Below are 371,966 nucleotides of genomic sequence, written 5' to 3' on the forward strand. Positions count from 1 at the left end.
CAACAAACAGAAGTTCAGTATGATGGTTTTGTACATAAAAAATTTCCAAGCCCGCAAAAATAGAAACACCATCTTAATTACCAAACCATTGTAAAAGTTTTAGATGGATGTTTCGCTGAAAATTCAGATGTATGTAGCAATTCAGGTGCAAAAAAAATTTTTATCCCCGTATATAGTTATCCCTAAGTGTCGCAAAATAAATGTTTTATAAACTGAAAAACCATACCATACCACTGAATAAACTAGACGCAAAAGAATGGATTGGGAATTGCTTTATTTGGTTTGGTTCAAAAAAGAAAGGCTTATGCTTTTTTACTAGTAAACCTTACCACGCTGACGGTTGCCCCCGCGGTTGAGAGAGGTAACGCCAACACAATGCCTACAAGTGGTATCATTAAGAGCAAATGAAATATGAATCCATTACCCACAGCTAAACCTTTATGTTTGCGCACAACGGTTTTGGTGTCTGTAAAATTATAATGTCTTTCAAGGGCATAATCTAAATTGCCATATCCTGCAAAATACCACTGCGTATAAAGCAATGCAAACCCCGTTAACAAATTCAGCACCGGAATAAAACTCAATAAAAAAAGCGGAAATGAAATCAATAATTCCAAAATCAGATTGCGCATATTTACCCTAATTCCTCTAATTAGCAAACGCATTTTTTCTGCCGCGGTATCTGAAATATCTAATGGTTTACCGGTTATGTGCATTTCAATTTTTTCAGACAACGGTCCCATAAACGGGGCAGATAACGCCATTACCAAATGCTTGTAAACAATCAAACCCAGCATGATCACCAAAAATCCACCCATAAAAACGGATATAGATTTCACGGTATCACCTCCCCAATCAAATGGCCAAAAATCTGCCAACCACAGACCGATAGGATTAGATAAAAAATAGGCTGAGGTGAAAATCAAAATTCCTACAACAATTGCAATGAGCACCGGAATAAAAAAATAATTCCACAGATTCAGTTTCTGAATGATTTTAAACCCCGCTGAGAAATCACGAACTGCGGCTGAAAACTCTTTTAAAAACATCGACTCACTATTTGTTAAAGCGGAATATTTCCGTGCTTTTTCTTAGGTAAATGCGCAACTTTATTCTTCAACATATCAAAGGCGCGTATCAATTTTTTGCGCGTGTCAGAAGGTAAAATTACTTCATCAATGAAGCCGTGAGCTGCAGCGTTGTAAGGGTTTGCAAACAGGTCTGCATATTCCCTTTCTTTTTCAAGCAATTTTGCAGCCGGATCTTTCGCTTCATCAATTTCTTTTTTGAAGATTATTTCAGCCGCACCTTTTGCACCCATCACCGCAATTTCTGCTGTTGGCCAAGCATAGTTCATGTCAGCACCAATGTGTTTTGAATTCATTACATCATACGCCCCACCATAAGCTTTGCGCGTAATTACCGTAACTCTTGGCACGGTTGCTTCACAAAAAGCATACAATAATTTTGCTCCATTGCTGATGATGCCGTTCCATTCCTGATCAGTTCCAGGTAAAAATCCCGGCACATCTTCCAATACCAGAATTGGGATATTGAACGAGTCACAAAACCGCACAAAACGCGCCGCCTTGTTAGATGATTCAATGTCTAAAACTCCAGCAAGATAAGCAGGTTGATTAGCAACAATACCTATACTTTTTCCTTCTAAAAATGCAAAACCTACCACAATGTTTTGAGCAAAATTTTGATGCACTTCGTAAAAAGAGTTTTCGTCCACAATTTCATGAATTACAGCTTTCATGTCATAGGGTTGATTGGCATTTTCAGGAATGATTTTATTCAGTTCTTCACGCTCATCTGCACCGCCTGAATAAGGATATTTTGGAGATTGCTCTTCACAATTCTGCGGTAAGTACGACAATAATTTTTTAATGTCATTGATGCACTGTAAATCATTGGCCACTGCAAAATGTGCAACACCTGATTTTTGCGAATGAGTAGATGCACCACCCAATTCTTCTGAACTTACCTCTTCATGCGTTACTGTTTTTACCACGTTGGGTCCGGTTACAAACATAAACGATGATCCTTCAACCATGTAGGTAAAATCAGTAAGTGCAGGTGAATAAACTGCACCCCCTGCGCACGGCCCCATGATGGCTGATATTTGTGGTATAACACCTGATGCAATGGTATTTCTGTAAAAAATATCTGCATAACCGGCTAATGAAACAACGCCTTCTTGAATTCTTGCTCCGCCAGAATCATTCAACCCAATGAGCGGAATACCGTTTTGTAAAGCTAAATCCATGATGCGCACAATTTTTTTGGCGTGTATTTCAGCTAGTGAACCTCCAAAAACAGTGAAATCTTGTGCAAAAACATACACCGGTCGTCCATGTACTTTTCCATAACCTGTAACAACACCGTCACCCGGAAATATTTGTTTATCTAATCCAAAATTACTGGAGCGATGTTCAGCAAATTGTCCAATTTCTTCAAAGGTTTCTTCATCAAGCAAAAGACTAATTCTTTCACGTGCTGTTAGCTTTCCTTTGGCGTGTTGCCCTTCAATACGTTTCTCTCCTCCGCCCTTTAAAGCAGCTTCACGTTTTTTTAAAAGTGTTTCCAGTTTTGATGACATCTGATTGGATTTTGTTGTGCGAATTTAGTGTTTATTGGAGGAAATACCGAAGAAGTACCTGCCAAATCAAATTTAAGAGAAGCAATGCCATCATTTTTTAGTTCTGGTGAGAAATTTTTCGATGTTTAGCATGACGTCTCCAATGTGTGAGTGTTCTCGCGTTTACGTTATTTCGTTTTGTCCTGAAACGGACTTAGGATTCGTTTTCTCTCAAAAGACCATGTCACAGGGTGAGTTGGAGTGTGAGAGTGAAGAAAAAAATCAGAGTTCATGTTTCGCTCTCGCACTCACACTCACTCTGATTTTTCAAAAGGAAGTAAGCCCAATCGAAGCAATTTAACAAAGGTTTTTAATCATTGAGAAGAGCATTTTTGAGATTTCTTCCCCCTTTGCATAAAACGCATCGTACTGGCTCTGGAACATGATGTTTTCATCTTTTAATACATCCAAGATTGCAATGGATTCAAAAACTGAGCTTCTGGATATTATATAAAAATTTCTTCTGTCTGCTTTCGAAAACCTGCCCGAACCTTCAGCGATATTTAACACGATGCTGAATGAAGCTCTGCGCAACTGATCTTTTGTAGTACTATCAAGCTTTGAAACAAATATAAATGCCCGAATTTCAGAATTAAATATTTTAGCTTTTTGTAAATATCAAGCTTTTCGAAATCAAACATGATTCAATCATTTTTTTATTAAACAATGGATTTCGTTTTTTTGTCCTAGAACAGACTGCGTGATTCGTTTTCTCTCAAAAGACCATGTCACAGTGTGAGTTGGAGTGTGAGAGTGAAGAAAAAAATCAGAGTTCATGTTTCGCTCTCGCACTCACACTCACTCTGATTTTTCAAAAGGAAGTAAGCCCAATCGAAGCAATTTAACAAAGGTTTTTAATCATTGAGAAGAGCATTTTTGAGATTTCTTCCCCCTTTGCATAAAACGCATCGTACTGGCTCTGGAACATGATGTTTTCATCTTTTAATACATCCAAGATTGCAATGGATTCAAAAACTGAGCTTCTGGATATTATATAAAAATTTCTTCTGTCTGCTTTCGAAAACCTGCCCGAACCTTCAGCGATATTTAACACGATGCTGAATGAAGCTCTGCGCAACTGATCTTTTGTAGTACTATCAAGCTTTGAAACAAATATAAATGCCCGAATTTCAGAATTAAATATTTTAGCTTTTTTGTAAATATCAAGCTTTTCGAAATCAAACATGATTCAATCATTTTTTTATTAAACAATGGATTTCGTTTTTTTGTCCTAGAACAGACTGCGTGATTCGTTTTCTCTCAAAAGACCATGTCACAGTGTGAGTTGGAGTGTGAGAGTGAAGAAAAAAATCAGAGTTCATGTTTCGCTCTCGCACTCACACTCACTCTGATTTTTTTGTGGTGATGGACGGAATCGAACCGCCGACACAAGGATTTTCAGTCCTTTGCTCTACCGACTGAGCTACATCACCAATGCGATTTTGTGGGGGCAAAGATAGAAATCTAATCACAAATCTCACGCAATCCTCGTTTTTTTTTCTTCTTCTTGTCTGATATCAACAGATTCTCAGCAATTTTGCACCCGAGTAAACCTTCTTTCTGCATGTCGGTTTCCAATGATTTGAATTCATTCACCTTGAACAATGACCTTTTCTACTATATACTATTCTTCTAATGAACGTTTGTATTGATCAGGGAAATACCGCAACTAAAATTGGAATTTTTGAAGATAAAATTCTGAGAGAAGTTCAGGCGTTCTCAAAGGATAACCACGCACAAGCGCTTGACTATTTGGAATCTGTTATTCATAAGGACAGTTCAATTATTTTATCATCTGTAGCGGATGTAGATCTTGATATAAATTTCCTCAAGCCAAAATATCTCATTAAATTTTCACATCTCACTTCCATACCAATTATCAATCAGTATAAGACACCTGAAACACTAGGGAAAGACAGGTTAGCGAATGCCGTAGCAGCGTGGAGCATGAGCAAAGGAAAAAACTCGTTGGTTATTGATTGCGGCACATGCATTAAGTATGATGTGGTAGATGCAAAAGGGAATTATTTTGGTGGAGCTATCAGTCCAGGTCTACACATGCGATACCGTTCACTGCATGATTATACCGGAAAATTACCCATGATTGAATCAACAACCAACACGATAACAACCGGGACAAATACCACTGAAAGTATACAAGCTGGTGTTGAGAATGGCATATTGGATGAAATAAATGGATTTATCAACCGTTATACTCAGCAATATTCTGACTTAACAATTTTTATGACCGGCGGAGATTTACCACATTTTGAGAAAGCTTTTAAAAATAGCATCTTTGCAATCCCTGAACTGACACTGACCGGGCTAAATGAAATATTACGCTATCATGCTGAAAAAAATTAACCTGCTGATTCTTACAACACTGGCCGCAGGAACCTGGTCACAAAAAGGTACTCAAACCCCCTATAGTATGTTTGGTTTAGGTGAACTGAACCAAGGTGAGTACGCGGCTTTTATGTCTATGGGTGGAATAAGCATTGCAAACAGTGATTCTACGGTTGCCAATCACAATAATCCTGCAAGCTATGCCTATATTCAGCGTTACCGCCCCATTTTTCAAGTGGGCTTAAATGGTCGGTACTCGGTTTTCAATACGACAAACACCACATCAAGCCAGCAACATGTTAGCTTGAACCAATTTCAACTTGCGCTTCCAATTAAAAAAACATGGGGTGCAAGTCTTGGTTTGGTGCCATATTCATTTACTGGGTACACCATTACAAATTATGAAGTAACAGATGGTGACACCACCGCACAAAACATCAATGACGGCAGTGGGGCAATCAGTAAATTGTTTTTAGGTGTTGCTTACAAACCACTTAATCACTCTAAACTCTCAACTCATTATTCTAAGCGAGATACCACCTACACCACTAAAACACATATTCTTTCTTTGGGTGTTAACGGTATTTATTTGTTTGGCTCTGTTGCGCGCACCCAGTCACATGAGCTCATTGGAGTTTCGGGGGCATACAATGCACGAGTGAAATCTGCGCTCAGAATTAACGCACCTCAAGTTCAATTCGGCATTAACTATCAATATTACTTCAGACCTGCGTATACTGACTCGCTTATCAACGGATCATTTTCTCTTGGTGCCAGTTATACTCCGGGTATGCAATTGCGCGCTTATCATGATTTGTTTGCGCACAATTACAAAGGCAGCGGTGATTTTAGTTATACCTATGACACTATTGAATTTGTTACTGATGATAAAGGCTATGTTTATGTGCCAGACCAGTATAAAATTGGATTAGAATATCGCATCGGGTGGAAACCTTCACGTAAAGGAGAGCGATTATTACGCCTTGGAGCTGAGCTCAATTACCAGCAATGGTCAGCTTACCGGGAGAATTTTGGAACTGAAACCAATGTGCCGTTTTATCGTGATCGCTTAGGGCTTGCTTTTGGGCTTGAGTTTTCACCATTCGTTGGCAATGATCCGTCTATCAGTATTTTATCTCGCACTAACTACCGTTTTGGTTTTAATTATACCCAAACTGAACTGGTTTTATCTGACATCGGACTCAATAATTATGGCATGAGTTTTGGATTTGGTATTCCACTGAACGTAAACTCAACCAATACTAGCCTTAATTTAGGGGCCACGTTTGGAAAAATGGGAACAACCGAAAGCGGACTGATTGAAGAAAAATACATCGGATTTTATTTCGGAATTTCCATCATACCTGACAGAAATGAACTTTGGTTTGTAAAACGTAAATACGATTAATTAATAGCATAAAAACTCAGATCATGAAACTCAAACAAATTCTCTTCACACTCGCCTTTGTCATCATTGCAGGACAAGGCATGTTTGCACAAACTGAAGTATCAGACTGTGATAAATACAAAAGTTTATACTATCAATACTTGAAACAAAGTATGTACCGTGATGCAGCGTCATTCTGGTCACAAGCTTACGGCTATTGCGGATGGGACGGAACCGACAGAAAATTTTTCTCTAACGGAAGAGCTGCCTATTTAAAATTATGGGCTGCTGAAAAAGATGAGGCTAAAAAAACACAATATCGTGATACCTTGTATTGGATTTATGAATCATTAATTCTTAAAGATGCTGAACCGGCTGACTGGAAAGGAAAATATGCCACTATGCTGGTGAATGAAAATGATCCGCGTCTTGATAAAATTGACTCACTTTATTGGGGGAATGTACACGTGCTAAAAGGCAAAACTGCTCCAAGTGAAATCAGAACCTATTTCAAACATTTGATCGTGAACCGCTTCAACCCTGCTCCGGCTGAGAAAAAAGAAGAAGTGCGCAACTTTGTAATTGATGAATACATGTTGCTTTCAGAGTATTGCACTGAAGGTAATAAAATCAAAACTGAAGCCGGTGATACAGCTGAGGCACAGAAATACAAAGACGCTCAGGATTTTCTAGATACCTATTTTCTGAAAATTGTAACTGATTGCCAAACACTGACCAATGTGGTTGACAAAAAAATCACCAACCTCCCACAAGATAAAGCAGCTAAAACTGAAAAAGTAAATGCGTACTTGAAATTGTTGCAAACTAAAAAATGTGAAACTACTGAAACCTATGGTAAACTGCTTGATACCTTGTTGCTGATTGAGCCAAACGCGGCTGCCTATTTTGAAACCGGTAAATATTACCTAATCAATAAGCAGGAAAGTAAATCAGTAGACTATCTTCAAAAAGCAGTTGAACTAGAAGGTGAGGGCGTAAATAAGCATGAATATCTTTACTATTTAGCTGTGGCGCAATATTCGTCTGGTCGTTATAAAGCAGCCTTTAGTACTGCTAAATTGGTGAAAGGTGAAAGAGAAGGTGCCGCATTAAAAATTTGTGGTGACTGTATTGTACGCACAGCTGATGGTTGCGGTGAAACCACTTTCCAACGTAAAGCAAATATTTGGCTCGCTAATGATTATTACAGCCGCGCTAAAGCGCTTGGTGAAGATGTGAGCAGCAAAGGTGGCGCACCTACACAAGAAGAAGCTTTTAATGAAGGCGTTTCTGCCGGAGCTTCAGTTTACTGTAGCTGCTGGGGTGAAAGCACTACCGCCCGCTTCTGATATTTTAAATCAATACAATAAATCTGAAACATTCCTGTTAGCTTTGCCGGCAGGAATGTTTTCTTTTTTATGCAAGTCATTTCCAAATACAATCTGAGTGTAATCTGTTCTGTTTTGCTGATCAGTTTTCTGATGTTGTCATCCTGTGAAAATGATCTTGAAAATGTAAAGCTAGTTACCGCCACCGATGAATCACCTGATCAGGTAGTAAACAACGTACACTCCATTTATTCTGATCGCGGTGATGTACGCTTTGAAATCATAGCCACCCGCATGGAGGTTTTTTCAAATCCTGAAAAAAAAACAGTTTTTAAAAATGGTTTTCAGGCCAATTTCTTCAAAAGTAAAGATTCGCTAGAAGCCACACTCACGGCTGATTATGCTGAAATGATGGACGAATCCAACTCACTCTTTGCACGCAGTAAAGTAATTTTAACGAACTTTGACAAAAAGCAAACCCTCAAAACTGAGGAATTGTATTGGGATCAAAAAGCTAAACGTATCCGCACTGAAAAAGCATTTGAAATAATTGGTGAAAACAGTTACGTAAGCGGTTACGGCATGGATGCCAATGAAACCTTCAGTGATTACAATACGCACAACGTAACAGCAGAATGGACTAAGAAAGAAGAGAAATGAATCTAGCAAAACTCAATAAAAAACTTGAAATATTTTGGTGGTGGATGGCCGGCATTACCTTTGTCATGGTGGTTGTTTTAATCATCATGCAAGGCGCTGATAAATGGTCTGCCTATCTGCTGGCGCCCATCATTGCAGCAGTGTTGGCATTAGTACGCAGGTTTATGGCTAAGCGTCTTGCGCGCAGTGAAGCTGAATACAATAACCAACAAAAATAATATCCACTCACTCCTCGCAAAACATGCGCAAGGCATTGCTGGCATATCACCTCATCAACATATTTCATCTTGTGTTTTATGCCCTCATTTTTTTGTCATTGATGAATTATTTTCAACTTGGCAATCTCATGCAAAACAATGCCATTTATTTAATTGGTGTTTATGTTGTTCTTTATTTTGGATTAAACCTCTATGCTCGCCGCATGGGCAATAATATGGCAAATCCTATTGTGCGGGTAAAACTTGCCAATTATTTACATGCAGGCTCCATCATACTTTTTGCCTTTTCGTTTTTGATGTACTATAAAAGCAAACCTGAATATGCATACCTCATGCTGGTAAGTTTTCCCATGGAAATTTTTGCTATTGTACTTGCGTATCGCGCATATCCGATTCCTAAAACAAAGGCTAAAAATTTTGATGAAATTTAATTGAGGTTATTGCTCTGTACGTTGAATTATTAGGGGGCGTGCCCCTGCGCTTTGCTCCGGGTGCGGGCTTTCCGCTTCAATCCCTCACGCAGGTATAAACACAATTATCTCAATTTAAACCGTAGGCGCAGGTTGCGACCTGCGCCTACGGATACAATGCGACCTGCGCCTACCACGGGGACAATGTTAATGCGCATCCAACCAATTGTCGGCAAATTTATATTCAACAGTCAACGGCACAGTCATCTCAACGGCATGCTCCATATTTTCACGCACTAACTTTTCCATCACGTCTTTTTCTGAATTGTGCACATCAAAAACCAATTCGTCATGTACCTGTAAAAGCATGCGTGATTTCAAATTTTGTTTTTTCATTTCACGGTGAATGCGTATCATGGCTATTTTAATAATATCAGCGGCAGAACCTTGTATGGGAGCATTGATGGCGTTGCGTTCTGCAAATCCCCTCACTATGGCGTTGGCTGACTGTATGTCAGCAAGGTATCTGCGTCTTTTCATTATGGTTTCAACATAACCGTGCTCACGGGCAAACTCAACACTGTTAGTTAAAAATTGTTTTATTCCTCCATACTGCGCCCAGTATGAATCAATGATTTCTTTAGCCTCTGTGCGTGAAATGCCTAAATTCTGAGCCAAGCCAAAAGCTGATTGTCCGTAAATGATTCCGAAGTTCACTGCCTTTGCTGCACTACGCTGTTCACGTGTAACTTTATCAATTGATTCTACATGGAAAACTTTTGCCGCCGTTGCGGCGTGAATGTCATGCCCTGATCTGAACGCTTCAATCATATTTTTATCATCAGCCAGCGCCGCAATAATGCGCAATTCAATCTGAGAATAATCTGCTGACATAATACAATACTCCTCATTGCGTTTTATAAATGCACGTCGTATTTCACGTCCCTTTTCTGTTCTTATGGGTATGTTTTGCAAATTCGGATTATTAGAGCTCAACCGACCTGTTGCAGTCACCGTTTGCATATAGCTGGTGTGAATGCGATTTGTTTTTTTATTCACCAATTCAGGCAATGCGTTAACATACGTGCCCTGCAGTTTTCGCAGTGATCGGTAATTTAGAATCAAACCCACAATAGGATGAGCGGCTTCAAGCTTGCTCAGCGTATCTTCACTGGTTGAATATTGTCCTGTTTTTGTTTTTTTTGCCTTGACATCTATCTTTAGTTTTTCAAAAAGAATATCTCCCAATTGTTTTGGAGAATCTAAATTAAAATCATGCACACCCGCCAATTCTTTTATTTTTCTTTCCAATTCTGTTAAATCTTTTTGCAATTCTGCTGAATACTTTTCAAGCGCGGCAACATCTAACCGAATACCTTCCATCTCCATATCTTTCAAAACTGCCACCAAGGGCATTTCAATTTCATAAAACAAATGATTCAAATGTTCTTTCTGAATTTCAGGTTCAAATATTTGTTTGAGTTGAAAAGTAATATCAGCGTCTTCACAGGCGTAATCTGAAATCTCTGACGGATCCAAATCAGCCATACTTCCTTGATTTTTGCCTTTTTTTCCAATCAACGTTTCAATTGAAACGGGCTGATAGTTCAGGTACAATTCTGACAAATAATCCATGCCGTGTTTACCTTCCGGTGTAATCAGGTAATGCGCAATCATGGTGTCAAATTGCTGACCCTTAACAGCAACATCATATTTCTCAATAATCTTTAAATCATATTTAATGTTGTGCGCAATTTTTTCAATTTTTTCATGCTCAAAAAAAGGTTTGAATTCCTGCACAATTTCTCTTCTTTCATTTGGTGCAACAGCAACATAAAAGCCGGTATTTTTTTCAAACGAAAATGCAATACCAACAATCTCTGCATCTACTCCATCAAGGTCGGTAGTTTCAGTGTCAAAGCACACTGATTTCTGGTTGAGCAATTGGCTGATCAATTCTTTTCGTTCTTCAAAAGTTGTAATTAATTTATAGTGGTGATTCGTATTGGCAATGGTTAACACATCCGCACCGGTTACTTCTTTTTTCTCCATGGCTGCAGTCACCATTTCGGGTCCACCAAACAAATCAAGTTGACCCTGCTCGGTTGTTTTTCCTGAAATAATTTGCTGTGCAGGAATGGCAATTTCTTCACCCAAAATTCTCTTACCCAGTGTTTTAAACTCAAGTTGCGTAAAAACACGTTTTACTTTTTCCTTGTCGGGCTCCTCAAGTTCAAGTGCTTTTTCATCAAATTCAACCGGGACTTCCAAATTGATAGTGGCCAATTTTTTTGACAACAAACCTTGTTCTGCAAATTGAATTACATTTTCTTTTTGTTTTCCTTTTAATTCGTCTGCGTGCGCAATCAAACCCTCAACTGAACCGTATTTTTTTACCAGTGCTTTTGCCGTTTTTTCTCCAATACCCGGTATACCGGGAATGTTGTCAACTGCATCACCCCACAGGCCCAACACATCAATCACCTGTTCAGGACGATCCACTTCAAATTGGGCGCATACTTCAGGTACTCCTAAAATCTCAACTGGTTTTCCTCCTTTTGCAGGTTTGTAAACGAAAATATTTTCTGACACTAACTGACCAAAATCTTTGTCGGGTGTCATCATGTAGGTTTTGAAACCTCTTTTCTCCGCCTGCTTTGCAATAGTTCCAATAATATCATCTGCTTCATGTCCCGGTGATATAAGAACCGGAATATTGAACGCACGAATGATCTCCTGAATAGGCTCAATCATGCTGGCAATGTCTTCAGGTATTGCTTCACGGTTTGCTTTGTAATCTTCAAACTCTACAGCGCGATGAGTCTCTTCAGCACTATCAAAAACTACTGCAATATGAGTTGGCTTTTCTTTGTTGAGCACATCCAATAATACCGTGGTAAAACCAAAGGCAGCAGATGTGTTTTGTCCCTGACTGTTGATGCGCGGATTTTTTATAAATGCATAATACGCCCTATAAATCAGAGCGAAGGCATCTAATAAAAATAGTTTTTTTTCATGAACAGGTGTCATAGTGTGGGATAGGTTTATAACGCATAAAGGTAGGCTTTTCTCCAATACTAGTTTTTCACGCTGAACGAGGATTACTGCCCATCATTTATTCCCAAACTTTCTCTACCTTTACAGTCCTAAAACTCAGTTTATGCAAACAAAGTACGATGTTGTCATCATTGGCTCTGGTCCTGGTGGTTATGTATGCGCCATTCGTTGCGCTCAACTTGGATTCAAAACGGCTATCATTGAAAAATATAATACCCTTGGCGGTACTTGTTTGAATGTTGGTTGTATTCCTTCAAAGGCTCTTCTTGATAGCTCAGAACATTATCACAACGCTGCGCACAATTTTGACAAGCACGGTATTCAAATTCCGGAAATAAAAATTGACATGAAGAAAATGATTGAACGTAAAAGTTCAGTTGTTTCTCAAACTTGTGACGGTATCAAATTTCTGATGGATAAAAACAAAATTGATGTTCACCATGGTACAGGTTCATTCGTTGACAAAACGCACGTAAAAGTAACGGCAGCTGACGGAAAAGAAACGGTGCTTGAAACTAAATTTACCGTGATTGCCACTGGTTCAAAACCTAATTATTTTCCGGGCATGGAGCCTGATAAAAAACGTATCATCACATCAACTGAAATGCTGAATCTTGATGAGGTGGCAAAAAATTTAATCGTGATTGGAGGCGGGGTGATTGGCTTAGAATTAGGCAGTGTTCACGCACGTCTCGGCGCGAAGGTAGAGGTGATTGAATTTGCTGATACGATTATTCCAACGATGGATCGCGCATTAGGAAAAGAACTGATTAAGGTGCTGAAAAAAGAGGGATTCAGTTTTAATTTCCAACACAAAGTACAGTCTGTAAAAAACACGGGGAAAGGTGTTGAAGTAACCGCCTTGAATCCAAAAGGTGAGAGTGTTGTTTTTAAAGGTGACTACTGTTTAGTTGCGGTAGGAAGAAAACCTTATACAGAAGGACTTGGATTAGATAAAATTGGTATCACACCGGATAAACGCGGCATGATTGAAGTGAATGATCACCTTCAAACAACTGTGCCGGGCATATATGCCATTGGTGATGTTGTGCGCGGCCCTATGCTGGCTCACAAGGCAGAAGATGAAGGAGTGATGGTTGCCGAATTATTAGCCGGACAAAAACCGCATATTGATTATAATTTGATTCCGGGTGTTGTTTATACCTGGCCTGAAGTTGCTGCGGTAGGAAAAACTGAAGAGGAATTAACCGCCGCCGGTGTCCCTATTAAAGTGGGGTCATTTCCAATGAAAGCTCTCGGTCGTGCAAGAGCAAGTATGGATTTGATGGGCTTTGTAAAAATCATTGCACATGCTGAAACGGATGAAGTATTAGGTGTTCACATGATTGCTGCACGCGCAGCTGATATGATCATGGAAGCGTGCACTGCAATGGAGTTCCGCGCATCGGCTGAAGATTTAGCGCGCATGGTTCACCCCCATCCAACTTTTACTGAAGCAATCAAAGAAGCTGCTATGGATGCAACCGCAAAGCGGGCAATGCATATCTGATCTGAAATCAAATTCACTTGCTTTATCCTTTGAATTGTTTTGCATCAAGATGACCACAAGCCAACATTGAACTGATGGCATTTATTTAAGGTTTTCATTTTATTTACTACATTTAGCTCATGCCAAAACTCGTGTCTGTACTATTTGTATGGTTGACTCTTGCTGTGTCTGCACAAGAGGGCACTATCGTTGTCACGCCAGACAATGCCGGCAATTCTTTTGGTAATCAAGTTCTCATTTTTGAAGATGTGAATCATGAATTTCAGGCCAATGATGTTCTGAATTTTCCGGATGATTCCTTTGATGTAAAAGAATTTGAGATGCCAAATCTTGATTTTACTACTTCACGTTGGTGGCTAAAATTTTCAATCGTCAATCAAACCCTGAACCCAAATTTGATGATTGAAGTTGCACGACCAGTTACAAACAAAGCTTTTCTTTATGAGGTGAAACAAGATTCGACACAACTGCTTTATCAAAGCGGTGATGATTATCCTTTTGATAAGAAAATCATTCCACATAGAAAAAATATTTTTCCCATCTATATTAATGAAGGTCAAGCGCAGGGATATCTGATAGAATTAGAAAGTGACGGAGAGGTAATCAATCTACCTTTGCGTGTATATGAAAAGACAGGGTTTTTTGAATCAGATTATCGGCACCAATTTTCATTTGGTTTTTATTATGGCATCATGCTATTGGTTGTCTTTATATACTTTTTCTTTTTTATTCTGCTGCGCGATAAATCATTTTTATACTATATCATTTACGTGTTTTTTCAAGCTGCCATGCAGTTTTCATTAGATGGTTATGCCTACCAATTTTTATTCCCTTCAGGCGGATATTTCACTAATCACATTCTCATTTTCAATGTTGCCGGCGCCATTGTATTTCTGCTATTTTACGTATCTGCATTTTTAAAAATTAAAGAGCGATCACCTGGCTTACTGCGCGTATATAAAGTTGCTCTGGTACTCGCATTATTGATTTGTGTAATGTCGTTTATTCCCGGAAAAGCCTACGAAATTTCTTTTCCGCTTATTAATGGAGTGAGTTTGTTGATGTCAATTCTGGCCATTATCTCTGTCTACTTAATGCGCAGAAAGGGTGAAAAAATTTGCAACTATTTCACCATGGCGTTTGCTGTTTTGATTTTGGGTGCTATACTTTTCATCTTAGGAAATTTCAACATTGCCGGTAATGCAGATTTTTCACAAGACACCCTTAAGATTGCATCTGCCCTTGAGGTAATCATTTTGAGCTTGAGTATGTCCAATAAATACCGTGATCTACAGAAAGAAAAAGAAGATGCACAGGCAATTGCATTACAAAGTTTGGAAGAGAAAAATGCGTTGATGGATCAAATCAATATCCGCCTCGAAAAACAAGTGAAAGAACGCACTGCGGAAATAGAACATCAGAAGCAGGAACTTGCTGAAATCAATGCAGAAATTTTGAGCAGTATTAAATACGCCAAACGAATTCAAACAGCAATTTTACCAGCGCCTGAACAAGCTGAAAAAATATTAGGAGAGCACTTTGTTTTCTATATGCCAAAAGATGTTGTCAGTGGAGATTTCTATTTTATTGAACAAGCAAATACAACAGATTCTTCACAAAAAAACTTTTCCATTTTTGCCGCAGTTGATTGTACCGGACATGGTGTACCCGGCGCATTTATGAGTATTGTGGGCAATAATTATCTGGTACAGGGATTAACCGAACCAACTGTAAATTCACCTGCCGATGCGTTGAATTTTTTGAATAAAGGTGTTGTAAAAGCCTTACGTCAAGATGCATCAAACAAAAGCACTGCTGTGCGAGACGGAATGGACATTGCTTTGTGCGCTCTAGAAAATAGTACAAAAACACTTCATTATGCCGGGGCAAAAAATCCGGTTTATGTGGTGAGAAATAATTCGGAAACAAATCCATTCGGCGAAAATATTCCTGAAAAAAATCTGCTTAAATCTGAAACATCTGACATTTGGTTGTACGAAGTGAAAGCAGATAAACACCCTATTGGCGCTTTCATGGATGAAGATCTGCAACCCTTCACCAACAAAGAGATTCCGGTTCAGTCAGGTGATATGATTTATGTTTTCACAGACGGATTTGCCGATCAGTTTGGTGGCAGCCATTTACCGGATGGACAAGGCAAAGGAAAAAAATATACATACAAACGCTTTAAGCAATTTCTGATGGCGGTATCTCATTTACCCGCTCAAGAACAATTCAAAAAACTGGAAACCGAATTTGCCCGCTGGAAAGGCGACACCGAACAGATTGATGATGTGCTGGTGATTGGGGTTAGGGTTGGGTGAGCAATTTATTGTTGCTACACATCAGTTATCACGTCAAAGCCCTTAAAGCTTCCCACAATTGCCAACCCGATAATTTTTTTTGCAATTTTTCTGTCTTTAATTTTACCGGCTATTTGATTCAAGGTTGAGCCTGATCCAACTGCGTCATCAATCAGCAATAGGTTTTTATAGGTAGCCAGACTCTGCACAGCAAAGGTGTTTTCAGCATTTGAAATACGATCTTCAATTTTGTTTAATGACTTTTGAGGTACGGGAATAATGCCACTGATTTTTCTGATCTCTATTTGAGGTAATGTGATTTTTAATCCCGTTGCCAAAACTTTCATCAATTGCGTTTCTCTCTTGATTGTTGGGGGCACATAAGCAATTGCATCAATTTTATAATCGTTAATAATCACATCGATTTTTGGTTTAATTTCGGCAATGAGCATGTTCATCAACATCCTGCTTTGCCCTTGCTTTGCATAATGCAAAATGGTACCAAGCCGTGTTTTTCCAAACCTCTCTATGGCATAAAAATCCAGATACAAAAGTTCATCAAGATATATTTTCTCATACCCTTTTGTATTTTTAATTTTTTCAAGACCAGATATCAGCCCATCTTTATCTCGGTACAAATGATATTTGATATTGGTCTGAATAAATTCTGTTACAGTTTTTTTGAATGGGAGATTTCTTTTTCTACACCACAGCTCAAAGCCCGCAGCTCCATTAAGCATCTCACCAATTTCAGTTATCAATAAAAAGTTCTCATCCAAGTATTGCCCTTCTTTCGCAGATATTTCCTGAAGCGGTCTTTTGACAATTATTGATTTGCTGATTTTGCGGTAAATTGTTTTGGGAGTTCGTCCAATTTTTTCAATAACATTTTCATCAACCAACTGGTTTAATGATTTGTGTACACTCTGTTTTGAAACAAATAGTTCATTGGCTATTTCTGTAACCGTGAGTTCTTTGTGCCTATTAAAAAGATCTCTTATTTTTTCTTTCGTTGACATAATATTCTCTTGAAATTCAAAGATATAAATAATTTACTATTTACTATCAATAGTCAATAGTAAACCAGTATGAACCAACCTAAATCCGTTGTTTTGAAAAATCAAATTTTACGTAGCAGACATATTTATGTACATAAACGTGCAGAGAACTCCATGTTTACGTACATAAAAGTGTTTCGATTCTTCTTAATTCACACGTGAAATGGGTCTGAGTCTGCGAGCGTGGGTACTGAAGTACATGAACTCACATCACCAAATATCCTCCCCCTTAATCCCCCTCCAGAGGGGGAAAGCCGCATCGCAAGGGTTTTGAAAAAGCGCGAACTCACGTCACTTCCTCTTTCCTTTGGAGAGAGGAAAGAGGAGTAAGGAAAAAAACGCAAAAGTTTTCTGAAATACACGAATTCACATCACCAATTATCCTCCCCCTTAATCCCCCTCCAGAGGGGGAAAGCCGCATCGCAAGGGTTTCCTAAAAGTGCGAACTAACGTCACTTCCTCTCTCTTGTGGAGTGAGGAAAGATGAGTGAGGAAAGAGGAGTGAGAAAAAAAATCAATAACACTTAAAATAATTAAACGGCTCACTGCACTCATTGCAACTGTACATAGCTTGACAAGGTGTTGAACCAAATGCGCTGATCATTTTGGTGTTGGTGGATTTGCAGCGTGGACACATTACGATTTTATTCCCAATAGTGGGCGGTGAAATGCCTTCAGCTAGTAATTTTGATTTTGTTTCATCACTTAACCAGTCCGTTGTCCAAACCGGATGAAGTTGTGAAATGATGTTGACTTTGTTGTATCCGTTTTCTGCGAGTTTTTCGCGAATCAGATCTTCAAATAATTTCTTTGCAGGACAACCAGTATAAGTGGGTGTAATTATCACCTCTACTGTTTGGCTGTCGGGGTATTCAACAATTTTTCTAATAACGCCTAATTCAACCAAACTGATTACCGGAATTTCCGGGTCGGGAACCTCGTTGAGGATTTCCCACAAATGGTTAAATTCCTTTTCTGTTACCATTTTGCATCCGGATACGCACGTGGTAAAAATTGCATTTCACTTAATAAATGCCCCAAATATTCGGTATGAAAACCATTGCGGTAATCATGCTGATAAATTTTTCTGATTTCCGGTTGTTGAAGATTTGATTCACTCAACGTAAGTGCAACTGCAGATAACCATATTTTTTCAAGTGACTGGGTATCGGGAATAAACTTACCGTCCAACTGATCAAAAGCAAACATTTCATGCACATATTTGTAAAAATGATTCAGCGCATTTTGTGTTCGTTGATTTGATTCGGGTGTTCCAATTCCTAAACGCTGCATCCAATCATGTGCATGAATTAAACTGTAGCGAATTTCTTTTAATACTTTTTCAGCAAGACCGGACAATTTTTGAATCTCACTTTTTTGCAGTTGACTAAAAAGTTCTTGCATATAAACATCATGCAAATATTGGCGCACAATCACCCAGGCAAAATCTGTATTCGGCAATTCAACCAATTTCATGGAGAAATATTCACGCTCATTGCGACGATACGCATAATCATCAGCGCTTAATCCCTTGCCTTCAACTTCAGCTACCAGTAAATATAATTGTTCAGCACGACCAATTAAATCAAGTGCGATATTTGAAAGTGCAATGTCCTCTTCTAAAAAAGGACCGTTGCTACACATTTCACACAAACGCTGCGCCAACACCAATTCAGTATCTGCAAGGCGGACCAAAAATTTTGCTTCCGGTTTATCAATTATTATAGGCATGATTCAATTTTCTTAAAGATTTTCTACTCCGTCAGGAATTACATAAAATGTTGGGTGACGATAAATTTTATCCTCTTGCGGATCAAAATATGCTTCTGCATCTTCCATTGGAACTGACACAATAGCATTTGCAGGCACCACCCACAATTCACGTCCTTCACCTCTGCGGCAATACGCATCACGCGCATTTTGAACAGCCATTTTTTTATCATACCCATGCACGCTTCCGGCATGTTTAAATGGTAGACCTGATTTTTTCTGAATGAAAACTTCCCAAACTTTGTCTCCTGATTCCATCATGTTTTTCGTTATATGATTATACCAATGTTCCTTCTGTTTTTTTTGCAAATGCCACGGCTGCTTCACGTACCCAGGCATTGTCATGGTGTGCTTTTTTATGATGATCAAGGCGCTCTGCATTGCACGGCCCATCACCATTTACAACTGCCCAAAATTCATCCCAATCAAACGGGCTGTGATCATAGTGACCTGTCTTTTCATTCCATTTACAATTTGGGTCAGGCACGGTTAATCCTAAAAATTCAGCCTGCGGTACTGTTTTGTCAATAAATTTTTGACGCAACTGATCATTTGATTCGCGCTTTATTTTCCATTCCATTGCTTTAGATGAATGAGCTGAATCAGCATCATGCGGACCAAACATCATCAAAGATGGAAACCAAAAACGGTTCAATGCATCTTGTGCCATTTGTTTTTGATCAGTGGTTCCACGTGCCATTTGCAACATGATTTCATATCCTTGTCTTTGATGAAAACTCTCTTCTTTACAAATACGCACCATACCCCTTGAATATGGACCATACGATGTTTTTTGAAGTGATACCTGATTCACTATTGCTGCGCCATCAACCAACCATCCAATTGCGCCCATATCAGCCCAGGTCAATGCCGGATAATTAAAAATACTTGAATATTTTGCTTTGCCTGAATGTAATTGCTCAATCATTTGCCCGCGTGACATGCCCAGCGTTTCAGCAACACTATAGAGATACAAACCATGTCCGCCTTCATCTTGAATTTTAGCTAACAGTACTTGTTTTGCTCTCAATGATGGCGCCCTTAACAACCAGTTGCCCTCAGGTTGCATACCTATTACTTCACTGTGTGCATGCTGAGAAACTTGTCTCAATACATGTTTGCGATAATCTTCAGGCATCCAATCGCGCGGTTCTACTTTGAGATCTTTGGCGATGATGTCATTGAACGCTGCTTCAAATTTGTCCATTGCTTTTTGAGAAGTTTTTTTGAAATTTTTCAAATATACGGCTTTTTCAGTGAGCTTCAAAGTCAGAATAATAAAACAAAGAATGCTTTGGCTCATTGGATATTATGATTCAAATGACGAACTTTGCAGGCTTGGATTAAGACAATAACTATGAACAAAGTTGAATTAATGGCGCCGGCCGGGAATTGGGAATCGCTTGCAGCAGCATTGAATGCAGGGGCTAACTCAGTTTATTTTGGGGTTGAACAACTCAATATGCGTGCGCGGGCATCTATTAATTTTACCTTGGATGATTTACCTGAAATTGCTTCACGATGCAGTGAGAGAGGGGCCAAATCTTATCTAACATTAAACACTATTATCTACGATCATGATCTTTCAATCATCAAAGAATTAATAGATAAAGCAAAAGCTGCAGGTATTACTGCGGTAATTGCATCAGATCAGGCCGTGATAAATTATGCCTTTAGTCAAGGTGTTGAGGTTCATATTTCAACTCAGCTTAATGTTACCAATATTGAAACCGTAAAGTTCTATGCCCATTTTGCCGATGTGATGGTATTATCGCGAGAGCTGAGTTTAAATCAAGTTAAAAAAATTACAGATCAAATTAAAAAAGAAAATATTCGCGGCCCAAAAGGGAATCTTATTGAAATAGAAATTTTTGCACACGGTGCATTGTGTGTTGCTGTGTCAGGCAAATGTTATATGAGTTTGCATACGTATAATGCATCGGCAAATCGCGGAGCGTGTTTACAAAATTGCAGAAAAACATATACTGTGATTGATAAAGAAACCGGTGTTGAATTAGAAATTGACAATGAATATATCATGTCACCGAAAGATTTATGCACCATTGATTTTTTAGATCAGGTTTTAGATGCAGGAATATCTGTGCTGAAAATTGAGGGTCGCGGACGTGCACCTGAATATGTAAAAACGGTTACAGAAAATTATCGCAAAGCAATTGATGCGTACAATAACGGAACCTATACCGTTGCACTAGGTGAATCATTAAAAGAAGATTTGAAAAGAGTATATAATCGTGATTTTTGGTCAGGATATTATTTGGGTCAAAAATTAGGTGAATTCAATAATTCAAACGGATCAAAAGCGACACAGAAAAAAGTATTCATTGCCAACGCCGTTCACTTTTTTCCAAAGACATCTATTGGTCAGTTTAAAGTTGAAGCACAATCTATTTCAGTGGGTGATAAAATTTTAATAACCGGAGCAACAACCGGTGTAATTGAACATGAAATTACTACCCTCATGGTAAATGATCAACCGGCTGAAACAGCAGTGAAAGGTGATGATATCACTATTCCCGTTCCTGAACGAATTAGAAAATCAGACAAGTTGTATAAGATAGTAAAAACAGAATTTGCATCATGATTGCCGTAACGCTTCAACGGCAAAAATGCATTGGCTGCAATTATTGTCAAGAACTTTGCCCTGAACTTTTCAGAATGTCAAAAAAAGACGGAAAATCAGTTTTACTAAAAGGCGTTGACAAAAAAGGATTCTCAACAGTACGCGTAAATGATATTCTTGCTGATTCAATCAAAACAGCAACAGAAGCCTGCCCGGTTAAGATTATTAGTTTTAGGGAGATTTAAGCACCCCTACCTCATCCCAAATTGAGGATATTTCAACAATAACAGGCTACAATTTTTTGTATCAACGATTTTTTTTGAACGCCACTGCCCAAGGAATGTTTGGATATGGAGAGATCACAAACACGACACGTAAATAAGTAGTCGCCCGCTTTTTTTATCTTAGCGTTGCCAATAGAAGGAAAAGATTTATACCAGAATTGGTTAACTTAAACTCTACAAATATGCGCTTATTAATTTTATTCATAATGGTGTGTTCATGCCTGAACAGCATTTCACAGTTGCCAAGTTCAGATTGGACTATTCAGATTGGTGGATCAGGTGATCAAGAAGGCAATGATCTCGTTTATGATATGGATGGCAACTTGTATGTAATTGGTGTTTTCTTTGATACCGTTGATTTTGATCCAGGACCAGCAGAAAATATCTTGATTTCGAGCTCATACAACAGTGGCTTTGTAGCAAAGTATGACAGCTCAGGAAATTATGTATGGGCTAAACAGTTTGAAGGAGATGGATATGAACACCCAATGTCGATAGCAGTTGACAATTCTTCAAATGTATACATCGGAGGATACTTTAGTGGGGATTCAATAGATCTGGATCCAGGACTACCGGCACATGTTTTCTACACACAAGGAGATGGAGATATTTTTATTGTTAAATTGTCCTCTGCTGGAAATTTAATTTGGGCTGAACAATTTGCAGGCACCGGCGCAGAATATTTATCATCAATTACATTGGATACCCAGGCAAACTTGTATGCCACCGGTCACTTTCAAAATACCGTTGATTTTGATCCGAGTCCAGATGACTCAACATTGACGGGTGGAGGAATGTTTAACTCATCCATGTTCATACTCAAGCTTGACAGCGCATTAAACTTTATTTGGGTTGATCAAGTAACCTCTTCTAATTGGGTTTCCGGTTATTCAATATGTCTGAAAGATTCTTTAATTATTATTACAGGTGATCTAGATGGAACGGCTGATTTTGATCCAGGGGTCGGCAGTTTCAATCTCGTCGGCTCTGGATTAGAAAATGTATTTCTTCTGAAAATTGATACAGCTGGAATGTTTAACAATGCCATTTCAATAAGCTCAAACAATGTTATTGATAACCACGCAGTGGTGATAGATACAGCGTTTAATGTTATTATTTCAGGATTGATCTCTGGTTCAGGTGAATTTGATCCCGTTTCCACTGCTGGGGATTATTTCGATGTTGATTTAGTAGGTGATCTTTACATTGCAAAATACGATTTGGATTTTAATTTTATATGGCTTGTAGGTGCCGGTAGTAGTACCGCAACCAGCAGGGCGTTTGCAGTTGAAACTGATTCTGCAGGAAACATCTATTCAACTGGTTATTTTGGCGGATTGGTTGATTTTGATCCGGGTTCTGGTCAAGTTGAAATCAGCGCAGACACTGGTGCTATCTTTTTGTTAAAGCTTGATCAGAATGGCAACTATCTGGATGTTGAACAAATTGGAACAGGAGGATTTGAAGAAGGAAGATCCCTGGCGCTTGATACTCATGGTGAAATTGCGATGACGGGAAGATTCTTTGGGTCAACTGATATGTCATTAAAAGTACCTATGACTACAGTTGATTTTTATGCTGATGCTTTCGTGCATCAAAGATCTCATACAACCGACAACAGTGGGGTGATTGAGAACGAAAACCAACCTTCAGTTTTCATCTATCCGAATCCAACCGTAGGAGTTTCACAACTGAATATAGAAGAAACATCTTCAGTAGAGGTATATACTTTGACTGGTCAAAAAATCAGAGAAATAAAAAACGCAAAGGGAATAATTATGATAGACCTTTCTCAAGTGGAACCGGGCGTCTACATAATTAAGATTTCAAGTCACCAAAGTTCATCAACACTGAGGGTTGTTCGACTTTGATTTAGATTGTACCAACTTTTTAATTTAATGCTCCCTACCCCTTAACAAACTTCACCGCTTTTTTCTGTGATGAAGTTGTGATCACGGCAATATAAATTCCGTTAGAAAAACTGCTTACATCTTGCAATGTATAATTGTTGGTGATGACGGCGTCCAAGCATTTTTTTCCGGTGAGATCATATATTTCTATTCGTTGTCCGTTTTGTGCTGATACATGAATGTATTGATTGGTGAAGGTTGGATAAAGTAAAATATCTTGCGGTGAAGTTACTGACTCCATGCCTGCAAAAGCCGGATTGAGTCCGGTTGAATAAACTCCGTTTCCATGTGTACCAACAATCATTCTTCCGTCATGCGTGCGGTAATCCATGTGGTTGATCACCACGTTGCCTATACCTGCTTCCAGTGTCCAGATTGTATTTGCGCTATCAGGCATGGTAGTAACATATAAGCCGGAAGTTGTTCCAACAAACAATGTTCCGTCAGGATATCTTTCACACCACAATGCAGCCGGCCCGGCACCTGATCCATCTATATTTTCTTCTAAATTCCCACTGATGTCATCCCACGTAAGTCCACCGTCTTTTGAATAAAAAATACTTGGAATTTCATAATTGGCAAACGTGACTAAAATTTTATTTGCATCAAACGGATCAACCGAAATAGAAGACACCCATGAACCGGCAGGAAAATAATCTACCGTCAAATCTACCTGAACAGGTGTTGCAGAATTTGCCTCATCTAGCCGATACAAATCTCCTTGTGAAGTACCATACCAAACCTGATTGGCTCCTGCTTTGCTCATTTCTATATCCGTAATTATTCCGCCGCCCGGCAAAACATTACTCTCGGCAATTTCTACCCAAAAATTTGGTTCTTTATTTGTTTTGTCTCCGCTGATCGTAATGTCATGCAAATCATCTAAACGGAATAATTTTGTACGACCATTCCAGTACAGTGTATTGGTGTTGTTAGGATCTAATTTTAAACTGTTACACCAATTATATGAACTTGGTCCATCTTCCGGATCAATGCGCTCATGGCCTAAAACATTTCCGTCTCCATCAATTTCTTTTAAAAACATTTTTCCATTTTGTGTACAAATCACATAGAATTCTGCGTTCTCGGTTATTGCGCAATACATGCCATCTCCCCCACCAACTTCAACCCAAGCTGAATCAAATTCATTCGTGTTGGTAAACCAAGTTCCATTGTCTTGCATACCACCAATAATAATGTCACTGGTAGTTTCACCAGGCTCCATAGCAACGGCATAAAATTGTGTTGTGACAAAGCCGTTGTTAAGCGGAATCCATTTTACACTGTCATCTAAATTATCTACTGTTTTATAAATTCCACCATCATTCACGTTGATCATTACTTTATGATCTGACGGTAAAAAAATCATGTAATGTTGATCAGGATGATGATCAGGATATGACAATTGCCAATTGATATCATCATACGGTAAATCATCACATTGATAACCTCCAATCCATGTATTATTTGTGTCTGTTGAAAATCCATCAGTTGATCTCCAAATGCTGGTGCCGGCAATATAAATTACATCCGGATCATCAGGGTGTATTGCCATGTGAACATCAAAAGACGATTGTGTATTCAGATATCCCAATTCAAAAGAAATTCCATTGATAAAACAAGATTGATGTGGTAAGTTCATACTTCTATCTTCCCATGTACCACCTGCACCTGAACCATCACCTGAAAGATAATTGTATTTAAAAAGTGAATGTCCGTTGGCGTATGATCCGTTGGTAGAACCAAAGAACCAAATCTCATTATCGTCTTGCGGATTCACCGCCATTGCAAGTCGGCCATAACCGGTTGGAAAACTTGGCGGAATAATACTTGTCCAAGTAATTCCATCATCTGATCTAAAAATTCCTTTGCTTGGAGAATCACTTGAAAGAGTCGCATAAAAAACACCTGATGGAGTAATGATGAGTTCAACATAATCAGAATGTAAATTACTGAAAGATCCTTGCTGAAAACCCAATACTTCAGTCCATGTTGCGCCACCGTCATCTGATCTGAAAACACCGTTGTAAACTGCTGCAAGTACAACATCATTTGCAAGGTCAGTATGGTCAACAACAATGCGCCACACAAAATCCATCTCGTGATTTGCCAAAAAAGTTTCCGGTGTGCTTGATTGAGTAGATGTCAACTCAACCCAAGTTAAACCACCATCTGTGCTTTTCAACATACCATCACCGCTGAAACGCGCTTCAAAAGTTGATGCACTGACAATTCCGTATTGTTCTCCGGTGCCTGCGTACCAAGTGTCTTCATGTCCGGGACGAGTGTCTTGTACAATACTGGTGATGCTGTGCATTTGCAAAGGGCTAGTCACTTTTGTCCAACTTGTTCCGGCATTGGTTGATCTCCAAATTCCACCCGTTACACCAGCCGCAAACCAAATATTTTCATCTTGAATATCTAATGCAACTGCCCGCGTGCGACCTCCTTTGTTTATTGGGCCACGCAATTGCCAAGTAAATGCTTTGGTCATATTCACGGGTAATGATTGCACGAATTCCAATTCGCGTTTTCTGATATCTGCAGGTATGACACCCGTTTGCGGATTTCTCAATCGCTGATATTCGTAAATCACTCTGCTTTGCAATGAGCTGTCATTGCCATACGACATGCCGCCTGAACTTTCACTGTTTTGTTCAACAAAATTTCCCGCTCCCTGACGATCACAGGAAAGCATCATGCACAATGCAACCGGAATAATAATGAATCTCATGACAAATGATTTGAGTGCAAGGTATGGATTTTTAGAATAAATGTGGGAGCAAAAGCCCATAGTCTAATACACGCACGGGTTGCAAATGAAATTCCGCAACGTAGGCGCAGGTCACGACCTGCGCCTACACGACGATTATTATTTGCAACTCGGTTTGATTAATGTAAGAAAATTTAATCCCTCAATCCAATTTCAACACCGCTAAAAATGCCTCTTGTGGCACTTCAACAGAGCCTACCTGGCGCATGCGTTTTTTACCTTCTTTTTGTTTTTCAAGGAGCTTGCGTTTACGAGAAATATCTCCGCCGTAACATTTTGCGGTTACATCTTTTCTTAACGCTTTCACTGTTTCACGTGCAATAATTTTTGCGCCAATAGCGGCCTGAATGGGTATTTCAAATTGCTGCCTTGGTATCAACTCTTTTAGTTTGAGACAAATTTTTTTACCAAGGTCAAATGCATTGCTGCGGTGCACTAAAGCTGATAGGGCATCTACTTGTTCAGCATTCAATAAAATATCTAATTTGATCAAATCAGATTGTTTCATGCCAATAGGAAAATAATCAAACGATGCGTATCCCTTTGAGCATGATTTTAATTTATCATAGAAATCAAAAACTATTTCACCCAAGGGCATTTCGAAAGTAATTTCAACGCGGCTTTGTGTGAGGTAAACCTGATTTTTTAATTCGCCTCTTTTTTCAATACACAGGTTCATTACTTGTCCAACATAATCAGATTTTGTGATGATTTGTGCCTTGATATAAGGCTCTTCAATGTATTCAATTTTTGAAGGGTCAGGTAATTCAGACGGGTTATTTACTACTATCTTTTCTAAATTTTTTGTGAGATAGGCATTGTATGATACGTTGGGTACCGTAGTAATCACGGTCATGTTGAATTCACGTTCTAACCTTTCCTGAATAATTTCCATGTGCAGCATCCCTAAAAATCCGCAACGGAAACCAAATCCAAGTGCTTGTGATGATTCAGGTTCAAACACTAAGGAAGCATCATTCAATTTTAATTTTTCAAGCGATGCGCGCAAATCTTCAAACTCTTCTGTGTCCACCGGATAAACGCCGGCAAATACCATGGGCTTTACATCTTCAAATCCTTTAATTGCTTCTGCACAGGGTCTGGCAACAGTTGTAATGGTATCACCTACTTTTACTTCGTTGGCTTCTTTAATGCCTGAAATAATATAACCCACATCACCGGCAGAAACAGTTTTGCGCGGTTCCAAATCCATACGAAGAATGCCAATTTCATCTGCGTGATATTCTTTTACTGTGGCAAAAAATTTCACCAATTCACCTTTGTTAATAGTGCCGTCTAAAATTCGATAATAGGCTATGATACCACGAAAGGAATTAAAAACAGAATCAAAAATCATGGCTCGCAATGGCGCCTTGGGATCACCTTTGGGAGGAGGAATGCGTTCAATAATAGCAGCCAAAATTTTATCTACACCCAATCCTGTTTTACCACTAGCCGGAATAATATCTAACGGAGAACAACCAATGAGATCAACAATTTGATCAGTAACCTCTTCAGGCATAGCGCCAGGCAAATCCATTTTATTGAGAATAGGTATGATGGTCAAATCATTTTCAAGCGCCAAATACAAATTGGAAATAGTTTGAGCCTGTATGCCCTGCGCTGCATCAACAATTAACAGTGCGCCTTCACAAGCTGCAATAGAACGGGAAACTTCATAAGAAAAATCAACGTGTCCGGGAGTATCAATCAGGTTGAGTACGTATTTTTTTCCATTGAAAGTAAAATCCATTTGAATAGCATGACTCTTGATGGTGATTCCACGCTCACGCTCTAAATCCATGTCATCTAGCGCCTGCGCTTGCATTTGGCGCTCTGAGATAGTGTTGGTAGTTTGAAGTAAACGATCTGCCAAGGTGCTTTTTCCGTGGTCAATGTGTGCTATAATGCAGAAATTCCTGATGTGATCCATGGTGCAAAATTAGAAAATTCCTGACAGGGACAGATGATGACCTCTGTTTAGCATTCAAAAATTTGGAATTTTTTCGGATCTATCCGAAATTTATTTAAATATTTTACGGATCAATCCGAAAAATTTAGGGTTTTATCACAAATCACCGTATGTTCAATGGCGTGCCTTGTATTGACAGGTCGCGACCTGTCCCTGCGTAAACGGCACAATCACAATCAAACCATTCTTTCTATATTTGCCGCCCATCAATTATTTTGAAATCAGCACATCATGAAAGTCATAGAACATTTAAAAAACGCGACCGGAAAAACACTTTTTTCATTTGAAATTCTGCCCCCATTGAAAGGCACCAGCATCCAAGCCATTTATGAGGGCATTGATCCCTTGATGGAATTTGATCCCAAGTTTATCAATGTCACATATCATCGTGAAGAATATGTGTACAAAACCCGCGAGAATGGTTTGTTGGAAAAAGTGAGTATTCGTAAAAGACCCGGTACAGTTGGTATTTGCGCGGCCATCATCAATAAATATAAAGTTGATACGGTGCCCCATTTAATATGTGGCGGATTCAGCAAAGAAGAAACTGAAAACGCTTTGATTGATTTGCACTTTTTAGGTATTGACAACGTGCTTGCCCTGAGAGGTGATGCAATAAAAACAGAAACAAGTTTCAGACCTCATCATGATGGTCACCAATACGCGCGCCAGTTGGTTGAACAAATTGTTGACATGAATAATGGAAAATATATCATGGATGATGTCAGCCTTGATCCTACCAATTTCTGTATAGGTGTTGCCGGATATCCTGAAAAACATTTTGAAGCCATGAATTTGAAGTCTGACATGCAACATCTCAAAGATAAAGTGGCAGCAGGCGCTTCATACATTGTGACACAAATGTTTTTTGACAATAAAAAATATTTTGATTTTGTGAGTAAATGTCGTGAGGCGGGAATTACAATTCCGATTATTCCAGGAATAAAACCGATCCAAAATTTGAATCACATTTCATTTCTTCCAAAATTTTTCCACATTGATTTTCCTGAAAATCTTGCCAACGAATTAGAGAAATGTAAAAATAACGCAGATGTTCATAAATTAGGCGTTGAGTGGGGTATTGCACAAGCCAAAGAATTGAAAGCCGCAGGCGTACCATGCATTCATTTTTATACTATGAGTAAATCAGAATCAGTAAAAGCTATTGCGCGTGAAGTATTCTAAAATATATATCCTGCCGTTGTTCTTGTGTTTAATGATTTTTTCTTGCGCAGGAAATGATCAAGCAATAACCGGAGAACAAAAAGAATTCTCAACTGAGTCAGAACCGATGCAAGACAGTTTGTTACCGAGTGCTCCGTTAATTTCAGATTCACTGCATCAAGAATTGCAGAAATATTTTGATGATGAAACCCTCACAGAAATTGAATCATTCATTGAAGAATTTGACACAGTTAAAACAGATACTGCTTTCAAAGCTGTCTACGATAAAGGATTAGTACTTTTTCATAAAATGTACGATGCCGTGACAGAGCCGCAAACCAACTACTTGAAAGAAGCAATGACTGATGACGGAATTGGATTTTACACCGTCATTGAAGACCTGAATAAGATGAATGGTCTTTTGGCTCCACTCTATTTCAGTTGTGTGGCAGAATGTTCTGACTATGATTTTTCGTTTGATTTACTGGCGCTTCAAAATAAATCACTGGAGACTAGTGGAAAGCAAGACGATGATTTTATGGAATTGCTTTTAATGATTGAAGACAGAGCTTACGGCTATGTTGGTTATGGTGATTTTAAAGCATGGCATATACAATACACTGACATCAGCGGATCAACCCGATTAGGAGATGGAATTTTACTCAACATCATAACTAAGATGCAAGAAATAAAACCACGTATTCCGTTGTTTAAAAAAGAATTTCAACGTATGCACGAAGAAGTTTTAGACGTGTTGAATTCTATACATATTTACGAGTTTAGTCCTGAAGAAGTGCAAGCAGAATACACTAAAATTTTACGCCTGAATTATTTCACCGGCGATGAAAAAGCATCAATAGAAAAATGCCGTGACGAGTTGAAAGCAAATCAAGACAGTTATCAATTTAACTGCAAGGATGGCGGATGCAGTTATGAGTAATCAAGCTTTTTTAGCATGAGTACAGGCCGGGACCTGCGCTAACTGAAATGATTTTCTTTTACCCAGTTGAGAATATTTTTTATACTTCTCTTTTCTTAATTTAGCACATTATGAAATCAATCAATCTGTGGACATGTTTTGTTGTGTCGGCTTTTTTTGCGTTATCGTGCAACGGAAATAAAAAAAGTGAATCAGCAACTGAAGCCAGCACTGAAACAACTGCGGTAAATTTGCTTACCGGAACCTGGATGCTTGATTCATCACTTTATTTTGAAGACAAAAGATTGACTACTGTAGCACCACCGGTAATGCCCACCACTTGGGAATTTGCTGAAGATGGAAAATACACGGTAAAAAATTCACTTACCTTAGCCGGTACGTATCAACGCACCACTGATTCCGTGTACGTTATTTTATTGGATGTGCCAAATTCGTATGAAATTATTTCACTTACCGATGCAAACCTGAGATTGCGTGCAACCATTGTGGGAACCGATGAAATGAGTTTACAAACAGATGCGTGTCTCACCCGAAAAAAAGATTAACTATGGCAAAAGTAAAAACAGCATTTTTCTGTTCAAACTGTGGCGCTGAATCTGCCAAATGGGTTGGCAAATGTTCATCATGCGGTGAGTGGAACACCTTTGTAGAGGAGGTGATTGCAAATCCTGCCTCATCTACAAAATTATTCTCAGCGCAAAAAGACAAGCGTGCTGCAAAACCACAACGCATCACTGAAATTGAAAAGAAAACAGAAGAGCGATTTATCTTAAGCGACAATGAACTTAACCGCGTGTTGGGTGGCGGCTTAGTGCCGGGCAGCATCATACTTTTTGGTGGCGAACCCGGTATTGGAAAATCTACCTTGTTGTTACAATTAGCCATTTCAGAAAAAGGAAAAAAAATACTCTACGTTTCAGGTGAAGAAAGTGAACAACAAATAAGCATGCGTGCTGATAGAATTGGCAAACTGAATGATCAGTGCTTTGTCTTGACTGAAACATCTGTTGAAGCCGTTTTTACGCAGATAAATGAATTGAAACCCGACCTGCTTATCATTGATTCAATTCAAACCATGCAATCATCACTCATTGATTCATCACCCGGCAGTATTTCTCAAATTAAAGAATGTACAGCAGAGTTTTTACGATTCGCCAAACAAACCGGCACACCTGTGTTTTTAATTGGTCACATTACCAAAGAGGGGTCATTGGCAGGCCCAAAAGTTTTAGAGCACATGGTTGATGCCGTTTTACTTTTTGAAGGAGATCACAATCATGTGTATCGTTTAGTGCGATCAGTAAAAAACAGATTTGGTTCAACCAATGAATTGGGTATTTATGAAATGAATAGTTCAGGCTTGAGAGAAGTTGAAAATCCATCAGAGATACTCATTTCAAACAACGAAGAAAACCTGAGCGGAATTTCCATTGCCTCCACTTTGGAAGGAATTAGACCCATTTTAATTGAAGTTCAGGCACTGGTTAGCACGGCTGCATACGGAACTCCACAGCGCTCATCAACCGGTTTTGATTTGAGACGACTCAATATGTTGCTTGCCGTTTTAGAAAAAAGATGCGGATTTAAACTGGGCGCTAAAGATGTTTTTTTAAATATAGCCGGCGGCATCAAAGTGAATGATCCGGCAACTGATCTTGCTGTGATCATGGCCGTGATGTCATCTAACGCAAATATTGCCGTGCCACCAAAAATTGCCTTCTCCGCTGAAATCAGTTTGTCAGGAGAAGTGCGCCCCGTCAACCGGCTTGAACAGCGCATTTCAGAAGCAGAAAAAATGGGCTTCTCATCCATCATCATTTCAAAATTTGCCAAGGGCATCAATAAAAAAGAGTACAAAATAGAAATCATACAAGCCGGTAAAATTGAAGACGCCGTTAGGGCGGTTTTTGGGTGATGCTTGATCAACTTGAATGCTCCTTACCTCAGCCTTCCTGCGGACACCTTCTCCAAAGGAGGGCTCACGATGTAGAGAGATGTTGCTCTATTCACGTTTTTATCCTCATCCGTCCTGCGGACACCTTCTCCAAAGGAGGGCTCACGATGTAGAGAGATGTTGCTTTATTCACGTTTTTATCCTCATCCGTCCTGCGGACACCTTCTCCAAAGGAGAAGGGAAATTTAACTAATCGTAAGTCTATTCGATCAAAACAAAGGCGCCCCAGTAATAGGGATCGTATTTTTCTCTCATCAACTTTTGTGTCTTTTGAAATGCAGTGGGTATGTCTTTTAGTTTGATCAGATTTTTGTAAAACAGAATCATAAATTCTGACGTTTCTTTGTCAGGTACTTGCCACAAACTCATGATCAAATATTTTACACCGGCCATTTTGAATGCACGTTGTAAGCCAAATACTCCCTCGCTTCCTTTGATGTCACCAAGGCCGGTTTCACATGCAGATAGTACAACCAATTTTGTGTTTCTCAAATCTAAATTGGAAACTTCTTGTGCGGTGAGAATGCCATCTTCACCTTCAGCCAATGGATTGCGTTGCCATACATCATTCGCATTTGCTAAAACTATTCCACTTCGCATCAACGGGTTTTTATTGTTGACAAAACTCCAGTTCGCGTAATTTGTTGTGCCTCTAAATTTCAGGTCTTCGTTCTTGTTTTCGCTCCCGCTCTCACGCTGATTCTCCGCTCTGATTTGCTCAGGGTCAGGGAAGAAAAAACCATGCGTGGCTATATGAACAATACTTGAACTCGATATTTTTTCCTTGAAAATTTCTTCACTTGCATTTAATCCGCTGAAATAATTTACACCAAATTTTTTCTTCTTCAAAAAGGTGTTGATTGTATTTGTTTCTGCCAGTGAACCCGGTAAATAACTCCACACTTCTTCCACTTTTTCGCTCTCACTCTCTTCCTCACTCTGGTATTCCACTCCTCCCATTAATAAAAAGTTTTCAAGATCTCCGAATTCAGTACTATTTTCGAAAGCAAGATTTCCGGTAGAGCCCATTTGACGGAAGTTATAGACATCAGAAAGATATACGTCCTGATCTTTGCAAATAGCAGAAAAAGACACTTTGTGCAATAATCCGCTTGGAGAATAATACACCGTTTTTACATTTTGCAAATACGGTTCAAGCGGTTGCCAGATTTTTTCATACAAATCTTTTTTGGCTTCTGATTTTTTTCCGTAAACACGTTCAACAAAACTTAGATTGTTGCCTTGAATAGTGCCAAGAATACTTTCTAATTCATGGCCGTCACAAAGTTTAATAATTTCAGGATGTTTACTATTTGGCAGCACAACAAGCGCGATGTAAATTTCTTTCTGTACAGAATCATGTTCAGTTGAAAAGTTGACAAATTCAATAGCTGCCTGACCATTTTCTAGACTAGATTGAACTTTTTTCCAATCAAGTTTTCGAATTTTATCAAAATCAGAAAAAGCATCTGATTGCCTAATAAGATCCCTTTCCAGCGTATTCGCTTCGATTTCAAGACTATCACATTCGTCTCCTTTATTGTAGCAGCCCTCCAATTCTCCTTTTAGCAAAATCCAGTTGTTATATTTTTCCGCTAATATAGAATCCTCACTAGCCAAAATCGCACTACGCAGTGCAATGCTGGATTCAAGTGAAATACTTTTACTCTGGAGACACATGTTAAATGCGGTATCAGCCAACTCAGGTACATCATGGTAATATGATAGTGAAAAATCAATATACTTATATAGACTTTTCTCCATAGAATAAAAATAACGCTGCTGTTCATGTTCTGAGAGTGCGAAAAAATTTAATTCTAATTGATCCATCACGAGCTTTCTGAGTTTGCTGACATAGTAATGCTCCATGTCTCTGTTTTCAAGGCGAACATAGCAATTATACAGGCATTCAAGGTTTAATTGTTTTGCATATATACGGTTTGATTCATTTGCCATTAATAAACCTTCTTTAAAATAATTAATTGCAGTGTCAAGCATGTCTTGCATATAGAAAGTGTTGCCAAGCATATTTAAAGTGCCCATCATTCCCTCGTTAAAATCAATTTCTCTACTAAATCTTAATGCATGTAATAGATATTTTTCGGCACTGCTGTAATCTTTATTGTCGAAATAGACAATGCCAATATTCCATAGCGTGCCTGCCATCCCTATTTTGTATTCTATAGACTCATAAATCTGGTATCCTTGATTAAAGCAATTGAGAGCGGAATCGTATTGCTCAATATTTTCGTAATAACTCCCCAGATTATTGTATGTGGAAGCAATGGACATTGGGTCATTTAACAGCTTATCAATTTCAGCGCATTTAATAAAAAATTGATAGGCACGAGGATAATCGCCCATTGCCATACAAAGATTTCCAAGATTATTGTAACTATACGACATTCCCTCAATATTGGACGCAGCAATGCAAATGTTTAAAGACTCATGATAGTACTCAAGTGCCAACGCATAGTTCCCCATAATTTTGTAAGCGCTGCCCAACACGTTGCTTGTTTTTGCAATTCCTTTATAGTTGGACAAATCTTTATAAATAGAAAGTGAAAGATTCAGATATTTTATGGCGGAATCAGGTGGGCCAAGCAAATTAAACGCCAATCCAATATTCATGCTTGCACTAGCCATTTTTGACTTGTCATTTAACCTTTTGTAAATCTGAAGTGATTTGAAATATTCCTCTAATGCAAGCCTTGTTTCGCCCTGTCTCAAATAACAATTTCCAATTGACATGGTAATAGAAGAAACAACCAAATCATTGTTCATCTCCATGTGCATTTTCCTGCTAACATCAAGATTAACGATAGCCAAACTGTCCTGGTAAAGGTTATAATAAGCAAGCCCCATCATTTGATAACTTGCAGCAAGATGTTTTCTTGATCCTCTCTCTTCAGCTAATTGCCGATGTTGATTGGCGAAATAAATGGCGCTATCTGGCTTGGTATTCAAGTAGCCTTCCATGATAAATTGCTTCATCGCAACCAATCGCACTGTATCATCGACGGTTTCATTTTTCCAAAGTGTCCATAACGAATCAGCCTTCGATTTTGACCAAGAAGATTGCGCAAATCCAGAAAAACCCAAACAAAAAAACGCAAGAATCGAAATAAATATTTTCATATTAGCACGGTTGATTATTGCTGTGTAAATACCTTCAGCATAGAGAGAAGATGAACTATTCAGAAATAAATGTAGTTATAAAATCAGAAACTCACAATCGGCACAAATTTTCCTCGCAATAAGGCAATAATAAATGCACTTTTTCATCCCACACGACTCTTGATACTATCATCAAATTTATCATCACAAGAAATAATCAAAAAGACTACTAGAAAAATAATGTACTTCACATTCACTGAAATACCTAAAATAAAAAAAGTAACTCCGCTTTGGATAGAATAGAAATCCAGCGGACATTGGAGTGCCTGTGCTATCATGAATACTCCTTACCTCATCCGTCCTGCGGACACCTTCTCCAAAGGAGGGCTCCCGATGTAGAGAGATGTTGCTCTATTCACGTTTTTATCCTCATCCGTCCTTCGGACACCTTCTCCAAAGGAGAAGGAAAATACAACTAATCGCAAGTCTATTCGATCAAAACAAAGGCGCCCCAGTAATAGGGGTCGTATTTTTCTCTCATCAACTTTTGTGTCTTTTGAAATGCAGTGGGTATGTCTTTTAGTTTGATCAGATTTTTGTAAAACAGAATCATAAATTCTGACGTTTCTTTGTCAGGTACTTGCCACAAACTCATGATCAAATATTTTACACCGGCCATTTTGAATGCACGTTGTAAGCCAAATACTCCCTCGCTTCCTTTGATGTCACCAAGGCCGGTTTCACATGCAGATAGTACAACCAATTTTGTGTTTCTCAAATCTAAATTGGAAACTTCTTGTGCGGTGAGAATGCCATCTTCACCTTCAGCCAATGGATTGCGTTGCCATACATCATTCGCATTTGCTAAAACTATTCCACTTCGCATCAACGGGTTTTTATTGTTGACAAAACTCCAGTTCGCATAATTTGTTGTGCCTCTAAATTTCAGGTCTTCGTTCTTGTTTTCGCTCCCGCTCTCACGCTGATTCTCCGCTCTGATTTGCTCAGGGTCAGGGAAGAAAAAACCATGCGTGGCTATATGAACAATACTTGAACTCGATATTTTTTCCTTGAAAATTTCTTCACTTGCATTTAATCCGCTGAAATAATTTACACCAAATTTTTTCTTCTTCAAAAAGGTGTTGATTGTATTTGTTTCTGCCAGTGAACCCGGTAAATAAGTCCATACTTCTTTCACTTTTTCGCTCTCGCTCTCTTCCTCACTCTGGTATTCCACTCCTCCCATTAATAAAAAGTTTTCAAGATCTCCGAATTCAGTACTATTTTCGAAAGCAAGATTTCCGGTAGAGCCCATTTGACGGAAGTTATAGACATCAGAAAGATATACGTCCTGATCTTTGCAAATAGCAGAAAAAGACACTTTGTGCAATAATCCGCTTGGAGAATAATACACCGTTTTTACATTTTGCAAATACGGTTCAAGCGGTTGCCATATTTTTTCATACAAATCTTTTTTGGCTTCTGATTTTTTTCCGTAAACACGTTCAACAAAACTTAGATTGTTGCCTTGAATTACACCTAAAATATTTTTAAGATCATCTTCAGTGCAGAGTTTTACAACATCCGGGTGTTCAATTTCTGGGCGCACTATGAAGGCGGCGTAAATAATTGGATTTGCCGTATCAATTTCACTTTTAAAATGCACGAATTCTATGGCCGCTTCGTCTTCATTTAAGCCTTTGCGGACTTGTTTCCAGTCGAGAGATTGGATTTTGTTGAAGTCAGAAAAAGCACCGGATATTTTTATTAACTTCTTTTCCAATTCATCCGCCTCTTTTTCCAAGCCGGTAATATCTTCACCAACGGTATATTTTTCCGCAATTTTATTTCTTGTGTACATCCAATCCTCATATAGCTCAATTAATTCATCATCCATACTTCTAAGAATGACAGACCGAAGTAAAATAGAAGATCTTAAGCCAATTCCTTTCACCAAAAGCAAATTATTTAGTGCTTTTTCTTCCATTTCATGATCAGTATGAAATTTATAGGTTACAAACTCGTACAACCTGCTTAAGTCATTACTTAACTTCACGACATATACTTCCTTTTCCTTCTCTGAAATATTGAAGTAATTTATTTTAATATTTTCAATTACCAATTCATTTATAACATTCAGGTAAACAATTGCTGAATCAAATTGATTTTCTTTTATAAAAACACTTACAAGCAGCTTGGCTGATTCTTTCATTACAATTTTGGAAGAAGATTCGTTTGAGAGAAAAAAAGCTTGTTTTGCACAGGTTTTGGATTCACTTAAATTACCCATTGCAAAGTGCATTGCGGACATGGCATTAAGGACCATTGCGATACTTTGATTGCCTTCGGTTTCGATTTTCATTTTATAACTCATGGCATAATTATCCAATGCTTCGGTATATTTCTTTTGCGCAAAAAACAAATTACCAATATTCAAGTATGAGTTAGCTTCGCCTTTAATGTCATTTGTTTCAATTCTTAATTGCAAACCGCGCATGAAGTATTCCATCGCCTCGTTATATTTATACTGCTGTTTATATATCAAAGCCATATTATTACAGATGGTGCCAACATAGTTTTTATTGCCTATTAATTCAAAAGCATTCAGTGCAGCCTTATAGCAATTCATGGCCATATTAAAATCTCCAATATAAAAATATGCTACCCCAAGATTCAGCATTGCAACAGCCTCTCCCTTTTCATCTTTTAGCTGTCTTTTTAACTTGATCGCCTGTTCATAGTAGTTAATTGCCATGGCTAAATCACCGATATCCTGAAAAAATATTCCCAAGTTGTTGTAGAGGATAGATAATGTGAAAGTGTCTTCTATTGCAGTTATTAATTGAACAGCCTCAAGATAGTTTGCATAGGCACTTTCCGTGTCTCCTTTGTCAGAATAAGCGTTACCAATATTATTTAGTGTTTGCGCAATAGATAGCGTGTCTCCAATTTCTCGTCTAAGTAATAGGCAATTTTTATAATGATTGATTGCCTCAGTATAATGTCCAATTTGACTCTTGGCTCTACCCATTGCCAACAATGATCTTGCCGCGTAATTCTTATTTCCAATATTTTGGGCCAACTGATATTGTAGTGTAGCACATTTTACAGCACTATCAGGATTGGTTTTGAGTAAATAGGTCCATACCATTTCATCAATTGCCTTCAGCCTTAGCGTATCAGGTTGACTTGTATCAGACCACACAAGCCATAAAGAATCTTGTTGATGTTTTTTTGCACCATCCTGAGCAAATATTATTTGACTACTCAGTAAAAAAATAATACTCAGTATGCCATATTTAAAATAAGTCATCTTTTGTTCTGCTGATTGACATCTATTATTTATGCTTGAAACGATTTTTTGCTTGCTTATACTACGTATCGGCATTTGGCAATTATTTCTTCGTTGTAAATTAACTCATTTTCAACACCTTTTCCAACTTAATTGATCAAATGTTTTCACATCGCATCTTAAACAATCTGGTCAAAATAAACTTGCAAATAGTCCCCATTATGACGAAGTGGTATACCTTCGCCAATATAACCGCAAAAGAAATCTATATGACACTTGAAGATTTTGTTGAATACTGTCTTTCCAAAAAAGGAGTTACTGAAGATTTTCCTTTTGATGAAAATACGCTGGTGTTTAAAGTAGCCGGTAAAATGTTTGCGCTAACCGATGCCAATGAATTTGCATCAATCAATTTGAAATGTGATCCTGAAAAAGCCATTGATTTACGAGAAAAATTTACCGCCGTTCAGCCCGGTTATCACATGAATAAAAAGCATTGGAATACTGTTACGATTCATGATGACGCAACAGACAAACTAATATATCAGTGGATTGATCATTCGTATGATTTGGTTGTAGCATCATTGCCAAAAAAAATCAAACAAGGGCTGCAAGAAGATTAACACAAAAGGAATCCAAAGCAGAAATCGCATTGCACACTTCTTTCTCATCAAGTGATTTTTTAACGGAACATTAAATGGACACCGTTATCATTATCCCCCTCTTTTACTAATTAGTTCTCAATTCAATAAAATAATTATATTTGAGTTGACCATGATCTATCCGCCACCACCTGCAGACATGATAATTCATCAACGTGATTGGCCCAAACTCACGCAGTACTGGCTCACTAATGGAGTTTTTAGAACAGATGTGAAAGAGTCAGCATTTCTTGAGGCGGATGATTTTTTACCCGTAATCAAAGCAAAAATGGAAATGATCAACGGGCAAGATCATTGCTCCGTTTTTATATGTCCCAAATTTGGAAACATTTCATCTGATGCAAGGAAATTATTAGCCACTCCGGAAGCAAACCTGCACGCAATGGTTAAGGCAATTGTCACACCCAATTTAGGCACCAAAATATTAGCTGAATTTTTCATTGCAGTGAATCGTCCTCCAGTACCGCACAAAGCATTTTCAGACATTGATCAAGCCATGTTATGGGTAAAACTTGAATGGAAGAAAATTGTTGACTCAAGAAATCAACATGCGCATTGATAAATTTTTATGGACTGTGCGACTATTCAAAACGCGCAGCCAAGCGACAGATGCGTGTAAAACGAATAAAGTTTTAGTCAACAGTCAAGTCATCAAACCTGCTCATGATCTCAAAGTAGGTGACATAATTCAGATTAAAAAAAACACTGCGCAATTTTCTTATCAAGTTCTCGCATTCACTGCTAACAGGGTAGGTGCTTCACTTGTGCCCAATTATATTAAAGATACAACGCCGCCGAGTGAGTTGGAAAAATACAAAACCTATCAATTAGCACAGCGCGAATTCAGAGATTTTCAAACCGCCAAACCATCAAAATCAGATCGTCAGAAATTGAGGAAGTTTTTAGATGGTAGCAATTAATCTTGGCATCATTTCTTTAATCAGTCTCTTCAAAAAATAGGACTCAATAGTTGTTTCTACGGCATTACATCTTCATATAATCCCTGATTAATCAATAGACGCCTTTCCTTTCAAATCAAATGGGTCAAGTCCGAAACGATATTGAAGTAATATTTCATGACATCCTTTGGTATAGCCCTGCAGCGGATTTGTTGAAAAATCAAACGCATAACCAAACACTACTGCCTCTTTGTAATTATACTGTACAAAAGTTGAAACAAATCCAAGGCTCTTGTATGACAATCCCAAACCAATCATGTTTTTATATAAAGCCATGAGTGAAATATCCGCCTGCGGTTTAACATTTTTCACATACTTCATCAACAAGGCTGTCTTCAATGAAAAATCATCACTTAATTCAGTTTTGAATCCTGCTGTTAGATAATAGTGTGTCATCAATGAAGGAGCATCTTGAAAATTAGCAGAGTTAAATTGATCAGCATTGACACTCATGATGCGTGGAACCGAAATTCCGGCATATGCATTTTTTGTATAATAATACGCTCCTATACCAATATGAGGTACGGCAAGATTCACATAACCTGCGGTGAAAACTTCATCATCGGTATCCCAATAAGTTAACCGATCATATTTTGTGTTCACCAAATCAACACCTGCGTTCACTCCAAATGCCAGCCTGTTGTTTTCATTCAACTTCACTTGATAACTGTATAAAGCAGCAATATTAGTCTGATTCGTTACACCAACATGATCTTGATACACCATACCACCTACCCCCATGTTGTATTTCTTGAGTGGTAACTCATACGTTACACCACCACTTGTTGGTGAACCGTCAAACCCTACCCATTGTTTTCTAAATGCGCCGGTCAAACTTGCATACTCTGTTGAGCCGGTTGCCGCAGGGTTAAAGAATGAGGTATTGTCCCCAAAAAATGTGTACGTGTATTCTTGTTGTGCAAATCCTGTTGCTAATCCGGCAAGAAGTAAATGCGTTAGAATGATCTTTTTCATGGTTTCTATTTTTTAATGTCGTTGAGACAATACCTATTTTCTTCTTAATTCAACATACCCGGTGAGTTCAATTTCACCGTCATTAATTGTGAGTATTACATAGTAAACTCCATCAGGTAATTCTTTGCCATCCATGGTGAGTCCACCCCAGTCATTGGTATAATTTTCTTTTTCATAAACTACATTTCCCCAACGATTTGTTACAACAAAATAATTGTCGGGATATGCCTCAAGACCGTGTACAACAAAATAATCATTTTTGTTGTCTCCGTTTGGTGACATAGCGGTTGGCATTTCCAGGTCATACGGTTGTGTCAATGAATCACCCAAGGTATATTGACAACCGTTTGCATCAGTAATAATTAACTCATAATATCCTGCTGCAAGTGAAGAAATATCCTGAGTTGTTGATCCATTTGACCAATCATAGAGGTATGGTGTTGTGCCACCTGTTACTTCTACATCAATACTTCCGTCACTACCATTGTAGAATGTGATATGATGATTGTGAAAATTCAACGGAGCATCAAGTGTCGCGTGCAAAGAATCGGGTTGTCCAACAGCATAGCTTGCTGAAAAATCACATGCGTTTGCATCTGTAATTGTTACATCATAATTTCCTGCCAAAAGGTTTTCAGCAAAAGAATCATCATCAGCATTTGACCACAAGTAAATGTATGGTTGAACACCACCTGATGCATTAATCAAAATCATGCCGTTTGAATCACCATAACATAAAGCATCTGTAATAATTTCCATCAGTGAAAGAGTATCCGGTTCACTTACTGTTCCGTCAATAGTAGTCCAGCAACCATTATCATCAGTTACAACTACCGAATAAAATCCGGCAGGGAGATTGGTAATATCTTGTGATGTTTCAGATGTTGTCCACAGATAGGTATATGGCGGTGTGCCTCCTGTTGCACTCAAATCTGCTGCACCAGTTGAATCTCCATGACAAAGCGCCGGCGTCATCACAATATCTAAATCAATTGCTGTTGGATCTACAATCAAATTATTCATAACATACACGCAACCATTTGCATCTGTTAACCCAACTTGATAGGTTCCTGCCGGAAGCGTGTTGATGTCTTCAGTAGCTGCCGAATTACTCCAAATAAATACATACGGTAATACTCCACCTGTTGGCGTGATGTCAATAGCTCCATCATTTCCTCCGTTGCAACTAACGTCTGTAATTGCTGCTGTAATATCCAATGTGTCCGGCTCATTTAAAAAGACACTATTAGAGGCCGAACACAAGTTAGCATCGTAAACAGTTACGGAGTAATTCCCGGCAGACAAACCAGTTGCTATGGCGGTGGTTTGTCCATTTGACCATGTGTAAGTAAATGCACCTGTTCCTCCGTTGGCGGATACCGTTGCTTCTCCATCACCTAAGCCATGACAACTTATATCTTCACCATTATAATCACTAGTAATAGAAACCGGCGCAACTAACATAGGAGGATTAACGAGCGTAGCATTATCTGTTATCACACATCCATTATTATCCGTTAGTGTCAACGTATAAGTTCCCGCTGATAACCCTGCAATTGATCCGCTGGTTGCACTATTACTCCAATTGTAAATATAAGGACTTGAACCACCGCTTACAGTTGATCCAACTGAACCATCTGATAATCCAAAACACGAGATGTCTGATCCATTATAATCACTCGAAACAAAAACTGACAAGTCTAAAATATCCGGTAAAGAAATGGGATATGTTTCAGAAACGCATCCTTTGCTGTCTTGTACAACTATCAAATAACTATTGTTGATGTTCAGATTAAAATCATAGTCAAGTACTGAACCAAAGTTCACTGCATTATCTGTTGAAATCGAATAGTCAGCAGTGCCTCCTGCAGGAACAACAGTTACCATTTCTGTTGACTGTGTAACATAATAACATAGATTGAAATTAATGTCCTCTGCAATTACATTCGTGTCAATACTGAAAGGGTACATATCTGATAGACATCCGTTGGCGTCTTCAATAATCAACATATACGACGCGTCAACAGGCAAATCATTCGTGTAATCACCAACGCCATACATGGTAGCTCCATTATCAAACGAAAGTGAATAATCAGCGGTACCTCCTGTTGGTGTTACATCCACTTGTGCTACTGATGAGCCGGGAACCGGGCAGTGAATAATGATTGTATCTGCTTCAACTTTTTCCGGCTGATTTACAAGAATAGTAAGCGGTTCAGGTAATGAACAAAAATTACCATCTGTTAATTGCAAAATATATCCACCCACATCAAGTCCTGAAAGATCTTGCGTACCATCACCATTTGACCAACTATAGGTAAATACAGGGCTGCCACCAAGTACCGTTAAATCAATGGCTCCATCATTGCCTTCAAAACAGGTAACGTGTGTTACAGAATACGCCAATTCAATTGAATCAGGTTCTGTCATGAGAGTAGATGAATTGGCTGTACAACCATTCTCATCGGTTACAGTAACTGAATACGTTCCTGGTGAAAGATTGATTCTGTCTTCGGTTGTGACACCGCTGTTCCAGAGAAAATCATAAAACGGAAATGTTCCGCCAGAAACTGTGAGGTTAATTGTTCCGTCATCAGCACCAAAACATGTTGCAGGAGTTGTAAGCAACCCTACAGTAAGAGCTGAAGGTTCAGCAACACCAAAAGTTGCAAACGCGTAACAATTTTGTTGATCGGTTACTTCAACCGTATAAACATCTGCAGCTAATCCATTGATATTGGTAACTCCTGTCTGACCGGTACTCCAGGTGATGTTGTAAGGTGCGGCTCCATTGGAAATTGTTAGTACCGCACTTCCATTTGCATCTCCATTACAAAGAACACTGCTTGTTCCAACATAGATGTCAAATAAATTACAAGGGGGTTGACTGATGTATAAACTATCTGTCAATACACAACCATTATCATCCGTAATATCTACAAGATACCACCCGTAAGGTACGCCTGAAATATCATCCGTTGTTGCGAGATTTGACCAGCTATAATCATACGTTCCGGTACCACCGGACACGTTGGTTTGTGCTGATCCGTCTGAGCCACCTTGGGTTGTAACGTCTGTATGTGTAAACGTATTTGACAATACTGTTGGTTCATTCACAGCAACCACTCCTGTAGCCAAACATCCATTATCATCTGTTACAACTACAGTATAAGTTCCGGCAGGTAAATTGTTTGCAGTACTTGTAGTTTGTGATGCATAATCATTCCATAAAATGTTGAAAGGTGAAGTACCATTTACAGTGACTACTGTTGCTGTTCCGCTAGAATCATCAAAACACAATGCAGATGTTGCAAGGGTGTTGACTGAAAAACCTGCGCAAAATGGTTTGTTCACAACAGTGCTGCCTGTCAATTGACATCCGTTATCATCAGTAACTGTTACAGTATATAATCCATACGGCAGGCCGGTTAATCCTGCTGTTGTTCCGCCTGTATTCCATGAGTAAAAATATGGACTTGTTCCGCCTGAAGGAATTGCTGTTGCGGTTCCATCAGAACCGCCATCAGTAGTGACAGGTGTACTGTTTACAGTTAAATTAAGAGCCGAGGGAGCTGTAACAGTGATACAATCTGATGCCTGACATCCATTTGCGTCTGTAATTGTCAAGCAATGGGTACCTGTTCCCACTGTTGTACCTTGTGTAACATCACCATTTGTCCACTGAAATTCAAACGGAGCTAAACCGCCAGTGATTGCCGGCATTACTGCAATTTCTGAATTACTGCAATTGAGTGCAATGTCTGCAAGATTGGTTTCAATAGTATCAACAAAAAACAAAGTTACCTCATCACTATCTTCTGTGCATCCTGTTCCAGCACCGGTAGATGTTAGCGTAAGTGTTACTGATCCAAAATTAATTTCTGAACTTGTGGGTATATACGTTAGTGTTAAATCTGTATTTGAACTAAGATAAGTTCCTGTTCCGCCTGTCCAAATTCCCGTAGATGAATTTGCAATTAACCCTGTGAGATTAGCATTTGGATAAGTAGCACACAGCACTTGATCAACGCCGGCATCAGACACTGGTGGATATACTTCACTCACGGTAAATGTGTGAAAAAATCCGGCGCAATTTCCGGGTTCATAATTTCCGTCGCGAACTTCAACGGTGTAAACTCCCGCTGTATTAAATGTGAAATTTGGTCCTGATCCTAATAAACTCATCGAACTATTGTAATAATAAAAAGTGTAGTTACCATCACCCCCACTTGCAACAGGTGTAACTATGGCCGCACTGCCTGAACAAAATGATTCGTTGTCTGCATAAACTTTTACTGAATCAAGAATTGTAAATGACATGGTATCACAATACATCAAGGCGCCAATATTTGGACAATAATCAAGAATTGGATATCCGCAAACTTGATATTCTATATAATTTGGCCCGGCAGGATCAGGGGTAAAAGTAGGTTGAATGCAATCATCACAACTGAGGTAAGAATTGTATGCACCATCAGGATTTGGATCAACGGATAACCACGAAACAGAAGTTGCTGTTACCCCAAGCACTTCAATTGACTCAACACAATTCAGTGGTAAAACCTGATCTCCCGGAAAGGTTGGTTTGGAAACAGAAACCAAGGTATAGTTTCCGTTATCTGTTCCGGGTTTGCAAAATGTCAGAGTGAATGGATTTGTATTTGCCAAACAAATGGTGTCTTTCAAATCATGCTCAGGTCCGCAATCAATTTGCCAATTGAGTGATCCAAAGGCTCCGGCGCCGTCATAATCAAAATATATACCTCCACTATTTGGGTCAGGTATGATTTCAAAACTGATACAATTGTTACTTGAAGAAACACCGCAGCACTGTCCTTGTCTGTCAAGCGCGTCCTGCTCAAGCAAGACCCACGTACTATCAGGCGAACCTGTTAAGTCAACAATGTATGTTGGAACGTTTGAACCACATTGCGCATACAATAATTTAGATGCAGTCAATAATAATAAAGAAAGAAGTAGCTTATTCATAAGAGGAATAAATTGTATTCGACAAAGTTATGTAACCACTTAACCGAAACGTCTGACGTCAATCACTCTGAATACCAATGTTTATCAGTGATACAGATCATAAAAGTCTAAACTAATCACTGTTTATATTTTTGTTGTTTAGTTAATTAGCGTGATGTTTTTTTTCAATAAAGAGACCTTTCGATGAATGAATTGTGTAACATTTGTTACATTCACAACCTGTTAAAAGTCATTTATCTCATGAAAAAATTATCACTTCGCACGTTATTATTTTCCATCGCAGCTGTTCAATTACTTCTGTCATGCAATGGAAGCTCTGAGACAACAAAACCGGTTGACACCACCGCCATTGAGGTGATTGATTCAGTTATTCTTGACTCCAATATCATCATTGATACAGATGCCTTGATGGCAAAATATTCTTCAGGTGCTGCGCTTCCGTTTATCCCTGACAGCACCTGGCTTGCAGATGTTGAATTATCAGATTCAAACTTACTCACAGCAAATGAGGCTATCTATTTATCGTATGGCTATGTAACAAGTGATATTTCTTATCATGCCACAACCTGTGTTGATGATTTTGTTTTCTTTGATTCACTCAAACAACATGATGAATATGATGCATATATTGAAACTGTTGGCCTTGGGCAAATGGTAATATCAGACGCTTATGTTGTGCAAAAACTGCTTGTCAATGATTCAACGGAACTGCTTTTGTGGTTGGTTGATTACGCAACGTATGAAGCTTGTCCATACTCTGCCGGACGTGTGCTTTATGCCTCTATATGGCGAAACGGTCATATCACAAGTTCAACCATCATTGGTGAAGATTCTGGTGGAGGAGATGCGCCTTATTGGGGTGGCACTTCTGTACTACCAAATTTTACTTCAACAGGATTCACTGTAACCAGAAAAGAAATCAATGGCGAGGGTGAAGTGGATGAAAATGACAATGAAATAGTCACTACCGAACAATATGATTTTATTTTAGAAATTAGCCCTGAAGGTGTTTGGATGATTACTGCTTTGAAGGGGTGATTATTTTTTTCTACTGTTGCTTTTTTTCTGCAATGCAATAAAGTTTAAATCGACAGTATTGGAGTTAATCCTTTATTCTCACAACATACCTAAATCCAACAGTTGAATAGGATTTTTCTGGATTAGAAAAGCGCTTTGGGTAAAGACCCTCAGTGTTCACACCTAGAATCATTCCATATCGTTCATCAAACCAATTGCCTCCTAAAATCATCTTTCCTGTTGTATCATTCTGAATAAAATTTGCGAAGTCGATGTTGCGTTGATTTTCGCAATAAGAAATGTCTGAGTAACAATTGTAATTCTGATAGGCCTGAAAAAGTTTATCGTAATGTGTTTTAAAATCGGCGTTCATCCATTCAGATAAATTATTGGATAAAAACCGAATATCATTGACCAGGTAGTTTTGTGTATATCTCATGAACGAAACGTAATAAGTTAATTCTTGAATTTCGTGCGTATTGTTTTCATTCAGTTTTTTCAAAATCCATTTCCGCATCGACTTTAATTCTGTCTGATTAGTTGCATCAAAAGGTAAACCCACTTTTTCGGTGAAACCAATCGCGTTCAATAAGAGTAATTCATGAAATTGACCATAATCTCCGGTTGACCAGTCAAGTAATAAATCTGTCACTAAATTGTCGTCTTGAATGGATGAAGCCATCAGATTTTGGTATGGCACACAAATAGCCCATTCATATTCTTGCGGAGTCGGCAAATCAAATGAAAACCGTTCACCCCAAGTGGGATTTTTCGCATAAAATTGTTGCTCTTTCCAATGACAAAAAGCTTTGGCTTGTTCCCATGATACACCATTAACAGGGAAATTATCATACGCCGGATGCCAGAAGTACATATTGGTAAGTGGATCATTATACGCATATCGGGTATCTCTTACCCAGCTCAGGGTATCCGGATAGATCACAAGCTCATTGATTCTAAAATACTTTGACGAATCGTATTGATTGTAGAGATTGTTTTTTCTCAGTGAATCTTCTATATGCTCTAGTGTATCCACATCGGCTTTAATTCTTTCCAGATCATTTTCAAAAAATCGGTAAACAAGCTTTGTAACATCCAATTCTCTGCGTCTATACCAGCGTTCATTGGGGTGCAAATAAAATTGATAGGTAACCGGAACCAAACGTTCATGATCCATTTTTTCCCAAACATCAAAGTCTTGTCTGAACGAAAAATGCTTGCGATTTTCTGATCTGTTCGCAGGGTCAGGGACTTTCCAAATTAGATCGTTCTCGTCGAAATAAACTGACTTAGAATTAGCGTTTAGCATTGCAAAAACTTCTTCGTCGGTAAATTTTTCGCTCGCATATACGGCTTCTTTGAAAATGGAATCACGAACCCAATAAACAAATTCTCGATACTCCCAATTAGTCACTTCGTATTTTCTGAAATAAAATGGCTTGAAATAATTTTCAACCAGTTCTTGATATTTTGTAGCTCGTATTTTTTTAGCAGACTCTTTAAATTCGTTAAATACAGTGTAAGTGGTTGAGTCGGACGTTAATTGCCAGTCAACATAAAGTAGTTCCGATGGATCAATGTAGTACCTGAGGCTGTTTGCCTGAATATGCGTGATGCTGTCTTTCAAGTGAACTCGTGGATCAATAAAAACACAATGATGCATTTCTTGATGGGTTCTTTTGTGATTGAAGAACTGACTTGTTTTTATTTCATAGGTTCCTTCAATTGGATGGTAATAGCGGACATAATCGTGCTTTTTTCCAAGGACATCCACATGCAATGCAACCAGCTGGTTTTTTTGCGACCAACTATTCACTGAAATAATGAGCAACGGGAGTAAAAATTTTGACTTCATAAAGGAGGAACGCAAAATTTCAATAGTGTAACATTACTTGCCTTTTCTACTTTTCCTCTTCTCCTCCAACCATTTCGGGACCTGATTTTTTTCTTGGACTTTTGGTTTGTGATTTGATGACTTTTTAAAATCAGCGCGTGGTTTACCCAATAATTTTTCAGCAAGATCTGGTCGCTGAGCTGCTTTTAATTTATCACTAATCCAAGCACGATTTTCATTTTTATACCAAAAGAAAAACCGATGTTGATCTTCTTTTTCTTGTTTTGAACGTGGAACATAGACCGGTTTTAACGTGTAGGGATGTACTCCCGAATAGTAGATTTCAGTTGCCACAGTCATTGGCGTTGGAGTGAAATCCTGCACTTGTTCTAACTGAAATCCCAAGTCTTTTGTTTCGGCTGCCAGATTTGCCATGTCAACCTCTTCACAACCGGGATGCGAAGAAATAAAATAAGGAATCAAGGGTTGATTTAATCCATTCTTGCGCTGAATTTTATCGTAAACCTCTTTGAATTTGTGAAAGAATTGGAATGATGGTTTTCGCATCAAGCGCAACGTATTATCTGACGTGTGCTCAGGTGCCACCTTTAATCTGCCGGACGTATGCCTTGTTACTACTTGGGTAATGTACTCTTCAATTTCTTTTTCATCTGCTTGTTTGTTGAACTCTTTAACAAGCAAATCGTAACGAATTCCGGATCCAATAAATGCCTTCTTCACCTTTGGATGAGCATCAACTTTTTTATAGATATTCAACAAGGGTTTATGACTGGTATCCAAATTTGAACAAATTACCGGATTGATGCACGAAGGACTGATGCACTTTTCACAAATACTTAAATCTTTGCCCTTCATTTTATACATGTTCGCTGATGGTCCGCCAATATCTGAAATATACCCTTTAAACTCAGGGTGATTCACTACTTGCTCAACTTCATTTAAAATAGATTTTTCACTGCGTGATGCAATGAATTTTCCCTGGTGGGCTGATATGGTACAAAAGCTGCATCCACCAAAACAACCGCGATGCATATTGATAGAAAATTTAATCATTTCATACGCAGGTATTGCTCCCCTCTTAGCATATTTTGGGTGCGGCAAACGGGTGTAAGGCAAATCAAATGAACGGTCAATCTCCTGCTCTGTCATGGTGTAATAAGGTGGATTGATCACTACCGTGCGTTTTCCGTTTTTTTGCAATATTCGTCTCGCGTGAAGTTTGTTTGATTCTATCTCAACAGTTTTAAAATTGGATGCATATTTTATTTTATCTGCCAAACATATTTCATGAGAATGAAGGCTGACATCTTCCCAATTTTTATTTTTTGGCAAGGGCTCATTCTCCTCAATAATCACGGCAGTTTGCGGAATAGTTTTCAAAGACGAAAACGGCACCCCTTTTTTGAGCAGACTTAAAATTTCACGCAATGCTTTTTCACCCATTCCGTAAACTAAAATATCAGCGCCGCTGTCAACCAAAATTGAAGGGAATAATTTATCTGACCAATAATCATAATGGGTAACCCGGCGCAATGATGCTTCAATTCCGCCAATCACCACCGGAACATCCGGATATAATTCTTTTAGTATCTGAGCATACACGCGTGATGCGTAATCAGGCCTGAAACCTGCTGCCCCGCCAGGGGTGTACGCATCCGTTGATCTTTTTCTTCGTCCCGCGGTATAATGATTCACCATGGAATCCATGCAGCCGGCAGTAACTCCGAAAAAATATTTTGGCTTCCCGAATTTTTTGAAATCACGCAAATCATCTTGCCATTGCGGTTGCGGAATAATTCCAACACTAAACCCTTCACTTTGAATAATGCGTCCAATAACGGCAGTTCCAAATGAAGGATGATCAACATACGCATCACCTGATACAATGATCACATCAAGCTGATCCCATCCATGATGTTCAAGCTCTTTTTTTGTAATGGGTAACCAGTCATTGAGGGGGCGGTTGATTGGATGCATGTTACAAAGGTAGAAATTATGTTCATCACCCAAGGTATGGCTGAAACTTGCTTAACGAGCAGTAGTCGCAGGTCGCGACCTGCGACTACTTAAAAAACGCAAATATGGCTTTCAACTCTTTCTTACCAATGGTTAGATAATCTTGCGGAAAATGTTTTGTGTAAACTAATTCTCCGGTTTGAATGCGGATGATAGAGAGCTCTGTATATTTATTTTCACCAAAGTATAGTACGTAATGCGTTGGGTCTTCTTTTTCTAATACTTCATGATATTCTTCTGTTGCTAACAAACGATAACGTATTCCGGATGCTTTAACTTTTTCAATGTCTATAGATTTTTTGATCTGATCACGATGAATAATCAACGTATTGCCAACTAATCCCTTGTGATCTTCAATAATTTTTTTACTCAAGTTTGCATTCAATAATTCTTCTACATCGGTGAACTCTTCATCTTGAATAAGTGTGAGTCCCTGATTCAATGACACAATCATCATTTTTAAAAAACGGTATTCATCTTTTTCATACACAATATCATGAAAACCATTGAAGAACATATAACCCAAAGTTTTTGCCATGTTAACTTGATTGTGCTCATAATCTGCCCCTTCATCAAAATATTCGGCCGGCATCAGCGTAATAATTCCATCATTTTTTCTGTCTTGCTGATGCTCACGAATAGGTTTTTGGTGTGTAACAAAAAGTGCAGTTGATTTTTGATCAGGCTCTTTGTATCGCTCAATCACTGAGAAGGTAGAAATTTTCCAATGATCTTCAAGCGTCTCAATCATCACACTATCAAAAAGTGCATTACCCGTTTTAATGTATGTAATGCCGTTTGTTACCAAATTTTTAAATGTCTCATGGGTGTAGCCTACATTAAAAACCTGAGCTTGCGATCCAAGGGTAATAACACTGAACAAAATGAGTAGTTTGTTTTTCATGAGTTCAAAGATAAAAAATCTTGTGCAGTAAGAGTTCACAACTTTTTACAATCAAATTTCATCTGCACTTAGAGGATGTATAAATAGTATATTTGTGAAAATTTAACCCGCTATGTATTTTATGAAAAAGTTTACTCTATTCTCTTTGGTATTATTGTCGTCATTTTTTTTATTTGGACAGAACATTAAAAAATCAGAAAAAACAGTTCACAAATTCATGCATGCACTTGGAAAAAACAATTTTCAGGCAGCCTCAAAATATACCATACTTGACGCAAAAAACATGTTTTCAGCTCCAGAATTAATATACTCCTATTCGGGCGAAAATAAACTGAAGTACGTAGCCAAATTTTATAGAGAATTAAAAATAATCAGATTCGAATTTTTTGAAGGAGAATACGGGGTTGAATGTTTAATGGTAACCTCATGGAATGGTAACCGCTTTGATTTTAATTTGCATCTCACATTAGTTGATAACAAGTGGTTTATCTACTATTTTAACTTTGATGATGTAGATTTTCAAGAAATGGATGAAGATGGATTTTGCGAGATAAAAGAAATGAAAACCAAACCCTCAGAAATTGTTTTGAACTTCATTCGCTTGCACAACGAAGGACAAAAACCGATGGCATCGGAATTCACATTTTTTATAGCTAAAAAAGAATATGAATCAATGGGTGAAAATCATGCAAATACTATCCCTGTTGTGGTGCTTGATATTAATTGTGCACCGCAACGTAAGGGCATAGAAGTAAATTGCGTGTGCACCGGACTAAATCAAAATGCAGATACCATCGTAGCGCGTTACGGACTGACAATTGTCAATAAAGAATGGAAAATTTTTGCGTTTGGATCAGGAAGATCTCCTAATGCCGTGGTGACAAGCTTTACTCTTGCACTCAATTCAGGTGACTGTCAAACCGCGCTTAGCCTAACAACATCAGTTGCTACGGATAACGTATTAGCAGCAATTGATGCCGGATGCGCATCATCACCCACTGAAATACTAAGCACAGAATGTACTACCTCAGGCAATAAAGCACGCTGCACTTGCACTGAAAAAAGAGACGGTATGGAAATGACCTTTGTCTATGACCTTACAAAAACTGACAACGGCTGGCTAGTTAGTAACTACCAAAAAGATTTAGGATTGGATATGGGAACCAGTGAAGATTCATTGATGCAGGACATGTATGCAGTAGATGACGAAAATATTTATGAAACACTAGACACGATGCCACAATTTCCCGGCGGTCAAACTGAACTTGAATTTTTTATTGCCAATGAATTGAGATATCCTGAAGTGGCGAGAAAATCCGGTCTTGAAGGAACAGTAATAGTTGGTTTTATTGTTGATCCTTATGGTGAAATTTATGATATTACTTTAATCAAAGGAATGCAAAAATCAATGGATGAAGAAGCTATACGCGTTGTAAAGACAATGCCATTGTGGAATCCCGGTCAGAAAAATGGAAAATTCGTACATTCCAAAGTGCAAGTTTCAATCAATTATAAAATCTAGTATAAATCCGGTTCAATTTAGCCCATAGAAAGAAATTTTATTTGCAGAAAATTATTTGAATGATTGTAAAACGACGGCAGAATAAATTGTCATTAACCTCAGGGCAAACCCCAAATTCAAATTGCGTTGCGAGTTGCGCGAAGCCAGACCCATCCCTCTCATCCGGCGCAGCAGACGTGCGAAGACAGACTGAAATAAAATTCAGAACGCGTAATCTACGGGCAGTTCTTTTTATTTGTCTGCTTAGTTTTCATGCTTTGATAAGTGCGGCCGTTGTACAACTTTCAGACAGCATAAAAACCACTTTACAACCCGGCGATATCATCATGAGAAAAGGTGCCGGAACTTTGTCATACGAACTGATGAAGGTGTCAGGTGAAGAGTATAGTCATTGTGGAATTATTGTGAGATTTGATAATGAATTACGGGTTATTCAATCCATTGGTAAGAGTGATGATAACCCGGTGGATGGCGTACAAATATCTTCATTAGATAAATTTGTCAAATACACCGCAGACAGCACCCTTTTTATTTGCAGACAAATTGTTGACACCTCTAAAAATGATGCCATTGCAGAACGTGCATTTTATTATCTCAACCTGCACATTCCCTTTGATAACAGATTTGATTTAACCTCAGCCAAAGAATTTTACTGCAGTGAATTGCTCATTCATGTTTTTATGGATGTGCTTGGCGATAAATTGATGGATGTTAGAAAACAACACAAAACATACGTGCCATTATTCTCTTCATTCTTTGATGAGCGGAGGTTTAAAGCTGTCTTCAATCTCAAAAAAATCTAGCTGAATTTTTTAAGAAACAAAAAGTAGTTTCACGTTATCTGCAAAAAGTTTTACTGCAATGGCCAGTAGAATAATGCCAAATACTTTCTTAATAATTGCAATTCCTCCAACTCCTAAAAGCTCCTCCATTTTTCTGGTCAATCGCAACACCACATAAACGATAATCACGTTTAAAAAAACCGCTATGGAAATGTTGATTGCTTCATACTCTGCCCTTAAAGAAACCAACGTGGTCATGGTTCCGGCTCCGGCTATCAGCGGAAAAGCAACCGGAACAACTGAAACAGTTTTTGCGCTACCCGCCTCAGCCCTGAACATTTGAATACCAAAAATCATTTCACATGCAAGCGCAAAAATTATCAGTGATCCTGCAACGGCAAACGCACGAATATCAACTCCAAGTGCACTCAAAATCCATTCACCTCCAAACAAAAATGCAATCATAATAACAAAGGCAACCAAAGATGCTTTCAGCGAATTTATTTCACCGCTTGACTGTTTAATTTTTATTATAACCGGTATAGATCCGAAAACGTCAATCACGGCAAATAGCACCATGAAAGCCTTACCTATTTCAATTATATCAAACCCCATACTTCATGCCAATTTCAAAACAATATTTTCAATACACGGCGCAAAATATTCATGCTCCAATTCTAACACTTTTTGAGATACACGTTCAGCAGAATCAGTAGGTAAAATTTCTACCTCATGTTGTTCAATAATTGCTCCCTCATCATAGTACTCATTCACGTAATGAATAGTGATGCCTGATTTATTTTCTCCGGCCGCAACTACTGCTTTATGCACATTCATTCCATACATTCCTTTGCCTCCAAATTTTGGTAACAATGCCGGATGAATGTTCACCATGCGGTTATTGTATTTTTTAATCAGCGAATCGGGAATTTTTTTAAGATATCCTGCAAGCACAATAAAATCAGCCCTATAAGCCTGCAGGGTTTTTTCCATAATGCCATTCTCTAATTCTGCAGATTGATATACATAACAGGGCACGCCAAATGAATCTGCCCTATGTAATACACCGGCTTTCGGATTGTTTGATACAACAAGTACTACATCTATCTTTGGGTGATTCTTGAAATGTCGCATTATCACCTCCGCATTGCTGCCTCCACCTGAAGCAAAAATCACAATGTGCTTTTTAATCATGATGCAAAGGTATAGCAATTATCTCTGTGTAAACGGAATAAAAAACTTTCTGAATCGTATTACCCTGCGCAAACTTTTGTCTCTCTATCTTGTTATATCTTGATTGATAATGATTGCTTACTTTTGCACATTAAATGCCCATACCCATGATTCCAATTACCTTATATGCTGAAATGACCCCAAACCCAAACACCATGAAGTTTGTGGCCAATAAATATTTGCTGCTTGATGAGCGCACGGTGGAGTTTGTTTCGCTTGCTGATACCAAAGGATTTTCTCCGCTGGCTGAAGCCTTGTTTCAATTCCCGTTTGTGAAATCTGTTTTCTTGTCTTCTAATTTTATAACGGTTACTAAAGACGCTAATCTTGACTGGGATTTCATAGTAATGGAATTGCGTGATTTTATCCGAGAATGGCTGATGAATGGTAAAGAAATTTTAATCAGAATGCCCGATGAAAGTCAGTTAAAAAGTCATGCCGGAGAAACACATCAAAACAGTCAACCTGCTGTACCTGAAAAAGAATTTACTCCTTCAGAATTTGACGAGCCTATCCGCGCATTGTTGAATGAATATGTAAAGCCGGCCGTTGAAAATGATGGTGGCGCAATTGAATATGTTGGCTTTGAAAACGGCACGGTTACTGTAAAAATGAAAGGCTCTTGCGCGGGCTGTCCTTCTTCAACCGCCACCTTAAAAGGCGGAATTGAAAATTTGTTGCGCTCACATTTGGATGCTGTCAAAGAAGTAGTTGCCCTTTCTGCTTAGGGTTCGTTAAGACAGAATTAGATGGTTGATGTTTGAATCAGACAATCACATCGTATAATACGGCCTTGTCTAATTTTTTCTCTTTGAAGCTAATTCCGTACTCTTCCAACTCATTCAAAATTGGTTCATATATTTCTTTGTACAAAGGCAATTGAACACCTGTCAATTTTATTTGACCGTTTAACACCATTTTTGCACAAATAGCAATGGGTAATCCAACGGTTTTACTCATGGCGGTATGCGTCTGATCCTCTCCAATAGCTACCATGTGTGAATTGATTTCATGGTAAGAGTTCTCTTTATGATAAACTATTTTATGCCACATCACAATCATATCTTTGTCTTGTGGCTCAAGTTTCCATTTTTCTTCAAGTATTTTTTGCAGAAAAAATGCCGGCGTGACATCTTCGGTGAAATTCATTTTTTTCTTTTCAAAAATTCCAAGCCAAACTAATTTATCCCAGATAATATCATCTTGATCAATTTTTAAATAATGTCTCAGTTTCAATTCAACAGAATCATGTGGATTATAAGGAAGAAACGCATTGATAAAATCACGTTTTGTCATGTCTTTGCTCCCTTCCAAAACATACGTATCATCAGTTGCTCCAATTTGCACAAAACAATCCCAAGCTTTTGAAAATCCCTTCCTTCTGAGCGTTCCACGATAAATTGTTGGAATGCTTTGTAGATTATACACATCACGGTACTTAAGTGAATCACGATTAGCATAGCCTTCAAATTCTCCGTATGATTCAATGCGAATTATCTCAGTACGTCTAAACAATTTGTTATACGGTATGTACTTATATTGCCCCTCTTGAATGAATTTTGCTGCGCCGCCTTGTCCGGCAATAACCACGTTTCTTGGGTTCCACGTGAATTTATAATTCCATGGATTGTTGTCGCTTTCAGGCGCAATCAGTCCACCGGTAAATGACTCAAAAATGTGCATTCTGCCGCCGTTGGCTTCTACTTCATCCAGAATTTTTTTTGCGCTCATGTGATCAATTCCAGGATCAACTCCCATCTCATTCATAAATAACAGTCCGGCTTTGACCGCCTCATCATGAAGTTCTTTCATGCCTTCTGACACATAAGATGGGGTGATTAGATTGGTTTTATATTTCAAACAATCTTTTGCAACCTCAACGTGATATATTGCCGGGAGCATAGAAATCACCAGATCAGCCCACTCAATAAGCGGTCCGCGCTGTTCTGCATTCAGACCGTCCAACTCAATGGCTTCAGCGTTTTTGCATCCTTCTATTTTGGCTTTTGCCAACTGCAAATTCTGATCACCAACTTTAATGCGCCAGCCTTCTTTCTCTGAGTTCTGACAAAAATATCTGATCATGCTGGACGCTGATAGACCCGCCCCAATAACAAGAATTTTTTTCATTTTATACAGTTTTTATCGGCCACATCTTATTTAGTATGCCGTCATTTGGAGATTTTTCTAGAATTCTATTTGGTCCAATATCTCTCCGGTAAAGTTCCTTGGCAAAAATAGAATATTTCATCCACGTGTGGGTATTCTATTTAATCGCGTGTTGCTTCCTGGTGTCTCAAGCGATTTTTTTTAGTCCGTAAATTGTTTACGGTCTGCCTATTCAATATTGTATCAAATTATATACAGTTGTTTATGAAAAGACTAGGCGAAACTCAAAAAATTCTGATCCATCAAATAACGTATGAAACCTCACAAAACATAGTCTGTGCTGATTGTGAGTTCATCAACGGAAACGAGCGTTCACGAATTTCAATGCTTATTTCCCATACTGATCTTAATCGCATTATGGCAAAACTTTACGCTGAAAATTTATTACCAGATGAAGATTGTTTTACATCATTTAAACTAGATGACGGCAGTGAATTCGTGGAGTTGAATTTTAATGAAATGATCGGACACAGCGCAGCGCTTGATGAGTTTGTTTTCAATGATAACGTTACTCGCATCCGTGCTTAACAATACTTGAACCTTAACTATTCTATCTATGAAATTATTTAATTCTTTTGATTTTGAACTTGACACTTCATTTTCGTTGAAAACCGTGGCTGAAGTGACGGAGTTACTCCAGCATGACATGATTTATGTTTATCACCACTTGAATCCAGGTGATGAGGTAGACTTAAAATTTGCCGGCACAAATCTTAAAGGAGATATTCGTTATCAGGTGTTTTTCAAAACTTTTCTTTTGGGTTATGTAACCCTTGGAGGATATTTCAGATCGTATTTTGAAGATAATAGCTTGCTTCGTGGGCGCATTTCTTCGGTCACTAAAGAAAAATACCTGCCTATTTCTCAACTTGATGTAGAACTGGATATTATAAAATTAAAAAACGCTTCATAAGTCTTTTGAGCTGGTATTCTGAGTCATGCTGTGGTGAGTATATTCAGAGATCCGGATCCCGTTGGGTCCGGATTTTTTATTTCTCCTCAACAGGCAACCGGTGCGCCATTATGCCGTATTTCAGAAAAAATTACCTATCTTTACAAAAACTATCTTTACTTATGAAGAAATTACTTATTCTATCAGGTGTTGCCGGAATCGTGGCGCTGGTTGCCGCATGTGAAGAGCACGAAGTGATTCCACCACCGGTTCCAATTGTTGATCTCAAGTGCGCATGCGATGCTGTGATTGATGATTCAACTGTTCAATATACTGACAGTTGCCGCTATTTCTCTAATAAAACAATTAACACCGGATCCTTGTCTACCGCTGAGTATTCCACAACCATTCAGCGCAACAATTTGGTTCACGGTGTTAAACTAACCATTAGCACGTTGGAATGGACTGATGACGGTTCAAACACACCATCTCTTGAACAATGGCAAGCATTCTTTGACAATAATATGACCCCTGGATACGCCACCGGCTCAATTACAAACGGTGTTTTGGTTGAATGGACTGACCCTAACAACAAAGTATGGGTAAGTGATACCGGAGGAGTTTGTTTCAGCAATTTCAGCTTTGTCAGCATGATTCAAGATTCTGATACCACTGGTGACTATATGCTTTTTGAAGCATCTTTCAACTGTAAGCTTAAAAACTCTGACTACAGTCCGGACAGCATTAAATGTCTTGAAAACGGATACGTGAAATCTGCATTCAAACTTGAATAATACCAAGTTAACATACATTTTTATAAGAGAGGAGACCACGTTCAGGTCTCCTTTTTTTATACATTTACACTGCGCTTCTCTTGATGAGTACTCCCATTAAAATAGCAATCATTGGTGATTACAATTTTGCGTATCACTCACACAACGCAACAAATCAGGCATTACAGCATTGTGAATCTATTTTTGATACGCCAATTAATATTTATTGGTTAAATGAAGAGGAATGTTGTACAACCGCTTCAAAATTTGTAGACGAATATGATGGTGTACTCTTAGCACCGGGGCCATATAAACAAGCCTTTTATTTAACGGCAGTAATTCAAAAACTTTACACTTCAAAAATTCCGGTGCTTGGCACAGGTGACTGTTTTAGACTTTTAATTGAAGATTTTTTTAATAGTAAAGGTTTTGATCTTAAAACCGAAAAAATAATTTCTGAAAACCTTGTTGAGGGAAATCACTTCAATGCAATTCAGTTAGATAATTTTTCTCCGGATTTTAAAAAATTATTTAAGACCAGATCAGGCACTGAGTATAGCTCTTCCAGATTTTCAATGCTGCCACAATACGCTGACTTGTTAGTGAGTGATTATGAAATTTGTGCGCGCAACCAGTATTTCGATCCTGAAATAATTCGCAAAAAAAATCACCCCTTTTACCTGTTCACGATGTTTTGCCCGCAAATGGTTTCAAGTGCAGATTTGCCACATCCGGTTTTTACTTATTTCATTGAAAACGTGATTAAGCTGCAAAGCTGAAAATAAGTGTAGCTCAACCTCGGAGCAAGGTCTGTACATTTTACTTCGTAACAACCTTTAATGAAATAAACCAAACCTTCTTGTTCACCAAATAAGAGTGCGGACTAGGATTAGAAATCCAGTTCTACCAACACTTGATTTTTCTCAACATTTTCAAGTGGTTTGATATTGATTTTTCGGACAACACATGAGTTTTCAGCCTTCAATACGTTCTCCATTTTCATTGCTTCAAGAATTAGAATATTGTCTCCTTTTTCAAGCTTATCCCCTTCTTTTGCCAATACGTCAATCACCTTACCCGGCATTGGTGCGCGCAAATCTTTTTGAGCAATATTTGCACTTCTTTGAATGCCCATTTTATCCAATACCAAATCCAAATCATCCTTAAATTGTAATTCATACGTGGTATGTTTTACCCTGATGCGCATGATTTTTTCAGCTAATTGGATATTAAGTACCTCTAGAATCAAATTTTGTCCATTTAAATGTAATGAAAATACATTTTCACCTAACACTTTTAAATGGTCAGACAATATACTTTTTGATATTTGATTTACAAGAATTGTTGTTGGCATAATCCAAAATTAACACTGCCAAAGTTACCAAATTAATAGCGGTTTGCTAACTTTCGGAAAATAGAATTACAATTTAAGATGAGACAACTATTGATCATCCCAATTGTATTTCGAAAGCAAAAACTCTACTCATGAAAAAACTGTTCTCAGTTGTTGCCATTTTTTTTATTCTGGCATCATCACAAATTTCATTCTCACAGCTTGACACAAAACACTATTTCCCGGCATTGTTTGCCAAGGAAGATCACGGTACCCATTACTTGGTGTTGAGCACCCATTCAAGTGTGCCTTTTGACGTTACTGTTACGGATGGTTCTGGTAATCTTATTACTACATTGACTATTTCCAATGCATCATCAACTACGTATATGTTTGGTTCTGGCACCACCAGTCCCCTGCTTGTTACAGAGGCTGAATTGAACACCGCAATGACCAACAAAGGATTGATTGTCACGGGCGCCTATCCGTTTTATGCAACGGTGCGCGTTGTTGTGAGCGCACAGGCCACAGCAATGACGTCAAAAGGAGAAAAAGCCGCACTGGGAACAGATTTCAGAACCGGCCATACATACAACAACACAGGTTATATTAATGGTAAAAGTAATACGTTCGGCATAATAGCAACCGAAGACAATACCACTGTAACTATTGATGATATTCGTCCGGGAGTAATTTTCAGAGGTACCACTCCATCAGGCGCACCACTTACTTCTCCCAGCACAACCGTAACACTAAATGCCGGAGAAACGTATGTGGTAGCTGCATTTTTCAATGAAGCGGGCGCAATTGAAAACACCAACGGGGTAAACGGAACTCACATTACTTCAGACAAACCTATTGCCGTATCAACCGGTACCTGGCTGGGTGGAAATCCAATTGTGGGAGGATTACCTTCAAGCGGTAGAGATATTGGCACAGATCAGATTGCTCCTATTGATGTAATTGGGAATGAGTATGTATTAATTAAAGGCGAGGGAATAGACAATGAAAAAGTAATTGTGGTTGCGGCTTATGACAACACCGACATTATGCTCAATGGAAACCCTGCCCCTGTTGCTACAATTGATGCCGGCGATTACTATGTTATTGATGGATCTGTCTTCTCAGGCTTTGACAACCTTTTATTAGAAACTTCAGAAGACGTATATGTATATCAAACTGCGAACGGAAGTGATGGTTCTACAGATGACAACGAAAGACAACAAGATTTAATATTTATTCCACCTGTGGGCTGTACAGGAAGCAAGAATGTAGTGTTGCCAAATGTCAATTGGGTGGGCACGGCTTATATCAACATCATTGCAAATGCAGGTGCTAATGTTTATGTAAACGGCTCTCCGCTCGGAGCCGGAGATGCAGTTACCGGAACATCTGATTATGTTACCTACAAATTAACCGCGGGCTATACTGGTGATGTAACTGTTACCAGCGATGATTTGATACGTGTTGCACTGATCAACCTCAGCGGTAATATTGGAGCCGCATGTTATTTTTCAGGATTCACTAAAGACGTAGTAGTTCAAACTCAAACCGTAAACGGAGATAATATCGCACTCGAAGGATGTATTCCGGCAAGTTTTACCTTTAGTCTTGATAGTCCTGCAGATGACGCAACCACAATCACCTATACAGTTGGCGGAACAGCCAACAACGGTGTTGATTACGGTCATATTGACAACTCGGTGACCATCCCGGCAGGACAAACTTCTGCAACTGTATTTATCAACTCTGTATCAGACGGTATACCTGAAGGACAAGAATCAATCTATATCATCTATCAACCGGATGCATGTTCGCCTGTTGACACGGCATTTTTATACATTGATGATGCACAACCAATTGAATTCACCATTGACGGCACTGATCTTGATTGCTATAATGATAATTCAGGTGAAATACTTGTCAATGCAACAGGCGGATTTCCTGCTTATACTTATCACGTAACAACAAACGGCGGAACCGGTACAACAACTACTCATACAACAAATCCAATAACCGGACTTGCAGCTGGAACTTATTCTGTTCAGGTTTATGATAGTTATGGATGTAAAGCTGATGCACTAGTAATAGGTGGTGTGTTTGATGCTGACACAACTTTTTTACCTGATGGTACAGGGGTGAGTTATACAACATCTATCAATATCTCTGGATTTGGTGCGGGTGAGGTATTGGATGACATGAGCCAACTTCAACAAGTTTGTGCAACTATGGAACACTCTTATCTGGGCGATTTACAAATCAAAATTATTTCCCCAAGTGGTCAAGAGGTTATTCTGAAACAGTTTGCCGGTGGAGGCAGTACAGATTTAGGAGAGCCCTTTGCTTCCGGTCCGGTTGATGGTGCTAACAGTGACCTGACTGATCCGGGTATAGGTTTTGAATATTGCTGGAATGATGCTCCGGTATTTGGTACCATGGTAGCTGAAGCAGGAAACTATACGCACACTATTCCGGCATCAACCGGTGGCACCTATACAGATAGTTATTTACCACAAGGGTCATATCAATCATTTCAAAACTTGAACGGACTCTTAGGATCAACCCTTGATGGAACATGGACTCTTGAAGTATCAGATCAATATGCGCTTGACAACGGGTACATCTTTAACTGGAATATTTCTTTGATGTCAGATCTACCGGATACACTTGTAACACTTAATGAACCAACAGAAATTGAAGTGAGTGGTTTTGTTACACAGGCTCAATGCGGAACCAATGATGGTGCCATCAATATTTCAGTTACCGGAGATTACCCTCCATATACCTTCGCGTGGTCAAATGGCGCAACTACTGAAGATCTTAGCGGTATTGGTGCAGGCACGTATGAGGTTATTGTTTCTAATTCAAACGGATGTGCTGATTCTGCAACATTTATCCTCAACAATATCAGTTCGCTGAATATTACAACTGCCATTACTAATGTTACTTGCGCCGGAGGCAATGACGGAGCTATTGATGTGACTACTTCAGGAGGTACACCGCCTTATTCTTTCAGTTGGTCTAATGCTTCAACTACTGAAGACATAAGCACACTAACAGCAGGTGTTTATACACTGACTATCACTGACGCAAATGGATGTACCTATGCAGAAGATATCACAGTAAATACGCTGCCCGGAATGGCTATTACACTTAATAATCTCACCAATGAGGCATGCGGTACAGCTAACGGATCTATTGATATTTCAGTGAGCGGCGGATCAGGTTCATACGGATATAGCTGGAATAACGGTCAGCTTACACAAGATATTTCATCGCTCAACGGAGGAACATACACCATAACAGTAACTGATGGATATGGCTGTACAGCGTCTCAAAATTTCACCCTAATAAATGATGTTTCCAATTGTTCTGCCTATTGTTATACAGATGCAGTAGTTGAATCAATTATTGATGAGACCTGTGGAAATGCCGCTGGATCAATAGACATCACGGTTGTAAACGCAACTCAACCTTACACCGTAAGCTGGAGCAATGGTGCAACAACTGAAGATATCACAAATCTTGCCGCAGGCACTTATACCATCACGATAAATGATGCGAATCAATGTGAGCACATTGAATCATTCACTGTAGCAAATAACACCTCGGGTCTAGGAATTTCTTCAAGTTCAATTTCAGACGAAACTTGCGGAAACATCAACGGATCAATTCAAATTACCGCAGCCGGAGGCACACTTCCATATTCCTATTCATGGAGCAATGGGGCTACCACAGATGATATTAGTGGTTTAGCTGCAGGGTCATACTCTGTAAGCATCACTGACGGTAATGGATGTACTTACTCAGAATCGTTTGATGTATTAAATAATTCCGGCACCTTGTCTTATACAGGTGTTGTTACCAATGAATATTGTAATAACAACAATGGAGCAGTAAACATCACTGTCACCGGAGCATCAGGAACAGTTAGCTATGCGTGGTCAAACGGGGCAACCAGCCAAGACATTTCTTCATTAAACATTGGAGATTATTCATGCGTTATCACAGATCAAACAGGATGTTCACTTACAACTTCAACTTTCACCGTGGCTAATAACCCGGGCTCTTTGGATATTTATTCTACAACAATAAACAATGAAAATTGCAGCGACGGACAAGGAGCTATCGATATTAACTTATTGGGTGGCGCAATACCTTACACATTCAACTGGAGTAATGGAGCCACCACAGAAGATATTTCGACATTATCAGCCGGAAATTATTCATGCACTGTGACAGATGATAACGGTTGCTCTGTAAGCACCGGCTCATTGACAGTTTGGAACGGAACAGGGACATTAGATGTAACCACTGATTATGTCCTGGATGAACTTTGCGGAAATGCACAAGGAGCTATTTACGTTACCACTACCGGAGGTACTGCGCCATACGCATTCAATTGGAACGATGGCTCAACATCAGAAGACAATGTTGGGCTGATTGCCGGAGCGTATTCACTAAATGTTACTGACGCTAACGGTTGCACATTCTCCTTGAATGAAACTGTGAACAACACCGCAGGAACTTTGCAAATTGATAATGCTGTTCTCACTCATGAAAATTGTGGAAATGGAGCAGGAGCAATTAATATCATCATCAGCGGTGGAACACCTGCTTACACTTACGCCTGGACATCTGGACAAACCAGTCAGGATATTAGCTCAATTAGTGCAGGAGTTTATGGAGTAACCGTTACTGATGCAAATGGATGTGAGGTAAATGACACCTATACCATATTAAACAATACGGGTACCTTAAGTGCTAGCTCTATTGGAACGGCAGAACTTTGCAGCAACGCAGCCGGATCAATTGATGTAACTGTAACCGGAGGAACTGCTCCATACACCTTCAACTGGTCCAATGGTGCAACAACTGAAGATATCAACGGATTGTCAGGCGGAACATATTCTTGTGTAATTACTGATGCATCAGCATGTGAATTTACTTTGGGACCAATCATCATTTCTAATAACCCGGGTACATTATTGGTTACAGCAACTGTAAGTGATGAAACATGTGCGGCAACAAACGGAGCAGTTGATCTTACTGTAAGCGGAGGCGATGGAGTATACACCTATTTATGGTCAAACAGCGCTACCTCACAAGATATTTCTTCACTTGGTGCAGGAATCTACTCGTACATTGTAACAGATGGTAACGGATGTACAATCAGCGGTTCAGAAACTTTGATTAACACAAGTGGAGCCTTAAGTGCAACTGCATCTATTAACGATGAAAATTGTAATGACAACGCGGGCGCAATTGACCTTACGTTAATTGGCGGAACTGCACCATTCATTTTCAACTGGAGCAACGCTGCAACATCTGAAGATATTAACTCACTCAATGAAGGAACCTATTCATGCACAATTACAGATGTGAACGGTTGCACTTTTGATACAGGAAACCTCAGTGTTGCAAATAGCGCCGGTACACTTTCTTTGGATAATATTTCAGTAATAAATGAAAACTGCGGAAACGGAATTGGCTCAATTGACATTACCATTTCAGGCGGAACAGCACCATACACTTACTTGTGGAATACAACCGCAACAACACAAGATATTCTGTTATTATCTGCCGGAAATTATAGTTGTACAGTTACTGATGCTTCAGGTTGCACACTTGACTTAAACGCAACCGTGAATGACGATCCGGGGAACCTGCAAATTTTCTCACAAACATTAACCAACGAAAGTTGCGGATCAAATAACGGCTCGGTGAATATCACCGTTGCCGGCGGAACACCTGCATACTCATATGTTTGGTCAACCGGCGCAACAACGCAAGACATTAGTTCACTCAATGAAGGAAACTATTCTGTGCTCATTTCAGATGCCGGAGGATGTTCGTTCACCGCTGATTTTAACCTGATAAATTCCGGAGGAAACATGACCATCAGCGGTTCAGTAATTGGCAATGAAGTGTGCGGCAATTCAGCCGGAAGTATTGATATCACATTAACTGACGGTACTGCTCCATTTTTATTTAACTGGTCAAATGGCGCCGTAAATGAAGACATTACAGATCTAACAGCCGGAACATATTCTGTTACGATCACTGACATTAATTCGTGTTCAACTGCAGGAAGTTTTACCGTAGGAAGTGATAACGGAACTCTTACACTTGTTTCATCTGTTGTTACGGATGAGAATTGTGGTGATGCCGCCGGAGCAATTGATATTACTATCACAGGCGGAAGCGCACCAATTAACTATACTTGGTCAAACGGCGCAATTTCACAAGACATTTCTTCACTGTCAGCCGGAACTTATTCGGTCACCGTTGAAGACCAATTTGGTTGCAGTGTTGGCACTACTGAAACTGTGGTAAATAACAGTGGAGGATTTGCTGCCACCGTAACCACAACAACAGACGAAAATTGTGGAGATGCTGCCGGCGCAATTGACATTACGGTTATCGGAGGAGTCGCTCCTTACACTTTCGCATGGAATAATGGAGCAAGCATAGAAGATATCAGCGGATTGTCTGCAGGCACCTATGATCTTGTAATTACAGATGCAAACGGTTGTAATATTTCATTATCAGCAGATGTACTTAACAACACCGGAACACTGAACGTAACAGCAATTACACAAGATGCTTCATGTATTACCCCTACAGGTTTTATTGATCTCACCGTGAGCGGCGGAACACCCGGATACACTTACCTCTGGAGTAATGCTGCAACATCTCAGGATATTTCAGGATTGACAGCCGGAAACTATACTTGTCAAATCACAGACAATGCCGGATGCATTTACAACTATTCAGGCGACATTAATTCAGGAGGCGGTTCAATCTCTACCACATCTGTTGTTTCAGACGCCATGTGTGGAAATGACAATGGATCTATAGAAGTAACTGTTAGTGGAGGCATTGACCCGTATTCGTTCAGTTGGACAGGTGCTTCACCAAGTCCTTGCTGCCAATACACATTAGATATGCAAGATTTATTTGGTGACGGTTGGAATGGTGGTGAACTTGAAGTATTCATCAACGGTTCATCAGTTGGAACTTTCAGCGCCTCGGGAACAGGATCAACAGAAACCATTGATGTGTGTGATGGAGATGCAATTGAACTCAACTACACAGCAGGAAACTGGGAAGAAGAAAATATCTATACCCTACTTGATGCATCGGGTAATGTTGTTTTCACAGATGGGCCAAACCCTGCAACAGGAACTGTTTATACAGGAACAACGGCTTGTGCAGGCGGAGCGCCAAATACTACGGCCGTTTATAATCTTGCTGCCGGCAATTACAGCTTAACTATAACTGATGATGTTGGCTGCACATTTACTGAAGATTATACCGTACTTGCAGTTGCCTCTGATTTACAGTTAAATTTAACAAGCCTCACTGATGACAACTGTCTTCAAGGAAGTGGTCAAATCGTTTATACAATAAGCGGTGGTACCGCACCATTTGATCCAACGTTAAACGGACAACCTGATTTATTTACTCCGGGACAATTCTCAAATCTGGATGCCGGAGATTATGAATTAGTAGTTTGGGATGCAAATGGCTGCACGGATACCATGCAATTAGTTGTAGGAAATAACACAACTTTCACAACTACCGTGATTTCAGTTGTTGATGAAAACTGCGGACAATCTAACGGATCTATTGATATTGATGTAACCGGAGCGACCGTTGATTTCAACTGGAGTAACGGAGAAACAACTGAAGATATCACTGGACTCTCTGCAGGCACATACACAGTAACCATACAATCAACCGGACCGTTTTGTCAGGATGAACTAACATTTGATATTGTCAATTTAGCTGATATTGCAGTTAGCGGGGTTTCAACTGATGAGTTCTGTAGCAATGGCGCAGGAAGTATTGATCTGACTGTAACCGGCGGAACTAACCTCAGCTACTTGTGGAGTAATGGAGCAACAACAGAAGACCTAAGCGGACTATCTGCAGGCACCTACTCGTGTCTTGTAACAAATGATGATACCGGTTGTGAGGTGTCTGTTTCATACGATATTTTAAATACAACTACCGGAGTTTCTGTTACCGGATTTGCCAATGATGATTTCTGCGGAAACGGAAATGGATCTGTTGATATTACGGTAACCGGCGGATCTGGAAATTATTCATACTCGTGGAGCAATGGAGAAACCACCGAAGACCTAGCGGCGGTTGGACAAGGTGATTATACCGTAACCGTAACAGACACTGACGATGGTTGTCAAACAAGTTTCAGCGTTACGGTTGGAAATTTTGCAACATTTGATGTAACAGGTATTGTCACTGACGCTGCTTGTGCAACGTGCACTGAAGGCGCAATAGATATTACCATCAATGAATTTTTCCCGGATGATCCATATACATTCAGCTGGAGCAACGGCGCAACTACGGAAGACATCTCTGGTCTCACCCCTGGAGATTACACGGTGACAGTAACCAGCGCATCAGGCTGCAGCACCATGGTAACATTTACTGTTGGTAACAGTAATTCATCAGGCTTAAATGAATCTGAGCGTATTTCATTCTCTGTGTATCCGAATCCTGTGCGTGATTATTTTACGATCAGTTGGATGAATCTTGATCAAAACCAATCAGTAATGTACATTACAAATGCCTTGGGTGAAACTGTACTCACCAAAGCCTACGGAACGTCTACCGGATCTGATCAGATTGATGTTTCAGGATTAGCCAGAGGAATTTATTTTGTTCATTTAACCAATGGAGAAACAACCAAAACAATTAAACTGGTGGTTGCACGTAAATAAATTGATAAGATAAATTATACAAGAAAGGTCACTGTTTGGTGACCTTTTTTATTTGGTGGGCCGAAGAAGAGATGCTTCATGCCAGATTAAGCGCAAGAATATTATGATGCATACGGTTTGAATAAAAACAGCTTACGCCCAACCTAAGCTGATGTATGAGAAAATCTCTCATGAGCTTGAGTCGGGCGTAAGCTTAATACCTCACCGTTTTTTTGCTTGCGAATTCTGTTCACCGGAACGAGTTAAACAAAATCCGTCTTCTTCAATCACTATGGCATGCTGTCAATTCTGAATTTCTTCCTCTATCAGATTCGTTGTTCAATCGGGATGATTGATTTTTATCAGGGTAATAAAAGCGTCGTGGATACTGTTTGTGTTGAGCTATTTTTTTCCCTGCTGCTTTGTTCTTTTTTATTGTTTATCCCTATTGACTATCTGAACCCGGTACACTTGATTCCCTTTTCAGAAATGACCTTGTCACACATCAAATTTACGTCAAACCCATCAGAAAATTTGCTCATACTTATTGACCTATGCTTGTTGTTAATTAATATATTAAAATGATATTCAACGCGTTGAGTGTTTTTCTATACGGTTTACAGCTGGCGGTAATCAGTCATAGATAAAATTTATACTGCGTTTTGCGTAAAATTTCTTACGCGTGTAGAAATCCTGCGGTAAGGATATGTGAATTACTCACGCCCGCACCTTTTGCGGTCTTATCACTAGATAAACACCAATGAAAATGAACAAGGTGCAAATCAGTTTAATCACATTGATGTCTGCAGTATAATTTTCAAGACCCAAACTGGCGTACATAAAAACAAATAGTGTTGCAAGCACAGGTTGAATATAGATATACACAGCTGCTACGGTGGCATTCACTTTTTTCATGGCATATACCATAAGTAAGTAAGGCAGAAATGTAACACCCGCCACCACAAAAATAATTTTTGCAATCGATGTTGCGCTCATGCCTTGCCAATCAACGTGAGGTAATTCATTCCATGATGCAGGCCATATCAGCACCACTATTAATCCAAAAGTGAAAACCCAGGTAATTACGGTGAGCGCGTTATACTTTGACATTAACGGCTTTACCATGATGAGATAAATTGCATACGAAGCCGCATTCAACATGATGAGTAAATCACCCATTGATGTTGCAGATGTTCCTTCAGCATTTTGCATTGAAAAAATAATTGCAGACAGGCCGCCCAGCAACACGCCCACTACTTGGGTCAGGTTGACTTTTTCTTTTACAAAAATCAATGAAAGCAACAAAACCAAAATAGGAGTGGTTACCATAATTACTGATGCGTTCACCGGCGACGTCAACGACAACCCATTAAAAAACAATAACTGGTTAATGCCCACTCCAAAAATGCCGCATAAAATTATTCTCAACACATCATTCCGTTTGATTTTTTCAAACCTGAATGAAAACAAAATCCAAAACAACAAGGTGGCGCCTGTTACTCGCAAAAAAATAAATCCGTTGGCTCCTATTACCCCGGGCATAAGTCCTTTTGCTACTAAGTAGTTAATGCCATAAAGCAAATTAACGGCGAATAATGCCAGATGAGATTTCACTTTTTCGTTTTATTTATTAAAGATATTAGTTCCTTAGCCGCCTGTACAACAGAAGCCGTATTCCCAATAAATATCTTGTTATCTGAAACTAAAACAGGTCTTTTAAGAAAAGTGTATTCATCTAAAATTAACTTACGATATTCTTTTTCAGTAAGTTTTTTTTCCTTGAGTCCGAGTGCCTGATATTTCATTGATCTCCGTGAAAACAAGGCCTCGGCAGAACCCGCCAGTTCAATCATCTTCTCTAATTGCGAGGCTGTGATTTTTTCAGTTTTTATGTCTTGTAGAATAAATTTTTTTGAGGGTTTCCATTCTTTCAAAATACGCTGACAAGTTGAACAAGTGGCTAAATAAAAAATATGATGTGTCATAGAAAAGTGAAATTTTTATGTGTGTCCTGATTCAAAAAAAATCCCTCAACCAGAATTTGGAAGAGGGATTTACTAAATAGCAATGCTGAATTATTTTTTCAATTTGAAAGCTGCTTTTACTTTATCTACATAGTCTAATTTTTCCCATGTAAACAATTCAACTTTCAATGTTTTTTTCTTGCCATCAGGCATAGAGAATGTTTTTGTTACGATTTCGTTTTTACGACCCATGTGTCCGTATGCTGCAGTTTCACTATACATTGGAGTGCGTAGCTTTAGTCTCTGTTCAATGAAATATGGGCGCATGTCAAAAACTTTCTCAACAATTTTTGCAATTTCACCATCATTCATTTTCACTTTGGCTGTTCCATAAGTATTGATATAAATACCCATTGGTTTAGCAACACCAATTGCATAAGAAACCTGAACTAAAACCTCATCACAAACACCGGCCGCAACCAAGTTTTTTGCAATGTGACGTGTAGCATAAGCAGCCGAACGGTCAACTTTTGAAGGATCTTTACCTGAAAATGCTCCACCACCGTGAGCGCCTTTTCCACCATAAGTATCAACAATGATTTTGCGCCCAGTTAAGCCGGTGTCACCGTGCGGGCCGCCAATTACAAATTTCCCTGTTGGGTTAATATGATAGGCAATTTTATCATTGAATAGTTTAGCGTACTTAGGATAGCTTTTCTTAACGCGAGGAATTAAAATATCAATGATATCTTTTTTAATTTTTGCCAACATTTTTTGTTCTGAATCAAAATCATCATGTTGAGTAGAAACAACAATTGCATCAATGCGCACCGGTTGGTTTTTATCATTGTACTCTAAAGTCACTTGTGATTTTGCATCAGGACGGAGGTATTTAATTTGTTTATTTTCTCTTCTCAGCGCAGCAAGTTCTAAAAGAATGGCGTGTGCCAAATCTAAGGCCAAAGGCATGTAATTTGGCGTTTCATTGGTTGCGTAACCAAACATCATACCTTGATCACCGGCACCTTGATCTTCTTTCTTTTTACGCTCAACTCCTTGGTTAATGTCGGCAGATTGTTCATGTATGGCTGAAAGTACACCACATGAATTTGCTTCAAACATATACTCAGATTTAGTATAGCCAATTTTGCGAATCACGCCGCGGGCAATTTCCTGTACATCCAGGTATGCTTTTGATTTCACCTCACCGGCAAGTACAACTTGTCCGGTTGTTACCAGCGTCTCACAGGCAACTTTACTGTTGGGGTCAAAGGCAAGAAAATTATCAATCAAGGCGTCTGAAATTTGATCCGCAACTTTGTCGGGATGTCCTTCAGAAACAGATTCAGAAGTGAAAAGGTATGACATAGAATTTAAGTTTCAATTTTTTAATGTGCGCATAAAATTAGTGTTTTTGTAAGACAGATGAAGAAACTCTGTAATTTTTCGGCAAAAGAAATGAATTATCTGACCAACACCTTCTTATTTCAAGAGATTGTTTTTATACGCCAACCGAATAAGTCCGGCCACATTTGTAACATCTAATTTTTTCATCAGATTGGTGCGGTGCGTGTCAACCGTGCGATGCGAGATGTTTAATTCATCCCCGATTTCTTTGTTTGTCATTCCTTCAGCAACCAATTTGAGAATTTCCGTTTCTCTTTCAGTTAACTCACTCAAATCAGTTGTGGTGTTAGATTCACTGTGATTTTTAATTGTTTTGTCAAGCAATGACAGAGTAACATCATTAGAGAAATATGATTGATTATTCAATACTTTGGTGATGGCGTCCAGCACTTCAGTTTGTTGTGAGTTTTTCAGAAGATACCCGTCAGCCCCAAGCCCAATCAGTTTTTTAATAAGTTCTTTATCATTATGCATTGAGATAATGATGACTTTCACTTGAGGAAATTTTCTTTTAATTTCTTCACAAGCGGCAATACCGCTGAGACCGGGCATTTCAATATCCATCAAAATCACGTGTGGATTCAATACATCAGCCAGCCTGATGGCATCATGACCATCATTGGCTTCACCAATCACTTGATAGCGTCCGTCGTGTTCAATAAATCCGCGTATGCCATCAATGATCAACTGGTGGTCATCAACCAGTAGAATTCTTTTTTTATCGGGCATTAAATAACAATCTGTCTGTTCAAATATAATTGATTTTTAGTTGACTGTGCAGATTATTGCAACATCAAGAATTTTATGAGACCGGTATTCTGATAGTAACAATTATTCCATGTGGATCACCATTTTCAAACTGAACTGTGCCGTTGACCGTGTTTAATCTCGATTTAATGTTCAATAAGCCGTGTCCTTCATTTTTTTCTACCACTGAAAATCCCTTTCCATTGTCTTCAACTAAAAGAATGATTTGTTTGGCGCGCTTGAACAATTGTATGGTCAGCAAATCGGCGTCTGCGTGTTTAATTGCGTTATTGACTAGCTCTTGACTGACGCGGAACAATACCAACTCTGTTTTTTCAGGTAATCTTTGATCAAAATTGTGATGCTCAAAGGTATATTTCAAATGGGCATATTTCAATGCTGATTCAAGCATGCCTTCCAGGGCCGGAATCAAGCCAAAACTCTCAAGCACCTTTGGTAACATTTGATGTGATATGATGCGCACTTCTGCAGATGTTTGATCTAATATTTTTGTCAATTCATTTAATTTCATCTTTTCTTCTGCAGACAAATTTTCGGCTTTATTGGTAAGGTTTTGCCAGGCAAGTTTTAAACCGCTCATTTGCTGTCCAATTCCGTCATGCAGCTCGCGAGCGATTCTTTTTCTTTCATCTTCAGTTGCATCAATCACAGCTTGCAAACCTTTTTCTCTTTCATGGATCACGGCTTGATCTTTTTCAGCTTGAGTCAACCTTAATTTTCTTTGGTAAAGAAATAATCCAAGAAATATCAGTGATATCAATACGCCCGCAATTGCACCAAACCATTTTGTTCTATTGGCCAACGTAAGTTCTGTTTCAATATGATCTTGCTGCTCAGCCAATAAATTATTTTCTATTTTTTCAGTCTCATACTTCACCTCCATTTCAGAGAGCGATTTCATTTTATCTTCATTCAATAAACTATCTCTTAAAAAATGGCTACGTTCAATATGATAGAATGAGTTTTCAAAATCATTTACTTCAGCATAGGCTTTTCCAAGCTGATAATGTGCATTCTTGAGTAAATCAGTATATCGTAAATTTTGCGCAAGCTCAATACAGGCCAAATAGGTTTGGATGCCTTCATTAAAATTTTCAAGTTGAATTTGTAGGGCAGCTTTATTAATGAGATTTAGTCCCAGGCCCTGCATATTATTAAGTTCATGCATGAGCGCAATGGAGCGGTTAATCTGAATCATGGAAGAATCTAAATTCCCATTGAGTCGGTAGCACTCAGCACAATCAGCATAGATATAAGCCAGCCCGGTTTTGTTTTGACTGCTTAAGGCAATCTCCTCAGCTTTTTTATAGTATACAATTGCTGCATTGTAATTGCCAGACATTTCATAAACCACAGCTCTATTATTAAGTGATGTTTCAATGCATCCGGTATCAGCACATTCTTTGCAGAGTTGGTATGATTTATCAAGACATGATATGGCCTTGTCAAATTGTTTTTGTTTTCTCCAGTAAACAGAAAATTCATTGTACGTTCGGCCAAGATATTTTTTATTCTCGGTCTCCTCAAAAATATTCAATGCCTGTTGATAGTTTGCAAGACATTGAGGATAGTCTCCCCGCATATAATCAGTCATTCCCAAATTCAAATAACTGCGTCCAATCAATTCTTGATCTCCGCTTTTATGCGCATACGACAAACAAGTAGTCATCCACTTTTTACCATCATCATAGTTCAATACAAAAACAGGGTAAAAATTTGCCAGCATGAATTCAATGGTCTGTTTGTTTTTTTTTACCGTTGCAATTTGAAAAAGACTATCAGCAAAATCCGTTTCAAAAGCAAAACCAATGGCCGCTTTGAAAAAAACAAAACAGAGAATAAATCTTTTGAGCATGATATGCAAAGATGGAGAAAATTGTTGCGTTAAGAGTGGGTAATTCTTGCGCGCTAAACTTTTAACCGGCAAGTTCTACCGGAGATTATGCAATAGACATATTGTCAATTAACCTCACTTCACCGCAGAAAGCAGCAATGCAGCAAGTGCAATTTGACTCTATTATTTCAGGAGTTTGCAGAGAATTGTTTTCAACTATTTCCAGATATTCAAGTTTGAGTTTTCCGCTGTTGAAAAAAGAAATTAATTTGTCTCTCAGCTTTTCAGTATGCCTTTCAGTTTTTACCAACTCATGCGCAAGCGATAGAGTTTGAAAAATGATCAAGGCATCTCGTCGTTGTTCATCTGTTAAAAGCATATTGCGCGAACTAAGTGCTAATCCTTCAGGTGAGCGTTCAGTGAGAACCTCCTCTATTTGCACGGCAATGTTTTTAACTTTTATCAAATGTTTTATAATAGCTACTTGTTGAAAATCTTTACAACCAAAAAAAGCAAAATCAGGTTTTACCAAATCAAAAAAACGGTGCACAACTCTTGCTACTCCTTTAAAATGACCCGGTCTGAATTTTCCTTCCATTACGGTGTCCAAACCAAAAAAATCAATTTCATAATTCTCACCGGTGCCCTTTGGATACACATCATCAACCGTTGGAAAATAAACGATGTCACATTGGGCCTGTTCAAGCAGAAGCAAGTCGGCCTCCAGTGTACGCGGGTAACGAGCCAGATCAGTTGCGTTATTAAACTGTGTAGGGTTTACAAAAATAGAACATACCACCAAATCAGTTTTTTTTCGGGCTTCTTGTATTAATTTTATATGGCCTTGATGTAAAGCTCCCATGGTGGGCACAAAGCCAATTAAACCCTTTGGGTTAGCGCCCTTAAACGTGGTAAGCGCCAGTTGAAGCGCTGAAGAATGATCAATTTTTTGCACGTTTTTGAAGCGATTTTTTTAGGGACAAACCGGCAAATCTATGTTTTTCACTTGAAAGTGAGCATTATTTTTCGTAAATTTGCTAACTATTCATTGTTTATCCTTCTATGGAAAAGAAAAGAGTACTATTTATCTCTCAGGAAATCTCCCCTTTTTTAACTGGTTCTGAAATCTCAAGTATAACACGAAAACTTCCGCAAGGTATACAGGAAGCCGGCAAAGAAATCCGCGCTTTTATGCCTCGTTATGGATGTATCAATGAGCGCAGACATCAATTACATGAGGTGATTCGTTTATCAGGTATGAACCTCATCATCAATGACGTGGATCACCCTTTGATAATTAAAGTGGCCTCAGTGCCTCAAGCTAAAATTCAGGTTTACTTCATTGATAATGATGATTTCTTTCGTCGCAAAACAACCGTGTGTGATGAAAAAGGAAATTTTCATGCAGACAACGACGAGCGCGCCATGTTTTTTGGACGCGGAGTTTTAGAAACAGTAAAAAAATTAGGCTGGAAACCGGATATCATTCACTGTCACGGCTGGATGACGGCACTCACCCCCTTGTATATCAAAAAGATTTACAACAACGACCCGCATTTTGCAGATACCAAGGTGGTATACTCAATATACAACGATGGCTTTAACAAAAATTGGGACACCAAGTTTTATGAAAAGCTTAAATTTGACGGCTTTGACGATGCCACCATTGCGCCTTTGAAAAAAACTGATTTCAATGTGCTCAATGAAGCGGCAATTAAAGTTTCTGATGGTGTTGTTCAGGGTAGCGCTGAAATTAGTCCGGAAATGACTAAACTCATTCGCAAGGCCGGAGTTCCTTTCCTTGAATACTATTCTGAAGAATCTTTCGTTAAGCCAATGGATGAGTTTTACGACCAGATTATAGAAGAACTAGTAGTTTAAAATTGATGACTGAAAAAATTGAAATAAATCACCGGCGGAAGGTTACTCAACTTTCCGCTGTTTTTTTTGTAGCTATACTTGCCCTTGTTTCTTGTAAAAAAGATCCCACTAATTTAGGTGACAGCCTGCAAGAAGCTTCTTTAGGAGAGGTGTTTACTGATACCCTATCTATTATTACCTATTCTGAAATCACAGATAGTTTAGAGACCGATGAAACCTCTGTCAATTTATTGGGCTCATACATTGATCCGGTTTTTGGTCAAGTTGACTGCGGTATTGTTACTCAAATGAGACTTAGTTCTGCTTCCCCAGCGTTTGGTGATATAGGAACTTTAGTAATGGATTCAGTGGTGCTTTCATTGCGTTACACTAGCATTAAGTACTACGGTAATCTTGATCCCGTTAAGGTAGAGGTATACGAAATTGGCGATGCCCTTTCACGTGATGAAGATTATTACAATTTCACCAGCCCCACTATTGTTGGTAGCAATTTGGTAGAATCCGGTTATGAAATTGTCACCCCTGACGTGGTGGCAGATAAAATTGTTGGTAATGATACCTTGCCCGCTCATTTTCGTGTGAGGTTAGATCCGTCATTTGGCATGGACATGGTGAACGCCAATGCCTCAGGCAATATGGCAACACAAGATGCGTTTCTAAATTTTTTCAAAGGTCTTTATATTAAAGTTGACGGCAGCGCTTTATCTACCGGACAAGGAACCGTTTTGTACTTTGTTCTTGAAAATTCTCTTTCAAACGTTACTATGTATTTTCATGACAGCGGAGATAACATTGCTAAAGAATTCACCTTCGAATTTAATAGTGAAGGAGCACGATACAATGATATAAAATTTGATCGCAGCGGAACCATTGTTGAAGAAGTTTTGGCAGATTCAACCAAGGGGGCTGAACAATTTTTCTTGCAAGGGAGTTCTATGCGCGCTATTGTATATATTCCATACCTAATGAACCTGAACAAAGATTCACTCGGAAACTCAGATCCAAAAATTATCAATAAAGCTGAGCTTGTTTTGCCAATACAAGATTTTACAACTGATCCGTTTGATCCATCAACCCAATTATTCATTGCAAAAATGATTGATGGTTCAACTTCAACTACTACGCTTGATTATCCGGCTACACAAAGTGGCTTACAAACAGTTTCGTATGATGAAGACACTAAATCATTCCGATTTTTAATCACACGAGAAATACAAGCCATGCTTAATGGAGAAAGAGACTATACAGGTTTTAGAATTTATAGCCCCAGTTATTTTGGCTCAACTATTGAGCGTATTGTTTTCAACGGGTCAGGCACAAGCTTGAAAGACAAACCAAGAATTGAAATAACATACACTACTTACTAGATCAGATTTTATATGTGTGGAATAGTTGGATACATCGGAAATAAAAAAGCATATCCTGTTTTAATAAAAGGACTAAGCCGACTTGAATATCGTGGATATGACAGTGCAGGCGTTGCCATGCTTGAGGATGGAAAAAATCTCAACGTATATAAACGCCAGGGAAAAGTGCAAGATCTTGTTGCATTTTGTGAAGGAAAATCAACCAACGGTAATATTGGCATTGGTCACACGCGCTGGGCTACACATGGATTGCCTAATGATGTGAATGCACATCCGCATTACGCCGGAGATGGAAGCATGGTATTAGTTCACAACGGAATCATTGAAAATTATGATGTTCTCAAAAAAGAGTTGATCAAACGCGGACATGTTTTCAAATCAGAAACTGATACTGAAGTTCTGGTACATTTAATTGAAGAAATTCGCAACAAATATAAAGTTGATTTGACTGAAGCATTGCGCATGGCCCTGAATGAAGTGCACGGTGCATACGCCATTGTAATTCTTTCTAAAGAAGAGCCCAATAAACTCATAGCCGCTAAAAAAAGTAGTCCGCTTGTTGTTGGTTTAGGTGAAGATGAATACTATTTGGCGTCAGATGCAACACCCATAATTGAGTACACTAAAAACGTGGTGTACTTAGAAGATGAACAAATAGCCATCGTTGACCGCAAAGATGGTTTGCGCATTATCAGTATTCACAATAAAGAAATTTCACCTGAAATAACCGAGTTGCAAATGCAGCTTGAAGAACTGGAACGTGGAGGATTTGATCATTTCATGCTAAAAGAAATTTATGAACAGCCACGCGCTATTCATGACAGTTTCAGAGGACGCCTAACCGCAAAAGAAGGATGGATTACCCTGGGTGGAATGAAAGAGTATGAAGATAAAATTGCTGACGCAAATCGCATTCTGATTATTGCTTGTGGCACATCATGGCATGCCGGTTTGGTGGGTGAATATTATATTGAAGATCTTGCGCGCATACCTGTTGAGGTAGAATATGCCAGTGAATTTAGATATCGCAATCCAATCATACGAAAAGACGATGTAGTGATTGCCATTTCACAATCAGGTGAAACAGCCGATACACTTGCCGCATTAAAAATGGCAAAAGATTTAGGCGCAACCATTTTGGGTATTGTAAATGTTGTTGGCTCATCTATTTCAAGAATCACCCACGGCGGCTCATATACCCACGCCGGACCGGAGATTGGAGTAGCATCAACAAAAGCTTTTACCACACAAGTGACATTGCTTGCCATGCTTGCCATGATGTTAGGTAAAAAACGTGGAACTATTTCTCCTACCCGTTTTCAATCATTGTTAGATGAAATGGAAGCGCTTCCAAAAAAAATTGAAAAACTGCTTGAACGCAATGAGCATATTAAAACAATTGCAACACAATACAAAGACGCACACAACGCACTGTATTTAGGGCGCGGAAGCTCATTCCCTATTGCACTTGAAGGGGCGCTTAAGCTAAAAGAAATTTCATACATACACGCTGAAGGATATCCAGCCGCAGAAATGAAACACGGACCTATTGCACTCATTGATGAAAATATGCCGGTGTTTGTTATTGCAACCAAAGGACCTAATTATGAAAAAGTAGTTTCAAATATTCAGGAAGTAAAAGCCCGCAAAGGAAGAATCATTGCTATTGTTACCGAAGGAGACAGTGTAGTAAAAAATCTTGCTGAAGACATTATTGAAATACCTGATGCTGACGAAATTTTGGTTCCTATATTAGCCACCATTCCATTTCAATTAATCTCATATCACATTGCCGTATTGCGAGGCTGCAATGTAGATCAACCAAGAAATTTAGCCAAATCAGTTACGGTAGAGTAATTTGTTAAACAGCGCTATTTTTCTTCAGATCACTACTTAACTCACCAAATTTTGTAACTTGTGTCAAATCAATTGATGCATGTTTGTTCGCACAATTCTCGTTTACTTATTGATTTGCTTCGCTGAATGCTCGGCGCAAGAATTATATTTTGATTGGGCATTTGGGCTGAATGGATACGATGATCAACAGGTAAATGACCTGTGCGTTTTGCCTGATGGAAGTATTATTGTTGCGGGCGGATTTTATGGATCTATGGATGCAGACCCAGCCGATGGAACCACGATGATTGATGCCAACGGAATCATGGATGGTTATGTAGCTCGCTATAGTTATGAAGGCAACCTGTTGTGGGTAAAACAAATCAGAGGATTCACAAGTGGTTTTGTTCCTTACAACTGGATTGGTGGGGCGGCTTATGATGATTCATGGAATATTTATTTGACGGGATCATTTTTGAGCTCAGCTGATTTTAACCCGGGATCATTAAATTACACCATTACCCCTGAAGGAGAACAGGACGCATTTATTTTGAAATTAGATTCTGCCGGAAATTTTGTTTGGGTTAAAACCTATGGAGGACCAGGCATGACACGCGTAATTGGTTCAGCAATTCATGTGTCAGAATCTCATCTTTTGGTAACCGGTAATTTCATTGGAACAAGCGATTTAAATCCGGGAAGCGGAAGCAATTATACTTCTGTCGGATACAGCCCGTACGTATCAAAATTTAATTTAAACGGAGAATATCTCTGGACAAAAGTATTGCCTGAAACTGGCGCCGGAATTGAAAACACTTCATATGATATACTTGAGTTAGAAAATGGTGACATTGTGTTAGGCGGTAGCTTGGAAACGGGCATAGATTATGATCCGGGCAGCGGCGATTACACACTCTATTGCGCGGGCCTTTACCCTGATATGTGGGTGGCAAAACTTGATGCGAATGGAAATTTTATCTGGGCAAAAAGATTTGGTGGCGCCCAACTAGATTCCTTTCATAGTTTTTGTAGTGATGAATCAAACAATATTTATGTAGCAGGAGGATTTCGCGGAACGGGAGACTATGATCCCTCTTCTAATGAATATCTCATTACACCTGTTGACTGGGTGGATATTGTTTATTTCAAATTAAGTGATGCCGGCGAACTTGTTTGGATCAATACAATTGGTGGGCTTGATACTGATTTGGCGTATGACATTATTTGTGTTGATGATTCTGTTTTATTTCTGTCAGGAACATTTGCTAATGAGGCAGACTTTGATCCTGGGGTTGGAATAACAAATCTGAATGCTGAAGACGGAAATGGTTTTCTCCAAAAAACTTCAACAAACGGAACAGTGCATTGGACAATCAATCAGCCTTGCGGACATTTATTTTCACAAAACTCTATCCTTTACACATCAGGAAGTTTCTATGATACCATTTCATTTTTTAATTTATCCTCGGTTAATCATCAAATTACTTCATACTACACGTCAGACATTTTTTTAAGCAAATACAAGTTGGACTCAACAATACATGAAGGCCCTCCTCCACCACCAAGCATGGATAGCGTCTATTTTACGAATTTCAACGTATATCCAAACCCGGTTGCTACTGATCTTTATATTGAAATACCTTCAGAGATTGCGGGCGGCATAATCAGAATTTACAATGATGCCGGAGAAATAATTTCGGAAATTGAATTTCTAGAAAATCATTTTGTAACTATTCCGGTGACTCAGTTTTCAGCCGGTGTTTTATTTATTGAAATAGAAACTGATGTTCAGATTTTTCGGCAGAAAGTTGTGATAATTGCTTCAGAATGACAAGGTAACTAACTGCAGTTAAAATTCTTTATCTTAAAAAACCTATGCCAATATTTCGCTGTAACAGCATCTATTGATCATCTTTTTCACTCATAAAAAAGGTACTTACAATTGCCCAAATAATGGTAACGGCAATAAAAACCAAACCCGTTGTAATAACAATTGTCATTAAAACAAATTCATATTCACCTCCCCATAATCCCCTGACTAAATGATACGCACTTGAAATAATCAGCGAAAAAATAATCCGATATTTAAGTTGATTCAAAAGTTTGATTTTCATGTTTGTTTTTACTTGTTTAACCTCTGTCTACAAGAATTTTTATACCCTGATTCCTATAACGCAGACATCGTCTACCTGTTCTAAATTGCCTCTCCAATTGTCAAATGTTTTGGCAAGAATCGCTTTCTGTTCTTCCATTGATTTCTCAGCAATGGTGAGCAACAATTCTTTAAATGAGGCGTATTTAAATTTCTTTCCTACCTCACCACCAAACTGGTCGGCATACCCATCAGTAAAAATGTAAATGAGATCACCCTTTTCCAATTTTTCTGAATGCCTTGTGAACGGAACGTTTTGTTTGTCGTGTCTACCTACAGGCATTTTATCAGGCTTGAACTCTATAATTTCACCCCTTCTAATAATCCAAAGAGGGTTGTTTGCCATAGAAAATTCAACCGCTGTTTTATCTTGGTTGAGAATTAAAAGCACAGCGTCCATTCCGTCTTTTCCGCCTTCGGGGCTGCCGTCGTTGGCAAGTGTTTGGATTATTTTCGCGCGGGTAAAATTTAGTATTTCATCTGATGCAGTCAATTTTTCAGCAATTGCCTTTTCTAAAGATGCAATGTTGAGCATACTCATGATAGCACCCGGTACCCCATGACCAGTGCTATCTGCAGCAACAAGACAAAATCTTTGATCAATCAATTTTGTTGTCCAATAAAAATCTCCACTTACTTTTTCTTTTGGGTTGAAATAGATAAAATAGTCTCCTTCTCCTTGCCCTCTGTGGGTGAGAGGAACGAGCAAATGTTCATCAAGTATTGTTTTGCTGGCCATTAAAGAACGTTGAATGCGTTCAGCGTAATTGATGCTGTCGGTAATTTCTTTATGCGCTTCTTCTACTTGGTTTTTTTGTTGGCGAATTATTTCATTTTGTATTTGTGTTTCTTCTCTTTTTCTTTCAATTATTTTTTTCTGTCTGCTAATCACTCTAATTCGATTAGCCATAACCAGTGCAAAAATTACCACCAATGAAAGCACGCCAATTGCAAATATCAATATGATTCTATTTGTTGCAAGATCAGCATCACGTTTTTCAATTTTTGCTTGTTGAATTTCTGCTTCTTTTGCAAATACAACACTGTCTGCGGCGGCTTTTTTTGCATATTCAAATTTGGCTGAGCTCTCAATCGTTGCGCGAGAAACACTGAGGTTGTTCATGGTGTCTCTCATCTGAATTTGCAATTTGAACATTTCCAACGCTTCTCCATTTTTATTCTGCTTTTCATAGCATTGATAAAGCAACTCTGCATTGTTTGCTATGTCCTCAGGATAACCAATCATTCTGGCGTACTTCAGACCTGTTTCACCATATTTAACAGCGGTAGAAAAATCTCCTTTTCGTAAATATATTTTTCCTATTCGGTGATGCGCATCAGCAAGCCCTTTGAGATCACCAACTGTTTCTTCAATTTCAATTGCAGCTTGAAAATATTCCAGCGCTTTATCGTCTTGTTGCCTGTCATATTCAACAAGACCTAAATAAACAAATGAATATGCCGTGCCAACCAGATCATTCATTTTCTGATTAAACACGAGACAGCTGTCATAATATTTAATGGCTTTTGCAGTATCACCCAAGGAATAATAAACTGAACCACAATTGGCATATCCACTTCCCAATCCGTGTCCGGTTTCGGTTAGTCTGAATTGTTCGTTAGACTTTAGATAGTAGTCAATTGCCTTTTCAAAATCTTTTTGATGAAAATACAGCGTTCCAATATTATTATAATATGCGCCAATGTTTTGATGATTTTGATTGGTAAGTTCAATCATTAATCCTTTATCATAGTATTGCAAGGCAATTTCTATTTCACCTAAATTCTCATGTAAATAACCTAACCAACCATAACTTTCAGATGCCCTGTCTTTAAGGCCTGCCTTAATAGATATCTGTAATGCTTCCTCGCAATAGCCTATAGCCTCTCGCGGATTACCATAATATGTAAAGCCTGCTAAATCATGCAGTATGTCAACCTTGATGCTATCAACAGTTGTTTTTTTTAATACATCTTTCAATGAATCAACGGGCGTTTGCGCATAGGAGTGCGTAGCACAACAAACAATGAATAGACTTATTTGAATGATGAACAATTGTACGTTTTTCATGTGCGATTGCCTTGCGTATAGAGTGAAAACTATTCTGAAATATATGCATTAATCCGCATACTAGCTCGTTTAAATTTAACAATCAGCAAATCACTTTGTGTCTGCGCTATTTCACCGTGGATTTTTACTGCGCCGTTCAGCGCCGCATGCTCAATTTGCACTATTCATAAATTTCAAGTGGAGATTTGTGATCAGCAATCTTTTTTACTTCAACTCAAATTTTGATGTGTCAATCTTTAAGAAAATGCACACTAAACAATTGATTTTTTATCTCACGTTACAGCACTTTTTCATCTATTATACCTAAACCGATATATATGCGTGCATAATATTTCATTTCATAGATGAATGCTCAATTCTCATCGTTAAAGCTTGTCAAATAAAGGGTTGAAACAGATAACATGATTTGCCTCATGTTTTATTATTCCGTAACTTCTCTCTGAACCAATGCTCATACTATTGACCGAATGCTACCCTACTTAATGACGTAAAATTTACACCAACACCGGTTAGTATGAGCCCCAAAACCAACGCCTATGAAAACGCTCATACTATTACTTTGTCTTATTCTCTCACCCATTCTTTTAAATGCGCAAATTGGTAAAGACGGAAATGTAACCATAACCAATACGCAAGTGGTGAATGAATATACCTCCCTCTCACAAGATGCAAATCCAGGAGACATGGTTCTCACTGTAAACAATTCGGGTTTAAATAATGGAGGCAACTTTAGCTCTGCATTACAAGCAGGAGATTTAATCATGATCATTCAAATGCAAGGCGCCAGCATATTAGGCGGCGTGAATGACATAAGCTGGGGAGAAATATTATCATACAATAATTGCGGATTATTTGAATTCAAAGAAGTGGCTAATGTGCCAAACGCAACCCATATTGAATTACAATGTCCGGTTGAAAACACGTATACTCAAAGCGGACACGTGCAGGTAATTCGCGTACCAAGATATAATACACTCACCGTAGATGGCGGAACCATTACATCACTCACCTGGAACGGAACCATAGGCGGTGTAGTAGCAATAGAAGTGAATGGATTAACCACATTGATCAACGGCGGAACAATAGACGTAACCGGTCAGGGATTTCGCGGTGGACAAATGGATAATCAGAGTAGTTATGCTGCACTGAATTTTGCCTATCCAAATCAAAACGCCGGAGGAGAAAAAGGAGAAAGTATTGCAGGTTTCGGACCTGACTATTCACCTCTTGGTGGTCGCTACGGACGAGGTGCACCTGCAAATGGCGGTGGTGGAGGTAACGCGCACAATGCCGGTGGTGGCGGAGGCGCAAATGCCGGTAGTGAAATTCCTTGGAATGGTTTAGGTAATCCTGATATTTCAGTGCCTGCGTGGATTAATGCATGGAATTTAGAAGGCCCTGGATTTTCTACCAATCTTTCATCAGGTGGTGGACGCGGTGGATACACGTTTTCATCAAGCAATCAAAACGCATTAGTGATGGGTCCTTCACAAGCCGGTTGGGGAGGAGATACCCGACGCAACACAGGGGGTATTGGTGGACGACCTTTAGATTATTCAAGTGGACGACTTTTTCTTGGTGGTGGTGGCGGTGCCGGCGACGGGAACAACGGAGCGGGCACCAACGGAGCGTCCGGGGGTGGTTTGGTTTATCTGATTACATACAACGATGTAGTTGGTACTGGTCAGATCATCGCCTCCGGGCAATCAGCTCCTCCTACTCCTCCAAACGGAAATGATGCACCCGGTGGTGGTGGCGGTGGTGGAACCATTGTTGTAAATGCAAGCGGAAACATTGCAACATCGATTTCACTCATTGCAAACGGTGGTGATGGAGGCGATCAGGTTATTCCAACCAACGAAGCTGAAGGACCTGGTGGTGGTGGAGGTGGTGGATACATCGCATTTTCAAATGGCACACCGGGCACGAATGTAAGTGGTGGATTAAACGGAACAACTAACTCAGGCGGAGTGACAGAATTTGTTCCTAATGGCGCAACTATGGGTGGTGCAGGTTCGGTTTCGTTCCCTGTTATTGCAACTTATAACATGAACATTTTTGCAGTCAATGACACCATTTGTTCAGGCACATCTACTACACTAAATGCTGTTGCAGAAAATCCTTTATTTACCAATTTGATTGAGTGGTATGATGCTCCATTTGGTGGAAATCTATTATCAACCGGATCAAGTTTTACCACACCTGCACTCACGGTAAACACAACCTACTATTTGAAAGTATGTCCAAGCTTAAGTGTTGACAGTATATCGGTGATTGTGCAACCTAATCCGGTTTTTGGAATTGTAACAGATTCAACAAATTGTTTTGGCGGCAGTGACGGATCTGCATCAACTAATGGAATGGGATCGTATACCTATGCATGGAGCAATGGTCAGAACGGACCTATGGCTACTGGATTTTCTGCAGGTACGTATTCTGTTACGGCTACAAGTTCTATCGGATGTATGACCACTCAAAATTTTGCCATTGAACAACCTTCTCCCATGAATGTAAATTTTAGCGGTACTCCGGCATTGTGTTTTAATGATCCTAGCGGAACACTTACGGCAACAGCTTCAGGTGGCAACGCGCCTTATAATTATCAGTGGACAAGTCCGGCGGTTAACGCACCAACAATTACCAATGTGCCCAATGGAAATTACACCGTCACAATAACAGATGATCATGGATGTATAATTTCAGCGAATGGATCGGTATCAAGTCCCTTGCCACTGACAACAAATCTTGTTGGCGTAAATGATGTAAGTTGTTTTGCTGGTAGTAATGGAAACGCACTTGTTGCTGCCGGTGGGGGAACTTTTCCATACAGCATTGACTGGTTGACTTTAAGTAATGATAATTTTTTCATGGATAGTTTATCAGCAGGAAATTATATTGTTGAAGTAACTGACGCAAACAATTGTGTTACCAGCATGGTAGTGACAATTTCTGAACCCGGTCCGTTTACAGTTAATTTGTCCGTGATGCAAGATGAAACTTGTACTGCAGGTAATGGAATTGCATTTGCTTCAGTTTCTGGCGGAATTGGTGTAATCAATTATTCATGGACTCCGGCTGTTTCATACTCACCCATTGCAAACAACTTAAGCGCCGGTCCTTTATCTGTTCAGGTGCAAGATGAAAACGGATGTATTGCAACTGATAATGTGAACCTCATTAACCACCCAACAGGCAACGCGGTGCTTGCTTCAATGAATGCTGTTACTTGTGAAAATGGATCTAACGGTGATGCTTCAGTCAATATGATTGGCGGAACAGCACCTTTCAATTACACGTGGTCATGTTCATGCTCAAACACCAGTTTTGCAGATAGTCTTTCATCAGGAAATTATTCAGTAATTGTTACAGATAATAATGGCTGTATAGATACGCTGAATTTTGCGATGACAGAATTATTACCGCTGGTATTAACCAATGCTTACACATCTGATCCACTCTGTTACGGTGATGCTAACGGTTCATCTTTGGTACAGGCAAACGGTGGCACAGGCCCTTATTTTTTCTCTTGGAATACTATGCCTGCACAATATAGTGACCTTGCAACAAACCTTTCTGCCGGCAATTATTCCGTGATTGTTACTGATGCAAATAATTGTGCTGATACCATTTCGGTTTCATTGAATCAACCAACAGAATTAGTTCTGTCACCACAAGTATTGAGTAATATAATTTGCTTTGGTGACAGTGCGGGTGTAGCATCAGCTAACGCCACCGGCGGAACATTACCTTATCAATATACTTGGTCTAATGGTGGCAACACAGACACAATTTTAAATTTACCATCAGGGCATTATACTGTTTTTGTAACTGACGCTAACGGGTGTGATCAAAACGGGTCTATTGAAATTCTAGAATACCAAAATGTACTTGCTGAATTATCTGCAGATACTATTTTTTGTCCCGGAGATTTGGTGACTTTCACCGTGCTAACAAACGGATTAAATAATTTGTATGATTACAACTGGTACGTAAACGGAAACTTACAATCAACACAAAATACGTATACCATTCCAATTTATTCTACAACACAAATCAGTATTGAACTTGCCAACACGGTGAATTGTCCTGATATTTTTGACACCATTGTGGTTTCACCTGTACAGCTTGATCCTGCTGTTTTAAATGCAATTGGAACGACAGATACACTATGCTTAGGTCAAGCGGGCATTGTTCAGGCTATCATCACGGATTGGTCTTATCTAACCTCAGTATACTGGGATAGTTTAGCCTTGGTGGGAGTCGGTCCGCATGTTGTGAAACCAACAGAGCCGGGTTACTACGTAGTCACAATAGAAAACATGTGTAATCAAACCGCAAAAGATTCTGTGTTTTTAAATGTACACATGCCGCCTGCTGCTGATATTTTTGCACACAACACTGACGGATGCGGCAAAGTCTATGCAGAATTTGGTTACAACGTAGCTCCTTACGATTATCCTGTTTCTGATTTCAAATGGAGTATTATGTTTACAGAATATGACACGCTGAATCCGGTGGTAGGATTTGAAGTGAGTTCAGATGTACTTGCACAACTTGAAATTGAGTTCAGCAATGGATGCAGTTTTGATTATGAAGACACCGTGCATGTAGAAGTATATCCGTTGCCTGAGGCAAATTTCTATTACAATCCTGATCCGGCATTACAATATGAATTGACTGAATTTATTGATATCTCACACGGTAACCCTGTTGCGTGGGAGTGGTATGTTGAAAATCAATTTATCTCTACTGATGAACGCACTACTTGGGTGTTTGATGAAACCGGAAATTATGCTGTAATGCAAGTAATCACTAATGAATACGGATGTTCAGACACCGCACATCTTTTAATAGAAGTGATTGGAGATTTTACGGTTTATGTGCCAAATGCATTTACCCCTGATGGAAATGATTACAACAACACCTTTCAGCCCATCATGCAAAATGTGAAACCGGACAATTATGAATTCTTGATTTTTAATCGTTGGGGAGAACTGATTTTTGAAGGTCATAATCTGGAAGCAGCCTGGGATGGCTTTTATGGAGGAGACCTAGTGCCTGATGATGTTTATGTATGGGTAATCAGAGTTACTGACATCAATGATAAACGACACGAATACACCGGACACGTTGCACTTTTAAAATAAATATCGTTCATGCGTAAAACCCAAAATAAAAAAACCCGTCGGAAAATCTGACGGGTTTTTTTTATCCAAATTGAGCAGTAGAATGTTGTAGGGATATTCTTGCGTTGCAGATTCAATTTTCTCACCTTGGCGCAGATAGAGACCTGCGCCTACAACGACATTTTGTTTTGCACCCTGTGACTACAGAACGATCTCTTGTTAAAAGCCATTTGACCTAAAAAAATTCTATTGCTTAATCGGGTTTTAAAGACTAAACAAAATATTATTGCGTTATTCAATTCAGTCCACTTCCATTTATGAAATATTTTTTTTCGATTTTCTGTCTGTTCAGTGTAATGAATTTTTACGCGCAAGACACCACCCAAATAAAGCGAATAAAAATTTCAGATGTGCAGCTTCACATGGGCATGAGTACAAATGTGGCCACCAATGCCAGTGCAGTGGATATTGATAAACTTGCGCCGGGTTTCGGGTTTGATGTTCTTAGTAATCCTGACCCTTCAGGCTTTGCTTATACCATGAATAATTTTTCTTTCAACTCTGCCTTTTCGGGCATGCTTGGCTTTAGTTTTTCTACTAAAGACAAAACTAAATACCGCGATAATTTTTTATTGCGTATTGGTTTTAATCATCTTTACTATTCACCACTTTACTTTTCTTCATCTGATGAATATAATTTTTCACCTGATACTTTGTACTCAAGTCAAACCGGTGAAATAATTCTGTCCGATTCAATAGCAAGAACAAGCTACTGGGTTGAGTATACCACTGAACAAATTCGATTGGATGTTTCAGTAATTTTCAGAACCAATCAGCAAGCGCGCTGGTCACTTTACGGTGGCGCAGGCATCAATGGCGGGATTTCACTCAATTCGTTTACACAAGTAAACGAAACTTATATGCGAGGTAAAAGATTCTATTATGAAGACGGAAACTCTACCTCCTATACAATTTATGAAAGTGGCTCAACGCGTGTAAAAAATAAACAATCGTCAGGTGCAAGCGTGTACTTACCTCTTGGCGTAAACGTGCGCTTAGGAAAGAAACGCCCTTTCTGGACTAATCTGCACTTGTTTTATGAATTGAGACCGGGACTCAGCTTTTTAATGATACCTGAAATTGGTTCCACGGTTAATGCATCACTCACGCAAGGGCTTGGGTTAAAAGTTACGTGGTAGGTAGGTTTAGATAGAAAGATATTTTACTGTCCTTTTTTTGTTTCCCGTTTCAATCATCTCTCCTTTCATCTCTAAATTCACCGTATCCATCGAATTTTTCAGTGCGTAAGACCCAAAAACGAATAAACCGTTTTATATGCGTGCATAATATTATTAATCTTAGACGAAGGCTTCTTTTTACACGCTTAAATCTTTTATTGATGCAATTTCCAAGTCGAAAATCACTTGTTTTAATGGAATGATAAATGTAACTTTTCAGTGAACCTATTAAATCCTACTTATATGAAAACGCTACACATTTTTACAGGAGTTTTATTCGCTGTTAATACAACTACTACTTTTGCAAATGAGTCAACATTGGCTATAAACATTCTTGAAATAAACTTACCAAGCTGCAACGGATTTTCAAACGGCTCAGTAACTGTTGAAGCAACAGGCGGAACACAGCCTTACACTTATAATTGGAATACCTTTCCTGAACAATCAACACCGCATGCTGTCAATTTGAAAAGAGGCACCTACTTTGTTCAAGTAACAGATGCTTTGGGTGCTGTTTTTTATAGATCAGTAGAAATTACTGACCCTATTGAAACAAGCATAAACATTACCAGTAGCATGCCTGATGAGAACTCAACTGCATCTGTTTCATCAATTAATAATTCAACCGAGTACACGTATTATTTCAACGGCGCCCTGCTTGACAAACCTATTTTAGAAGGGCTTGATATTGGCATACATAAACTTGAAATTTCAGATAATGCCGGCTGCACAGTCATTCAATACATTCAAGTGTTTGACGTTGAAGAATCAGACACAGTATCATCAGCCGATATTCAAGTGACACATCCGCAGAGTTTGGAAAATTATGAAGAAAGTCTTTTTAAATCAGACATTACCATGATAAGGGAATAGGTTCAGTTCACGGCAGCCTGATCTCAGCACGACAGGTCAGGCTGCTTACTGAACACCCAACAAGGTCAACGTCTCCTGACTTGCTTGTTGCTCTGCTTCTTTTTTAGATTGACCTTTACCCATGCCCCACTCTTTTTCGTTAATAACTACCTGACAAATATACTGGTAGTCATTTTCTTTTGCTGCTTCTTGCAAAATTTTGAAATTTACCATGAGCTTGTTTTTTTGTCCCCAAATTAATAAGGCAGATTTAAAATCAATTTCCTGTTCAAGCACTTTGTTGAGGTCAATATAATTTCGAATGATGTAATTATTGAAAATATTCTTGGTGATTTCAAATCCGGCATCTAGATAAATGGCGCCAATCAATGCTTCAAGCGCATTACCCTCAATAGTTGCTACTCTGATTGATCTGCCTGTTTTATAGCGTATGTGTTCTGCCAATTCCAGTTCTGCTCCAATTTGAGAGAGCATATTGCGATTAACAATTTTGGATTTTAGTTTGGTGAGATATCCTTCATCTCTATCAGGAAATTTTTGAAAAAGAAAATGCGCAACAATGAGGTCAATAACCGTATCACCAAGATACTCGAGCCGTTCATTGCTTTGTATATCATCACGCAAATTGCTATATGATTTATGCGTGAGCGCTTTATGAAACAGTTCAAGATTCTTAGGACGATAACCGAGTTTTTTGACCAAAAAAGCTGTTAGCTTCAAGTCAGCCTCGTTAGATTTTCTCCTGAAAAAGAATCGCAAAATTTATGTAGTTAATTTTCGTATGCTTTGAATATCACTGACGTATTGTGACCACCGAAACCAAAAGTATTACTCAATGCATAACGCACTTTGCGTTTTTGAGCGGTGTTAAACGTGAAATTGAGTTTATTGTCAATTTCCGGATCGTCAGTAAAATGATTGATTGTTGGAGGCACAATTCCATGATTGATTGCCATGATACACGCAATAGCTTCAATTGAACCCGCAGCACCCAACAAGTGACCGGTCATAGATTTTGTTGATGAGATATTGAGGTTGTAAGCATGCTCACCAAACACCGTTTTAATGGCTTTTGTTTCTGCGATATCGCCCAACGGAGTAGATGTACCGTGAACGTTGATATAATCAATTGCCTCAGGCTGAATGCCTGCTTCAGCCAACGCTTGTTTCATTACGCTTATTGCGCCAAGTCCTTCAGGATGCGGCGCCGTGATGTGATAAGCATCAGCAGATAAACCACTACCTACAATTTCACAATAAATTTTTGCCCCTCTAGCTTTGGCGTGTTCAAGTTCTTCAACAATTAATGCGCCAGAACCTTCACCCAGCACAAATCCCTCCCGGTCTACATCAAAAGGGCGTGATGCTGTTTTTGGATCATCATTGCGGGTAGACAATGCCTTTAATGCGTTGAAACCCCCAACGCCTGCTTCATTTACGCAGGCCTCGGATCCTCCTGAAATAATCACATCTGACTTGCCCAAGCGAATAAGATTCACAGCATCAATCAACGCATTGTTTGATGAGGCGCATGCAGATACAGTTACATAGTTTGGTCCTCTGAACCCGTAGGTAATTGAAATGTGCCCGGCCGCAATATCAACGATCATTTTAGGAATAAAGAACGGGTTGAAGCGAGGGGTTTCGTCAGCCCCAATAAATTCCCGCATTTCCTCTTGAAAAGTTTTTAACCCACCAATGCCTGAGCCCCAGATAACGCCGGCGCGCTCAAGATTGATCTTAGTTACGTCAATCCCTGAGTCCGCCATGGCTTCAGCAGATGAAACCATAGCGTACTGGGAAAATTGGTCGAGTTTTCTTGCTTCTTTTCTATCGAGATGATTCTCAATGTTGAAGTTTTTTAACTCACAGGCAAACTGCGTCTTAAATTTTTCCGGATTAAAATAAGTAATGCGTGCCGCACCACTTACGCCGTTAATCAGAGAATTCCAATAATCGGTTAGATTATTTCCAATAGGTGTTAATGCACCCATGCCGGTTATAACCACTCTTTTTAACTCCATTCAATAAAAGGATTCGTTAAACCTGTAAAGTGACGAAAGATTATTTTGCGTTAGCCTCAATATAAGCTATTGCATCTCCAACTGTCTGGATTTTTTCAGCCTGATCATCCGGGATAGCGATATTGAATTCTTTTTCAAATTCCATGATCAGCTCAACAGTATCCAAAGAATCAGCTCCGAGGTCATTTGTGAAGCTTGCCTCTGCAGTCACTTCATCTTCAGCTACTCCTAATTTGTCAACGATAATTGACATTACTCTTGATTTTACATCAGACATAATAATCTGTTTTAATGGTTTAATTCAGGGTGCAAAGAAAATACATATCTAAACAAAATCAAAATTTACCTGAAATAAATTGCAATTTCATCATGGGTTTTTCGTTTTAAATCTGGCACTTTGCACTGATTTGCAGGGTATCCCACGGGTAAAAGCAGAAAAGGTTTTTCATTTTCAGGCCTTTTCAGGGCTTTAACCAAAAAATTCATAGGACTTGGCGTGTGGGTAAGCGTAACAAGCCCGGCTTGGTGAATGGCTGCAATTAAGAATCCGCAGGCAATACCCACAGATTCTGACACATAATAGTTGTTAGTTTTTGTACCGGATTCATCAAAATCGTATGATTTTTTCATTACCACAATAATCCATGGGGCAATGTCAATAAACTCTTTCACATCATTAGTGCCCAAAGGCGCAAGATCTTTCAACCAACGTTCGCTCATGCGGCTTTCATAATTTTCTTTCTCCTCTTCTTCAGCCAACATTCTTATTTGGTGTTTCAGGTCTTTATTTCGGATGACACAAAACACCCATGGTTGTTTATGAGCACCAGACGGAGCCGTACCGGCAGTATTGATTATGTGTCTGATAATTTCTTCAGGCACATCTTTGTCAGAAAAAAATCGCACTGAACGGCGCTTGTTCATCAAGGCATAAAATTCTTTTGATCTGATCAAAGACTCGTCTGTTGAAAATGACAGTGGTTCATAAGTAATAAAAGGGTGTTCCATCTTGTTGTTTTTAATTCTCGTACTAAGGAGGCATTTCTCATGTTCAGCACAAATTGAGCTAACCGGCAATGTCATCTGTAATAAATGGGTTCACTGCGCCCAAAGGTAATGGCATAAGCTTGATTAAAAGTACTGAACTTAATGCTAACCCACTCAGCTGAACAAAAACTTTTTTATTATCCCGATAGCCATAGGGCGGTGTTTAAAATTTTTTTGTGCGGCGCTGCTGCTATGAAATACTGAAATTGGAGAAGCTATGAGCCATTACTCTTTATCCCCTATGTTACCAGACGTTTATTCTTCCAATATGTGAAAGGTCTTTTCGGTTCCGAACATACGTTTAATTTCAGCAGCACTCACTACAATTCGTCCTTCTGCGTCATGCAATTGCACATGGCAAATAACGCTTCCTGCTTTATGCTTTCCCAAGTCCGAAGTTACATTTGCCAATATCATATGCTTATCATGATCGTATATGAGCATATAATCATAATAGTCTTCTTCCTCGCTTGCACGAGACATGCCAACTCCATAAAGTCGGAATTTTGCGCCCTTGTAAAATTCTAGGTCGTCTTTAAGTCTGCAACAGGAATCAACTTTTTCATTATTAATGGCTGGTAACGCTTGGCTAAATGTAGTTGCGACTGGCGTTTGATTAAAGGTACTAAATTGATGTTAACCCACAAGCCGAGCAAACAATTTTTTAAATTTTTCTTTTAAGAAATTTTGCTCGGCGTAATGGAACAGAACCACTTCAATTGGAGAACCGTAGCCGCGCATTTTGGTTTTAGCTGTTATGCACTGTTAGTTAGTCATGATCGGATTCTTCACCAATGGGTTTGAACAAGTAATTTTACCATCCAAATCAATGTTAAATATCACAGTATCGCAGCAGATCGTGGTGTCCGTTTGACACATTACTGAAACTCTTTCACCAGACTGAGTTTTAATTTCAACCCAATATGGTTCAAGCATTATTTTTTGTGAATCAATTAACGTAACGGAACGATCTTTATGAACTTCACAGTATGGATTTCCGATCGCATATACACCTGTAGTAAAACGTGAAGAATCGATTGTTTTTCCAAAAAAGTCTTTGGTATACAAGTATGGTGAGCTTTTTTCATTTGACCTCTTGTTGTAATATATTTCCATGAATACGGATTTGTCCTGGGTCATTGTTCTGAAGAAAATGAACGAGGTATCATTATTCGGTAAATTTGCCCTTAATTCGTGAACGAATAATCCCTGAAAAGCGTTGTCAACTTCTATTTTGTTCAATTCAAAATATGCGGACTCGTCCGATTTACAACCGGTCAAAAATACAAGTATTAATAAATTGAGAAAATACTTTTTCATTTCTAATAGTGTACAACGGCAGTCCATCCAAAAACATCTTTTGAGATAACCACCAACCTAAAATTAATCAATTAAATGGGTTTTAAGCGATGCTTTTTGGCGATTTTATAAAAAAGATTTGGCGTTTGACAAAAAAAATTGTGCTGAAAATCTACTTAAAATCATTTCAAGTTAATACACAAGAATATTGATGGTACGCATGAGGGTTGCAAATGAAAATCCTTGACGTAGGCGCAGGTCGCGACGTGCGCCTACACGACGATCAAAACTTGCAACCCGTTTGGCTCAACCTTACATATGTCAAGTCAAAATATTTTTCGATTTATAATTTTAGGTTGTGAAAAATTCCAGCGCAAATGCCAACACCATTTTCCAACAATTAACAATATAAAAATATATAAATTGACATATCGTATCCAAGGTGAGGGCTGGGATCAGGGATTGATGGTTTACATAGCATGTGGTGTTACCTGTAGTTAAAGTACTCAATTGTCTATTGATTCTTTCCACTCCACGATTAATTGTGCTTCTGAAACTTTTAAATTTTCCAATAATTCGGATGCGTCTTCTATTGAAATCATTTTGAATACAACATTTCTTCCATAATTTTCGTCGATATATTCGACAAGAGATCCACTCAAATTATAGTTGTATGGGTTGTTCTTAAGGTCGATTAAGCTTTCTGGAGAATCAGCCTCAAGAAGTAAGTTTTTTATTGTCGTATCAGGTACATTTCCAAGTTGACCTGAAACATATACTGCGAGGCCTTCGGTGAACCACTGCATATTTTCATTTCGTTGAATATTTTGACAGTGTTGTTGATGGAAAACATGAACTAGCTCGTGGGTCACAATTTGATAAATTGCATTGGTGTCATTTGCACCAGGTTCGCATGATTGAGAAGACCAAACTCTAGGTGAGAGCAAATCAATTCTTAGGCGTTCACCTATCGCCACAAGCCAACACTCCGATCTAAAATTGGGAATATTATAATTTAACGCTAAGACTTTATCCAAACTATCCCTTTCGCTGTAAATAAATACATCAAACTTTTCGAGGAATTTTTTTGAGAAAAATGATTCGATTTTACTTATGCTACGCACAATCCATAATTCCATAACATTCGAATAGGGGCTTTCAATTGAGGCATAATGAAGGTCAAAAATGCTATCAAAGGGTGCGGTTCCTTCGCTTAATTCTTCGTTCGTTAAAGATTCGGAATTATTACAACAGAAAAAAAATCCAGCGATTATAGCAAGTAATACTCTGACGTACAGCTTTTTGAACTTCATTGTTAAGGTGTACTTTTATTAATTACAGGTAAAGTCAGTCTGTCTAAAAACTAAATGCCGCCTCCCGAGAATCGAATATATGAAAATTCTCGTGGACCACTATCCGAATATTTAATTCTCGTGAGTGGGTTTTTAGACAGTTTGACGGACAACGCATAAAAGTAGTAGCGCAACCTTGATTAAAAGTACAGAACTTAAAAGTACCCACCAAGCGGAACAAAATTTCTTTAATGAATTTTCATCCGACTTCTACAATATTTAGTGTGTTTTTGGGAATGATCATATCAGTGAGGCCGGTTACTAGATTTACCTAATTTTACACATTTATCCTCCAAAATCTGTCTAGCAATTAAAAAACAAAACCTCTTTCCTTAAAACAGCATTATATTTGTGTAATTGCATCATCCGGTGTTGGGCTAGGCAGACAGCAAGGTGGTGCAAGAAAGAAAAATTGGATGCAGGACTAATTTCTGTCTGAAAAAAAGGTGATGAAGAAAAAAATTGCAGTTACCGGTGGTGCCGGATATATAGGATCTCATACCGTTGTTGAACTTGTTGAAGCAGGGTTTGAGCCCTTGATCATTGATGACTTCCGGAATTCTGAAGCTTGGATTATTGAGCGCCTTTGTGAACTTACCGGTGTGAATTTGATTGGTTATGCCATTGATTGTACAGATGAAAAAGAATTGATTAGTGTTTTTAGAAAACATCCTGACATTAGCGGAGTCATTCATTTTGCCGCATATAAAGCAGTTGGAGAATCAGTAGAATTTCCGATTAAATATTATCAAAACAATATTGGATCACTTTGTGCCGTGCTACAGGCTATGCAAACTTGCGGAATTCATGATTTAGTTTTTTCATCATCATGCACCGTGTATGGCCATCCTCATAAACCAGAGGTAAAAGAAGAGACAGCCATTCAGTCAGCCGCATCACCCTACGGCGACACAAAAATTATTTCAGAACGGATTATTCAACACGCTGTAAAAGCCAATAAAAATTTACGCGCCGGGCTGCTTAGATATTTTAATCCTATTGGCGCACACCCTAGCGCTAAAATTGGTGAACTGCCTTTAGGAGTGCCAAATAATTTGGTGCCTTATATTTCCCAAACGGCAGCAGGAATCAGAGAACAACTTGTTGTGAACGGCAATGATTACAGCACAAAAGACGGCACCAATATCAGAGATTATATTCATGTGGTTGATTTGGCAAAAGCACACGTGAAAACAATTCAGTGGCTTTCAGAACAAGCGGGCAGCACGTGTGAGGCTTTTAATTTGGGAACAGGTCAGGGAACTTCTGTCTTAGAAATTATCCATACTTTTGAAAAAGTAAATCATCTTAATTTGAATTACCGCATTGGCCCAAGACGCACCGGAGATGTTGAACAAATTTTCGCAAATCCTGAAAAAGCATATCGCATGTTGAAATGGAAATGTGAATTCACCGTTGCTGATGCTCTTTTGCATGCGTGGGAATGGCAAAAAACATTGAAAAAGTGAAGCAAGTTTTTCTCATATCCGGATTATTTTGTTCCCTGAGTCTCTTCTCGCAGGAAAATCCTTATGACCATGCCTTTGTAAAACGTCGTCCGGGCATTATGAGACTTTACACCGGCTTGTCAGCGCCGGATGAAACCACCCCTGATAAATTTGATAGATTTAATACAGATATTTTCTTCAATAGCTGGCTGGGTGAGCAGGGCGGTACATCAACTTATTTTTATTCTGTTGGCCACAACATGAATTTAATGTTTGATATTCCTTTTCAAAAAAAATCAGTTTTTGGAATTGGGGTTGGATTTGGCTATTCCCATTTTTCTATTCGGCATAACGGCGAATTTCAATTCATGACAAATAGTTTGGATGAAGATTATAGTTTATTGCAAATTTATACCGGACCCAAACGTTGGAGCAACAGAACCTCATTCACTTTTGTTGAAGTACCTTTTGAATTCAGAATTCGCGCAGCACGTGAACGCGGTAAGTTCAAGTTTTATCCAGGATTTAAAGTTGGTTTTATGGTAGTTGATTATCATAAGTGGCGGATTGGAAGTGATGAGTATAAAGAATTTAATTTTCCTGACTTGAACAGATTACATTACGGACCCACTTTGCGCATTGGGTTTGATAATTACATGCTATTCGGTTATTATGATTTAACCTCTCTTTTCACTCACGACAGCAGTAATAAATTGCAACTTTTTTCATTAGGCATCAGCATTGGTTGGTTTTAGTTTTTTCGATTTGCATTTTAGAACGTGCAGTGATTTTTTATCTTCAATTTAATTTGTCAGAAAAACGCTCTCAACTCCATGCCGCCTGCATGAATTGCGCTATTTGATTCAGATTTACGGCCATTATACGTAAAATTCAATTGAAGATTTTGTGCAACTTTTCGTTGATAAGAAATTGTCCAGGTATAATTATTTCCGGTTTTTAATCCTTCAAGCATTTCAAACGCCAGTGATGTATTTATGGTTGCTGTGTAATCAATTACGATATAATTAAACTGTGCTGAAAAACTTCCTTTCTGAACTTGGTTGAGCCTGAATTCTATTCCCGCGTTTCTGATAATGGCTTTCTCTTGCAAAACAGAGTTGTTTAGTTTTTCCGTGTATTTACCTGAAATGCTAACTCTAAATGCGGTGCCCGGCTGATATGAAAATGCAGGTTCTATTTCAAAATAATCAATGCCGTAATCTCTGCCCGTGGTATAATCGCTAACGCTTTTTTTATACCCCATTATTCCGTTTAGGCGCACATTATAAACTTTGCTTATGTTCCATCTTAAGCGCGCATCATGAAAGGTATTCAGTCTTGAATCAAACCCGTTGGATAATAAAATTTTTGAAGCATTCTCTTGATACGAATACGTGATACCAAAAACACTACTTGTTTTGTTGAAATAAAATGAATTTCTAAACGAGCTTGACATAGAAACCAAACTGGTGTCAGCTATTGCATACACAAATGGATTCAGCGCTTCAAGATTATCTTCATAACTTGTTTTGCGATTTATTTTATAGATAGTTTGATTGCTGAAGCGCGATAAAAATTTCAGCACGCCTTTTTTGGAATTCCATATTCGTTCAGGACTTAAAATCAAACTGGTTGAAAACTGATTTGAATATGTTCTGACATAGGTGTTTGTTGGAACAAAAACTCGTATGTAATTTCCCTGATCACTAAAAATCGCTATTTCAAATTCACCCAAATCTTTAACTCCATCGTTGTTGTAATCAATCCAGGTGTAGGTTCCCTGTCCTGGATTTACTTCAAGATAAATAAACTCACGACGTAGTTCAAGTCCTGATCCGGCTTCATAAAATGTTGTTGCCAGCACGGCGCCTTTCCATAATTTCAATTGGTGTTCCATTCTACCTAACAAAGTGTTTTCCGGTTGGCCTGAAAATAATGTGGTGTCCAATACATCTAAAAAACGATAGTTGACATTTACTCTTAATGATGATATTTCATTTTTGCCAATAGAAGATTCCAGCCCAATATTCTGGGCCCTTGTTGCCTGAGTTAAATTTGTTGAATCACTAAACCAATCATACCGTTCACGGTAATAAATGGCGGCGCTATTTTTCATAGAGTCGGCCGTTGAAACATATACTTTCCAATCATAAAAACGATAAGATGTGTTTGCCAGAAAATCTGTGCCATCTTCCACTCGCTCATTCCATTCATGTATGTCTTCAAAACCAAATTTTATGAATCGGGTATTTTGAGCAAGGTGAATATCATGCCTGATAAAACTTGTTTTCTCAATACCGGCAGAGCTCAACCACGACCCATTTGCAATGAAACTGAATCCTCCTTTTCTCAAACCTGCATTTAGTTTGTTGCGGTATGCAGCATAATCATTTCCCCAGATAAAATTTTCAAATTCATAGCCAATTGTTCCTCTGGATTTTCCTACAAACTGAAATCCTGCTGATGACAAATATTGATTCCCTGTATAGGGCAAATATCTTACATTCCAATCACGATCAAACTCTACATCACGAAACCATTGCACGGGTTGAAAATTTCGGTCAGTTAATTCAAAGCCTGCCTGTGTATTTAGTTTCCATTTTTCACCCAAACTATGCGCTGATTTCCATTTCCATTTTGCTGCGTAACCCTGATCATCTTCCCCGTGTAAATCAGAAAATGTGTTTTTATCATAATCAGACATTGCCAACTCAAAGGATGTGTTTATGTTTTTGGTGATGGAAAAATTTGCACCTGCTGAATACATTCGCTTGTGTTGTGGCGCAAACAATAATTGAATGGGTGCGTAATCTCCTTGCGATACGCCTGCAATTGGCTGCACCCATTTGTACACTTTGCCTCCTGCGGTGTAACGGTCAAATACATAATCACCATTGGCTGTGCCCACATACATAAATGTAGCTTGATAAAAAGCTGAATCAGGATTCACGCTGAACACTAAAACCGAATCATAAGACATGGAATCAATCATGCTGTACAGAATTCTGCTTTCAAAAAAGCCCACACTATCAATGCTATTTGAATATGCAAGGGAGAGACTATCTCCGGCCTCAGCAAGTATTGCTCTTTTTTCTGAGCTCAGATTTTGTTGAATAGTTTGATTGCGGGCATCTTGCTCAGTGTATAAATTAAACCACCCCTGAACTTTTTCGGTTTTAAATTCTCCGCTGTAAGCAACCAATGAACGCGCGTAATTCAAATCAGAATATTGAAATTCTACTACAATGCGTTTATCTTTTGTGATGAGCTGATTGGCGGTAAATGTAATTTCAGCCGTGTTATAATCTATGATATAATCAAACTCTTGCCCGCGGGTGAGTAATTTTCCATCAACATATACTTTCTCAGTGCCGGCTAAAATAATGATGTACGTTTCATTCTCGGCACCCTTCAATCTATACGGGCCTTGATTTCCTTCAATCCCTTGAATGATATTGCGTGAAAATTTTCCTTTTGAAAACGCACCGCTTATTTTATGACTCGCCGTGCCATCACTCAGTCCAACCGAAACAGGATGATACGCCTCAAGTGAAATACCTTGCGTGCGCTTGGTATAATTGAGAAAATATCCGGTTGGTTTATACAACCAAAAATCACCCCCAATAACAGCAAACTTATCATTGTACACTTTCATATATACTTGATCAAATTCTTGCAATTTTTGCGTGTTACCTTCTGGTTGAAAAGGCACATTGTCATCAGAGATTGAGCCCTTCATGTAAAGGTCAGGTCCAATCTGACCATCTAACTGAAGATTAAGAGTAGATTGTAATGAGAGACTTTGTGCATTGCCTACCGTTATGCCGCGTGAAATACTGCCTTGCTTATTGAGCTTACCTGATCCAAACAAATCATCAGCCGGCATGGATGATGAAACCGAATAGACAAAAGGCTCAAAATCTTGCAAGGTGTCTGAAATAATTAAGTCGGTTGATTTATGAAAAAGGGCTTTGGAAAAATCAAGCGGCATACGTTCGTAGGTGATCAAAATGCTATCCAATTCTGCACAATTTTTGAAGAATATTTTTGCTTGGATCGGGTCAAAATAAAATTCATCTTGTGGTATCGGACTTCCGTTTTTTGTTGCGTTAAATCCGGTTCGGTAAACTGACACCGTATCAAATTGAATCGTGTCTCCGGCACAATGTACGTAGCGCTGCATGCTCTGCTGTCCCCACGCAACATGAGATAGCAGCGCGCACAATACAAAACTGATATGTGCCAGAAATTTTTTCACCCGGGTGCTAAAACACTAAAGATATACGGAATTACTCAAAGGAAATTGTACACCACCTGTGATTGAGACCGGCGGCACAGCACCCAAATCATCAACTGATCAGGTGCCATGCTCCGTCTCCACTCATGCTTGCCGGTAAAAACAGAACGTTTTTCCGACAACCAAACCCTCCTCATTCGGTGATATAACGAATAGTGTTGAAAGGTTACAGGAAAAATTTTGCGGTTCTGATTTCATTGTCTTTAGTGGACATTTATGGTGAGTCAAATTTATTGGATAAAGGAGAGGGTATTAGCAAATCAAAGTTTTAGAAAACTTTTTATCACCATACTGCATGCATGGAGTTTTTTATAAATTCGCACTTTTTTTAATCTGTTGATAATCAATTTGCGCATTGAAGAATAAAGATCAAATAGTAAATATTGCCCCCATTGCGATGGGGAGTCAAAGGAGAGTTTCTTTGATATTTAATATTCATCTTCTACTATTTATTATTTCCTTTTTATCTTTTCACAAAAAGGATTTTCCCAAACCTACCCCGTTCAAACTTTTGTTCAGGTTAGTGCCCCGCATACAAGTTATCTGCCTGATTATGCTGATCCGATGAGTAATCAGATGAGAATTTTTTTGACGCTCACTGATTTTTCTGTTCCATCTTATCAGGTGAAATTGCGATTTAAGTTTGAAGGAAATGGATACAGTATCACCACTTCATCTCTTCTAAATTTACCATCTACCACTTTGTCTCCGGGTGTGCCGGTTGAAATATCGGGCAGTGATCTGGCACCTTATCTTTCAACTGAGAATTTAATTTTTTCAGGTCTTGATCAAACGCAGTATCAATTGCACAAGACACTGCCCGAGGGGCCATGCATGATTTGTGTTGAAGTAATTGATTTCACTAATCCCAATCAACCAGTTTTGTCAGGACCCAATGCATGTACCCAGGTTTGGTTTTCGCTCAATGATCCTCCGCTTTTGAATACTCCTTTTTGTGGTAATGAAATTTCACCCACTGATCCGCAGCAAATTATTTTTTCCTGGTCGCCGCTTCACATGAATTCTATCAACAGCAGCGGAACGCAATACGTGTTTGAACTTTTTGAAATTCGCCCCGATGGTGCTGACCCCCCAATCAGGTAGTGAATTCTTCTCTGCCCATTTTCATGCAAATTACCAATCAGACTTTTATCAATTATGGTATCACAGAACCGCAGTTGCAAATTGGTATGTCGTACGCTTGGCGAGTGCGCGCGCAGGATATGGATGGACATGATTTTTTTAGAAACAATGGTTATTCATCTGTCTGCACATTTACCTACGGGAATATTGCATCATCTGTAGCCGATGGTATCACACTCACATTAAACTCAAACGGCATTGGAACCCGCGTGGGGTATGCGTGGTGGAATGTCTCATCAACTTTTACACACTATAAATTAGAGCTGCGCAAAACCGGAAATCCAAATTACGTGTGGTTTCCGTATGAATCAACAACGGGTGAATTAAAAATTTATCAGCTTGAACCAGCTACACAATATGAGTGCAGAGTGAAAGGTTGCATTGATGATGATTTTGAAAGTGAGTGGAGCAATGTTTCAGTTTTCACTACACAACCTGTACCTGATTATGCTTGCGGAAGCACCACCACACCACCCCTTGATGCAACCATCACACCACTTACCAACGCCATAGCCGGCATGACTTTTACCATTGGTCAATTTGAAATGTTGGTCACCGATATTCAACCACTTGATCCTGTTTTACAACCCGGACATTATAGCGGAACGGGAAAAATTCAAGTTGGATTTGCGCTCATTAATCTGCGCGTAAAATTTGATGATATTCTGGTGGATGAATATCTGATGGTACGAAGCGGAAAAGTGGAAGCCATTACCCAAGGCATGGATCAGTGGATTTATGAAAACGTGATTCCGCAGCCCGATTATTTTGTTGATGGAACCATCACTGATTTTTCATGGAATGATTCTACTTCAATTACCGTTTGGGTTGATGGAGTTGCCCAGAGTTTTAATTTTCAAAACGGTGAACCCATCATTATTCAAGATGACGAAGGCATGATCTACACCTTTAATGCTGACGGCACTTATAGCGTGGTGAGTACTTTGGTTTACAGTTCAGATTATCTTGCCGCCACCAAAGATTATCGCATAGATTTTGAAGTGTACGATGAACAAGAATTTGGTTTTGATAAAAAAGAATACGCAGCATGGATCAGTAATTATGAAGTGATTCGCTTGCTTGATTCTACTAATTATTTTGTTGCCTATAAATCTCTGGCTCCTGATCAAAGTGATTATGTCATTGCAAGCATCAAAAGTGAAAATCAACTTAGCGGTTTAAGTTTTGTTGCACTTGAAAACGGATCAGAGAGACAACTCACCGCAGAAGAAATCAATGACACTACCTACAAAATTCTGCTTGATGGCATGAGCAGTTCATGCTACGTTTACGCAAAAGATAATGAACTGCGCATTGGAAAATTATGGGTGAAAGTATTGGAAGAAATTTCATTTGATGTGGTGCTTGTTCCGGTTAACGGAGCGACACTTTCACAGATAGAAAACATAGAAAATCAACTCAACGAAATTTACGCACAGGCAAACGTAACATTCAACGTAACCATAGCAGAAAATTACAACTCAACTACCTGGGATCTCAACGCTGACGGTAAACTTCAGAACGGTGATATCAGTTTGGTGTCACACTATTCAGATGAAATGCGCTTGCTGCGTGAGCAATATTTTGAGAGTGATTCAGCCGATCATCAAAACAAATATTACCTATTCATTATACCAGAATTTTACGAGGCCGAACTAGAAGGCTACATGGTGCGCGGCAAAGCACTTGGATTTTTAAAAACCGGAGAAAACGCCATCACCGCCGCCCATGAATTAGCTCACGGAATTTTTTCATTGGAACATACCTTCCCTCAAATTGCGCAAGGCACCACCCCCAACTTGCTTGACTACTCAGGGGGGACACACCTCACACAAAAACAGTGGCAACACATTCACTCACCGCTTCCGGCGTTTTCGTTTTTGGATGATGAGGAGGGGGGGGAGCATGGTTCAAGTTTCAGTTTTATTGCTGATTTATTTTCAGAAGAACCGATCCAGTCTTCAGGCACCGTCAGTTTTAACTGTAGTCAGGCATTTTACAGCAAGTTCAATCATTACATTGAGTTGCCAACAAGTGTTATGTCTTACATAACAGATTATTATTTCAGTGATGGTAAATTAAAAGGATTCCGCATAATTGGTCATCCCATCCATGAAGACGGATATTATACTTTAAGATCCGGTGTATTCCCACAAAACCAAATCAAAACCAATGGTACTATCCAAATTCTTGAAAGAACGGGTTCAACTTCATTTGTAAAAAATATCGATTTAACTCCTTATTCAAGGTTTGTAAATGACCCTACTAATGAAGCTGGATTCATTTCATACGCAGCAATCTCTCCAGATGGTAGTATAGACACGCTCTTTAGAAATATTCCCTCTACTTATAAAATAAATGCTACCGGCAGAGAATGTCAGTCTGGAGATATAGTTGTATACGACATTCTTAATAATGAGGCTCAATGTCATACGTTAACTGAAACGGAATGTCAGACAGGAACAGATTGGGCACTCACCAGTGTGTCACCAGATGACGAAGTAAAATTATTGGAAATTGATTACACTGCTGAATATTATTATGCATCAACTAATTATTCATGGTTAAATGCACAATTAAGACCGGTAATAACATCAGCATACACAGATTTAATTGTAGCAGAAAGTATCCGTTCTTTCAAGTTGGAAGGTATTATTTACTGTGGAATAACCATTAACAGAAGAGGAGATGATATTGTGGTGGGTTACGTCAACAGAGATGAATTTATTGCGCGGGAACAGAGTCAGAATGAATCGCTAAAAATCAGAGACATAGAAGATATAATATTTTCAGATTTTGAATTTTCCAATATTGGTGATCTTGTTCACTATCGTTATTACGTTGAATATGGTGATTGTGTCGGATACTCAGAATACGAATTTGTGTACGACGGACGTGATCACTATGTTGAGCAATCAACTCCGGTTGCAGGTTATTATTTCGCAGATACGGATGCTGAGATTGTTGCTAACAATTCCTGTTCTCTTGAGTTATTTGGAGATTTAATGTGCGATGCTCTCAATATGGGTGCAGAGGGAATTGGTCAAATGGTTGACTATCTATTTTCAGTAGCATTGATACCGCCTGAATATTGGGATCCAACTGAACAAGAATATAACGATCTAGCATTTAGTATTTATGCTGCTGTGTCAACCGGCACTGATTTTTTTTCACTGAACATTGAGGCAAAACAGAAATCATTTGCTTTCATGTGTGGAGTTTGGAATGGTTTTGTGAACGAAATTGGTGGTATTGGTCTTGCAATGGCCATGCTGGCTGAAATGGTTTGCAATGCCAATACCAGAACAATCGTGTGGGAGGGCGTTAAAAAAGTGTTAGCTATTATTGCGCCATTAGTCACATTTGGTATTGCAAATCCCAATCCATTACTTGATTATTTAAATTCTGTATTAGAATCCTGGATGTCCATGAACGAATTTCAGCGACAAGAATTTCTAGGAAGGCAAATTGCCGCAATAATCTCAGCAATTTTTCCCGTCTCAAAAGCCAAGTGGGTTAGTGCATTTAACAAAGGTGCAAAGGCATTTGAAAAATTATCTTCTGAATGTCTCACGTTTTTCATAAAAGTAAAAAATCATCTGCATGAAGGCTTTGAAATACTTGGAGATGATATAAGAAAATTAGTATATAATTCAAATCAACATGGAGCATTGACATTGGCATCAGTGAGTGATGACGGGATCTTGATCATTGAAGATGCCAACCGTTGGTTTGATAGTTTTGAATCAAGTGAGGTGGTTGATGATTTGGGGCAGGTTGAGTATAAAATTGGTGAAAATGGGTTGAGTGAAACGGATGAGTTGGTGGTGGTGAAGAAGCAGGATGGGACTGCGGGGATTGGGAGGAGGGATAATTTGTTACCAAGTGAAGTAATAAACGCCACCCAGCAAGAATTAGAACAATTGTATGAGTCAATTTCAAACTCACCGCCAGCATATTATCTACCAGGGACAATAGAACATAAATCCGAACGTTGGGCACAATACAAATTATATAGGGGTGAAGATGCTATAAATTACCAGGCATGGAGTAATATATATAATGCCAATATTAACAAAGCCAATATTGCTAGACAGATTGAAGTGGATTACATTAATTCAATAGGTTGGGGAAATCATCAGTACACAATTAATGCTGGAAGTCAAATTCGAAGACTGGATATTGCTGACCCTGCCTTATTAAAAGCAGTGGAAATTAAATCATACGAATCAGGTAGAGTATACGCAACACAGGCAATACGAAACGAAATAATAGCAGATTCGTATTTGGTTAATGTCGATGGTTGGGAAATTGAATGGGTATTCAAGGGATGTGACTTAAGTCAGCCCCTTAGACAGCTTTTAGAAGCCGCAAATATTAATATTACAATAATTCCATAATAAACAATGAATCAAAATCAAGAGCAATTTGAATGGTGGATAACCAACATTGATGAAAAAATTTCGAATTTAAAGAAGAAACTACCTTATGAGGTAAGCAAGTGTTTAGACAATACTATAGAATCTATCGACGTCCTCGAGAATTTTATGCTCCAATTTTTCAATTCAACAGACAGAAAAATTGATTTTAAATTATGTGACCAAATTGCAAGCTATATCGCTGCTGTGTATAAATTAAACATAGCAAACTCCAAGTGGCATATTGAATTGGAGGATGAAAAAAATGTTTTTTTTAATAAACCTGGTTTGCAGGTAAATAACAAAATATTCTTTTATCCTCATTCATATGTCACTTCAGCAATTGACAGGAGAAAAGGAAATTTTATTTCTCAAGTAATCAAAAATCAAAAGAATATTTCAGAATAATTGAACCCTTCAACTTACCCATTTTTAAAATAAATTAGCAGTAGTGAATGTATTCAATCACAACCCGCGTCAGAGACGCTACGATGGTGAGTTGAGACTGAAGATACACTCTCAACCTCCTTTGCAAGTTGAGCCAGAGCCATAGAATTTGCCGCCTCATCCAATTTCCCTAAATTTACACATCACCCTTTGGCGTATATAGCCTAATGAAACGAAGAAAATTTATACAAAACATCACCGGCCTAGGAATTGCAGGATTGGTCCTGCCTTCGTTTTCGTCTGTGAATAAATTGGCTAATAATGATGTTGAAAATTCAACCAAGAAAAAAATTCTTCCCAAGGCATTACTCAAAGGAGACACCATTGCCATAACCGGTCCGGCCGGTGCAATTTATGAACCTGAAACTATTGACAGAATAACCTCAAGGCTTGCTGAATTAGGTTTCAAAACTGTTCTGGGTAAAACCTTGTATGAACGCTTTGGATATCTTGCCGGCACTGATCAAATGCGCGCTGACGAGTTGACGGAGTTTTATCGTGACACCAATGTAAAAGCAATTTTAACTATGCGTGGTGGCTGGGGTTGTGCTCGCATTCTTGATTTAATTGATTACACCGTAATAACTCAAAACCCAAAAATATTAATTGGCTTTTCTGATATTACTTCACTAGTGAATGCAGTTTACAAAAAAACCGGAATCATCACATATCACGGCCCTTGTGGCTATTCTACATGGACTGATTTTTCAACCATACAGGTTACAAAAGCTATCGCGGTTGGTTCTCCGTATACCATGCAAAATCCGGATGATTACAAGAAAGACTTAATTACACTCAGCCCCGGTAAAGCTCAAGGTGAACTGCTTGGAGGTAATATCACTGTGCTGGTTTCCATGATTGGAACTGCATACGAACCTGATTGGAAAGACAAAATTCTTTTTCTTGAAGAAACCAATGAAGAACCATATCGGATTGATCGCATGTTCTGGCAAATGAAACAAGCAGGAATTTTTGATCAGGCAAAAGGAATTGTTTTTGGTTCTTTCAATAAATGTTTTCCAGAGGAACCTGAGAAATCTTTCACCTTACAAGAAGTGTTAGAACAACATTTCAAAGGACTTGCAATTCCAGTATACATGGGCGCTACCTTTGGTCACATGTCTCCTAAATTTACCTTGCCAATTGGTGTGAATGCTGAAATAGATGCAGATCATTTTACTATTAGAACATTAGAACAATCTGTTTTACCTTAGACTAATTTTTACGGCTGACGAATAATTAACAATTCATCTCACTTATTAAAAAATCCTTATTTCATTTCTTTCGCTTGACCATTAATCGGATGCAAAATTCTACCTTTGGCAACGGCAAGGAATAATATCTTCACCGGAAACAAAATCAATCGCATTCATGGCGGATAAAAAACGTATTAAAAGCGCCTTAATCTCTGTTTATGACAAAGATGGGCTTGAGCCTATTGTCAGGCATTTGCACCGTTACGGAGTAGTCATTTATTCTACAGGAGGCACACAAGAATTTATTGAGAACCTCCAAATACCTGTTGAGCGTGTTGAAGATTTGACATCCTATCCTTCCATTTTGGGTGGTCGTGTGAAAACACTTCATCCAAAAGTTTTCGGCGGCATTTTGGGCCGTCGTGATAATTCCACTGATCAGCAACAAATGACAGAATATAAAATTCCGGAAATTGATCTTGTCATTGTAGATTTATATCCTTTTGAAAAAACAGTTTCATCAGGCGCTTCACATGCTGACATCATTGAGAAAATAGACATTGGCGGCATTTCTCTCATTCGTGCCGGGGCGAAAAACTATGATGATGTGGTCATAATTCCTTCTAAAGATCAGTATCCCGCCTTGCTTGAAATTCTTAAATCATCTGCAGAAACAACACATGAACAACGCACAGAATTTGCCATGTTTGCTTTTCACGTTTCTTCTCATTACGACAGCCAGATTTTCCGTTATTTCAATCAAAATAAAAAACCGGTTTTCAAAGAAAGCATTGCTGTTTCAAAAATTTTAAGATACGGTGAAAACCCTCATCAACAGGGCGTTTTCTATGGTGATTTAGATGCTATGTTTGATGTGTTACACGGCAAAGAATTATCATACAATAATTTGCTAGATGTTGATGCTGCGGTGAATTTGATGGAAGATTATAAAAAAGACGGGCCATCATTTGGAATTCTGAAACACAACAACGCATGCGGATTTGCAAGTCGCAGCACCCTATCTGAAGCATATCTTGCAGCACTTGCCGGAGATCCGGTTTCAGCATTTGGCGGAATTTTAATCTCCAACACAAAAATAGATGTTGCAACGGCAAAAGAAATGAACGAGCTTTTTTGTGAAGTGGTTATTGCGCCGGGTTATGACACCGCAGCCTTAGAAATTCTCAAAGAAAAAAAGAACCGCGTAATTCTGATACAAAAACCGGTTGCATTGTCTGCTAAATTATTCCGCACCGCTCTCAATGGAGTATTAGAACAAGACCGCGATGCAATCACAGAGAATGCATCAAACCTTGAAAGTCGCACTAATACCAAACCAAGCACATCTGAAATTGAAGATTTGCTGTTTGCCAACAAACTGGTCAAGCACACTAAATCTAACACCATTGTCTTGGTTAAAAACAAACAATTACTTGCTAGCGGAACCGGACAAACATCACGCGTTGATGCATTGCGTCAGGCAATACATAAAGCAAATTCTTTCGGTTTTGATTTGAACGGGGCGGTTATGGCTTCAGATGCTTTTTTCCCTTTTCCTGATTGCGTTGAAATTGCGCATAAGGCCGGAATAACTGCTGTGGTGCAGCCGGGCGGATCAGTGAAAGATCAGCTTTCAATCGATTATTGCAACGAACACGGCTTAAGCATGGTGTTCACAGGTAACCGACATTTTAAACATTAGAATTTAGCCATTAGTCTAAAAAGCTCTGTAACAGAGTAACTAAAACAAGAAAATTCAGTAAAATAGGACAAAGAAAACAGACATGGGGTTATTTGATTTTTTAACACAGGAGATTGCCATTGACTTGGGAACGGCTAATACACTTATCATCATGAATGACAAAGTTGTTGTTGACGAGCCTTCAATTGTGGCCAAAGACATTCAAACCGGCAAAATAGTTGCTATCGGAAAGGTTGCACAACAGATGCACGGTAAAACCCACAAACTGATTGAAACCATTAGGCCGCTGAAAGATGGTGTGATTGCAGATTTTCAGGCAGCTGAACAAATGATCCGTGGTATGATAAAGATGATAACCAGCAAACGCAAACTCATCTCCCCTTCTTTGCGCATGGTTATTTGTATTCCTTCAGGTATTACAGAGGTTGAGAAACGTGCGGTACGTGACTCGGCTGAACATGCCGGAGCAAAAGAAGTGTACATGATTCATGAACCCATGGCCGCAGCAATAGGAATTGGAATTGATGTTGAAGAGCCAATGGGCAACATGATCATTGACATTGGTGGTGGTACTTCTGAAATTGCCGTTATCGCATTGGGTGGTATTGTCTGTGATAAATCTATTCGTGTTGCTGGAGATGATTTCACCAGTGATATTGAAGAGTACATGCGTCGTCAACACAACATTCTGGTTGGTGAACGCACCGCTGAACAAATTAAAATTGAAGTGGGCTCAGCGCTTACTGACTTGGGTGATCAGGCCCCGCCTCCTTATGCCGTACGCGGACGAGATTTAATGACCGGTATTCCAAAAGAAATTCTCATTACCTATTCTGAAATTGCGCATGCACTTGATAAAAGTATTAGTAAAGTAGAAGAAGCTATTCTCAGTGCACTTGAAATGACACCGCCTGAATTGTCTGCTGATATTTACAAAACCGGAATTTATTTGGCCGGTGGTGGTTCAATGTTGCGCGGTTTGGACAAACGAATTTCCATGAAAACCAAACTACCGGTACACATTGCTGAAGATCCTTTGAGAGCGGTAGCACGCGGAACAAGCATTGCGCTGAAAAATATTGGCCGATTCCAGTTCTTGATGCGCTAAGTTGTACCAAATTAAGCACCATGCAGAATGCGCAACCTGTTCAAATTTCTCCGACGATTCAGGGATTTTCTAATCCTGGTAGTGTTGCAGATATTTGTGCTTGGTATCTTTTTCAATTCTAAGCATTATCATCGCGCTAAACTTTTCAATACCTCATCAGCGGTTGTGGGTTGGTTTGTTGAGAAGAAACACAATATCACCAAACACTTCAGTCTTACTGATGCCAATGAGCGCCTGAGCTATGAGAACGCCGTACTGCGTAATCGTATGCCTGAAAGTTTCTATCAATTGCAAGGCAGAATTTATTACGTGAATGATACCTTATATAAGCAGCAGTACGAATATTTTCCGGCAGAGGTAATTAACAGCACTGATACTAAAAGAAACAATTTTTTCACACTCAACAAAGGTTCTGACGCCGGTATTGAAAATGGTATGGGAGTAATTTCAGACAAGGGTATTGTAGGTTTTGTGCTTGATGTGTCTGAACATTTTTCAATAGTAAAAACTGTGCTATCTGAAAACATCAACATCCCGGTTAAACTGAAAAAAAATAATGAACACTGGTTGCTCAAATGGGATGGCATGGACCATGACATAGCACAGGTTAACGGGGTAAACAGAGATATTGATATTGCTGTTGGTGATACCGTAGTAACCCGTGGCGGCAGTGGCATGTTCCCAATTGGATTGCCGGTTGGAATTGTTGAAGAATTGATCTCACAAGATGGCAAACAAACCTGGGATGTAAACATTAGACTGGCGGTAAATTTCAGTGCCGTTTATCATGTATACGTGATCAAAAACCTCATGCAGCAAGAGCAACAAGATCTGGAACTAAGATTACTTGAAAATGAATAATCGCTGGCTAAAATATATTCTGGTTTTTATTCTGGTTGTACTCATCCAAGGTTTGGTTGTGAACAATATGGAAGTACATGAATTTGTAAATCCAATGGTATACCCTTTGTTGATTTTAGTCTTACCATTTGAGTTGGGTGTATTGACTACCATTATCATTGCTTTTGTGGTTGGCATCTCTGTAGATGCTTTTAGTAATACGTTTGGCTTACATACCTCAGCGACCTTAGTGATAGGCTATTTCAGACCAACCATTCTGCGTTACATCAAGCCGCGTGACGGGTATGATTCATCGCTGTTCCCAACTATTCATGACATGGGTGTTTTCTGGTTCTTCTCTTACGCAACTTTATTTTTAGTCATTCATCATCTTTGGTTTTTTACCATTGAAATTTTTAGTTTTGATTCAATTCTTCTTCTGATTGCGAAAACATTTTTCAGCACCATTTTCTCTCTTGTGTTAATTGTTCTTTTGCAGTATCTTTTCTACACCCGTTCTAAACGATGAATAACGACAGCCGAAAATATATCATTGCCCTCATGGTGATTTTGGTTTCGTTCATTTTTCTGGTGAGACTTTTTTACATGCAGGTAATAGATGATCAGTGGAAAGATCGTGCTGCAGAAATTTCTGAAAACAAAGTAATCACCCAGCCCGCACGTGGTGTGGTTTACGACCGCAACGGAGAAAAATTGATAAGCAACGTAGTGTATTACGATTTGCGCGTGGTACCTAATCAGGCAATAGATATTGACAGTGTTTCACTGGTAAAATTGCTAGATATTTCAATGGATGAATATGTAAAAAAAATGAATGCCGCGCGCAAGTACAGCAAGCGCAAAGCATCTGATTTAGTTACGCAGATTCCGCCTGATGAATTTTCACTCATTGCGCCTGAATTATATAAGTATCCCGGAATATTTGAAGCTGAACGAACACTGCGTGTCTATCCAAAGAAATGCGGAGCCCACGTGTTGGGTTATATGAATGAAGTGAATGATGAAGACATTGGTAAAAACCCATATTACAAGTCGGGTGATTTTATCGGCAGAATGGGTATTGAACGATCTTATGAAGAACTATTGCGCGGAAAAAGGGGTGTAAAATATTATTTGCAAGACGCTATTGGTGTTGAAACCGGACGTTATGAAAACGGAAAATATGACACCCTTGCCGAGCAAGGCAAAAGCATTTCACTGGGTATTGATTGGGAACTACAAGCCTATGGTGAGCGTTTATTTCAAAACAAACTGGGCTGCGTAGTTGCCATTGAACCGGAATCAGGAGAGATATTAGCTATGGTTTCTGCTCCAACCTATGATCCCAATTTATTAGTTGGTAGACGACTGGGTGAAAACTACACGCAACTTCATCAAGACACGTTGTTGCCTTTGTATAACCGTGCGTTGGGAGCAACTTATCCTCCGGGTTCAACTTTTAAATTAATTATGGCGCTTATTGCCATGCAAGAAGGTGTAATAACACCTGAATCAGGTTTTCCGTGTAATAAAAATTTAGTGGGATGTCACAATCACGGTTCTGCCGGCTCAGTAAGTGATGCCGTGAAGATGTCTTGCAATCCTTATTTCTATCAAATTACCAAACGCATTATTCACCAAGGAAAATCAACTAATGGTTTTAAAGATGCGGCCATAGGATTAGAGGTGTGGACCAAGTATGTGAAAAGTTTTGGAATTGGATCTGGTCTTAATGTTGATTTCCCCGGACACGTGCGCGGTTACGTGCCTGATGTTGCATTTTATGATAATTACCATGGGCAATATCGTTGGCAATTTGAAAGTATTTATTCCATTGCAATTGGGCAAGGAGAGGTGCTGGTGACATCACTTGAAATGGCGAATCTTGCCTGCATTATTGCCAATAGAGGTTACTACCATTATCCTCACTTTATTAAATCAATTGACGGTGGACCAATTCCGGACATTTACTATCAGAAAAATTATTGCATGGTGGATTCACAGTGGTTTGCCCCTATCATTGATGGCATGTATCGGGTTGTGCATGAACCGGGTGGTACAGGGAGCAGGGCCAAATTAGACAGCATAGCAATTTGTGGAAAAACCGGTACGGCTGAAAACTTTAAACGGATTAACGGAGTCACCCACCAAATGACTGACCACTCCATTTTCACCGCTTTTGCTCCAATGGATAATCCAAAAATTGCTATCTATGTTTACATTGAGAACACAGGTTTTGGCGGTACCTGGGCTGCCCCGCTTGCCAGTTTGATGATTGAAAAATATTTAACCGGAACGGTTTCAGATACAGTAAAAGAAAATCGCATTTTGAATGCAAATCTTATTCCGGATGCCAGCGATATTCTGCCACCAAAACAACCAAAAAAACGCCGTCGTTGAGAGGTCAAAGTGAAAATAGTTTTGCTAGTTTAGACTGGAGCATGGTGGGAGTTTATTTATTACTCACCATACTTGGTGTGATCAATATTTATGCCTCAGTATATGATCCTGAACATCCGGGATTATTTGATCAGATTACCCAGCACGGAAAACAAATTACCTGGATTGGGGTTTCAATTTTTTTAGGTGTCGCTATTCTATTTCTTGAAACAAGTTTTATAAAAAAGTATGCTTATTGGTTTTATTGGATAACCATTGTTCTGCTCGTCTTTGTGTTGTTTACGCCCCCGGTACATGGTGCACGCGCCTGGTTTGGTATTGGAAGTTTTGGTATTCAGCCTGCTGAATTTGCCAAGATTGGTGTTTCATTAGCGCTTGCAAAATATCTCAGCACAAGTGATCATCATCGCTTAGCAGCACGAAATAATAAATCAAAACTTTTTGGAAGTCTTTCAAACATCAGAGGGCTTTCTCCTTTGTATCTTTTATTACTCCTTCCTGCCGGATTAATTTTAATGCAACCTGACGCCGGAACTTTCATCGTGTTTACTTCATTTATTTTAGTTCTCTATCGTGAAGGGTATGCCGGCAATATCTTATTATTTATTATTGTGGCTGTCATTATCGCGGTGATTACCTTAATAGTTGCCGACTCATCTTTCATGGTGCCCGGCTTAGTGATTAAATTAAGTGGTAAGGCGGGCATTATTATTTCATTAGTTCTTTTGGGTCTGATATTTTTCTTCATCATTCGCGCCATGGTATTGCCTCGCAATCGTCCACCGCTGTATCGCTCATTGATTGGTAGTTTGGTTGTTGCGGTGATATTTGTAAATTTTATTGAGATTGGTTATTCAAAAATTTTGATGTCACACCAAAAAGAACGGATTGATTTGGTGCTGGGTAAAATAGATGATCCAGACGGTAAAGGATATAATATCAACCGCGCAAAAGCCGCCATTGGTTCCGGTGGATTTTTTGGTAAGGGTTATATGAAAGCCACGCTGGCGAATGAAAACCAGGGACACGTACCCATGCAGAGTACTGATTTTATTTTTTGTACCTGGAGTGAGGAACATGGCTTTATAGGGTCAGCCTTTTTAGTCTTGATTTATGCCTTTCTCCTCATTAAAATTATCATTATTGCTGAACGACAGCGATCTGATTTTACACGCATATTTGCCTATTGCACCTTGGGCATTTTCTTTTATCACTTTATGATTAACGTGGGCATGGCCATTGGTCTTGCGCCTGTAATTGGTATTCCGCTTCCTTTCTTTAGTTATGGAGGGTCCTCGGTTATGTCGTTTTCTGTGATGTTTTTTATTCTACTCAAGCTGGACGCTGAACGAAAATTAATCCTTCAATAATGAAACCCAATTTTAGTCAAAGTCACATACTACTCTTGTTTGTATTCATGTACTTTGCCGGTGGTTTTCTTGGACAATTAGTTTCACAATTGGTGCTGATGAATTATTTCTCATCACAAGCTGACCCCAACGCAGAGGCGCCTGCTTGGTTAATTGTTTTTCTCACCGGAATTACCCACGCCATCATGCATTTAGGTGTGGTATTTGTTTTTCTACGCGCCATACAATCCTCGTTTAAAAATTTGATTGAAAACACCAGATTCAGTTGGAAATATTTTTTCATTGCACTTGCCGTTACCGTGCCCGGCATGATGATAACTGATTATTTGGCTCAATTTGGTTTTTATCTTTTTGAACAAGCTAATGCTTATCATATCATTGAAGCAGAATACGCAAGACAACAAGATGTGTTTGAGCTTTTCACGCAACCATCAACCGGTTTGGTGATGCTGTCTGTTTTGGTTTTTGCGTTATTGCCTGCTATTGGAGAAGAATTAGTTTTCAGAGGTGTTTTATTTTCATACCTGAAATTATCTAATTTAAATCCACATTTTATAGTCTGGTTTTCTGCATTACTTTTTGCGGGCATTCACTGGCAACCCATCAACTTAATTGCAATGACCTGTATGGGCGCTTTATTAGGATATCTCAGACTTTATTCTGGTAGATTAATCTATGGAATGATTTTCCATTTTTTATTCAACGCCACGCAAATTATTGTCTTGTTTTACTGGCCTGACTTGGCACAAGTATAAATAAAAAAGCCCGCTCAAATGAACGGGCTAAATGCTATTTCTTTCTGCATTAATTAACGCTTGTCAGCAGAATAATTAATTTTTACCGCATCAATATTTCTCAAGGTTTCTTTAATGTCAGACACAATGCGCATACCAACATCTTCATGTACTTTCAGTGAAGTAACAATGTCAAATACTGTTCTACCCTCGCGTGCTTTTGATAATTTCCAGGGACCAACCTGTGAGTAATCCAAGGCTAATTGGTCATCTAACTGAATACGTGGCTCAGTACCTTCACTTGAATTCATTGGAAAACCAACATAAACAAAATCAACCATGTCTTTATTTTCCAACTCCTCTGCCTGTGATGCACCCGGTTTTTTCACCTCAACCTGCATATCCACTTCCTTCATTGTTGTAGCCACCATGAAGAAGAACAAAAGCATGAAAATAATGTCAGGCAAAGACGCGGTGCTTAATGCAGGCAACCCTTTACTTCCTCCTTTATTAAATTTTCCCATAGTATTAAATCACAATTTTTGCTTCAATAATTCTTTCAGGAACCAAAATTTGAAGCATTTCCAGTTTTTTCTTATCGTCTTCGCTTTCTTTATCCAGTTCTTTCAAACCTCTTTGCCATAATTCTTGACATTTTTCATCACGTAGTTCATTCACTACTTTCTTCAAAATATCCTGAATTTGAATGTACAAACCATAAGTAGTACCGGATTGATTTTTCAATTGAATAAAGGCTGAGTTGGACATCTCTTGATAAGGACCAATCTCTTTAACCAACGCCATCTTATCTTCCCACTTAGCAATTTCCCCGTTCAAAAATTCCGTGGTGGCTGCATTAGCTCCTTCCAGTTGTAATTGGAATTCAGCAATTTTAGTCGCACAAACATTCTGATTCACTTGTTCATACGCAGGCATGGTTAAATCGCGCTCTCCGTTAATGTTTACAGTATAAAAATCTCTCACCTTCTCTTCTAGGTCTTCAATATTCATGAATTCACCTTCAACCAGCAGTTCATCTTGTGAGTTAGCCATCACAACCAAAATATCACGATCGTGTACTTTAGGCGGATCTATATCAATCTCCGTGTCTCTTTTCAAAGGTAAGTTACGGCTAATACCGGCATCTACCTCCATTGTAGTAGTAACCAGGAAGAAGATAAGCAGAAGGAAAGCCACGTCTGCCATGGATCCTGAATTGATTTCTTCTACTTTTCTTTTTGACATAATCAGGTCTTATTTAATATTATTTTGTAACTGCAGATACTAGACTACGAACAGCCTGTAACACCAACAATAAAATTGCCAGACCAAAAAGAGTAAAGGTGAGCAACACACCTACATCACTCCATTTAATCCAGAATTCTGTTGCGCCCGGAGTTTTAGCTAAACCACCGGTAGGTTCACTACTCGCCATGCTGTAACAAATAATAAAGATTACCAGCATAATACCTACGCCAATTGCAGAAGAAACAAACTTACGAGGGTTAATGATAATACCCCAAACCATAAATACGGCCACCAATGCAAAACTGGCGTACATCAAAAACATGGTGTAGTTCACAGAAGTACTAACAGCACTATAATCGCCAGTCACCTGCAAGGTAATGGGGTCAAGTGTTGCTTCGGTATTCATTGCATTCCACCCCAGTATTGCGCCAATAACAAGCAGGGCAATAACCACGATAGAAGATGCAAGACTAAAAACTTTTGAATTCATACCTTTAAAGTAGATTGATTAATTACCCGTTTTTATGTTTGTAGATGAGGTCAACCAGTGAAATTGACGCATCTTCCATATTGTTAACCAAGCTATCAATTTTTGACAGCAGGTAATTGTAGAAAATTTGCAAAATAATCGCAACGATCAAACCGAATACCGTTGTTAAGAGGGCCACTTTAATACCACCCGCTACAACTGACGCAGAAATTGTTCCTGCAGTAGCAATCGCATCAAAAGCCTGAATCATACCAATTACAGTACCCAAGAAACCTAACATAGGTGCAAGCGCAATGAAAAGTGAAATCCATGAAAGTCCTTTTTCTAAGAGACCCATTTGCACACCACCGTAAGACACAACCGCTTTTTCAGCCATGTCAACTCCTTCATCAGCACGATCAAGTCCCTGATAAAAAATAGAGGCTACCGGTCCGCGCGTATTTCTGCAAACTTCTTTAGCAGCTTCAACGCCCCCTGATTTTAACGCAGCTTCAATTTTTTCAAGCAATTTTTTCGTGTTGGTAGTTGCAAGATTTAAATAAACAATACGCTCAATTACCAGTGCCAACCCAAAAATCAAACACACCAATACCGGCGCCATCCAAATTGGATCACCCTCAATAAAGCGTACTTTAAATTCAGTACTTAGAGAGAAATCACCGTCGTTTTCAGTTGCTGGTGCTGCTGCTGCAGGGTTTTGTTCACCGCCTTGTACCGGCTCAACTGCTGAAGTCGTGTTGGTGTCAACGACAGTAGAATCGGTCTCTGTCTGCGCGTAACTGGTAATTCCGAGGGTCAATACCCCTGCAATTGCTAAGAATGCAAATACTTTTTTCATTGTTGCTTATTTAAATTTATTATTCACTGGTTTTAATAAAATCGCTTCATTTTTTGAAAGCGAGGTGCTAAAGTACAAATTTTTCTTTTTTATCAACGATTGACAACTATTTTTCAACTAATGATAACATGGTTAAGCAAGAGTAAATTCTCCGCACATATTTTTAGCCAGCCACGCTTTGCGGTCTGAAATATCTGTGAATCTGCCCAATACACACATCATTTTGGTTACGGCGGCTTCAGTTGTGAGGTCGTACCCGCAAATGGCACCCAAGCGCACAAACATGAGGCTGGTTTCATATTTTCCCGGACTGACGGTTCCTTTGCCACATTGGGTAATATTGAGTATTAATCCTCCTGCCGCCATATAATCAGCCAACATCTTTTCAAAACTTACTGAAGTAAATGTATTGCCATTTCCAAAGCTTTCAATCACTACCCCATCTGTGTTTTTTATGTCAATTACTGATGCATAAGCCTCAATTGGCATACCCGGATAAAGCTTAATTAAGCCCACGCGATTGTTAAGTTTCGCGAAAATTTCAAGTTTTTGGAACCCTTTACGCAATAGCGCAGCCTCGTTGAATTTAATATCTACACCCGCCTCAGCCAACAGGGGATAATTATAACTGTTGAACGCTTCAAAATTGCTGGTGCTTTGTTTACTTGTGCGATTGCCGCGGTATAATTGGAATTCAAAATAAACCGCAACTTCTTGCACCATGGGCTCACCGGCAGTATCAAATTTTCCGGCAATTTCAATGGCGGTTATCAGGTTTTCTTTTCCGTCGGTTCTGATTTGTCCAATGGGTAATTGTGATCCGGTAAGTATCACCGGCTTTTTAATACCACTCAGCATAAAACTTAATGCAGATGCGGTGTACGCCATGGTGTCTGAGCCGTGCAGCACAACAAAACCATCATAGTCATCATAGTTGTCAAAGATCGTTTTCGCAATGTCAGCCCAAAGCTCAGGATTCATTTCAGAGGAATCTATTGGATTCTTCATTGAATGAGCTGAAAGCCGGTAATTAAATTGCCTAAGTTCAGGAACACTATTATACAAGTGTTCAAAATCAAAAGGCTTGAGCGCTCCGCTTTCAGGATCATTGACCATGCCGATAGTTCCACCGGTGTAGATGATCAATACCTTTGGGTTTTTCATTTCTTGAACAAATTAACAATTGATTTTACAAAGTTAAACGCTAAAACGAGGCAACGGTAAGTCTTGTTTATTTTACGGTAGAAAACACTGCAAGAGCGTTGTTGGTTGTAGTTTGAATCACTTCTTCAAGCGTTATGGTTTTAATGTCTGCAATTTTTTGTGCAATTAATTGAAGATATCCGCTTTCATTTCTTTTACCCCGGTAAGGCACCGGCGCAAGGTAGGGCGAATCAGTTTCAAGCACCAGATGTTTCAGGTCAATTTCTTTTATTACCTGATCTAATCCGCTGTTTTTAAAAGTCACCACACCTCCAATACCCAATTTAAAATTACCATACGAGATGATATGATTTGCCTGTGCAATGCTTCCGGTGAAGCAATGAAACACACCAGATAAGTTTTCATCGTGCATTTTATCTAGCAATGCCAACGTTTCATCAAATGCTTCTCGCACGTGAATGACAACAGGCAGCCTCATTTCTTTTGCCCACTCAGTTTGTATTATAAATGCTTGTTTTTGTATGGCAAGTGTAGATTTATCCCAATACAAATCAAGTCCAATCTCCCCTACTGCACAATAATTTCTTTTTGCAAACCAGTTTTTGATAATGACAAGATCTTGCTCAAAATTTTCAGTAACACTGCACGGATGTAAACCCATCATGGCAAAACAAGTTTCAGGGAATTGATCAACTAATGCATGCATGGGTGCAATAGTATCTATATCAACATTAGGTAACAGAAATTTGCTCACACCTTGCTGTTGTGCGCGTTGCATCACGACTTCAATATCTTCAGAAAATTCAGGTAAAAAAAGATGAGTGTGCGTATCAATCATGTGGTAAAATTAATGATTGTTTTTGCGTCTACCAATCAGGACATGAATCACACCCATTAATTGCCGGCATATAAAAAAACACGCCTCCCATTAATACCCATTGAGCGAAAACAAATTTTTGTCTTGCATAGTCAGGTGCGTTTTGAATTGTTCTATTGTGTGGCAAATGAATAAAGCCCGTTGACCAATCAGACATTAAAAAAAAGCGATTGAAAAAATCAAATCTCACCCCGGCGTGTACTGACAAACCATAACCTGTAATAGCCATGCCCGATTGGTACTCAACTCCATCCCAATTGAACCCTGTTTGCGTTAACACAGGCCCGCCGCCGCCGCCTAAAATTTGATGAATGGCAAATTTTCTGTCACGGGTTTCAAACCGCGGTGTTGTATTGGTAAGCTGAATTGAAATGTAATTTAATCCATTGGTGTTTTCATAATGAAGGTCTTCGTAACGAATTGGAATTTTGCCTGTTGATTGATCATAATCACCGTTGAGTTCACTATTGTTTGTTTCAATGTGCCCATTCAAATAAAGTGTCTGATTTGGATCCATGACATACTTCATGTGATCATACCCTATTGAAAAATCCCAATGATCAGCATAGTAATATCCAACGCGCACATTGAACTGCGGAATGGTAAATTTGTTTGGAGCAAAATACTCGTTGAGTTTATTAGATGGTCTGTCTGATGCGGCTACATTTTCAGCAATGAAATTGTATTGCGGACCAACGAAATTTATATCACTCTTTGTGTAAATTGACCGGTTGTATCCCCAATAAACATACAGGGTGTTTTTACGCGTACTGAATTTCCTTTTTGATGACCATTTCTGACCATTAGCCAAGGCGGGCAACAAGAAAAGAAAAGCGATCAGAACAGAAATTCTCATGATAGTAGAAACGTAAAATATGACCTGTTGTTACATACAAATTTAAGTTATTTTTGTCCGGTTATGGCAGATCACAACGAATTAGGTAAAGAAGGAGAAGAAATGGCGGCGGCATACCTGCAGAAAAAAGGCTACGTGATACTGGCACGCAACTACACTTTTAAAAAATCAGAGTTAGATATTGTGGCGATGCAAGACGGCAAATTAATTATTGTAGAAGTTAAAACCCGCAACAGCAATTATTTAGCCGGACCAGAAATTACCGTCACAAAAAAGAAACAAAAAGCACTCATCAAAGCAGCCAACTTTTATATCCATGAAAAAGATCTAGATGTTGAAACACGTTTTGATATTATCTCTATCATTTTAAATAGTAAAGAGCAAACACTTGAGCATTTGGAAGATGCTTTCTATCCGTTGTTGTGATTTATTTCCGCACATATGTGCAAGTCGCCACCTGCGCATACATACCGGGTGCGTTTAAGCGCAGGAAAATCATTATCTTCGCGCCTTCCAACAATTTTACATGAGCACAAAATATACCGAATACAAAGGATTGAATTTGCCGAACGTAGCAGATGAAGTTTTAACTTACTGGAAAGAAAAAAACATCTTTCAAAAAAGTATTGAAACCCGTGATGCCAACAAAACTTTTGTGTTCACTGAAGGACCGCCTTCAGCGAATGGTTTGCCGGGTATTCACCACGTGATGTCTCGGGCTATTAAAGATATTTTTTGCCGCTATAAAACATTAAAAGGATATCAGGTAAAACGCAAAGCCGGATGGGATACCCACGGATTGCCGGTTGAATTAAAAGTGGAAAAAGAGTTAGGAATTACCAAAGAAGATATCGGTCACAAAATCTCTGTAGACGATTATAACAAAGCCTGCCGTGAAGCAGTGATGCGATATACCGATATCTGGAATGACCTCACCTTGAAAATGGGTTATTGGGTGGATATGGAACACCCATACATCACCTACGACAGTAAATACATGGAATCTGTCTGGTGGTTGCTGCGTGAGATCTACAATAAAAATCTCATGTACAAAGGCTACACCATTCAGCCCTATTCACCAAAAGCCGGAACCGGTTTGTCATCACATGAATTGAATCAGCCGGGTTGTTATAAGGATGTAAAGGATACTACCTGTGTGGCGCAGTTTAAGGCTCTTAATAAATCCGATGTCATCTCAAGATTCGGAGTTGAAAATTCAGATAAATTTCTCTGGGACGCCTATCTGCTAGCATGGACCACTACACCTTGGACGCTGCCTTCTAATACTGCTCTGACTGTTGGGCCAAAAATAGAATATGCTCTTGTTTATACATACAATTTGTATACAAATTCGCGACAATTAGTTGTGGTTGCAAGAGATCTGGTTACAAAATTATTTTCTGGCAAATATCAAGAATGGAAAAGTTATGACGAAATAACTTATGGTCCAGGTGACTCTAAACTCCCATACTGTATTCTCGGCACATGCAAAGGCTCTGACCTGATCGGAATCAAATACGAACAACTCCTCCCCTACGCAAAACCATATTATGATTCCGACAAAGCATTCGTGGTTATTCCGGGAGATTTTGTAACAACCGAGGATGGAACAGGAATAGTACACACCGCACCAACCTTTGGTGCTGATGATGCCTTTGTTGCTAAACAAGCCGGTGTTCCGCCCATGTTGGTGTTAGACGAAAATGGTACGCCGGTTCCGTTAGTTGACTTGCAAGGAAAATTCAGAAAAGAAGTTTCAGATCCGATTTTTGGTTTGGCAGGAGAATATGTGAAAGCTGAATATCTTGAAGGAAACGAAGCGGAACTTGAATTAGCAAAACAGAAAGAAAATCTCAAACACATCATTGCTGATTTGAAAGCATACATGAGTGTTGACGAGCGCATCACATTGAAATTGAAAATTGAAAACAAGGCTTTCAAAATTGAAAAATACGAACACAATTATCCGCATTGCTGGCGCACAGATAAACCGGTTTTGTATTATCCGTTAGATTCTTGGTTCATCAAAGTTTCTGATCATCGTGAAAGAATGGTTGAACTAAATGGAACTATTAACTGGAAACCAAAATCAACCGGTGAAGGACGTTTTGGAGAGTGGTTAAAAAATGCCAATGATTGGAATTTGTCCCGCTCACGTTATTGGGGAATTCCGATTCCGGTTTGGACCTCAGAAGACAAATCAGAACAGATTTGTGTTGGCTCAGTTGAACAACTTAAAACTGAAGTGGACAGAGCTGTTGCAGCAGGTGTGATGAAGGAAAATCCGTTAAAAGATTTTGTGGTGGGTGATATGTCTGACAGCAATTATGCAAAAGTAGATCTGCATAAAAATTATGTGGACAATTTGATTTTAGTTTCTGCATCAGGCAAACCCATGAAACGTGAAAGTGATTTGATTGATGTTTGGTTTGATTCTGGAGCCGCGCCGTATGCACAATTCCACTATCCGTTTGAGAACAAAGAAAACATTGATACACGCAAATATTTTCCGGCTGATTTTATTGCAGAAGGAGTAGATCAGACACGTGGGTGGTTTTACACACAGCACGTGATTGGTACGTTGGTTTTTGATTCAGTAGCTTACAAAAATGTTGTTTCAAACGGACTTGTTTTAGATAAAAACGGACAAAAAATGTCTAAGCGGTTAAACAATACCGTTGATCCTTTTGATACGCTGAAAACGTTTGGTCCGGATGCTACCCGCTGGTACATGGTTACCAACGCCCAGCCTTGGGATAATCTCAAATTTGACAAAGACGGAATTGTTGAGTCTCAACGCAAATTTTTTGGTACACTTTACAATACGTATTCGTTTTTTGCTCTGTATGCAAACATTGATGGATTCTCTTTTTCAGAGAAAGAGATTGAGTACAAAAATCGTCCTGAAATGGATCGCTGGATTTTGTCTAAACTGAATTCGTTAATTAAAACAGCGGATGAAGCTTACGCAGATTATGAACCAACAAAAGCCGGTCGCGCCATTCAGGAATTTGTGAGCGATGAATTATCAAACTGGTATGTGCGTTTATGTCGTCGTCGTTTCTGGAAAGGATCGTATGAAGCAGATAAAATTTCGGCCTATCAAACCTTGTACAGATGTTTGGAAACTATTGCCATTCTTGGTGCGCCAATAGCTCCGTTTTATTTAGATCAATTGTTTAATGACCTCAACAAAATTTCAAAAAGACATTCAGTTGAGTCGGTTCATTTGGCATTGATTCCAGCTTCAAATTCATCTGAAATAGATTTGGATTTGGAGGAGAAAATGGACATTGCTCAAAAAGTTTCTTCCATGGTTTTATCGCTCCGTAAAAAAGAGCAAATCAAAGTAAGACAGCCGTTACAACGTATTATGGTTCCGGTTTTAGACAAAGATTTTACCCGTAGAATTGAAGATGTAAAAGAGATAATATTATCTGAAGTAAACATCAAACAAATTGAATTGTTAGAAGACACCAACGGTATCATTGTCAAAAAAATCAAACCCAATTTTAAAACCATTGGTAAAAAATACGGCAAGCAAATGAAGGCCATTACTGAGCTGGCAAAAAATTGGACCAACGCAGACATTCAAAAAATAGAATCGCAAAACGGCTGGAACGGAACCATTGACGGAGCAGAAATTATTTTAGAAATGGAAGATTTTGAAATTACGACAGATGATATTCCGGGTTGGTTAGTAGCATCTGAAGGCCGCATGACGGTTGCACTTGATGTGACTTTGACTGACGAATTAAAACGTGAAGGAATTGCCCGCGAAATCATCAACCGAGTTCAAAATTTACGCAAAGATTCGGGACTAGAAGTCAACGATCGCATACACCTCACCATTGACACCAACGATCTTGTTCGTCAGGCAATCGAATCAAACAAAGAATACATCTGCAATGAAGTTTTAGCCAAAGAAATTGCGTTTGGAAAATTGGATCCAAACAAAGCACTCAACGCTGAATTGGAAGAGGGGGAGACGTTTATTGGGTTGGTGAAGTCGTAGGCTTCAAGGCCATCTTTTTGATTAGCAATGGTAGATTAACGCTGTGTGATTTTTGATATATAGGCAATGGCTACTGGTCTTCTCACTTTGAAGGGAGATTGAGAGGGATGACCGTACGGAATCGGTTTTCTAATTTCGTGTTGTAAACATTTCATAGAAACCCGTAACTAACCTCACTGTTTTCGCTATATTTAGTATCCATGAAATTGATTTCAACCTTACTCTTCATCTTTGCTTTTACCTCAGCTTTTGCACAGGTGTGGCCCTGGTTTTTTTCTGAAACAGCGTTTAAAAAATGGTTGATTGAAAAGGATGTGAAGTGTTTGAAGTATGTGAGTGCGGATTTGCCATACGAATATGTTAAATCTCAAAGCAATTACCAGTGGGTAAAAAAAGGAATTACTTCGTATTTTTTTGATGAAAATTCATTACTTGAAAAGGTTAAAATTGAAGCTATTGATATTAGTATTCACCATGATAGTTTAAACACTGAAAATAATTACAATTATATTATAAATAGGATGTTGCCATATATGCCATTTTCGGCTGATAATGATGATGTAAGAGATCTGGTTGAATATAATCGGTCTAAATTTTATCCTGGAATCAAAATCAAATTCATGAAGTTGGCAACAACACCTGGGTTAAAAGTTTTTGCAAATTATCAATTTGTCGATTATACGCCTTTTTCATTCGACTATGCCTATGAGCTGTTGCAAGAAATTTATTTGAATAATGAGGAAATAATTTCTGTAAAAAATTACGGTTACGGAGGTGAAATTTGGATTCCATATATTGGTGTTATCGAATATGAAAAAGAAAATGATACTCTTTCATTTCTAAAGGAGAAAGCGCATACTAGCGATTATTATTATGCTTACGATACACTCATCTATTATCCATATTATCAGAAAACTTCTGCCGATAAAAAGCAAATTGAATTGGGAATCCGTCTTAAACATAGTTCAGGCATATATTGTTTTTTTCCTTTCAAGAAAGTAATAACTGAGAAAACGGATATAGAAGAAAGTAAAACTATTTTGCAATTATGTGATCGTGATGTTAAAATGCTGCCAATTTCCTTTCGAAGTAGGGAAGACTATAAATGTCTGAGTCATGGAAGTGGTCTGTGGGTGTCTGATTATTATGAGTATTGGTGGACAAATTGTAATGATGATCTGTCAGATTTTAACCTTGAAAAAACAAAAATCGTAACAAAACTCAACAAAAAAACCAACGAATTTTCTGAGAAAGTAATTTATGAATGGAGCAACAACGAATGGCATATAATTTCAGAAGAAACCAAAACAAAAACCGGTTATCTGCAAAATTATTATCCCGTTGGTTGGAAAAAACCAATTTATCAAATTGTAATTTCAACGGATGTAAACAACGACCCGGTTTTTACAAAAGTTGTTCATGAAAAAGAAGAAATACTTTTCAGAATTTCAGGTGACTCCATTTATCTGACAAAAGATGAAAATATGTATGGGCATTTTTTGGTGGAGTATGAATAGTTAAGATCACACTACCCTCAACAACAAATTCCCATCAATGCCCAAAACCTGATGCATGGCTTTAATAAATGAAATATTGGGTTTGCGTTTGTTGTGCATGATTTCAGAAAGTTTTGTGTCGGTGATATTCAGCAATTTTGCCAACTCTTTTTGCTTGAGTTTTTTCTCAAACATTTTTAACTCAATTAAGCCTTGCACCGTCTGAGGCATGGGTATCGTATAGTGTTCGTCTTCATACTCCTCTACCTTTTTGGTATAATTATTTAAATCCTTCAGCTGCTTTTTGGTCAGTTTTTCAAAGCCTCCCTTCTTAGTAGCTATAGAAAGAAGTTCATTCATCCTCTTTTCGATGATGTCAAATTCCTTTTTAGTCAATTTTGTTTTCATACTGTTTTGCAATTAATTTTATCATACTCTTTATGTGTCCCGACAAATCGTATGTACATGGTTCGGGTTGAAAAATGAATCATAGCAACTACCCGGTATCAGTTGCCAGCCACATTAAACACATACCTGTCATTTCCGACGCTGTCAACGGCGTTAAATGTTTGTTTTATTTCATGGAAATCTTTCCAGTCACATAAAACAACTTCATGATACCAGCGCAACAGACTCTCCTTTGCCCGAGATTCTCCTTCATAGAAGTCAATGAGCTTGGTTTTGGTGATTACAACCATAAAGTAAAGATAGAATAAAATTATCAAATTCGAAAATATTTTATTATTCTGAGTACTTGGTTTTCCTTTGATTTTCCATTGAAAAAGCCGGTAATATTGGGTTGGTAAAATTGTGATTTTGCTGCCGGTCATAGCAACAGCGCAGATAGGTGTGACCGCAAGAAGTACGGTTTTTAAACACATAGAAAATTTGATTTATTTCGTGCTGGTCGCTATTATCCTAGGCGCCAGAAAACTTATTTATTAGGATTCGCCCAACACTCAACCGACTTGTTCCGTCATTCTTCTTGACCCATATACAACTGAGTTAAATCAAAATACGCATCTATGATAAAAATAAAATCATTCTGTATTTCCTTTCTTTTAATGGCTTGCTTCTCTGGTGCTCTTTGTCAAGAAGATGACATTAAAATTTGCGAACTTGCCCCAAATAAAATTGCAGTTTTTGGAAAATTTTATGGGCAGCTTATTTTTAATAATGGCGATACATTGGGGGAATATCTCCTGACTGATTTGTCGAGGCCGAACCACTTTCTCGCCGTGTGCGATACTCAGGGAAATTTTCTGTGGTCTAAACATCTCAAGGGGGCTAGTAGCGACTGGAGTGGAAATGCTTATGGGATAGATATTGTTTCAGATGAGCATCAAAATATATACATCTGTAGCTCATTTGAAGACTCTATTCAATTTAATGATACCACAGTTTTTTATGGCGATCAGACATCAACAGCTTTTTTTGCCAAGTTCGATTCTTCAGGGCACTTTAAGTGGTGGCTTCCGTCCATAGAATCAGCGGGCACCATCTCTGAAGCTATAACCATGGATATTGATGCATTAGGAAATATTTTTGCTGCCGGTTCATATTGGTATGGTGATGTTAGTTTTGGTGCTGATGTGCTCACGGATAATAGTTATAACTATTCCATTTTCATTGTGTCCTTTGATACTTCGGGAAATATAAACTGGGCTAATCAAATGGATGGTGGAGGTCAGGGAAATGGATCAAACCACAATGTTTATGACTTACAGGTGAATGATGACGGAGATTTTTATATCTGTGGTTATTTTGGGGGGAGTTTCAGCGGATCTATTAATTATGGTTCTTTATCTGTCTGGCACAGTGCTCTTACTGCAGATTATCGTGGCTTCATTTTGAAGGGCGATAGTCTCGGTAATGGTATATGGATGTCTGCGGTTGACGGCAATAATTCAACAGTTATTGCAACAGATGTTACATTAACAAATACTGATCAAATGTACATCAGTGGTACTTTTGAGAACGACCTTACTTTTGCCGCTTTGCCTACTATTTTCGCCACACATAGAGATCATTTTATTCTTGCTATGGACACTTCAGCAAGCGCTATATGGTCTCTTCAGGCATCACCTGGAATGACTGGTATTTACAATTATTCTCTGGGCTGCGCCGCAGACACAAATGATTATATTTATAGTGTAATGTATAAATCAGACGATGTTGAATATTTTCCCCTTCCACAGACAAACTCTTGGTCTCCATCTGTATTTGTCCGGCATCGGGCTAATGGAGAGGCTATTTGTTTAACTGAAAGCGACAAAGAATACGAAGATATTATTGTCAGTGCCGATCAATATATTTACACAGTAAGCGGTGACAAGGGGTGGTTTTATCCTGGTACTGCAATTGATATCGAAATTCAAAAATGGAATTCGGATTGCGAATTGTTATCAACCTTCATTATTGATCATGATTACTATTACGATGTGAGCCTAAGCGAAGCAGAACCGTTAGAAGACATTAGAGTTTATCCAAATCCCGTAAGTAATGATCTCAGCGTTTCTTTCGATCAAAATTCGTGTATAGAAAAGATTTTAATCGTAAACATTGATGGAAAAATCGTGCTCGAAAAAAATATTTTTTCGCAATCAACGGCTGTTTTCAATGTGTCTGATCTTGTTCCTGGAATTTACATTGTTCATTTAATTTCAACAAGCGGAATTGATCTTGTCCGTTTTATTAAACTGTAACTGGCATCTATAAACACCGACAGCCTCTGCAATGAATTACTAGCTAAAGCAATTTCTTTAGCAAATTGGATCCAAACAAAACACTCAACGCTGAATTGGAAGAGGGGGAGACGTTGATTGGGTTGGTTAAGTCTTAGGCATTAACGAAATCTTTTTTGATTTCCCCCAAGGGGGCCACTATTTGGCGATCAACGATTAACGACGTGCGATTTTTGATTTGAAAGGTATAGGCATTCGGCAATTGGTCTTCTCCCTTTGAAGGGAGACTGAGAGGGATGACCGTTTATTGCCGTACTTTTTATTTCCCGAATCATTTAATACCTTTGCCCGCCTGCCCACGTGACGATCCCGATAGCTATCAGGATGGTAAACGAGGCATAAAGTGTCTGCCCACGTGGCGAAATTGGTAAACGTTGCGGTCTCAGAAGCCGTTGGAGTTAAATCCTTGGGAGTTCGAGTCTCCCCGCGGGCACAGGTCAGAGCGAGAGTGAGCGTGAGAGCGTTGTCACTCTCTTTTTTTTCTATGAAATTGGGAGACGAGAAGTTTATCCCGACCATAATGAAATGAAGTGTCGGGAAGTCTCCCCGCGGGCACAGGTCAGAGCGAGAGTGAGCGTGAGAGCGTTGTCACTCTCTTTTTTTTCTATGAAATTGGGAGACGAGAAGTTTATCCCGACCATAATGAAATGAAGTGTCGGGAAGTCTCCCCGCGGGCACAGGTCAGAGCGAGAGTGAGTGTGAGAGCGTAGTCACTCTCTTTTTTTTCTATGAAATTGGGAGACGAGAAGTTTATCCCGACCACAATGAAATGAAGTGTCGGGAAGTCTCCCCTGGGCACAGGTCAGAGCGAGAGTGAGCGTGAGAGCGTTGTCACTCTCTTTTTTTTCTATGAAATTGGGAGACGAGAAGTTTATCCCGACCACAATGAAATGAAGTGTCGGGAAGTCTCCCCGCGGGCACAGGTCAGAGCGAGAGTGAGCGTGAGAGCGTTGTCACTCTCTTTTTTTTCTATGAAATTGGGAGACGAGAAGTTTATCCCGACCACAATGAAATGAAGTGTCGGGAAGTCTCCCCGCGGGCACAGGTCAGAGCGAGAGTGAGCGTGAGAGCGCAGTCACTCTCTTTTTTTTCTATGAAATTGGGAGACGAGAAGTTTATCCCGACCACAATGAAATGAAGTGTCGGGAAGTCTCCCCGCGGGCACAGGTCAGAGTGAGCGTGAGTGTGAGAGCGTGGTCACTCTCTTTTTTTTTATGAGTTTATTCTAATAAATTCTGCCGACTTTTCAGCGTTTTAAAAACGAACTCTTCTGCTCTGTCAATCAAAAATTTAACCTATTTAGTTGAACTGAAGGTCAGTTTATTATATTTGCCGCCAAAATGCAGTATTTCTTCAGATATTCTTTGTTTATAAGATTGAGCATGGTGTTCATCTGTGGAATTGCTATTCAAGGTCGCTCACAAGAAATATCTGCCCTGCGACAAAAGGTCTATGCCTTGAATGAAATGGTACAAGATCCTGAAAGGCAAGTAGGAAATTTCAACCCCGACAGTATGCCTTCTCTTCCAATTGGTATTGCAAAAGAGGTTGGACAAACCTTGGTTATTATTGCTATTGATAGCGCATATTTTTTGTCTGATGGCGCGTATTTTTCAGCATACATGGCATTAGATTTTCCAAATGCAGATGTTCCACTTGCCTTTGCCGCCAAGGATATTAAATTTAATCCGAAAGGAATAATTGGTGGTGAGCAATCTAAATTAATGCTTGTCAGCGAGCACCTCATTGATGTGGGTCCAAACACAAAACTCCTTTTACCTGATGATGGGTCTAACTATGTCAGATGGTCATGCAACGGATTTGAATCAGTAAACCTGCACGGGTATTTTTTGTTTGAAGACGGTATGCTCTCACCCGCAGAAGGGTCAGGCGATACGGTAGTAACTGCCGAATTTGAAGTGAACGTTACAGATGTCCATAACATGATGGCTATGGTTGATTTCTCTCCCTTTGTTGTAAAGGGTATGGAAGATTTCAGTTTCACCGTTAGTTCTGCTTATGTTGACATGAGTGATTATGTAAACCCAATGAATGTAAACATGCCTGCTTGTTATCATGAAAATTATCCTGATGACATCAATCTTTGGCGAGGATTTTACCTGCAATATTTTTCAGTGCAACTACCTGAAGAACTCAACCGATCAGACCAGCCGGTAGATATTTTTGCCAGTGATCTATTTATTGATGATGCCGGTGTCACCGGAACATTTGGAGCAACCAACGTGTTTTCTACTTCTGAAAACGCCATGAACGACGAGTGGTCTTTTTCACTTGATTCAATTGCTATAGGATTGACACTGAACAAAATTACCAAAGGCAGAATGCGCGGAACCGTAGTTGTGCCGCCACTGGATAATACACAAATGATTTTTACTGCCATGGTAAGCCAGAATGATAATAACCGGCAAACAGACATGTATTTCAGTATGAAGCCGGCATCAACGGTTAGCATATCCTGTTTCAATTCTAATCTTGATTTATACTCCTCATCTCAATTTGAAGTACAGCGCATCAATCACTCATTCAAGCCCCGGTTGAGGCTTAACGGGTTGTGGTCACTCGACAATACGAACTGGAATTTTCAAGGAATCGGATTTGAACAGTTTACCATTATTACTGAGGCGCCTTATGTTACTAACGGTTTGTTTACACTTGTAACATCAGGCACTCAAGCCAAAGCAGGTAATTTCCCGATTTCATTTGATAATATCCAATTTGGTATTTCAAATGGTGACATTGTGTTGGGGGCTGATATTGCGCTCAATTTTGCCGACACCAGCAATGAAAATAATTTTTCAGCCACCACGGGCGTGCAGATTTATTCTGACATAAGTAGAAATCCCAGCACCAATAAAATACAATGGCAATATGATCATTTCAACTTAAACAGTATTGAGCTTGACGTGAATACCACTGTGGTCTCGTTGGATGGCATCATTAATTTCCATGACAATGACCCGGTGTATGGAAAAGGATTTTACGGAGGCTTGGAATTTATGATTAATTCCGTGATGGAGACACCCCTCTCCATGGCTTGTGCATTTGGGCGAGTGAATGGATTTCGGTATTGGATGGTAGACGCAACATTGCCCACTACTATTCCGGTTGGCGCAATTACCATAACCAGCATTACGGGTGGCATTGCGTATCACATGCAAAATACGCAAAACCAGAATGATTTAATTTCACAGATATCTACTACCAATTCATCAGGCAATAGTTTATCACCGCATTATGTGCCTGATGAATCAACGGGGTTGTTCTTCAAAGCGGGCGCAGGTTTCAAACATACACTGAATGAATCAACGTTGAACGGAGACGTGTTATTCAGCATTGCTTTTAATTCAAGTGGTGGTCTTCAATATATTAATTTCAGCGGCGATGCGTATACCATGTGTAAAATTGAAGAGCGTCACAACTCGTCTAATTACGGGCACGGACAAGTGTATATTAATTATGACAATCAGCAAAAAATATTGGATGCACAAATTGCCGTTACAGCGCAATTCTCAGGAGCAATCACAGCAAATATCTGGTCTCAGTTTTATTTTTCACCTGGACTTTGGTTTGTTACATTGGGTAAACCATCAATGCAATGCACAGTAAACGTATTGAATCTTGCAACGGTAAATGCTTATTTTATGTTTGGGCAAAATCTTGAACCCATGCCGCCTCCGCCTCCGCAAATTGCTAATGTATTTAGCTCAGTAACTTCTCAACGCAGTTCTTCGCACATTGCAAGCGGAAACGGACTTGCTTGCGGTATGAGCATTGGGGCATCCTTCAATAAATCTTTTAGTATTACCGATAATATTTCTGTATATGCTGCCGGATGGGCAACCATGGGGTTTGATATGACCATGTATAAATACGCCAGCACAACCCATTGTGAAGGATCTTCAGAGCCTTTTGGAATGAACTATTGGTATCTGCAAGGTCAACTTTACGCGGGCATGGGAATTAATTTGGGCGCAACCTATGGCAATCAAGATATGACTATTATCTCAGGTAACGTGGCCGCGTTGCTCCAGGCCAAAATGCCTAAACCAAGTTATGTTTTTGGCGGCATTCATGTTGATGCAAGTTTGTTCGGCATTTTTAATCTTGATTTTGATGCTCAATTTGAGTTTGGTGAAAATTGTGTGGTTGTTGGATGAGAAAAACTCTGTGCATAATTTCTGTCTTGTTTTTTTCTGCAAAATCATTTGCGCAAACTGAATCATTTGTAATAAAATCTATGGTTCATGAAGACACCGTTTTACTGCGCTGGGCGCCAACATCCGTTGATTTATTTGTGCTTTGTCTGCAAAACGGAATGACCATTGAACGCGTGCCTGATTCATCTTCATTTGAAAATAACTCTGCTAAAATTTCTCACTCCATTCTGCCTTTTTCTGAACGTAAAAATCTTATAACATCAACGAATGATAAAACCCAATCTTATATTCAACTCATTGAATCATTTTTAAGCCAGAAACAACCTGACCCAAATGCAAATAAAATGGTTTTTGCCATGTTGATGTTGGGCTCTTCAACTGATTTGATACTGGCAGAATTATGTGGCGTGTTTTATCGTGATATACAAGTTAAAAATGAAGCGTACACCTATCGGCTGAGTATTAATAAAACTAGGCATCAAAGTACTATTCACGTGAACGCTTCACAACTTGATAAAGACATTCCGATGTCAACACTTAACGTGTCTGCTAAACCAAAAATAAAACAGGCCTACCTCAGCTGGGAATCAAAAAGTTTACAAACTGATTATGCAGCCTATTGGGTTGAACGATCTGATGATTCAATTCATTTTGAACGAGTGAATGAAGTGCCGCAGATTTTTATAAAATCACAAGATGAACCTAATAAAACTCATTGTGATTTTGTTGACACTTCTGTCACTGAGGGTCAAACATATTATTACCGTATTTGCGCAATCAATTATTTTGCTGAAACAGGCGCAAGTAGTAACGTTGTAAAAGTGTATATCCCAAAATCTCTTTATGGTGAGGTGCGAATTTCTCATGTTGATTATAAAGAAAATATCCGCCTGATTTCAGGTGAGTTTGTTCCGTTTGCAAAATCTGATAAAGCAGATAAATTTTTATTATACCGATCTGACAGTATTGCTTTCGGATATGATTTGATAGACCAAAAAATAAATGAAAATAACGACTTTGGTTTTTCAGTATCCATTCCGCAGCATAGTGGTGATCGCTATTATTATAAAGTGGCGGCGGTATCAGAAGATCATGACACCATTTACTCTTTTTCAAAATATGTTTTCACGCTTGATCAGATTCCGCCCCAAACGCCTTCAGGTTTAACCGGAATAATTAACGACTCAGGCGTGGTGCGTTTGACCTGGGAACTCAACAATGAAAACGATATTCGCGGGTATCGGGTATTCAGGTCTAATGCGTTAAAAGAAGAATTTATTGAAGTGACACAATCGTTCTGTATAGACTCTGTTTTTTACGATACGCTTGCATTGAATAATCTTACCCCTGAAATATACTACAGAATTTCAGCAGTGGATTTAAACTATAATAATTCGCCAAAAACATCGCCGGTTAAACTCATGAAACCAGATACTATTGCTCCGGTGTCGGCAGTTTTGCATGATTTTGAAACCACCTCAGCAGGTGTGACGTTGCGGTGGTATAATTCAAGTAGTGCAGATGTGAAAATGAATCAATTAATTCGCTTGGGGGAAAATGAAAAAACAATTCTACTTGTCTGGTCAGATTCAACCTGTGCCTTTCAAGACACAACCGGCGTGGGTGGAGAAGAATACACTTATTACGTCACAACCATTGATCAATCAGCAAATCAAACCCTTTCTGAAAAAATCACCTTGGATTATGAAACCGGTAGAAGGGCGGGTATTACCAATTTCACGGCTGAGGCCAAGATTGAACTAAAAGAAATAACGCTGAATTGGAAACTGCCTGCTGCCGGAGAAATTTATTCAATTCAAATCTATCGCGCAAAAAATGACGGCGGATTTATTCTCTACAAAACCCTGCGCGACGTTTCACTAACAACCTTTGCTGACAGGGCTATTTCACCAAATAATATTTATCGTTACAAAATAAAATTAGTTTATTCTTCAGGTGTTTCATCACCGTTGAGTGAGGTGGCTGAGGTGATGTATTGATGTTTCCTCTTTTGAGTAGGGAATAAAGGTTTTTTTCACGGGTTGAGAATGAAAAAGAAGAAATGCTTTTCAGAATTTCAGGTGACTCAATTTATCTGACCTAAGATGAAAATATGTATGGGCATTTTTTGGTGGAGTATGATTAGAACATTGGTAGTTTTTTAAACCAAGATCTTGAATAATACTCTGTTTTTTTGTATCTTGCCGATTAAATGGTCAAGATTTAACTAAGACTAAAATCATGAAATATACGCTCACCATAAATCATCTTGACCGCCGAACCCGGGCTTTGCTTAATCTGATTAAAGCATCTCAAAATGTTGTTTTGAAAAAATGTTCTGATGAAGAAATTGAAGAGTTCTATTTGTCTGATGAACAGAAATTGATATTGGACTCGAGAGACAAAAATCACGCAAAAGGAAGGGGAAAACAATCATCCTGGGACACTGTAAAAAACCGCCTCAAATCAGTTTAATGAAGCGTTACAAGCTGATTGTTTGGGAAGAAGCTGAGCAGGATATCGCCGAAGCGTTTCATTGGTATAAACAACAATTGCCGGGACTAGAAATCAGATTCCTGAAACATTTGGTTGATTGCTTTAAAATAATCCTGAGTTCTTTCAATTTGTTTACAAGAAAAAAAGACAAGCAGTTGTTAAAACCTTTCCTTTTGTAATAATCTATGAAGTCATGGAATATGAGATTCTTGTAACTGCTGTCTTTCATACTTCCAGAAACCCCGGTAAGTTGAAAAAACGAAAGTGATTTTTTTATCACTCATGAACATTGACAAAATTATAGAGCCATAACCACTGTCATACCCCGCCCACAAGGAAAAACGACAGGTTCAATCAAGCTGCAAAACGCATATTAAAATTGACTTTGATTAACCTGCCTAAAATCGTTCAATGTGCGGCGCAACATCTATCTCCGATCAGCCTTGTAATCTTTTTCTTCCAAAAAATTCTTGCAATAATTTGGTTGATTCCGAAGCAAATAAACCTCCTTCGATCACGGTTTTGGGATGCAGTATTTCTTTAGATAATTTGGATACCCCTCTTTTTTCATCTTTTGCGCCATACACTATTCTGTCTATTTGCGACCAAGCAAGAGCACCTGCGCACATCACACAAGGTTCAAGCGTTACATAAAGAGTACATTTATTGAGATATTTTGCTCCTAAAAATTCAGCTGCAGCTGTTATGGCTTGCATTTCTGCATGGGCGGTAACATCATGCAATTTTTCAGTCAAATTGTGCGCACGAGCAATAATGCGTTTTTCTAAAACAATCACCGCACCCACAGGTACCTCATCAGCATCAAAAGCCATCTCAGCCTGACGCAATGCCTGACGCATAAAGTATTCGTCATTAAAGGGATCTAGTGGTTGATCGTGCATTTATCAAAGGTAGTTTTTTTATGGGGATTTGGGATTTCCTCACCCTTAATCCCCCTCAGCGAGGGGGAAAGCCCTAGCGCAAGGGTTTTGAAAAAGTGTGAACTAACGTCACCTCCTCTTTCCTTTGGAGAGAGGAAAGAGGAGTGAGGAACCTCCCTTGCCCCTTACCATAAAACAACTACCTTTGCCATCTAAATTTTCAATTTCATGTACAGATCACACACCTGCGGCGAATTAAATGAAAAAAATATTGGTCAATCTGTTGCCTTGGCTGGCTGGGTGCAAACCGTCAGAGACAAGGGGAACATTATTTGGATTGATTTGAGAGATCGTTATGGTATCACTCAAATTGTTGCAGAAAACGGAAAAGTAAGTGATGGCGTAATTCAAGAATTAAAAAAACTGGGGCGTGAGTTTGTTGTACAAATAACCGGAAAAGTAATTGCGCGCCACAGCCCTAATCCCAACATAAAAACCGGAGCCATTGAAGTTGAGGCGTCAAATGTTGAATTACTTAACGCATCTATCACGCCTCCTTTTACCATTGAAGATGATACCGATGGTGGTGATGAATTGCGCATGAAATATCGTTACCTTGATTTGCGCAGAAATCCCGTACAGGAAAAATTAAAACTCAGAAATAAGGTCGCCCTTGAAACCAGAAAATATTTGGATTCAATAGATTTTATGGATGTTGAAACACCGGTTTTAATTAAATCAACACCTGAAGGGGCAAGAGACTTTGTTGTGCCAAGCAGAATGAATCCGGGACAGTTTTATGCACTTCCACAATCGCCACAAACATTTAAACAGCTTTTGATGGTTTCAGGATTTGACAGGTACTATCAAATTGTGAAGTGTTTTAGAGATGAAGATTTACGTGCTGATCGCCAACCTGAGTTCACGCAAATAGATTGTGAAATGGCTTTTGTAGAACAAGAAGACGTTTTAAAAACGTTCGAGGGGCTTATCAAACATCTCTTTAAAACCTGCCGTGGTATTGAGTTTACTGAGAATTTTCCGCGCATGACTTTTGCAGATGCCATGAAAAAATATGGGTCAGATAAACCGGACATTCGTTTTGGAATGGAATTCGCAGAAATGAATGAGGTGGCAAAGGGAAAAAACTTTGCGATTTTTGATGACGCCGAATTAATAATTGGCATTGTAGCAAAAGGATGTTCAGAATATACCCGCAAACAATTGGATGAATTAACTGATTGGGTAAAACGTCCGCAAATTGGCGCCAAAGGATTGATCTATTGTAAATGCAATAACGATGGTACATTCAAATCATCCGTAGATAAATTTTTTGATCATGACGCACTATCAAGTTGGGCAAAAACTTGTCAAGCTGAAAAGGGAGATTTAATTTTTGTTCTTTCAGGTGATACAAATAGGGTACGTGTTCAAATGAATGAATTGCGTTTGCATCTTGGAAATATGCTTGGATTGCGGAATCCAAATGAATTCAAGCCGCTTTGGGTGTTGGATTTTCCACTACTTGAATTTGATGACGAACACAAACGTTGGCACGCGATGCACCACCCGTTCACATCACCAAAACCTGAAGATATTCACCTACTTGAAACAGCGCCCGGAAAAGTACGCGCAAACGCATACGACCTGGCAATGAACGGTGTCGAACTTGGCGGCGGATCTATTCGCATTCACGATAAAAAATTACAGGCAAAAATGTTTGAATTGCTTGGCTTCACAAAAGAAGATGCTGAAGCTCAGTTCGGATTTTTAATGAATGCATTTGAATTCGGTGCTCCACCGCATGGTGGTCTAGCGTTTGGCTTGGATCGTTTGGTTGCAACAATGGGCGGCTCTGATTCTATCCGTGACTTCATTGCCTTTCCAAAAAACAATAGCGGACGCGACATGATGATTGATTCACCATCTGTATTAAATAAAGAACAGCTTGATGAATTGTGTATTCAGACGAATGTTGCTGATGAAAAATAATGCCGCTTTAGGGTTGTATTAAATTATTGATAAATAGTCTGGCATTCAAAATTTATTCCCCACCACTACAAAAATTTTCTGTGCTCACATCCATATTTATTCTGCCGTTCTTGACATGATGTGCAACCAAATGGTTTTTGTATCCTGTAACTTAACCTCAACTCATACACGTTGTAAAACCAGGTTTCTTCAATAATTCCGTTGGTTCCGGCTTGCATCATGACGTTAAAATTTTTCAGGTCGTATGAGATCAAAGCGCTGAGTATATTTCCCCTGCTGTATCCGGCTCCGATTGAAATGCCGGGATTCAAAAATTGAAGCATCATTTTACCGTGATAACTAATGGTTGATGGGGCAACAAACCCGATGATTGCCGACGGAAACAATTGTATGTTTTCTGCCACTTTAAACCGATATCCCGCATGTAGAAAAAGGTGTAAAGCCGCATCAAAATTAAGTTCATCAAAATATGGTGTAGTGATTTGATTGATTGAAATTCCCCCATACCATTCTTGCTGATAAAGCATGACGCCAGTATTCAAATTAAATCTTGTCTGACCAATCTCAGACGGAAGGTTTGGGTCAACCACGGTTGTGGGCGGCACAAAGGCGGTATCCATGGACCGGTAAACAAATTCAGGCGCAATGCCAATTGACATAAACGTGTTGCCCAATTTAAGCTGCCCGTTCACCGGTAAGCCAACCGCGTGATGCTTAATAAACCCGGTGTTATCATAGAGATAATACATGCCGGTTCCAATGCTAAATCTTGAATTCAAAAAAGGAGGATATAACTCAGCACTGAGTACCATAGAATGAGACAAGTCGTTTGGAAATTGAACTAACTGACCATTTAGATTGACTGAGAAATCATTCCATGTTCCAAAACTTGCCGGGTTGGTGGTTTGCGGTGCATATACCTCGTTGCGCAGAAAAGGCAGTTGCTGACTCAGTGCAATAAATTGGATGGTAATTGCTAGCAAAGATAGTTTTGTTTTCACCCCTGAAAGATAATTTTTTTTTCCTAACTACCTCAACAGGTTTGAACATAAACCTCTCGCTTCTTTGTTTTTACCTGTCTTCTTGCATTAGATTCTTACCTACATATAATCAAATTCAGTGTTGGTTCAAGCTGATGGTGTTTTCGAGAGTTAGCACATTTGACGAACATAATTTGTATCTTTCGGGTGTGCTCAAAACTCTATTTTTTTGGATATTCTCTAGCTTGACCGGTGCGTTGTTTTGTCAAACAAATGCATATCTGGATCAGCTTGATCAGCGGGTTGATGAGAATCCTGATTCTGTGCAGACAATTGTCTTGCAAAATCTTGAAGAGACCTCTGACATCCGTAAAAAAATTCCATTGTATCATTTACTCGGTCAATGTTTTTTGATTCAAAACCTGCCTGATTCGGCGCTTTATTATCTGCACATTGAAGATTCTCTTTTAGATAACTATGCTTACTACCCGGCTGCCGCTAAAAATAAAGCGTTGATTGCGGATGTTTATTACGATTCAGGAAAACTTACCATTGCTGAAAAATTTTATACAGAAGCACTCTCATACGCTGAACACACCAAGGACTACGCTTTGATTTGTGGTGCTTTGCTTGATTGCGGTTGGATAGCGCGCGAGCAAGGCAGACATGCACAGGCGCTTGATTATTATTTCAGATCCATTCAATTGGCTCAAATGAATAAGGATGAAATTCTGCTTGCTAATGCTTATGGAAAAATTGCCATTGTATACAACGTGGCGGGTGATCTTGTTCAGGCGCGCAGCTATTATTATCAGTCAATGAATATTTATTATAAGCACCGCATGATGGCAAACGTGGGCACCCTGTATAATAATATAGGCCTTATGCATGAATACGCTGCTGATTACGATAGTGCCATTTGGTTTTTTGAAAAAGCAAAACATATTTCTGACTCTCTACATGATGAGCGCGGAGTAGCTATTGCGAATGAGAATATCGGCCTGATGTATTATCAGAAAAAACAAAATCTAAATGAGGCATTGGTTATGCTGAACAACAGTCTCACCACGTGGCGGAACGAGCAAGATATTTTTGGTCAATGTCAAACCCTGATCTATATGATTTACATCTACCGCCTTCAAGGGTTGCATCAAACTGCGTTAGACTCATCATTTAGATCACTTGAAATGGCAAAGCGTGCCGGAGCAAGAGACGTGGAACTACAAGCGCTTGAACAAATTTATCTAACCTTTAATGATTTAAAACACTATGATAAAGCACTCGAATATTATTTACTCTTTGACAATTTATCAGATAGTTTAAGCGCAATGAATGCCAATTCTGAGATTGACAGGCTTGCGCTTCAACATGAATTTGAATCTAAGCAACTACAAGATTCGCTTGCCCTAGCGCTTGAGCATGAGCAAAAACAGGCGGCAATTTTGTTAGATGTTGAAACCGGTAAGTTTTGGAATAAACTCATGCTCATAATATTGCTTGCGTTGGCTTTAGTTTCAGTATTGATTTTTTATTTGGCCCGTCAACAGAGAAAAAATGCGCGTATTGTTTCTGACACCAACCTCTTGTTACAAGCTAAAAACAAAGAAATCATTGATAGTATAACGTATGCAAAAAGAATTCAAAATGCCATTTTACCGTCCTCATCTCTTATACAAAAAGTGTTCAGCAATAGCTTCGTTCTTTATAAACCAAAAGACATTGTAGCGGGAGATTTTTATTGGTACGCAGAAACCGCGCAGGGTGAAGATAAAACCGTATTTTTTGCCGTTGCCGACTGCACGGGTCACGGCGTACCCGGCGCCATGGTGAGTGTGGTTTGTAACAACGCCCTGAACCGGGTTGTGAAGGAGTTTGGGATAACTAATCCGGCTGAAATACTCAATAAGGTACGCGAAATTGTTATTTCTGAATTTGAAAAGTCGGATGAAGAAGTGAAAGACGGAATGGATATTTCACTCATCTCAATTCCTAATTACTCTCATTTTAAAAATCAATTACACGCTGGTCATCGCGCTGAATTTTATTGGGCCGGCGCAAATAATCCGCTTTGGATTTTTCGTAATCATGCTCGGTTGATTGAAGAAATCAAACCCGACAAACAACCCATTGGAAAATACACTAATTTGTTACCATTTAGTTCGCATCGTTTGCTTGTTTCTTCTCATGACAGACTCTATCTTTTCACTGATGGGTTTGCAGATCAATTTGGCGGAGAAAAAAATAAAAAAATGAAATATTCTGCTTTCAAAAATCTCATCCTTTCATCACACAATTTAACTGCGAGTGATCAGCGCGAAGCGCTTAAAAAATTTTTTATTACCTGGCGCGGGGCATTTGAGCAGGTTGATGATGTGTGTGTTGCGGGGATATTTTTTAGCTAGATAAATCCTATTCGAACTCAGGTCAAGCGCACCACTTTTTTCCTTAGCAAACTTAGCAGAAGTACACCAAACTACTTAATCCTTTTAGTTCAACGCAACCACACAGAGTTTTACCACGTCTTAATATTACGTTAATACAGGGGCTTGCCGGGCGTAGGAAACCGATAGCTTCATGCTCGGTTTTATTCTCATGTGTGTCAGGACCCATTAATATTGATTTATGCGAATTTCTATTCTCTCAATCTGCTTTATTTCTGTCTTTTCAATTACATGCTATTCTCAATCATGGCAAGATGTGGGCGGCGGAACAAACAACAGTAGTCACGGCATGTGTTTATGGGATAATAAACTAGTTGATGTAGGCAGCTTCAATAATCCTTGTCAGCGCGTTGCGTTATGGGACGGAACATCCTGGTCATGCGCCGGCGGTGGCGTCGGTCTTGTAGGCAGAGATGCGATAGAGTGGAATGGAAATTTAGTGGTTGTTGGTGACTTTTGGAATAATTTTCAACCCTGCACTGATTGTAACGGAATTGGTGTTTGGGATGGTACATCGTGGACTCCGCTAGGAACAGGATTTAATAATGATGTTTTATGTTTAGCGATATGGAATGGTGATTTAATTGCAGGCGGTGATTTCACCGAGGCAGATGGTCAGCCTTGTTCGCGCATTGCCCGATGGGACGGTACAACATGGCAACCAATTGGTGGTCCAACAGATTTTGATAATGACATTCGTTGCATGATAGAATATGATGGTGAATTGTGGGTTGGTGGTGATTTTAATAATGTGGCGGGCTGCTCAGCTTGTGATGGTTTGGTTAAGTGGGATGGTACCAACTGGGTTGGTGGTGATTCAGGAGTAGATATTCAGGGCGGTGTTGACAGCACGGTGCGTGTTCTCTACGTGAATCCAAATGACGGAAACCTATACATGGGCGGACATTTTACTGACCTGAGCATTGATGGTGTTACAACAGCTTTTAACGGAGTTGCCATGTATGACGGTTCTGTATGGACCCCTCTTGGATCTGGTGTAAACAGTTATGTGCGCGCCATTCATGAATACAATGGCAATTTGATTGTGGGCGGAGATTTTAATTCGGCAAGCGGCACATCAGCTAATAAAATTGCCAAGTGGAATCCAAATACCTCCACTTGGTCAGCAATGGGATCAGGCATGAATGATTATGTAAAATCTGCAACAGTATATAACGGCGTTTTTTACGCGGGCGGCGCATTTACTAGTGCTGACGGGCAACCAAGAGAGTATATTGCAAGTTGGTATGAGGTGCCTTCAGTGCCGCCGGTTGCAGGCATTAATTCTAGTACAGGTTCGGTTTGTGCAGGATCTTGTATTTCTTTCGCAGATTTTTCTACCAACACACCTACTTCATGGACATGGAGTTTTCCGGGCGCATCCGTGACATCATCAAACCTTCAAAATCCGGGTAGTATTTGTTATCCTAACCCCGGAACTTATACGGTCACTCTTCAGGCGTGTAATGGATCGGGATGTGATGTTGAAACCATGAATGTGACCATCAATTCTACACCCACTGTAACAGTGAATAACGCCACCATTTGTGAGGGTGAATCTGCAACACTCACTGCAACGCCATCAAGCGGTGGAGGGACATTCGCATGGTCACCGGGAGGAGCTACAACTTCAAGCATTACGGTGAATCCAACCGGCTCAACTTCATATAGTGTTGTTTACACGTTGAATGGTTGCGCAAGCATTTCGTCTGCAGGTAATGTTGCCGTGAATGAAGTTCCTAGTGTTACCGTTTCATCATCATCGTCTATTATTTGCAGCGGCAATTCTGTTACGCTCACAGCAACACCCTCTGTTGGTGGTGGAACATATAGCTGGTCACCTGGAGGAGCAAGTTCAACAGTTATTAATGAAAGCCCTTCAACCACTACCACCTATACCGTATCATACAGCTTGAACGGTTGTGACGCACCTGATGCTAACGCCACCATAACCGTGAATCAAACGCCAAGTGTGAGTGTAAACGATGAAACTATTTGTGATGGTACAACCGTTACGCTTACCGCAATTCCAAGCGCTGGAGGTGGAACATATTTGTGGAACCCCGGCGGACAAACGAACCAGAGCATTGATGTTAATCCATCATCTAGTACAAATTATTCTGTTGTATATACACTAAACGGGTGTGAATCAACCATAGCAACATCCGACGTAACCGTAATTGCACAACCAACTGTTGACGTAAATGATGAAACTATTTGTTCAGGCAACAGCGTACTATTAACAGCAAGTCCAAGTTCTGGGGGTGGTTCATTTCTCTGGAGCCCCGGCGGAGAAACTACTTCAAGCATTAACGTAAATCCGGGAAGTACTTCAACTTTTACCGTAACTTATACTGTTAACGGTTGTGCCGACGCCACAGATATTTCAACAGTCATCGTGAATGAAACACCAACCGTAAGCGTTAACAACGAAACACTTTGTGCAGGTGAGTCAACCGCCCTATCAGCGTTGCCATCAGTGATTGGCGGAACATATCTTTGGAGTCCTGGTGGAGAAACTTCTGCAAATATTTTAGTTAGTCCGTCAAGCACATCATCTTATTCTGTTGTATATACATTGAACGGTTGCTCAAGCGCAGCGGCAATGGGCACGGTTACAGTTAATCCTATGCCTGACATTACAGTTACAGAAAATAATTTTGTGCTTAGTTCAAACCAAACCGGTGCTGCGTACCAATGGCTTGACTGTGAAAATATGTCTGAAATAACCGGCGAAACCAGCGCAAATTTCAATCCTGCAGGTGATGGTGATTATGCGGTTGTGATTACGCTCAACGGCTGTGTTGATACGTCGGCTTGCTCAACAATTTATGGAATGCAAATCAAAAATATTGAGTCAGGGCTTTTAACCATTTATCCCAATCCCTTTCATGATTCCTTTAGTGTTGAACTTAATGGAGACATGATTGGTCAAACAATGATCATTTCAGATGCGTCCGGTAAGGTTGTGGCGCAAATCATTGTTTCTAACGCCCATTTCATCGTTTCTGCAGAAAATTTTTCTCCAGGGGTGTATTATGCAAGTGTTCAAAACTCCGGTCTAACCATTCGTTTAATCAAGTTGTAGTTTTTTAGCCTCACTTGGCAAGTTGTTTCACTGATGATTTTGCACTAAACTGCATTACCTTTGTCTGAAATTTACACATGCGCACACGATTAATTGTTCTGGTAATTATACTTGCGGTTGGGATGCTCATTGCGGGTTTGATAAATAGGTATTATTACTCTGAAGAATATAGAAATCCTGAAAATCAACTTGCTGTTATTAATCCGGCTGATGTGAATGCCTCGCTGGTAGATTCATCCATAGCTCACGTTTCAGAAGGACACACCGTGAGTGATTTTTCATTTGTGAATCAATTAGGTGACACCATTACCCAGCAAGACTTGAAAGGTAAAATTTATGTAGCCGATTTCTTTTTTACTACCTGTGGTAGCATCTGTCCAAAAATGACAAAACAATTACAGCGTGTCCAGCAAGAATTCAGTGGAGATGAAACCTTTAAAATTCTTAGTCACACCGTAAATCCAAAAATTGATACGGTTGAAGTGATGAAGATTTATGCTGATAAATTTAATGCTGATCACAAGCAATGGTGGTTTCTTACCGGCTCAAAGGAATCTCTTTATCTGATGGCTCGCAAATCATATCTTGTTGTGCCTGATCAAAATGATTCAAATTTTAAACATGGTGATGAATCAGATTTCATTCACACTGAAAATTTTGTTTTAATTGATCCTGATAAACGCATACGCGGAATGTATGATGGCACAAATCCGGATGAAGTATCAAAATTGATTCAAGATATTCACGACTTGAAGCGAGAGTACAAACAATAGAAATATGCCTGTATATCACAAACAAATTGATAATCCCGGATACTGGCTTTTTTTAAAAAATTTTTAGAGCAGATTTAATACCATTAGCTATTATAGAATAGTCTGATATTAACAAGTAAATTGTCAATATCTTTTCTTGAACTATATTAGACTAATGTATATATGCTATATATTTGAGGTATGGCAAATGCACTCTCTATTACGGTGAAAGAATCGCTTAAGGACTTAAGAAGTCTCTTAAAAATCTGCAGACCACCACGGTCCGAAAATAAAAATGCTTATTGAGATCAAGCGTTCTGATCGAGCATTAGGCAAGAATGAATTAGCGGAACTGATAGGTGTAAATCACAACAGTATTCAGACATGGCGGACTAAATATCAAAAGGGCGGTATATCCGAATTATTAAAGGATGGTAGAATTGGATTTAAGCCCTCCATAATAAGTAAGTCTTGCATAAGAAAATTAAATTGAAGCTTTGTTCAGAGGATGCCGCATTTTCAAGCTACAAACAATTACATGCGGGTGGAAAATAATTTTATTAAAGGAGTTAATTACAACAGCTTGCGTCATTATGTTAAAAGGCACTTTGGCGCATCGTTAAAAGTACCCCGCAAGAGTCATATTAAAAGGATAAAGAAGCGGTTGCTACTTTTAAAAAACTTCAAACGAATCTGTAAAGACAAAGTAAAACCACTATTGGGATGCTATAAAAGCATTAATATTTATTGCATAGGGAGAGTCGATTTGGACTACTCACAAGAACAGGGCGGGTTCTAACAGCAAAGGGGGTAAAACCCGTTTGTACTTATCAACACAAATTCGAAAACACATACCTATATGGAGCATTCTCACCAATAAATGGAGATAGCTTTTGTTGGAACTGCCTTATTGTAATACAGATTGCTTTCAATATTTTATTCAAGAATTATCAAAGCAGAATCCAAAAGAACTTAAACTAATCGTGCTTGACAACGGAGCCTTCCATAAGGCAAAGAAACTAATCATACCCGAGAATATCATTTTAATTTTTCTGCCGCCTTATAGTCCAGAACTAAACCCCGCCGAGAAAATTTGGTGGCAACTCAAACAAGAGTTCGTTTGCAAATCCTTTAATACCATCGATCAATTGGGCAAACACTTAGCCAAGGTTGTGAGGAGAATAATTACAACAAAAACAGTAAAGAAAATTTGTTCCTTCAAATATTTATTATGCTCTTTTTAGACTAAATTATATTGGCTAATGGTATAATTTCTGCAGCAATTCATCTTTGTAAGAACCGCCAATTGGAACAACTTTTTTGTCGTTTTCAAGATAGAGATTAGGGTATTCAATAGACGCTATTTTAGAAACGCGTACGATGAAAGAACGGTGAACACGGATGAAAGCCTCAGGCGATAATTTACTGATGATATCTTTCATGGTAGAGTGAATAGTGTATCGGGCGTCAAGCGTGTTGATCACTACATAATCTTTCAGTGCCTCTACGAAATAAATATCTTCAGTTTTTATTTTTACCAAACGACTTTTTGATTTGACAAAAATAAACTCACGTGAATCTTTATTTTCAATGAGAGAATAAAACAAATCACGTTCTTTTAAAACTTCTTTTTCTTTTGAATACTTATACAAAGCCATTTCAATAGACGTGTGTAAATCTACTTCTTTGAAGGGCTTAATAATGTATCCGTAAGGCTCAGTAACTTTAGCTTTTGCAAGAGTTGATTCATCAGCATAAGCAGTGAGATAGATAACCGGAATGTGCAATTCTGCTTTTACTTTTTCAGCTGTTTCAATGCCGTTCATTTCACCTTTCAACATAATGTCCATCAAAATGATGTCAGGTTGTTTTTCAACGGCCAGTTCAAAAGCTTTCTCTCCGGTTGATGCTGCACCAACAACGTTGTAGCCCAATTTTTTTAAACTGTGCTGAATATCTTTAGAAACTATACTTTCGTCTTCAACTACAAGTACGTTGGTTTTTGCCATAGTTACACTTCTTGCATTTCAAAGGTAATATAAAATTTGGTTCCGCCATGCGTTTTAAGGCTTAGTTGTCCGTCAAGCTGATCAACCAGAGTAAATACCAAACTCAAACCGAGAGAGTCAGAGTTTTCAATATCAAAATTTTCAGGCAAGCCAACACCAAAATCTTCAACAGATAATTGCAGTTTACCTTCGTTTTCTTTTACTCCAATGATAATTTTTCCTTTTTGGCTGGCAGGATAAGCATATTTCAACGAATTAGACACCAGCTCATTCAATATCAAACCACAAGGTATTGCCTGATCTAATGCTAATTTTACTTGTTGCAAATCAAACTCCAGGCTAATTTTATCAGTAAACAACTGGTATGAATGCACTAAGTTTTGAACTAAATTTTTTATGTAGTCAGAAAAATTGATACTTGAAAAATCTTTTGTTTGATATAGTGATTCATGAATATATGACATGGAGCGAATGCGGTTCTGGCTTTCATTTATGATCTCCAGCGTACGTTCATCTTGCACGTATGATGATTGCAAATTGAGAATGCTATTAATCACCTGCAAATTGTTTTTTACCCGATGGTGTACCTCTTTAAGCAGAATTTCTTTTTCGCGCACTGATTCTTCAAGCTTTGCTTCATATTCTATTGTGTCGGTAATGTTACGGGCTAAAACAATCACCTCATCGTCATTTAATTTAGAAAACCTGAATTCATAATACAGTTCAGCGTTTCCTCCTATACCTGAAATATTCATGTTATCTGCAATCAAATCTCCACTGTACATCGCTTTGGTTGCCATTAACACCATGTTTTCAGCCACCTCTAAATTGTTAAATACCTCCATGATATTTTTACCAACCGGGTTATTTATTTCAAGATATGCTATAAACTCGTCTTTCTGGTAAGCTGAATTTATTTTATAATCAGTGAATATTCCCATGCCGTTTACCTTAAATAAAATATCAGGTAGCGCTTGTAGGATGGCGCGGTTATTAGCTTCACTGATTCTTATTCTTCTTTGGCCAATTATTTTGTCAGTTATCTCGTGCGAGATAAAAGATATTTCGCGTGTTTTTCTGGTGCCAATTTTAACCGGATTCAAGAAAGATTCAACCCAAATTTCTTTACCTTGCTGATCATTAAAATGGCTGATCATTTCAAGCGTTTCGCCCTGCAAAGCTCTGTTTAGTTTTGATTCTATGATTTCACGCGCATCAGGCACAGGCATGAAAATATCTAAAAAGCTATCTCCTGGTTTTACCTGTTTTGAAAACCATTTTTCAATTGATTTTCTAAAGTTTTCATTGAATGATGTCAACCTGAATTTTTCATCAATGGAAAGAATGTATAGATTGTATGAACTTTCAAACAAAGCATTGAGCCAATATGTTTTTGCCAATAATTCTGCTTGCGTTTTTTTATGACTTTCAATTTCTTGCTGAAGTTGCAGGTTTGATTCTTCAGCAAGTTCAGCGCGCATTTTTTGCATGTTGTATTCTGATTGCAGCGTAATATCATGCAACATAATTAAATCAGATTTTTCAGTCTGATAGGTGGTTTTAACCACGTTGACGCTGTACTTTCTGGTTTCACCGTTTTTATTGAAAATCATTTCAGTGAATGCATCGTCTTGTGTGTTGTTTTCATTCAACATGTCAAGTAATACATACTTTTGTTCACTAGAAAATATTTCTTGCAGTTTTTCTGACTGATCATTCAACATGGTGTGATAAAACACCCTGCCGGCTTCATTGGTGTAAACCAATTTATTTTTTGTGAAAACCAATATGGCGTTTGGTGAATTATCTACAATGCTTTTAAAAGATTCCTGACTATTTTTCAAGGCCTCTTCACTTCTTCTTCGTTCAGAAATATCTTTGATAAAAAGTTGTACCACGTGTTGATGTTCAAGTGAAATACCAATCAATGTCAGTTCAGCTAAAAACTGTTTACCATCAAAGCGTTTAAATGCTAATTCTGTTTCTATTTTATTGTTTGATTCGCTTGCTGAAATTAAAAATTCATGCAGTGTTTGATAATTATCAGTAAGCAATTTTAGTTCAGTCCCCGCTAATTGTTCATCACTTGCTTTAAACAAGTTTTTACTTGCCGGATTAAAATCAATCAATCTATATTCATCACTAATTTTTGTTACCAGAATAATTCCGGCGTTTGCCTCATCAAACACCAGTCTATATTTTAACTCACTTTGTCTAAGCGCTGCAGCTGTTTCGGTGGTTTCGGTTACATCAATCAGGGTACCCTCAATGATGTTCATGTTCCCGTCTTCATCAGGCGAAATACTCACATTGTTGTTAACGTAAATTTTTTTTCCATCGCGTCTGCGCAATACAGTAATGAAATTATTGAGCGACCCCTCTTTGCGCAATTTTTCAATGTAATCCGGTCTGCCTTCTTGATTATAATAGATGTCTTTTACGTTGAGTTTTTTTAATTCTTCTGGTGAATTATAACCCATTATTCGTGCAAATGCCGGATTTACTTCAAGTATGGTGCCATCAACATGTGTTTTGTACACCCCAGCCATGTTGCGTTCAAATATTTTTTTGTACAATTCTCCGGTACGTTGCACTTTGTCAAGTGATTCAATTTGTTCAGTCACGTCGGTAACTATCCCAAACAAATGAATGGAGTTATCGTTTTTAAAATTTTTTGGAAATATTTTCTCTTCAACCCAACGCGTCTTACCATTTTTTATAATTCTGTATTTTATTCGGTTATCTGAGCATGTTGTGATTACATCCTGATATCTCATGGATACTTCTTCACGGTCTTTGTGATATATGATTTCATTTATTCTACCTGACTTGGTGAGGGTAATGTAATCTTCTTGACTTATTCCAAAAACCTCATTCACTTTAGCAGACACATATAAGACTTGGCTATCACCGTCGGGCAGCACGGCCACATTGAATACAAATGAATTAATATTATCTAATACTTTAGAAATGTTCTCTCTGCTCTCAATTATTTTTTGCTCAAATTCTTTTTGTCCCCTAATTGATCTGGCGGTTAGAATATATACCTGTTTCTCAAAATATGCAGAGGCACGTAGGTTTAATTCTAATGGTTCTATTCCACCATCTTTTTGCGAATTAACATATAACACAATCCTTTTTCTTGTGGTGCCTTTCGGTTGGTTGCTGTGCGCAATTAAGTCATCAAAAATTGATTTATCTGCCGCAAAAATTTCGTGTATTTTTTTTTGTTCAATATTTTTTATTTCACCAATAAATTGCGCTGCCGCCTCATTAATTTCAAGCACTTGCAGGTTTTGGTCCAAAACATATACTTGTTCTGTAAGGTCAGAAAATAGGTTTCGGTAACTTTCTTCAGCCAGTTTATTGGCTGTTGATAAACGATGTCTCCATGATGAAAAGGTGGTAATAATTACCCCGATGAAAAAGACATAAAACGCATTGAGCAATTCAATACCCGGCAATGACAACCACAATACAATGAGGCTTGCCACCAGCGTGCTGAAATAAATAATAGTAACTATTGGATTAATGAGCAGGATGGCGCCAATCATAGCGCTGATGATAAAGCTAATCAAGGCATCGTCTGTTTTTGCATCAACGTACCAAAGCAGTGAGGGCAAACTAAATGCCACAATAAATATCCAATGAATGAGTAAAAAGCGTTCTTGAGCTCTTCTGCTTTTTCTAAAGATGATTACGTAAGTGCATATCAAAATTGAAATAATTGCCTGAATATATTGATATGAACTAAGTGGTAGTATTTTTTGCGATCCCAGGCCCACGTAAAGCAGTATTCCTGGTAGAACAAAGATGGAGGCGTTTTTATAAAAAGAAAATACAATCCTGCTGAACTCAGGGTCTAAAAATTTTTTTTTATTTATGACATATTCATTCATAAATTCAATACTTCCACAGGGGTAACCTTGAAACCGTTGATTTTAATTATTTCTCCGTTTTTATAAATGATTTCTTCTGTTTTTTCTCCCATTTGATCATAGGTGCGCCAAAATCCATGCTTCACACCACCCACATATTTTCCACTCATCTTTTTTATTCCGTTTTGATGATACCAAGTGTGTTTTCCTTTAGGTGTGCCCTCTTCAAACTGACCGGTAAAGGCAATTTTTCCGTTTAAGTAATAGTGAATCCATAAACCGTTGGGCTGCCCTACAGTGAATGAGCCTACCTCTTTATGATCTCCAACTTGATAAAACCATTCTCCTTCTTGTAAGCCGGCATAATATTCTCCTCTGGCTATTTCATTTCCTACAGAATCAAATTCTGTCATCATACCCTCAAGCAAACCGTAAGCATTATAAGTTTCTGTTCTTCCTAATTGTCCGTTTGGATAATACCAATTCCACATACCAAATGGAATATCTTTCCTATATTTTCCCTCTTGTTCTTTTTTGCCATTTTCATAATAGTATACCCAGGCGTCTTCTTTCACACCATTGTTGTATGTGCCGGTGCATTTTATTTTTTGTGAACGATAGTAGAAAGTCCATTGTCCTGTTCGGGTTCCATCATACAATATCATACCCTCTGCCACTAGTGTATCTTGTTCATATAAATAACCATTCACCAGGGTTCCGTCTTCACTGTATTCTCTGAAAATTCCGTTTTTTAATCCATTGGTCATACCGCCAATTAGTTTGGTTTTTCCACCGGGATAATATTCTTTGTACAACTCAATAAGTCCAATATCAGAAATCGTGCTGGTGCTATCACTTGTCATGTCTTGCATTGAGATGAGTTTTCCTTTTGGGTTATATAATTTTTCAATGCCTGATTTTTGTCCGTTTCTATATGCGGTTTCACTTTTAATGGTGCCGTCTCCGTAATATTCTCGCCATACTCCGGTTTTTTCACCGTATTCATTGAGGCGGTTGTATTCTTCTCGTTTTTTTAGATATCCATGATCGTAAATTTCTTCTGTTATGATGTTACCGGCTGTATTATATTCAACCGCAAGGCCTGTTTCTTGCCCATCAGCGAACTGAATTGTTTTTTTAATGTTCCCGTTTGGATAATACCACATCTGTTCGCCTTGAAGCACATCATTGACATAAAACATTTCTACTACAACTAACCCAAGTGTATCAAACTTAACCGCGCAGCCGTTTTTTTTATCGTTTACATATTCGTATTGTGTTGTTTTGCGCCCTTGTTCATCATAAAACACCCAGGTGCTATCAGAAAGCCCTGCGCGTTTTTTGCCTATTGATTTTAATACACCTGTTTCATAATATGCTTTCCATACGCCTTCAGGTTTTCCATTAACAAACATTCCTTCACTGGCCACCGCGCCGCCGGGGAAGTAGAAAATGTTATATCCATTATTATTTATGTCCTGGGCGAAAATTTTGTTAATAACTAAGGCAAATAATAAAAAAATATAAATCTTCTTTTTTTTGAAAATCTGAAAGGAAAGTATGTTATAGTTATTAGGGCTGTTCATTTGTTCAAAACTCGGGGGCAGGAATTTGGATTTTAAAGGTATGTCTTTTTTTGAATACATTATCAACAGGCATCACTTAGTCTAAACTCTTGTTGCTGTTAGTGATTCGCTTTTATAAACAATATGGTTGTTTGGTGATCTTGTGAATAAATACCGTGTTATCAATTATTTTTTTGTGTGTGTAAGTGGCTCTTAAGTTTTATTGTTTCAAACAGCAACAATTGAATTATTTGTATAGCTGAAATTAATTTCTGATAAACAAAGATTTTTCTGTTTTTTTATTGCACATGTTATAAAGCCCGATTAACATTTAGTTTAACAAGTTATGAAGGTTATTTGTTTAAGCAGGCACAGTTGAAAATTAACCCTATGAAATCAAGGTAAACAAAACTGAAACTAGTAGCTTTGAAAAAAAATAACAACATGTCAAAACTTGTACCTATTGGCTGTGATCATGCCGGTTATGAATTGAAAGAGGCAATCAAACAACATCTTATTCAAAAAGGTTATGAAGTACAAGATGTTGGTGCGTATAGTACTGAAAGTATTGATTATCCTGATTATGGTCATCCCGTAGCTCATTTAGTTGAAAGCAATATTGGCATGTTAGGTATTGTTATTTGCGGCAGCGGCAACGGAATAAATATGACCGTGAATAAACACCAAGGAATACGATCAGCACTTTGCTGGAACAAAGAAATAGCTGCATTAGCAAGACAACATAATAACGCCAACATCATTGCCTTACCTGCCCGTTTTATTTCAGTGGCTGATGGTATTGAAATGGTAGATACTTTCTTTAATACAGATTTTGAAGGAGGCAGGCACCAAAAGAGAATAGATAAAATTCCTTGTTAGGTTGAATTTATATTAGCTTATAATCTTCAATTAAGCAGATTACTGAGAATAAAAGCAGAAATTATTCTTTAATTAAAGCATCAACAAAGGCATTTGTTTCTGAAACAAAGTTTGTGTAGTATTGCCCAGTGCCGGGTCCGCTAAAGCCGGTATGTATTTTACGTACACTACCTTTTTTATCAAGAAAAATCAAAGTGGGAAAAGAACTGATATTATTAAGTTGAGGGAATAATTCAGCAGCACATAATTTACAGGCATCGCCGCCTATTAAAAATGTAAAAGGCAAATCAAGAGACTCTTTATATTTTGTCACTTTTTCAATCTTTCCTTCCACTGTTTTTTGAGTTTCAAACGTGATTGATATAATAGCTAACTCATTTTTATAACTAGCATACAAATCTTTCAGATAATTACTTTCATCAAGGCAATTTGGACACCAAGTGCCCATTAATTGTATTAATACAACTTTATTTTTTAATGATTCATTAGGATACGTATAGGTTGTACCATCAATATTTTGCAGTTGAAAACTGATGGGTTTTTCATTCACCATAAAAGTTAACGAGTCAGGATCAGAAAGTTCAAAATCATCATTAGGCACAGCCATCCATGTAGTTTTATAATGGTTACCTGAATGAAAATCACCCCAAAGCGTATCGTTTTTTAATTGAGCTCTGAATAAAAAAGCATGTGATCCATCAAAGCATGAGAGATATAAACTATCACCTACTGTTGCTCCGGATAAAAATCTATAATCTCCGGTTTCAGTGAGAAAAGTGCCGTGCAATAAATTCGTGTTTTGCTCTGAGTTAGGATAGTTAAATAAGCCAATTGCTTTTTCAGACTCTCCTTTATAATCAAAGGTTACTTCCCATTTTCTATGATTCAATAACTGTTTTGAATCCAGAGGATAATAAGCGTCGCTTGTATAATGGGATGTAAATTTTACATGGTAGGTATCAGATTTTGCTTTGTTATACCAGGCGCCCTCAATATGAGTTTTATCCACTATGATAAAGCATAATTCTGAATCAAATGTTGGAAACCTGACAACAATTGAATCACCCGTTTGTTTGATATCTTGCAGGTGAATTGACTCAAAACCGTTATAAATTATGAGCTCACCGGGCTTTCCTTTTTCAAATTGGAATATAGAAGGTAGTATAATGTTTTGAGCTAATTCAAATTGGGTAAGCCATGTGCCGTATTTAATTTTGGCAGCAAACCCTTGAGTTGATATAAGGCATACCAACAATAAGCAGCGATGTAATGCGTTTCTAATCATTGTATAATACTCTCTAAAACAGAGTATTGATAGGGTTTTTACGGGTGTTAACTGTGATAAAGATAGAATTTTTGAAAAAAATCTCAAGCCCCGTGCAACTTTTAATTGGTTATATTGGTCTCTATTATTGAAAGCTTAAGCATGACGGATGAACAACTAGTGAAAGAATGTGTGTCCGGTAATACGATTGCTCAGAGAAAGTTCTATGATTTGTTTGCAAAAAAAATGATGGGTGTATGCCTGCGCTATACTAATAATATTGAGGAAGCACAGGATGTATTGCAAGATGGATTTATTAAAATTTTTGGCAAACTGCATGATTTTGAAAGTAAAGGTTCTTTGGAAGGTTGGGTCAGACGCATTATGGTGAATACCGCTTTGGATCACTACCGCAAAAATAAAAAGCATCAGAATGATTTAGATGTGGATGTGGTTGGATACAAGCTTGAAAAAGATGATTACATAATTGAAGCCATAACGGCTGAAGACTTACTTAAAATAATTCAGGCCATTCCTGAAGGATACCGGCTGGTGTTTAACTTGTTTGCTATTGAAGGTTATTCACACAAAGAAATTGCTGAGCGATTAGGCGTTACTGAGAGTACATCAAAATCTCAATACTCTAGGGCTAAAAGCCTATTAAGAAGATTGTTGATTGAAAATAATATTGTAGAAGAAAGTGAAAGAGAATACTAACATAGAAGATTTATTCAGACAGAAGTTTGAGAACTTCCAGCCACAGGTTGATCCTAGTGTTTGGGCAGGCATACAGTCTGGTGTGGCTACTACTACAGCGGTTACAACCGGCATGTCTGCCATGCTAAAAATTGGTTTGGTTTCAGGAGGTATTATTGCAGCTTCAGTTGCAACTTGGTATTTCGGTTTTTATGAATCTAATCAAAATCAATCTCTTCCGGCTCAACAAAACGTGACAGAAGTTTTGCCTGATGAACAATCGGAAAATGAACAACCACTAATCATTGTAAACGATGTGAATGATCCGGTAATCCAAGAAAACAGAGAAAAAATTGAAAAAGAATTGAGAAACAACCATCTTGATCAGTCTAATACAAATACATCAGGATTTAATACAACGCAAAATACAAATACTATTAATGGTTCAACAGAAACCAACACCAATATTCAAACACAACCTGAATCTCAGTATACTGAAAACAATACCGTGGTTGAAATTGAAGAGATTGAGCTGAAAGAAAAATTGGTGCCAACAGGAAGAATGGAAATTGATCAGCAAAGCAATTACGTACCCGCACAAGTAAGTTTTGTTTCAAATGCCCGCAATCAAAAAGAAGTTAAATGGTATTTTGGTGACGGAACAGAAACAACCGGTAATGAAACAAAACATACCTATACACAACCCGGTAAGTACACGGTAAAAATGGTAGTGGTGGGTTCTGATAAAATCAATTATGAAGAATCACAAGAAATTGTGGTTGCCAGCAAATCAAGTATAGACAATGTGCCAAACGTTATTACACCAAATGGTGATCGTATTAATGACGTGTTCAGTATTAAAGCAACCAATATTGAAACATTCATGATCAGCATTCGTGATCAACGGGGTAATGAAATTTACTCATCTCAAGATGTTGATTTCACTTGGGAAGGAACCGATTATGATGGAAATGTTGTAGAAAAAGGAATGTATACCTATCAAATCATTGCTGAAGGAACTGACGGTAGCGTAATCAAATTGCCGGGGTTAATCTACGTTGAATAAAGAGTTTATTTATTCTAAAATCTGAGAGTGGGTGTTTAGTATTTAAGCACCCATTTTTCATTTTCATAAACGTATTCACCAACATTCAGATTTTGCTCTTTAAACAAGCTGCGCGAATCAGAAATGAACAGTTTCATTTGATTATAACTAGTTTCTCCGTCAAAAAATTCAGGCTTGTTTTCATACTTTGCGGCGGGTAAAATATAATATTTCTTGCTGCCGTTTTCTATAGGAGTGTACACCCAGGTTAATATGTGTCCGGCTTCTGAAATAAAGGTGGTGCCGGATTCTTTTGTTAAGGTTAATTTAATCATGGCGCCGCCGTCTTTTTTCCGGTCGCGTTGATTTGAAACAAAATTACCCAATGAATACACAATTAATTTTTCTTGCCCTTTTGCATCTGTTTGCTTTTCAAGTACCATCTTTTGTAATACATGTGGATGTGACCCAATAATAATATCCGCACCCTGTTCAAATAAATATTTACCCATGTTAATTTGCCAGGTGCCTGCGTTTGATTCATATTCATTTCCCCAATGGGTAACAACAATAATTTTATCTGCCTTTCTTGTTTTAGCAATCTCCATGTCTTTTGCAATTTGCTCTTTATCCAAAAGATTCACAATGGTTGGTGCAGGCACGTTGATTCCGTTTGTTCCATAGGTGTAGTTAAGAATAGCAAACCTGAAACAATCATGCTCAATAATAAAGGGTGTGGTTGTTTTTCTTTCAACAGAATCACGATAAGTGCCCGTGTGTAAAATTTGGAGTGAGTCAAGTACGTCTAATGTTCTCACAATACCCTGCCCCCCCCTATCACAACTGTGATTATTTGCGGTAACAAAAATATCTACACCGGCATTTTTACAACCTACCGCTAATTCATCAGGTGAACTAAACTGAGGATATCCGCTATAGGGAGGCCCTGCTAAGGTTACTTCCAAATTAGCAATGGTATAATCTGCATCACGCATCTCGTCTTGTATGTATTTAAAGCAATGGTTGTAATCATACGTATTACTGTTTTTGTCAAGTGCTGATGTTATTTGTGGGCCGTGTCCCATCACATCGCCTATGAAAAGCAAACTCACCTTTCCACTGGTGGTATCAGGGTTTGATTGGCTATAGCTTAATGAATAAACGGCAATGACAAGCAATAATGAGAATATAGTTTTCATAATCAAATACAAGTATTTATCTGTGTTCTGTACGAATTAAATGCCAAATTGATACATCAGCGCAAATAATTACTCAAGTAACTCTTAGAATAAATTGCAGCAAGTGTATGATGATATGTTGGAATTGTAGTTTAATTTTGACTTAGTGATGAAGCATTTGTTTTTTGTTGTATTTATTTTTTGGTCGTTGATCTCTCTGGGTCAAACTGACAGCGCCCGATTGGTTTTTGAACCGGTGGGCGGCATTTTTGATAAGCCTCAGCAAATTACCTTGTCTTCTGAATTAGTTAATGCCCGCATCTATTATACAATAGATGGTTCTACCCCAACATCAGCATCAATAAAATACACCAAGCCTATAAGTGTGAGTACGGTTGCTGTAATACGCGCTGTGGCTTATGGTGATAACGGTCAGTCACGGGTAATTACTAATTCATATTTCTGTGATAGAAAATACACCTTGCCAATTGTTTCAATTACTACTGATCCGGCTAATTTATGGGATTACGCAAGCGGAATTTACGTGATGGGTTGTTGTGCTGATACCGTGCCGCCTTATCTAGGCGCAAATTTTTGGTATGACTGGGAACGTAAAGCAAATGTAGAAATGTATGAACCTACCGGTGAATGTGCATTTAACCAGGTTGCCGGTATTGGGGTATTTGGTGGTTTCAGTAAGGGGTTACCACAAAAATCTCTCTACGTTACAGCGCGTGATAAATACGGTAAGGATCGTTTTGAATATCCTATTTTCCCTGAAAGAAAGATGGATTCATACAAATCATTTGTATTGAGAAATGCCGGTGGTGATTTTGGTAAAACACATTTTCGTGATGCGTTCATGACTCAACTTGCAAAGCCTACAGGTCTCGCAATTCAGGCATATAGGCCGGCAATTGTTTTTCTCAATGGTCAATATTGGGGCATTCAAAACCTGAGAGAAAAAGTAAACGAACATTATTTGGAAGATAATTTTGGAATTGATAAAGACAATGTGGATTTAATGGAGCACAGAGATGGTGCTAAGCACGGCAACTCAAAAGCATATAAGTATCTTCTCAATTTTCTAGCAAACAAAGATCTGAAAGATGATCAGGTGATTGAAGAATTAAGAAAACTCATGGATATTGAAAATTATATGAGTTACAACATAGCTGAAATCTATTCTGACAACAGAGATGCCGGGGGGAATATCAGATATTACAAAGAGAGAAATGATTCTTCTCAATGGCGCTGGATTTTTTATGATACTGAGATGGGATTAGGCAATAACAACCCGAACGGATATAAAAATAATACGCTCAAAAAATTTACCTCGGTCAACAATGAAATATGGCCTGATCCACCTTGGTCAACATTTATAATTCGCAGTTTGTTATCAAATAAAAAATTGGAAACTGAATACATAAATCTTTTTGCTGATCAGTTAAACACCGTGTATCACGCTGATACCGCTGTGCGTCTGATGAATAAAATTGCAGACGGGATTAGGGCTGAAATTCCTTTTCATCAAAAAAGATGGGGCACCACCGTAAAGGCATGGGAAGAAAACGTACAGGTATTAAAAACCTTTATTACCCGTCGCCCATACTATTTGCGCCTGTTCATCATGGAAAAATTTAATTTGGAAGACACGGCTTTTGTAAGTGTGCAATATCCTGGAAATGTTTATGGAGACATTTACCTGAACAGCCTAGAAATTAAAAGAAATTTTGAAGGTGTTTATTTCACCGGGGTGCCAATTAAAGTAACTGCAAAACCGAAACATGATTATGAATTTGTTGGCTGGAAAGGCAGAAATGAAAAGACGCCTGAACTAACAATTAATCTTTCTGAAGATGTTGAATTGGTTCCAATATTTCAGGCAAAGCGCAAGAGTGTTTGGTCAGACAGTATTATTTTCAATGAAATTTGTTTTTATCAAGCTGAATCAGATTCAACAGGTGATTGGGTTGAATTATATAATCGTTCAAGCATGTCAGTTGATTTAAGTGGTTGGGTTTTCACTGATAACGCATACAAAAAGGGATTCACCGTGCCAAACGGGGTTATTCTAAATCCGCGACATTTCAGTTTATTGGCACAGTACGCTGAACGTGTATTGTCTGATAGTGTAAGCGCGGTGGGTAATTTTGAATTCGGTCTTTCACGTAAAGGAGAGCATTTAAAATTGTATGATGCAGAGGGATATTTGGTAGATTCACTCACGTATAAGGGTTATAAAGAGGAAGAATTTAATGGTCGTTCTGGTTCCATTAGTTTGGTTCACCCTGATTCATTGCGCAGCAGCAAAACCGCTTGGATAAAAGAGGACATAAGTGCGGGCAAACATTCAAAATCATACCTTGACTACTTGCATGAACAAAAGGAAAAAGCATATTGGACAAAGGTTTTCTACATTGGAGGTGGCGGGTTTTTTTTTATATTGGCAGGTGGTCTGTTATTCTTCCGGTACTTTAAAAAGAGGCGTAATTTGAATTAATTCCCCGCGAATTCCCAACGTTCGGAAATCGAGATTCATCGAAAATAACCTAAAAAGGCAACTACGGAAAGTCTTTTCTCGTATCTTAGTCTGTGTCTAACCCGATTTAATACCATTAGCTATTATAGAATAGTCTGATATTAACAAGTAAATTGTCAATATCTTTTCTTGAACTATATTAGACTAATGTATATATGCTATATATTTGAGGTATGGCAAATGCACTCTCTATTACGGTGAAAGAATCGCTTAAGGACTTAAGAAGTCTCGTAAAAAATCTGCAGACCACCACGGTCCGAAAATAAAAATGCTTATTGAGATCAAGCGTTCTGATCGAGCATTAGGCAAGAATGAATTAGCGGAACTGATAGGTGTAAATCACAACAGTATTCAGACATGGCGGACTAAATATCAAAAGGGCGGTATATCCGAATTATTAAAGGATGGTAGAATTGGATTTAAGCCCTCCATAATAAGTAAGTCTGTGCATAAGAAAATTAAATTGAAGCTTTGTTCAGAGGATGCCGCATTTTCAAGCTACAAACAATTACATGCGTGGGTGGAAAATAATTTTATTAAAGGAGTTAATTACAACAGCTTGCGTCATTATGTTAAAAGGCACTTTGGCATCGTTAAAAGTACCCCGCAAGAGTCATATTAAAAGGATAAAGAAGCGGTTGCTACTTTAAAAACTTCAAACGAATCTGTAAAGACAAAGTAAAACCACTATTGGGATGCTATAAAAGCATTAATATTTATTAGGATGAGAGTCGATTTGGACTACTCACAAGAACAGGGCGGGTTCTAACAGCAAAGGGGGTAAAACCCGTTTGTACTTATCAACACAAATTCGAAAACACATACCTATATGGAGCATTCTCACCAATAAATGGAGATAGCTTTTGTTGGAACTGCCTTATTGTAATACAGATTGCTTTCAATATTTTATTCAAGAATTATCAAAGCAGAATCCAAAAGAACTTAAACTAATCGTGCTTGACAACGGAGCCTTCCATAAGGCAAAGAAACTAATCATACCCGAGAATATCATTTTAATTTTTCTGCCGCCTTATAGTCCAGAACTAAACCCCGCCGAGAAAATTTGGTGGCAACTCAAACAAGAGTTCGTTTGCAAATCCTTTAATACCATCGATCAATTGGGCAAACACTTAGCCAAGGTTGTGAGGAGAATAATTACAACAAAAACAGTAAAGAAAATTTGTTCCTTCAAATATTTATTATGCTCTTTTTAGACTAAATTATATTGGCTAATGGTATAATATACTTGATGCGTAGATTTTCACTATTCATTTTTACAAGTTTGTTTCTGACTTTTTCGTTTGAAGCTCAAGCTAGCTCTATAACAGCTACACAGAGTGGTGACTGGAATCAAACAGATACTTGGGGTGGTAGCGCCGTGCCTGATGGAACTCCTTGTTATGATACTATTATAATTCCAGCCGGAATTACAGTGACGGTCACCAACACGGTAAATTTAACCGGTTGTCCGTCAACCATTGTTTTTGTTGATGGTGATTTAATATTCCAAAATGGAAAAAAACTAAACTTAAGTGATGGTTCTGTTGTTTGGGTTGCCGCAACCGGCTATATTGATGTGGGTTCAGGCGGTGGTTCATCAACCTATATTACTATTGATGGTGACCAATATTGGAATGCTGCTGACGGACCTTTTGTTGGACCCGGGGTGCTATGTCAAAACTGTTCTCTACCTATTGAATTGATAAGCTTTACAGCTGAACTTATTGAAGGAGTTGTTGACTTAAAATGGCAAACAGCATCTGAAGAAGAGAATGATTATTTTGTCGTTCAACGCAGCATTGACGGCTTCACCTGGGAAAGCATTGCAGTGGTTGATGGTGCCGGAAATTCCAGTGTGCTTTTATCTTATGAAGCTGAAGACCGCATTCCTTACCTTGGTTTGTCTTACTATAGATTAAAACAAGTTGACATGAATGGTGCCTTTTCTTTTTCTGATACACGCGTCATTTCAAATGGACAGTTTTATTCTGACCAAGAAATGCTAATTATATCTCAAACATCTGGCAGTCAATCTACCTTTGTGATTTATTTTTCAGAGCCACTCAGCGGCACGCTGAATCTTTATATTACGGCAGTAAATGGTGCAATTATTTATTCTGAAACTCGTGAAACAGCATCAGAAGAATGGGTGGTTATTCATATAGACCGGCCTCTTTCTGCCGGCATGTACGTGGTGTCAGCTAATCAGAAAATTGACAAAACCTTTGCTCAGTAATTCCTTAGTGCATTAAGAGAACGTCTTGACTAAATCAAGTTTATCAAAACGTGGGTCTTATCTCATTTTTTTGTTTAACTTTCGGCTTCTAAAATTTAAAACAAAACAATTATGGGTATTGGTTTATGGGTGGCTATTGGTGTAGTAGTTCTTCTACTCATCATCTTCATCACTATGTACAACGGGTTAGTTGGATTGCGCAACAACCGGGAGAATGCATTTGCAGATATTGATGTACAATTGAAACAAAGACACGATCTGATTCCGCAATTAGTTGCAACCGTAAAAGGTTATGCTGAACAAGAAAAAGGAGTGTTAACAGCAGTAACGCAAGCAAGAGCACGCGCTATGTCTGCAGGCACAGTGAATGATAAAATTGCGGCTGAAATTGCTCTTTCTGGTGCTATGTCACAATTCTCAATGCAAATGGAAGCTTATCCTGATTTGAAATCAAATCAAAACTTTATGCAGTTGCAACATGAGCTTTCAGACATTGAAAATAAGTTGGCTGCAGTGCGTCGTTTCTTTAACTCTGCTACTAAAGAGTTAAATAATAAAGTACAAAAATTTCCAAGTAATATTATTGCGGGCATGTTTAAATTCAGCCAAGAACCATACTTTGATTTAGGTGTTGTTCAGCGTGAAGAGTTAGATAAAGCTCCTGAAATTAAATTCTGATTCCTGTGGCATACGTTGGACTATACAGCCAAATCAGAAGCAACAATTTTAAATCCATGCTTCTGCTAATTGGTTTTCCTTCAATTATCCTTGGTGCGGTTTGGCTCATCGTGTTTTTTATGGGCGATATGCGCTGGGAACCTTATCAAGCGGAAACGTTTTTGAAGGTTGCACCCCTTGTAATGGGCGGAGTTGCGCTTTGGTTTGTGGTGGCGTATTTTTTTAATGCGCAAATGATTCAATATGCAGCTCACTCTCACACCTTAGATCGTAAAAACAATATGCGGGTTTACAATTTGGTGGAGAACCTGTGTATGTCTCAAGGGCGTCGCATGCCTAAAATCCAAATTATGGAAACGGATGCGCTTAACGCTTTTGCAAGCGGCATCAATGAAAAAACCTATACCATCACACTTACGCGTGGCATCATTGAAAAATTAGATGACGCAGAGTTAGAAGGTGTAATTGCGCATGAATTGGCGCACATCGTTAATAAGGATGTTAGATTGCTTATTGTCTCTATCATCTTTGTGGGTATTCTCGGTTTTGTTGTTCAGGTATTGTTCAGGTCAATTTTATATGGTAATCATCGTGACCGCAAAAAGTCTGATGGTAAAGCCATGTTGATTATTTTATTGGTAACAGCTGTTGCCTATTTGCTTACAATACTTTTCAGATTTGCTTTATCACGTAAGCGTGAATATTTGGCTGATGCAGCCGCAGTTGAAATGACTAAGCGCCCTGATGCTTTAGCCGGTGCATTGAGAAAAATTTCAGGACATTCTGAAGTCGAAAATGTAAGTAGTTCTGATGTGAAATCAATGTTTATTTCTAACGAACCAAAAGCTGATGCGTTTTCAGCAATCACCGGTTTATTTGCTACTCACCCTCCAATTCAAAAACGAATAGCATTTTTAGAGCAGGTTTAAAAAGACTGGCATGATAAAAAAGGCGCAACGTTCAAAATGAAGTTGCGCCTTTTTTGTTTTTAACGTAGGCGCAGTCCGCTACCTGCGCCCTCTAAGTGTAATGAAGCTTTATTCTCCCGGATCCTGAAATGCCGGATTAGAAATAAAACTGCTGTCAGAAAGCGAAACAAGAAACATATAGAGTTTGTATTTATCAGCCGGATTCATTTGACTGCCCCCTGTGCCAATATGTTTCATAAGAGGATCAATAGTGGGTGAATTCACCAGACCAGTGCTGTAGTGATTAATCACCTCTTGTAATGTACTGAACCTACCATCATGCATGTAAGGTGCCGTGAAAACCAAGTTGCGCAAGGTGGGCGTTTTGAATTTGCCGTTATCATCCGGATCTCCGGTTACTGCTCCTCTACCCAAATCAGCAAAGCTTGCGTCTAGGCCGTTGTTGTGATATTTATTATCTGTCCATAGCGGGTTAAAAGAGTCGCCGTGACAATGAAAACAATCACCTTTAGTTTCTTCCATAAAAATAGTGAAACCTTCGTAGGCAGCTTGCTCATCAACACTGTTCCATCCGCTGATTCCGGTTTGCAGGTATTTATCAAAGGGAGAATTGCCTGAAATTAATGTTCGCATAAATTGTGCAATGGCTTTGCTAATCAGCACAGAATCTATACTGGAGGTCCCAAAAGCTTGCTCAAACAAGGCGGGATATTGATCATCTTGTTGCAATTTAGAGGCAACGTTTGGCCAGGTATCATGCATTTCAACGGGATTAACAACCGGTCCAAACACCTGATTTTCTAAGCCGATTGCTCGACCATCCCAAAACAATTCAGGCATCCAGCCTAAATTAATGATGGGTGGCGCATTTCGTCCGCCTTCTATGCCGTCAATTCCTTTACTATAGGTGGTTGTATCACTGAATGACGCTGACGGAATATGGCATGATCCGCATGATTGTGTATTGTCACCCGATAGCCGCTCATCAAAAAATAACATGCGACCCAAATCTACTCCCTCATTGGTTGTTGGATTGTTTGCCGGACTTTGAATAGGAGGTAAATAATCTGAAATGATTCCAGGGTAATTAAAGTTATAGCCGGTTGGATCAGGTAATCCAAATTCATCATCCTTTCTGCAACTGATCAATGCGGCAAAAAGTGCAAGCGCTAGAAATGTGATACTGTGTTTCATTTGTGTTTCATCAATAACGCATCAAATGAATGAAAGGTTTACAATGTGTAGTCATAAATATATCAAATAATACCCTTCATGCTTGTCATCATCTATAATTACCTTTGTAATCTGATTCAATGAGAATGAATAAAGTACATTGTGAAAATTTAGGACTGAGAGATTACAAAGAAGTTTGGGATTATCAGGAAGATAAATTCAAAAAAGTGATAGATCAAAAAATGGTTTTAAGAGAACAGCCAGATGCTGATCTTCCAACACATAGTTTGCTGTTTTGTGAGCATCCACACGTGTACACGCTGGGTAAAAGCGGTGAAGAAAATCATTTATTAATTAATGAAGATGACCTAAAAAAACACGGAGCTACGTTCTATAAAATTAACCGCGGTGGTGATATAACCTATCATGGCCCGGGCCAAATAGTGATGTATCCAATTTTTGATCTTGACCAATTTTTTACTGATATTCATAAATACATGCGTTATTTAGAAGAGGCTGTAATACTTACTTTGTCTGAGTTTGGAATCGTTGGCGGACGCGTAAATGGATTAACCGGTGTTTGGATAGATGGGGGCACGGCGGATGCAAGAAAAATTTGTGCCATGGGAGTGAAAAGCTCAAGATGGGTAACCATGCATGGTATAGCGTTGAATGTGAATACTGATCTGAGTTATTTTAATCATATTGTACCATGTGGTATTGTTGACAAATCGGTGACCTCAATGGAAAAAGAATTAGGTAAACCGGTTGATATAAATGCAGTGAGAGAATCTTTGCGCATCAACATGTCTAATGTGTTTGATTACGATTATTTTTAATTTAACTTGGTGGACGTGATGAAAATTGTAAAAAAAATATTCAAGTGGCTGCTTATTCTTATTCTCTTGTTTTTGGTAGGAGTTAACTTAGCTATTGTAATAACCGGCCGATACTACATTTACAAAGGGGTTGCGCATACGTATTTAAAAGGTCACATCAAACCAACCATTTATGATTTAGAGGTTTTTAACAACAGAAAAGTTGAAATAGGTTCACCACAACCGTGGGCTGAACATCACAACCTCGGAAAACTTACCTTATCACAAGATGAACGTGATTTGCTTGAGCGCCTTGAAACGGTTTCTTTTCTAGTAAGCTGGAGAGATACCATCATTTATGAAGAATATTGGGAAGAACACACGGTAAATACACTAAGCAACTCGTTTTCCATGGCAAAATCTGTTGTGTCAATATTGATTGGGGTCGCCCTAGATGAGGGGTTGATTCAATCACTAGATCAGCCTGTAGCAGATTATTTACCTGAGTTTGATGATGAAAAGAAGAACATCACAATTCGTCATGTACTCACCATGTCAACCGGCTTGTCGTGGTCTGAATCTTATATCAGTCCGTTTTGTGATGTGGCAGAATTATATTATGATACAGATGATAGAGATTTGGCTTGTAATCGCAGAATCATTGAAGAAGAACCCGGTAAGGTGTTTAGGTACAAAAGTGGTGACACGCAGGTGCTAATGTATATTCTGGCAGCAGCCACGGGCAAAAATATTTCTGAGTACGCAGCTGAAAAACTTTGGAAACCCATGGGTGCTGAAAGTGATGCGTGGTGGAGCTTGGCTGGTGATGAGAACAGTACTGAAAAAGCATTTTGCTGTTTGTACGCCACATCAAGAGATTTTTTACGCCTAGGTAAATTAGTAAATCACCGCGGCAACTGGAATGGTAAACAATTAGTAAGTAGAGAATATATGGATGAATTTTGTTCACTTGCCCCACTGACTAAAGGTAACGGAAAGCCCAATAACACCTATGGTTATCAATATTGGATTTATACAGGTTTCCCTTTTGAAGTAACTTATTTCAGAGGCATGCGTGGGCAATTCATCATTTCTATTCCTGAAAAAGAATTAGTGATTGTGCGCACAGGTCACAACAATTCAGCATCATGGCAAAATACCGAAGAGAAGAAAGATGACGCACTAGAAGGACACTACCAGGAATTGCCTCTTTATATTCAAACAGCTATTAATCTTGCCAATCAGGCGGGCGCAGCATATTGATGAACTCTTCATCTGAAAATTGAATTATTTTTGTAGTCCTTTTTCACTAATGAAACACCATATTCATATTCCAAAAGTTGAAAACATTGCAGTTGCAGTGGTGAAAGAATGGAACGATGATAAAACCGTAGAGATTTACAATGTGTATTTGTTGAATTTGAAGTCGAATTCTATTCAAAACGCACTGGTTTCCTCGAAGGGATATGGTGAAAATGCCAACACCGGCGAACCAATTAAAACGTCTGTATTACGTCATTTCATTGGAGATATGAACGCATCATCGTTCGCCAAAATTGAACCTATTATGGAAGAAGTTTTTGGTTTGAGCAATGAATATTGGGTGAGCTTTTATGAGAATGGCCAAATTCATGATAAAAAATTCATTTTTCTAGCTGAATCTATTTGCGATAAAAACATGATTCAGGTGCCCGTAATGAATAAACGGGGAGTGGTTATTCAGTAGGTCGAGTCTCTTAAGGTAAGAACAGGAAAAAAATTGGAGCATCCATAAATCCCATAGGATTTATGGAATATTGTAATTTTCACAAACGCCGCCATCAATCTTTAAGCTTCCAGAATAGACGACTGGTTCTGAAGTGAGATAGGTAGCATTTGTAATCTTATAGTTGATGATTTTTGATTCATCAGTACCCATTTCTGTTAAGTAAGTTACTCCCCCTTCACTACAAGCCGGTGCCGATAGATACGTAGAAGAAGTTGCCATACCACCAATAAACACTTCATCGACATAGATTTTTACATAGCTACAACCGGCTAATTGTAGACTGTTATTAGGAGCAAACCAAAATACACATGAACCATCAAATTCACAAGACCCGTCATCATTTTTAGCTTCACTATTGTGGTTATTAGCCAGCGAGTTCGTACACCCCGGCTTTTTACATGAAGACGCACTAAGGAACAACCCAATAAGGAATAGAAATAAGAATTTAGACATCAGATTGAAAATTTTATAGTGTATAAAACCAAATGTAACAATAAAACCAAATGTAACAGTAAAACAAAATGTTCATGGGAGAAATGCACGATGTAACTATCCCCCATCAATTGAAATTTTATTAATACTGAATGGCATCAAGCGTGAGGTCAAGGCATCGGGTAAAATACAGTGGACGCTATGGTAGACAGTATTTAAGTTCAATAGTGTTTTTTGTTATAATCAATGTCTGTTCATATAAGAATGACACAAAATAACTATCACTAAGAACTAGTGCAACAACCCTTAATCAAAAAATCACGCAATAATTAACGCTACAACAAATGCATGAGTATAACTAATATATTTGGGAGAAATTAGTTAGCATGCAACTCAAAAAAATATCCATCGAAAAAATCCTGTTTCTTGATATAGAAACCGTGCCTGAGGTGTATCACTTCAATGAGCTTTCAGCAGAAACAGCAAGTTTATTTGACCAAAAAACAAAGTACCAACAGAAAGAAGGTCAAACAGCGGCAGACGTTTATGAAAGGGCCGGTATTTACGCTGAGTTTGGTAAAATAATCTGCATCTCATGTGGCATTGTGCATGATAAACCTCAAGGAAAAGAAATTAGATTGAAATCTTTCTCAGGTGACGATGAAAAAAAGCTCTTGTTGGATTTTGCTAAATTACTTAACCAGCATTACAACATGCCACACCACATTTTGTGTGGACACAACGCAAAAGAATTTGATTTTCCGTTCATTGCCAGGCGCATGTTAATTCATGGAATTGATTTACCTCAAACACTTGATATTGCAGGAAAAAAACCATGGGAAATTGCTCACCTTGATACCATGGAACTATGGAAATTTGGAGATTATAAGCATTTCAGCTCCTTGTCATTATTGTGTCACATATTCAAGATACCAACGCCCAAGGATGATATCTCAGGCTCTGATGTAGCAAGAGTGTATTATGAACAGCAGGATTTACCCCGAATAGTGAAATATTGCCAAAAAGACGTGGTGGCATTAATCCAGCTATTTTTACGCTTTAGAAACGAGCAACTTGTTGATGATGATGAAATTCATGAGTAGATGCTCATTATGTTTTTTTGGTTTGATAATCCTGGTAATGAGTGCATGTTCTGGCAAAAAGAACCCAAATCAAAACACAAGTAATTCAATTGATTTATTTGCTGAATTTGGCAAATATCCCGACACTGCTTTTGCCGGAATCTTTATTGAACAACCTGTGCAAGATGCAAAAAACCTATTGATTGGGAAGCAATTTATCGTCACGGATAGTTCTGGATCAATACAGTTATATCGGAACATGGATTCAACCGTGGTATTGTTAAAAGGCGAGCAAGTGATTGATGAGGTCAGGGTTGTGATGAGGTCTGTTAACAAAATAAATGCTTCAGAGGTATTAATAAAGAAGTTTAATTGCGGTAAGGAGGTGCAAAACACGATGCGAAATTATTTCTTGTTTACGTGTAGAGGAAAAAACGGCGTATTTAAAACCAGTGTTTTCATTCAATCTGATTATATTAGGATTTCATTTAAAAAGACACATCAATATGGCATTAATCAAGGCTTGCAGAGGCAATTATCCAAAAATTCCAACATCATGTTGGTTGGCTGAAAACGCAACCGTTGTGGGTGATGTAGTCATGGGTGAAAATTGCAGTATATGGTTTAATGCCGTGGTACGTGGTGATGTAAATAGCATTCGTTTTGGAGACAACGTAAATATTCAAGATGGAGCCGTAGTGCACTGCACGTATGAAAAAACAAAGGTCAATCTTGGTAATAATGTTTCTGTCGGACACAATGCTTTAGTGCACGGCTGTACTGTGGGAGAGAATGTGCTAATAGGAATGGGTGCAATAGTGATGGATAATTGCGTAATTGAAAGCAATTGTATTATTGCTGCAGGCGCTGTGTTACTAGAAGGAACCAAGGTTGAATCCGGATCCATTTACGCCGGTGTTCCGGCAAAAAAAGTGAAAGATCTAAGTCCAGAATTATTTAAAGGAGAGGTGCAGCGCATTGCAAAAAATTACAGAATGTATGCAAGCTGGTTTGAAGAAAAATAAAAGTTTTTAGGTCTTAATCCACCAATGAAACTGTCAATGAGTTGTCGGTTTTAACCACTTTTGCCAGCCCTTGTTTTGTTAAGCCTTTCATGCCTAAATCCCAAGCCTTATTACTCAATGCACATTTTTCTTTTAGTTGTGCCAAATCCATGGTTTTTTCTTTTGCGAGAATGGCAAAAATGAGTTTTTCATTTTCAGTAAGGTCAGGTCCTGTCTGTCCCCATTTTTCAGGTTTCATTTGCGGGAACAACAATACCTCCTGTATAGAAAGGTTGTTTGTCAAATACATAACCAGCCGATCAATGCCAATACCTAAACCGGAGGTTGGCGGCATACCATACTCAAGCGCTCGCAAAAAATCCTGATCAATAAACATGGCCTCATCATCACCTTTTTCTGATAATTTTAGTTGCTCTTCAAATCGTTCGCGTTGATCAATTGGGTCGTTCAATTCTGAATAGGCATTTGCCACTTCTTTTCCGCAAATCATCAACTCAAAACGCTCTGTCAGTTCGGGGTCATTTCTATGTTGTTTACACAAAGGAGACATTTCTTTTGGGTAATCTGTTATGAAAGTAGGCTGGATATATTTGCCCTCACATTTTTCACCAAAAATGGAGTCTATTAATTTCCCTTTACCCATGGTGAAGTCCACCTCTACCCCATTGCTTGTGCACCAGGTTCTGAGTTCTTCTTCTGTTTTACCTTGTATGTCAAAGCCGGTGAAATCAATAATTGATTGCCGCATGGTAACCCTTTTATATGGCGCTTTAAAATCTACAGTATGATCGCCAAAGGTGGCAATGGTGGTTCCATTTACTGCAATTGCAGTGTGTTCAAGAAGCTGCTCAGTGAATTCCATCATCCAATGATAGTCTTTGTATGACACGTAAATTTCCATTGCGGTAAATTCAGGATTATGGGTACGATCCATGCCTTCATTGCGGAAATTTTTTGAGAATTCATATACCCCCTCAAAGCCCCCTACAATAAGTCTTTTAAGATATAATTCATTGGCAATACGCAAGTATAATTGCGTATCAAGTGCATTATGATGCGTTATAAAAGGCCGTGCAGCCGCACCACCAGGAATTGGTTGCAAAATGGGTGTTTCAACTTCAATATAACCTCTTGAATTAAAAAATTCACGGAACGCATTGAAGACTTTGTTTCTTTTTAAAAAAACATCTTTTACGTTTGGGTTTACTACCAAATCTACATATCGCTGTCTGTATCTGAGTTCCGGATTTGTGAAGGCATCGTGCACCACTCCATCTGCATCAGTTTTAGGCATAGGCAGTGGTTTAAGTGCTTTGCTTAACAATTGAAATGATGTAACACGCACGGTTATTTCGCCCACTTGCGTTTTAAAGAGCGTTCCTTCAACTCCAATAAAATCGCCTAAGTCAAGAAGACGCTTAAAAAGTTCGTTGTATAAAAACTTGTCATCACCAGGGCAAATTTCATCACGATTAAAGTAAACCTGAATACGTCCGGCGCTGTCTTGAATTTCAGCAAAAGAGGCTTTTCCCTGAATTTTTTTTCGCATCAGTCTTCCGGCAATGCTTACTTTTTTTCCTTCTTCAAAATGATTTTCAATTTCTGAAGAAAGATGACTCACCGGGAATAATGCCGCAGGGTAAGGCTCAATTCCTGTTTTGCGAAGCTCGTGTAAAGTTTCACGACGCTGAATTTCTTGTTCTGACAAATCTGTTATGCTCATGTCCTTGATTGGCGTTGAAATGTAGGCAAAGATACGTTGATTTTAATGATCAATTTACAGGTTATTTTTCGCATATAACAAAACAACAGGAAATGCGTAATAGAATTAACTTTGTAAGCAAGCAGGTTGAGATGATTTCATTTGAGGTAAATAAGGCATAAATAATCATGAAAGAATTAATTGAGGGTGTAAACAAACAAATCAGTGAGGCCATTGAAATTGGAGCAATGTCAAAATTCAATTCCAGTGGTAAAAAGTTTTCTTGCGTTTTGGTTTGTGGTTTAGGCGGTTCAGGTATTGGCGGAAAAATTGTGAGCCAATTAGTTTCAGATGAGCTCAAAATTCCTTTTCTGATTTCAAATGAATACGGCATACCGGCTTGTGTTAATGAGCACACCTTGTTGATTGCATCATCTTACTCAGGCAATACGGAAGAAACCATTGCCGCAGTTAAAGCTGCTCAAAAAAGAAATGCTGAAATTGTGGTTATAGCTTCAGGTGGTGAATTATTGGAAATGGCTATTGAGTATAAGTGGAACCACTTAATTGTTCCAAAAGGTCAACAACCCAGGGCAATGCTCCTGTATTCCTTAATTCAGCAGTTGTATGCGTTGAATAAATATGGATTAATTTCAGATAACCTACTTAATAATCTGCCTGAGCTTCCAACTTTTATTGGCTCTGTTAGAAACATGATTCAAGATGAAGCAAAACGAGTTGCTGCTTTTTTACATAAACACACTCCGGTAATTTATGCGGCAGCCGGCTTTGAAGGTATTGCTGTGCGTTTCAGACAACAGTTGAATGAAAACGCAAAAATGCTTTGCTGGCATCATGTGCTGCCTGAAATGAATCACAACGAGTTAGTGGGTTGGGCAGGCGGAAATGAGCAGCTGGCCGTAGTGTATATTAAAACAGATTTTGATCATCCGCGCACAAGCTACCGCTGGGAAATTTGTAAAGAAATCATTGCCGCTAAAACTCCTGCTGTTACTGAAATTAGAGCAAAAGGGAAGACACGGCTTGAACAAAACATCTACCTCATTCATTTGACTGATTGGGTTTCTATCATGGTCGCCGAGCTTAAACAAGTTGATTCTGTTGAGGTGAACGTGATTTCACACCTCAAATCTGAAATGGGCAAAAAACCCTGAATTGATTTTTTAATTGTAAATTGGCTTTGGTTTGGTTTTTGATTATACCATAACCAGATACTTGTGCCATGAAACAACTTTTACTACTCTCGGTATTTTCTTTTTATTCGTCTCCCCAGCAAAGTAAATTGCAGTTGATTGAAGAAGCCCTGGAACGGGTATTGATGACGCATTCTATCACCTATGAGCGTGGATCAAAAATTGAAGACAAATTAGCGGATGTAACCTATACTTATACCGGAAACACAGTGATTGATGCCAAGCAAGATTCAACGTACTATTATGTTTACGGTACTTATACTTTTTCAAAATATACCTATGTGCGCACGCCTAATCCTATAACAGGTGGAAGCACTAGCAGGTCTTATAACAACAACGGCTCACGCAGTTATGTAGCGCGCGTAAAAAGTGTATTAGATGATTATCGTGTTCAAGATATTTTGGTAATTGAAGACCCTGATAAATTTGACTTTCAAACTGAGGTGTATGATTCGTTGAAAACTTGGTGTGATTGGATTTATCCCAACTGTGTCTACCAACCTTCATCTGCAAAAAAGGGCAAAGATTAATCTGTATAAATGCAAAAATCCCTTCTCATTTTGTATGAAAAGGGATTTGAGGTCCCGAGCGGATTTGAACCGCTGTACACAGTTTTGCAGACTGGTGCCTAACCCCTCGGCCACAGGACCAAAATTCAGTTGTGGAGGGCAAAGGTAATAAATAATCCAATAAAAAACGTGATGTTGATTGTGTGGCTATTGAAATTTCGCAAGCTAATTTGTGTTATGCCTCAATAATTACTGCAACATCTTTTACAACGCCCCCAATCGGCGGATCAATTTTTCTGATTTTAATTTTTGCTTTCTCCAATAGTTTAAATTCAGCTCGGAATCGTTGTAATATGCGGTTAGCAACATGTTCAATTAGTTTTGATCTTATTGCCATTTGCTCAACAATGATCTCTCTTACCCTTACATAATCAATTGTGTCTGACAACAAATCTGTCTCAGCGGACGTCATAAAATTTGTATACAGAGCGACATCTACAATAAATTTTCCACCCAATTTGGCTTCTTCTTCCATGCAACCATGATATGCAAAAACTTCTACGCCGTTTACTTCTACAATATTGGTCATCTTGATTTTGTTATTGTTTTTTATTGAGTATTGCAATGCCGTTTTTCATTCTCTGCATTACGGTTTCTTTTCCAAGTAAGGCGCACACTGAAAACATTGAAGGACCCGCACCTTTGCCGGTTACCAACAACCGGAATCCAGGGCCAACTTTACCAAACCCCAATTTCTTTTCTTCAAGATATGATGAGAATTTCTTTTCAATATTTTCTGTATTGAATTCTGTTATTTCTGAAAGTAAATTAGTCAGTTCTTCCATTAAGTTTGATGTTTCCGCATTCCATTTTTTATCTACTACGCTTTGATCAAACTGAACTGATTCTGAAAAGAAGAAATCTCCATCAGAAAGAATGTCTTTTACAAACGTTGCACGCTCTTTCATTAGTCCACAAACGCCAACTAAAAAGGGCTGTGAATGGGTTTTGCCTGTGTCTTTAAGCAACGGTGAAAGCAAGTCGGCAAGTTGCTCATCTGATTTATTTCTCAAGTATTGTTGATTGAACCATCGTGTTTTTTCAGGATCAAAACGTGAACCTGATTTACCAACTCGCTCAAGAGAAAATTCATTGACCAATTCTTCCAATGTGAATATTTCTTGATTATTTCCCGGGTTCCAGCCTAGTAATGCCAGCATGTTAATAAACGCATCAGGGAAATAACCTGTTTCACGATACCCGGTATATTTTTCACCTTCAGGACTCATCCAATCTAATGGAAAAACCGGAAAGCCTAAACGATCTCCGTCACGCTTACTCAATTTTCCATTTCCGTCTGGACGCAATATGAGTGGTAAATGCGCAAACAAAGGGCGTTCCCAGCCAAAAGCTTCATACAATAAAACATGAAGCGGCGCGGACGGCAGCCACTCTTCACCGCGTATGACGTGTGTAATGTCCATTAAATGATCATCAACAATGTTGGCTAAATGATATGTGGGCATGCCTGATTCTTTGAACAGCACTTTATCATCTAAATTATTCGTGTTAACAGTAATCCAACCGCGGATGGTGTCTTCAAATTTAATATCTGTGTTGCGCGGCATTTTCATACGTATGGTGTATGGTTCTCCTGCCGCCATTCTTTTATCAACTTCTTCTTTAGAAAGTGTCAGTGAATTTTTCATACTTGACCGGGTAATGGCGTTGTATTGCCAGTTAGGCATACCGGTTTGCTTTGCTTTTTCACGCATTTGATCTAGCTCTTCGGCTGTATCAAAGGCTAGGTATGCGGCGCCATTTTTTACTAATTCTTCAGCATATGGTCGGTACATATCTTTTCTGAGTGACTGTATATACGGTCCTTTATCTCCTCCATAACCCTCTCCTTCATTGGGCTCTATACCACACCATTTCAATGATTCCAAAATATATTGCATGGCTCCGGGTACAAATCTGTTCTCATCTGTATCTTCAATGCGCAGTAGAAAATCTCCGTTGTTTTTTTTTGCAAATAGATAATTATAAAGCGCCGTTCTCACGCCGCCTAAGTGAAGTGGTCCTGTCGGACTTGGGGCAAATCGTACCCTTACTCTTTTTGACATATTTTTGAAAATGATCTCTGCAAAGATATTGTTTATCTATCATTCCTTTCCTTGTCTTGCGCATTGATGTGTAGATTGAAGCGCTTTTCTGATTGGAATTTAACCAGGCGTTGAACAATATTGAGGCAGAATTTTTGTTAAGATTATTGAACCAATGTTGGTTCTGCGTTGTATCTAATGATGCAAAGTGCTAACTTTAGTAAAAAATTATTCAGTTGGGCAAATTTAGTGATGTCATACGGCAGGTAGAACTGTTTATTAAAAAGTACTATAAGAATGAGATGATCAGAGGCGGTCTAATCTTTCTTGTGGTTTTACTTTTATCCTATACAACGGTAGCGGTGCTTGAACATTTTGGGCGATTCAGTAGCGGAGTAAGATTAACCCTTTTAGTCACATTTATTCTTGTTAATGGATGGCTTTTCTTTAGGTATTTTCTAATTCCTGTTTTACGCTTAAACAAGCTAGGAAAACATTTATCTATTATGGATGCTGCTGATATGATCGGTAGGTTTTTTCCTGATGTGAGTGATAAATTAAAAAACACAATTCAACTTGAAAAGGACAGCGTTGATTATTCGTATAATATTGAATTGGTGCGAGCAAGCGTTGAACAACGGGCAGCACAATTATCTGTAATTCCTTTCAATGCTGCTATTGATTTAAGTGAGAACAGAAAGTACTTGAAATATTTGGTTCCCGTTGTAGGCACCACGATTATTCTTAGCGCAGTGTATCCCGCTCTTTTTCTGGAAAGCACTGAGCGTGTTATTCATTTTAATCAAGAGTATGTAGAACCTGCTCCGTTTACTTTTCAGTTATCAAGTGAGGGAGAAGTGAAAGAAGGAGAAGATTATTTGCTTGAAATTAATCTTCAAGGCAATGACTTGCCGGATGAGGTTAAAATTGTTTCAAACAACGGAACATACAATTTGAATAAAGTGACAAAAACATTGTTTCAGTATCAATTTACAAACGTTAGAAAAGACATTCAGTTTTATTGTGAAGGAAACGGGTTCAAGTCAGAGAATTTTATTGTTGATGTGCTTTACAAGCCGGTTTTAGAAGACATTCAATTACATGTGGTTTATCCGGCACATACAGGCATTCAGCCGGCTGATTTTAATAATGCAGGAGATCTTTCAGTTCCCGAGGGAAGCTCTATCAAATGGTCCGTTACGGCTAAAAATTTGACCAAATTAGACGTGTTCTTTAAAGATACTTTAGTTAGTTTGAAAACAAATTTAACTAACACCTATTCTTTCCAGCGCAGATTTATTGAGTCGGAATCGTATGCGTTGGTAACAAGTTCTGATGAAGTAGAAAATGCTGATAGTCTTGGTTATGATATAACGGTGATAAAAGATGAATTTCCGCAGATAAGTGTTGAAGAAGAAATTGATTCAATGAACAGCCTGAGGAGATATGTAGATGGTACTATATCAGATGATTATGGATTCAGAGGGCTTTCAGCAAAAATGAAAGTGATCAAGCAGGACAGCTCCTATACCGTATCAAAATCAATCAAGATAAATTCAAAATCATTGAATCAATTGTTCTCTTTTTATATTGATTTATCTCCTTTCAATTTAGGCCCCGGAGATCGTATTGAATATTCATTTGTTGTTACGGACAACGACGAAATAAATGGATATAAGTCAACATCATCTAGTAGAAAGGTTTTTGAAGTTCCCGATTTAGATGAATTAGAAAATAATTTATCTGCACAATCAGACAAAATTGAAAGGGATATTAATCAGTTAAAGGAACAATCTGATCAATTACAAAAGGAAATTCAAGATCTTCGAAACGATCTGATGAATAAGCCAAATCCTGATTGGAAGGACAAACAAAACCTTGAAAATCTTTTAAATCTGCATCAGCAATTAAGTCAACAAATTGAGCAAATGCAGATGGAGTATGAGAAGAATAAAACAGAGCGCGAAAATTATTTAGAAGAAGATCCTGAATTAGAAGAAAAGAGAAAACAGCTTGAAGAATTAATGAACCAATTAATGGATGAAGAATTATTAAATCTTCTAAAAGAATTGGAAGAACTGATGAACCAAATGGACAAGGAAAAGATAGTTCAGAATTTGGATCAAATGGAACAAGAATCTGAAAATTTATCTGAAGAATTAGACCGCACCCTTGAGTTGTTTAAAATGATGGAGATTGATGAAAAACTCAAATCATTAGAACAGCAATTGCGTGATTTAGCTGAAGAGCAAGAGAAATTAAATCAAATGACCGAGAATAAAGAGTTGAGTCCGGAAGAATTAAGTCAAAAACAAGAAGAGTTAAATAAAAAGTTTGATGAAATCCAAAAAGATATGGATGAAATTGAACAGAAAAACAGTGAATTGAAGAATCCAATGGACATTGATTTTAATGAAGAGCAAGAGGAGGGAATTGATGAGGAGATGAACGAATCAAAAGAAAATTTAGATAATAACAACAGTAAAAAGTCACAAGAAAATCAATCTAAGGCATCTGAAATGTTGAAGCAAATGGCTGATGACGTCAGTTCAATGCAAATGCAAATGGCAGAACAACAGCAGGCTGAAGACATGGAAGCGTTGCGCTATTTGTTGGAAAATTTGGTGGCCTTGAGTCATCGTCAAGAGGCTTTGATGAAGGAATTCAAAGTGACCTCCCCTACCGACCCTAAGTATGGTGAGCTTTCGCAAGAACAATTGGACATTAATGTCGCAACTCAGGTGGTAAATGATTCTCTTATTGCCCTGAGTCATCGGGTTATTCAATTGTCGTCATTTATCAATGAAGAGCTTGCTGACCTGAATTATAATTTAGACAATTCATTGGAATATTCTGAAGCAAGAAAAACTAATGAGACAATCCAAAGCCAACAATATGTGATGACCGGATATAATGATTTAGCCTTGATGTTGGCAGAGGTGTTAGATCAAATGCAACAGCAGGCTCAGATGAAAATGCCGGGTAATGGTTCATGTAACAATCCTGGAGGGGCCGGTCAGGGCAAGTCGGGTAAAATGACCATGGAGCAAATGAAGCAAGCCCTGCAACAACAAATTGATCAAATGAAAGGTCCGAACCCCGGTGGAAAGGAACCGGGTGAATCTCCGGGTCAAGGAGGCGGAGAACAGCCAGGCTCTATTCCGGGATTATCTAATAAACAAATTGTAAAAATGGCAGCTGAGCAGAGTTTAATTAGAGAGTCATTAATGAAGTTGCGTGAGGAGCTAAATGAAGATGGTTCAGGCGCCGGAAATGGATTGAATGAGTTAATTGAGGACATAGATCAGTTGGAAAAAGATTTATTGAATGGTAATATTGGGGCTGATTTTGTGCAGCGCCAACAAGATATTTTGACGCGGCTTTTAGAGCATGAAAAGGCAATGCGTGAGCGCGGGTTTTCTGAGGAGCGAGAATCGAATGAGGGTAAAAATCCTGAAAATGGTAACCTTATAGAATTTACAGAGTATAACCGAAAGAAGGATGCGGAAGCTGAGTTTTTAAGAACCTTTCCAATAAGTCTTCAGGTCTATTATAAGGCCTTGGTAAATGAGTATTTTAATTCTGTAAATGAATAGTGAATGTTGAGTATTGAAATTGCCTCTAAGCTGGAAAAAATTCATGAGGTAGAATCATTGGTTGATAAGGTTTCTGCAGAAATGGGCTTGAGCGAAGATCATTATGGAAACGTCTTGATTGCCGTTACTGAGGCTGTCAACAATGCTATTATCCATGGCAATAAATACTCAAATGATAAATCTGTCGTGGTTTCTGTTGCAAAAGGTGATAAGGAAATAATTTTCACGGTTTCTGATAAGGGTAGTGGTTTTGATTTCAATAATCTGCCGGATCCAACATCTCCTGAGAATATAGAGAAGCCTGATGGTCGAGGAATATTTTTAATGAAAAATTTATCTGACGGTGTGGCGTTTGAGAACGCAGGTTCAACTGTGCGTATTACATTTGCAGTCGCAAATGTTTAAGATCAGTTTTAATTTTGTCAAAGTAAAAGTCAAGTCATTTCAGCCCGGTAAAAATAAAACTTGGTTAAAGAGCTGCGTGTTGGATCTTGGTTTTTCTGCTTGCAACCTATCTTATGTTTTTGTTGGTGATGATGAGCTTCATAAAATGAACCTTAAATTTCTAAAACACGACACTTTAACTGATATTATCACCTTTGATTTTAACGAAAAAAATAGTTTATCGGGTGAGATGTATATAAGCTTGGAAAGGGTCGAAGAAAACGCTGGTAAGTTTGGCGTTGCGTTGACTGAAGAATTAAGACGTGTGATGATTCACGGTGTTCTACATCTGGCGGGGTTCGGAGACAAAACAAGGAGTGAGAAAATTAAAATGCGTAGTCTAGAGAAAAAATATATTGACTTTTGATGTTGTTTCACGTGAAACATAGAATAATTATCTGAACTCAAAAAATAGTTTCACGTGAAACATTAAGTAGGAACACGTCTGTGGTTTAAAGTGGTTTCACGTGAAACAAGAATAGGAATGCTTGAAGAATATGACATTATAGTAGTTGGTGCCGGTCACGCCGGATGCGAAGCGGCGTATTCGTCTGCAAAAATGGGTTCACGTGTCCTCCTGGTGACGATGAATATGGCCACCATTGCGCAGATGTCGTGTAACCCGGCAATGGGTGGTGTGGCAAAGGGTCAAATCGTTCGTGAAATTGATGCCCTTGGAGGTGGGTCGGGAATTATAACTGACCGATCGGCAATTCAATTCAAAATGCTAAACCTTTCAAAAGGACCTGCCATGTGGTCGCCACGAGCGCAGAACGATAGAATGAAATTCGCGGAACAATGGAGGCTGCTTCTTGAGCGAACCAATGGAGTTGACTTTTGGCAAGATATGGTTTCGGGACTAATCATTGAAGACGCAAACGTTGTGGGGGTGATTACCTCTATGGGAATAAAAATTAAGAGTAGGGCTGTTGTATTGACTAATGGTACATTTTTAAACGGGCTCATTCACTTAGGTGAAAAAAACTTTAAGGGCGGACGAACAGCCGAATCAGCTAGCTATGGCATAACTGAACAACTTGTTGCTGTAGGTTTTGATGCGGGACGCATGAAAACAGGTACCCCGCCTCGGGTTGACGGCCGCTCACTTGACTATTCAAAAATGGTAGAGCAACCTGGCGATGAGAACCCCAAAAAGTTCTCATTTTCAACTCAAACATCTGCCCTCAAAAATCAGAGGAGTTGCTTTATCACATATACTAATTTGCACACACATGAAATTTTGCGTACAGGTTTTGACCGTTCCCCAATGTTTAATGGCGCCATTAAAAGTACCGGACCTCGGTATTGCCCATCAATTGAAGATAAAATAAACAGGTTCGCTGAAAGAGATCGGCATCAAATTTTTGTGGAGCCTGAAGGTTGGGAGACCGTGGAGGTATACGTGAATGGCTTCAGCACATCCCTACCCGAAGAGGTTCAACTAGCCGCCTTGAAAACAATACCAGGATTTGAAAAGGTAAAAATGTTCAGGCCGGGATACGCAATAGAGTATGATTACTTTCCACCCACCCAGCTTAAACATACCTTGGAGACTAAATTAGTAAGCAACCTATATTTTGCTGGGCAGATTAATGGAACAACCGGATATGAAGAGGCTGCCGGTCAAGGTTTAATGGCCGGAATAAATGCACACCTTAAACTGAGTGGAAAAGCAGAATTAGTTCTGTCTCGTGATGAAGCATATATAGGTGTCTTGATTGATGACCTAATAACCAAAGGAACAAAAGAGCCATACCGTATGTTCACGTCTCGTGCTGAGTTCAGGACATTACTAAGGCAGGATAATGCAGACATTAGATTAACTCCAATTGGGTATAATATTGGGCTGGCTTCTGATGAAGATCTTGCAAGAGTAAATGAAAAAATTCAATTGACTAATGAGCTAGTAAAAATTATTCATGCTTGTAGTGTTTCCCCCAGTGAAGTGAACTCGATGCTGCTGGAAAAAAATTCAGCCCCTTTAACACAGGCAGTAAAGTGCAATACGGTATTATCGAGGCCACATATTGAATTGAGTGATTTGATTAAGTCATGTGATCTTCTTAGAAAAAAAATTGTATCGGTATGTCCTCTGGATCATGATGCCGTTGAACAGGCAGAAATTCAAATCAAATATTCGGGATATATTCAAAGAGAAAGAGATTTAGCTGAGAAAATAAACCGTCTAGAGAAGTTGAAATTGCCAGAGGGCTTACCTTATAGTGAGATTCATGCTCTTTCTTCTGAGGCGGTTGACAAATTGACTAAAATAAAACCAAGAACACTAGGTCAGGCAAGCCGAATTAGCGGTGTGTCCCCCTCTGATATTTCTGTAATTCTTATACACCTTGGAAAATAATTTAATATACCTTGATCGTTGTCCTATTTGTCATGGCTTTGAGACGGCGGAATTCATTACATCAAAAGATTTTTCGGTAAGTGGAGAGACATTTACCATTGTATCGTGCGGGTCTTGCGGATTTAAATTTACTAATCCAAGACCGGTTGAACAATCCATAGGAAGCTATTATAAATCAGATGGTTATGTTTCACATAGTGCCACAAAGAAGGGTTTTGTAAATAAGGTATATCACCTGGTTAGAAAATATACACTCGCAAAAAAAGTAGCTCTTATAAATCGCCTATCTAAGGGAAGAAAATTATTGGACATCGGTTCGGGTACCGGTCATTTCGTTGCAAAAGCAAAACTAAAGGGATGGGACGTCAAGGGTCTTGAGCCGGATACTGACGCACGAAGAATAGCCCAAGAGGTAAATAGCGTTGCATTGAATGATATTATTGAGCTTCATAGCCTGAGTGAAAAATTTGATATTATTACACTCTGGCATGTCCTAGAGCATGTTTATCATCTTGAACGGGATGCATCAAAAATTGCTTCATTATTGACTGATAATGGACGACTTGTAATAGCTGTGCCGAACCCTGAATCTTTTGATGCTCAGTATTATAAAGAGTTTTGGGCGGCATATGATTTACCTATCCATCTTTATCACTTTAAAAAAACCGATATCATAGAGTTGTTGGGTAGGTTTGATCTTGAATTGATTGACGTTTTGCCCATGAAGTTTGATTCATTTTACGTTTCAATGTTATCAGAAAAGTATAGAGGAGGCAAGCTATCAAGGGCAATATTGACAGGCCTGAAGTCAAATTGGCTTGCGGGAACTGAAAAATGGAGCTCCCAAATCTATATTTTGAGAAGAAAAACTCATTAGCAAACGCTGTTTGCAAGATTTCTTGAAATATAACACAAAGGGTCAGCTGTTGGCAGATCGTTAAATATGGCACGCCTGGTGAGTGGGCTTTGGTTGTTGATTTATAAGGGTTTGCGATATGGGTTAACTAAACATTGCGTTATTAACACAATGTTTAATTTGATTCATTTTTGTTTATTAGATTTTTCCTTTGGAAAGATCACCTTGAATAACTCTCCAAAAAGAATGCTAAAGCCATAAGAGTAAAAAGGACCGTTGAATGCCCTGCGGACATCTTTGTCAGAATTAAAAGTAAAACGTTGACCAACTCCAAGACGCAAAGCAAACCAGGTTAGCGGATAGAATTTAGTTACAATGCCGATATTCAATAACGAGAAAGACGAAGCGTAGTATTTATAGAAAACACCGTCGCTGCCTTCAACAAATGCCTCTAATCCGCCCCCCCCGAGATATGCGGGCAAGCTAATCTCCCAATAACGGGTTTTGTAGAAAACGCGCTCATAAAATAAAGCAGCATAATTGAGCTTAAATTTTACTAAGGATGTGTCGGTAGCAAGCGGATAATCAACAGCAAGATCATTAAAAAAGAGATCTTTTTTTAACCCATAAAAACCAAAACCAAAACGGTGAACACCCCTATATTCCAACCCAAGCCTAAAACCATTAAATTTCACGGGAGCACCGGAATAGAATGAACGAAAAGCATCAAATCCAATTGCCGGTTTCCATTTTTTGGTGCCATGTGAAACGGGAAAAATTGTGCGCGTGGTATCTTGCTGAGCACTGCACCAGAGGGTTAAAAACAGAGGAAAAAAAAATATAAATCGGAACCAATTCACGGCTGGGTATTTACGATGTGTATTTGCAGTTTATTCTCATCATCAAGCCATAACTTTCCATCAGTTTTTGTTCCTGCAACTTGCTCCAAGCCTTTTATAATACCGGTTTTTCTTTTGGTGAGCAGTTCTATTATTTGCTTTTCCGTTAGCTTTTTATTGTAGGCAGTAAACGGAATCAATACGTTGCAGCCGTTATTGAAACGCGAACAACCGTAAGCAGATTTACCCTTTTTGATAAGCCCCTCTTTACAGAAAGGACAAGTCATTCCCTCAATTTCAAGTGGCGGTGATTTTAGTTTTGGTGAGGTGCTTGAACCAGCGTTTGCTTTTATATCTTTTGTTTTGATTTCATGTGAAACAGTCTGTATCTTGCGTGCCTCGGCGTTAAGAACTTCATTGGTTAAATCAACAACCATTTGTTTCAATTCTTCTTTAAAAAGGTTTACATCATAAGCGCCCTTTTCTATTTGTCGTAGTTTATATTCCCACTGTCCGGTGAGCTCTGCGCTTTTGAGGAGTTCTGATTGTATAGCGTCTATTAAACCAATTCCGGTTACGGTTGCATGTAAGTTTTTTCTTTTTTTAATGATGTATTGTCGCTTGAAAAGGGTTTCAATGATGTTAGCCCGGGTAGACGGACGCCCTATTCCGTTTTCTTTCAATAAATCTCTCAACTCATCATTATCCACTGTCTTGCCGGCGGTTTCCATGGCACGCAGTAAGGTTGCTTCGGTAAAATATTTTGGTGGGCGTGTTTCTTTCTCTTGAACTTCCGGTTTGTGTGGTCCGCTTTCTCCTTGTTCAAAGGAAGGCATAATCACGTTGCTTTCCTGATCTTGCTCTATGTTTGCCTCATCGTTTTCATCGTCTTTAGATTTTGGTTTAGTGCCGTTTTCAGACGAATTCTTAATCGGCTCTTCCCCTTCGTAGACAATTCTCCAGCCGGGCTCAATTATCTGTTTACCGGTGGCTTTGAATTCAACATCTTCCACCTTGCCCAAAACGGTAGTATTTGACACCGTACAGTCAGGGTAAAAAACTGAAATGAATCTTTTGGTTACCGTATTGAATATTTTTTGTTCGTCAGGTGATATGCCCGAGGGCGTAATTCCGGTTGGAATAATAGCATGGTGATCAGTCACTTTTTTATCATCAAACACCTTTTTTGACTTGCGCAAAGGATTGCCTAGCAAGGGTTCGGTGAGGGATGAAAAATATTTCAATCCCTCAAGTATTTTTGGGACTTTTGGATAAATGTCTTCAGATAAAAACGTGGTATCAACACGCGGATAGGTGATGATTTTTTTCTCGTACAAGCTCTGCACTAAATTAAGTGTTTGCTCAGCAGAAAACGCAAATTTATTATTTGCTTCAACTTGAATAGAGGTAAGATCAAATAATCGTGGTGGCTGTTCCTTTCCTTCTTTCTGCTCGTATGAAAGAACTTGAAAGGGTTTATCACTCACTCTAGAGAGTAATTCAGCCGCTTGTTCCTGAGATGTAATTTTGTCAACTTGAGCTGAAAACAAAACTTCACGATAGTTTGTTTTTAATTCCCAGTATTTTGCAGACTTGAACCCGTCTATTTCTTTTTGTCTTTGAACAATCAAAGCAAGTGTTGGTGTTTGAACACGACCAATAGAGAGGACCTGTTTATTTTGCCCATACTTCAACGTGTACAAACGTGTTGCGTTCATACCAAGCAACCAGTCTCCAATTGCACGGCTACTTCCTGCGGCATATAGATTCAGAAAATCGTCTCCGGATTTCAGTTTTTGAAACCCTTCTTTGATTGCTTCTTCGGTTAGTGATGATATCCATAAACGCTTAATGGGTTTCACGTTTTTTGCTTTCAACAAAACCCATTGCTGAATCAGTTCTCCCTCTTGCCCGGCATCACCACAGTTTATCACTTCTTCACAACGCTCAACAAGATTTTCTATGATGCGAAATTGTTTTTGAACACCTTGATTTTCGATTAATTTTATTCCAAATCTGGAGGGAATCATCGGGAGCGTTGCAAGATTCCACGTTTTCCAAAGTGGAGTATAATCATGCGGTTCTTTCAGTGTACAAAGGTGACCAAACGTCCATGAAACCCAGTAGCCTGCCCCCTCAAAATATCCGTCTTTTTTGAGTGTTGCTCCCAAAACGGTTGCTATTTCTTTTGCAACACTTGGTTTTTCAGCAATACACAGTTTCATTTTTTTTATTTCAGAATTTGACGATGTAAAAATCTAATTATTATGCTAATCTAACGATGTGCTTTTTCAAACTTAGAAATCATTTTTTTATGTAATGAAAGACAGAAAAAGCATACTTATTTTTTTCGTCTGGTTCATGGGTAAATAATAGTTTTTTATTCCACTTGGTGTCATCCACAGCAGGGAACCATGTGTCTCCATCAAAGGCCTGATTTATTTGTGTAATATACATTTCATCGGCCAAATTTTGCTTCAGCGTTTCGTCATAAATCTGTCCGCCGCCAATGATGTAAATGTCTTTTTCAGTTTGACTTTTAAAGTGAAGAATGGCCTGTTCAATAGAATGAAAAACAACACAGTCAGGTGATTTAAATTCATGGTTGCGTGTAACAACAACATTGATACGGTTAGACAGCGGACGATATTTCAACGGAATAGAGTCCCAGTTTCTGCGTCCCATTATTACAATGTGCCCTGAAGTTGTTTGAGTGAAAAACTTCATGTCCGCGGGCAAGTGCCATATCAGATCATTGTTTTTACCAATTACGCCGTTTGAAGCCACGGCCACAATAATACGCACCATAATTAAACACTTACCTCCCCTTTAATGTGTGGATGCGGATTGTAATCTACTAGTTCAAAATCTTCAAACTTGAAATCAAAAATGGACTGAACATGTGGATTGATTTTCATTAACGGTAATGGGCGTGGTTCACGCTGAAGCTGTAATTGAATCTGCTCAAAATGATTATTGTAGATGTGGGCGTCACCAAACGTGTGAATGAATTCTCCCGGTTGTAAATTGCATACTTGAGCCACCATCATGGTTAACAATGCATACGACGCAATATTGAACGGAACACCTAGAAAAACATCTGCACTTCTTTGATACAATTGACATGAAAGTTTTCCATCAGCAACATAGAATTGAAAAAATGCGTGACAAGGAGGTAGAGCCGCTTTTCCGTTTTTTACATTTTCAGCAAAACTTAATTTGGTGTTTGGCATTACACTTGGGTTCCAAGCTGAAACCATTATCCGACGATTATCAGGGTTTGTTTTTATTTGCGTGATTACTTCTTGAATCTGATCTAATCCTGTTCCGTTCCAATTTCTCCATTGTGCCCCGTAAACGGGACCTAATTCTCCGCCTTCGTTTGCCCATGCGTCCCATATCTTGACACCGTTTTCTTGCAGATACTTAACGTTGGTATCGCCGTTTAGAAACCATAATAATTCGTGAATGATTGATTTGAGATGCAGTTTTTTAGTAGTCAACATCGGAAAACCGGCTTGTAAATCAAAGCGCATCTGGTATCCAAACACGCTTTTGGTTCCGGTACCCGTGCGATCTCCCTTTTGTGCCCCGTTTTCATAAATGTGCTTTACCAGGTCAAGATATTGTTTCATAGTGTTGGTTTTATGACAGATTTTAAATTGGCACCCATTTGTTTTCTTAGTAATTAATTGGATTAGAGATACTTAAACTAAATTCTGGCACTACAAAATCTGATTTTCAAAGTTATCATCTACAACAGGATTCCCATGAAAACAGGCGGCTTTAATATAAACAGGCAAAAAATTTTTATCAACAGAAATTTTGAGGCATGGCATAGGAATTGTATATTCGTGTTCCTTTTTTAACCCGATGATGAAATATTTAGCACTTGCCTCATTTTTGCTTGTTTTGTTTACTGCCAATGCTGAAACATTACCAAAGGATTGTTTTGGAGAATATGCAGGAGAAATGGCGGCGTATACCGTAATGAATAATGACGTAGAGCTCAACATTGAAAAACACGATGTGAAAATTGAAATTTCTGCCGAAAAAATCAGCTACAAAAGCGGAATGATTGAGCTCAATGGCACCTATACTTTTTTAAAGCAATCAGGCACGCAGTATTTGATAAAAGCCAAGCTTAGCAACGGTAAAAGCGTATCTTATGATATTGATTTAATCTGGAATAAAAAAACGAAAACACTTTTCCTTTCAGGCAAAAATGGTGAGCCTGATGTTACGCTTGAGAAGATTTTTGTTGATTGATTTTATCCCATAGGGGTTTCTGATTAATAATACCGTTCTGTTACTATTCCTTTGAAAGTGCATTGTTGAGTTAAACAATGCATGAAAAAAGCCGCACTCATTTTTTTCTATTATGGTTTATTGTCCTGTCAGGCATCAGTCATGGATGTGCGCTTGGGCGAATCATGCAATGGAACACTTAAATTATCGCAAACGAAAAACCCGGACACATGTGAATGTGACACAACTAATTGGCAACAAGTTTATATATCTCAAACCACACTAAGTTATGCCGACATTAAAGACAATATTGGCGACACTTTGGAAAGCCTGAAAGAAAATCACCAACTTGTGGGCAGGGTGTTTGCCAACTATTTAGTTCATCAACTGATTCCGCATTGGTATGGCACCCCGTGGGCATTTGAGGGGTATACTGCAATTCCGAATCAAGGAAATATTGCCTGCGGATATTTTGTGTCTACTACGCTTTTGCATATGGGGCTCAATGTGAACAGATATAAATTAGCTCAGCAATTACCCATTCATGAAGCCTTGTCAATAGCGGGCGATGATACTGTGTCAACAATAGAAATTTTCACAGAATCAAATAGGGCAGAGGCGCTGGTAGAGGCATGTCCTGATGACGGTATTTATTTTATTGGTTTTGATCAAAGTCATGTTGGATATTTGTATCGTTCAGGGTCTTGTTCTTACGTTATTCATAGTGATTATCTTACTGCGGGAGCAGTGTCTATTGAGTCTGCATTGAATAGCCCTGTTTTAGAGGCATTCAGTAGATATTATATTGCCCCAATAAGCACCAATGAATGGTTGATGAACAGTTGGCTGAACGGAGAAGAAATTGAGGTAATAGAAACCCCTGACGATTAATCTTTGTAATTACCTTCAGCAAGTTTTGCTTTAATTTCTTCAATGTGTTTCATCTTTTTTTCCTGACGCAGTTTGATAGCTGATTTAGTGAAGTAGGTGTGCTGAGCAAGGAATTTTATTTGAATCTCGTCCCAAAGCCTGTCACTATTGAGTTTGCCATGTTCTCTCAATTCGCGGCGCAGTAGGTTGGCAATATCATGAAAATCATCTCTTCCTAAATAATCCAAATCAGCGTCACACATAATTTGTTGCAAGTGGGTGTTTGGGGTTTGTGGAATTTCAGTTGCTTTGATGAGGCCATCAATGACATCAATTTGTTCTTGCGTATAACCGTATTTAGGCAAAATTTCACGAGCTAAACGCATACCTATTTCCTCATTCTTCTCATATTTTTCAATGAAGCCTGCGTCATGATAAGTTGCTGCGGATTTTAATAAGAAAAGATCTTCATCAGTAATACCCTCCATGATGGCTAAACGCTCAACCGCTTTGGTAACATCAATAGTGTGATTGATGGAATGATATAACAGTTTTGGAGACAGTTGTGTTTCAAGAATTTTCATGATATGGCGCTCAGCCTTCATGTAATTGATAGAACTGTAAAGGTGAAGATCAACGATTTTCCAAAATTTATTATTTGGTTTTTTCCCTTCTCCTTTAATAGAAAGTTCTGGTTTAATGCCACTGACATAATACATGTCAAGCATTCCTTTATGCTTGGTTTGAACTTTGCCCCGGTAGGTGCATTCAAAATACGGCGCAATGTACTCATAGGTATTACCTGACACATTCACAGTGCCGGGCTGTCCGTGCATTTCCATGCGCTGTGCCTGGTTTACAGTTGCGCCCCATATATCATAGGCAAAGCGCTTGATACCAATTACGCCGGCAATTACTTCTCCGGTATTAATTCCAATTCTTATTTCCCATTCCTTTTGCCCGCCTTCAACAGCTTGTTTTTGTCTGTCAAGCATGTAGTCTTTTATCTCAAGGGCGGATAGCGTTACTTCAATGGCGTTGCTTTTGTTGCGAATGGGAACACCGCCGGCACACATGTATGAGTCACCAATGGTTTTGATTTTTTCAAGATCATATTTTTCAATGATCTCATCAAATTTTGAAAAGTAGCTGTCAAGTTTTTGCACTAACTCTTGCGGCTTCATCTCTTCAGCAATCTTTGAAAAGCCTACAAAATCAGTAAACATTACAGACACATTTTTATAATAACGTGCCTTTGAACGGCCTTCTTTTTTAAGCTCTTCTGCAGTGCCTTCAGGTAAAATATTTAATAAAAGTTGTTCAACTTTTTCTTTCTCTTTCTCAAGCAATTCTTTTTGATGCTCAATTTTTGCTTTTTGTGCTTCAACTTTTTTCTTTTGATCTTCTAATTTACGCGATTGCTCAATAACCTGACGTGTGCGTTTTACTACTTCAATTTCAAGACGCACTTTTTGTCTTCTTATTACATCAACTCTGCGACGGTAAATCACAATGCCCACAAAGGTTAACAGTAGAATGATCAGAATGCGGAACCACCAGGTGAGCCAGAAGGGAGGCGTGATAACAATAGAAATAATGGTGGGTTCAGTTGACCATTCTCCATCTGCGCTTTGTGCAAACACCTTGAGGGTGTAGTGTCCATGCGGTATATTCAGGTAATTTACCCTATTTTCATGTTCTAAAAAGCTGTATTCTTCTTCATGCCCTTCTAGAATATATTTGAACTTGTTTTTTCCAATATTAGAATAGTTGGTTGATGTGAATTCAAATGAAATATCATTTTGGTGATACTCTAAATTGAGTTCGCGATACCCACTGATATTTTGCGCAATGATCTCACGCTGGTTTGATCCGCGTGATGAAAGAAGCACTTTAGTAATTATGGCTTGTGGTTTGTTTGGGTTTTTATTAATCAAATGTGGATTAAAAACAGTGTAGCCGTTAATGCCCCCAAAATAGAGCAGCCCGTCAGTTGATTTGAGATAGGCATTCGTATTAAATTCATTGCTTTGTAAGCCATCTTTGACGGTATAATTGATAAACTGCTCAGTGGACGGGCTGAATTTTGAAATTCCTTTGTTGGTGCTTGCCCAAATATTGCCGTCCTGATCTTCTAACAAACCATAAATTACATTATTAGCAAGGCCTTCTGATTCTGTATAGTTGATGGTTTCACTGGTTGCCAGGTTCAATTTTTTAATTCCATCACCATAAGTACCAAGCCACAGACTATTTTTTTCAGTTTGGAGCAAACAAGTGATATGGCCGTTTTGCTCATCGTGATTTATGATTGGATACTCTTTGAAATAAAAGCTTCCATCTGGTCTTTCAATAATATTGTAAAGCCCCTGATCACTTGTTACAACCCAAATTTTACCGCTCAAATCACGATAGATAACTTTTACTGAGCCCTCACCAATACTTAATTCATCGTCAGTTTTAGCATAGAAAGAGTAATCAAGCGTGTTTTTATCAATGATTGACAAACCGAGTCGTGATCCAATCCAAAGCCTGTTATCATCAGCCGGAACTATTTGATAAACTCGTAAATCATTTGATTCCTGATTAGCTGTTTGAAAGGCAATTTGTTTAAATGAATAATCACCGGCTTTTAGATTGTTTAAACTGAGAAGAAAGAGGCCATCATCATAGCCAAGCCATATTTTATTTGTTGATTCAACGTAAATGCTCAACAAGTAATTCTGATTAATTCTATCTCTGAATAAATGATAAAATTTTTGTTCATTGCTTTTGTAAATGGTGAGATCTTTTTTTGTGCCAATATAGATGTCGCCATTTTTGTCTTCAGCAAAAGACCACACGTTATAATCAATTAAGCCGTGAGAGGGGTCATTATTGAGAGAGATCGTTGAAAAGCCTTGCTTATACTTGTCAAATTTGCTGAATCCTTTTTCTGCTCCTATCCAAAAAACGCCACTTTGATCTTCAAAAATGCAAGTGATTTTATCATCAGGTATGCTTGAGTTGTCATAAGGGTTGTTTTTATATTGAAATACTTTTTCAGTGCCGGTTGAGTCATTGATGATGAGAAAAAGACCATCTTGTTCTGTCCCGATCCATATTTTATCATGATTTTCTTGATAAGCACAACTAATTTTTATGTAGCGCAGCAAATTATTGTCGCTAACCGGACGCATGATTTTATCATCTGAAATTACCTGAAGGCCGGATTCAGTTGAAACCAGAACATTATTATTGTATCCCTGTGTGAAGTTGGTTATACGACTCGATTTACTCTCTGTGTATTCGACTTCTTTAAAAACGCTGTAAGGAGGTGAAGTAAAAAACACTTTACCCGTTTCTGTGCCAAGCCAAATCGTGTTTGTATTATCAGCAAATAAGCAGGTAAAACCTGATTCTCCGTCAACGGCTTTTATTATTTCAACGTCACGCGTTCTGGGGTTGATTTTGTTGACACCATACTTATCAGACAAGGCCCATAAAACCCCGTTAGAATCAAAGCAAAGATGCGTAAACACGTAGCCACGCATACCCGGCACCAAGTCTCTGTTAACCCTATTAATTTTAAAGTTCGCCGGATTTATTCTCCCTAATCCGCGATTGGTTCCAAACCAAAGAAAACCGTATTCATCCTCAATTAAGAAAAACAAATAGTTGTTTGGAATAGTAGTAGAATCATCACCGCTTTTAAAAACGGTAAATGAATAACCATCAAATCTATTTAAGCCGTCTTGGGTACTTACCCAAATAAAGCCAAGCTTGTCTTGAATAATACCGGTAACATTGCTTTGAGACAAACCATCTTCAATAGAAAACCGTTCAAACCGAATGCTTTTCTGCTGTGCATTTGTTTGCAGACAAATTACCGAGAAAGAAAAAAGTAAAAGAAGGCGGCCTATTGATTTCATTTGGGTTATATTCTTACACCAATCACCAAAATATCATCCAACTGCTCATAAGGTCCCTGCCATGATTCTATTTGATGTTTGAGTGCATCGTGTTGTTCTTTCATGTTTTTTTGGTGTACGTTCATTAACGTATCTCTGAAGTGACGATAGAGGAATTTTTTACCCTTTTCACCACCAAATTGATCCGCATAGCCATCGGTGAAAAGATAAATCATATCGCCTTTTTGAATAGGCACCCTCGTGTTACTATACTGCTGAGCGCCTGGCTCAAAAGAACCAATGGCAAGCTTGTCTGCTTTTACAATAATATACTCGTTGTTACGAATAATATAAAGTGGATTGTTGGCGCCGGCAAATTCCAATTCCATGTTTTTATAATCAATAGTACAGAATGAAATATCCATTCCATCACGCACATTACTGTCTTCACTGCCTTTATTTAATGAGTCAGACACAAAATTATTCAGCTCATTGAGGATCAACCCCGGTGAAGTTTTTTTATGTTCTTTTACAGCAGCATTCAATCCGTTTGCACCCACCAAACTCATAAATGCGCCCGGCACACCGTGTCCTGTGCAGTCAACCGCAGCTACCAATGATTTCCCTTCAGTTTGAAAAAACCAGTAAAAATCTCCAGAAACTATGTCTTTTGGTTTAAAAAGTACGAATGAATCAGGGCAAACTTTGCGGATAACCTCTTGTGGTGGTAGTATTGAATATTGCAGACGTTTTGCGTAGCGTATACTGTCAGTAACGTCTTTATAGAGGTCAACTAATTTTAATCTCTGCCGTTCAATTTCATCACGCTGACTTACAACTTCTGCAGTTCGTTCCTCCACTTTGCGAGCCAATATTCTTTCTGTCTCTGCAAGTTCATCGCGCATTTTTAATAAAGCATGACCAAGCACATCTTCTTCACTGAGTGGTTGATACGGAAAGTTGAAATTACTCTGACCAACTTCACGTGCAAAATCTGTGGTTTTTTGTAAGCCGTCTACCAAGCCATTCATTGCAATGGTCATGTCGCCAATTTCGTCCTTGCGCACAGCCATTTTTGTTTTTGGGAAAATTCCTTTACTAAGTGAAATCAGGACATTGCGTAATGAATACAATGGTTTTACAATGGAGTTGGTTGTGAAAATAGCAATGAGTATTGCAGACATAATCAATGCCGCACCCAAAGCCCAATAAAATGTTAGCGCCTGGAATTTTTCTTTTGATTCAGCTGAAGAGCTTTTTACCAGCGCAAGCGCGTCTTCTTCTTGTTGCTCAAGACTGTTTTGAAGGGTTAAGAGATTTTGTTCTATGGTGCCCGCCATCACAGGCACATCACCATCCTGTGAAACATACAAACGACACATAAAATAACTCAACTCATCATCATAACTTGCAATGTTGGGCAGCAGCATCATGATTTCATGGTAAAAACCAAAAAGGGTATCTATTTTTCCAATTACCCGATCAAAAATTAATCGGTCATTTTCATTCTGCCACTCAGGAGTTAACGTTTGTATATCTTCAATAACTTTTGGAATGTTGTGATCAATAAGATTTTTTAATCTGATTTTATCCGGCACATCATTGCGGCTTTGATCGTTAACCCATTGGATAGCCAGTAGTTTTGACTCATTGATTGATAAGCGTAGATTACTTACTTTTTCTTTAGATGGGGTTAATACCTGAATTAGTTCATTCGTGGTCTGGTCATTCTTTTTAAATGTTGAAATACCATTGTCAACCGCAAAGAATGTTGCGCCGAACACTATGATAATGAACAGGATTAGCACCCCAAAACCGGTGCCTATTTTCTTCCCAATGGTGAATTTAAAACTCATCGTACTATCCGCCAAGTTGGTCTAAGATAGTTTTAAATTTGAGATATTGTTCATTATCCTTCAAAGTTGATGAATAAATGCGCACTAATTGCTGAACAATTTCTTTGTCTGTTGGATTTTTTTCATAGGCTTCCAGGTACTTCGGAAGCATGATAGTATCTAGCATCGTCTGATATTTATAGTGGTTTTCCATGTCATTTAAACCATAGTAGATTCCCGACAGACCTTCCAGCACATCAATATTGGTTGGATTTAAAGCATACGCCTTTTGCATCAACGGCAAGGCTTTTAAAAATAATTTTTCAGCCGTGGCAATGTTTTCAAGTAATAATTCCAGGTCTGTATTTTCAGGGTCTTGATTTAAAATCAGATCTGCTCCCCGGTTGTAATAAAGCACGCCAATGTTGAGGTTGGCAGTATAGTTCATTGAGTCAGCTTCAAGCACTTTTGAAAGCGCATTCACTGCTAAGGTAAACACAATGTCGTAGTCTTTACCTGTCAACCGCGTGAGTTGATTTGAGTATCCGCTGCCAAGTGCATTGTAGTATGAAATATCTTCATTTCTGAAATCTCGCGCGGGGTCAAGTAGTTGAATATACCTTTCCTTGTAAAGCACATAACTTTTTTCTGATTCAGCATATCTGCCTTCATTGAGCAAAGTAACAGCATCATTATAATAACGCACAATGGTGTTGAGTAAGTATTCGTTGATTTTGTCTCTGTATACACCCGCTGTGTCTACTTGTTTAGCCATCACAAACGACTCAATAGCCACATCGCGATATTGCATGGTTTGAGGCGTTTCCAATTTACGGTATATCAGACCGCGCAACTGCCAGGTTTGAGAATTGTTTTTCTCAGGGGATTCAATAGCTTGATCAATGTATACTCGGGCTGAGTCGTAGTTTCCGGACTTATACATAGCATGAGCCTTTGAGGTGTACTCCTGCGCAAAGGCAGTGTGCACCACAAACACAATCAACACTGACGCTATGTGTTTAAATATTCTCATTCAACAACTTTATAAGCCAGAGTGGTAAGTTTTCCGGCTATTACCAAATTATATTTTTTTGCATTGGGCTTGCTAATCTCATAAGCCTGCTTGTTTCCGTCTAATACAAAATTGATCACCGCGCCCTTTGACAGGTAGCCTTCCTTTTCAGTTACCAATAGGGTGCTCTTAGTTTTCAGCAGAGTGGTTACAGCGGTTATCTGATCACTTTTATCTTCACCTAAAAACAAAATGTGTGCCTTTACAATGTCTGATTTTGAGGCATATTTTTCAACAACAATTTCCTGACTACCTATTGATTTTCCTTTATATTTTGTGTTGAGCTCATTATACACATCTGTGTTAGTAGAGAGCACGCCAATTACAAAATTGCCTTTTCTATATTCTTCAGGCCAATCAATTAATGTTGCAAATGTGTATAGGAAAAGAGCCTTATTAACGGCGCGCGTGTCTTTTACATCCATAATCCGATTGTTCCTGTCGGCCCAGCTGACCAAAACAAGAGCAAGAAGTAGTATGTAAATTTTACGATTCAATTTTTTATCAGAACTATGCAGGTCTTTTACTAAAACTGTGCCAAACGGCTTTTACGCTGCGGGCTGGTTATTTGTTGCACCACCTGTCAAAGTTTCTATGTCGCGGTCAAACATATAGATACCACCTTTGTCTCCGCCTATCAGCCTGAGTTTATCCATGATGGTGCGGGCAAGCGCCTCTTCTTCTAATTGTTCAGCAACATACCATTGCATAAAGTTATGCGTGGTATAATCTTTTTCTTGAAGACAAACAAATACCACTTCATTGATCATGTCTGTCACTTTTAATTCGTGTTCTAATAATTGTGAGAACACATCTGAAAGTGATTGAAAATTTTGTTTGGGAGCAGGAATTGCAGGAAGAATGGCTTTACCGCCTCGCTCATTCACAAATTTTATAAGCTTCAACATGTGCATGCGCTCTTCATCAGTATGACGATAAAGAAATGATGATGTGCCTGAGTATCCATTGGTTTCAGCCCAAATTGCCATTGCTAAATAAAGTTGTGAAGATACTGCCTCAGCTTCAATTTGTTTGTTGAGAATTTTTTCAATTTTCTTATTCATTGCCATGTTCAAATTTCTTTTTTCAACCGATAAAGTTATGCAAATTGACTGATATAAAAATGTGCAGCCAAATTATTCATACTTTTAACGGGTATAAATTCTCCATGAGTAAAAAAAATAAAAAGAGCTCTCAAAAACTAAGCAACTTCTTGCGTGAGGCTATGCTCAAGCTATTTAAGGCCAATGAGCAAAAGGCATATAATTATAAACAAGTGGCGCAGGAACTTAATGTTCAAGACAAAGAAATTAGAAAATTGATTTTTGAACTGCTCACTGAAATGAAAAAAGATGGGTTTTTAAATGAGCGTGAGCGTGGCTTATTTTCGTATGCTGCGGGCGAAAATTTTTACACCGGCACCATTGAATTTACTAATAGAGGCTCAGCGTTTGTTACCTGTGATGATTTTCGTGAGGATATTTTTATTCCGACTAAAAATGTAGGCAAAGCGTTGAATGGAGACAAAGTAAGGGTGCGCATTACAGCCAAGGCCAGAAACAGAAAACCGGAAGGTGTTGTGATGGAAATTCTTGAGCGCAATGATAGATTATTTGTTGGAACAATGGACATTCAGCAAACGATTGCTTTTTTAGTGCCAGATGATCCTAAAATTGATGTGGATATTTTTATTCCGGTTGGCAAACTCAATGAGGCAAGACACGGAGACAAAGCAGTTGCAAGATTGACGGATTGGCCTGATACAGCCAAAAACCCATTTGGAGAGGTTATTGAGGTTTATGGAAGGCCCGGATCAAATGACGCTGAAATGAAAGCAATTCTGGTGGCTAATGGCATTAAGTTCAGTTTTCCGGATGATGTTTTAGCTGAAGCAAATAATATTTCAGCTAGCATTCAACCGGACGAAATTGCAAAAAGACGTGACTTCAGAAATATTACCACATTTACTATTGACCCGGTTGATGCCAAAGATTTTGATGATGCAATTTCAGTCGAATTTTTAGAGAACGGCAATATTGCTGTTGGTGTTCACATTGCAGATGTTGCGCATTATGTAACTGAAAATTCTGCCCTTGATCAAGAGGCCTTATTGCGCGGAAATTCTGTCTATTTGGCTGATAGGGTAGTGCCTATGTTGCCAGAACATTTATCTAACGGAATTTGTTCACTCCGTCCGCATGAAGAAAAACTTACTTTTTCTGCGGTGTTTGAATTAAATGATCAGGCCAAAGTTTTAAACGAGTGGTTTGGCAAAACCATCATTTGTTCTGCGCATCGGTTCACCTATGAACAGGCGCAAGAAATAATAGAAACAAAAAAAGGCGACTATGCCAAAGAAATTTTGGTTGTAGATAATTTGGCTAAAAAATTGCGCGCAGAAAGAATGAAAAATGGGGCGCTGGAAGTGCAGTCTACTGAAATCAGATTTGAGTTTGATAAAGACGGGAAGCCAATTGGTGTGGTGAAAAAAATCATTAAAGATTCAAACAAACTGATTGAAGAATTTATGCTGCTTGCCAATAGACAGGTAGGCGCTTATGTTGGAGATTCTAAGCGCAAAACCAGAATACCGTTAATCTATCGTGTGCATGATAAACCCGACCCGGAGAAGGTGGAGCAATTCAGGGTGTTTCTTTCAAAATTTGGTAAAAACTTTTCCTATCGTGATGAGCGAGATATTGCTCGCAAGATGAATGAAATTTTTCATCAAATGAAAGATGAACCGTCTATAAATATGATTCAGCAAATGGCTATAAAATCAATGGCCAAGGCAGAGTATGATACGCAGAATATTGGGCATTACGGATTGGCTTTTACACATTATGCGCATTTTACATCGCCTATCAGACGATATGCTGATTTGGTTGTGCATCGAATATTATTTGAAGCAATCAATTACAAAACTGTACATCACGCCAAGCTAACACAAACTGCCCGACACATCTCAATTACTGAACGCAAGGCAACTGACGCTGAGCGCATGTCAAGAAAATTTTTTCAGGCACAGTTTTTAAAAGATAGAGTTGGAGATGAATTTGAAGGCACCATCACCGGTCTGTCTGATTGGGGGATGTTTGTTGAGTTAACTGAAAATTTTTGTGAAGGCATGATTGCCCTTAAATCAATGAAAGATGATCGGTATTATTTTGATGAACGAGATTATGTTGTCGTGGGTGTTAATGACAACAAAGAGTTTAACGTGGGCGATAAGGTGAAAGTAAAATTGAATTCAGTTAGTTTGGCCAGAAAACAAATTGATTTTGTACTGGTAAATGATTAGTTTTTAGATTTAATAATCGGATCCTTAAACAAATCATAGTTATATTGAATGCCGTAAATATGATTTACTTGCGGCGCTGACCTGAACTCATTTTCAAGCATATAGTATAAATCCACAGAATGTCTTTTTGGCAAATCTAATGTTGCTCCAAAAACAAGACGATACGAATCAATAGCATTAAATTGGTTTTTTGGTTTAACTGCCTTGTATAATTCGTAACTGCAAAATGGTTGAACCAGTTTTAAATTGGTAGGACGATATTTTACCGATAATTTGAAGCGCAGCACGTTTCTATTATCAGGGTAAATAGCATTATTGATAACCCCTAAATAGTTGAATGGCAATTGATATCTAGCTCTTGCTTTTAGCCTGATGCCGGTACCTTCAATCTTATAATCATAAGATAATTCAGCGCCAAATCGGTGAACACCTTCAAAATATCCTTCCTGATCTTTTCTGCTGTAGCGATAATCAAAACCAAGTGATAAGTTTTTTATGGGTTTAAATCCCAAGCCTATTTCATTGATGTATGAATCTAATGTGCTTGCATTTTTGTATAACCTTATTTCAGTATTGTACCCCAGCGATAGTTTGTCGGTAAGGTCTGCATTCAGACCGGCAGCTGTCCATATACAAGCGTCATGAATCTGAGTAAAGGCAGAAACAGAACCAAATAATAAAGCCGTGAAAACAATACGCATCTTATTTCAAAATGTTGATAGTGGGTGCAGTATATTCGGTTTTCTTTTCAGTGATTTCTACTGTTTTAAAAATTGGCTGAACCCCATCATTACATGTGTCACAGCGTGAGTAAGCATAAAGCGTGTAGGTGCCAGTGTTGAGGTAATCAAAACGATATGTCCCATCAAAGCTGCATGAAAATTTATCATCATAGGTGTCATCATTTTCACCATAGATAATGAACACATCTTCATCCATTGCGTCATATTCTGCTATGGTGTCCCCAATGCCATTTATATCATAAACATGCACTTTTCCCAGAATAGAAGAGGTGCCTCCACGACCGGCTTCTTTGTTGCAGGCTGAAGCCAATATTAAAACTAAAGTGATGAGTAAAAAACCTGATTTTTTCATTTGATTAAAAGTAGTGAAGTTTAATATATATGACTTAATAAGTGCAAAAATACAGTTCCGGTGTTTAAATGTCACAACATGCAGAACGAGCAAACCTAATAATAAATTAACAAATAGTACATTTTAAGTTAATGGTACAAGCATATGAAACAATGAAACGAGGTAATCGAGAGCGCACATAATTATCATAATATCAACATAATACAATAATTGTTTTAGAAATCTGCCCGATATTTTTATCCAAAGGAATGCAAGAAAGACTGGAAATTTGAAGAAACCGAATCAACCTTAATGCCTACAAATTCGTACTATTATTGTGTTTAGATAACATTTTATTAATAATTTCACGCAACTGCAATCAATTTATTCAGCCATCGAAGAATAATAAACGGTGTTGAATAAAATAATAAAAACCAACTACATGAAAAGAATTTACTTGCTCATTTTGTTTTTTACAACCTGTCAGGCATTTGGTCAGGTTATGATTAACGAGTACTCATGCTCAAACGCCAACGGACCAACGGATGTTTTTGGCATGCGTGAAGATTGGGTTGAATTATATAATTCAGGAGGCTCTGCATATGATTTAAGTGGATATTTTTTATCTGATAATGACGGTAACCTTCAAAAATGGGAGATTCCTGCCGGCGCAAGTGTTCCTGCAAATGGATACATTAAAATATTTTTTTCAGGCCGCGGTATACTAAGCGGAGGTGAGCTTCACCCGGGCTTTACGCTAACCCAAACCAAACATGAACAAATCATTCTCACCGCACCTTCAGGCAATGTAATTGATAGTTTAACCATGTTGTATATGACCCAAAAAGATCATTCGTATGGCCGTACAACAAGTGGGGCATCTACGTGGAGTTTGTTTACAACGCCTACGCCGGGTGCAGCAAACGCAGCGGCATCTTTGTATTATACGCCTACCCCCGTAATGAGCGTTCAGGCCGGTTTCTATTCTTCATCACAATCTGTCACAATAACAACCACTGATGCATCAGCCACTATTTATTATACTACTGACGGAACAACTCCAACCACAAGCTCTACGGTATATTCTGGTCCGGTAAATATTACTTCAACTACTGTACTGCGCACAAGATGTTTTTCATCAACACCAAACACACCCGCAAGTTTTACTGAAACAAATACCTATTTTATTAATAGCCCACATACCGTGCCGGTAATTTCAGTGTGTGGTGATGAAATAACCGATTTTTTAAATGATGTTGCTCCGGGTGCCTTCAGCAATAATTTTGATGGGGCGTTTGAGTTTTTTGATCAAACAGGAGCATTTATTGATGAAGGTGATGGCTACTATAATAAACATGGAAATGACTCATGGGCCTATGATCAACGTGGATTTGACTTTGTAATGCGTGATGAATATGGTCGGAACTACGCTGTACAACATGAGGTGTTCTCTGAAAAATCACGTGATGAATATCAAAAACTAATTCTTAAAGCAGCCGCAAACGACAACTACCCCGCATCTGGGGGGGCGCACATTCGTGATGCTTATGTACATACCATTTCTGCAATTGGTGATTTAAGATTAGACGAAAGAACATCGGCTTTTGCTGTTATTTATGTAGATGGTGAATATTGGGGATTATATGATGTGCGAGAAAAAGTTGACGACCATGATTTCACAAGCTATTATTACAATCAGGGAAAATATGAAATTGAGTTCATAAAAACATGGGGCGGTACCTGGGCAGAATATGGTGATCCATCCATGACAGAGTGGAATGATTTATATACCTACATAACCACTAACGACATGGCAATACAAGCTAACTATGAGTATGTAAAAACAAAATATAATGTAGGTAGTTTGATTGATTACGTTGTACTCAATTCATTTGTGGTTACATCTGACTGGTTAAACTGGAATACCGCATGGTGGAAAGGCAACAATCCAGACGGTGATAAAAAAACTTGGCGCTATGCGTTGTGGGATAACGATGCAACTTTTGGACATTATATTAACTACACAGGCGTGCCAAGCACAGCGCCTGACGCTGACCCGTGTAACGTTGAAACGCTGTCTGGCGGCTCTGACCCAGAGGGGCACATCACTATTTTAAATGCCCTTATGGCTAATGCAGAGTTTCAGCAAGAGTACATTACGCGATATGCAGATTTGTCTAACGGCGTTTTCTCATGCCCTCAAATGCACGCAATATTAGATAGTATGGTTGCCGTAATGACGCCTGAAATGGCAGGACAAACAACTAAGTGGGGAGGAACAGTTGCTGGTTGGCAAGCTAATGTTCAAACATTGAAAGATTACATTGATGCACGTTGTGCCGCTATAAGTTCCGGCATGGTTGATTGCTACAATCTTACCGGTCCGTTTGATTTGGTAGTGAATGTTGACCCAGTAAACAGCGGTGAAGTAAAAGTTAATTCAGAGTGGGTGCCTTATTACCCATGGACTGGCCTTTATTATGGAAACATCAACACCTTGTTCAAAGCAAACGCATTCACGGGTTATGAATTTGATTACTGGGAATCTACAAATCACACCTTTGCAAATCCTGATAGTTTAAATGATACGCTTGATTTAACCATGGCTGATTCAGTGATTGCACATTTTAAAGTAATTGAAGTTGCCCCACCGCCACCGCCGCCCGGCGTACCAAATCCTAGCACCTATACAGGATTTCATTTACCAAATGCGTTCTCCCCAAACAACGACAACAACAATGATTTGCTGATGTTTTATGCAGGATGGGACGTAATCTCTTTTGAACTTGCCATTTATGATCGTTGGGGTAATCAGGTGTTTAAAACAAAAGAACTTTATGATTATTGGGACGGCTATTATCAAGGCAAGCTGGTCAACTCCGGAATTTACACCTACACCGTGACCTATATTTTAGAGGAGCAAGGCGAGATAACAAAAACGGGAAATATTACCGTTATCAGATAGAAAGAGATGAGAAAAAGCGCACTTATATTTACCATGGCTATAGGCCTGGCGAGCCACGCTCAGGACATTCATTTTACTCAGGCTCAACAGGTGCCCATGCTAATTAATCCTGCTGCAACGGGCATGTTTAATGGCTGGGAGAGATTTACTATAAACCATAAAAGCCAATGGGTTAATACAGGAACAAAATTCTTTACCACCTCCATAGCGGCCGACATGAATTTTTTTAAACCCAAAAGAGGCAATAAAGCACACATGGGGTTTGGTATTCAGTTGTATAATGATGTGGGAGGTGACAGCAAATTTGGAACAAAACAAGCGCTATTTAATTTGAGCGCTATTGTGCCTTTAGGTGAAATGCATCAACTTTCAGCCGGTTTGCAATTTGGTCTTGGTCAGCGCACCGGCGATTTAACAGGCTTGATTTTTCCAAATCAGTTTGATGGTGATGTCCTTGATCCAACGCTAAACTCCAATGAATACAATAATCTGGTAAGCTTTATGTATCCAGATGTTTCAGCCGGTTTATTTTACCGGTTCGGAAATCATAAAGTTGGTTTTACGCGAGATGATGCAACAGATTTCAGATTTGGTGTCGCGTATTTTCATGTTAATACACCTGAGCTAACTTATCGAATTGGGTATAAAGAACAGCTGTATTCAAAATTTGTTATTCATGCTTCTTTTTTGAAAGATTTTCCAGGGACATCAGTTGGGATAGAAACATTTTTTAATGAATTTATCCAAGGTCCACATAATGAAACGCTCTTTGGTTTGTTGTTGCGGTATCGGTTAATGAGCGGTGGTAAAACCACGGGTTTATCGAAAGATGCGTATTTAATTACCGGCTTTGCCTGGAGGTACAAAGATGCTATTTGCCCAACTCTTTATCTGCAGTGGAGTGGGTTTAAATTCGGCATTTCATACGATGTAACCGTTGCTGAATTTGGAAGAACCTCTCGCGCCGGAGGACTTGAGTTTTCGCTTGAATATGCCAATCTGGACTTTGCCCTGTTTAAAAGAAGAGGCTTATAATTTGAACTCAAATAATATGAAATAAAAAAAGCGACACCCTTCAGTGCCGCTTTTTTATTGTAAAATGGGTCTACTATTTTTTAACTACGTAAACGATTTTGCCATTGCCCGGGTCTGGTCCGCCGGTAACAGCTTTTTCCAAAGCATCTAATAATGCAGTTGCATTTTTTTCATGTACAGCCTGAAAGTTGGGGTCATTTTCTTGCGCCCAGTTAATGCGTTTTTTTACTACAACGCGGTTCTCTACTTCAACCACACAAGCCAAACGACCGGTGTACATAGTTCTGTAACCCTCAGCACCCATTGTTTTAAGGATTGCTGTCATGTCCGCATTGTTATCAACTGTTGCGTCAAAGTCATACTTAACAATAAATTCTTCAATCATAAGTTTCGTTTTTTAGTAATTTGAGAATGAAGATAAAAATTTATTGATTACTTTCAGAAAAATGTTTGCCAGAGTTTACATTGTAATTGTTTTAGCGCTCAGCACCTTTATGCTGAACCATGAGGCTTATGCGCAATCTTCAAAGGTTGATAGCCTTGAAAAACAGTTAATGGTGACAACCGGATCAGAGGCGCAGGCTGATCTTTTGCAACAAATTTATGATGAGGTTGAGGTGTTCAATTATGAAAGGGCGAATAAAATTGCGCACAAATATTATCTATTAGCTACTGAAACATTGCCAAATTCTAAACATGAATTAGAGGCTATTTTGAGAATGGGCAATTCATTTATGTATCTTGAGAAAAATGACTCTGCACTATACTATTACAAAGAGTTAATTAACAAGTCAAGCGAACTGAAGGACACCGTTTTCTTGTCTAAGGCCTACAATAATTTAGGAGTACTAAACGCAAACACCGGAGACCTTAGTGCGGGTATTTATTATTTTAAAAAGAGTTCTGAACTTGATGCATTAATTGGAGACAATGAAGGAAGCATTACGGGTTATTCTAACATTGGTGCAATTTTCGCTGCGCAAGACAAAATTGACTCGGCATTGCTTTATTTAAATAGGGCATTGGATGCTGCCTTGGTTTTGCAAAACCCTGAAATAATTATTGCTTGTTATATTGACCTCTCGGTAATACATAACGGTTTAGGAAAGCTGGATGAAACCCAGCGTTATGCAGGCCTTGCATTGGAGGTTGCTAAACAACAAAATGACCTATCTTCTATTGCACAATCAGAAAGAATGTTTGCAATAACCTATCAAAAAGAAAAAAAGTTCAAAATTGCTGTTGAGCATGATTTGCTCAGTTTGAATGCAGCCAATGATGGGGGTGCATTGGAACATGCTTTATTGGCAATTGGTGGCTTGGCTTTTTCATACGAACAAATGGGTATGTATAAAGAAGCAATAGCTTATCACAAAATGTACAGAACCTACAGTGATTCGTTGAAAGAAATAAATAACGAGGCTGAATTCATTCGAGCATCCCAAGAATATAATGCTGAGCAGGCCATTAAAGAAAATGAAATATTATACCAAAAAAGTAAAATTAAAGACCTTGAAATTGAAAAGAGTGAAGAAGAACTAGCCAATTCACGCATTGTGATTATATCTTCAATTGTTGGTTTGTTTTTATTAGTCGTACTGGCATTAACGCTTTACAACAGGAATATAATTAAGCAACGCGCAAACCAAAAACTGCATGACGCCAACGCAATCATTCAAGCAAAAAACAATGACATTATCGCGTCCATTGATTATGCAAGTAAAATACAAGAGGCCCTATTACCAAACAGCGATGAGCCAAATTTATTTCAAGATTCCTTTTTTCTACTAAAACCAAAAGACATCGTGAGTGGTGATTTTGTTTGGCATACGCAGGTAGATGATTACAAAGTTTTTGCCGCAGTTGATTGTACCGGACACGGTGTACCGGGCGCGTTTATGAGTATGATTGGAAACGCATTTTTGCAACAGATTATTGTTGAGATGGGCTTGCGTGAACCCGGTAAAATATTAGATCAATTAAGAGAAAAAATTATCACCGCGCTAAATCAGAAAAAAGGAATGTCACATCGTCGTGACGGAATGGACATGGCACTTTGCGTATTAGACACTAAGAATAATAAGTTACATTTTGCCGGCGCCAACAATCCGCTTTTTATGATTCAACAAAACGTATTGGTGGAAATTCAGGGAGACAAGCAACCTGTTGGCTTTTTTGAGGGACTTGAACGGCCCTTTACTTCTCACTCAATAGATGTTTTGGAGGGCGATTGTGTCTACGTTTTTTCTGACGGATATGTAGACCAGTTTGGGGGTCCAAAAGGAAAAAAATTCAAGTACAAACAACTCAAAGAACTGCTCATGAATATTCATCATAAAAAAATGCAAGAACAAAAGAACATCCTGAATCAAACTTTCATTGATTGGAAAGGAGACCTAGAACAGTTGGATGATGTTTGTATTGTTGGAGTAAGAATATAATTTTTAACTCGCATCATTGTTTTCGCCGTATGAGTTCTGTTGATTTTCTTCAAACCACAAAAACAAAAGAAACGTTTGCGCTGGTTGTGTTTGCGCTTACAGTCATTATTCCTGCGCTCGGATATAATGGCTTTTTGTTTGAATTTCTGATTGGGTTGAACAGTGCGCTATTTTATTCAATTGTTTGCATTGGTTCATTATTGTCATTTTTCATCACAAATTATAAACGTGTACTGGCCAATTTAGCGGGGGGTCTCCTTACCGGTCCGGGGGTTGCTTTTGCAACAGGTTGGTATCTCACTGAGCGTTCTTCCATCATGAAAATTGAACTGGTTATTCCCATGTTTCTTGGCGGTTTACCGGGCGTGCTGGTTTATTTTTTAATTGTAAAATTTTCTTCAAACCGCAGCAAGAATACCGGTAAAGCAAAATAGCAATCTTATAATTGCGATCATTCCCGTAGACAAGAATGAATTTATTCCCTATATTTACTTTCAATAAGAAAAATCTATGCGATTAAACGATTTATTTACAGGATTGACTTTGATTTCTGCGCCCTTGTTTGCCCAGCCCGCTAACAACTCATGTAGTAATGCTGACCGGCTTTGTCCAAACGTGATTGTAAATGGCAATACGCAAGGCGCAACAACTGATGCCGCAACTGATTATAATTTTTGTTTTACACCCTCAGCAACCATTTGGTATAAATTTACCACAGATGCTGATGGCGGCACGGTTACAATAGATTTTTCAAATCTTGTTTTTAATCCGGATGCCAGCATGGGTCAACAAATAGAGGCGCATATCATTGAGGCCACCACGCCGTGTTCTATACCTACTTATACGCCTCTTTCTGCTTGCGGTAACGGAGCAGGGGATTTCAGTGTGACATCCGCCATAGCATTGGCCGCAAACACTACTTATTATGTTCAGGTAAATGGTGCAAATACGGGAGCTGGCGTTACTCAATCAGCGGAGTGTACTTTTGATATTACTATAAGCGGTGATGGGGTTGAACAAACTGCTCCAACAGCTTCAATCAGCGCAGCCAACACCGTGCTTTGTTTTGGTGACACGGAGATAGTAACCGCAACTGTCTCCGCAGCCTTGGATACCGTTGCATTTAATTGGTACTTTAACAATGCCTTGCTAGTGTCATCGTCAACTCAAAACACCTATGATGCCGGAACATTACTGGGGGATGGTTATTTAAAACTCATTTTTGAAACCGATGCAATTTGTACAATAAGTGATACCACTGACAGCATTTATTTTGAAGTTACTCAAATCAGCGCAAACGCCGGGCCCGACAAGTTTATTTCTGAAGGCGGGCAAACTACACTTGATGGTTCTGGTGATGGCACACCGGTATGGGCCCCGGGCTCAAGCTTAAATAGTACATCTGTGTTTACCCCGGTTGCTAGTCCAACAACAAATACTACTTATTTTCTATCAGTAACCAGCGGAACTTGCACTGCCACTGACAGCGTGAATGTTTTTGTTGGTGAAATTATCAATGTTTTTACTGCCTTCACGCCTAATGGTGATGATGTAAATGACAAATGGATAATTCAAAACAGCGGACAATTTGATAATATTGAAATATGGGTGTATGATCGATCTGGACAAGAGGTTTTTCATACTACCAACTATTCAACCCAAGACAAATGGTGGGATGGAACACTGAAGAATAATGGAGACCCACTGCCTGCATCAACCTATTTTTATGTCATTGATTTGAAAGAAGGAGACTATCCACTTTTTAAAGGCTCAGTTACAATTATCAGATAATATTCAACATGAAAAAAATAATTTCAATAGCGGTTCTCTCCTTTTCACTTGCTGGTTTTGGGCAGCAAACAGAACACTATACCCAGTATGAGTATAATCAGTTTGCTTTTAACCCGGCAGTTGCGGGCACCAAATCATGTATTGATATAAGAAGTGGCTACAGATTCCAATGGGTGGGAATTGACGGAGCGCCAGAAACTGGATTTATAAATGCGCACGCCCCATTGCATTTCAGTAAAAAAAACAGAATGTCATTTGGCCCAAAACACGGAATAGGAGGGCAAATTAAACGGGATAAATTTGGTCCGTTCTCTTTTTTGATGGCTGAAGTTACCTACGCTTTGCATATCCCAATCAACAGAAACTGGACCTTGTCATTTGGAACATCATTGGGGGTTAAACAAGCAACGTTTAATGTGTCATCTTTGACCACTGAGGTATATGATCCTGCTATTCCTAATTCAAGTCCGTCTTACGTTGTTTTTCCCGACGGTAAAGCGGGCTTATGGTTGGCTGACAAAAAAACTTACATTGGGTTATCCATTCATAATTTATATGGAAGAACAATGAAAAATGTGGGCACAGACAATGATTTCCAAAGACACTTTTACTTCACTGCCGGTCGCAGTTTTCGTTTGAAAAGCAATTGGACTTTCATTCCCTCAGTATTCTTCTTAAAAACAAAAAACACCCCACTTGATTTTCATTTGAGCGCTGTAGTAGATATGGAAAATAAATTAGCTTTTGGTATTGGATTGCGGCGTACCGATGCCATAACGGCTCAGGTCAGAGTTAAGTTATTCAACTTTATTTCTGTTGGTTATTCTTTTGACTTTGTTATTTCCAAATTAGCTAAAGACATGTGGTATACGCATGAAATAACCGGAGGATTTAATTCATGTTCTAATTACGGCAATTCCAGCACAACTGATTGTCCGGCGTTTGAATAAACAACCTTTTGAATTATCAATGCGTTTATTACAATGAAAGAGAACCATAACCAGCAAATAAAAACAACCAACCAAAAGAGCAGCGGTAGCAAATTAAACGAATAGCTTATGACATTTAAAAGAGCTCTTTCAAACATAAAAAAAACACTGGCTCTATCAGCGTGCTTAATGCTTTATCAATCGCTGTCAGCAAGAGATTTTTATTGGATAAATGGTTCAGGAAACTGGTCTGAAACACAACATTGGTCATCTGTTTCTGGTGGTTCTTCTTGCGGTCTCATTCCGGGTGAAGACGATGAAATATTTTTTGATCAGAATTCAACCAATCAGTTTTTTCCAAAAGTGTTTATTGATCAGGATGTCAAAATAAACTCCTTGCATATTACTTCACAAAAAGGCTTGGTGTTGGTGTCTGAAAACAACAACCTGACAATCACAAGTAAGGTCAACATAGCACAAAATTGTTCCTTTTTATTTTCTGGAAACGCAAAACTGATATTCCAAAATGACAATCTTCAAGAGGGGGAAATAAACACACATGGTATTTCTATAAACTGCTCAGTTGATGTAAAGGGTAATTGGTCATTTCAGGATCATTTCATCCTAACTCCTGAGGCTAATTTGTCATTTTTTGGTGGAGAAATTCTGACCAACGGCAACACCTTGGCAGCGGGAAATATCTTGTTTACCCAAAGCACAACAAGGATTGATTTAAACGGCTCAGCGGTATATGCCCATAATGAAATTAATTTGTCACGAGCTGCAGGAACAGGAGATCCGGGAATTATCTATTCAACGAGCGGACACCCTTCAGGAGGAAGTGAAAATCATTTACCTGGGAGTAGTTGGTTCAAATCTACAACAAACTGCGTTGGGGCTGCCCCATTAGTATTAACGCTTACGGTTATCACCAACTTTAATGGTGAGGACATCTCCTGTTTTGACTCATGTGATGCAGAAATTGAAATCACTACCGCGGGTACGCCCGGCCCATATTCATACTCATTAAACGGCGGACCATTTGGAACTCAAACCACTTTTACTGGTCTTTGCGCAGGTAATTATACTGTTACGGTCATTGACTCATCCAACCAGATTGTACCAGGACTTTACGCACAGTGCAGTGTTGCAGAAAATGTGGCCGAACCGAGCATTCTAACTTTCCCCCCGCCTTTTGTTGTTCAACCTACTTGTCCATCAACATGTGATGGGCAGGCATTCTCATTCCCCGGTGGCGGTACCGGAGTGCTTAGTGTGTTCTGGGCAACAAGCGGTGAAACAACAGCCAATCCGGTTGGTCTTTGCGTTGGCAACAACCCAGTAACTGTAACAGATGCGAATGGATGTACCTTAAGTGATGTGGTGGTAATTAATAGTCCCCCACCAATTTTACCGGGTGAAACAATCACTCCTCCTACATGTGCGGGTGATGTTGACGCTGAAATCCTATTAAATCCTTCTGGCGGTAATGGGGGACCTTATACCATTGTTTGGAACCCCGTTCCGGCGAGTGGGCAGGGTACAAATCCAGGAATAGGTTTCGATAACGTTGTTGTCACGGTTTCAATTTTTGACGTTGATGGTTGTCAAAAAGACACCTCGTTTACAATCGTTGATCCTCCAATATTGTCTGTTAATGCAGCCCTTGTAGCTAACGCCTCTTGTTTCGGGTTTTGTGATGGTGACGCCAGCGCAACACCGGCGGGAGGAACCGGAGGGTATACCTTTGAGTGGTTTGATTTTACCACGGGTTTAACAACCGGAATAACAGCCCAAAATCCATCTACTCTTTGTGCCGGCACTTACTATGTCATAGTTACTGATGCAGGAGGCTGTTTTGACCAAAGCGGAAACATTACAATTAACCAGCCTACAGAAGTTACCGGCACAGCCACATCAACAGACATGTCATGTTTTGATATTTGTGATGGCACCACCTCTGTTGTAGGTGGTGGCGGAACCCCAGGCTACACATATGCATGGGAGGCAGTGCCTGCTGGTACAGGGCTTGGAGCAACTTCAAGCCTGAATGGTCTCTGTGCAGGCTTGTTTGAAATAACTGTTTTTGATGCTAATGGATGTCCATCATCTCCTGATACAGTTGAGGTGATTCAGCCCACGCCTGTAACTCAAGCACTGACAAGTACTGACCCCACATGTTATGATTTATGTGATGGTGCCGCAACAACGGTGGCCGGTGGTGGCGTTGGTGGTTACACCTACACATGGGTACCCGCTCCAGGTTTAGGGCAAGGCACTGCAAATGGAACTAACATGTGCGATGGGGCTTATACGGTTACTGTTGCTGACGCGAATGGTTGTAATGTAGATACCACTTTCACTATTACCAACCCGCCACAATATGATATTACTGTCACACAAACCGATTTACTCTGTAGTGGTGATGTAAACGGCACAATAAGCGTAACCGTAAACAGTGGCGGAAGTGGCGCAGGATACACCTTTACTTGGGCACCGGTTCCGCCTGTTGGCCAGGGAACACCAAACGTCTCAGGATTAAGTGCAGGGATTTGGACCGTGACTATTGAAGATGCCTTGTTGTGTGATACTACCTTAAGTTTTACCATTACAAGTCCAACCCCTTTAATTATTAATGCATCTGTGATTTCTCAGGTTACTTGTTTTGGTGATTGCAATGGTTCGGGTCAGGTTGTGATTGCCGGCGGAACAGCGCCCTATAATATTCTATGGGATGATGGTGGAGCACAAACTACCGCCGTTGCAAGTAATCTCTGTGATGGAATTTATACCGCAACAGTAACTGATGATAATGGTTGCGTTGCATCAGACAATATTGCTATAACACAACCTGCGCCGTTCAACTTAACCACATCGTTTAATGACATCATTTGTTTTGATGATTGCACCGGTTCGGCCACTGTGACGATGATAGGTGGAGGATCGCCTCCATACAATATTTTATGGGATGACGCACCCCTTAATCAAACAACATTCACTGCTATCAATCTATGTGCTGGTAATTATACGGCAACAGTCACAGATCAGAACTTATGTGATACCGTGTTGAATTTTACGATTAGCGAACCTCCTGCAATTATTATTACAATCAATAGTCAAAATAGTGCCTGTTTTGGAACCTGTTCGGGATCTGCAGATATAAGCGCCTTAGGTGGTACCGGTGCGCTATCTTATCAATGGTATGATGATATTACAGGTCTGCCAATTCCGGGAGAAACAAATACAACTATTTCTAACCTTTGTCCGGGTGATTATTATTGTTTAGTAACTGATGCTGCCGGCTGTTCCATTGCATCATCTGTTATCACAATCACAGAGTTGCCGGAAATAATTATTACGCTGGATTCATTTGTGGATGCTACATGTGGTCTGTGTGATGGTCAAGCAAACATTACTGCCTCTGGTGGTACGGGTGCATTCAGTTACAACTGGGTCCCTGCTCCCGGGGCAGGGCAGGGCACACCAAACGTTACAGGCCTGTGTGCCGGAGCCAATACAGTAACTATTACTGATGGTTTGGGTTGCACTGAAAACCTTATAGTTCCAATCAACAACGTGGCTGGTGAAATTCTGCAGTTAGACTCCGTTAATACGTCGTGTTTCAGCATATGTGATGGGCAACTAATTGCCAATTTTAATTCCATTGATCCGCCATATACGCTAGAATGGTTTGATAATACAACAGGACTTACAACTGGGGTGGTTGTGAATCCTGCGGTTAGTCCGGTGACATCAGCTGGATTTTGTCAAGGAGATTATTTGGCTGTGCTCACAAACAATACGGGATGTACAGTCACAGAAGTCATTACACTGAATGAACCAACTGAGATAACTGCAGTAATTACTCCAACCGATGTGGATTGTGCAGGTAATTGTAACGGAACAGCGAGCGCTGTTGCGGCAGGTGGCGCCGGTGGGTACAATTACACATGGAATCCAATGCCCGGAGGGGGGCAAGGCACGCCGAACGCATCAGGACTTTGTGATGGCAATTATACATTGACCGTTACTGACATGACGGGGTGTAATGAAAACTTCACTACAACAATTTCTGAGCCCGTTGCGTTGGTTATTGATAATTCGTCTTCAAATGATATTTCTTGTTTCGGGGCCAATGATGGGTCTGTGAGTGTTATTACTTCCGGTGGTATTCCACCAATTAGTTATGAGTGGTTTAGCTGTACAACCGGGTTGTCTACTGGTATCCTGACAGCTGTTGCAAGCAACTTAGGCCCGGACACCTATCAGGTTGTGGTGACAGACGCTAACGGTTGCTCAGTTACCGGACCGTGTTTAGTGGTTAATGAACCACCATCTCTTACTGCAACCATTAACACATCAACAGTAAATTGTTTTGGAAATTGTGACGGGCTGATGGATGTTCTACCCGCCGGAGGAACAGCACCGTATTTCTATCAGTGGCAAGATGAATTCAGTATTGACATTGCGGGTCAGACAAACGATACTATGAACAATGTTTGTCAAGGCATTTACAATGTTCAAGTAACTGATTTTTCTGGATGTTCTATCACGTTTGGACCGATAGACATGACAGCGCCTGCTTCTCCATGGGTGGTAACAACCGCATTTTCTGATCCAACTTGTTCTGGAACTTGTGATGGAACGGCAACTGTAACTGTTCTTGGAGGAAATAATCCTCCATATTCTTATCAATGGGATGATCCATTCAATCAGGTAACAGCGGGAGCCACCAACCTATGTGCCGGCACTTGGACGGTTACTATCAGCGATGCCGGAATATGTGACACAACCATTTCATTTACCTTAATTGCTCCTACATCCATAACCTCTAATGCAACTATTACGGATAATCTTTGTTTTGGAGATTGTAACGGGACAGTGACGGTTAATCCTTTTGGTGGAACAATGCCATATACTATATCATGGACTGATGGACAGTTTGGTGCGACAGCAATTGGCTTATGTGTCGGACCCATCACAGTAAATATTACTGATGGTTTAGGATGTACTGAGGATACCACGATAAATATCACCGAGCCGGCAGATTTAATCGTAAACTCATCTTTCTCAAACAATGCAACTTGTGGAGTTTGTAATGCTAGTGCAACAGTGAACATGGCAGGGGGCGTTCCGCCTTATACGTATGACTGGTCACCCGATCCGGCCGCAGGTGAGGGCACGAATAATGCTTCAGGCTTATGCCCGGGAGTGGTTACTTGTACTGTTACTGACATGAATGGCTGTATAGAGACCCCATCGTTTCCAATTTCTGATGTGAATGGAGAAACGGTGACCATTACGTCAACTGACGAATCATGTTTTGGTGCTTGTGATGGAACCGCCGATGCTGTTTATGTTTGTGGTGATCCCGCATGTACCCAAGAGTGGTATGACGCAACAAGCGGTCTGTCATTGGGGGTTTTTACCTCTACAATTTCCAACTTGTGTGCTGGTGATTATTTCGTTGAGGTAATAAATAATTCAGGGTGTGTTTCTATTGAAACAGCAACAATTAGCGGTCCAACACAGATCATAGACAATGCAACTGTTACACCTGTAATTTGTAATAATGACAGCAACGGAAGTATTACGCTAAACCCAAGCGGTGGATCAGGGGCAGGATATACTTATGTGTGGAATCCGGTGCCTTCAAACGGACAAGGAACCAATCAAGCACTTAATATTGGTGCGGGTAGCTGGACAGTTGATATTACCGATGGTTCAGGTTGTACAGAAACTTATGTTTACGACATTACTAATCCGCCGGCAATTACAATTACAGCAACACCTACCGATCCAAGTTGCGCTGTATTCTGTAATGGAATGATCAGCATTGTAGTAGCCGGAGGTTATGGAGGATTTACCTATCAGTGGACATCAGGAGGGGTGCCAATTCCGGGGGCAACCAATACGCTAATAACAAATCTTTGTTCTGGTAATTATAACGTTGACGTAACTGATTTGAATGGTTGTACCGTGAATATGGCCGCTGATATCACCTTAAGTGAACCGGTACCGGTGTCAGCGCCAATATCAGGCACAGATGTGCTTTGTTTTGGTGATTGTTCAGGTACGGCAACAGTTGTCCCTTCAGGCGGTTTTCCTCCATATATTGTCAACTGGTATGATGCAGGAACATCAGCCTTAATAGGTCAAACCGGTACTACGGCCACTAACCTTTGCGCTGGTACTTATTATGCCGTGATAACAGATAATAACGGATGTAATTTTACTTCACCAAATCAAACAATCAATGAACCGGCACAACTAACTTCTGCTCTTACAACAACTGATGCAAGTTGTTTTGGTTTCTGTGATGGAACAGGCGATCTGGTACTTGGTGGAGGAACGCTTCCTTATTCTTATGAGTGGCTTGATATCATGGGCAATCCTATTCCTGGCGGCACAACATCAACAATTAGTAATTTGTGTGAGGGTAACTATACTGTTGAGGGGACAGACGGAAATGGCTGTTCAACTGGAATTATGTTTGTTGCAATAAATGGTTTCCCTGAAATAACTGGAAACGTATTTACAAATGATGCCAATTGCGGTGTGGCTGACGGAAATGCGACAGTTTTTGCTAATGGAGGAAATCCACCATACACCTACCAGTGGATGGACAATTTGATGGTTGCTATTCCTGGTCAAATTGCGAGTACTTTATCTAACGTTTTAGCCGGAACATATTTTGTTGAAGTAACGGATGCAAATGGATGTTCTCAAGTTTTCCAGGCGGATATTTCTAATTTTTCTTCAACCACTATCTCTTGGGATAATGTTTCTGACCCATCATGTTTTGGAGTGAATGACGGTTCAATTTCTATTACAGTGAGCAGCCTTAATCCGCCTTTGAGCTATACTTGGAATCCGGGTGGTATTATTGCTGAAGATCCAACCGGTCTTGCCGCAGGAACTTATACTGTTCAGGTTACAGACGCTACAGGCTGTATTAATTTCTACTCTACTACACTTAATGACCCTACGCCAATAACAATTTCTTCAGTTTCAACCCCTTCAGACTGCGGCCAATGTAATGGATCAATTACCGTAAACCCTTTGGGTGGTGCGGGCGCTTTGACTACCATTTGGAATAACGGCGGCAGTGGAACAAGTATTTCCGGTTTATGTTCTGGTGTTTATGAAGCACAAGTTACTGATGCAAATGGCTGTGTGTTGACTGAGCAAGTTGACGTAGCAAACACAGGTGGTCTCACGAGTGATCAAATCATTACTTCCATTACTTGCGCCGGTGGATGTGATGGGGAAATACTAATTAGTGGTTTAGGCGGAACGCCACCATACAATTATCAATGGCTCCATGATGGATCAACTTCTGACATGCAAACCGCTTTGTGTGCCGGAAGTTATTTTGTTACTATTACAGATGCTACCGGTTGTTCCGTGAACGTTCAGGTTGATCTTGTGGATCCTAATCCGATTACAGCGGTTGCAACCATTACAAATCCTGACTGTCTTGCAAGCAATGGTTCAATTTCTGTTGTAAGCGCCGATGGAAATTTACCTCACACCTATCAATGGGATACTGGACCAATAACCCCAGCTATAGGTGGATTAAGCGCTGGCATTTATACACTTACAATAACTGATGCCTCAGGCTGCAACATGGATTTTGTTTACGGACTCAATAACTTAAATGCTGCCGTAATAACTCTTACTGCAACCAATGTAAATTGTTATAATGTGTGTGATGCAACAATTGATACACTAGATATGCTTGGTGGAACAGCACCGTTTAATTTTGACTGGATGGATGGAACAGGCGCCTCACTAGGAATAATAACGCCACTTATTACCGGCCTTTGTGAGGGAGATTATTTACTTGAAGTAACAGATGCTAACGGATGCATTTCTTTCCAAGCGCAAACTATAACACAACCCGACACCATTCTGCTTAACCCACTGTTCTTAATTGACCCCTCATGTAATGGAGTCTGTGATGGTTCTATTGTTTCAAACCCAATAGGCGGTACCTTGCCGTTTAGTTTTGTTTGGGATGATCCTGCCTCACAAACAACTTTTACTGCCGGAGGTTTGTGCGATGGAACATTCAATGTGAATATTACGGATGCAAATGGATGCGGTGTTTCACAAAGCGGAACACTGATTGAACCGTCTGCTATCGTGATAACCATTGACAACATAACAGACGCCGCTTGTCTAAATGCTAATGATGGAGGTATAGATATTACGGTAAATGGAGGAACACCGGGATACACCTATGAGTGGATTTCTCAAACCCTTACCGACACCATACTATCGGAGGACATTTCAGCCCTGCTTCCAATGAATTATTCACTTACCGTTACTGATCAGAACGGTTGTATAGCTCAGGACACCGTTGCAGTTGATACATTATTGGTTGTTTTAGCCAACGCAGGGTTAGATGAATTTATTTGTTACAATGACACGCTTACTCTTATTGGAGCATCTAATGTTGCTGGGGCATTGTATACATGGTATGATTCACTTGGAGTGTTCATTATTGATACCAATGTCCTAGTGTTGCCACCTGTTGCTGTTGGAAATACAGAGTTTATTCTTGAGGTTTCTTTTGCCGGCTGTTCACATCAAGACACGGTGCTGGTAACCATGAACGGTCAAATTAGCGTTGAGGCAGGACCAGACATTGATTTATATACGACCCAGACTGGCGGTATAGGCGGAACACCAACAACGGCAGCAACAAATACCGTTTTGTGGTCTCCTTCAACCTATTTGAATAATGATACCCTGTTTAATCCTACCGTAATGAAACCACAGGTATCAACCATGTATTATGTTACAGCAACAGACACCAATGGTTGTACGGCAATGGATTCAATGTACGTTGAGGTATTGCCTGATATCATTATTCCGGATGGTATTTCGCCAAATGGAGACAACCTGAATGACACATGGATCTTAGATTTTCTGGATCAATACCCCGGCGTATCAATAACAATACAGGTATATAATCGTTGGGGAGAATTGCTATTTGAAAGTGACGAAAACTATGCTGATGATTGGGATGGCACAACGAAAAACAACAAGAAATTGCCTGCAGGCACGTATTATTTTGTGATAGACATAGATCATGAAGATTTTCCTGATCCATTCACCGGTCCAATTACAATTATGTGGTAAACATTAAAACGAGAAAGCAATGAAAAGAAAAATCATCCTATCAGCCCTTGTTTTAATGTCATTGACGGCAGGAGCACAACAATTACCTCAATTCACGCAATACACATTTAACCAATACGCATTCAATCCCGCTTATGCCGGTACCACCCCGACATGGGAGGCGGTGACCAATAATCGCTATCAATGGGTAGGCATTACAGATGCTCCGAGAACATTTACACTTTCAGCTCAGGGGCCTCTGAAATTTGAGAACAATGCATTAGGCGGATATTTGTACACCGACAATGTTGGTCCAACCAGAAGACTAGGCTTTCAATTTTCCTACGCATACCAAATCCAGTTGGATGATAATCTAAGACTGTCGTTTGGTTTATCAATGGGCTTTAATCAATGGATGCTTGATGCAGATAAGGTGACCACCTATCATCCCGGAGATTTTTATTTTTCAAACGGCTTACTTAAAAGTGAAGACTTGGACGGTAAATTCGGGTTATACCTTTATCATCCTGATTGGTATATTGGCGCAAGTATTGAACAAATGTTGCACAACAAAATGACCTTCCTTGCAACACAAACTTCTTCAGAAAGTTTTATGGAAGATCATTTTTATTTTCATGGAGGCTATACTTTTCATTTAGGCGAAGACTGGGACCTTGATCCGTCTTTTCTTTTAAAAATGGGTTTACCCGCTCCGCTGAAACTTGACATTGGACTCAGAGCTACGTATAAACGCGCAGTATGGCTTGGTGGAGGATTCCGCACGCATGATGCGGCCTATGCGTTAATTGGGTATTGCTATAAAGATCAACTCAGAATTGGGTATTCATTCGATTTTACAACAACAGATCTGCGCAATTACAGCTCAGGTTCACATGAGTTAATGATGGCTTTTGTTTTTGGTCATTTCAAGAGAACACCAACAAACAGTGCTTCAATGGAATAAATTTATATCTTGGCTGAATTATTTTCAAGCCCATGAAAAGTTCAGTTTTACTTGTTGCCCTGTTTATCAGTGTATTTTCATTTGCGCAGGACATCACACAAACCATTCGCGGTACGGTTTCAGACAGTGAATCCAATTATCCTTTGTTTGGCACCAAGATAAAAATCAACATCAGTGCCGATAAAACAATTGGAGCCATTAGTGATGATGAAGGAAATTTTGTTCTCACGCAGGTTCCGGTTGGTAAGCACACGGTCATTTTTACCTCAGTAGGATATGAGTCTAAAGAGGTAACGGTGATTGTTACTTCAGGAAAAGAAGTGGTGCTGAACGTGCAGCTTACAGAATCAGTTATTGTTAGCGAAGAGGTGGAAATAGTTGCCGTGAAGCAGGGAGAAACTAATAATGATATGGCTACTGCCAGCTCACAATCATTTTCTATTGAAGAAACCAATAGATATGCCGGTAGCAGGGGAGACCCCGCAAGAATGATGTCTAATTACGCCGGTGCGCAAGGCACAGATGACTCGCGGAATGACATTGTCATCAGGGGGAATTCACCGCTTGGAATAATTTATCGTATTGAAGGAGTGAGTATACCAAACCCAAATCACTTTGGAATTGCCGGTTCAACAGGCGGACCTGTATCTATTCTCAACAATAAAATTCTCGATAATTCAGATTTTTTCATGAGCGCTTTTCCGGCAGAATATGGAAACAGTACCAGTGGAATTTTTGATCTTAGATTGCGTCGTGGCAATAATAATATTCATGAGTTCTCAGGACAATTTGGCTTGCTGGGGACTGAGGTATTATTTGAAGGACCTCTCTCATCAAATCACAAAGCAAGTTATTTAATTTTAGGGCGCTTCTCCACTCTAACACTGATGGATAAAATGGGAATTTCTTATGGAACAGATGCGGTTCCGGTATACGGAGACGGGGCGTTTAAATTTGATTTTCCACTTAAAGGAGGTAGCGCAATTTCATTTTGGGGTATTGGTGGATCAAGCAGCATTGACATCATGATTTCAGATCAACTTGTGCCTGCTCAAGATGCTTATGGAGAACAAGACAGAGATCAACACTTCAACACCTATATGATGACAACGGGGTTGACATTGAAAAAAACAATTAATGAGAATTGTTTTCTCAAAACCTCAGTTGCTTACTCTGCTCAAAACCAAAATAGTGAGCATGAGTATATATTGAGACATCTTGGGTCTGACAGCGCTTGGGTTTATGATGCTGATCCGTTTACGATGATGGGGTATGAGTTTAAAATTTCTACCGGCTCAGCATATTTTTCGGTGAATCAAAAATTTGGACCAAAGCATGTGATTAAGTATGGGTTCAATGCTGATCTTAACTTTTTTCAAATGCGTGATTCTATTCGCAATGACATATCTGATTCAACATCGGCCTTTTATTATCGGTGGGATTATAACAATGTTGAGCCCGGTTTGCTGGGGCAAATTTTTATTCAGTGGAAGTATAAGATTGGTGAAAAAATCACCCTGAATACAGGTTTGCACAGTCAGTATTTTTCATTCAGCAATTCATTTTCTCCCATTGAACCACGAGCGGGAATTAAGTTTGATTTGACAGATAAACAAACATTGGCTTTTGCTACCGGGATGCATTCACAAACACATCCTTTGTATTTGTATACTTACCACAAAATTGACAGCGCAGGCAATAAAATCTACCACAATCAAAACATGGATTTTTTAAAGAGCATACATGGTGTGTTGAGTTATTCAATCAGCCTGAAAGGATCTCTGCAAATTAAAACTGAAGTATACTACCAATATTTATATGATGTGCCGGTTGAGGTTGTTCCATCTGCATTTTCAATGCTTAATCAAGGTAGCGGATTTGCACGTTTCTTCCCTGACAGTTTGCAAAATACCGGAACGGGAGCGAACTATGGTGTTGAACTAACGGTGCAAAAATTCTTTGATAAAAGTTTCTTCTTTTTGGCTACCATGAGTTTATATCAGTCACAATATACGGGCAGTGACGGTGTGCTGAGAAACACAGACTTTAATGGAAATTATATTACCAATTTACTTGCGGGAAAAGAATTTAAAGTTGGAAAAAACGACCAACACACGCTTGGCTTTGGAGTAAAAGTAACCTATGCCGGAGGAAAAAGATATGGCCTTATTGATACAGTTGCAACCAATGACTTAAAAGAACTGGTTTATCTTGATTCAGCCTATAACGAATTGCGTTTCAGAAATTATTTCAGATTAGATTTTAAGGTAAATTATGTAATCAACGCCAAAAAAACCAGTCATGAAATAGGACTTGATTTAGTTAATTTATTGAACACGCCAAACATACTTGGGTTAACCTATACCCCAAATCCTGACAACCCATCACAGCCTTATGCTGAGCGTTTGCAATTAGGCTTTTTGCCGCTGTTCTATTATAAAATAGATTTTAAAGTGGCCGGTAAGCCAGCCAGTTAAAAGTTTATGTAACATTTTAAAAAAGCATGCGTTTAACAGGACAGAATTAAAAAACCCAAATACATGAATAGCTGCCTTTCCTGTGAAAAAGAATTCGGTGGACGATCAAACCAAAAATTTTGTTCTGTTGCATGTAAAAACCGACACCACAACGCACAGAACAAACAGAAGGAAGCCGTGGTGCTGAAGGTCAACAAATCACTGCACAGAAACTGGACCGTGCTGAACAAATTGTACCAGATTTATCGTAGCACACCTATTTCAATTGATATTGTCACTGCTTATGGTTACAACCCCACGTATTTTACGCATGTCCACAACAGCCCTATTGGCGAAAAGTATACCATGGTATATGATATTGGATTTAAAAATCACATAGATAACAAAATTCAAATTTTTCCTGCGCCATAATATCGTTGACATTTATCGCTCATCTGAGATCGAGCTAATAAAAAATGCATCGTACCAAAACAATTGTCACAACACCATTTGCAATCAAAATCACGGTTGTTTAATTGACTGTTGAAATAGTTTTTGCCTAAACCTTTGCTGCGCCACTTTGCGGGGAATTAATTCTCACGCTTTGGTGTTTTGTAATGAATTGTTACTTTTTTCTTTTCCTGAATTGTAAGATTGAGATTTTTTAACAAACGGACATGTAATAAGGACTTACATTCGGTAAAAAGAGAAATAATTTTCATGGGGGCGATGTACAAAAAAATGTTGATCATTTCGGCAGCAATGGCTTTGATGGCTTTTGGGTTAATTGAAATAGCTGAAGCCGAAAAATCAAATGGAAAAAGTACTGAAAATTACTCGGCCAAAATTAAAACCAATCTCAAACAGCTCACAAATAAAAACATTGAGGTCTCGCATGAACTGCCTGATACCATTACATTTCAAGTTGCAGATGTTGAACCGGCGACCAGTTTATTAAAAACAGATGAGGCGCAGAAAATTTTTGAAAGTAAAATTGGCAAAGAAATTATTTACATGCCTGATGAGCATCAAGATTCATTGGTTTACGCGCAAGGCAATGTGTTCATCCAAACCCTTCATCGTGCGTTTGATGAACACAGACCGTTGATGTTGTCACCAGATATTATCTGGCTCACCATTTGTCAAGGAGTTGCAATACATATCAATGAAAAAATTGATTCGCTTGAAGACGTGATCTTCATTAAACAAAAACCAAACGAATTGGTTGTGCGAAACGATTCCCTCCTTGTTGATAATGCCCAATGGGCCAACGTGCTCACATCACTTCAATATGAGGTAGAAAAATACATGAAAAAAGAATATGGTGATTTTTTTGTTCCGCAGTTTTCTACTACCACGGCTGCAACAAAAACGGTGTATAGAATTACGGCGCTTCATTCGTTCAAAGAGGTGTTTACTTATATTTCAGAGTCGGGCTGTGGCATTCCTTCTATTTCATTGACTGGCACGCGTAATGACTGGGTGCGCGTTCAAAACAACTTGAAATACTTATCTGATTTTGGAATGGACTTCTGGCGCATTGAATTAGAACCCATCATTCAGGAATTCATTCATGTATATGACGGAAAAATAAATGTAGATTTCTGGAACCGGATCTACAAGGATATGGAAGAATATGGAGGCATGTTTATTTCAGGCTGGTGTTTGAAGCTGTTCCCATATACAGAGGGTTTAGAATTCTCTGAGAAATTTTCTGAAGAAGATGAGTATCCCAAGGGAGAAAGAAAATACTATCGCAACAAATATCTTCAAGGGACAGATTATTTATTGAGCAACCTGTCTACTGATGATTTACCATCAGGCATTCTTGATATCACGATTATTTGGAAAAATTACTTCCAAAATATAACAGAACCAATGCATATTTACGGAGGTTTTTTTGCAATAAAACAACATGATGACTTTACACTTGAACCAATGATATCATGGGCGGTTTGCAAAGACAAGGCAAGAGAAACCGAGCATGAAATGGTGTGGAATTCAACCATTGTCAATAAACATGACATCAATTATTGGGCACCGTTTATTCTGAGTAAAGTTGACCATGCGCCTATCTTTCATCCAACGCGTTTTGACAGCAGCAGTCAAAGTTTATCTTATCTGTCTAATCTGTTGCAAGATTCTCTTACTGCAAATTTTGGATTAGAGACATTCACGAATGACACGCTTTCATTTATTGTTTTGTCCAATGGAGAAATTACTCAAGTTACTTATTCAGGTAAAAATGATCAAAAAAAGTATTTGGAGAAAATATTATTATCCTACAATCAACAATGGCAACCGGCAAAAACGATGTCGCAAAATGTATACAGAATGCGGCGTTCTGGAGATTTTGTCAATCAAATGATGGCGGTAAATTATAGGGTTAGCTTCATTTTTAAACCATGATTTAAAACAGGCATCAGTGCGGTAATTCTGCTTGATTAAACATCATTCCCCAAATGCTGTTATTTTTGTAGACCATTAAACCGCTCCTGATCATGTCTAAACATTCATTTCTTTTTCTGTTTATTCTGTTATTTTCTACTTCACTTTGGAGTCAGGAAAAAAAGAAAATTGATTACCATGCTTATGATGAATGGAAAACAATACGCACGCATCAGTTATCAAAATCAGGAAAGTATTTGTTCTATGATGCTGCTCCGCTTGAAGGAGATGCAACGCTATATCTGAAATCAACGGCTGACTCTTTTGCAAAAGAATTTAGCCGTGCAAAAAATCCAAAATTCAGTAAAGATGAAACGTGCTTTGTTTTTTTAGTTGAGCCTGAATATGATACCATTAGAAAATTGAAATTAGCTGAAACGCCAAAGGACAAATTACCAAAAGACAGTTTGTTTATTTTTCGTCCGCTATTAGATTCATTGTATAAAATTCCGGATGTAAAATCATTTCAATTTGCTGAAGAGGGAAACTATTTAGCCTGGTTGTCACATAAAGATCCGCGAACTGATTGTCCAAAAGAGCCTGAGAAAAAGAAAAAGAAAAAAGCAAAAAATGCCTGTGTAAAAAATCCTACCTCCGGAACACGGTTGATACTTTATAATTATCAAAACGGACATGAGAAACAGTTTGATTGTGTGACCGGATATCTTATTAGTAAAAATGGAGATTATTTGCTGTACACCCAAAGCCACAAGGGCAAAAAAGACACCCTCTCACTCTGGTTTTATAATGTGGCAGACAGTACGACCACGTTGCTGCTGGATTATCAATACGCCATCAATTCATTTACGCAAGATGAAGCTGGAAAACAAGTTGCCATTTTAGCAAGTGCAGACACCAACAAGACAAAAAATTTCAGCCTCTATTATTTTGATTATGCTACAAAAAATTTGACGTGTCTGGTGGATTCAACATCCGTTGGCATGCCTGATAATTATACCGTGAGTGAATTTGGTAAACCGGCCTTTAGTAAAGACGGTGAAGTATTATTTTTTGGCACGGCACCACTTCAGTTAGCTGATGTAAAAGACAGCTTGTTATCAACCGAGAAAGCAAAAGTAGATATTTGGGGGCCTAATGATAACAGAATTCAACCTGTGCAGTTAACTGAACTTAGTTCAGATCAGAAAAAGAATTACAAAGCGGCTTATTATTTTGAGCAAGAAAAATTTGTACAACTTGGTTCTGAAAAAATTCCAACAATCAGAAATGATCTTTTTCTGAATTCGCCTTATTTGCTTGGTAGTTCAGACAGCGCTTACCAGCGTGAAGCAACGTGGGCATATCCATGGAAATCTGATTATTTTGTAATTGATCGCACCAGCGGTAACATTGTAAATGAATTAAAAGGATATGCCAACACAGTTAGTTTGTCTCCGGCAGGTGAATTTATTCTCTATTATGCAAGTATTGATTCTGCCTGGTTCGCAAAAAACGTAAACACTTCAGAAATTCAAAATCTTTCAGACAAAACAGAAGATTTATTCGCAGCAGATAATAATGGATTACCTTCTGTTGCTGATGAAGAAGGTTTTGCCGGTTGGACTTTGATTGATGGTAATGAGTATGCCATTATTGCCGCACGATTTAACCTCTGGTTTTTCTGCCCGGCTGATAACTCAAAAAACTTTAGTTTACAAGTGGGTGAAAATGCAAATACAAGAGAGAAATTAAATTATTATCGTTTAGATTCTGACAGCCTATACACCGATATTCACGCCAACTATGTCATTGGTATAAATGATCTCACTAAAAAAGAAACGGTATATAAAATTACGCGTGCTGACAACACATATTCACTTAAGAAACTCATATCATCTGATCATAAATACACCTCCATTTTGAAAGCAGAAGAAGCAGATTTAATTTTGTTTCGTCGCATGAATTTTACGGTGTACCCTGATTTAGAATTAACGAATACGGTTTTTGAAAATCCTGTAAAAATTTCTGACATCAACCCACAACAAAATGAATATAATTGGGGAACGGTTGAGATTATTTCATGGACAAATTATAATGGCAAACCACTGCGTGGATTATTATACAAGCCTGAAGATTTTGATTCAACAAAATCATACCCCATGATCGTGTACTTCTATGAAAAATATGTAGATGATGTGCATTTGTATTATGCACCAAAACCAACCGCATCAATTGTATACGCTACTGAATATGTAAGTAACGGGTATATTATTTTTATCCCTGACATTGAATATTTACCGGGTTATCCGGCACAATCAGCGTATGATTGCATCATGAGCGGAACCGACCATGTGGTGCGAACATACCACTGGATTGATTCAACTCGCATGGGCTTACAAGGTCAAAGCTGGGGCGGATATCAAACCGCACAATTAGTCACCATGACCAATCGCTACAAAGCAGCTATGGCGGGTGCACCGGTAAGCAATATGTTTTCAGCATACGGTGGTATCAGATGGGGTAGTGGTTACAGTCGGATGTTTCAATATGAAAGAACGCAAAGCAGAATTGGGTATACTATTTGGGAACGACCGGATTTATACATGTTGAACTCACCCTTGTTTGGTTTACCTAAGGTGACAACGCCATTATTAATTATGAGTAATGACGGTGATGGAGCCGTTCCGTGGTATCAGGGAATAGAGTTGTATATGGGTCTCCGCCGTCTGGGAAAAACGGCGTGGTTACTTAATTATAACGGAGATGAACATAATTTGATGCAACAGGCAAACCGTCGTGATTTAAGCATTCGCATGCGCCAGTTTTTTGATTATTACTTGTTGGGTGCGCCTGCGCCTGAATGGATGTTTGAAGGTGTACCGGCAATTGAAAAAGGAAAAAATTACGGACTACAACTAGAAAATTTAACGCGTTAATCGTTTAATTGTGGTTTTTTTTGTAACTTGTCATCATCAATGAAACGACTGCTTGTCATAGGGTGTTTTTTTTCTCTCCTCAATTCGGGTGGATTTTCTCAAACCAGTGTTGAGATTCCTAATATTTTTACACCAGACAATGACGGCATTAATGATTACTTCAGAATTTCTAGTGTTGGGTATGATGCGCTTACTTGTACCATTTACAATCGCCACGGAGAAGTGATGTATATTTTTTACGGTCTGCACGGTTCATGGGACGGTTTTACCCATGCAGGAGTAAAAGCCAGCGCCGGAACTTATTTTCTTTTAGTAGAGTTAACCCTGCCTGATGGTTCAACTGAAATGCGTCAGGGAACATTGCAGGTATCATACTGATTAAATACTTTTTCACGTTTTGTTTTTCTGCGCTAAATGCTTGATTTAACTCAGTGTTGATTGGTGTGGGAAAACGGGTTTGAGATCACCAATTTTTTTAAACAGGCCTGATTGCAATTCGGATTATTAAAAAAGTTTTTGGTCTTGCTGGTAGGTTACCGTAAGTTCAGTCCTTTTAATAAAGGTTGCGATGCTGCTTTTATGGGGCCGTGGAATATCCTTTATTACCAATTAATTTTCAGGTAATATAATTTCTATTTCATCTTGTGTTGAAGGCGCAGGTCGTTTGTTTTCAACTTCGCGAATCATTTGAAAAACTAACCAAACCAAAAATCCACCTACCAAAATTTTGATAAGGAACATCCAGGGAAACTTTTTTTCAAAACGTTTGTACTTCCCTAGGTTTAAATCATAATCAGTTTCTTCTGTGCTTTCCATGTGATAGTCTTTTCAAAGATAGTGATTGGTTTTGATGAGGTTGGTAATCCTCCGCGTTTGTGTTTGGGCGAATGCGATTCGCCCCTACGGTAACCCGCTGCGTTTGCGCATTGTCTTGTCGCTAACAAATCTTATGTTTGTAATTAGAACAACGTTTAACCCGAACGCATGCAAACAGTAGAAATTATAGGTCGTAGAATTGTTCGTTTTCTTTCCATGATATTTTTTCAAACCTATGGGTTTAACTGGTTGGTTGTACTATTTCTGCTTGGTTTTGGCACAGTAACTAATGGGCAATACAATCTGGAAATATATAATCTGGAAATGCTTCAATTAAAAGGACCGGTGAAAACCCTCACCGTTAAAATGACCTGTGATGAAGAGGTGAATAGTTTTTCAAAAACAGACACTAGTACTTGTATTGAAGTTTTGAATTTTACACCTGCTGGATGGATGTCGTACTACTGCCATTACAACAAGTATGGAAAAGTATCTAAGCGCATTTATGCTGAATATAATTCCATGCATCAATTGATTGATTATGCTACCGTACAATTTGGAGACACTATTCATTACCAAGCGGTTTATGACATGTTAGGATTTATGTTAGGGTATACAGTAAAATCTGACGGAAAGATAATTGAACAGGTTATTTACAGTCCAAAAGACGCAAGTGGAAAATCAAAGGTGGAAATGTATGAACGAGGTGTGTTGACCAAAAATGGGCATCAAATTTTCAATGAACTTGGTTTTCTTGAAAGAGAAGAGATAAATGACGTATTTCTGAATGAAAAAACCACGATCAAATATTTATATAATGATTCCCTGCTGATTTCTGTTGAATCAGAAGACTATAAATATTACTACGAGTACGATGAACATAAAAGGCTGATCTATTTAAAAGAGACAACCGGAGACTATACCGTTGTGCAAAAGATGGTTTATAACGAATGGGGCGATATGATAGAAATGTCTGCTCAAGAAGCCGGAAAATTTTCTGACAGGTATGTGTATGAATACAATGAAAAGCGCAAGCTGATATCAACCAAAGTGTATTATGCACAAGATGAATTAATTTCTACCAGCACGGGAGAATATGATGAAGAAGGAAACCTGATTAAAGAAGTGACTATTGATTACGTTGGTCAACCCGGGGAGAAAAAAATTCAAACAGAATACGAATATGACAATAGAGGCAACTGGATCAAATCAACTGTTTCAGTCACGATGATGGGCATGGCAGTGGTCTCAACTAGCACTACTCGGGTTATTGAGTATTATTGATGATTTAGTTTTGAAGTACTATTTCATTTGTTTTTTCCCAAGCAGATTTTGAATAAAATTACTTTTCTCCATACATCTTTCACAAAAGAGCGTTCTCAGGGGTTCATAGTCAAATGCTTGAAATGGTATTTTACATTCATCAAAAAACATATTACACCATATCGTTGTATCCATTTCTTCAGCAGCCTGTATCACATCGTTATACCAAGTCTGTGAACCATCAGTTGAAATGTGCTGATATCCCAAGGGAAGTATATATGCCATTACAGAATCGTCATGAGCAAAAGGCTGCATCAATTCTATTGCCGGATAGATTTGCTGAAAATAAACCGCCGTTTTTCCAAGCTGAATTGCTTTGCTTCCATTCATAAGATTGTAGTTTTCATAAAATTTGTAGAGCTGTGCAATTGATTTTATTGCATTACCACTATACTTCATTGGTTCTTTTGCAAAAACAGCATTTAAAAGCAAAACATTCAAATTAAAATTTAGTTTGTCAATGTTTAATTTGGCGGCGGGGTCAGACCGATATGATGGTTCCATTTGTTCAAGTAACGAGAGTAAGTATTGAAGCTTGTCAAAATCTGCTGAGTTGGTTTTAAAGTAGAAATCAATACTGTTACGAATTAAAATAAATAAAAATTCAGGCAGAATATGCGTTGGATCTTGGCAGTTCTGATGAATGTATTCGATATCTATTAAATAATTATCCTGCCAATGGTTGTTTTTACTGAAGGCTTCACTGAATTCAAGTCCGTATAAAACGTATGCCTGGACTAATGGATGATTGTCTTTGTATTGGGCTGGCATTTTGATTGTGGCTAAAAATTCTGGTTCAATTTTTCCTTGCACAACTTTGCTATGTACGCACTCGTATAAAAAGTAAAACCCTTCAAGATAATTCGTGACACTGCGTTTTGCTTTTGTTAATGAGTCAATTCCATGATTGATTATTTTTATTTCCTTGGCAATAAAATACTCCAGGTTTTCGTCGGTTGGATGAATGGAACAATATAAATCAATTTCACCTCGCCTTTCCATTTTCAGGATATCTTCTATTGCGTCAAATCCAATTTTAGTTAATTCAGACAACACTTCAGACTGAGACATAGAACTTAAATACTTCCATTTTGAGCTGTTTGAAACGGCCTTATAAAATCCTTTCCAATCAGTTGAGGTGGTCACTCTAACACGTGCTATTTGTTCTTGATTTTGAAGTAGAACACTCATAATACTTTCAGCCCGTTTAATCTGAAGCCGATAATTTGTTATAGAATCACCTTCAATGGAAGAGTATGCATGAATATGAACCGAATCAAGGGAATAAGCTATCTCATCAAGCGATTGTATGAAAGGTTCAATGTCTTGTCTGGTGAACTCATATTTCCCTTTTTCAAACGGAATTGAAAAATGAAGTGATCGAGATTCGGGTTGTATATAACAATGATCATCAGCTGAAGCCGGAATAAAATCAGTAGGTTGATAGTCTTGAATAATTTCACCACAATAACCGGTAAAAACATCAAACCGACATATTTGTTCGTTCTGAATATAAATTAAATTATGTGCCCAATAACCATGAATATTGCGAGGAACCCTACCAAGTGAAACCTCAAAATATTCATGGCTATAGCGCTCCAACTTGTACTTACCAAACCGGTTAAAAAAATCAACAGAATCTGCTTGAAATATATAGGAAAGAAATCGCACATCCCTTTTTACTTTTCGTTTTTTAAAACCTTTATAAAGATCTTTTTTAAACAGAGGCTTGATGATATATCCGTTGAGCATTGTTTGTCCATTTCTTCTGCTGGGTTTTGTATAATATGCCGGATTACCGCACATGTAATCATCAAAGCTTACTATCTCAACTGCAAAACCATCAAATCGTTTATTCAAAAGATTTTTTACATAATTAGCGTCCTCTATTCGCAAAATGAAGTTGTTGTTTTCTATCCGAAGCGTTATAAATGGTCTGTCATTAGCTGACAGGTTGCATGTGTAACAGTTTTCAGGTTTATCATGTCGTAAATCAAATTCATACTCATAGTCTTCAAGTAGTATTCTTTCTATGTGGTTAAAACTGTCTACCAATTTTTTTGGTGAATAGTCAGAATACGGGAACATCGTTTTGTTTTCAGTGAATGAATATTGATAATCCGCGATAGCAAATTTCTGACAAGCAAATACCCTTTTGTTTAATGTGTCTAAACTAATGGCTAACCCTGTCAGTTGATACGAAGGAGTAATAATATTCTTAAAATGCCCTGGAGAATTTACCCATGCGTTTACCATGGCATCAGCGAGACCTTGATACGACCGGGTATCAAATTCACTCCCGTCTTTGCCACGCACCAAGCGATTGTAGGGCGTGAATAAAATATTCTCACCAACTCTGTAGTTTGTTGCACCAAAATAATTGACTCTGTCTTGTGGGTTTTTTGTTGAATCAGACTGATCTTCTGTGTGCGACAACATGCCGGTGCGCACCATGTATTGAGCATGAAATGATGAAGCTACATATAAAATTGAGTCATTAATCAAAGGCTCACATCCGTGATTTTTCCTTACCTCATCCACTCCTGTTTTGATCAAATGTTCAAGGTAGACATAATCAAAATTTCTTGCATCAACATTGTCTTGTCGTTGTGAGTGAACAACAAACTCACAAAACAATAGCAGAATGCACACAGGTAATTTCATTGTTGATCAGCGAAATTAGCAATTGAGTGGATGATTTGTATTATTATTTCTCATTTAATGAGCGCATTTGTATTGCAATGTATATAATAAACTCCGTTTTACAACCAATTTTATACATGCTCATCTGCATATAAAAAATACTGTGCAAACACCTTCTGTTTTTCTCTTATCTTTGATCATGACCCGTTGTCTAAAAATCGGAATCTTTTTTTTATCCCTTCAAGTGTGGGGACAAAAATTTGCTGATGTCAATTATTATTTGGTTGACTCATTGGAGTATGACAACATATTGCCCGAGTACCAGCAACTCATCAACAACAGCTTATCCTATTATCATAATGCTGAAACCGATATAGACCGCATTAATGCGGTAAACAATATTGTGAAACTTTGTTGGGATGAAAATGTTTGGCCAAAATATAATTATTGGGTGTATGAATTCACGTCAGAAAAATTAAAAGAACCACAAACTGATTCAGTGCGCACCCTCATGTTACAAGCGCTTGCCGGTTCAATGTATTATATTGGCTGGAACTATTATGTGGCGGCTGATTATGAGAAATGTCTTTCATTCTATACTGAGTGCAAAAATATTTATACTGAAATTGGGGATTCAATTGGCATTTCTAATGCGCTGGACAATATAGGCAATGTATATTTAGCCAGAGGAGAATCAGCCATTGCGCTTGACTTCTATAGGCAGGCATTGGTCTTGCGAGAGCAGCTTAATTACTCCATTGGCATGGCGGCGTCGCTGACCAGCATTGGCTCAGTTTACATGGAGCATGGTGACTATCTAAACGCGTATGATGAATTGAAAAGAAGTTTATTGTATTATGAAGAGGTGAATTATATTCCGGGTATTTCATCTGCACTTAACAACCTTGGGTTTATTGAGTATTATTTTGGTAATAAAGAGGGGGCAATGAATTATTTTCAACGCAGTTTAGCGATAAAAATACAAATAGGAGACAAACAGGGAGAAGCCATTTCGTATACTCAACTTGGACTGATCTATTATGATGAAGGCAATTATAAAGAGGCGCTCAAGTACTACAAAAAGGGACTAATTCTCAATCATGAAATTGGAAGTAAACGGGCTGTTGCCGGAAACCTACAAAATATTGGCATGGTGTATTTAGCACAGCTGAAATTCAAAAAAGCGATTTCATATTTCAATAAAAGCCTTGTGCTTTCACAGCAAATTGGTTTGGTAAATGAAAAAAGGATAGCATTAAAAAGCCTATTTGATACACATGTAATTCAAGGTAATTTTGAAGCAGCGGAAAGTGAAATATCAGAAATAATTGCCATGCGGATGCATGATGTGAATGTCAACTTTGTCATTCTCCCTGAACAGAAAAAAGAATTGTACTTCAATACCATGGTGGATGATTTCATGGATTTATACGCATTTGCAGAATTGAGAAAAAATGAGCATCCTTCAATTACCGAATTGGCTTACAACAATGCGCTTGTATTGAAAGGGCTGCTACTTAAGTCGGCCACTGCCATGCGTGACGCAATTCATGGAAGTGGTAATGCCAACTTGATAGAAACCTATACAAAATGGATTGCCTTGAAACAAGAAATTGCTAATGCTTACGCTAAGGGATCTGAATATGAAAATTTAGAAAAATCAGCAAATGAACTTGAGCAAGAATTAATAAAAAAATCTGCTGCTTTTAGTGAATATCATGCAGCTGATGATGTTGATTGGAAAGATATTCAAACCCATTTAAAACCCGGTGAAGCTGCAATTGAGTTTGTACATTTCAACCCGCTGAACATGAATGACACCGCTATTCATTATGCAGCTATGATTATTACACCCAATTCTGTTTACCCTGAAATGGTAAGTATTTGTTCAAGTCAAGAACTTGAAAAAACGCTTGGTTTGGTACAAACAAATAATTTGACGTATGTACAAAATTTGTATGGCACAAAACAAAAACCAAATCAAACTTTGTATCAATTAATTTGGAAACCACTTGAGCAATTTCTGCTTGATGCAAATACGCTGTTCATATCAGCATCTGGACTCATTCACAAAATTTCATTGTACGCATTGGCTGATGAGCAGAACCGCTTTTTATGTGACAAGTATAATCTGGTGCCGCTTAGCAGCACAGCACAAATAGCGACATCAGATAACTATCAATTTGAAACCAGCGGAACCGTGACTCTTTTTGGAGGCGTAAAATATAGCACAGACAAAACGCAGCATGTGTGTGCGCCCCGCATGAGCGGTAGCGCACCCGCCGCAAGCTATTCAAAAAGTTTAAAATTGCAAATTAAATTTCAGAAAAGCAAACGGTGGGTGAAAAGTTTCCAGAGGATGAAAGTTCCTTAATTGCGGAAGTAACGTTCCAAAATTTAGCAAGTCGCAAGGTGGTTGAGAGTGATCTCAGCACTGAAGGAAGCGAGACTGCAAAAGTTGGTACTGAAGAACATGAAGTACATAAGAGGCTAATTAAAATGGATGGCAGCACACCATTGTGAAGTCCAAAGAACACAAGAAATTTTAATTAGTAGATGTAACAGGAATTGACGGAAGGAACACGCTCTTACCGGGGAGGTCTTCAATGCTACGAGTTAGCGATGAAGAAGTCAGCAGAGGTCATAGTACTTTAGCAACGAGCTGTGCGAAAATTGGAAAACACAGATGGTCTCACAAAGAAGGAAGGACTGAACGTAAGTTTTCGGAAATAAACTTGAGAATGTTTCGACATAGCTCCTGATTAAAGTATCCGAATAAGATAGAATGGTGTAAAGAGCATTTTATCTGATGACTTACGAACCGCCGTATGCGAGACCCGCATGTACGGTGGTGTGAGAGGCGAACTCCGTCAGACGATTCTGGCGGAGCCGTCTACTCGATTGTGGAATTATCTGCCCGGTTCATTGATTGAAACAGATTCAATTCATGCCCAATTAAACAACCTATTCAAACTGAATTATTTTAGCCAAGAAAATGCTTCAGAAGAAAATTTCAAAAACCATGCATCAGAAAGTAAAATGATTCACATTGCTTCTCATGGCTTTTTTTATCCTGATCCTGAATTAGTGCAAAAGCAAACCTATCATGAAGAGAAAGAAGACAACCCTGACTTTAGAGGTGGCGCATCTGGTTACGGTATATGGAATTTTGTGAGCAACAGAAACCCTTTAATGCGTTCAGGCATTGCGCTGGCAGGAGCCAATGATATGTGGAACCGAAGCTTTTTTGAAGAAGGAGAAGATGGTGTATTAACTGCGCAAGAGGTGGCAACATTAAATTTGCGCAATACTGATTTGGTTGTTCTTTCAGCCTGTGAAACGGGACTTGGAGACATACGTGGCAGCGAAGGAGTTTACGGCCTACAACGCGCATTCAAAATGGCGGGCGCTCGTTTTCTCATCATGAGTCTATGGCAAGTACCTGATGCTGAAACAGCCGAGTTTATGATGCAATTCTACGCTAACCTCATGCAATTAAAAAACATCAGACAAGCTTTTCATGCAACACAAAAAAGCATGAGTGAAAAATATGATCCTTATTATTGGGCTGCCTTTGTGTTGATTGAGTGAGCGCAATCAAACTTGAGTGAGTAGGAAACTAAATCGCCTGAATGAGTGATTGTGTGCCAATGATGTGTTTGTTTTGGTAAACCGGCTTTACTTTTACGCGCAGCCGAATTTTTTCTCCGTTCTTTTTGATGCCGGTATATTCAAATTCTTGTGACACTTCAATTCCTTTTATTCTTTGTTCATGTCTGTTTACAAGTCCAACTCTATCTTCAGGTGAAACATAATCTGTCATTTGCAGGTTATGCAATTCATCTTGACTGAATCCAAAAAGTTGAAAAAATTTATTGTTGGCATAAATGATTCTGCCCTCAACATCATCTACTATAAACGCATCATTCATGTCTTCAGCCAGTGACTTCAATTGTTGCATGGCTGAGTTAACCAGTATATCAGCAATTTTTCTATCCGTAATATCATGTGTGGTGCCCCATACTTTTGATATAATGCCCTGTTCATTACGATCACAAACGGCTTCAGTATATAAAAACTTTTCACGCTGATCAGGCAAACAAATTTTATTTTCTAATTTAAAATCATCACCATGTGCTATGGCGTTTCTGAATGATTCACGCACCAAATCAATCTCATCATGACAAATACGGGTCATTAGAATGTCCATTAATCCAATTCCTTCAGCCTTATCAATTTCATATATACGATAAAGTTCTTCTGAGCAAATAAAATTATTGGCAGCAACATCATACTCCCAGTGAGCAATTTTAGCAATTTGCTGAGCAAGCGTAAATCGCTCTTCATTTTTTCTGGTTTCAATTTCAGATTCTTTAATTGCTGTGATGTCGGTTTCATAACTTAGAATGTACACATTGTTGTCAACATCAGTCACCGGACAAAATTTGCGTAGCATGAATACTTTTTTTCCGTCAGCCTCTACTGATTCTTCAACCCATTCAACTTCTATATTCTCTGAGAGGGCCTCCCTGAACATGGTAGTGCGTTTGATCATTTTTTCACGCATGCTTTTTTTGAGCGTGTCACCTGCCATTGACAATTCGCTCATCATGTGCCCTTCATTACCCATGCGCAATTTTGCTGACGGATTTACATATAAGGGCGTTCCAAATCGGTCAAAAACACAAATGTCAAGGGGTAAATATTTTAATATGTTCTCTACAAATTTTTGAGATGCAATTGTTTTAGTCTCTTCTTCTTTGCGCTCCGTAATTGGTGTTGATAATGCAATAAACTGTAACTTCTGATCTCGTTGCTGAATAACAGGGCTAATGGTAGATTGAATCCAATACAGTTCTCCGTTTGCATTGCGGTTGCAAATTTCACCACGCCACGTTCTGCCTGAGCTTATTGTTTGCCACATAGCAATGAAATAATCTTTTGGGTGTTGCCCTGATTTAAGCAGTGCGTGCGTTTTTCCAATCAAATCATGCCGGGCATAACCGCTGTAGTAGGCAAACAAATCATTCACCCAAGTAATTTTACCGCGCTCATCAGTCACACTAATCATCATGCCGGCGCTAATGGCAGAAAGCAGTGAATGACACGCTTCAGCTGATATACCGTTCAATGAGCTTTCTATGTTTTCCATGATGCAATAAATTTAGTGAGAATCTTATGTGCAAATTAGTTGGGCAGGAAAAATAAATGAACAGAAATTTACATGGAACAATAAAGCCGTTGGTAAAAGGCGCTTCAGGAGGATGTCTATCAAGCGATAAGATAAATTCTTGCGCTTTTAGAAAAAAATGATATCTTAGATAATCAAATTATTCGCTATGAACGGAAACCCCATGCTTGGCATGTACATCGGAATTGGAGTAGGTGTGCTTTTTGTTTTAATTATGATTCTTGTTATTCCCCGTCAAATTAAAAAAGCTAAACAGCGTGGGCAACAAACCGCTGACAACATGATTCGTGATTTTGAAAATCGCACCGGGTTAAAGTGGAACGGTCAACAATTTACCGGCACCTATAAAGGATATCAAGCAAGAGTAGAAAAAAACATTGCATACAATAAAGCAAAAATTTTTGACGGAGTGACAGACATGGTTTTTGATACCAAGTACAAAGAAAACATGCATGGCAACACCACTGTATATCCCACGCTTAAAATTTGGCTTGAAAAAAACGGGGTTTCATATCCTGATGTTACGCTTTTTCAAACCGGCAATTTTTTTCTGAATAATGATGAGTTTTGGAATAACCGGGTGAATGGCAGAATACCTGAAGATTCTAAATTAGACATCAACGCTGATCCGCTTCATAAAAAGGGAACACTTTATGGCAGCGCAGAAGGGGCAAACAAACTGCTTAATTCAGCTGAACTAAAACAACTGATGTCAGCATGGATTTATCCTGATTTGCGCGCTAATAATTCTACCATTACACTTGAGCTCAACAATCCATCAATCATTCCATCATGGGGACACAATAAAACCTCAGGTATAGAGTGGATGGTGCAAGGACTTGATATTTGTGTTGCAACCGGAAATGCTTTGTCTTGAGAGAAAAAGAATCAGTGCTTATCTCATTTTACCGCCGCGCCCTTTCATCATTTGCGCTTGTCTGATTTGATTGGCAGAAGTGGTTTTACCCATTTGTTTTTTCAAAGATTTTAAATGCTCAGACAACAAGCCGTCTTTATCTAATTTTTTTGCTTCAACCAATAAATTGTCGGCTTCATTGCGTCTGCCGGTGCTCATGCAAATTGCTGCAAGGTGCATTTTAGCCATTGCTTTGTCTGTGTCACGCTTAAGTCCAATAGAGAGTGCTTTTCTAAATAATGATTCTTTTTGTCCCAGCGTACTTGCACCTCCTGCGCCTGTTGTGCCGCACAAATAAAAATAATAGGCCCGCTGACGACGCAGCAAAAACTGTGGCTGTTTGATTTTATTAAGATGAACAACCGCCTTATCAATGTTCTGCAAGCGCAATTGATTTATTGCAAGTATAATGCGCTCATTTCTGAAAATAAATAGAATGAATAGGGCAGATACAAAAATGAAAACAATGCCCCATCCCCAATGTCCGGTAGCAAATAAATACACAGTGTAGGCTAAAGATGAAAGGCTGAGTACTAATTTTAAAAGAAGTGCAATCATGGTTTAATATTTAATCAAGTGTGGCAATACATTTTAATTCAATAGCTATTGGTGTTGGCAGAGAATTTATTTCAACCGTTGTACGGCATGGTTGATTGTCTTTGAAATATTCAGCGTACACCCGGTTATAGACAACAAAATCACGTTTCATGTTTACCAAAAAAACGGTGACATCAACTAATTTATCCCATGATGAACCTGAAGCCTCCAGAATAGTTTTCACGTTGTCAAAAACAGAACGGCACTGCGCTTCAAAATCAAACGACTTAAAATTTCCGTTGTGGTCAAGTTCAAGACCCGGAACCCCGGAATCATTCGCATCAGATCCGGCAACACGCGGACCAACCCCTGATAAAAATAACAAGTTGCCTGCTTTGCGCGCATGAGGATACAAGCCAACCGGCTTTGGAGCATTAGATGTGCTGATTTTGTCAGACATGCTGTAAAGTTTTCTGCAAATATACGATTTGAAAAATCATCTGCCTTCATTCCTTGTGATTGGCAGTAAACGGATAAGTTAAAAATCTTTCCGTTTTGCGCGTCTAACAAAGGCCAATACGGGCAGTGCCGCCCAAATCACCAGCATAAAAAACGACAATAAAATGCCGTTGAATGAGCCAAACACCTGCTGAAATACCGCGCCGGTATAGCCCATCATAGCTGAAATATCAAGCTTGAGCAAAATCATTACCCTTGACAAGTCCACTGGGTTAATCATAGTTAATACCACCGCCGCATTTTCAAGCGGGTATTCATTGAATATAACAAAAACATACAAGAGTAACCCGTCATAAACCACAGATAGTATCAACCAAACTAAAATGGCAATTCCAAATCCTTTAATTCTGTCTTCATTTAAAATAGAAATATAGTATGCCAGGGCAGTAAAAATGAATGATAGCATCACGCCGCAAATCACCAGAATACCGTAATCCCAAATATAATCTGACACAAATGCACCGTACATAGCAAAGGGAATGGATGTGCCCGCCATGAAACTTATCACCAATGAAATACTCAAACCCAGATATTGTCCCAGAAAAACCTGTGAACGTTTGATGGGCTGACACAACAACAATTCAGCAAAATCTTTAGAGCTATAATAATACATAACACCAAACACCGTGCTGATGAGCGGCACAATGGTGATGGTTAAATTCATCAAACTGCCAACTGCCTTGGGTAAATCAGAAGTGAAGTTTAAAAGAATAACAGCAGACAAAAAGAAGAATAAAAAATATAAAATCATCCACCGGCTACGCAGTACATCAAAGAAACTGTATTTTAATATTTTCAGCATACTAGTGTTGTGTTTGATTGTTTTGATCGTGCTCTTCTAACATAGCTGCTATGGCGCGTTCCAAATTGAGTGCGCTATATTTTTGAACTAATTCAGCCGGGCTACCGTGATAGTAAATTTTTCCATCAAGTAAAAAGATAATTTCATCAGCCAACTCTTCTACTTCACTCAAAATATGTGTAGTGATAAAAATTGTTTTGCCTTTTTGTTTTTCACTGAGAACATACTCTTTAAACTTTACGCATGAAACAGGATCAAGCCCAACAGTGGGTTCATCAAAAATATAAAATGAGGCATCAAACATCAATGCCAAAACCAAGTTCACTTTTTGCCGTGTTCCGCCTGACAAACTGCGCAAAGGAACGTGTAAAAAACTTGTCAGTTTAAACAGCTCAATCAAGCGACTAAAATCAACGGTTTGTTTGCGCAAATCTTGTACCATGGCAAACAATTCACTCACTTTAAGGTTTTCAGGGAACCGTGCAATTTGTGGCAAATAGCCAATGTCTTTTCTGTACGCACAGTTGTTTTTAATGTTGTTACCGTTGATCCGAATAGTTCCTTTAGTTGGAATCACTAAACCCAAAATAGATTTTATCAAGGTGGTTTTGCCTGATCCGTTTGGTCCAAGCACCGCAACTGACTTGCCTTGTTGTACACTAAATGAAATACCACGCAAAACGTGTAGTTTGCCAAATGATTTTTCAATATTTTCAACCTCTACCATGTGTGCGGATTCATTTTTGGTTTATCGTCTTTATAAGATTCCGGTGTAATTACCGGTGTCATTTTTTCAGCCATGTTCAACAAATCAATAAACAAACTGCGCAGTAAAATAATAGATGATGGTACTTCTTCAATCATATATGAATACAGCGTGATAGGTGAATGCGGCACATCTCCGTAACCATCCCGATTCAAATCATAACCATTATAATTGCTCCAGTAATTTTCATTAAATACGTTTTTATTGCGTGAGCTGTTTGTTACCACCTCAAATGTATTTGAAAAGAAATTGTTTTGAAGAATATTATTCTCTTCACAATTTCCTAATATTTTTAAGCCCCATCCGTTTTCTCTGAACTCATTCTGCAGTATTTCATTTCGGCTGCAGCCTTCAGCGTATATGGCAATGGTATTGCGTCTGAAAATATTTTGCATGATTTTGCTGTCGGTAATGTCTTTCAAAAGTACCCCGTGTGAAATTTGACTCCAGTTGTCAGCAAACTGATTTTTGATCATGTTGATGTTTTTTGAATACATCACCGCCACCCCGGCGCCGTTATTTTGAAAATGGTTTTCAATATAGCTGCATCCATGTGAAAACATAAAATGCAAACCATATCTGATTTGATCATGACAATAATTTTTTTGAATCATGCTGTTTTCTACAAATTCAAAATAAATACCATCTCGGTGTCCGCTTACTTGATTAAACTGAATGGTTGCACTGTTGCTGTACCACAAATGAATTCCATTGCCTGATGAGGACTCACGTTTACCATACGCTTTGAGATTATTTTTTTCAATCAAACAACTATCCGAGTGTGAAAGATAAATGCCGTAGCATGTATTAATTATTTGGTTGTTGTTAATGATGCAATGAGGCGAATTCATCACCTTCACAGCGGCCAAATCTTCCAAAAAACTTGGCTTAACATTCACCAGGGCAAAGCCTGAAATTTCTACACTTCTGGTTTCAGTTATTAAAAAAATACTGCCTTTTCCGTTGGCATCAATGATTGGAAAATTTTCACCCAATAGCGTCAGCGGTTTATCAATTACCAAATTGAATTCTTGATAATGTCCTTTCTCAACCATGATACTATCAAATGCTTGTGCTGCATCAATAGCGGTTTTTAGTGTTTGATATTCACAATCAGAACAAACTTGAATTGATTTTGAAAACACCTGAAAAGGCAATAAGAAAACCAAAACCGGGAAAAGTACAAAGCCGGTTTTGGTTAACCCAAATCTAACCGATGAGGGTTGTGATCTATTTATTGAATTTCTCACAGAGTTGATCCCAGGAGTATATTTCTCCCGGATTATTTCTCTGAAAATCTCGTGCAGTTTCCCTTTCGGCAAAGCCGGTAAGAAACGCCCCCATAGGACTTGGCATATTTTCACTGATGAGATAATGAGATGTTTTTGCGTCTACTAAATTACCGGGATTTGTGAAATCAGTAATCAGCAGCGAATGAATATTTTCATTATCTACTGTGCCCTCATGAAGAAAATCTATCAAACATTCAATAGAATCAAATTTGTAAACCTTACCTTTTTTGGTGAGCATTTCAGAACCATAACGTGAATCTGATATACTCATTTTGCAAAGTGAACACTGATCAGTACCATACTTGATTGGTTGAGGTTCAACTTCACACGCAACAAATAAAAATAGTGCAAGTACAGCGGCTGTTTGCTTGAGATTTTTCACCACCAGTAATTTGCTGTTTTCAGAACCTTGACCCGCTTCATGCTGATTTTTTTTGCGCGGTTTTTTTAATTCAAAAAACAACATTAAACTGGCAAGTGTTGCGCTTACCATGATGATTATACCACCAAGGGCAGGATAGGAGTAAGCCGTAAAATTCAGTAAATCTTTTTTACCTATAAGCGGTGGTTGATAAGTCATACCGGGTACTTGGATGGCCGCCATGGGATCGAGATCATGGCCATAATCATATTCCCACCAATAGAAATCAGCAAGACCAATGACGCAAATTGAAACAAAAGAAATTGCCCAAACAGCATAGCCCCATTTATTTCTCAGCAAGGCTACAATGATGCCTAGACCAATAAGAACCCCCATTAGATAGGGCATCATTTGAAACTCTTTCATGCTTTCTGGTTCAATAGTTTTCATACCAATATAATGGTTGAGGTTATTGATGGTGTTCAAGTCTCCTTTAATCTCTCCAAGCCAAATTTGAAAACCGAGTCCTTCAGGATATTGTGGAGCATCCAAATCAATGATCCACATAGGTACGTAATAGGTGGCAATCAGCGATAATGAAATGATGATTGTAATTATGATAGTTGAATTTTTCATATTGCCAGCGTTTAGGGTAAGTTAAGAAAACCCGTTGTGCGCAATAGACACACAACGGGTAGTACAAAGATCATTATTTTCCGTCAAGACTCCATGACAACTCAACATTCGAGTTGGCCGGGGAAACCCTTGCGTATCCCTGCATTTCCTGGTGCAAAGCAGAGCAGAAATCTGTGCAGTAGAATGGATAAACCCCTACATCCTTAGGCTCCCATTTCAAAGTTCGGGTTTCTCCCGGCATTATCAGCAACTCTGAATTATTAGCTCCTTTAATGGCAAAACCGTGAGGCACATCCCAGTCTTGTTCAAGATTGGTTACGTGGAAATAAACAATATCACCCACTTTTATTCCTTCAATGTTGTCAGGCGCACTGTGTGAGCGAATCATCGTCATATATACATGCACTTCTTTACCTTCTCTAACAACTTTTGTTTCGGCTTCTGTTTTAGTTGCGTATGGGTGGTGATTATCTTCCAACTTGAAAATTTTCAAACTTTTTTCCATCAAAAGTTCGGCAGAAATAGCTTGTGCATAGTGAGGCTCACCTATCGTTGGGAAGTCCATCAACATTTTCATTTTTTGTCCCGTGATATCAATCAACTGTGCTGATTGTGTAAGCTCAGGTCCGGTTGGCAAATATCGGTCTTTGGTAATTTTATTCAAGGCGATTACATATTTACCGTAAGGGTTTTTACTGTCTCCACCCGGAACCATCAAGTGACCAATTGAATAATATACCGGCATACGATCTACTACTTCCCAAGTACCCAATTTCCATTTTACAATTTCTGAAGACAAGAACATTGAAGTATAAGCATAACCTTGATCATCAAATTCAGTGTGCAGAGGTCCAAGACCCGGTTTTTCAACTTCGCCCGCCAATACTGCTTCATATTTTAATACCGGAATACCATCAATGTCACCATCAAATTGTTTTTCTTCAATAGCTTTTGCCATTTTTTCATACGAGAAAACCGGAATCAAAGCAGCTAATTTACCACTGGCAACAATGTATTCTCCGGTTGGGCTCACGTCAACACCGTGTGGTGATTTTGGACAAGGAATGAAATACACCAAGCCAGGACAATCTTTTGGGTTGAGAATTTTTTGTGTATTCAACACTTCAGATTTTGCTGTTTGTGTATGTTCATCCATGATGTTGTGATAGTAAACAGAATTCATTTCAGTTGCTTTTCCGGCAGCCAAATATTCTTCTGCTTTTTTCCAATTTACGGCCAAAATATAATCTTTGTCATTTTGACTTGCGTGTACTTCTTTCATGGTAAAAGATTCTTCTGTATTATAACAGGTGAAAAAAGTCCAGTCACGTGAAACACCTTTACCGGCGCGGTTTTTATCAAAGTCAAAAGGAGGCACCAAAATTTGAGTTGCCAAATTCATTTCACCACTTTCTTGATCAACTTTGATTAATGAAATTGCGCCTTGAAAATTTTCTTTGTAGGTTGAAATCGGAACATCTTTGTTGCCGGTAATGGGAACGCTGAACCTGGTTCCGGCAACAAGATATTCCGTATTTTCTGTTGGATAAGGTGAAGGGTGGTTACCTGCACTGTTAGGTATTTCAATAATTTCAGTGGTGGTAAACGTGGTTAAATCAATACGTGCAATGCGCGGTGTATTGTTTTCATTGATAAACAACCAGCGTCCGTCAGCATCACCATCGGTTTTAGAAAGCGCCGGGTGGTGAGCATCACCCCAGGGAATAAATCCGTGAGAAGTCATAAGCATGGGCTTGGTTTCTTCACTATACCCATATCCATTTTCAGGATTTTGAGAAAATACAGGAAGCACCTTAAGCAATCTGCACGAAGGCAAACCATACACGCCAACTTGTCCACTGAAACCTCCGGATGTGAACATATAATAATCATCGTACTGACCAGGCTCTACATAAACCTGACTTGCGGCGTCGCCATCAACAACGGATTTATTACCCTTTTGCGTACAACCCACTGCCAGACCAGCCAGCAGCAGTGTTGAGAGTGAAGTTTTTAGTATCGTATTCATAGAAGTTCTTGTATTTAAATTAGATTATTGTTTATCGTAATCTCTGAAGTATTCAAGAAGGTTTCTTGCCTCCTCTTCTGTCAAACTTTGATTGGCCATTGTGGTCATATATTCTTCAAATAATCCTTTTGCAATGGGATCTTCTTTGGTCATTTTTTCAGGATCAAGGATCATGTTCATAATCCATTCAGGTGAACGGCGAGTTGTAACGCCACCCAAAGCCGGTCCAACTGCACGTGAATCCATCTTATGGCATGCCGAACATTTGGTATCAAATAGTGTTTTACCTGTTTCAGCCATGGTGGCATCAATATCACCAAGTGTAATAGTTGTGATGGGTCCAACACCTTTATTCTGCATTGGGTCATCTGACACAGTGGGCGTTTCAGTTGTCTCATTACCGGTGGTTGTTGTCGGCTCAGTTTGACTGGTTGTGTTTTCTTCCGTTTTTCCTCCGCATGCAAACGCAGCAAATACTAAACCGATAAGAAATAATTTTGATGTAGTTTTCATAAATAAATAATGTTTAAATCTTGTTGACAAAGTTCAGCAGCTTGCTTGCCGCAGGACATGAGAAGCATCAGCCAAAAAAATACTTTTTCGTATTTTTTGGTTTTAAACTAGCGTTAGATCACCGCTTAAAGTGACCGTAACTTGTTCAATTGATTAGCGTTGAGAATTTGAATCCGTTTTGAATCAACGGCAATGATGTTTTCCTGATTAAACTCAGAAAGTACTTTTGAAACCTGTTCTTTGGTAGTGCCGGCATAGTCCGCCATGTCTTGTCTTGAGAGAAAAATTTTGAGCAATTTATTTTCATCAATACCAAATTTGTCTTTTAAACTCAATAAAACATCAGCCACTTTACCGCGCACATTCATTTGTGCAAGATTTCTTTCTCTGATTTCACTTTTAGTTAATTCATCGGCATAAAAAAACATTAACCTAACCGCAAGGTTCATGTTTGTTTTGATCAGATCTAAAAAATAATTCCGAGGATATTTACAGAGAACACAATCTTCAATGGCAATGGCTGATATTGGGTAATGTTTTGTGTTGAGACCACGGTGACCAAGAATATCGCCTGTTGAAGAAAACCGCACAATTTGAATGCGATTCATTATGCCCGGCTTAAATACTTTTACAACGCCTGTTTGAATGAACATGATATCGTGCACCTCATCACCCTCTTCAAAAATGATTTGATTTTTTTTAATACGGACAATAGACTTCTTTTTATTTAGCTCATCAATCAAATGTTGATCACCCAGTTCTTGTAAAAGGCATTCAGCAGAGCAGATATGGCAATCAGGTTTTGTTTTGGCAGAAACTTGTGCAGTCATGTGTACAAAGATAATAGCAAGACAACAGAACAAGTATGAAATATAGGTGAAATTAAGTTGAAGCCTTTCTGATGTGGCGAATAGGTATAACAGAAATGTCTTTTTATATTTGTCTTCATGTCTCGCAAATATTTTGTTGTCATTGGTGGGTTGTCTTTTTTACTTGCGCTGATCAGTTTGTTTTTTGGTGTGAGCATTTATAACGCAAATGAGAATGTACACATCAACCACCTCAATGAAATGGATCATATCTATTATTACCAAGCAGTTGATGTACCCGCCTTATCTCGACTGGCAGCTATAGTTACCGGCATTTTTTTACTTGCAATCACCGGAGTAGAAATTTATATCTATCGCAAAACAAATTTTCAAGTAGTAAAAAAAATTGCGCTGGGTATAATTGTGTTTTGTTTTTGCGTTTTAGTTTTGGATATACTTACCATCGTCCATCATGCTTATTTTGATTTTTCTCAATGGGGATTTGCCTGGATAGCCGTAGCAGTTTTTGCCGTAGCCGGGAATCTTTATTCATTTTTTGTTAGGGCATAGGGCATAGGTTTTAGAACTTAGAACATAAGGCATATAAACAGATTTAACATAAACTCTTTTCCCCAACCCCTAATCCCTAACTCCTAACACCTCCGTTAACACTTTTTTAACTAAAAACCCCCCGTATCAACCAGTAATACAACAAGATACAAAATTGGCATAGGTCTTGCAAAATCATGATTAGTATAAACTTTAAATTTTACTTATTATGATCGCAAAAAAAAGTAAACACGCCGACCTTGAGAGAAAGAGGTTTGCATTTTTCCAGATTGGGCTTATTGTGGCGGGCTCATTAACGCTGGTGGCATTTGAGTATTCAACTGCAGAAGTGAAGCCTAAACATGTTGAAATTCAAAATCCGTATGACAACGGTTTGATGGTAGAAACCTTGTATGAACAAGAAGACGCGCCGAAACCAGAATCAAAGGAGGAAGATCAACAGGCCAACATTCAGATGACACCTATTGATGATGTCACTATCACAACCAATCCTGTAAAAACTATTTTTACAAATGTGCAGGGAAATTATATTGTGGTGAATGATCCTTGTACTGATTGTTATGACAATCCAAAAATTGAACCGGAAGATGAGATTGAGATTCCGGACATTGATCCATCATTCCCCGGGGGATTTGCTGCCATGAAAACTTTTATCGTTGACCATGTGAATTATCCTGAAATGGCTCATGGTGCAGGAATTGAAGGAACAGCCTATGTTCAATTTGTGGTGAACACTGATGGAAGTATTGTGGATGTAAAAACACAAAACAAAGTAGACGCAACGTTGGCAAAGGAGGCAGAACGAGTGGTGAAAATGATGCCGAATTGGATACCAGGTGAAATCAAAGGAAGAAAAGTAAGATCACAGTTTATTGTGCCTATTGCTTTCACCATTGAGAAATAATATTGTTAGTTAGTGAAAAAAGGACCGCTCTGGAAGGGGCGGTTTTTTTTATTTCCTCCTGTAAGCATTGAGGTATTGAGTATCTAACAATTTTCCTTCATGAAAAACTGAAATGGTAATCATCACTGTCCGTGACCAATCATCTAATTGTTCTTGAACAACGGGAATATTGCCGGTCAGACATTGATCACCCAAATAAGCAATACCTTCTAAATCTCCGCTCAACCAACGGCCTTCTTTTTTACCATATTTGAAAGCACCCATCGCAACTAATTTACCGTATGGGTCATAATATCTCCATACTCCATCTTGTTTTCCGTTTACATAAGCGCCGGTAGATTGTACGACCCCATTATCATAATAATTTGTAGCAGGACGGGTTGGATTTATTAATTTATTCCCTGCGCTATCTACATCATAGTCTAACACTAAATTGTACACTTCATGCGTGAGGTTTGATTCACATTCATAGATCTCAAAACCTGATTCAACATGTGCAACAGAAACCAATTTTTCATGCTCATAAAAGTAAACACGCAAGGTGGTTGTGTCTTTATTTATTTGCAGGTAATCATTGCTTTGTGAACCGCTGCTGTAATGTCTACTTGATCCATCTTCTTCTTGTTCCAAATCACTGTAAATTTCAATAAAATTAATTACCCATTCAGGATAAATAACCCGTCTCACTAATTCACCTTGCGGGTTATAGAAGTTCCATGTATCACTTTTATTATCGGGTATTTGCAGTGTCCAATAATTGAAGCCCATGCGCCCGTTTTGATATAAGCGACTTAATTCAGCAAAGGCTTTGCCTTCTGACGCAATAGTACCGTCAGCATAAAATGTTGTTTGCTGAAAAGGGATGAGTTCAAAAGGCTTTTCGACTTCTTCATAATACCAATCGGGAATAAAGGATGAGGGCAAGTCATTATAATAATAAGCCATTCCTAATTTCACTTTATACTGTGAAGTATCAAGCAATGATTCTGATAATTTAACCTGATCAAGATAGAGCTCAATTTTATAAATATAATCTTGCACTAAATATTTGCGAACGGTGTGTGTGCCATAATGCTGTTCAAAATATCCTGTGAATTCTCCCTCGTTGAATTCACCATGTAAATAATCATAATCAACGGCTGAATGAATTTTTCCGTTTTTACATGGAAGAAAGGCTTGCTCTGCCAGATGACCGTTCTCATATCTCGTCAGTGTGAGAGAGGTCGGTTTATTATCACGGAATAAGACGCGAACTGATGATTCTTTTTTGTAAACATGGAGGGTGTCGATATAAACTAAATTCTGCCTATAGTATTCCAAAATTGTATCTGATTTTGTTTTAATGATGAGTAAGGTGTCATGATATGCGTTGACACAAGTTAAATCCATAGCGTTTCCATCAAAAAATTGTAATGAGTAGTTCTTGAAATTATCTGGTCGCCATTGTTTACTGTCGTTGACTAGATAAGTACCTCCAACCAACACGCCTTGTTTGTACTGCATGATCACCGGCTCATCTTTTTTGTTCTCATAAAAGCTAAACGCACCATCGAGCTTGCCGTTTAAAATTGTTACCTCGTATGCAAGCGCATTAAAAAAGACAGGATACCACATCTCATCATAACCTCGCCATTCGTTTATGAATAAGCCCGTGATCGGTGCTTGATAAAAATAATCTTCTTGAGGGAACAGAAAATTTTTATGATACTTTCTACTTAAACCATGCGTGTTGATTTCGTCATATCCTTGGAAACTGAAAAAAAATAGTCTTTGCAAGTCTATAAAAAGCTCATCCTTTTTGCGTTTGATTTTATTTTTGTTTTTATAGTTTATGTTGCAATGCATTTTGCCGGTGAATGGCTCATTGTTCCAGAAATACGAGGTGCCTTTGTCATGAATGGTATTCATGGATTGATTAATAATGGCGTGGTCAAAACGCTGACCTGTCACGCGTGATTTCCAATTGAATGGAGTATAGGCAAGGCAACGTTCCACGGTATAGCAATTTATAGTTTCTTCCAGCATCAGGTTCGAATAACTATCACTGAATTTTGTTTCAATGGTGAATTGGGTTTTGATGCTGAATGACAGACCTATTTTTGTAATTATTTCTGCATCTGCTTTGGTATAAGCTGGGTCAAAAATATGGGTCAGACTATATGTAATTTCATCACCATAGTATGGTCCGGTGCTATAGGTTTCTATTCGTGTTCTTGTTTTTAAATTGTATTGTATTGTTAGGCTTGAACTATCACCCATTATCTCTTTGAAACTAGTGATCAGGCTATCTTGAAAGGTAGCGCTGTCAGCTAGCGGGGGCAGTTTATTTATAACCTGATAAAGAATTTTGTTGCGGTATTTTTTTCCGGTTTTGTTTGGGTTGTTTTTAATCCGTTTGTGTTGGTAAGCTGTTTTTTCCGGATTTCCAACATGTTTGACACGGTTAGATTTCGTGCTGTTTTCACGGGTACATTGTTTTGTTTCAACAAGGGTTCCGGTAGTATCATAATACTGGGCTTCAAATCCCTGTTTAATTACTTTTACGTAATAGTAGGGTTTGCCATTTTCATGATATAAGGTATCAATAATTGGGTCTCCGTGATTGGGGTCTATTTTTATTTTGAGTTGACCATTGGGATAGTATTCTTCTGTGGTATGATGAAGTCTAAAAAAATAATCGGTTTCATATTTAGTTTGAAAAAAGTCGTCACAAAAATCAGTTTTTGCAAATGAATTTTCCAGATATATATCTTTTAGAATCATCAATTCACTGATGGGCAATGGCAAGTGATGTAACCAAAAACTGAATAACCAGGTTTCTATTCTGCCTGAATTTTGCCATGCTGTTTCAAAAAGGCGCACATTACCCTCTTCATCAAATGTCCAGATGGAATCAAGCTTCAAAGAATAAAAATGCCTCTCTTGATAAAGTTTACCATGTTTATAAGCCTTGATGAGTTCCATGTTGTAAAGCTTGGTGCTGTCTTCACTCAAAAAATTTAACATTTCTGATTTCCAAACAATCAAAGTATCCTTCTTACTAATTGTAAATGATTCATGGCCTAAATAAACCCCGTCTACATAATTCGAATATGTGGTCCAATAGCCTGGATAATATTCAGAGTAACGCCTGTAATTGTCTACATCATAAGCCACCCCGTGTCTAATGCCATTCTCGTAAGTGTCATATTTTATTAAATCTGAACCATAATACCATTTGCCCGTTTTTAAATTGTTTTGATAGGAGCCGTGACAAATGGGTTTTCGAGAGTTTCTGTAGAAGATAACTGCTTGTCCGTTTAGTTGTCCATTTTGAATAGTGAACACTGCATAAATTTTCCGTTTTACCTTTGCTTGTTTTTTTTCAGATAAGAACTTTTGCTGATAATCCAATTCATAAAACTGAATATATTTTCCGTCTTCAAGAGAAAAGAATGGAGCAAAAATTTCATAGTTGGTGTATTCATAATACTCCACGTAACCTTGATCAAAAGGGTAAATTTTATACCACTCTCCTTTGAATTTTACTGAGTCAGTTTGATGAGCAAGCAAGCCATGCAGTAATAAACAGTAGCAAACAGTACAAATTATTTTTACGATTGACATGGAAAAGGGCTGATCGTTTTGGTTTACAATAATACAAATAACGATCAAGCACTTGATAAGTTACATCAGAGATTTCGTTAAATTGAGTCTTCACATATTTTTTTATTGTGCAAGCCACACCGGTTGCCAAAGCATCAAGAATGTCATCTTGCAAAAGGAGTGATTTCTGGAAAACAAACAAGACTATTCAGCCCATCACCACTTAAGTATCAATTAAAATCTTGCTGTTAATAACTATCACAAGCGCAAGGAAAAACAACCCATATTATTTCCAAATTTGATATTCACTCAGAATGTAGTTGAAAAAACAATGAATTGGAGAATGAAAAATTGGATGGTGTTTAGCTTGTTGCTGGTGCTGATTTCTTGCGTGCCGATTAAAAAATATCGTGAGTTAGAGGCTAACTATAACCGGTGTATGGAAGAGCAATCGGTGTATAAATCAAAAGCCATTGATTACGAAAATCAGTTGAAAGAAATTAGTTTAAAACTTGAACAATTAAAGGCTGATTTAGACGAAATAGTTGCCGATACCACCTTGCTTGGTGAGCAATATCGCGCGTTGAAAACTGATTATCAAAAAATAGCCGAAACCAATCAGGCTCTTGAAGAGAAGTACACGCAAATGGTTTCAAACGGCAATGCTGAAAACGCCAAGTTGATTAATGAATTGGAGGCAACACGGGTTGAGTTGCAGAAGAAGGAAGATTTGCTGAATGAACTGGAAAAAGAACTCAACGCACGCGCAAGAGCGCTGGATGAAAAAGAAAAACGCATCAATGAATTGGAACAAATCATTGCCAGCAAAGATGAAGCAGTGCGAATACTAAAAGAAAAAATTGCTGCAGCGCTGAGAGGTTTTGCTGACCGTGGCATTACTGTTGAAGAAAAAGACGGACGAATTTATGTGCGCATGGCAGCGCAACTTCTGTTTGCATCAGGCAAAACAGAAGTGAGTAAAGACGGACAAACTGCATTGATTGATTTAGCACATGTCCTTGAAACACAAAAAGACATTGATATTTTAGTGGAAGGACACACAGATGTTGATCCAATGAACAGCAGCACCAGCCCAAAAGATAATTGGGAGCTCAGCGTGTTGCGCGCAACATCAGTAGTGAAAATCATGTTGTCTAACAGCAATATGGATCCAACTTCCATCACCGCCGGAGGAAGATCTGAATACATTCCGGTTGACCCTAACGATAAATCTAAAAACAGACGAATTGAAATTATTATCACACCTGATTTAAGTAAATTATTTGAACTAATTTCATCAGACGAATAAAGAAGCTACAAACCAAAAACCCTCTCTCCCGCGGGAAAGGGGTAACACGACTAAAAACCTCCGCCTACCAACGGGGGTTTTTTATTGACTTTGTACAAACAAGTCAATCCCAAAAAAATGACTTACTTCGCTATTTTAAATCACTAAAAATAATTCCACCATGTACTTCATTGCCATCTCAGAAAACAGCGTGACAACGGATGATCTTGAGCAACTATTAAAAAGCTGGAAACCGGGCATTCAGTGTAGTTATACGCAATCAAAACGAATGGAGATGAACCGAGAAACCGGAAAATTCAAAACAGAAATTCAAAAAATAATCTGGGTGAGTACAGATAAATTCACGGGTGCAAAAGTTTTTATACAATCGGGATTTATTTATCTAAAACCGGCGGTTAGAAAAATTGGTTTTGGTGGAGTGATAAAATTGATTTTGGGTGCAGGATCGAAATCACGAATGCAGTTTGCAAAAGATGCTGCGCTGTACCTTGCTAAACTCACCGGCGGCGTGGCTAAAACTAAGTATGGCGCAGTGAGTGAGTTCTAACTAAAATAGCCGGATCAATTACCAAATCCGGTAATCCAACGCAAGATTTTCAAAGCGTGAGGTTGGCTCTTGTCTTCCGTTGGAAAGTTCAGCCACTCGTTTGTTCACGTAAATCTGCAATTCAGACAACATAATTTGACCGTTTTTATCTGTGTCAGCATTCATGGTTTTAATGCCTTCCAATAAACAATATGTGAACAATCCGTTTTGCCATTCATCACTCTCCATAGCGAATTCAACACCACCTGCTGATGAAATTACGGTTGCCCCTGTTCCAATGCGCAATTCATTAAACATCTCTTTTACCGCTTCATTTGTTTTTTCAAGTCCCTGCGCTTCTTGATACATGGTTGAGGTATTAGCAGAACGGAAAGTAATGTCTCCATTTTCAGAATCAACCATGGTGATTTGTTCCATATCATCTTTATCTACTTCACCGCTATGACAGGTATCCATGACCAGAATTTTACGAATGGCACGTATGCCGTCAAACAACGACTCTAGCTCGCCGTAACTGATACCGTATTTTTCAGGACTTAAAAAATCCATATCATACGTGCAGTAATAATAGTCAAGCGTGCTATTTAAAACTCCATGTCCGGCAACAAAAAACAACACCACGTCGTCACGATTGGCTTGTGCTAAAAATTCCTTCAGACCCATCAGGTTTTCACGGGTCACTTTTTCATCTACCAGTAAAGTTTTTTCCACGCGTTTATGTACAGGAGATGATCCAAATAAATTATATACATCTTCAGCATCTTTTGCCGCGTAATCTAAATTATACATGGTGTCTTTATATTCTGAAACACCAACGCTGACAATGAACAAGCTACTTTCAACTTCTTCTGTATTGTTGAGTGTGATGGTTTCTTTTAATGATTCAACTCCCGCGTTATTGGTCACAGAAACTTGAATTTTATTTACTCCGTTCATCAAATCAACTTGCACTGTTTTAGTGAGTTTCTGTACGTTCAAATCACTAATATCAAGTCCTGATCGTCCGTAAACCGGAACGTCATTAATATATACCTGAATTGATTTCAGTGCATAAAGCGTGTCCTTTGCATTAATCAAAATTTCAACAGAACCCTTGTATTGATTTTGTGCCTTAATTGTAACAGCAGGTACGTTCATGGTTCCGCTCAAGGCATCTTCCTCTATGCCCATTCTTTTTAATCTTTTCAAGTAGGCAGAATGATACAATTCAATGATAGAAGAATCAACAAAACCTAAATCAGCCATAATGATATCCGGGCGATTATATTTAATGTCAAATTGTTCAAACGGATAATATCTGGCTTCGCGATTTTTACCTTGATTTACGTGATAGCCTACATAAGACGCCCCTCGTTTTGAAGAGGCAAAATATCCTTCTTCATTCCACATAATCCATTCATGGTTTGCGCCAAGAAATAATGATACGGCAGGGAAAGTTTCTTTTGAGTTTGCAAAATCAGCAATATTCCAAAGTCTGATCGTTTGATCGTGCGATGCTGAGATCAAAAATTTTCCGTCTTCAGAAACGTTGAGTGCGCGCATGTCACCTTCATGTCCAATAAGTTCAGTTACAAATTCGCCGGTGTGAGTGTACACATTGATTACACCATAAGCAGCGCCTGAAGCAATGTATTGATCATTCACAAATGTGACTGCTTTGTGATAGCTTCCATTCGTATTATCTAAGGTGATTTTTCCAATGGCAGATTTTCCTTTTTTAATGGTGAGTGTTTCCCAGTTGTCAGAAATCACGAAAGTTTTTCCATCCATTTCCGTAATAGGCATGGTTATAGAATCATCTGCTGTTTCAGGGGCGTAAGGCAAAAACTCACGGTTAGTTAAATCAAATACTTCTTGATAGGGTGATGCGCCGTTTGTTACTGCCCAATCATTGCTAAATGCAAGTTGATTGTTTTGTAAACCAACAGAATAAATAGGGCGTCCGGTGCCTTGCAAGGTGTAAAGCACGGTAGAATTTTTCTTTTTTGTTTCTACTTTCCAAACTACTACTTCGTGATTCAAACCTCCGGCTGATACACATTTAGAATTGTTGACAAAATCAACGCATTTTATCAAATCAGTATGACCTTTATAGCTTGATAAAATATACCATTCCTTTTCACGTTCTTCATACACGGTGACTTTGTTATTGCCAACGTAAACGCCTGATGCCGCAACTACCAACCTGGTTCCGTCAGGTGAAAAATTCATGGCGGTAATGTCGTCTTCTCCATGTGAAAAATCATAGAGCATATTCATGTTGTCATCTAATATGTAAACATCAGATCCGCTAGAAACTGCTATGCGATTACCTTGCGGATTGATAGCAACGCGATAAGCCGTAAGTCCGTTATCAAATAATTTTTTGAATTGTTTTTTTGGTTTACCACCGTCAAGTATGTTTACAATATCCCAGAGGTAAACCATGCCATTGTCATGCGAGGTGACCATTCTCCCTTTGGTTAGTTCAATATCATTGATATCTGAAGGCACATCTTCCAATATGTATGATTCGCCTTTTTCACAATCCCAAATTCTCACCTCACCATCAGAGTCAAACGAAACCAAAAAATAGGTGTCAGCATAAAATTCAAGATCACGAATAGTATTAAAGTGCCCTTTCAATAATTTAATTTGTTGTCCGGTGCCATATCTGTAAAGTCTTATATCACCAACGTTTTCAGTAGCGTTGTTATCACTAAACCAACCGCCGGTTGCCAAGTATCTGTTGTCTTGTGAAATGGCCATGCGATAAATCATACCTTCACTGCCCGGCCCTATTTGACCATGTATTTGTCTCTCAAGTACACCATCTTTGGTGTTCCATATTTTTACAGATTTATCAAAGCCGGCTGTTATTGCGCGCCCGTCTTTATCAATCACCATAGCCTGAATAGTTGCCCGGTGTCCTTCAGGATTGATTACAAGGTAATTTTTATTCTCCTGTGCGTGCAAACTTAAACTTGCAGCCAGAAAACATCCGATAAAAATTGCTTTTGTATTTTTCATATGCTGTTGATTGACTAGTTCAGATTTATATTTTCAATTCCAAAATTCAGGTCTAATACGATTTTAAAATTGTGTTTGAATCTCTCAAATTTACAAAACTCATTCTGATTTTCAAGCTCACATAGTGAGTTCATCTGCAATAATAAAGATAGCTTAACGATGGTTGTTAAGGCTACGGTAAATTACTGACTTGTGTTTTGCTTCCATTTTTCGTCATCTGAAACTGGTAAGATCAGGCTGATCAAATAAAGCGGATAATAGAATTGGTGCAACATTACCAAAACAAGACGCTCAAAAAACGGAAGATTTTTGGTTAAAAATAATTCTGCCAGATACTTAATTGCAGGTATAATTAGCCACCAAGAATTGTAAAATGAAAAATAAATAGACACGATGAACACACCTTGAATCGCCAATAAAAAAATGCAGGCCATGACTATTTGTGGGTGTACAAGATATTTCATTTTGCCGGCCCATCGTTTGCGTTGTTTTAATAAGCTTGAAAAATTATCAGGAGCGGGTGTTGTCACCTGAAATGTTTTCTGGTTTATTCTTCTAATTTTCTCGTTTTTTTGTCTGAATATTTTCAGCAAAAATAAATCATCGCCAGATGCAATGAGTTCATCGGTTCGTTCACTTGAGTAGCGAGTAAAACTTGATTTTTTAAAAACTAAATTCGCCCCATTGCACATAAGAGGTGACGGGGTTGAAAAGGTTAGCTGTTGCAACCAGTCAAACTCAACACTTGCAAGGCGTGAAAGTAAATTATGACCTGTCATTTCAACCGGCAGTATGAGCATATCATCTTGTAAATAATTTAGCAAGGTGTCAAGATAATTTTTGTCAAAAGCAACATCCGCATCAAGCGTTAATATGTATTCATGTTTTGCTTGTTGAACACCGGTTTGAATGGCTGATTTTTTACCGTGTCCCTCATTTTTTAATAGGAGGATTGGAAGCTTTGATTTTTTTATTTCTTCTACCGATTGGTCAGTGCTGTGATCATCAATAAAAATGATTTCAAGTTGACTTGGCACCGCAATTACACTTTCATTGAAAGATTTGATGAGCGAACTAATGCGTTTTGCTTCATTCCTGAACGGTATAAGAATGCTGAGGTCTTTATCAGAAGAGCTTATGGTGATTTTACTGTTCTGCTTCTTGATGATAGAAAGCATCACCAGTGCAATCAAAAACTGCAAGCACACCATACCCAGGCAAAAAGCAAAAAGAATCCAATTCATTCATTACGAAATTAGTTATTAAAACGCAGGCATGCTACATGAATGAAATATGCTAAGTGCTTGAAACAGTTCGTTATTATTCTATATTTGTTCTCTCATCGTATTTGCACATGCCCGTATTTCAAAAAATTAAAGCCATGAACATTAATGCAAAGTTGACGCTTGCATTTTTTGTTATTGCATTTTCATCCATTACCATCATCGGGTTTTTGTCCTACTACAAGGGCAAAAAATCATTGGAAGAAGAATCATTCAATCGTCTCACGGCGGTGCGTGAAATGAAAGCAGCACAAATTGAAGATTACTTTGCGCAAATAGCAAACCAAATTGTTACCTTCTCTGAAGATCACACCATCATTGAAGCCATGCTTGATTTTAGAAAGGGAGTTTCACAACTTGAAACTGATCTGAACTACACTGAATCTGACATTCAAAGCATGGATTTCAGGTTGAAAAAATATTACGACTCTGAATTCATTCCGCGCCTTCGCAGAAATATTGATAAGCAAGCAGAGACAGATCAATTTATTCCCAAAAAATTATCAGAACGAATATTGCAAGACCTATACATTTCAGGCAATGAAAACCCGGTGGGCGACAAACATTTTTTGTCAGATGCCGGTGATAGCAGTGCCTATTCAAAAGCTCACCACATTTATCATCCATTGATCAGAAGCTATCTTGAAAAATTTGGGTATTATGATATTTTTTTGGTAGATCATGAAACGGGACAGGTTGTTTACTCAGTGTATAAAGAAGTTGATTTTGGAACCAGCCTGATTGACGGACCCTACGCGAATACAAATCTTGCTGAAGCCTTCAAACAAGCAAGTCAAGCTGAGAATAAAGATTTTGTGAGATTGGTAGATTTTGAATCCTATCATCCATCATACAATGCGCCTGCGGCATTTATTGCCTCACCGGTTTTCAGTGATGAGGGTGAACGATTAGGCGTTTTGATTTTTCAAATGCCAATCAATCGCATCAATGATATCATGACTAACCGACATGAATGGGCTAATGTTGGGCTTGGTGCCAGTGGTGAAACCTATATTGTGTCTGAAGATTTTACCTTGCGCAATCAATCCAGATTTTTTATTGAAGATCGTGAAAATTATCTCAAAATGATTCGCGAAATAGGCACACCCGAATCAACCGTAACAAAAATTGAAAATTTTGAAAGCACCATTGGTTTACAAGAAGTAAAAACGGAAGGAACTGTAGCTGCCTTGAGTGGTAAAACCGACACCCGTATTTTTAATGATTATCGTGGAGTACCTGTGCTGTCATCATACAAACCACTGAATATACCTGATGTGCATTGGGTAATCATGAGTGAAATTGACCGTGATGAAGCGTTTGCGCACGTATATGATTTGCGAAAAAACATGTTGGTGGTTTTTGTGGGTCTGCTCATTGCCATTCTTTTTGCATCCGTTTTTATCTCTAAAAAAATTAGTAAGCCAATTAAAACACTCACGGGTAAAGCGCAAGAACTTGCCGGCGGTAATTTAGATGTTCACATTGATGTACAAGGCAAAGATGAAATAGGCGTGCTTTCACAAAGCTTTAGTGATATGCAACATTCTATTAAAGATTTGGTAACTGAGCTACGAGAGATAAACCACAACCTGGAAGAAAAAGTTGTTGAACGCACACAGGAAATTCAGCACCAGAAAGAAATGGTAGAAGAAAAAAATCGGGAAATTTTAGACTCTATCAATTATGCACTTCGTTTGCAAAGCGCTATTATTCCACCAGAATCAAAAATCAGAGAAAAATTCCCGGACAGTTTTGTGCTTTTCAAACCAAAGGATATTGTTAGCGGAGATTTTTATTGGATGGATGCACGAGAAAACAATATCATTCTCGCTGTTGCAGACTGCACAGGACACGGGGTGCCCGGCGCCATGGTGAGTGTGGTTGGTGCTAATAGTTTAAACCGATGCGTGAAAGAATTTAATCTGCGTACTCCTGCATCTATTTTAAATAAACTGAGAGAATTAATTATTGAAACTTTTGAAATGGCCAATCATGAAGTGAAAGACGGAATGGATATTTCACTGATTATGATTGATACAAAAAATAAAAAACTGCAATGGGCCGGGGCGCACAATCCACTTTGGATGCTTAAAAATAACAACTATGAAATGGTGGAAGTAAAAGCCGACAAACAACCCATTGGTAAATTTGAATTTGCAAAAGATTTCACCAATCATGAACTGGATTATGAACCAGGAGACTGTTTCTATTTATTCAGTGATGGCTTTGCTGATCAATTTGGTGGTGACAAAGGAAAAAAATTAAAAGCCTCAGCCATGCGTGAATTATTTGTGTCGCTGAAAAATGAACCCATGCACGATCAAAAAATAAAAATAATAGACGCCTTTGAAGCTTGGAAAAATATGCTGGAGCAAGTTGATGACGTCTGCATTATGGGTGTCCGACTTTAAAGATTTAAAACCAAAACAAACACACGTCATCATTCCCGATTAAAGCGCAGAGTAATATCAGAGGAAGTCGAAACCCGTTTGTGTGATTGCTCGTGCCTATGATAGAACTAAACCTAATACAAATAATATTCCCTACCTTTACTCACTAAATCTTTAGTTTATGCAAAGATTAACACCTGCTGAAGAGCAAGTTATGCTGAGGTTGTGGGGACTGCGCGAAGCAACCGTTCAGGAGATCATCCATTTTTATCCGGTACCTAAACCGGCTTATAATACTACTTCAACCATTGTGCGAATTTTGGAAAGAAAGGGTTTTGTTAAACATCGCAAAAAAGGCAAAGGCCACATTTATTTACCGCGTATTTCAAAAGACGAATACCGAGATTATATGGCGAATTGGATTTTGGAAAATTATTTTGATTGCTCAAGTCAAGAGGCGGTGAGATATTTCCAACAAGCAAAAAGTTTGGATGAATTGTTGTAAGGAGTATCTGAAGTTGGGAATATTATAACAATTTATAATTGTTTTTTGGAGAAAGAATTAAACCTTAGCCGGAACTACTTATACACTTTTAGGAATACTGTCGGGAACCTGTTTAAGGAAGTGGAATAACGAAGGCATTAATTATCCTTGCAATAATAAATTTTCAGTTCTCCCGTAATGCTCATGCTCTAATCAGTTTTTTCCGAAATACTTTTGTTTCCCCACCTGAGGTATAGATTCACAAAGTCTGACTGCACTTCGTTGATAACTCATTTAATTGGTTAATTTTAATCAGGCAGTTGGAGACAAAGACAGATTGAGTTAATACAAGATCAAACTCCATTCAAAGATGCACTTTCATATAGAATTTTTGTTTTGTGTTGTCGCTGTAAAATGGTAGATGATCCCAAGACGAAATATTATACCATTAGCCAATATAATTTAGTCTAAAAAGAGCATAATAAATATTTGAAGGAACAAATTTTCTTTACTGTTTTTGTTGTAATTATTCTCCTCACAACCTTGGCTAAGTGTTTGCCCAATTGATCGATGGTATTAAAGGATTTGCAAACGAACTCTTGTTTGAGTTGCCCCAAATTTCTCGGCGGGGTTTAGTTCTGGACTATAAGGCGGCAGAAAATTAAAATGATATTCTCGGGTATGATTAGTTTCTTTGCCTTATGGAAGGCTCCGTTGTCAAGCACGATTAGTTTAAGTTCTTTTGGATTCTGCTTGATAATTCTTGAATAAAATATTGAAAGCAATCTGTATTACAATAAGGCAGTTCCAACAAAAGCTATCTCCATTTATTGGTGAGAATGCTCCATATAGGTATGTGTTTTCGAATTTGTGTTGATAAGTACAAACGGGTTTTACCCCCTTTGCTGTTAGACCCGCCCTGTTCTTGTGAGTAGTCCAAATCTCCTCTAGCAATAAATATTAATGCTTTTATAGCATCCCAATAGTGGTTTTGTCTTTACACTTTGTGTTTGAAGTTTTTTTAAAGTAGCCCGCTTCTTTATCCTTTTTAATATGACTCTTGCGGGGTACTTTTAACGATGCGCCAAAGTGCCTTTTAACATAATGACGCAAGCTGTTGTAATTAACTCCTTTAATAAAATTATTTTCACCCACGCATGTAATTGTTTGTAGCTTGAAAATGCGGCATCCTCTGAACAAAGCTTCAATTTAATTTTCTTATGCACAGACTTACTTATTATGGAGGGCTTAAATCCAATTCTACCATCCTTTAATAATTCGGATATACCGCCCTTTTTGATATTTAGTCCGCCATGTCTGAATACTGTTGTGATTTACACCTATCAGTTCCGCTAATTCATTCTTGCCTAATGCTCGATCAGAACGCTTGATCTCAATAAGCATTTTTATTTTGGACCGTGGTGGTCTGCAGATTTTTTAAGAGACTTCTTAAGCCGATTCTTTCACCGTAATAGAGAGTGCATTTGCCATACCTCAAATATATAGCATATATACATTAGTCTAATATAGTTCAAGAAAAGATATTGACAATTTACTTGTTAATATCAGACTATTCTATAATAGCTAATGGTATTACAAATCAAAATAAAGATAGCTTTTTCTAATTCTGAAAAATTCATTCAAACTAGTGAATCAATCTGGCTAAATCAAGCAAGAGACTAGATAGTGTAATCTGCCCCAAAAGATGCTCGTGTGTCAGCATCTTTCTACAAAATATTCTGCTGATATGAGAAGAAAATGCGGTAGAGGAACTATTTTCCCACGCAACTATTTTTGAACAGATATTTTTTCAGTCATCGGTGATCCGCTAATAACTGAATATAATGCGCTCACTAGTGAGTTGGGTTTACAAAATTGTGGCACCAAATAAGGCAATACAATGCGGGCATTGTTGTCATTTGTTATTTCCATACTCTCAATTCGGCACAGTGATGTATTGCCAAGATGATCAGTCATGGAAACAGTGTCACCGGGATATAAAACGCCTGACTCTAGTTTTAAATCAGGCAATAAAAAACCCTCCCGGTTATCTGGCGGAAGCGTTGCATAAAACGCTATACTGGCTTTGCCCGAACACGTTTCTGATTTTGGATAATATGAAGCATAAGTCCCTTTTGGCACAACACGATCAAGCGTTGACAAGGTATCATCGGTTACAAAAAACACTGCGTTATAGTTCGATAATTTTGAATACAATTGTTGGGTAGGCCAAACAGGAACCATAAAACTAATGGTTGAATCAGCATGTAAAATCTCAAAAACCGAATCATAATTATCCGTAATAGCCTCACCCAACTTAAGTGTAGTTTCAAAGCCATACGCCGTGCGCATTGTTTTAACCACCTTGTGTTCTATGTGATTCGTTGCACTTAATCCAACAAGCAAAATGCTGTAAAAAATTTGAAGTAGGGTCATGATAAATTTTTTTACTAAAGTAGATTATTTATTAAATGTTTAAGGGTGAAATCAACTAAAAAATGGATTATAAAAACTCATACAAAGGCATTGCATGACCAATTCATGGAAGCATTAAAATTTTATTTCTAGACACACGGTGGATGATATTTCGCAATTATTTTGCAGCGCTGGATAAAAATATCCCAACACTGAAACAATTCGAATTGCCTCTGCATCCAACAATGGATGTATAGATTCAACCACTGCTATATCTTCAATTTCACCATAACAATTCACAACAAAACATACTTTCACAGTACCTGAAATATGTTGTTTTTTTGCTTCCTCAGGATATTGTTGTTCTGCACGTATCGTTTTTTGCAGTGCTTGCTCCCCGCCTTCATATATTGCCGGACGATCAGTCGGTTCATCAGAATTGATGCGTTCGTCTTGGTCGTTATAATAAACTACCGAGTCAAGTTTGCCGTAATTGTAATGAAATATTGCACGCACATGCCCAAAGCTGTAATAGCTTGTTGGGCCGTGCAACAATCCGTTAACGTAAGTTTTTGTTGAGTCAGTATAATAACTGCTTTTACCACGACTCAACCATTCACTGGTTCCGTTTAATTGGCCTTGGTCAGAATATGTTTCACTAATTATTGCAATGCCGTTGAGGTCGTATGCTGACCAAATGCCACAGGGCATATTGTTGCAATAGGTCCCTTGCGTAGCAACGAGATAACTGTAATTATCAGCACTCTCTAGGATGTGATATGATTCAAATTTTCCGGTGCGAATTGTCAGGGAAGAATCCAAAAAACTTCCTGTGCCAATCAGTGAATTTTTTTCAACCAAATAATCTGAGTACACATAATCAAAGGGTGTAATATATACTTGTCTCTTATAAACGGCTTGAATGGAATCACAGGGCTTCCATTCTTTATCAAAATATAGAAAATAGTTTTCAGCTTCTTGGGCGTTGGAGCTAAGCGCTGAAAACATGAGAAATGCAAGTATGAATCTCATATAAAAGTTAAAATAATTAAAAAACACCAAACACTTTGCTGGAAATCTTATTTTCCATGTAAAAAAAGCCGGAACTTTATGACATCATCGTATTTACAACCTCCTAGCCCGCCTTTCCATCGTTCGTAACAAAGCACGACGCTGGTCTACCACCTGCTTGTAAATTCGTTTCATTTGCGTTTCAGTCAAAAAATATGATTCCGGAATTTCATGTTCAATATCTGCCAAACCATTGCCTAAAACTATCTCTTTTAGCTTATCCTTGTAAACTTTTTTCGCAATTTTATTGCTGAACTCCGGTGGTATATTTCTCTTTTTAAATTCGACCTCAACCAGTTTTATCACCCAGTCCTGATAGTTTGTTTTGTTTTCAAGAATTGCAACTAGTTCTTCATCTGTTTTAGACAGATAAATTTCTTCAGGACTCATACCAAAGTTTATTTACTTTTTTCACACCAGACGCCAACCAGTTCCACCATGGTTTTCACAGCTTTTTCCATGTCTTGTATGCTAACGTATTCTTGCCGTGAATGTATTCCCATTTCACCCGTGAATAAATTAGGACAAGGTAATCCCATGAATGATAAACGTGATCCATCTGTTCCGCCGCGTATGATAACAGGCTTTGGTGCAATGCCAACACGTTGCATGGCTTCAACGGCATAATCAGTTACAAATGGCACAGTGCATATCACCTCTTTCATATTGCGATATTGTTCTTTCACCACAAATTCTGAACTCACTCCCGGATATTTTGCAACCACTTTATCCAGCATTTCTTTTAATCGGTTTTCGTACTCTTTTAATTTTGAGGTTTCATGATCGCGTATGATGAAGCCGAGTGTTGCTTTTTCAAGTTGCCCGTTGAAAACCGTTGGGTGAACAAAGCCTTCACGCCCTTGGGTGGTTTCAGGTGACCAACTATCTTTTGGTAGAGAGTCAATAAATTCTGATGCAACTTTAATAGCGTGTTTCATTTTTCCTTTTGCATATCCGGGATGCGCCGACACGCCATGAATAGTAATCTCTACCGCATCTGCTGAGAAGCTTTCATCTTCAATTGAACCTAATTCGCCGCCATCTAAGGTATATCCGTAATCTGCCTGAAGTTTTTTCATATCCAAATGCTCAACGCCTCGTCCTACTTCTTCATCTGGCGTAAAAAGTATGCGAATTTTTCCGTGCTCAATATCCGGATTTTTAAGAATGAAATGCGCAAAATCCATGATAATAGCAATGCCGGCTTTATCATCTGCACCAAGCAGGGTTAACCCACTGGCAGTGATAATATCATCGCCTATTTTTTCTTTAAGATAAGGATGTTTTTCGGTGGTAATAATTTGGCCGGTGTCATCAGGCAAAACAAGGGGCTCACCGGTATATTTGTGATGTACAATAGGCTTTACATTTTTACCTGAACAATCAGGTGCAGTGTCCATGTGTGCACAAAAACACAAGGTGGGTACGTTTGGTTTTTTAGTAGTAGCCGGAATGGTGGCAAAAACATATCCCCACTCATCCATTTCAGCATCTGCTATTCCCATACCTTGCAACTGCATCACTAATAATTTAGCAAGATCTTTTTGTTTCATGCTGGATGGGAATGAAGTAGATTTTGGATCTGCTTCTGTATCTATCTTCACATATTCAATAAAACGGTCAGCAACCGTAAAAACGTAATTAGCTGTTTTACTCATGGCATTTAATTTGATGAACGAAATTACAAATATTAGCCGGCTTTCTGAATTTGAATTGTGATGATGTTTTTTAGTCATGCTGATTTATTAGATTAGATTTGTCTTTCAAGCGGTAAGTATTTTAATTACCGTAGAATATAAAATTTTAAAAAATGCAAAAAATTATCTTTAGCGCGCTGCTCTTTTTCTCCCTGTTTGCATCTGGTCAAGCTTGTAAAAAATATATAGAATCTGATGCCACTGATCCGTTTACAGGTCAACCCGCCCTGTTTACACAACGGGTGGTTTATTCGCAGCCTACGTTGCAAAGTTCACGCTCCATTTCATTCAGAGTACTTGATAATAACAGGTTGTTTTTTCATCTCACATCAGGCAGTGGTCAAGACATTGTTTTAGGTTCTGATGTGGTTGTGAAGTTTGAAGATGGTGAAGAAATGACCTTGAGAATTGAGCAGGCCTTGCGTGAAAAAGAGGGAACAGAATTTGTTTCTCACGGTAATTGTCGTATTTATACAAAAGAGGATGCCATGCGGTTTTATGAGCATAAAATTATTGCTATTCAATTGCTGGGTTCTCGTCTTGATTTTGAAATTGATAAATCAGATCAAACAAATATCATTGCCGGGGCACTCTGTCTAATTGAGCAGGTTGGCATTGATAATTTTGATTTTAAATCAGAGCGCAAAACGCAACTGGTACCTGATGCCTCAGGCGCTTCATTTATTTCAGGCGGCTCATCGGTCACTGTCAGTGGTACTATTAAATGTGAATATGTTACTGATACGGTAAATGCAAATAATGAAGTTGAGCGCATGTCAAAACCAAAAGACCTGGTTACATCACCCTATAAACTGGTTTCTCAAATAGGAAAGCAAGGAGATAAAATCACCCTCTATCTAACCTACGGAATGGATTTGGGGAATATCAATGCAAACAGCACGGTCTCTTTCAAATTTAAAAACGGAACCATTATGCAATTCAAGCACAGCGGTGACGCAATTGATAATTCAAAACCAACTTTTCAAATAGATTTATCCTTGTACAAAGATGAATTTCTAAAAGATGATTTATCAGCCATTCGCCTGAGCTATAGCGAATATTTTGCAGATCTTTTTGTCTCAGCTCCACGGTATTTGTCTGACTATATCAGATATTGTTTGCAGTGATTTTTAACGCAGTTTGCTTAGTTGGATTTTTTTGAAAAACAGTAAACACAGTCCTAAAAAATTCAATAAAATTCGGCTTCCCAATTTATACTCGTTGGTATGAATTTCTGCGTGAACAAAGTAGTGTTATTGTTTGTAAATAATCTTACTCACCATGAATTTTTGCAGAACTTCAAGCCCCATTCCAAAAGTTTGCAGAACTTTAGGTCTTTTAAAGGAAGTTCGAAGAACTTCCCCCAACAAAAAAACGTAAATTGACCTTAAAAGACGTGGTTTGCAGAACCACGATCACCCATCGCTTAGCCCTCAATCCAGTCAATCCCTCGCGTGGATTGAGGGAGGAAAAGTTAAGCATAGTAATCCATCATAGGCGTAAAATAATGTGCAAACCACCCCTGCTCATAATCTGCCCCTTGACCGTCAGGAATATTTGTGTGCTTCAAAGTAACCTTACATCCTTCAGCAACATTTTCTAAATTAATTTCAAGTCTTGAAGGTTCAGCTCCGTCAGGAAAATTGGAAGTGCTCCATGTTTGAACAATTCTTTTACCTGATTCAAGCTCTACTGTTTCACCGTAGATGTAGCCCTCCCAGGCAGAATGTTTTCCGCCAACAAAAGGTTCAACTTTTGCTGTTGATCCGGTAAATAGGGTGTGCGCTTTGCTTGATAACCAGTCGCGGTATACGGTTGCCGCATCAACGGGCAACACGCAGGATACTTCTATTGAGTCCATAAATAAGTAGTTCTTGCAGGGTTGGATAAATATACGAAAAGCATTCGATTATATTTGTATTCTTAAATTATTTCATACACATGCGGCAACATTTATTTTTAGGCATTCTTTGTTCAGCGCTATTCTTGTCTTGCAGCGGGAATGAGCAAAAAGACGAAAACAATATCCCGGAAAACAAAACTGATACTATGCAATTTGTGCAAGATTCCTTGTTGCTCCCTGAAAATCCTGAAGATCAGTTGATGCAAAAGGATTCGAGTTTTGAGCAATCAATAAACTCTTTTCCAAAAAAGTGGATCAATATTGAATTAAAGGGAAATGATTTGGTGTACACAAAACGTTGTGACATGGGTGATCCGCAAGTAATCATAGAATATAAAGACAGCGTGTGGCAGCTGCAGACCTATTACGGAACGGATGGTGAATGGTGGCAGGTAATCAACATGACCAGTCGTGAATTTGATGTGGACAATCAAAAACTGCAAGAGGGTACATTTGTGGTTTCAAAAATTACTTATCCTGATGACGAGATATACGAGGTTTCGTATTTCTGGAACAAAACCGCGCGCTTTGCCACGTTTGGAGAATTCTTTAGTAAAGAACTTAAATTCTCACCTGAAGAAAACCGGCCTGACTTTGTAATTAAAAAAGAAAAGTGTAATTAATCTCTAGTGCTTTAAAAAATTGCTGATAACAAAACATTTTTTTTAATAAGTTCATCTCGTTCATTTCTAATTAATTTTTTGATTACCCCTAACTTTGCTTCATGTTAAGCATAGATCCTAAACAAATTCCGGTACCTGAAGTACACGCCTGGTTGCTTGGCGCCATAGGTCCGCGACCAATCGCTTTTGCTAGCACGATGGATGAAAATGGTAATCCAAATTTGGCACCGTTTAGTTTTTTTAATGTGTTTAGTGCTAATCCCCCGATACTCATTTTTTCTCCGGCGCGTGCCGGCAGAACGAACACCACCAAGGATACTTACAACAATGTGAAAAAAATTGCTGAGGTGGTAATCAATATTGTCAACTATGACATGGTGCATCAAATGTCTCTGGCTAGTTCACCGTATCAGCCCGGTACGGATGAATTTATCAAAGCGGGATTTACCAAACTGAAATCTGATACAATAAAACCCTTTCGGGTAGCTGAATCTCCGGTTCAATTTGAATGTATCGTGAAACAGGTGATTGAGTTGGGTACTGAAGGTGGCGCAGGTAATCTCATTATTTGTGAAGTGACACGCATACATGTGAATGAATCAGTATTAGACAGCAACGGAAAAATAGACCAACAAAAAATAGATCTTGTTGCCAGAATGGGGGGTAACTGGTACTGCCGTGCTGATAAAAATGCTATGTTTGAAATTGAAAAGCCAATCACTACGTGTGGTATTGGATATGACCAACTGCCGCAGGACATTCTTCAATCTGAAATTTTTTCCAAAAACGATTTGGGTCAACTAGCCGGAATAGAAAACCTGCCTGATGAAACAACAGTTAATGAATATAAATTGACAGAATTAAGCGAAATTTTCGTTTCTTTGGAAAACAACCAGAACGAACTGGAAATACAACTGCACAAACGCGCAAAAAATTTACTGAAAGAAAATAAGCTAAATGAGGCATGGTTGACTCTGTTGGCTTTTAATAATTAACCGTCCGCCAAAAGCGGACACAACAACAAAAACCAAGTGTATGTATAAATTAACAGGAGAACTAAAAGTAATCAACCCTGTACAACAGGTTTCTGATTCTTTTAAAAAGAGAGAATTTGTAGTAGTGGATGCATCAGGACAATATGCACAGTACATCTTATTACAAGCAGTACAAGAACGTTGTGATTTGCTTGATAAATTTAAACCGGGTGATCAGGTTGATGTAACTTTTTTTCTGCGTGGTCGTGAGTGGACTAATCCAAAAGATGGTCAAGTGAGATATTTCAACTCTTTAGACGCCTGGAAAATAGAGCCTGCCGGTTCTGGGTCTACAACATCTACAGCTAATTCGGGCACACAAACTGTTACAGCTAAATCTGCTGAAACATTTGTCGCTGAAGGAGATGACGATTTACCGTTCTAATAAAATTTCACGTTTGAAATGTCCCGGTCTTATCACCGGGATTTTTTTTATCCATAACATTCTTAATTTGGGTTAAAAAAACACCAATCAGAGTGGTGTGGCAAGTTCTTAACAGTTTTTGAATTATATTCGCATATTCCAAAAATGAAGGCACTCGTCATCATACCAACTTACAATGAAAAAGAGAACATTGAAAAAATGATTCGTAAAGTTTTTTCATTGCCTGAAAAGTTTGAATTACTTGTTGTTGACGATGGTTCACCTGATGGCACAGCAGCCATTGTAAAATCTTTACAAGCGCAATATCCAAATCAATTACACATTGAGGAACGTTCGGGAAAACTAGGTTTAGGCACCGCATATCTACACGGTTTTCGCTGGGGTTTGCAAAGAGGGTATGAGTATCTATTTGAAATGGATGCGGATTTTTCTCATAATCCCGATGATTTGGTAAGATTACTTGATGCGTGCAAAAGTGGTGCGCAATTGGCTATTGGTTCTCGCTATGTGAAAGGCGGTAAGGTTGCAAACTGGGATCGCAAGCGATTACTCCTCTCTTTCTTCGCATCATTTTACGTGCGCATGATTCTATGGATAAGCATTAGAGACACTACCGCCGGTTTCAAATGTTATCATCGCGCGGTGCTTGAAAAAATAAATTTTGATGCGGTAAAATTCAAGGGATATGCATTTCAGATTTGCATGAAATATGCCGCGGTAAAACATGGATTTAAAGTAGTAGAAGTTCCTATAACTTTCATTGATCGTGAATTTGGCACATCAAAAATGAGTGGAAGCATTTTTAAAGAAGCCTTTTGGGGTGTTTGGAAAATGCGCCGTCTGCCTTTGTAATCTCGTGTAGTTGCAGAGTCTCATTCCTTATCTGTACTTTTGTTGTATATCTTGTTTACCATGGCACAATACCTGCTCAAGAATGCTACCATCATCAATGAAGGAAAATCAACGGTAGCCGATGTTTTAATTACCGGAAAAAGAATTGAAAAAATTGGTTCCGCATTAACTGCACCACGCGCAACGGTTTTTGATTTAAGTGGTAAATACCTCATTCCAGGTATGATTGATGATCAGGTGCATTTCAGAGAACCCGGCTTGGTTCACAAAGCAACTATATTCTCTGAATCACGCGCTTGTGCTGCCGGTGGCATAACCAGTTTTATGGAAATGCCAAACACAAAACCGGCGGCTGTTACACAACAATTGCTTGAAGAAAAATATCTGATTGCATCACAAAGTGCGCATGTAAATTATTCTTTTTTCATGGGCGCAACCAATGATAATTTGGATGAAGTACTCAAAACTAATGGTGAACTGGTTTGTGGTATAAAAGTTTTTATGGGATCATCAACAGGTAACATGCTAGTAGATGATGAAAAAACACTTAATAACCTGTTCTCAAAATGTCCTTTGCTTATTGCAACCCATTGTGAAGATGAAATGACTATCAGAAAAAATTTAGAGGCTGCTAAACAAAAATATGGTGAGGCTATTCCGGTTTCAATGCATCCGGTGATACGAAGTGAAGAAGCTTGTTATTTATCGTCATCACGCGCAGTTGAATTGGCAAAAAAACATAATACAAGATTGCACGTTTTACATATTTCGACAGCAAAAGAAACTGAATTGTTTGTGAATAATCTTCCGTTGGAAAAGAAAAAAATTACCGCTGAAGTATGTGTACATCATCTTTGGTTTTCAGATAAAGATTATGCTGAAAAAGGCAATTTTATTAAATGGAATCCGGCAATAAAAACAGAAAATGATCGTGAAGGTATTTGGCGTGCAGTATTGGAAGACAAGGTAGATATTTTAGCAACTGACCACGCGCCGCATACATTGAAAGAAAAGTCAGAACAATATTTAAATGCGCCTTCTGGTGGTCCGCTGGTTCAGCATGCGCTGATTGCTCTTTTTGAAAAAGTAAAAGAAGGAAAAATTACAGCAGAAAAACTGGTAGAAAAAATTGCGCACGCACCTGCAAAGTGCTTTAATATTGTTGATAGAGGCTTTATTCGTGAAGGATACTTTGCTGATTTAGTGATTATAAACCCCGCCGCAAATACAGCGGTTACTAAAGAGCATGTTTTGTCAAAATGTGGTTGGTCTCCGTTTGAAGGCACTACGTTTAGTCATCAGATTGAATCAACCTTTGTTAACGGGGCGCTTGTTTATCACCACGGGAATTTAATTGAGCATCAGGCCGCCGAAAGGTTGCGATTTAATCAAAACTAAATGAAGTCATACAGGCTGTATATCTTGATTTTTGTTCTCATCTCGTGTTCGGTAGATGAAGAGACAGCACCGCCCACTAACATTATTGCTTCTGAAAAAATGGTGGGACTGATGATAGATTTACAAATACTTGAATCATATTTTGAGCAGAATTATCAGCAACCTGAACGGTATAAAAAATCTCTTGATTCATCCAGTGAATTAGTTTTTGCCCATTACGAAGTTTCTCGCGCTGATTTTGACTCGAGCTATACTTGGTATGCATCAAAACCTGATTTAATTTATAAACTCTATGAAGCGGCGTTGGATAGTGTAAATTTCAAACTTAGCACAAGTGCTGTTTCAACAAGAAAAGTTGAATAGAAAGGGCCTACATACGAATTCTTGTTGGTGCTAAATTAAAAGGATAGGTTATGTTTTTTGCAATACCAATACGGATCACAATCTGAAATCATGCACCCGCCTAACATCACCAAACCTGAATCTGATTGATTGAACAATTCTTCACTGGGATATCCGTAAACAATTGGTATTATGGAGTCTTGATGCTGATGAGGGCAAGTTGGATTTTTGGTATTTGCCGGTAAAAACTTGCAGTTTGTTTGATTGGCGTCATCCTGATTATTATTCAGGTTTTGATTTGCAGTATTGCCATCTTCTGATGTGCATGCAAGCAACAAAACCGCAAAAGGAAAAATAATTTTCATGCCTTTAACTACAACTCACGCATGAATAGGTTCACCCGTTCTTCAGTTTTTCAATTGCTTTACCAATGCCGGCCACAGTTAGTGGGAACATGCGTTGTTCAGTAAATTTTTCCACTATTCCAATGGATTGGGTGTATTTCCATTCATGCTCAGGCACAGGATTTAACCATACAAAGGATGGAAATTGTTTCTTCAATCTGTCTAACCAGGTAATACCGGTTTCTTCATTGTAATGTTCAACACTGCCATATTGTGAAACCAGTTCGTATGGTGACATAGATGCATCGCCCACCAATATAAGTTTATAATCACTGTTGTATTTGTGAAGTATGTCAAATGTTGAGACCAGATTTTGCTGGCGCCGGTGATTGCTGGTCCATAAATTTTCATAAACGCAATTGTGGAAATAGTAAAAACTCATAGTTTTAAATTCGTATCGCGCGGCTGAAAAAAGTTGTGAGCATAAGGTGATGTGATCATCCATGGAACCGCCAATATCAAACAGCAGTAGTATTTTCACATTGTTCCTTCGCTTGGGCACCATCTGTAAATTTAGCATGCCTGCGTTTTCAGATGTTTTACGGATGGTTTGTTTTAAATCAAGTTCTTCATCTTGCCCTTCACGCGTGAGAACACGTAATTTTTTCAAAACCATTTTCATGTTTCTGGTTTCTAGTTCGGCATCTTCCTGCAGATTTTTGAATTCGCGTTTGTCCCATACTTTCACAGCGCGGCGGTGGCGACTTTCATGTTGTCCAATGCGTATACCTTCGGGGTTATAACCATATGCGCCAAAAGGAGATACCCCTCCTGTGCCGATCCATTTTCCTCCTCCCTGATGACGCTCTTTTTGCTCTTTTAGCAACTCTTTCATGCGCTCAAGCAATTGATCAAGCCCACCAAGTGATTTGATGCGCTCCATCTCTTCTTTGCTAAAAAACCGTTCACCGTTTTGTTTCATCCAAGCTTCGGGAATTCCATATATCTCTTCATCAGGTATCGTTTCAATGCCTTTAAAATATAAGCCAAATAGTTGATCAAAACGATCAAGATATTTTTCATTTTTAACCAGACTTGATTTACAGATGAAATAGAACTTGTCCACACTTTTTTCTATTACTCCACGTTGAAGTAATTCCAGTAAATCAAGATACTCTTTTAAGCTGACGGGTATACCTTGATTTCTTAGTAATAGAAAAAAATCAAGAAACATCAGTAGCGTTGGTTGATGAGTTGAATGTCTTGCTCATTTTTAAGCATCGCACCAATGTAGGGCAGTTTATGCAGTGATTTTGCATCAGCCAATTCACGGGCATTTATTTTGCCTACGAGTAATAATTTGATCCAGTCAATGAGCTCACTGGTTGAAGGTTTTTTCTTTAATCCCTGTATCTCTCTCAAACGCACAAAATGCTTCATGGCCTCATTCATGAGTGATTCTTCAAGGTTAGGGTAGTGTACTAAAACAATTTGCTGCAAAGTATCTCTGTCAGGGAACGTGATGTAATGAAAAAAGCAACGACGCAAAAAAGCATCCGGCAATTCTTTTTCATTATTTGATGTGATGATTACAATTGGACGATGTTTTGCTTTAATGGTTTGATTCAGTTCATAGCAATAGAATTCCATTTTATCCAATTCTAACAAAAGATCATTTGGAAACTCTATGTCTGCCTTATCAATTTCATCTATCAAAAGTACCACTTGTTCATCAGCATCAAACGCGTTCCATATTTTACCTTTGATGATATAATTTGCCAAATCTTGTACTTTAGAGTCGCCCAATTGTGAATCACGCAAACGTGAAACCGCATCGTATTCATACAGGCCTTGCTGTGCTTTAGTGGTAGATTTGATATGCCAGGTGTATAAGTCTTTTTTTAACGCATTAGCCACTTCATGTGCCAGCAATGTTTTGCCTGTGCCCGGTTCACCTTTAATAAGTAGTGGTTTTTGCATGATAACGGCCGCTTTCACTGCTGTTTGCAAATCGTCTGAAGCAACGTAGGTTGCAGTTCCTTTAAATTCCATAAGGTGGGAATGTTTTAAACAAATTTACCTCAAATTCAGCAAAGGATACCTTGTTACGCTATGGTTTCTATTATCATCCCTGTGATGTTGTGTGGCATAAAAAAAAGGGCACTGTTTCCAGAGCCCTTCTTTAAAAACTTATAGGTGAATTATTTTTTCACGAATTTTTTTACTTGTTTTCCGTCGTTGTTAACGAGTTCAATGAAGTAAATTCCAGAGTTGAATTCATCTAAAGAAATCACTACATTTTTATCTCCGTTTACTGTGCCTACATTAATAGTGGCAACAATTTTACCGGTGATGTCCAATACGTTGATAACAGTGTTTTCTGATTTATTCAAAGTCAGGCTAACAGTGATGTTTTCGCTAGCAGGGTTTGGATAAACATCAAAACGATCTGAAACAGTCATTTCTTCAGTGCTGGTGAAATCATTTAATAATAGGCGTACAAATGGAGCCGATGGACTTGAAAGAGAAACCAATGAAGTAGCTTCATCAGTACCTGCAACAGATCCTTGCATCAATGCACCGCCCATTTCAAACCCAACACTCTCAGTTCCGCCATAATGAGCACCCATTGCAAGGAATGCATCACCGGCAGTTGCCGTGATAGGACCGTCAAAATATAAGGTAATGAATTGACCATTGTCTCCGGTTACAGTTGTGTAATCAGCTGTTTGATCTTCGTACACGTAAGTTGAACCGTCAAATTTATAAAGCAGATAATACATCAACTGATCTTCAACAACCACGTTATTGTCAAGGCGAGCGGTAATACCACCAATCACATCATCATTTTCAATGGTGTAGATGTTTCCGATTGAGCAAGCACCATCATTGTTTCCTGCCCAGTTATAGAACGCTGCAGTTGGGTTGCCATAATCAGTAGCATACGTGTATGTTGTTACTGAATAGTTTTCATTATCCATGGTGTTATTAGCAAGCTCATCATCTGTAGCGTCAGCTATAACTTCAAACTCAATAGTATAATTTCCAAGTGCAGATGGAGTGATAGCAGTTGTTACCCAGATTGTGTCGTTCTCATTATTTGCAAGGTTTGCAATGCTTGCAGTTGAAACTCCGCTTCCTAAAGATGTCATTGATGGGTCAAAAATCTCCCAGTTGATTTTCACGTTAGTTTGGTCAAGGAACCCAATGTTTTTTACATCAGCACCAATAGTAAATGGCACTACTTGGTTTGAAGGCACTTGAGAATACATGAAAGCGTTCACCATGTCACCGTGGAATGTTGACGTAATTTTCATGTCATTATCAGGTAATTCTGAAATGGTGATGTTGTCAAACTGCCAACCGTAATCCCAGTTACCGGTCCAACGCAAACGTAATTTTACGTTTGATGCATTAGTGATATATGGAGAAATATTGATAGATACAATCTCAGGGTTTGGACGTCCTTCACGACCAACACTGTTATTCATGATTTCAACTTCATCCCATGTTGTACCGCCATCATCAGATACGGCAAGGAACAAAGTATCAGATTGCCACCCGGCATAGAATTGTTCAAATTCAACTTTTAATTGGTATGGACCCGCAGCAGGCGCACCTAAAGCTACAAGGTCAATTACAGGTGAAGTCAATGTTGCATCTTCCTGAACGCCTGATGAACCATCAGAGTCTGAATCAAACAACACCCAGTTTGTTGGGGTTGAAGTTAACAGAGCAGGAATAACAAACGTAGATCCTGCATCATTGGCGTGACCTGTGTTTGTGATTTCGAAATCAACCGGACCACTTTGAGTTTGTGCAACCCATCCGTTGAATCCTGCATCAAAATCTTCGGTGTAGAATACTACGCGATCAGCATAATGATTTGCTGCATCACGCATATCAACAAACGTAATTCCGTTTGGAGCATGTTTGGTAGTACTTGCAAATTGATATTGACCATGAACAGCGTATGGAGTTTGTGCTGTCAACATGCCTGAAACCAATGCAAAACCTACCAATGTGTAGATTTTTTTCATAGCTAAATTAATTTTATAACTGCGTAAAGATAGAAAATTAAAACAAAACAGCCCACCAAATGGCAGGCTGTCAGGCTTAATTTTATACAGGTCAGACTGTTTCTGTAATATAATTCTCAATTGGTAAGCATGAACAAACCAAATTGCGGTCACCGTACGCGTTGTCAACACGACGAACTGAAACCCAGAATTTATTAGACTTCAGGTAAGGCGCAGGGTACGCAGCTTTTTCTCTTGAGTAAGGTAAATTCCAATCACTTGAAGTGACTAATGCTGCAGTATGAGGTGCATTTTTAAGTAGATTATTATTTTGGTCAAGTCCTTTAGAGGCAATCTCTTCAATTTCTTGACGAATGGTTATCATGGCTTCAATAAAGCGATCCAGTTCTGCCTTGTCCTCACTCTCAGTTGGCTCAATCATCAAGGTATTTGCAACAGGGAAAGAAACTGTTGGTGCATGAAATCCAAAATCAATCAGACGTTTTGCAATATCACCTGCCTCAACACCGCTAGTGCGTTTGAAGTCACGGCAATCAGCAATCATTTCATGTGCAACTGTTCCGTTTTTACCGGTATACAAAATTGGATAATGCGCGGCAAGTTTCACGCGTAAATAGTTCGCGTTTAAAATGGCGTTTTTAGTTGATTCAGTGAGTCCTTTTGAACCAAGCATTTTAATGTACGCATATGAAATAATGAGAATTAATGCACTTCCATAAGGAGCAGATGAAACTGCTTTAATTGCTTGTTTACCACCTACACCTTTAACATGTGGATTTCCAGGAAGAAAATCTACCAAATGTTTTGCAACTCCAATTGGTCCCATCCCTGGTCCGCCGCCTCCGTGAGGAATAGCAAAAGTTTTGTGCAAGTTGAGGTGACACACATCAGCTCCAATATTTCCCGGATTTGTCAATCCAACTTGTGCATTCATATTGGCGCCATCCATATATACTAATCCGCCGTTATTGTGAACAATGGTTGTCACGTCTACGATGGTTTCTTCATATACTCCGTGTGTTGATGGATAGGTAACCATTAAACAGCTCAAATTATCTTTATGCTGTTCAGCTTTAGTTTTTAAATCTGCAACATCAATATTCCCATCTTCGTCACATTTCACAACAATAATTTCCATGCCTGCCATTGCCGCAGATGCCGGATTGGTGCCGTGGGCTGATGCCGGAATTAAACAAATAGTGCGGTGATGATTACCATTTGCTTCATGATATGCTTTGATAACCATGAGGCCGGCATATTCACCTTGAGCGCCAGAATTTGGCTGAAGTGACATACCTGCAAAACCGGTAATTTCACATAAGTCTTCAGCCAATTTTGAAGTTAACTCTGAGTAGCCCGCAGTTTGATCAGCCGGTGCAAATGGGTGAATGTCACTGAACTCAGGCCATGAAAGCGGAATCATTTCAGAAGCCGCGTTTAGTTTCATGGTGCATGAACCTAATGAAATCATACTGTGCACCAGTGACAAATCTTTATTCTCTAAACTTTTCAAATAGCGCATCATTTTTGATTCAGAGTGATGCGAATTAAACACGGGATGAGTAAGAATTTTATCAGTACGCATCAAACCTGATGAAGCAGATTTTACGCCTTGCCAATTTTCTTTGGTTAAGGTAGTAGCAGTTTTGCCCACCAATTTAGCAAACATCTGTAGTAAATTGTTTACATCGTCAGCGTTAATTGTTTCATCAACCGAAAGGGTTACTTCTGTATTGCTTTTATAGAACAAATTAATTTTTGCTGATTCAGCCAGTGTTTTTATTTCTGCAGTAGTTTTACCTGCAGGCAATGCAATGTGTAAGGTGTCAAAAAATGTAGCATTGAGAGATTGATATCCCATTGCTTTTAATTGTGATTCAATCAAACCGGCCTTCTGATGAATTTCATTCGCAATTTCTTTTAAATGTACCGGCCCATGATAAACCGCATACATGCCCGCCATTACTGCAAGCAAAGCCTGAGCAGTACAAATATTGGAAGTTGCTTTGTCACGTTTAATATGCTGCTCACGTGTTTGCAAAGCCATACGCAAAGCGTGGTTACCGTCAACATCCACAGATACGCCAATGATACGACCCGGAATAGTGCGTTTAAATTCATCGCGCGTTGCAAAAAAAGCTGCATGCGGACCGCCGAATCCCATTGGAACACCAAAGCGTTGCGTGTTGCCGAATACTGCATCAGCACCAAAATCACCAGGTGCTTTGAGCAGCACGAGTGACATAATATCTGCTGCAAAACCAACTTTGATATTGGCGGCGTGTGATTTATTTACAAAATCTGTCCAATCTGTTGCTACTCCATTTTTGTCAGGATATTGAAGAATTGCACCAAAATATTCAGATCCGAAAGAGAATTTTTCAGGTGAACCCACCACTACTTCAACACCAAAGTTTTCAGCGCGCCCTGTTACTACATCTATAGTTTGTGCAAAACAGTTTTCAGAAATAAAAAACTTATTTACGTTCGCTTTTTCTTGTTCACGTGTGCGTGAATTGTAGAACATAATCATAGCTTCAGCTGCCGCGGTGCCTTCATCAAGAAGCGAGGCGTTGGCAATTTCCATTTTTGTCAAATCAAGAATCATGGTTTGAAAATTCAACAAAGCTTCTAGACGTCCTTGTGAAATTTCAGCCTGATAAGGCGTATACGCTGTATACCATCCCGGATTTTCAAAAACATTGCGCAAAATAACGGAAGGCACAAGGGTATTATAATAGCCTTGTCCCAGATATGATTTGAACACTTTGTTTTTTGATGCTATTGTTTTGATGTGCGCCAGAAACTCATGCTCAGTCATGGCGCTGTCAATTTTCAGTGGAGCCTTAAGACGGATACCGGCAGGAACTGTTTTGTCAATGAGCTCATCCAGTGAGTTTACACCAATTGCCTTTAACATGGAGTTGCGCTCTGCAGAGTCTGGTCCAATGTGTCTGTTTTCAAAAATCATACGGATATTGTTTGAGTATATTATTCTTAGTTATTATTAGCAAATATAACGAGAATAGGAACGCGCAAAGGTTTGCCAAAAATTATCTTCACAAATTATTGTAATGCTGTTAAGCAGAGTAAAATATGATGAACAATTTTTAATAATCAGGTTTACAGCCTCTTTTCATTTGATTAAAAACCCTAATCTAATTGTATGATGAAACCTAAAAAATGATCACCTTTACCCTATAAATAATTGTCATGCGCATTGTAATTTGCTTATTGTTATCATGCTTTTTTATTCCTGTATTTGGACAATCTGACTCTATTATTTTGCTCAACGGCAAAGTATACCGAGGTGAAATAACGAGCTATGAAAATGGAATCTTAAAATATCAGGGGCTTGATAAAAAGAATCAATCAATACCGATGGAACTGACCGCAGATCGGTTGTTTTCTTTTACTGATGATGGCCAAGAGACGGTAGTGTATTTGCAAAACGAATTTGCCGGAGATTTTCTAACTGTGCACGAAGCTAAAAATTCTACCCTTGGCAGTTATGATGCGCGTCAAACCTTTAAACCCAGAGTGGCGTTTATAACCGGTCTATTGTGCGGTTATGGAATTTCACTGCTTGACACGTATTATTCTCAGAGGTCATATGATGATTTTTATGCTGCCAATTTCACGCCCCCAAGTAAAATAGTTGGTTTTTTTGGTTCTGCTCCCAGTTTGCTTCCTATTGTTTCTCCTATTGTATTATCAGCCGTTTGGGGTTTGCCTTCATTCAGGCTGAAAGAACATCAGATATTGCAAAAGAATCTTTTTGGTGATGCAAGTTATTACCGCGGATATCATAGAGTGGCAAAACAAAAACGTGTTTTGGCCTCCTTGCTTGGAAGTGCCATTGGTATTGGTGCCGGAATGATATCATACTATATTTTTAACCCGTATTAAATTCTATCGCAGCGCTCAGATATTTGGTTTACACGAATGTATGGCTGGCTGCCGGCGCAGTTGCAACCACCTGGTATCATTTTGTGTTGTTGAATTTAAAACCAGATGCGTATTGTTTGAGTTTTGTTTTTTTCTCTTCACTTTTCATTTATACTTTTCAACGATTCATTAAAGTAAAAACAAATCAATCGCTACAAACATCATGGCTAGACTTCTACACCAAGAACTACAGGCTGATTATTCTGCAATTGTTTCTTTCAGCCGGTATGTCGATAACAAGTTGTTTTTTTTTGAAAACAGAAGTGTTCTATCTCATGATACCTGTGGGCGCCATTTCTCTGCTATATGCAGGACGCTATATTCATCCTAGTTTTAACGGGTTGAGAGAAATTCCTTTTTCAAAGGCATTTATTGTTTCAATTACCTGGATTTTAGTAACTGTGGGCTTACCTTTCATGCACTCCAATCATGCTTTTGATTTGCATTTAATCTATTTTGTAATGGGGCGGTTTTTTTTCATATTATCTCTGGCAATTTTATTTGATTATCGTGATCGGGCTATTGATGATCATTCATTGCGCACCATGCCTCAAATATTAGGCACAAAGGCCTCTCTGTGGTTGGTTGGGTTTTTAGTAATAAGTTCTGTTGGGTTTGAAATTTGGAGCGGAATAGTATTTCTTTATTCTGCCATACTGGTTGGGTTGTTTGCCTTAGTTTTAACTTTTTTGGCACCCAATAAAAAAGGGGATTTCTTCTACTCTTTTTATGTTGATGGATTATTATTATTACCTGCATTATTTTTGTTTGCCCAAATTATTATCTCCGGATGAGTTTATATCCCACTGAAAAATAAATTGAGGCGTATTTGTTGAGCAGGAATCCATCCATATAACTTTTACTTCTGTCAACATATACTGCCAGCGTAAACCTATCAATGCCTGCTTCAAAACCTAATTTCACCATAGGATAGCTTGACCTCTGTTTCTCAGGTGTTGGCCAATCACTATTCAGTTTAGTATTGCCGAATTTATTAAAAAGTTCATCAGGGGTTGTGTTGATATCTGATGTCATGCTTCCCTGATAAGCATAAATATTAGTATTGCCGATGTTGTAATAATTCTGATCAATGGTTTGATAAATTTCCAATTCATTTACGCCATCTGGCAAATCAACAAATTGTAATGAACGGTGTAGCATGGCAGTGAACCCGCTGCCAACAACAATACTAAAATAGAACAAATCACGGTCAACAATTTTAAACGATAGGGCAGTGGCAAAATTTGTTAAATTGAAAATATTGCGATACACTCCTGCCCGCACGCGGGGTTCGTTATTTGTGAAAAGCCAGTAATTACCTATAGTGTCATGTATTGTGGTTCCGGTGAATTCAACCGTTTCAATGTCTGTTGTTAAACTTGATGAGCCGATAGATATCTCTAAAGCAAATCGTTTTCCAAAATTTCTGCTTGCTAAAAAATCAAGTTGACCTGACCAAAATACCCGTTTCACATCACCAAAAGTGAGTACCTGCACCTTTTCAGCACTTTGTATTTCACTACCGTTGTAATAGAGTATTGAATCTCTTGACATAACGGACAGTCTGTTTGCCGGATCAGTATAAAACGTGCTAACCTCATTGAAGCCACGACGGTTAAGCCGCACGCCAAATTCCCATTTATATCTTTTCTTTTCAATATTGGAAACTACTATGTCATCTGAACTGATATCTTCTCTGACAACTTTTTTACCATACGATGCTGAGAACAAGTTGGCACAAAAGGTGAAGCCATACGAGTGAACTCGTTCAAATGGTGTGTTTGGGTTTACATAAACAACGGTGCTATTGGTAATACCGCTGGTAGAACGGAATGAAACGCCACCCTGATAATATAGCCCCGCACGAAATCTATAGAATTCGGCTCCCAATCCCAGATTAATATAATAGGTGTTCTCAGCAAATTTGCTTACACCTTGATTGATGGCGTTATAATCATATACGGTTGGTCTTGAAAAATCTAGATTTTGATAGGTGTATTTTCTATATTTTCCCTTGACCGTAAAGCCCATAGTAATATATGGTTTAATACTTCTGTGTGGCAATAACCTAAAACCGAAATTGCCTGTAAGCGAAAGCACTTTGAACTCTTCTGTTGATCTAATTATTTGCTCATTACTCAGTATAGCTGCATTGATGTAGTTAAGATAATCTGAGGTGTCAACATTGGTGAAGCCGTTGGCCTGCGCCTGGGTTACAAAATCAGCGTACGTGCCATAATTATCAATATAGTATGAGCGATTAAAATTTGAAACGCCCTCCATGTTTAGCGTGTGTGCAGCATTGGATAGTTTAAGATCAATAAAATACCGTCTGCCAAAATTAAATCTGAAATAAACGGGAATTTCAAAGTTGTTCACCATGGAGAATTTAGTGAAATAAAGATTCATGGTGTCTCCATTCAAATCAAGTACTGATATTGCTTTGTTCTGCTCTGATGGTTCATCAGAAAGACCGTATTTTTTAACCAGGTTGGTGTTTTGTTGAACTTCCACCCCAAAATCAAATGTTTGATTAAATGCGCGTTGTGACACAATTACCAGAATCAACAGAAGCAAGTTTTTATTCTTCATAATGCGTATTATTTAATTCTGAAATCTGTACTAAGGTTTTCTACCCTTGATGTGGGTGTTTGTTTTCCACCGGTTAGTTTTGACACTTCAAAGAGCAAATATTCTTGCAGTTCAGACAAGGTAATAATGCGGTTTTTATTGAGATCAGCTGCGCCTGATGACAGGCCGTAAAGCAGACACCAAGTGAATACACCGTTTTTTAGTTGATCTGTTTCAATGGCATACTCGGTGCCGCCCGCGCTTGAAATTACGCTGGTTCCGTTGTTGAGTCGCATATCAGCAAATAATGTTTTTGCTAAATCAAATGAACCCGTGCTGTCAAGAAGCATAAAACTGAGCGGTGATCTGAACTTGATGTCTCCTTGTTCGTTTTCTATTAGGTCAGTCTTTATTATGTCGTCTTTATCTATTTCACCGGAATGACAGGCATCAATGAACATCACTTTTTTTCTGCTTTTCACTTTGTCCATCAAATCATCCAATGACTCATAAGAAATACCTTTTTCTGCCGGATTATTAAAGTCTAAATCATGCGTGGCTAAAAAATAATTCAAATTTTCATCTAATACTCCATGTCCGGCAATGAAGATTATTACCACATCGTTTACCGCTGCCGGCGATAAAAAGTCAATAATTTCAGGAAGCATAGATTGAGTCACTTCAGTATCTACTAATAATTTAGTTTTAGTTGAGTTGAAGGGGCCAAAAGGTTTTGAAAACCAATTTTTTAAATCTTCTGCGTCTTTCCTCGCAAAATTTAGGTTATATTGCTTTTGATGATAGTTTGAAACTCCAATTGAAACCAAATACAAGTCAGATCCCGGATCTTTTTTATGTGCTTCAACCGAGAACGATTCTTTGACTGAAGAGATGCCTTTTTCATTCACGCAATGGATCTGAAAATAATTAGTGCCCGGGTTGAGTTCAATTTCAAAACTGTCCTTCCACTGCATGCCGGAAATTTCTTTTCCGAACCTTCCGAATTCCGGGACCCCGTTAATTCTCAAATGCAACTTGTCCAACTCATTATTCGCATCAAAGCAAGATATGCTCAGAAGCACTTTATTCTCAGTGATTAATTTTTCAAGCTTTCTAGTGAAGGAAATATCCGGCGCATCAATTTCAGATGAGAGAATTGATTCATGCATATTCATTTTTTTTAGGCGCTTCAAATATGCATTTCGGTAGGCGTTCACATACAGCGAATCGTAATAAGGAAGTCGGGCCGCTATTAAATCAGGTCGGTTGTAAAGAATATCAAATTGTTCAAACGCATACAGTCTTCCATTCTTTCTAAAACTAACCTGATCTAGCGCCTTTTTTGAAGAAAAATAAAACCCTTCAGGGTGAATATAAATGAACTGCCCGCCTTTGAATGGGCCGAATGTGACCAACAATTCGCCTGACTCATCATCCCAAAATCGGATGAGTCCGTCACGACCTGCGGTTGCAAAAAACTTGAATGCGCTATTGTATTTAGCACACGTAACTTGATTAGTTGAATTATGCTGATTTAAAATATTAGCGAGCACTGCACCGGGTGAAGAACTTGATTCGTTGGTATTGAGCCCATCCATTTTCAGCAGATCAGATAGATGGGGTTCAAGCAGAAAATCATCGGAATGTTTGATTCCTTTTTTTCTATCTCTCATGTATTCAACTGCGCGCCCTGTGAGGTATTTGCACTTGGTCATGCTTAAGGTATTGGTCTCAAAATACCAAATTACTTCATAGGCTTCAATTTTATCATAAGTATTATCAGCATCCATGGATTTGCGCTTTTTGTAAACCAGACAAACCGCAGAATCTGGGGTAAAGCTAATCAAGTGATTTATTGACCAAGAGAATCTGGAATTCAACACATCAGATGACGGACTTACTGTGTTTACCATGCTCATATTTGAAACCAAATGCGTACGCCGAAGCGAACCATCATGATAACCAATGAGAATTTCTTTGCCATCTTCTGAAAAAAGAAAGTCATTAATTTGACTCACAGCTCCATAGAGTTCTTTCATGGGCGTGTAGGAATCAACATCCCAAATGGTGATTTTTCCTTCATCACCGGCCGACGCAAGAAAGTGACCTGAGTGAGATAAAGCCAACGCGTTCAGACGATCATGATCTCCCAGTAAGATTTTTTTCAAGCTGAATTTTTTTAAATCTATAATTGAAATCTGACCTGAATTATCAGCCAGATAAAGCATAGTGCTATCTGCAATTACCGCGTTAAATGTGTTAAGCATCCAGTCACTACTGGTTCCCCTGCGCTTTTTGCCTTGCAGCTCCACCTCACCGGCAAGACCATGTTTTGATGTAAAATAAACAGCAGTAGATTGCGGATTGAAAGTAAGTGAATTCACCTGCGCAGGTATTTTTTTTATTAGCTGCCAATTGGTTTGGTCCAACACGTAGCAGAAATCTTCTTCTTGTCCTCCAAGAACAATATGTTTGTGATCAGGGCTAATTGACACTGCATCAAAAGTGTGTTTTGGAAAAATGCCTATTCGCTTGCCTAACTTATTTTCCGCAGGGTGAGATATAGAAACGGTAAAGGCTTGATTATCATCTTTCAGGATGTTCGTAACCGACATTAACCAAACCTGTTTTCCGGCAACTGCCAATTCATTTTCATTGGATGAAAGATGGATATCGTTCACTGCAAAATCAAATTGAATTTCTTTGATAATTTCTGCTGAAAAATATTGCCAAACTTTTATTGTACTATCTAGTGATGATGAAATGAGTAGATTCTGATCTTTTAAAAAAATTAAATCAGTAATGGCATGGTCATGTGCTGAAATAGTTTGCGCTTGTTTACCGGAAAGCAAATCCCAGATAACAATTTTCCCATCAGTATCACCTGAGGCAAGATATATGTCTCCTGCGCTGAATGCAAGTGCCGTAACAGGATCAGAATGACCTGTTTGGACAGCCAATTCAGTGCCCTGTGACCAGGAACATAGTAAAGAAAATAATCCGGTAAAAAATAGGATGAACCGGTAACTGCAGTTTTTCATTTTCGCTACCGAAGATAATCAAATTCAGCGCTAAGCAAAAACCTGATCAAGGCAAAGGCAGAATTTTTTCGCGCAATCATCCAATATTTCTTGTGTGTGAGCTGCTGATACAAAACCAACTTCATAACCCGAAGGACCTAAATAAATTCCTTGATCAAGCAACAAACTGTACAATTTTTTGAATTGATCCATGCTTGATGGGTTAATTTCATCTGATTTGCGAATAACATTGGTTGAAAATGCTAACCAGAAAATAGAACCAATTTGTACCATTTCAAATTCATATCCTTTTGACTTAGAGTGATTCATGATACTTTCAACGAAATGTTTAGTTTTATTTTCAAGTGTTTTGTAAAAGTCGTTTTGAAGACATTGAGACAGTTGGGCAAAACCAGCCGCCATAGCAACGGGATTACCTGAAAGTGTACCGGCCTGATACACATTACCAATCGGTGAAATGCAAGACATAATTTCTTTTGAAGCCCCATAAGCACCAACCGGCATGCCACCACCAATAATTTTCCCATAGGTTACTAAATCCGGCTTAATGCCGTAATATCCTGCTGCACCGGTGAATGACACCCTAAAACCTGAAATCACTTCGTCAAAAAACAGCAAGATGTTGTGATCAGTACATGTTTTACGCAAAAATTCAAGGTATTCTTTTTTCTGTAATAACAAGCCGTTATTGGCCGGAATGGGTTCAATAATGATGCAAGCAATATCATGCCCGTATTCACGAATTGCCTGAAGAACCGCCTCTTCATCATTGAGCGGAAGAACAATAGTTTCTTTTGAAAATGCATCAGGTACGCCGGCTGATGATGAGGTGCCAAGGGTAGCCAAACCTGATCCGGCATTGACCAACAATGAATCAGCATGACCGTGGTAGCAGCCATCAAATTTGATTATTTTGTTCCGTTTAGTATACCCGCGTGCTAGTCTGATGGCTGACATCACCGCTTCAGTGCCCGAACTTACAAAACGAATCATTTCAATGAATGGGTTGTTTTTTAATATCAGTTCACCCAATTCATTTTCTAATCGAGTAGGAGCACCGTAGGATGTTCCTTTGGAAACCGCATCAACAATTGCGTTGCGCACACCCGGGTGATTATGCCCCAGAATTAGTGGTCCCCAGCTACAGCAAAAATCAACGAATTTATTCCCGTCTTCATCCCAAATATGGCAACCGTCACCTTGGGCAATAAACAAGGGAGAACCACCTACTGAACGGAACGCCCGCACGGGTGAATTTACACCACCTGGAAAAATGGTTTTGGCTTTTTCAAAAAGTTGTTCTGAGGTTTTGCGTGAAATCATGGACATTCAGTTATGGAAGGTTGTTTTATCTTTGCTCAGTTAGCCGAATTAAAATTTTAATGACCGAAAGGCGACACAAAATTACGTAAACAATGACAGCAAACAAAAATACGCTTGAATTTGCAAGAGTGATGGATCAAAAAGATCCGATACGTGCATATCGCAACCAATTTTTCTTTCCGCAGTTCAAGGGAGAAAATGCTCTGTATTATACAGGTAATTCGCTTGGGCTTCAACCAAAATCAACTTCTGCCTACATACAACAAGAGCTCAATGATTGGGCAGAATTTGGGGTTGAAGGTCATTTTCATGCAAAGCGTCCCTGGTTTTCATATCACGAACAATTGTCAAGCAAGGCGGCAAAAATTGTTGGTGCAAAATCTTCTGAAGTGGTAATTACACACAGCCTAACAACGAATTTGCATTTGTTGATGGTTTCTTTTTATCGTCCGGCAAAATCAAGGTATAAAATTCTTTGCGAGAAAAAAGCTTTTCCAAGTGATCAATACGCATTGGAATCACAGGTAAAATTTCATGGCTATGATCCTAAAGATGCTATTATTGAAATTGAACCAAGACAAGGGGAACATACTATTCATGAACAGGATATTTTAGAGTTAATTTCAAAATACGGAGATGAAATTGCCTTGGTCATGATGGGCGGCGTGAATTATTATACCGGTCAGTTATTTGACATGAAAACCATTACCGAAGCCGGACATAAAGCGGGTGCAATTGTTGGTTTTGATTTAGCACACGCAGCGGGCAATGTGAAATTAAATTTGCATGATTGGCAGGTGGATTTTGCGGCATGGTGCACGTATAAATATTTGAATTCAAGTCCGGGTGGGGTGAGTGGCATGTTTGTTCATGAAAATCATGCAAACAAACCTGAACTGCCACGTTTTGCCGGTTGGTGGGGACATGATAAATCAGTGCGTTTTTTAATGGAGCCCGGATTCAAACCGATGCAGGGCGCTGAAGGCTGGCAACTCAGTAATGCTCCTGTTCTTGGAATGGCCGCTCATCTTGCTTCATTAGATATTTTTGATGAAGTTGGAATGGATAAACTCATTGAAAAAAGAATTCAACTAACTAACTATCTTGAAGAAGTTATTCTGGAAATTTCTGCTAAAAATTCAGATAAATGTCAATTTGAAATTATCACACCAAAAGAAGAAAACAGACGCGGCGCACAACTTTCAATTTTAGTTCACGGTAAAGGAAAATCATTATTTGATGCCCTAACCAAACAAGGCGTTATTGCTGATTGGAGAGAGCCTAATGTGATACGCCTTGCGCCTGTTCCGTTGTACAATTCGTTTGAAGATATTTATCGGTTCGGGGTGACGTTGGAGGATGCTATTATTAGGTAGTGTTTGTTTCTCCATCAAGAAGGCATGGGATTAGGTCGGAGATAGACTATACGCAATTACATATAATTATTTTATATTCATTATTATTATATCTATTTACATATAATTACGTATATTTACTCAATATTATATCTATTTAAATATAATGAGTACAATAGCTGAATTCGTAAAATTTCGTCGCAAGGCAGCGAACCTGACTCAGGAAGAATTTGCAGAGCGTGCCGGTGTGGCACTAACCGTTGTGCGCAAAATTGAACAGGGGAAAACCAATTTGAATATGGACAAAGTAAATCTTATATTAAGCATGTTTGGACACGAACTGGCTCCGGTGAACAGTAAAGAAATTCATAAATGAGACAAGGAAAAGTTTTTTACAAAAATCATCTGGCCGGGATCATTACTGAAACCGATGAAGGAGAATATATGTTTAAATACACCGTTGAGCATGTTCAAAATTACCCGAAAGAATTCATCACATTTACCATGCCGGTGCGCAATGAACCCTACATGGATAAAAGACTCTTCCCCTTTTTTGAAGGTTTAATTCCTGAAGGCTGGTTATTGGATGTTGCATCAAAAAGCTGGAAAATAAATCAAAATGACCGCATGGGACTTTTGCTGGCATGCTGTCAGAATTGCATTGGAGCCGTGAGTGTTGAAACAATTCTTGTAAGCGATGAAAAATAAATGTTTGTATTGCTATGAGGCTATTGAAAAGGGGTATGATTTTCATGAAGAATGTTCAGTGAAATTTTTCGGATTAAAAATACCCCCGATTATAGAATATTCATTGAATGAAATGACTGCGCTTGCAGAAACAGTTGTTGAAAGAAGTATTACTGTCCCGGGTGTTCAACCAAAATTATCCATGTCTCTTGAGAAAAAAGTAACGCTGAAATCAGATACCAGATTAACGGTCATTGGTGCGTTAGGAGGCAGTTACATATTTAAACCTCCGACTGATCGCTTCCCAGAAATGCCAGAAAATGAACATCTGACCATGCGAGTAGCAGAAATTTTTGGAATTCGCGTGGTGCCATCATCACTTATACGATTGGCTTCAGGCGAATTAGCTTATATCACAAGGCGCATCGACAGAACAGATAAAGGTGAAAAAATACACATGCTCGATATGTTTCAGATTACTGAAGCTTTTGACAAATACAAAAGTTCCTTAGAAAAAATCGGAAAGGCAATTGAGCAATTTTCTGATAATACGGTGCTGGATAAAATTATCTTTTTTGAATTGTCACTTTTCACTTTTTTAACAGGAAACAACGACATGCACCTGAAGAATTTTTCTATGATTGAAAGATCTTCAGGCTGGACACTTGCCCCGGCATACGACCTATTAAATGTCACTATTCTTAATCCAGAAGATGACGAAGAACTTGCTCTAACCTTAGCCGGAAAAAAGAAAAAACTAAAACGAGAACACTTTGAAGGATTAGGAACCGGACTTGGATTAAATAAGAAACAAGTGGAAAATGCGTTCTACAGGATAGAAAAAAATTTAGACGAGGCGTTGAAATTTATTGATGAATCATTTTTGTCAAAGGGAATGAAAGCGGAATACAAGACGGTAATGCAAAATCGAGCTCATCGTCTGATTCCCAGAAGTTAGAAAAAGGAAAATTCTACCATAGAATACTGATAGCTAATCCTGTAAACCTCACCCCCAACGTCTTGAACAAAATTCCTAAATTTAACCCACAAAAAACACCTAACCCCTTTTGCTGTCATGTCAAATGATGGCAATAAATAGACATTATGCAAAAAACAGCAATCATTATCGGAGCCGGACTGGTTGGTTCGCTTTGGGCCGTTTATCTTTCAAAAGCAGGATATAAAGTAAGCATTTATGAGCGTCGGCCTGACATTCGTAAAGCAGATATTTCAGCCGGAAAATCTATTAACCTTGCCATGTCATACCGCGGTTGGACGGCTTTAGAAACCGTGGGTGTAGCAGATGATGTCAGAAAAATTGCGATAGCCATGCCGGGGCGCATCATGCATGATTTAGACGGCAAGCAAAATTTTCAACCCTACGGAAAAGAAGGGCAAGCAATATTCTCTGTTTCACGTGGTGGACTGAATGCTAAAATGATGGACATTGCTGAAGAGCGCGGTGGGGCAGTGATTCACTATCATCACAAATGCGTTGATGTTGATTTGGAAAATGGACTTGCCTATTTTGAAAACACGGAAAGCGGAGAAAAAATTTCAGCCAAAGCGGATGTTGTTTTTGCAACCGATGGTGCTTTTTCTGCAGCAAGATATAACGCCTTTCAGAAATTAGATCGCTTTCAATACAGCCAGCATTATATTGAAGATGGATACAAGGAATTACTCTTGCCGGCGAATGCAGACGGATCATATAAATTAGAAAAAAACGCCCTGCATATTTGGCCACGCGGTAGATTCATGCTTATTGCATTGGCTAATGAAGACGGGTCGTTCACCTGTACTTTGTTCATGCCTTTTGAGGGTGAAAAATCATTCAGTGCATTAAAAACTGATGAGGATATTCAGCATTTTTTCAAAACTACTTTTCCTGATTTTTTTGATATCTGTCCTAATCTTTTGGAAACCTGGCACAGCAATCCATTATCATCACTTGCCATTATTCGCTGCTTTCCGTGGACAAAAGGAAAAGTTGCCCTTATGGGTGATGCTGCACATGCAACGGTTCCGTTCTATGGTCAGGGCATGAACGCCGGTTTTGAAGATTGCACCGTAATGTTTGATTTAATGAAAAGGCACAACGAAAACTGGCCGGTTATTTTTAAAGAATATGAAACCTTGCGCAAACCTGATGGTGATGCCGTGCAAGATCTTTCAGTAGAAAATTATTTTGTGATGCGTGATTTTGTGGCGGATCCGAAATTTCTTCTCCAGAAAAAAATTGAAGCACATTTCAATAAATTACACCCTGATAAATGGACACCTCTTTATACGCAAGTATCTTTTACAAACACGCGATATTCAGTAGCCTACCAAAACGGAAAAAAGCAAGACGAAATCATGCGCAAGGTGATGAACCGACCTGACATTGAAAAAGTTTGGGATTCTAAAGAAGTGGAGGAGGAGATATTGAGGTTGTTGAGTTCGTTGAATTAAGACGGTAGAATTTCTTGGATCTGCAATTTTAGTTTTGGAATTTTATTCATTACTACATCCCAGACTATATGGTAGTTTACACCCATATATTCATGAATTAGTCTGTCCCTCATACCTGCCATTTCTCGCCAATTAACTGATGTCCATTTCAACTTAAAATCAACTGGAATTTTCTTGGTTGCTTCCCCAATTATTTCAAGACTTCGAACAACCGCTCGTTTCTTCGTTTCATCGTTGAGCAATTCTTCTTTTGATAATCCGTATTCAGATAATTGGAGCAGAAAGTTGCATTCATCTAAAATATGTCTGAGATATTCATGTGGATCTTTAGACATACATTACTTCCCTAAGAATAGACGGTCCAATGTACGGGCTCAAACCATTTTTGGTGACGATTTCTACTTTCTGATTTTGGAAAAGTTTTTCAAGTATATCACACACCGCCATGAAATTGTCGAAATTCTCCTGCTTGGGATCGAAATCAATTAAAATATCGATATCACTACCAGATGATTGTTCACCCTTAGCATAAGATCCAAATAACCCAACATTATGCACGCCATATCTGGCAAGTTCGCTTTTATGCTTCTTGATGCTTGACAGTATGTATTCTTGGCTATTCATCTTAACCATGTATATTCAAAGATACGAAATATTGAGATGGATCATCTAATATATTTTATAGTTTGCTTCTGTCATTCTGTTTGCCGTGTCTGGTTCTCGATTTTAGACACCATGAAGGATATCAAAGTAAACAAGATCCATGAAGTTCTCATCATTGAACTTGTCATCTGTTTTGGTACCGGCAGAACCAAAGGAAATAAACGTTACGATTATGAATAAGTAAGAAGGTGAACGCACATCAATAAATGTTTTGATGGTAAACAAAATTTCACTCCCCATCCGGAATATTTGGCTCAACTAAGCGTTTGAGTTTTTCTAATGATTCTTGCCAACCAAGATAGCACATTTCAAGAGGTATTGCATCGGGAATTCCTTCTTGTGTTGCGCGCAGTTCTGTTCCGCAAACCACTTTTTTTATTTCAATGGTCGTGATCATTTCGTCCGGTAAGGTTGGGTCATCAAACTTATCAGAATATTTCAATAATTCGTTTGGAACTAGCGCTAGATATTCGCCGCCAAAAGCGTGAGAACTACCGGTGGTAAAATTGGTAAATGACATCTTGTATTTACCGCCCACTTTTACATCCATTTGATGTACTTTGCATATAAATCCATAAGGAGGAAGCCATGAAGCCATGGCATCAGGATCAGTGAATGCTTTAAATATTTTTTCAGGACTTGCGGTAAACACACGATGCAGTTCAACTTTGTTTTTTGACATGGGGTAGGAGATTTGTTTTTATTGTAGTAGAATATTATCCATTTTTTTCCTTGGCTAACTCATCAATGAGCTTGAGTTTCTTTCACTCAGTTAAATTTAGCTCACTATTGTTATACCGGACAAGTCGGCTTGATTATTTTTCGCACCTATCCCTTTAAATACAGAAAATAGAAAAAACTAAGTATTAAATTATAAAATCAAGGCATCAAAAATCTCTGTGTAGAGTATTTATGTATTCAAAAAAATGCCCCGATCAGCAAAACCAATCGGGGAAGCAATGGCACACACTATTGCTTACTGTTTTTGCCAACAATGTTTCCTATAATGTATGCAAATACAAAAAGGTTAATTAACATAGGCACAGTCTCAATGGGAATACAAACAACGGCATCCCCATACATTTTTGATGTTTTAATTTTCATTTTGTTTAATTTTTAAGGTTAAACTCAATGATGAGGCCTCACCAAAAAGCAGTTAAAAATAACTTATTTTAAATACAGTGCCTTGATTTTTTTAGCAATGATTCCTCCAAGAGTATAAAACAAGTTTCCTGCCGTTTTACATTAGTTCTTTTGCATCAACGCCAAGCCCTTTGGCTATTGCATAAACCGTGCAAATTGAAGTATTAAGTCTGCCTGTCTCTATTCTCGCTATCTGACTTAAAGTAAGATCAGATTCATAAGCCAAATCTTCTTGGCTCATACCTTTTGATTTCCTTATTTTTCTAAGGTTTTCACCAAATCTTCTGAGTATCTTTTCATCCCTGACTTTATGCACATAGCAAAATTGCTATAACTGCACATCTTAAATTATAGCAAAGTTGCCTATATTTGACCTCAACTTAAATTTAAACTTTATGAAAAAACTTAAATTCTTATTGATTTTGGCAGGGCTATTTATCGCTGTTTCTTGTAAAAAAGAAGGATGCACAGACCCTCTTGCAGACAACTACAACGCATCAGCCAATGATAATGACGGTTCTTGTGAATACACAGGGCAAGTCACGTTTTGGATGTCAAGCGGTTCAGATAATGTCAATGTCACATTAAACGGAATCACAAGCACTATTTCGGTTAATCTATCTGCCGTTCCTGATTGTGGAGCAAACGGTTGCGCAAATTTTACATTACCATCAGGCACATATTCATACCACGCAGAAGAAGATGCCTTATTTCCTGCTGAATGGGATGGAAGCGTATCTATTCCGAAAGCAGATTGCAAAACAGTTCAATTAGTTTATTAATCTAAAAAACGAAAAATGAAAAAAGTTATAATCGCACTAACGTTAGGCAGTTCTTTGACAATGTTTTCGTGTAAAAAAGAAATCTACGGATGCACAGACAATACCGCAGAAAATTATTCAACTTATGCAACAGTTGATGATGGTAGTTGCTATCATTATACAGAACCAGTTATCCCTTCTCAGGATGCCAATATTGAGTCCGATCAGTTCACAATTTCAAGTTGGACATGGTCTGACCCTTCATACTATAAAGCAATAAATTACACACCAATAACGCAGGATGTTTTAGATGATGGGGCTGTTTTGGTTTATATTTCAGTTGGTTCAAGTCAATGGTCACAACTTCCAGTAACATTTTATCCGTCAGACACCTATTCAACGTCTTTGGAAGTTACAAGTTCCTTAGGACAAGTTACAATTTTTTGGACGGACTCAGATCATTTAACATTAAATCCCGGAACATGGACTTTTAAAATTGTTGTGATTCAAAACGTAGGAATGATGACTAATAACGAGAGAGATATTTACAACATCAAATAGTTGAGTTGTCATCATTTGATTTTTTAGGGATTGCTTTTTAAAAGCTATCCCTTTTTTGTTTGTTCCTTATCCAATCTGGGCGGTTTATTTTCTTCGCAATATGGGATTTTTTCTGAGGGTACGTAATTCGTTTAATGATCTTTTTCGGTTTGTAATCGACTAAGCATTTTCCATCGTCAACAGCCTTATCTATTGTTTCATCAAAAAACGATTTTTTGTTTTTGTTATTGTATTTGTAAGCAAATTCAACCATATAGAACGGCAGATATTTTTTGCTTAACACTACATACTGACCTTTAATGCCTCCTTTTACAATGCTCCAAAATCCTTCAATTGTGTTTGTATGTATTACTCCATCCTTCACATATTCTTTCAGTGAATGATTTACAGTTAGATGTTGTAGATGACTGTCAAAACTTTTATATGCTTTATATTCATCTGTCATCATTACGGCATTATCAGTATCAACATACTTTTTAAGCATTGCCAACATATCACGGGAAGTAAGTGAATCCATCACTTTTGCTATAACACGTTTTTTGCCTTCACGCTCTACAATTCCAACAACAGGTATTTTATCCGTTCCTCTGCCTCTTTTTGGTTTGTTAATATCAACCGTAGATAAATTAGCAACACTTGGATCAACTTTTACGCCTCTTTTTCTTGGTTTGCCTCCAATATATGATTCGTCCATCTCTACAATGCCTTCAAGCATTTCGCCATCATCAACCATTGCACAACGCACACGCATACAGGCATACCACGCCGTTTTATATGTTACGCCTATTGTCTTGAAACCTGCGCTGATGAAATACCTTTCTTTGCGTTTAACATCAAAGCAATAAGCATAAACCATTTGGGCAGCTCCAACTTGCTTGCTTCAAAAATAGTTCCGTTTAGAACAGTAAAATCTTTGTTTGTGTCGTTGCAATGCCAATATATAGAGCCTTTACGTTTTGTAACGTTTGTTTTACCTGTGAATGGTGAAACAGGAATTTCACCCCACTTCTTTTTTTCAAGAAATTCAATGCACTTTTTACGTGTATTGAACCGCTTTTGTATTTCAAATAAATTCATTGACTCTTGTTTTTAGTGGAGATAGTCGGAATCGAACCGACTTACATCTTTTTGTCAAGAAAAGATTCTTACCATTAAGTACCCCCAACACCATGATTGGCGATACAAATGTAGATTGACTTTGATGGCGAATAAATAAAAGAGGTGCATAACAATTTTGAAAAAATTTAAGTACCTAAAATCGGACTACATGATTTAAGCACCTAAAATTTATGTATCTTTGTTATGTCAAGAAAAGATTCTGAAAGACCGACCTATTTTTTTAGGCGGTCTTTTGCTTTTTTATAATGATGCTGAATAGCATTATAGTATGCGGAAACATTTCGCTTTGGTGCTTTTTTATCCAATACACTTGATCCTAATGCCTCAATAATTTTACAAGAAATAAAGGCACGTTTGTAATCTGAAAGTTTTTTTGTTGAGATATTAAAGTCATTCAGGTATTCTATCACGTATCTACAAATACTTGGTCTAATATCAGAATCCTTTTTACTTCGTTCATATTTTGAAATTACAGACGACACCAACCTGCCTATACTGTATTCTTCTTTTATTCTTTCTTCGTGGTCAACTGGGAAGTAATAAGTTCTAAAAATGTGCCCATTTAATTCGATTTTCTGCTCTTCGATTCCGTTTAATGCTTCATAGTATATTTTTGATATACGCTCTTTTTCTGATAATACTTTTGATTTATTTGCCTTCGACAATATAGACAGTAGATTAATCGCTGTTTTGGCTGGCACATCTTGCCTTCTCCCAATCAGTTCGTTTATTTCATCAAGGCATTTCCAAAATTTATCCCCGTCCTCTATAAGATATTCAAGTTTTATTTCAAATGACTTTGTATTTTTACCCATTGAATCTAATTAATGCCTTGACTCAAAGGTACAAAATTTAGTAGTTTCTGTATTTAAAGGGATAGGTGCGTTATTTTTTAGAAACGCATAAGTAATAGAATCTGTTTTACAATTTACAAATTGAACTTTACTAAATCGCTCATTATATTTAAAGAAAGAGTTTTTGATTGTCGCGTTTTCAAATATCACACGGTAGAAACCACAGCGCTCAAAATGACAATCTGAAAGGGCACCTGAAAAGATGAGGTGACTAAAATTGGTTTTAATAAATTGGGTTGATTTCCAAACCACTTCTGAGAAATTACATGATTCAATATTACAATCTGAAAGATGAGAGCCGGTAAAATTACCCTGAGTGAAATTGCACTTTTCAAGGTTAGTCTTAACAATTTCAACTTCAGTAAAATCACATTGAATGTACTTGTTATCTAAAAAATTGGATGATTTGATGATGGATTTATTGAATTTTGTCCCTGAGAAATCACAGGCCTCCATGTTGTTTTTGGTAAGATTGAGCTTTGATAAATCTGAATTTAAGAAATCACATTTTTTAAGGTTAGAAGAACAAAAATTCTCGCTCAAATTTTTTATACCTGAAAAATTGGCGTCTGTCCAGTTGCCTTCTGACATGTCCCAGCCACCATCAATTATTTTTTTCTCAACTGGTTCCTTATGAATTGTCTCTGTGTATTTTTCAATTGGCTTATCATTTATTTCATGATTTGAATTTTCAGAAAAATAGTTGAGGTCAACTTGAAATAGCTCAGACAAGCGGTTTAGGGTGATGATATCGGGCATTGATTCTCCACGCTCCCATTTGCCTACGGCCTGCGGACTGATAGATATTTTATTGGCAAGTTCAGCTTGTGATAAGTTGATTTTTTTTCGTGCCTGAGCAATTTTATTGCCTATTAACTTTGAATTGATCATAATGCGTTAAATTTATTTGCCCAAAATTATGCCGCCTAACTATTCTGCTTTGATTAGATGTGCTTACCATTAGTTGTATATTGACAACAATTAGTTGTATCATGACCACAGCATGTTGTAATGCGAAATGTTGTTTCCCAAATTTACAATTCAGCGCAATACCACAATTGTGCATGGATAGAATAAAATGATCCTTCTTTAGGCTCAGGTTGTGAAACAAAAACGTCGTTGTAGGCGCAGGTCGCGACCTGCGCCTACGGAAAGAGCGTGATGATCACAACCTGCGCCTAAGTTATGATTAGAATTTACGACCCGGAAATTCATCTTTCAAATCCTCTTGCTGAATCAGAAATTTAAATTTGCATTTGTTTTGTTGTGAACGTGTGAGTCGCAACTCACGGCTGCTAATGATGTCCGGAATCTGGTTTACTCAACTCTTGGATCAGACTTATGAGCTCATCTAAGCTTATGCCATCTAGCTGAAAAGGAGATATAATGTTTTTATTTAAATACACGATTTGCAGTTTCCCATCTTCTTCTCCGCGTGATGTTTTAGAAAAATAGAAATCTGCTGCTGTTCCTTGTAATTTTTGGTCATGAAATAGTTTATAGTCAAAATAGTGTTTTATATTATCAAGGTGGAATTCTAAGACCTGTTTCCCGAACAAATTCCACAACAAAATGCGCAATAAAAAAATTGAGACCCCGAGAAAAATTCCCATTGAAACAAATAAGCCAAAGCTGAACTCGTCTACCAAAAATAAAATCAAAATTGGCATCATCATTCCGCCTAGCACAAATACTGATAGAAATAGTATGGGCAATAATGGTGGTCTTTCTCCAAATATTGAAACCACAACCGTTTCATCAGATAAACTAACCACTGAAAATTGATTCACTTTCTGCCGCAAGATGTGTTAAAATTAGATTGGTTAATATATGCTTATGGAAAGATAATAAAAAGTGTGACACGTTGAAAAATAGCAACATATTTAAAAGGGAATGAACTTTGATCCCAAATTATGCAATTCAATAAATCTTAACCCAAATGGGTTGTAATAAATGATCACAACCTGCGCCTAAGTTATGAATAGAATTTACAAGCCTAACCGCCAACCGGCAAGTTGATTATAAACGTAGTGCCTGTGCCTGCTTCACTTTGAACTGCAATATTGCCCCCGTGCCTCACGGCTATTTTGCGGCAAACAGCAAGCCCAATTCCTGAGCCCTCATACTTTTTACCTTCAAGGCGTTGAAAAAACTGGAATACTTTTTCTGCGTACTTGCTGTCAAATCCAATACCGTTATCTGTAACAGTAATTTCAATCTTGTTTTTTAATGAAGCAGAATCTTGTATTTCTCTGCATTGCAATTTAATCAGCGGAGCTTCATTTTCTTTTCTGAACTTAATAGAATTAGATATTAAATTCTGAAAGAGTTGTTTAATTTGGGTTCTATCTGCGGCGATATGTGGTAGCTTTTCTGTTTCAATTTTTGCACCACTTTTTTCTATTACCAGTTCCAAATCATCTAACACCTCATGCAACACTTCATTCAAATCAATTTTCACAAATGGGTTATTGCCGGTTGAGAGACGAGAGTATGTAAGTAAATCATTAATTAATGTTTGCATGCGTGATGAGGCATTCATCATGCGGTCAAAATAATCTTGACCTTTTTCTGAGAGATTACTTTTTTCAGTAATCAATATACGATCACCAAACGATTGAATTTTTCTCAACGGCTCTTGTAAATCATGTGAGGCAACATAGGCAAATTGTTCCAAGTCAGCATTGGAAACTTTTAATTCTTCAGTGAGTTTGAGTACGTCTCGTTGTTGTTGTTGTATAATGTTTTCACGCCGTTTGTACTGAATAATACCAAACATGGTGATTAGAATAGAAATGATAGATAACACACGATTTGTTAATACAATATACATGTCGGTTCCCTCAGGTTTAAAAAAGAGACCAAAAAAGGTGAGCATTACGCCAATCAAACTAAACACAACGGTTGGATTCATGCCTTTAATCCACAAAGTCATCAATACAACAATGGTGTACACAAAACCCCATGCCACACCTAAAGGGCTTGTTACATCAGCATAAAAAACCAAAGCGCAAGCAATGGCACCAAGGATATTGAGCAGTGTAGAATTAATATCGGTGATTCCTTTATTCATGAAGCACAAAATTGCACATTGCCAAGGTTCGAAGGCATGATTTCAATCACCAGCACACATATTAAATCATATCTTGTAACAGGTTCTGTATGATGTTTATCATATTTTTTCAGCGCAGAGTTGAATAATCTTGTTGTCACCATTCATCTGCAATAGTTTTTTCTCATTCAATTTAGCCATGCCACAAGCCATATCCATTGAAATTCTTATTGCAGACGATGATGCAGAAGACCGCATGTTGATTACAGATGCGCTGTATGAAAGCAGGTTAAAAAACAATATTCAGCATGTTGAAGATGGCGAAGAGCTTATTCACTACTTGAAAAACGAAGGAAAGTATAGCAACAAAAAACAATATCCAACGCCCGGCATCATTTTGCTCGATTTGAATATGCCAAAAAAAGATGGTAGGGAGGCATTGAAAGAAATTAAGTCAGACGCGCGTTTGAGCATGATTCCCGTTATTGTTTTAACTACATCAAAAGCTGAAGAAGATATTGTGAGATCATACAACTTGGGGGTAAATTCTTTTATTACTAAACCGGTGAGTTTTACTTCCATGGTTGAGGTAATGAAAACACTCAACAAGTATTGGTTTGAAATTGTTGAACTCCCACGGCACAAGTCATGACACATACTGAAATAAAAGTATTAATGGTTGATGATGATGAAGAAGATTACATCATCACACGCGATATTATTTCAGAAATTGATCATCGTAAATATTCCATTCAATGGATTGGTGATTATGAAACCGGATTGACAGAAGTGATGAAACAAAATCATCATGTCTATCTTATTGATTACAATATTGGCGCAAAAAATGGCATTGACCTAATTCGTGAGGCAAAAACAAAAGCCATGTTTGCACCATTCATTTTACTCACCGGGCAAAATGACATCAATATTGATAATAGTGCATTAGAAGTTGGGGCATCAGATTTTTTAGTGAAAGGTAAAATTGATTCACACGCACTGGAAACAAGCATTAGATACAGTATTGAACATGCACGTATTAAAGAACAACAAAATCAACTTAACCAATATCTTGAAGACCGCATACGTGAGCGCACGGCTGTGTTGGAAGATGCAGTGACAGAACTCAATAAAACAAAAAAAGAACTCAGTGAAGCGTTGAGAAAGGAAAAGGAGTTGAATGAATTGAAATCACGTTTTGTTGCAACAACTTCGCATGAATTCCGCACACCCTTGGCTATGGTATTATCATCATTATCTCTGGTGCAAAAATATGGTGAGCAAAATGATAAAGAAAATCAATTAAGACATATACTCAGAATTAAATCAGCTGTCAATCATCTCACTGATTTATTAAATGATGTTTTATCTGTGAGCAAGCAAGACGAGGGTAAGCAGGTGGTAAAATATGAATCTTTTGATTTAACCTTATTGCTAAGTGAAGTACAATCATCATTTCAACCCTTGCTCAAGAATGACCAAAAATTTAACGTACTCCATGAGGGCAACAAAACCATTGTCACTGATCTCAAAATATTGCACCAAATTTTGACTAACCTGGTAAGCAATGCCATTAAATTTTCACCCAAAGGAGGATCAGTTTTGTTGAGCGCGCGTGTAAACAATGAATACATTGAAATTACAGTAAGTGATCAGGGAATAGGTATTCCAAAAGAAGATCAGGAACATTTGTTTGGTCGTTTTTTCAGAGGCAGAAACGCCACCGCAATTCAGGGCACCGGTTTAGGGCTTAACATTGTTGCCAAAAATATTGAAATGCTCAATGGTGAAATAAGCTGTGAAAGCGACACCGGTAAAGGAACTACGTTTGTGGTGCGGTTGCCGCAGGGGCTTGTTGCGCAAGGGTGAGAGTAAGGAAGAACATCATATAGCCGTTTTTCAAAATCACGAACTGTCATTTCTCAACCAATTAGAATAACATCACCAAGTGTCAACCATCACTCTTTAACCAACTTATTTATTTTAGGCTGCACAATCCACACACCAATTGGGTAAAACCAAAGCAGAAAAAATTCTGAGGCAAAATCTTCAAACTTCACTTCACGCTGCAATTCAGCTGTTTTTAATGTTTTGGCTAAAAAAAATAGTGAGTGAAAAATTCCAAACATTGAAAGTAGATGGAGAGGAAGAATGAGCGCTACCAAACCACCTGCTTGAGCCAACCCAGATGATCTTGCATGTGTCATGACTTCATTGAAAAGATTACTTATAAGCAGCAAGAAAATAATCATATAGATGAGCGGAATAAAAAAGAATATCTTGAAGCGTAGTACATTCATCTTAATTTGCTGAGGTATTTTTTTCTGCAGACCAATGGCCACTGACCAAAACCAACCAAAAAAAACAGCAGTAAAAATTGTCATGAAGATGGGAAAGTATTTGAAATACTTGAATAAGCTAATTGGTTTGCCGGGCACGTGATGACTAACTTCTGAAAAAAATGAAACCATCATGACCACTTGAAATATTAGCGGTATGCCAAGTAATAAAATAAATAATTGCCAATGCTTTGCTTTTAAAAAGAAGGTTGTCATGCGACTTTTCTTTGGGTTGTTTTATGTTTTTGAATTCTTTTTTATTCACTGATGTCAAAAATGATATGCAATGAAATTAGCATTACAAGATACTATTTTTTATCCAAAATTTCTACTATCAAGCTACCTATTTCTGATCCTTTGGTGAGTGTCATCATGTGTGAGCCGCCTTCAATGAGGTAATCGTAGTCTACATTTCTTGCCGGAATTGTTCTGTCTTCATCACCATGTATATGAATAATTTCATCAGAATAGTTGATCCGTTGCCATTCCAAAATCATGGTAATGGTTCGCTTGAAAAAAAGCGGATCTTTGTCTTCAAGCATAGATATAAATGTTTTTTTTTGATTTTTTCTGTCAGGTTCAACAATGGGCTGCAGAAATAGGGCTCCTTTTTTACACATATCTTCTGATACCAATTGGTAAATTGGCAAATATTCTTGTAACAGATATCTATCCGGTAATTCAGCTCTACACTTTGCGCTAGAAATAATGATGGTCTTTTCTGGTTTATGAAATTCATTCATCTCAACGGCTAACATACCGCCCAATGAAACGCCAATCAAAATATATTTGCTACTTGTGTCAACCTGATTAAAAAGCACACCCGCATATTCTGACATGGTCATGCCCTCTTCAGGAATACCATGCTGAACATGGATGAGACTATATTGATTAGGCAAATGCAAACTATCAAATATCCTATAATCTGAACCTTGACCGGGAATAAGGTAAACATTTGTTTTGTCTGATTCAGCATAAACCTGATTCAAATAAACAGATGAAAAAATAACAAGCAGAAAATTTTTGATCACAACTTCTATTTGGGTAAATGGATATTCATTCAAACGACTTTGGGGCAGAATTATTGTTGTCAAGAGCGGATATTGGAATTTGATAAAGGAGACATAATTGGCAGATTACTCTTCCCGTGTTTAAGTTCAAATAGTGTCCAAAAATAACTCCGGCGTAAACTGTGACTAACAATTTGATTTATCATTAACATGGATTTTACAAATGGGGTAAAACTAACGCGGAAAGCCAATTACATTCATTGAGCAGAACTATTACATTCCTCATTCCGTAATATTTTTGTACCTTAGCACAAAGCCCCGCAACCTATGAAGCTGAACGTATTGATTGTTTTACTTTTCTCATCTCTGATAGTGAATGCACAATTTGTAGATGAGTTTAACCGGAATCAAAATCGCCGACAAAACGAAAAACGTTTTTCAGAACAACGCAATTGGGGTGACGCCATTTGGAGCCCGAATGCCAGTATGCACCGCCCTATTGGTTGGTTTATTAATCCGGGCATTACTTACATGATGGGTAATTCAGCAGATGATAAAAACCGTGCCTACGAATTAACCCCAAGTGGATTACCAGGGTATTTTATTGAGGCAGGCATGGAGCACCTTTTTCCTAAAGCAAAAAAAATTGTTCACTATTTTGATTGGGGACTTGGTGTAAAACATTTTGGTGGACAAGAAAAATACAGTATTGAAGGGGTTGAACCTACCCGAGGTCAATTCAATTTTGGAAGCGCATTTGCGCACGCTGGTATTCACAACGTATGGCAACTCAACTTGTATAATTTCATTGATCAATCTATTGGGTTTAATTTAGATTATCGCATTTATGGTGGCAAAGATGATGAAAATTATCTCTCACCACTGGCCGCAGACAATCAAGGTAAATTATTGGTACAACTTCATTATACCCTGGGTTTTGGATATAAGGTTGAAGATGGTTTTTTTATTGTACCAACTATTCAAACTCCAATTTTTACGGCGGTAAGTTTTGATGGCTTTAATCCATCACATCATTGGTTTAGCAGCAGATATCAACCATTAATATTTACTATAAAATTTGGTTGGTTGTTCCCTAAAAAAGGATGCACCCCGGTTGAAAAAAATGATGGGGTGAATGAAGATAAAATCTAATTGCGTTGCTTGAGCGAGGTTCAATCAATTTCATCTAAATTTGAGCCATGCAATTTGCCAACATTCCCGGAAATGAAAAGGAAAAAAACGCCTTGTTATATCAGGCACGTGAAGGACGTGTAAGCCATGCACAATTATTTTTAGGTCCTGATGGATCAGCCAAATTTGCCTTGGCATGGGCATTTGCCAAATATTTATTGTGTGATAATCCACAAAGCAACGACGCTTGCGGAACCTGTGCATCATGCCACAAAGTAAGCAAACTGATTCACCCTGATTTGCATTTTGTTTTTCCGGTTGTGTTATCAGCGGACAAAGATGACAAGGTAAAATCATCTGATGACCGCTTGATACAATGGAATGATTTTGTTTTAAAAAACCCGTATTTCAGTTTGAATATGTGGCAAGAATTCACTGAATCATTGGGAAAAGAACCGGTGATTGGCGTTGAAGAAAGCCGGTCTATTTTGCAAAAACTTTCACTTAAATCATACAGCGGAAAATACAAGCTCATGGTGCTTTGGCTGCCTGAAAAAATGAATCAGGCGGCAGCAAATAAATTATTAAAAATGCTGGAAGAGCCGCCTGAAGAAACTTTGTTTTTATTGTTGTGTGACAATATGGAGAATATTTTACCAACCATTATTTCACGCACGCAAATGCTGAAAATTTCTCCCTTTACGTCAGATGAAATTGCAGGATATCTTGAAGGGCATTTCAGTGCTGATCCATCCGTTTCATACTCTATTGCCGGCCTTGCACAAGGCAGTATGGTTGAGGCTATTCAAATGATTACCGGAGATGAAAATCAACACGTGTATTTTGACTTGTTCGTAAAAATGATGCGCACCGCCTACGCAGCTAACGGTCTTGACTTAATGAGTGTAAGTGAAGAAATTGCCGCACTAAACAAAGAGCAACAGAAAAATTTTTTACGCTACGGTTTGCATCTTTTTAGAGAGAGTATCATGCTCAATTATATGAAAGGTGAACTGGTGAATTTGCGCAATGAAGAACGCGCTTTTTTAGACAAATTTGCCCGGTTTATCAATAACCAAAACATTGTTGCATTGAATGAAGAATTTAATAAAGCCCACTATCATTTAGAAAGAAATGCCAATGCAAAAGTGCTTTTTACCGATCTTTTAATTAAACTTACCAAACTAATTCGCAAAGGCGTTTGATAAACCCGTTTGTTATGAAAAATTTTTTACCCCTTTTGGTTGGTTGTCTTTTGGCTCAGCAACTCACAGCGCAGGTTTTATCTGCAGATGAATTAAAACAAAAACAAATTTTCACCTCTGTTGAAGAGGCAAATAAAAATCCGCAAGCCGTTTACCGACTCAATTTGTCAAACCAAAATCTGGCTGAAGTGCCGGCTGAAATTTTCAGCTTTGTGAACCTGAATGAATTAAATCTTTCAAATAACAATATCACCCAATTGCCTAATGATATTGAAAAACTGAGCAACCTTCAAATTCTTGAATTACATCACAATGAACTGCTCACCTTACCTACAGGTTTTGGCGCCCTAATTCATGTACACACGCTGAGTTTGAATAATAATAAATTAATTTCTCTGCCTGAGTCATTTGGAAATTTAGATAAGCTGATTAGGCTTGATCTCAATTTTAATAATTTGAGAAAATTGCCAGAATCAATCTGCTTTATGGATTCTTTGAAAATTATTGATCTCTATGTAAACGATCTTGAAAAATTACCAAAAAACATTGGCTCACTTCAAAATCTCACTGATTTGTATGTGGGCAGCAATCGTCTTTTAAAATTGCCTGCAAGCATTGGCAATCTTTCAAAACTTTCCATTTTAGATGTTGGTGATAATCAACTTAAATCATTACCTGACGAACTGTGTTTGCTCACCAACCTTGAATATCTTTTCATTTTTGAAAACAAACTCACTTCATTACCTGAAGATATTGGTAAACTCACCATGCTCACTGAACTTGATGTTAATGGAAATCAGTTAAGCTCATTACCTGAATCTATTGCTGAAATGACCAATTTGGTTGAACTAAACTTAGATGTGAATGCGTTTACGGAATTTCCAACCGTGATATTAAAATTAACCCAACTTGAAACACTGGGCTTATCATACAATTTTATCAGCAGTTTACCTGAAAATATCAATCTGCTTGTAAACCTTCAGGCTATTACCCTAGATGATAATCCCATCAGTGCGTTTCCTGAAAATTTTTGGGCATTAAAAAATTTAGTTTCATTAGATATTTCTGGTACAAAAATTAATGCGGTGCCGGTTAAAATATCTTATCTTGAAAATTTACAAGAATTAGATATCAGCGGACTGCAGTTGACAAAAGAACAACTGGAATCATTTCAGAAATATTTGGTTAATCCCAACGTTCAGGTAAGGCTTTAAAGATGCATAAAAATTTCGGCATCGTTATTATTTTGTTCGTGATGTCAGCCTGTGGAGGCGCCGGTAATCAAAATAGCGCCACCCCCACAATACCCAAAGACTCGGCAATCATGAGATTTGCAGTTGCCGGACATGTTTATGGAAACCCTGATACATATACCTTATCTATCTATCCTCCCTTTTTAGAACAATTAAAAAAAGATGACAAAAGCTACACGTTTGATTATCTTTTTTTGACCGGCGATGTTGCGGCAAAACCAACAGACACTAATTGGATGAACGTTGAAAACGAACTGCGGCAATTGTCTATTCCTTATTTTATTGCGCCCGGAAATCATGATGGTGGTGATTATTTTTTAGAACACATTCAAAAATCACCGTATTGTTTTTTCAGTGAAAACAAAAATCATTTCATTGTACTCAACACAACAAATAATGGTTGGACAACCAATCAACAACAAACCGACACGCTGCAAAAAGTGCTCTCCACAATCAGAGATAGTACAGATAAAATTTTTGTATTTACGCACCAGCTTTGGTGGTTGAAAGATGCACCCGATTCATTTGCACTAGATAGCATAAGACCAAATTCGTACGCTGCGTTTGATGGTAAAGAAAATTTTTGGGAAAACGCCTTTCCCTACTTTGACAGCACCGGTTGCGAAACCTGGTTTTTTGCCGGTGACGTGGGCTCACATCATTCGCTTGTGGCGTATTATGAAGATCATTACCAACACTTCCATTTCTACGCAAGTGGTATGGGCGGTGGCGCTGATGATAATTATTTGCATGTAGCTTTATTTGAAGATGGCAGAATAGAAATCACCAAAGTGAAATTTTGATTTCTCATCAACCTGAATTCTTGAACTAAAACTAAGAGAATGCAAACTTCAATTTAAATTATAGCTTTCCTGTTGCCCTCTATCACCAGCTGACGCGAACATCGTGCTCGTGCCCATCACCCCAATCATGAAATCAAACATCAAGTATTATTCTCTCCCAATCCCGAAGGGATGACATTATACTAACTCAAACACTATGTGAATCCCGAATCCCGAAGGGATGAAATAATCTCGCGGTTACACCAGCTGACGCAATCATCTTGCTTGTGCCCATCACCTGAAACATAAAATCAAACATCAAGTATTTGTCTCCCCAATCCCGAAGGGATGACATTATACTAACTCAAACACTATCTGAATCCCGAATCCCGAAGGGATGAAATGATCACCCGGTTACACCAGCTGACGCAATCATCGTGCTTGTGCCCATCACCTGAAACATAAAATCAAACATCAAGTATTTGTCTCCCCAATCCCGAAGGGATGACATTATACTAACTCCAACACTATATGAATCCCGAATCCCGAAGGGATGAAATGATCACCCGGTTACTCGCGCTGACGCAATCATCTTGCTTGTGCCCTCTGCCAACCATTACAAAAATTCCATTAATTCACGCTGAGTCTTCTCGCACCAGAATCAACAAAGAGATAAAACCGTAACTTTACGGCTTAATAAAAAACAAACATGGGTTGCGGAACCTGCACAACAGAAAACGGCGTACCGAAAGGATGCAAAAGTAACGGCCAATGCGGCGTAGTTGGCTGCGGCATGCTGGATGTGCATGACTGGTTAGCTGATATTGCATTGCCGGGTGGTCAAAGCATCTATGATGTTGTTGAGATCAGATTTAAAAACGGGCGCAAATCATTTTACCGCAACATGAAAGACATTCCGCTGCAAGCAGGAGATGCTGTGGTGGTTGAAGCGAGTCCGGGGTTTGATATTGGAATTGTTTCTATTGTTGGTGAACTTGCACGCATTCAGGTCAGAAAAAAAAGTCCGGGTTTTAAACCGCACGAGGCGCGTAAAGTTTTGCGCAAAGCAAGTAAAGAAGATTTGTCACGCTGGAAAGATGCGCGCGCAAAAGAGCAGCAAACCATGTATCGTTCACGTGAGCTTGCTTCGGAATTGGCACTTCAGATGAAAATTTCAGACGTTGAATACCAGGGCGACGCAACCAAGGCAACATTTTATTATACAGCAGAAGATCGGATTGATTTCAGACAATTAATTAAAGATTTGGCTGATGCTTTTAAAGTACGCATTGAGATGAAGCAGATTGGTGTTCGGCAAGAATCAGCCAGACTTGGCGGCATTGGTTCATGCGGGCGCGAATTGTGTTGTGCAACCTGGTTGACTGATTTTAGATCAGTTTCTACGGCCGCTGCGCGTTATCAGCAGCTATCATTAAATCCTCAAAAACTTGCCGGACAATGTGGTAAATTGAAATGTTGTTTGAATTATGAACTGGATTCTTATTTAGATGCATTGAAAAAATTTCCGAATTCGGAAATTAAATTGCATACTGAAAAAGGGACTGCATTCCACATCAAAACAGATGTATTCAAACAACAAATGTGGTATTTGCAGGAAGAGCGTAAAGAAGATGTGACCACGACATCTATGGTGCCCTTGTCACCTGAAATTGTAAAAGAAATTATTGAAATGAATAAGGCAGGTAAAAAACCGGCCGACTTAAAAGCATATCTCACTGAAGTGGAGGTTGAAGAACCTGACTATACCAATGTGGTTGGGCAAGACAGTTTGAACCGATTTGATAATGCGTTCAAAAAGAAGAAAAAGAAAAAGAAGAAATCAAAAAATCCAAATCAAACTCCACAACAACAGGGGCAGCAACAAGGGCAACAACAAAAACCTCAAGGTCAAGGTAATCAACAGGCAAGACAAGGTCAACCAAATAAAGGACAGCAAAACAAACCACAACAAGCAAAAAAAGATCAAACCAAACAGCCTGCGCAAAAACAAGGCGGAACTAATCAAACGCAAAATAAAAAACAGTCCAACCAAAATCAACCTAAAAAGGGAAATGATCAAAACCCAAATCAACAGAAAAAGGCAAATGATCAAAACCGAAACCGGAATAATAATCACCGCAACAACCGCCCAAAGCAAGACGGAAATTCAGGTAACACACAAAACAATGCAAAAAAAGATCAGTAATATTCTGTTGATCATTGCCTGCCTTGGCATGTTAACAGCTTGCGATACTGAACGTATCTATGAAGAAAATTTTGCTGTTGAAAATCAAGTTTGGAATGCTGAAGACATCAAAACATTTTCATTTGAAATCACGGATACGCTGAGTCCGGTTGACTTGTATGTAAATATCAGAACAACTACTGATTATCCATATAGCAATTTGTACATTTTTCTCTACAGCGATTATCCAAATGGGTATACAGACAAAGACACCCTTGAATTTATTTTAGCAGAATCAGATGGCCGTTGGCTTGGTGAAAATTCAGGCACGGTAGTCGAAAATCAAATTCTCATTGCCCGCGGCGGATATTTCAGCGTGAGCGGCACTTACACCTTCAAAATACAGCACGCCATGCGTGAGGATGACCTTCCTGAAATAATGGACGTTGGCTTCAGAGTTGCCTATACTCCGGCAAAGTAGGCTCAGGTCGCAATCAGCTAATTTCAATTTGTTGTTTTGAGTTTTTATTATTGAGTTGTCTATAGTATATACTTGAAATAATTCCAAATTAGGCAATTGAATAAACACACCGTACGTGATGAATTTAATTTGCAACCATCTGTCAAGATATTAGAAAAATAAGGATGTAGCGCAAAACACCGACTGTGACAATTGAGTTCACATTTTTAGCATTCGCACTCCTTTTCTGTAATAATATAATAGGACGATTCGACGGCCGGCAAGAAATTTTTTATGCTCGGTTGATCGCAAATAGCAGTGTGATCTTACAGATATTTAAAACCAGAACGCAGCCATTAATTGTTGAAAAATTCCGGCACAAAATGCCAACACAATTTTCCAACAATTAACAGCGTAAAAAATAAGATTTTTGACATATTGAATCCAAAGTGAGCGCTGAGATCAGGGCTTGAGGCTTTACATAGCATGCGGTGTTAGGCACAGTATTATTTCAGAAATGAGAAGAGACTTTCCTTCTTTTCCTGTTCCAATGGAAAAATATTCGAATGTAGTACGGTTCGCAATACTTTTTTTATCATGTTAAATTCGCGTTCGCTGAAATTATTCCAATCTGTATCAAGATGCGCTTCTATGTAATAAAGGTGAATTTTATTTCTCAGCTTCCGTAGATGGTTCAGTTCCTTATAAATTTCATGTTCGGTTCCAAGCAAGTGTTTCGATTCTACTTTTTTCAACATGGAGTCTAAAGTCATTTCTTCTTCAATTGCGGGACTTATTTTTTGAAGTACCGTCGATTCTATTTTCGTTTGAATTCCGTCTATCTCTCTTTCGTTCGATGTGAATTTCGTCAACACCTTGTAGTTTTGGGTCCGATGAAGATTTTTCGAGCGCAACAAATAGTACAAAATTGACTCTATTACGCTTACACCAGTTATAACAAATGTTTTACAGAATTCCATCCGAATCGTAGCGTGAATACTTTCTTGCAGAGAAATTGAAAGAAATTCAAGATACTGCATATTGTATGATAAATTCTTCACCAATGCGTAGTCTTTATTAAAGTGCTCGTTTTTCACGATTAATTTATCGAAGAAAACTTCGTATTTAATAACGTCTTTTATTGAAAAAGTAATTTCCATTTATATTGTGCCTAACGGCAGTCCGTCCAAAAACCCCTTTCAACCCCAACCGCCTCATTAAAATTAATCAATTAAATGAGTTTTAAGCGATGATTATTTGAGATTTTATAAAAATGATTTGGCTTTTGGCAAAAAAAATCGTGCTGAAAATCTGCTTAAAATGCTTTCTAATGGAATGAAAAAAATGGTCAAGTTCCAGGAGGAACTTTTTGAGTGTGATTTTGTCAATCAAATTAAAAATTCGGCGTAGGTTGTATGCTGTAAAAATAAATCCAACATCTGCTGAGGCATGCTTAATTGTTCGTTTTGTGAGAATGTAATAAAAGTCCCATTGTCGTTTTATTATTCCGTATGGATGCTCAACAATGGCTTGTCTTTTACGATAGGTTGTCATGTTTTGATCCAATCTTTTTTTGTTTGCTTCTATGAGATCTTGATGCTCTGTACGCTCAATTAATCTGCCTGATTTGTTGCGCGTACATCGAGCAAAAAAGCGACAGTTTAAACAGGCTTTTGTTTTGTAATGTTTTATTTTATTGATGGTTTTTCCATGCGCTTTAGTGTACCAACTTCCGTTTGTTTTGAGTTGTTCACCGGCAGGACAAGTATATGCATCACGCTCTTTGTTGTAATGAAAGTTTTCTACATCAAATGCAATGTCCGGTGCGTGAGAGGCAACATCTGGCGCAGCTACAATAACTTCTACTCCATGTTTAAATGCGTATTCAAATTCACTACCTGTATGATATCCTTTGTCATAAAGTGCGGTAAAATCACTGGAGCCTAAAATTGTTTTTGCCCTGCGAACCATTGCTCCCATTGCTTTGCTGTCGTTCTTGTTGGTTACTTTAAAATCAATGGGAATGTTGTGTTTTGCATCAACGGTGGTTTGAATGTTGTAGCCAACTTCAGTGATATTGTTGCGTACTAGCAGTTGTCTGCTATCAGGATCTGATGTAGATATTTGGACCTGATTGGTTTGTTCCAGTTCTTGTTGAAGGGATTCATACTTTGTTCTGTTCTCTTTGTGCTGATTGATTTTTGATTCAATTTCTGATTTCTCTTCAGTGGTAATATCCTTGTCTTCACTTGCCAGTACAGCACTATACTCGCTTAGCTTTTCATCAATGTAAGCAAGATGTCGTTCTATTTTTTATCATTAAAATTATTCTTCTTTGAGTTTTGTGCACGAAGTTTAGTGCTATCACCAGCGAGTAATTTTCCGCCAATGAGTTCAAAATTTTTAGCCAGCTCAACCGTTGACCGAAATACTTTTTGAATAGCTTTTGGATTATCTTTTCTAAAATTTGAAATCGTGTTGTGATCAGGAGCAAGTCCTTTCATGAGCCACATGAGTTCAATGTTTCTTCTGCATTCTTTCTCGAGTTGTCTTGATGAACGAATACGATTCAAATATCCGTAAATAAAAAGTTTTAATAAATCAGAAGGATGGTACGCCGGTCTTCCGTTTTCAATAAATTCCATCTTGAATCCAAAATCAGCAAGCCGAATTGAATGAACGAACAAATCAATCAACCGAACTTCATTGTCATCAGAAACGGCTTGCTCTAAACAGAAAAATTCTGTCTGACTTCTGTCTTTTCCTTGTATAAATTTCATGAAGTAAACCTACGTTAATTCATCACCAAATTCAAGTCATTTTTATCAACTTATCGACATGAAAAAAGTTGAAAACGTTACGAAAAAAGCGTGGAGGTTTTTAGACAGTCTGACGGAGACAGGCTAAAATTTAGTTGCGCCGCCTTGCATGAAGATACTGAAGTTGATGTTAACCGACAAGCCAAGCAAACAAATTTTTTAATTTGTTTTTGATTAAGAAATTTTTTGCTTGGCGCACTTACTATGAAACACAAGCAGAGAGTAACCCCGCGGACGCAATTAATTTTTAGCCTGTGTTATGCTGCGTTGTTCACGTATTTTTTTATTCCGCTTAGTTCCTTTTGTTTTGAGCGCAATTCTTCTTCTAAATCAAAGTCGTCTTGCAGTCCGAGCCAGAATTTTGCACTGTTTCCAAAATACTTCGAAAGTCTCAAAGCAGTGTCAGCAGTAATTCGGCGATTTCCTTTAAGGATTTCTGAAACACGAGTCTGAGGAATTCCAATGTCTTTAGAAAGTCTGTATGCCGTAATTTCCATTGGAATCAGAAATTCTTCAAGTAAAATTTCGCCAGGATGTATGTTTTTTAATTTTCTCATATCGTTCGGTATTAATGATAATCTACTATTTCAACGTCGGAAGCATTTCCATTATTCCATTTGAATATTATTCGCCACTGATTATTTATTCGGATTGAATAAAATTCTTTCAGGTTTCCTTTCAATTTTTCAAGTCGATTCGAAGGCGGAATCATAAGGTCGTTAAGGTCTTGCGAGTTGTTTAACATTCTTAATTTTCTTCTTGATGTTTCTTGAAGTTCCGTAGAAAGTCCTTTGATTCGTTCACCTTCCCATATTTTCTTTGTGTCCTTGTTTCCAAATGAAATAATCATGCTAACGTTATTCGTTACTTACGCCAAAGGTAAGTATTTTATTTCAGATGAGCAATTTTTTTTCTAAGATTCTTCAAATTGAAGAGAGAGACTTTAATGCTGCATAACGGCAGTCCGTCCAAAAACCTCTTTTGAGATAACCACTAACCTAAAATTAATCAATTAAATGAGTTTTAAGCGATGATTTTTTGAGATTTTATAAAAGTGAATTGGTGTTTGACAAAAAAAATCGTGCTGAAAATCTTTTTAAAATGCTTTGTAATGGAATGAAAAAAATGGCCAAGCTCCTGGAGGAACTTTTTGAGTGTGATTTTGTCAATCAAATTAAAAATTCGGCGTAGGTTGTATGCTGTCCAAAAACAACTCAATCGTATCTTAAAGGATTTGAAGAAGATCAGATTCATTCTACAACGGATGCACTTATTAAATTCAGTTAAAACTTTTATTAATTAAATCTTTTTGAATCTCCTTTGGCTGTATTTGTAGTATTGACAATTACTCGCAGACCCAAGGCTACCATCCCAATTTACGAAAATAGTTGGGGACTCCGTGGCGCTGGGTGTTTCATGTGAATTCCATGGAATCTCTTTCTTGTTCAAATAAATAGTTTCATTGGCGTTTGGAGCTCCTCCGATTAGAATAGATGTTGATATAGTCATGTTTACGTTATTGAAGCTCCATGTTCCCTGTGCTCCAGAATCCATTATAAATGTCCCGTCCTCTTCAAAAGTAAATTTGATTCCAGGATTAGGAGCAACATAATCTTCATTACATATTGTGCCATCTGATTCTATATCGATTCCATACCAAGCATACGACTCCCATGTCCCAACAATAGTTGATGTGTAATCAACTGTTTCTGGTTCATCTTCACACCCAGAAAAAAGGAATGACAAGGAAACAATAAAGATGATATTCTTTTTCATTCTGTTATAGGTTTAAAAACTGTACGATTCTGCCACTGCTACTGAACTGCCATTATAGTAGCAGTAAATGCTAATTTCAGTTCTAAGATGAAATATAGGAATCTTCATCTTAGATTTTTTTATAAGTATGATGCCACAATAGACCGTTTGGCAGCTCTGTGATTACCAAAGTATTAGGATTTTGGACCCGAAATCTAGACAGCACCATTTCGTCTTTGTCAATAGTGCGGATCAAATACCACTGTTGATGAAGAGAATCAATTTTAAGACCATCATTTAATATAAGGGTGTCTTCAATTATAATATAGCTCATAGTAGTTAATGTTGCTTCGCCTGTACTACAAATAATATCGGATTTAGTGTAGCTGCCTGTGCTTGTAAATTCCCAGTGAATCTTACTGTCGTCAACACATTCGTAGTAGCTGTTGGTTTCAACAACATTCATAGCTGAATCATATTTGTTGTCTTCTACATATCTCCAAGTGCCAATTATGTTTTTTTCAGCTGCATTTTTTTTACAACTGGATAGAAGTATAATTAAGCATAAAAAGGCCAAGTGTATTTTCATGGGATCGATTTTTTCTTATAATGTAATCACTACTGTCCGATAAAAAAAATTTAAAAGCGGGATTTCCATAACAGATTTCCCGCTTTAGTGTAATTTGGTTTTGACGAACTAAATACACATGAATAAAAGTAACTACTTTTTTGGACAGTCGGTTTTCGGACAGCTGATTTCTTTAATTGACCCAACTCTTGTAAGCAGAGTGGTTAAGAACCGTAACTCTGATTATTATACCAAACGATTTGACACATCTGATCACTTAATCAGCATGTTGTTTTCAACTTTCGCCAATTGTTCATCGTTGCGAGAGGTTGCCGGTGCTATGCTTGGGCTCAAAGGAAAGACAAATCATTTTCAGTTAAAAACATTCCGCACAAAAGCACCTTGAGTGATGCAAATGCTCGAAGGAGTCATGAGGTTTTTCAAGAGATTTATTATTTATTGTACAAAGAGTACTCAGGGGTTATCTCGGACAGCCGAAAACAATATGTATGGGAACAAAGAGTGGAAATTATTGATTCAACAACTATTTCATTGTTTCGTGATTTATTGAGCTGTGTTGGCAGAAAATCCTCCAATGGCAAAAGAAAAGGAGGCATAAAAGTACACACTCAAATTAATCTTCAGGAACAGGTTCCAAAACTGATTTGGTTTTCATCAGCGACAACACACGATAAAAAATTCCTTAAAAAACTTAAGCTGGAAAAGGCAAAATAGCTGTGTTTGATAAAGGATATAATGATTATAAAACCTTTGATGAATTCACACAAAACAACATCTATTTTGTCACCAGACTAAAATCAAATGCAACCTATGAATTGGTTGTAGAAAATGATATTCCCAGCTATATTGACGCAGGTGTATTGAAAGATGAAATTATAAAAGTTGAAGTCAAAGACAACGGAAAATATCTCAAAACTACTGAACTCAGAAGAATTGCTTACTGGGATGACGAACACAAAAGATGCTTTGAATTTATAACCAACATACAAGGGATGAACGCAGGACACATCGCACTCATTTACAAAAAACGATGGCAAATTGAATTACTTTTCAAACAGCTCAAACAAAACTTTCCGCTAAAATATTTTTTAGGCGACAATGAGAATGCAATCAAAATTCAGATTTGGTGTACGCTAATAGTGAATCTGCTGTTGACCGTTATCCACAAAAAAATTAAACGAAAATGGGCTTTCTCTAATCTGGCCAACTTTTGCAGACTGCATCTCTTCAATTACATTCATCTGATCAAATTTCTAGAAAATCCAGAAAAAGATTGGCTAGTTGAAATAGATCCACAACTTCAATTCGAATTTAGTTCAGCCTGAAAAGAGGGGGCTTACTTTTGAAATACAAGGCTTTTCATACGCAACCATGAGGGTTTTGAAAGGGTTTTTACGTACTTTTAGTTTTTATCGGACAGTAGTGTAATGTAATAAATTTTGGATTTCTTTTTTTCTTTCCAAATTGGATTAAATATGCATGACTTTTTCAAAAGTGTTTTTTAACTCCGGTATTTGTCAGTTATTGGTCAACCAACTCTTTAGATTTCATATCGTTATTTTTAGTTCTGGTTAAAAGTAACAATTTAATCTATTTTGTAATATTGATTTTTGTCATCTTCAATTAATCTATTATAGGCGTATGAAAATACCGCGATATTGTCTACTCTATCCTAAAGAATTCCTTTGTGTTTAGGATCTTAAAACTATTGTATTTGCCAAACCTGCGATTTACCTCTAGACCCAGTACCGTGAGCAAATTGATATACCTGCCTACAGTTTTGTAAGATACGCCAAGATGCAGCGCTATTTGCTTGCGCGTCCTGTATTCATTGAGATAAGCAATAAGCTTCAAAATCCTTTCAACTCTGCCTGTATTCGGGATTGATCCCGTGTATGTGTCAACTGGCCTCTGAATTTGATTGTAATAAGGGGTTAATATTCGGTGTGTGCGCCCCGCATGAGCGGTAGCGCACCACTCCCGATTTCTATCGGGACTATTCAAAAAGTTTAAAAGTGCAAATTAAATTTCAGAAAAGCAAACGGTGGGTGAAAAGTTCCAGAGGATGAAAGTTCCTTAATTGCGGAAGTAACGTTCCGAAAATTTAGCAAGTCGCAAGGTGGTTGAGAGCGATTTCAGCACTGAAGGAAGCGAGACTGCAAAAGTTGGTACTGAAGAACATGAAGTACATAAGAGGCTAATTAAAATGGATGAGCAAGCACACCATTGTGAAGTCCAAAGAACACAAGAAATTTTAATTAGTAGATGTAACAGGAATCGACGGAAGGAACACGCTCTTACGGGGGAGGTCTTCAATGCTACGAGTTAGCGATGAAGAAGTCAGCAGAGGTCATAGTACTTTAAGCAACGAGCTGTGCGAAAAATTGGAAAACACAGATGGTCTCACAAAAGAAGGAAGGACTGAACGTAAATAGGTTTTCAATTTTGAATGGACTGAAATTTATTTCATAGCCACCGAAAACGAAAGCAGGAAAAGAACAAAATAAACCAAGAATGATTGCACAAGTTGTACATCCTTACAATCTTCAAAAAGCACTACAACAAATAGTGAAAAATGGAGGAAGTGCTGGCGTGGATAAAATCCCGACAGAAAAACTAACGGAAAAATTCCGTGAGCAAAAACTTTCTTTACTTGAAGAATTGAAAAAAGGAGCGTACAAATCAAAACCCATTCTTGGGGTTGAGATTCCAAAGCCAAACGGAAAAACACGTTTGTTAGGAATACCAACCACCACAGAGAGACTGCTCCAGCAAGCGGTTTCACAAGTGATAATGCCTTTGTTTGAGAAAGAATTTCACAAAGACAGTTATGGATTTCGTCCAAATAAAAATGCACGTAATGCAGTAGGCAAAGCGTGGCAAAATATCCACGACGGATTTCAGTATATTGTTGATGTAGATTTGAAAAATTTCTTTGATGAAGTTGATCACTGCCTTTTACTAAATTTAATTTACCAAAAAGTAAAATGCAGAAGTACACTTGCATTAATCCGCAAGTGGTTAAGAGCGCCTATACAAATCAAGGGCAAACTTTACAAACGCAGAAAAGGAGTTCCACAGGGAAGTCCGCTGAGTCCACTTTTGTCAAACATTTTGCTCCACGAGTTGGACAAAGAACTAAACAAAAAAGGATTAAAATTTGTAAGATACGCCGACGACTTTAGCATCTTTACCAAAACCGCAACACAAGCAAAATCAGTGAAGAAGGAAGTAGCTCAGTTTCTAAAAACAAAACTCCGCCTCACTATCAATGAAGAAAAAAGCGGCATCAAAAAACCCGTTCAATTTTCAATGCTTGGATTTCGTTTTGTACCAACTTACATCAAAGGCGACAAAGGTAAATATCAATTGACGGTAGATGAAAAAGCATGGATCAGACTTAAACAAAAACTAAAATCAATCACCCGAAAAACTTCACCACTCACATTTGCAGAACGCATTTCAAAAATAAATGAAGTACAACGAGGATGGCTCAATTATTTTCGAGGTACCAGTATTCATGGAAAATTGCGTGACGCTGATTCGTGGTTAAGAAATCGTCTTCGCTATTGCATTTGGCACGATTGGAAAAACCTGAACGAAAGAGAAAGAATTTTATTCGTTTAGGAATTGACCACGATCACGCTTACGCGTGGAGCAGAACGAGAAAAGGTGGTTGGGCAGTTGCACAAAGCCCTATCTTGATCACTACAATTACGCTGAAACGCTTAAAACAAAAAGGCTACGATTCTTTGTTGGATGTTTATTTTAATCTAAACCCATCTCTTTGCGAACCGCCGTATGCGAGACCCGCTTGTACGGTGGTGTGAGAGGCGAACTCCGTCAGACGAATCTGGCGGAGCCGTCTACTCGATTAGTGGTAGTTTTATTCAGGTTCAGAGAAGTGGTTCCCTTCACCCAACCATTCTCTTTTTAACCCGGTTTTTTCTATAAATTCTTTTTGTTCACTTTCGGTCGCATAGTCTATAACAAATTGTTGACCTCCGTCATCATAAATTGTATATTTCCCTCTGCAATTAAATTCTGCGGGTAAATATGAGAATCTTTGAAAAAATGAATCCGAGATATAACCGACCTTCTCTAATTTCCATTTTTTGCTAACTCCATTTACTTTAAATAATATCCACTCATAGTTATTTTCGTCTACTTGAATTGATATTTCAGAGTAATTTATTTCACCCTCTGTAATTGCACCCATTCTTTCCATAAACCAAATATATTGGTCACTTGGGTCAATAAATTCAAGGTCATACCAAATACATTTGTTACTAAAATTGAAATCTGGGATTTCGCTACTTCTCCAACCGAAATAATAGTATAAAAGAGAAAATGGATTTTGTTCTATCTCTAGCAGTCTTTCTTTCTTAATTTCTTCCCACATGGATTCTGCATATCCGTCCGTTAAAATCAATTCCTTTGTAACACCTTTTGCAAATTCATATCCCAATGATTTGAAAATTTCAATTTGCTCTTCGTAACTTATTGATTTGGGTAAAGTCATATTCGCTTCGCTAGATTTTTCAAAATTCGATTCATTTTCTTGTGCCTTACAGCCAGAAAAGCTCCATATGCACGCGAAACTAATTATTAATATTCTATTCATTTTCTATACCATAATTACCACTAACGGCAGTCCGTCCAAAAACCCCTTTCAACCCCAACCGCCTCATTAAAATTAATCAATTAAATGAGTTTTAAGCGATGATTATTTGAGATTTTATAAAAATGATTTGGCTTTTGGCAAAAAAAATCGTGCTGAAAATCTTTTTAAAATGCTTTGTAATGGAATGAAAAAAATGGCCAAGCTCCTGGAGGAACTTTTTGAGTGTGATTTTGTCAATCAAATTAAAAATTCGGCGCAGGTTGTATGCTGTAAAAATAAATCCAACATCTGCTGAGGCATGCTTAATTGTTCGTTTTGTGAGAATGTAATAAAAGTCCCATTGTCGTTTTATTATTCCGTATGGATGCTCAACAATGGCTTGTCTTTTACGATAGGTTGTCATGTTTTGATCCAATCTTTTTTTGTTTGCTTCTATGAGATCTTGATGCTCTGTGCGCTCAACTAATCTGCCTGATTTGTTGCGCGTACATCGAGCAAAAAACGACAGTTTAAACAGGCTTTTGTTTTGTAATGTTTTATTTTATTGATGGTTTTTCCATGCGCTTTAGTGTACCAACTTCCGTTTGTTTTGAGTTGTTCACCGGCAGGACAAGTATATGCATCACGCTCTTTGTTGTAATGAAAGTTTTCTACATCAAATGCAATGTCCGGTGCGTGAGAGGCAACATCTGGCGCAGCTACAATAACTTCTACTCCATGTTTAAATGCGTATTCAAATTCACTACCTGTATGATATCCTTTGTCATAAAGTGCGGTAAAATCACTGGAGCCTAAAATTGTTTTAGCTCTGCGAACCATTGCTCCCATTGCTTTGCTGTCGTTCTTGTTGGTTACTTTAAAATCAATGGGAATGTTGTGTTTTGCATCAACGGTGGTTTGAATGTTGTAGCCAACTTCAGTGATATTGTTGCGTACTAGCAGTTGTCTGCTATCAGGATCTGATGTAGATATTTGGACCTGATTGGTTTGTTCCAGTTCTTGTTGAAGGGATTCATACTTTGTTCTGTTCTCTTTGTGCTGATTGATTTTTGATTCAATTTCTGATTTCTCTTCAGTGGTAATATCCTTGTCTTCACTTGCCAGTACAGCACTATACTCGCTTAGTTTTTCATCAATGTAAGCAAGATGTCGTTCTATTTTTTCTCATTAAAATTATTCTTCTTTGAGTTTTGTGCACGAAGTTTAGTGCTATCACCAGCGAGTAATTTTCCGCCAATGAGTTCAAAATTTTTAGCCAGCTCAACCGTTGACCGAAATACTTTTTGAATGGCTTTTGGATTATCTTTTCTAAAATTTGAAATCGTGTTGTGATCAGGAGCAAGTCCTTTCATGAGCCACATGAGTTCAATGTTTCTTCTGCATTCTTTCTCGAGTTGTCTTGATGAACGAATACGATTCAAATATCCGTAAATAAAAAGTTTTAATAAATCAGAAGGATGGTACGCCGGTCTTCCGTTTTCAATAAATTCCATCTTGAATCCAAAATCAGCAAGCCGAATTGAATGAACGAACAAATCAATCAACCGAACTTCATTGTCATCAGAAACGGCTTGCTCTAAACAGAAAAATTCTGTCTGACTTCTGTCTTTTCCTTGTATAAATTTCATGAAGTAAACCTACGTTAATTCATCACCAAATTCAAGTCATTTTTATCAACTTATCGACATGAAAAAGTTGAAAACGTTACGAAAAAAGCGGGAAGGTTTTTAGACAGTCTGACGGTTTGCGGCTAGCTGCTGTTATATGCTTTTTCATCATTTCTAATTGTCACACCATATTAGTAATAAATAAATTTTCGGCTGGTGATAGTCCGTTGGTCCTTTCCGGTTTCCAGCGAAGTTTTTGTGAGCCAATTTCCTACAACATCATAAGTATATTCGTGTACAAATTCTCTTTTCCATCCCGATGCATCAGTCGTTTCTTGAATACAGTCTCCATATGAATTGAAGGAATATGAACGCTTTACTTGGAGGTGTCCTGAGGCATCAAAAAATTCTTGACAAATCAACTTGAAATCTCCGTCAAAAATTTCGATTCGGGTATTTATGAGTTTCATTTCTTGGTCATAGGTATCATATCTGATTGTTGAATCATTCGGATACGTCACAATCTGAATCGTAACGCTGCTGGTCTCATATCCTGTCCGAGTCATTTGGTGCAATTTTCCATTTTCGGTATATTCCCATTTGTAAACGACGAGGTTTACAGACGAGCGAGATAATTGATTCTTCTCATTATATTCATATGTGCAAATGACGTTCGTATCATTTCCTTCCTTTAAAAAAATTCCAGTCAAATTGTTCAATGAATCGTAAGTATAAGATTCATAGTCCTCACCTGATGCCCAACCGCAATTAGTTTTCCGTGAAGTAATTTGCTTGCCTACGTACCTACATGTCGTATAGCAAACAAGTGTTGCCTTGTAAAGAAAAGTACATCGTACAATAATGTTGCCTTGTAAATCATAAATTATTGAATCTTTGGTCTCATTGAATTTCTGTTCTGGATTTCCCCCCGAAGAGTTAAGAACATACTTGTGCGTCACAACAGTTTTGACGGAGCCCTGAAACTCTTTCTTTTCTGCTTGAGACCTGACATCTGGTTTTTCTTGAGAGTGTGCGATGTAGGATGATCCTAAAATGAGACAGAAAATTAATTTTACCATAAAGTATTTTCCTAAGAAACAATTGATGTGAAGACAAGTAACAGGAAATTGCATATAACGGACAAGGCTTGGCGCAGGTGGGGCAAACCAGCGCAAAAGCCCAAATTTAGTACATTGCCCCAATAAATATTCAAAAGTCCAAATTTAGCACCAAAGTCCCCACTTGCACCAAGCCTATGTGTGCGCCCCGCATGAGCGGTAGCGCACCACTCCCGATTTCTATCGGGACTATTCAAAAAGTTTAAAAGTGCAAATTAAATTTCAGAAAAGCAAACGGTGGGTGAAAAAAGTTCCAGAGGGTGTAAGTCCCTTAATTGCGGAAGTAACGTTCCGAAAATTTAGCAAGTCGCAAGGTGGTTGAGAGTGATTTCAGCACTGAAGGAAGCGAGACTGCAAAAGTTGGTACTGAAGAACATGAAGTACATAAGAGGCTAATTAAAATGGATGAGCAAGCACACCATTGTGAAGTCCAAAGAACACAAGAAATTTTAATTAGTAGATGTAACAGGAATCGACGGAAGGAACACGCTCTTACCGGGGAGGTCTTCAATGCTACGAGTTAGCGATGAAGAAGTCAGCAGAGGTCATAGTACTTTAAGCAACGAGCTGTGCGAAAAATTGGAAAACACAGATGGTCTCACAAAAGAAGGAAGGACTGAACGTAAGTTTTCGGGAAATAAACTTGAGAATGTTTCGACATAGCTCCTGATTAAAGTATCCGAATAAGATAGAATGGTGTAAAGAGCATTTTATCTGATGACTTACGAACCGCCGTATGCGAGACCCGCATCCCGATAGCTATCGGGAGTGGTGTGAGAGCCTAACCCTACTCCCATTTGGGAGTAGGGCGGGCTACTCGATTAGCAACAGGCCTTTTCGGTTTCATCTTGTCACTAAATTCCTTTGCTTCTTGTGACGACATGAATACTGGGCCGTCGGCAACTATTGATTTTTCTACTACGTGCGTATTGTGCTTGAGTGATTCTAATTCCGTGGAACTCAACGTCCATTTTTGAATACTACCATTAATTTTAGTTGACTTTCCGTGTGTCTTAATAAGTTCTTTAAAGCATGGGGCGGAAAAATGACTTTCGTTCAGGAAATTTATATTGTAGAGTTGTTTTATAAAACCGCTCTTGATTCCGATGAGATGAAAGTTCCATCTGTGATCAATTTCGCTGACTTCAACACTACTTGAAAAGAGATTCTTTTTGATTTTTCGTTCATTTCCAGCGTTATAATTTGATGGAAGCTTAATGCAATATCCATATTCGAAATCATATCTAACGATCAAATTTTCCGAAATATTTTCAATAGTACTTTGGTCAGCAAATTTGGAAGAGATTTGAATACAAATTTCAATATATGAAAATTCAGGTTTTGCAGTGCAATTGATCATTGGATTACTTAGCGTCAAAAAAGAATTTGTTTTGTTCGAGTTAAATCCAATGTAGGAGTATGCTATTTCTTTTTGAGACTTTACCTTTTTTTTCCACTCGCTCAATGAATGAATAGAATTTTGAAAGTTGATAACAAAATCAGTCGCACTTAAATGACATTCCTTTTCAACAAGTTCAACAGCCAATAAAGCGCACGATTCCGCGTCAAACTCTAAAGCGGAATTTTTGTCAGTTATTCTGTAAAGTTTCAGAATCCAGTTTTCCGGTTCCTTCTTGAAAAATAATTTCATTTTGCAGCTTGTTGCTAACGGCAGTCTGTCTAAAAACCAAAATCTGCCTCTTGAGAATCGAATATATGAAATTTTTCATGGATCACTACCCGAATATTTAATTCTCAGCAGGAGGTTTTTAGACAGTCTAACGGACTACGCATAAAAGTAGTAGCGCAACCTTGATTAAAAGTACTGAACTTAAAAGTACCCACCAAGCGGAACAAAAACTTTTTTAATAATCCATAGAAATCGGGAGTGGTGTGAGAGCCTGACCCTATTCCCATTTGGGGGTAGGGTGGGCTACTCGATTATGCGATGTGAATTTATCCATTGTCAATTAGAGTAATATAAAATCCCGATTCTTTAAATTCCTTTACAAAAAGTTCTCTTGATACCTTTTCTCCATTCTCCAAGTGCGGTGTCGCAAGAGTGACTTGTCTACCAAATAAAGTCATTGTTGCGGTACCTGAAGTGTATTTTACTTCTGTCGTAGTCTCATTCTTTTCACCATAGTTGTGAGTGATAAAAGATGAAGATTGGAAAGTGTCAACTACACAAACAATTGAGTTTTCGGCAATTTTTAGGTACTCATTAATTTCTGCCTGCGAATAAACCTTTTTTAGTGCACGGGTCAACGTCCCGTTAGAATGATTTGAGTATTGAGGTAAAAACATATTTATTATGCTGTCATACATTCCTAAGCCTTCATAAGCAAGGCCATATAAACCATCTATTTCTCCTCGATACCACATATATCCTGTGCCGCAGTTCTGTTCTACAATGTATTTTTTGTCGGCATACTCAATGTATTTAAGTGCTTGGTCAAATTTCTTTTCTTCAAGATAAATTTTGGTCAAGTATCTGCAAGCATAATTTTTATAATTCGATGTGTAGCTGCCATATCCATAAATTTTAGTAGTCGTGTCACCAGGTATGTCAGAGGAATTGTAGTATGTTCCAACGTAGTATGGTTCGTTGGAAGCCATAATTTTCAAAAACATATTTTCTGCTTCCGTCAGTCTGCCTAATTGCCAAAGTGAGCATGCTAAGGAATAGAAATCTGAATGATTCTTTTTTGTCGGTTCAGCAGTTATTAACTTTGAATGTTTTTTACAAAGTATTGAATCTTCTTTTGATGGATAATGAGATATTGAATAGTCCGTGCTTATTGATGACATTGAAAAAGAGAATGCAGAGAAGTTCCATGTCGTGTCAATTTGGAATTTAAGACTGGTTGTGTCTTGCGAAAAACAAATCTGTCCGACAAGTACAAAAGTCAAAGTCAGAAGAAAATATTTTGTATATCTGTCGTTCCTATTCATATCGCATAACGGACTGCGCATAAAAGTAGTAGCGCAACCTTGATTAAAAGTACTGAACTTAAAAGTACCCACCAAGCGGAACAAAAACTTTTTTAATACTCCATAGAAATCGGGAGTGGTGTGAGAGCCTAACCCTATTCCCATTTGGGCGTAGGGTGGGCTACTCGATTATGCAGCGTTGTTTACGAATTTTTTTATTCCACTCAGTTCCTTTTGTTTTGCACGAAATTCTTCTTCAAGATCGAAGTCGTCCTGAAGTCCGAGCCAGAATTTTGCACTGTTACCAAAATACTTCGATAGTCTCAAAGCAGTGTCAGCGGTAATTCTGCGGTTACCTTTAAGTATTTCTGAAATTCTGGTCTGAGGAATTGCAATGTCTTTTGAAAGTCTGTATGCAGTAATTTCCATTGGAATCAGAAATTCTTCAAGTAAAATTTCGCCTGGATGTATGTTCTTCAATTTTTTGCTCATAATATTTTTATTTATTGAATTCGCGAATCTTCGATTTCATTTCGTTCTGTTTTTAATGATAATCTACTATTTCAACTTCGAAAGCATTTCCATTATTCCATTTGAATATTATTCGCCACTGATTATTAATTCGGATTGAATAGAATTCCTTGAGGTTTCCTTTCAGTTTTTCAAGGCGGTTCGAAGGCGGAATCATTAGGTCGTTAAGGTCTTGCGAGTTGTTTAACATTCTTAATTTTCTTCTTGATGTTTCTTGAAGTTCAGTAGAAAGTCCTTTGATTCGTTCACCTTCCAATATTTTCTTTGTGTCTTTGTTTCCAAATGAAATAATCATGCTAACGTTATTCGTTACTTACGCCAAAGGTAAGTATTTTATTTCAGAGACGCAATTTTTTTCGAAGATTCTTCAAATTGAAGAGAGAGACTTTAATGCTGCATAACGTTTTGCAAATGGGTACAGAAGGCAACAGGAAATGGACATCTGCCTTTTGTGCTTATTTGCTGTGTGCACCACGCATGAACGTAGTGTACCCGCCGTGAGCTATTCAAAAAGTTTAAAACATGATTGGAAAAAACCCGAGCGAAAGAGAAAGAATTTTATTCGTTTAGGAATTGACCACGATCACGCTTACGCGTGGAGCAGAACGAGAAAAGGTGGTTGGGCAGTTGCACAAAGCCCTATCTTGATCACTACAATTACGCTGAAACGCTTAAAACAAAAAGGCTACGATTCTTTGTTGGATGTTTATTTTGTACTCAACCCATCACTTTGCGAACCGCCGTATGCGAGACCCGCATCCCGAAAGCTTTCGGGAGTGGTGTGAGAGCCTAACCCTATTCCCATTTGGGAGTAGGGCGGGCTACTCGATTATAGGTAGGGCGGTTTTGTTTTGTCCACCCAGTTTAGAGTCAGCATTGTCTGCGATGGATTGAGCGGTCGCAGTTTAAATTTTACCGAAGGGAAGGATTTTTTGTCACGCTATGCATATACAGGCGGGTGGGAAAAATGGCAAGCTTATTTGCAGCCAAAAACTCTCATTCCTTAATCTAAAGCTGCAAATGTGCTTGCCATTGTGGGCGGTATTCGGCACAAAGGTCTGTGTAAAGGGAGTGTCGGAGTGTTTATAACTTTTTTGATAATTTGCATGTCTGAATGTTGACAAATTGATGATTATAAGTATCTTTGTTTTGAACCTAAAAATCCGATGATAACCAAGGAACAAATAAAAAATACAGGAGCAACCTTTACGCCTAAAGGTCTTGCCGATTTCTTGGCTACGAGGTTAATCAAATATATTTCTGTAAAGAATGTCAAGGCACTGGACCCTGCTTGTGGAGAAGGTGAGTTGCTAATATCTATTGGCGAAAAACTTTCGGAATCAGGAATTGATTTTACTTTAACCGGTTACGATGAGAATGATCACTATCTAAGTTTAGCAAAAGAGAGAATGTTGCAATTCGGTTCAGGGAAGAACAATCTTGTACAGGGAAATTTTTTAAAGGCCATTGATTTGACGAACGATCAAGGAACTCTCGATTTCTTCTCTTCGGAAAAATCCAATATTAATAAGGCTTTTGATGTTGTAATTGCCAATCCGCCTTATGTAAGAACGCAAATTTTGGGAACAGAACAAGCGCAGGAACTCGCAAAAAAATTTAATCTGAAAGGCAGAGTCGATTTGTATTATCCATTTTTAATGGCAATGACTGAGAGCCTTAAAGATGGTGGTATTTTAGGCGTGATTACTTCCAATCGTTACCTTTCAACGAAAAGTGGCGAAAGTGTAAGAAAATACCTTTCGGAAAATTATGAAATAATCGAACTGATTGATTTAGGGGATACCAAATTATTTGATGCGGCAGTATTACCTGCTATTTTCATTGGAAGAAAGAAAAAGCAACGATCTCCTGCTCCTGCAAATTTTATTAAAGTTTATGAAGAGTTAAACGGATATAAAGGCGACTTAATTCCTATGGAATCCATATATGGGATGTTAGATAGTAAACAGACGGGGTATTTTGTAGTAAATGAAAAGCGTTACAAAAAGTCGGCAGGGTTGTTAAAGTATGAAATCGGTTCAGGAACTTGTTGGGAAATGTTGTCAGGCAAAGAATCGAAGTGGGTGTCAATAATTGATAAGGCTTCAACTAATCGAGTAGAGGATTTTTTTAAGGTAAAAGTAGGTATCAAATCTACTGCGGATAAAGTATTCATAAGCGACAAGTGGGAAGAGCTTAATGGAACCAAACCAGAGGAAGAGTTGCTGAAAGAGTTAATTTCGCAAGAAAATATTGAGCCGTGGAATGCTACGGATAATTTTAATTTAAAAGTACTATATCCGCACATTTCAGTTAATGGAGGAAAGCAAACTGTTGATATTGAAAAATATCCTAAAGCAAAAAAATATTTTTTACAACACGAAGAAAAGCTAAGGTCAAGAAAATATCTTATTGAGGCTGGGCGTCAGTGGTTTGAATTGTGGGTTCCTCACCACCCCGATCAATGGAAAAATCCGAAATTGGTTTTCCCTGATATAAGTTTAAGCCCAAGATTTTATTTTGATAAAGGTGGAAGAATTGTTAACGGTAATTGTTATTGGATCGTTGCCCAAGATAAAAAGGACATTGATAAATTATTGTTGATTCAAGGTGTCGCTAATTCAAAATTAATGACTAAGTATCACGATTTAGTTTTTAATAATAAACTATACTCAGGAAGAAGAAGGTACTTTACGCAATACGTTGAAAAATATCCGCTTCCCGACTTTAACTCCTCTGTCGCGAAGGAAATTGTCTCTTTAGTAAAAAAATTAAATGAGGCGCAAGATAAAGTGCTTATAAGTAAGCTTGAAAATAGTCTTGAAATAAAAGTAGCAGAAGCATTTAGTGTCGAGCCAGTTTTTACTTTGGATTAAACACACACTTTCCGTAATGCTTTTCAAAAAATGCCATTGGTATAGCTCTTTGGCATTTATAACTTTCAGCACTAACGTATGAAAATATCTCCCCTAACTTTTTGCCAGGGCAGAGAATAATTCCTTCAATTATTTCTGTTTGAGGATTTGTTAACGCGATTAAATAGCGCACATCAAAGGTTGTCAAATTGGAATCTGTAACTACTATTTCTTCCTTCTCGGGAGAAAATTTGCCTAAATCTACTGTCGGACTGTCTTGCACTTTTACTTCCAATAATTGATTTCTTATGTCGGGAAAAGCACCATATAACAAATCAGTTTCCTTTACCTCATATCCAAGCAATTCAAGTGTTTTCTTTTCTAAAGCCTGACCTCTGTTTTTAGTAGCAGCACCATTCAGCTTAAAACCGATTAATTTTTCGGCTACCATTTTTTTCAGTAAGGCAATAGAAAATAGATTTTTAATATCTGGTTCTTCTACCATGCCTGATTTTGGTGGCAAATAGTCGTGTCGAATATAATAGGAGAGTTTTTTGGAATCGGGAAAGGATAAGATTTTGTCCGTACTCTCATAAATATCCTTTCGAACTTTCCTTGAGATCAAGAGTTGATGCTTGATCGTTGGTTGACCAAATTTTCCAAAATTTTCAACTATATACTCAGGAGTAAGAATTATAACTGATGCGATTATACTTTTTTCTGTATCAATTCTTACAAATATAAATCTAACATCTGTGCATTTAAGACTTTCACCAGATTCGTATTTAATAAGTAAGGTTTCTGCAGCAGGAATTCTGTTCCAAACCTGCAGATTATATGATGTACCACTGGTTACAATATAAGTATCAATAAATTCTCTTGCTATTTTAGGGACTCCTTTTCCTTTTGGTGGTACAATTTCAAACTGACCTATTTCAGCCGATTCAGGCAGGTTATATTTTTCTAATGTCGCTGCAATTAGCTTTCTGATATTTGAACCGTCTGTTCGGGTTTTACCAGTTATTGTAAATGGTTTACCAACAAGTTCTAAAAAGTGTTTGGTAAGCACATTGGGGTCTGTCAGCATACTTACAGAACGTGGCGGTATTTTAAATTCTTTGTTCATAGTAGGTCGGCTGGTTTAACTTTAAGTGCTTTTGCAATTTTTTTGAGATTTAAGGCAGAGATATTTCGTTCACCTCTTTCAACGGATCCGATATATGTTCTGTCTAAATCACAAGCAAAGGCAAGCTTTTCCTGAGATAGGTCGGCTTCGGTTCGAAGGTCTCGAATCCGATCTCCAATTTGTTGCAAAAAGAGCTTTTCGTCTTTTGAATAAGATGTCCCCATTGTTAAAATTTGAGGACGAAGGTCTGTAAAAGATGTAAATAAGTCTACGGACTATAAGTATCAATATTGTTACGGGTGCGTAGGGAGATTACAGCTCTTTTGCAAGCCTTTGGTCGTGGGATGGCTTGTGCGGGCTTGCAAATGTGCTGTAATGTGGGATAGCCAAAACGGCTTTGCCGAAAAAGTGCGGTGGGGTAAAATTTAAACTTTTTGAGCGGTCGAAGTGTGGTCGCTCGAGTGTCGGAAAGTCTGCCGATTTTATTTTGAAACCGAAATGCTTTTATTTACCGATAAATTGTCTTTGGATGATGTCAGCCCGCCTTACCTATAACGGTTGAGGCTAAGAAACGTAGCCTTGTAATTACGTTTCAAAATTTGGTAGGAACTTGTCAGGTTATGTTTTTTAGCCCTTGTGTGCGCCCCGCATGAGCGGTAGCGCACCTGCCGCAAGCTATTCAAAAAGTTTAAAAGTGCAAATTAAATTTCAGAAAATGACGGAGCTTATTGCAAAATTAAATCTACCGCACTAAAAGGGACAAGTCAGGTGAAGTCCAAAGAACACAAGAAATTTTAATTAGTAGATGTAACAGGAATTGACGGAAGGAACACGCTCTTACCGGGGGAGGTCTTCAATGCTACGAGTTAGCGATGAAGAAGTCAGCAGAGGTCATAGTACTTTAAGCAACGAGCTGTGCGAAAAATTGGAAAACACAGATGGTCTCACAAAAGAAGGAAGGACTGAACGTAAATAGGTTTTCAATTTTGAATGGACTGAAATTTATTTCATAGCCACCGAAAACGAAAGCAGGAAAAGAACAAAATAAACCAAGAATGATTGCACAAGTTGTACATCCTTACAATCTTCAAAAAGCACTACAACAAATAGTGAAAAATGGAGGAAGTGCTGGCGTGGATAAAATCCCGACAGAAAAGCTGACGGATAAATTCCGTGAGCAAAAACTTTCTTTACTTGAAGAATTGAAAAAAGGAGCGTACAAATCAAAACCCATTCTTGGGGTTGAGATTCCAAAGCCAAACGGAAAAACACGTTTGTTAGGAATACCAACCACCACAGAGAGACTGCTCCAGCAAGCGGTTTCACAAGTGATAATGCCTTTGTTTGAGAAAGATTTTCACAAAGACAGTTATGGATTTCGTCCAAATAAAAATGCACGTAATGCAGTAGGCAAAGCGTGGCAAAATATCCACGACGGATTTCAGTATATTGTTGATGTAGATTTGAAAAATTTCTTTGATGAAGTTGATCACTGCCTTTTACTAAATTTAATTTACCAAAAGTAAAATGCAGAAGTACACTTGCATTAATTCGCAAGTGGTTAAGAGCGCCTATACAAATCAAGGGCAAACTTTACAAACGCAGAAAAGGAGTTCCACAGGGAAGTCCGCTGAGTCCACTTTTGTCAAACATTTTGCTCCACGAGTTGGACAAAGAACTAAACAAAAAAGGATTAAAGTTTGTAAGATACGCCGACGACTTTAGCATCTTTACCAAAACCGCAACACAAGCAAAATCAGTGAAGAAGGAAGTAGCTCAGTTTTTAAAAACAAAACTCCGCCTCACTATCAATGAAGAAAAAAGCGGCATCAAAAAACCCGTTCAATTTTCAATGCTTGGATTTCGTTTTGTACCAACTTACATCAAAGGCGACAAAGGTAAATATCAATTGACGGTAGATGAAAAAGCATGGATCAGACTTAAACAAAAACTAAAATCAATCACCCGAAAAACTTCACCACTCACATTTGCAGAACGCATTTCAAAAATAAATGAAGTACAACGAGGATGGCTCAATTATTTTCGAGGTACCAGTATTCATGGAAAATTGCGTGACGCTGATTCGTGGTTAAGAAATCGTCTTCGCTATTGCATTTGGCACGATTGGAAAAAACCCGAGCGAAAGAGAAAGAATTTTATTCGTTTAGGAATTGACCACGATCACGCTTACGCGTGGAGCAGAACGAGAAAAGGTGGTTGGGCAGTTGCACAAAGCCCTATCTTGATCACTACAATTACGCTGAAACGCTTAAAACAAAAAGGCTACGATTCTTTGTTGGATGTTTATTTTAATCTAAACCCATCTCTTTGCGAACCGCCGTATGCGAGACCCGCTTGTACGGTGGTGTGAGAGCCTAACCCTATTCCCATTTGGGAGTAGGGCGGGCTACTCGATTATGTGTGGTTTAGTTGAGCTGGTTGATAATTAAAGTCATTCCTACTTTTAGAATATCATGAATATAAGAATCCAGGTTGTTAGAAGTTCGCTCGCTGATACCTTCTAATGAGATAGTAAAGGGTTCAATATTAATTGGAATTAAGGTTTTATCTTCTTCATTTTCGTCGAGCTTTGAACTGTATTCCAAAAATGATCCAACAGCTAAAACATCATCTTCGTAACCATAATGGTGGACAGAAATAATTAAATTATATCGAGCATTGTCAGGCAGTGTGAAGTGAATGCCGAACCAGCCACGAGGAAGATTTCTGTTAAAAAAATAGTCGTGGTTAGTTGCATACTTGGTTATTTGCCGTGTATGCCAAAAAAATTTATCTTCATTAGGTTTACAACTTTGAATACTAATTTTTGCAAAACTAATGAGGGAATCGAGTTCAACTTTAATTCCACCAATAATGTCATATATGGCATCGAAAACGAGGTTCCTGTTAGTGGTAAGTTCCATTTCCCTTTTTGCTTTGCGCTCTGAAGCACTATGGGAAACTTTTTCATTAAATATATTGGCCAGTTCGGATAGGCTGTTGAGTTTTTTCTCTGATTTAAAATTCAAAGCATTCTCAATACTTTTTTTCTGCTCTGTAGAAAAAAACGAAACCAAATCCTGCGGGTTACCAGTATCTGCATTTTCTAATGCCCTAATATAATCTGCTTTGTCGGATCGTTTAACGGTAAATGGAAGTAGTCCGTTCTTTATTAGGATTAAACTTGCTAATAGTCTTGCGATTCTGCCATTTCCGTCTTGAAAGGGATGAATTTGGGTAAATGCGTGATGCACCCATGCCGAAAGAATTATCGGGTTTGTTTCTTTTTCGGATTCAGTATTATAGATTTCTATTAGGTTGTCCATTTCACTTTCAACCTGTAATGGAGGACAGTATAAAAATATCGTCCCGTCTTCTCGTCGTGGGTTATTCTCTGTTACTTTGAACTGACCTTTTAATAATGGAATCGAAACCCGTTGACCTAGCGTGTTAATCGCTTCCGTGTAATCTTGATGCTGAGTGATTAAATGGTGCAGTTCTTTTATAAAACTTTTTGTAAGAGCTCTATTCGACTTAACTAAATCAAATATAAAGTCCATGGCTTCAAAATGATCATGTAAATAAGCCATTAATTTTTTAGGAGGAATGTTTGTATCGTTGTGACTAATGTATGATTCGACAAATCCCTCCTTTATTAAAGTTTCAGTAATTCCTTCAGTTAAGTCATATAACTTTTCCACTATACCGGTTTCAATTGCATGCTGCCGTTTTAACTTTGTAAGGAATTCTTCGTAGCCATCTTTCCCCGATTCAAATTCTTTTCTTTTATTGTACCAGCTTGGGGCTAAATCATCGAATTTAGAAGTGTCCGATTCGTACCATGCCTCATTAATGATTATGGGTTTCCAAATTGCCTTATTTATATTTTCCATACTTTGAAATCAAAACTAAATGAAGTTAGTCATTTTATTCAAATGAGTTGAGTTATTAAATCACACATAACGTTTGGCAGATTTGCGATGGGCGGGCTTTTTACCACTGAACTTTATGCGGAGCACAAAACTTTCGGCTACCACTAAACTGTCTGCGGAGCACGAAACCCCGCCTATTGCAAATGTGCTGTGTGCGCCCCGCATGAGCGGTAGCGCACCCGCCGCAAGCTATTCAAAAAGTTTAAAATTGCAAATTAAATTTCAGAAAAGCAAACGGTGGGTGAAAAGTTTCCAGAGGATGAAAGTTCCTTAATTGCGGAAGTAACGTTCCGAAAATTTAGCAAGTCGCAAGGTGGTTGAGAGTGATCTCAGCACTGAAGGAAGCGAGACTGCAAAAGTTGGTACTGAAGAACATGAAGTACATAAGAGGCTAATTAAAATGGATGAGCAAGCACACCATTGTGAAGTCCAAAGAACACAAGAAATTTTAATTAGTAGATGTAACAGGAATTGACGGAAGGAACACGCTCTTACCGGGGAGGTCTTCAATGCTACGAGTTAGCGATGAAGAAGTCAGCAGAGGTCATAGTACTTTAAGCAACGAGCTGTGCGAAAAATTGGAAAACACAGATGGTCTCACAAAAGAAGGAAGGACTGAACGTAAGTTTTCGGGAAATAAACTTGAGAATGTTTCGACATAGCTCCTGATTAAAGTATCCGAATAAGATAGAATGGTGTAAAGAGCATTTTATCTGATGACTTACGAACCGCCGTATGCGAGACCCGCATGTACGGTGGTGTGAGAGGCGAACTCCGTCAGACGATTCTGGCGGAGCCGTCTACTCGATTATGCCCAGTGCTTCTGTCGGTCGTGAGTGTCCAGTTAGCCATTTGATTGTGTCAATTCGTTAATAAGCCATTCATAATTTGCTCTTGCGTTAGAAATGATTTCTGTGAAAGAGTGATATGTCAAGTCCGTGGCGTTGTTTTGTTGTTTTATTTTTCCGCCTGTGTCTCCTCCAATTAGTTTTACAATAATTCTGTCGTTTGGAAACATTGTTGAAAGTTCGTCCCTGTAACGCTGTGCTTGGGCTTCGTCATTTCTTGTCAAAGTGTGAGATGGTCTTTTAAATTCAATTAAAAGTCGTTCACGATTAAAAGCCATTCCTAAAAATAGGTCGGGTCGTTTGTTTGCGTTTTCGCCTTTATAAATTTTGTCGCAAAGTTGTTCGCAAGCCTTTTTCAATGATTGGTTTGAAATGAAATGTGAATACTCATAACCAAAAACCCAAAGGTTGTTTGCAAGTGCTTGATGAACTGTTGCCTCTAATGTGTCTGGGCTGTCAACAAGAGTTTGAAGTTTGTCCAAAAATTTGGCTTTTGCTGATGCCTGTTGTGTCATCATTGTAATTTCGTAAAGTCCAAATTCGTTAAAAGCGTCTGCTAACTTTTCAATATGATGGTCGTCCGCTTGGTCAATATTTTCTAAAACCGCCCAATAATGCCCCTTTTCAAAAGCATCAATCATTACTGAAATAATCGTATCAATTTTGGTGTCGTCTTCAGTCCAAAATCTTTCAATAACTTTTTCAAGTGCCGCTTTCGCAAACTGCTGTCTAAACTCAGGAAGTTTTGATAAGTATGCATTAATCTTTTTTTGATGCCTTGCTTTTGCAAGTGTCATTTCTTGTTTGCAACCTTCTTGTAAACTGTCAACCATCCAACCTTGCAATGCTTCTTCAATTTCTTGTTTCAGTTTACTACTCTCATTTATTTCGCCCCAGTCTGCGGTTGTGTCGTTTAATAAACAGTCTGCATTTACTTCAACGTGTAATCTTTTTTGAACCTTTTGTGGGATAAGTTCATTTTCTGATAAAAGGTTGTTTGGCTTGCCAACAACCTTTCCATCAACTCTATAATTTACTCCGTGATACTTATGTGCTTTGTCTGTAATTGTCGCAACTGCTGTAACTTTTTGACCATTTGAAAGTGTTATTTCCTTTTCAAATTTTTGTCCTGGAATATCCTTAACGCTAACTTCTTCTCCGTTTACAGTTACTGCAAAATCGTTTTCACGTAAATACTCTCTTGATAAAATTTGTTTCAGTTTTTCGGGATTAGGGAAAGTGAAATTTTGATTTATCCCTGTCAATGTAATTGTTGTTCCGTGGTCGTCCTTGTTGCAAGGAATAGAATTTATTGGCAATTCAATTGCTTCAAGGTCTTTGTCCTTGCCAAGTATGTCGTCTTTTGAAATTACAATTGTTGTTTCCTGTCCTCGTGCTTTTGTTTTTACTTCCATAAAACTTGCAATCATAAGTCCTGCAAATTTTCCGATACCTTTTCGTCCTTTTACTTTTCGTTTTCTGCCGTATGTGGTGTCGCCCTTTCGTGAAGTTCTGCTACTCGCAATTTTTAAATATTGTTCTCTAACTTCATTTGGTGTCATACCGTCCCCGTTGTCGGTGATAATAATTTTTGAATGGTCAAATGGATTAGGAAAGTCAACCGAAACTTTTGCAGAGTCTGCGTCATAGCAATTGTCAACCAACTCTTTTATAGCTGCCTCAACAGAAGTATAACTCTCTCCCAGAATTTTAGTCAGTGCTGGGTCAACTTTAAATTTTGCTGCTTTGTCCATAGGTCAAATGTTTGTTTGTTGCACGGTCGTCATAGCATTGGGCATAACGGTCCCACGCTTGGCGAAGGAGCCGATTTTTAAATTATTTTTTAATTGCGATTCAAGATCGTTTTGATTTCAATTATTCGTTTTTCGTTACCAAGATTTCGGCTCTTTTGCCAAACGTGTGTTATGCTGCCGCCTTTTGTTTTCTTCGGTTTGTTTTATCATGGCTTTTGTTTCTGTATACTACCGTTTGACCAACAGATATTTGCAATTATAAAGCTTATTCTCTGTTAGCTGTTCGCTATTAATTGGCAAATATTTTTGTCCAATTAAAGAAATCTATAAACATAAACTCATTTTGTTTTATCGATTGCAATTCAGTAAGAAATTGAAAGTTTTTAATAACAATACTCTTATCTTCATTTTTAGCCAGTTCAATAAATGGTAGAGATGGGGTTAACTCTATAGGAATGACGTCAGGCTTTTGTTCATTTATTTCATTGTTGGGTTTCTTTTGGGCTGAAAAATCAACATGAATTAAATAATTTTGAACGCTTTCATTTTTGGTTTCTGAAAGAATAAAAGTTGGAAAGATAAAGTTTCCACCGCCAAAGTATCTATATTCTCCGTAAAGCTTTACTTTGCAATAATTGGAATTATTTTCTGATGAATCAATTTTAAAATGGCAACTTGTAACTCCTGTTCCAGCAATATAAAATAGTTGAATGTTTTTAAAATTCTCAATTGACCGGTTAAAATGGAAGTTCAACTCAAAACTATCTCTTGCGGAGGATTGTCCAAAGATAAATAATGGAAAAAGGATAAATACTGATAATATTTTTGTTTTCATGGTCTTAGTATAATATTTTGCGAGTTTAGTGTGATTCTCTAACGGTGCGGCATAACGGACTACGCATAAAAGTAGTAGCGCAGCTTTGATTAAATGTACTGAACTTAATGCTAACCCACCAAGCCGGACAAAAATATTTTTAATAAATTTCTGTGTTTAAAAATTTTTTGTGCGGCGCAGCTGCTATGAAACACTGAAATTGGAGAACCTTAGCGCTATTACTTTTTATGCGGTGTGTGCGCCCCGCATGAGCGGTAGCGCACCCGCCGCAAGCTATTCAAAAAGTTTAAAAGTGCAAATTAAATTTCAGAAAAGCAAACGGTGGGTGAAAAGTTCCAGAGGATGAAAGTTCCTTAATTGCGGAAGTAACGTTCCGAAAATTTAGCAAGTCGCAAGGTGGTTGAGAGTGATCTCAGCACTGAAGGAAGCGAGCCTGCAAAAGTTGGTACTGAAGAACATGAAGTACATAAGAGGCTAATTAAAATGGATGAGCAAGCACACCATTGTGAAGTCCAAAGAACACAAGAAATTTTAATTAGTAGATGTAACAGGAATCGACGGAAGGAACACGCTCTTACCGGGGAGGTCTTCAATGCTACGAGTTAGCGATGAAGAAGTCAGCAGAGGTCATAGTACTTTAAGCAACGAGCTGTGCGAAAAATTGGAAAACACAGATGGTCTCACAAAAGAAGGAAGGACTGAACGTAAATAGGTTTTCAATTTTGAATGGACTGAAATTTATTTCATAGCCACCGAAAACGAAAGCAGGAAAAGAACAAAATAAACCAAGAATGATTGCACAAGTTGTACATCCTTACAATCTTCAAAAAGCACTACAACAAATAGTGAAAAATGGAGGAAGTGCTGGCGTGGATAAAATCCCGACAGAAAAGCTGACGGATAAATTCCGTGAGCAAAAACTTTCTTTACTTGAAGAATTGAAAAAAGGAGCGTACAAATCAAAACCCATTCTTGGGGTTGAGATTCCAAAGTCAAACGGAAAAACACGTTTGTTAGGAATACCAACCACCACAGAGAGACTGCTCCAGCAAGCGGTTTCACAAGTGATAATGCCTTTGTTTGAGAAAGATTTTCACAAAGACAGTTATGGATTTCGTCCAAATAAAAATGCACGTAATGCAGTAGGCAAAGCGTGGCAAAATATCCACGACGGATTTCAGTATATTGTTGATGTAGATTTGAAAAATTTCTTTGATGAAGTTGATCACTGCCTTTTACTAAATTTAATTTACCAAAAGTAAAATGCAGAAGTACACTTGCATTAATCCGCAAGTGGTTAAGAGCGCCTATACAAATCAAGGGCAAACTTTACAAACGCAGAAAAGGAGTTCCACAGGGAAGTCCGCTGAGTCCACTTTTGTCAAACATTTTGCTCCACGAGTTGGACAAAGAACTAAACAAAAAAGGATTAAAATTTGTAAGATACGCCGACGACTTTAGCATCTTTACCAAAACCGCAACACAAGCAAAATCAGTGAAGAAGGAAGTAGCTCAGTTTTTAAAACAAAACTCCGCCTCACTATCAATGAAGAAAAAAGCGGCATCAAAAAACCCGTTCAATTTTCAATGCTTGGATTTCGTTTTGTACCAACTTACATCAAAGGCGACAAAGGTAAATATCAATTGACGGTAGATGAAAAAGCATGGATCAGACTTAAACAAAAACTAAAATCAATCACCCGAAAAACTTCACCACTCACATTTGCAGAACGCATTTCAAAAATAAATGAAGTACAACGAGGATGGCTCAATTATTTTCGAGGTACCAGTATTCATGGAAAATTGCGTGACGCTGATTCGTGGTTAAGAAATCGTCTTCGCTATTGCATTTGGCACGATTGGAAAAACCCGAGCGAAAGAGAAAGAATTTTATTCGTTTAGGAATTGACCACGATCACGCTTACGCGTGGAGCAGAACGAGAAAAGGTGGTTGGGCAGTTGCACAAAGCCCTATCTTGATCACTACAATTACGCTGAAACGCTTAAAACAAAAAGGCTACGATTCTTTGTTGGATGTTTATTTTAATCTAAACCCATCTCTTTACGAACCGCCGTATGCGAGACCCGCTTGTACGGTGGTGTGAGAGCCTAACCCTATTCCCATTTGGGAGTAGGGCGGGCTACTCGATTATAGGCTGGCGTTCTTGTCTGTCGTGGGTTACAACCATTTTTATGTCGTCCGTTTGTGTCATTTGTCGAGTGCTTTTTTGTCTGGCTTGTGTGTCGGGTGTTTTATTTTTTTTTGAAGCGTTGGAAATTTTTTAAAAACAATTTTTCTTTTGTGTCGGCTTTGCAAGCTCTATTAAAAACTTGGGTCGAGTGTAGGCTTGTGCGATTTTTAATTGTGCTTGCAAATTGAGTTGGCTCATAGTTTTAGTGAATATTCTTTTGCTACTTGTTCCCATTTCTTAGATACGTCTTTTGAAATTAAAAGAGATTCTTCATTAGCAACTTGTTGTCTTTCGTTTTTACCAAATGACAAAAAGTTAAAACTTCCGTGTATGTAATACTCGTTGTCTTTGATAACAAGTTTTCTGTGCGTTCCTGTCAGCCTTGATTGAATTTCTGCAAAGTGTGTCGGCAAGTGAATAAGTTTAAACTTGTCCTTGTGTTGCTTTTGTAATTCTTCAACTTTTCTCAATGTATAAATGTCGTGTTCGTCTTTTTCACTAATTCCGTAAAGTATTGTTAGTTGTTTTTTGTCTTTCAAAAGCTTTTCAAAAAGCGGAATGTATTCTTGTGTTGCTCTTTTTATCCAAGGGCTTTCAATCAGAATTTTTTCTTTTACGTTATTCAACGCCTCAATAAATTTCTGTTTAGTTTCCCAAATTGTCAAAGTGCTTAAATCGTCTGTTTGTGATTGAACTTTTGGTTCTTCGTGAATTATGGTAATTTCTTCAAATTCTGTCCTTTCAGAACTACTAAGCGAATAAATGTAATGACGATATTCAGAATTGAATTTGGAAGTCAAACTTTTGATTTCTTTTAGCGTTTCAAAATTCCTAACTTCTAATTTTGGTTCTTGATTGCTTTTTCTGTCAGGAATGTATTCTATGAGCCAAAAATTACACCAATCGTTAGAGTCGTATTTTATGTCGTCAGAAGCGAAGCTTATCAAATACGCCTTGTTTTCATTGTCTTGTTTATAAGTGTCTGCCAACTGCTGAAATTTGCCTTCAATAAGTTCGGGGTTTCGGTTTGACAGTTTAACTTCTGGGTCTAAACTTTTCAGTAGTTTCTTTTCAGTTCTGTTTTGTCGTGCCGACATTATTTCACCCGAAATTCCGTCAATCAAAAACTCAAATTCTTCTTTTTCTTCAATACGAAGTATTTTTTCGTCTTGAATAAATTTTTCGCCTTCTTCTGTTACAATCCACTTTTCAGAAACCAAATCAACAAGACCTTTTTCACGTAACGTAAACAATTCACGCAAAACAAATTCGTCTGTTTGTCCCAAACCTAAAAACGTAAATAATTTGTCTTGTGATGAAAAACCTGCTTGAATTGCACGCAAAAGCACATTGTAAACTTTTACCAAAGAGCCGTCTGGCTGCTTGTTTACAAGCACGTCTAATCTAATTTTCCGAACAGGGTAGCTAAACTGAATTAATTCGTTCAGTCTGTAACCTGTTGGGGCTTTATCTTTTAGTTGTTTATATGCTTCTTCCTCTGTCATTTAAAAAGTCCGTTTAGTTGTTCGGATTTAACAATCCAATCTTTTTTCAGTAGTTCCAAATAGTTTTGCAAAGCGGCTTTTTCGCCCTTTAAACGTCTTGTCTTTGCATTGATAATACCGTGGTAATCACCAACTATTATGAGCAGTTTCTTTTGGCGTGATAACGCAACATTGATACGATTTGGAACTTCCAAGAAACCTAAATCAAGCCCCGCACCGCTTTTTACTAAATCCACAATTACTATATCACGTTCTAAACCTTGAAAACGGTCAACGACCGAAACTGTAAGTTTATCTTCAGTTTTGTTCCATTTACAAATCGAATTGATTTTACCTTGAAAACGCTTTTTATCAATGTTCTTTTTCAGTTCACGGAATTGTGCTGTGTAGCCTGTGATTACGCCAATAGAATAATCTTTTACCTTTTCGTATTTGTTCAACAACTCCAAAATTTCTGGAATGATTATCGCACTTTCTTTATTCAAAGACGATGAATTGTTGTCTTTTTCATTTTTGTAATGACTTCCAATGTCAATAAAAAATAAAGAACTATCAATTGCTAAAGGCAAATTGTGTTCTGCTGAAATTTCTCTGCTAACAGGTTCAATCGGTTCATCGCCTTCGGGTTCGTAAAAGCACTTTGAAGTAAGTTTTACCTGTTCGGCTGATGAACGCCTACACTCTGTTAATTGTGCTTTGTAGTCGTAATCAATATTTGTAATGACTTGCTCAAACAAACTCGGACGATTGAAATAATCTTCCCAATTTTCTAATTCCCCTGCTTCTTTCTTGAATTTTTCACGAAGCCAACTTTCAACTTCTCTTGTGCTGGTTAGCATTGGCCGCAATTGTCTGTGGTCTCCAACGTAAATTAGATTTTTGCCTGTAATAATAGGAACAAGAGCTTCGGCAGTTGTTGCTTTACCTGATTCGTCCATTATCACATAATCAAATTCAAAATTGTATTTGGCGTATTTCTTAGCTGCGATATGGTTACAAGTAGCACCAATTACACGAATGCTGTCTATGAGTTTCTGATTGATTGCACTTTTTTCGTCCAAAGAATTTATTGTAACAATCCAATCTCTGTGTAAGTCGTGCAACTTCAAAAAACTTGTCAAATCAATCTGCAAAACTTCTTCAATCTTTTCAATTGCACTTTCTCTTTCGGTTGGCAAATTGTGTAATTGATTTAAGTTTTGAACTCTTCCAACAATGTTTTCAATGTTTTGCTTTGCCTTTTTCCAATCGCTTTGTTTAAAAATGATTTCAGTTATTGAAACAGCAAACGGATTTTTTCCCTTTAAACTTTCTAAAAACTTTGTTTCTTCTTTTTTGAAATTCTTTTCGGCTGTTTCACGAACTTGTTGTTTCCAACCTTCCAATTTTCGGTCTAACGTATGCTTGCGAATACTTTGTATTCTTGGTTTTGTAATTCCACTTAAACGCAAAATCGGAATTTCGTTTTTCAAAAGATTTTCCAAAACTTGGTCAACCGCATTGTTGGTTTGCGAGGTGATAAGGATTTTTGCTTCGGGTTTTTGTGCAAGAATTTGAAAAACGATTTCTGTAATTACGGTTGTTTTTCCCGTTCCGGGTGGACCTTGAATTACTGAAAGCGGACTGCGATGCAAAGCATTTTCAATAGCACGTTTTTGATTGTATGAATAAACAAGCGGTTTACCGCTTGTGTCTTTCTGAAATACAAGCAAATCGTCCGAATGATTATTGTAAATAGGTGGTAATTCGTCAGGTTTGAAAAGAAAATAAATTAAGTCAGGGTTTTGAACTTCGTTTTTATCAACTTTTCTAATGGCATCAAGTTGCCTGTTTTTTTCTTCTTCTTTTTTGTTCGTGTTTTCAAACAAAAATCCCGATTGCGGAATGCTGTCTTTTTTCAAGCGTTCGCAATCTTTGATTTTAAGAAGCATATCTTTTGTATGAAATTCGTAGGGCTTCCCTGCAAACTCAACTGTTTCTTTGTTTTGCTTTCTGTCAGCATTAGCGGAAACAACATATTCAAAGCCTTCTGAATTTACGTCATTTCCGTCCTCAATATGTTTTAAGACAAAACCAAAGCTACTACTTTTGTCGTTTTGTTTAATTGTAAAAATTATTTCATCACCTTTTATTTCATAGTTTGAGTATTGAAGTCGCAAAGAATTTTTGGCAATAACTTCTTTTTCCTTTTCAAGTAGTTCACGATAAAAATTTAGTTCTTCTCTTACGGCTTTGCGGTTTTCACGAAGTGAAACCTGCTTTTTCTTTTGCTCAAACCATTTTTGGAAATGGGGTGTGAGGTCTGCCTTATTATGTGTATAGTCAACGGTGTAAACGAATTTAAAAGGTAATTTTTTACCGTCCTTAATTTTTCTTTCTACAATTTTACTATCAAGTGAATTAAGTGGTTTTATGCTATTGAATAGCAACTTATCTTCTGATTTTACCCAAATAACACCTTCACAAAGCCAATTACCAATAATAACGTCAAGCAAATAGTTTGCTCCTTCCTTTGGTGAAATATCAAAAATTGGATTCGATGAATTTAATAGGTCTAATATTTCGTATCCATTGGAAGAACGAAAACCAACTTGAACAGCTTCCGTTTCCGAAGCAACGGCAAAGTTTTTTAATGTATCAATAACTTGTTGCCAATTCGGTCTGTCAACAGGGTTTTCTGCAAGTAACCTTTGAAGCTGAAAAGCATATTCCTCCGCAAGTTCCATTTGCCTTTCGTCAAAAAACCATTCAACAACTTTACCGATTGAAAAAATGTCAGCCTGAAACGGAAAACCCTTTACAAGTTTGTTCAGTTTTTCTGGTGCTGCAAAACCTCTTGCAAAAATTTCAAGTTCTTTTGTTTGGCTTAAAGTTTTTGTGATGTCTGCAAGTCCAAAATCTACAAGGTAGAATTGCCCGTTCTTGTCGATTAGAATATTTGCAGGGTGAATGTCTCCGTGATTGATTTTGAATTTCAAATGCAATTCTTTCAAGCAATCTGCAAGGTCAAGAAGTCCGCTAATTGCACCTTGTGTTTTAAGTTCAAAAACTTTGCTCTCAAAAATTTCTACACCTTCTAAAAGTTCATACACAATTGCAAATGCATTTTGCTCCTCGTCAAAACCGTATTCAATAATGTCGGGTAATGCTATGTGTCTTGCCTTCTGTAAGTGGCGAAGTTTATCAGCTAAAATTTTCGCTTTGGTGTCGGATTTGTCAATGCCCAATATCCACTTTACCCAATATCCTTTACCCGCTTCACTCATTGCAACTGTGCTTTGAGAATAACCTCTTTTCACAAGTCCGTTGGGATTGTATTGATATTTATTGAATAGCATTTAGTGCGTTAAATATTTAGTTTCTGATTAAAATTTCTTGGTCTAAACCTTTTCTGTATTTGTGAATTGTGTCTATGAGTTGCAAAAGTTTTTCTTCTCTGATAGATTTTACTTCAAAGTTTATTTTCTGTTCGTCATATCGTTTCTTGTTTCCAAAGTCAGCAATTAGTTTGTCAATATTTTCAGGAACGAAAAATGTTGTTCTGTCAGCAAGATGTTTATTGAATTCATGCAGGTAAATTCCAATTCCTGAAAAGTCAAAGTCGCCAAAGTGTAAGTAGTTATTTGGAATTGATTGCAGCCACTTGATTAAGTCCTTACTTTGGTTTTGAGGATAACGACTTACAAACAACGGTTTGATGTCAGTGAACAAATGTTTCTGCTTATCAATGTTCCGAAAGTTTGATGGGTTTTCAATTCCAACAATTGTGATATCTGGAGAAACAATAAATTTTTCAAAGTCATAAATGAATTGGAAAGTTCCGTCAACTGGATTGAGTGTGATTTGCTTTCCGTTAAGTTTTGCATGAATAGGAGAATAGCAGTTAACCAAAAATCCTTTGAAACTTCGTACTCCTGTATGCTTTGAATTAGATGTTGCAGCTACAAGTTCGCTTCTTGTTACTTCTTCTTTCTTGCTTACTTGAATATATTGTTGAAGGTCATTGATTGAATAATTATTTTGTAGGTAAGTGTTTAAGGCTTTGTTGTCTGAAAGCAAAAGGGATTTTTTAATTCTCCCTTTCCGTTCAATTATTCCTTCTGAAACTAAATCTTCAATCAAAGAATGTTTTGCCAAACTTGATGGAATACTTTCGCCTTGCGAAAGCTGTAAAAGTTTTTCAGCGATATGGACAGGAACTTTCATAATGATTCGGTTGGGTTTTCAGATTCAAACTTCGGAATTTTCCTCACCAACCTTTTTACGCTTGTTACATTCTTAGAATCCTTTGCTAATAAATAGGTGTAACGGTAATCAGTTGCATTGTATGAAGTCGGTGAACTGTTTATCAGAAGAATATTTCGGTCGTTTGCAAACTTCAAAATCCCTTTCACATTGTTAGGATGCAACTTTCCAATTTCATCCATCATACAATGCAAGCGGAAATCGTCTTTATGCTTCTTCGCTGCTCTCTCTTTAAAAACATTCAAAAGCATAATATTTATCATTGCTTTTACTAAAACATCAGTTCCTTCTGAGCCAACATTTGTAAGTTTCTCAACCCAACCAGAATCATTGTCATTTTCTACAATTCTAAATTCCAATTCAAAGGAATCTGAAAGATTAATTTCTTTTTCCTTACTTGTTGCCATCTCTTTTATCAACTGTTTTAATAGAGAAATTGCCTTTTCGTTTTGGTTTATTTGTTCGGTAGAATTAAATAAATCAGCCTTTCCTAAATTATATGGGTTTTCATCATTGAATTTTTTAACTTCAACAAGCAACCCAAATATTTTATTGGCACTTTCTTTAGTTCTCAATTCCATACTTTTTATAGCCTGAACAAATTTTCTAGAAACAAAGTCATTGTTAATATCTCTGATCACTTGACTTATTTCCCCCTCTTTAGATATAAGGTCACCTGTTTCAATACCAATTCTGCGAATAATATGAGAGAACCTTTCTTCAACCCTTGTCTTATACTCGCTAAGTTTATGCTCGTCAATAAACTCCTTTAACATTTCTGCAAACTCAAAGTATTCTACTCTTTCGGTAAACTTAATTTTGAAACTGAAAAGATTGCTCTCTTGAAAATTACCAGTGAACTTGTTGATTGCTTCTTGAAGTTCAATGTATCTTTTAGTAATTGTATTATCCGCTGTGTTTAACTCTCCAATAATAAAGAAGCAAGTAAATTCTGTTTTGTTTTCATCGGTGTATTCAGTAATGAATGTTTCAACTGATTGGTAAACATCTGTTTTTGTGAAAGTGTCAAACGCTGTTAAGTCTGTAGTAAAACCTAAAAGAGTTTTTCCAATTGATTCTATTTCTGCGTTGTGAAGTCCGATGTCTTGAATAAACTTTTCTTGATGCTGCTTATGCTTTGCTAACTCTGTTTCTAATTGCTTATCAAATAAAAGTTTCTTGCTTTTGAATTCATCTTCTTTGTCAAACAATTCTCGTTTGTCATTGTTGTAAACGGCAACTGTATCTCTATTGTTATCAATGAAAATAAGTTCGGGGTCAATTACAGAAAGTCGCAAATCAATTTCCTCTATTCGCTTTGTGTCTGCCCCTTTTGTGTCAAGTTCTTTTTTCTGTTTGACTTTTAATTCTGCTTCCTTTTTACCGATTGAAGTTTTTTCACTTTGAATTAGCAAATCAATTTTGCTAATCGTGTCTGTAAGTTTCTGTTGTTCCGTTTTTATTTTTCCTTCTTTCTCTTTCTTCTTTGCATCAATCAGTTTTGCAATGCTTCCATCAATCTTTTGAACCTGTTCTTCTGCATTTGTTTTTTCTTCACTCAACTTTGAAATTGCGTTGTCAATAATTTCTAACTCCGCTTTCTGATCTGCTGCTGCTTTGGTTTTCCAGTCGGTTAATCGAACTCCAACTTCTTCTAATTTTATTTTGTTCTGGTCGCTTTGATATTTGTTGGTGTCAACAATTTCTTTCTGCTCTTTTACTTTCGGCTGAAATTTTCTTCTAAGTTTTTCAAGTTCTTCGTTTGACTTAGAATTCAAGTCAACTAAGACTTGCTGAATAGTTTTGATTTGGTTATTGAAATCATCTTTCTCTTTTTGCAAATCAGCAACGGTCTTAACCTTTTTGCTAATCTCATTTGTGTCAATACTGATTCCGAAAAAACTTAAATCTCCATTTGAGATTTTCTTTGGATTCAATCCCGACTTATACAAAACATTATCCTCGTCAATTACTTTTCCAATTGTCTTGTCCCAATCGGGAACTTGCTCATTCAACCAACCATAAAGAGAATCTTTACTGTTCTCAATCTTGGTATCAATGGCTGAAATATTTTCATTCAGTTTTGTTTGAAGTTCGGTTTGCTTTTCAACTTTTCTTTTTGTGTCCTCCTTAACTCCTGTTTCTTCAAGCAACCATTCCTTTTGAATGTTCTTACTTTTCTCTGTTGCTTGTTGAATTGCATTATCTGCTTTTGAAATTGCGGAGTTCAAATTTCTAATGTCAGCATTGCACCCTTCAATTTCCTTTTCATAAAATCTTGTGTTCTTTACTTCTGAACGCTTGATTCTATTGCTTGTAATTGCTTTGTCTTTTTCTTTTACAAGTGCATTGGCTACTTCAAGTTCTTCCTTGTGTTGCTTTCTTATTTCATCATACAGCAAATCATATTGCTTAGTCAATTCCTCTTTGAAGTGTAGTAAACTCGCTTGTGCATTATTCTTTTCAGTTTGCTTGCTGTTTTCAAATTCCTTCAACTGGCTTTCTAATTGCCCTAATTGTAACTCATATCGTTTTTGTATTTCAAGAAACTTAGAAGTGAGAATGTCCTTTTCACCAGTGAGATTTTTCTTCTCTAATTCCAATGAAATCTTCTTTGAAACTCTTTCAAGGATGATCTCAATTTTCAAAGCAGTATATTCATCACGCTTGGTTTTTATTTCGTCAAGTTTGCTTTTGTATTTTCCAATTTGCTCTTGGGTCTTTTCTTTCTTCTTGTCAAATACACTATCAAGTTCGTTTAGTTTAGTTCTTACTTTATTTCGTTTCAGTTCTTCAACTACAAGTTGGTCGGCAACTTTCGGTTGCTGTTCTTTTACATTATTCATAGCCCAACCCAATTGAGAAGCTAACTCTGCTTTCTTTTTCTCCAAATATTTTAGTGCCGAATAAATTGTTGAAACATTGTCAGCTTGCTTTTCAACTTGGTTTTCACCGTTACGATTCCTGTCAGTCCATTTCTTTATGTCGTTCAAATTGGTTTCAAAATCTTTCAAATGAGTTTGAGAATAGGTAGTCAAGTCAATTTTTATTTCTTCTTCATTTAGTGATTTTATAATTGTCTCTTTTACGAACTCAGCACTCAAATTTGCGTTTAGAAAAACATTAGAAATCGTTCTTGGGATATTTTGATATTGCTTGCTTTCAATCAAAGCATATTTTCTGAATTCGCTTGACAAACCTTTGTTGTTACCGTACAGAATGTTTCGATATTCTTCATAAACGTGAATAGTCTTTGTGTAGCTTATGTTTTTTCCAAAAGTTTCTCTAGTCTTGTCCCAACTATCAAAAGCCCTGCCCTCACTATCAATAAAAAAGTTTTTGTCAAAAGCTGAATCAAAAAATCTAAAAGCAACTCTACCTTGCGATTTGAAAGCTAATACACAAAACAATTCATTTTCTGTTTGCACTTCATAAACGATATAGGAATTTTGAAAAGGAAAGTAATACTCATCAAAAGTTTTTTTCTCTCTCGGTATTCCTAGCTTTTGCTTGTCTGCATTGTAAAAGAATAGAATAGCTCTTAACAAAGTGCTTTTCCCGACTCCTTGAGTTCCAATAAAATGAACATTTCCATCAAGATTTACTTCTGCATACTTGATGGATTTGTCAGCACTGTTTATGAAAATTATTTTATTCAGGTATTTCATTTCTTACATCTTCGGGTATATTTATTGTCAAAATAAGTTGTTCAAGATACTTGAAAGATGCCAAAACCTTGTATTGGTGTGTTATTTCGTTTTCAAGCTCTATGAAAGTATCGTCTATTAGTTTCTTTAAAATTTTGTCTAGAATATCTTGATGCTTTTCTTTATCAGTGTGTTTTTTTAGTCCTTCCAATTTCGTTTCTAACTCTGCATCAATTTTAATTTTTACAAGAATGTCTGAAGGAGAAAAGCGATAGCCCGAGCTGAAAGAGTTGTCATATGTCTTAAGGAAATCAATTATGTCAATCCATCTAAAAGCCGTTTCAATCTTGGTTTCAAGGTCAACTTTGTTTTCAGGTCTGCTGAAATAGTAATATTCGTCTCCTTTTTCCAAGGTGAAATTTATATTTTTGAAATAGTCATATAGAATTTCAAAGTTTTCTTCATCTTCTATTACTTTATACAAGTCACTTAAGGCTTTTGCGGAGCTGTTTGAATTAATGAATTGTCCTTTACTTAGGATTTTAAATATGTCGGCTGTTTGAATTGGAACTTCCATTTTTTTTCTATTTAGGATAAACCATTGCGAATTCAATTTCCTTTCTTCCCTCAAACTTGTCAGTTATTTCAAAAACGTTTTCATACTGTGAAATCAACTGGCAATAAATTGTAACACGTTCTTCAAATGAAACTTCTTTGGCAAAATTGTAATTCATTAAGAAATCAAAAAGGTTGTAGCTGGAAGCTACAAATCCATTTTTTACTTCTTCTAGATTGATTTGAATTTCTTCTTCAATTTGTGTTTCCAAATACTCACTTGAAATTTTTTCAGCAACAGGTCGCTTCAAGCTTACACCTGCTTTTACACGTTTAGCAATCTTCAGAATGCTTGCAAATGCTTCTTCGTCTGATTGCAAAAATTCAAGAGATAGTTTAACAGGATATGAAGGTTTAGGTTCAAATATTACGGAATTTGTCTGAGCTAAAATTGATTTGAAGTCAGTTGTTGTTTCAAGAATAAATTGGTCTTTCAAATATTTTATCAAACGCAATTTTTCTATTACATTACTTTGATGCTGGATTTGGTTTAAGAAATCAATAATCTGTCTTTCAATTTCTATTAGGTTATGAGTGCATTTTCCTAATTGGATTTTCAGGAGAACAATTACTCTTCTTAATTCCTCATCTGTTGCCATATTGAAAAATGTAACATCATCTTCAGCTATGAGATTTTCCGTTTGTGCAATAAGTTTCGTTATGTCTTTTCGTTTATTGTCAAGATTTATAAGTTTTGCTCGTTTGATTTTAAAAGTGGGTTCGTTTTTGAAAGTGTTGTCAATGTTTCGCTTCAAGTCAACTACATTTCTTAAAGTAATTGTGCCTAATTTTCTAAGAGTATTTTTGACTGTTCGCAAATACTCATATTTTCTTTGCTCATTTGGTTCGTTAAAGTAATAATCAATATTTTGTTTTACTTTTTCAAGATTGTCATTAATGTAAGATGTGTTAATTTCTTCATTGGCATCCAAAACCAGTTCAAAGAACTGCAGAAACTCGTCATCAATTTCAAGGTTATTACCATTTTGACGTATTACCGAACGGCTTAAAAGATATTGAATTCTGTTGTCATCATTTTCAACCAAATCAAGAGCATACTCATATTTATAAGAAGCGGATTTCCGCTTCTTAAACATTTCACTAAGCAATTTATGCTCTCGGTTGAGAGCAGAAACTAATTCTTTTATGTTTGAAAATGTATTCATTTATTCTAGTACACTAATGTATGAATTCAATTTTAAAATTGGCTAAAAATTGGCTCATTTGGTTTTGCGGTTTATAATTGTGCTTGCAAATTGCGTTGTTTATGTTATTTTATCAATTCTTTTATCAATTCGATTGCAATTTCTATTCTGTCGAATTGTTCGGTTTCATTTAATATTAAGAAGTCACCATCAACTGTAAGATTATATTTTGAAATTAGTTTCTTATTGATTGTAAAGTTTTCAAGTTGAGAGATTCTCCATCCTTGTTTTACACATTTAATAATGACCTTGTCTTGAATATTCAAATAGCTCGTGTCGGTAAATCTGCCGTAGTGAAGCTTGACTTTATCATTCATATTTATAAGTTGGTGAAGAACAATTAAATAAGGGTTGAGATGGTAGGAGTGTAATGGTTGGTTTCCAGAATTACCTAAATGATTTATGTCAAAACCTTCTGAATCTTGCCAAGTAAACACATTCAGTTTTATATATGGATTATCTGTAATTGTTTTGTATTTTATAAAGTAATACTGCCAATCCTTTGTTTTGGATTTGTAGTTGTCAATTATAAATTGAAGTTTTTCAGCAGCTGAATTGCCTATTGCAATTCCGTAAGATAGAAGAAATAGGTCAAGAGTTTCAGATACTTTCTCTCTTTCTGTTTTATCATTTGCAGTTAGAATTCTGTTCCAATAACCAATGCTGCCAAAATACCAAATATCGTCTAAAGACGAATAGCTGTGAGTTATTACAGAATAATCTCCTACTGTTAGAAAGGCTCGAATAATTAGTGAATTTTCAACTTCACTGCTCCAAATTGAAAGGAAGGAATCAATTTTCTTTGCAGCATCTTTAGAGTTTAGTTTGAAGTTTGCGGTATTACCCTGAATGAATGGATGCTCTTCTACAGCAAAAATACTTTTTACTAAAGTTGGATTAGCATTTATCAATTCCGCCTTCGCTTTTTCAATTCCTATATTTTCTTTTGTAAAACCACTTAAATCATTGCTTGCAAAAATTTGATATACCGTTTTTTGTTTGGTAGCAACTATCAAATTCAAAAATCCATCAATGAATTTGCAGTAGTCAGAAACACTTGGTAAACGCAGGTTAGAAGTGAATTCAATTCGTTTTGTTTGATTTGGTTGTCTAACGGCAAGCAGTTGGTTTCTGATAAGTCTTATAAAGCTTTTCAAACTATCATCAGCAGTATTAATCTTTTTAGCTATACAATAGCTTAATACTGAATATAAAATTACTTTGTCCCTGACATCAAAACTTGAGTTAGTAATTGCTCTTAAAAAATAATCCTTTGAAGAATTATCAAAGTTTGAAAGGCCTTTGAACAGTTCGTTAAAGAATGCTTCAATGTCTTTCAATTCAGAAAGAAAATCAAAGGAATTAAACAGGAAATCAATATTCTTTTTTACGGAAAAAATTTTGTTGAGAAATTCAAAATCAAGTTTAACATCAGCACTTGTCGCTGTTGGATTGTTCTTGAAAAATAAAAACTCTGCAACAAAATAGATATAATTTAAAAAGCAATCGTCAATACTCGTGTCAACTTTATCCCTGTAACTCCAGAACAAATCCATCCAAACACTATCAATTTTAAAAGCGAAGTATTGCTGATAAGTTACGCTAGTATTCTGATAAGCTAATTTTTCCTTTATGTAGTCGGTATCTTTTGAAGAAAGCAAACCAGAAAATTGAGCTTTGAAATTTTCGAAAGGGGTTAAAGGCTTTCCCCTTGAATTCATTTTAATATAAAGTTCGTCTGTGAGCTTAAACTCTTCGGATTTTATATCAATGTAGTCAAAGGTTATTTTTTTATTTTTAAGAAGTTGTTTCCATGCTTCTGTTTTGTCGAACTTTTCTTCATGAATAGTATCTATCATATTCAGCATTGAAGCAATTGTAGGGTCGTTATTCCATGATGCCATAAACCAAGAAGCATCTTTGATTATCTGGCTTAGAGATTCATTTTCTGAATTTGAAAGTGCTTGTGTAATTAGGTTGTCGCAAAAGCGTTTAGAAGATATTCTTGTCTCATATGTGAAGCCACACAAAAAACTTTTAGCCTCTTCAGTCAAATGATTGGCTTCCTCTCCATTTAGTTCAGTAGTTTGGCGTGGTGCTAAATACCAGTGTACTAACCACAAAGTTGTCAATCTTTGTTGTCCATCCAACGGAATAAAAATTGTTTCTTCTTTATTCACTTTGTCAGTATAACCGTAAACAAAATCAAGGTTTAATGAATTTGAATTAGGGCATAATGATTGCTTTATTTTACCTACAAAATTTTTACGCAAGTCGGATTCTGTTTCTCTTCCTTGTGCGTAATCCCTTTGGATCTGAGGGATTACAATTTTGTGCTGGTTCAATAATTCGTGTAGTGTAAATTTCATTTTAATTGTTTGATGTATTTACAAAGTATTCATATGTATTTTTAATGTTCTTCAAATAATCTTCTCTGTCGTTTTGCGTCCAATATGCATTGTTAGTTGGATATTCTGTGTATGCTTTTAAAAACACATTCCTTGTGCAAATAGGTATGTAAAAACCACTTAATTCTCTTTGCTTTACGATTTCTCTTTTCACATCAAATACTGAATTATTTAATTGGCTATTCGTATTTGCATCAACTAAACACAAGTTACTAATTGAATGAACATTCAATTCTTTAGCTTCTGAAATGTTATTTACGGTTGCATAAATATCGCTTACCATTTTTTCAAAATCGTCTTTTTCTATTTCGTCTGCATTACGAAGCACTTGCATTCTTGTTATTAGTTCTTCAAAATCTGAATTATTTTGACTTGATAAAGATTTTATATGGTCGTCAAGCCATGAGTTTTGATTTACTCGTTTATTTATGCTTTCAGAATTTTGAGCATGAATATGCTCCAAACTCCATTTTTCATTTCTCTTTGTTTGTTTGTATAGATTAAATGGAAACCTTGCTTTTTCCTTTTCACTTCTCATTGTAGTATAAACATTATGCAGCAAAAGGATTCTATTTATTTCGGATTTATCATTTGTCTTTTGGTCTTCGTTTTCATAATTGAGATTTTCTAATTGAACTTGATATTCATTACCGTCTGAATCTGTTCTTTTTTTGTTTATCAAAATCATTTTTGAAATTTCACTTTTGAGAAACCTCTCAAATTGCTTTTTAGAAAGGGTTTTTGATTTTAGAATAAGGGAGTCAATAGTTTGATAGCTTCTTGTAGCTATAAGAAAACCTATAAAATGGAATAGTGTTCTGTTTTGAAACCAGTCGTTGAAATACTCAAAATACTCTGTTACTTGTTCCCAAATATTTTCTATCGCCCGTATTCTTGTATGACCTTCGTTTTCAAGTAGGTCTTGCAAATACTCTGAAAGGATTAGAAAGGTTGAATGTTTTAATGGCTTCTTTTCAAAATATTTTTTTTCAGATTGAATTTTATCTGCAATCAGATTGAATATAAATTCTATGTGTGTTGGCTTGTCATTGTTGTTATTGCTAAGAAAATACCAAAACTCTTCCTCTTGCAGTGTATATTCAATATTGTCCCATTCAGACGCAATTTGAAACAAACGCTTTTTGACAAACTCAAATTCTTCTTTAGAATATTTGTCGCCTTGCAACAAAAGAGCTTTTGTAAGTTCTGCATCTGTCAAAGGAATTTTGCCAACATTCAACCGAATAAATACATCAATTGGATTAACCTTTTCTTCTACCTCGTATCTAATAAATCTAATGTTTCTATTTCCTTTAGAATTGTTATCCATTAAAATTGGCACTAACCTTGCTTTTGCTCCACGATGTTTTTCCTCTTTAAACCACTCATCAATGCTCATATATGCATTGCAGATGTGAAAGAAGTCTATGTTAGAATCATCTATTTCTTTTGTAAAAATTTTTTCCGTCAGAAATTTCTCACATTTCGGTCTTGTATCATAGTTGAGAGTAAACAAAGCTTGGTTATATCCATCCTCTTTTCTTTTATCTTCAAGATAAACTAAAAGCAGATAAAGTGTAGTAAGCCTTTGTTGTCCATCTAACACGTCAAAACCTCCCTTCATATTTTTTTGCAAAACAATAGGTTGTAAACAATAAAAATCTCCACTTTCCCTGTCCTTGCAAAAATTCCATAAGTCATCAAGTAGTTCAGTTACCTCTTGTGTCTCCCAGCGATAGCCACGCTGATAATGAGGTATGTTGAAATTGTCTGTAAAAAGTTCTATTAACGGTATCGTTTTACTCATATTGGAATATAATTATTCATGGGTATATTTCTAATAGGTGCGTTGGCAAAAAATGGCTCTTTTGGTTTTGCGAAGGGTCGGCTTGTGTGTTGGGCAAAACCAAATGTGCCATTTGTGCGGCTGGTTAAAATTGTTTTTAAAAAATGTGCGGTGGAAAAAAAAATAAAACACGAAGCGTTGGGCTGTCGTGTCGGCAAAAAGTCCGCTGTTAAGTTTATATGTCGTCCTGTCGTTTCGATAATTTTCTGTCAGTTTAATGGTTGTTGTGTCGTCTGTTACGCTTGCCTATAACGTTTTGCAGATTTGCGATGGGCGGGATTATCACCACAAATGTTGATGCGGAGAACCAAATTTTGATTAATCACAAATGTGTCTGCGGAGCACGAAACCCCGCCTATTGCAAATGTGCTGTGTGCGCCCCGCATGAGCGGTAGCGCACCCGCCGCAAGCTATTCAAAAAGTTTAAAAGTGCAAATTAAATTTCAGAAAAGCAAACGGTGGGTGAAAAAAAGTTCCAGAGGGTGTAAGTCCCTTAATTGCGGAAGTAACGTTCCGAAAATTTAGCAAGTCGCAAGGTGGTTGAAAGTGATTTCAGCACTGAAGGAAGCGAGCCTGCAAAAGTTGGTACTGAAGAGCATGAAGTACATAAGAGGCTAATTAAAATGGATGAGCAAGCACACCATTGTGAAGTCCAAAGAGTGCCAAAATTTTATACAGTAGATGTACCGGGAATTGACGGAAGGAACACGCTCTTACCGGGGGAGGTCTTCAATGCTACGAGTTAGCGATGAAGAAGTCAGCAGAGGTCATAGTACTTTAAGCAACGAGCTGTGCGAAAAAAAACATAAAGCACAGAAGGTCTCACAAAAGAAGGAAGGACTGAACGTAAGTTTTCGGGAAATAAACTTGAGAATGTTTCGACATAGCTCCTGATTAAAGTATCCGAATAAGATAGAATGGTGTAAAGAGCATTTTATCTGATGACTTACGAACCGCCGTATGCGAGACCCGCATCCCGATAGCTATCGGGAGTGGTGTGAGAGGCGAACTCCGTCAGACGATTCTGGCGGAGCCGTCTACTCGATTATAGGTTGTGCGCTGCACACAGGGACGTCTTGCAAAGGGGTTTCCTTGCTAATTTTAGTAAAATATATTGTCTTTTTTTTCGTATATTCGCATCATGAAAGCAATGGTTATTACTCCCAAAAGTCAAACTGAATTTAAGTTTATTAATGACTTACTTAAGAAGCTTGGAATTTTGTCTGCAACTATGACAGAAGAAGAATTGGAAGATATTGGTTTGTCAAAAATGCTTAAGTCTGTTGATAAAACAAAAAAGGTCAGCAGAGAGAGTGTTATGAATAAACTTAGGTCATAACAATGCAAGTTGAGTTTTTAGGTAAATTTTCTAAAGACATTGATCACATTAGTCAGAAGTCTGTAAAAACTAATGTCGCAAAATTAATTCGCTTAATGGAGTCTGAAGGCGATTTAAATAATATCCCTAATTTAAAAAAGCTTGTTGGTCACAAGTCAGCTTATAGAGTCCGAATAGGCGACTATAGAGTGGGATTTTTTTACGAAGGTCGAAAAGTAATTTTTGCGAGAATTGTCCACCGCAAAGATATTTATAAATTGTTTCCTTAATTCTCACGGGTCAGCGCATTACCTATAACGGCAGTCTGTCTAAAAACCAAAATCTGCCTCTTGAGAATCGAATATATGAAATTTTTCATGGATCACTACCCGAATATTTAATTCTCAGCAGGAGGTTTTTAGACAGTCTAACGGACTACGCATAAAAGTAGTAGCGCAACCTTGATTAAATGTACAGAACTTAAAAGTACCCACCAAGCGGAACAAAAACTTTTTTAATAATCCATAGAAATCGGGAGTGGTGTGAGAGCCTGACCCTATTTCCATTTGGGCGTAGGGTGGGCTACTCGATTACCGGTAAGTACCTTATATATTTACACTCAACTTCAAGTGTCCACCTAAACCTTCTCTTATTATTCTCATAAGTGTTGAAAGTCGAATGTCGCTTGCGTTATTCTCTATGCGTGATATATAAGTCTTGGTCGTGCCACATTTGTCTGCAAGTTGCTCTTGTGTCATACCTTGTTCTTTACGAAGTTCTTGAAGCATTACTCCGAGTTTAAAGGCTTCAAATTCTTCTTCATATTTCTCTCTCTTTTTTGTCCCAGGTTTACCGTACTGCTTGTCTAAGTGTTCTGTAAACGAGGTCAAATTTTTATTTGTCTTTTTCATTGAAGTATTGTTTTTTAAGTTTCTCTGCTAATTCAAGTTCATTCTTTGGTGTCTTTTGAGTCTTTTTTTGAAAGCCATTTGCTAATATTATTATTTGTCCTTTGTCAAAAAATGCAAATACTCTAAAAATTTCAGACCCAACTTCAACTCTTATTTCGTAAATACCTGTCGAGCCAGTTAAGTGTTTAAAGTATTTCTCAGGTACTCTGTCTATTGACAATATGAGTTGTAATGTCCAGTTGAACTTTTTCTTAACTTCTGGTCTTAACTTTTCAAAAAAGTCAAGATAATATCTCTTATAGTAAAAGATTTCTCTGTTAGGTTTTTCTCCACGAAACAAAGTTAGCTAATTAGGTAACATTTTCCAAATAGTCAATGAATTATTTTTCTGTGAGGGAGGATTTTTCGAGGTATTACCGGTAACGACTTGCCGCTTTGCCTAGTGGCGGATTTCTACCACAAATGTCTATACGAAGCACATACTTCAAGTATAGCACAAATGTTTCTACGAAGAACGTCACCCGCCATTACGATAAACCGATGTGTGCGCCCCGCATGAGCGGTAGCGCACCACTCCCGATTTCTATCGGGACTATTCAAAAAGTTTAAAAGTGCAAATTAAATTTCAGAAAAGCAAACGGTGGGTGAAAAGTTTCCAGAGGATGAAAGTTCCTTAATTGCGGAAGTAACGTTCCGAAAATTTAGCAAGTCGCAAGGTGGTTGAGAGTGATTTCAGCACTGAAGGAAGCGAGCCTGCAAAAGTTGGTACTGAAGAACATGAAGTACATAAGAGGCTAATTAAAATGGATGAGCAAGCACACCATTGTGAAGTCCAAAGAACACAAGAAATTTTAATTAGTAGATGTAACAGGAATCGACGGAAGGAACACGCTCTTACCGGGGGAGGTCTTCAATGCTACGAGTTAGCGATGAAGAAGTCAGCAGAGGTCATAGTACTTTAAGCAACGAGCTGTGCGAAAAATTGGAAAACACAGATGGTCTCACAAAAGAAGGAAGGACTGAACGTAAGTTTTCGGGAAATAAACTTGAGAATGTTTCGACATAGCTCCTGATTAAAGTATCCGAATAAGATAGAATGGTGTAAAGAGCATTTTATCTGATGACTTGCGAACCGCCGTATGCGAGACCCGCTTGTACGGTGGTGTGAGAGGCGAACTCCGTCAGACGAATCTGGCGGAGCCGTCTACTCGATTAGCAGTAGGCATTTCTTTAATTTAATCCTATATCTTCAAAAAGTTTAAACATTTCGCTTACACCTTTATTGAGATTTTCTTTGTCGAAAGCTGGTAAACTTTTTGAATTAGCTATAGCCGTTTTTAAAAACGGTTTCAACTTTATGTAGATATCGTTGTTTTGTTTAGTGAAATATTTTTCTGTCTTTGCATAATCTATTAGATGTTTTTTTAGCTTTTTTCCTGCTTCATCACAGTTTGAAAACTGCTGTGCAGTTAATTCAAAATGAATTAAAAACCAGAATTCAAGACAAGGTTGATTTATTACCACAATTACATTCTTGTGCTTATTTTCAATAACTCCTTTGTATTGAGTGAGGGCATCAATTGCTTTTGTATTCCCTTTTTTAACTAATAACGACTCACTTAAAATAACATCTAAGTCAATTACCCAGTATACCTTGTCGTAGCTTTTTGATAATTCAATTACTTTTGAGTATTGGTCTGATAATTTTTTCTTTTGAGGGATTTCCGGTTTTATATCAACTTTAATCTGCCTTTCATTTCTTTTAATCATTTGCAAATACCAAAATTCGGTTTCGCCATCGATAACAATAGCAAACTTCGGTTTTCCTTTAAAAGGTATTTGTCTTTTATTTCTCATTATCTAAATCAATGTAGTAATCCCCTAAATTGGGAACGCCACCAAGTTTGCCAATTTTATATGCATTGTATACATTGCTAGTATCTCTAATAATAGAACTGTCAAAATCTGAAAGTGAATATAATTCGGTTGCACAACTCTCATTCTTGTTTGTAAACCAAATTGAATCGTTTCTGAAAATGTCTTTATTGTTTAATATCTCTCTGTTGTGAGTTGTTGCAATTAGTTGAGATTTTTTTGAGTTAATTAAAAATGATAAGAGAAAATGTGTAAAAAGATCGGGATGTAAGGATGACTCAAGTTCGTCTATTGGAATTGATATAGAACCTCTAATAAGTAAACTTAGCAAACCTGCAAATCCATAATATCTTTGAGTTCCTTGCGATTCAAATTCAAAAGGTAATTTGTATTTACTTCCATTTACAGTGTGTTCTAATTCTATGTCCAATGAAGTTATCTTACCTTTGTTTTTAAGTTCATTAACTCTTTCAACTGGTGCTTTAGCATTTTTCTCAAGAAAGTCTATTAGTCCATCAGGAATATCCTTTTCTTCCTTATTAATTATTATATCTGAAATATTGAAATCGGCTTTTTTAAGAATAGAAATAACATCTTTTTTATTTATATCAGAAGATTCAATTTCTGATGTAACATAGCCATCTAATTCTGTAGTTGTATGGACAATTGGTTTTAAATAACTAGAAAACCAATCAGTTACTTCTTTAAGTTCTTTAAGTTCAATATTGGTTTTCAGAAACCCTCCTAAAACAGAATTATTCCAAAGCGTATTAGATTCTAAAGTTTTTTTGAATGATTTGTCAATTGTTATTTTGCTTCCAAACTTAATCTCTGAAAACTGCTTTTCAAAGTCTGTTGTCCGTTTAAAAACGGAGGCTTTTGTTGGGTTGTAATTAATTAGCTCTTCTTTTAAAATTGCCTTTTTGCTGAATACAATTTCATAGAAATATTTAGTTTCATTTTGAATGAATTCAATTGATAATATTGATGGGGAATTGAGAGTAGCTTGATCAAAAAGAAATGGATTGAAACTTAATTCACCTGTTTTTTTACTTTCTGGCTCAAGAACCAAGTCTCGTAAAAAATCTAGCGCTTTCAGAACACTAGTTTTTCCTGACGCGTTTGCACCATAAATAAGACCAAGCTTTAAAAGTCGTAACCCATTAATAGAATTTATAATGAAATAGTCCTCTAGGTGTTGAGACTTGTCAGCTTCGAAAGACAATGTCTGCTTGTCTTTTATTGAGCCAAAATTTTGAACACTAAAATTGATTATCATTTTTTTGCCCTAATTTGTAATTGGATTGCAAATATAGAAACAAAAAAATATAAAATAAGTCTTTTTTAGTTAAAATATGTAAATAATTTACATAAATTAAGGTATTATCAGTCTTTTTAGGCTTGCTGCTAACGGCAGTCCGTCCAAAAACCTCTTTTGAGATAACCACTAACCTAAAATTAATCAATTAAATGAGTTTTAAGCGATGATTTTTTGAGATTTTATAAAAGTGAATTGGTGTTTGACAAAAAAAATCGTGCTGAAAATCTGCTTAAAATGCTTTCTAATGGAATGAAAAAAATGGTCAAGTTCCAGGAGGAACTTTTTGATTGTGATTTTGTCAATCAAATTAAAAATTCGGCGTAGGTTGTATGCTGTAAAAATAAATCCAACATCTGCTGAGGCATGCTTAATTGTTCGTTTTGTGAGAATGTAATAAAAGTCCCATTGTCGTTTTATTATTCCGTATGGATGCTCAACAATGGCTTGTCTTTTACGATAGGTTGTCATGTTTTGATCCAATCTTTTTTTGTTTGCTTCTATGAGATCTTGATGCTCTGTACGCTCAATTAATCTGCCTGATTTGTTGCGCGTACATCGAGCAAAAAAGCGACAGTTTAAACAGGCTTTTGTTTTGTAATGTTTTATTTTATTGATGGTTTTTCCATGCGCTTTAGTGTACCAACTTCCGTTTGTTTTGAGTTGTTCACCGGCAGGACAAGTATATGCATCACGCTCTTTGTTGTAATGAAAGTTTTCTACATCAAATGCAATGTCCGGTGCGTGCGAGGCAACATCTGGCGCAGCTACAATAACTTCTACTCCATGTTTAAATGCGTATTCAAATTCACTACCTGTATGATATCCTTTGTCATAAAGTGCGGTAAAATCACTGGAGCCTAAAATTGTTTTGGCCCTGCGAACCATTGCTCCCATTGCTTTGCTGTCGTTCTTGTTGGTTACTTTAAAATCAATGGGAATGTTGTGTTTTGCATCAACGGTGGTTTGAATGTTGTAGCCAACTTCAGTGATATTGTTGCGTACTAGCAGTTGTCTGCTATCAGGATCTGATGTAGATATTTGGACCTGATTGGTTTGTTCCAGTTCTTGTTGAAGGGATTCATACTTTGTTCTGTTCTCTTTGTGCTGATTGATTTTTGATTCAATTTCTGATTTCTCTTCAGTGGTAATATCCTTGTCTTCACTTGCCAGTACAGCACTATACTCGCTTAGTTTTTCATCAATGTAAGCAAGATGTCGTTCTATTTTTTTCTCATTAAAATTATTCTTCTTTGAGTTTTGTGCACGAAGTTTAGTGCTATCACCAGCGAGTAATTTTCCGCCAATGAGTTCAAAATTTTTAGCCAGCTCAACCGTTGACCGAAATACTTTTTGAATGGCTTTTGGATTATCTTTTCTAAAATTTGAAATCGTGTTGTGATCAGGAGCAAGTCCTTTCATGAGCCACATGAGTTCAATGTTTCTTCTGCATTCTTTCTCGAGTTGTCTTGATGAACGAATACGATTCAAATATCCGTAAATAAAAAGTTTTAATAAATCAGAAGGATGGTACGCCGGTCTTCCGTTTTCAATAAATTCCATCTTGAATCCAAAATCAGCAAGCCGAATTGAATGAACGAACAAATCAATCAACCGAACTTCATTGTCATCAGAAACGGCTTGCTCTAAACAGAAAAATTCTGTCTGACTTCTGTCTTTTCCTTGTATAAATTTCATGAAGTAAACCTACGTTAATTCATCACCAAATTCAAGTCATTTTTATCAACTTATCGACATGAAAAAAGTTGAAAACGTTACGAAAAAAGCGGGAAGGTTTTTAGACAGTCTGACGGAGACGGGTTAAAATTAGTTGCGCCGCTGTTGATCGAAGATACTGAACTTGATGTTAACCCACAAGCCGAGCAAACAAATTTTTAATTTGTCTTGCGTTAAAAATTTTTTGCTTGGCGGAATTTCTATGAAACACAAAAGGTGAGGAGCCCGCTGGCGCAATTAATTTTTAACCCGTGTTAACATTAGTTGCCCGGTTACTGGGCTTTTTGGTTTTGAGTCCTGACAGGGGAATTGGTAAGCGACACTAACAAATTAAATTCTACAAACCAGTCCGCCCGCGCAATGGGCAGAAATGGGAGCAAACAAAAATTCCGCTTACCAGTCCTACAAAAAAAATGCTTGATGAGAAATAGATTTTAGTTGCAAGAAAAGAAGAAAAACCAAAAACATTTTTGCGCAATTATTTTTTAATTTTTGGTCTGCCCCTTGCGCAAAAACCGCTCAATTAATGTTAACGGACTACGCATAAAAGTAGTAGCGCAACCTTGATTAAATGTACTGAACTTAATGCTAACCCACCAAGCCGAACAAAAATATTTTTAATAAATTTCTGTGTTTAAAAATTTTTTGTGCGGCGCTGCCGCTATGAAACACTTAAAATTGGAGAACCGAAGCGCTATTACTTTTATGTGGTGTTAGCTTGACGTTTTTCTACGAATAGCGTCTGTCTATTTCTATCGAGAGTCCGTTGTGTGCGGTAATTATTCCGATAAAAAGTCCAGTTGCAATGATTAGAATATTTAGCGTAATGATAATTATCAAGTCGGTCTTGTTATATGGTTTATTATTTTTTCCGAAAAAGAACCAAGTTGAGAGAGTAAGACCTATAATAACCGCAAGTCCGATGAGAATGTGGTGAAGTGATTTTTCAATTATTCCTTCCTTCAGAAGTCTGAGTGAGTCTTGTTTTGATATTCCGAATGGAGCAGCTACCCAAAGAGCAAAGTCTACAAACGCGCCCCACGCTATGAGTCCGGATACTACAAAGTTGAACAGATACTTTATTAACCGATTCATGTTTTGGTTTCCTTTTAAATGCAAGCTAACGGAAACGGGTTAAAATTAGTTGCGCCGCTGTTGATCGAAGATACTGAACTTGATGTTAACCCACAAGCCGAGCAAACAAATTTTTAATTTGTCTTGCGTTAAAAATTTTTTGCTTGGCGGACTAACTATGAAACACAAAAGGTGAGGAGCCCGCCGGCGCAATTAATTTTTAACCCGTGTTAACATTAGTTGCCCGGGTACTGGGCTTTTTGGTTTTGAGTCCTGACAAGGGAATTGGTAAGCGACACGAACAAATTAAATTCTACAAACCAGTCTGCCCCGCGCAATGGGAAGAAATGGGAGCAAACAAAAATTCCGCTTACCAGTCCTACAAAAAAAATGCTTGATGAGAAATAGATTTTAGTTGCAAGAAAAGAAGAAAAACCAAAAACATTTTTGCGCAATTATTTTTTAATTTCCGGTCTGCCCCTTGCGCAAAAACCGCTCAATTAATGTTAACGGAAACGGGTTAAAATTAGTTGCGCCGCTGTTGATCGAAGATACTGAACTTGATGTTAACCCACAAGCCGAGCAAACAAATTTTTAATTTGTCTTGCGTTAAAAATTTTTTGCTTGGCGCAATTTCTATGAAACACAAAGGTGAGGAGCCCGCTGGCGCAATTAATTTTTAACCCGTGTTAACATTAGTTGCCCGGTTACTGGGCTTTTTGGTTTTGAGTCCTGACAGGGGAATTGGTAAGCGACACTAACAAATTAAATTCTACAAACCAGTCCGCCCCGCGCAATGGGAAGAAATGGGAGCAAACAAAAATTCCGCTTACCAGTCCTACAAAAAAAATGCTTGATGAGAAATAGATTTTAGTTGCAAGAAAAGAAGAAAAACCAAAAACATTTTTGCGCAATTATTTTTTTAATTTTTGGTCTGCCCCTTGCGCAAAAACCGCTCAATTAATGTTAACGTTTTGCGGCTACCCGAAGGTGGCGATTTCGGAGACTAAAACTGTCTGCTACCGATGAACTTTATACGAAGTACAAATCTTCATATAACCACTGAACCGCCACTTTTGGGTAGGTGCTGTGTGCGCCCCGCATGAGCGGTAGCGCACCCGCCGCAAGCTATTCAAAAAGTTTAAAAGTGCAAATTAAATTTCAGAAAAGCAAACGGTGGGTGAAAAGTTCCAGAGGATGAAAGTTCCTTAATTGCGGAAGTAACGTTCCGAAAATTTAGCAAGTCGCAAGGTGGTTGAGAGTGATCTCAGCACTGAAGGAAGCGAGCCTGCAAAAGTTGGTACTGAAGAACATGAAGTACATAAGAGGCTAATTAAAATGGATGAGCAAGCACACCATTGTGAAGTCCAAAGAACACAAGAAATTTTAATTAGTAGATGTAACAGGAATCGACGCAAGGAACACGCTCTTACCGGGGAGGTCTTCAATGCTACGAGTTAGCGATGAAGAAGTCAGCAGAGGTCATAGTACTTTAAGCAACGAGCTGTGCGAAAAATTGGAAAACACAGATGGTCTCACAAAAGAAGGAAGGACTGAACGTAAATAGGTTTTCAATTTTGAATGGACTGAAATTTATTTCATAGCCACCGAAAACGAAAGCAGGAAAAGAACAAAATAAACCAAGAATGATTGCACAAGTTGTACATCCTTACAATCTTCAAAAAGCACTACAACAAATAGTGAAAAATGGAGGAAGTGCTGGCGTGGATAAAATCCCGACAGAAAAGCTGACGGATAAATTCCGTGAGCAAAAACTTTCTTTACTTGAAGAATTGAAAAAGGAGCGTACAAATCAAAACCCATTCTTGGGGTTGAGATTCCAAAGTCAAACGGAAAAACACGTTTGTTAGGAATACCAACCACCACAGAGAGACTGCTCCAGCAAGCGGTTTCACAAGTGATAATGCCTTTGTTTGAGAAAGATTTTCACAAAGACAGTTATGGATTTCGTCCAAATAAAAATGCACGTAATGCAGTAGGCAAAGCGTGGCAAAATATCCACGACGGATTTCAGTATATTGTTGATGTAGATTTGAAAAATTTCTTTGATGAAGTTGATCACTGCCTTTTACTAAATTTAATTTGCCAAAAAGTAAAATGCAGAAGTACACTTGCATTAATCCGCAAGTGGTTAAGAGCGCCTATACAAATCAAGGGCAAACTTTACAAACGCAGAAAAGGAGTTCCACAGGGAAGTCCGCTGAGTCCACTTTGTCAAACATTTTGCTCCACGAGTTGGACAAAGAACTAAACAAAAAGGATTAAAATTTGTAAGATACGCCGACGACTTTAGCATCTTTACCAAAACCGCAACACAAGCAAAATCAGTGAAGAAGGAAGTAGCTCAGTTTTTTAAAAACAAAACTCCGCCTCACTATCAATGAAGAAAAAAGCGGCATCAAAAACCCGTTCAATTTTCAATGCTTGGATTTCGTTTTGTACCAACTTACATCAAAGGCGACAAAGGTAAATATCAATTGACGGTAGATGAAAAAGCATGGATCAGACTTAAACAAAAACTAAAATCAATCACCCGAAAAACTTCACCACTCACATTTGCAGAACGCATTTCAAAAATAAATGAAGTACAACGAGGATGGCTCAATTATTTTCGAGGTACCAGTATTCATGGAAAATTGCGTGACGCTGATTCGTGGTTAAGAAATCGTCTTCGCTATTGCATTTGGCACGATTGGAAAAACCCGAGCGAAAGAGAAAGAATTTTATTCGTTTAGGAATTGACCACGATCACGCTTACGCGTGGAGCAGAACGAGAAAAGGTGGTTGGGCAGTTGCACAAAGCCCTATCTTGATCACTACAATTACGCTGAAACGCTTAAAACAAAAAGGCTACGATTCTTTGTTGGATGTTTATTTTAATCTAAACCCATCTCTTTACGAACCGCCGTATGCGAGACCCGCTTGTACGGTGGTGTGAGAGCCTAACCCTATTCCCATTTGGGAGTAGGGCGGGCTACTCGATTGTGCGTTCGTGCTTTTATTTTTAGTTTCCATTCAACTTGTATACGAGTAATGTTGGACTTTTTCCAGCAGCCTCATTGGTAATTATCATTGTCCCGTCTGCGAGAAATGTTATACCCTCAGCTTTTGCAAACAATTCAGCCGAGAGTTTCTCCATGTGTTTTATGGTTCCATTTATGTCCATTACAACAAGTAATTTGTCTGCTGCGGAAATTACATAAATGTCTTTAGTAATTGGATTAATAGATAGACTTGCTGGCCTAAAATTGAAGGGCCTGAGTTTTCCGCTCTTCGTTGTATCATTGTGTTCTATGTTGTACCTCTCAGCAATAGCACCCATATAAAGCGTATTAATACTGTAAACTGGCATTGGATTGAGTTTTCTTGTTTCCAAATCAAATTCATAGATGAATCGTTCTGATTTTTGTTCAGGATTATTTGGTTTATTTTTAGCAGCAATCAACAAGCGGTTAGAATTTCCGTCAAAGCATAGTCCCTCATTATTTGAAGTTATAAGTGGTAACATATATTGTCTAATAGATGTTCCCCCGTTTTTTGGATCGAAATTACTCCACTCGGTTAATTGCCCATCACTTCGCAAAATAAAGAGTGACTTGCCAGTATAGGTTAGTCCTTCAAAATCTCCGATTGAATCAAACTTGTGGCTAAAAACAATAGAGTCAATTACAAAATTATAAATAAATACAGTGCCGATTTCGTCCTGTACACATGCAATATGGGTGGAATCAACATCTGTTAGTCCTGATACTTCATTCAGGATTTGAGGAAGCTGATATTTTTTATACGGTTCTTTCAACTTATAAGGAAATATTACATTTGAATCAATTCCATTATTTGGGGAATTATAATCAATTTTCTTATAATTTACCCCGTGTGAATCAAAACTAAAAATGAATAATAAAACTGTCAGTATACAAATTGTTAATTTCATATTATATTGATTTAGAATATTAATTTATCATTTTCTTTATCC

The 371,966-nt window shown here is 38.1% G+C and carries 275 protein-coding genes, 4 tRNA genes and 9 pseudogenes (1 of these 288 only partly in view); 140 read left to right on the forward strand and 148 right to left on the reverse strand.

The window, feature by feature from the left end; all coding sequences use genetic code 11:
* The 6 genes from IPH66_16170 to IPH66_16195 form a co-directional block, all read right to left on the reverse strand.
* A protein-coding gene (locus IPH66_16170) for a T9SS type A sorting domain-containing protein (protein ID MBK7130879.1) crosses the window boundary here: on the reverse strand, window positions 1-36 show its 5' end (the start). The gene continues 3,576 nt to the left of window position 1, outside the view; 36 of the gene's 3,612 nt are visible here — the first part of the coding sequence; the start codon lies at window positions 34-36; the stop codon falls past the left edge of the window.
* Window positions 37-302: 266 nt separating this feature from the next.
* Window positions 303-1,049, reverse strand: a complete 747-nt coding sequence (locus IPH66_16175; protein ID MBK7130880.1) for an EI24 domain-containing protein — start codon at window positions 1,047-1,049, stop codon at window positions 303-305.
* A gap of 14 nt (window positions 1,050-1,063) precedes the next feature.
* On the reverse strand, window positions 1,064-2,605 hold the full coding sequence (locus IPH66_16180) for an acyl-CoA carboxylase subunit beta (GenBank protein ID MBK7130881.1): 1,542 nt from the start codon (window positions 2,603-2,605) through the stop codon (window positions 1,064-1,066).
* A gap of 336 nt (window positions 2,606-2,941) precedes the next feature.
* Entirely contained in the window at window positions 2,942-3,178 is a 237-nt protein-coding gene (locus tag IPH66_16185) for a four helix bundle protein (GenBank protein ID MBK7130882.1), read from the reverse strand.
* Window positions 3,179-3,485: 307 nt separating this feature from the next.
* Window positions 3,486-3,830 (reverse strand): four helix bundle protein, encoded by a 345-nt coding sequence (locus tag IPH66_16190; GenBank protein MBK7130883.1) that lies wholly within the window; start codon window positions 3,828-3,830, stop codon window positions 3,486-3,488.
* A gap of 174 nt (window positions 3,831-4,004) precedes the next feature.
* A tRNA-Phe gene (locus IPH66_16195) sits at window positions 4,005-4,077 on the reverse strand.
* A 202-nt stretch (window positions 4,078-4,279) separates the two neighbouring features.
* On the opposite strand from IPH66_16195, the gene IPH66_16200 reads away from it, so the two are divergent.
* The 6 genes from IPH66_16200 (at window position 4,280) to IPH66_16225 (ending at window position 9,014) form a co-directional block, all read left to right on the forward strand.
* Entirely contained in the window at window positions 4,280-5,008 is a 729-nt protein-coding gene (locus IPH66_16200; GenBank protein ID MBK7130884.1) for a type III pantothenate kinase, read from the forward strand.
* Window positions 4,992-6,398 (forward strand): hypothetical protein, encoded by a 1,407-nt coding sequence (locus IPH66_16205; GenBank protein ID MBK7130885.1) that lies wholly within the window; start codon window positions 4,992-4,994, stop codon window positions 6,396-6,398. The genes IPH66_16200 and IPH66_16205 overlap by 17 nt, the downstream gene beginning before the upstream one ends.
* A 23-nt stretch (window positions 6,399-6,421) precedes the next feature.
* Complete coding sequence (locus tag IPH66_16210) at window positions 6,422-7,726, forward strand: hypothetical protein (GenBank protein MBK7130886.1); 1,305 nt, start codon at window positions 6,422-6,424, stop codon at window positions 7,724-7,726.
* A gap of 69 nt (window positions 7,727-7,795) precedes the next feature.
* Entirely contained in the window at window positions 7,796-8,365 is a 570-nt protein-coding gene (gene lptC / locus IPH66_16215) for an LPS export ABC transporter periplasmic protein LptC (GenBank protein ID MBK7130887.1), read from the forward strand.
* The gene (locus IPH66_16220; protein MBK7130888.1) at window positions 8,362-8,583 is read left to right on the forward strand and encodes a hypothetical protein; all 222 of its coding nucleotides are present in this window, start codon (window positions 8,362-8,364) and stop codon (window positions 8,581-8,583) included. The genes lptC and IPH66_16220 overlap by 4 nt, the downstream gene beginning before the upstream one ends.
* Before the next feature lie 23 nt (window positions 8,584-8,606).
* Entirely contained in the window at window positions 8,607-9,014 is a 408-nt protein-coding gene (locus IPH66_16225; protein ID MBK7130889.1) for a hypothetical protein, read from the forward strand.
* 186 nt (window positions 9,015-9,200) lie between these two features.
* Here the strand turns inward: IPH66_16225 and polA are convergent, their stop codons facing one another.
* Window positions 9,201-12,023: a DNA polymerase I gene (polA, locus tag IPH66_16230; GenBank protein MBK7130890.1), complete on the reverse strand. Its 2,823-nt coding sequence runs from the start codon at window positions 12,021-12,023 to the stop codon at window positions 9,201-9,203.
* A gap of 130 nt (window positions 12,024-12,153) precedes the next feature.
* Here polA and lpdA point away from each other — a divergent pair, with 130 nt between their 5' ends.
* Window positions 12,154-13,560, forward strand: a complete 1,407-nt coding sequence (gene lpdA / locus IPH66_16235; protein ID MBK7130891.1) for a dihydrolipoyl dehydrogenase — start codon at window positions 12,154-12,156, stop codon at window positions 13,558-13,560.
* A 131-nt stretch (window positions 13,561-13,691) separates the two neighbouring features.
* Entirely contained in the window at window positions 13,692-15,884 is a 2,193-nt protein-coding gene (locus IPH66_16240; GenBank protein ID MBK7130892.1) for a SpoIIE family protein phosphatase, read from the forward strand.
* A gap of 14 nt (window positions 15,885-15,898) precedes the next feature.
* On the opposite strand, the gene IPH66_16245 is transcribed toward IPH66_16240, so the two are convergent.
* The 5 genes from IPH66_16245 to paaA all read right to left on the reverse strand — a co-directional run bounded on the left by IPH66_16245 (window position 15,899) and on the right by paaA (window position 19,994).
* The gene (locus IPH66_16245) at window positions 15,899-16,882 is read right to left on the reverse strand and encodes a hypothetical protein (GenBank protein ID MBK7130893.1); all 984 of its coding nucleotides are present in this window, start codon (window positions 16,880-16,882) and stop codon (window positions 15,899-15,901) included.
* 553 nt (window positions 16,883-17,435) lie between these two features.
* Window positions 17,436-17,906 carry a phenylacetate-CoA oxygenase subunit PaaJ gene (paaJ, locus tag IPH66_16250; protein MBK7130894.1) on the reverse strand — a complete coding sequence of 157 codons (471 nt, stop codon included), beginning with the start codon at window positions 17,904-17,906 and terminating at the stop codon, window positions 17,436-17,438.
* Complete coding sequence (gene paaC, locus IPH66_16255) at window positions 17,900-18,652, reverse strand: phenylacetate-CoA oxygenase subunit PaaC (GenBank protein ID MBK7130895.1); 753 nt, start codon at window positions 18,650-18,652, stop codon at window positions 17,900-17,902. Before paaC ends, paaJ begins: the two co-directional genes overlap by 7 nt.
* A gap of 12 nt (window positions 18,653-18,664) precedes the next feature.
* Window positions 18,665-18,952 (reverse strand): 1,2-phenylacetyl-CoA epoxidase subunit B, encoded by a 288-nt coding sequence (paaB, locus tag IPH66_16260; GenBank protein ID MBK7130896.1) that lies wholly within the window; start codon window positions 18,950-18,952, stop codon window positions 18,665-18,667.
* A 16-nt stretch (window positions 18,953-18,968) separates the two neighbouring features.
* Complete coding sequence (gene paaA / locus IPH66_16265; protein ID MBK7130897.1) at window positions 18,969-19,994, reverse strand: 1,2-phenylacetyl-CoA epoxidase subunit A; 1,026 nt, start codon at window positions 19,992-19,994, stop codon at window positions 18,969-18,971.
* A 72-nt stretch (window positions 19,995-20,066) separates the two neighbouring features.
* On the opposite strand from paaA, the gene IPH66_16270 reads away from it, so the two are divergent.
* The 3 genes from IPH66_16270 (at window position 20,067) to IPH66_16280 (ending at window position 23,427) form a co-directional block, all read left to right on the forward strand.
* Window positions 20,067-21,293 (forward strand): U32 family peptidase, encoded by a 1,227-nt coding sequence (locus tag IPH66_16270; GenBank protein MBK7130898.1) that lies wholly within the window; start codon window positions 20,067-20,069, stop codon window positions 21,291-21,293.
* Window positions 21,290-21,517: a ferredoxin gene (locus tag IPH66_16275; protein ID MBK7130899.1), complete on the forward strand. Its 228-nt coding sequence runs from the start codon at window positions 21,290-21,292 to the stop codon at window positions 21,515-21,517. Before IPH66_16270 ends, IPH66_16275 begins: the two co-directional genes overlap by 4 nt.
* Window positions 21,518-21,738: 221 nt before the next feature.
* Window positions 21,739-23,427, forward strand: a complete 1,689-nt coding sequence (locus tag IPH66_16280) for a T9SS type A sorting domain-containing protein (GenBank protein ID MBK7130900.1) — start codon at window positions 21,739-21,741, stop codon at window positions 23,425-23,427.
* A gap of 34 nt (window positions 23,428-23,461) precedes the next feature.
* On the opposite strand, the gene IPH66_16285 is transcribed toward IPH66_16280, so the two are convergent.
* Together IPH66_16285 and lepA are read right to left on the reverse strand one after the other, a co-directional pair.
* Window positions 23,462-26,200: a T9SS type A sorting domain-containing protein gene (locus IPH66_16285; GenBank protein MBK7130901.1), complete on the reverse strand. Its 2,739-nt coding sequence runs from the start codon at window positions 26,198-26,200 to the stop codon at window positions 23,462-23,464.
* A gap of 181 nt (window positions 26,201-26,381) precedes the next feature.
* On the reverse strand, window positions 26,382-28,172 hold the full coding sequence (gene lepA, locus IPH66_16290) for an elongation factor 4 (GenBank protein ID MBK7130902.1): 1,791 nt from the start codon (window positions 28,170-28,172) through the stop codon (window positions 26,382-26,384).
* 270 nt (window positions 28,173-28,442) lie between these two features.
* Between lepA and metF the strand changes: the two genes are divergently transcribed.
* The 4 genes from metF to radA all read left to right on the forward strand — a co-directional run bounded on the left by metF (window position 28,443) and on the right by radA (window position 32,230).
* Window positions 28,443-29,396, forward strand: coding sequence for a methylenetetrahydrofolate reductase [NAD(P)H] (gene metF, locus IPH66_16295; GenBank protein MBK7130903.1), 954 nt, complete (start codon window positions 28,443-28,445; stop codon window positions 29,394-29,396).
* Window positions 29,383-30,315 carry a hypothetical protein gene (locus IPH66_16300; GenBank protein MBK7130904.1) on the forward strand — a complete coding sequence of 311 codons (933 nt, stop codon included), beginning with the start codon at window positions 29,383-29,385 and terminating at the stop codon, window positions 30,313-30,315. Before metF ends, IPH66_16300 begins: the two co-directional genes overlap by 14 nt.
* A gap of 110 nt (window positions 30,316-30,425) precedes the next feature.
* A complete protein-coding gene (locus IPH66_16305; protein ID MBK7130905.1) occupies window positions 30,426-30,860 on the forward strand; it encodes a hypothetical protein in 435 nt (144 codons plus the stop codon).
* Window positions 30,861-30,862: 2 nt separating this feature from the next.
* Entirely contained in the window at window positions 30,863-32,230 is a 1,368-nt protein-coding gene (gene radA, locus IPH66_16310) for a DNA repair protein RadA (protein ID MBK7130906.1), read from the forward strand.
* 240 nt (window positions 32,231-32,470) lie between these two features.
* Here the strand turns inward: radA and IPH66_16315 are convergent, their stop codons facing one another.
* Both IPH66_16315 and IPH66_16320 read right to left on the reverse strand, forming a co-directional pair.
* Window positions 32,471-35,407 carry a CHAT domain-containing protein gene (locus tag IPH66_16315; GenBank protein MBK7130907.1) on the reverse strand — a complete coding sequence of 979 codons (2,937 nt, stop codon included), beginning with the start codon at window positions 35,405-35,407 and terminating at the stop codon, window positions 32,471-32,473.
* Window positions 35,408-35,873: 466 nt separating this feature from the next.
* A complete protein-coding gene (locus IPH66_16320) occupies window positions 35,874-38,699 on the reverse strand; it encodes a CHAT domain-containing protein (GenBank protein MBK7130908.1) in 2,826 nt (941 codons plus the stop codon).
* Window positions 38,700-38,947: 248 nt separating this feature from the next.
* Here IPH66_16320 and IPH66_16325 point away from each other — a divergent pair, with 248 nt between their 5' ends.
* The 3 genes from IPH66_16325 to IPH66_16335 all read left to right on the forward strand — a co-directional run bounded on the left by IPH66_16325 (window position 38,948) and on the right by IPH66_16335 (window position 40,260).
* Window positions 38,948-39,301: an MmcQ/YjbR family DNA-binding protein gene (locus tag IPH66_16325; GenBank protein ID MBK7130909.1), complete on the forward strand. Its 354-nt coding sequence runs from the start codon at window positions 38,948-38,950 to the stop codon at window positions 39,299-39,301.
* A 151-nt stretch (window positions 39,302-39,452) separates the two neighbouring features.
* A complete protein-coding gene (locus IPH66_16330) occupies window positions 39,453-39,899 on the forward strand; it encodes a hypothetical protein (protein ID MBK7130910.1) in 447 nt (148 codons plus the stop codon).
* Complete coding sequence (locus IPH66_16335) at window positions 39,889-40,260, forward strand: RNA-binding S4 domain-containing protein (protein MBK7130911.1); 372 nt, start codon at window positions 39,889-39,891, stop codon at window positions 40,258-40,260. Before IPH66_16330 ends, IPH66_16335 begins: the two co-directional genes overlap by 11 nt.
* 87 nt (window positions 40,261-40,347) lie before the next feature.
* Here IPH66_16335 and IPH66_16340 read toward each other — a convergent pair whose 3' ends face one another.
* Together IPH66_16340 and IPH66_16345 are read right to left on the reverse strand one after the other, a co-directional pair.
* The gene (locus tag IPH66_16340; GenBank protein MBK7130912.1) at window positions 40,348-41,274 is read right to left on the reverse strand and encodes a type IX secretion system membrane protein PorP/SprF; all 927 of its coding nucleotides are present in this window, start codon (window positions 41,272-41,274) and stop codon (window positions 40,348-40,350) included.
* 33 nt (window positions 41,275-41,307) lie between these two features.
* The gene (locus IPH66_16345; GenBank protein ID MBK7130913.1) at window positions 41,308-46,263 is read right to left on the reverse strand and encodes a gliding motility-associated C-terminal domain-containing protein; all 4,956 of its coding nucleotides are present in this window, start codon (window positions 46,261-46,263) and stop codon (window positions 41,308-41,310) included.
* A 240-nt stretch (window positions 46,264-46,503) separates the two neighbouring features.
* Between IPH66_16345 and IPH66_16350 the strand changes: the two genes are divergently transcribed.
* Complete coding sequence (locus tag IPH66_16350; GenBank protein ID MBK7130914.1) at window positions 46,504-47,301, forward strand: hypothetical protein; 798 nt, start codon at window positions 46,504-46,506, stop codon at window positions 47,299-47,301.
* 64 nt (window positions 47,302-47,365) lie between these two features.
* Here the strand turns inward: IPH66_16350 and IPH66_16355 are convergent, their stop codons facing one another.
* The 3 genes from IPH66_16355 to IPH66_16365 form a co-directional block, all read right to left on the reverse strand.
* A complete protein-coding gene (locus IPH66_16355; GenBank protein ID MBK7130915.1) occupies window positions 47,366-49,135 on the reverse strand; it encodes an SUMF1/EgtB/PvdO family nonheme iron enzyme in 1,770 nt (589 codons plus the stop codon).
* Window positions 49,136-49,168: 33 nt separating this feature from the next.
* Window positions 49,169-51,112, reverse strand: a complete 1,944-nt coding sequence (locus IPH66_16360) for a YgiQ family radical SAM protein (GenBank protein MBK7130916.1) — start codon at window positions 51,110-51,112, stop codon at window positions 49,169-49,171.
* 85 nt (window positions 51,113-51,197) lie between these two features.
* Entirely contained in the window at window positions 51,198-52,055 is an 858-nt protein-coding gene (locus IPH66_16365; GenBank protein ID MBK7130917.1) for a hypothetical protein, read from the reverse strand.
* A gap of 121 nt (window positions 52,056-52,176) precedes the next feature.
* On the opposite strand from IPH66_16365, the gene IPH66_16370 reads away from it, so the two are divergent.
* A complete protein-coding gene (locus IPH66_16370; GenBank protein MBK7130918.1) occupies window positions 52,177-53,577 on the forward strand; it encodes an energy transducer TonB in 1,401 nt (466 codons plus the stop codon).
* 59 nt (window positions 53,578-53,636) lie between these two features.
* Window positions 53,637-54,380 carry a hypothetical protein gene (locus tag IPH66_16375; protein ID MBK7130919.1) on the forward strand — a complete coding sequence of 248 codons (744 nt, stop codon included), beginning with the start codon at window positions 53,637-53,639 and terminating at the stop codon, window positions 54,378-54,380.
* Between the two features lie 9 nt (window positions 54,381-54,389).
* Here the strand turns inward: IPH66_16375 and IPH66_16380 are convergent, their stop codons facing one another.
* Both IPH66_16380 and IPH66_16385 read right to left on the reverse strand, forming a co-directional pair.
* A complete protein-coding gene (locus IPH66_16380; protein MBK7130920.1) occupies window positions 54,390-54,974 on the reverse strand; it encodes a MarC family protein in 585 nt (194 codons plus the stop codon).
* Window positions 54,975-54,977: 3 nt separating this feature from the next.
* Entirely contained in the window at window positions 54,978-55,553 is a 576-nt protein-coding gene (locus IPH66_16385) for a phosphoribosylglycinamide formyltransferase (protein MBK7130921.1), read from the reverse strand.
* Window positions 55,554-55,699: 146 nt separating this feature from the next.
* Between IPH66_16385 and IPH66_16390 the strand changes: the two genes are divergently transcribed.
* Window positions 55,700-56,320: a NifU family protein gene (locus IPH66_16390; GenBank protein MBK7130922.1), complete on the forward strand. Its 621-nt coding sequence runs from the start codon at window positions 55,700-55,702 to the stop codon at window positions 56,318-56,320.
* A 37-nt stretch (window positions 56,321-56,357) separates the two neighbouring features.
* Here the strand turns inward: IPH66_16390 and IPH66_16395 are convergent, their stop codons facing one another.
* The gene (locus tag IPH66_16395; protein ID MBK7130923.1) at window positions 56,358-57,722 is read right to left on the reverse strand and encodes a saccharopine dehydrogenase NADP-binding domain-containing protein; all 1,365 of its coding nucleotides are present in this window, start codon (window positions 57,720-57,722) and stop codon (window positions 56,358-56,360) included.
* Window positions 57,723-57,965: 243 nt separating this feature from the next.
* Here IPH66_16395 and IPH66_16400 point away from each other — a divergent pair, with 243 nt between their 5' ends.
* From IPH66_16400 to IPH66_16415, 4 genes are all read left to right on the forward strand, one after another.
* Complete coding sequence (locus IPH66_16400) at window positions 57,966-58,289, forward strand: hypothetical protein (protein ID MBK7130924.1); 324 nt, start codon at window positions 57,966-57,968, stop codon at window positions 58,287-58,289.
* Between the two features lie 28 nt (window positions 58,290-58,317).
* Complete coding sequence (locus tag IPH66_16405) at window positions 58,318-58,674, forward strand: hypothetical protein (protein MBK7130925.1); 357 nt, start codon at window positions 58,318-58,320, stop codon at window positions 58,672-58,674.
* A gap of 161 nt (window positions 58,675-58,835) precedes the next feature.
* Window positions 58,836-59,447 carry a hypothetical protein gene (locus tag IPH66_16410; GenBank protein ID MBK7130926.1) on the forward strand — a complete coding sequence of 204 codons (612 nt, stop codon included), beginning with the start codon at window positions 58,836-58,838 and terminating at the stop codon, window positions 59,445-59,447.
* Window positions 59,448-59,530: 83 nt separating this feature from the next.
* Complete coding sequence (locus IPH66_16415) at window positions 59,531-60,205, forward strand: hypothetical protein (GenBank protein ID MBK7130927.1); 675 nt, start codon at window positions 59,531-59,533, stop codon at window positions 60,203-60,205.
* 110 nt (window positions 60,206-60,315) lie between these two features.
* On the opposite strand, the gene IPH66_16420 is transcribed toward IPH66_16415, so the two are convergent.
* Window positions 60,316-60,780, reverse strand: a complete 465-nt coding sequence (locus IPH66_16420; protein MBK7130928.1) for an acetyl-CoA carboxylase biotin carboxyl carrier protein subunit — start codon at window positions 60,778-60,780, stop codon at window positions 60,316-60,318.
* Window positions 60,781-60,911: 131 nt separating this feature from the next.
* Between IPH66_16420 and IPH66_16425 the strand changes: the two genes are divergently transcribed.
* Window positions 60,912-69,509, forward strand: coding sequence for a T9SS type A sorting domain-containing protein (locus IPH66_16425; protein MBK7130929.1), 8,598 nt, complete (start codon window positions 60,912-60,914; stop codon window positions 69,507-69,509).
* A 696-nt stretch (window positions 69,510-70,205) separates the two neighbouring features.
* Here IPH66_16425 and IPH66_16430 read toward each other — a convergent pair.
* From IPH66_16430 to IPH66_16455, 6 genes are all read right to left on the reverse strand, one after another.
* A complete protein-coding gene (locus IPH66_16430; protein MBK7130930.1) occupies window positions 70,206-71,102 on the reverse strand; it encodes a DMT family transporter in 897 nt (298 codons plus the stop codon).
* On the reverse strand, window positions 71,099-71,473 hold the full coding sequence (locus IPH66_16435) for a hypothetical protein (protein ID MBK7130931.1): 375 nt from the start codon (window positions 71,471-71,473) through the stop codon (window positions 71,099-71,101). Before IPH66_16435 ends, IPH66_16430 begins: the two co-directional genes overlap by 4 nt.
* A gap of 90 nt (window positions 71,474-71,563) precedes the next feature.
* Window positions 71,564-72,820 (reverse strand): methionine adenosyltransferase, encoded by a 1,257-nt coding sequence (locus IPH66_16440; GenBank protein ID MBK7130932.1) that lies wholly within the window; start codon window positions 72,818-72,820, stop codon window positions 71,564-71,566.
* Window positions 72,821-72,934: 114 nt separating this feature from the next.
* Entirely contained in the window at window positions 72,935-73,588 is a 654-nt protein-coding gene (locus tag IPH66_16445) for a response regulator transcription factor (protein ID MBK7130933.1), read from the reverse strand.
* Between the two features lie 73 nt (window positions 73,589-73,661).
* Window positions 73,662-75,482, reverse strand: a complete 1,821-nt coding sequence (locus IPH66_16450; protein ID MBK7130934.1) for a sensor histidine kinase — start codon at window positions 75,480-75,482, stop codon at window positions 73,662-73,664.
* 85 nt (window positions 75,483-75,567) lie between these two features.
* Window positions 75,568-76,416, reverse strand: a complete 849-nt coding sequence (locus IPH66_16455; protein ID MBK7130935.1) for a pantoate--beta-alanine ligase — start codon at window positions 76,414-76,416, stop codon at window positions 75,568-75,570.
* A gap of 107 nt (window positions 76,417-76,523) precedes the next feature.
* Here IPH66_16455 and IPH66_16460 point away from each other — a divergent pair, with 107 nt between their 5' ends.
* The 4 genes from IPH66_16460 to IPH66_16475 all read left to right on the forward strand — a co-directional run bounded on the left by IPH66_16460 (window position 76,524) and on the right by IPH66_16475 (window position 82,376).
* Window positions 76,524-77,342, forward strand: a complete 819-nt coding sequence (locus IPH66_16460) for a glycogen/starch synthase (protein MBK7130936.1) — start codon at window positions 76,524-76,526, stop codon at window positions 77,340-77,342.
* A 5-nt stretch (window positions 77,343-77,347) separates the two neighbouring features.
* Complete coding sequence (locus IPH66_16465; GenBank protein ID MBK7130937.1) at window positions 77,348-78,709, forward strand: DUF4270 family protein; 1,362 nt, start codon at window positions 77,348-77,350, stop codon at window positions 78,707-78,709.
* Between the two features lie 12 nt (window positions 78,710-78,721).
* Entirely contained in the window at window positions 78,722-80,566 is a 1,845-nt protein-coding gene (glmS, locus tag IPH66_16470) for a glutamine--fructose-6-phosphate transaminase (isomerizing) (protein MBK7130938.1), read from the forward strand.
* 79 nt (window positions 80,567-80,645) lie between these two features.
* Window positions 80,646-82,376 (forward strand): T9SS type A sorting domain-containing protein, encoded by a 1,731-nt coding sequence (locus tag IPH66_16475; GenBank protein ID MBK7130939.1) that lies wholly within the window; start codon window positions 80,646-80,648, stop codon window positions 82,374-82,376.
* A 70-nt stretch (window positions 82,377-82,446) separates the two neighbouring features.
* On the opposite strand, the gene IPH66_16480 is transcribed toward IPH66_16475, so the two are convergent.
* Both IPH66_16480 and IPH66_16485 read right to left on the reverse strand, forming a co-directional pair.
* The gene (locus tag IPH66_16480) at window positions 82,447-82,659 is read right to left on the reverse strand and encodes a hypothetical protein (protein MBK7130940.1); all 213 of its coding nucleotides are present in this window, start codon (window positions 82,657-82,659) and stop codon (window positions 82,447-82,449) included.
* Between the two features lie 39 nt (window positions 82,660-82,698).
* Window positions 82,699-84,768 (reverse strand): tetratricopeptide repeat protein, encoded by a 2,070-nt coding sequence (locus tag IPH66_16485; GenBank protein MBK7130941.1) that lies wholly within the window; start codon window positions 84,766-84,768, stop codon window positions 82,699-82,701.
* 536 nt (window positions 84,769-85,304) lie between these two features.
* On the opposite strand from IPH66_16485, the gene IPH66_16490 reads away from it, so the two are divergent.
* The 3 genes from IPH66_16490 (at window position 85,305) to IPH66_16500 (ending at window position 92,005) form a co-directional block, all read left to right on the forward strand.
* Window positions 85,305-89,915, forward strand: a complete 4,611-nt coding sequence (locus IPH66_16490) for a gliding motility-associated C-terminal domain-containing protein (protein MBK7130942.1) — start codon at window positions 85,305-85,307, stop codon at window positions 89,913-89,915.
* A gap of 296 nt (window positions 89,916-90,211) precedes the next feature.
* On the forward strand, window positions 90,212-91,093 hold the full coding sequence (locus IPH66_16495) for a hypothetical protein (protein MBK7130943.1): 882 nt from the start codon (window positions 90,212-90,214) through the stop codon (window positions 91,091-91,093).
* A 282-nt stretch (window positions 91,094-91,375) separates the two neighbouring features.
* A complete protein-coding gene (locus IPH66_16500; GenBank protein ID MBK7130944.1) occupies window positions 91,376-92,005 on the forward strand; it encodes a SprB repeat-containing protein in 630 nt (209 codons plus the stop codon).
* Window positions 92,006-92,050: 45 nt separating this feature from the next.
* Here IPH66_16500 and rnc read toward each other — a convergent pair whose 3' ends face one another.
* From rnc to IPH66_16530, 6 genes are all read right to left on the reverse strand, one after another.
* Window positions 92,051-92,707 carry a ribonuclease III gene (gene rnc / locus IPH66_16505; protein ID MBK7130945.1) on the reverse strand — a complete coding sequence of 219 codons (657 nt, stop codon included), beginning with the start codon at window positions 92,705-92,707 and terminating at the stop codon, window positions 92,051-92,053.
* Between the two features lie 68 nt (window positions 92,708-92,775).
* Complete coding sequence (gene fabF / locus IPH66_16510) at window positions 92,776-94,029, reverse strand: beta-ketoacyl-ACP synthase II (protein MBK7130946.1); 1,254 nt, start codon at window positions 94,027-94,029, stop codon at window positions 92,776-92,778.
* Window positions 94,030-94,069: 40 nt separating this feature from the next.
* On the reverse strand, window positions 94,070-94,306 hold the full coding sequence (locus IPH66_16515) for an acyl carrier protein (GenBank protein MBK7130947.1): 237 nt from the start codon (window positions 94,304-94,306) through the stop codon (window positions 94,070-94,072).
* A 65-nt stretch (window positions 94,307-94,371) separates the two neighbouring features.
* Window positions 94,372-95,037 (reverse strand): nitroreductase family protein, encoded by a 666-nt coding sequence (locus tag IPH66_16520; protein MBK7130948.1) that lies wholly within the window; start codon window positions 95,035-95,037, stop codon window positions 94,372-94,374.
* Window positions 95,038-95,841: 804 nt separating this feature from the next.
* Window positions 95,842-96,396 carry a hypothetical protein gene (locus IPH66_16525; protein MBK7130949.1) on the reverse strand — a complete coding sequence of 185 codons (555 nt, stop codon included), beginning with the start codon at window positions 96,394-96,396 and terminating at the stop codon, window positions 95,842-95,844.
* 485 nt (window positions 96,397-96,881) lie between these two features.
* Window positions 96,882-97,688 (reverse strand): hypothetical protein, encoded by an 807-nt coding sequence (locus tag IPH66_16530; GenBank protein MBK7130950.1) that lies wholly within the window; start codon window positions 97,686-97,688, stop codon window positions 96,882-96,884.
* Window positions 97,689-98,176: 488 nt separating this feature from the next.
* Between IPH66_16530 and galE the strand changes: the two genes are divergently transcribed.
* Together galE and IPH66_16540 are read left to right on the forward strand one after the other, a co-directional pair.
* Complete coding sequence (gene galE, locus IPH66_16535; protein ID MBK7130951.1) at window positions 98,177-99,196, forward strand: UDP-glucose 4-epimerase GalE; 1,020 nt, start codon at window positions 98,177-98,179, stop codon at window positions 99,194-99,196.
* The gene (locus IPH66_16540; protein ID MBK7130952.1) at window positions 99,193-99,930 is read left to right on the forward strand and encodes an outer membrane beta-barrel protein; all 738 of its coding nucleotides are present in this window, start codon (window positions 99,193-99,195) and stop codon (window positions 99,928-99,930) included. The genes galE and IPH66_16540 overlap by 4 nt, the downstream gene beginning before the upstream one ends.
* A gap of 56 nt (window positions 99,931-99,986) precedes the next feature.
* Here IPH66_16540 and IPH66_16545 read toward each other — a convergent pair whose 3' ends face one another.
* A complete protein-coding gene (locus IPH66_16545; protein ID MBK7130953.1) occupies window positions 99,987-103,433 on the reverse strand; it encodes a hypothetical protein in 3,447 nt (1,148 codons plus the stop codon).
* Window positions 103,434-104,048: 615 nt separating this feature from the next.
* Here IPH66_16545 and IPH66_16550 point away from each other — a divergent pair.
* From IPH66_16550 to IPH66_16600, 11 genes are all read left to right on the forward strand, one after another.
* Window positions 104,049-104,576 (forward strand): hypothetical protein, encoded by a 528-nt coding sequence (locus tag IPH66_16550; protein MBK7130954.1) that lies wholly within the window; start codon window positions 104,049-104,051, stop codon window positions 104,574-104,576.
* Between the two features lie 23 nt (window positions 104,577-104,599).
* Entirely contained in the window at window positions 104,600-109,015 is a 4,416-nt protein-coding gene (locus IPH66_16555) for a fibronectin type III domain-containing protein (protein MBK7130955.1), read from the forward strand.
* Window positions 109,016-109,021: 6 nt separating this feature from the next.
* A complete protein-coding gene (locus tag IPH66_16560; GenBank protein MBK7130956.1) occupies window positions 109,022-109,441 on the forward strand; it encodes a hypothetical protein in 420 nt (139 codons plus the stop codon).
* Between the two features lie 206 nt (window positions 109,442-109,647).
* Window positions 109,648-110,694 (forward strand): LD-carboxypeptidase, encoded by a 1,047-nt coding sequence (locus IPH66_16565; GenBank protein MBK7130957.1) that lies wholly within the window; start codon window positions 109,648-109,650, stop codon window positions 110,692-110,694.
* Between the two features lie 157 nt (window positions 110,695-110,851).
* Window positions 110,852-112,378, forward strand: a complete 1,527-nt coding sequence (gene purH, locus IPH66_16570) for a bifunctional phosphoribosylaminoimidazolecarboxamide formyltransferase/IMP cyclohydrolase (protein ID MBK7130958.1) — start codon at window positions 110,852-110,854, stop codon at window positions 112,376-112,378.
* 82 nt (window positions 112,379-112,460) lie between these two features.
* Window positions 112,461-113,486 carry a rod shape-determining protein gene (locus IPH66_16575; protein MBK7130959.1) on the forward strand — a complete coding sequence of 342 codons (1,026 nt, stop codon included), beginning with the start codon at window positions 112,461-112,463 and terminating at the stop codon, window positions 113,484-113,486.
* Window positions 113,487-113,513: 27 nt separating this feature from the next.
* On the forward strand, window positions 113,514-114,347 hold the full coding sequence (gene mreC, locus IPH66_16580) for a rod shape-determining protein MreC (GenBank protein ID MBK7130960.1): 834 nt from the start codon (window positions 113,514-113,516) through the stop codon (window positions 114,345-114,347).
* A complete protein-coding gene (locus IPH66_16585) occupies window positions 114,340-114,855 on the forward strand; it encodes a hypothetical protein (protein MBK7130961.1) in 516 nt (171 codons plus the stop codon). The genes mreC and IPH66_16585 overlap by 8 nt, the downstream gene beginning before the upstream one ends.
* Window positions 114,852-116,726 carry a penicillin-binding protein 2 gene (mrdA, locus tag IPH66_16590; GenBank protein MBK7130962.1) on the forward strand — a complete coding sequence of 625 codons (1,875 nt, stop codon included), beginning with the start codon at window positions 114,852-114,854 and terminating at the stop codon, window positions 116,724-116,726. The genes IPH66_16585 and mrdA overlap by 4 nt, the downstream gene beginning before the upstream one ends.
* Window positions 116,723-118,096: a rod shape-determining protein RodA gene (gene rodA / locus IPH66_16595; GenBank protein MBK7130963.1), complete on the forward strand. Its 1,374-nt coding sequence runs from the start codon at window positions 116,723-116,725 to the stop codon at window positions 118,094-118,096. The genes mrdA and rodA overlap by 4 nt, the downstream gene beginning before the upstream one ends.
* Window positions 118,096-118,851 carry a CPBP family intramembrane metalloprotease gene (locus IPH66_16600; protein ID MBK7130964.1) on the forward strand — a complete coding sequence of 252 codons (756 nt, stop codon included), beginning with the start codon at window positions 118,096-118,098 and terminating at the stop codon, window positions 118,849-118,851. The genes rodA and IPH66_16600 overlap by 1 nt, the downstream gene beginning before the upstream one ends.
* A gap of 53 nt (window positions 118,852-118,904) precedes the next feature.
* Here the strand turns inward: IPH66_16600 and IPH66_16605 are convergent, their stop codons facing one another.
* From IPH66_16605 to IPH66_16635, 7 genes are all read right to left on the reverse strand, one after another.
* A complete protein-coding gene (locus IPH66_16605) occupies window positions 118,905-119,354 on the reverse strand; it encodes a biopolymer transporter ExbD (protein ID MBK7130965.1) in 450 nt (149 codons plus the stop codon).
* Window positions 119,355-119,358: 4 nt separating this feature from the next.
* Window positions 119,359-120,075 (reverse strand): biopolymer transporter ExbD, encoded by a 717-nt coding sequence (locus tag IPH66_16610; protein MBK7130966.1) that lies wholly within the window; start codon window positions 120,073-120,075, stop codon window positions 119,359-119,361.
* A 19-nt stretch (window positions 120,076-120,094) separates the two neighbouring features.
* Window positions 120,095-120,568 carry a hypothetical protein gene (locus tag IPH66_16615; GenBank protein ID MBK7130967.1) on the reverse strand — a complete coding sequence of 158 codons (474 nt, stop codon included), beginning with the start codon at window positions 120,566-120,568 and terminating at the stop codon, window positions 120,095-120,097.
* Window positions 120,569-120,590: 22 nt separating this feature from the next.
* The gene (locus IPH66_16620; protein MBK7130968.1) at window positions 120,591-121,406 is read right to left on the reverse strand and encodes a MotA/TolQ/ExbB proton channel family protein; all 816 of its coding nucleotides are present in this window, start codon (window positions 121,404-121,406) and stop codon (window positions 120,591-120,593) included.
* A gap of 132 nt (window positions 121,407-121,538) precedes the next feature.
* On the reverse strand, window positions 121,539-122,570 hold the full coding sequence (locus IPH66_16625; GenBank protein ID MBK7130969.1) for an asparaginase: 1,032 nt from the start codon (window positions 122,568-122,570) through the stop codon (window positions 121,539-121,541).
* A 67-nt stretch (window positions 122,571-122,637) separates the two neighbouring features.
* The gene (locus IPH66_16630) at window positions 122,638-123,408 is read right to left on the reverse strand and encodes a TatD family hydrolase (protein ID MBK7130970.1); all 771 of its coding nucleotides are present in this window, start codon (window positions 123,406-123,408) and stop codon (window positions 122,638-122,640) included.
* 28 nt (window positions 123,409-123,436) lie between these two features.
* Entirely contained in the window at window positions 123,437-124,303 is an 867-nt protein-coding gene (locus tag IPH66_16635; GenBank protein ID MBK7130971.1) for a hypothetical protein, read from the reverse strand.
* 63 nt (window positions 124,304-124,366) lie between these two features.
* Here IPH66_16635 and IPH66_16640 point away from each other — a divergent pair, with 63 nt between their 5' ends.
* From IPH66_16640 to IPH66_16650, 3 genes are all read left to right on the forward strand, one after another.
* Window positions 124,367-124,729: a YraN family protein gene (locus IPH66_16640; protein MBK7130972.1), complete on the forward strand. Its 363-nt coding sequence runs from the start codon at window positions 124,367-124,369 to the stop codon at window positions 124,727-124,729.
* 100 nt (window positions 124,730-124,829) lie between these two features.
* Window positions 124,830-128,318: an isoleucine--tRNA ligase gene (locus IPH66_16645; GenBank protein MBK7130973.1), complete on the forward strand. Its 3,489-nt coding sequence runs from the start codon at window positions 124,830-124,832 to the stop codon at window positions 128,316-128,318.
* Window positions 128,319-128,518: 200 nt separating this feature from the next.
* Window positions 128,519-129,835 (forward strand): hypothetical protein, encoded by a 1,317-nt coding sequence (locus IPH66_16650; protein MBK7130974.1) that lies wholly within the window; start codon window positions 128,519-128,521, stop codon window positions 129,833-129,835.
* A 6-nt stretch (window positions 129,836-129,841) separates the two neighbouring features.
* Here IPH66_16650 and IPH66_16655 read toward each other — a convergent pair whose 3' ends face one another.
* Window positions 129,842-130,222, reverse strand: a complete 381-nt coding sequence (locus IPH66_16655) for a helix-turn-helix domain-containing protein (protein ID MBK7130975.1) — start codon at window positions 130,220-130,222, stop codon at window positions 129,842-129,844.
* Window positions 130,219-130,512: pseudogene (locus tag IPH66_16660) on the reverse strand (type II toxin-antitoxin system HigB family toxin). Before IPH66_16660 ends, IPH66_16655 begins: the two are co-directional and overlap by 4 nt.
* A 327-nt stretch (window positions 130,513-130,839) precedes the next feature.
* Between IPH66_16660 and IPH66_16665 the strand changes: the two are divergent.
* From IPH66_16665 to IPH66_16685, 5 genes are all read left to right on the forward strand, one after another.
* Window positions 130,840-132,519, forward strand: a complete 1,680-nt coding sequence (locus tag IPH66_16665) for a T9SS type A sorting domain-containing protein (GenBank protein MBK7130976.1) — start codon at window positions 130,840-130,842, stop codon at window positions 132,517-132,519.
* A 388-nt stretch (window positions 132,520-132,907) separates the two neighbouring features.
* Window positions 132,908-132,991, forward strand: a tRNA-Leu gene (locus IPH66_16670).
* Window positions 132,992-133,940: 949 nt separating this feature from the next.
* A complete protein-coding gene (locus tag IPH66_16675) occupies window positions 133,941-136,736 on the forward strand; it encodes a hypothetical protein (protein ID MBK7130977.1) in 2,796 nt (931 codons plus the stop codon).
* Entirely contained in the window at window positions 136,733-138,736 is a 2,004-nt protein-coding gene (locus IPH66_16680) for a hypothetical protein (protein MBK7130978.1), read from the forward strand. Before IPH66_16675 ends, IPH66_16680 begins: the two co-directional genes overlap by 4 nt.
* Window positions 138,737-138,977: 241 nt before the next feature.
* The gene (locus tag IPH66_16685) at window positions 138,978-139,211 is read left to right on the forward strand and encodes a hypothetical protein (GenBank protein ID MBK7130979.1); all 234 of its coding nucleotides are present in this window, start codon (window positions 138,978-138,980) and stop codon (window positions 139,209-139,211) included.
* A gap of 458 nt (window positions 139,212-139,669) precedes the next feature.
* On the opposite strand, the gene IPH66_16690 is transcribed toward IPH66_16685, so the two are convergent.
* Window positions 139,670-140,134: a nucleoside deaminase gene (locus tag IPH66_16690; GenBank protein ID MBK7130980.1), complete on the reverse strand. Its 465-nt coding sequence runs from the start codon at window positions 140,132-140,134 to the stop codon at window positions 139,670-139,672.
* 207 nt (window positions 140,135-140,341) lie between these two features.
* Between IPH66_16690 and aspS the strand changes: the two genes are divergently transcribed.
* Window positions 140,342-142,105, forward strand: a complete 1,764-nt coding sequence (gene aspS, locus IPH66_16695) for an aspartate--tRNA ligase (GenBank protein ID MBK7130981.1) — start codon at window positions 140,342-140,344, stop codon at window positions 142,103-142,105.
* Between the two features lie 65 nt (window positions 142,106-142,170).
* Here the strand turns inward: aspS and IPH66_16700 are convergent, their stop codons facing one another.
* The gene (locus IPH66_16700) at window positions 142,171-143,106 is read right to left on the reverse strand and encodes a type IX secretion system membrane protein PorP/SprF (GenBank protein MBK7130982.1); all 936 of its coding nucleotides are present in this window, start codon (window positions 143,104-143,106) and stop codon (window positions 142,171-142,173) included.
* A 188-nt stretch (window positions 143,107-143,294) separates the two neighbouring features.
* Between IPH66_16700 and IPH66_16705 the strand changes: the two genes are divergently transcribed.
* The 4 genes from IPH66_16705 to IPH66_16720 all read left to right on the forward strand — a co-directional run bounded on the left by IPH66_16705 (window position 143,295) and on the right by IPH66_16720 (window position 150,610).
* Window positions 143,295-145,487 (forward strand): tetratricopeptide repeat protein, encoded by a 2,193-nt coding sequence (locus IPH66_16705; GenBank protein ID MBK7130983.1) that lies wholly within the window; start codon window positions 143,295-143,297, stop codon window positions 145,485-145,487.
* A 220-nt stretch (window positions 145,488-145,707) separates the two neighbouring features.
* The gene (locus IPH66_16710) at window positions 145,708-148,614 is read left to right on the forward strand and encodes a T9SS type A sorting domain-containing protein (protein ID MBK7130984.1); all 2,907 of its coding nucleotides are present in this window, start codon (window positions 145,708-145,710) and stop codon (window positions 148,612-148,614) included.
* A gap of 77 nt (window positions 148,615-148,691) precedes the next feature.
* Entirely contained in the window at window positions 148,692-149,387 is a 696-nt protein-coding gene (locus IPH66_16715; protein MBK7130985.1) for an SCO family protein, read from the forward strand.
* 875 nt (window positions 149,388-150,262) lie between these two features.
* Window positions 150,263-150,610, forward strand: a complete 348-nt coding sequence (locus IPH66_16720) for a transposase (GenBank protein ID MBK7130986.1) — start codon at window positions 150,263-150,265, stop codon at window positions 150,608-150,610.
* A gap of 15 nt (window positions 150,611-150,625) precedes the next feature.
* Here the strand turns inward: IPH66_16720 and IPH66_16725 are convergent, their stop codons facing one another.
* From IPH66_16725 to IPH66_16735, 3 genes are all read right to left on the reverse strand, one after another.
* A complete protein-coding gene (locus tag IPH66_16725) occupies window positions 150,626-151,375 on the reverse strand; it encodes a response regulator (protein ID MBK7130987.1) in 750 nt (249 codons plus the stop codon).
* A gap of 2 nt (window positions 151,376-151,377) precedes the next feature.
* A complete protein-coding gene (locus tag IPH66_16730) occupies window positions 151,378-155,160 on the reverse strand; it encodes a PAS domain S-box protein (protein ID MBK7130988.1) in 3,783 nt (1,260 codons plus the stop codon).
* A 110-nt stretch (window positions 155,161-155,270) separates the two neighbouring features.
* Window positions 155,271-156,839 (reverse strand): hypothetical protein, encoded by a 1,569-nt coding sequence (locus tag IPH66_16735; GenBank protein ID MBK7130989.1) that lies wholly within the window; start codon window positions 156,837-156,839, stop codon window positions 155,271-155,273.
* A gap of 423 nt (window positions 156,840-157,262) precedes the next feature.
* Here IPH66_16735 and rpiB point away from each other — a divergent pair, with 423 nt between their 5' ends.
* A complete protein-coding gene (gene rpiB / locus IPH66_16740) occupies window positions 157,263-157,697 on the forward strand; it encodes a ribose 5-phosphate isomerase B (protein MBK7130990.1) in 435 nt (144 codons plus the stop codon).
* 61 nt (window positions 157,698-157,758) lie between these two features.
* On the opposite strand, the gene IPH66_16745 is transcribed toward rpiB, so the two are convergent.
* Window positions 157,759-158,982: a TlpA family protein disulfide reductase gene (locus IPH66_16745; GenBank protein ID MBK7130991.1), complete on the reverse strand. Its 1,224-nt coding sequence runs from the start codon at window positions 158,980-158,982 to the stop codon at window positions 157,759-157,761.
* Window positions 158,983-159,123: 141 nt separating this feature from the next.
* Between IPH66_16745 and IPH66_16750 the strand changes: the two genes are divergently transcribed.
* Window positions 159,124-159,678: an RNA polymerase sigma factor gene (locus IPH66_16750; GenBank protein MBK7130992.1), complete on the forward strand. Its 555-nt coding sequence runs from the start codon at window positions 159,124-159,126 to the stop codon at window positions 159,676-159,678.
* Entirely contained in the window at window positions 159,662-160,723 is a 1,062-nt protein-coding gene (locus IPH66_16755; protein ID MBK7130993.1) for a gliding motility-associated C-terminal domain-containing protein, read from the forward strand. Before IPH66_16750 ends, IPH66_16755 begins: the two co-directional genes overlap by 17 nt.
* A gap of 35 nt (window positions 160,724-160,758) precedes the next feature.
* Here the strand turns inward: IPH66_16755 and IPH66_16760 are convergent, their stop codons facing one another.
* On the reverse strand, window positions 160,759-161,901 hold the full coding sequence (locus IPH66_16760; protein MBK7130994.1) for a CapA family protein: 1,143 nt from the start codon (window positions 161,899-161,901) through the stop codon (window positions 160,759-160,761).
* Window positions 161,902-162,049: 148 nt separating this feature from the next.
* Here IPH66_16760 and IPH66_16765 point away from each other — a divergent pair, with 148 nt between their 5' ends.
* From IPH66_16765 to IPH66_16790, 6 genes are all read left to right on the forward strand, one after another.
* Window positions 162,050-164,383, forward strand: coding sequence for a CotH kinase family protein (locus IPH66_16765; protein MBK7130995.1), 2,334 nt, complete (start codon window positions 162,050-162,052; stop codon window positions 164,381-164,383).
* A gap of 307 nt (window positions 164,384-164,690) precedes the next feature.
* Window positions 164,691-165,044 (forward strand): helix-turn-helix domain-containing protein, encoded by a 354-nt coding sequence (locus tag IPH66_16770; GenBank protein ID MBK7130996.1) that lies wholly within the window; start codon window positions 164,691-164,693, stop codon window positions 165,042-165,044.
* A 244-nt stretch (window positions 165,045-165,288) separates the two neighbouring features.
* Window positions 165,289-165,636, forward strand: a complete 348-nt coding sequence (locus IPH66_16775) for a transposase (protein MBK7130997.1) — start codon at window positions 165,289-165,291, stop codon at window positions 165,634-165,636.
* 35 nt (window positions 165,637-165,671) lie between these two features.
* The gene (locus IPH66_16780; GenBank protein ID MBK7130998.1) at window positions 165,672-166,658 is read left to right on the forward strand and encodes a hypothetical protein; all 987 of its coding nucleotides are present in this window, start codon (window positions 165,672-165,674) and stop codon (window positions 166,656-166,658) included.
* A gap of 117 nt (window positions 166,659-166,775) precedes the next feature.
* A complete protein-coding gene (locus IPH66_16785; protein MBK7130999.1) occupies window positions 166,776-167,336 on the forward strand; it encodes a LemA family protein in 561 nt (186 codons plus the stop codon).
* Window positions 167,337-167,341: 5 nt separating this feature from the next.
* Window positions 167,342-168,265, forward strand: a complete 924-nt coding sequence (locus tag IPH66_16790; protein MBK7131000.1) for a M48 family metallopeptidase — start codon at window positions 167,342-167,344, stop codon at window positions 168,263-168,265.
* 108 nt (window positions 168,266-168,373) lie between these two features.
* Here IPH66_16790 and IPH66_16795 read toward each other — a convergent pair whose 3' ends face one another.
* Complete coding sequence (locus IPH66_16795; protein MBK7131001.1) at window positions 168,374-169,459, reverse strand: cytochrome-c peroxidase; 1,086 nt, start codon at window positions 169,457-169,459, stop codon at window positions 168,374-168,376.
* A gap of 119 nt (window positions 169,460-169,578) precedes the next feature.
* Here IPH66_16795 and lipB point away from each other — a divergent pair, with 119 nt between their 5' ends.
* From lipB to IPH66_16810, 3 genes are read left to right on the forward strand one after another with little or no spacing between them, the layout of a single operon-like run.
* Window positions 169,579-170,277 carry a lipoyl(octanoyl) transferase LipB gene (lipB, locus tag IPH66_16800; GenBank protein ID MBK7131002.1) on the forward strand — a complete coding sequence of 233 codons (699 nt, stop codon included), beginning with the start codon at window positions 169,579-169,581 and terminating at the stop codon, window positions 170,275-170,277.
* 15 nt (window positions 170,278-170,292) lie between these two features.
* On the forward strand, window positions 170,293-171,519 hold the full coding sequence (locus tag IPH66_16805) for a serine hydrolase (GenBank protein MBK7131003.1): 1,227 nt from the start codon (window positions 170,293-170,295) through the stop codon (window positions 171,517-171,519).
* A 49-nt stretch (window positions 171,520-171,568) separates the two neighbouring features.
* Window positions 171,569-171,982, forward strand: coding sequence for a hypothetical protein (locus IPH66_16810; GenBank protein MBK7131004.1), 414 nt, complete (start codon window positions 171,569-171,571; stop codon window positions 171,980-171,982).
* Between the two features lie 60 nt (window positions 171,983-172,042).
* On the opposite strand, the gene IPH66_16815 is transcribed toward IPH66_16810, so the two are convergent.
* Window positions 172,043-172,477 (reverse strand): hypothetical protein, encoded by a 435-nt coding sequence (locus IPH66_16815; protein MBK7131005.1) that lies wholly within the window; start codon window positions 172,475-172,477, stop codon window positions 172,043-172,045.
* A 365-nt stretch (window positions 172,478-172,842) separates the two neighbouring features.
* Between IPH66_16815 and IPH66_16820 the strand changes: the two genes are divergently transcribed.
* Together IPH66_16820 and IPH66_16825 are read left to right on the forward strand one after the other, a co-directional pair.
* Complete coding sequence (locus tag IPH66_16820; protein ID MBK7131006.1) at window positions 172,843-173,559, forward strand: 3'-5' exonuclease; 717 nt, start codon at window positions 172,843-172,845, stop codon at window positions 173,557-173,559.
* A 485-nt stretch (window positions 173,560-174,044) separates the two neighbouring features.
* A complete protein-coding gene (locus IPH66_16825; protein MBK7131007.1) occupies window positions 174,045-174,563 on the forward strand; it encodes a gamma carbonic anhydrase family protein in 519 nt (172 codons plus the stop codon).
* 13 nt (window positions 174,564-174,576) lie between these two features.
* On the opposite strand, the gene lysS is transcribed toward IPH66_16825, so the two are convergent.
* A complete protein-coding gene (lysS, locus tag IPH66_16830; GenBank protein MBK7131008.1) occupies window positions 174,577-176,286 on the reverse strand; it encodes a lysine--tRNA ligase in 1,710 nt (569 codons plus the stop codon).
* A gap of 167 nt (window positions 176,287-176,453) precedes the next feature.
* Here lysS and IPH66_16835 point away from each other — a divergent pair, with 167 nt between their 5' ends.
* Window positions 176,454-177,440, forward strand: coding sequence for a bifunctional phosphoglucose/phosphomannose isomerase (locus tag IPH66_16835; protein MBK7131009.1), 987 nt, complete (start codon window positions 176,454-176,456; stop codon window positions 177,438-177,440).
* 68 nt (window positions 177,441-177,508) lie between these two features.
* On the forward strand, window positions 177,509-178,009 hold the full coding sequence (locus IPH66_16840; protein ID MBK7131010.1) for a hypothetical protein: 501 nt from the start codon (window positions 177,509-177,511) through the stop codon (window positions 178,007-178,009).
* 49 nt (window positions 178,010-178,058) lie between these two features.
* Here IPH66_16840 and IPH66_16845 read toward each other — a convergent pair.
* From IPH66_16845 to IPH66_16855, 3 genes are all read right to left on the reverse strand, one after another.
* Window positions 178,059-178,129, reverse strand: a tRNA-Cys gene (locus IPH66_16845).
* Between the two features lie 94 nt (window positions 178,130-178,223).
* On the reverse strand, window positions 178,224-178,577 hold the full coding sequence (folB, locus tag IPH66_16850; protein ID MBK7131011.1) for a dihydroneopterin aldolase: 354 nt from the start codon (window positions 178,575-178,577) through the stop codon (window positions 178,224-178,226).
* A 10-nt stretch (window positions 178,578-178,587) separates the two neighbouring features.
* Window positions 178,588-180,114: a glutamate--tRNA ligase gene (locus IPH66_16855; GenBank protein ID MBK7131012.1), complete on the reverse strand. Its 1,527-nt coding sequence runs from the start codon at window positions 180,112-180,114 to the stop codon at window positions 178,588-178,590.
* Window positions 180,115-180,329: 215 nt separating this feature from the next.
* On the opposite strand from IPH66_16855, the gene IPH66_16860 reads away from it, so the two are divergent.
* The 5 genes from IPH66_16860 (at window position 180,330) to IPH66_16880 (ending at window position 187,369) form a co-directional block, all read left to right on the forward strand.
* Complete coding sequence (locus IPH66_16860) at window positions 180,330-183,689, forward strand: hypothetical protein (GenBank protein ID MBK7131013.1); 3,360 nt, start codon at window positions 180,330-180,332, stop codon at window positions 183,687-183,689.
* Window positions 183,690-183,692: 3 nt separating this feature from the next.
* Complete coding sequence (locus tag IPH66_16865; protein ID MBK7131014.1) at window positions 183,693-184,094, forward strand: ATP-binding protein; 402 nt, start codon at window positions 183,693-183,695, stop codon at window positions 184,092-184,094.
* Entirely contained in the window at window positions 184,087-184,500 is a 414-nt protein-coding gene (gene ybeY, locus IPH66_16870) for an rRNA maturation RNase YbeY (protein ID MBK7131015.1), read from the forward strand. Before IPH66_16865 ends, ybeY begins: the two co-directional genes overlap by 8 nt.
* Before the next feature lie 117 nt (window positions 184,501-184,617).
* Entirely contained in the window at window positions 184,618-186,492 is a 1,875-nt protein-coding gene (gene mnmG, locus IPH66_16875) for a tRNA uridine-5-carboxymethylaminomethyl(34) synthesis enzyme MnmG (protein ID MBK7131016.1), read from the forward strand.
* Window positions 186,482-187,369, forward strand: a complete 888-nt coding sequence (locus tag IPH66_16880) for a class I SAM-dependent methyltransferase (protein MBK7131017.1) — start codon at window positions 186,482-186,484, stop codon at window positions 187,367-187,369. Before mnmG ends, IPH66_16880 begins: the two co-directional genes overlap by 11 nt.
* Window positions 187,370-187,533: 164 nt before the next feature.
* On the opposite strand, the gene IPH66_16885 is transcribed toward IPH66_16880, so the two are convergent.
* The 4 genes from IPH66_16885 to IPH66_16900 form a co-directional block, all read right to left on the reverse strand.
* The gene (locus IPH66_16885) at window positions 187,534-188,208 is read right to left on the reverse strand and encodes a hypothetical protein (protein ID MBK7131018.1); all 675 of its coding nucleotides are present in this window, start codon (window positions 188,206-188,208) and stop codon (window positions 187,534-187,536) included.
* Complete coding sequence (locus tag IPH66_16890) at window positions 188,205-190,412, reverse strand: DNA topoisomerase 3 (GenBank protein MBK7131019.1); 2,208 nt, start codon at window positions 190,410-190,412, stop codon at window positions 188,205-188,207. The genes IPH66_16885 and IPH66_16890 overlap by 4 nt, the downstream gene beginning before the upstream one ends.
* A 79-nt stretch (window positions 190,413-190,491) precedes the next feature.
* Window positions 190,492-190,995 carry a dihydrofolate reductase gene (locus IPH66_16895; GenBank protein ID MBK7131020.1) on the reverse strand — a complete coding sequence of 168 codons (504 nt, stop codon included), beginning with the start codon at window positions 190,993-190,995 and terminating at the stop codon, window positions 190,492-190,494.
* Window positions 190,996-190,997: 2 nt separating this feature from the next.
* Window positions 190,998-191,822 (reverse strand): thymidylate synthase, encoded by an 825-nt coding sequence (locus IPH66_16900; GenBank protein MBK7131021.1) that lies wholly within the window; start codon window positions 191,820-191,822, stop codon window positions 190,998-191,000.
* A gap of 238 nt (window positions 191,823-192,060) precedes the next feature.
* Between IPH66_16900 and IPH66_16905 the strand changes: the two genes are divergently transcribed.
* Both IPH66_16905 and IPH66_16910 read left to right on the forward strand, forming a co-directional pair.
* Window positions 192,061-192,456, forward strand: coding sequence for a hypothetical protein (locus tag IPH66_16905; GenBank protein ID MBK7131022.1), 396 nt, complete (start codon window positions 192,061-192,063; stop codon window positions 192,454-192,456).
* Between the two features lie 81 nt (window positions 192,457-192,537).
* Window positions 192,538-193,326, forward strand: a complete 789-nt coding sequence (locus IPH66_16910; GenBank protein MBK7131023.1) for a hypothetical protein — start codon at window positions 192,538-192,540, stop codon at window positions 193,324-193,326.
* Here the strand turns inward: IPH66_16910 and IPH66_16915 are convergent.
* The 5 genes from IPH66_16915 to IPH66_16935 all read right to left on the reverse strand — a co-directional run bounded on the left by IPH66_16915 (window position 193,323) and on the right by IPH66_16935 (window position 201,166).
* Window positions 193,323-197,216 carry a hypothetical protein gene (locus IPH66_16915; protein ID MBK7131024.1) on the reverse strand — a complete coding sequence of 1,298 codons (3,894 nt, stop codon included), beginning with the start codon at window positions 197,214-197,216 and terminating at the stop codon, window positions 193,323-193,325. The genes IPH66_16910 and IPH66_16915 overlap by 4 nt on opposite strands.
* A 5-nt stretch (window positions 197,217-197,221) precedes the next feature.
* On the reverse strand, window positions 197,222-199,051 hold the full coding sequence (locus IPH66_16920) for a SpoIIE family protein phosphatase (protein ID MBK7131025.1): 1,830 nt from the start codon (window positions 199,049-199,051) through the stop codon (window positions 197,222-197,224).
* A 4-nt stretch (window positions 199,052-199,055) separates the two neighbouring features.
* Window positions 199,056-200,063, reverse strand: a complete 1,008-nt coding sequence (locus tag IPH66_16925) for a hypothetical protein (GenBank protein ID MBK7131026.1) — start codon at window positions 200,061-200,063, stop codon at window positions 199,056-199,058.
* A complete protein-coding gene (locus tag IPH66_16930; GenBank protein MBK7131027.1) occupies window positions 200,060-200,527 on the reverse strand; it encodes a YfiR family protein in 468 nt (155 codons plus the stop codon). The genes IPH66_16925 and IPH66_16930 overlap by 4 nt, the downstream gene beginning before the upstream one ends.
* A gap of 123 nt (window positions 200,528-200,650) precedes the next feature.
* Window positions 200,651-201,166, reverse strand: coding sequence for a ferritin (locus IPH66_16935; GenBank protein MBK7131028.1), 516 nt, complete (start codon window positions 201,164-201,166; stop codon window positions 200,651-200,653).
* Window positions 201,167-201,270: 104 nt separating this feature from the next.
* On the opposite strand from IPH66_16935, the gene rnr reads away from it, so the two are divergent.
* On the forward strand, window positions 201,271-203,403 hold the full coding sequence (gene rnr, locus IPH66_16940) for a ribonuclease R (GenBank protein MBK7131029.1): 2,133 nt from the start codon (window positions 201,271-201,273) through the stop codon (window positions 203,401-203,403).
* On the opposite strand, the gene IPH66_16945 is transcribed toward rnr, so the two are convergent.
* Entirely contained in the window at window positions 203,400-204,104 is a 705-nt protein-coding gene (locus tag IPH66_16945) for a DUF2490 domain-containing protein (protein ID MBK7131030.1), read from the reverse strand. The genes rnr and IPH66_16945 overlap by 4 nt on opposite strands.
* 1 nt (window position 204,105) lies before the next feature.
* A complete protein-coding gene (locus IPH66_16950) occupies window positions 204,106-204,498 on the reverse strand; it encodes a hypothetical protein (protein ID MBK7131031.1) in 393 nt (130 codons plus the stop codon).
* A 421-nt stretch (window positions 204,499-204,919) separates the two neighbouring features.
* Between IPH66_16950 and IPH66_16955 the strand changes: the two genes are divergently transcribed.
* Together IPH66_16955 and IPH66_16960 are read left to right on the forward strand one after the other, a co-directional pair.
* Entirely contained in the window at window positions 204,920-207,442 is a 2,523-nt protein-coding gene (locus tag IPH66_16955) for a CotH kinase family protein (GenBank protein MBK7131032.1), read from the forward strand.
* Window positions 207,443-207,475: 33 nt separating this feature from the next.
* Window positions 207,476-208,477 (forward strand): PorP/SprF family type IX secretion system membrane protein, encoded by a 1,002-nt coding sequence (locus tag IPH66_16960; GenBank protein MBK7131033.1) that lies wholly within the window; start codon window positions 207,476-207,478, stop codon window positions 208,475-208,477.
* Between the two features lie 73 nt (window positions 208,478-208,550).
* Here the strand turns inward: IPH66_16960 and IPH66_16965 are convergent, their stop codons facing one another.
* Window positions 208,551-208,862 carry a hypothetical protein gene (locus IPH66_16965; GenBank protein ID MBK7131034.1) on the reverse strand — a complete coding sequence of 104 codons (312 nt, stop codon included), beginning with the start codon at window positions 208,860-208,862 and terminating at the stop codon, window positions 208,551-208,553.
* Window positions 208,863-208,923: 61 nt separating this feature from the next.
* Here IPH66_16965 and IPH66_16970 point away from each other — a divergent pair, with 61 nt between their 5' ends.
* The 11 genes from IPH66_16970 (at window position 208,924) to IPH66_17020 (ending at window position 231,889) form a co-directional block, all read left to right on the forward strand.
* Complete coding sequence (locus tag IPH66_16970; GenBank protein MBK7131035.1) at window positions 208,924-210,918, forward strand: SpoIIE family protein phosphatase; 1,995 nt, start codon at window positions 208,924-208,926, stop codon at window positions 210,916-210,918.
* Between the two features lie 29 nt (window positions 210,919-210,947).
* Window positions 210,948-211,352 (forward strand): hypothetical protein, encoded by a 405-nt coding sequence (locus tag IPH66_16975; protein MBK7131036.1) that lies wholly within the window; start codon window positions 210,948-210,950, stop codon window positions 211,350-211,352.
* A 76-nt stretch (window positions 211,353-211,428) separates the two neighbouring features.
* Complete coding sequence (locus IPH66_16980; protein ID MBK7131037.1) at window positions 211,429-212,709, forward strand: gliding motility-associated C-terminal domain-containing protein; 1,281 nt, start codon at window positions 211,429-211,431, stop codon at window positions 212,707-212,709.
* An 8-nt stretch (window positions 212,710-212,717) separates the two neighbouring features.
* Window positions 212,718-213,659: a type IX secretion system membrane protein PorP/SprF gene (locus IPH66_16985; GenBank protein MBK7131038.1), complete on the forward strand. Its 942-nt coding sequence runs from the start codon at window positions 212,718-212,720 to the stop codon at window positions 213,657-213,659.
* Between the two features lie 108 nt (window positions 213,660-213,767).
* Window positions 213,768-222,788 carry a gliding motility-associated C-terminal domain-containing protein gene (locus tag IPH66_16990; GenBank protein MBK7131039.1) on the forward strand — a complete coding sequence of 3,007 codons (9,021 nt, stop codon included), beginning with the start codon at window positions 213,768-213,770 and terminating at the stop codon, window positions 222,786-222,788.
* Between the two features lie 19 nt (window positions 222,789-222,807).
* Window positions 222,808-223,731, forward strand: a complete 924-nt coding sequence (locus IPH66_16995; GenBank protein ID MBK7131040.1) for a type IX secretion system membrane protein PorP/SprF — start codon at window positions 222,808-222,810, stop codon at window positions 223,729-223,731.
* A gap of 32 nt (window positions 223,732-223,763) precedes the next feature.
* Complete coding sequence (locus IPH66_17000; GenBank protein ID MBK7131041.1) at window positions 223,764-226,208, forward strand: TonB-dependent receptor; 2,445 nt, start codon at window positions 223,764-223,766, stop codon at window positions 226,206-226,208.
* Window positions 226,209-226,271: 63 nt separating this feature from the next.
* Window positions 226,272-226,619, forward strand: a complete 348-nt coding sequence (locus IPH66_17005) for a hypothetical protein (GenBank protein MBK7131042.1) — start codon at window positions 226,272-226,274, stop codon at window positions 226,617-226,619.
* 309 nt (window positions 226,620-226,928) lie between these two features.
* On the forward strand, window positions 226,929-228,596 hold the full coding sequence (locus tag IPH66_17010) for a DUF4419 domain-containing protein (GenBank protein MBK7131043.1): 1,668 nt from the start codon (window positions 226,929-226,931) through the stop codon (window positions 228,594-228,596).
* Between the two features lie 92 nt (window positions 228,597-228,688).
* Window positions 228,689-231,511, forward strand: a complete 2,823-nt coding sequence (locus tag IPH66_17015; GenBank protein MBK7131044.1) for a prolyl oligopeptidase family serine peptidase — start codon at window positions 228,689-228,691, stop codon at window positions 231,509-231,511.
* 39 nt (window positions 231,512-231,550) lie between these two features.
* Window positions 231,551-231,889 carry a gliding motility-associated C-terminal domain-containing protein gene (locus IPH66_17020; GenBank protein MBK7131045.1) on the forward strand — a complete coding sequence of 113 codons (339 nt, stop codon included), beginning with the start codon at window positions 231,551-231,553 and terminating at the stop codon, window positions 231,887-231,889.
* A 231-nt stretch (window positions 231,890-232,120) separates the two neighbouring features.
* On the opposite strand, the gene IPH66_17025 is transcribed toward IPH66_17020, so the two are convergent.
* A complete protein-coding gene (locus IPH66_17025) occupies window positions 232,121-232,327 on the reverse strand; it encodes a hypothetical protein (protein MBK7131046.1) in 207 nt (68 codons plus the stop codon).
* 168 nt (window positions 232,328-232,495) lie between these two features.
* On the opposite strand from IPH66_17025, the gene IPH66_17030 reads away from it, so the two are divergent.
* On the forward strand, window positions 232,496-233,611 hold the full coding sequence (locus IPH66_17030) for a hypothetical protein (GenBank protein ID MBK7131047.1): 1,116 nt from the start codon (window positions 232,496-232,498) through the stop codon (window positions 233,609-233,611).
* Between the two features lie 18 nt (window positions 233,612-233,629).
* On the opposite strand, the gene IPH66_17035 is transcribed toward IPH66_17030, so the two are convergent.
* The gene (locus tag IPH66_17035; GenBank protein MBK7131048.1) at window positions 233,630-236,314 is read right to left on the reverse strand and encodes a hypothetical protein; all 2,685 of its coding nucleotides are present in this window, start codon (window positions 236,312-236,314) and stop codon (window positions 233,630-233,632) included.
* A 142-nt stretch (window positions 236,315-236,456) separates the two neighbouring features.
* Between IPH66_17035 and IPH66_17040 the strand changes: the two genes are divergently transcribed.
* Window positions 236,457-238,667 carry a tetratricopeptide repeat protein gene (locus IPH66_17040; GenBank protein MBK7131049.1) on the forward strand — a complete coding sequence of 737 codons (2,211 nt, stop codon included), beginning with the start codon at window positions 236,457-236,459 and terminating at the stop codon, window positions 238,665-238,667.
* Between the two features lie 467 nt (window positions 238,668-239,134).
* Window positions 239,135-239,884, forward strand: a complete 750-nt coding sequence (locus IPH66_17045; GenBank protein MBK7131050.1) for a CHAT domain-containing protein — start codon at window positions 239,135-239,137, stop codon at window positions 239,882-239,884.
* A 28-nt stretch (window positions 239,885-239,912) separates the two neighbouring features.
* Here IPH66_17045 and IPH66_17050 read toward each other — a convergent pair whose 3' ends face one another.
* Window positions 239,913-241,445: a PAS domain S-box protein gene (locus IPH66_17050; GenBank protein ID MBK7131051.1), complete on the reverse strand. Its 1,533-nt coding sequence runs from the start codon at window positions 241,443-241,445 to the stop codon at window positions 239,913-239,915.
* Window positions 241,446-241,632: 187 nt separating this feature from the next.
* Between IPH66_17050 and IPH66_17055 the strand changes: the two genes are divergently transcribed.
* On the forward strand, window positions 241,633-242,361 hold the full coding sequence (locus tag IPH66_17055; protein MBK7131052.1) for a hypothetical protein: 729 nt from the start codon (window positions 241,633-241,635) through the stop codon (window positions 242,359-242,361).
* An 18-nt stretch (window positions 242,362-242,379) separates the two neighbouring features.
* Here the strand turns inward: IPH66_17055 and IPH66_17060 are convergent, their stop codons facing one another.
* The 9 genes from IPH66_17060 to IPH66_17100 all read right to left on the reverse strand — a co-directional run bounded on the left by IPH66_17060 (window position 242,380) and on the right by IPH66_17100 (window position 250,685).
* The gene (locus tag IPH66_17060) at window positions 242,380-242,958 is read right to left on the reverse strand and encodes a DUF2892 domain-containing protein (GenBank protein ID MBK7131053.1); all 579 of its coding nucleotides are present in this window, start codon (window positions 242,956-242,958) and stop codon (window positions 242,380-242,382) included.
* A 10-nt stretch (window positions 242,959-242,968) separates the two neighbouring features.
* Window positions 242,969-243,397: a RidA family protein gene (locus tag IPH66_17065; protein ID MBK7131054.1), complete on the reverse strand. Its 429-nt coding sequence runs from the start codon at window positions 243,395-243,397 to the stop codon at window positions 242,969-242,971.
* A 78-nt stretch (window positions 243,398-243,475) separates the two neighbouring features.
* On the reverse strand, window positions 243,476-244,258 hold the full coding sequence (locus IPH66_17070) for an ABC transporter permease subunit (protein ID MBK7131055.1): 783 nt from the start codon (window positions 244,256-244,258) through the stop codon (window positions 243,476-243,478).
* Window position 244,259: 1 nt separating this feature from the next.
* Entirely contained in the window at window positions 244,260-244,985 is a 726-nt protein-coding gene (locus IPH66_17075; protein ID MBK7131056.1) for an ABC transporter ATP-binding protein, read from the reverse strand.
* Entirely contained in the window at window positions 244,979-246,274 is a 1,296-nt protein-coding gene (gene nosD, locus IPH66_17080; protein MBK7131057.1) for a nitrous oxide reductase family maturation protein NosD, read from the reverse strand. The genes IPH66_17075 and nosD overlap by 7 nt, the downstream gene beginning before the upstream one ends.
* Window positions 246,255-247,313: a nitrous oxide reductase accessory protein NosL gene (locus tag IPH66_17085; protein MBK7131058.1), complete on the reverse strand. Its 1,059-nt coding sequence runs from the start codon at window positions 247,311-247,313 to the stop codon at window positions 246,255-246,257. Before IPH66_17085 ends, nosD begins: the two co-directional genes overlap by 20 nt.
* 73 nt (window positions 247,314-247,386) lie before the next feature.
* Entirely contained in the window at window positions 247,387-249,342 is a 1,956-nt protein-coding gene (nosZ, locus tag IPH66_17090; protein ID MBK7131059.1) for a Sec-dependent nitrous-oxide reductase, read from the reverse strand.
* 24 nt (window positions 249,343-249,366) lie between these two features.
* Window positions 249,367-249,855, reverse strand: a complete 489-nt coding sequence (locus IPH66_17095) for a cytochrome c (GenBank protein ID MBK7131060.1) — start codon at window positions 249,853-249,855, stop codon at window positions 249,367-249,369.
* 125 nt (window positions 249,856-249,980) lie between these two features.
* A complete protein-coding gene (locus IPH66_17100) occupies window positions 249,981-250,685 on the reverse strand; it encodes a Crp/Fnr family transcriptional regulator (GenBank protein MBK7131061.1) in 705 nt (234 codons plus the stop codon).
* A 117-nt stretch (window positions 250,686-250,802) separates the two neighbouring features.
* On the opposite strand from IPH66_17100, the gene IPH66_17105 reads away from it, so the two are divergent.
* Window positions 250,803-251,234 carry a hypothetical protein gene (locus IPH66_17105; protein ID MBK7131062.1) on the forward strand — a complete coding sequence of 144 codons (432 nt, stop codon included), beginning with the start codon at window positions 250,803-250,805 and terminating at the stop codon, window positions 251,232-251,234.
* A 208-nt stretch (window positions 251,235-251,442) separates the two neighbouring features.
* Window positions 251,443-252,138, forward strand: a complete 696-nt coding sequence (locus IPH66_17110) for a TonB family protein (GenBank protein MBK7131063.1) — start codon at window positions 251,443-251,445, stop codon at window positions 252,136-252,138.
* 48 nt (window positions 252,139-252,186) lie between these two features.
* Here the strand turns inward: IPH66_17110 and IPH66_17115 are convergent, their stop codons facing one another.
* Window positions 252,187-255,744 (reverse strand): hypothetical protein, encoded by a 3,558-nt coding sequence (locus IPH66_17115; protein MBK7131064.1) that lies wholly within the window; start codon window positions 255,742-255,744, stop codon window positions 252,187-252,189.
* Window positions 255,745-256,066: 322 nt separating this feature from the next.
* Between IPH66_17115 and IPH66_17120 the strand changes: the two genes are divergently transcribed.
* Window positions 256,067-257,032 (forward strand): OmpA family protein, encoded by a 966-nt coding sequence (locus IPH66_17120; protein ID MBK7131065.1) that lies wholly within the window; start codon window positions 256,067-256,069, stop codon window positions 257,030-257,032.
* Window positions 257,033-257,192: 160 nt separating this feature from the next.
* Window positions 257,193-257,579 (forward strand): hypothetical protein, encoded by a 387-nt coding sequence (locus tag IPH66_17125; protein ID MBK7131066.1) that lies wholly within the window; start codon window positions 257,193-257,195, stop codon window positions 257,577-257,579.
* Between the two features lie 18 nt (window positions 257,580-257,597).
* On the opposite strand, the gene IPH66_17130 is transcribed toward IPH66_17125, so the two are convergent.
* Both IPH66_17130 and IPH66_17135 read right to left on the reverse strand, forming a co-directional pair.
* Window positions 257,598-260,588 (reverse strand): caspase family protein, encoded by a 2,991-nt coding sequence (locus IPH66_17130; protein ID MBK7131067.1) that lies wholly within the window; start codon window positions 260,586-260,588, stop codon window positions 257,598-257,600.
* Between the two features lie 182 nt (window positions 260,589-260,770).
* The gene (locus tag IPH66_17135) at window positions 260,771-261,832 is read right to left on the reverse strand and encodes a glycosyltransferase (GenBank protein MBK7131068.1); all 1,062 of its coding nucleotides are present in this window, start codon (window positions 261,830-261,832) and stop codon (window positions 260,771-260,773) included.
* A gap of 137 nt (window positions 261,833-261,969) precedes the next feature.
* Here IPH66_17135 and IPH66_17140 point away from each other — a divergent pair, with 137 nt between their 5' ends.
* Both IPH66_17140 and IPH66_17145 read left to right on the forward strand, forming a co-directional pair.
* Window positions 261,970-264,285, forward strand: a complete 2,316-nt coding sequence (locus IPH66_17140; GenBank protein MBK7131069.1) for a SpoIIE family protein phosphatase — start codon at window positions 261,970-261,972, stop codon at window positions 264,283-264,285.
* Between the two features lie 160 nt (window positions 264,286-264,445).
* Complete coding sequence (locus IPH66_17145; protein MBK7131070.1) at window positions 264,446-264,769, forward strand: BlaI/MecI/CopY family transcriptional regulator; 324 nt, start codon at window positions 264,446-264,448, stop codon at window positions 264,767-264,769.
* A gap of 1,767 nt (window positions 264,770-266,536) precedes the next feature.
* On the opposite strand, the gene IPH66_17150 is transcribed toward IPH66_17145, so the two are convergent.
* The 4 genes from IPH66_17150 to pepT all read right to left on the reverse strand — a co-directional run bounded on the left by IPH66_17150 (window position 266,537) and on the right by pepT (window position 269,892).
* The gene (locus tag IPH66_17150) at window positions 266,537-267,184 is read right to left on the reverse strand and encodes a hypothetical protein (protein MBK7131071.1); all 648 of its coding nucleotides are present in this window, start codon (window positions 267,182-267,184) and stop codon (window positions 266,537-266,539) included.
* Between the two features lie 114 nt (window positions 267,185-267,298).
* A complete protein-coding gene (locus tag IPH66_17155; protein ID MBK7131072.1) occupies window positions 267,299-268,195 on the reverse strand; it encodes a TonB family protein in 897 nt (298 codons plus the stop codon).
* A gap of 93 nt (window positions 268,196-268,288) precedes the next feature.
* Window positions 268,289-268,624, reverse strand: coding sequence for a hypothetical protein (locus IPH66_17160; protein ID MBK7131073.1), 336 nt, complete (start codon window positions 268,622-268,624; stop codon window positions 268,289-268,291).
* Window positions 268,625-268,632: 8 nt separating this feature from the next.
* A complete protein-coding gene (pepT, locus tag IPH66_17165; GenBank protein MBK7131074.1) occupies window positions 268,633-269,892 on the reverse strand; it encodes a peptidase T in 1,260 nt (419 codons plus the stop codon).
* A 152-nt stretch (window positions 269,893-270,044) separates the two neighbouring features.
* Between pepT and IPH66_17170 the strand changes: the two genes are divergently transcribed.
* The gene (locus IPH66_17170; GenBank protein MBK7131075.1) at window positions 270,045-271,058 is read left to right on the forward strand and encodes a hypothetical protein; all 1,014 of its coding nucleotides are present in this window, start codon (window positions 270,045-270,047) and stop codon (window positions 271,056-271,058) included.
* Between the two features lie 347 nt (window positions 271,059-271,405).
* Here the strand turns inward: IPH66_17170 and IPH66_17175 are convergent, their stop codons facing one another.
* The gene (locus IPH66_17175) at window positions 271,406-271,792 is read right to left on the reverse strand and encodes an SRPBCC domain-containing protein (GenBank protein MBK7131076.1); all 387 of its coding nucleotides are present in this window, start codon (window positions 271,790-271,792) and stop codon (window positions 271,406-271,408) included.
* A gap of 80 nt (window positions 271,793-271,872) precedes the next feature.
* On the opposite strand from IPH66_17175, the gene IPH66_17180 reads away from it, so the two are divergent.
* From IPH66_17180 to IPH66_17205, 6 genes are all read left to right on the forward strand, one after another.
* On the forward strand, window positions 271,873-272,457 hold the full coding sequence (locus IPH66_17180; protein ID MBK7131077.1) for a hypothetical protein: 585 nt from the start codon (window positions 271,873-271,875) through the stop codon (window positions 272,455-272,457).
* 101 nt (window positions 272,458-272,558) lie between these two features.
* Window positions 272,559-273,452: a flavin reductase family protein gene (locus tag IPH66_17185; protein ID MBK7131078.1), complete on the forward strand. Its 894-nt coding sequence runs from the start codon at window positions 272,559-272,561 to the stop codon at window positions 273,450-273,452.
* Window positions 273,453-273,492: 40 nt separating this feature from the next.
* Window positions 273,493-273,876: a DUF3127 domain-containing protein gene (locus IPH66_17190; protein ID MBK7131079.1), complete on the forward strand. Its 384-nt coding sequence runs from the start codon at window positions 273,493-273,495 to the stop codon at window positions 273,874-273,876.
* Window positions 273,877-274,020: 144 nt separating this feature from the next.
* Window positions 274,021-274,728 carry a polyprenol monophosphomannose synthase gene (locus IPH66_17195; protein MBK7131080.1) on the forward strand — a complete coding sequence of 236 codons (708 nt, stop codon included), beginning with the start codon at window positions 274,021-274,023 and terminating at the stop codon, window positions 274,726-274,728.
* Between the two features lie 60 nt (window positions 274,729-274,788).
* Window positions 274,789-276,126, forward strand: a complete 1,338-nt coding sequence (locus tag IPH66_17200) for a dihydroorotase (protein MBK7131081.1) — start codon at window positions 274,789-274,791, stop codon at window positions 276,124-276,126.
* On the forward strand, window positions 276,127-276,489 hold the full coding sequence (locus tag IPH66_17205) for a DUF4296 domain-containing protein (protein MBK7131082.1): 363 nt from the start codon (window positions 276,127-276,129) through the stop codon (window positions 276,487-276,489).
* Window positions 276,490-276,524: 35 nt separating this feature from the next.
* Here the strand turns inward: IPH66_17205 and IPH66_17210 are convergent, their stop codons facing one another.
* The 5 genes from IPH66_17210 to gcvP all read right to left on the reverse strand — a co-directional run bounded on the left by IPH66_17210 (window position 276,525) and on the right by gcvP (window position 283,823).
* The gene (locus IPH66_17210) at window positions 276,525-276,833 is read right to left on the reverse strand and encodes a hypothetical protein (protein MBK7131083.1); all 309 of its coding nucleotides are present in this window, start codon (window positions 276,831-276,833) and stop codon (window positions 276,525-276,527) included.
* 31 nt (window positions 276,834-276,864) lie between these two features.
* Window positions 276,865-278,046 carry a VWA domain-containing protein gene (locus tag IPH66_17215; GenBank protein MBK7131084.1) on the reverse strand — a complete coding sequence of 394 codons (1,182 nt, stop codon included), beginning with the start codon at window positions 278,044-278,046 and terminating at the stop codon, window positions 276,865-276,867.
* Entirely contained in the window at window positions 278,046-278,864 is an 819-nt protein-coding gene (locus tag IPH66_17220) for a MoxR family ATPase (GenBank protein ID MBK7131085.1), read from the reverse strand. Before IPH66_17220 ends, IPH66_17215 begins: the two co-directional genes overlap by 1 nt.
* Before the next feature lie 149 nt (window positions 278,865-279,013).
* Window positions 279,014-280,852, reverse strand: coding sequence for a T9SS type A sorting domain-containing protein (locus IPH66_17225; GenBank protein MBK7131086.1), 1,839 nt, complete (start codon window positions 280,850-280,852; stop codon window positions 279,014-279,016).
* Between the two features lie 91 nt (window positions 280,853-280,943).
* On the reverse strand, window positions 280,944-283,823 hold the full coding sequence (gene gcvP, locus IPH66_17230; protein ID MBK7131087.1) for an aminomethyl-transferring glycine dehydrogenase: 2,880 nt from the start codon (window positions 283,821-283,823) through the stop codon (window positions 280,944-280,946).
* A 242-nt stretch (window positions 283,824-284,065) separates the two neighbouring features.
* Between gcvP and IPH66_17235 the strand changes: the two genes are divergently transcribed.
* Together IPH66_17235 and IPH66_17240 are read left to right on the forward strand one after the other, a co-directional pair.
* Window positions 284,066-284,761, forward strand: coding sequence for a hypothetical protein (locus IPH66_17235; GenBank protein MBK7131088.1), 696 nt, complete (start codon window positions 284,066-284,068; stop codon window positions 284,759-284,761).
* Window positions 284,762-284,784: 23 nt separating this feature from the next.
* The gene (locus IPH66_17240; protein ID MBK7131089.1) at window positions 284,785-285,594 is read left to right on the forward strand and encodes a hypothetical protein; all 810 of its coding nucleotides are present in this window, start codon (window positions 284,785-284,787) and stop codon (window positions 285,592-285,594) included.
* Here the strand turns inward: IPH66_17240 and IPH66_17245 are convergent.
* From IPH66_17245 to hemL, 3 genes are read right to left on the reverse strand one after another with little or no spacing between them, the layout of a single operon-like run.
* Entirely contained in the window at window positions 285,581-287,392 is a 1,812-nt protein-coding gene (locus IPH66_17245; GenBank protein ID MBK7131090.1) for a hypothetical protein, read from the reverse strand. The genes IPH66_17240 and IPH66_17245 overlap by 14 nt on opposite strands.
* 8 nt (window positions 287,393-287,400) lie before the next feature.
* Window positions 287,401-290,412, reverse strand: coding sequence for a caspase family protein (locus IPH66_17250; GenBank protein MBK7131091.1), 3,012 nt, complete (start codon window positions 290,410-290,412; stop codon window positions 287,401-287,403).
* Window positions 290,413-290,442: 30 nt separating this feature from the next.
* Complete coding sequence (gene hemL, locus IPH66_17255; protein ID MBK7131092.1) at window positions 290,443-291,741, reverse strand: glutamate-1-semialdehyde 2,1-aminomutase; 1,299 nt, start codon at window positions 291,739-291,741, stop codon at window positions 290,443-290,445.
* Between the two features lie 86 nt (window positions 291,742-291,827).
* Between hemL and kynU the strand changes: the two genes are divergently transcribed.
* From kynU to IPH66_17280, 5 genes are all read left to right on the forward strand, one after another.
* Window positions 291,828-293,111, forward strand: a complete 1,284-nt coding sequence (kynU, locus tag IPH66_17260; protein MBK7131093.1) for a kynureninase — start codon at window positions 291,828-291,830, stop codon at window positions 293,109-293,111.
* A 145-nt stretch (window positions 293,112-293,256) separates the two neighbouring features.
* Window positions 293,257-293,466, forward strand: coding sequence for a helix-turn-helix transcriptional regulator (locus IPH66_17265; protein MBK7131094.1), 210 nt, complete (start codon window positions 293,257-293,259; stop codon window positions 293,464-293,466).
* On the forward strand, window positions 293,463-293,798 hold the full coding sequence (locus IPH66_17270) for a HipA N-terminal domain-containing protein (protein ID MBK7131095.1): 336 nt from the start codon (window positions 293,463-293,465) through the stop codon (window positions 293,796-293,798). The genes IPH66_17265 and IPH66_17270 overlap by 4 nt, the downstream gene beginning before the upstream one ends.
* Window positions 293,788-294,735, forward strand: a complete 948-nt coding sequence (locus IPH66_17275; GenBank protein ID MBK7131096.1) for a HipA domain-containing protein — start codon at window positions 293,788-293,790, stop codon at window positions 294,733-294,735. Before IPH66_17270 ends, IPH66_17275 begins: the two co-directional genes overlap by 11 nt.
* Before the next feature lie 146 nt (window positions 294,736-294,881).
* Window positions 294,882-296,231: an FAD-dependent monooxygenase gene (locus IPH66_17280; GenBank protein ID MBK7131097.1), complete on the forward strand. Its 1,350-nt coding sequence runs from the start codon at window positions 294,882-294,884 to the stop codon at window positions 296,229-296,231.
* Here the strand turns inward: IPH66_17280 and IPH66_17285 are convergent.
* The 5 genes from IPH66_17285 to IPH66_17305 all read right to left on the reverse strand — a co-directional run bounded on the left by IPH66_17285 (window position 296,228) and on the right by IPH66_17305 (window position 298,353).
* The gene (locus IPH66_17285) at window positions 296,228-296,566 is read right to left on the reverse strand and encodes a DUF86 domain-containing protein (protein ID MBK7131098.1); all 339 of its coding nucleotides are present in this window, start codon (window positions 296,564-296,566) and stop codon (window positions 296,228-296,230) included. The genes IPH66_17280 and IPH66_17285 overlap by 4 nt on opposite strands.
* A complete protein-coding gene (locus IPH66_17290; GenBank protein MBK7131099.1) occupies window positions 296,559-296,855 on the reverse strand; it encodes a nucleotidyltransferase family protein in 297 nt (98 codons plus the stop codon). The genes IPH66_17285 and IPH66_17290 overlap by 8 nt, the downstream gene beginning before the upstream one ends.
* 102 nt (window positions 296,856-296,957) lie before the next feature.
* Window positions 296,958-297,134: a hypothetical protein gene (locus tag IPH66_17295; GenBank protein MBK7131100.1), complete on the reverse strand. Its 177-nt coding sequence runs from the start codon at window positions 297,132-297,134 to the stop codon at window positions 296,958-296,960.
* Window positions 297,124-297,576 (reverse strand): SRPBCC family protein, encoded by a 453-nt coding sequence (locus tag IPH66_17300; GenBank protein MBK7131101.1) that lies wholly within the window; start codon window positions 297,574-297,576, stop codon window positions 297,124-297,126. The genes IPH66_17295 and IPH66_17300 overlap by 11 nt, the downstream gene beginning before the upstream one ends.
* Window positions 297,577-298,134: 558 nt before the next feature.
* Window positions 298,135-298,353 carry a helix-turn-helix transcriptional regulator gene (locus IPH66_17305; GenBank protein MBK7131102.1) on the reverse strand — a complete coding sequence of 73 codons (219 nt, stop codon included), beginning with the start codon at window positions 298,351-298,353 and terminating at the stop codon, window positions 298,135-298,137.
* 79 nt (window positions 298,354-298,432) lie between these two features.
* Here IPH66_17305 and IPH66_17310 point away from each other — a divergent pair, with 79 nt between their 5' ends.
* Window positions 298,433-298,819, forward strand: a complete 387-nt coding sequence (locus tag IPH66_17310; protein MBK7131103.1) for a hypothetical protein — start codon at window positions 298,433-298,435, stop codon at window positions 298,817-298,819.
* Window positions 298,820-298,834: 15 nt separating this feature from the next.
* A complete protein-coding gene (locus IPH66_17315; protein MBK7131104.1) occupies window positions 298,835-299,359 on the forward strand; it encodes a hypothetical protein in 525 nt (174 codons plus the stop codon).
* Between the two features lie 37 nt (window positions 299,360-299,396).
* On the opposite strand, the gene IPH66_17320 is transcribed toward IPH66_17315, so the two are convergent.
* From IPH66_17320 to IPH66_17350, 7 genes are all read right to left on the reverse strand, one after another.
* Window positions 299,397-300,215 carry an IS1595 family transposase gene (locus IPH66_17320; GenBank protein MBK7131105.1) on the reverse strand — a complete coding sequence of 273 codons (819 nt, stop codon included), beginning with the start codon at window positions 300,213-300,215 and terminating at the stop codon, window positions 299,397-299,399.
* Window positions 300,143-300,436 (reverse strand): hypothetical protein, encoded by a 294-nt coding sequence (locus tag IPH66_17325; GenBank protein MBK7131106.1) that lies wholly within the window; start codon window positions 300,434-300,436, stop codon window positions 300,143-300,145. Before IPH66_17325 ends, IPH66_17320 begins: the two co-directional genes overlap by 73 nt.
* A 16-nt stretch (window positions 300,437-300,452) precedes the next feature.
* Window positions 300,453-300,522, reverse strand: a tRNA-OTHER gene (locus IPH66_17330).
* A gap of 168 nt (window positions 300,523-300,690) precedes the next feature.
* Complete coding sequence (locus IPH66_17335) at window positions 300,691-301,293, reverse strand: hypothetical protein (GenBank protein MBK7131107.1); 603 nt, start codon at window positions 301,291-301,293, stop codon at window positions 300,691-300,693.
* Window positions 301,294-301,302: 9 nt separating this feature from the next.
* On the reverse strand, window positions 301,303-302,223 hold the full coding sequence (locus tag IPH66_17340) for a pentapeptide repeat-containing protein (protein ID MBK7131108.1): 921 nt from the start codon (window positions 302,221-302,223) through the stop codon (window positions 301,303-301,305).
* Between the two features lie 404 nt (window positions 302,224-302,627).
* On the reverse strand, window positions 302,628-303,122 hold the full coding sequence (locus IPH66_17345) for a hypothetical protein (GenBank protein MBK7131109.1): 495 nt from the start codon (window positions 303,120-303,122) through the stop codon (window positions 302,628-302,630).
* Between the two features lie 206 nt (window positions 303,123-303,328).
* The gene (locus IPH66_17350; protein MBK7131110.1) at window positions 303,329-304,405 is read right to left on the reverse strand and encodes a hypothetical protein; all 1,077 of its coding nucleotides are present in this window, start codon (window positions 304,403-304,405) and stop codon (window positions 303,329-303,331) included.
* A gap of 178 nt (window positions 304,406-304,583) precedes the next feature.
* On the opposite strand from IPH66_17350, the gene IPH66_17355 reads away from it, so the two are divergent.
* Window positions 304,584-305,036 carry a response regulator gene (locus IPH66_17355; GenBank protein ID MBK7131111.1) on the forward strand — a complete coding sequence of 151 codons (453 nt, stop codon included), beginning with the start codon at window positions 304,584-304,586 and terminating at the stop codon, window positions 305,034-305,036.
* Entirely contained in the window at window positions 305,033-306,250 is a 1,218-nt protein-coding gene (locus IPH66_17360; GenBank protein ID MBK7131112.1) for a response regulator, read from the forward strand. Before IPH66_17355 ends, IPH66_17360 begins: the two co-directional genes overlap by 4 nt.
* Before the next feature lie 89 nt (window positions 306,251-306,339).
* On the opposite strand, the gene IPH66_17365 is transcribed toward IPH66_17360, so the two are convergent.
* The gene (locus tag IPH66_17365; GenBank protein MBK7131113.1) at window positions 306,340-306,936 is read right to left on the reverse strand and encodes a hypothetical protein; all 597 of its coding nucleotides are present in this window, start codon (window positions 306,934-306,936) and stop codon (window positions 306,340-306,342) included.
* Window positions 306,937-307,028: 92 nt separating this feature from the next.
* Window positions 307,029-307,814, reverse strand: a complete 786-nt coding sequence (locus IPH66_17370; protein MBK7131114.1) for an alpha/beta hydrolase — start codon at window positions 307,812-307,814, stop codon at window positions 307,029-307,031.
* A 243-nt stretch (window positions 307,815-308,057) separates the two neighbouring features.
* Here IPH66_17370 and IPH66_17375 point away from each other — a divergent pair, with 243 nt between their 5' ends.
* The 6 genes from IPH66_17375 to IPH66_17400 all read left to right on the forward strand — a co-directional run bounded on the left by IPH66_17375 (window position 308,058) and on the right by IPH66_17400 (window position 314,767).
* A complete protein-coding gene (locus tag IPH66_17375) occupies window positions 308,058-308,882 on the forward strand; it encodes a hypothetical protein (GenBank protein MBK7131115.1) in 825 nt (274 codons plus the stop codon).
* Window positions 308,883-308,929: 47 nt separating this feature from the next.
* Window positions 308,930-310,066, forward strand: coding sequence for a DNA polymerase III subunit delta (locus tag IPH66_17380; protein ID MBK7131116.1), 1,137 nt, complete (start codon window positions 308,930-308,932; stop codon window positions 310,064-310,066).
* Window positions 310,067-310,080: 14 nt separating this feature from the next.
* Window positions 310,081-311,280: a hypothetical protein gene (locus tag IPH66_17385; GenBank protein ID MBK7131117.1), complete on the forward strand. Its 1,200-nt coding sequence runs from the start codon at window positions 310,081-310,083 to the stop codon at window positions 311,278-311,280.
* Between the two features lie 110 nt (window positions 311,281-311,390).
* Window positions 311,391-312,122 carry a metallophosphoesterase gene (locus tag IPH66_17390; GenBank protein MBK7131118.1) on the forward strand — a complete coding sequence of 244 codons (732 nt, stop codon included), beginning with the start codon at window positions 311,391-311,393 and terminating at the stop codon, window positions 312,120-312,122.
* 688 nt (window positions 312,123-312,810) lie between these two features.
* Window positions 312,811-314,307, forward strand: coding sequence for a hypothetical protein (locus IPH66_17395; protein ID MBK7131119.1), 1,497 nt, complete (start codon window positions 312,811-312,813; stop codon window positions 314,305-314,307).
* Window positions 314,288-314,767: a gliding motility lipoprotein GldH gene (locus IPH66_17400; GenBank protein MBK7131120.1), complete on the forward strand. Its 480-nt coding sequence runs from the start codon at window positions 314,288-314,290 to the stop codon at window positions 314,765-314,767. The genes IPH66_17395 and IPH66_17400 overlap by 20 nt, the downstream gene beginning before the upstream one ends.
* Window positions 314,768-315,252: 485 nt before the next feature.
* On the opposite strand, the gene IPH66_17405 is transcribed toward IPH66_17400, so the two are convergent.
* The 6 genes and pseudogenes from IPH66_17405 to IPH66_17430 all read right to left on the reverse strand — a co-directional run bounded on the left by IPH66_17405 (window position 315,253) and on the right by IPH66_17430 (window position 319,909).
* Window positions 315,253-315,843: a hypothetical protein gene (locus IPH66_17405; GenBank protein ID MBK7131121.1), complete on the reverse strand. Its 591-nt coding sequence runs from the start codon at window positions 315,841-315,843 to the stop codon at window positions 315,253-315,255.
* A 253-nt stretch (window positions 315,844-316,096) separates the two neighbouring features.
* Window positions 316,097-317,526, reverse strand: a pseudogene (locus IPH66_17410) (IS1182 family transposase).
* 296 nt (window positions 317,527-317,822) lie between these two features.
* Window positions 317,823-318,122 (reverse strand): HigA family addiction module antidote protein, encoded by a 300-nt coding sequence (locus tag IPH66_17415; protein ID MBK7131122.1) that lies wholly within the window; start codon window positions 318,120-318,122, stop codon window positions 317,823-317,825.
* Window positions 318,123-318,133: 11 nt separating this feature from the next.
* Window positions 318,134-318,415 (reverse strand): type II toxin-antitoxin system RelE/ParE family toxin, encoded by a 282-nt coding sequence (locus IPH66_17420; protein MBK7131123.1) that lies wholly within the window; start codon window positions 318,413-318,415, stop codon window positions 318,134-318,136.
* Window positions 318,416-318,864: 449 nt separating this feature from the next.
* Window positions 318,865-319,341, reverse strand: a complete 477-nt coding sequence (locus IPH66_17425) for a hypothetical protein (GenBank protein MBK7131124.1) — start codon at window positions 319,339-319,341, stop codon at window positions 318,865-318,867.
* A 109-nt stretch (window positions 319,342-319,450) separates the two neighbouring features.
* Complete coding sequence (locus tag IPH66_17430; protein ID MBK7131125.1) at window positions 319,451-319,909, reverse strand: hypothetical protein; 459 nt, start codon at window positions 319,907-319,909, stop codon at window positions 319,451-319,453.
* A 118-nt stretch (window positions 319,910-320,027) separates the two neighbouring features.
* On the opposite strand from IPH66_17430, the pseudogene IPH66_17435 reads away from it, so the two are divergent.
* Together IPH66_17435 and ltrA (IPH66_17440) are read left to right on the forward strand one after the other, a co-directional pair.
* Window positions 320,028-321,234 (forward strand): annotated as a pseudogene (locus IPH66_17435) (IS4 family transposase).
* Window positions 321,235-322,423: 1,189 nt separating this feature from the next.
* A pseudogene (ltrA, locus tag IPH66_17440) lies at window positions 322,424-323,739 on the forward strand (group II intron reverse transcriptase/maturase).
* A gap of 56 nt (window positions 323,740-323,795) precedes the next feature.
* Here ltrA (IPH66_17440) and IPH66_17445 read toward each other — a convergent pair.
* The 7 genes and pseudogenes from IPH66_17445 to IPH66_17475 form a co-directional block, all read right to left on the reverse strand.
* On the reverse strand, window positions 323,796-324,533 hold the full coding sequence (locus IPH66_17445) for a hypothetical protein (GenBank protein ID MBK7131126.1): 738 nt from the start codon (window positions 324,531-324,533) through the stop codon (window positions 323,796-323,798).
* 163 nt (window positions 324,534-324,696) lie between these two features.
* Window positions 324,697-326,161, reverse strand: a pseudogene (locus tag IPH66_17450) (IS1182 family transposase).
* A gap of 170 nt (window positions 326,162-326,331) precedes the next feature.
* Window positions 326,332-326,706, reverse strand: coding sequence for a hypothetical protein (locus IPH66_17455; GenBank protein MBK7131127.1), 375 nt, complete (start codon window positions 326,704-326,706; stop codon window positions 326,332-326,334).
* A gap of 1,339 nt (window positions 326,707-328,045) precedes the next feature.
* Entirely contained in the window at window positions 328,046-328,909 is an 864-nt protein-coding gene (locus IPH66_17460) for a hypothetical protein (GenBank protein ID MBK7131128.1), read from the reverse strand.
* A 305-nt stretch (window positions 328,910-329,214) separates the two neighbouring features.
* Window positions 329,215-329,877, reverse strand: coding sequence for a hypothetical protein (locus IPH66_17465; GenBank protein ID MBK7131129.1), 663 nt, complete (start codon window positions 329,875-329,877; stop codon window positions 329,215-329,217).
* A 504-nt stretch (window positions 329,878-330,381) separates the two neighbouring features.
* On the reverse strand, window positions 330,382-330,684 hold the full coding sequence (locus IPH66_17470; GenBank protein MBK7131130.1) for a HigA family addiction module antidote protein: 303 nt from the start codon (window positions 330,682-330,684) through the stop codon (window positions 330,382-330,384).
* A gap of 52 nt (window positions 330,685-330,736) precedes the next feature.
* Window positions 330,737-331,018, reverse strand: coding sequence for a type II toxin-antitoxin system RelE/ParE family toxin (locus IPH66_17475; GenBank protein ID MBK7131131.1), 282 nt, complete (start codon window positions 331,016-331,018; stop codon window positions 330,737-330,739).
* 871 nt (window positions 331,019-331,889) lie between these two features.
* Between IPH66_17475 and IPH66_17480 the strand changes: the two genes are divergently transcribed.
* The gene (locus IPH66_17480; GenBank protein ID MBK7131132.1) at window positions 331,890-333,599 is read left to right on the forward strand and encodes an N-6 DNA methylase; all 1,710 of its coding nucleotides are present in this window, start codon (window positions 331,890-331,892) and stop codon (window positions 333,597-333,599) included.
* Here IPH66_17480 and IPH66_17485 read toward each other — a convergent pair.
* Entirely contained in the window at window positions 333,586-334,704 is a 1,119-nt protein-coding gene (locus IPH66_17485; GenBank protein MBK7131133.1) for a nuclease, read from the reverse strand. The two genes, IPH66_17480 and IPH66_17485, sit on opposite strands and share 14 nt — an antisense overlap.
* Window positions 334,701-334,928 carry a helix-turn-helix transcriptional regulator gene (locus IPH66_17490; protein MBK7131134.1) on the reverse strand — a complete coding sequence of 76 codons (228 nt, stop codon included), beginning with the start codon at window positions 334,926-334,928 and terminating at the stop codon, window positions 334,701-334,703. The genes IPH66_17485 and IPH66_17490 overlap by 4 nt, the downstream gene beginning before the upstream one ends.
* Before the next feature lie 831 nt (window positions 334,929-335,759).
* On the opposite strand from IPH66_17490, the pseudogene ltrA (IPH66_17495) reads away from it, so the two are divergent.
* A pseudogene (gene ltrA / locus IPH66_17495) lies at window positions 335,760-337,075 on the forward strand (group II intron reverse transcriptase/maturase).
* 55 nt (window positions 337,076-337,130) lie between these two features.
* Here the strand turns inward: ltrA (IPH66_17495) and IPH66_17500 are convergent.
* The 3 genes from IPH66_17500 to IPH66_17510 all read right to left on the reverse strand — a co-directional run bounded on the left by IPH66_17500 (window position 337,131) and on the right by IPH66_17510 (window position 342,073).
* A complete protein-coding gene (locus IPH66_17500; protein ID MBK7131135.1) occupies window positions 337,131-338,597 on the reverse strand; it encodes a Fic family protein in 1,467 nt (488 codons plus the stop codon).
* Between the two features lie 883 nt (window positions 338,598-339,480).
* Window positions 339,481-341,238, reverse strand: coding sequence for an ATP-binding protein (locus tag IPH66_17505; GenBank protein ID MBK7131136.1), 1,758 nt, complete (start codon window positions 341,236-341,238; stop codon window positions 339,481-339,483).
* A gap of 289 nt (window positions 341,239-341,527) precedes the next feature.
* Window positions 341,528-342,073, reverse strand: coding sequence for a hypothetical protein (locus IPH66_17510; GenBank protein ID MBK7131137.1), 546 nt, complete (start codon window positions 342,071-342,073; stop codon window positions 341,528-341,530).
* Window positions 342,074-342,864: 791 nt separating this feature from the next.
* Between IPH66_17510 and ltrA (IPH66_17515) the strand changes: the two are divergent.
* Window positions 342,865-344,178, forward strand: a pseudogene (ltrA, locus tag IPH66_17515) (group II intron reverse transcriptase/maturase).
* A 281-nt stretch (window positions 344,179-344,459) separates the two neighbouring features.
* On the opposite strand, the gene IPH66_17520 reads toward ltrA (IPH66_17515), so the two are convergent.
* The 8 genes from IPH66_17520 to IPH66_17555 all read right to left on the reverse strand — a co-directional run bounded on the left by IPH66_17520 (window position 344,460) and on the right by IPH66_17555 (window position 359,697).
* Window positions 344,460-345,770 carry a hypothetical protein gene (locus IPH66_17520; protein MBK7131138.1) on the reverse strand — a complete coding sequence of 437 codons (1,311 nt, stop codon included), beginning with the start codon at window positions 345,768-345,770 and terminating at the stop codon, window positions 344,460-344,462.
* Window positions 345,767-349,108, reverse strand: coding sequence for an AAA family ATPase (locus IPH66_17525; protein MBK7131139.1), 3,342 nt, complete (start codon window positions 349,106-349,108; stop codon window positions 345,767-345,769). Before IPH66_17525 ends, IPH66_17520 begins: the two co-directional genes overlap by 4 nt.
* Before the next feature lie 16 nt (window positions 349,109-349,124).
* On the reverse strand, window positions 349,125-349,976 hold the full coding sequence (locus IPH66_17530) for a hypothetical protein (protein MBK7131140.1): 852 nt from the start codon (window positions 349,974-349,976) through the stop codon (window positions 349,125-349,127).
* The gene (locus tag IPH66_17535; GenBank protein ID MBK7131141.1) at window positions 349,973-353,683 is read right to left on the reverse strand and encodes an ATP-binding protein; all 3,711 of its coding nucleotides are present in this window, start codon (window positions 353,681-353,683) and stop codon (window positions 349,973-349,975) included. Before IPH66_17535 ends, IPH66_17530 begins: the two co-directional genes overlap by 4 nt.
* On the reverse strand, window positions 353,667-354,239 hold the full coding sequence (locus IPH66_17540) for a hypothetical protein (protein ID MBK7131142.1): 573 nt from the start codon (window positions 354,237-354,239) through the stop codon (window positions 353,667-353,669). Before IPH66_17540 ends, IPH66_17535 begins: the two co-directional genes overlap by 17 nt.
* Window positions 354,240-354,246: 7 nt before the next feature.
* Window positions 354,247-355,443, reverse strand: a complete 1,197-nt coding sequence (locus tag IPH66_17545; protein MBK7131143.1) for a hypothetical protein — start codon at window positions 355,441-355,443, stop codon at window positions 354,247-354,249.
* Between the two features lie 104 nt (window positions 355,444-355,547).
* A complete protein-coding gene (locus IPH66_17550; protein ID MBK7131144.1) occupies window positions 355,548-357,851 on the reverse strand; it encodes a DUF262 domain-containing protein in 2,304 nt (767 codons plus the stop codon).
* A gap of 1 nt (window position 357,852) precedes the next feature.
* Window positions 357,853-359,697, reverse strand: a complete 1,845-nt coding sequence (locus tag IPH66_17555) for a DUF262 domain-containing protein (protein MBK7131145.1) — start codon at window positions 359,695-359,697, stop codon at window positions 357,853-357,855.
* 575 nt (window positions 359,698-360,272) lie between these two features.
* Here IPH66_17555 and IPH66_17560 point away from each other — a divergent pair.
* The 3 genes from IPH66_17560 (at window position 360,273) to IPH66_17570 (ending at window position 361,344) form a co-directional block, all read left to right on the forward strand.
* A complete protein-coding gene (locus IPH66_17560) occupies window positions 360,273-360,482 on the forward strand; it encodes a hypothetical protein (GenBank protein ID MBK7131146.1) in 210 nt (69 codons plus the stop codon).
* A 395-nt stretch (window positions 360,483-360,877) separates the two neighbouring features.
* Window positions 360,878-361,075, forward strand: coding sequence for a hypothetical protein (locus tag IPH66_17565; GenBank protein MBK7131147.1), 198 nt, complete (start codon window positions 360,878-360,880; stop codon window positions 361,073-361,075).
* 2 nt (window positions 361,076-361,077) lie between these two features.
* Window positions 361,078-361,344, forward strand: a complete 267-nt coding sequence (locus IPH66_17570) for a type II toxin-antitoxin system RelE/ParE family toxin (protein MBK7131148.1) — start codon at window positions 361,078-361,080, stop codon at window positions 361,342-361,344.
* A 315-nt stretch (window positions 361,345-361,659) separates the two neighbouring features.
* On the opposite strand, the gene IPH66_17575 is transcribed toward IPH66_17570, so the two are convergent.
* From IPH66_17575 to IPH66_17595, 5 genes and pseudogenes are all read right to left on the reverse strand, one after another.
* Window positions 361,660-361,965 carry a helix-turn-helix transcriptional regulator gene (locus IPH66_17575; GenBank protein MBK7131149.1) on the reverse strand — a complete coding sequence of 102 codons (306 nt, stop codon included), beginning with the start codon at window positions 361,963-361,965 and terminating at the stop codon, window positions 361,660-361,662.
* The gene (locus IPH66_17580; GenBank protein MBK7131150.1) at window positions 361,949-362,305 is read right to left on the reverse strand and encodes a type II toxin-antitoxin system RelE/ParE family toxin; all 357 of its coding nucleotides are present in this window, start codon (window positions 362,303-362,305) and stop codon (window positions 361,949-361,951) included. The genes IPH66_17575 and IPH66_17580 overlap by 17 nt, the downstream gene beginning before the upstream one ends.
* A gap of 890 nt (window positions 362,306-363,195) precedes the next feature.
* The gene (locus tag IPH66_17585; GenBank protein ID MBK7131151.1) at window positions 363,196-363,822 is read right to left on the reverse strand and encodes an RloB domain-containing protein; all 627 of its coding nucleotides are present in this window, start codon (window positions 363,820-363,822) and stop codon (window positions 363,196-363,198) included.
* Complete coding sequence (locus tag IPH66_17590) at window positions 363,812-365,119, reverse strand: ATP-binding protein (protein ID MBK7131152.1); 1,308 nt, start codon at window positions 365,117-365,119, stop codon at window positions 363,812-363,814. The genes IPH66_17585 and IPH66_17590 overlap by 11 nt, the downstream gene beginning before the upstream one ends.
* Window positions 365,120-365,425: 306 nt before the next feature.
* Window positions 365,426-366,856 (reverse strand): annotated as a pseudogene (locus tag IPH66_17595) (IS1182 family transposase).
* Between the two features lie 2,759 nt (window positions 366,857-369,615).
* Here IPH66_17595 and ltrA (IPH66_17600) point away from each other — a divergent pair.
* A pseudogene (gene ltrA / locus IPH66_17600) lies at window positions 369,616-370,928 on the forward strand (group II intron reverse transcriptase/maturase).
* Between the two features lie 66 nt (window positions 370,929-370,994).
* On the opposite strand, the gene IPH66_17605 reads toward ltrA (IPH66_17600), so the two are convergent.
* Complete coding sequence (locus IPH66_17605; protein ID MBK7131153.1) at window positions 370,995-371,924, reverse strand: hypothetical protein; 930 nt, start codon at window positions 371,922-371,924, stop codon at window positions 370,995-370,997.
* Window positions 371,925-371,966: the final 42 nt, after the last annotated feature.

This window comes from Crocinitomicaceae bacterium (assembly GCA_016708105.1).
In the GTDB taxonomy this organism is placed as follows: domain Bacteria; phylum Bacteroidota; class Bacteroidia; order Flavobacteriales_D; family Crocinitomicaceae; genus JADJGJ01.

What these genes read in the sequence shown, in the direction of transcription:
- IPH66_17050 (MBK7131051.1), bottom strand. Translation starts at nt 241,445, where the DNA reads ATGGAAAACATAGAAAGCTCATTGAACGGTATATCAGCTGAAGCGTGT.
- IPH66_16320 (MBK7130908.1), bottom strand. Translation starts at nt 38,699, where the DNA reads ATGACTTATTTTAAATATGGCATACTGAGTATTATTTTTTTACTGAGT.
- IPH66_17235 (MBK7131088.1), top strand. Translation starts at nt 284,066, where the DNA reads ATGCGCATTGTAATTTGCTTATTGTTATCATGCTTTTTTATTCCTGTA.
- IPH66_16490 (MBK7130942.1), top strand. Translation starts at nt 85,305, where the DNA reads ATGAAAACGCTCATACTATTACTTTGTCTTATTCTCTCACCCATTCTT.
- IPH66_16610 (MBK7130966.1), bottom strand. Translation starts at nt 120,075, where the DNA reads ATGTCAAAAAGAAAAGTAGAAGAAATCAATTCAGGATCCATGGCAGAC.
- IPH66_16640 (MBK7130972.1), top strand. Translation starts at nt 124,367, where the DNA reads ATGGCAGATCACAACGAATTAGGTAAAGAAGGAGAAGAAATGGCGGCG.
- IPH66_17475 (MBK7131131.1), bottom strand. Translation starts at nt 331,018, where the DNA reads ATGATTATTTCATTTGGAAACAAAGACACAAAGAAAATATTGGAAGGT.
- IPH66_16190 (MBK7130883.1), bottom strand. Translation starts at nt 3,830, where the DNA reads ATGTTTGATTTCGAAAAGCTTGATATTTACAAAAAAGCTAAAATATTT.
- IPH66_16935 (MBK7131028.1), bottom strand. Translation starts at nt 201,166, where the DNA reads ATGAATAAGAAAATTGAAAAAATTCTCAACAAACAAATTGAAGCTGAG.
- IPH66_16515 (MBK7130947.1), bottom strand. Translation starts at nt 94,306, where the DNA reads ATGTCTGATGTAAAATCAAGAGTAATGTCAATTATCGTTGACAAATTA.
- IPH66_17075 (MBK7131056.1), bottom strand. Translation starts at nt 244,985, where the DNA reads ATGGTAGAGGTTGAAAATATTGAAAAATCATTTGGCAAACTACACGTT.
- IPH66_16975 (MBK7131036.1), top strand. Translation starts at nt 210,948, where the DNA reads ATGAGTTCTGTTGATTTTCTTCAAACCACAAAAACAAAAGAAACGTTT.
- IPH66_17380 (MBK7131116.1), top strand. Translation starts at nt 308,930, where the DNA reads ATGCAATTTGCCAACATTCCCGGAAATGAAAAGGAAAAAAACGCCTTG.
- IPH66_16645 (MBK7130973.1), top strand. Translation starts at nt 124,830, where the DNA reads ATGAGCACAAAATATACCGAATACAAAGGATTGAATTTGCCGAACGTA.
- IPH66_16690 (MBK7130980.1), bottom strand. Translation starts at nt 140,134, where the DNA reads ATGCACGATCAACCACTAGATCCCTTTAATGACGAATACTTTATGCGT.
- IPH66_16960 (MBK7131033.1), top strand. Translation starts at nt 207,476, where the DNA reads ATGGCTATAGGCCTGGCGAGCCACGCTCAGGACATTCATTTTACTCAG.
- IPH66_17520 (MBK7131138.1), bottom strand. Translation starts at nt 345,770, where the DNA reads ATGACAGAGGAAGAAGCATATAAACAACTAAAAGATAAAGCCCCAACA.
- IPH66_16385 (MBK7130921.1), bottom strand. Translation starts at nt 55,553, where the DNA reads ATGATTAAAAAGCACATTGTGATTTTTGCTTCAGGTGGAGGCAGCAAT.
- IPH66_16750 (MBK7130992.1), top strand. Translation starts at nt 159,124, where the DNA reads ATGACGGATGAACAACTAGTGAAAGAATGTGTGTCCGGTAATACGATT.
- IPH66_17530 (MBK7131140.1), bottom strand. Translation starts at nt 349,976, where the DNA reads ATGAAAGTTCCTGTCCATATCGCTGAAAAACTTTTACAGCTTTCGCAA.
- IPH66_16560 (MBK7130956.1), top strand. Translation starts at nt 109,022, where the DNA reads ATGAATCAAAATCAAGAGCAATTTGAATGGTGGATAACCAACATTGAT.
- IPH66_17060 (MBK7131053.1), bottom strand. Translation starts at nt 242,958, where the DNA reads ATGATTGCACTTCTTTTAAAATTAGTACTCAGCCTTTCATCTTTAGCC.
- IPH66_17605 (MBK7131153.1), bottom strand. Translation starts at nt 371,924, where the DNA reads ATGAAATTAACAATTTGTATACTGACAGTTTTATTATTCATTTTTAGT.
- IPH66_17185 (MBK7131078.1), top strand. Translation starts at nt 272,559, where the DNA reads ATGTTAAGCATAGATCCTAAACAAATTCCGGTACCTGAAGTACACGCC.
- IPH66_17120 (MBK7131065.1), top strand. Translation starts at nt 256,067, where the DNA reads ATGAAAAATTGGATGGTGTTTAGCTTGTTGCTGGTGCTGATTTCTTGC.
- IPH66_17490 (MBK7131134.1), bottom strand. Translation starts at nt 334,928, where the DNA reads ATGGGGACATCTTATTCAAAAGACGAAAAGCTCTTTTTGCAACAAATT.
- IPH66_16815 (MBK7131005.1), bottom strand. Translation starts at nt 172,477, where the DNA reads ATGTCTAAATTCTTATTTCTATTCCTTATTGGGTTGTTCCTTAGTGCG.
- IPH66_17210 (MBK7131083.1), bottom strand. Translation starts at nt 276,833, where the DNA reads ATGAAAATTATTTTTCCTTTTGCGGTTTTGTTGCTTGCATGCACATCA.
- IPH66_16585 (MBK7130961.1), top strand. Translation starts at nt 114,340, where the DNA reads ATGAATAATCGCTGGCTAAAATATATTCTGGTTTTTATTCTGGTTGTA.
- IPH66_16500 (MBK7130944.1), top strand. Translation starts at nt 91,376, where the DNA reads ATGAAAACGCTACACATTTTTACAGGAGTTTTATTCGCTGTTAATACA.
- IPH66_17585 (MBK7131151.1), bottom strand. Translation starts at nt 363,822, where the DNA reads ATGAGAAATAAAAGACAAATACCTTTTAAAGGAAAACCGAAGTTTGCT.
- IPH66_16495 (MBK7130943.1), top strand. Translation starts at nt 90,212, where the DNA reads ATGAAATATTTTTTTTCGATTTTCTGTCTGTTCAGTGTAATGAATTTT.
- IPH66_17425 (MBK7131124.1), bottom strand. Translation starts at nt 319,341, where the DNA reads ATGAAAAAGAATATCATCTTTATTGTTTCCTTGTCATTCCTTTTTTCT.
- fabF (MBK7130946.1), bottom strand. Translation starts at nt 94,029, where the DNA reads ATGGAGTTAAAAAGAGTGGTTATAACCGGCATGGGTGCATTAACACCT.
- IPH66_16415 (MBK7130927.1), top strand. Translation starts at nt 59,531, where the DNA reads ATGAGTACTCCCATTAAAATAGCAATCATTGGTGATTACAATTTTGCG.
- IPH66_16970 (MBK7131035.1), top strand. Translation starts at nt 208,924, where the DNA reads ATGTTTGCCAGAGTTTACATTGTAATTGTTTTAGCGCTCAGCACCTTT.
- IPH66_17465 (MBK7131129.1), bottom strand. Translation starts at nt 329,877, where the DNA reads ATGGCTTCCAACGAACCATACTACGTTGGAACATACTACAATTCCTCT.
- IPH66_17140 (MBK7131069.1), top strand. Translation starts at nt 261,970, where the DNA reads ATGAACATTAATGCAAAGTTGACGCTTGCATTTTTTGTTATTGCATTT.
- IPH66_16565 (MBK7130957.1), top strand. Translation starts at nt 109,648, where the DNA reads ATGAAACGAAGAAAATTTATACAAAACATCACCGGCCTAGGAATTGCA.
- IPH66_17415 (MBK7131122.1), bottom strand. Translation starts at nt 318,122, where the DNA reads ATGAGAAAATTAAAAAACATACATCCTGGCGAAATTTTACTTGAAGAA.
- IPH66_16995 (MBK7131040.1), top strand. Translation starts at nt 222,808, where the DNA reads ATGAAAAGAAAAATCATCCTATCAGCCCTTGTTTTAATGTCATTGACG.
- lipB (MBK7131002.1), top strand. Translation starts at nt 169,579, where the DNA reads ATGAGAATGAATAAAGTACATTGTGAAAATTTAGGACTGAGAGATTAC.
- IPH66_17160 (MBK7131073.1), bottom strand. Translation starts at nt 268,624, where the DNA reads ATGAGTCCTGAAGAAATTTATCTGTCTAAAACAGATGAAGAACTAGTT.
- IPH66_16525 (MBK7130949.1), bottom strand. Translation starts at nt 96,396, where the DNA reads ATGAAAAAGTATTTTCTCAATTTATTAATACTTGTATTTTTGACCGGT.
- IPH66_16685 (MBK7130979.1), top strand. Translation starts at nt 138,978, where the DNA reads ATGAAATATACGCTCACCATAAATCATCTTGACCGCCGAACCCGGGCT.
- rpiB (MBK7130990.1), top strand. Translation starts at nt 157,263, where the DNA reads ATGTCAAAACTTGTACCTATTGGCTGTGATCATGCCGGTTATGAATTG.
- IPH66_17055 (MBK7131052.1), top strand. Translation starts at nt 241,633, where the DNA reads ATGAACGGAAACCCCATGCTTGGCATGTACATCGGAATTGGAGTAGGT.
- IPH66_17110 (MBK7131063.1), top strand. Translation starts at nt 251,443, where the DNA reads ATGATCGCAAAAAAAAGTAAACACGCCGACCTTGAGAGAAAGAGGTTT.
- IPH66_16375 (MBK7130919.1), top strand. Translation starts at nt 53,637, where the DNA reads ATGATTGTAAAACGACGGCAGAATAAATTGTCATTAACCTCAGGGCAA.
- metF (MBK7130903.1), top strand. Translation starts at nt 28,443, where the DNA reads ATGAAAGTCATAGAACATTTAAAAAACGCGACCGGAAAAACACTTTTT.
- IPH66_16520 (MBK7130948.1), bottom strand. Translation starts at nt 95,037, where the DNA reads ATGGAACACCCTTTTATTACTTATGAACCACTGTCATTTTCAACAGAC.
- IPH66_16680 (MBK7130978.1), top strand. Translation starts at nt 136,733, where the DNA reads ATGAGAAAAACTCTGTGCATAATTTCTGTCTTGTTTTTTTCTGCAAAA.
- IPH66_16745 (MBK7130991.1), bottom strand. Translation starts at nt 158,982, where the DNA reads ATGATTAGAAACGCATTACATCGCTGCTTATTGTTGGTATGCCTTATA.
- rnr (MBK7131029.1), top strand. Translation starts at nt 201,271, where the DNA reads ATGAGTAAAAAAAATAAAAAGAGCTCTCAAAAACTAAGCAACTTCTTG.
- IPH66_16765 (MBK7130995.1), top strand. Translation starts at nt 162,050, where the DNA reads ATGAAGCATTTGTTTTTTGTTGTATTTATTTTTTGGTCGTTGATCTCT.
- mrdA (MBK7130962.1), top strand. Translation starts at nt 114,852, where the DNA reads ATGAATAACGACAGCCGAAAATATATCATTGCCCTCATGGTGATTTTG.
- IPH66_16930 (MBK7131027.1), bottom strand. Translation starts at nt 200,527, where the DNA reads ATGGATGTAAAAGACACGCGCGCCGTTAATAAGGCTCTTTTCCTATAC.
- IPH66_17190 (MBK7131079.1), top strand. Translation starts at nt 273,493, where the DNA reads ATGTATAAATTAACAGGAGAACTAAAAGTAATCAACCCTGTACAACAG.
- IPH66_16675 (MBK7130977.1), top strand. Translation starts at nt 133,941, where the DNA reads ATGGTGTTCATCTGTGGAATTGCTATTCAAGGTCGCTCACAAGAAATA.
- IPH66_17280 (MBK7131097.1), top strand. Translation starts at nt 294,882, where the DNA reads ATGCAAAAAACAGCAATCATTATCGGAGCCGGACTGGTTGGTTCGCTT.
- lysS (MBK7131008.1), bottom strand. Translation starts at nt 176,286, where the DNA reads ATGAGCATAACAGATTTGTCAGAACAAGAAATTCAGCGTCGTGAAACT.
- IPH66_17315 (MBK7131104.1), top strand. Translation starts at nt 298,835, where the DNA reads ATGAAAAAAGTTATAATCGCACTAACGTTAGGCAGTTCTTTGACAATG.
- IPH66_17590 (MBK7131152.1), bottom strand. Translation starts at nt 365,119, where the DNA reads ATGATAATCAATTTTAGTGTTCAAAATTTTGGCTCAATAAAAGACAAG.
- IPH66_17550 (MBK7131144.1), bottom strand. Translation starts at nt 357,851, where the DNA reads ATGAAATTTACACTACACGAATTATTGAACCAGCACAAAATTGTAATC.
- IPH66_16450 (MBK7130934.1), bottom strand. Translation starts at nt 75,482, where the DNA reads ATGCTCAAAAGATTTATTCTCTGTTTTGTTTTTTTCAAAGCGGCCATT.
- IPH66_17400 (MBK7131120.1), top strand. Translation starts at nt 314,288, where the DNA reads ATGCAAAAAAAGATCAGTAATATTCTGTTGATCATTGCCTGCCTTGGC.
- lpdA (MBK7130891.1), top strand. Translation starts at nt 12,154, where the DNA reads ATGCAAACAAAGTACGATGTTGTCATCATTGGCTCTGGTCCTGGTGGT.
- IPH66_16865 (MBK7131014.1), top strand. Translation starts at nt 183,693, where the DNA reads ATGTTGAGTATTGAAATTGCCTCTAAGCTGGAAAAAATTCATGAGGTA.
- IPH66_16200 (MBK7130884.1), top strand. Translation starts at nt 4,280, where the DNA reads ATGAACGTTTGTATTGATCAGGGAAATACCGCAACTAAAATTGGAATT.
- IPH66_17145 (MBK7131070.1), top strand. Translation starts at nt 264,446, where the DNA reads ATGCAAAGATTAACACCTGCTGAAGAGCAAGTTATGCTGAGGTTGTGG.
- IPH66_17365 (MBK7131113.1), bottom strand. Translation starts at nt 306,936, where the DNA reads ATGACAACCTTCTTTTTAAAAGCAAAGCATTGGCAATTATTTATTTTA.
- ybeY (MBK7131015.1), top strand. Translation starts at nt 184,087, where the DNA reads ATGTTTAAGATCAGTTTTAATTTTGTCAAAGTAAAAGTCAAGTCATTT.
- IPH66_17335 (MBK7131107.1), bottom strand. Translation starts at nt 301,293, where the DNA reads ATGGGTAAAAATACAAAGTCATTTGAAATAAAACTTGAATATCTTATA.
- IPH66_17130 (MBK7131067.1), bottom strand. Translation starts at nt 260,588, where the DNA reads ATGAAAAATACAAAAGCAATTTTTATCGGATGTTTTCTGGCTGCAAGT.
- IPH66_16890 (MBK7131019.1), bottom strand. Translation starts at nt 190,412, where the DNA reads ATGAAACTGTGTATTGCTGAAAAACCAAGTGTTGCAAAAGAAATAGCA.
- IPH66_16620 (MBK7130968.1), bottom strand. Translation starts at nt 121,406, where the DNA reads ATGAAAAAAGTATTTGCATTCTTAGCAATTGCAGGGGTATTGACCCTC.
- folB (MBK7131011.1), bottom strand. Translation starts at nt 178,577, where the DNA reads ATGACCAATATTGTAGAAGTAAACGGCGTAGAAGTTTTTGCATATCAT.
- IPH66_16900 (MBK7131021.1), bottom strand. Translation starts at nt 191,822, where the DNA reads ATGAAACAATATCTTGACCTGGTAAAGCACATTTATGAAAACGGGGCA.
- IPH66_17460 (MBK7131128.1), bottom strand. Translation starts at nt 328,909, where the DNA reads ATGAAATTATTTTTCAAGAAGGAACCGGAAAACTGGATTCTGAAACTT.
- IPH66_16220 (MBK7130888.1), top strand. Translation starts at nt 8,362, where the DNA reads ATGAATCTAGCAAAACTCAATAAAAAACTTGAAATATTTTGGTGGTGG.
- aspS (MBK7130981.1), top strand. Translation starts at nt 140,342, where the DNA reads ATGTACAGATCACACACCTGCGGCGAATTAAATGAAAAAAATATTGGT.
- IPH66_17575 (MBK7131149.1), bottom strand. Translation starts at nt 361,965, where the DNA reads ATGAAAAAGACAAATAAAAATTTGACCTCGTTTACAGAACACTTAGAC.
- mreC (MBK7130960.1), top strand. Translation starts at nt 113,514, where the DNA reads ATGCGCAACCTGTTCAAATTTCTCCGACGATTCAGGGATTTTCTAATC.
- IPH66_17500 (MBK7131135.1), bottom strand. Translation starts at nt 338,597, where the DNA reads ATGGAAAATATAAATAAGGCAATTTGGAAACCCATAATCATTAATGAG.
- IPH66_16400 (MBK7130924.1), top strand. Translation starts at nt 57,966, where the DNA reads ATGAAAAGACTAGGCGAAACTCAAAAAATTCTGATCCATCAAATAACG.
- paaB (MBK7130896.1), bottom strand. Translation starts at nt 18,952, where the DNA reads ATGATGGAATCAGGAGACAAAGTTTGGGAAGTTTTCATTCAGAAAAAA.
- IPH66_17295 (MBK7131100.1), bottom strand. Translation starts at nt 297,134, where the DNA reads ATGGGGAGTGAAATTTTGTTTACCATCAAAACATTTATTGATGTGCGT.
- IPH66_16270 (MBK7130898.1), top strand. Translation starts at nt 20,067, where the DNA reads ATGGCGCCGGCCGGGAATTGGGAATCGCTTGCAGCAGCATTGAATGCA.
- IPH66_16905 (MBK7131022.1), top strand. Translation starts at nt 192,061, where the DNA reads ATGATGAAATATTTAGCACTTGCCTCATTTTTGCTTGTTTTGTTTACT.
- IPH66_16530 (MBK7130950.1), bottom strand. Translation starts at nt 97,688, where the DNA reads ATGAAGTTCAAAAAGCTGTACGTCAGAGTATTACTTGCTATAATCGCT.
- IPH66_16460 (MBK7130936.1), top strand. Translation starts at nt 76,524, where the DNA reads ATGGAAAAGAAAAGAGTACTATTTATCTCTCAGGAAATCTCCCCTTTT.
- IPH66_16360 (MBK7130916.1), bottom strand. Translation starts at nt 51,112, where the DNA reads ATGCATCCAATCAACCGCCCCCTCAATGACTGGTTACCCATTACAAAA.
- nosZ (MBK7131059.1), bottom strand. Translation starts at nt 249,342, where the DNA reads ATGAATACGATACTAAAAACTTCACTCTCAACACTGCTGCTGGCTGGT.
- IPH66_17065 (MBK7131054.1), bottom strand. Translation starts at nt 243,397, where the DNA reads ATGTCTGACAAAATCAGCACATCTAATGCTCCAAAGCCGGTTGGCTTG.
- IPH66_17375 (MBK7131115.1), top strand. Translation starts at nt 308,058, where the DNA reads ATGAAGCTGAACGTATTGATTGTTTTACTTTTCTCATCTCTGATAGTG.
- IPH66_17510 (MBK7131137.1), bottom strand. Translation starts at nt 342,073, where the DNA reads ATGAAAACAAAAATATTATCAGTATTTATCCTTTTTCCATTATTTATC.
- IPH66_17480 (MBK7131132.1), top strand. Translation starts at nt 331,890, where the DNA reads ATGATAACCAAGGAACAAATAAAAAATACAGGAGCAACCTTTACGCCT.
- IPH66_16275 (MBK7130899.1), top strand. Translation starts at nt 21,290, where the DNA reads ATGATTGCCGTAACGCTTCAACGGCAAAAATGCATTGGCTGCAATTAT.
- IPH66_16370 (MBK7130918.1), top strand. Translation starts at nt 52,177, where the DNA reads ATGAAAAAGTTTACTCTATTCTCTTTGGTATTATTGTCGTCATTTTTT.
- IPH66_17570 (MBK7131148.1), top strand. Translation starts at nt 361,078, where the DNA reads ATGCAAGTTGAGTTTTTAGGTAAATTTTCTAAAGACATTGATCACATT.
- IPH66_16895 (MBK7131020.1), bottom strand. Translation starts at nt 190,995, where the DNA reads ATGGTGCGTATTATTGTGGCCGTGGCTTCAAACGGCGTAATTGGTAAA.
- IPH66_16425 (MBK7130929.1), top strand. Translation starts at nt 60,912, where the DNA reads ATGAAAAAACTGTTCTCAGTTGTTGCCATTTTTTTTATTCTGGCATCA.
- IPH66_16325 (MBK7130909.1), top strand. Translation starts at nt 38,948, where the DNA reads ATGACACTTGAAGATTTTGTTGAATACTGTCTTTCCAAAAAAGGAGTT.
- IPH66_17385 (MBK7131117.1), top strand. Translation starts at nt 310,081, where the DNA reads ATGAAAAATTTTTTACCCCTTTTGGTTGGTTGTCTTTTGGCTCAGCAA.
- IPH66_16840 (MBK7131010.1), top strand. Translation starts at nt 177,509, where the DNA reads ATGAAACAACTTTTACTACTCTCGGTATTTTCTTTTTATTCGTCTCCC.
- IPH66_17300 (MBK7131101.1), bottom strand. Translation starts at nt 297,576, where the DNA reads ATGTCAAAAAACAAAGTTGAACTGCATCGTGTGTTTACCGCAAGTCCT.
- IPH66_17250 (MBK7131091.1), bottom strand. Translation starts at nt 290,412, where the DNA reads ATGAAAAACTGCAGTTACCGGTTCATCCTATTTTTTACCGGATTATTT.
- IPH66_17005 (MBK7131042.1), top strand. Translation starts at nt 226,272, where the DNA reads ATGAATAGCTGCCTTTCCTGTGAAAAAGAATTCGGTGGACGATCAAAC.
- IPH66_17420 (MBK7131123.1), bottom strand. Translation starts at nt 318,415, where the DNA reads ATGATTATTTCATTTGGAAACAAGGACACAAAGAAAATATGGGAAGGT.
- IPH66_17290 (MBK7131099.1), bottom strand. Translation starts at nt 296,855, where the DNA reads ATGAATAGCCAAGAATACATACTGTCAAGCATCAAGAAGCATAAAAGC.
- IPH66_16965 (MBK7131034.1), bottom strand. Translation starts at nt 208,862, where the DNA reads ATGATTGAAGAATTTATTGTTAAGTATGACTTTGACGCAACAGTTGAT.
- IPH66_16810 (MBK7131004.1), top strand. Translation starts at nt 171,569, where the DNA reads ATGAAACACCATATTCATATTCCAAAAGTTGAAAACATTGCAGTTGCA.
- IPH66_16280 (MBK7130900.1), top strand. Translation starts at nt 21,739, where the DNA reads ATGCGCTTATTAATTTTATTCATAATGGTGTGTTCATGCCTGAACAGC.
- IPH66_17025 (MBK7131046.1), bottom strand. Translation starts at nt 232,327, where the DNA reads ATGGAAAGCACAGAAGAAACTGATTATGATTTAAACCTAGGGAAGTAC.
- IPH66_16795 (MBK7131001.1), bottom strand. Translation starts at nt 169,459, where the DNA reads ATGAAACACAGTATCACATTTCTAGCGCTTGCACTTTTTGCCGCATTG.
- IPH66_16655 (MBK7130975.1), bottom strand. Translation starts at nt 130,222, where the DNA reads ATGAAAACAAAATTGACTAAAAAGGAATTTGACATCATCGAAAAGAGG.
- IPH66_17275 (MBK7131096.1), top strand. Translation starts at nt 293,788, where the DNA reads ATGAAAAATAAATGTTTGTATTGCTATGAGGCTATTGAAAAGGGGTAT.
- IPH66_17200 (MBK7131081.1), top strand. Translation starts at nt 274,789, where the DNA reads ATGGCACAATACCTGCTCAAGAATGCTACCATCATCAATGAAGGAAAA.
- IPH66_17035 (MBK7131048.1), bottom strand. Translation starts at nt 236,314, where the DNA reads ATGAAATTACCTGTGTGCATTCTGCTATTGTTTTGTGAGTTTGTTGTT.
- IPH66_16835 (MBK7131009.1), top strand. Translation starts at nt 176,454, where the DNA reads ATGAAAGAATTAATTGAGGGTGTAAACAAACAAATCAGTGAGGCCATT.
- IPH66_16205 (MBK7130885.1), top strand. Translation starts at nt 4,992, where the DNA reads ATGCTGAAAAAAATTAACCTGCTGATTCTTACAACACTGGCCGCAGGA.
- IPH66_16725 (MBK7130987.1), bottom strand. Translation starts at nt 151,375, where the DNA reads ATGGCAAAAACCAACGTACTTGTAGTTGAAGACGAAAGTATAGTTTCT.
- IPH66_16225 (MBK7130889.1), top strand. Translation starts at nt 8,607, where the DNA reads ATGCGCAAGGCATTGCTGGCATATCACCTCATCAACATATTTCATCTT.
- IPH66_16405 (MBK7130925.1), top strand. Translation starts at nt 58,318, where the DNA reads ATGAAATTATTTAATTCTTTTGATTTTGAACTTGACACTTCATTTTCG.
- IPH66_17020 (MBK7131045.1), top strand. Translation starts at nt 231,551, where the DNA reads ATGAAACGACTGCTTGTCATAGGGTGTTTTTTTTCTCTCCTCAATTCG.
- IPH66_17325 (MBK7131106.1), bottom strand. Translation starts at nt 300,436, where the DNA reads ATGAATTTATTTGAAATACAAAAGCGGTTCAATACACGTAAAAAGTGC.
- IPH66_16420 (MBK7130928.1), bottom strand. Translation starts at nt 60,780, where the DNA reads ATGCCAACAACAATTCTTGTAAATCAAATATCAAAAAGTATATTGTCT.
- IPH66_16950 (MBK7131031.1), bottom strand. Translation starts at nt 204,498, where the DNA reads ATGAAAAAATCAGGTTTTTTACTCATCACTTTAGTTTTAATATTGGCT.
- IPH66_17390 (MBK7131118.1), top strand. Translation starts at nt 311,391, where the DNA reads ATGAGATTTGCAGTTGCCGGACATGTTTATGGAAACCCTGATACATAT.
- IPH66_16390 (MBK7130922.1), top strand. Translation starts at nt 55,700, where the DNA reads ATGATTCCAATTACCTTATATGCTGAAATGACCCCAAACCCAAACACC.
- IPH66_16600 (MBK7130964.1), top strand. Translation starts at nt 118,096, where the DNA reads ATGAAACCCAATTTTAGTCAAAGTCACATACTACTCTTGTTTGTATTC.
- IPH66_17565 (MBK7131147.1), top strand. Translation starts at nt 360,878, where the DNA reads ATGAAAGCAATGGTTATTACTCCCAAAAGTCAAACTGAATTTAAGTTT.
- IPH66_17360 (MBK7131112.1), top strand. Translation starts at nt 305,033, where the DNA reads ATGACACATACTGAAATAAAAGTATTAATGGTTGATGATGATGAAGAA.
- IPH66_17285 (MBK7131098.1), bottom strand. Translation starts at nt 296,566, where the DNA reads ATGTCTAAAGATCCACATGAATATCTCAGACATATTTTAGATGAATGC.
- IPH66_17170 (MBK7131075.1), top strand. Translation starts at nt 270,045, where the DNA reads ATGCAAAAAATTATCTTTAGCGCGCTGCTCTTTTTCTCCCTGTTTGCA.
- lptC (MBK7130887.1), top strand. Translation starts at nt 7,796, where the DNA reads ATGCAAGTCATTTCCAAATACAATCTGAGTGTAATCTGTTCTGTTTTG.
- IPH66_17245 (MBK7131090.1), bottom strand. Translation starts at nt 287,392, where the DNA reads ATGAAGAATAAAAACTTGCTTCTGTTGATTCTGGTAATTGTGTCACAA.
- IPH66_16760 (MBK7130994.1), bottom strand. Translation starts at nt 161,901, where the DNA reads ATGAAAACTATATTCTCATTATTGCTTGTCATTGCCGTTTATTCATTA.
- IPH66_16820 (MBK7131006.1), top strand. Translation starts at nt 172,843, where the DNA reads ATGCAACTCAAAAAAATATCCATCGAAAAAATCCTGTTTCTTGATATA.
- IPH66_17505 (MBK7131136.1), bottom strand. Translation starts at nt 341,238, where the DNA reads ATGGACAAAGCAGCAAAATTTAAAGTTGACCCAGCACTGACTAAAATT.
- IPH66_17525 (MBK7131139.1), bottom strand. Translation starts at nt 349,108, where the DNA reads ATGCTATTCAATAAATATCAATACAATCCCAACGGACTTGTGAAAAGA.
- galE (MBK7130951.1), top strand. Translation starts at nt 98,177, where the DNA reads ATGAAGAAAAAAATTGCAGTTACCGGTGGTGCCGGATATATAGGATCT.
- IPH66_17555 (MBK7131145.1), bottom strand. Translation starts at nt 359,697, where the DNA reads ATGAGTAAAACGATACCGTTAATAGAACTTTTTACAGACAATTTCAAC.
- IPH66_16575 (MBK7130959.1), top strand. Translation starts at nt 112,461, where the DNA reads ATGGGGTTATTTGATTTTTTAACACAGGAGATTGCCATTGACTTGGGA.
- IPH66_17105 (MBK7131062.1), top strand. Translation starts at nt 250,803, where the DNA reads ATGTCTCGCAAATATTTTGTTGTCATTGGTGGGTTGTCTTTTTTACTT.
- IPH66_16380 (MBK7130920.1), bottom strand. Translation starts at nt 54,974, where the DNA reads ATGGGGTTTGATATAATTGAAATAGGTAAGGCTTTCATGGTGCTATTT.
- IPH66_16440 (MBK7130932.1), bottom strand. Translation starts at nt 72,820, where the DNA reads ATGTCATACCTTTTCACTTCTGAATCTGTTTCTGAAGGACATCCCGAC.
- IPH66_17045 (MBK7131050.1), top strand. Translation starts at nt 239,135, where the DNA reads ATGTACGGTGGTGTGAGAGGCGAACTCCGTCAGACGATTCTGGCGGAG.
- IPH66_17030 (MBK7131047.1), top strand. Translation starts at nt 232,496, where the DNA reads ATGCAAACAGTAGAAATTATAGGTCGTAGAATTGTTCGTTTTCTTTCC.
- IPH66_17545 (MBK7131143.1), bottom strand. Translation starts at nt 355,443, where the DNA reads ATGAATACATTTTCAAACATAAAAGAATTAGTTTCTGCTCTCAACCGA.
- paaJ (MBK7130894.1), bottom strand. Translation starts at nt 17,906, where the DNA reads ATGGTAACAGAAAAGGAATTTAACCATTTGTGGGAAATCCTCAACGAG.
- IPH66_16920 (MBK7131025.1), bottom strand. Translation starts at nt 199,051, where the DNA reads ATGAGTTTTAAATTCACCATTGGGAAGAAAATAGGCACCGGTTTTGGG.
- IPH66_17395 (MBK7131119.1), top strand. Translation starts at nt 312,811, where the DNA reads ATGGGTTGCGGAACCTGCACAACAGAAAACGGCGTACCGAAAGGATGC.
- IPH66_17350 (MBK7131110.1), bottom strand. Translation starts at nt 304,405, where the DNA reads ATGAATAAAGGAATCACCGATATTAATTCTACACTGCTCAATATCCTT.
- pepT (MBK7131074.1), bottom strand. Translation starts at nt 269,892, where the DNA reads ATGAGTAAAACAGCTAATTACGTTTTTACGGTTGCTGACCGTTTTATT.
- IPH66_16915 (MBK7131024.1), bottom strand. Translation starts at nt 197,216, where the DNA reads ATGAAATCAATAGGCCGCCTTCTTTTACTTTTTTCTTTCTCGGTAATT.
- IPH66_16410 (MBK7130926.1), top strand. Translation starts at nt 58,836, where the DNA reads ATGAAGAAATTACTTATTCTATCAGGTGTTGCCGGAATCGTGGCGCTG.
- IPH66_16735 (MBK7130989.1), bottom strand. Translation starts at nt 156,839, where the DNA reads ATGAACAGCCCTAATAACTATAACATACTTTCCTTTCAGATTTTCAAA.
- IPH66_17180 (MBK7131077.1), top strand. Translation starts at nt 271,873, where the DNA reads ATGCGGCAACATTTATTTTTAGGCATTCTTTGTTCAGCGCTATTCTTG.
- glmS (MBK7130938.1), top strand. Translation starts at nt 78,722, where the DNA reads ATGTGTGGAATAGTTGGATACATCGGAAATAAAAAAGCATATCCTGTT.
- IPH66_16945 (MBK7131030.1), bottom strand. Translation starts at nt 204,104, where the DNA reads ATGCGTATTGTTTTCACGGCTTTATTATTTGGTTCTGTTTCTGCCTTT.
- IPH66_16395 (MBK7130923.1), bottom strand. Translation starts at nt 57,722, where the DNA reads ATGAAAAAAATTCTTGTTATTGGGGCGGGTCTATCAGCGTCCAGCATG.
- IPH66_16245 (MBK7130893.1), bottom strand. Translation starts at nt 16,882, where the DNA reads ATGTCAACGAAAGAAAAAATAAGAGATCTTTTTAATAGGCACAAAGAA.
- IPH66_16985 (MBK7131038.1), top strand. Translation starts at nt 212,718, where the DNA reads ATGAAAAAAATAATTTCAATAGCGGTTCTCTCCTTTTCACTTGCTGGT.
- IPH66_17000 (MBK7131041.1), top strand. Translation starts at nt 223,764, where the DNA reads ATGAAAAGTTCAGTTTTACTTGTTGCCCTGTTTATCAGTGTATTTTCA.
- IPH66_17205 (MBK7131082.1), top strand. Translation starts at nt 276,127, where the DNA reads ATGAAGTCATACAGGCTGTATATCTTGATTTTTGTTCTCATCTCGTGT.
- IPH66_16475 (MBK7130939.1), top strand. Translation starts at nt 80,646, where the DNA reads ATGTTTGTTCGCACAATTCTCGTTTACTTATTGATTTGCTTCGCTGAA.
- IPH66_16955 (MBK7131032.1), top strand. Translation starts at nt 204,920, where the DNA reads ATGAAAAGAATTTACTTGCTCATTTTGTTTTTTACAACCTGTCAGGCA.
- IPH66_17430 (MBK7131125.1), bottom strand. Translation starts at nt 319,909, where the DNA reads ATGAAAATACACTTGGCCTTTTTATGCTTAATTATACTTCTATCCAGT.
- IPH66_16330 (MBK7130910.1), top strand. Translation starts at nt 39,453, where the DNA reads ATGATCTATCCGCCACCACCTGCAGACATGATAATTCATCAACGTGAT.
- radA (MBK7130906.1), top strand. Translation starts at nt 30,863, where the DNA reads ATGGCAAAAGTAAAAACAGCATTTTTCTGTTCAAACTGTGGCGCTGAA.
- IPH66_17470 (MBK7131130.1), bottom strand. Translation starts at nt 330,684, where the DNA reads ATGAGCAAAAAATTGAAGAACATACATCCAGGCGAAATTTTACTTGAA.
- IPH66_17445 (MBK7131126.1), bottom strand. Translation starts at nt 324,533, where the DNA reads ATGAATAGAATATTAATAATTAGTTTCGCGTGCATATGGAGCTTTTCT.
- IPH66_17215 (MBK7131084.1), bottom strand. Translation starts at nt 278,046, where the DNA reads ATGTTTCTTGATTTTTTTCTATTACTAAGAAATCAAGGTATACCCGTC.
- IPH66_17125 (MBK7131066.1), top strand. Translation starts at nt 257,193, where the DNA reads ATGTACTTCATTGCCATCTCAGAAAACAGCGTGACAACGGATGATCTT.
- IPH66_16650 (MBK7130974.1), top strand. Translation starts at nt 128,519, where the DNA reads ATGAAATTGATTTCAACCTTACTCTTCATCTTTGCTTTTACCTCAGCT.
- IPH66_17085 (MBK7131058.1), bottom strand. Translation starts at nt 247,313, where the DNA reads ATGAAAAATTCAACTATCATAATTACAATCATCATTTCATTATCGCTG.
- IPH66_16445 (MBK7130933.1), bottom strand. Translation starts at nt 73,588, where the DNA reads ATGCCCGATAAAAAAAGAATTCTACTGGTTGATGACCACCAGTTGATC.
- IPH66_16345 (MBK7130913.1), bottom strand. Translation starts at nt 46,263, where the DNA reads ATGAATAAGCTACTTCTTTCTTTATTATTATTGACTGCATCTAAATTA.
- IPH66_16480 (MBK7130940.1), bottom strand. Translation starts at nt 82,659, where the DNA reads ATGAAAATCAAACTTTTGAATCAACTTAAATATCGGATTATTTTTTCG.
- IPH66_16715 (MBK7130985.1), top strand. Translation starts at nt 148,692, where the DNA reads ATGCGCACACGATTAATTGTTCTGGTAATTATACTTGCGGTTGGGATG.
- IPH66_16825 (MBK7131007.1), top strand. Translation starts at nt 174,045, where the DNA reads ATGGCATTAATCAAGGCTTGCAGAGGCAATTATCCAAAAATTCCAACA.
- IPH66_16340 (MBK7130912.1), bottom strand. Translation starts at nt 41,274, where the DNA reads ATGAAAAAGATCATTCTAACGCATTTACTTCTTGCCGGATTAGCAACA.
- gcvP (MBK7131087.1), bottom strand. Translation starts at nt 283,823, where the DNA reads ATGATTTTTGAAAACAGACACATTGGACCAGACTCTGCAGAGCGCAAC.
- IPH66_16435 (MBK7130931.1), bottom strand. Translation starts at nt 71,473, where the DNA reads ATGACACATCATATTTTTTATTTAGCCACTTGTTCAACTTGTCAGCGT.
- mnmG (MBK7131016.1), top strand. Translation starts at nt 184,618, where the DNA reads ATGCTTGAAGAATATGACATTATAGTAGTTGGTGCCGGTCACGCCGGA.
- paaA (MBK7130897.1), bottom strand. Translation starts at nt 19,994, where the DNA reads ATGAGCCAAAGCATTCTTTGTTTTATTATTCTGACTTTGAAGCTCACT.
- IPH66_16910 (MBK7131023.1), top strand. Translation starts at nt 192,538, where the DNA reads ATGAAAAAAGCCGCACTCATTTTTTTCTATTATGGTTTATTGTCCTGT.
- IPH66_16305 (MBK7130905.1), top strand. Translation starts at nt 30,426, where the DNA reads ATGAAATCAATCAATCTGTGGACATGTTTTGTTGTGTCGGCTTTTTTT.
- IPH66_16210 (MBK7130886.1), top strand. Translation starts at nt 6,422, where the DNA reads ATGAAACTCAAACAAATTCTCTTCACACTCGCCTTTGTCATCATTGCA.
- IPH66_16365 (MBK7130917.1), bottom strand. Translation starts at nt 52,055, where the DNA reads ATGAAAAACAAACTACTCATTTTGTTCAGTGTTATTACCCTTGGATCG.
- IPH66_16925 (MBK7131026.1), bottom strand. Translation starts at nt 200,063, where the DNA reads ATGAGAATATTTAAACACATAGCGTCAGTGTTGATTGTGTTTGTGGTG.
- IPH66_17355 (MBK7131111.1), top strand. Translation starts at nt 304,584, where the DNA reads ATGCCACAAGCCATATCCATTGAAATTCTTATTGCAGACGATGATGCA.
- IPH66_16710 (MBK7130984.1), top strand. Translation starts at nt 145,708, where the DNA reads ATGCGAATTTCTATTCTCTCAATCTGCTTTATTTCTGTCTTTTCAATT.
- IPH66_16285 (MBK7130901.1), bottom strand. Translation starts at nt 26,200, where the DNA reads ATGAGATTCATTATTATTCCGGTTGCATTGTGCATGATGCTTTCCTGT.
- polA (MBK7130890.1), bottom strand. Translation starts at nt 12,023, where the DNA reads ATGACACCTGTTCATGAAAAAAAACTATTTTTATTAGATGCCTTCGCT.
- IPH66_17100 (MBK7131061.1), bottom strand. Translation starts at nt 250,685, where the DNA reads ATGACTGCACAAGTTTCTGCCAAAACAAAACCTGATTGCCATATCTGC.
- IPH66_17340 (MBK7131108.1), bottom strand. Translation starts at nt 302,223, where the DNA reads ATGATCAATTCAAAGTTAATAGGCAATAAAATTGCTCAGGCACGAAAA.
- lepA (MBK7130902.1), bottom strand. Translation starts at nt 28,172, where the DNA reads ATGGATCACATCAGGAATTTCTGCATTATAGCACACATTGACCACGGA.
- IPH66_16550 (MBK7130954.1), top strand. Translation starts at nt 104,049, where the DNA reads ATGAGAATTTTTTTGACGCTCACTGATTTTTCTGTTCCATCTTATCAG.
- paaC (MBK7130895.1), bottom strand. Translation starts at nt 18,652, where the DNA reads ATGCCTATAATAATTGATAAACCGGAAGCAAAATTTTTGGTCCGCCTT.
- IPH66_16605 (MBK7130965.1), bottom strand. Translation starts at nt 119,354, where the DNA reads ATGGGAAAATTTAATAAAGGAGGAAGTAAAGGGTTGCCTGCATTAAGC.
- IPH66_17195 (MBK7131080.1), top strand. Translation starts at nt 274,021, where the DNA reads ATGAAGGCACTCGTCATCATACCAACTTACAATGAAAAAGAGAACATT.
- IPH66_17135 (MBK7131068.1), bottom strand. Translation starts at nt 261,832, where the DNA reads ATGAATTGGATTCTTTTTGCTTTTTGCCTGGGTATGGTGTGCTTGCAG.
- IPH66_17270 (MBK7131095.1), top strand. Translation starts at nt 293,463, where the DNA reads ATGAGACAAGGAAAAGTTTTTTACAAAAATCATCTGGCCGGGATCATT.
- IPH66_17155 (MBK7131072.1), bottom strand. Translation starts at nt 268,195, where the DNA reads ATGAGATTCATACTTGCATTTCTCATGTTTTCAGCGCTTAGCTCCAAC.
- IPH66_16625 (MBK7130969.1), bottom strand. Translation starts at nt 122,570, where the DNA reads ATGAAAAACCCAAAGGTATTGATCATCTACACCGGTGGAACTATCGGC.
- IPH66_17150 (MBK7131071.1), bottom strand. Translation starts at nt 267,184, where the DNA reads ATGACCCTACTTCAAATTTTTTACAGCATTTTGCTTGTTGGATTAAGT.
- IPH66_16635 (MBK7130971.1), bottom strand. Translation starts at nt 124,303, where the DNA reads ATGAGAATTTCTGTTCTGATCGCTTTTCTTTTCTTGTTGCCCGCCTTG.
- kynU (MBK7131093.1), top strand. Translation starts at nt 291,828, where the DNA reads ATGACAGCAAACAAAAATACGCTTGAATTTGCAAGAGTGATGGATCAA.
- IPH66_17540 (MBK7131142.1), bottom strand. Translation starts at nt 354,239, where the DNA reads ATGGAAGTTCCAATTCAAACAGCCGACATATTTAAAATCCTAAGTAAA.
- IPH66_17535 (MBK7131141.1), bottom strand. Translation starts at nt 353,683, where the DNA reads ATGAAATACCTGAATAAAATAATTTTCATAAACAGTGCTGACAAATCC.
- IPH66_16355 (MBK7130915.1), bottom strand. Translation starts at nt 49,135, where the DNA reads ATGAAGTCAAAATTTTTACTCCCGTTGCTCATTATTTCAGTGAATAGT.
- IPH66_16780 (MBK7130998.1), top strand. Translation starts at nt 165,672, where the DNA reads ATGCGTAGATTTTCACTATTCATTTTTACAAGTTTGTTTCTGACTTTT.
- purH (MBK7130958.1), top strand. Translation starts at nt 110,852, where the DNA reads ATGGCGGATAAAAAACGTATTAAAAGCGCCTTAATCTCTGTTTATGAC.
- IPH66_16335 (MBK7130911.1), top strand. Translation starts at nt 39,889, where the DNA reads ATGCGCATTGATAAATTTTTATGGACTGTGCGACTATTCAAAACGCGC.
- IPH66_17010 (MBK7131043.1), top strand. Translation starts at nt 226,929, where the DNA reads ATGTTGATCATTTCGGCAGCAATGGCTTTGATGGCTTTTGGGTTAATT.
- IPH66_16555 (MBK7130955.1), top strand. Translation starts at nt 104,600, where the DNA reads ATGCAAATTACCAATCAGACTTTTATCAATTATGGTATCACAGAACCG.
- IPH66_16665 (MBK7130976.1), top strand. Translation starts at nt 130,840, where the DNA reads ATGATAAAAATAAAATCATTCTGTATTTCCTTTCTTTTAATGGCTTGC.
- IPH66_16615 (MBK7130967.1), bottom strand. Translation starts at nt 120,568, where the DNA reads ATGAATTCAAAAGTTTTTAGTCTTGCATCTTCTATCGTGGTTATTGCC.
- IPH66_17225 (MBK7131086.1), bottom strand. Translation starts at nt 280,852, where the DNA reads ATGAAAAAAATCTACACATTGGTAGGTTTTGCATTGGTTTCAGGCATG.
- IPH66_16990 (MBK7131039.1), top strand. Translation starts at nt 213,768, where the DNA reads ATGACATTTAAAAGAGCTCTTTCAAACATAAAAAAAACACTGGCTCTA.
- IPH66_17095 (MBK7131060.1), bottom strand. Translation starts at nt 249,855, where the DNA reads ATGAAAACTACATCAAAATTATTTCTTATCGGTTTAGTATTTGCTGCG.
- IPH66_17310 (MBK7131103.1), top strand. Translation starts at nt 298,433, where the DNA reads ATGAAAAAACTTAAATTCTTATTGATTTTGGCAGGGCTATTTATCGCT.
- IPH66_16980 (MBK7131037.1), top strand. Translation starts at nt 211,429, where the DNA reads ATGCGATTAAACGATTTATTTACAGGATTGACTTTGATTTCTGCGCCC.
- IPH66_16350 (MBK7130914.1), top strand. Translation starts at nt 46,504, where the DNA reads ATGAAAAAATTATCACTTCGCACGTTATTATTTTCCATCGCAGCTGTT.
- IPH66_16465 (MBK7130937.1), top strand. Translation starts at nt 77,348, where the DNA reads ATGACTGAAAAAATTGAAATAAATCACCGGCGGAAGGTTACTCAACTT.
- IPH66_17175 (MBK7131076.1), bottom strand. Translation starts at nt 271,792, where the DNA reads ATGGACTCAATAGAAGTATCCTGCGTGTTGCCCGTTGATGCGGCAACC.
- IPH66_16175 (MBK7130880.1), bottom strand. Translation starts at nt 1,049, where the DNA reads ATGTTTTTAAAAGAGTTTTCAGCCGCAGTTCGTGATTTCTCAGCGGGG.
- IPH66_17070 (MBK7131055.1), bottom strand. Translation starts at nt 244,258, where the DNA reads ATGCTGAAAATATTAAAATACAGTTTCTTTGATGTACTGCGTAGCCGG.
- IPH66_16630 (MBK7130970.1), bottom strand. Translation starts at nt 123,408, where the DNA reads ATGATTGATACGCACACTCATCTTTTTTTACCTGAATTTTCTGAAGAT.
- IPH66_16315 (MBK7130907.1), bottom strand. Translation starts at nt 35,407, where the DNA reads ATGAAAATATTTATTTCGATTCTTGCGTTTTTTTGTTTGGGTTTTTCT.
- IPH66_16770 (MBK7130996.1), top strand. Translation starts at nt 164,691, where the DNA reads ATGCTTATTGAGATCAAGCGTTCTGATCGAGCATTAGGCAAGAATGAA.
- IPH66_16180 (MBK7130881.1), bottom strand. Translation starts at nt 2,605, where the DNA reads ATGTCATCAAAACTGGAAACACTTTTAAAAAAACGTGAAGCTGCTTTA.
- IPH66_16855 (MBK7131012.1), bottom strand. Translation starts at nt 180,114, where the DNA reads ATGTCAAAAAGAGTAAGGGTACGATTTGCCCCAAGTCCGACAGGACCA.
- IPH66_17015 (MBK7131044.1), top strand. Translation starts at nt 228,689, where the DNA reads ATGTCTAAACATTCATTTCTTTTTCTGTTTATTCTGTTATTTTCTACT.
- IPH66_17265 (MBK7131094.1), top strand. Translation starts at nt 293,257, where the DNA reads ATGAGTACAATAGCTGAATTCGTAAAATTTCGTCGCAAGGCAGCGAAC.
- IPH66_17220 (MBK7131085.1), bottom strand. Translation starts at nt 278,864, where the DNA reads ATGGAATTTAAAGGAACTGCAACCTACGTTGCTTCAGACGATTTGCAA.
- IPH66_17320 (MBK7131105.1), bottom strand. Translation starts at nt 300,215, where the DNA reads ATGGTTTATGCTTATTGCTTTGATGTTAAACGCAAAGAAAGGTATTTC.
- IPH66_17485 (MBK7131133.1), bottom strand. Translation starts at nt 334,704, where the DNA reads ATGAACAAAGAATTTAAAATACCGCCACGTTCTGTAAGTATGCTGACA.
- IPH66_17115 (MBK7131064.1), bottom strand. Translation starts at nt 255,744, where the DNA reads ATGTCAATCGTAAAAATAATTTGTACTGTTTGCTACTGTTTATTACTG.
- hemL (MBK7131092.1), bottom strand. Translation starts at nt 291,741, where the DNA reads ATGTCCATGATTTCACGCAAAACCTCAGAACAACTTTTTGAAAAAGCC.
- IPH66_16485 (MBK7130941.1), bottom strand. Translation starts at nt 84,768, where the DNA reads ATGAAAAACGTACAATTGTTCATCATTCAAATAAGTCTATTCATTGTT.
- IPH66_17455 (MBK7131127.1), bottom strand. Translation starts at nt 326,706, where the DNA reads ATGACTCGGACAGGATATGAGACCAGCAGCGTTACGATTCAGATTGTG.